This is a genomic window from Bacillus sp. EB106-04-02-XG92 (assembly GCF_058791995.1).
Map to the genome: position 1 here is coordinate 215,952 of NZ_JBYTEA010000002.1, position 349,896 is coordinate 565,847.

Below are 349,896 nucleotides of genomic sequence, written 5' to 3' on the forward strand. Positions count from 1 at the left end.
TCAGCTGCCATCATCGTATCTTCATCATGTTCAACAACAATTAACGTATTACCTAAATCGCGCATTTCTTGCAATGTACGAATAAGACGATCGTTATCACGCTGATGCAAACCGATAGAAGGTTCATCAAGAATGTAAAGTACGCCAGTAAGACGAGAACCAATTTGCGTCGCTAAACGAATACGCTGCGCCTCACCACCTGATAAAGTTCCTGCGGCACGACTTAACGTTAAATAGTCTAAACCGACGTTTACTAAGAACCCAACGCGCTCTTGGATTTCTCTTAAAATTAAATGAGCAATTTTTTGTTGTTTCTCCGTTAGTTCCACATTTGAGAAGAATTCCTGTACTTCTTGAACAGAATACTTCGTTACGTCAGCAATCGTTTTCCCGCCAACGAAAACAGCTAAACTCTCAGGCTTTAAGCGCCCGCCTTTACACTTCGGACAAGCTTGTTCTGCCATATACTTTTCCATTTGCTCACGAACATAATCAGAACTCGTCTCACGATAACGACGTTCAATATTTGGAATAACACCTTCAAATAAAATCTCATTTTCCTTTACTTGACCAAATTCATTTACATAGCGGAAATAAACTTTCTCTTCACCGCTTCCGTACAACACTTTATCAAATAAATCTTTCGGTATATTTTTCACAGGCACATCCATATCAACGCCGTAATGATTACATACAGATTGTAAAAGCTGCGGGTAATATTGTGAGCTTGTCGGTTCCCAAGGAGCAATCGCATGTTCATTTAATGATAAATCCCAGTTCGGAATAACGAGTTCTAAATCTACCTCTAGCTTTGAACCAAGTCCATCACAAGAAGGACATGCCCCGAATGGACTGTTGAATGAGAACATACGTGGCTCTAATTCTCCGATTGAAAAACCACAATGCGGACAAGCATGATGTTCACTAAATAGAAGTTCCTCTTCTCCCATTACATCTATTAACACTCGGCCCCCGCCAAGCTTTAATGCACTTTCAAGTGAATCCGCAAGACGGCTTGCGATTCCTTCTTTTACAACAATACGGTCAATGACAACTTCAATAGAATGTTTCTTATTTTTATCTAACGTAATCTCTTCAGATACATCCAACATTTCACCATCAACACGTACACGAACATATCCTTGCTTCTTAATATCTTCAAGCACTTTCACATGCGCACCTTTACGTCCAGAAACGATAGGAGCTAACACTTGTAATTTCGTACGTTCAGGATATTCAAGAACACGGTCTACCATTTGCTCTACTGTTTGTGATGTAATTTCAATGCCGTGATTCGGACAAATTGGCGTACCAATTCGCGCAAATAATAAACGTAAATAATCATAAATCTCCGTTACCGTTCCGACAGTTGAACGTGGATTACGACTCGTTGTTTTTTGATCGATTGAAATCGCTGGTGACAACCCTTCAATCGTATCTACATCCGGCTTATCCATTTGTCCTAAAAACTGACGCGCATACGCAGATAACGATTCTACGTATCTGCGCTGCCCTTCTGCATAAATCGTATCAAACGCTAATGATGATTTCCCTGAACCAGACAATCCTGTCACAACAACAAGCTGATTTCTCGGAATGGTTACATCAATATTTTTTAAGTTATGTGCTCTAGCACCTTTTACAACAATAAAATCCTTGCTCATGCTCACTCCGTTCACCCTTCCGCTTTTAATTCTAATAGTAAATCTCTCAATTCAGCTGCACGCTCGAAATCTAACGCTTTTGCTGCTTCTTTCATCTCTGCTTCCATCTTCGCAATTGTCTTTTCACGCTCTTTTTTCGTCATCTTCTTGGCTGGCGCAGCTTCATACGTTTCTGTTTCTTCAGCAGCTGTCGTTGCACGTATCACATCACGCACGCCTTTTTGAATCGTTTTCGGCGTAATACCATGCTCTTTATTGTAAGCTTCTTGTATAGTACGACGACGTTGCGTTTCTTCAATCGCAATTCCCATCGATCTTGTTATACGATCTGCGTACATAATTACGCGGCCGTTTTCATTACGTGCCGCACGACCGATTGTTTGAATTAATGAACGCTCTGAGCGCAAGAATCCTTCCTTATCAGCATCTAAAATAGCGACAAGTGATACTTCTGGAATATCTAATCCTTCTCGTAATAAGTTAATACCGACAAGTACATCAAACTTACCAAGGCGAAGGTCACGGATAATTTCAATACGTTCTAACGTTTTAATTTCAGAGTGAAGATAGTTCACCTTAATTCCTACATCTTTTAAGTAATCCGTTAAATCCTCTGACATCTTCTTCGTTAAAGTCGTAATTAATACACGTTCATTTTTTGCAATGCGATCTTGAATTTCTCCTAATAAATCATCAATTTGACCTTCGATTGGTCGTATATCAATTGGTGGATCTAAAAGCCCTGTTGGACGAATAATTTGTTCGATTACTTCTGGTGACTGCTCTAACTCGTACGGTCCTGGCGTTGCTGAAACGTAAATAACTTGATTCGTTTTCTCTTCAAACTCATCGAATGTGAGCGGTCTATTATCTAAAGCTGATGGCAAACGGAATCCATGATCTACAAGCACTTGTTTACGTGCTTGGTCCCCGTTATACATCGCTCTTACTTGTGGCACGGATACGTGTGACTCATCCATAACGATTAAGAAATCTTTCGGGAAATAGTCTAATAGCGTATACGGCGTTGCACCCGCTGGACGAAGGGTTAAATGACGGGAATAGTTTTCAATCCCTGAACAAAAGCCCATCTCGCGCATCATTTCTAAATCATAACGTGTACGTTGTTCTATACGCTGCGCTTCTAACAGCTTGCCATTATCATTTAATTCCTTTAAACGCTCTTCTAATTCTTTTTCGATATTTTCAATAGCGACCTTCATTTTTTCCTCACGTGTAACGAAGTGAGATGCCGGGAAGATTGCTACATGATCACGTTCTGCTAATACTTCACCTGTTAACGCATTTACTTCACGAATACGATCGATTTCATCACCGAAAAACTCAATTCGAATACAATGCTCGTCAAGTGATGCCGGGAAAATTTCAACTACATCTCCACGCACACGGAATGTACCACGCTTGAAATCAATATCATTACGTCCATACTGCACATCAACAAGCTCGCGAAGCAATTGATTGCGGTCCTTTTCCATACCAACTCGAAGTGAAACAACTAACTCGCGGTATTCTTCTGGTGAACCTAAACCATATATACACGAAACACTCGCAACGATAATTACATCGTCCCGTTCAAATAATGCGGACGTTGCTGAGTGACGCAATTTATCAATTTCATCATTAATTTGCGCATCTTTTTCAATAAACGTATCTGTTTGCGGCACATACGCTTCTGGCTGATAATAATCGTAATAACTAACAAAATATTCAACTGCATTATTCGGGAAAAAATCTTTCAGCTCACTATATAACTGTCCTGCTAACGTTTTATTATGAGCCATGACAAGTGTTGGCTTCTGCACTTCTTTAATGACATTTGAAATCGTAAATGTCTTACCCGTTCCTGTCGCTCCAAGCAACACTTGCTTTTTCTTTCCACTATTAATTCCCTCTACAAGCTTCTCTATAGCTACCGGCTGATCACCTTGCGGGGAATACGCTGAGACAATTTCAAATTGACGTTCCAAGAAAATCCGACCTCCTCATAAAAAATCTGTATTATTATTTTACCACGAATGCCCATAAAAAACCTAAAAAAACGAACAGATATTCGGTAAAGTTTTCGACAATATATACATAGAAAAAGGAAGGAGAGCACACTTCCTTCCTTATCAAACCTTCTCCCACATGAACAGAAAGTAAACAACACACTAATTAAAAACCTAATTCATTTCAAATAGACATATAAAACTAGCTCTTTTTCCTACTGTCATCCTCTCCTATACAAACTATTGGTATACTAAAAAAGCTACTTTCCTCTACGAAAGTAGCTTCTCTTTTCCTTTTTCCTTCTTCGGGAAAAGAACATATGAAAATGAAATAACTGTATCCACTAAAAGTATAATCGCCCAAACTTGGCTAACACGACTTGCTTTTTCATTTAAAACAATCCCCGTTTCTAACCAATTATGCCATTGTTCAAACGGGACAAAACCGTACAGAAAGAAAAAGAAAATATGCACAACAACGAATAAAACAAGATGTAATACCCAATTTTTTATTTCCTGCTTCGCATAAGCCATACCTGTTAATTCTACGTGTTCTTCCATAATTGGCGCTGGTTCATTCCGCCATTTCGCAACTAGCTTTTGCGCAAATATATCAAGCTTCTTCAAATCCTTTTTCCCGTAGAAAACTGCATACAATAAAATAATTACCGTAATGATTTGAAAGTTAGAGAACTTTCCTGTTTGATAATAGTCCACTACCCCTAAAGTTAAAATAAACACTTCATTTACGAGTAGTACAATCCCCATAATAAAGCTTGCCTTCTTCAAACGGAATCCGTAACGAAGTAAAAAGAAACCGATAGCTGATAACCAAAATACAATCTCTGCCCCAATTAAAAAATACCAACGATATTCTGCAAGTATACTCATTTATCCTTCTCCTTTTCATCATATATACGAAAAGCTTCATCCATATATAATAAAAGTTCTTCTTCAATTGGATACATGCTCATTTTCTGTGAATCTTCCTTCGATTTTCTAACTTCCCATAACTTATCTAAAAATGCTTCATCACCATTGGCCATTTCTAAACACTTCTGCATTAATCTCTTCGTTGCCTCTTGTACCTCATCACTCACGACTTCTTTGCCCTCTTTCATAAAAGTGCGAAATTGCTTTAATAAATCTACCCACTCTAAAACATTCGGATCTTCTTCACTCATATTTGGCAAATTATGAAGCAATTTTTGTTCTTCCTTTGAAAATACTTCATTTTGAAATATTTCACGTATACGAGATGACTGTTTCGAAAGCTGAATCAGCTCGAACATAACTTTCCAATCAAGTTCACCCTCTACATCTACCGAATAAACAACTGCTTGTAAAACGCGCTCCATTCGATTGAATTTCTTTTGTTCTTCCTGTACAAATCTAAGTTGTTTTTCAAGCGAATCCTTTAAGTTAAGCTCACCTTTTACTAACATATTCGCAGACTCTTTTAATGAAAATCCCATTTCCTTTAAAAATAAAATTTGTTGGAGACGTATTACGTCAGCTTCACTATATAAACGATGCCCACCTTCTGTTTTCCCGCTCGGCTTTAATAAATCTATTTGATCATAATAACGTAACGTACGTACTGTTACCCCTGTTTCTTTCGTCAATTGTTGTATTGAAATCACTACCATCACCTCTTCCTCTTCATTATAAAAGGTGACGTAACGTCACTTTCAATACTTTTGTTAAAAAAATACAAAAAGCTGTTTATACTCTTCGTATAAACAGCTTTTACGGAAATAATCCTTTTTGTACAGCGCGCCCACAAAATAAAATAAGTGCTCCAACGACAACACTCGTTGCTGTTTTATGATAATGAGCTGAAACTAATAAATAATATGATAAGCCTACAGTGCCAAGCATAATACAAATACTCGGTACTGGATTACGAGAGAAGTTCTGCATTCCCCAAAACAAAGCAAAAATAGCCGTAGCGACACATAATACCGGTAATCCCATCCCAGTTCCCCTTTTTCTACCTATTCCTTGTTGCTAACACACTCGTCGATGCCACACTTATTAATGAACCAAAAATAACAATATATAATAACTCATTTACATGTACTGCTTGCCTATCTAAATACTTATTTACACAAAGATACATAATGAATAAGAAAACGAAGCTTGTTATACTAATCGTAAAATACGACTTCATCTTGTTCACAACTCGCCCATCAATCGACGGTACTCCCTCTTCTTTCAAACGCTTCTGTTCTCTGTATTCCGAAATACTATATAAAATGACTAGTGCTACATTCGATATGAAAATAGCTCCCCACGAAATATTTAAAATCACTAAACTCACATTTAAAACAAGACCCGCTAAAAACAAACTTCCTATGAACCGTATAACGTCTTGCTTACTCATACATGATCAGCCTCTTTTTCATTTCTATACTTCCACTTCGGCCAATAGTTCACAAAGAAATAAACAAACTGCCCTACTACAAATAATACAAACGGCATACCGGCACTTCCGTCAATGATTAGATTGTACAAACTCCACACAGCTAAACTAATCGTAAAAAACAACCCTACATATTTAAACGCTTTATCCGACTGAAATCTCTCAAACTCATCTTGCATTTTTCATTCCTCCTATCTTTATGCTCGTTTCCCTATCATGACTCCTATGATGAGACTACCCGCAAACAAGGAACTACATATTATAAATATTTCTTGTATTGGCATAACGGCTCTACCTATTGCTTTACTCGCAACAATATAAACAATAAGCAATAAAAATGCGAATACAAATGAGACATTTACATACCTCTTTATGTTTTCATTTACTCGCTCGTCTATATCTGGAAGTTCTTCTTTTTTGTACTTACGCTTTTTGTAATACGTATACACTATTAAAAATACAATTGCTAAAACGTTTTACTCACTATGAGCGGTAAAATTGGTATAGCCGGATTCATAATATGAACTACAATGTCTCCCAAAAACAATCCAATAGTCGCACCAATCAATAACTTTTTAGTATCGTCCATTTTTCTCCCCTTACTCTAGCGTAAATATTTCCTCCACCTTCATCCCAAAATATTTAGCGATTTTTAACGATAACTCTAGACTCGGATTATAATGATGATTTTCAATCGCCACAATCGTCTGCCGCGTCACCTGCATCGCCTTTGCCATTTCAACTTGCGTTATATGATTTTGCTTTCTTAACTCTTTTATTGTATTTTTCACACCCATAGGCTCCACCTTTGAAAGTAAAGATATCTTTACTTCAATTATAAATATTTTCCATTTTCAAGTAAAGATTTCTTTACAAATTTTAGAAAAATGTTTTCACTAAATATCTTCTCTAACAAAGTACAAGAGTCATTTAATTTATATCAGGGATTTTTTTAATATATCGACTTACCGGCAAATACCGATATCATTAGCCCTATAATCATAAGAAAAAGCTGTCCCCAACTACCTATGGGAACAGCTTCTCCGCCCTACTACATAAATCCTAACGCATATACAAGAACGTATCCAAGAATAGAAAGGCAAATCGAACCAATTAGCCCTGCCACGAACGCTTTACTTCCTAACTTACGAAACGTTTTAAACTCTACATTTAAACCAAGCCCCGCCATCGCCATTGCGATAAGCATGTAAGCAATGACAACAATGTATCCGGCAACAACTTCTGGTATAACCCCGAGCGAATGTACCGCACTCATCGCTAAAAATCCGAAGATGAACCACGGAATTGGAAGATCGCGCCACGATCTTTTTTCCTCGCTACCTTCGCTCTTACCAAACCATAATCCAATTAAAATCGCTACTGGCACAAGCATTGCAACGCGCGTTAACTTCACGATAACTGCGATATCTACAGCCGTACTTCCTCCTGGCGCCGCAGCTGCGATAACATGGGCGATCTCATGCAGCGTCGCACCTGAGAATACACCGTAACCGTACGGAGAAAAGCCGAGAACTGGGTATAATAACGTATAAATAAGTGTAAATATCGTACCTAAAATTGCAATAATTGCTGCGCCGACTGCCGTTTCTTCATCCTTCGCTTTCACTTGCGGTGCAATTGCCACGACAGCAGCCGCCCCGCAAATTGCCGTCCCGCATGCTGTTAAAATTCCAAGCTTCTTCTCTACCTTAAATACTTTCGTTAGTCCGTATACAACGAAAATCGTAAATGTAATAACAACCGCTGCGATGACCAATACTTTCGGCCCTGCCTTCGCAATATCAACAAGATTTAATCGCATTCCAAGTAAGATGATCCCGAAGCGAAGCAACTTCTTACTCGCAAAGTTTGTCCCTGCAATTGCATCACGAGGAACTCCAATTGCCGCACGCCAAACCATCCCAATTAGAATAGCAATTACTAATTGTCCCATAATATTTAAAAATGGAAGCTCTGCTAAATATTTCGCCGCAATTGCAATTAATAGTGTAATCCCAATTCCTTGTGAAAATCCAAAGCCCTTCTTCTTTTGTATAACAAGTGTTTGTTCCACTTTGTACCACTCCAATAATCGTATTGGAACATGCATGTTCTATCTACTTACATTATAAGAGAGTTTCTATAATAAGTTTAATACCAATACCCAATCTCTATCATCAGAAATACTTATGATAAGATGAAAGAAAAACGAAAGGAGCTCATTACATGAACGTAGACATTTTAAAAATTTTCGTTACTGTCGTGGAACAGAAACATTTCTCCCGTGCAGCAGAATTATTAAACCTTTCACAGCCTGGTGTAAGTATGCACATTCGCAACTTAGAAAATGAATTTGGAACTACACTCATTCAGCGCTCCCCGAAACACGTTCAAGTGACAGAGGCTGGAAACATTTTATACATACACGCAAAGCAAATGCTCTCTCTTTACGAAGATGCGAAACAAGAAATTAACGAATTACATAACGTTGTAACAGGAACTCTTCGCATCGGTGCTAGTTTTACAATTGGCGAATACTTACTTCCAAAAATACTGGCTAACTATGCGAATGAAAATCCACACGTCGAAGTTCATACCTTTATCTCAAATACAGAAGACGTTTTGCAAAGCCTTCGCTCTAATCAAATTGATATCGGCTTAGTGGAAGGGCAAGTCGTATACGCCGACGTTGACGTTGAAACATTTATGCAAGATGAAATGAAGCTCGTCGTTCCGCCAAATCATCCACTGCTCCGCACAAATGAAATAAATGAAAGCACACTCCAAGATCAAGTATGGGTATTAAGAGAAAGTGGCTCTGGTACACGTGCTTATAGTGATCGTTTTATTCATCAACACCATTTAAAAATGAAACGATTCTTTACATTCAGTAGTATCCAAAGCGTGAAGGAAGCAGTTAGTGCCGGGCTTGGCATCGCTATCCTTTCTGATTGGACCGTACGGAAAGAGCTACTGGCAAAAGAGCTATTCCACGTCGAAGTTCCAGACGAACAACTCATCCGTCCATTCTCCATCGTGCGCGGCAAATATTTTATCCCATCTAAAGCTATTCAAGTATTTTTAAATCATGTACATTCTTTTGCGAAAAAACAGCATTGACCTTCACATTAGTGTGAAGGTTTACAATTACGAAACATTATTAGTTCAAATCCGGAAATGCCAAGAAGCGCTCTAATGTCTTCCCTATATATCGACGAGACCTTCCGCATTTCCCAAGAAATATTGAAACTTCGACATAGAATAGCATCAATAAAAGTAAAAGCCGTGCATCAGCACGGCTTTTACTTTAAATACGAACAGCAGTCCCGCTCACTGCAACCATTAGCATTCCTTCGCGAACTACTTCGTAATCCACGTCGATACCAACAATTGCATTCGCATTTTTTTGTCTTGCGAAAGTTTTCATCTCTTCCATTGCGATGTCACGTGCTTCTTTCAATTTACTTTCATAAGCACCCGCACGACCGCCGACAACATCACGGACAGAGGCGAAGAGGTCACGAACGATATTCGCGCCCATAATCGCTTCTCCATTCACGATATCGATATACTCAATAATTTCTTTTCCTTGAATTGTAGACGTTGTTGTTACAATCATATTTTATAGCCTCCCATATGAGATTTTCATCTACTTATATGATGTGCTAATTCAGTAGAAATTATATTTACGAACTAAACTGCGCTTCGTATAACCTGCTGTATCCTCCGCCTTGCTCAATTAATTCATCATGTGAACCTTGTTCTGCAATACCATCTTTATTTACAACGACGATACGATCTGCATTTTTAATCGTTGCAAGTCTGTGAGCGATAACTAACGTTGTACGACCAACTGCTAATTCAGCAAGTGATTTTTGAATCGCTAGTTCCGTCTCTGTATCTAATGCAGAAGTCGCTTCATCTAATATTAAAATTGGCGGGTTTTTCAAGAACATACGAGCAATCGCTAGACGCTGCTTCTGTCCTCCTGAAAGTTTCACGCCGCGCTCACCGATAACAGTATCTAAACCGTCTGGTTGTGAGTAAATTAAGTCTTCTAACTGCGCTCGTTTTACTGCCTGCCAAATGTCAGCCTCTGACGCCTTTAAATTTCCGTAAGCAATATTTTCACGAATCGTTCCAGAGAATAAGAACACATCTTGCTGCACAATTCCGATTTGCTTACGAAGTGAAGATAACGTCATATCTTTCGTATCAATACCATCAATTTGAATCGAACCAGACGATTGCTCATAAAAACGTGGGAGTAAACTACATAACGTTGTTTTCCCTGCTCCTGATGGTCCAACGAATGCAACTGTTTCGCCTGCATGTATTTTCAAGCTAATGTCATTTAAAATCGGTTCTTTATTTTCATATCCGAACGTAATGTTGTTATATTGAATATCGCCGTGTACATGTTTAACTTCAATCGCATCTTTAGCGTCTACAATATCTGGCTCTGTCTCAAGAAGCTCTACATATCTCTTAAAACCAGCAATCCCTTTCGGATAACTTTCGATTACCGCATTAATTTTTTCAATTGGGCGGAAGAAAATATTCGTTAATAGAACGAATCCGATAAATCCACCGTACGTTAATTCACCTTGCAGAACAAACCATGTACCGCATATTAAAACGAAGAGCGTTACGAGACGCATGAGCATATAACTAATCGACGAATTTAACGCCATAATTTTATACGCCATTAATTTCGTTGTACGGAAACGAGCGTTGTTAACAGCAAATTGCTCTTTCTCAAACTTTTCATTTCCGAATGCTTGTACAACACGAATACCCCCGACATTGTTCTCAATACATGCATTGAAATCAGCAACATCAGAGAATAAACGTCTAAATGTACCTGTCATTTTTTTATTGAAGTATAGCGCTAACCATAATAAGAATGGAATAACGAAGAATGTTAATAATGCTAATTTCCAGTTGATCATCATCATAAATGAGAATGCCCCAACTAAAGTCATAACGGCGATAAATAAATCTTCTGGCCCGTGGTGAGCAATTTCTCCAATTTCCATTAAGTCGTTTGTAAGACGCGAAATTAAATGACCTGTTTTATTATTGTCAAAAAATCTGAATGATAACTTTTGAATGTGATCAAATAATTTCTGCCTCATATCCGTTTCAATGTTAACGCCAAGCATATGCCCCCAATATGTAACGACGTATTGTAAGCCTGCGTTTAACATATACACTGCAAGTAAACCGAAACAAGCCCATAAAATAAGCGTCCAGTTTTGCCCTGGCAATAACTTATCAATAAATTGATTTACGATAAGCGGGAAGCCAAGTTCTAATAACCCTGCGACAACCGCGCAAGAAAAATCGAGTATAAATAAACCTTTATACGGTTTATAGTAAGAAAAAAATTTACGTAGCATATCTTCCCTCCATTTTCCAAAATTAAAAAGACTCCCTAAATGATAACCATTATCAAATGATTATTCAAGTTATCCGTCTATGAAACTTCAAAAGAAGGTTTGCGATAGTTTTCGTTTTTTGCCGGAAAGTCGATATATTTGAATAATCGCTGATATATCCCGATAATCGCCGATATAAATTTCGTTTACTACTCTATTGCCCCCATCCAATACAAAAAGGGTATCACCTATTGGTGACACCCCCACTTCTATTACATCGCTTCCGAATCCCACTCATGCTCCTGCTGGACAAATACAATACCTAATTCGTGATGTCCTCCGGCGTATAATGCCGTTTGAGCGAGGCGAAGCTCTCCGTTTGTATCTAATACTTCTAATTTACAAAATGCTCCTGTCGTCTTCGTTTGAAGCGCATCGTAAAATTCTTCAGCGCTTCTTGGAATGACTCCATTTACTTTCGTAATCATTTCTCCAGGTAGTAAATTCAGCTCTGCCCCAATTGTATTCGGGATTGTATCTAATACAACGAGTCCATCATTACGTGCAGCGAAGTACGCTGGTCTTGTTTCATCCGCAATTTTTTCTTGCATCGAGATTGTGAAACGTCCAAGCATTGCAACGCCCATCGCGATAATTGCAAGTACGTGCCACCAATAACTTGCGATTCCTAAAACTAGCACAAGTCCTGCTAATCCGTATACACGTCTTCCTGTAAATAATAAAGCTTCCGTCGGTTCATAACTTCTAATCCTTCTCATAAATCCAATTAAAAATGGAACAAGGAATAAAGAATATGTATCTGAACCGATTGAAACGACAGGCCACCATGAAATAAACTGCGTTACCGCGTCACCTGGTACAAGAATAAAAATAGGAACGATCCATAAACGCTTTGATTCGTGTAAGCCGACCTTTAATCCGCGCTTACCCTTCCTCATCTTCGGCGTCGAATAGCCTACTGCATTTTTAGAAATCAATAAGCCCTCTACAACGAGCATGACGCCTAGCAAAATAGCAAGAGATACAATCGTACTCTCTTCACCTTCTCCAAGCTGTAAGAAGGAAACTGGTAGCTTAGAAGATAATAGAACACACACAATTGCGATACTAAACGTATAAGCCGCTGATAAATATCGATACGTAGCAGTTAATCCAAATAGGAGTGTCCAAAGTAAGATGACCCATAAGCTCGCTTTGGAAACAACAAGTCCAAAGCCAATTGTAATAATAGATACGATTAATCCGTATTTAACTCCCGCAAATAAGGATGTTCGCAGTTCAAACCAAATATCATAAACTTTAAAGGAAAAGTCCTTTCGTTCTCGTAACATACGTAAGTATCCGACGAAGATACTACTTATTAAAAATACATAGACAGCAGGGTGTAAGAAAAAACGTCCAACTGCCCGCATTATTTCAAAAATCCATGCCTCCACGAACCCATTCACCACCATTTATATCATTCTTTCTTTTTATATTATCATAACTGGACAAACGTTTGTTTAACACAAAAAAATACAGGCAGCAAACTGCCTGTATTTCTTTTTATTTCGCTATTAATTTTAATGCTGATTGTAATTGTAGATCATTTTCTCCAGAACGGATTTTTTCAATAATTTTCGTTTGAATCGCTTCAGCTGTCTTTTTATCAAGCTGTCCTGTCGCATCCATTTTATTCGCATTTTGGAATGCTTTCAGCGCTGATTCTGTCTCTTTACTAAAGTATCCATCTTCACGCCCTGTTACATATCCTAAACTCTTAAGCATTTCTTGCGCGTGTTTTACTTGTACATCATTTGAATTGTATGAAAGTGTCTTTTCAATTTGAATTGGCGTCGCATGATAATAATCTGGTTGCTTCACTTCTACTGTTGGCTCGATTCCTTTTTTATGAATCCAGTTTCCATCCGGCGTTAACCATTTAAACATCGTTAATTTAATGTTGCTGCCATCTTTAAATGGAACGGCTTGCTGAACAGTGCCTTTACCAAACGTTTTTTCACCAACTAAATCATATCCTTCTCCCTCTTTTAGCGCACCCGCTAAAATCTCTGAAGCAGAAGCACTTCCGTTATCAATTAATACTGAAATTGGATATGGCTTTCTTTGTTTCAGTTCCGTAGAGAACTTCTTCTTCTCACCATTTCGCTCTTCTACTTGTAACATCGGCTTTTTATCCGTCATAATTTCCCCTAGTATCTCTTCTACACTATTTAAGTAGCCACCAGGATTACCACGCACGTCAATAACTAAGCCTTTTATGTTTTTCTTCTCTAACTCTTTTAACTGATCCTTAAATTCTTTCGCTGTATTTTCAGCAAAGGAAGTGATTTGCATATAACCGATATCTTTTCCGCTCTCTTGTTTCACAGAGCTAAACACTGTGAAAATCGGAATTTTTTCACGTTTAATTTTAAATACAATCGGATCAGCTACTCCTGCACGCTTAATTTCAATCGCAACAGTCGTTCCTTTTTTACCACGAATCTTTAATACTGCTTCTTCACGTGATAAATCTTTCACACTATTTCCATCTACAGATAAAATTTGGTCATTCGGTTTAATTCCAATCTTTTCTGCCGGTGAGCCTTTAATTGGAGATACGATAATAAGTTTACCGTCCGTCTTGTTCACCTCAGCCCCAATCCCCTCTAGCTCAGGATCGAGTGATTCGCTAAACTGTTTAGCCGTTTCTTTATCCATATACGTGGAATAAGGGTCCTTCAGCGTAGACAACATTCCTTGTATTGCACCTTCGACTAATTTTTCATCCTTCACGTCTTCCACATAACGCGAATCAATTAATGCATACGCCTCATTAATTTTTGCCAAATTCCCTTGCGCAGTGCTAGCGTTTCCACTCGAAATTGTTTGCGTTACTTCTGCTGGGTTTACCCCAAATAAAGACATACCTGCAAACATTCCGCCAGCACCAATTAAAAATGCAACAACCATTCCAATAATTGCAACTCTACGTTTCAATGCGGAATTCCCCTTTCCAAAACACACAGGTGGTGTAGCAAAAGGCATCACACATTGTGTGATGCCTTTACCTATTTCTACTATATGATAAGCTTGTACGAATTATGTTTGCAACTTTTTATACTTTTAAGAAGCGACGAATTGACATTACACTTCCCCACATACCGATTAAAGCACCGATTAACACTAGTAAACCAGCTAATTGGAATACGAATGGGCTGTATGGTAGAAGTTCGAAAATTGTTCCGCCAAGTTTCTCGTTAAACACACTTTGTAGTGAATTATAAGTAACTAGAATTAAGCCAATTGGAATAATTGATCCTAATACTCCTAAGAATAATCCTTCTAATAAGAACGGCCAACGAATAAACCAGTTTGTCGCACCTACAAGTTTCATAATTTCGATTTCTGTACTACGAGCATAAATTGTAATTTTAATTGTATTAGAGATTAAGAACATTGCTGTGAATAAAAGACCAGCAATTAACACAATCCCGATATTACGACCAGTTTTTACAGTATCAAATAATCGTTCAACTTGACCTTTTCCGTACTGAACATTACTTACAAACTGCATTTTTTCAATCTTTTTCGCGATTGTCGCTGTATCTGTTGGTTCTTTTGCTTTTACAACGAATACGTTTTTAAGTGGGTTATCTTGTTCAAATAACTCAAACGTTTTTCCGCTATCGCCTAAGCTTTTAATTAAACGTTTTAACTCTTCTTCTTTAGAAGAATATTTAATAGAGTCTACTTTTGCAATCTTACTCATATCATCTTCTAATTTCTTTTGATCAGCTTCTTTTGCTGCTGGATCAATGTGTACACGAATCTCTACATCTTGCTCTACTTTCGTCGCAAAATGGTTCATATTCATAATCGCTGTTAAGAAGACACCTACAAGTAATAATGTAACTGTTACTGCACTAACAGAAGCAAACGTCATCCATCCGTTACGTGATAGATTCTTTACACCTTCTCGCAAATGTCGACTAAGGGTCTTAGCCTTCATATCCGTATCCTCCCTCAATCTCATCTCGAACAATTTTTCCGCCCTCAATCGCGATTACACGATGACGGATTGTATTTACGATATCTGCGTTATGTGTTGCCATAACAATCGTTGTACCACGCTCATTAATACGCGTGAAAATCTTCATAATATCAAGAGCTGTTTCAATATCTAAGTTACCTGTTGGCTCATCGGCAATTACAACCTTTGGTCTATTAACAATTGCTCTCGCAATCGCAACACGTTGCTGCTCTCCGCCTGAAAGTTCGCTTGGAAGTGCATCTGCACGATCTTCAAGACCTACAAGACCTAAAACTTCTGTTACACGCTCAAGAATTGCTTCTTTTTCTTCTTCAATTACCTCTAAAGCAAACGCAACATTCTCATATACCGTTAACTTAGGTAACAATTTAAAATCTTGGAAAATTACGCCTAATTGACGACGGAAATATGGAACATCTCTTTCCGCTAATGTTTCGATAACAAGTCCATTTACATTAATTGATCCTGTAGATGGCTTCTCTTCACGATACATCATTTTAATAAATGTAGATTTCCCGGCTCCACTCGGTCCAACTACGTATACAAACTCACCTTGTTTAATGTTAACTGTGAGACCAGCAATGGCTTTCATACCATTCGGGTACTCCTTATAAACATTCGTCATTTTTATCATTATTTATCACCCAATACTTAATGATTTTTTTCGAAATACTTTTCTGTACATCTGAAAATAAAAACTTTATTCTCACTTAACCACTCTTGTTGAAGGTAGCTTCCATTCATGCTTTTTATTAGCAGCGCTACTCTATGTAATATATTTCAGCAAAATTCTACAAACCTCATTGTAACATCAAACGGTTTCCAATTCGGATACATTTTTGTTACAGTTATGTTACATTCCACAAAAAGGAAAACGAGTTGGCAATATAACCAACTCGTCTATTTTACTCTCTTTATTTATGGTCAGCTAACCACTCAGCTACTTTTTTCGCATCCTCACCTTGAATGATTCCTGGTGACATGGAGCCGCGACCTTTTTCAATAATTTTTTCGATGTCTGCCGCATCATACTTCTGTCCCACTTTTCGTAAATCCGGTCCAGTCGCTCCTGATAAATCTTTCGCGTGACAGCCTATACAACTTTTTTGATAAATTTGCTCTGCGCTATCTGTGCTTGCAGATTGTTTTGAGGGCTTACTCTCTTCTTTATTTCCACACGCTCCTAAAGCAAAAACGACTGATGTTCCTAGCGCAATAGCCAACAATTTCTTTTTCACTTCTATCGCTCCCCATTGTTGATATTCTTTTCATTCCTAACACACTCATTTTCATTATAAGCATTATCTTTATATAGAAAAACTAAGGTATATTTCATATTCTTCAAAAATACAGCGAAAACCCTAATAGTATAAAGCTTTTATAGGTTGTTTCAATTCTGTGAACAACATAAAAACTTCTATAAAGTATCCTTTTTGAACGGGAAATTAAAAAAGTTCTGTATAAAGTCTTACTCTATTGCCACTCTGTTTTACTATTCTCTACTTTTTACAAAACAATATACAACATTGTATGCTACATATAATCCCATCAAAAAGAGAAGTTGTCGTTTCCAACTTCTCTTCCTCTGTAGTCCATCCTATAGATAAAATAATACTCTTTATATCCTCTATATCCTCAACATGCGCCAACAATTTTGTTGGCTTTTTTTCAATTAGCTTATTAGATGCGAGAACGTAAGTAAGCATCAATAAATGGATCAATTTCTCCATCCATTACCGCCTGTACGTTACCAACCTCTGTGTTTGTACGGTGGTCTTTCACAAGAGAATACGGGTGGAATACGTAAGAACGAATTTGGCTACCCCATCCGATTTCTTTTTGCTCACCGCGAATTTCATCTAACTCCGCTTGTTGTTCTTCTAATTTCTTTTGATATAATTTCGCTTTTAACATTTTCATCGCATGCTCACGGTTTTTAATTTGTGAACGCTCTGACTGACATGTTACAACTGTGTTTGTCGGTGTATGTGTAATACGAACTGCTGAGTCTGTCGTATTAATATGCTGTCCACCTGCACCACTTGCACGGTACGTATCAATTTTTAAGTCTTCTGAACGTATTTCGATTTCAACTTCATCATTGAACTCAGGAACAACTTCACAAGATACGAACGATGTATGACGGCGACCTGAAGAATCGAATGGTGAAATACGTACTAGACGATGCACACCTTTCTCTGCCTTTAAATAACCGTAAGCGTTATGACCTTTAATTAATAAAGTAACACTCTTAATACCAGCTTCATCACCTGGTAAATAGTCAACTGTTTCTACTTTAAATCCACGTTTTTCAGCCCAACGTGTGTACATACGTAATAACATAGAACCCCAGTCTTGTGACTCTGTTCCACCAGCACCTGGGTGTAATTCTAAAATAGCGTTATTTTTATCATAAGGATCGCTTAGTAGTAACTGAAGTTCATACTCATTCATTTCTTGAATTAAACCTTTTACTTCTGATTCAAGCTCCTCATGTAAATCTTCATCATACTCTTCTTTTAAAAGCTCATGCGTAATTTCTAAATTTTCGAATGTCTCATCTAACTGACGGAACTTTCCAACCATATCTTTCAGTGCATTCGCTTCATTAATTACAGCTTGCGCGCCTTGTTGGTCATCCCAAAATCCTGCGCCCATCATTTTCTCTTCTAATTCTGCAATTTGTTTCTCCTTAGTAGGAAGGTCAAAGAGACCCCCTAAAAGCCGCTAATCTCTTAGCCATTTTCTCTAATTCCTGTCTAATTTCTACTAATTCCATTTCCTTCACCTCTATGTAATTGCTGTTACTTTCGTATGAAAACAAGGGAAACTCTCTCCACTTATGACGGAGAGAGTTTAATCCTTCTTAATTATACATTTTTGATGTAAAAGTTTGCAAAGTAGCCTAAGCTACCGACCTGTATTACTTCCCAATGCCGCAGCAGTTTTTATATTTTTTACCGCTACCACATTTACATACATCATTGCGGCCCACTTGGTCACCTTTTACAACTGGCTTTTTCTTCGCTTCTTCACCATCGCTAGATGGGTGAACAGCTTCACCTTGAACAACTTCTTGACGCTCTAGGTTTTGTTCAATTTCAGCTTTCATAATGTAACGAGAAATTTCTTCCTCAATAGAAGCAATCATTGATTCGAACATTGCGAATCCTTCCATTTGATACTCACGAAGTGGATCAATTTGACCGTAAGCACGTAAATGAATACCTTCACGAAGGTGATCCATCGCATCGATATGCTCTGTCCATTTCGTATCTACAACACGGAATACAACAACCTTTTCGAACTCACGCATTTGCTCTTCTGGCATAAGCTTTTCTTTGTCATTGTAACGCTCTATTAATTTCGCGATAATTGGCTCGCTCATTTCCTCTGGAGCAAGGCGACGTAATTCTTCTTCTTTTACATCTCCTTCTTGCAGAAGGTTTGTATTTAAATAGTCAACAAGACCTTTAATGTTCCAATCTTCTTCAATTTCCTCTTGTGTATGAAGTGCAACCGCACGCTCTACTGTAGATTTCATCATACCTTCAATAATGCCGCGTAAGTTCGCAGACTCCATTACCTCTTGACGCTGTTTGTAAATAACTTCACGTTGCTGACGAAGTACATCATCGTATTGTAGTAACTGCTTACGTGCATCATAGTTATTTCCTTCTACACGTTTTTGCGCAGATTCTACCGCACGAGAAACCATTTTACTTTCGATTGGCTGAGAATCATCCATACCAAGGCGATCCATCATTGCTTTCATATTGTCAGAACCGAAGCGGCGCATTAGTTCATCTTCCATCGATAAGTAGAACTGCGTAACACCAGGGTCTCCTTGACGACCAGCACGACCACGTAACTGATTATCAATACGACGACTTTCGTGACGCTCTGTACCAATAACTGCTAAACCAACATTTTTAATATCGTCTCCAAGCTTAATATCCGTACCACGACCCGCCATGTTCGTCGCAATCGTTACAGCACCTTTCATACCAGCTTCTGCAATGATATCTGCTTCACGCGCATGGTTTTTCGCGTTTAAAATGTTATGACGTACGCCTTTACGCGTTAACATTTTTGAAATAAGTTCTGACGTTTCAATCGCCACTGTACCAACAAGAACAGGTTGTCCTTGTTTATGACGATTTACAATATCCTCAACAACAGCATTAAACTTGCCTTCCATTGATTTGAAGATTAAATCAGCACGGTCATCACGAACAATCGGTTTGTTTGTTGGAATTACGATAACATTCATATTGTAAATGTTACGGAATTCCTCTTCCTCTGTTTTCGCTGTACCAGTCATACCAGATAACTTTTCGTACATACGGAAGTAGTTCTGGAATGTAATTGTCGCAAGCGTCATACTTTCATTTTGAATTTCTACGCCTTCTTTTGCCTCGATAGCTTGGTGTAAACCTTCGCTATAACGACGACCTTTCATAAGACGACCAGTAAATTGGTCTACAATTACGATTTCGCCTTCTTGTACAACATAATCTGTATCACGGTGCATAACAACGTGCGCACGAAGTGCCTGATTAATATGATGAAGAAGTGCTACATGTTTTAAATCGAATAAGTTTTCAATGTGGAAAGCTTTCTCGGCTTTCGTAATACCATCTTCTGTTAACATTACATTTTTCGTCTTCACATCAAATGAATATTCTTTTTCATTTTCTAACGTACGAACGAATGCATTTGCAAACATGTATAGCTCTGTTGATTTTTGAGCTTGTCCAGAAATAATAAGCGGCGTACGCGCTTCATCGACTAAGATAGAATCGACCTCATCGATAATAGCAAAGTGAAGTGGACGTTGAACGCACTGCTCTTTATATAAAACCATGTTGTCACGTAAGTAATCGAATCCAAGCTCATTATTTGTGCTATACGTAATATCAGCAGCATAAGCTTCTTGTTTTTCTTCGCGTGACATACTGTTTAAGTTAATTCCTACTGTTAAGCCTAAGAACTCATGAAGTTGTCCCATTTCGTTCGCATCACGTTGTGCTAAATATTCATTGACTGTAACAACGTGAACACCTTTTCCTGTTAAAGCATTTAAATATACAGGTAATGTAGATGTTAACGTTTTACCTTCACCCGTTTTCATCTCAGAGATATTTCCTTCATGTAAGGCGATACCCCCCATTAACTGTACGCCATACGGACGCATTCCAAGAACACGAGTCGCAGCTTCACGAACAACCGCAAAAGCTTCAGGTAGTAGATCATCTACTGTTTCACCTTTTGTTAGACGTTCTTTAAATTCAAGCGTCTTCCCTTTTAATTGTTCATCAGTTAATGGCTTAATAGATGACTCTAATGCATCAATTTGCTCAACTGTCTTCTGCATACGTTTAATTTGGCGTTGATTTACATCAAACACCTTTTTTAAAATACCGATCATAGGAAATACGCTCCTCTTTTTATTAAAATAAAACTTCCGATTGTTTTTTCTTTTTCTCTATTACAATCAGTCGTTATAAAAATCAAATGTATGTTATGCCAATTTTTCTCCTAATTAAAAAACTAAAATGTATATACCTAATGATAATTGTAACACTTGTCTTATAACTATGACAACAATCGGCCGAATGTCTCGTTCTAAATTAAGAAAACTTTTTGTAGAAATCTATTTTCAGCAAAAAAAGCGCAGCCATTTCGGCTGCGCTTTTGAATTATTATTTAGTTTCGATCAAACCATATTTCCCATCTTTACGGCCATATACAACGTTAGTTTCATTTGTATCAGCATTTGTGAAGACGAAGAAATTATGTCCTAGCATATCCATTTGTAGGATTGCTTCTTCAACGTCCATCGGTTTTAAATCGAATCGTTTTGTACGTACAAGTTCTAGTTCATCCTCTTCTACCTCATCCAGAACAGCTACTGCTTCTGGAAGGATAAAGTTCGCTTTCATAGAACCTTTCTCACGTAACTTACGATTTACCTTTGTTTTATGTTTACGAATTTGTCGCTCAAGTTTATCAACTACTAAATCGATAGCAGCGTACATATCGCTATTAGTTTCTTCTGCACGAAGTAATAAATCAGTAAATGGAATTGTTACCTCGACACGTTGCTTGTCAGAGTATACTTTTAAATTAACTTTAATCTCTGGGAATGTATCAAAATAACGCTCTAACTTACCTAGTTTTTTCTCTACATATTCCTTTAATGCTGGAGTTACTTCAATATTTTCACCACGAATGTTGAATTTCATAGATGAATTCCTCCTTTCAAGCCTATGTACTATAATTTCGACACTGGCTTAAAAACTCCTTCTAACTTTTTTAAAAAAATTAGTGGAATTGCGATTTTTTTATCGTTTTTTGTTGAAATGAAAAGATGCATCGTTTCTATCTTTATTTTATCCTATTAACATCGTGAATAACGAATATAACTGTGGACAATTCGTTACAGAAAAGAAACAACTTTTTGACAACTCCATTCATAACAAAAACCCCTTGCAAAAAACAAGAGGTTCTACCATATATATAACGTTGCCACAAACGCAGCTTTCTCTTCCCAAAAACAATATTCCTACAGTTTTACAACATTAGCTGCTTGTGGCCCACGTGCGCCATCTACAATGTCAAACTCAACTTGTTGCCCTTCTTCTAATGACTTATAACCATCTTGTTGAATCGCAGAAAAATGAACAAATACATCATCACCATCTTCACGCTCAATAAACCCAAATCCCTTTTCTGCATTGAACCATTTCACTCTTCCTTGCATGTTCATTCCATTCCCTTCACTCTAAAAATCAGGGCATTTGCCCCATAATTTGACTATAACGAATGACAACTTACGAAGTCAAAGAAGACTTATCGTCTTTTTATTATCTCTTTCGACAGTTACAGATCAACTTCTACAGAGCGTCAAACTAGAAACTTCTCTTGCTCCTCTATCGTATAAAAGACTTCCAATTTGTCTCACTGTAATTCCTGTCGTATATACATCATCCACGAGTAAAATATGTTGACCATGAAACATCTCTTCTCCCTGAAAATAAAAAGGATTACTTCCCGAAAGCCTTTCTTTACGCGTCTTCTTACTTTGCTTTTCTGTTTCCCTTCTTCTTAATGATGGATACGAAATGTTGACAGGTAAACAAGTTGCTAATAACTCTGCCTGATTAAAACCGCGTTCATACTCCCGTTCCCTACTAAGCGGAACAGCAATAACAGTTGAAACGTTCGTAAAATACTTTTGAAATAGCTCTCGAAAGGATTGATGAAAAATACGAACTAACTCCGCATCTCCTCTAAACTTAAACTGCGCTACTATTTCTTTCATCTCATCATCGTACACATGCAAAGAACGATTTTTAAAAGGACGATACTTCTCCTTATTTATCCATCTTACGCAATCCATACAAATATCATTTTCTTTATATTCGGAAGGCAAATCCTCTAAAGGTCTCCCGCACTCCTTGCAAATCGCTCCTATAATATAGGAAAGTTTCCGCTCACATCTATTACATACATATTTTTTATAGGACTTTACAAAGAAGGTGTACCAACTAACTGTTTCCACCATATACTCATCACAAAGCAAACAATGCATTAATCGATCAACCCTTGTTCCTTCGCATTTTTGTTCATACTTAGAATGTGTTTTTTCGCGCGTACCATCGACTCTGTCTTACCGTAATGAAAATACATAACCTCGCCATATGGCTCTTCAAAACTACGACCCGCCCGGCCTGCAATTTGTACGAGCGCACTCTCTGAAAAAATTTCTTCTTCTGCCCCTAGCACCGCCACTTGTAAATTCTTCACAGTTACTCCCCTTTCTAAAATTGTTGTCGTAACTAATAACGGAATTTCTCCCTTTCTGAACGCTGCTACTTTTTCTTTCCTCATCGAATCTTCTGCATGTACACCATCGATTCTATTATCCAACTCTTTCAATAACAGACTTATTTCTTCTATATATCGCACATGAGGAACAAATAAAAAAATAGGATACTTTTTGCTGAAGTACATTTTCAACCATTGTAGTAACACTCGAGGAATTTTTTTATGATGAAGGCTTTTCTTCCAATTTCCGCACCAGCTAAATAGCGGAACTGGTAACGGATGACGATGGTATCGTCCTGAGACAATAATACCTTTTTGATTCCCCTTTCTGAAATTACGCTTCCACTTTTCATCAGGAGTTGCTGTTAAATAAATACGCGCCGCTTTCTCTTTCATCGCTTGTTGCACCGCATACTGTAACATTTGATCTGCGTGATACGGGAAGGCATCAATTTCATCTACAATCATGACATGAAACGCTCTATAATAACGTAACAATTGATGCGTCGTTGCAACGACTAACGCTGCATCTTTTTCACGATCTGTACTCCCTCCGTATAAAGCAGCTATATTTATATTAGGAAACACTTCTTGTAATCTCGGTGCTAGTTCCAGTACAACGTCTGTTCTTGGCGTTGCAATACAAACTCTTTCTCCTTTTTGAAGTGCCTCTGCAATACCGTAAAATAACATTTCTGTTTTTCCAGCCCCGCATACAGCCCAAATAAAGAAAGATTCTTTCTGCTTAATAGCTTTTATAACACCTTGCGCCGCCAACTCCTGACCGGTAGACAAAACCCCTTTCCACTGCAACTGATTTAACTCTCTTTCTTCCTTTCTTTCCTGAATCCCACGAACGAGTACAGTACATTCACTAACTCTCCCCATCGTGATGCACTTCCGGCAATACGTGCATCTTTTACTGCACCTTTTACATAAAAATGATGCAAATAATCGCTGCTCTATATTTCCGCAGCGCTGACATATATATTTAGAAGCCTTCTTTGTTATGCCTTGTACATATGCGACTTCTCCCTTCTTTTTCAAATCACTTAATTCTTTCCGTAAATCTGAAGAGAGTTCTTCTAATAGCAACTGTTTTCCAGCAAGCATTCATACCACCTCCAGCACTACTATAAACCTTTCTCATAATCTCGTAAAAACTCAAAAAAGCCGATAACCTACTTATAAAATAGTAAGCTATCGACTTTATACACATGTTTTATTCGTTTATAAATCCTAGAATCGACCGTATCCTAAGAAGTGTTTTTGGTTGTAGCTACTGCTTAAGCTAGAATAAGCAATCCCTTTGTCACCAGCATGAATCATTTGGCCATTACCAACGTAAATACCGATGTGAGATGGACCTGGTTTATAAGTACCTTGGAAGAATACTAAATCTCCAGGTTGTGGGCTACTTACTTTAGAAACCGAATTCCAGTAACCTGCAACGTCTTGACGTCCTACACCATAGATGTAAGAAATGAATCCACTACAGTCAAAACCACCGTTTGATGGAGATGCACTTCCCCAAACATATGGTAAGCCTAAGTAGCCTTGCGCTTTACCAATTACGCCACCCGCATTTGTAGTTGGTGCTGGCTCTGGTTTTTTCTTTTCTAGCTTAGGTGCCTCTTTTTTAGGCTCTTCCTTTTTAGGTTCCTCTTTTTGAGCTTGTCCACCATTGTTTGCTGGTGCTGCAGGTGCAGCTTGCTCTGCTGGTGCTGGCTGAGCTTGCGCATCTTTAGCCGCTTGCTCTGCTTGCTTTTGAGCAGCAGCTTCTTGCGCTGCTTTTTCTTGCGCTTCTTGTTCAGCAATACGTTGTAATTGTAACGCTTGCTTCTCAAGATCCTTCAATTGATCTTCCGTACTTGTCATTGAAGTTACAACTGTATCCATTTTACCGCTTAAATCGTTTACTGCCGCTGCTTTTTTCTCTTTTTCAGCGTCAAGTTCTTTCTTAGCAGTTTCAATTTGAGCTTGTGCTTCTTTTAATTCTTTTTGTTTTGTTTTTACCGTTTCAACATCTTTTTTCACGTTCGCTTGATCTTCTTGTTGTGTTTTCATGATGTCTTCGTCAGACTCAAGAATTTTAGAAACTGAATTTAAACGATCAACTAAATCTGCAACGTTTTTAGAGTTTACAAGAACTTCTGTTACAACATTTGTGTTTGGTTGTTCTTGAAGTGCAACTAAACGTTTTCTTAATAGCTCTTCACGTTTTGCAATTTTCGTTTGTAATTCTGCAATATCTTTATTTTTCTTTTCGATTAATTGCTCCGTATCAGCAACTTTTTTCATTGTTTCATCAAGCTTTGAAGCATTCTCTTGAACAGACTTATCCAAACCTTGAATTGTTTTGTTTAAGTCATTCATTTGTTTTTGCAATTCGTCACGTTCTTGTTGTTGTTTATGTAAAGTATCATTTTGTGTGTTAATTTGTGATTTCACGTCAGCAATTTTATCTTCTGCAAATACATTTGGTGTTAGCCCTGAAAACATTAACCCTGCAACTAATGCGCAAGATGCCATTTTTAGCTTTTTCATTGTATTTTTTACACCGCTTTCTTTTTTTCTTTTTCCGTATATAACCTATAAATTTTATACCATAATTCGGGATTTTTTTTGCGAATGTTACGCTATTGTAAAACAAATGTAATATTATATGTAACTCTATCGCAAAATATGCATATTTTTGTATGTATGTGTAGAATTTTAAACGTTTTTTTATAAGCAAAGAAAAAAACGTAAGGTTTCCCTTACGTTTTATTAAATATACTAATACGAATGCAATCCAAGCGTTATTTCATCCATTTTTCAGCCCAATTTTGGACTTCATCCATAACACTTTCTAATGCTTTCCCTTTGTCAGTTAAGCCGTACTCGATTCGAACTGGTACTTCTGGATAAACATTACGAACTACAATGCCTTCGCTCTCCAATTCCTTCAAACGCTCTGACAACATACGATCGCTCATATTCGGTATAATATCTGCGATTTCTCTAAAACGTTTTGACTCTTCAAGCAAAGATTTAATAATCAAGCCAGTCCATTTTTTACTAAGCAAAGTAAAAGCTGACTCAAACTTTGGACATAAACAAGAATTATGCTCCATATGTTTCACCTCTCTTCTATTATAATATAGTTTCTTGTAAAAAGTAAGTTATAAAACTTTCCTCATTATTTTATTTTACGTACATTTTACCATTTCCAAATATTAACTTGTCAACTACACGTAAAATATCCGTAAAAAAACCCTCTTAAAAAGAGAGCTTTTTATATCTTTATTACTTCGTATACCATCCAAGACCTAATGCACCTTCACCTAAATGCGTACCAATTACAGCACCAAAATAACCTGTGCGGATTGTGACATGAGGATATTTTGCTTCTAATTCAGCCTTCCATTCATTCGCTTCCTCTTCACGTTGTGCATGAATGATAACTGCTTCCATAGGTACACCTTTACTTGCTTGCTCATCAAAAATTTCAACAATTCGTTTTAACGCTTTCTTACGCGTACGAATCTTTTCAAACGGAATAATGATTTTGTCTCTAAAATATAAAACCGGCTTCACTTGTAACAAACTACCAATGAAAGCTTGCGCACTATTTAATCGTCCGCCACGTTGTAAATGATGTAAATCATCCACTACAAAATAAGCGTCCATCGTTTGTTTCATTTCATCAAAACGGGCGATAATCTCTTTCGGATCCTTTCCTTCGCTTGCTAGCCTTGCACCTTCACGCACATAGAATCCTTGTACCTCACAACTAATTTCAGAGTCGTACGTATATACATCAATACCCTCTACCATTTGCCCGGCTGTCGTTGCCGTTTGATATGTACCACTAATCCCACTTGAAAGATGAATGCTAATAACCGCATCATAATCTTTAGATAATTCTTCAAATAACTCAACAAACTTTCCGATTGCTGGTTGAGATGTTTTCGGAAGTTCTTCTTGCTCACGTACTTTTACATAAAAATCATCTGCTGAAATTTCAGCTTCTTCTTGATAAGATTCCGTTCCAAACACAACGTTTAATGGAATCATATATATATTGAGTTCATCACGAATATGCTTCGGTATATATGCTGTACTATCAGTAACAATAGCTGTTTTCATTTTCGTACCTGCCTTATAAAAAAGTTTTTATTTCTTAAGTTTACACGAAAACTAAAAATGGTGCATCCATACATGAAAATGCCGGTTTGAAATTATACTCACCATTTTGACAAATTACAACAAAAAGGTGAAATACTCACCAAAAAATTCAACTTATTTATAAAAAATGTTTGAATATAAAAACGCTCGCTTTTAAAATGTAAAGTACTAGTCCATTTTGATAGATAGGGGCGTATACGAGTGTTATTACAATATTTAACAATCAAAGACTACGGCGAGCATGAAATTGTCATTCAAAAATCAAGATTTATCTGTTACATTAGCCGAGCTACAACCGAAGAAGAAGCGCAAGAATTTATACAAAAAATAAAAAAACAAAATTGGAATGCAACACATAATTGTTCTGCATATTTAATTGGCGAACAAGATCAAATCCAAAAAGCTAATGACGATGGCGAGCCTAGCGGTACAGCTGGCGTACCTATGTTAGAGGTACTAAAAAAACGCGGTTTAAAAGATATCGTCGTTGTCGTTACCCGCTATTTTGGTGGCATTAAACTTGGTGCAGGTGGATTAATTCGCGCATATGGAAAATGTACAAGTGAAGGCATTAATCATGTCGGTGTTGTCGAGCGAAAACTCATGCGTGTTATGCAGACCGAAATTGATTACACATTACTTGGCAAAATTGAAAATGAATTACGTAATTCAAAATATGCCATTAAAGATATACATTATCTCGAAAATGTCACATTTGATACGTATGTAGAAGAAGATGGAAAACAACCATTCACAGATTGGATGATTGAATTAACAAATGGGAAATGTACAATTACAGAGGGAGATATGTTGTACTTAGAACAAGATGTTATCTAAGAATAACTATATTATCACCTTTAAAGATTAATGTAGTGAATTACTTCCCTACAAATGAACTAAGGAGATTATATATGGAAGAACGTTATTATCATCTCCAAAATAGCAGAATAAAAAAGAAACGAAGAAGAAAGTTTTTCTACTTCCTTATTTTCTTATTTTTATTTGGTAGTGTAGGACTTTATATATTAAATTCCTACTCTTCTCTCATGGGGATGTATGGTGGTTTTACTCGTGAAAAATCGGATTTGAGAACTGAAGATGTAGAAATTACAAAAGAACCTTTTACGATCCTCATTATGGGTATAGAAGATTATGCGACAGACGGGCAAAATGGTCGTACAGATTCATTAATGTTTGCAACAGTCAATCCGAAAACGAAAAAGATTTCGCTTATGAGTATCCCTCGTGATAGTCGTGTCCCAATTGTCGGAAAGAATAAAGAGGACAAAATTAACGCTGCGCACGCTTATGGTGGAGAAGAAATGGCAATCAAAACAGTCGAAGGTTTTCTAAAAGTGCCTGTAGACCATTATCTTAAAATTGATTTCCAAGGCTTTAAAGGTATTGTTGATGCTGTTGGCGGTGTTACCGTAGATGTTCCCTTCGATTTCTGGGAGCGTTCTGACGAAGATTACTACAAAAAAATCGAATTTAAGCAAGGACAACAAGAATTAAACGGTGAAGAAGCACTCGCTTACGTTCGTATGCGAAAGCAAGATCCAAACGGTGATTACGGTCGGGCTGCTAGACAAAGACAATTACTAGCTGCTGTTGCTCAAAAGCTAAATTCCACCTCTACCGTATTTAAAATTAAAGATTTAACGACAGTCGTTGGAAAATATATAAAAACTGATATTCCTATTTCAGATGGACTTGCACTTTACAATAAACTATCTGGATTTGATCCTTCTACAATACAAACGTTCAAACTTGAAGGAGAAGATAAAAAAGTAGGTGGTATTTATTACTTCCTTCCTGATCCAATTGGTGTCGAGACAGTGCGTAACGAAATTAAAAAAGAATTAGGCGAAACAGCAAACACGCAAGACAATTCAACGACAAAAACCGAATCAAATCCTTCTTCAAATGCTAACTCTAACGAAAAAGCGAAGAAAGAAACGAATCAGAATCAGAACCAAACACCAACTGAACCTCCACCTTCCACAAATGCTCATGCAGAGTGGATTATGAGAAATCAGCAATAACAAAAGAGCCAAATCGCAAATGATTTGGCTCTTTTTTCTTTACTTATTAAAGTGTTTTAAAATCGCTTCTACAATTCGCTCTGATGCACGGCCATCACCGTATGGATTAGATGCTTTCGACATCTTATCATGAGCTTCTTTATCTGATAACAATTCATCAGCAAGACTAAAGATTGTCTCTTCGTCTGTTCCTGCTAATTTTAATGTACCCGCTTCAATACCTTCTGGGCGCTCTGTTGTATCACGAAGAACAAGAACTGGTACACCAAGTGATGGTGCTTCCTCTTGTACTCCACCAGAGTCAGTTAGCATTAAGTATGAACGAGCTGCAACATTATGGAAATCAATTACATCTAACGGCTCAATTAAATGAATGCGGCCATGATCGCCTAAAATATCATTTGCAGTTTCACGAACAACAGGGTTCATATGAACAGGATACACAACTTGTACGTCTTCATGCTTATCAACAAGACGTTTAATTGCACGGAACATGTTACGCATTGGCTCTCCTAAGTTTTCACGACGGTGAGCTGTCATAAGTACAAGACGGTCACTTCCAAGTTTCTCTAGTACAGGGTGACTATACGTTTCTTTTACAGTCGTTTTTAGCGCGTCAATCGCTGTATTTCCTGTTATGAAAATGCGTGACTCATCTTTATTTTCTTTCTGTAAGTTCGTTGCTGATTTTGCTGTAGGTGAGAAATGAAGATCTGCCATTACGCCTGTTAATTGACGATTCATCTCTTCTGGGTATGGAGAATACTTATCCCATGTACGAAGTCCTGCTTCGACATGACCTACTGGAATTTGATTGTAGAAAGCAGCTAAACTTGCAATAAATGTTGTCGTTGTATCACCATGTACAAGTACAATATCAGGCTTTGCTTCTTTCATTACTTTATCCAAACCTTCTAAGCCACGCGTTGTAATATCAATTAAAGTTTGGCGGTCCTTCATAATATTTAAATCGAAATCTGGCGTAATTCCAAAGATACTTAATACTTGGTCTAACATTTGACGATGTTGCGCTGTTACAGTCACAATCGATTCAATTTTGTCTGAATGCTTTTGCAGCTCTAATACAAGAGGTGCCATTTTAATTGCTTCTGGACGTGTCCCGAAAATTGTCATTACTTTTAAACGTTCAGTCATTTCATTGCCTCTTTTCTTTCACTAGTTACAAATTCTATTATGACATATAAGAATATACATGAATACATACCTTTTTAACGAATAACGGAAAAGTCTCTCTTACAAATACTTTCTCTTCCAATCGAATAATAATCTATCCCTTGCTCTTTGACACCTTCAATAGTATAACAATTTCTTCCATCAAATAAAATAGGCTCCCTCATAAGTTGTGCATACTTTTCTAACGGATAAGCTCTGATTGCTTCCCATTCCGTTATGATAAAAGCCGCACTCGCTCCTCTAATCGATTCATCTATACATTCGCTATATTGTATAGTCTCCCCAAAGATATTTTTCATATTGTGAATCGCCTTCGGATCATATAGAACTACATCCGCACCCATATGAATTAATTCTTGTATCATAATAAGGGATGGTGCTTCTCTTATATCATCCGTATTCGGTTTAAATGCCGCTCCCAGTACAGCAATCCGCTTCTTGTTCATATTTATTACTTCCTTCGCTTTCTCAATCAATAACAACTGTTGTTTATTATTTACTTCAATGACTGCTTTTAATAAGCGAAAGTCATGTGCCACATTCCCTGCAATTTGCACAAGTGCTTTCGTATCTTTCGGAAAGCAAGATCCGCCGTAACCAATGCCCGCATTTAAAAATGACGCACCAATTCTCTTATCCATTCCCATCCCTTTTGCAACATCCAATACATTTGCTCCTACCTTCTCACAAATACTTGAAATTTCATTGATAAAACTAATTTTTGTCGCTAAAAAAGCATTCGATGCATATTTAATCATCTCTGCACTTTTTATATCTGTAACATACGTTTTTAAGCGTAATTCACTATACAAATTCTCAACTTTTCGTGCTACTTCCTTATCATCTGCTCCAATTACAATACGATCTCCTTGAAAAAAATCGTAAATACCTGAACCTTCCCGTAAAAATTCTGGATTTGATACGATGTGTAATTCATATCTATTTTGTAATTTCTCCTCAATCCATCCCCTCATAACATCATTCGTCCCTACAGGAACCGTACTTTTTGTAACAACAATGACATCGTTAGTCGCATATGTTCCGATATCTTCACAAGCATTTCGAATATATGTTAAATCCGCTGTTCCATCTAATAAAGATGGTGTTCCAACTGCAATGAATATAAATTCTGCATCATTAACTGCTTTTACTCTACTTGCTGTAAAAGTTAAATGATTATTCTCACATGCATCATTTATTAATTCATATAGACCAGCTTCATAAATAGGCAAATCCCCTTGCTTTATCCGTTCAATTTTCTCATCATTTATATCAAAACATGTAACCGAGTGGCCTAACATCGCCAACCCTACTCCTGTAATCAATCCAACATATCCGGTACCTATTATCGTAATTTTCATTTCCTTCTCGCACAGGAATATACAATAGAAAATATACGAATACATAGAATTCTCCCTGTGCTTCCCCCCTCTCACATTAAAAATGAGAAAACTCTTTTACTTCTTTATTATATGAATTACTTTTTCCATTCTTTTTTAAGTTTTTGTAAAATTAAATGCACCAATATAAAATGAAATTTTATTCAGTGAAAGAGCATCAATTCTCCGCTCATTATTAGCTAAACCAATCGAGATTTTACAGGAATTAAGGTTCCCACCTCTTTTCTTCAACTTCATTTTGAGGCGTGAACCTTACTGCCCGTTCATGCGAATAAATTCCCACATTTTAACACGGAACTTACTCATTTCTACGTGTAACACTTATAATACTGAAATAAAAGTATTCACTATTAAAGAAAAAGAAAAAATGTCATATTCCAAAGCCTAATACGATTAACCTTCTCAAATGATCCAACATTCTGTATACAATTGTCATATATTCTATCTGCTTCCATTTAACGTAAATAGAAAAAAAGATTGAATTCTAATCTTTTTGTGATACCATATGTTATGAGCCTGTAAATAAACATCATAATTTTCAGATAAATACATTTAAAAAAATTACGTTAGACTATAAAAGGGTGGGGTATTAATGGACTCACAAGTGATTTATGCCATTTTGGCATCTTTCATCACTGTACTCGTCGTTACTCCTTTAGTTATTAAGTTAGCTTTTAAAATAGGAGCAACAGATAAGCCAAACGCTCGTAAAGTGCACCAAAAGATTATGCCTCGTCTTGGCGGGTTAGCGATATTTATTGGTGTAGCTGTAGGATTTGTTGTCGGCGGCTTATATGAACAAAGAATGTTAACGATAACGCTAGGTGCGATTATCATTGTAATCATCGGTATTTTAGATGATATGTACGAGTTATCTGCGAAGGTAAAATTCGGGGGACAACTACTAGTTGCCATTATGATTGTTAAAAGTGGATTATTAGTGCAAGTATTATACATCCCAATCCTCGGGGATACTGAACTTGGGTGGCTTGCTTATCCAATTACAGTATTTTGGATTGTAGGTATTACAAATGCAATCAACTTAATTGATGGCTTAGATGGATTATCTGCTGGTATTTCATCTATTGTACTTGCAACGCTAGCATATATGGCCTTCACTAGCCCATGGGGCACTGGAGCTGCTATTATCTTACCACTAGCATTAATTACATTAGCAAGTACAATTGGATTTTTATTCTACAACTTCCATCCAGCAAAAATCTTCATGGGAGATACAGGCGCACTATTTTTAGGATACTGTATTTCTGTTATATCGTTACTTGGGTTATACAAAAGTGTAACGTTATTCAGTTTTATCGTTCCAGTTATCATTTTAGGCGTACCTGTATTTGATACGACATTTGCAATTATTCGTCGTATCGTAAATAAAAAACCTATTTCAGCACCAGATAAATCGCATTTACATCACCGTTTACTTGCAATGGGCTTCTCTCATCGTAAAACGGTACTAATTATATACGCATTCGGTATTTTCTTTAGTGTAAATGCAATTATTTTCTCTAGTGCAACATTATGGTTATCCATTATTCTTCTTTTCGTTTTAATCTTCTTTACAGAGATTATTGCTGAAGTAATCGGGCTTGTACACGAACGTTACAAACCACTTATTTCCTTTTATAAAAAAGTGAAAAAACGCGAAGACTAATTGTAGTATAGCCTTTACAATTATGAAATATTCAAATAGCATCCTCTTACTTATAAGAGGATGCTATTTTTTATTTTTTACGCCTCATTTCATATTTCCAAAATATAGTTTGTTTGAGAGTCACACTATTGGAGAAAGATATACATAATAAGAAAAGGATTATATTTTCTTTTTTACATCTTTGATTGTCAAACTGAGGGTGAATGTTATGATCAAGCGAGTATTCCAATACACTATTTTATTTTTAACGATTACGATGTACGCGTCATCTCATGCAGGAGCAACTACAATTCCCCCTGCTGAACATCATCCCAATACCGAAACTACCTCTTCTACCAAAAAAATCGCGTACTTAACATTTGATGACGGACCAAACAAATATACTACGCAAATTTTAAACATCTTAAAAGAAAAGAACGGAAAAGCAACTTTTTTTGTTATTGGTGGAAAAGTGCCACATTATAAAAAGACAATGCAACGATTAATTAAAGACGGACATTATATCGGACTTCACAGTATGTCACACGACGTAAAACGCCTTTACACTGGTGACCCGTCTGCTTTAATTGCAGAAATGGAACAAACACAAAACATCGTTCAGCAAGTTACAAAATTAAATACACATCTCGTTCGTGTCCCGTACGGTAGCATGCCTTACTTAAAGAAGAATTACCGTGATGCACTTGTATCAGCTAAGTATAAAATGTGGGATTGGACAATCGATACATACGACTGGAAAAGCTATGATAATCCTTCTGCCATACTAGAAAGAGTACGTAATCAGAGTGATGAACAAGTCGAAGTAATTTTAATGCATGATTCGAGTGTAACTGTACAAATACTGCCACAAGTAATTGATTACTTACAGTCACAAGGATACAAACTTCTTCCTTATAATCCATCTTCCCACCTTGAAGTGAACTTTTGGAAAGACACAAGATTGTAACAGCTTTAGTGCCTATATGCTAAAGCTGTTTTATTTTTCTCTTCCCACCCTTCCCATTTTTGTGTAAACTTTTAAATAGTGATGAAGTTTCGAGGTGAATAGAAATGAAACGAATAGATCTCATTTTTAACGCAATACAAAAAGGCAATTATACAGAAGGTGTAACCGCATCAGAACTAGCTACCCTATTGCAACTAGATCGAGCCAATGTAAGTAGCGACTTAAACAAACTTGTAAAAGATAAACGTTTATTAAAAACAAATACGCGTCCTGTTCGTTTTTATATAGAAACGAACGCTTCGTTGGAAACGCATTCAAAAGAAGTGACTTCATTAGATACATTTGCAATTGAAAATACGAGCCTTAAAATCGCAATTGAAAAAGCGAAAGCTTCTATTCTCTATCCTCCAAACGGTATGCATACTTTACTGCTCGGAGAAACAGGAGTCGGAAAGTCTATGTTCGCTTCTTTAATGCACGAATATGCAATTGAAGTTGAACAACTTCCTAAAAATGCACCATTTATCGTCTTTAACTGTGCTGATTACGCAAATAATCCACAGCTTCTACTCGGGCAGTTATTTGGGATTAAAAAAGGAGCTTATACAGGGGCAAGTGATCAAAAAGGGTTAATTGAAAAAGCACATGAAGGGATCCTTTTCTTAGATGAAGTACATCGTCTTCCTCCAGAGGGACAAGAAATGCTTTTCACCTTTATTGACCGCGGAGTATACCGCCGCCTTGGAGAAACAGAAAACGAACGTAAAGCACAAGTATTAATCATTACTGCAACAACAGAAGAACCAAATTCATTTTTATTAAAAACATTTACAAGACGTATCCCGATGACTGTTACGCTGCCACCACTTCGTGAGCGTACACATAAAGAACGCTTTGCTTTACTACAACTATTTTTCACAAATGAAGCAATCCGCCTGCGAAAAGAAATTCACGTTAGCCCGAATGCAATGCGTGCTTTCGTCTTTTACAATTGTCCCAATAACATTGGTCAATTAAAAACGGATGTACAAATTTCCTGTGCCAAAGCCTATTCTGACTTCGTGACAAAGAAACGTGATTCTGTCTATGTTTCAAGTACAGATTTACCTTGGTATATGAAAGAAGGGCTATTCATTGAAAGAAAGAGCCGTCATCTATACCAAATACCGAATGAAACATTTATATTTACAGTTGATGAAGGTTGGAGTAATCATAAAATAGAAAATGAAAAACAGTCTTCTATTTACGATTATATTGATTATAAATACGAAGAACTTCAAGCTCGCGGTATTGAAGAGGAAGAATTAGAATTACTAATCGAAAATGATATTCAAAGCTTTTTCGTACAATATTTTAACCAAATGTCAAAAAAGACAAGTCATGAAAATGTTTTTAAAATTGTGGATCGTAATATCGTTTCCGTTTGTGAAAGAATTGCAGAACTTGCTGAAAAACATTTATCTAAGACATTTGATGAAAAAGTATTTCTCGCTTTAAGTTTACATGTACAGACAACTCTACAACGTTTGCAAGCTGGAAAACAAATTCATCACCCACAATTAAATCAAATTCGTACGAAATATAAAGAAGCGTTTTCCGTAGCTATGCAATGCATCCAACTACTGGAGGATGAATTACAAATAACAATGCCTATCGATGAAGCTGGCTTTTTAACAATGTTCTTCGTTGTTGATCCAATTCCTGCCTCACAAACAGAAGTAAAAGTATTAATATTAGCGCACGGTAACGGCATCGCAACAGAAATGGCAAACGTCGCAAACGAACTGCTCGGCATTGAGGAAGTAACCGGTATCGATATGCCGTTACATGAATCGCCGAAAGATTTCTTAGAACGTGTGAAAGTGTATATGAAAACACTCCAAAATGTAAACGGGCTTCTCTTACTCGTTGATATGGGATCCCTCGCTTATATTGGTGATATATTAGAAACTGAGTTCAAAATTCCGGTGCGTGTTCTTTCCATGGCAAGCACCCCACACGCATTAGAAGCAGCTCGAAAAGCTCAGCTTGGCTACTCGTTAGATGCATTATATGAAACAGTGAAGAATTTAACACCGTTTTACTTAAACGTACAAGAAGAAAAGAAAAAGCCACTATCACCAATGAAATCTGTTATTTTGACAGCTTGTTTAACTGGGGAAGGCAGTGCTTTAGCTATTCAAAAAATGTTGGAGAACTATTTACGATTTGACAAAGACTTAATTGAAATTATTCCGATTAGTATCGTCCATGAAAAAGATTTAACAAAAATGATTGAGAACATAAAAAAAGAGCGGAATATCATTTGTATTGTCACGAATTTCGATGTACAGGTACCGTGCTTAACGTATCATTTCCAAGACATTGTAAACTACACAGCAATACAACCAATTCAAGAATTAATTACGTATGAAGAAACATATGCAAAGATGGCTGATATTCTTGAACAACAAATGCAGCGTAACGACGGAGCCCTACTTATTAAAACAATTCGTTACGCATTAAATACAATTCAAGAATTAATTTCCTTACAGCTAACTCCTGACAGTTTAATGGGTGTTATTCTTCATATGAGCTGTATGGTTGACCGTCTTCAAAAAGGAGAAAGCCTTCTCCCTCATCCAGATAAAGAGAAACGAAGACAAGATGAATACTGGATGTATATGAAAGTGAAAAAAGCGTTGCAGCCAATTGAAAATACATTTGAAATACAAATACCTGATGACGAAGTGTTTTATGTTATGGACTTCTTTATTAAAAATCAGCCTGTAAAAAATTAATCGCGGCAGTTTTTTAGTATATCGGCGTAACTCGGATTATATCAGCGATTTTCAAAATATATCGATTTACCGGCAATAACCGATAAAATTTGCATCTTATAGGAAAAAGGCTGTTCCAAAATATGGACAGCCTTTTTTCTACTTCTTTACCTTCCTGATTCTCCCCCTGATTTCACCCTTCTTATTGGACTTCGTATACACATTTACATATACATTCGCCTCAATGATTTCTTGTAGCAAGCTATCAAACGCTCTCCCCTGTAACGGCCCTTCAAAATCTTCCACATTAACTACACCAGTCACGACTCCTTCATTCAAACTAATACCTTGCTTTAGCGGACCAAACAAATTCAAAACAACTGGACCAATTTGATCCGATTTCCCTAAATGAATTTGGCATGATGTAACTTTTTCGATGTTTTTCAATATGACCCGATATTGTAATTTCTTTAAATCACCACTAAATATAAACTCTGCTACGCCAAAAGCTTCTGTATTTACAGGAGGTATTTCCCTCTTGCCTGTTAACCTCGCAAAGAAATGTGTTGTCATACGGGCATTCTCCTCATATAAATTTCCCAGCACTACTTCTACTACTTTATGGTTTATACATAATCATTTATGACTTTTTCAAGTTTTAATTACGAAGAAAAGATTCACACAATCTTTACATTAGAATCGTTCCTTTTGCTTTACTACCTCTTGTATAATGCACTTAGAAAAACATTCTAGGAGGACATTTTGAAAAATAACAAATACACTTTTCACACATTATTAGAGATTTTTCTCGTTTCATTTAAATTAGGACTTACTTCATTTGGTGGCCCCGTCGCCCATCTCGGCTATTTCCACCACGAATATGTACAAAAAAGAAAATGGATGGATGAACGAAGCTATGGAGATTTAGTAGCACTCTGTCAATTCCTTCCTGGTCCTGCTAGCAGCCAAGTCGGTATGGGGGTTGGATTATTAAGAGGCGGGGTATTAGGATCTATTATTTCATGGATTGGATTCACTTTACCGTCTGTACTTGTTTTAGTTTTCTTCGCCTCATTCCTTAATCAGTTTGATCTTGGAAATGCTGGCTGGATTCATGGACTAAAACTTGTAGCCGTCGCTATTGTTGCTCATGCCATATGGGGAATGGCACAAAAATTAACGCCAGACCGAAACCGTGCGACGATCGCAATTGTAACTGCCGCAATCGCCTTATTATGGCCAAGCAGCTGGACACAAGCCATCCTCATTATAATATCTGGCTTTATCGGTTGGTTTTTATATCGCAACCAACCAATTAGCCAATCTCAACATATAAAAGTACCTATTTCAAAAAAGATAGCAGTTTCTTGTCTCGTCTTATTTTTTGGACTATTACTGCTGCTACCAATATTAAGACCGTTCTCCTATTACATCGCTTTATTTGATAGTTTCTATCGCTCTGGTGCGCTTGTATTTGGAGGCGGACACGTCGTGCTTCCCCTTCTTGAAGGTGAGTTCGTACAAAACGGAATGATGACGAAAGAACAGTTTCTAGCTGGATACGGATTAACACAAGCCGTACCAGGCCCACTATTTACATTCGCTTCTTATATAGGAGCTGTACTAAACGGGACGCTTGGGGCACTACTCGCAACAATTGCAATCTTTCTTCCTGCTTTCTTACTCGTTATTGGTGTTTTACCATTTTGGGATAGTGTAAGAAAAATATCTTTCATACAAGGCGCCCTACTTGGAGTCAATGCAGCTGTTGTCGGTATTTTAATTGCCGCTTTTTATGATCCTATTTGGACAAGCACGATTATGAAAGCTGTGGATTTCGTTTTTGCGTCCCTTCTATTTTGCTTGCTCGCTTTTTGGAAAACACCACCTTGGGTTATCGTTATACTTGGAGCCTTTGGCGGATATGTTCTATCCATTTTATAAATAAAAAAACGACGGCATGATATAGCCGTCGTTTTTCTATTAAAACTTCACAAGCTCTATTCCTTCAGGCAATTCGCTCTCTGTTAAAATACGCAATTCTTTCACGCGATCCATTACGTAAGAAGAACGCTTCACAAGCTCTGGATCAATATACGCTGGATGAACCATAACTTCTACCGTTTGTTCATCTTGTACTCTTTCTTTTAACTTCACAAAGTAATCTTCCGTCACACCCTCCGCATAAAAGTCACTACAAAACACGTCAGAAAACGGGCGTACTGCTCGCTCTTTCTCACAACGACGAATCGGAACATTATATGTAGCCGCTAATCTCTCCAGAACATCGTGCAAAATCGGTAAGCTGTGCACGTGATGATGACTATCTAAATGAGTTGGTGTTAATCCGTAAGATAGAAATTTCTCAATTTGAGCAGTCCATTCTCGCTCAACTTCTTCTGGGTTTATCTTCCCTTCCCATACGACGCTTTGTTTATGAAACAACCCATCGCTACTTACAAGTGATGGCACGTCTCCAAGAAGTGGTTTCCCTGCTGTTAATACGAGATGTACGCCTACTCCTAGCGTGTTATGCTCTTTCGCTAAGCGTACCGCATGCTCTGTTCCTGGCATATTCATCATCATCGTCGTTGAATTTACAAGTCCATTTATATGCCCATCAATAATGCCGTAATTTGTACCCTCTGTAAGACCGAAATCATCTGCATTTACAATTAACTTAATCATCGTCATACCTCCTAATAGAATAAAAAAAGCGGGCTAAATAGCGCCGCTTTTATTTCTCTACCTTTTTGAAGAATTGCGGAAGATATTCTTTATGTGCTTCCAACATTTCATCTAAAATTTGTTTTGCCACTTTATCTGATGGTACAAGTGGATTAATTGTCATAGCAAGCAGCGCTTTATGATAATCCCCTGTAACAGCAGCTTCAATTGTTGTGCGCTCAAATGATTTAATTTGCTGTACTAAACCGCGAACCGGTACCGGAAGATCTCCAACTGCAATTGGTTTTGGACCTTCTTTCGTAATAATACAGTTCACTTCAACAGCTGAATCATGTGGTAAGCTTGCAATTGTTCCGTTGTTTCGTGTATTAACAGGCTGAATATCACCTTTATTATTGTAAATAGACGTAATTAAGCTACATGCTGCGTCACTATAATAAGCGCCGCCACGTTTTTCTAATTGTGGTGGTTTAATATCTAAGTTCGGGTCTTTATATAACTCGAATAAATCATCTTCTAATTGTTTTACTACTTCTGCACGTGTACCTTTTTCAACTGAAGCTTCTTTCTCTTCTTCTAACATTTCACGTGTTTTGTAGTAGTAACGATGGTATGGACATGGAATTGCACGAAGGCCTCGAATAAAGTCTGGCTCCCAGTTAAGCGCTGCAATATTTTCCATCGTAATTTGCTTTTCTGGATCTGTTACAAGCTCTAACACACGATCCATTACACTTACGCCATCTAAATATACGTCTAATCCGTATACCATGTGATTTAAACCTGCAAAATCAACGTGGACACGACTTGCATCTACTTCAAGTAATCTTGCAAGACCCATACGAATTCCGATTGGAACGTTACATAGACCAACTACTCTTTGAATATTTGTATAACGAAGGACAGCTTCTGTTACCATACCAGCTGGGTTCGCGAAGTTAATTAACCACGCATTCGGACAAAGCTCCTCCATATCCTTACAAATATCTAAAATAACAGGAATCGTTCTCAACGCTTTGAATAAACCACCAGGACCATTCGTTTCCTGACCGATTACATCATATTTTAATGGGATTGCTTCATCTTTTGCACGAGCTTCTAATAAACCTACGCGAAGCTGCGTTGTTACGAAATCAGCATCTTTTAATGCTTCGCGGCGATCAAGCGTTAAGTGTACCTCGATTGGTAGACCAGATTTTTTCACCATACGTTTCGCTAAGTTACCAACGATTTCTAACTTTTCTTTTCCCGCCTCAATATCTACTAACCAAATTTCACGAACAGGAAGCTCATCATAACGTTTAATAAATCCTTCAATTAACTCTGGTGTATAACTAGATCCACCGCCGATTGTAGCAATTTTAATTCCAGTCATGCTTTATTCCCCTTTCGCTTCTAACTTTTTATAAAGGTCAATAAATTCTGTTGCTAATTCTTTTACTGTAATCGCATTCATTAAATGATCTTGTGCGTGTATTAAAAGAACACTAATCTCTGTTTTTTCTCCTCTTGCTTCTGATTGTATGAGCTCTGTTTGGAAATGATGCGCTTCATTAATCGCTTCTTTCGCCTTTACCATTGCTTCATCAGCCTCTGCCATTTTCCCCTGTTTGGCAAATTGAAGTGCCTCCATTGCAAAGCTTCGTGCATTACCACTATTTAAAATTAATTGGAATGGAATTTGTTCTGCTGTAGTCATCATAATTACCGCCCTCTCTATAAGGTTCAACCGATTTAAATACCCCTTCAGTTTGAACATTTCTATTACATTATTATTTTATAAATGATAGTTTGGTGTTCTTGTAGATGGGTTTCATCTTTTGGAACATGATATAAAAGTTAGTTGTTCTGACGAGCTATAAAAACTCGTCAGAACAATACTTTTTAAAGTGATACTGAATTGTCATTTCCTTTTGTTTCAGCTTTTGCAGCTTGTACGTAAGTACGGTCACACATTAATACGAATGGATAGTAAATTACTACCGCAATTGCAAAGTTTACTACTTGTAATGCTGCACCAGCGATGCTTCCACCTGCTACAAGATAACCACTAAAGATTGGTGGCATTGTCCATGGAACTAAAGCAACTGTTTTTGGTACCCATCCTAAAGAGATCGCTGTATAAGAAGTAATAACTAATACAACTGGTGTCAGTACGAATGGGATAATTAATGCTGGATTTAATACAATTGGTGTACCGAAAATAACTGGTTCGTTAATATTGAAGAAACCAGGACCGATAGATACACGGCCTACACCGCGAAGCTGTGCACTTTTTGCAACAAGCATTACTGCAACTAAGAATGCTAACGTTGCACCAGATCCACCGATGTATACATATACATCAAAGAATGGTTTTGTGAAAATGTGCGGTACATCATATGCAGACATACCATCGTTAAATAATTTAATATTCTTTTCTAATGCCGGTAAATAAATTGGGTCAATAATACCACCAACGATATTAGGACCATGTAATCCGAAGAACCATAATACGTGAATAAGTAACGCTACAATAATTGCACTTGGTAGTGTACCCGCTAAACCTTGTAGTGGTACTTGAATTGTTTCAAATACGATTTTATGAATACTTGTTCCTGCTAATTTCACTGCTAATTGAATACTTGCTGTTACGATTAAAATAACGAATGCTGGAACTAATGCTGCGAATGATTTCATTACTGCTGGTGGAACACCATCTGGCATTTTAATTGTAATATCTCTTTGAACAAAGAATCTAAATGCCTCTGTTACAAGAAGAGCTACAATTATAGAAACGAATAAACCTTGTGATCCTGTCCATGCTAAATCAATACCGCCTTCTTTTGGCGTTGTCGGAGAAATAATAATTAATGCACCGAATGTAATAATTGCTGCTGACAACGCGTCAACGCCGTAAGATTTCGCTAAATTATAACTTATCCCTACTGCGACTATGAGAGCGAGTATAGCGAAGGAACCTGCCCACATACCACCGCCGATGTCTTTCCAAACTTCCCCGAATGCACCTTTCATAAATTTTTGGAATGCATCCACTGGTAAGTTATTAATAAGTATTGCAAATGATCCAACTAAAATAAGAGGCATAACTGCGATAAATCCATCACGGATCGCAACTAAGTGGCGCTGCGATCCAATTCTACCTGCGATTGGAACTAAATATTTCTCCATAAATGCAATAAACTTTTGCATTTCGCTTCCCCCCTAATTATTTTTTTAGTGTTAACGCGTGATCTAAAACTGCTTCTCCATTCATCATGCCGTAGTGCATTGGGTTGATAACGTCGATTCCAACGTTTTTCTCATCGGCAAGCGTTTTCATTGAAGAAAGCATGTAACGAACTTGTGGTCCTAGTAATAATACATCTGCTTGATCGATATTGTTTTTTACTGCATCCCCAGATACAGCCCAAATCTTTCCTTCTAGACCGCGAGCTTTTGCAGCCGCTTCCATTTTTGTAACTAGTAAACTTGTAGACATCCCTGCTGAGCAACATAATAAAATATTCATTTGAAAATCCCCCTTGTGTAGTATAAAAAATTTATGTTTTATTTATTTTTCTTTACGCTATTTATTAATGCAATTAGCGTGCCAACTTTTTAAAACCACTAAAATCAGTGCTTTTTCGAGCATTTTCTTTGTGTGTTAACGCTTTCAATTAGTGTGTCACTCAAAAAACACACAGTGTGTTATAAAACAACACGCTTTTAACACATAACTGTATGAAAATAGATTAGTGTTTAGTTGTCTAGTTGTATTTAAAAGAAAAAAACACTAAAAAAAATTTATTAACATGAAAATCTAGTGAAAAATAAACCTCTCTTAAACACACTCTTCTATCTATTGTCCAAGCAAATTCTACTAGATTACATAGAATAGAGTAAAATAACACAATTCGAAAGGGGATTCCTATGCCAAAACATAGAAAACAGAACAAAATAAAGATTTATAGAATAACTAGCTATAAAAAAGACAAGCGCTCTGAATTAGACTCTGACAAATTTGAACTAGAACAAGAGGAAATAGAGATTAAGCAGGACAAGCAGGATAGACAGGACAAACACGATAAACAAGACAAACACGATAAACAAGACAAACACGATAAACAAGACAAACAGGACAAACAAGGCAAGCAAGACAAGCAGGACAAGCAAGAACAATTGGAACCTATAATAGAAACAAGTTCACACAACTTAGATGTATGGGATGCAATTTCTCTACAACAGATAGAAAATGGCGAGCATACAAGTTTATTTGCAAAACAAAGTAATTACCAAAATATTACTTTGTTACAAGTAAGCGATGTTCGTTTATATTTGGACAAGCAACTACAATTTAGTTCCGTCGATGAGCAAATTTATCATGAAGCACTCGTTCATCCAATTATGTCAAAAGTAATTGATCCAAAACGTGTTCTTATATTAGGTGGTGGCGATGGCCTTGCTTTACGAGAAGTTTTGAAATATGAAACTGTGCTACATGTAGACCTTGTTGATTTAGATGGATCGATGATTGATATGGCTCGTAACGTTCCTGAATTAGTTTCTTTGAACAAAAGCGCATTTTTTGATAATCGTGTGAATGCACACGTATGCGATGCAAAGGAATTTTTGAATTCTCCTTCCGCTTTATACGATGTAATCATTATTGATTTTCCAGACCCCGCGACAGAGTTGTTAAGTACTTTATATACAAGTGAACTTTTCGCTCGTATCGCTACGTTTTTAACAGAAGGTGGCGCGTTCGTCTGTCAATCTAATTCACCTGCTGATGCACCCCTAGTATACTGGAGCATTGGTAACACAATTGAACATGCTGGATTAACTGTGAAAAGTTATCATACAATCGTACCTTCTTTCGGAACTGACTGGGGATTTCATATTGCAGCTAATTCTGACTATGTACTCGATCAAATTGAACAATTATACGTTGTACCAACTCCTCAAACATTGCCTTCTCTTCTTTCTCCCTTATTTCAATTTAAAGAAGAACATCTCGAACAGCGTAACCTTGCCCTTTTAAATTCAGAATCAAACCTTATCCTACATGAGTGTTATAAAAAAGAAATGGAGTTTTAACGATATTATAGTGAGGAGTGCTACCTTATGGAATACTCTACTTTCGGTAAGCATATAATAGTAGATTTATGGGGAGTGGATTTTTCCCTATTAGATGATGTTCACTTTTTAGAATATCATTTAGTTACCGCTGCGGATCGCTCTGGCGCACATATTTTAAACGTAAGTGCAAAAGAATTCGAACCGCACGGTGTTACTGTCTTAGTTTTACTATCTGAAAGCCACCTTTCTATTCACACTTATCCAGAAAAAAACTTTGCAGCCATTGACTGTTACACGTGCGGTACGACCGTCGAACCGCAAATAGCAATTGATTATATCGTAAGTATATTAAAACCAAATGAGATAAATATAAAAAAACTAATTCGTGGTATAGGAGAGATTGTAAATACTGATTAAATATCACTCTTATTCATTTGTTAAAAAGGAGGATTGCAAATACCATCAGTGGAACAAACATTCCACTGATGGTACAGAAACATACATAAAAAAACCTTGCATAAGCAAGGTTCATTCAGCCACTGACATCTTCCTATATAATTCTACAAATTCACTCGCTAATTCCTTCACCGTAATTGCATTCATTAAATGATCTTGTGCGTGCACCATTAGAAGGGTAACTTCGGTCTTTTCACCACCAGCTTCTTTCTGTATGAGATCCGTCTGTACACGGTGCGCCTCTTTTAATTCCTCTAACGCTTCTTGTAATTTACCTTCTGCTTCTGTAAACTCTCCACGCTTTGCACAATCAATTGCTTCCATTGAACAACTTCTCGCATTTCCCCCATGCAAAATTAAATGAAAAGCTTTCGTTTCTATCGTATCCATTTTAGTTCTTTACTCCCCCTTTTCTTCCGCTACTTTTTGTTTATCCCATATTTTTAAGAACGGTAAATAAATGAAGAATGCAAGCGCAAAGTTAACAAGTTGTAAAACAACACCTGAAAGTTTCCCGCCCGATCCTAAATATCCACTAAAAAGAATCGGTGTCGTCCAAGGTACAGCAGCTCCGCTCGGACGAGCAACTAATCCCCATTCCATTGCAAAGTAAGAAACAATTGTTAACACAACTGGAACCAATATAAATGGAATTAATAAAATTGGATTCATGACAATCGGCATCCCAAAAGTTACCATCTCATTAATATTAAATATACCAGGCGCAATTGACAATCTACCTATACTTTTTAATTGCTGACTTCGGGCAAATAATAACATTCCTACAACTAAAGCAAGCGTTGCACCGGAACCGCCCATATAAATCCATAAATCAAAAAACTGTGCAGTAATCGTATTTGGTATATCCTGCCCTGCTTGGTAAGCAACTCGGTTTTGATCCATTAACGACAACCAAACGGGACTCATTACACCACCAACAATAGTAGCTCCATGAATTCCACATGACCAAAGAACATGAACGAGAATAACAGCTATTATTGCGCCCCAAAGACTAGCACCAAGTACACTAAGTGGTTCCTGTAAAATTTGCCCTACAATATTATGGATACTGCCAAAAGAAGTATTTTCTATAATTAAACGTAAAATCCAAATAACCGTTACAACAATAAATCCTGGAACAAGTGCGGCAAATGAACGTGTCACAGCTGGCGGAACTGTCTCTGGCATCTTTATAATTATCTTTTTTTGTACAATAAACCGATAAAGTTCAGTAGATATAAGTGCAATAATCATTGCTACAAATAACCCTTGGCTTCCCATTAATGCAGCTGGAATAGCACCTTCTACAAGTACACTCTCTTTTGTACTTGGTATAATATATGCAACTTGAAATGGCGTCGCAAGTAAAAATGTCACAAGCGACAATGCCCCGGATGCTAAAGCGTCCACTTTATAATATTCTCCAAGTCTGTAAGCGATTCCAAAAACAGCTATTAAAGCCATTATATTAAAAGTTGCACTAACTGGATACCCCAAAGCCCTCTGCCAATTCTCCCCAAACAAACCGGCCATAAAATCATTATAGCCTGGTATTGGTAAAGCACTAATGATGAGGAAAAATGATCCTATAATTAAGAAAGGCATCGTCAATACAAGTCCATCACGAATCGCTAGCAAGTGCCTCTGCTCTGCAACCTTCCCTGCTACTGGCATTACATATTTCTCTAAAAACCGTATCATCTATCCCACTCTCCTCATGGTTTCATTAACAAAGCTGCTTGCAGGATTGCTTCCCCATTACAAAGCCCGTAATGGACGGACTGAATGACATCAACAGGTATCCCTTTCCCTTTACATAACTCTTTCATTTTCGGTAATAAATAACGTACTTGTGGTCCAAGTAAAAGTACATCCGCTTCATCTATGTGACTATTTACTTCAGAACCTGATACTGCCCAAATCTTTACCTCTATCCCTCTTGCCTCTGCTGCTTTCTCCATTTTCGTAACAATTAAACTGGAAGACATTCCCGCTGCACAGCAAAGTAAAATATTCATCCCTTTTCCCTCCCCCTTTTTCCAAACCTAAGTTACGGTGCATTCCTTGCCGTCACTAGGTTACAAATATATATGTCTAGATTTCCTGCTGTATGCCGAGCTTAAAAACAAAAATTTCTCGGTTTTCACGCTATTCCATCTATCCGTATTTTCCTAGTAAAGAGGGCGCTAACTCGCTATAATAATTCAGTATGATTTTTTTAATTGATAGGAGGATATATTTATGAAGGCATATCGCTTTCCACTTATTTTATTATCTTCTATCCTAATTGGTGGTTTCATTGGTTATTTCATGGGTGCCGATGCAGTTGCTTTAAAGCCGCTTGGTGACATTTTCTTAAACTTAATGTTTACGATTGTTGTACCGTTAGTGTTCTTTAGCATTGCATCATCTATTGCTAATATGGATGGATTAAAACGTTTCGGTAAAATTATGTCTAGTATGGCTGGGACTTTCTTATTTACAAGTATTTTAGCTGCTATTTTTATGATTATTGTCGTGAAAGTATTCCCGCCAGCACAAGGTGTTGTATTAGAACTAACACAACCTGACAAAGCTGAAAAAGCAGTTAGTGTTGCAGATCAAATCGTCGGTATTCTAACAGTATCTGACTTCTCGAAGTTACTATCTCGTGAAAATATGTTAGCACTTATTTTCTTCTCTATTTTAATGGGGGTTGCAACTTCAGCTGTTGGTGAAAAAGGAAAACCATTCGCTACATTCTTACAAGCTGGTGCAGAAATTTCAATGAAAGTTGTATCTTTCATTATGTACTACGCTCCAATCGGACTTGCTGCTTACTTCGCAGCATTAGTTGGTGAATTTGGACCACAACTTCTTGGAACTTACTTCCGAGCTGCAATGGTATACTATCCAGCGTCTCTCATTTACTTCTTTGTATTCTTCACGTTCTATGCATACCTTGCAGGTCGCAAACAAGGTGTACAAGTATTTTGGAAGAACATGGTCTCTCCTACAGTTACATCACTTGCAACTTGTAGTAGTGCTGCTAGTATTCCAGCGAACCTGGAAGCAACGAAGAAAATGGGTATCTCGTCTGACGTTCGTGAAACAGTTGTCCTTCTTGGATCTACACTTCATAAAGACGGCTCTGTTTTAGGCGGCGTATTAAAGATTGCTTTCTTATTCGGTATTTTCAACATGGAATTCGAAGGACCGAAAACATTAGCAATCGCACTTGTTGTTTCTCTATTAGTAGGAACAGTAATGGGCGCTATTCCAGGCGGCGGTATGATTGGTGAAATGTTAATCGTTTCTTTATATGGCTTCCCGCCAGAAGCATTGCCAATTATCGCAGCAATCAGTACAATCATTGATCCTCCTGCAACGATGTTAAACGTAACAGCAGATAACGCTTGTGCCGTAATGACAGCTCGCCTTGTAGAAGGTAAGAACTGGATTAAAAACAAATTTGCTTAATAAATAGAAAGAGGATGCTCCAAACGAGCATCCTCTTTTTTTGTTGTGAATCCATTCCGCCACAAATTTGTTATAATCTTCACAAATATTCCACATCCATTATCCATTCTCCATACTATAATCATGTATGGAAAAGGAGATGGACACGATGACTCAAAGCGCACCTGAATTTAAAGTTTTGCAAAGCATTGCATTTCTCGCTGTCGTTTTGCAAAGTTCCTTATTATATACAATGAATCAAGGAAATGTCTTACTTGAGCAATCCCTCATTATGGGCATGCTATTTAATCTTGCAAAATTTTCAGCACCAGCATTCATATTTATCGTTGGATTTCACTTAATTCGGCACTATACGAAGCAATTAGTATATAAAGAATATATTTCTGAAAAAGCGACACACTTACTCATTCCTTATTTCTTTTGGTCTATTCTTTATTTATTAACAACAAACGACCTTATTACATTACAAAGCGGAATAAAAAGTTTATTACTCGGAACAGCCGCACCCCATCTTTGGTATGTTATTATGATGTTCCAAATTCACTTATTGTTCCCTTTACTATGTACACTTTTTTATTGGTTTCAAAAACGAACAGAAAATAAAAAAGACATATATAAATATATGACCTTTTTCGCGTGCCTATATTTTCTATTAATGTGGTTCTCTTCTCACTATATTTTTAATGGCGAAACATTAACAAGTTCAACAATTTTACATTATACAGATCGATCATTTCTATTCTACTCATTCTATTTCGTTATGGGTGGCATTGCCGCTGTAGCACTAAAAACTTGGCGTACATTTGTCATGAAACATATCCCGCTTATAACAATATTATTTTTCATCTTATTTTTATTCATCAATTATGAGCTATTTAGTTTTTACGGAGCAAATTCGATTCATTTAACCGTTTCGACTTATTTAAAACCGTCTATGTTTTTATATATCGTATGCGAAATTATCATACTGTATGTGTTATCTATTATGATAGTACAGCGTCGTGGTTTCTTATATAAAACGTTACGTTTCATTGGAAATTACACGTATGGTGCTTATTTAGCTCATTTATTCTTCTTGCAACTATGCACAAAATTTCTTTCTTTATTCACACTGCAAGAAAATACTATATTATATAGCCTATTACTATTTGTATTAACGGCCATTACCTCTATTTCAACAATGGTCATTTGTAGCACAATACCATTTCACACTTGGATTACAGGTCCTTCTCCTACAACAAAGATGAAATGGACGAAGGTTGTATTCCGAAAAAATCATAGAAAACTATTCAAACCATATATTTGATATAATAATACGCATATAAAAAAGAAAGCGAGAGACACCTATGATTAATCAAGTTGGACAAATTATGCTATATGTAAATAACCAAGACGAAACAGTACAATTTTGGACAGAAAAAGTAGGATTCCAAATCATTGCGGAAGAAAATAACGGAAACGGATTCCGCTGGATTGAAATTGCACCGGCGAAAGATGCAGAAACAAGCATCGTCCTTCACGATAAAGCGTTAATTGCGAAGATGCAACCTGAATTAAACTTAGGTACTCCTTCACTTATGTTCTTCTCTAATAACTTAGATCAACTATATAAAGATCTTTCTGAGAAAAACGTTACAGTTGGACAAGTTGTAGATTTACCTACTGGCAGAGCATTTAACTTTGCTGATAATGAAAATAATTACTTTGCGGTAATGGAACGCAAATAAAAAAGAAGCTATCCGAAAAAACGGATAGCTTCTTTCATTTTAAGAAACTTGTTCTGCATTCGTTTCCCTATGTTGTATATGACTCGTGATCCAAGCAACTCCGCCGGCAACAACGAGATAACATAACAATATTAAAATTTGCATTTGTAATTGCGACCAATCTCCTAAAGAAATAACATCTTGTAATCCTCTAAGAGAATGAGACATTGGGAGAAACTGTCCAATTTTGCTAAGAACAGCTATGTTTAATTCTCCTGGGAAAGTACCCCCGCTCGTCGCTAATTGCAGGACAAGAAGCGTTACTGCTAAAAACTTTCCAACAAGACCAAATACTGTGACTAACATAAGAATAAATGTCATGAACGTAAAGGAAATAACAATACTTGATAAAATAAAAAGTGGCACACTTGCGACTTCTAATTTCATAACTCCTAGCACAACTACATCTACAAGTAATGCTTGAATCAGTCCAATTAAGTATACCAATCCTAATTTATTAATAAAGTGTACCGTTCCGCTTACCTTCATATTTTGTCTACGGCCAAGCGGTAAAATATTCGATGCCATAATTCCGCCAACATAAAATGCAAGTGATAAGAAATATGGTGCAATACCTGAACCGTAATTCGGCACATCAGAAACTGTCGACTTCACTAATTGAACCGGCTCTGAGAACATCGTATTGCGTGCATCATCATTGCGAACATCCGCTATCTTCTCTGCACCCTCTCCCAATTTCGTAGAAAGTTCTTTCGCGCCATCGTCAAGTTTAACAAGTCCGTTCGTTAACTGATCAGCACCATGATTTAGCTCTGTTCCGCCACTCGCAAGATGATTTACACCTTCTTGTAATGAAGTAAATCCACTTCCCCACTTCGTAAATCCATTAGCCAAATTCGATGCACCATCTGCAATCTTTTTCGTTCCAGTAGTAGCTTCATTTAACTTAACTCCAAATGTATTCATGCCCTCTTCAACCTTATGCTGACCATCCACAAGCTTCTGCGCACCTTGTGTCAATTGTTGTTGGCTATTATTTAAAGTGTTTGTTGCTTTAGCTAATCCGTTAGAAGTAGCAATGATCTTTTGAAAGGCAGGATCTTGCTGCATTTCTGGATGACTTTTCACGTACTCTTCTAATTGTTGTTTTACACTATTTGCTGCATTGTCCACTTTCACTTGTCCTTCAGCAAGTTTCTCACTTCCATTTACCCATTCGTTTGTACCAGAGCTTAATTCACTAATCCCTGATTGTAAAGTTTTTTCACCTTGCGTCAATAACTCCATCCCACTATGAAGTGATGTCGCTCCTTGGCTTAGCTCATTTGCTCCGCCAGTTAAGGCTGATTGGCTAGCAGCAAGTTTTTCACTTCCGTCTTTCACTTTTGATGCCCCGTCGCTTAAACGATGAATACCATCTGCAAGCTGATTTGCCCCATTTCTTGCAGATGTCGTTCCTTCATGTAACTTCTCGGCACCACTACTTGCATCACTCAATCCTTGCGCTAAGTCTTGAAACTTTGAAAAGACACCTTCTGTATAAGATTTCGTAATACTATTTGAAATTTTTGTTTTCATATTTTCAACAGCTGTCGTTCCAATTTGAGCTGCTACGAAGTTTTTGCCCGGATTTACTTTGTATTGAAGCTGCGCTGGCTCTGGTTTCTCATCCATAAGTGTACTTACCTTTTTAGAGAAATCCTCTGGAATTGTCACAACCATATAATACTTATCTTCTTTTAACCCTTCATCAGCATTTTTTTCTGATACGAAATGAAAAGCTAGTTCCTTATTCTCTTTTAAATTTTCTACAAAATCGGCTCCTGCATGAATTGTTTTTTCATCCATTGCAGCACCCTTATCTAAATTTACAATCGCAACAGGTAATTTATCTAATTTTCCATATGGATCCCAGTATCCAGCTAAAAAGAATCCTGAATAAATTAAAGGAACGATTAATAAAAAAATTAAAGCGATACGTCCATGTTTATGGTGCCACATCGCTTTCCAATCTTTAAATATAAGTTGAATTCCATTCATGAAACATACTCCTTCTCCTAATTTAACACCATTACAATGGTTTAACAGATTTACTATACACGTCCATATTCATACTGTATAATACATCTTTAATTATCAATTCATTCCTTTTGGTCTATAGAAAGGAGAGTCAAAATGGAACTACTTCAACTAAAATACTTTCAGACAGTCGCACGATTAGAACATATGACAAAAGCGGCTGAAGAATTGCATATCGCACAACCTTCGCTCAGCAAAACAATCGCTAGATTAGAAAAGGACTTAGGCGTCCCGCTATTTGATCGCCAAGGTCGACAGATTACATTAAACTCTTTTGGGAGATTATTTTTAAAACGAGTAGAGCGCATTTTTCATGAATTAAGTGAAGGGGAACGAGAAATTAAAGATTTAGCTGAATTAGAACAAAGCTCTATTACACTGGCAGTTTCTATTCCGAGAATATTACCAGAACTACTCGGTTCTTTTTTACTAGAACATCCTAACGTTCGATTCCAACAGTTTCTCGCATCTACCCCTTCTATGAAACGACAACTAGATAATATAGAAATTGATTTTTGTATTTCTTCTGTGCCAATTGAAGGCGAGGAAATTGAGTGGGAACCACTTATTACAGAAGAAATTTTCTTAGTCGTCCCTTCAGGTCATCGTTTATCAAGACGCGGCAGTATCCATCTGCATGAAGTAAAAGACGAACCGTTTATTAGTATGAACACCGGTTACGGATTTCGGCACTTAACAGATGAATTTTGCAAGAAAGCTGGCTTCACTCCGCATATCGCTTTTGAAGTAGATGAACCAACCGTAATTAGTGACCTAATTAAACAAGGTCTCGGCATCGCTTTCGTCCCAAGTTTAACTTTATTAAAAAACTCTACTTTAGCATTAAATAAGTTACGTATTATTGAACCGAATTGCGAGCGAACTATCGGCTTAAGTTGGTCGAAAAAACGCTATTTATCGAAAACTGCTCAGCAATTTCGTGAATTCGTGATTAACTACTTCTCTAATATTAAGACGTAAAATTATATCGATAAATAACGATACAAATAGAAGGTGCCCCCTCAAAAGGATGGCACCTTCTATTTCTTACTCTTCTCCAATTCCATTTCCGCTAAAAGTGGCAATACGTTATCAAAAATATGCGTATTATTATTTTCGCCTGTTACGTACCCACCATAATATCTACTAAATATATTGTCATTGCGGAATGTGACCATATGATCATATAATTCCTTTGCAAACTTTGTATCGCCTGTTTGTAGTACGTACATAATCGTTAAACCGTAAGCGGCTGGTGATTCATAATTCACAGTTTGTTTTCCCGTTTCTAAATTGTAACGACCGTATAGCTTTCCATCCTCTTGGAATTTCTTCTTTATAAATTCCAAATAAGCATCTGATGAAAGCCCACCTAAACTTCTGTGATAGGCAACGTATGATTGGTCGATTATATTCACTTCTTTGTCATACGTAAATGTACCATCTGCTTTATACTCTTTCGGGAATGCCCAGCCATGCCTTGGGTAATCCGCTAAAAATTGAACGACTTCCTGATATTGCTGATCAGAAACTTTGCCGTACTTCTTCATATAAGAGAATGCGTGCGGATTTAAGTATGATGTCGTTGCAAAATTATTTTGTTTTCCTGCATCTGCATCATAATAATCAACATAATAATTATCTTTCTTATTATAACGAATGACAGCATCACTCAATTGATCTGCCAAGTTTTTATAACGCTCTTCCTTATACATTTCATAAGCACGATATAATTGCTCTATCATACGAAGATCATCTATAAGCGCATTGGTAGCCGACTGTATTTCTCCCTTTTCAGAGATTTTCCATACAACGATTTGATCCTTATGTACAAAGTTATTTTGAATAACCTTAACTTGTTCATCGAATAACGCTTGATCGTCTTTATCGAGTGTATATTGTAGCCATAATCCTGCTGATTCTGATAAAGCTTCACGGCCTTTCGCTTCACCCGTACCTGCCTTTGTATCCGCTAAACGATATGTAGCAAGCGTCCCATTTTCATTCACCATATGCCTCAAAATAAAATGTTCTGTACGGTTTCCTTGTATAGCTGACCAAAATACAATTCCGCCTAAAGCGATTAAGAGAATAACTCCAATCCCTATATATAAACGTTTCCGCAATCTATTCACCTCCTTAATAAGGCTGGCCTTAATTTTACCAGAACATACGTAAAATTAAAAAAGACAATCTATTAGATTGTCTCCCATACTTCTATCCCTCACAAGCCTCTTTAGAAGGTCTATATAGCGATTCCACGAGTCGATCATACTCACTACGCGTAATCTCTTTATTATACAGCTTCAATAATAAATCTCTATGCTCTTTTGAAAATGCCATCTTTTTAATGACTTCAGGATACATAAAACATCCTCTCCATTTCACATAAACTTCTTCACCTTAAAACAGAACTTATGTTCGCATAAAAGATTATAAAATATTCCTTCCTAAAAAACAAACAAAATATTATTAAATATTAACTTCTTTCTATTCGTAATATTCAAACATTATATTACCATATCCACTTTTTAAATACACATATATTTTTGGTAGTTTTTTTGAATAAATCTTCCAATTAAATCAGAAAATAATGGCAAAAAGAAGAGGAGTTTACATATGGATACGGTAACATTAGCAAGAGCATTTTTCGGTTCTTCATTAGCATTCCACATTATCTTTGCAACACTTGGTGTCGGACTTTCATTGATGATTTTTATAAGTGAAATACTCTATCACTGGAAGAAAGATTCCGACTACGCCATTATGGCGAAAAGATGGACGAAAGCGTTCGCCATCCTTCTCGGTGTAGCAATTCCAACTGGAACAATCGTTGGTGTACAAATCTCACTTCTTTGGCCTGGTTTTGCCAAAATTGTTGGACAGGTTATCTCTGTTCCCTTTCAAATTGAGATTTTCGCCTTCTTTTTAGAGGCTTTGTTCATGTCCATTTATGTATATGCTGCTGACAAACTACCTCCATTCATGAGATTAATCTCGCTATTCTTCGTCATGATTGGTGCCACTGCATCTGCCGTGCTTATTACATCAGCAAATACATGGATGAATACACCCGCGGGCTTTTCAATGGGGCCAGATGGATCAGTTTTTAACGTTGATCCGTGGAAGGCTTTCTTTAATCCCAGTTTTGGCACAAGCGCATTCCACGTTGTGATTACAGCCTATGCAACTGGAGCTGCCGTCATTGCCTCTATCGCCGGATTTAAATTATTAAAGAAGAATTTAAGTGAACGTGAAATGGCGTACCATAAAAAGGGGCTGCTGTTAGGGCTCATTGTGACATTTATTACAGGAGCTACGATGTGGCTTTCGGGACACGAATCAGCAATTGCCTTACATAAGCATTCTCCTGAGAAACTTGCATCTGCTGAAGCTTTATTTGAAACGACATCACATGCACCTTTATCGATTGGCGGCGTTGTGGATCCTAACACACTTGAACTAAACTATGCACTAGAAATTCCGAACATGCTTAGCCTACTAGTGGGACTAGACCCTAGCACCGTCGTAAAGGGACTAAATGAATTCCCACAAGAAACATGGCCACCATTTTACACTCATACACTATTCAACTTAATGGTTGGCACCGCTGCCTTCACCTTTGCAGTTGCAGCAATTGCCCTCTTATATTGGTACTTTGTTTACCGAAAAAAAGGCGCAGAATTACCGAAGTGGCTTCTTTGGGGAGCGGCCGCATGTGGACCAATTATGATGCTCGGCATTGAATTTGGATGGATTTTTAGCTGTAGCGGTCGTCAACCGTGGACCATTTACGGTATGCAACGTACAGTCGACGCTTCTACACGCGCTGACTTTGTCGGTCCTTTATTTATTCTATTCATCATCTTATATATTGGACTCGGTATTTTAACTGTTTTTGTACTGCGGACATTCTTTAAGAGACATCCGCTTACAAATGATTTACATCACGAAGGAGGCGATTCTCGTGCATGAGGAAAGTATTGCAATCATCATCTTGTGGGCTCTTATTTTCGTATACAGCATATTAGGGTCTATCGATTTTGGAGCAGGTTTTTGGGGCATGGTATACGCAAAACATCCAACAATCGCTGCCAAGCTTGCCAACCGATACTTATCACCAACTTGGGAAGTAACAAATACATTTCTCGTCTTTGTCGTTGTCGCTTTTCTCGGTTTCTTCCCAAAAGCCGCTTTCACCCTTGCGACAGTAATGTTTGTACCAGTTATGTTAATTTTGATACTCATTGCAATTCGCAGTACATTCATGGTATTTGCTTACTCTGTGCCAAAATATCAGTACCTTCTTCGGGTTATTTCAGGTATTACTGGGCTCTTAATCCCAGCCTTATTAATTACCGTTTTACCTGTTACAGAAGGAGCTTATATTACAATGTCTGAAGGAAAAGAAGTACTACTGTATGGGAAACTTCTTTCTAGCCCGGTTATTTATTGCTATATGCTCTTCGGACTAACTTCGGAACTATTTCTCTCTTCTCTCTTTCTTGCTGACTTTGCAAGAGAGCAAGGTTCAGAAGATTCGTATAGAGTTTATCGAAGAAATGCCATCATCCTTGGTCCTGCAACACTCGTTACTGCGATTATCGCCCTCGTTGTAATGGACCCGGAAACACACTGGCTTATGCAAGGACTCATAAAGCAATTCCCATGGTTTACAGTTTCTATCGCTTTATTCGTGATCGGATATTCATCTCTTTGGTGGACAAACAAGAAGTATGACTCACTAGGATACCCTCGCATTGCCGTTTTAGCAGTCGTCGCTCAATATGCATTTGCAAGTTACGCTTACGGTGTCGCTCATCTACCGTATATTATTTATCCTGATGTAACTGTATTTACAAGCTTTACAACGCCAGAAACATTCTATGCATTACTTATTCTATATGCAATTGGGATTGCAATTTTATTACCAGGATTTATTTTCTTCTGGAATTTATTCTTGAAAGATCGAACTTTTTTGAAGGAAAAATAATATAAACTTGGAGTCTGTTCCAAAAGGTATTTTGGGATGGGCTCCTTTTGTCATGTTTTGTCGATAAGTCGATATATTTTAAAAATCGCTGATATATTTTAAGTTGCGCCGATATATTTCAATAATCGCTGATATATTTTAAGTTACGTCGATATATCTCCATAATCGCCCATATAAATTTCATTTACTATCTTACTGCCCCAACTAATTTATAGACTCCTGTCATCATAGTTATTTCACTATTCGTGACAGTTGTCCTTTCGCTTGAAAAACACATATTCACTTTATTCCATTATATGTCTAGTTCTTCCTATTTTTTGTTGAATATACTATCAATACAAACTTGAGACAAGCTACATTTATTCAAGGGAAAATAGAAAGGTAGGCAAAATATGAGCATTGAAATATGGATTACTATTATTGTATTCTTCTTTACGATGATTGTTATCTTTTGGCGACCCCGCGGCTTAAATGAGGCGTGGCCCGCAGCAATTGGCGCTGGCATTATCTTGATTACTGGACTTGTATCAAGACCAGACGTCATGGATATTATTAGTAAAATTGGCGGTGCCTCTATAACAATATTAGCGACCATCGTTATGGCAGTTATATTAGAAAGCTTCGGTTTCTTCCACTGGTCCGCGGCGAAACTTGCAAACTTAGCAAAAGGCTCTGGTCGCCGTTTATACTGGTATATTCAGTTATTATGTTTTCTTATGACTCTTTTATTTAATAACGACGGTAGTATTTTAATTACAACTCCAATTTTAATTCTTCTTCTAAAAAACCTTCAATTAAAACCGCATCAACAAATTCCTTATTTATTAAGCGGTGCCTTAATTGCTACTGCTTCTAGTGCACCAATTGGTGTAAGTAATATCGTAAACTTAATCGCGTTAAATATTGTGAATATGACTCTTTATATGCACACAGCTATGATGTTTGTACCTGCAACATTAGGACTATTGTTTATGTCATGGCTTATGTATACAGTTTTAAAGAAAAAGCTACCAGAAAGATTACCTGTTTCTTCATATGATATCGAAGAAATTTTCTTCACGAAAAACTTCCATCCGTTAAAAGGAAAAAATTCAGTTGATACGAAACAAAAACGTACAAAATTCATGTTAAAAGTATTAGGCTTCGTCTTCCTTATGCGCTGTCTTCTATTCGTTGCATCCTTCTTATCAATTCCAATTGAAATTGTTGCTGTACTCGGTTCACTCGTTCTTCTCATCTGGAGATGGTACTACTTACGAACAAACCCAGTCGATATTTTGAAAAAGACACCATGGCACATTTTAATTTTTGCTTTCTCTATGTATGTCATTATTTACGGGCTTCATAACGCAGGATTAACAGCAGCGCTTGTAAATTGGCTTGAGCCATTAGTAAGTCAACATCTACTCTATGCTAGCTTTGCAATGGGCGGACTCGTCTCTCTTCTCTCTAACGTCTTCAATAACCACCCTGCACTTATGATTGGTACAATCACATTAACTGAAATGGGACTAGACCCAGTCACATTAAAAACTATCTATCTCGCAAACATTATTGGTAGTGACATCGGTTCACTATTATTACCAATCGGTACGCTAGCTTCCCTCATTTGGATGTATATCCTGAAACAAAACAAAATTAAAGTAAAATGGAAAGACTATTTAAGTGTATCCCTTATCGTTATTCCACTCACAACAGTCGTCACATTATTCCTCTTATACTACTGGGTACACCTCTTCTTCGCCTTATAAACGACAGAAGCCCGCTTTGCTACCGTCTTAGCAAAGCGGGCTTCTTCTATATTTAAGTTAGGTACTACAGTGTGATCAATCAAGTAAAGAGGTGTAACGTATTATTGGTATAAATGACTACCAGTGTCTTTAAATTCTTTCGCTTTTTCTTTCATTCCTTTTTCAATTGCTTCTGTCGTTTCTAAATCATTTTCTTTTGCGTATTCCCGAATATCATGTGAAATTCTCATACTACAAAACTTCGGTCCACACATGGAGCAGAAATGAGCTGTTTTCGCGCCTTCTGCTGGCAATGTTTCATCGTGATATTCCATCGCACGTTCAGGATCTAAAGATAAATTAAATTGATCGCGCCAACGGAATTCAAAGCGAGCTTTTGAAAGTGCATCATCACGCTGATGAGCCGTTTTATGCCCTTTCGCCAGATCAGCCGCATGTGCAGCGATTTTGTACGTAATAACTCCCTCGCGAACATCATCTTTATTCGGTAAACCTAAATGTTCTTTCGGCGTTACATAACAAAGCATCGCCGTTCCAAACCAGCCAATCATTGCAGCTCCAATTGCTGAGGTAATATGGTCATAACCTGGTGCAATATCTGTCGTTAACGGCCCAAGTGTATAGAATGGCGCGCCCTGACAAATATCAAGTTCTTTCTCCATATTCTCTTTAATTAAATGCATCGGCACATGCCCAGGTCCTTCAATCATCACTTGCACATCATGTTTCCAAGCAATCTTCGTTAATTCACCAAGTGTTTCAAGCTCGGAGAATTGTGCTTCATCATTTGCATCTGCAATCGAACCTGGACGTAATCCATCTCCAAGAGAGAACGAAACGTCGTACTGCTTCATAATTTCACAAATTTCTTCAAAATGAGTATACAAGAAGTTTTCTTTATGATGGAATAAACACCACTGTGCCATAATCGAACCACCGCGCGAAACGATACCTGTCGTACGCTTTGCAGTAATCGGAATGTAACGAAGTAATACGCCTGCGTGAATTGTAAAGTAATCCACGCCTTGCTCCGCTTGCTCAATTAACGTATCACGATACACTTCCCACGTTAAATCTTCTGCAATTCCATTTACTTTTTCCAGCGCTTGATAAATCGGTACAGTTCCGACTGGTACAGGCGCGTTACGAATAATCCACTCACGCGTCGTATGAATATTTTTACCTGTAGATAAATCCATAATCGTATCTGCACCCCAGCGCGTTGCCCACGTCATCTTCTCTACTTCTTCTGCGATAGAAGAAGATACAGCAGAGTTTCCGATATTTGCATTAACCTTCACGTGGAAATTACGTCCAATAATCATCGGCTCTGCTTCCGGATGGTTAATATTCGCTGGTAAAATAGCACGGCCTTCCGCGATTTCCTTGCGAACAAACTCAGGCTCTACACCTTCACGAATCGCAACATACTCCATTTCAGACGTAATAATGCCATTACGCGCATAATGCATTTGTGTAACGTTGGCCCCTTGCTTCGCTCTAAGCGGCTGGCGATCCATTTGCGGAAAAACAGGTGTATGTTTTGAAGCCACCTTCACACCGTCATCCTCTGGTTTCACTTCGCGCCCTTCGTATGCTTCTACATCTCCCCGCTCCAGGATCCAAGAGTGACGCGGCGCCTGCAATCCCTTTTCCAGCTCCACTTTATACGCAGGATCTGTATAAGGACCGCTCGTATCATATACACGAATTGGCGGATTCGGAATGCCGTTCGTTTCACTTTGTTCAATCTCGCGCATCGGCACTTTCATATCAGAGCGTGGTCCATCCACATACACTTTCTTACTTCCTGGTAAACTCGATTTCAATTCAATTTGCTCAGCTGAAACAGATTGTTTCATACCTTTGTTGCCCCCCTGTACGTGACAAGGACGAGATATGGCCAGCGTATGCCAAAATAAAAAGAGCCAGGTCCATAAAAAAATAAGGACCTGGCTCATAAAGACATCATTATGTAAAGCCGTTAACTTCCCTACGCTGGTACGAGCCAGATCAGGTCCAAAGGGTTAAGAAGTTCACGCGCTTCTCTCTCAGCCTACGCATACGTTAGGCACCCCTAGTTTATCACTGATTTAATTTTCAATACTTTCCCATCATACACGATAATCTGAAAAATGCAAAGTTTATTTCTTTTTTTGTTTATGGAATCATCCACGTTAAATAATATGCCTGTACATACGTCATAATACCAACAATAATTACGAAAAATAAACTATGCTTCACTGTAAAGCGGAATAAATCTGATTCTTTTCCAGCAAGTCCAACTGCCGCACAAGCAATTGCAATCGATTGCGGAGAAATCATTTTTCCTGTTACACCGCCCGTTGTATTTGCTGCAACGAGAAGTACTTCAGATACACCGACTTGCTGCGCTGTAATCGCTTGTAAATTTGAGAACAGTGCATTCGCTGACGTATCAGATCCTGTTAAGAATACCCCAATCCAGCCCAAGAATGGTGAGAAGAACGGGAATAGTCCGCCAGTTCCTGCAAGCGCTAACGCTAATGTAGAAGATAAACCAGAATAGTTTGCAATAAATGCAAACCCTAATACGAATCCGATAGATAGAATTGGCATTTTAAGCTCATTTAACGTTTCTTTAAATGTCGCTACCGCATCTTTTGCACTCATTTTCAAAATAAAGATAGAAATGATACAAGCAATTAAGATTGCTGTTCCTGTTGCTGATAATACATCAAATTTCAAAATTGCCTCGTAAGGCGTCGGTTTATTTACAATTGGTTCTGCTTTCATCACCAAATTGTGTAAGCCTGGAATTTCAAACTTAAACACGAGGCTTTCTAGTGCGCCGCCTGGAGCAAATAACGCTTTAAAGAAGCTTTGACTCCAAATGACTACCATCACAGTTAAAATAATAAATGGAGACCATGCTTTTACAACTTTCCCTACTGTTAGTTTCGGCATGGATGTTGCCGTCGTTGTCGCAGCTACTTCACTATTTGCTTGTTTAGACTGATAAATTTCTTTCGGCTGCCAAACTTTTAAGAATAGCGATAAACTCACTAAACTTACTAGTGCTGACGTAATATCCGGAAGTTCTGGTCCTAAGAATGTCGCTGTAATGAACTGCGTAATTGCAAATGAGCTACCCGCTACAAATAAAGCAGGCCATGTTTGTCTTACCCCTTTAAATCCATCCATTAAAAATACGATAAAGAACGGAACAAATAATGATAAGAACGGTAATTGATGTCCAGCCATTTGTCCAATTTTATGTGGATCAATACCTGTTACTTGTCCAGCAACCGTAATGGGAATTCCCATCGCTCCGAACGCTACCGGTGCCGTATTTGCGATTAAGCAAAGACCCGCTGCATATAAAGGATTTAACCCAAGACCTGCAAGAAGCGCTGCCGTAATCGCTACTGGTGCACCAAATCCTGCTGCTCCTTCTAAAAATGCTCCGAATGAAAAACCGATTAAAATAACGAGTAAACGATGGTCATTCGTAATGGACAATACAGATGCACGAATGACATCAAATTGACCTGTTTTCACAGAGATTTTATATAAAAATACCGACATAATGATAATCCAAGCAATTGGCCATAGTCCGTATAAGAAACCATATCCGGTCGCTGCCATCGCCATTGTGAACGGCATCTTATAAGCGAATAACGCCACTAAAATTGTAAGTACAACTGTAATAAATCCTGCCACATACCCCTTCATGCGGAAAACTGCTAAAGCTAAGAAAAAAAAGATAATCGGAATAAGTGCGACCGCTGCCGAAATCCAAATGTTTCCGAACGGATCATAAACTTGTGTCCATGTGTTCATTGTTCTCTCCCCCTAAAGAATCCCCTTTTAAGTAGAATAACCTCATCAATAGACTATCAGGTCATCATACCTTTAAGTCTAAAATAAAAAACGTCTAAGAAAACGTTTTCATTAATTCTATCACAACAATTTCCATTACGGAAGATTTTTTTGAAAATTTCATTTTTAATCTAAAAATCTTACAAAAGCGTCACGTTCTTGTAATGTTCATCGATAGGAAGCTCGACACATTTCCTGCATAATAAAAGTATAACAACGGACATTATTTATGAGGTGATATATATGAACGGAAACAAAATATTAGCAGCTTTATCATACTTTAGTGTATTATTTGCCCCTATCTTATTCCCAATCATTGTGTGGATTGTGGGCGATTCTGAAACGAAACCACACGCAAAACGCGCTCTATGGACACACATCATTCCAAGCATCGCGTCATTCATTGGATTTATTATTCTAGGAATTATGGGGATTGGATCAAATCAAACAGACGTAACACTTGGTATTGGAGCAATGATTGTCTTATGTATTTGCGGCATTATTAGCTTATACTACTTCATTTGGAATATCGTAAAAGGTATTAAAGTACTGAAAGATTAAGTTTAAACAAACGTTTGATTAAAAAAGCACATTGATACGACAACCTTTTAATAAGAAAAAAAACGTCCCAAAATACCTTTTGGGACGTTTTTTTATCTTCTGCGTTTCTTCTTTTTTCTCATCATTTTCTTGCGGCGCGTGTTCACTTTATCCGCTATAATGTGAAGCGTGCTTGCGACAACAATTCCCATTACGAACGTCACAATTTCAACCTCATGTTCCTTCGCAATTTCTATTAAATTCCCGTCAAGCGCGATTACATTTAATAGAAATAAAAACGGAGAAAACACAATTAACATGTATGCAATACGAATCACATCACCAAGTATAATTGTATGTGTAAAGAAGGAGCGATGCGGCATGACCTTCTTATACGGATACCAAAATATACGCAGGAATCCCCATTTATTATACGCATTACTATACGTATCTAAATCGGGCGTTAAAAATGTAGTACCTACTAAAAAGCCAATTGCAAAAGTTAATAAAAAATCAAAATTTGTTAATCCATACGAAAAGAGCATAAACAAAACAACCGGAAGGGATATTAAGTTTATTTTCGTATGCGTTCTTCCTGATGGCATAATGCACTTCCTCGCTTACGTTCGCCCTGTCACTATATGACAGTTCTCACCTATTGATCTAATTTCTGATCGATAAAGGATGTGTCTATATCCGAACCAAACCATTCTGCCAACTTCACTCGTGCCTTATCTTTCACATCATCATTGACGTATAACGACGCTTGTAATAGCGCAGCCATTAACGCCCCTAAATCATCCGTATAACCAATTCCAGCAACGAAATCTGGAATCGCATCAATCGGTGCAATAAAATAAGCAAGTGCTCCAATTACAATAATTTTCACTCGTTTTGGAACATCCGGTTTCTGCAAAACGTAAAACAATAATAAACTTGCATAAATAACCGATTGACCTGCTTGTTTTGCAACATGTTTTACTTTCTTCCAAAACGCTTCAACTGAAAATTTTTGTTCCATGTAAAAGCCTCCCTATTTTTTAAAAGAAATAAGCTACAATATGTTATCAGTAAAAGTTCATCAAAATTACACATAATCTATCAATGAACTTTCATTGTAACAAACAAACGGAAAAAGAACAAGTGTTCGTTAATTTTTACACACTTTCCTTCATATAATAGGTTTCTAGATAACCACTTACCCATTTTCATTTCTTATTTCTCAACAAGAAAATTTTCACTTTCACTTAACATTCTGCTCTACCTTTGTTATATTTTCTAGTTGACGGACATATAAACGAATGTTAAAGTTTTCTCTGGTAGTGACAAATCTTATACAAAAAATGTAAAATGTTATAGTGTTTCTCAGAAATGAATTTTGTTGTATAATACAGAAATGACGTTATGCTTATGAGCAACACAAGAAACTAAAAGGGTATGCATAGTTATAGTCGTATATGGGTGAATATAGAACCTCTAATTATGGCCAAGAAAACTATGTATTTTTTATTTTAGCATTTTTCGCTCCAAAATCGACCAAGCCTGATAGAGAAAGGGTGGAAATGAATGAAAGAAACCTTGAAATCACAATTTCAAAATGTGCGTTTCACTGTATTCGTAGCTTTAGCCGTATGGTTGAAGACATATCTTATTACTCGCACAAGCTTTGATTTAAAACTTGAATCTTTCATGCAAGAATTCATTTTATTCCTTAGCCCATTAGCAGCATCATTACTGCTTGTTGGTCTTGCATTATTTGCAAAAGGGAAAAAACGTAACTATATAGCACTTGGAATTAATTTTGTTTTAACAATCATTCTTGTTGGTAACGTAATGTTCTACGGATTCTACAATGACTTCGTTACTTTACCTGTACTAGGACAAACATCTAACTTTGGAAGTTTAGGTTCTAGTGTGAAAGAATTATTTAACTACAAAATCATCCTTGCATTTGCTGATATTATCGTATTCTTCATTTTATTGAAGAAGATGAAAAACTTTGCACCGACAGAACGTGTAGCACGCCCAATGCGTTCCCTATACTTCGTTTCAACAATTGCTATTTTCTTCGCAAACTTAGGACTGGCAGAAGCTGAGCGTCCTGAACTATTAACACGTTCATTCGACCGCGTTATGCTTGTTAAAAACTTAGGTTTATATGTACACCAAGTGTATGATCTTGGCTTACAAGCAAAATCAAGTTCACAAAAGGCCTTTGCAGATGGTAGTAAATTACAGGAAACAGAGAACTACGTAAAAACAACACAAAGCAAACCAGATCCAAATATGTTTGGTACTGCAAAAGGGAAAAACGTAATTGTTGTCTCTCTTGAGTCATTACAAACATTTTTAATTGGTGCAACAGTTAACGGACAAGAAGTTACACCGTTCTTAAACCAATTTACGAAAGAAAGTTATTACTTTGATAACTTCTTCCATCAAACTGGGCAAGGAAAAACATCTGATGCTGAATTCTTAGTAGATACTTCAATGTATCCACTAGACCGTGGTGCTGTATTCTTCACACACGGTAATAACGAATATACAGCAACTCCAGAAATTTTACGTGAGCAAGGATACCACACATCAGTATTCCACGCGAACAACGCAACATTCTGGAACCGTAACATTATGTATCCAGCACTTGGTTATGATCGTTACTACAACGAGCTTGACTATAAGATTACACCAGAAACGAAATTAAATTGGGGATTAAAAGATATCGAATACTTCGATCAATCTATCGATATGTTAAAAGAAGTGAAGCAACCGTTCTATACTCGCTTCCTTACTTTAACAAACCATTACCCATTCACTTATGATGACAGCACGAAATTAATCGATGAATACAATTCTGGTGATGGCGTATTTGACCGTTACATGGTAACTGCTCGCTATTTAGACGAAGCAATGAAACACTTTATTGAGCGTCTAAAAGCAGAAGGTATTTACGACAACTCAGTTATCGTATTCTACGGTGATCACTACGGTATTTCTGAAAACCATAACCGTGCAATGGCACAGTTCTTAGGAAAAGAAGAAATCACTGCATTTGACCATATGAACTTACAAAAAACACCGATGTTTATTCACGTTCCAGGTCAAAAAGAAGGTAAAACAATTTCAAAACCAACTGGTGAAATTGACATTAAACCAACAATTCTAAACTTACTTGGTGTAGATTCTACGAATCAAATTCAATTTGGTCACGATGTATTCTCACCTGATAATAAAGGATTCGTTGTTCTTCGTGACGGTAGCTTCATTACAGATAAGTACATGTACACGAACAGTACATTCTACGACCGTGCTACTGGCGAAGTTGTACAATTACCAAAAGAAGAATCTCAACCACTCATTGATCGTGCTCAAAATGAATTGAACATGTCTGACAAAATCATTGAAGGTGACTTACTTCGCTTCTCTGAAAGTAACAAGACCAAAACTGGTGAAGTAAAGACAGCTATTAAAGAAGAAAAGAAGAGCGCTGAGTAATCTCAGCCTCTTTTTTTATATTTCTCCATACAATTACTTATATTCATTAACTTTAACATTACATAACCTTTACCAAATATTCACATAGGATTAATGAAACATCTCTATAATAAAATATGTAAGCAAGGTTCTATATATTTCTCATCTGTAGTAAGATCCCTTAAAGAAATATATGAATCGTTTATTTCTACTTTCTTATAATTGTCTTTCAATATGTTTTGTTTCCATACACAAAACATTCAATAAGACGATGTCCCTATGAAAGATAGCTACCCTCCTTGTGCAGCATTCCATAAGAATGTTGCTTTTTTTTATGTAAAAGCAGGATTCTTATTTCTCATTTTCGAATTTGTATATACAAAATGCTGTAAATCACCACTACTTCTCTACCATTTACAAATACATATGCGTCATATGTAAAGAAGTACTCACATAAAAATTACTATAGTGATTTTTATTCCGAATGAAAGTTTCACTTTACTTATGCACTTACGAAAGGATGGGACGAAAATTGGCATATGAAAGATTTGTACTTTGGAATGATACAGTTATTGATACAACGAAACAAAAAACGTACATAGAACTTGAAGAAAGAGGCTTACAGTTTGGAGATGGTGTCTACGAGGTTATTCGCCTATATAAAGGGAACTTTCACTTATTAGATCCGCATATCACAAGATTATATCGCTCCATGGAAGAAATAGAATTATCACTCCCTTTCTCAAAAGCAGAACTGATTATCCTACTTTACAAACTAATTGAAAATAATAATTTCCACGAAGACGGAACGATTTATTTGCAAGTATCTCGTGGTGTACAAGCTCGTACCCACACATTCTCATATGACCTCCCTCCGACAATCTATGCCTATATTACGAAGAAAGAAAGACCCGCGTTATGGATTGAATATGGTGTACGTGCTATATCAGAACCAGATACGCGCTGGCTACGCTGTGATATCAAATCATTAAATTTATTGCCAAATATATTAGCTGCTACGAAAGCTGAGCGCAAAGGTTGTAAAGAGGCACTTTTCGTACGAAATGGTACTGTAACTGAGGGAAGCTGTTCTAACTTCTTTTTAATCAAAAATGGAACTCTTTACACACATCCAGCCAATCACCTTATTTTAAATGGAATCATTCGTCAATATGTCCTTTCTTTAGCAAAAACCCTTCGCATTCCGGTACAAGAAGAACTTTTCAGCATTCGCGATGTTTATCAAGCAGATGAATGTTTCTTTACAGGAACGACGATTGAAATTTTGCCGATGACTCACCTTGATGGAACTGCAATTCAAGATGGTCAAGTTGGCCCTATCACAAAAATGCTACAAAGATCATTTTCTCAAAGCTTGTTACAATCCAACATGTCATCTTCTTAAACACGAATCATTTCTATCCTTTCTACATTCAATATATGTATTTAAATGGAAATCATGGTATAGATTTATGCCTTGATTTTTTTTTTGTAATCTTTTTGTCATATTCAGATTACCGCATAAGTCTTGACAGTAATCGACATGCTCTTTAGAATTTTTAACAGTTGGTAAATATTTCTTCACTACATTACAGACAGAAAGGAATCGACAAATTATGAAAAAATACCTTGCCGGTCTTGCGGCAGTGTCTGTAGCAGGAGGAGCAGCACCTACACTTGATAGTGTTCAAGCTGCCCCTGAACAAAATACACAAAAAGCTGCTACACAAACTGTCCAAGCTTCCGCATCAAACAGCTCATCTTATACGGTGAATGCTAGCGTACTACATGTTCGTGCAGGATCAAGTACTTCTCACGACATCATCTCTCGTGTTTATAACGGTCAATCATTAAACGTGATTGGCGAAGAAAATGGTTGGTTCAAAATTAACATTAATGGTAAAACAGGCTTTGTTAGTGGCGAATTTGTATCAAAAAATGGAGCAAGCAATTCTAATGTAAGTACAACAGGTGGAAAGAATAAAGTTACTGCTGATGTATTACGTGTACGTACAGCTCCTAACACTTCTAGTTCTGTTTCAGGACGTGTATATGAAGGACAAACATTAAACGTAATTGGCCAAGAAAACGGTTGGGTGAAAATCAACCATAATGGACAAGTAGGTTATGTAAGTGGTGAATTTGTATCTGGCGTTTCTGCTAATGCAGGTTCTTCAAACAACAATACGAATAATAACAACCAAGAATCTGTAAAACCAGCAAGCGGAAACTATACAGTAAATGTATCTTCCCTTCGTGTTCGTACAGGTCCTAGCACTTCTCACACAACTGTAGGTTCTGTTACAAAAGGACAAGTCGTACAAGTTGTTGGCGAAGTTCAAGATTGGTTCAAAATCAATTATGCAGGACAAACAGCTTACGTAAGCAAAGACTACGTAACAAAAGGCGGTTCTAGCGATAACGTTACACAAGGAAACAACCAAAATAATAATCAAAACAATAATGTAACTGTTCAAACTGGCGGTACTTACGTTGTTAACGCAACATCTCTACGCGTTCGTACAGGCCCTGCTGCTTACCATAGTGTAATTGGTGGCGTGTTAAATGGGACTACATTAAACGTAGTTGGATCTGAAAACGGTTGGTTTAAAGTAAACTATCAAGGAAAAACAGGCTTCGTTAGTAGCGAGTTTGTAAAATTCGTTAAAGGTGGCACTGCTACTCCTGAACAACCAAAGCAACCTGAACAGCCAAAACAACCTGATCAAGGTGCAATTGGTGACTACTACATTAATGCTTCTGCATTAAACGTACGTAGCGGCGAAGGTACAAATTATAGAATCATAGGCGCACTTCCACAAGGACAGAAGGTTCAAGTAATCTCTGAAAACTCTGGATGGAGTAAAATTAACTACAACGGTCAAAATGGTTACATTGGAACACGTTATCTTTCTAAAACACCAGTTGGGGGCGCAGTAGATAATAAGCCTAACAACAACCAAAACAACAATCAAAATAATAACAACAATAATACGGGCAATAATAGCGGTGACAGTTCTTCTATACTTGCATATGCAAAATCAATGCAAGGTGTACCGTACGTTTGGGGCGGTACTTCTGCTAACGGTGTTGACTGTAGTGGTTACATTTATCATGTATTTAAGAAATTCGGTCATAACATTAGCCGCCAAAGTGTTGCTGGATATTGGGGGAGCCTACCACAAACTTCAAATCCACAACCAGGTGACTTAATTTATTTCCAAAATACTTATAAATCGGGTCCTTCTCATATGGGTATTTATCTTGGGGGCGGATCATTTATCCAAGCCGGAGATAAAGGTGTTGCAATCGCTTCATTAAGTAACTCTTATTGGAAGAGCCATTTCTTAGGATACACAAAAGCACCTTAAATTATATTTTTAGAGCCTTCTAGATTACTAGAAGGCTCTTTTTAATGTGTATAACCTATATCCCCGAAAAAATAATGTATCTATTTTTCTATTTCATACACCATATTCTACAATAATGATCCATAACGTTATCATAATGCATATTTTTACATAAAAAACATAACCTATTTCATGTCTATTCATTTTATATGTGTTTTTTTAAGGAATTTTCTTTTTATTTAAACTTTTCGTTAGATGTTTGACCTCTGATGTCCATTATGATAAGTTACTTAAGATGTTATATTCGTAAACGTATAGACAACTGGTTTATACACTTTTTTTACTATGAGGAAGGAGCATACACTGCATGAATCTTTTATGGGGAATTGGCGGCGTGATTGGAGTATTAGCAATTGCTTTCTTACTATCTTCCAACCGCAAAGCTATTAATTGGCGCACAATTTTAATCGCGCTAGCATTACAAATGTCATTTTCATTTATCGTATTACGCTGGGATGCTGGTAAAGCAGGTTTAAAACACGCTGCAGATGGCGTTCAAGGATTAATTAATTTTTCTTACGAGGGAATTAAGTTCGTTGCTGGGGATTTAGTCAACGCAAAAGGCCCTTGGGGATTTGTTTTCTTCATTCAAGCACTACTTCCAATCGTATTTATTAGTTCATTAGTAGCAATCTTATATCATTTCGGTATTATGCAAAAATTTGTTAGTGTCGTTGGTGGCGCATTAAGTAAACTTCTTGGAACTTCTAAAGCTGAAAGTTTAAACTCAGTAACAACTGTATTTTTAGGACAAACTGAAGCTCCAATCTTAATCAAGCCTTACTTAGCACGTTTAACAAATAGTGAATTCTTCACTATTATGGTAAGCGGTATGACAGCTGTTGCTGGATCAGTTCTTGTCGGTTATGCAGCAATGGGTATTCCGTTAGAACACTTATTAGCAGCAGCAATTATGGCGGCTCCATCAAGTCTATTAATTGCGAAGTTAATTATGCCAGAAACAGAAAAAGTAGATAATAACGTTGAACTTTCTACAGAACGTGAAGATGCAAACGTTATTGACGCAGCGGCACGTGGTGCATCTGAAGGTATGCAACTTGTTATTAACGTAGCAGCAATGTTAATGGCTTTCATCGCATTAATCGCTTTATTAAATGGCTTATTAGGATGGGTTGGTTCTTGGTTTGATATTAAACTTAGCCTTGATTTAATCTTCGGTTACTTACTATCACCATTTGCAATCTTAATCGGGGTTTCTCCTGGTGAAGCTATACAAGCAGCAAGCTTTATCGGTCAAAAACTTGCAATCAACGAATTCGTTGCATACGCAAACTTAGGACCACACATGGCAGAGTTCTCTGACAAAACAAATTTAATTTTAACATTTGCAATCTGTGGATTCGCAAACTTCTCTTCTATCGCAATTCAGTTAGGTGTAACAGGAACATTAGCTCCTACTCGCCGTAAACAAATTGCACAATTAGGGATTAAAGCAGTTATCGCTGGTACATTAGCGAACTTCTTAAATGCAGCAGTTGCGGGTATGATGTTCCTATAAAATGATGTAAAGTCTCCTCTTTCTAAAGAGGGGGCTTTTTATTATGTTATATATATATATATTTAATACTTCATGCTGAAATATTAAAACATTATGATACAATAATTAGTAAGTCTGTTTATTTTTTCTTACAAAAGAGGGATACTACTTGTGGTTGCTCTCCAAAATAACCTAGTTATCCGGTCTATTTCTTAATAATTGCGCATACTACAAGTATCCTTGCATGAACTATCTTTAAGGAGGAAAGTTTTGTGAAAGATAACTTCTATAAAGTCCTCTCTATGTGGATTTTACAAATTTTATTTTATTTTACAACTGTACATGTAACACAATATGAGCATGCTCTTATTTTTACAATTATATATGTAATTGTTAATGTACTATTTCTATTATTGCCTGATAAAACTGCATTTGTTTTCTTTATATTAGGAACCATTATTTCGGTATTCTACCTGTTCTACCAAGCATGGCTTTACTTATGGAGTACATCAGAACAATGGGAATACATTATTACCCACTTCCTAATGGCAGCAAACTTCTTCATTGCATATATCTCAACACATTTATTAAAGAAGGTTATTCATGAAAATAAAGAATTAACCGAACGTGTGAGAATATTAGAACAATACATTGGCGAATCAAAATTATTAACAAGACAAGAATTTGAAAGACGACAAGCATTATTAATAAATGCAATGAATCGTCGTAATGAAACAGGCGTTATGATTCACTTCGACTTCACTTCCTTTAGTAAATATACGAAGGAAAGTGTTATGGACCGCGTAGCTTCATTATTAGTTGAAACGATAAGGAATGACTTTGACCTTGCTGCTAAATACGATAATAATACGCTCGTTATTTTATTACAAAACACAAATGAAGCCGGTGCTGACATTGTAATGAACCGCCTCAAGCCAAAAATGGAGCAATGGCTTGCTGCTGAAGCAATCCAAGATATAAAAATTTCACGCGAGCAAATTGGGAACAAAGGACAGACATTATTATGATGACACTCGTTATTCTGCTTTTATTCCTTCTATTTTGTGTACTCGTGTTTTGGATTAGCATCACATTTTCGATTAAGTATATACTTATTTTTACTGCCTTTCTATTCTCTGGCTTACTCGTTTACTATTCATTCTTAACACTCGCAGGTTTAGTTCACCGAAATAGTAAACGAAAAGATCGTACGCTAGAACATTACCCAAGCGTCGATATTTTAATACCTGCCCACAATGAAGGGGTCGTTATTAAAGATACTTTAGAGGCGATGGCGAAGATTGAATATCCAGGTAAACTAACTGTTTATTTATTAAACGATAACTCGCAAGATGAAACACCTGAAATTGGTGACGATTTTGACAAAGCTTATGCTCACATTCGTCACATTCGTGTTCCGCCTGGTGAACCAAAAGGGAAATCTCGTGTCTTAAACTATGGTCTTAGTATTTCAGATGGTGAATACTTCTGTGTGTATGATGCAGATAACCAGCCTGAACCACATGCACTGCGAATGCTTGTAGAACACGCTGAAACAACCGAGGATGCTGTTGGAGCTGTTGGTCACGTTCGTACTGTAAACGAAAACAGAAACTGGCTAACACGAATGATTTCGTTGGAGTTTCAAATCTTCCAGCTCCTTATGCAATCCGGACGGTGGTTACTCTTCCAAACAGGTTCACTAACAGGAACAAATATGCTTCTTCGTCGTTCTGCATTAGAAGAACTTGGCGGCTATGACCCTTATGCAATTGCAGAAGACGCTGAATTAACATTACGAATTACACAAAAGGGCTATCTCTTACCAATCGTGCCAGAATCGATTACATGGGAACAAGAACCTGAGCATTTAAAAATCCTTATTAAGCAACGTACACGTTGGCTCCAAGGGAACTTGTACATTTTAGAAAAAATGTTTTCTTCATTAAGTTTCTTTAAAGGAAAACTTCTCGTCCATTCCTTACAACAAGTTTTAGTATATGTTGTATTTTGGCTATTCTTAATCATTTCGAACGTTTGGTTTGTAATTGGGTTACTTGGGATATTCCAAATTCAATATAGCATTCCGCTACTATTTATGTGGTATGTCGCATATATTACATATGTTTCTCAATTATTTAGTGCCCAGAGTGTGGAACGAACCTTTACACCAACTAATATTTTCATTAGTGTAATCATGTACTTTACGTACGCACAGCTCTTTACGTACTTATTCATTCGTAGCTTAATTTTATACTTACGTGCAAAGAGCAAGAAACAAGTCATTGGCTGGGATAAAACAGTTCGATTCAAAAAAGACAAATAAAAATAAGCACAGAGCGCCGTATGCTCTGTGCTTATTTATTGCCGTATAAATTATATATCAGACAATACCCCTTAGCTGAAAGTAATTTCACGTCCATCCCCCAACGAACGATCGACCTTCATTTATATACGAAAAAGTGATTGCTATTTTTGTAGAACCAATTGCTTCTCTTGCTGTTCTTTGCGCGTTTCAGTCTTAGGTTCCGTGCTTTCTTGGACACTACGATGTGCCACACGTTTCAAACAAATATGCTTCCACTTTCTTTCGTAACGTTTCATTATTCTTGATGTCCCCCTTGAATGCGCTTTAAAACTATTTGAAATCGCTTACAGGAAATAATATAGCACATATACATAAACGTGACAACACATTTCCGACAATTTTTTGTCAAAAATACAAATAGAATTCGCAAGATATCGAACATTGTCGAAATGTATCGATTTTTCTTCGTATAAAAGGCATACTACTTATATAGTAAAGTATTTTATTTCCCTGACTTGCAATTAAAATTCCTTCTATATAAAAAAGAGCTGATACAAAATCAGCTCTTTTTCCTTCTATTATTTATGACGCTTCATACGCCCTTCTTTTTGTAACTCTTTAAACAATGCTGCCATCATAAAGAAAATAACGAAGACGAATGGGAATGCTGCAATGATAGCCGCCGTTTGCAGTGCTTCTAATCCACCTACATATAATAAGATAGAAGCTAACGCTGCTAAAACGATACCCCAAATCATTTTAATACGGTTTGGCGGATTTAAACTACCATGTGTCGTTAACATCCCTAAAACGAATGTCGCAGAATCTGCAGATGTAATAAAGAATGTAGAAATAAGAAGAATAGCTAGAACAGATAAAGCCGATCCAAAGCTTCCCATCTGATCAAACATAGCGAATAATCCTACTTCTGTTCCCATCTCTTTAATTTTTTCAAAGATATGTGCATCACCAAACAGTTCCATATGAATACCAGTCCCACCGAAAACAGAGAACCAAAGCGCACCAATTACGGTCGGTACAAGTAACACACCGATAACAAACTCACGAATAGTACGTCCTCTTGAAACACGAGCAATAAATGTACCTACGAACGGTGACCATGCGATCCACCATGCCCAATAGAAAATTGTCCACGATTGAATCCATTGATTTCCGCCTTCATCTAATGGACTTAAACGGAAACTCATGCTTGGCAATTCCTGAATATAAGAACCGATTGTCGAAGTGAAGTAATTCATAATAAAGTTTGTTGGACCCGCAAATAATACAATGATCATAAGTGCAAATGCAAAAATAATGTTCGTATTACTTAAATATTTAATTCCTTTATCAAGACCTGTTTGCGCAGATAACATAAATAACACTGTTACGATTGCAATAATAACTAACTGCGTCGGTAATGAATTCGGGATAGATGTTAAATAACTAACACCACCTGCAATTTGTTTTGCACCAAGACCTAATGACGTCGCCACGCCAAATACAGTCGCAAAAACAGCTAACACATCAAATGAATGAGCAATACGCCCATGTTCCCCGCCCTTAAATAACGGACCTACTGTCGCACTAATCGTACTCGCTTTTCCTTTTCTAAAAGTAAAGTAAGCAATACATAGCGCTACAAATGCATATAGTCCCCACGGATGTAATCCCCAATGGAAAAATGAAAAGCGGAGTGCAAGACGTGCACTTTCCTCAGTTGCACCTTCTCCAAACGGAGGTGCGTATAAATGGTTTAATGGTTCGGCAACGCCCCAGAAAACTAAACCGATACCCATACCAGCACTAAATAACATAGCAAACCATGTCATATAACTATAATCAGGCTCGTCATCATCTTTACCTAAACGAATAGAACCGTATTTCGAAACAATTAAAAAGATAGACACACCTAATATAATAGAAACAGAAATAATATAAAACCATCCAAACTTACTAACTAATACAGTTTGAATTGCGGTTGTTACATTTCCTAAGCTACCTTTTCCGATAATAGATTCGGGAATAATCCCCCAAATTGTAAATGCAATACATAATGTTAATGAAACGATGAATGTTTTTGTCAGTTTCCTCATCAAATCCCCCTTCGTAGGTTTCACTTTTGTAAATAACATAAATTCCGATATGTAAAATCGGATAGAAAACTATAATTTTACGGTGATTTTCTTACTTTCACCTTCACCAACTAGAATTCTTATGGACAGCCTTACCTTCCGTATAACCTTTTTCACTCTGCAAGAGCTATAAGATCGAAATACTGCTGTCAAATTGTGCGAGAAAAATGCGGATGGGAATGTGTTTTCCCAAAAAAGGATGTGTTACAGATTTAAAAAAGGGCATTTTTCTTCCTTGCAACCCTTTCTTTTTGTAACAATTATGCGGTTTTTTTGCTAGTATATAGCACGTGTTTATAGTTTCACAAACGAAATGTTTATGTTTATATAACTATATTACCCATAAAACGGTAAAATACTCAAGGAATGTAACTGTTTAGTAAACATTTTGTAACACTCCTGTAATATTTTTATTTACGCCGAAAACAATATGTTGTATTAAATATTTTGAATATAAGTAGAAACCTACTAATCATATAGAATGAAAAACGCTTTCCTGTATTTTTTGTTATATTACAGGATGTTAACGACTTATTACGAATGGTTTGTAATTGTGTGTTTTCCCGAAATCCGAAAAAATCTGTTGCTATAATGAGGACACGAAAACAAACGCAATGGAGGCTATCATGAAAAAATTAATTGGAATAGCAACAGCAGCAGTTTTTGGTCTTGGGATTTTCACATCATCTGCTAATGCAGAAACTGTTGTAACAACAGACGTACTAAATGTACGAGAAAACCCTACTACTGAATCAAAAGTTGTCGGTAAATTACTAAACGGTAATAAAATAGATGTACAAAATACAGAAAACGGATGGTCAAAAATCACTTTAGATGGTAAAGACGCATTCGTAAGTGCAGAGTTCACAAAAAGCATCTACTACGTAACAGCTAACGTATTAAACGTACGTGCTGAAGCGAACACAAACTCAGAAATCCTTGGGACGCTTAAGAAAGACGATATGATCGAAACGACAAACCAAGTACAAAATGAGTGGTTACAATTTGAATATAACGGGAAAACAGCTTATGTTCACGTTCCTTTCTTAACAGGTACAACACCTGTTATTGAGAAACAAGAACAACCTGCTCCTGCTAAAACTGTAGCACCAGCTAAAGCACCTGCAGCACAAGCAAAACCAGCTGCTAAGCCTGCTGTGAAAGCTGCTAACACTAGCGCACCTTCTGGTGGTCGTGAGTTAACAGTTGTAGCTACAGCATATACAGCTCACCCGAGCGAAAACGGTGGCACATACGGTGGCCGTGTATTAACTGCAATGGGTCATGACTTAACAGCGAACCCAAACATGAAAATGATTGCTGTTGACCCGAAAGTAATCCCATTAGGATCTAAAGTATGGGTTGAAGGTTACGGAGAAGCTATCGCTGGAGATACTGGCGGTGCAATTAAAGGTAACCGTATCGACATCCTACTTGGATCAGATAGCGCTGCTCAAAAATGGGGACGCAAAACTGTTAAAGTGAAAATTTTAAAATAACCAATGACTGCTAAGGCCAGTTCTCTTTGTTGAGAGCTGGCTTTTATTTTTTTATAATGACTATAAGGAGGTTATGTCCATGAATGTACAAGCAAAGGTAGACTGGATCGGTACACCAAAACCGTATATATATAAAGATGAAGTAACATACGATGCTACTTCCATTGACTTTTCACTTGCTGGCGATGACAATCGATATAAATTAATTGTGCTCAGTTCTAAAGAAAATACACATTACAAACTTGTCCAATATGGAATTAAACCCGGCTCCCAAAAGCCATTTCCTATCGACATTCCATTTGAACAAAACATGTTACCCATTATAGAACAAATATTACATGATCCATATGTGCAAGCGATATTAAAGGAAACGCGCTCCTAATCGAAAAAAGACTATCTCAATTATATGAGATAGTCTTTTTATTAACGGTTCGGACCAGATACTTCCTCTGACTTAAGCGTATTATTCGCTCCAAGAGAATGGTACAATATCTTTCCATTTCCATTAACAGTAACGATATGTTCATTATTAAAACTTTTGAACTTCACAGATCCATCACCATAACGAATATGGTACTCTTCATATGTCGTTACTTTATATTTCGTATCACTTTGACGCTCTACATTACGAATTTCCATTGTTAATAAATCTTCAGTAATTCCTTTTTTATGTAGATATTGTATATAATCACGGTCTTCCTTATACGATTTCCCGCTCTTATCATAATTATTTTCAATTAAACTAAAATCATTCAATGAAATCGCACGTACATTATCATAAATATGATTTCGTACAAAATCACCCACTGCTGAGCTTGATGTTTCTTTCGGGAATTTTAAGTAATATGTACTTTGGTCTCCAATTTTAACACTTTCAGATTTTATTACACCAAAATCAGTAGTTTTCTCTAAATGTACTTCTACTGTTTCATCTGTGGATACAGGACCCAGTTTATAATTACCATAACTTAATTTCCCACGTTTTTTACCATTTACAAATACGGTTGCATCATTTTCATCAGAAGAAATGCTTACATACTTTCCTTCAAGCGATAAATCTACATTCACCTTCTCGCCCTGTTCATCTGCTAAATCTACTTCTTTCTCTGTTTCTAATTCAGTAAGTTCTGTCTTCGCTGTTGCCTTGACAACATACGTACCTGGGGAGTATGGCCCCAACTCTTTCGAAGTTTTATCACTAGAAAGTTCCGTTTCTTTTTTATCATTCACATATATTTCCGCATTCTTTGCAGTCGTACTAACACTCATATAATAAGATTTCATGCTAAACTTATACTTTGGATATAAGAACCACTCTTTTCCCTCTTCTACAATTTCCCCATCTTTAAAAGAATTTTTATCCTTTGTTAACTTTTGATCTACTGTCTCTTTCTGTAAATAAGACAATAACTGCTTATTGTAAGAAGGGTTCTCTTTTAAGTAACGCATGTACGCTTTAATATCCTCTGTCTTAATCTTTAAGCTTGAATCATTTGCTTTCACAAACTCATCAATTGCATTAATATCTTTCTTTTGGAATGCTTCAATCATTACATTTATTTGCTTTTCTTTTGAAAACTTATATGCTCCAAATTTATATGCCCCAAATAATAAAATAATAATAATGGCAAAACCAATAATTAAAAATAAATTTTTCTTACTTTTCACTGGTTGTGTATCGCTTTGTACTTCTGTATATGAAGCGTCAGTGTTATCGACGATTACTTCTACTTTACTCCCACACTCAGGACAAAAATTCAAATGGTCTGCAACGTTCTTTTTACATGTTCCACAAAACTTCAACGTGCTCTCCTCCTATTTTTTAGCTAACTTCATTCCAACAAATGCTGCTACATATGTCACAACAAAACTACACATAGTTAAATATACAAATGAATTTTGCATAGATAATACCGTTCCACTTGTTCCAAACAAACTTGTTACAGTCCCTGAAACATCTATTTGGAACTTAGAAATCATATTCATTACAATCATCATAATCGTGTAAGAACCACTGCATACTGCTAATGTAATATATATATTGGCAGTCGATAATTCAGCTAACTTTCTTCCCGCTCTAAACATAAGGAACAACGGAATAATAAGCAGTAATAAACCGTAATGGAATACGTTATTCACTTCATCAAATTCAGCAAGGCTTTCCTGACTTGCTCCTTTTGAAATCATGATATCTCTAACCACTACGCCATTTACAGAGATGCCTGATATAAATGAAAATGATAATGTGCTCTCAGATGATTTTGATTTCTTACCAATTCCAGTAAACTCCTTACTAAGTGCTGGACTTGATACTTCTAACGGAGCAAAATGAGCCATACTCCATAATTGAGGTGTTAACTCTAATGCTAATAATGCACTTTCAGATTTTAAAGTTGTTATTTCTTTTAATGGTTCAATACTGTCTTCCTTATTTACTAACGCCATAATACAAACCACTACTGCTGTTATTAAAAGTCCTTTTATCATGGATGAAATACCGTAATAAACAGACGCTCCATATGGCATTAACTCTTGAAATGCTGCTGCCATATTATTTTTGCTTGTATGAGCAATAAATCCTATTAAGGTAAATAATGTCCCACATACAGAACCACTCAGTAAACTCTTAATCGCTGAATAGCCAACCGTAATCTTACCTGCTTCTGAGAATGGAATTGCGAAAGATTGTGATGCTATAAAACTTATAATGGATAAAAAGACACCATAAATAATACCAACTGTTGCTGCTATAAAGATTTGATCCTTAATCGTTTTTGCAACACACTGCTTTCCTAACCAAATGCCTGTACCAGAGAAAATTATAAATGGAATGATTAATAGTAATGTAAATGGAGTATGCCAAGATAAAGAAAACATCAATCCACTATCGTCGCTAGCTGTAAAACCAAGTAAATGATAACTTAACATCGTAGAAGTTGCACTCGAATAAAAGCTTGGCAACATTTCTAATTCTTTCGCAAATTTACTAAACATCTCACTTAATATAGAAGCAAATAATACACTACCAATCCAACCAGCAGTTAACATGAGTATACTTGCAACAGCCCCACCAATAAAACCTGTTTTTAAAACGGCTTTATCTGCTGTAAATTTAACTTCAGTAGTACCGTCCATTGTCGGCAATTTAATAGATTGTTCTTTTTTCTTCACAATACATAAAGAATGCCCACACTTTTGGCAATATAAATTTTGCTGAGCATTTTCACTGCCACAACCTTTGCAGTATTTTGCAGTATCTTGTTCTAACGTTACTGCCTCTATAGCTCCTGCAATCTCCATACTTCCTTCGTTAGGGCAATAGTTTACCTCTTCACCATGTTGATTTCCACATGTGCGACAATACATCTAATTCACTCCCCACTTTGCTTAATTCCACAAACCGGACAGTAAGTAGAGTTTTGATCGATATGTTCATTACATGAAATACAATTCGTCGTTTCACCTTCATGTTCTATCGCTAACATTGGATTAGGCTTTCCACACGAACCACAAAACTTATCATTTATTGATAAAGGTCCACCACATTCACATGTAGCTTTCTCGCCTTGTTGCTTTTGCAGTTCAACAATGCGTTTTCTTGCTTGATAAATAGCTACATCAAATTCTTGAACTGGAGCAATCATCTCTTTTAGGCTCGCTTCATCTAATCCGTTTCCTCTTAATTGGACGTAGACTCGTTGTCCAATCTCTAATAGCACCTCTGCCTTTTTCTGCATTTGCACTTGCATTTCTTTTTTCAGTTGAGCGATTTCTTGCGCAACTTGTAACTTCATCTTCCCTTGCTCAATTCCTTCTTGTAACTTATTCATTCCACTACCTAACTTCGTCTGTAAATCTGACAAACCGATTCTCCTCCTATAAATATATAGTAATATATAAAATTAACATTATATATATTACCATGATTTTCAATTTATGTAATCCAAATTTCATTTTTTCTGTTTTGAGCATTTTTTGTTTATAATGGTAGAGGAAAGAAATATGTGTACGGAGGAATATTATGCTGCAACACTCAATTACGAAAGATGAAATTATGATGATTGCGAATGAGTTCGTTCAAGGACTAGATCCACAGCAAACAGCTGATCAGGAACATGTCGCTACAGCTCGGCACCTATATCGTAGTGGTGTTGTCTACAACGTTGACTTTGATGGTTATACGCTATCAGGAACTGTAGACGCTGAAGGCAGCGTATATAGCGTCCATATCCCGATTCGTAACGTCGCTGAAAGCTATTGCGATTGCTTCGCACCAACGCAATGTGAGCATATGCTCGCTGTGTTACTATCTGCAGCGTCTAGTTTCGGGCAAGTAGGAGATGTATTAACTTTATTCAAAAATAATACGAAACCTTCCCTTCCTCCTATTCGAACTGCAAGACAAGTATTGCAATCATCAGCTTTTGAAGACACGGATTATAAAAGTTGGCAATCATATTTTGATAACGAATATGAATCATTTAAAAAAGAACAAGCTCGGCTTACTTATAAACAAATGTATTTTCTTATGAGTATTTTTACGGACTTCTATACGAAACTCGAGCGGAAAGCTCCGCGTATTGTTGCGATACATGAATTGTTCAGATTACATGCAGCGCTTTATTGCTTTCAAAAATTATTAGAAGAAATTCAAGACTTCGAAGCAAATAAAACGTATTCTTATCATCAGCCTGTTAACGTCGTTCGCCTATTTGTAGATAAAGTCGAATCCATCGTTCGAGACTTACAATTAGAAGCGATTCCTTCAGAGTCTGAAGCAATTTTGCAAGAAACAGCTCGTCTCGTTCACGAAGTATTCTTCTCCACCGACGCTTATACGCAAGAGAGATTCTTTATTTATCGTCACATATGGAGTGAACTGTTACACACTAAAGAGCAACTACATGAAGAAGAAAAACGAATTGATACGAAAATCAATCCACTTTCCAAAACATTAGCATCTTCTCATCTACTCTTTTTAAATGACGAAGATTTATTAGCCATGGACTTACTAAAGAAACAACCTGCTTCTGTTGTAAGTCTGTACTTCTATTGGCTAGAAGAGTTGTTAAATGCAATGAAGTGGGATCGTGCGAAAAACTGGCTTTCCTTTACGTATAAACAAGTGAAGAAAACGATACATGAGCAAGAAAATACAATTTTCATAAAAGATATCGTTCGCTTATTCGTCATCATGTATGAAACGTATGCAACTCATACAAACGAACAAGCCGGACTCGAAATGATTTTGCAAGAGCTATTACCATATAGTTTCGCAAATTATGAGCAATACGTACTCGCGAAAAAGCAGTATCGAACATGGGCAGAACTTCAGCTCCTACATGGATTTGAAGCAATTGAACTTTTGAAAGAGCCGCTGAAAGATATTGAAAAGGAAGCACCGGAAGCGGCACTTCCTCTGTATCACCTTGCTGCTACCGAGGCCATTGAAGAGCGAAATCGCAAATCATATAGACGTGCAGTTCGTTACTTAAAGAAATTACGTACATTGTATAAACGATTAAAGCGCACCGATGAATTTGATGCATTCATTATTCACATCGCAAACTTACATTCACGTCTGCGTGCACTACAAGAGGAATTACGGAAAGGAAAATTAATCGATGATCAATCAAACTGAAGTAACAATTAGGCTCCAGCATGTTAGTCAAGGTTGGTTCCTTTGGGGAGAAGATGACAGCGGTACTCCATTATCCGTAACAAGTTGGAAACGAAATGCATTTACATGGCACTCCACTTCCTTCTACGGCACGTTTCTAAAAGAAGCAACCTTGGAAGGAAAACAAGGTGTTATGCTAACGAACGCACAAGCATTTGAATACATCGCTAATAAACCGATGAACTCCTTTGCCCATATTCAAATGAACGGCCCTATTACGGCACTTACAGAAGATGCGAGCGAATTATGGGACGCCTTCACAAGCGGTAGCTTCGTACCTGATATGGAGCGTTGGTCTCAGCAACCATCTTGGAAAGTTCAAAATACACCAATCGAAGATGACACATTAGCATCTCTTTTCTCGTCTGCAGTAAATGAAAGCATATTACAAGATAACCGTTCAAACGACGGATGGGAAGATGCAAAGAGGCTTTATGAACATTATGACTTTACGAAAAGACAATTGGATGCGGCACTACATGAAGAAGATTGGCTTCGAAAAATTGGATACATTGAAGATGACCTTCCTTTCACAATCGGACTACGGCTACAAGAGCCGCAAGAAGAATTTGAAATGTGGAAGCTTGAAACAATTGTTACGCCAAAGCGCGGAGCACATCGCATATATGTATATGAAAACATCGATTCTTTACCAAAACGATGGCACGATTATGAAGAGCGTATTCTTGAAACACAAGAAGGCTTTAGTAAGCTTGTACCATGGTTAAAAGAAGGCGATACATTCCGAAGTGAGCTCTTTGAAACAGAAGCGTGGAACTTCTTAACAGAAGCAAGTAACGAATTACTCGCTGCAGGTATTACGATTTTACTACCATCATGGTGGCAAAATTTAAAAGCGACAAAACCAAAATTACGTGTGCAACTGAAGCAAAATGCAACGCAAACGCAATCTTTCTTCGGTATGAATACACTCGTTAATTTTGATTGGCGCATTTCAACGAACGGCATTGATTTATCAGAAAGCGAATTTTTCGAACTCGTTGAACAAAACAAACGATTATTCAATATAAATGGTCAATGGATGAGATTGGATCCAGCCTTTATTGAAGAAGTACGAAAGCTCATGAATCGTGCTGATAAATATGGACTCGAAATGAAAGATGTCCTTCAGCAACATTTATCAAACACGGCTGAAACAGAAATTGTAGAAGAAGATAGTCCGTTTACCGATATTGAAATTGAACTAGATGGATATTATGAAGAGCTATTCCAAAAACTATTGCACATTGGAGATATTCCAAAAGTAGATGTCCCTTCTTCACTAAACGCAACACTCCGCCCGTATCAACAACATGGCATTGAGTGGTTATTATATTTAAGAAAGCTTGGATTCGGTGCACTATTAGCGGATGACATGGGACTTGGAAAAAGTATTCAAACGATCACTTACTTACTATATATAACAGAGAACAATCTCAAAACTGGTCCTGCCCTAATCGTGGCACCGACATCTGTTCTTGGAAATTGGCAAAAAGAATTTGAGCGTTTCGCACCAAATTTACGTGTTCAGTTACACTATGGAAGTAACCGAGCGAAAGGCGAATCATTTAAAGAGTTCCTTCAATCAGCAGATGTCGTCTTAACATCTTATGCATTAGCTCAACTTGATGAAGAAGAACTTAGTACGTTATGCTGGGATGCTGTTATTTTGGATGAAGCACAAAATATTAAAAACCCACATACGAAACAGTCAAAAGCAGTGCGAAACTTGCAAGCGAATCACAAAATTGCTTTAACCGGTACACCGATGGAAAACCGACTTGCCGAGCTTTGGTCTATTTTCGACTTCATTAATCACGGATATCTTGGCAGCTTAGGACAATTCCAGCGCCGCTTCGTCTCACCAATTGAAAAAGACCGTGACGAAGGAAAAATCCAACAAGTTCAACGATTTATCTCGCCGTTTTTACTGCGTCGTACGAAGAAGGATCAAACAGTCGCATTAAACTTACCAGATAAACAAGAACAGAAAGCGTACTGTCCACTTACTGGTGAACAAGCTTCCTTATATGAACAACTTGTTCAAGATACGTTGCAAAATGTAGAAGGATTAAGCGGAATTGAAAGACGCGGATTTATATTACTCATGCTGAACAAACTCAAGCAAATTTGTAATCACCCTGCTCTTTATTTAAAAGAAACAGAACCAAAAGATATCATCGAACGCTCCATGAAAACGAGCACGTTAATGGAACTCATTGAAAATATAAAAGATCAAAATGAAAGTTGTTTAATCTTCACGCAATACATCGGTATGGGGAACATGCTAAAAAATGTGTTAGAAGAACATTTCGGTCAGCGCGTCCTCTTCTTAAACGGTAGTGTACCGAAGAAAGAACGTGACAAAATGATTGAGCAGTTCCAAAACGGAACGTATGACATTTTCATCTTATCGTTAAAAGCAGGTGGAACTGGCTTAAACTTAACCGCTGCCAACCACGTCATTCACTACGACCGTTGGTGGAATCCAGCTGTAGAAAACCAAGCAACAGACCGCGCATATCGTATTGGTCAAAAACGCTTCGTTCACGTTCATAAACTTATTACAACGGGGACACTCGAAGAGAAAATTGATGAAATGTTAGAGAGAAAACAATCATTAAATAACGCCGTCATTACAAGCGATAGTTGGATGACCGAGCTATCTACAGATGAGCTAAAAGAATTACTTGGTGTATAAAGTGAAACTTTAATCAGTGGGGGTTTTGTTCATCCCCACTGATTATTAGCCTTCACCAATCGGACGTTTACGGACAGCCCGACTCCCACCTAACTTCTTTGCTCCAACTGAATTTTGAGGTGGGAGTTTTACTGTCCGTTAACGCGGGATAAACAAAAGGAGCTAATCTCAAAAGATTAGCTCCTTTTTCTATTCCAAAACCAATTACTTATTATAATCCCTGTTAATCCGCCGCACGTATCCAATAATGAATCTTGCCACATCGGTGTACGATCTCCCGTAGTCCATTGATGAATTTCATCAAATGTTGCATATCCCGCAACGAAAAGAAGAGCATATATGAAACACCTTTTTCTTGAATAACCCGATCGATGGAAAGCATAATACGTCAATGAACCGAGCAAAAAGAACACCATAAAATGAGCACCTTTACGAAGGAAAAACTCAATAAATCCGCCTACACCTTTATTTGCAATGCTGACAGGTGTACCACCGCCGTAATCGATAGATACCCATGAAAAATGCTCTTTCACAAACTCAACATTTACATATTTTTCAATATCCGAGCGCATATCCTGCTTTTTATACGGTTGTGCCGAGGAATAGAAAATCAATCCCATCCATAGTAAAACAGGAATCCAAAATAACCATTTACGATTCATTCTTCCGAAACCCCTCTCTTAGTCTTTTAAGCGTACCAAAAAAAAGAAAAAATTTCACGCCAAAACATGACATTCGCACCCTATTTATAAAGTGAAAGGGGGTGATAAACATGGCAGTCGAAACAATCGTAATGGACTTAACTTTACGTCTTGTCTTAAACAATGGATTGGATAAGCGGAAAAACAGTTTTCAAGAACAAACAATTTAAGCGCGTTAAACCAAACGCAAACTTAGAGCAAGCACAAAACGTAGCACGTGCTCTTGCTTCCTTACAAGCATCACCACTTCACGCTGTGCAACTTGTTAGCACATCAGATCTTTCTAGTCTATAAGGTGAAACTTTAATCAGTGGGGTGTTCATCCCCCACTGATTATTAGCCAACATCAATCACCTTGCCCGCATATAGCGGAATCAATATAAAGGGGGAAATAACGTATGCAAGTATTAGAATTAATTTTCGCGAAAGAAGATGGAAAAACAGTTGTTTTTTCTATCGAGAAACCTATCACGCCTGTCGATGCACAAGTCGTAAATCAAGTAATGGATACCATCCTTACCTCATCTGTATTTTCATCAATTAATGAAAATACTCGAAAAAAAGGAGCCCGTCTCGTAGAAAAGAATGTATCTGAAGTTCCCATTACGTTATAAATAAAAAGACGAATCTGCATCATTTTGCAGATTCGTCTTTTTTCTTCGGCATTTCAATTGGAATAAAGATGTTTGAAAATCCGACGCATACATATTTATAGTGTTCTCCGCCTATATCAAACTCGGTCGTATATGTTGAGAAGAAAATATAATCATTTCGCTTTGTATAATTCTCGATTAATAATCCAACTTGTGGCTCAACATATTTTTTCGCCAACTTCTTACCAGCCGATGCTAGATCGCCAAGGATGCCCTCTTCATTTTCTTTTTGAACTTCATCTAACTTCTTACTTACATCATTACGTTTCATAAACTGCTTTGCTGCCCAGTCTGTATATTCTCCTTTACTCGGATTACTATTTGCTAAATATACTAGAAGAACAACAACTAGAGCCATAATAATATACTTTTTCTTCATACTATCTCACCGCCTACTCTTTTCTATTTTCATATATATGTACAAGCGATGCAAATTAGAAAGACTAACATCTATTGATTGTAAACGAATAGCCAAAATTTACAATATGAAACGGAATATTAACAATCACTTTACTTAATTCGTATATAATAATATTAATAATATTATTTTAAAGGGGAGGACTCGAAGTTATGAACAATGAAAATGATATTTTTATTTCTAATGCAACAATGATGTTAGAGCCTTACAAGCACCCTTATTACCAAACAAAAATAATAGAAAGTAGTGGGAACCATCTTTACTCCTGTCAAACTGCTCTCCAGCTCATCAAACAATCTTGTCTAGCCAATGTTCACTCTACTTATCAAGGCAGGCGTAAAGCAGTTCAGACAAACTTTCATTTCAAACAAAATGTCCCAATTCCAATTAATCATCGAGAATATATTTGTGCTTTCCCGACAGAATCTCCTTCTTCTCCAAACTGTATATGGCTGTTTTATAACCATATACATGACATAGAGTTTTTCAAAAAGAGTAAAAAAGCTACCATTTATTTTTCAAATGGCACAACTACAACAATACATATCAGTCCTCATAAGTTAAAACAACAATTATTAAAGTCTGGATACGTATTATCACGTATGAACATGCAAGATTCACTACAATTCAAAAACCTCTTACTACATTTACTACCTTAACAGAATAAGTAGAATGGAAAGCAATATCCCTTGCCTTCCATTCTTATGATACTATTTATCCTCTTAAACTATTTCGCATTTTCTCAAGTGCTTGCCGATACATCCACCTCACTTGATAATAAGTCATTTCCATCTCACTAGCGATCTCTCCCATCGTCTTCCCTACAAAAAAGCGTTCAAAAATAATATACTTCTCCTTCTCATCTAACACACTCATAAAATCCTTCGCTCTCATTTCAATATCTTCAAAATGAAAAATATCCTCATACTCTCCTACATATACACACTTTTCTTGCACTGCAAACTCTTTCTTCAATCTTTCTAATATATAACCACGCACCGTTATAACTGCATATGCAGGAAAACTTCCTTTCTCCGCATCATACCTTTCATATGCATACCAAAGACCAATTAAACCACATTGATAATACTCTTCATGATCTTGATAAATACCTAACTTCTTTATTTGATTCACAATCATACCTTCATACAAAACAACTGCCTCTTTAAAAGTTGCTGGTTTCACACAGTACCCACTTCTAAAAGGTATACCTCTTTGTTATTCCGCCGGTACCTCCACAATATAAAAATAAAGAAGTGATTTCACTGTGAGTAATTTTAAATAGTATCGCTGAAATTTGAAATTACATGAAGTAGAATTTGAAATTTCGGCGATAGTATTTGAAGTAGAGGTAAAAATAAAAAAGGTGACTCTCGGGAGAGCCACCTTTTAGTCCCATCATATTATGCACCAAAACCGTTTGCTAAACCTTTTAGGAAACCTAATCCTACAGTTAGAATAAAGAAAATGACAATTAAAATTGTCGCTTGTTTCTTGCTTAAACCGGCCACAATATGTAACCCTAATCCTGTTAAAATTAAACTCCAAATATTAAAAATTTCAATCGAAGATGCAATGCCGTTTAAAACCGTCCCTTTTTCAAATAAAGGGGCTAAACTTGTATAAGCATCCGTTCCATTTCCATCGAAAATCAAACTTAATGCTGCATTTAACAATCCACCAATGTAGAAAATAAGATTAGCATATAAGTAAATAGATAATATCTTCATGTAAGGAGTATCATTTCCCATTAACATCATAATAACTTTATAAAAACCTGCTGCAATAAAGAGCCCGATAGGTGTTCCAATTGCACCCAAAATTGCCCCGCCACCAAGTGCAAACCATTTTATCATCTCCCCATCTTGGCCATTCATTTCTTTTGCCACTTCTGGGGTATTAACCACTGATAAATAAAATACCGCAGCTGTCGTAACCGTCCCAATTAGAACAAATAAAAGGAAAGCTACCCAGACCGGACTTTTCGTCTTCATTCTCTCAAACTGTTCACCTGGAGATGTAATCATCCCTAATAACGATGGCTTTTTCGAACCTACATCTTGCGTATTAATATTTGTTTCCATTATAACGCCTCCTTATTTACACTGGCATATTTGGTAAGAATGCCGCAATTAACATAACAATTGCTGCTAAGAATAACGCTTTAATGATGAATAAAACGATAATTGGAATTGCTGCTTTCACTTTACTTACTCCTGCTGTAATTTGCAGCCCTAACCAAATTAAAACGATATTCCATAAATAGAACACTTCAATTGTATTACCGATTCCATAAGCTAGCGAACCTTGCTCAAATAGTGGTCCTAAACTTGTATATGCATTTGGTGCTTCACCTAAAATTAAAGCTATAATTCCATTAATAAATCCACCAATAATAGCAACAATGTTCGCATATACAATAATCATTACTAGTTTTTTATAAGAGGTATCATTCCCATAGAACATCATAAATATTTTATAAATAGCTGCAACAATGAATGTTACCAGCATACCACCTATAGTACCCGACACAATACTGGAAATAACGTCAGATGTCAGTGAACTCTGTCCCGCAAATTCACCTAGTTCTTTTTTCATTTTCACCATCTCAGGTGACGTATTCGTAACGTACGTAGTAAAAGCACTTAAAAGCCCTTGTAATAGCGCCATTAAGAAGAACATACCCCAAACTTTCTCGCTCGCCTTCATTCTCTCAAACTGTAAACCAGGAGAAGTAATCATTCCAAACAAAGATGGCTTCTCGCCGCCAGCTTTTTGTGTATTCACATTTGCCTCCATTATAACGCCTCCTTCCATTTATATAACCCGTTCTAACGGGCGGTTCACTTCCTCATATAGAGGCTACGAACCGCCCACTAGAACGGTAGTGTGTAGTTCTACTACACTATTAATTACTCATAACGTAATGCTTCAATTGGATCTAATTTCGCAGCTTTGTTTGCTGGAATTAATCCGAAAATAATACCGAGTGTCATAGAGAATAATACGCCTCCAACGACAACTTCCCATGAAACGAGTGGTGGCCATTTCGCAAATGTGGAAACAATATATGCTCCGCCATATCCAAGACCTATTCCGATTAAACCACCTAGCAGTGTTAACATAACTGCTTCAATTAAAAACTGTAATAAAATTTTACTACGTGTTGCTCCAAGTGCTTTACGTACTCCAATTTCACGCGTACGTTCTGTTACAGATACGAGCATAATGTTCATAACACCAATACCACCAACGACTAATGAAATACCAGCGATACCACCGATAATCATTGTCATAATGCCTGTAACTTTAGAAACATTTTCTTGGAATTCTTTTAAGTTCACCAGTTCATATTTACCTGGAATTTCACTTGGCTTACGACTATTTAATACATCAACAGCTTGTTTCCCAGCTGCTTCTAAATCGTCTACATTTTTAGCTTGAATTGCGATATTTTGAATATCATCTGTTCCGAATAAAACAGGCCATAATGTAAGGGGGATTAACGCTTCTTCCATTTCAAATCCCATAAACTCATTATCAGATGTATACACACCAATAATTTGCATTGGCTGCCCCTTCATCTCAATAATTTGTCCAACTGGGTTTACGTCCTTAAATAGCGTCTCCTCTGTTTTTGTACTAATCATCACAACATTATTTGCATGAGAAATATCTGATTCACCTAAAGTACGTCCCTTTACGACCTTTACTTTATTAACTGCAAAATATTCATTATCAAGACCAATAACATTCAGATTTGCTTTTTTATCATTTACATCCAGTATCTCTGTCGTCGAATTTGTCGTAATAACATGTGAAACATCTTTCACTTGTTTTACTTCCATAATATCTTCTTCCGTTAATTTTGGTACTTCAAATCCGCCTATAGCAAACTCATCATTCATATCTGGCTTAAATTGAATTGGCATCAGGTTATTACCACCAGAACCTGCGAATTTCGACTTCAGCATCGCTTCCCCGCCTTGCCCAATCGCAACGACAGTAATAATAGAACCTACCCCGATAATAATACCGAGCATCGTAAGAGCTGAACGCAGTTTATGAGCTAAAATAGAAGATAGGGCAATTTTTATACTATCTAGTAAACTCATACCGCACACCTTCTATCTTCTGTAATTTTCCCATCTCGCAGTACAATGCGGCGAGAAGAATACGCTGCTACTTCCTCTTCATGTGTAACCATAACAATCGTTGTACCTTCTGCATTAAGCTTCGTGAAAATATCCATAACTTGCTCACCAGACTTCGTATCAAGCGCACCAGTCGGCTCATCGGCCATAATGAACGTTGGATTGTTCGCAATCGCTCTTGCAATTGCTACACGCTGCTTCTGTCCACCTGATAATTCATTCGGTAAATGATGCACGCGATCCGCTAATCCAACTTTACCTAACGCCTCTAACGCACGCTTACGACGCTCTGCCTTCTTCACGCCGCCATATACGAGCGGAAGCTCAACATTTTCCACTGCTGAAAGACGCGGCAGCAAATTAAAGTGCTGAAACACAAAACCAATATATTCATTACGAATTAAAGCAAGCTTTGACTCATCTGCTGTTAAGATATTCACATCATTCAGCATATATTCGCCTTCTGTTGGACGATCTAAACAACCGATAATATTCATAAGCGTTGATTTACCAGAACCAGACGGTCCCATAATCGAAACGAATTCACCGCCCTGAATCGTTAAACTAATACCGTGCAAAATCGGCACTGCCAATTTTCCTTGATAATACGTTTTAGCAATATTATTTAACGTAATCATTTCTCTTTCACTTCCATTCCGTCATACACGTTGTCGGAAGGATTTTTAACCACCTTTTGCCCCACTGTTACGCCTTCTACAACCTCTGTCCAGTCTCCATCAGTAGAACCTTTTTTCACATTTTGTTTATGAAGTTTTCCTTTATCCTCAACATAAACAAATGCATCATCGTCTTTTTCTACAATACTCTTAGTCGGAACAGCAATCATCTTCTTATTCTCTAAATTTACTTGCAGAGAAACGTGATAACCTGGAGATAAACCATCTTGACTATCGAGACTTGCTTTATATGTATATTGAGACATGTTTTGAGTCGCTTCACCCATACCACCAGCTTGAGCCATCTCTGCACTCGTTGGGAATTCACTTACCTCTGTAATCTTACCTGTCCACTTCTTCTTATTATTTGCTTTCGCAGTTACAGTGAATGTTTGATCCTTTTGAATTTGTGACTTTTGAAGTTCAGTTAACGTCCCTTGAATTTGGAACGGATCTTTAGAAGCCACTTGTAAAAATGCTTTCCCTTGACCACCTAAAGCTTGAGATGAACTTTGCGCCGCATCTTTATCTAACTTTTGAATGACACCAGCAAAATTACTATAAATCGTAAGCTCTTTTTGCTTTTTACTTAACTCCTCTTTCTGCAACTTCCCTTTTTCTTTCTCAAGATCAGTTGTCTTTTGAGCTATCTCCAGCTCACTTACTTGCTCTTCCATCGGATCTGTTACTTCTTTCCCAGCTCCGCTATCTTTCGCTTTCTTAATTTCTTTCTTCAGCGAATCAATCTTCTTTTTCCCTTGATCATAACGCATATCAGCCATCTTCTGATCAAGCTCAGCTTGCTTCATTTGCAAATTAATCTCTTCATTATCATAAGAGAATAACTTCGTACCTTTCTCTACCTCTTGTCCTTCTTTTACTTCAATATCTTTCACTTTTCCTTTAGTTGGATCTGCATAAAAACTTTCAATATTTCCAGGCTTCACCTGACCAGAAATCAGCTTCGTATTATTAAGCTTTCGCTCCGTTACCTTCTCAAAACTCACAGCATCAGCCGTTGTTGCTGCACCTTTCTTCTTCCCTTGCATTACAAAAATATTAATTGCTGCTACAATAACAATTAGTGCAATAACCCCGATAATAATCCATTTTTTCTTCTTGTTTGGAGTACGAACCGTATTTGGTACCATAGTCTCTCTCCTTTTTTATAACTTAATAGTTTAATATAAAAATTGTATAAAACTTTCTGAAAACAAATTACATATTATTACATTCTTTTTACAAAGTTTTACACATCCATTTATATTGTAACAAAAATTCCAATGATTAGAAATATGACATATCGTCTTTTAAGATAGATTTAAGGAAAGATTATATTAATATAAAAAAAAAGCTATCCAAAATGATAATTGGATAGCTTTTTAAACACAATATTACGCTGCGTTAGGAGCTTTTCTCTCATGTCCACGTTGAACGATGAACAAGAAGATTGTTGATAAAATAGCACCTGTTAATAGTAAGATAAAGCAACCGTCCCAGCCAGAACGATCGACAATAATACCGATTGCTGCGTTTGCTACAAGACTTCCGCCTACGTAACCGAACAGACCACACATACCAACTGTCGTACCTACTGCAAATTTCGGTACTAATTCCATCGCACTTAAACCGATTAAGAACTGTGGTACATAAATTAAACAACCGATAATAGAAACAGCAATACTTACAACAAGTATGCTAGTTGCTTGCCAATATACAAACGTACCAATAACAACTCCGACCATACTAATGATACATAATGGCATACGTTTTCCTTTAAATAATTTATCACTTAAAAGACCAACGATTAATGAACTTGGAATTGCCATACCTTCAAAGATTGCGTACGCCGCGTGTGCTTCATTTTTTGAGAAACCTTTAACTGTCGTTAAATAAAGTGGAACCCAGTTAATAACACCGAAGCGAATTAAATAAACAAATGCATTCGCAATACATAAGAACCATACAAATTTATTTTTCACTACATACTTCATTAAAATTTCTTTTGGTGACATCTTGTTAGCATTATCTGCTTTTTCAAGATTTTCATAGTCATTACGATACTCATCAATTGGAGGAAGACCTTCTGATTCTGGTGTATCCTTCGCATTAATCCAAACAAGAACTGCAATTACCATTGCGATAATCGCAGGGAAAATAAACACGCCGCCTTGCCAATGATTTTCACCGAAAATACCTACACCAATTCCGACAAGTGGTGGCACAAGCATTCCGCCAACGTTATGTGAAATATTCCAAAGACCTGTTTTCGTACCACGTTCTTTCTTCGAAAACCATTTCGTCATAACAATACTACAAGGTGGTGCTCCCATACCTTGTACAATACCATTTAGCACAAGTAATGTAACAATCATCCCAAATGACGATGCAAAACCGAAACAAATATTTACAAGCCCTGATAAAAATAAACCGACTGCGATAAAGCGCTGGGCGAAAGCTTTATCTGATAAATTCCCCATAAAGAACTTACTAAATCCATAAACAATTGCCATGATTGAACCTAGCAAACCAATTTGAGCTGTACTAAATCCGAATTCTTCCACTAAATACGTACTTGATAACGTAAAGTTACTACGAACTAAATAATAAGCAGCATATCCAACTGAAATCCCGATTAACACACGAATACGTAGTAATTTATATACACGGTCGATCATATCCGCTGGCAATCTTTCAATTGCAGGTGCTGGCTTGAGCCATTTAAACATATTCTTTCGTCTCCTTTTCTCACTTCTGAGAGAGACGCTGTCCATTCCATATCTCGATTATTCCGCTATTTGATATATTTTGGTTTGTTCTTCTAACTGGCTGTCCTTCTATTTCTTTCTCATTCTTCGCAAACATCATTGGTACGCCAAACGAAACTTTTTCTAAAATGTGACCCGCTTCTTCTGATAAACAATAATCAATAAATAAATCCGCAATAATACCATTCGGTGCACGTTTTAGTTTCGAAATCGCATTAACAGATAACCCTGTTTGCTCAGGTACAATACTTACAATTGGAAAGCCTTGTTTTTGAAGCATTCTTTGGTCTCCCATGAAATTGATGCCTATCATATACTCACCGCTCGCAACAAGTTCTACTGGTATGTAACCATTCACCGTTACTTCACCAACTTGTCCTGCGAGGTCCTTCACATATTCCTTCGCTTCCTCTTCACCTACAGTATCAATAAGTGATTGAAAAAACGTATATGCTGTTCCTGATACATTTGGATCTGGCATAACAACCTTTCCCTTATATACTGGATTTAATAAATCTTGCCACCTTGATGGATAAGGAATTCCAAGCGGTGCTATTTCTTCATTCCACCGCTCTTTATTAATTGCAATTGCCAGTTTCTCCACTTCATAACCGTACCAATAACCGTCTTTATCTTTCACAGTTTTTGAAATACGATTCGCATGCTGACTTGTAACAGGAATAGATAGATTTTTTTGTTTCATCATTTGATGCGCGTCTACCGTACCACCAATAATAATATCCGCTTTCGGATTTCCAGCTTCCTCTTCTACCCTCCGAAGAAGCTCCTCTGTCGAAAGACGAATAAATTCATACGTACAACCGCGTGGTTTACAAAATGATGAAAGCAAAGCTTCACCAACTTCCTCGCGTGCCGCTACATACGCAACAAGATGACGATCATCTAAAATAGGGAGACCACTTTTATTATATTTAATAGAGGTTGTATCTCGAGAGCAACTAGACATCGCTCCTCCAATTACTAGCAAAAAGAAGAAAAAGGCTATCTTTCTCATGACACATTCTCCTTTACAAATACATTTGCGAGGGAGCTTTTCATATACATGACATTCCCATTGTTATCACCGAGATATTGCACAACAAAGTACGACGGATACACAGAAATAGTAAGAATGTCTTCTCGCTTATTCTTTATACGCTTCCCTGTTTTATAAGCGGTAATATAAGCAATCGGTTCATTCTGTGATTGTAATAATTTCTGTATTTCTCCGTAATCTGTAATTTGCTTTGCCTGCCGAATCGAATCGAGTATGTGCGTAACATTCATCACACGTTCTACATCACCTTGGCGTACTATGACATCCTGTGCTGATGCAAAAAAGTCACGAATACGTTCTGGCGTGTAATACAGGCTTAATAAATACGTTTGGAATGCTGAAATCATTGGATCCGTACCATTCTTTCCGTACATATCAGCCCCGTACTGGAACAAGTCACCTACTGCAAAAGTACGTTTATGTCCATTCAAGTACGTTACTTCTCCAGTAAATACTTGTTCTTGATTCTTAGCTTCTCTCGGTTCTATTTGAATTCGGTCAAAGAATGAAACAATCGTATGCAAACGAACTTCATCCGTTATAACAATTTCTCCCCACTTTTCATGCCTAACCTTCATTTCGGTAGGCAGGGATTCATTCACCCTTTGTAAAACAGTTTGTTTGTCATCCACTATTGTGATTTGATTATATATTTGCTTCTCCATTACATAAAACAAAATAAGAGAAAAGATTATACAAAGGACAAACATAAGAATTTGAAATGATAGCCTTTTCATTTCTGCCTACCTCCAAGATAAAAAAACGTTGTTTCGAAAATACCGCATAATTGTTTCATAAATGTATCATTTAACCGCTTTCAAGTTTTTTATGTCTTCCATCCGTCTCGGAAGCAAGAATGTAATAAATATTGTAGTACCAACCTCTTCACTACTCTCAATTCGCATGCTTCCGCCCTGCTTATTCATAATCTCCTGACAAATATACAAACCGTAACCATTCCCGTAACTAGAAGGCAGTATCTTCCCTTCTGGTGATTCATTCCACTCTGCAAGCACACCTTCATCTATACCAATGCCGTCATCATGAACAAAAACCTTTGCCTCACGTTCATTTACAATTACATTCATACGAATTTGCGTAGCATCGCTATATTTTATCGCATTATCCAGCACGTTTAAGAAGATCTGTTTCGTCTTATCGAAATCCGCAACAACATGTACATCTGTTAACTCATTTATCACTTCAATCTCGAATTTCTGCAAGCGAGGCTTCACAATTGAAACTGCTTCTTCTGCTAATTCCTTTATATTCACAACTGTAGGTGACACTTCAAACGTACTCGTCCCGTACTTTGAAGACTGAAGTAATTCCTCTACAAGTGATAATAAACGCTCACTCTCTACAGCCACATAACGTAGGCTCTCCTGTACATCTTCCTTCGCCTTTAACTTCGGAATTAAATCTACATAGCCAATAATCGCCGTTAGCGGTGTTTTTAGCTCATGCGTAATACGGTCTAAGAAATCTTTCTGCTTCTCTTTCTCCTCTTTCAATTGCTTAATATGCAATTCAATTCCATCGGCCATCGCATTAAAAGATGCTGAAAGCTGAGCAATTTCTACATATTCATTTAGCTCAATCTTACTTTTATAATCACCATTCGCAAGCCTTTGCGCCATTTGCCTTAATTGATCAATCGGCTTATGAAGAGACTTTGCCAAACGAATTGCAAAGAAAATACCCGCAGCTACTAAGCAAAGAGACGTCATTAAAAACGTCCAACCAACATTTGTTAAAACTTCCTTCTCACCCGTTAACTCATTTATAAAGCGAACACTACCAATGACATCGTTTCCATAATACACCGGGCTTGAAAACAAAAGAATTGGAGCCGGGTCTCCCTCTTCAAACACATACGATTTCTTCCCCTTCAAAGAACTCTCAATATCAATATTCCGGTGAAGAAGCGCTCCCTTTTGCGTATCCGCAACAACATCTCCATTCTTCCCGATCATCTGTACACGGACATCCATGCGCTTCGCTAAATACGAAGCAATTAAAAGTGAATTCGGACCGAGCGTCTCAACCTCTGCTTCCTTCTCTAAATAATTCATCGTATAAATTTGTGCTTCTACACTTAACTTCTCCAAAGAATTTGCCGCGTTATGATACATATTCTTTTCTAACGTAATATAAACAACTGCGTACAACAGAACAAAAATCGGGATTAACAGTCCAACTATTCCAAACACCATATTTCTTTTTAAAGACATACCATCACCACTTAACAATCCAGTTTATAGCCAACGCCATAAATTGTCTTAATATATTCCCCGCTATTCCCTAGCTTCTTCCGCAGTCTTTGCACCATAATATCAACCGCTCTCGTATTTCCGATATACTCAAATCCCCATACTTTCTCAAGTAACTCATCTCTCATAAATACACGCTGCGGATTCGAAACAAACAACTGACATAAATTAAACTCTCGGTACGTTAACTGAATCTCTTCTCCACTAACATGCACTTTTCTTTCCTTAGGACAGATCGTTATCTCTCCCGCTCCGATTACTTCATGACTTACCGTTACCTCTTTCTTCTTCACACGCCGCGTCATATTCTTAACCCGAAGAATAAGCTCCGCATAATTAAATGGCTTCGTCACATAATCATCTGCACCAAGCTGCAAGCCAAGCAATTTATCATTCATCTGACTCTTCGCAGTTAACATGAGTACCGGAATATCCCTATTCTTCTCGCGGAACAAACGAAGCAACTCATACCCATCTGTATCTGGAAGCATAACATCCAAAATTAATACATCCGGCGCTTCATTCCATTTCTTTAAAGCTTCTCTCCCGTCAGCCGCCGTGAGCACTTCATACCCTTCCATCTCAAGCTGCATCCGAATCAAATTACGAATACTCGATTCATCATCAACTACAAGTATTTTCATGATTCTCCTCCTTCCATCCGAGATTATAGTACAGTTTAGTATAGCAAAAATCTTATAAAAAAAGAGAGGGTATTGTCGAACATATGTTGAACGACAATACCCCTCTTTCACTTATTATATTTTATTTATCATACCCATTAGGTTTCTTCTGATGCCAATTCCAAGCATGCTCAATGATTGTCTTCACATTTACATACTGAGGATCCCATCCTAACTTCTCTTTCGCTTTCTGAGAAGAAGCAACTAAACGTGCTGGATCTCCCGCACGGCGCGGCGCTACTTCAGCAGGAATTTCATGATTTGTAACTTCACGAACTGCATCAACGATTTCTTTCACGCTGAAACCATTACCATTTCCTAAGTTATAGAAATCACTCTCTCCGCCGTTCTGTAGGTCTTTAAGCCCTAAGAAGTGAGCTGCCACTAAATCTTCAACATGAATATAATCACGGATACAAGTACCATCTGGTGTATTATAGTCATCACCAAACATCATAATCTTCTCACGTTGACCTAACGCCACTTGCAATACAAGAGGAATTAAATGCGTCTCTGGACGGTGATCTTCTCCAATAATACCATTTGGCGTTGCACCAGCCACGTTAAAGTATCTGAAAATCTTATAACGTAAATTAGAAGCTTGGCTATACCAATGAAGCATCTTCTCGATTGCTAACTTCGTTTCTCCATATGTATTCGTTGGATTTGTCATCGTTTCCTCAGTAATAAGGTCTACATCTACCTCACCATACGTTGCCGCAGTAGAAGAGAAAATAAACTTATCTACCTTAAACTCATCCATTACCTCTAATAAACAAAGTGCACCGTACACATTGTTATTATAATATTGAAGAGGCTTCTCCATACTAACTCCAACTAAAGAATCAGCTGCGAAATGCATAACAGCCTCAATATTTTCTTGTGTAAAAACATCTCTTAAAAATGCTTTATCACGAAGGTCTCCATTATAAAACTTCGCGCCTTCCGTAATTGCATCTTCATGACCAGTTTGTAAGTTATCTACTACTACAACAGATAAACCTTCATCTACTAATTTTTTCACAGCATGAGAACCGATATAACCAGCTCCGCCGCAGATTAGAATTGAATTCATTGTCTTCCTCCTACATATATTAGGATTTCTTACTCACTTACTTATTATAAAAGGTATACGATTGCTCGTATACCTTTTGTGTACCTTTATTACTTAGCAACGAAATAATCCGTTACATATTGTGCCCAAACTTCATGCCCTTTAGCACTTGGGAAACCGAATTCTTCTGTTAAATACGGCAAGATAGCCTTCGTTGATGCATCAGGCCATGCTCCCCAGTGATCCACATATGTATAACCGTTTTGCGTCGCAAATTGTTTTAATGCTTCAATTGCCTTCGGATAATTCTTCGCACCATACACTGGGTTTGGTGGTTGAATCATGATCGTAGCACCCTTTGCACTAGTAGAAAGTGCTTGTACAAATTTCTGCGTACTCGGAACTGAGTTTCCATTACCAGTTTTACCATTGTCAGTAATAAATGGTGGTTCGAATAAAATCACATCTGGATTTTCTTTCGCAATCTCTTTATCACGCTTATTTGCGATTAACTCGTCTGTGCTTTCACCCTTATATTCCTTTACCGTCACATTCCATAAACCTTTACCATAAGCACTTTCTAAATTAGCCGTTAACTTAGCTGCCCAAGCATCTTTTTCAGATGAAGAAGCTTCATCACCAACAATAACAAGATTTACTACCTTCTTATCCTCAGCAGCTTTCTTTAACTTCTCTTTCACTTCATCTGGTAAATTCTTCGCATATGCTTCATCAAAAGATGACTTTGCATCTTGTTTTTTCTCTGTTTTCTCCGCTCCGCTATCTTTCACTTCAGACTTCGTTTTCGTTACTTCACTCGTCTGTCCCGTCGCATTTGCAATCTTCTTATTCCAGTACAATTTACCGCTCACAATCGAAGCGACAAACAATACAAAAATAACTAGGACAAGTACTGCTTTCTTATTCATCGATTCACCTCATCTATTAATCTCACAACATATAATATTAATATAAATTCATGCAAAAATAAACCCAACTCCTACCAAAGGAGTTGGGTTATTACATATTACTTAGTCAATTCAAGATGCGCTCTTAACTTATTCGTAATATCTTGTTTCGCTGCATCTGGAACGTAGTAGTACCAAATACCATCAGCAGCTTTGTGGCCGTCACCTGGGATTTGGATTTCTTCACTATTCTCCATGCAATCTTTATAGTTCTTTTGAATATCAAACATTTGATCCTGAGTTAAACTTGTTTTAACGTTTTTCTCAATTGCTTTTAATACATCACCGTAACTTGCTAGAGAAGATACACTTGCACCCTTTTTAATTACAGCTTGGATAACTTGACGTTGACGCATTTGGCGGCCGAAGTCACCACGTGGATCTTCATAACGCATACGAGTATATTTTAATGCAGTTTCACCATTTAAATGGATATTACCTTTAGCAAAATGTTGATCCCTCGATGTAAACTCCAAATCGTTATTTACATCGACACCTCCAACAGCATCTACAATATCCTTGAATCCAGCCATATTTACTTCAATGTAATGATCGACTGGTACATTTAGAAAATTCTCTACTGTTTTTACAGTCATATCAATGCCACCGAAAGCATAAGCGTGGTTGATTTTATCCTTTTTACCTTTACCAACAATTTCTGTATAAGAATCACGTGGGATACTTGTAATTTTCATAGATTTTGTTTTTGGATTTAAAGTAAATAACATAAGTGAATCTGATCTACCTGTTCCGTTATCTTCTTGGTCTACACCCATTAATAAAATAGATATAGGTTTATTATCCGAAATATTTACTTCCTTATCTCGCTTATCCGACTTATCACGCTCTAAAGGCTTATGTACTGTATTTAACGCATTAGACACATTAGAGTATACAGTATATGCATATACACCACCAGCAATAACAAGAACGCCAATGATACCTAGAATCCAGAATAGAATCTTTTTCTTCATCGTTTTTCCTTCTTTCGGGTAACAATTTTAACATTATAAATTTCATTCCATATAATACTATACGGATATACACATAACTTGTAAATGGCTTGTAAACTAAATGCTACTCTACTATCTCGTTAATAGAAGGCATACATGTTTATATATTAAGAATTTAAAAATAAACTCTCATAATCATTCACTATTTTCTCCCACGAATATTCGTGAATAATTCGATTTTTAGCTTTGTTACTTAACTTATCAATTTCATCTTCAGAATAAGCCTCTACTTCTTGGATTAAATTAGCTAAAGCACCTTCTTCTTTAGAGAAATAAACCGCACCTTCTTCGCCAACTTCTTTATTGAATACTACATCCAAAAGCAAATTCAACTTCGTAGACGCTAACGCCTCTAATAATGATGGGTTTGTCCCACCCACTTCATGTCCATGGAAATAAGCAAATGCATCTTCACGAATTTTTCTTAACAAATCTTGGTCATATACAGTACCAACGAATTTAATGCGAGGATCTTTATTAAAATTCGTTTTTGTTAATAATTCTTGATAAAATTGGTTTTCTTCAACATTAGAAATAATAACAAAATCCTTTTTAGAATTGGATTTCATAAATTCACGAACCATTAACTCATAGTTATTCTCTGGAACAAAACGACCAACTACTAAATAATATTCACCCGCAGCTACATCATGTTTCTTATACCATTCAATTAATGTGCTGTCATCTTCATTTAAAGAAGAAGTTGTAACATCTGCACCATAAGCAATAAATGTTGTCTTTGGTTCATGCTTTTTATAATCCTCTTGAATATAAGACTCAATACCTTTAGAATCACATACCAGTAAATCAGCATGCTTGACCATTAGATTTTCAGATATTTTCCAATAAGCTCTAATAGCTGGACTCCATTTACTTCTTTTCCATTCGTGCCCATCTGGATTTACAAAAACTTGAACACCCATTTTTTCTAATTTCCTTTTATAGAAAGAGAAAAATGGACCAATACGACATGCGAGTATATATACAATACAGTTTTTAAGATTATTTTTTTTTATATAACTAATACACTCTCTTAAACTCAATATATCATATGCTACAGCTTTCGCACTCCCAATTTCAGGTGTCTTCACATTGAAGCATCTCGCCTTATTATGCTCAAATTCTTCATTGTTATCCGCTAAGCAAGACACATGATACTGAATATCTTCACTTTGCCTACGTTCTGTTAAATACTCTACAAATGTTTCAAATCCCCCATACTTAGCTGGGATTCCTTTCGATCCAATAATAAATACGTGTTTCATCTATTCTTCTCCCGCTCTTACCTCTTGATACAGGTTTATTATTTCTTTAGTATGTTGCTTCATTAAATGAGGAAAATCCAATTTCAATAAATTTTCATTTACATAATCTAATAATGAAGTGTCGTCAAGAATCATCGATAATTTATCAATAAAATCATGCTTATTTACTTTATATATAAAGCCAGTTTCTCCATCTTGTACTAAGTCCTTGAAACCAACATATTCAGAGACCATGACTGGAACGCCATACGATTTCGCTTCTAATCCAATAAATCCAAAGGTTTCCTTACAAACACTAGGGATAATTAGTAAATCAACTTCACTAAAAATATCTTTTAATTGACTATAACTATATCGGCCATAAAAGGTGAAATATTCCGGATTATAAATGTCTGGATCATTTACAAAGTCGCCATAAACCCCTAAGTGCCAATTAGTATATCCCTTTTCCTTTAAAGAATCCAATTTATCTTTCAAAGAATAAAAACCTTTATAAGTATCTATAGGCCCTAAATACCCTAATTTAACTACTGAACTGTCTCTTTTTTTAACACGACGCTCTTGACGATAATCAGAAATATCTTGATGGCTAATAGAAACTATCTTTCCGCTCACATTAAGATATTTTTCAAACTGCTCTTTTGCTATAGAACTATTGAAATGGAAATAATCTATCAATTTGAATATTGTTAAATAATAGTCGCGTAATTCTATATAATGCGTCGCTAAATTCACATCTACTTCTTCGATTTCTCGTTCTACACTAGTAGCTATAGTATTATTTTTAGTTTGATTCTTTTTAATTTTTCTAAGCGATTTTACGATACTACTATCTTTTAAATAACGATATGGATACGATTGCATCACATGAACCATCGGAAGACTTAATGCATTCACATTACATTCTATACAGCTTCTCCCATCATCAAAATCATTACAAATGTTACCTTTTGAGTCCATCAAATTTACTTTTGGACAAAGACCAAAATAATCATGTGTAGTAAATACAATTTTTATATTTAATTTCTTTGCCGTTTCAAAAAATTCTTTGTGTATCCCCATCAAGGTATGTACATGAATTACCTCTGGTTTTACTTCTATTAAAAATTCCTCATATATCTTATGATCTATTTCCTTCATAAAATGTTCAGGTTGATTAATCCCATTTAATAAAGGAACCGGTAAAGGGTTCACTAATTCATATACCGATATACTTCCATATGGTTTATTCTTCTTAATAGCTGTCCTTTTCGAAAAGGTAAATTTCCCCGGATACAAAAGAAATACTTGATGTTCTTGTCCTTGTGAATGCATTAAATCTACTGAGTATTTTGTTAACCCACCTGTGCGATACGGTGGTAATCCCAGTGAAATATGCAATATTTTCAATTTGTTCTCTCCCTAGTTTCACCACGGGATTATAAATGTCCCATGTTATTATTTATAAAAAAATGAAGGTAATAAAATCTATCACCTTCATCTCAAAATCATTCTATTAAATGATGCTTAATATTAATAGCCCCTATTGCTTATAAATTTGTATATTGTTTCGCAAAATAGCTCTTGTATTCACCCGATACAATTGCTTTCCACCATTCTTCATTATCTAAATACCACTGGATTGTTTGAGCAATTCCTGTTTCAAATGTGTAAGTTGGTTTCCAACCTAATTCCTCTAGTTTTGTCGGATCAATTGCGTAACGCTTATCGTGACCTAGTCGATCTTGAACAAACTCGATTAGTTCTTCCGATTTGCCAAGTATACTAATAATAGTTTTTACTACTTCTAAATTTGTACGCTCATTATGTCCACCAACATTATAAACCTCTCCATTTGCACCCTCATGCATAACTAAATCAATTGCAGCGCAATGATCAATAACGTGTAACCAGTCGCGAATATTTTTACCGTCCCCATATACAGGAACCTTTTCATCATTTAATACACGTGAAATTGTTAATGGAATTAATTTTTCTGGGAAATGGAATGGTCCATAATTGTTTGAGCAGCGTGTAATGTTAATTGGTAAACCGAATGTCTCATGATATGCTCGAACTAATAAGTCAGAAGAAGCTTTACTTGCACTATATGGGCTATTTGGTTGTAAAGGTGTATCTTCTGTGAAGAATGTAGTTGGATCAAAATCTAATTCACCGTATACTTCATCTGTTGATACGTGAACAAATTTAGTAATGCCATACTCTTTTGCTGCATCTAATAACACTTGTGTCCCTAATACATTTGTGCTAATAAATACTTCAGGTTCAGTAATTGAACGATCGACATGACTTTCTGCAGCAAAATGAACAACATAGTCGAATTTTTCTTGTTCAAATAGTTGGGTTACCGCCTGACGGTCTACGATATCAACTTTAGCAAATGAATAATTATCTTTATTCTCAATATCTTTATGTTTTGTTAAATCTCCAGCATATGTTAATACATCTAAATTAACGATATGGTACTGGGGATATTTATTTACCATATACTGAACAAAATTACCCCCAATAAATCCTGCGCCACCTGTAACTAATACTTTCTTTTTTTCCAACTTATTTCACCTCTTGTTGTAATTGTGTAATATAATGTTTTGTTGCTTTCTTCCAATCTTGCAATGGCTCAAATCCATTATCAATTAATTTCTGCTTCGACATACGTGAATTTTTAGGACGTACTGCGCGAGTAGGATACTCTTCTGTTGTAATACTATTTACTTTTACATCTTGTCCTGCAATCTCAAAAATTTCCTGTGCAAATTCAGCCCAACTGCAGAAACCTTCATTTGTAGCATGATATGTACCATATTTCTCTGTTACGACCATATCAACTAACAAACGAGCTAAGTCATATGTGTAAGTTGGTGATCCTATTTGATCTCCCACAACGTTCAGTTCATTACGTGTTTCGCCTAAACGAAGCATTGTTTTAATAAAGTTATTTCCATTAATACCGAACACCCATGAAATACGCACAATAAAGTTGCTATCTATTAGGCTTCTAACTACTTTTTCTCCCTCATACTTTGTTAAACCATAGTATCCAACCGGATTAGGTGTGTCAGTTTCTACAAATGCATGAGTTCCTTCTCCATCAAATACATAATCCGTACTAATATAAACAAATTTAGCATTTAATTTTTTTGCTGCTGTAGCAAGGTATTTTGTACCTTCTACATTCACATTCCAACAAAGTTCTTTATCATCTTCAGATTTATCAACAGCCGTATATGCCGCACAATGAATAATTGCATCTGGTTTTACTTTATCTACAAATTCATAAACCGCAGCTTCGTTTGTAATATCTAAATCTTCTATTCCAATACCTTGCATTTCTAGTCCTTGCTTCTCTCCACGTTTTACTACGTCATATCCAAGCTGACCATTATAACCGGTTACTAAAATTTTCATTTTTTTACTCCCCGTATACAAAGTTAGTTTCTGCTTCTTTTAATGAAGGTGCTTTTTCATCTTTTTCAGATAACACTGGTTGAATTTCCATTGGCCACTCAACACCAATTTCAGCGTCGTTCCAAACAATGCCTCGATCGCATTCCGGAGCATATAATTCATCAACTTTATACTGAACCTCAACATCGTCTGTTAATGTCATAAATCCATGTGCAAATCCTTTTGGAACTAATAACTGTTTTTTATTTTCTGCACTTAGCTCAATACCGAACCATTGACCGTATGTAGGACTTCCCTTACGAATGTCGACCGCTACATCAAAGATTGATCCACGTGTACAACGTACAAGCTTAGTTTGTGCTTTAGGATTTAACTGATAGTGTAAACCACGAAGTGTTCCTTTTGTTGCAGAAAAGGATTGGTTGTCTTGTACAAATTGCAGATCAATTCCAGCTTCTTTCATTGCCTTATCGCTATACGTTTCCATAAACCAACCACGATGATCTCCAAATACTTTTGGCTCAATTACTTTTACACCTAATAAGTTTGTATCTAAAACTTTCATTATGTTCACTCCAACTTAATATTTAATACTGCCGTTTGCTACTTTTAATAAATATTGACCATAGCCATTTTTAGAGCACTGATCACCTGATTCAATTAAAGTTTCTTTATTAATCCAACCATTAATAAATCCAATCTCTTCAAGTGCTGCAATTTTAATTCCTTGATGATCTTCAACTGTTTTTACAAAGTTTGTTGCATCCACTAGACTTTGGTGCGTACCCGTATCTAGCCATGTATAACCACGACCTAATAATTCAACTTCTAACTCACCACTATTTAAATATGCTTCATTTATAGATGTAATTTCTAATTCTCCACGTGCCGATGGTTTAACATTTTTTGCAATTTCAACTACACGATTATCATAGAAATATAGACCAGTAATTGCATAATTAGATTTTGGTTCTTTCGGTTTTTCTTCTACACTCAATACTTTCCCGTTCTCATCAAATTCAACTACACCAAAACGCTCTGGATCATGTACATGATAACCAAACACTGTAGCTCCACTTTCCTTCTGAGCTGCACGCTGTAACATTTTGCGCATTCCGCTACCATAATAAATGTTGTCCCCTAGTACCATCGCTACAGAATCATCACCAATAAATTCTTCACCAATAATAAATGCTTGTGCTAATCCATCTGGACTTGGTTGTACTTTATATTGAAGAGAAATACCAAATTGAGATCCATCTCCTAACAAAGATTCAAAACGTGGTGTATCCTCTGGTGTCGAAATAATTAAAATTTCACGAATTCCCGCTAACATCAGTGTAGATAGTGGGTAATAAATCATTGGTTTATCATATATAGGTAACAATTGTTTACTTGTTACCATTGTTAATGGATATAATCTCGTTCCACTTCCACCTGCTAAAATAATGCCTTTCATTCTTTACAGCTCCCATTCTAGTTTTTACAATATATTAAAACTTCAAAATCACTGAGAATTATTCTTAACTTTTAACGCTCCCAAAATTAATTTTTTCTGTGTAAAGTAGGACATTGAAATAAATACTACTCCACCTATAATTACAAGAATAAACAATTCAACTATAGGATATAAATCTAATTTCATTAAAACCTCTTTCAATCCAAGTACTAACAAACACATCACAAAACCATTAAGTGTAAGAATACAGTGGTTTTTTAACATCTGCTTCCCACTATCTAATGGGCCAATTTTCCCCTTTAGCTTATTATAGGATAGTACTAATGATATAATTGATGAAAGGACTGGCCCTATGGCTATAGCATAAACTTTAACGAAAGGAATTAAGAGAATAATTAAAATAATATTAATCACTACTACAAATAATGAATTACGTGATGGAGTCCGCGTATCATTTAGACAATAGAAACTCCTATATATATAGTCTCTAACAGTGTTAATGGGAAAAGATAGAAATAAAATTGCACTCATTAAATATACTTGCTTTGTATTTTCCGAACTAAAATTCCCCCGCTCGAAAAGGATTTCTATAATAATATCGCCTACAGCAATAAACCCAAATACAATTGGAATGACTAATAAATTTGTCAAGCTTATATACGTAATCAAAGATTTCTTGGCATTATCAATACTCTCATCAAATTTTCTTGCCAAATTAGGATATAGTATCATGATGATATTTAAGATTATTAAGCTATGGAATATATTCACAACTTGATTTCCATACCCAAAGATTGATACATATCCAGTTCCAAAATAACTAGCAATAAAATTAGAAAACACTAAAGACACTTGAAATGCTGCCGAACTTAATATAATTGGTAAAGTGTTTTTCATTAACAATTTAAAAGTAGGATTTGAGAGCTTTAAGCATAATTTCAATTCAAATGCTATCTTTCTTTGCTTTGTTGCAACATAAATTGCTTCTACAATAAATGAAACCCCTAATACAATTGTTATAGCATGCATATTAGGATTTGCTGAGAAAACAAAATAACTCACACTTACCATACCAGCTAATAAGGTTGCAATTTTAGGATTAATAAAGTCCTCATTTGTCTGTAAAAATGCTGTAGAAATTCCTGTATACACCTTAAATAATTGTGAGATAGCTAAAATTAAAGTTAATTGAAATGTTAATACTTGTATTTCTCTAGCTTGTCCAGGTGTAAACAAACTAATTAACGGATAACCAAGTATAAAAAAGAGTAAGATTAAGGACAAGCTAAATAGCCCTAGTACTGTTATAAATGTATTAATGGATTCTCTTTTCTCTTTAGAATCATCTAAATTTGACAATAACGGTATCAAAATAGTCGTAACAGCCGCTGAAACAATTCCCATAGTACTAACAGTAAGTACATTGGCTAAATTATAAGAATCCATTTCAGCGCTAACACCAAAATGATTTGCCATTAGCATATTTCTAACCATCATTAAAAGCTGCGTTATTATTGTTATAAGCGCTAATACTGAAAAAGATTTAACCAACTTCATAAATGTTCCACTCATTTTCTCAATAAATTATCTAAATGTAAAAAATGTCCTTGTGCCTTCTTGGCCAATTGAACAATTTCATCTTTTCTATATGCTTCTTCACCTTCAATAAGGTTCTTTTTTACCTCTGCAACATTACCTATCGATATCTCTTCAAGCCTCATATATTCTAAATCTATCCCTAAAAATTTCATTGTATTTAATGTTTTTTCACTATATATCACAGGATAAATAGTTTGACCATTAATTAAAGATATAATTAGCGAATGGAATCTAGCTGTAATCATCGAGTCACATTGAGAGTATTTTTCTAAAAAGGATTTTATATTTCCGTCATAAGAAATAACCTCTACTTCTTTTTGAGCATTATTGTCCAATTTCTTAATTACCTTATTTATAATTTTATAATCACTAATTTCACTAGTATTTTGAAATGCAAAAATTCTTATTTTTTTATTTTCATCTACTAACTCTTTAATCAAATTTACATTAAAATCAATATAACCTTTTTCATTATTATTTTTAGGCCAATTAATTATTGAAATTCCTAGAATATTAGATTTTTTACTCTCTCGTTCATAACATTTCTTTGACAAGACAATGTCCGGATGTACGGTAATATTAATGCCTTTATCTTTTATTAAGTCGAAAGAATATTGATCCCTAACCGTCATATGTGTGAGTTTCTTAAAGGTTCTCAAATACTTTTCTTTATATTCTACCGTTTTATATGGACCAAAATTACATCCTAATACAAATGTAGATTTTCTAAATAATTTAAATATGGAAACTGTTAAATCAAATTTCCTCCATGCTTTCTTCCAATCTTTAGGTTCTTGAAACATTGAACCTCCAATAAATATATAAGCATCATATTTTATAATATTCCGCAAAACTTCCTTGCGGCTTTTATAATTTACACGAGGATGATTAGTAAAAGCCTTACATGCCATTTCATCACATAGCATAAAATCAAAAGTAACATTTTTATATCTATCTACTAAAATATCAAGGAATAAATCATCCCCTAAATTATTATTGAAATATGCATCTACTGCTACTCTCACTCTATTCACACTTCCTTTATATCTCGCTCTAATAAACTTGCTTTTTCTTACGGATTTTATTTTTTAATATCACTACTTTTTTCAATAGTCTTTTTCTTTTAGGGGAATTAATTATATAATTAACATATTTTAAATATGGAGCAATTATAAAAACTGAGATATCCAAATTATCTATATCATCAGCATCATATTTTAAACAATAATTCACAAATTGCTTCATTATCTTCAAATCCCTAATTAAAGATTTAGAATCAACTTCCTTTTTAATCCTTAATAATATGTAAAACTCCCCTAATAACATATTACGGTAATCTATCATTGTATTATTTTCATGAACAAATACATCAGCCCCATAATAATCTGTCTGTGAAAATATATTTACCTTTAATAATGTTTTCACCCAGAAATACCAATCTTCACAATAAGATAACTTTTCAGGATACTGACCTGCTAATTCTTTTTTAAAAATAACTGAGTGAATCGGAAATAAATTTTTCCTTAATAATAACTTGTCCATTTTTTTTCTAGAAAGAGATTTAGCTTGCATTTTCGTTATCAATTGATTTCTCTTCCAGTAATTAGTTCCGCATTGTACCGCATCAATCGCAGAATTCCCTTCCAATAAATGTATTGCTTTTTCAATTTTTTTCGGATCTATTGTATCGTCTGAATCCAAAAATTGAATATACTTTCCTTTAGCTAATTTCAATCCTGTATTTCTTGCTATAGATCTACCTTGATTTTCATAAAAGTTATATTTAATTCTAGAATCTTCAATTGATCTTACAATATTCCCTGTGTTATCACTTGAGCCATCATCTACAACAATTATTTCTATATCCTTATATGTCTGATTTAGGCAAGAATAAATAGTATTTTTTATTGTATTTTCTGAATTATAAGCAGGAATTATAATTGAAACCTTACTCAAATTTAAATTCCCCCCTTTAAAAATTTTTAATATTTTCAACTTGATAAATGGTCCACATAAATAAAAAGTCCCTAAAATTAAAGGGGCTTTTTATTTATAGACAGATTCTTTTCAGTCAAAAATTATAGTTTTTCAATCAATCTTAGTATTTTCTGTTTCCGTTGTACTATTGTTTTTCACAAAAAGTGCTACAAATAAAATTAAAATTGCTACCATAAACATTGTGTAATGATCTCTAAATGGTTGCGTTATGAAAGATAGAAAAGCAAATATAACGATGAAAGTTATATATAAGCTAACTGCTTGAATATCAAATTTCCGCTTTAAAGCCCCAACTGCAACTAAGGCATATATATTTAAATTAACTAAATAATACCAAATACCACCTTGAATTAACATTAACGAAAAACTATTTATGCCTAAATTTTTATGAATCATTTGGGTTTTAAAATCAATATTATTTATCCCCAATCCTAAGCCATCCGCATGATAGTATTTAAATGCTAGATAATTCAAATAGGCACGTTCATTATGAGTATTCAGAGCAGCATTTGTATCAAAATCTAAAGCTACTTCAATTAAACTATCTACCTGTTCCTTTACTATGTCTATATACTCATACATTATAAACCCAATTATAACGCCTATGCCACCTAGAAAAAGTAATTTAACAACAGCCTTGACAGTGATTTTATTACATAAAAATACATATCCTAAAATCACTGCTATAAATAAAATTGCAGTTGGAATAAACGCCTTATTTTCATTAAAATATGATAAAAGTAACATAATAGGAACCTCTAGTACAAACATAAAAAACCATTTTTTATTCCGAGTTATCAAGTAAAATAATAAGTTACCTATTAACAAGCTTACCCAAAAAACATTTAAAATCCCTGTTCCAAATGGTCCCATAAATCCTGTCATATGATCAAAATTGTACATTCCCCATGATAGGAAACGCCCCATCATAAAGTTTTCAGTTAAAAATTGTATCACTATAATAGGAGTGTTTATCCAAAAATAAACATTCAAAAATAGCATCACTTTTCTGGATGTTTGTAAAAGAATATCAAAAGAATATCTCTGATTTAAATATGAAAAATATATTATTAATGTGATTGGCATAAGGGCCATCATAATATTATCAGAAAAGACTTTACCCGCCCCATATTCCATCACATTTAAAGACACACAGAAAATAAACATACACACTGATATAAAATACCAAAGGTACATCCCTAAACTTTTCTTACTAATTTGTACAAGATTAACAAAAACATAGATCAACAGAAATATATCTAATATATACCATTGTTCGTAGAAGACCTTAATATACCTTAAAAAGAATACTCCTATAAGAAGCATGAAAATGATGAACTGATCTGCTTTTTTCATTCTCCAAACCTTTCAAAATTAATTATTCATTTCGTCCTGAATTTTACTACATATATTCTTCACTTTTTTATCAAAGAATAAAAACCTCTTCACATTAAAAGGGTGAATCCAGTGCTTTTTATAAAGTTTTTTCTTATTTTGAGCAATTAGATTTGCTTTTTCACCCTTAAAAGATGTACTACCATAATGAAAAATAAATGTATCATCCGCTAAAACATTTTTATAACCACGCTTGATTACTCGACATGAAAAATCTTCTTCTTCTCCATACCCCATTCCAAAAGAATCATCATCAAAGAAACCAACCTCATTAATTATACTTCTTTTAATATACATTGCATGTCCTACAGCTGTAGGTAGAGTTGGATAAACCCTTTCTGAGACTCTCTCCACTAAATTAGCAAATTCTTCAATTGTATACCCTTCAGGTAATTTATTATCTTGGTTAAAATACGGAACCGAAGCAATCGTACCATTATTAGTTAACGCTGTCACTGTACCAACTTTTTGATTTGAATATGCAGCATTATACATTTTATCAATCCAATTTTCTGTAACAACAGTATCAGAATTTAATAAAATCACATCATTCTCAGATAATTTCATTCCTCTATTGACAGTCTTAACAAAACCTAAATTATTCTCATTATTTAAAATCGTAACACGTCTATCATCAATACTATTTAACAATTCAAAAATATGCTCATTTGGTGACTTATCATTTATAAAAATAAAATGATGCTCTACTAAATTTTTAGATTTTAATAACGATTCAACGCACTCTCTTGTTTCTTCGTACCCATTATAAACAGGTATAATTACATCTATCATTTTACACTCCTAAATTATGCTCTGACTTCTAGACTACTTTTTTCACTAGCTTTCATTATTTATATATGCATAAAGATTTTCTATCTTTAAATTTATATATTCACGCTCTTTTCTAAAATAAAGAAAACTAAGAATTTTAATATGCTTCCTTACTACAAAATACTTCTTTCACTGTCTTGAAAATAATAATAATATCAAATAGGATCGATCTTTTTTGTATATATTGTAAATCTAATTGAACCATCTCTTTAAATCCAAGGTTATTTCTACCACTTACTTGCCATAGCCCCGTACATCCTGGAATTACTAGCAATCTTTGCTTATCATATGCTGTATATTCCTTTACCTCTCGTGGTAAAGGTGGCCTTGGGCCTACAAGACTCATTTCACCTTTTAAAACATTAATTAGCTGAGGTAGTTCATCTAGACTTGTTTTCCTAATAAATTTTCCGATTTTCGTTATCCTTGGATCTTCTTTCATTTTAAACATAGCACCGTTCACTTCATTATATTGCAGTAAATCTTTAAGCCTTTCTTCTGCATCTGCAACCATAGAGCGAAATTTATACATATGAAACTCTTTTCCATCTTTACCCACACGAATTTGCTTAAAAAGTACTGTTCCATTTGGATCCTCATATTTAATGATTAACGCTATAATTAAAAAAAGTGGTGATAATATAATCAAACCACATAATGCCCCGACAAAATCCATGCAACGTTTAGCAAACAAATACCCTTTACGAGCATTCACCGCTTCCCAATCTATTTTTTTCTCATTTACCTCTGTGACATCCCCATCAGATAATTTTACCAAGGTCAAAACTCTTCCACCCCACTTTTATATATGTATATTTTCTTTTTCAACAAGCCCACTCATATATTTCATTAATTCATCTTTCAAATCTTCATTCTGAAGTGCCATTTCAATCGTTGTCTTAATAAACCCAAACTTCTCTCCAACATCATAACGAATACCTTCAAAATCATAAGCAAACACTCGTTGAATTTCATTTAACCGTTGAATTGCATCCGTTAATTGAATCTCTCCACCTGCACCTGTTTGTTGATCTTCAAGAAACATAAAAATTTCTGGCGTTAATACGTAACGACCCATTATCGCTAAATTAGATGGTGCTGTACCTTGTTTTGGTTTTTCAACAAATTGACGCACTTGATAACGACGATCGTTTTGTTCAACTGGATCGATAATACCGTAACGATGTGTTTCATTTTCAGGCACTGTTTGTACACCAATAACTGACGACTGTGTACCTTCATATTGATCCATTAATTGACGTAAACATGGCGTCTCTGCTTGTACAATATCATCACCAAGTAATACCGCAAATGGTTCATTTCCTATAAATTTACGCGCACACCATACTGCATGTCCAAGTCCTTTTGGTTCCTTTTGTCTTATGTAATGAATGTTAATTCTTGAAGAAGCTTGTACCTTTTCAAGCATTTCATACTTTCCTTTTTCTAAAAGGTTTTGTTCTAGTTCGAATGAATGATCAAAATGATCTTCAATCGCGCGCTTTCCTTTTCCAGTAACTATAATAATATCTTCAATTCCTGATTCTATTGCTTCTTCTATTATGTATTGAATTGTTGGTTTATCGACGATTGGTAACATTTCTTTCGGCATCGCTTTCGTTGCTGGTAAAAACCTCGTCCCAAGACCAGCCGCTGGGATAATTGCTTTTTTTACTTTTTTCAATCATATGCCTCCTACATCTATATATTTTTATGTAACAATAACAAAAACCCTACCTATAAAGTCATATTTACAACTCCATAGGTAGAGTTTCTATTACAAATAAATTATGGGCATCTAACCCATCCTCACGTCATACTCCCGACGACAAGCGTCTAAGGTAGGTTCGAAATGAAAATTTCTACCCACAGCACGACCGAGTGCCTCCGTTGATAACGGTTAGGAGACATCACCAGGTTCTTTATTTAAAAAATACCGAACAATTTTTTACGACGAATTTGCTCTGGATCTTCTTTATAAATTGCTTTCCCGCTAATGATTAAATACGGATTCTCTCTTAAATCGTTCATAACACTTGCACCAAATTCTTTCTCTATTAGTTCGTAGCTCTCTGCTAAATGAAATCCTCTTGATGTTGTATTATGCGCATCTGATGCGATCATATGGGTTAAATTATGTTCCACAAGTTGTAGTGAAAACTTTTTAATTTTTTTACCAAAATTACCTAGTAAACTACCTGCCGTTACTTGTGTTAATGCACCTTTATTTACAAAGTTATATAACTTATCTGGTCTCTCGATTAACTCGGCATTACGTTCCGGATGAACGATAATTGGAATCATTCCTTTTACACGTAGTTCATAAAATAGTTGTTCTGCATAACGAGGTACATGATTAGATGGAAATTCAATGAATATGTACTTGTTTGTTTCATTTAAAGTAACGATTTTACCAGCCTCATAGTCTTCTAATAAATCACCATATAACCTGACTTCTTGTCCTGGTAAAATGGTAAGTGGAATATTATGTTGTTGCAGTTCATCATTTAGTTGTTTTACTTGATGAATAATTGAGGTACGTTCATTTATATATTTTCCATTTTGGTGGTGTGGTGTTGCGACAATTGTATGAACACCTTCCTCTATTGCCTTTTGCGCCATCACTAAACTATCTGTTACTGTCTGTGCACCGTCATCGATACCAGGTAAAATGTGACAATGTAAATCTATCATTTGTTTCATCCTCCCTTTCGTATAAAGATCTTTTTTCCCTTGAATATGAGAAATCTCATATTCAAGGGAAAAAAGGAGATATGTTCTTCCCATATCTCACTCTTTCAATTAATTTGCACCGTAGTAATAATATAAGCCCTGCTCACGTTCACGATCATTCAGAACAACGCCTAACAGTTTACCTTTTGCTGATTCTAATAAACCTTTTGCTTTTACTGCTGATTCTTTCTCTGTCGATTCACTACGAACAACTAGAATAGAAGCATCACATACATTTGCCATAATTTGCGCATCTGTAACTGCTAAAATTGGTGGTAGATCAAAAATAACCAAATCATACATACTGTATGCTTGCGCAAGAAGTTCTTGCATTGATTTTGAGCCTAACAATTCCGCTGGATTCGGCGGGATTGGACCACAAGCTAAAAAGTGTAAATTATCAACTGATGTCTTTTGTACACATTTTTCTAAACGTTCACTATGTGTTAATACGTTCGTTAGCCCGAAAATATTATCGACTTGAAACATTTGATGCATCGCTGGTTTACGCATATCCGCATCAATTAATAATACTTTCTTGCCTTGTTGGGCAAATACAACTGCCATATTCGCTGTCGTTGTCGTTTTCCCTTCACTTGGGTTCGCAGACGTTACCATTAAGGAATGTAAATTCGTATCAACAGCTGCAAATTCGATATTTGTTCGAATATTACGATACTGTTCTGAAATTGGTGATTTCGGTTGTTGATGAGCAATTAATTGACGACGTTGGCGATGATTTTTTTTCTTTTTAAATAAATTAAGAGCCAATTGTTTGTCCCCTCACTTTTCTTGATGATGGAGCATGTGATTTCACACTTGTTGTTTCTTCATCCATACGAGCTACAATACCTAACACTGGTAATCCAAGTAAGTTCTCTACATCTTCTTCTTTTTTTACTGTGTTGTCTAAGTACTCTATTAGGAATGCAAGACCAACTGAAGCCATTAAACCAAAAGCAAAAGCAATTATTACATTTAACATTGGATTCGGTTTAATTGGTGATTGTTTCTCCACAATTTCTGCTTTTGATAATACTGTTACATTATCTACACTCATAATCTTTGCAACTTCACTTTTAAAGACTTCTGCTGTTGTATTTGCAATATCACGAGCTAACTTCGGATCTTTATCTTGTGTAGTTACTGATACAACCTGTGAATCTTTTTCATTCGTCACTTCAATTTTTTTATTTAATTCTTGCGTCGTTATATTTAAACCTAACTTTTCTTTCACTTGATCTAAAATAACAGGACTCTTAATAATAACCTTATATGTATTGGTCAATTGAATATTTGTTTGCACTTCATTAAACTGAATTGCTGCACCTTCTTGTTTCTTCTGGTTAACAAGAATCTGCGTCGCAGATTGATAGATTGGTGTCATAAAGAAGAAGCTAATGATAGCACTTACAATAGCTGCACCAAAGGCGATTACGAGGATCATTGCTAAACGTTTTTTTAAAATATGAAATAACTCTTTCAAACTAATTGTTTCTTCCATAAGTTCCTCCAACTTTCTAAAATTTGCACATAACAAAAATTATAACATATAATCTTACATTTTTTTATTTTAGTAATATCTATGTACGATTGTTATTTAAAAACATATATAATCTTACAAAATAATCTTAAATATGACAACACATTCCATCAATTTGCCAAAAATTCTATTGTATCATGTTTTCTGTATAATACGATACAAAATTTTAAAACAATTCAAAAAAGCTAGTAAAAAAATTACTAGCTTTAAAAAACACTTTTTAATACATTATTTTCTAATAATATCCATATTGTTCCTGTTCTTCTCTTTTATCGTTTAATATAACACCAAGTAGCTTTCCAGATGCTTTATCTAATATTTGTTTTGCTTTTATTAGTTTATCTTTTTCTGTTTTTTCACTGCGCACTACTAATATAACTCCATCACATTTATTAGCCAGTATTTGTGCATCTGTAACGGCCAATACAGGTGGTGTATCGATCAGAACGATATCAAACATGTTATATGCCTCTAGAAGTAATTCGTCCATTTTACGATAACCTAGCAATTCTGCTGGGTTTGGTGGGATTGGACCCGCTGACATAACATATACGTTTTCTATGTCTGTTTTTTGAATACATTGCACAAATGATGCTTGTCCTGATAATAAATTCGTTAATCCATTTGGATTATGTGCAGCAAATAAATTTTGTAATGTTGGCTTACGTAAGTCGGCTCCAATTAATAATACTTTTTTTCCTTGTTGGCCAAAAACAACTGCTAGATTAGAAATGGTCGTTGTTTTTCCATCACCTGGATCTGCTGAAGTGACAATGATAGAACGAATATGGTTATCTACAGATGTAAATTCAATATTTGTACGGATATTACGGTATTGTTCCGCAATGCGTGATTTAGGCTCTTTATTTGTAATTAATTGTCTTAATGGCTTTCTTTTCTTTCTCCCGAACATATTATAGTCTCCTTTTTCAGAATACGTCATTTTCCCCTTTTTCTCTTTTATGCTCGATATGCTACGCCAATTTTTCATTTACTTCTACCGTTAAATTTCTCCATTACTTTCCTCTACAATCCATCATAACGAATCAGAACAACCTTTGTCCTACCTTACACCTTCTATAATGTGACAACGACTTCTCTATTTTTATCACGCTATCATTTATCTTAATTTCAAGATATTTATAGCGTCATTATATACAAACTTCCATTCATTTACAATAAAAATTCTGATTACTCTGTATTTTAACTTTCCGAACAAAAATACATGAATTAAAAAAATTCTTCTGCAATATGCAGAAGAATTTTTTTAATTCACATCTATTCCTTTTTATCACCAATCGCAAATGTAATTTCAGCTTCACATGCAACTTCACCATCTACTGTTGCAATTGCTTTTCCTTTTCCGATTGGACCACGTACACGTGTCATTTCTACTTCTAGGCGAAGTTGATCACCTGGACGTACTTGTTTTTTGAAACGACAATTGTCGATACCTGCGAAGAAAGCAAGTCTTCCGCGGTTTTCTTCTTTCTTTAATACAGCAACTGCTCCGACTTGTGCTAACGCTTCTACAATAAGTACACCAGGCATAACTGCATAGTCAGGGAAGTGCCCGTTAAAGAATTCTTCGTTTGCAGATACATTTTTAATTCCAATCGCTCGTTTTCCTTCATCTACTTCTAATATTTTATCAACAAGTAGAAATGGATAACGGTGAGGAATGATTTCTTTAATTTGTTCTATATTTAGCATGTAACAATCGCCCCTTTTGTAATATTGGTCTTACCACTTGGACATATTGTTTATTATCCCATTTTGTTTATTGTTTGTCATTATAAAGTAACACTTTACTTCCTATTTATAAAAAAATGCATACACTCTATTCTCTAAAAATAGCTGCATATATTTGCAACTGACACGGAGGTAGAAAAGAGTGTATGCCCAGATTAGGGAAAGGCAATATGTATTGAAACATTATTTGCCTTAATGTCGTATTCGACTCATTATATTATAAACGTTTTCAAATAAGGAAATATTAAATTTAACCATATATATGAATATTTTACCTGTTTTCTTCGTTTTTCTTTATTTTTCTTCTATTTTCTCAATAAATCGAAATAGAAAAATAAAAATACAAAAAAAGAACTAAGGTTTACACCTTAGTTCTCCTCACTTTATCGCAGCGCACGACGTGGTAATTTATCGATATTCTCTAACATAATGCCTGTACCAACCGCAACGCAGTGCATTGGGTTTTCAGCAATTAATACTGGTACTTTTAGTTCTTCTGCTAGAAGCATGTCGATACCGTGTAGTAAAGCTCCACCGCCTGTTAGAATAACACCGCGGTCGATGATGTCCGCTGATAATTCTGGTGGTGTGCGCTCTAGTACGCCTTTTGCAGCTTGTACAATAACAGCGGCATTTTCTTTTAATGCTTCTGTAATTTCTTCAGAGCATACTGTAATTGTACGTGGTAAACCTGTTACCATGTCACGTCCGCGAATTTCAAGTTCTTCACTACGTGCACCTGGGAATACTGTACCAACTTTAATTTTAATATCTTCTGAAGTACGTTCTCCAATTAATAGCTTATACTTACGTTTAATGTAGTTTAAGATCTCCATATCAAACTTATCGCCAGCCATTTTGATAGAGGAAGAGGTAACAATATCACCCATAGATAGTACAGCGATATCTGTTGTACCTCCACCAATATCAACAACCATGTTACCGCTTGGTTGGAAGATTTCCATACCAGCACCAACTGCGGCTACTTTTGGTTCTTCTTCTAAAAATACTGTTTTACCACCTGAACGTTCAGCAGCCTCACGAATTGCTTTTTGTTCTACTGATGTGATATTTGTTGGACAACAAATTAAAATGCGAGGTTTTGAAAAGAAGCTCTTTACGTCCAATTTGTTAATGAAATACTTTAACATCGCTTCTGTAATTTCGAAATCTGCGATTACACCATCTTTTAGTGGACGAATTGCTACAATATTACCAGGCGTACGTCCCACCATACTTCTTGCTTCTTCACCTACTGCTAATACTTTACCTGTGTTACGATCAATAGCAACAACAGATGGCTCATTTAATACAATACCCTTACCTTTAACATGGATCAATACGTTAGCCGTACCTAGGTCAATTCCGATATCTCGCGCAAACATTCCCGTTTTTTCCTCCTCGATATTCAAAATCAGGTTATACCCGAATTCTTTTACACCTAATTTCTGATTTTATCATAAATTTAACAGAAACGTAATATTCGCAAAAAGAATTCTTCTGAAAAATATTACCGAATTGAAACGGAATGTTCACGATTGTACCTTTATTGACGTACCGGCTTTTCTACATCTTCTTTTCTATACTTTTGTTTTGTTGCTTCTCCGCCTCTTAAATGACGAATAGACTTATGATAATCAAGAATTTCTTTCACTTCATTTGCGAGCTCTGGATTAATTTCTGGTAGACGTTCCGTTAAATCTTTATGGACTGTACTCTTTGATACCCCAAATTCCTTTGCAATGACACGCACTGTCTTTCTTGTCTCCACGATATACTTACCAATCTTGATAGTTCTCTCTTTGATGTAATCGTGCACACCACTCGCCTCCCTAAATTGGATGTGAGAAGGGTGAAATGAGCCTCGCTGCATATGACTAAGAAGTAAGTGTGAGTGCTGCTTGTAAGCGTTAAATATTCTTGGATTTATAATAAAATGATTCACGATTTCTCACCTCAAACACTCTCTTTGCTTTGGTTTATACCATTGTATTGCCCGCACTACTGATATATGCTACATGTTCACTATTTTTGCGGACTAAGTTAAGAAAAATTACGTTTTTTTGTGAGAAATACGTTAACAGTGACTATTTTGGCGAAAAAAAATGACACCTTGTATATAAGGCGTCATTCCTCTCTTTCCAACTCTTCTTCTAATAACTGATGGTGGGGAACCTCTTTCTTACTAGCAATGTAATAATATAAGGTGAATAACACAAACAATAAAATAATAGCAGTCGACAGAACAAACAAAAATGACACAGTATCCCCTCCCTTTTGTAATATATATTCGAGAATCTCGTCATTTTTCCTTGTTATTGCAACTTTTTTCTCGAAATTGAGTATTTTTATATAAAAATAAAAAAATCAGTTCTCCTAGTGAGAACTGATTTTTTCACTTTCTTATTCTTGTGAAGAAGAACTGTTAGATGATTCTGTAGAACCATTTGTTGATTTTTCTTCTTTCTTCGGTTCTTCTTTTTTGTCACTAGTCGAACCGCTTGTTGATTTCTCTTCTTTTTGAGACTTATCTTCTGTTTTACTTTCTGGTGTCGTGCTCGTTGACTTCTCTTCTTTTTGAGATTTGTCTTCAGCTTTTTTACCAGAAGCGTTCGTTGCCTTTGCAGCACCTGCATCAGCTTTAATCTCTGCTACCGATTTATTTAAGTAGCGCTCAGGATTCACAGCCACATTGTCTTTACGTACTTCAAAGTGAACGTGAGAACCTGCTTCTTTATTCATTGCACTTAGACCGGATTTTCCTAATACTTCACCTTGTACAACTCGTGCACCTTTTTCTACTTTTACACTGCCTAAGCTTTGATAAGAAGCTGCTACACCATTTCCGCTATCAACTGTTACAACATAACCAAGAAGTGAATCTTTTTCAGCTTTCGTTACTGTACCACTTAAAGCAGCTGTAACATTGAATTCTTTTCCATTCTTCGCAGCAATGTCAATTCCTTTGTTTGGGGAATATGTGTTGTTATAAAAGACAAGTGCTTTTTCTTGTTCCGCCTCAGTTGCTGCATCTTCATAGAACTTCTTCTGTACGACTACTTCCGCATTAGCAGGGGCTGGCATTTTCACTACTTCTGAAGACTTCGTTACTGGTACTGCTGGATCTTCCGATTGTGTATACGGTGTCGCTTGATCTTGGTTCGGAGTCTTCTTCGGATTAGCTCCTTGGAACCATAGCGCAACCATTAAAATTACCGCTGCACAAGCAATGTATAGTGCCGGAAATACCCATCTTTTTTGAAATAAATGTACTACCTTTTGCGATTTTTTATTATTTCTTCCTCTCATTCCATCATCACCTCAGCAATCATTTTGAACAATATTCACGTATCCTATACAACGTATAACTAATTAATTTTCGACAAAATCTGTAAAAATATGTATAGTAATTGTAAAATTTCCGAGGAAATGATTGAAAAAAGAAAAAACTGAGCGTTTCAGCTCAGTGTTTAGTCCAATTGTTTCTTTTTATATACGATTAAACATGCAATAAGTGAGATAATAAGCCACACTCCAACATTTAGCATATGTCCACTAATACTACTAAACCCAGCACCATCTACTAAGCTTTTAATCGCTTTTTCAAGATGAGATGTTGGAAGATAACTAATCATTGTCTTAATCATTTTATTTTCAACCATTGGTTCAAATTGTACAGCTAAATACATCGTCATTAATATCGGCATTCCAATTAGTGATGTTTGTGGGACAGACTCAGCTAGTAACCCAATCACTGTTCCAATTAAGATAAATAGAATTGTTCCACATAAGAAAATAAGTGCTAGCAATAAGAGATTGCCACTTAATTGATCTAGAATGAATAAGTTTACAATGGAAATACCCAACGTTAAACATGCTGTTAATATACTTTTCCCAAGAAGAACTTCAACAGAAGAAGCTGGTGATAGCATTAACACACGTAACGTATGTTTTTCTTTCTCTTCTGCAATTACCATCGATTGAACAAACCCTGCTACAAATAGAAAGGACATTAAAGTAATAATGCCAACCCCCATGCGCCCTTCTCCAAATCTGCTAAATATAAATGCAAATATAATTGGTAAAGATGCCATTAGCAACACTTGTGAATTCGTCTTAAAATCTTGTACTTCTTTTCTAAAAATAGCTGATACACGTCTCATTGAAAATGTCATTATAATCCCCTCCCAGTAACTTCAATAAAGATATCGCCTAGCGTTGGTTCATGTGAATGAATCGATAGTAATTCACCTTTTTTCATCCATTCTGAAATACGTTTTGCACCTAATTCATCTTTTTGTACGATTTCTTTTTGCTTATCTTTTAATACGACTTGTATTTGATCTTTCGCGTATTGTAAGCGAAGGTTCTCCGGTGTATCAAGCGCTACAATTTCTCCGCCACATAGAAAGGCAATGCGGTTACAAAGCGTTTCTGCTTCGTCCATGTTGTGAGTTGTTAAGAAAATTGTCGTTCCTTCTTTATTTAAGTCTTTTAAGATTTTATGAATGTTTTGTACGTTAACTGGGTCAAGTGCCGATGTTGGTTCGTCTAAGAAGAGGATATCTGGTTTATGAAGAATTGCTCTAGCTAATGTAACGCGCTGCTTCATTCCCTTTGATAGTTTCTTTACTAATGTTTTTTTATCATCTAATAAATTTACTTGTGCTAGTACTTCATCAATTCGCTCTTTTTTACAATCATATAAGTCACAAAATAATAGTAAGTTATCATAAATGCTAAGTCTCTCATATAAACCGCTGTTGTCTGTTAAAATACCAATTTGTTTGTAATCGATGCTGCTTGGGCCTGTGATATCTTTTCCTAGTACCCTTACCGTTCCAACGCTATGAAGTAATTGAGAAGTTAAGATCTTTACTGTTGTCGTTTTTCCTGATCCACTCGGTCCGAGGAATCCAAAAATTTCTCCTTGCTTCACTTCAATATTTACATTTCGAAGTGCTGTTTTTTCGTTGAAACTTTTCATTACATCTTTCATTTCAATTGCCAATGTCATCTCGTCATCCCCTTTGTTTTTTCTTTTATAGATGAAAGTCGCTTTAGCGCTTTTCGTTTGTTTGTTTCGCTTTTCTTGACTCAATCATATGAAAAACAAAGAGTTTACGCAGTAAAATACCGGTAAAAGGAGTATTTTTACCGGTGAATGAATCGTATTTTGAGCTTATTGGAGCAATTTTTATAGCCCAATCACACCTTTTAATTCATCCATTCGTCCTTTTGAAAGCGGGATTGAACTTTTTCTTTCGTCGTCTAAAATTAAACTAAAACTATTACGAGTCCACGTAATCACTTCTCGTACTCTTTGTAAATTCACAAGGTACGAGCGATGACATCTAAAGAACCCGAATCCTGTTAATCTCGCTTCTAGTTCGCTTAACGTTAATGCACATACGAAACCACCTTCGCGCACATGAATATGTGTCACTCCGTTTTGCGTTTCAATGAAATGAATTTCCATCGGATCAAGTAAAATGATTTTATCGTTCACTTTCGCCGGAATTCTTTCAAGTTTCATTTGCGGAATCATTTGAACAACCTTTTCTTCATCCACCTCTTCAATTTCTTCTTGTTCGATTTCTACTTTTTTCACACCATCATTGTTTAATATGTATACATCTTCTGTTAACGAAAGGGCGTCCGATAGAAACGATGACGTAATGAAAATCGCTTTTCCTTGCTCTTTCATTTTCATAATTGATTTCCTAATAATAATCGTGCTCTCTGTATCTACATTTTGCTCCGGCTCTTCCAAAATAACTAAATCCGGATTATGAATCATAACTCGCCCAATATGAAGACGACGTTTCTCTGAAAATGATAGTTTTTCTATTTTAACGTTTAATTTATCTAAGAGACCGACATATTGTACGACTTCTTCCGCGCTCATATTTGATTCATAAAGTCCTATTAAGAACTTGAAGTATTCCTTTACCTTCAAACGGTCATATGCTTCATCTTTCAAAAAACAAAAGCCGATGCGAGAATAATTTTTCTTTCCAATCGATTCTCCCTCAAATAGCACGTTGCCAGTTGAAGCTTCTTCCTCACCAATAATAATGCGGTGCAACACTTTCGCTGTATGGTTATTACATTGCAAAACAACACATTGTCCTTGCTCAACCTTCAGTTCAACTGCTGGCAACTGGTTCGTCTTCCCTAATTGTCTCAACTCGAGTAACGCCATTCTGTCTCCCCCAAATGTTTTTATCTTATTATACCAAACAATTAATGGAAAATTATGATATTTAATACAGTATTTTAAGGTATTATAAAACTATGAAAACATAAAAAGGGTGAAAACGAGGTAGCCGCCCCCTATATCTTCTCACCGCTGAACATTGAGGGTTTTCAAATATACTTATCACACTTTAAAATATATCTACGATTCGACAAAAATAACCTACCTACTAACAAAAGAAAAACCGTCCCAACATACCTCTTGGGACGGTTTATTCTGCACCTTACTTCTTCACCATTAACTTTCCTTCATAATCGTTCATCGTCTTTATTTCAACGCCTTTATAATAATGAGCGACGATATCTGTATATTTCTTTCCTTCCGCTGCCATGCCGTTCGCTCCGTATTGGCTCATACCGACGCCGTGGCCGAATCCTTTCGTTGTAACGATGATTTTATCTCCCTCTTGTTTCCACGTGAAGTCAGAAGAGCGTAATTCTAATTTGTCACGCACATCTCTTCCTGTTAATGTTTTCCCTTGAAACGCTACGTCTTTTACGCGTTTTCCTTCTGTACGCCCTTTAATATCACCAACTTTTCCGTCTGCTAGCACTTTCACACCGAGACGTTTTTGAAAGTCAGCTACTGTAAAGGTTTGCTCGCTCGTAAATTTCGGAGAAGCTTGATCCCACGGACTATCTACGCTCTTTAAGTACGGATAATCATTTCCCCAGTAATCAGCCGCATTTTCTGTCCGGCCATTACTCGTTGAGAAGAAGGATGCTGAGATTGGTTTTCCATCATACGTTAAAACTTGTCCTGCAGTTTTCGAAACAGCTTCCTCGATTTTCTTCAAATTATTTTCGTAGTTATTGCCCCATTGTTTCTTCAGTTCTTCTTTACTTTTGTACACTTGATCTTTCACCGTATCTGTCACGTCCGCATTGTTTTTCTTACCTCCGCTTAGCATACGCTGTACCACAAATGTTCTAGCTGCTAATGCCTGCGCCTTTAGCGCCTCTATTTCAAAGCTGGCATTCATCTCAGAAGCTACTACACCGGTTACATACTCCTCCATAGGTAATGACTCTACCTTTTTTTGTTTCTCACGATATACAGCAACTTGAACCGCTGTATCCACTTTTCCTGGAGCTGGTATACTTTCTATCGCTGGAGGAGTTTTAGAAGCTGCTTCTTCCCCTACTTTTGCTTTCGCAAACGGAATAACAAGAGCAGCAGGTACAATGATAACGAGCGCTATGAGAAGCGCTACTGTAATACAAAGTGGCTTTGAAAATTTCATCTTATTTCCCCCAATATAAAAAAGCTTTACTCCATTCATTCTTATGGAACAACTCTTTCTTTTAGAACATACTTAAGGGGACCTGTTTAAAATGAAAATTTTCTAAATTTTTTCACTGGTACGTGCATAAGTATAGAATTTCTTGACTATAACAGTAATAACCCAAAAAAATAGCCCCTACGCCAAAAGACGTAGAGACTATTTCAATTAAGCGTGAAGATCAGAAACTTCTTGTTCTTTCACTTCTTCTACTTTTTCGTTTACACGTTCAATAGTTGCACCTAATGCAGCTAATTTCTTATGGAAATCTACATAACCACGGTCAAGATGCTTTAATTCAGTTACACGAGTGTAACCTTCTGATACTAAACCAGCTAAGATTAATGCAGCAGCAGCACGTAAGTCAGTTGCGCCTACTTCAGCACCTTGTAAGCTGTTTGGACCGTTCATAATAACAGAACGACCTTCGATTTTAATATCAGCATTCATACGACGGAATTCTTCAACGTGCATAAAGCGGTTTTCGAATACCGTTTCTGTAATCATACTTGTTCCATCAGCTTGTAGTAATAATGCCATCATTTGTGATTGCATGTCTGTTGGGAAACCTGGGTGAGGCATAGTTTTAATATCAACCGCTTTTAACTTATCTGGGCCGATAACACGTACACCTTCGTTTTCCTCAATAATTTTAACACCCATTTCTTCCATTTTCGCTGTAATTGAGCGCAAATGTTCAGGCACAGCATTTTCAATTAAGATGTCTCCACCAGTAATTGCCGCTGCAACCATGAATGTTCCCGCTTCAATACGGTCAGGAATAATAGAGTGGTTTGCACCATATAATTTATCAACGCCTTCGATACGAATCGTTCCAGTTCCAGCTCCGCGTACTTTCGCTCCCATCGCATTTAAGAAGTTAGCTAAGTCAACGATTTCTGGTTCTTTCGCTGCGTTTTCAAGGATTGTTGTCCCTTTTGCTAATGTAGCTGCAGACATAATGTTTTCTGTCGCGCCCACGCTTGGGAAGTCTAAATAAATTTTAGCTCCTTTTAGTTCTCCCTCAACGTATGCCTCAACAAAACCATTACCAACCTGTACTTTTGCTCCCATTGCTTCGAAGCCTTTTAAATGTTGGTCAATTGGACGTGAACCAATTGCACATCCACCAGGAAGTGCAATACGAGCACGACCGTTACGTGCTAATAATGGTCCCATTACTTGAACAGATGCACGCATTTTACGTACATATTCAAATGGTGCTTCAATGTTTAGTTCATTAGAAGAATCAATTGTTACTTGATTATTTTCAAATACGACTTCAGCATTTAAATGACGTAATACCTCATTAATTGTGTATACATCAGACAAAACTGGTACTTCAGATAGTACATTCTTTCCATCACTCGCTAATAGGGCTGCAGCGATTATAGGTAATACAGCATTTTTTGCGCCCTCAACACGCACTGTGCCGTTTAACCGCTTTCCGCCACGGACGATGATCTTTTCCAAATTATTCCCCTCCGTGTCCTTTTTTCAGTATCTATTCACTCAATACTCAGAAGTTATGATCGGTGTGCCAACCACAATTGTATCTTTGTTGTCAGTAGAACGTATTGCTATTTGCACATTTATTTTCTCTCTATTTGTTGAAAGAGCGTCATCCCACTTTTTATTGTATGCGGAGACTGACACAAATGCTCTTTCTTCTATCTGCTCGATCGCTCTTGCTGAAAGATCTTTCAAAACCTGATTGGTTTTATTTTGCAAAACACCTTCAATCTTATCATTCAGTACACCTTGAACACAAGTGTAAATTATAGGTTTTTCACTAAAAATTTGATTTGTTTTCTGAATGTACTTTGGGTCCCATTTCGCCCCACTCACTTCAAAAATAATGAAAGTGTTTTCTTTATTATTTTCCTTACTCCAAGTTACTACTACTCGTTCTTCATAAGAAGAAAATTTTTTATAGGATGTAGCTTTATATCCATCTGGAGATTGCTCTAATTCCCACTTTTGAATATTCGCCTTGTCCTTCACATCGTTTAACAATTTTTGAAACGTATGTATATTAGAAATTGTTTTTGTTTCTCGCGCTAACCATGACCACTTCTCTACTTTAGCATCATTTTTCTCTAAGGACGCAATCATGCTCTCCATTTTCTGTTCATCGCTGACTGGTTTCATCTCTCTATATCCAACCAAAAATAAAACAACACTAAGTGCAACAATAAGAATGGCTTTAAGCTTCAATTTCATCCCCTCCTATCCCCATTGTTAACGGAGATATGAGGTTCTATACACTTACTTTACTAAATACGTTAAACTCTTTGAATAGCCTAAATAATCAAGGAAAAAGTTAGTTACAGATGTCCCAATTGCAATTGTAATTAGGATGAGTAATACTCTCGTCTGCATTACCTTTCCAGGCTTCATTAAACGCTCAATGTGAATACCTTGTAAGGCCCACCACGTAATGGTAATAAACAATAAATGCGAAACGATGGCAATCAGTGCTTGTTGCCCTAAAAGATGTGCCAAAAAATCGACCCCTTTTTACCTAGCTACTACTTACGAAATACTATAAAAACGATACCATAATAAGTAGGAGCCACACTTTTTCAAATACAAATAAGCATCTTACATTTCACATCATAATTTTCTCTTAAAAAACGTATACCTATATGCATTTTCAGTTGTAGTTCACACAAAATAAAAAGCGCAGAGTAACGACTCCACACCTTTTATTTTCACTATTGTACCATGTTCCCTAGAAAGAAGAAATCTTTCATTAATGGAAAATATTCATAAAAGAAATTGTATCCAATCATCGGCATAATCCCTAGTATTACAATCGAAATTGCGCAAAGGCTCATTACAACCTTTATATTGAATGGCAAACGAATCTTCTCTTCTACTTCTCCCGTCCTGAAAAACATTTGCTGTAAAATACGGAAATAATATACGAATGAAATGACTGTCGTCCCCATCATAATAGAAGCTAGTACGTAATGAGCTGGCTCTACATGAAGTGCACCTAAAAAGATGTTAATTTTCCCGATGAAACCAGCTGTTCCTGGTATCCCGGCCAACGATAAAATAAAAATCGTCATTACGATCGCTGTGAATGGCGACCTTTTATATAATCCAGTGAAAATGGTGATATTTTCTTTGTCGCTTTGTAAGATTAAGCCGTGGATAATTGCAAATGCGCCTATATTCATCAGCATATACGCAAGCATGTAAAACCACATGCTATCCATTGTAAATGGCGATAATGCGACAAGCGGAACGAGTAAATACCCCGCATGTGCGATTCCCGAATAGGCAAATAGGCGTTTTACGTTATATTGCTTTAATGCGACTACGTTTCCGATAATCATCGTAATACTCGCTAGTACTGCAACATATATGCTCATACGTCCGTATAAAGATTGCATGTCTCCTTGCACCGATACAGTTGCGAAGACCATGAGGAACAGACGAATAATGAGTAGGAAACCTGCCATTTTAGAAATCGTCCCTAGAAAAGCAGTAACAGGTGTAGCCGCTCCCTCATACACATCTGGTGCCCACATATGAAACGGTACTGTCGCAATTTTAAACGAAAGTCCAACGAGTAATAGTAAAAATGTGAGAGCTAACAATAACTGAATACCACCAGCAAGTTCCCCTGCGAATACTTTTTGCATATCCACGATATTAGTTGATCCTGTAATACCGTACAAATAACTCATTCCAAAGAGCGTAATGGCTGTTCCAATTCCTCCATTAATGACATATTTCATGGCCGCCTCATTTGATGCACGGTTCTTTTTTCGTATTCCTACTAAAATATACGAAGAAAGTGAAAGCAATTCTAAGCCGACGAAAAGTGTAATGAAATCAACGCTAGAAGCCATAAACATAGCCCCAAGAAGTGCCATTAAAAATAAGTAATAATACTCTCCCTTATCTTCAATTGAATTCTTCTTATCATCGCTCATTGCAGTGCATAAAATGAGAGCAGCTCCGCCTAATAACAACGTTTTAAACCCTTTTGAAAACCCATCTAACACAAACGATCCGTTTAAAATATCTCCCGCTGGTTCACCGTATAGCGTAATTAATGAGACGATTGCTAATACGATAGCTGCGATTGCGCTAAGCGCTACATATTTATGGTTCAGCTTAAAAAACAAATCACATATGGAAAGAAGGATGGCAGCTCCGAGAATAATGAATTCTGGCACCATGAGATGCCATGATAGGCTAAGTAACGTATTCATATCCATCCTACTTCACCCCCAATGTTTTCAATGTATTTTGAAGCGGATCTCCTAATATTTCTGGCATTACTCCAATTGCAATAATGCAGAAGATAAGCAGCAATATAGGGACATACTCCCATCCATGTATATCAGCTTTTGCTTCCCACTCTTTCTTACCAAATGTTATTTGAAGTGTTGCTCTTAATACGTATACAGCGGTTAAAATGATGCCAAGTACTCCGGCCGCAGCAATGACCGGCTCTCCTTGGAATAAACCGAGAAAGGCAAGAAACTCACTTACAAATCCAGACATACCCGGCAATCCAAGCGATGCCATTCCTCCCGCTAAGAAAAATCCGCTAAGTATGGGTACACTTTTTGCAAGTCCGCCAAGCGCTGTAATATCCGACGTTCCAAAACGCTGTTCTATAACGCCGAGTAAGAAAAAGAGTAAAGCCGCAATTAAACCGTGCGACACAACTTGGAATAGTGCCCCTTGTGTGCCTGGTGCATTCAACGCCGCAAGCCCCATTAATACAATGCCCATATGCGAAATACTAGAGTAAGCCAGTACCTTCCGGAAGTCCGTTTGGATGAGCGCTAAGAAGGCTCCGTACAATAAATTAATGACTCCTAAAATCGCAATGAGCGTTGCAAACTCTCGAAAGTATTCCGGGAATAACCCCTGTCCGAAGCGAATCATACCGTATGCTCCAATCTTCAGTAAAACACCTGCATGAAGCATAACTACAGCCGGATGTGCTTCAATATGTACATTGACCATCCAGCGATGTAACGGGAAAACTGGTAATTTAATCGCAAAAGCGATCATTATGCTAAGAAACAAGCCGAACTGTAAGCTACTTGAGACAGCCGTCCCTCCCCCAGCACCTACACTCGTTAATATTTCTTTAAGCTCTGTTATATTCGTTGTACCTGTTTTCGCAAATAAAACTGAGAAAACGATGAGCAAAATAGCGGAGCCAATACCGTTATATATTAAATAACTATAAGCAGCCTTTTCACTCGACAATTTCCCCCACTTCCCAATTAATAAAAACATTGGCGGCAATGTAATTTCAAAGAAGATAAAGAACAACATTAAATTTTGAGCAGCGAAGACGCCGAGCATCCCTATTTCTAACATGAGTAACAGCATATAAAATGCTTTCAAATTCCTTTTAATCGTAAATGCGGCAATTGCTGCAAGCATCGCTAGAAGGGCCGTCAATACCATCATAACGAGCGATAAACCATCAATACCAAGCTCGTAATAAATGGAGAACCATCTTTTATCCACCGCTGCAAAATCCCCAAATTTAATCCATTTTACTTTTTCATCAAATAGCGACAAGCTCTTTCCAGAAGCGTATGTACAAGCGAGGACGATAGCAATTCCAAATGGAAGCACCGTTCCAAATAAACCGAGCGCTCGCACTGTACGCGATTCTTTTTTCGGTGTTAATGCAAGTAAGAGAATTCCTAAAAGCGGGGAAAAAATGAAGAACGTTAATAACAAATCATTCATCGTAAATCCCCTCCCGTATAGAGCAAAATAATGACGAGTACCGCAAGCGAGACAGCTGTTACAGTCCCGTACACTTGTACATTTCCGTTTTGAAGTCTAGACCCAAGTCCGCTTATCCCTTTAACTACACTCCCTATTAAAACGGCAATTCCTTCGACTACATACACCTCAAACAAGCGAAGCACATGAGCGATTCCTTTCGTAATAGGAAGCACCGTCATATTGTATAGTTCATCCACATAATATTTTTCTTTCAAAAGGTTATAGTGAGGTGCTTTCTCACCCCCAGCCCAATCTCTAGAAATAGATTTCTTGCCATATATGAAGTATGCGAGAGCAATCCCTGCAAATGAAACGAGCGTCGCAACAATCATAATCCAAAATGGTCCGTGTGCTTCTCGCGCTTTAAATGCCACATCTTTCGTAAGCCAATCCCCGAGAAATGTCCCAAACCATGGTGTATTTATATAACCTGCCACTACTGCAAGAACGCCAAGGACAATCATCGGATACGTCATAATGCGGGGCGATTCATGCACATCTTCCTTCGTCTTCGCTTCCCCAGTGAAGACAAGGAAGTATAGCCGGAACATGTAGAATGCTGTTAGGAATGCTGCAATTACTGCTAAAATGAATAAAACGTAATTGCCGTTCATCCAAGTCGCCGCCAGAATTTCATCTTTACTAAAGAAGCCGGAAAGGAGCGGCACACCACTAATTGCAAGCGTACCGATTAAAAATAGTACACCCGTTACTTTCATCTTCTTCTGTAAGCCGCCCATTTTATTAATGTTTTGCGTACGCACTGCATGAATGACACTTCCTGCTGCCAAAAATAGTAGCGCTTTAAAAAAGGCATGTGTCGTTAAATGGAAAACACCTGCTACATAACCAGCAGACCCTAGCGCAAGCATCATATACCCGAGCTGGCTAACTGTAGAATAAGCGAGCACTCTCTTTATATCCGTTTGTACAAGACCGATGGAAGCCGCAAATATTGCAGTGAAGGCTCCAACGATTGCCACCGTCTGCATCGCCACCGCACTTGCTGAAAATAGCGGAAACATCGTTGCCACTAAATATACGCCAGCTGCGACCATTGTCGCCGCGTGAATAAGTGCCGAAACAGGCGTCGGACCTTCCATTGCATCTGGTAACCACGTATGAAGGGGGAACTGACCTGATTTCCCCATTGCACCAATAAAAATTAATATCGCTGTTATTGTAATCATCGTAGGAGTAAGATCCCCAGTATGAATCGCTCTAAAAATGGCATCATATTCAAAACTACCTGCATGCCAGAAAATTAAGATCATCCCAATAAATAAACCGACATCGCCAATACGAGTCATAATAAAAGCTTTTTTCGCAGCAGCCTTCGCTTCTTCTTTAAAGAAGTAAAAACCGATGAGTAAAAATGAACCGAGGCCTACTAACTCCCAAAATATATAAAGCTGTAATAAATTCGGTGATATAACGAGCCCAAGCATCGCAAATGTAAAGAGCCCTAAATAGGCGTAAAAGGTTGGTAATCTTTCCTCGCCTTTCATATAACCTTTCGAATACACATGTACCAGTAAACTCACAAGCGTAACGATAAACAGCATTAAAGCTCCTAATGCCGTCACTTCAAAGCCGAATGATATATCAATATCTCCAGCTCTAAGCCATACCCACTTATGCTTCATTGGTACTGTCGAAAACCGTTCTATTAATACAAGTACCGCAAATATAAAGGAGAGAAAGACGAAGAAAATACTAAGTACACTGCTTCCTTCTCTAATTTTCTTCCCGAATATAAGTAATAAAAAAAACGAAACAAGCGGGAAAAGCGGTATGAGCCATGCATAATCGATCATTGTTTCCTTCCCCCTTTTCGGTCACAATGTTATCCTTTGAGCGTATCCATTTCATCTACATGAACCGTCGTACGATTACGATACAAAGCAATTAAAATGGCGAGTCCTACCGCCGCCTCCGCTGCCGCTACAGCCATCGTAAACAGAGAGAAAATTTGCCCTGTTAAATTTGGGAACAAACCTAACTTACTAAACGCTACTAAATTTAAATTAGCTGCGTTCAGCATTAATTCAATACAAACTAATACAATCACTGTATTTCGCTTCGTTAAAGCTCCAAACAAACCGATGCAAAACAAAATAATCGCAAGCGTTAAATACGCAGAAGCAGGCACGCTACTCATTGGAATCCTCCTCTTTCTCATCCTTCTTCGCAAGAATAATTGCGCCAACAAGTGCTACAAGTAAAATAACTGAGGTTAACTCAAATGGAATAATATATTCTGAATAGAGAAGTGTACCGATTTGAAGTGTGTTTTTTTCATGGAGAGGTAAACTTCCTTGTGTGCTTTCATTTGCAAAATCAATATTGTTAACAGCGAAATACATAACTGCCCCAAATGCTACAACCGCAAAGAAGATAATCCATTTTCGAAGAGTAAGACGCGATTCATTTTCTGCGTTATGTTTCGTTAACATAATGCCAAAAATCATAATAATTGTGATTGCACCTGAGTAAAGTAAAATTTGTGCAACCCCGATAAATTCAGCTGATAAAAGAAAGTACAAACCTGCGATGCTGAGAAAGGTCAGAACGAGAGCTAGCATCATATGCATAACTTTCGTTAAGTTCAACATAAGAACGCCGCCAATAATTGCAGACAAGGATAGTATAAAGAATGCTATAAACTCGCCATTCATGCTTTATTCTCCTTCCTGACGTTTTCGTCGTTTTCGTCAAGCCACTGCAAATTTTTAAATAAGTCATCCCGTGAGTATTCCGCGAGTTCAAAGTTATTTGTCATAACAATCGCCTCTGTCGGACAAACTTCTGTACATAAATCACAAAGAATACAAATTTCAAAATTAATATCATACGTATCGATAATTTTTCCTTTTTTCGTAGGATCCGGATGTTTTTTCCCTGTTAACTGAATACAGTCTGTCGGACAAATGTTAGAGCACTGATTACAAACAATACACTTTTCGGGATAAAACTTTTGAATACCTCGAAAGCGGTCTGGCAATGGCAACGGTTGATTTGGATAATCGTACGTCACCTTCTTCTTACTCAAATTGCTTAATGTATATTTTAATCCTTTAAATAGTCCTTTCATCTCTTACTGGCACCCCCCTCATAGATTAGAAGAATAACTCCTTAATCAATGCCGTTAAGAAAATATTTGCAAGTGCAATTGGCAATAATACTTTCCAGCCAAACTCCATTAACTGATCACCTCTTATACGCGGAAACGTAACGCGGAACCAAATTAATAGAAAGACTACACTGCTAAATTTCAAAGCAAACCATACAGCTCCCGGGATAAATCCAAGGAACATGACTGGATTCCATCCGCCTAAAAAGAGCACTGTAATTAAAGATGCCATTCCGAAGAAATATACGTACTCTGAAAGCATAAAAAACGCCCAGCGAAACCCTGAGTATTCCGTATGATATCCAGAAACAAGCTCCGACTCAGCTTCTGGTAAATCAAACGGCGTCCTATTTAACTCTGCTACCGCTGCGATTAAAAACACGACGAAACCGATTGGCTGCACGAAAATGTACCAAACATTCTCCTGCGCTGCTACGATCTCATTTAAATTTAGGCTACCAGCTAATAAAACGACGCCAATTACGCTCATTACAAGCGGAATTTCATAAGAAATCATCTGCGCCGCCGCACGCATCCCTCCTAAAAGGGAATATTTATTATTCGATGCCCATCCTCCGGTCACGACACCAATCGTCGTAATCCCAGAAACAGCAATGTAATACAGTAAGCCTACGCCTATATCCGCGAACTGAAATTTATCAGTAAACGGGATAACTGCAAGCACCATAAATGCTGGTGCGAATGCAATGACAGGTGCTAATATAAACAACGGTTTATCTGCCGCCTTCGGAATACTATCTTCTTTCAGTAATAGTTTTAAAACATCGGCTACCGTTTGCAGTAAACCGAACCGGCCCCCAACTTGGTTTGGTCCAATCCGTCCTTGCATAAAACCCATCACTTTCCGCTCTGCCAAAATACCATATGTAACGAAGCCAAGGACTGCAAATAGTAGGAGTACCGCTAATCCGAAAAAAATAAAGAAATTCGTCCAGCTTGAAGGTGATTGTAAGAGCGTTTCAATCATTAGCCATCAACCTCCCCAAGTACAATATCAACTCCACCTAAAATCGTAATTAAATTGGCGATGTTTTCACCTTTCAATAACTTCGGTAAAATTTGCAAATTGTAAAAAGACGGCCTGCGAAACTTCAAGCGGTATGGCTCTTTCTTTCCGTCACTAGCAATATAGCAACCAATCTCTCCGCGCGGCGATTCTATACGGACGAACGCTTCCCCTTTAGGCGCCTTAATAATTTTCGGCACTTTCGCAAGTACAGCTCCTTCTTTTGGGAACTGCTGGACAGCTTGCTCAACAATTTTTAACGACTCCTCAATCTCTTGCATACGGCAAACGTAGCGATCCCAAGCATCCCCCACGCTCCCAACAGGAATATCGAAATCAAAACGATCATAAATCGAGTACGGCTCATCTTTGCGAAGATCCCAGTTTACTCCGGTGCATCGTAAATTTGCTCCGCTTAAAGAATACGAAATCGCATCTTCCTCGCTATATATACCAACGCCTTTTACGCGATTTAAGAAAATCTCATTCCCACTAACGAGATCATGATAACCTGCTAGTTGCTCTCTCATGTACGGAACAAACTCTTCCACTTTTTCAATCCAACCGTCCGGCGCATCCCACTTTACACCGCCGACTCTCATATAGTTAAAAGTAAGCCGGGCGCCGCATAACTCATTTAATAAATTAATAATCATCTCTCGCTCACGAAACGCGTACAAAAACGGGCTGACCGCTCCTATATCAAGAAGATTTGTCCCCCACCAAACGAGGTGGCTCGCAATCCTTCCAAGCTCCATTGCAAGTACTCGCAAGTATTCGGCCCGCTCCGGTATTTCAAGCCCCATCATCGTCTCTACAGCGTGGCAAATGACGTAATTATTCGTCATAGCCGATAAATAGTCCATTCGATCTGTATAAGGGATAATTTGCGTATACTGCAAGCTCTCCGCAATCTTTTCGGTCCCGCGATGCAAATATCCAATAACCGGTGTAGCTTCTTTAATAATTTCCCCGTCAATCTTAATAACAAGCCTGAACACACCATGCGTACTCGGATGCTGAGGACCTACATTCAAAAGCATTTCTTCCGTACGGATCATTTAGCTACACCTCCACATCATACGGTTCATAATCTTTTCTAAGCGGATGTCCTATCCAATCATCAGGCATTAAAATACGCGATAAATTCGGATGCCCCTTAAATACAATGCCAAGCAAATCATACGCTTCCCGCTCTGGCCAGTCCGCTCCTTTCCAAAGCGCTGTCACCGATTCTACTTGCGGCTCTTCCCTATTCAGCTTCACCTTTACCGCTACTGACTGTTTCTTTCCATATGAAAATAAATGAACATACACTTCCATATGTGTTACAAAATCCGTCGCGTGTAGCTCTGACATATAATCAAAAGCAAGCCCCTCATGGAATCGCAGTAACTCCATTACTTCATAATATTTGGATGGCTCGACCACAAGAGTTGGCACATCTTTTGAAAGTTTATTAATGTAGCAATCTACTAATGTATCCTCCCCTACTTTTCCCTTAATAACTTCAACATACTGATTTAAATACGGTTGATTCACGGATGGCTCTTCCAGCTTCGGCTCCTCTTCCTTCTTACCTTCAGCGCCCTTTGTCTTCGCCCTTGCTGCCGCTGCCGCTTTTGCCTTCGCTGCTGCAATTGCCTTCGCCTTTTCATCTCCTGAATCCCCATCACCCTGTAAGGCCTTCTGCTTTGCTAGCGCAGCTACTTTTGCCTTTGCTGCCGCCACAGCTTTCGCTTTTGCTTTCGCTGCAGCTGCTGCCTTCGCTTTTGCCTTCTCCTCTTCCGTTACATCTTCGGTTCCTTCTCTTTTTTGCTTCGCTAATGCCGCTGCTTTTGCTTTCGCTGCAGCTGCTGCCTTCGCTTTCGCTTTGGCCTTTTCTTCTTCTGTTATCTCTTCGGTTCCTTCTCTTTTTTGCTTCGCTAACGCCGCTGCTTTCGCTTTCGCTGCAGCTGCTGCGCGTCGTTTTGCTTCTTCTACAGTCATACCGTCATTTTTTGGTAGCGCTTTCTCTTTTTCCTGGTTTTCTTCCTCAAGTTTACTTATTTCTGCACCATGTTTCGCAACGAGCCGCTTTCTCGCCTCTTCTTTCGCACGCCTAGCCGCTTCTCTTTTCAAATCCTCTAAGTCTTTATTTAAATCACTCATTTATTCGTCACCTGCTTTCCTGTCTTTGCCTCGTAACGAATTTTTTCTTTCAATTTATTAATTCCATAAATTAAGGCGGCAGGATTTGGTGGGCAACCAGGGATATACACATCAACTGGCACAATTTGATCTACACCTTTCACAACAGCATATGAATTTACATATGGACCACCTGCTGTCGCACAAGATCCCATTGCAATAACCCATTTCGGTTCAGGCATTTGATCATATAAACGCCGAACAATAGGAGCCATCTTCTTCGTTACCGTTCCCGACACAATCATAACGTCCGATTGCCTTGGTGATGTCCGAAAAAATGACCCAAATCGATCTAAATCGTAATGTGATGAACCTACTCCCATCATTTCAATTGCACAGCATGCTAGTCCGAATGTCATCGGCCATAAAGAATTACTCCGTGCCCATCCTTTCAACTGCTCCAATGTAGAAAAAAAGATATTTCGTTCTAATTCCGCTCGCTCATTTGGATGTAACTCCTCAAAATTTATAACCATTGTAACACCTTCTTTTTCCAAGCATACGCTAATCCAACTAGCAACATTACAACAAAAATGAGCATTTCAATCAGTGCAAATAAACCGAGCTTGTCATATGCAACAGCCCATGGATATAAAAATAAAGTTTCTACATCAAAAATGACAAACAATAAAGCAAAAATATAATAACGAGCATGAAACCGAATATTCGCATCATGAAAAGGCTCAATCCCACTCTCATACGTCGTCGCTTTCGCTGCACTTGGTTTGTTTGGGCGCAGCATCCTTCCTAATGTAAGAGCCACTACCGGCAGCAATATGCCTAATAGCAAGAAAATCAAAACGATCATATAACTATTTTCATATACACTTGCCATTGTGAAACCCTCCCCCCTGAATTAAGAACAAGTTCACTTAGTAAACAATATGTCCTAGTTGCAGTAATTATTATTTTTAAATTTTTCTAAATAATGCAACTATTTTAATCATTATAGCAAACTTCAAATTCCTATGTCGATATGTTGGGGACAGAAACGGGAATTATTAAAATCTATTTTTAGAACTCGCTATACCTGTGTAAAATAAGTATAGAAATTATATATACTTTTCAAGAAACAATAAAAAATAAAAAGAGGAAGTTATATGTATATACCGTAGGTGAGATAAATGAAAAAACAAACACATGTAAGTATTCTTATAAGCATCATATTGTTATCTGTAGCGATTCATTATGTGGCAATGCCTTTTCTATATGAATACTCATTTCCTTTTCAAATATTAATTGGAATGAGTACCTTATTCATTGATATTATCGCTTGTAGTTATATACTTTATTTTTCAAACAGGAAAGAAGGGTTACCTCGTTTATTTTGGACCATTTTATGTATTGGAACCCTCTCTTATTTCATTGGAGATATTATCGTTGCCTATCAACGTTTAATTTTAAAGGACTACTATACATTCGTTGATTTGTCCGATTTTTTTTATCTACTTTTTTTAATTAGCTTTGCATTTGCCTTTCTATATGAAATCATCTATAACCGCGATGTATTAGAAAAGCTTTTTATGATATGTGATATTTGTATTATTGTTACAGCACAATTCACTTTAAGTTACTACTTACTTATCGAACGTACTATTCACGTTTCTTCAACATCCAATATCGACATATTTGTTCAACTTACCTATCCAATGACCGATTTACTCTTTTTCCTCATAGGAATCAATCTGTTATTCAAGCCATTATCCTTATTATCCAAAAAAGTTGGTGCGCTTCTTGGTAGTGCTTTAATTTTATATGCTACTACAGATGCGATTTATGCTTATATTAAATACTTCACACCCGAGTATTCTATGTTTACAGTTACTCCTCTCTATCAAGTAACTTTAGTACTAGTAGCAATCGCCTGTATTCTGCATACGAAAGAACCTGAAAAACAAGAGCAAGTACTGTTAACACCTAAACTTGGTGAATCGATCAGATTATCGTTACCTTATATTTCTGTAGTAATGCTTATTGTTTTTATACTATTTGAATACGTTTTTGCACCTATTGTAGTAATTGGGCTTATGATAACTTTCTCCTTCGTTCTCATACGCCATAGTTTAGTTCGAAAACAAAATAAAGTATTATTACTAGCTCAAATGCAATTCAACTCAGAACTCGAAAAACAAATTGAACTACGTACAGAAGATTTAGTAGAACAAAAAAATGAACTATACCATAACCAACAAATGTTTAAATCTTTATATGAGCACCATCCAGATCCAATTTTCACATTAGACTTGTACGGTAATTTTCTCAACGTGAACAACGCTGGTACGACTTTACTCGGTTATCAAACGAATGAATTATTAAAACAACCATACTATTCACTTACGTATGAAGAAGATTTGGAAGAGATCATTAATGCCTTCCATCGCGTAAAAAAGGGAACATCTATTTCTTTAGAAGTACGGGCGTATCATAAAAATAGAGATATTTACTACTTGCATGTTACAGCTGTTCCTATCTTTTTAAAAAATCATATTTCTGGCGTTTATTTAATGATTAAAGATATTACAGAAAGCAAACAACAGCAAGAACAAATTAACTTTCTAGCCTACCATGATACATTAACAGAGCTTGCAAATCGCCTTGCATTTCATCAATATGTAGAACAAGCAATTGCTCGATCTAAAATATCAAAAAGGCCTTTTGCTGTTATGTTCCTCGACCTAGACCGCTTTAAAGTTATTAACGACACCCTCGGTCATAGGGTAGGAGACCTGCTATTAATTGCAGTAGCAAAAAGACTCGAAAAAATAGCAACACCAAATATGAAACTTGCCCGATTAGCTGGGGATGAATTCACAATCCTTATTGAGAATTATCAAAAAAGGCCAGATGTAAAAAAAATAGCTGATGCGATTGTAGCAGACATGAACGAACCATTCGAAATTGAAAATCAACATTTAAAAATCTCACCAAGCATCGGGATTGCAATATATCCTGAAGCAGGCGAAGATCCATTATCAATCTTGCAGCATGCCGATATGGCCATGTATGAAGCAAAAAACAAAGGAAAAAACGGTAGCTCTCTGTACACGAAAGAATTGTATAAAAAAATGGAACGGAAAGCTCGAATTGAAAAAGATTTACCACTCGCTTTAGTAAACGAAGAATTTTATGTCGTTTATCAACCACAAATTGATATTACGACGAAAAAAATTATTGGTGCTGAAGCATTAATACGCTGGAAACACCCACTCCTAGGTGACATTCCGCCATGTGAGTTCATTCCAATTGTAGAGGAGACTCCGCAGGTCATTCCACTCGGTCATTGGGTATTAAAAGAATCTTGTCGCCAGTTAAAAATATGGCATACTTTTGGCTATACAGATTTAAAAATAAGTGTGAACTTATCAGCAAAGGAGTTCCAGCAAGATAATTTGATCGAACACATTTCACAAATACTAACAGACCTTAACGTCGATCCCAAATATGTAACACTTGAGTTAACAGAACGAATTGCGATGATTGATGAAAAAGAAACGTTATCAAGGCTAAAACAATTAAAGGAATATGGTATTCAAACATCCATTGATGACTTCGGTACCGGCTATTCTTCTCTCGCTTATTTATCAATTTTCCCTATCGATACATTAAAAGTACCGAGAGAATTTACACAACTCGCTGATCACCGTCCTGAAGAAAGAGCTATCGTCTCAACTATCCTTTCCCTTGCAAATACGTTAAATCTTTCTGTCGTTGCTGAAGGAATTGAAACAGAAAAACAACTTAATTTTCTACAAAAAAACAACTGTAAGTATATGCAAGGTTACTATTTCAGTAAACCACTTACGAGTCATCAATTTATAAAATTCCTACAAAAAACCCCCAGTATGAACCAATAGCTCATACTGGGGGTTTTATAAAACGAATCATCAATGTGGGATGCCCCACTTTATAGTGTCGGAATTGTTCTCTCGTAATATTCCTCTGCAATCTCTTCATAAAAAGCTGCTGACGTCGTATAAAAATATGGAATTAGCCATAGGAATCCAATCCCGAGTGTAATACAACTTAATATAAACCAACCAATAAAGCTTAAACATAAAATGAAATACTCCATCTTATGCCCATCCATCATACGCCGGCTTTCTGTAATAGCTTGATTTATGGAATACTCAGGGTGATCATTTATAATAAAGTACGTCATCGCATAAGAAAATGATTTAATAATGCCTGGAATAATAAATAGTAAAAACCATAAGAAAATATAAATATTCACTACTATATATAATAAAAATGACTTTATAAACTTACTTCCTTCTGTAAACCATCTGAATATATGCCCGATACCCGCTTCTTTTTCACGAATGATATGCAGCGCTAAACAATAACCACCTAACGTTAATGGGCCTACCATCAATATTGAAATAACGTCTACTGAAAGTGAGCTATTTACTTCTTTCCAATCCCAAACCTGGGAGAAAATGAAATCAATACTAAAACTAAAAGCTGAAATAAGAATCGAAATGAGTAATGTTGCCCCGACAGCTAATCCCCATTTCCCTTCTAATGAATCTAGCGCTTCTCCTTTTAAATCACTAATCATAATTTGCCTCCTATACGTAATAACTCTATTAGTATAGCATGTTCCTACTACAATTGATCTTTTGAAAGATGGCGATAAAAGTGCGCTGTCGTTGTACTCATATACGGGCTAAGCCAAAGAAAGCCTATTCCAAGTGTAAAAATCGCTAAAATTGCCCAACCTATAAAACTTAGCCATAAAAGAAATAGATCTAATTTGTGCCCCTTCATAAGATTCTTACTTTCTTTCATTGCTTGCGAAACACTGTATTCTGGTTTTTCAACCATCACATAATATGTCATCGAATATGAAAAATACAAAATAGCCATTACAATAAACGAAATAGCTAATAAAATAAAGAAAACAATTATAAATGATGGATTTGCATTCTCATCAAGAAAACCTAATAGCCCAAATACAATCGTTCCTAACATCGGAACCCATGTACCTGTATATAACAAAATTGCAAGCATAGCCCACATTGTTTTCATCATTCTTTTAAAGCCACGAAATCCTTCAAATAAATAATCTACTCTAGCATCTTCTCGTTTGCTTATTTGTAGAAACAAATTCGTATGACCATATGTGGTAATGCCATAAGCCGCATAACTCAAAATTATCATAAGACAGTAAAAAATCCCAAACGTAATAGCAGCTCCAATTGCCATCACGTCTTCTTCAATTGAACCAGTTGAAATAGATGCTAAAAGAACTATTATAGCTCCTGGAATTAATAGTATAAGCATTACAGCCATTGAAACGACGTAACTTACAATATGATATAAAATCGTTGACCCAACACCTAGTCCCCATCTTCCTTTTAAGGAGTGCAACGCTTCTCGTTTCATTTCACCAATCATTTCTTCATCCCCTTTATAAATTGTTGTACATTCTCTACTTATACAAGCATCAATATAATTATACCATTTTTGTAAAATTATCCATGAACTACACAAAAAAAATCCGTAAAGGCAAAGCCTTTACGGATTTTTTTATTTCATATCAGAAACGTTTAAACGGTTCACAGCACGTTGTAATGCCATTTCTGCACGTTTAAAGTCAACATGTGCTTGTTTATCTTGCATACGTTGCTCAGCACGACGCTTCGCTTCATTTGCACGATGGATATCGATATGGCTTGCTTCTTCAGCAGATGATGATAATACAGTTACTTTATCTGGACGAACTTCGATAAAGCCACCACTTACTGCTACATAATCAGTGTGTCCACCATTTTTCAGACGAACTGCACTAATTTTTAACGGTGCAACAGTTGGAATGTGACCTGGTAAGATCCCCATTTCCCCACTCTCTGCTTTTACACTTACCATTTCTACTTCTTTTTCGTAAACCGGTCCATCAGGAGTTACAATACTGACTGGAAATGTCTTCATACTTCGTCCCTCCTAAGGCCTTACGCCATCATTTTCTTCGCGTTTTCAATAACTTCTTCAATGCCACCTACTAAACGGAATGCATCTTCTGGAAGGTCATCATATTTTCCTTCTAGAATTTCTTTAAATCCGCTAACTGTATTCTTTACAGGTACATAAGAACCTTTTTGACCTGTAAACTGCTCAGCTACGTGGAAGTTTTGAGATAAGAAGAATTGAATACGACGAGCACGATGTACAACTAACTTATCTTCTTCAGATAACTCATCCATACCTAAGATAGCGATGATATCTTGAAGCTCTTTATAACGTTGTAAAGTTTGCTGTACTTGACGAGCTACTTCATAATGCTCTTCTCCTACGATTTCTGGAGAAAGTGCACGAGATGTAGATGCTAATGGATCTACGGCTGGGTAAATACCCATTTGTGTTAAACGACGCTCTAAGTTTGTTGTTGCATCTAAGTGAGCGAACGTTGTAGCTGGTGCTGGATCCGTATAGTCATCGGCTGGTACATATACCGCTTGGATAGACGTGATAGATCCTTTATTTGTAGATGTGATACGCTCTTGTAATTGACCCATTTCTGTTGCAAGTGTTGGTTGGTAACCTACCGCAGATGGCATACGACCAAGAAGGGCAGATACTTCAGAACCTGCTTGCGTGAAACGGAAGATGTTATCGATGAACAGAAGTACGTCTTGTCCTTGCTCATCACGGAAATGCTCAGCCATTGTTAATCCTGTTAATGCAACACGTTGACGTGCTCCAGGTGGCTCGTTCATTTGTCCGAATACCATCGCAGTTTTCTTAATTACGCCTGAATCGCTCATTTCGTGGTATAAGTCATTACCCTCACGAGTACGCTCACCTACACCAGCGAATACAGAGATACCACCGTGTTCTTGTGCGATGTTATTGATTAATTCCTGAATTAATACTGTTTTACCTACACCGGCACCACCGAATAGACCGATCTTACCACCCTTAATGTAAGGAGCAAGTAAGTCTACTACTTTAATACCAGTTTCAAGAATTTCTACTTTAGTAGATAATTCTTCGAATGCAGGTGCTTGACGGTGAATTGGATCACGATGTACATCCGCAGGAACCTCACCATCTAAGTCAATTGCATCACCTAATACGTTAAATACGCGACCAAGTGTTACATCACCAACTGGTACAGAGATTGGTTTACCAGTATCTTCTACTTCTGTGCCACGAACAAGTCCATCTGTGGAAGACATCGCAACTGTACGAACTGTATCATCACCTAAATGAAGTGCAACTTCAAATGTTAAGTTAATACTTCCGTTTTCGTTGCTTTGTTTTACCGTAAGGGCGTTGTAGATTTCTGGTAGCTTTCCGCCATCAAACTTAACGTCTACAACCGGACCCATGATTTGCGTAACGCGCCCTTTATTCATCGGGTTCCCTCCTAGCTTTCTTTTAATTAGCCAACTTTCTACGAGCAGCTAGCTTTTAATTTTTTATTGGTTTATAGCTTACGCGACTCTTTTGAAAGAGTCGCTTCCGCCTTTTAATACTATTCTAACGCTGCTGCTCCACCAACGATTTCCGTAATTTCTTGCGTAATCGCTGCCTGACGCGCACGGTTGAATGAAAGTGTAAGTGAATCGATAACTTCCATTGCGTTGTCTGTAGCACTCTTCATTGCTGTCATACGCGCTGCGTGTTCACTTGCTTTACCGTCTAGTAATGCACCGTACACTAAGCTTTCTGCGTATTGTGGCAATAGTACTTTTAAAATTTCTTCTTCAGAAGGTTCGAATTCATAAGCTGTCGTCGGTTTATTAGACGCCACATCAGTAAGCGGTAAAATTTTATTTTCCGTTACTTCTTGTGAAATTTTACTTACGTAATGGTTGTAGTAAATATACAGCTCATCATAAGCACCATCTGCAAACATCGCAATTGCTCGAGAAGCAAGGTCTTTAATATCAGTAAATGATGGGTGGTCAGATAGTCCAACTACTTCATCAATGATGTTAAAGCCGCGACGTTTTAAATAATCACGTCCTAGTCGTCCAAGCACAATAATTGAATATTGGTTTGAATCCATATTATGACGTTCACGAATTACGTTACTTACTGTACGTAATACGTTACTGTTATAACCACCTGCTAGTCCGCGATCAGATGTAATAACGATGTATCCTGTACGCTTTACAGGACGCGCATTTAGCATCGGATGATTAATTCCTTTACTTCCTTGCGCAATGCTCGCTACTACTTCCTGAATCTTTTCCATATACGGAACGAAAGATTTAGCATTTTGCTCTGCACGGTTTAACTTAGATGCAGATACCATCTCCATCGCTTTCGTAATTTGACTCGTTTTCTTTGTCGAGTTAATCTTCGCTTTTATATCGCGTAAAGATGCCACAGGTTTTCACCACCTTTTTTCCGGAAGTTGGCACGATTAGTAAGAATCCTCTTCCTAATCTACGTTGCAAGATATTCTTGCTCATGATTGAAGGAAAAGAATAGGTGCACCTACTCTTTTCCTTTACATAACCGTCAGCAATCTCAGAGCCTGAGATGCCTTATATATACTATCTAGCTCCAGCGGCTTGAATGCTCGGTGGCTTCACTTCTTCCTACGAGGCAAAAACCGCCTCTTCTTCAGAAGCTCCATCCCCCTCACATTCAGAACGAGCCGCTTCCGCTTTTATTAATCTAGTTCCGCCTCCTAGCCCCTTTCGTCTAAGAACCTTCCCCACAAGAAGGTAAAAAGCACCTTCTGTGAGAAAGAACCTTAGCCGATGGGGCTGAACAGTCGGCTTCACTTTTTATTATTATTCAGAAGCTACGAATACTTTTTTAAATCCGTTAATTGCTGCTGCAAATTTGTCGTCATCCGCAAGTTTCTTAGTTGTGCGGATTTCTTCTAATAAGTCAGTCGCATTAGAATCTAACCAAGCATGGAATTCTTCTTCGAAACGAGTGATATCTACTACTGGGATATCATCTAGGAATCCACGTGTTAAAGCGTAAAGAATGATAACTTGTTTCTCTACACGTAACGGTTTGTGTAATCCTTGTTTTAATACCTCAACAGTACGAGCACCACGGTTTAGTTTCGCTTGAGTTGCTTTATCAAGGTCAGAACCGAACTGAGCGAACGCTTCTAACTCACGGTAAGATGCAAGGTCAAGACGAAGTGTACCTGATACTTTACTCATTGCTTTAATCTGAGCAGATCCACCTACACGAGATACAGAAGTACCCGCATCGATCGCTGGACGTACGCCAGAGAAGAATAGGTCAGATTGTAAGAAGATTTGTCCATCCGTAATCGAGATTACGTTTGTTGGGATGTATGCTGATACGTCCCCTGCTTGTGTTTCGATGAAAGGTAGTGCAGTTAAAGAACCGCCGCCTCTTGCATCACTTAATTTTGCTGCACGCTCTAATAAGCGAGAATGTAAGTAGAATACATCCCCTGGGTAAGCTTCACGACCTGGAGGACGACGTAATAGTAATGACAGCTCACGGTAAGCTGCTGCTTGTTTTGATAAGTCATCATATACTACTAATACGTGTTTACCATTGTACATGAACTCTTCACCCATTGTTACACCAGCGTAAGGAGCTAGGTATAGTAATGGAGCTGGTTGAGAAGCAGATGCAGTTACAACGATTGTGTACTCTAATGCACCATGCTTACGTAGTGTTTCTACTACGTTACGTACAGTTGATTCTTTTTGTCCGATCGCTACGTAGATACAAATCATATCTTCGTCTTTTTGGTTAATGATTGTATCAAGTGCAACTGCTGTTTTACCCGTTTGACGGTCACCGATGATTAACTCACGTTGACCACGGCCAATTGGTACAAGAGCGTCGATCGCTTTAATACCTGTTTGAAGTGGCTCATGAACAGATTTACGATCCATTACACCTGGTGCTGGACTTTCGATTGGACGAGTGTTTGTTGTATTGATTGGGCCTAAACCATCAACTGGTTGACCTAATGGGTTTACAACACGACCAATTAGTTCTTTTCCTACTGGTACTTGCATGATGCGACCAGTACGACGAACTTCGTCACCTTCACGGATTTCCGTGTAAGGTCCTAAAATGATAATACCTACGTTGTTTTCCTCTAAGTTTTGTGCTAGTCCCATAACGCCGTTAGAGAACTCTACAAGTTCACCAGCCATAACGTTATCAAGACCATGAGCACGCGCGATACCGTCACCAACTTGGATAACTGTACCAACATCACTAACTTCGATTTCAGACTGATAGTTCTCGATTTGTTGCTTTATCAGTGCGCTAATTTCTTCAGCTCTGATGCTCATGTGCTTCACCCCTATCTATTCTTCATTAATTCACGCTGAATACGTGCTAATTTTCCTTGTAAACTTCCGTCATAAATGCGATTTCCAATGCGTACTTTAATGCCGCCTAGTAAATCTTCATCTACAACATTTTTTACGCGAATTGCGTCTTTTCCTGTTCTCTTTGCAAATGCTTCTGCAATGTTAAGCTTCTCTTCTTCTGATAGAAGACGAGTAGAATATACAGTTGCGTCCGCTACGTTACGTTCTTCATTAGCAAGAACAACATATTCATCTGCAATTTCAGGTAAGATATCAATGCGTTTGTTATCAATTAAAATATATAACGTATTTAAAATAGATTCAGAAACAGATCCGAATACGTTTGCAAGAAACGTTTTCTTTTGTTCCTTTGAAATGTTCGGTTGCGTTAAAAAGCTATGTAGTTCTCCGTTCTTTGCATAAACGTTTTGTACAAGGCGTAATTCCTCTTCAAACATTTCTAATACGTGTTTTTCTTTTGCAATTTTAAAAAGAGCGACAGCATAACGTTTTGCTACAATCCCATTGCTCATCGCGCTTCTCCTACTTCTTTAATATAATCGCGAATTAACTTCACTTGATCTTCTTCTTTTAATTCTTTTTCAATTACTTTAGAAGCAATTTGAACAGATAAAGAAGCAACTTGTTCTTGTAAAGCAGCAATTGCTTGCTCTTTTTCGCGTTGAATTTCTTGTACAGCAGATGCTTTAATTGATTCTGCTTCTTCTTTCGCAGCAGCAACAATAACATCTTTTTGATCTACAGCTTGTTTTTTCGCTCTTTCGATTAACTCTTGTGCTTCAACACGTGATTGTTTTAACATTTCACGTTGTTCTTCTACTAACTTCTTCGCTTCAGCATTGCTTCTTTCTGCAGCGTCGATTTCATTAGTAACATGTTCTTCACGTTCTTTCATAATTCCCATTAAAGGACCCCACGCAAATTTGCGTAGCATTACTAATAGAAGTAAGAAAATGAACAATGTATAAGCAATCGTTCCAAATGGAATGGCAGCCCCTAATAATAAAGTTGGCACAAGGATTCACTCCCTTCAAAATATCTAAATTGATCATATGAAAAAAAAAGACATACGTTTCGTTCATAAAGCAATGGCGAAGAAAGTTCGGAAAAACACTCTTCGCCATCTATGTAAGGGGAGTCTCCCTTATTTGTTCATTACGATGAATGCAATAACTACACCGATGATTGGAAGTGCCTCAACTAAAGCAACCCCGATGAACATAATTGTTTGAAGTGCGCCTTTTAATTCTGGTTGACGAGCAACACCTTCGATTGTACGTGATACGATAAGACCGTTACCAATACCTGCACCTAATGCTGATAAACCAATTGCAATTGCAGCTGCGATTACACCTAAACTCATTTAATTTGTCCTCCTTTGTATTATAAAAAAATAAATTTTTTCTTACTTAAATTATATTAATGGTCATGGCTTACTTTATGAGCCATATACACCATCGTTAACATAACGAAAATAAATGACTGGATTGATCCAACGAATACGCTGAATCCCATCCATGCTAACATTGGTACAAGCGCACCTAATGCTCCAAGGAATGATGCCCCGCCTAACTTAGCAAGTAATCCTAATAAGATCTCACCTGCATAAATGTTACCAAATAAACGAAGACCTAACGTTAATGTGTTAGCAAACTCCTCAATAACCTTTAATGGGAATAAGAATTTCATCGGTTGGAAATAACCTTTAACGTATTCTTTCGTACCCTTCATCTTAATTCCATAATAATGGGTGAGGGTAACTACCATCACGGCTAATGTTAATGTAACTGCTGGATCAGACGTTGGTGATCTCCACCATGCAATATGTTCGCCAGCCTCAACTGTTGAATACATGAATGGTAAACCAAGAAAGTTCGATACGATGATAAACATGATAAGCGTAACGCCAAGCGTTAAGAAACGTCCACCTGTTTTCCAGTCCATCGTACTATTGATAATCCCTTTCACGAAGTCAAACACCCATTCCATGAAATTTTGCATTCCTGTTGGGCGAAGAGCTAAGCTGCGAGTTCCGATAACAGCGATTAAGAAAACAATAACTGCTGCTACAGTAACCATCATAACTGATGACAAATCAAACGTTAAACCTAGAAATTCAACTAATCTACCGTGTTCCACTAGTAATTCACCTCTCTTCCCTGCTCTTATACTCTAAATAAAGAAAATCTATGATCATGACAAGGTATCCTGTCAGCAATCCCACACCTAAGCCCCACATCGCAATTAACTCTTGATATTTGGCTGCAAATAAAATTAATAACCCAATCGTGGCGAATCTTGAATATGTACTTACCGCTGTTGCCTTAAACTTCACGTTTTCTCCATTTGTTACGCGATCCAACAGCTTGTCTGTTCTACGTGCAATGATGCGCAAACTAAGAAAACTGAAAATCGTTCCGATAATCAGCCCAAGAAACACATCCTTGTAAGAGGTGAATCCCCATCCTAGCACTAGAAGCGCAAGCAAGTAGTACATATATTTCTTTTGTCTTTGGACAAGTCCATGTACGTCTATCATCATTGCTCTCCCGAATAGTAATGTCGAATGAGTCGAATCATTGCGTATATCCCTGTTCCTAATCCGAGTATTAACCCTATAATAAGAAACAACGGAAACGTTCCAACCTTATTATCAATCCACTGCCCACCAAAGATTCCAACAAGAATAGAACCGACTAATTGAGCAAGAATACCTGACATTAAAGCATAAGCTTTTATATGGCTGCGATCGTTTTTTTGCAAGGATTCATCCCTCCAATATGTAACCCTCATTCACGATGTGTTAATAATAACTCATTTTTTTGCATAAATCCTATACAAAACAAAAAGTTTACATTTTCGTCACGGAATAGATGTAATTTCGTCACTGAAAGCCCTACCATCTATCCCCGTTGTTAGCATACAATAGGGTATTAACAGTGTCAACGAGAAATCGTAAAAAATCAAAAAATTTGAGTATTAGTCATTTCCTCCCAAAAATGAAAACGTTCCCCTTCTAAATACTGGTTAGAGATATGCAATTTCTAACAGTTTTCTCATTATAATAGAAGGAAATGTTCACAAGTTTGTCACCATTATATTTTTACGATATAACGCTTTCCTTCCATAATATAGCGCTCCTTAGACGTAAGACTTCTATATTATATGTGATGTGTATGCAACTTATGTTGTATATACTATGTATATTTATCCCCCTCCCCTACCTCATCAAAGTACAAAAAAACGAGAGGGGAATCCCCTCTCGTCAGTTGTCTTACTTCGTTCCGAATAAACGGTCACCAGCATCACCAAGACCTGGTACTACATATCCGTGGTCATTTAATTTCTCATCTAATGCCGCTACATAAATATCAACATCAGGATGTTCTTCTTGTACTACTTTTACTCCTTCTGGAGCTGCAACGATACACATTAATTTAATTTGCTTTGCACCGCGCTTTTTCAGAGAGTTAATTGCTTCAGCTGCAGAACCACCTGTTGCTAGCATCGGATCTAGTACGATAAAGTCACGCTCTTCTACATCCGTTGGAAGTTTCACATAGTATTCTACCGGTTGCAATGTTTTAGGGTCACGGTATAAACCAACGTGTCCTACTTTTGCTGCTGGAATTAATTTCAGAATTCCATCAACCATTCCTAAACCTGCACGTAAAATCGGAATTAAACCAAGTTTTTTACCAGCGATCACTTTTGTCGTCGCTTTGCTTACAGGCGTCTCAATTTCAATGTCTTTAAGTGGAAGATCGCGAGTAATTTCGAAAGCCATTAAGCTCGCTACTTCGTCCACTAATTCACGAAAATCTTTCGTACCTGTATTCTTATCGCGAATATATGTAATCTTATGTTGAATTAACGGGTGATCAAATACATACAGTTTTCCCATGTGAATCTCTCCTTTAGATGATATTCATGCGTTTGCACGCTTTTTTACACTATTTACGATTGTAAAGAAAACGCTACTAATATTCAAGGGCAAATTTGGCAAAATCATTATTTTACGATGAATCTATCTAGTATCTTTACCAATTATGGGAGCTGTATCCTTCATTATATCGCCAAAATTTATTCATCATTTGTATACATACTTAAAGAACAAAATATGTCCAAAAAAAAGACTGCTAAAACAATTACGTTTCAGCAGTCTTCTTCAATCTATTATAGATCTGTGTACATTGGGAATTTGCTCGTTAACGCTTCTACACGCTTACGTGCTTCTTCTAATGCAGCTTCATTTTCATGATTTTTTAATGTGTAAGCAATAAGTGACGCAATTTCATCCATATCTTCTAAACCGAAACCACGAGATGTTACAGCTGCCGTACCGATACGTACACCGCTCGTTACAAATGGGCTTGCTGTTTCGAATGGAATTGTATTTTTGTTCACTGTAATACCAACTTCATCTAATACGTGCTCCGCTACTTTACCTGTGATTTCTAAGTTACGAACGTCAATCAGGATTAAGTGATTGTCTGTTCCTCCAGAAACAAGTGTCAGTCCTTCTTTTTGAAGACCTTCAGCTAAGCGGTTTGCATTATTAATGATATTTTGTGCATATGTTTTAAACTCATCTTGTAGTGTCTCACCAAATGCAACAGCTTTTGCAGCGATTACGTGCATAAGTGGACCACCTTGAATACCAGGGAAGATTGATTTATCAATTTGTTTTGCAAATTTCTCTTCACATAAAATCATACCACCACGTGGGCCACGTAATGTTTTATGTGTTGTTGTTGTAACGAAATGTGCATGTGGTACTGGGTTTGGATGTAAACCAGCAGCTACTAAACCAGCGATATGTGCCATATCAACCATAAAGTATGCACCCACTTCATCTGCAATCTCACGGAATCGTTTGAAATCGATAACACGAGGGTATGCACTTGCACCCGCAACGATTAATTTTGGTTTATGTTCTTTCGCTTTTGCTAATACATCATCGTAATTAATACGGTGAGATTCAGCATCCACGCCATATTCTACGAAATTATATTGTACTCCACTAAAGTTAACAGGGCTTCCGTGTGTTAAGTGACCACCATGAGATAAATTCATACCAAGTACTGTATCGCCTTGCTCTAAAATCGTGAAGTATACTGCCATGTTCGCTTGTGCACCAGAATGCGGTTGAACATTTACGTGCTCTGCACCGAAAATTTCTTTCGCGCGATCACGAGCGATATCTTCTACTACGTCTACGTGTTCACAACCACCATAGTAACGTTTCCCAGGATATCCTTCAGCATACTTATTCGTTAAAACAGAACCTTGCGCCTCCATTACTGCTTCGCTTACGAAGTTTTCTGAAGCAATTAGCTCAATCTTCGAACGCTGTCTTCCTAGTTCTGCCTCAATTGCAGCAAATACCTTTTCATCTTGACGTTTTAAATGATCCACCAAAATCCCCCTTTTCTGAACGAATTACATCGATTCCCAATAGTTTTTTCTCATTTATTCAGAAAAAACGAAAATTCAGGTTGTAATTCTTTCGAACCTTCATGTTTTCAACTACATTCTAACATGACTTTCTTTATCATAAAAGAAAAAAAAGACCGAAAATCGGTCTTTTCTTTCTTCTATGATAAAGTCAGACAACATACCTTATTCGTAACTTTAACGGCAAGTGATAGTCTCTTCCTTCGCCGCATAAACAGCACGTGCTCCACCAATTAGTTTTCCACGTGTTGTTGCCATCGTTACATGTGCACTTCCAATTTCCTTCACACTAGTACGAACCGGAACAGCTACGTGCTTTAAATGCATACCGATAAATGTATCACCAATATCCATCCCCGCATCCGCTTTAATAAACTCAATTACTACCGGATCTTTCAAATTGTGATAAGCATATGTTGCTAATGCACCACCTGCTGATCTAACAGGCGTAACTGTTACAATTTCAAATTGATATTTCATCGCCAACTCTCTCTCAACTACTAAAGCACGGTTTAAATGCTCACAACATTGAAACGCCAACTCAATACCTGTTTGCTCTTGAAATTGTTTTAACTCAGAAAAAATCGCCTCTGCTACTTCCATCGTTCCTGATGTTCCAATTCTTTCTCCTAGCACTTCGCTCGTACTACACCCCACTACAAAAATTTGACCACTTTGTAATGAAGCTTGTTCTTGGAAATCAGAAAGCGACATTTGTAACTGTTCTCTTACCTTTACGATTTCTGTCATTACGCCTCTTCCTTTCACAGGTTGGTTCACCAAATTATATTTCCTACTACTTCTAGTTAGAATCTATTACTTTGCTTCGTATGTTTTAATTTTTCCTACGCGGTTTTCGTGACGGCCACCTTCAAATTCAGTTGTTAACCAAATTTTTGCGATGTCACGTGCTAGACCAGCACCAATTACACGCTCGCCCATTGCTAACATGTTTGTATCGTTATGCTCTCTCGTTGCTCTCGCACTGAAAGTATCATGAACTAACGCACAACGAATACCATTTACTTTGTTTGCAGCGATTGACATACCGATGCCTGTCCCACAAACTAAAATACCACGGTCTACTTCGCCATTCGCTACCATTTCCGCTGCTGGAAACGCAAAATCAGGGTAATCAACAGAACCAGCTTCACATTCGCAACCTAGATCAATATATTCAATATTTAATTCTTCTAATAAACTTACAAGTTCTTTACGGATATTCATACCGCCGTGATCAGATGCTACTACTACTTTCATTTTTACCCCTCCAAAATTTCAATCAATTATCTTCATTCCTCACTCGATCCTTTAATGGGACGAAGTGATCTCCAATATCGTATTATACACGAAACATCAACCTTCTGAATGTTTTTTCAGTAAAGTTTGTACAAGTTTTTCCATCTCTTCTAGCGTTTCTTTATAAATAGAGAGAGATCCGCCAAATGGATCTGAAATATCCTTACTTATTCCCTCAGTTACTCCGTATAATGTATCTACTTTCTCTTCAACACTCGGATAATGCCCAAGGACAATTTGCTTATGGTTTTCTGTCATTGTTACTACAATATCTGCCCAATCAATTAAGGTTTCATTTACCTGCTGCGCGGCATGATCGATTGCAATTCCCTTTTCAGCTAAAGCTTCCTTTGCATGTACCGACGCATCACTTCCAGGATAGGCGAAAACACCAGCAGATTGCACTTCAAACTTACCTTCTCCATGATGACGAAGTAACGCCTCAGCCATTGGGCTACGGCATGTATTGCCTGTGCAAACAAATAATACTCGTTTCATCTAAACCCACCCTTTTCTTCTTTTTCCTACTTTTTATCATAGCGTAAATTAAAATAGAACAAAAGAAATGTGAATATACGAAAGGCGCATTTCTCTTATATTTTTTCTAAGAAAAATGCGCCTTATCCACATATATGTGAAACCCTATTTCCAAGTGCCCAAAGTATTTTACCATACATAAGGAACAGACTACAAAACAAAATAAGGAATCCATTTCATACGAAACGGATTCCTTTCATTTGATAATTATTTCATTGTAACTTTCATTACTTCTGTAGAACCTTTTGTAGCAGTTACACCTACAGTTGTCTTAATAGACTCAGCTGCATCTGTGTTTGTAATAACGATTGGAGTAATTGTGCTTTTCGCTTTTTCACGAATTAATTCTAAGTCGAATGAGATTAATTTATCTCCAGCTTTTATAGCTTGTCCTTCAGAAACGTGAGCTTCGAAACCTTCGCCTTCCATTTTTACAGTTTCTAATCCAACGTGGATTAAAATTTCTGTACCGTTTTTCGCTTTAATTCCAATCGCATGTTTCGTGTGGAATAATTGTACGATTTCACCATCAACTGGAGATACAACTACACCTTCAGTAGGGTCGATTGCAACACCGTCACCCATCATACGACCAGCGAATACCGGATCTGGTACTTCTTCAATATTTTTCACTGCTCCAGTTAATGGAGCTACGATTGTTTCTTCATTTGTTTTTGAACCAAGACCGAATAATTTTTTAAACATAGGATAGTCCTCCTTATAATTTACCTAAAAGTTTATAGGGCAATCTCTATTAAAGATCTGAATAAACGTAAGACCTCATACTTCGAATATTATACTATAAAAACGCTTTCGAAATAAATTACGTCATTACTGTTAGACTCTTATTGTAGCGTCTCACAAAATTCCAGTCAATTCTGATTGTCTGAATAACAATAAGAAGTTAACTTCTATTTATATTTTCTCTTTTTTTACCCAACTTGTCTAGAGGTCTTTACTACATTTTATTTTTTGTTGTTAATTTGTAAAATTTAATTCAAACTTTTTTCAAAATCAACTTGACTAAAGTAAGTAACTATTTTATTATTACTTACATAAGGTAAGTTAATAACTTTTAGGAGGTTTTTAAAATGATGGATTTCGGTCTTCTTATTATTCGTCTTATTATAGGTATTACATTCATGGGTCATGGTGCTCAAAAATTATTCGGTTGGTTCGGCGGTTACGGTTTAAAAGGAACAGGTGGCTGGATGGAATCAATCGGTTTACGCCCCGGTGTATTCATGGCATTTATGGCTGGTGCAACTGAATTATTAGGTGGTTTCTTATTCGCATCAGGTATTTTCACTGCAATCGGTTCATTATTTATCGTTGGAACAATGTTAATGGCAATCTTCACTGTTCACGGAAAAAATGGTTACTGGGTGACACAAAACGGATATGAATACAACTTAATGTTAATCGCTGTTGCAATTGGCGTAGCTTTAATCGGACCTGGGGCATACGTTTTACTGTAATATTTATCTCAGTTTCGAGATTATTCAAACGGAACTTACTTCATTACAATTGAAGTAAGTTCTTTTTATGCAATAAAAATATTATTTCCAGCAGGAGTTTTCCACTAACATCTTGTAAACAAACAATAAGTCGTCATATTTAGAAAGGGGATTTTACACATGTTATCCATTAATCCAAATGAACAAACAGAAAAAGAGAATTACAAATTATTAACGGGAAGTATCATTCCACGCCCTGTCGCATTTGTTACTTCTGTAACAAAAGACGGCGTATTAAACGGCGCACCATACAGTTATTTCAATATTGTCGCTGCTAATCCACCACTTATTTCAGTTTCTGTGCAACGGAAAGCCGGAGAAAGAAAGGACACTTCTCGAAATGCAATTGAAAAAGGTGAGTTTGTCGTACATATTTCTGATGAATCTTACGTAGAAGCAATTAACGAAACAGCAGCTAATCTCCCGCCAAATGAAAGTGAAATCGAACTAGCAAAACTAACACCAATTGAAAGTGATGTCATCTCGGTTCCAGGGGTAAAAGAAGCAAACATTCGAATGGAATGCGTACTAGAACGAGCAATCCCTCTTGGCGGAACAGAAGACTCACCAGCCTGTGATCTACTAATCGGACGCGTCGTTCGTTTCCACGTCGCAGAACACCTATACGAAAAAGGTCGCATTCACGCAGAAGGACTAAAACCAGTAAGCCGCTTAGCAGGACACAACTACGCAAAACTAGGAGAACAATTTGAATTGGTGAGGCCCGTTTAAAAGTGGAAGTGGCCCGTTTAGCTCTGACCAGCTAAGGTTCTCTCGCACAAAAGGTGCTTTTTACCTTTCGTGCGGGAGGTTCTTAGATGCGAAGAGCTGGCCACTGGAACTGGATAATGTCTAAAAGCGGATGCGGCTCGCTCAGAATCGCAGGACACTTCAAGCTCTCGACCTTGAAGCGCTTTTTGCTTCATGCGAGAGAGCGAAATGACCGGAGATTCTAGCCGCTGGAGCTGGATAATATCTAAAGGCAGAAGCGGCTCGCTCAGAATGGGAGGGGGATGGAGCTTCTGACGTAGAGGCGCTTTTTGCCTCGTAGGAAGACGCGAAGCCACCGACCATTCTAGCCGCTGGAGCTGGATAATATCTAAAAGTGGATGCGGCTCGCTCAAAATAGAATACCTGTAAAATATAAAAGGCTGTACCAAAATAATTTGGTACAGCCTTTTCATAGAAGAAGAAAAATAATTTTTCAATTTTGGTCATCGACCTCTTTTACCATTATTGGTCATCGGTAAAAAGTAACAGTGTGATTGGTTATTGGATGATTGGTTGTCCCTTGTCCATCACAAATCTCATTTTTACAAAAGTGGTCTTCTCCTATGCCTTGAAGCAGAGTCTCACCACTTCAAGGTTTAAAAGTATTTCTCACCATCGAAGTCTAGTTCAACCGCGTAGTTTTTCGCATTAATTAAATTGGACAGTCTATTAGCTTGTCTCTCTAACTCTAAACCTTTTACACGATATACTTCAGGGTCAAACATTGCTACTTTTAAAAGTGATGATGTTTCACCGTAAGAATATATATGTTCTTCTTTCTTACTCACACCAAACTCTTTACACTTTCGAGCTTTTGCACGTAGTTGTGTTGCGAGTTCTATCGCTTCAACAATCGTTATATTCTCTCCGTTGAAATCCACTTCATTTTGGATATTTGCTTCATACATCAATTTATCTAAAAGACGAAAATCAGCGCGAACTTCATCTAGTTCCTGCTCAACCTGTACCAATGTACGCGTCTGCTTTGGAAGTGTATCACCTTTTTCAATTTCAACAAATCCAATTTGGTTCATCTCTTCTTCTAATTCATGTATTCTTTTCGATAATACACTTTTTAATTTTACAGCTTCCGCTAAAGAAATGTTAGACATAGTATCCCCCTTATATCTCTTCCTTCTGCTCCTCTAAAGTAGGCACTTTCTCTTTTTTCGGCTTCCCAAGCTTAATTACGAAGAAGTAAAGGGAAAGCAATGTAATTAGAAAAACAATTAAAAACGGGTATGGAGAATAAAAAGCTCGCGCTGCCTCCGTTTTTCCCGCAACAAACTTCAATGACTCAATATCTAAAAACTCAGCAAACATTTGTACACCGAGCATACTAAACCAAAAAACAAAAAAACTAATAATAATACCAAAAACTTGCTTCAATCTCGTCATTCATCTCATCCTTTCTATATGTGTAATTTTTTAGCGTAATCAGTATAGTATAAATAAAACGATGCACAGAAAGGAGCTATCTTACCATTCGCGAACCAACTTAATCCAGCCCAAAATTGAAATTTGCAAAATAATACCCCAAATAACAAGCAGTCGTAACCATCTCGGAAAGAAAGTTACAAAGCGAATATACCACTCTAATAACTTGTTCATAACGCCCTCCTCCTTAAAATTATATAGGAAAAAGGAGATATAATCCAAATCCAACCAAAATGATGCCACCTACTATCTCGCCATATGTACCGAGCATATCTTTCGCATGTCTCCCAATTAATAAACCAACCCACGCTAATAACATACTAACAAATCCAAAAAGTAATATTGTAATAATCGTCTGTGCTCCGTAAATACCAAGACTAAGCCCTACTGAAAAACTATCTATACTAACGCCAAATGCAAATACAAATAAACTAATTCCAATAGGGGCCGTTCTATTCTCTTCATTCCCCAAAATAGAGGAATATACAATATAGAATCCTAGTCCAATTAATAAAATAGCACCTGCAAAATGTGCGATATCTCCATACTTCTCTGATAAAAAACGACCTAATACCATCCCTATAAATGGCATGATAATATGAAATATCCCTATCGTCACACCGATATACAGGATTTGTTTCACCTTTAAGGTCATCATTCCCATACCAAGACTCACCGAGAACGCATCCATCCCTAAGGCGAATGCCATAATTATTAAAGGTATTAGCTGTTCAAACGTCATTCATGTCCCTCCTCGGACGTGCTACTTCAAAATATGCTTATCCGAGGAGAAATATTCTGTTTGCTAATCGCACCTTATCATTCAGTAATAATTTGATGTCCTGCCGCTTTTGTTAAGCGATTCATAATGGCATTCCCTATACCTTCATTCGGGAAGGATTCACTAAAAATAACATCTACTTCACTTGCATCAAACGTTCTAAGTACATCATATAATTTAGTCGCAACGCTAGCTAAATCACTTCTTACACCACAAGACAATACAACATCCGCGCTATATACGTGCTGATACTCTTCTGTCGTTAATACACCTACTTTGAATCCTGCTTCCTTCTTCTCATCCACAAGACGTTGAATAAATTCACGTGAACCTTCAACAATACTCAGTGGCGCTTTCGGTGCATAATGCGTATATTTCATTCCAGGTGATTTCGGTTTTTCCTTCTCATCCTTTAAAGCTGGATCTATAGAAACCGTGCCGATTACAACTTCCAATTGTTCTTTCGTAATCCCACCTGGACGTAATATCGTTGGAACAGCGCTCGTACAATCAATTACAGTCGATTCAACACCTACGCCTGTTGCACCACCATCTACAATACCTGCGATTTTCTCATTTAAATCTTCATATACGTGAGACGCTAACGTCGGACTTGGACGACCTGAACGATTCGCACTCGGTGCTGCAACAGGTACATTTGCCTCTTCAATAAGAGCAAGTGCTACTGGATGATCAGGCATTCTTACCCCAACCGTATTAAGTCCTGCCGTCACCTTCTCTGAAATTCCTTCTTTTCTAGGTAAAATAATTGTTAATGGTCCTGGCCAAAAATGTTCCATTAACTTCTCTGCAACTGGCGGAATTTCTGTCACAATCTCATCTAACTGTGATTTTGCACCGATGTGGACAATCAGTGGATTATCACTCGGTCTTCCTTTTGCTTCAAAAATTTTCGCAATCGCTTCATCATTCATTGCATTTGCGCCTAGTCCATATACCGTTTCGGTAGGGAAGGCAATCGCCTCATTTTCCCTTAATAATTTTGCTGCTTCTTGTAACTGTGGATAATATTTTTTTCTTTCCACAACATTATCCACAACCCACATATTTGTATGCATATTTTCCCACGTCCTTTTCTACCCTGAAATACTTGTCTATTTTTAGTTTACTATGAGATTTATCCAAAAGACAAACAAGGTTTATCCACAAAATGTGGATAAACCCAATTAATCCGTGGATAACTTTGTGAATAGCTGACAATTTAGTATTATTGCATTTGGTTCTTTTATATTTTTACAAAAGTGTTCTAACTGTCGAATTCCCTGTGGTACGTTTTCTTTCTCTATAGTAACAAAGTCAAAAAACTGAAAGATTGTTATAGATTGTGGATGATTTGTTAATAAGTACAATTGTCGAATATTTTTTTCTTTCATATACTGCAAAAACATTTCAAAAAAATATAAGAAAGTCTGTTTATCCACATTAGGTGTGAATAAACAAGAACGAATCAGTGCGTTTTCTTCACTTTGTTCATATCCGATGACAGCTCGTATTTCTTCCGCCTCTTCCAAAATCATAAATTGCGCGTACAACTCATTTATTTTATCATCTTTTTTATTAGCTTGTCCGAAAAAAGAATGCAATCTTTCCACATCTGCTTTCGTCGCAAAATATACTTTCTTCATAGTAAATCCCTCCTCTTTTTTATATATGAGAAGGGATTTACGAATAGTACTATTTAGAGAATAAAGATGTAAAAGCTTCTACAATAAATAACTTAACTTCTGGCTTTTCTTCTTCCTCCTCTACTTTTACATACTCATTTTGTTTTTCTTGTTTTTGTTCCACAGGTTTCTCCACTTTTTCCACAGTTTTTGTTTCTTCTTTACTTACAGGTTCTTCTTCTACTTTCATTTCATTTTTTACTACTTTCTTTTCAGAAGTTGTTACTTTTTTTACGACTTCCTGCTTTACAACTTTCTTTTCTTTCACCTCATCCTCTTTTTCCTCTTCTGCATTTACTACTTCTTCATCTAATGATTTTACCTGCTCCTCTTCAGGAGATTCAGCCTTCACAACATGTTCTTCTTTCCTTACAGCTGTACCACTTGAAAAATCTAAGAAACACATCGGCGGAAATAATACACACCACCAGTTTGCCCCTTCACCTTCACCAATTGTAATCAATACCGCCTCATATTCCCCTGCTGGATAAATAAAATTCCCATATACCTTTGTCGGAAACTTTACATTCTTACTGAACTTCACTTGGAATGAATCTTTACTACCTTCTTTTTTCAACGTATTTGCCACTGTTTTTTCGATTTCTGGAATATGACTTTGAATGACTTTACGCGCCTCTTCAAATGAAGTTAAATCCGCTACCCATCCATCAATTTGTGCTTTTACTTCATCACGTACTTTGCGCTTTAACGCCTGATCTTTATCTAAATCACTATTTGCTAAAATCCGTAATCGAACGGCCTCTTTCGGAATAACTGAAGGCCCTTTCGCATCAGCTTTCATATATCCAAACTGCACAAGCAATTGTGCACCAATTAATAATAGAAGAAGATAAGCAATAACTTGTTTTTTCATTTCCTCCACCGTCCCTTCTACAAACAGTGTGGACAGACTTTCATCTTTCTAAACTATTAAATTCAAAATCTATATGAATTTTTCCACAAAAAAATAGAGTAAGGTGTGAACCTTACTCCATCTCTGCAAATACCATACGATCTTTTCCATTAATATCAAAAACAACCTCAACATGAGCATGTGGAAAAGCTTGTTGTAACAGCTCTTTCACGTCCTCACCTTGCCCTACTCCAATTTCAAATGCCACAATTGCTTTCTTCTGCAATACATTCGGCAACTCTTCCATAAAACGGCGATAGAAATCTAATCCGTCTTCACCGCCAACAAGCGCTCTCTTTGGCTCATGCTCTTTCACCACAGGAGAAAGGCCACGCCAATCTTCTTCCGGTATATATGGAGGATTTGAAACAACAACATCTAACTTTTGACCCGTTTCATAAAATGGCGATAATAAATCACCGTGATAGAACGTTACTTCTGCGCCCAAAGTTTTGGCATTTTCTTTTGCAACCTCAATCGACTCCTGCGCAATATCTACCGTATACACATGAAGATTTTTATTTTCTAAAGCAAGCGTAATCGAAATCGCTCCGCTACCTGTACCGATATCTGCTACATGTAGTTTCTCATCACCAAAATGGCGTTCGATTCTTTCTAATACTCCCACTATAAGCTCTTCTGTTTCCGGTCTTGGTATTAATACTTCTTCATTCACAAAGAACGATCGGCCATAAAACATTTCGTGACCAATCATATATTGAATAGGAATACCTTCTACATGCTTGTGGATAAACTCTGTAAAACTTGTTTCTTGTTCCGCAGTTATTTCCTCACGAAGATTCATCAACAATCCAGTTCTATTCACCTTTAATACATGACAAAGGACAATTTCTCCCGCATTTTCATCTCGTCCATTTTCCTGTAAAAAAGAAGAAGCCCATTTTAGGGCTTCATAGACACGCATTACTCAGCTGCCTCCATCCTTTGAGCCTGATCTTCCATCACTAAGGCATTGATGAAATCATCTAACTTACCTTGTAAGATCTGATCTAGCTTTTGAATCGTTAAGCCGATTCGATGGTCTGTAACACGGTTTTGCGGGAAGTTATACGTACGAATACGCTCTGAACGATCACCCGTACCAACAGCTTGTTTACGGTTTTGATCATACTCAGCTTGTGCTTCTTGTCTAAACTTATCATAAACACGTGCGCGTAATACTTTCATCGCTTTTTCTTTATTCTTAATTTGTGATTTCTCATCCTGACACGATACAACTACACCAGTCGGTAAATGCGTTAAACGTACCGCTGACATCGTTGTATTAACGCTCTGTCCACCAGGTCCACTAGAAGCGAATGTATCAACACGAACATCTTTCTCATGAATGTCAATTTCTACTTCCTCTGCCTCTGGTAATACAGCTACAGTTGCTGTAGATGTATGAATACGTCCACCAGATTCCGTTTCAGGAACACGTTGTACACGGTGAGCACCATTCTCGAATTTCAGCTTCGCGAAAGCACCTTTACCGTTAATCATAAAGATAATCTCTTTATATCCACCTAATTCTGTATAGCTAGCCTCGATAATCTCCGTTTTCCAACCTTGTACCTCAGCGTAACGGCTATACATACGGTATAAATCACCAGCAAATAAAGCGGCCTCGTCGCCACCAGCAGCTCCACGAACCTCAACGATAACGTTCTTATCATCGTTAGGGTCTTTTGGTACAAGTAAGATTTTCAGACGCTCTGATAACTCTTTATCTTGTGACTCTAATTCGGAAACTTCTTCTTTTACCATTTCACGCATTTCTGCGTCTAACTTATCTTCTAACATTGCTTTCGCATCTTTTAATTGCTCACGAACATCCTTATACTCACGATACACTTCTACCGTTTCCTGTATATCAGACTGTTCCTTTGAATACTCACGAAGCTTATTTGTATCGCTAATAACCTCTGGGTCGCTTAGCAATTCATTTAACTTCTCATAACGATTTTCTACAGCTTGCAAACGATCTAACACATCATTCACCTCTACATCCTAGTATCTAATACAAATAGTATATGGTACTTACTCAAAAAAACGCAAATTATATTTAAAAGCGTAAGCGGCTTGCTCAGAATCGCAGGCCATTGGAACTCTCGACCTTGAAGCGCTTTTTGCTTCAAGTGAGAGAGTGAAATGGCCGGAGATTCTAGCCGCTGAAGCTAGATAATATATTTAAAAGTGGAGGCGGCTCACAACGCTCACACTCTCTATTCTGAAAAAAACCCGCCTTGCGCAGCGAGTTTTACTTATCTTTGTTTGTAGGAACTGCATGACAATGACGACAGCGTGGTTCATACGATTCTGAAGCTCCAACTAAAATAATTGGATCATCAAATGCCGCCGGTTCTCCATCAATTAATCGTTGTGTACGACTTGCCGGAGATCCACATGCAGAACATACTGCTTGTAGTTTTGTTACATGTTCAGCAATCGCCATCAGCTGAGGAACTTGTCCAAATGGTAGACCACGGAAATCTTGGTCTAAACCAGCTACAATGACACGATAGCCACGATTTGCCAATACTTGCACCACTTCCACAATGTCCCCATCAAAGAATTGCACCTCATCGATTGCAATTACATCCATTTCTTCAGTGATATGTTCAAATATATCTTTTGAAGCTGAAACAGGAACTGCTTTTACCTTTAATCCGTTATGTGATACAACGTCTTCTTCACTATAGCGATTATCAATACATGGTTTAAATACAATTGCATGTTGTTTCGCAAATTGCGTACGACGCACACGGCGGATAAGCTCTTCTGATTTACCAGAAAACATACTACCGCAAATCACTTCAATCCAACCGTTTTGATTTATTAAGTACATGAAGCTCTCCTTTCATCTACTTTTTAATTAAAAGTAGGGTAAAGGTATAATATTTTCGCAAAAAAAACAGACAAGCGAATAGATACACTTGCCTGTTTTATGTTTTTATTACTTAAGACCGTATTTCTTATTGAAGCGGTCAACGCGTCCGTCTGCAGTAGCAAACTTCTGACGTCCAGTGTAGAATGGGTGAGAATCAGAACTGATCTCAACTTTTAGTAATGGATAAGTGTTACCATCTTCCCACTCAACAGTTTCGTTAGATCCTTTAGTAGATCCGCTTAAGAATTTGAAGCCTGTGTTTGTGTCCATGAATACAACTTTCTTGTAATCTGGGTGAATTCCTGCTTTCATTCTTTTCATCTCCTTCCGCCCTGAATCATTTTCGAAACAGAGTTTTTCATCTTCAGCTGCATACACAACTATATTGATGAAACACATATGATGAAATTATAACAAGGCTAACTTCATTTTGCAACTACCTGTTTTTGTCTTTTTAAATTTAAAGTGGAGACGGCTCGTTCAGCTCTGACTGGCTAAGGTTCTCTCGCATAAAAGGTGCTTTTTACCTTTAATGCGGGAGGTTCTTAGACACGAAGAGCTAGCCGGCGGAACTGGATACATTTTAAAAGCAGAAGCGGCTCGTTCAGAATCGCAGGAGATTGGAACTCTCGACCTTGAAGCGCTTTTTGCTTCGAGCGAGAGAGTGAAATGACCGGAGATTTTAGCCGCTGGAGCTGGATACTGTCTTAAAGTGGATGGGGCTCGCTCAGCTCTGACCAGCTAAGGTTCTTTCGCCCTAAAGGTGCTTTTTACCTTTCGGGCGGAAGGTTCTTAGATGCGAAGACCCGATGCCACCGACCATTCTAGCCGCTATCAACTTAAATCAGAGCCAACTCATCCGATTAGAATCAACTAATATTCTTCCATGCCTCTCTCTTTAACATCACCTAAAAAACATAAAAAACTCGCTTACCACAAAATAAGCGAGTCCCAATCTTTTCCCTTTACTTCGTTGTTACATATCTTTTTGAATCTGCAACAATGTTTTGTAAAAATTCTTCATTTGTCTTTGTTTGACGAAGTTTACGTAAGAAACCTTCAACAAAGTCCGGTGTATCGCGCATTGTTTTACGAATACCCCATAGCTTGTCTAAATGTTCTTTCGGAATTAATAGATCTTCTTTACGTGTACCAGAACGGCGAATATCAATTGCCGGGAAGATACGACGCTCAGCTAATGAACGATCTAAGTGAAGTTCCATATTTCCAGTTCCTTTAAATTCCTCGTAAATTACATCGTCCATACGAGATCCTGTATCAACAAGCGCTGTTGCTAAAATCGTTAAGCTACCGCCTTCTTCAATATTACGAGCAGCTCCAAAGAAACGCTTCGGTCTATGGAAGGCAGCAGGGTCGATACCACCCGATAATGTTCTACCACTTGGCGGAATAACAAGGTTGTAAGCTCGCGCTAAACGGGTAATACTATCCATTAAAATGATAACATCTTTCTTGTGCTCTACAAGGCGCATTGCACGTTCTAACACAAGTTCCGCTACTTTAATATGATTTTCTGGTACTTCATCAAAAGTAGAACTTACAACATCTCCTTTAACAGAACGTTCAATGTCTGTTACTTCCTCTGGACGCTCATCAATTAAAAGTACAATTAATTCAGCTTCCGGATGATTTGTTGTAACACTGTGTGCGATTTCTTTTAATAGACTCGTTTTACCAGCCTTTGGAGGCGCGACAATTAAACCACGTTGTCCAAATCCAACTGGTGCGATTAAATCCATGATGCGTGTCGGTAACTTTTTCGGTTCCGTTTCCAATTTCATTTGGCGATCTGGGTATAATGGTGTTAATGCAGGGAAATGCACACGCTCTTTTGCTGACTCTGGATCATCTCCGTTTACAGCTTCAACTTGTAATAATCCAAAATAGCGTTCATTTTCTTTCGGAGGTCGTACTTTACCAGAAACCTTGTCTCCATTACGTAAATCGAAACGACGAATTTGCGAAGCTGAGATATAAATATCTTCTGAGCTTGGAGAGTAGTTGATAGGACGTAGGAATCCAAATCCTTCTGATTGAATAATTTCTAATACGCCTTCCATGAAGAAGAAGCCTTCTTTTTCTGCTCGAGCTTTTAAAATGGCGAAGATTAACTCTTTTTTCGTTAATTTGCTATAATACGAAATCTTAAATTCCTTCGCAAGCTCGTATAACTCTTTTAATTTCATGTTTTCTAATGCTGCAATTGACAAATTCATTCAGACACCACACTTTAACATTATTCTCTTTTCACATGAGTAAAGGGAAAAAATACGGAAGGCAAATAATTAATAATGAAAGGCAATAAGTTCAAGTAGGGTAATATTCACTATTGTAACCCTTTTATCTAGTTTTAATCAATACGTTGGAACACAAATACAAGAAGCGAAGACAAGAAAATTTGTCTTCGCTTTTACTTCATCCAGCTTCAGCAGCTAGAATGGTCGGTGGCTAGAAGGGTCAGTCATTTCACCCCTTCCCCTTCTGAGCAAGCCACCTCCGCTTTTTACTTAATAACCAAGTTCGGTTTTTTATTCAAGCTGTGACGTCCGTCTACGAAGCGTACTGTGCCTGATTTTGCACGCATAACTAGAGATTGTGTTGTTCCTACGCTTCCTTTAAATTGAACGCCGCGCAATAGTTCTCCGTCTGTTACGCCTGTTGCTGCGAAGATTGCATCGTCACCTTTTACTAAGTCCTCCATGCGAAGGATGCGGTTGATGTCTTCTATGCCCATCTTTTTGCAACGCGCCAATTCAGCTTCGTTTTGCGGTAACAGTTTCCCGTGAATCTCGCCGCCTAAACATTTTAATGCAACTGCTGCTAGTACACCCTCAGGCGCACCACCAGAGCCAAATAAAATATCTACACCTGTACGATCAAATGCAGTGTTAATTGCGCCAGCTACGTCTCCATCATTAATCAATTTAATGCGAGCACCAGCTTTACGAATTTCTTCAATAATTGCTTGATGACGTGGGCGGTTTAAAACTGTCGCTACAACATCTTCAATATCTTTATTTTTCGCTTTCGCAACTGCACGTAAGTTATCGATAATAGGCGCATCAATATCGACCGCCCCAACTGCTTCTGGGCCAACCGCGATTTTATCCATGTACATGTCAGGAGCATGTAACAAATTGCCGTGATCTGCAATTGCAATAACAGCAAGAGCATTCCATCCACCAGCTGCCACGATGTTTGTCCCTTCTAAAGGATCAACTGCAACGTCTACACGTGGACCATATCCTGTACCTAATTTTTCTCCGATATATAGCATTGGTGCTTCATCCATTTCACCTTCACCAATTACAACTGTCCCTTTCATCGGAATTGTATCAAATACATCACGCATAGCTGATGTTGCTGCACCGTCTGCCTCATCCTTTTTCCCGCGCCCCATCCAACGCGCTGATGATAAAGCTGCAGCCTCTGTTACACGTACTAACTCCATAGATAAACTTCTTTCCACGATAATCCCTCTCCTTTAAGTCTTTATATTTCTGCCGTATTGTGTGAACCGTGTTTTTCTATAAAGTGTACTTCCACAAGTAGTGATGCTTCGCTTCCCCCTTGCGGAAGTATCACTTATGCGTTCTTCATCTCTTCAATTTCTTGGCTTGTCATTTGTTCTCGCCAAATGTTCGCGCCAAGCCCTTTAAGCTTGTCTACTATATTTTCATAACCTCGATCGATATGCTCAAGTCCGGTTACTTCTGTAATTCCATCCGCCATTAACCCGGCAATAACAAGGGCCGCTCCAGCTCGTAAATCACTCGCTTTCACTTTTGCACCTTGCAATAAAACAGGACCAGTTACAATTGCTGAACGACCTTCTACTTTAATTTGTGCATTCATACGACGTAATTCATCAATGTGTTTAAAACGTGCGCCGTAAATCGTATCCGTTACAACACCCGTTCCATGAGCTTTTGTTAAAAGTGTTGTAAACGGCTGTTGTAAGTCTGTTGGGAAACCTGGATATACAAGCGTTTTTATATCAACTACTTTTAACCTTCCATTACCGTTCACTGTAATTTGATCATCGTTCGTTTCAACTTGAACACCAGCTTCTCTTAACTTCGCCGTAACTGACTCTAAATGCTGAGGAATAACGTTATCAACTGTTACTTCTCCTCCTGATGCAGCTCCTAAAATCATATACGTACCCGCTTCAATGCGGTCCGGAATAATCGTATGGTGACAACCATGCAGTGAATCCACACCATCAATTCGGATTACATCTGTACCAGCACCTTTAATACGTGCACCCATGCTTGTTAACAATGTAGCAACATCAATAATCTCTGGTTCTTTCGCTGCGTTTTCAATAACAGTTCTACCTTTGGCTCGTACAGCTGCTAGCATAATATTAATCGTAGCTCCTACACTAACAACATCTAAATAAATACGTGCCCCGCGCAGTTCATCTGCTCTTAAATAGATAGCACCTTGTTCATTCGTAACATGTGCACCTAACGCTTCAAACCCTTTAATATGCTGATCAATCGGCCTCGGTCCTAAGTGACATCCACCTGGAAGCCCAATAACAGCTTTTTTAAAACGGCCAAGCATCGCACCCATTAAATAATAAGAAGCACGCAATTTTTTCACTTTTCCATTTGGTAAAGGCATTGCAACCATGTTAGAAGGATCGACTACCATCTCTTCCTCCTGTCCATAAGTCACTCTCCCTCCAATTTCCTCTAGTAAGTCTCCTAACATTTTCACGTCCGAAATATTAGGGACACCACCAATAGTTACTGGAGTATCTGCTAAAATTGTTGCTGGAATTAGTGCAACGGCGCTGTTCTTTGCACCACTCACGCGAATTGTTCCATTTAAAGCTCTTCCGCCTTCAATTAGCAATTTTTCCATATTGAGCTCCCTTCTTGTGAATGTATTTACTTTCTATATTTTTATAGAAAGCTCCCCTTAAGAATCTCAATCACTCTTTCCACCCTAACACTCAATAAATAGGAAACCATTATCTTCATTTCTCCTGTAATACAAAAAGATAAAGATTAACTATTCATCGAATTTACTTTATCAACTTAGATACGTTATCACATTTATTAATAGGACTATGCACATTATTTTCTATTTCAAAAAAAAATGATAAAATCTTTAGACTTGTTCACGCTTTCATTATACAACGAAAGGAAACCGTCTAAAAGAGTAGACGGTTTCCAAAACGGAATTTTATTCTTACGCTTTACCGTTAGAACCGAATTCGCGCATTTTACCAATAACAGTTGCTTTGATAGCGTCGCGGCCAGGTCCGATAAATTTACGAGGATCGTAAACTTCTTGGTCTTTGTTTAATACTTCACGAACAGCTTTTGTAAACTCAATTTGGTTCTCAGTGTTTACGTTGATTTTTGAAGTACCTAAAGAGATAGCTTTTTCGATATCAGCAGTTGGGATACCAGTACCACCGTGTAATACTAAAGGTACGCCAGTGAAGTCACGAACTTGTTCCATTTCAGCGAATCCTAAGTTAGGCTCACCTTTGTAAGGACCGTGTACAGAACCTAAAGCTGGAGCTAGGCAATCAATGCCTGTTGCTTCAACAAGGTGCTTACACTCTGCTGGGTCAGCGTAAATTACGCCTTCAGCGATTACGTCGTCTTCTTGTCCGCCAACTGTTCCAAGCTCAGCTTCAACAGATACGTTACGAGCGTGTGCGTATTCTACTACTTTTTTAGTAGTTTCTACGTTTTCTTCGAATGGGTGGTGAGAAGCGTCGATCATTACAGATGTGAAACCTGCATCGATTGCTTCTTTACATTTTTCGAAGCTTGAACCATGGTCAAGGTGAATCGCTACAGGAACAGTGATGTTCATTTCTTCGATTAAAGCTTTAACCATAGCTACAACTGTTTTGAAACCAGTCATATGACGAGCTGCACCCTCAGATACACCTAGGATTACAGGAGATTTTTCTTCTTCCGCAGCAGCTAAGATAGCTTGAGTCCACTCTAAGTTGTTCATGTTGAATTGACCAACTGCGTATTTTCCTTCTAGTGCTTTGTTTAGCATTTCTTTCATAGAAACTAAAGGCATGGTGAATCCTCCTAAAAAACGTTTTTTGTATCCGATAAGTTCTTATCGCTGGTAGTATGACCAGAATAAGGTAAAATATGTATATCTACATACCGGACTTTTTTCTACACTCAATAGGATAACAACTTGTACTCAAAAACTCAACCGTATTCACCTGCACAATAGTCCATGTAAACGCTTTTTTCCATATTTTTTATAAAAAATTCATTTTTACGCCTCTACAGCGAGCTCATTTCTCACCGCTTGACGAATTTCATCAATATCAAATGGTTTAGCAAAATGCATTAAAGCACCTAAATCTTTTGCTTCTTGGATCATATCAAGCTCTCCATAAGCAGTCATTAAAATCACTTTAATGCTCTCATCAATTTCTTTTACATGCTTTAAAATCTCTATACCATCCATACCTGGAATTTTCATATCTAACACAACTAAATCTGGATTATCTTTTTTCACGATATCTAAAGCTTGAAATCCATTCGCTGCTTGGAATGTCTGATAACCTTCTTTTTGGAACACTTCATGTAATAACACACGAATGCCATATTGATCATCAACGATTAAAATTTTCCCTTCCATAACTCCCAACCTTTCTGTGTAAATACAAGATTTAAAGCTTCTTATATCTTAACGATTTATTTTCGCTATTCTTTGGCAAATTCCTTCCTATTCTTTCTTATTTTACCGTTTCCTATTTTGTTATGCCACCATTCAATTTCACCTTTCTAAAAAAATACACTATAATGAAAGCCGGTAAACACGTACGAAGGGAGTAACATTATGTTAAAAATTTTTTCAACTCAATTAAGTGGTTATTTCTCCAGAGTTTCTCAAAAAGAGGAAATGAATATAGAAGATAGCGCCCGCCTACTTGCTCAAGCATTAGTTGGCGAAGGTTTTATTTATTTACATGGTACAAATGAGATGGAGGGCGTTGTTGCTGAAGCACTATTCGGTGCTGAACCAATGAAGCAAGCAAAACGATTATTTGAAAATGGTAAAGAAGTAGAAGTAACTTCTGCAGATCGTGTGCTTCTTATTAGCCGTTTTTCAACAGATGAAGAAGTTGTAGCAATAGCAAAAAAACTGCAAACAGATGGACACTCTATTGTCGGCATCTCTGCTATTCAAGAAGGTGCTGAATCACTAGAACAATATACAGATGTACATATTGATACAAAGCTGTTAAAAGGTCTTATTCCAGACGATGAAGGTAATCGTTACGGATTCCCAAGCTTAATGATAGCTTTATTTGCATATCACGGGATCAAATTTACAATCGATGAAATGTTAAATGAATATTAAAAAAAGCGCCCTATTTCAGGCGCTTTTTTTTATTACTTGCTCTCTTTATTCGTAATAGAAGCTCTTACGAAGTCATGGAACAATGGTTGTGGACGGTTTGGACGAGAAACTAGTTCTGGGTGGAACTGTGCTGCCACGAACCAAGGATGATCTTTTAATTCAATGATTTCAACTAGACGGCCGTCTGGGCTTGTACCAGAGAATACAAATCCTTCTTTTTCCATATCCGGACGGAATTGATTGTTGAACTCATAACGATGACGATGACGCTCATATACAACCGGCTCATTGTAAGCATTGTATGCATTTGTTTCTTCAGCAAGCTTACATGGATATAGACCAAGACGAAGTGTACCACCTAAGTCTTCTACATCTTTTTGTTCTGGTAATAAGTCGATAATTGCATAAGGTGTGTCAGGATTAATTTCAGAAGAGTTAGCTCCTTCTAATCCTAATACGTTACGTGCGAATTCGATTGATGCAAGTTGCATACCTAAGCAAATTCCTAGGAATGGAACTTTGTTTTCACGAGCATATTGAATTGCAACGATTTTACCTTCTACACCACGATCGCCGAAGCCACCTGGTACAAGGATACCATCTGTGTCTCCTACTAATTCTTGTACGTTCTCTGGTGTTACGTGCTCAGCATTTACCCATTTCACTTCTACATCTGTGTCGAAAGAGTAACCTGCATGACGAAGTGCTTCTACAACAGAAATATATGCATCTTGAAGCTCTACGTATTTACCAACAAGAGCGATTTTTGTTTTCTTAGAAAGGTTACGCACTTTTTCAACTAGCGCAGTCCACTCTGTCATATCTGCAGCTGGATTGTCTAATTTTAAGTGATCGCAAACGATTTGGTCCATATTTTGCTCTTGAAGAGATAATGGAACCGCATATAAAGTATCTGCATCGCGCGCTTCGATAACTGCTTTTGTATCGATGTCACAGAATAATGCAAGCTTGTCTTTCATATCTTGAGAAACAGGCAATTCTGTACGAACAACGATAATATTTGGTTGAATACCTAAGCTGCGAAGCTCTTTAACGCTATGTTGCGTTGGTTTTGTTTTCATTTCACCCGCTGCTTTTAAGTACGGGATTAACGTACAGTGAATGTACATTACATTGTCACGACCGATGTCGCTCTTAATTTGACGGATTGCTTCTAAGAATGGTAGAGACTCGATGTCACCAACAGTTCCACCAATTTCTGTAATAACAACGTCCGCGTTTGTTTCGCGACCAGAACGGTATACGCGCTCTTTAATTTCGTTAGTAATGTGAGGAATAACTTGAACTGTTCCTCCTAGGTATTCACCACGACGCTCTTTTTGAAGAACTGAAGAGTAAATTTTACCTGTTGTTACGTTGCTGTATTTGTTTAAGTTGATGTCAATGAAACGCTCATAGTGACCAAGGTCTAAGTCAGTTTCTGCACCATCATCTGTTACGAATACCTCACCGTGTTGGTATGGGCTCATAGTCCCTGGGTCTACGTTAATGTATGGATCAAACTTTTGAATCGTTACATTTAAACCACGATTTTTTAAAAGTCTTCCTAGAGATGCTGCTGTAATACCTTTTCCTAAAGACGATACTACACCGCCTGTTACAAAAATATACTTAGTCATGAAAAAGCTCCCTTCTACTTTGCTGTTATATAATCACCGTTGCAAAGCGCAACGTATGTAGATAACACTGTATCCATCTTATTGTTAGACTCTTTTTATTTTCTAAACAAAAAACAAAAAAGAAAATTGCTCCCCTCATCACAAAAAGTAATAAGTAGGGAGCAATTTTCTTTTATATTTACACTTTAAAAGTATTATCGTCCTTTTTTAAAGAGCCCAAAAATGATTCTACATGGACGATAATGAAAAGTCAAGAACTACAGTTCTTCCTCTTCTTCTTCAGTTTCATCATACTCAAGTTCTTCTTCAGCGAAGTCATCCTCATCATCTTCATCTAAATCATCAAGATCATCGTCATCTCCGTCTTCATCTTCAAGAACCTTGTCCAAATCTTCTACATCATCATCTTCGTCTTCAGTTACGTCTGCATCGTCGAAGTCTTCATCTTCTTCAATGTAGTCGTCAAAACCGTCTTCTTCAACTTTACGTTTCTTCTTCGGTTTTGGTTGAGGTAAGATTTCTTCATCAATTTGCTCGTATGGGTACCAGCTGCGTAGCCCCCAACGATTTTCTCCTAAATTAATGAAACGTCCATCGATGTTTAAGTCTGTATAAAATTGTGCGAGTTTCGCATTAACTTGCTCTTGAGATAGTCCCAGCACTTGAGCGATTTCTTGAACCAACTCGTTGAATGTCGTTGCTTGTTTTTTATCCCCTAAAACGCTATGTACAACTTCAATCATTGAACATTCTTTTAGCTCTTCTGGTGAATATTGCTTAAAATCCACTTATGCGGCACTTCCTTTCATCAAATATAACCTTATATATAACGGCCTGCTTAAAAAAATCCATACTATTCATTATAAACAAAAGTCGCACAAATATGCTACAAAAAAAACGGGAAACTTTATATAGCAATAAAATTATAATTTGTCCATTCCTTATTTCGGAAGCATATGGGCTCCTTGCAGTACGTACCTAATTTGCATTTCTGTATATTCTTCGAGCGTATATAGCTTTTGTAGCGCCCAACGTCTAAATCCCCACATCTGTCCTTGTATAAAAATATTATGCGCAAGAAGCTGTATTTCTTTTTTGTTTAATGTAAATGTTCCATTTTCCGTACACTGTTCTAAAATATTCTCGAACATTCCTACCATTTGAAACTCCTTTTCTAATACGTACGGGAGTGATTCTTTCGGTAAAAAACGTACCTCTTGATACATGATTAATACTTCTTCCTGCAATTCATCCATCACTTTAAAGTAATTCGTTATTGCTATCTTTAAGCTTTCTATACTCCCTTTTTCTGTACAAACTACTTCCTCTAATCTTTCTTTTACATGTTCATAAATACTATCACAAACTAAATACAAAACATCATCTTTTGTACGAATGTATTCATAAAGCGTACCAATACTAAATCCAGCTGCCTTTGCAATCTCTCTCGTTGTTGTACGCGGAAACCCTTTTTGCTTAAACAACTGCACCGCACCTTTAATCATTTGTTCACGTCTTAACGCCACTAATTTTTCATCTTTCACGGACGCATGTACATTATGTTTAACCATCCCCTTCACCTCTCTCCCTTATTTTTCGGAAGGAAAAAGCGTAGGAAAATACCTACGCCTTTCACCCTACTTCGTTAACATACGAGAAATTACTAGCCTTTGAATCTCTTGTGTTCCTTCATAAATCTGTGTAATCTTTGCATCTCGCATATAACGCTCTACTGGATAATCTTTCGTATAACCGTAACCACCAAATACTTGTACCGCTTCGGTCGTCACCTTCATCGCTGCATCACCTGCAAATACTTTTGACATCGCTGACTCTTTCCCGTACGGAAGCCCTTCCGATTCAAGCCAAGCCGCTTGGTATGTTAGAAGACGCGCCGCCTCCACATCTGTTGCCATATCTGCAAGTTTAAAGCCAATTCCTTGTTGCGCCGCAATCGGCTTCCCAAACTGATGACGTTCTCTTGCATATTCTACGGAAGCATCTAAAGCTCCTTGTGCAATACCAACCGCTTGCGCCGCAATACCGTTACGGCCACCATCTAATGTTTGCATCGCTATCTTAAATCCTTGTCCTTCTTCACCTAGTAAATTCTCTACAGGAATGCGGCAATCTTCGAACATGATTTCAGTTGTTGGTGAAGAGCGAATCCCTAACTTACTTTCCTTCTTCCCAACTGAAAATCCTGGTGTATCACTTTCCACAATAAATGCGCTCGTGCCGCGCTGCTTCGATTCAGGATCAGTTAACGCAAAGACAACATAAATATCAGCAATACCGCCATTAGTGATAAAGATTTTTGATCCATTTAATACATAATGGTCTCCATCTCTTTTAGCAATCGTCTTCATTCCACCAGCATCCGATCCAGATCCTGGCTCAGTTAAGCCGTACGCCCCAATTTTCTTCCCTACTGCCATCGGTCGTAAAAACGTTTGTTTTTGCTCTTCCGTTCCAAATTTAAAAATGGGCCAACCAGCAAGCGAAGTATGTGCAGATAATGTTACACCTGTAGAAGCACATACGCGGGATAATTCTTCAACGGCAATTACATAAGCTAAGTAATCGCTTCCAATTCCACCGTATTCTTCAGGCCACGGAATGCCGGTTAAACCAAGCTCTGCCATTTGATCAAATATCGCACGATCAAATCTCTCTTCTTCATCACGCTCAGCTGCCGTCGGTGCTACTTCGTTCTTAGCAAAATCTCGAACCATTTTCCTTATCATTTCATGTTCTTCTGATAGTTTAAAATGCATGCCCGTCTCCCCCTTTTGCTTTTATAAAGCTCGGCTAATAACAAGTTTCTGTATCTCACTCGTTCCTTCATATATTTGCGTGATTTTCGCATCACGGAAAAATCTTTCTACTGGATAGTCTTTCGTATAACCGTAACCACCAAATACTTGCACCGCTTCAATCGCAACTTCAACGGCCGTCTTAGAAGCGAATAGTTTCGCAATAGATGCTTCTTTACCGCATGGTAATCCTTGTGCTCTTAGCGATGCCGCTCTATATACGAGTAATCGCGCCGCTTCTACACTAGTAGCCATATCCGCAAGTTTGAAGCCAATCCCTTGCTGCGCCGCAATTGGCTTTCCGAATTGCTCACGTTCTTTCGCATAATCAATCGCACATGCAAGCGCCGCTTCTGCAATTCCTAATGCTTGCGCTCCAATTCCAATTCGTCCAACATCTAAATTCGCCATCGCTACCTTAAATCCTTGTCCTTCTTCACCAAGTAAATTCTCAGCTGGCACTTTCATATCCTCAAACGTAAGTTGTACTGTACGAGAACCGAGAAGCCCCATTTTATGTTCGTCTTTGCCGATAATTAAGCCCGGTGTATCTTTCTCTACTATAAATGCAGAAATCCCGCTCTTTCCTGCCTCTGGATTTGTAGAAGCGAATACAATGTATGTATTTGCTTCACCACCATTTGTAATAAATACTTTCGATCCATTAATAATGTAGTGATCGCCTTTCTTCACAGCTCTTGATTTCAAACTCCCTGCATCTGATCCTGCATTTGGTTCTGTTAATGCAAATGCTCCTAAATATTCACCAGTTGCAAGTTTAGAAACATATTTCTCTTTCTGTTCTTCCGTTCCGAAATATAAAATTGGGTTCATTCCAACTGACGTATGTACAGCTAAAATTACACCAACTGTTGCGCTTACCTTTGAAATTTCTTCAATTGCTAAAATGTAAGAAATAAAATCCATTTCTGCACCGCCGTATTTTGCAGGCGCTGGAATTCCCATTAATCCAAGCTCACCCATCTTCTGCAAAATCTCTTTTGGGAACACCCCTTGTTCCATACTCGGAACAAAGGGAGCTATTTCCTTCTGCGCAAAATCTCGAACCATCTTCCTCATCATTTGCTGCTCTTCATTAAAACGAAAGTTCATATACTCCGCCTCCATTTGCTATATATCCTTTTAACAATTTGGTAAGACCACTATTTTGTAACAAAGGGGGATTTATTCGTAAACGTAGAAACCACGACCTGTTTTACGTCCTAACCATCCTGCATTTACATACTTACGTAGTAATGGGCATGGGCGATATTTACTATCACCTAAACCTTCATGCAACACTTCCATAATGTATAAACATGTATCTAAACCGATAAAATCAGCGAGCGTTAAAGGGCCCATCGGATGATTCATCCCAAGTTTCATTACTTCATCAATTGCTTCTTTCGTCGCCACACCTTCATATAACGTATAGATTGCTTCATTAATCATCGGTAATAAAATACGGTTCGATACAAACCCTGGGAAATCATTTACTTCAACTGGTACTTTCCCAATTTTCTTCGTAATATCTTCAATCGTTTCATAGACCGCATCATCTGTAGCCAACCCACGAATAATTTCAACAAGTTTCATAACCGGAACTGGATTCATAAAATGCATACCGATTACTTTTTCTGGCCGCTTCGTTACCGCTGCAATTTCTGTAATTGGTAGAGATGACGTATTCGTCGCTAAAATTGCGTGTTCTGGAGCGATTTCATCTAGATTCGCAAAGATTTTCTTTTTAATATCCATTTTCTCAACAGCCGCTTCAATAATAAGGTCCGCTTCCTTCACACAATCTAAATCAAGCGTTACTGTAAGACGATTTAGCGTAGCTTCCTTCTCTTCTTCCTTCATGCGCCCTTTTTCTACTTGGCGTGCTAAGTTTTTAGTAATGATAGCCAATCCTCTATCTAATTGCTCTTGTTTTAAATCTTGTACCTTCACATCATATCCTGCCATTGCACATACTTGTGCAATTCCTGAACCCATTTGTCCCGCACCAATTACAACAATTTTTTGTACACTCATTTCTTCTTCCCCCTTAATTTTCAATAAACTATGTACCTTCTAATCTTAATTAGTGAACTTCAATCATCACTGCATCGCCTTGACCACCACCACTACAAATCGAAGCAATTCCAATTCCGCCGCCGCGTTGCTTAAGTGCATGAATTAATGTAACGATAATGCGCGCTCCACTTGCTCCAATCGGGTGTCCCATAGCTACTGCTCCGCCATTTACATTCAATTTTTCTGGATCAATTCCCGCAATCTCTGTACTTGCAATTGCTACCGCTGCAAATGCTTCATTAATCTCAAATAAATCAATGTCTTCAATTGTCTTTCCTGTTTTTTCTAACAATGCATTAATTGCATAACCTGGCGTTCTCGGGAAATCTTTAGATTCCACTGCAATTGCTGTATGTGCCAAAATTGTCGCTAATGGCTTTCTTCCTTCTTGCTTCGCTCTGTCTTCGCTCATTAATACAAGTGCAGCACCACCGTCGTTTAGGCCTGGTGCATTACCAGCTGTCACTGCCGCTGTTTTATCAAATACAGGTTTTAATTTTGCTAACTTTTCAACTGTTGTATCCGCGCGTGGCGCCTCATCTTTTGCAACGACAATCGGATCACCTTTTCTTTGCGGAATCGTTACTGGCACGATTTCCTCTTCAAAACGTCCTTCTTTATGTGCTGAAACTGCACGTTGATGACTACGATATGCCCATTCATCTTGCGCTTCACGAGAAATTCCGTCTTCTTTTGCAACTTCTCCGCCATAAACACCCATGTGTATACCTGAAAATGCGCATGTTAAACCGTCAGCAACATTTAAATCAATAACTTCGTTGTTGCCCATTCTGTATCCCCATCTTGCTCCGCGTAAAATATAAGGACTGTTACTCATCGACTCCATACCGCCAGCTACAATCAATGATTGATCGCCAGTACGAATAATTTGATCCGCTAACGTAACCGCACGAAGCCCTGATGCACAAACTTTATTCACTGTTTCCGTCTGCACTTCCCAAGGGATTCCAGCAGCTCTCGCAGCTTGGCGCGATGGAATTTGTCCTTGTCCACCTTGAATAACCGTTCCAAATATAACTTCCTCAACATCACTAGCAGAAACATTTGCTCTTTCAAGCGCTGCTTTAATTGCAATTCCTCCAAGTTCTGTTGCTTTTACGTCTTTTAAAGATCCTCCAAATTTCCCAACCGGTGTTCTTGCAGCACTTAAAATAACTGTTTTACTCATGTTTCTTTCCCCCATTTCTTTTTTAGAACCGAGCGCTTGCTCGGCATTGTTACGTTGAGAAGAGGTGCAATGATTGCACCTCTCTCTAAAGTTGTATTCATACTTGCAGATTACATCGCTTCTTTCTTCTGTCCGATAACAGAGCGTTCTAAAATCTCTGTTACATCAAGCGTTTGAACATTCTCTTCTACTTCTTTCGCTTTCGTCCCATCGCTAATCATCGTTAAGCAATATGGACAACCTGTACCGATAATGGATGGCTGCACAGCTAATGCTTGTTCTGTACGAGCAACGTTAATACGTGAACCAGTTGTCTCTTCCATCCACATTAAGCCACCACCTGCGCCACAGCACATTCCCGTTTCACGGTTACGTGCCATTTCTACAAGGTTCACACCAGGAATCGCTTTCAAAATATCGCGTGGCGCTTCGTATACTTCGTTGTATCTTCCTAAATAACAGGAATCATGGTACGTAACTGTTTCCTCAATAGCATGAACAGGTTTTAAGCGTCCTTCTTTTACCCATTGAGCTAACAGTTCTGTATGATGATAGACTTCTGCTTGCAAGCCAAAGTCCGGATACTCATTTTTAAATGTGTTATAAGCATGAGGGTCAATCGTAACGATTTTCTTCACTCCTGCTTTTTCAAATTCTTCGATATTCTTTGTCGCCATCTCTTGGAAAACAAATTCATTTCCAAGTCGGCGCGGTGTATCTCCAGAGTTCTTCTCTTTATTACCAAGTATCGCAAATGAAATGCCTGCTTCGTTCATCAACTTCGCAAACGATATCGCAATCTTCTGACTACGATTATCATATGATCCCATTGAGCCAACCCAGAATAAATATTCGAACTCCTCGCCAGCTTTCGATTTTTCTTTCACAGTTGGAACTGTTACTTCATCATCACCTTGGCGCCATGTTTCACGCTCTTTACGGTTCAGACCCCATGGATTCCCTTGACGCTCGATGTTTGTCATCGCACGCTGCGCTTCCGCATCCATCTTTCCTTCTGTTAAAACGAGATAGCGGCGTAAATCAATAATTTTGTCAACATGCTCATTCATAACCGGACACTGATCTTCACAGTTACGACACGTTGTACAAGCCCAAATCTCTTCTTCTGTAATAACATCTCCGATTAAACTCGGATCGTAAGCGAGTGCTGTAGCTGCAGATTCTTGTTGCCCTTTCCCAGCCGCCATCATCGCTAACTGATTTCCTTGTGTATTATTAAAAGCAACTACTGGAACCCACGGTGCTTTTGATGTCACTGCAGCTCCTTTATCAGTCAAATGATCGCGAAGTTTTAAAATTAAATCCATCGGCGATAACATTTTCCCTGTTCCTGTTGCCGGACACATATTTGTACAACGACCACACTCTACGCAAGCGTATAAATCAATAAGCTGATTTTGTCTAAAGTCTTCGATTTTACCAACACCAAATGTTTCTTGTGTTTCATCTTCAAAGTCAATCTTTTCAAGTTTCCCTGGATTTGAAAGACGGCCAAAGAATACGTTGGCTGGTCCCGCAATTAAATGCGCGTGTTTTGATTGTGGAACATAAACTAAAAACGTTAACAAAATTAGTAAATGCACCCACCAAGAGAAATAGAACACGGAAATGGCTACGGTTTCATTTATCCCCGAGAAAACGTAAGCGATTGCAGAAGCGATCGGTTCACTCCATGAAAGCTCCTCACCGTGCCATATAATTCCCATCCCATTACCGAGTAGCACAGAAATCATTAAGCCACCGATAAAGATAAGAACAAGGCCTGATTTGAAATTACGTTTTAAACGAACTAGCTTCTCAACATAACGTCGATGAAAAGCCCAAAAGACTGCAATTAAAATAACAAGTGTGACAATTTCCTGGAAGAATGTAAATGCAGGGTATAGTGGTCCAAGTGGAAGATGTGATCCTGGTGCGAGTCCTTTCCAAACGAAGTCAATTGCTCCAAATTGGACAAGAATAAATCCGTAAAAGAACATAACGTGAATAATGCCGCTCTTCTTATCTTTCAGCAGCTTTTTCTGACCGAAAACATTGACCTTAAGAAGATCCCAACGCTCTTTAAAACGACGGTCAAATTCAATCTTTTTTCCTAACTGTATGTAGGCCATCCTCGTTCGTATAAGATACACAAACAAATATCCCGCATAAGCAATAACAGCAATGGCAGCCAGCCAATTCATGATCAGTAAGCTATTCATTTTTATGCTACCCCTCTCTTTGTAAGCCCTCTTTCTTTTTTAGAATCTTCAAAAACATATAATTTTCTGAATTTTATCCCCTACCTTCATTATATAATGAGTGAGCATTCAGTCAACAGTTTTTTGTTATACAACACCATATTTTTTAATAAAGCTGTTTATTTCGGTGAAACTATAAAGTGAAACTTTAACGAGTAGAGAATGATTTATTCCCTACTCATTATTAGCCCGCAAATAACGGGATAAGGTGAAAGTTTGATTGATAAAAAAAACTGATGGTGAAAAGACCGTGAAGGAGGGAATTTACTCATGTTCTTCTTATCTCTCTTGTTAATAGGCAGCGCTCTTTGGATTGTAATCGATCTTTCTTATGGGAGAATTGTTCATTTAAAGCGTGTACGTTCTCGTTCTTTCCCTTTACGTCAAAGTAATTTTCACCTTTATACATATGGAAAAGATTTGTATGATGCCCTATTTACTGATATAAAACAGGCGAAACACCATGTACACGTTTTATTCTTCATTGTAAAAAACGATAAAATCAGTCGTGAATTTTTAAAATTACTTATCGATAAGGCAAAGGAAGGAATTGAAGTAAGACTTTTACTCGATCGATTAGGAAGCCACCATTTATCAAACGAGGCCATTCATTCCTTGCAAAAACATGGTGTCTCTTTTTCATTTTGTCACAAAGTTAAGTTTCCTTTTCTTTTCTTTTCTGCAAATCAAAGAAACCATAGAAAAATTACAGTTATTGACGGGAAAATTGGTTATATTGGTGGATTTAATATTGGAGAAGAGTATTTAGGGCATAATCAAAAATTAGGATTATGGCGCGATTATCATTTACGCCTTACAGGGGAAGGAATACAAGATTTACAAAAGCAATTTTTACATGATTGGCTAGACGATACGGACCAAAATTTATTAGATTCACCTCTTTATTTTCCTAAGCAACAACCAGGAACCATTCTACACCGTTTTATCCCTACTGACGGTGCCTATTTACAAAATACATTTTTATATTTAATCGAAAGCGCAGAAAAAGAACTCTTTATCGGTACACCCTATTTCATTCCTGGGAAAAAAATTATGGATGCATTATTAAAAGCACGAAAACGTGGGGTTCAAATCACGATTCTCGTTCCAGAAAAAGCGGATCACGCCCTTGTGCGCGAAGCGAAATTCCCATATTGCCGAAAGTTAATACAAACCGGGTGTAATATTTACGCATATCAACAAGGCTTTTTTCACGCTAAAGTTATTATAGTAGATGATTATATTTGTGATATCGGAACTGCAAACTTTGATATGAGAAGTTTATATATTAACCATGAAATCAACTGCCTTTTATACGATAAACATTTTATACAAACAGTGAAAAACAAATTCCATGAAGATCTAGAAAATGCGTCATTACTTTCCTTTAAAGATGTTAGTCCTCTTTCTCTTATTGATAGAGGAAAAGAATGGATAGGAACGATACTTGCTTTCTTCCTATAGGAAAGGTAATGAATAAAGGAGATGTATTCATTATGATTATGCGTTTCGGATATGTCTCACATGCAATGGCACTCTGGGACTGTTCTCCGGCTAAAACGATGACATTTACAAGCTTTCAAAAGCTCAGTAAACAAGAGCGAGAAGATAAATTATACGATGTTACAAGGCAGAATCTTGAGCATACAATACGTATTCTTCATTACAATATAGCGCATGAAATTCCGTTATATCGCTTGTCTTCTTCCATCGTCCCACTTGCAACACATCCCGAAGTCGAGTTTGATTACATCGGGTTGTTCACATCCCTTTGGCGTAAAATTGGGGTATTAATTAAAGAACACAATTTGCGAGTAAGTTTTCATCCAAATCAATTTACGCTGTTTACAAGCGATAAGCCACATATTACAACTAACGCTATTACAGATATGACTTATCATTATAAAGTATTAGATGCAATAGGAATTGCAGATTCTTCTTATATTAACATCCATGTAGGTGGTGCATATGGAAATAAAGAAAAAGCAGTTGAACGTTTCCATGAAAACATAAGAAAACTTCCTGCACATATCAAAAAGCAAATGACGCTTGAAAACGACGATAAAACATATACAACTGCTGAAACTTTATCTATTTGCCAAAAAGAAAAGATCCCTTTCGTATTTGATTATCATCATCACATGGCCAACCTTTGCGAGGAACCTCTAGAAGATTTACTTCCTACAATTTTTGAAACTTGGTCACATACAAATATCCTTCCTAAAGTTCACATTTCCTCCCCTAAATCAGAAAAAGAGTTTAGGGCTCACGCTGAATATATTGATTTAGAGTTTATTAAACCTTTCTTACACATTGCAAAAAAAATCAATCATGATTTCGATATTATGATTGAAAGTAAACAGAAAGATTTAGCACTATTCCAATTAATAGCTGAACTTTCTTCTATAAGAGGAATGAAAAGAACAACTGGCGCAACGTTACAATGGTAAATTGTAATGTTGCGCCTTTTTTTCAAAAAGTAATTCTTATAGTAAAAATGTTCCTATTTTATATGCTATTATTTAAATTAGCATTTTCCCCCTAAGATTCAACTTTATTGAAATGGAGTCATAATATGATTAATCAAAAAAAGTATGTACAATTTGTCATAATGTATATTTTTATATTTTCTCTTTGGATATTCTTCATTCCAGATAAATGGAATATAAAAGAAATTGGAATCCTTTTCTTATTTTGTTTTGCTGCAGTCTTTTCTTGTTATTGTTCATATAAAGCAATTAAGAAGATGAAGCGAGGTGATAAATTATTTTGGGTGTTATTATTATGCACTTGCCTATGTGGATTGGCTATGGAGATAACTTTATTTCTTCATTCACTTTCTATATGCACTCAAGTCATATTCTCATATGAGGCACTACCTTTTTTCATCATCCAATATATTTTACTCTTTTCTGGCTTTACTATAAAATTCATAAAACATTACTCTATTAGAGGCCTTGCTCAATTTTCATTCGATAGCATCTTTATTGTGATCATGAATATTTATTTTACCTTAACTTTTATTTTAGACCTTTCAAACTTTCGTATGCTAACAACAGATCAATGGGTTTTAATCGGATACTTTATTGCACAATCATTAGTAATTTACGCCGTTATTAGCCTGTATAGAAGAGAACAATATTCTTCTAGTAGAATTTCATTAATTATCGGCTTTACCATCATACTTGTGTACGGGTATATACACCTGTTCCAACTAAATGTGGGTATGGCAACCTCTTCTGAAATCTCTTATTTAGTACATACTGCTTCAATTTTATTAATTGGTTTATCATGCATACTATACATTTTGGATAAACCAATGCAGCATGAAACGAAAACAAAGTATTATCGATTCGACTATGTGCGCTTTATATTACCGTATTTTAGTATAATCATTACTTTTTCCTTTATTATCATTCAACCTTGGGATGATAAGTTCATGTTAATTGGTCTCGTATTATCACTTATTTTTTTATTCTTACGACAACTTTACATGTGGAAAGATAATAAAGTATTAATCGATACATATGAACAGCTGACTACACAACTAGAAGATGAAGTTGAAGAAGGTGCATTTGCATTATCAAAAAGTGAACAACGCTATAAATCTTTATTTGAAGATCATCCCGATGCTGTTTTCTCTTTAAATATGAATGGTATTTTTCAACATTCTAATAAGGCATGTGAAAGCTTGTTTACCGCCTACTATTGTGAAGTAGCAAGCTATTCTCTTCTACACTTCATTGATTCAAAAGACCATGATCTACTAAAGAAAGCTTTACAAATAACAAGAGAAGGTAGACCACAAACTTTAGAAGTTCGCACAAAAGAAAAAGAAGGCTATTACTATTACCTTCACATTACACTCATCCCTACTTTCATAAACAGAGAAGTTGTTGGGATGTTCGGCATAGCACGTGATATTACAACTTTATATGAAAAGCAAAAACAAGTAGAACATTTAGCCTTTCATGATGCACTTACTGGATTACCAAATCGCCGAAAGTTTGAAAAAGATTTAAAAAGCATTTTAAATACAGCTCAAACTAGTGCGAATGATGTTGCCGTCATGTTCCTTGATTTAGATCGATTCAAAAAAATAAACGATAGACTTGGTCACGATATCGGAGATCTATTGTTAATTGAAGTAGCAAAAAGGTTACGCGGTTGCTTGCGTTCAAAAGATATTGTTGCTCGTCAAGGTGGAGATGAGTTTACAATTCTATTACCAGATATGTACTCAGAAAAAAGTGCGGCTTTTATAGCTGAACAAATTTTAACCGTTTTAAACAAACCATTCTTCATTAAAGACGAAGAACTGTCTATTACACCGAGTATCGGAATTGCCATGTATCCTGATTATGGGACCGATGTTACTGAATTAATGAAAAATGCTGATATGGCTATGTATCGCGCGAAAGCAAATGGAAAAAATAGATTTGTTTTCTTCTCAAAAGAAATAAGTATCGCCCAAAATGAAATCCAATTCTTAGAAGGTGAACTTGCAAAAGCATTACAACAAAATGAATTTTTCCTGGAATATCAGCCACAAGTAAGCACAAAAACAAAACAAATTATCGGTTTTGAAGCATTAATTCGTTGGAAACACCCAAAACTCGGTATTGTATCTCCTGCCCAATTCATTCCTCTAGCGGAGGAAACCGGATTTATTATTGAACTTGGAAATTGGATTTTACGTACCGCTTGCTTAGAAGCAAAAAGATGGCATAATCAAGGTTTTTCTCACTTAAAAGTTGGTGTAAATTTATCTGTTGTTCAATTTAACCATGCAAATTTAATCCATACTATTTCAAAAGTGTTAGAAGAAACCGAACTAAAACCGGAAGCACTAGATATCGAAATTACAGAAAGTATCGCAATTAATCAAAATCAATCTGTAGTTGCCAAACTAGAACAACTTCAAAATCTCGGTATTCAAATTTCAATCGATGACTTTGGAACTGGTTATAGTTCTTTAGCTTATTTAACAAAATATCCAATTAATACTTTAAAAATTGCTCGAGAGTTTATTTGCGGCATTACAACTAGCCCTTTAGAGGAAGCGATTATCTCTTCTATCATTACACTATCAAAAGAACTAAATTTAGAAGTTATTGCAGAAGGTGTAGAGACGGAAGAACAATGGAAGTTTTTATATGAACAAAACTGTGACCACATTCAAGGATTCTTTATTAGCAAGCCTGTTTCTAGTAAAGATGTTTGGAGGTTACTCCACAAAAAAACAACCGTCTAAGTAAGACGGTTGTTTTTTTAATGTTCAAATGGTAAATCTGAAGCTAATTGTACTTCTTGATCATTATGAGAAATTACTTGGCTTTTCTCTAAAGCTGTATCTGTTAATGAAATACCCCATGCCATTGCTAACGTTAATAGACTACCAATAAGTAATTTTTTCATATTCCATCACCCACATCGTTTTCTTTTAATATATCATGAAAATTTATCCACAACTTATGCAATTATGCATACCCATTTTTTTGGATATTTCATTACTTTTTGTGGATGTAACTTACGAAATATACCACTATACATATTTCAAATCATTTTAATTTAAATACTTCTTTTTTTTTAATAACGTCTCTTTGTAAGAATGTAAATCTAATAAATCAAAGAAGAAAGACGCTTTTTTATACACTTCTTTAATATCATCTGATGAATACTCTAATTTCTCAAGGCACTCGCCCTTTTGATAATACAATTGACCGATTAATTCCATACTTCCCATATACCGTGAAGCTTCAATCGCTTCATTTACTTGATACAATGCCTCTTCAAACTGATCACTCAAATATAAAGCTTTTGCATAATTGTATCGAACTTTAACTGTGAATGCCTCATTATTATGTAGCGATTCTAACTGTTCTAAAATAGCTCGAAATGAAGTTATTGCCCTATCTAATTGATTATTTTCTGCACAAATACTTGCAATAGAATTTTCAATATATAAATTTTGAAATACATCTATTCCTCCGTACGATTGATGTACAATTTTTTTCAACTCTAAAATGCAATATTCAAAATTAATTTTCTGTAAAACATATGCAGATAAGTAATAGTACCAAAGAAGAAACTGATTAAATTCTGGATGAAACTTTTCTTTTTTTAATTCATTTGAAACAATGCTATAAATTTCAGCATATTGTTTCTTCTTACTCAACATTTGAATTTTATCTTTAAATAACTTTTTTCTTTCAATATCAGAATAAATAAGTACCTCATAAAAGTGAATAATAGGAACTTGTAATTTCGCTGCGATACCTTGCAATATGTCCATACTTGGGTATACCGCGCCCGATTCAATTCGGCTCACTTCCGATTGATGACATATGTTCTCGGATAACTGTTTTTGTGTTAATCCCCGCATTACCCTAATTTTCTTAATTTCACTTCCTAATTTTTCTGCGTGCATACTTACTCACCATCCCATTATAACAATCTAATTTGTTAAGTTGTCATACCACTACAATAATGTGAATTCGACAATTTTTGATATGAAATAATGCATAATATATATAAAATTCGGCAAATTTTTCATACAATTCATCTCACATACAATAATAGATTAGAAGTTTTATAGATAAATTATAGAAAACTTGCTCGTGCTTTTCGTTACATTCGGTTTCTTTATCCTTTATCAGCAGAAGCTGTTCACACCCAAGAATTAGACAAAAATGAAGTAAAAGTTGAAATTGCTCAGCCTAGTTTAAAGATAAAAAAATTAACACAACCTCTAAATAATACGAAAAAAATATGGCGAAAAAGTATTTAAACGAGGAGATAAACGAAGCTAAAGCTCAACAAGAGTGAGTGACAACTGAAATGAATGTAGATTCCCAGCCTACAAATAAAGATACAAAAGAAAATAAAACCGAAGTTCGCCTTGCACAAACTTATAAAAACTATAAAGTATATGTTCAAGATCTCATTGTAAAAGTAGATAAAAATGGAGTAATTACAACTGGTAGTGGCAAAGTTGTCCAAAATTTAGACCAACAACCTAATCTTACTATAACAAATTTTTTGTCGAAAAATGAAGCAAAATCTACATTACGTACTACACTTCAAATTCCAAGCGATTCTACTGAGACGAAATTCTTTAGTGAAGCGCTTGTTTATAAGAAAAAAGAAGTTTACCACTCATAGGTAAACTTCTTTTCATATCCATCCCTTTTCTTCCGCAATTGTAATTGCCTCAATTCTATTTTTCGCATCAAGCTTCGTTAATACTTCAGAAATATAATTACGTACTGTACCCGGTGAAAGATAAAGTGCCTTCGCAATTTCATTTGCCGTCTTTCCTTCTTTCGCAAGTAACAACACTTCTTTTTCCCGATCTGATAACGGATTTTGCTCCTGCCACAAGCCGAACATTAAATCTTGAGAAATTTCTCGCTTTCCTTTCATCACATTACGAATCGATGCAGCTAAATCTTCACTTGGGCTATCCTTTAATAAATATCCGTGCACACCAGCTTTCATTGCTCTCTCAAAATATCCAGGTCGCGCAAATGTTGTTAAAATCATCACTTTACATGCTGATTTTTCTTTCTTTAACGTTTCCGCAACATCTAATCCACTTTGAATCGGCATTTCAATATCCATGATGCTTACATCAGGCTTTAGCGATTCGATTAATTTTAGCGCCTCTTCCCCGTTCGCAGCTTGCCCAATTACTTCAATATCATCTTCTAGATCAAGTAAGGCCCCTAATGCACCACGAAGCATTCGCTGATCTTCTGCAATAATAATTCGAATCATGCCCTCACCTCATCTTTTCCTGTTCGAATAACAACTGGTACTTTTACTATTAATAGTGTCCCTGGATTGATCGTGCCTAGTTCAACAAACCCATCAATAAGAGCGATGCGCTCCTTCATACCACGAATGCCATTTCCATCGTGGTTTTGATCTGCTAAACCGATTCCGTTATCTTCTACTTTCAAAATTAGCTCACCTTGTGATTCTAATACAGAGACTGTACACTTTGTCGCCTTACTATGTTTTACAACATTCGTCACAGCCTCACGTAAACACATTCCTAAAATATTTTGTTCAATGGGGGATAACGAACTCGCACTAGTTTCTTGTTTTATCTCTAATCCAATATTAGCAGCTTGTAAAATTGCTTTTATTTGCTCAAGCTCTTCTTCTACTGTAATCATACGCATATCAGAAATTAGTTCCCTTAGCTGCTTTAAAGCGGTACGAGATGTTTGCGTAATTTCCTTTGCTTCCGCACTTGCACGCTCCGGATTTTTTACAATTAACTTCTCCACGAGCTGACTTTTTAACGTAATAAGAGATAGCGTATGCCCTAACGTATCATGAAGATCTCTTGCAATTCGCTGTCTTTCTTCACGTTTTACTAAGTCTTTAATTTGCTCATTCGCTTCGTTTAATTGATTTCTTAATATCTTTTTTTGATTAAAATTGCGCATTCCAAATGGCGTAAGAAGCATTAAAATAAACATCGGAATGATATTCACTAAACTTGTAGTTGATATTTGATTCATATTTACAAATATAAAAACCCCAAGCATTACAGCTAACAAACTTAACAACACTCGAAACTCTTTCTTATTTGGCGCAAACCCTATCGCACTTGCTGTGAAAAAACCAAAGAATATCATGAAGGCATTATAATAAAAAGCAAAGAGCAATGTGAGTATCATTTGCATACATGCCCATAAAACGAAAGTCTTATTAACAAAATAAAGTTGACGGTATGTGATAACAAAAAGTATCAACATACCGCTCCCTATTATAAGCTTCCATCCCGATGCTTGTGCTAGATGGTAAATTGGAAATAACAGATACACAAGCCACATATACGGGAAGAAACCCATCTGTTTCGGAAAAATCTCAATCCTCTTCTTCTCTATCATTTATACCGCTTCCTGTCTTTTTCTTATATATATTGATACTACAACAAATATAAGGAAATAACCTCCTAATACCGCGATATTTTCCCATCCAATTGATTTTCCAGCTACAATATCCCATGCACCGCTCCCGAAGTGATATGTTGGTGTCCATTCACCGATAGATCGTAATATTTTTGGGAATACTTCGATTGGCATCCATAGACCACCAATTACAGCTAAACTCATATTTAAAATATTCGCTAAACCCGCGGCTGCATCCGCCTTCTTAATAGAACCTATTACTGTTCCTAACGCTAAAAATGGTGTCACTCCTAACAACAACCACAATCCAGCACCAATCCATTGTCCTACTGTTAACTCAACATGGTTAATTAATATTCCTGCGATAAAGATAACTAAGATTGAAAAAGCATTCACTACTGTTTGAGCGATAATCTTTGCTGTTATATACGCTCCCTCTGGAAGTGGTGTAATTTTCAACAAATGTGTCCACCCTTGCCCCTTTTCCTGAGAAATCCTTACACCAAAACTAAAAAGCGCTGTCCCTACAATACTAAACGTCGCCATTGAGATTAAATAATGCGCTTTCCACGCATCTCCGTTCTGTGGAACTTGAATAACATTTGTGAAAATGTAGTAAAACATAACTGGCATTAATAATGAGAAAAAGATAAATAATTTATTGCGGAACGTACGTAAAATTTCTATTTTGCATTGCATCCATAAAGCTTTCATGCGATTTCCCCCTTCTGATTTGCGACAAACTGTTCAAATGCTTCATCAAGACTTCCACGTTCAACTGAAATATTTGTTACAGGTAAATTCTTTTCATAAATTGCTTTTAAAGTTGCATCTGTATCTTCAGTTGTTAAAGTGAAGTGCCCTTCTTTTGATTGTACTTCTGTTACGTTTGGTAACTCTTTTAGTAATTTTGCAGGAATATGTTCCTTCGAATAAAACTTGATTGTTTTTCGAGAAATCGTCGCCTTCATCTCATCTGGTGTACCATCTGCGATAATTTTTCCATTTGCAAATAATAAAATACGATTCGCCAAGGCATCTGCTTCTTCTAAATAGTGCGTCGTTAAAATAATTGTTTTTCCTTCACTTGCTAACTTTCGAATTGTTTCCCAAAACGTTCTTCGAGACGTAATATCCATCCCAACTGTCGGCTCATCTAAAAATAGCAAATCTGGATTTCCTGCAAGTGCGAGCGCAAAATTTAACCTTCTCTTTTGACCACCTGATAATTTCTCACATCTTTGCTTTCGCTCTGATTCTAAATTTGATAACTGTAGTAACGTCTCTTTCGCTACCGGATTCTTATAATAACTACGGAATAACTCAATTGCCTCTTCCACCGTAATGCTATCAATGACACTTACTTCTTGTAACATCGCACCGAGGCTATTACGAACATCTCTATGTTTGGGACTCTTTCCAAATATAGAAACAGTTCCTTCCGTCGGATCCTTTAATCCAAGCATCATTGACATCGTCGTCGTTTTCCCTGCTCCATTCGGTCCAAGTAGCGCTACGATTTCTCCTTTATTCACATGAAATGAAACGTTATTTACTGCCTTTTTATATTTAAATGTTTTAGAAACATCATTTACTTCTATAATCTTTTCCATCTCTCCACCCCCGCTGTTTCTTATATTTACATTGTAAATCTTGGAAAACTTAGGAAACAGTATGATGCGTCATGACATCGATATGACAATTGTCATGTATTCCTTATGAGAGGAATCAGCCCACATACCGCAAGCGAGTAGCAGGACGAAAATAAACATGATACAATCGGGTAAGATATATATTCGAGGAAGGACAGTGGTTTTCATGATTATTCGTAATGAACAAGATTTAGAAGGCTTACGAAAAATCGGCCGCATCGTTGCGCTTGCACGTGAAGAAATGAAAAAAGAAGCGAAGCCAGGTATGACAACGAAAGAGCTTGATTTGATCGGTAAAAAAGTATTAGATGAGCATGGTGCTATTTCTGCACCTGAAAAAGAATATGATTTCCCAGGTGTAACTTGCATCAGTGTAAACGAAGAAGTTGCTCACGGTATTCCAGGGGATCGCGTATTAAAAGAAGGCGACTTAGTAAATGTCGACGTATCTGCTGCACTTGATGGCTATTATGCAGATACAGGTATTTCATTTGTACTTGGAGAAGATGAAGCAAAAGAAAAGCTTTGCCAAGCAGCTGTTGATGCATTTTGGGCAGCAATGAAAAAGGTGAAAGCTGGTTCAAAACAAAACCAAATTGGTCGTGCTGTTTCAAACTTTGCACATAAAAATGGATATAATGTGATTCAAAACTTAACTGGTCACGGTATCGGTCTTAGCTTACATGAAGCACCAAACCACATTTTAAGCTACTTTGACCCAATGGATAATGCGCTTCTAAAAGACGGTCTTGTTATCGCTGTAGAACCCTTCATTTCTATGAAGGCTGATCACATTATCGAACGTGGCGATGATGGTTGGACATTCGTTACACCTGATAAAAGCCTTGTTGCACAATGTGAACATACCGTTGTCGTAACACGCGGCGAACCGATAATTTTAACAGAAATATAAAAAGAACCGCTTCTTAGTAGGAAGCGGTCCTTTTTTTACGTACTTTTTTGAAAAGAAGCAATACGGTTGAACTCTTTTCCATTTACGTATATAATTTTTAGCGAAGGTTATTGATGATTATCTCTCATAAAAGATAATCAAGGGAGTACCTTCTTTTTTTATTTAATAGCATCGATTAAAGGAATGCGTTCTTAATTCTCATAAAACGCTCTCTTCGCTTTAATCTACGAATTGTATACTCTTTTAGACAGTACATATTTTCTTCATCCTGACCAAAGTCAAGCTACAATCTATTACTACCTCAATACGAAAGAACTTTTTACAATGAGATACATTATTTTGGTTAGTATGTATCGTAAAACTTACCTTTATAACGATTCTTTGCACATTGCAAGAATACAAATCATTATAAAATAGTTTAAGCATTTCACTGCATATTTTTTGTATGTACCTATTTTATAAAGTACCACGTAACAAGTCGTACTCTATAAAGGTCTGATATCATTCCTTATCAGTATTTCATTCGACATTTTTTGTCAGAAATTGTATATTTGCTCCCTATATTATTAGGATATACATTTTATTTTACGTTACAAAGCATTGAATATGAATACTTTCCCTAAAGAGTATACGCAGTAAAGGAGGCATCAAGTCAGTCCCATTGATCCATGACAAACAATCCATTCACAAAGCATTTTTATGCAATAAAAGGATTCATAAAGGAGGCACAATGAAAAAACTTTTCAATATATGTTTAATTGTATTCGTACTATTTTCACAGCTTGCTAGTTTTCCATACAATCAAGTAAAAGCGGAGACATTAACAAGCAATTCATTATTTGACACTGTTGAAATGAAAGATGCAAAGAATCATATTATTGACGAAGCATTAAATCCTAAAAACTTAATACAAGTAGGATCAACCATTCGCCTAGAATATGCTTGGTCAATAAAAGATCAACAAACAGACCCAGCAGTGCTCCAAATACCTAACGCATTAAAAATTAAAAGTAATCAGCAAGGAAATTTAATGGCGGATCAGCAAATTATTGGTCAATATTTTGTTACAGCAAACGATAACAAAATGAAACTAGTATTTAACGATCAAGTAAAAGATTCCAAAGGTGCTAACGGAAAAATCAATTTTGATACAGTATTCAATCCTGATTTAAAACCTGGTGCAAAATCTGTTCAACTCTCGTTCCCTCTAGGTACAACAGCTAAGTCTATTTCAGTTCCTGTTCAAGTAGATAGCCCTGCTTCCCCTACTACGAACAAGGATGCTGCTCAACAACCTACGGAGGAGCAAAGGAATGGTGATGCTCAGCAACCGGCAGAGGAGCAAAAGAATGGTGACGCTCAGCAACCGGCGGAAGAGCAAAAGAATGGTGATGCTCAGCAACCTACGGAAGAGCAAAAGAATGTTGATGCTCAGCAACCGGCGGAAGAGCAAAAGAATGGTGATGTTCAGCAACCTACGGAAGAGCAAAAGAATGGCGACGCCCAGCAAACTGTGGAAGAGCAAAAGAACAACGATGCTCAACAACCTAAGGAAAAAAATCCTGGCGATAACACAACAGAGCAACCTGTGGAGAACCCAGATCCATCACCTAAGCAAATTACAGAAAATATTTTAACAGGTGTCACATTAACGGATAAAGACGGTAAACCATTTAACAATACGGATAATCGTCCAGATCCAAATTCTATTACCCAAATTGATTTTACATGGGAAGTCTTGAAATCGCTGAACGCCAAAGAAGGTGATTACTTTACTTTCCAACTCCCAGACTACTTTATTGTCCACAATACCATTACAGAAGATTTAATAGATGGAACAGGAAATAAGATTGGATCATTCGTTGTTACGCCTGATGGCAAAGTAACGATGACTTTTAACGAATATATTGACGATTATCCTAATATAGCTGGACATTTAAACATTCGTACGGAGTTTAATGAAGTAAAAATTACAGGGACTACAGAAAAACAAATCCCATTCCCTATTAAAGAAAAAGACGTTATTATCGAACTCGATTTTAAACCTAAAGTAACAAAATCTATAGATAAAAAAGGTGTACCTGATAGACCAATTAATACGAATCAAATTAATTGGAAAGTAGAAATGAACAAAACGAAAGATAAGCTTACAAATGCCGTCTTTCAAGATGAAATTCCAAAAGGTACAAGCCTCAACGAAGATTCTGTTAAGGTTTATTATTTAGAGGTTGATATTAACGGGAAGACAACTCGTGGTGCAGAAGTTCCTAAGGAAGAATATGAACTTACTTCATCCTCTGATAAATTAAATATCGCCTTTAAAAAGGAAACGAATAAAGCATATGAAATAGAATATGCAACAAAGATTACAGATGAAAGTGTTACAAGTTTCAAAAACAACGCAAAAGTATCTAGTGATAATCAAGATACTGTATCAACAAATGCAACTGTAACTGTTTCACGCGGTACACATCTAGAGAAAACTAGTAATTATAACCCAAAAACACAAACAATCGAATGGACGATCACTTACAACGGTGACCAAAGAAAGATCAATAAAGAGGATGCTCTTTTAAAAGATATTCTAGATAAAGACCATAAAATTGATCAAAGTTCTATTGTTGTAAAAAATGCTTCTTATAATAATAGTGGGCAAATTGTCACTGGTGACGATGCTACAAACTTCACAGTAAAAGAAACGACTGAAGGATTTGATCTACAGTTTACTACTGATATTGATAGTGCCTACGTAATTACTTACACATCAAAAGCCGCGGGTGATGTCATCGCAGATGGCGAAATCGAAAATAAAATTATCGCAGATGGTGGCTCAAGTAAGACAAACAAAGTTACATTACAGCAACAAAACATCATCAAGAAACATAATAAAAATGCAAAAGATACAGATTACAATGCGAAAACAACAAAATGGACAATTATTGTAAATGATAACAACTACGTGTTAAACGATGCTGTTATCAAAGATACGTTTGACTTTGGTGGCCTAACGTTACAGAAAGATAGTTTCAAAATTACAGATGGATCGAGAACGCTGGAACCGAAGCTTGATTACACACTTGACGTAACAGATAAGGGATTTGAAGTAAAACTAACTGGTGATTACAAGTCTAATATGGATAAAACTTTAACTATCACATACACAACAGACTTTAATTACGAGAATCTATCCAAAGAGAAGGATAATAAATCATTCAAAAATACAGCAAATTTATCATGGAAAGATGTAAATGGTGACAATAAAAAGAGTTCATCCGATGATACATTTAATCCTGACGGCTATACAAAAGGAAACGGATTTAAATACGGTTCTTACAATGCCCAAACGAAAGAAATTAAATGGGACATAGGGTTTAACTATAATAATATGACGATTAAGGACCCTTCTATCGTCGACGTACTAAGAGATAACCAAAAATTAATACCGGAATCTATTGAAGTTCGACATATGAAATTAACTGGTGGTGCACATGGATTTGAAGTAGGTGATCCTGTTCCATCTAGCGAATATACGATAGAAAATCCAACAAAAGATAATAACAATACATTAACGATTCATTTTAAAAACGAAATTAATTCTGCGTATTATGTTAGCTTTAAAACTTCACTCGCAGGCGAACAAATTAATAAGCGCTACGATAATTATGCCGATTTAAAAGATGGATCAAAAACTGTTACTACTATCCATGGTGCATTTGAGATTACAAACGGTGGTAGCGGTGTTACGAAAACAGCAAAGCAAAATGACAAGTATATTGATTGGAGCGTTTCTATTAATCCGAGTCAATCAACTATTGAAAATGCAGTCGTAACGGATGAACCGACAGACAATCAAATTCTTGATGAAAAGTCATTCCACCTATACCCAACAACAGTAGCCGTAGATGGCACTTTAACGAAAGATACAACAAATGAATTAAAAGAAGGAACAGACTATAAACTCAAAGTAATAACAGACAACAATACAGGGAAACAACAATTTAAAGTTGAATTCCTTCATACGATTCATCGAGCTTATATTTTAGAATATCGCTCACTCATTAATGCAGATCATATGGAAACAGTAAGCAATAAAGCTAATATTACTGGTCACCGTTTATTGCTTGAGGAAACGAAAACTACTGAAAACGTAGTTGTTAAAGTATCTGCTGGATCTGGAGGTGGTTCTGCTAGTAAAGGGCGCGGAAGCCTTCAAATTATAAAGGTTGATGACAAAGATAAAAAAGTAGCATTAGCCGGAGCAGAGTTTACTTTATATGATCAGACAGGTACAACCACTATTCGACCAATTACAACAGGTGATGACGGTGTCGCTAAGTTTAACAACTTACGACGTGATAAATATTTAATTAAAGAAACGAAAGCACCTGAAGGTTATGTAATTAGTAAAGAATTAAAAGAAGGTATACTTGTTGAGCTAAGTTCAGAAGAAATTACAACTTATACCCTTTCAAATAAGAAATTTGTTGGAAAAGTAGTGCTTACAAAGACTGATGCTCACAGTGGAGAAAAGCTTGAACATGCTGTTTTCTCTTTACTGGATGAAAACAAACAAGTTATTCCTAAACATAAAGAATTAACAACAGATAATAAAGGTCAAATTACTGTAGATAATTTAAAACCAGGAACTTATTACTTACAAGAAACAACGGCCCCTGAGCATTATAAATTAGACAGTACGCCGATTAAATTTACAGTCAAAGAAGATCAAACAACTGTAGTATACCGAACTGCAAAAAACAGTTTACTTCCAGGATCGGCCATTTTAACAAAAGTCGATAAAGATGGAAAAACTTTAGCAGGCGCGGAGTTCAGTGTACGCGATCGACATAACAATGTAATTCGCGGATACGAAAAATTAACGACAAATGATCAAGGTCAAATCGAAGCAAAAGATTTACGCCCTGGAGACTATCAATTTGTCGAAGAAAAAGCACCTAAAGATTACGACATAGATAAAAAACCAATTGAGTTTACAATTGTAAAAAGTCAAAAGGAAGCAGTTACTGTTACTGCGACGAATCATCTCATTAAAGGTGGCGTCACTTTAACAAAAACTGATGATATCGATGGTACAACTCTTGCGGGTGCTGTATTTAAAATTGTTGACGCAGATGATGAAAAGAAAGTCATTCGCGAAAATGTAAAAACTGGCGCAGATGGTAAAGTAACTGTTAAAGACCTAGAGCCTGGCAAGTATAAATTTATTGAAACGGAAGCTCCACAAGATTATACGTTAAACAAAGATCCTATTCCGTTTACAATTGACAAAAGTCAACAGTCTTTCGCTACTGCCACAGCAACAAACAGTTTAAAAACTGGAGAAGTGGAATTATTAAAAGTTGATGAGTTTGGTGAGAAAAAACCACTAAAAGATGCTGTATTCAAACTTGTCGATGCTAATAATAATGAAGTTCACACTAAATTAACTACTGATAAAGATGGAAAACTTAAAGTTAGTAAATTACGTCCTGGTACGTATAAATTTATTGAAACAGCTGCTCCTGAACATTACGTTTTACGAGCAGAACCTATTGAATTTACAATCGATAGAAGCCAGAAAGAAACTCTACTTGTGAAAGCTGAAAATGCTTTAAAACCAGGAGATGTTGAATTAACGAAAGTTGATGATATCGATGGTACAGCTCTTGCAGGTGCTGTGTTTAAAATTGTTGATGCTCATGATGAAAAGAAAGTCATTCGTACAGACTTAAAAACGAATTCAGACGGGAAAGTTACTGCTACTGGCTTACGCCCTGGCGATTATAAATTTATCGAAGTAACAGCACCGAAGTATTACGATAAAAATACAAAGCCTATCGAGTTCACAATTAAAGAGAGTCAAGGAACTTCACCAATTACTGTTACTGCTAAAAATAGCTTAACAAAAGGCGGTATTGAATTAACAAAAGTAAATGCTGCAGATGACAAGGAAACTCTTGAAGGTGCAGTATTTAAAATCGTTAATAGAGATACGAATGAAGATGCTCGTACGAACCTTGTTACGAATAGTGAAGGAAAGTTAGTTGTAGATGACTTACGTCCTGGTAACTATAAACTTATCGAAACAAAAGCTCCAACTTACTACGATGTAAATGTAGAAGCAATTGAATTTACAATCGAAAAAGGACAACAAAAACTTCTTCCACTTACATTTAAAAATAGTTTAACGAAAGGAAAAGTTAAACTTATTAAAGAAGATGACGTGGAAAGTAGTATCGCCCTTGCCGGTGCGGTATTCACATTACAAGACGCAACTGGCAAAGAAATTGCTACAGATTTAAAAACAGATGATTATGGAGTACTAGTTATTCCTGATTTAGCACCAGGAGATTATCAATTTATTGAAACATCAGCTCCTGAACATTATAAATTAGATCAAACACCTATTAAGTTCACGATTAAAAAAGGTAGCAAGGATGATCTTCCAGTCCCTGTCACTGTAACAAATAGTTTACTTACAGGTGGTGTTACTTTAACTAAAGTGGATGACATTGATGGCACTAAACTTGAAGGTGCAGTATTTAACATTGTTGATGCTCATGATACTAAAAAGGTAGTTCGTAAAGGGTTAACGACTGATAAACAAGGTATCGTTACCGCTTCTGACTTGCGTCCGGGAGATTATCAATTTATTGAAGTAAAGGCTCCAAAAGACTATGACTTAAGCAAAGACCCTATTCCGTTCACTATCAAAAAAAGTCAACAAGAAAACATTACCGTTACCGCTACTAACAGCTTAACGAAAGGCGGCGTCATTTTAACAAAAATTGATGACATCGATCGTACAATGCTGAAAGATGCAGTATTTAAAATTGTTGATATGGATGGTACAGAAGTTCGCACAAATCTTGTTACAGATGACAATGGCGAAATTTCTGTTTCTGACTTACGTCCAGGAGACTACCAGTTTATTGAAACAGCTGCTCCTGAACATTATGTGTTAGATGAGACACCAATTCCATTTAAAATTGAACGAAACCAAGCGGAAAAAATTCCTGTTACAGGGAAAAACACGTTGAAAAAAGGTAGCGTTGAATTAACAAAAATTGACGATATTGATACTGATACGAAGCTTTCTAATGCTGTATTTAATTTATTAGATACAGACGGAGAGATAGTTAAAGAAGGCTTAAAAACAAATGCTGAAGGAAAAATTGCTGTTGAAAATCTACGTCCTGGTACGTATAAGTTCATTGAAACAGCTGCTCCTGAACATTACGATTTAAATAAAAAACCGATTGAATTTACAATTAAGAAAAGCCAAACTGAAACGCTTCATGTTACGGCCAAAAACGCTCTAACAAAAGGTGCAGTGGAACTTTCTAAAGTAGATGACATCGATGGCACTAAACTTGAAGGCGCAGTATTTAACATTGTTGATATGAAGGGTACTGTAATTCATAAAGACCTTGTTACAAATAGTAAAGGGAAAATTGAAGTTAACGACCTACGTCCTGGTGATTACCAATTCATCGAAACGAAAGCTCCTAAGCATTACGTTTTAGATGAAACACCAATCGATTTCACTATTGAAAAAGGACAGAAGGAAACTATTTCTTTAACCGCTAAAAATAGCTTACAACAAGGTAGTATCGAATTAATTAAAGTGGATGATTTAAACGATCAAACAAAACTTGCCGATGCTGTGTTTAATTTACTAGATCAAAACGGTACTGTAATTAAAACAGATTTAAAAACGAACGGTGAAGGAAAAATTATTGTTGAAAACTTACGTCCTGGTACGTATCAATTTGTGGAAACAACGGCTCCTAAACATTATGATTTAGACAAAAAGCCAATTGTAGTTACAGTTGAAAAAAGCCAGAAAGATGTTGCTACTGTTACTATGACAAATAGTTTAACAAAAGGCGGCGTTGAACTTATTAAAGCAGACGACGTCGATGGTACTACTCTTGAAGGCGCAGTATTTAACATTGTTGATATGAAAGGTACTGTAATTCGCGAGAAGCTTACTACAAATTCACAAGGTAAAATTAGCGTTTCTAACTTACGTCCGGGTGATTATCAATTCGTCGAGACGAAAGCTCCGAAACACTACGATTTAAATAAAGAACCGATTCCTTTCACTATTGAAAAAGGGCAAACCGAACCGATTTCTGTTACTGCTAAAAATAGTTTAACTAAAGGTGCGGTAGAGCTTTCTAAAGTCGATGATATCGATGGTACAGCTCTTGAAGGTGCAGTATTTAAAATTGTTGATATGGACGGGAATGACGTTCGCACTGGCATTACGACAGATGCGAACGGTAAAGTTACTATTTCTGATTTACACCCTGGAGACTATCAATTTATTGAAACAACGGCTCCTAAGCACTATACACTAGATGCTACACCGATTAAATTTACAATTAAGAAAAGCCAAGCAGAGCAACTACAAGTCACTGCTACTAACAGCTTAATTGAAGGTGCGGTAGAGTTAATTAAAGTGGATGATATAAATCCAGATGCAAAACTTTCTGATGCAGTATTTAACATCATTGATGCGAAAGGTAAAGTTGTTCGTACAAATTTAACTACTGATAAAGACGGCAAAATTTCTGCTTCTAATTTACGTCCAGGTGATTATCAATTCGTGGAAACGAAAGCTCCGAAACATTATGATTTAAATAAAACACCGATTCCTTTCACTATCGAGAAAAGCCAATCAACTCACGTTTCTGTTACTGCTAAAAATGGCTTAACAAAGGGCGGAGTGGAATTAACGAAAGTTGACTCTTTAGATGCAAAAGAAACGCTGGAAGGCGCGGTATTTAAAATTACTGATATGAACGGTAACGATATTCGTACGAATTTAGTTACCAATAAAGATGGAAAAATCATCGCTAAAGATTTACAACCTGGAGATTATCAATTTATTGAAACGAAAGCTCCGAAACATTATGACTTAAATGAAGATCCTATTAAGTTCACAATTGAAAGAAGTCAAACAAAACATGTCTTCGTTACAGCTACGAACAGCTTAACAAAAGGTAGTGTGGAGTTAATTAAATTGGATGATGTTGAAGAAAACACAACACTTGAAGATGCGGTATTTAAAATTGTTAATAAGGATGGACACGACGTCCGTACTGATTTAACTACTGATAAAAACGGCCGTTTAGTTGTGGATGAATTACCACCAGGAGACTATGAGTTTATCGAAACAAAAGCTCCTACTCATTATGACTTAAACGAAACAACTATTAAGTTCACAGTTAAAAAAGGGCAAGAAAAAATCGCTTCCGTTACTGCTACGAATAGCTTAACGAAAGGCGCTGTTGAATTAACTAAAGTCGACGACATCGACGGCTCTACTCTTGAAGGAGCTATCTTTAAAATCGTTGATATGAACGGCAATGATGTTCGTTCGGATTTAATTACTAATAAAGATGGAAAAATTTCTGTTTCTGATTTACGTCCAGGAGACTATCAGTTCGTTGAAACGAAAGCTCCTACTCATTACGACTTAAATCAAAATCCTATCAAGTTTACTGTTGAAAAGAGTCAAACGGCTACAGCTTCCGTTACTGCTACGAATAGCTTAACGAAAGGTGCTGTTGAATTAACTAAGGTCGACGATGTTGACAACTCTACTCTTGAAGGGGCTGTCTTTAAAATTGTTGATATGAGCGGCAACGACGTTCGTCCTGATTTAACTACTGATAAAGATGGAAAAATTTCCGTTTCTGATTTACGTCCGGGAGACTATCAGTTTATTGAAATGAAGGCTCCTACTGGATACGATTTAAACGCTAAGCCAATTCCTTTCACAATTACGAAAGGACAATCTCAAGCTACTTCTGTTACAGCTCTAAATAGTTTAACAACAGGTTCAATGGAGTTAACTAAAGTTGATATGAATCACAATGGAACACTTGAAGGTGCCATTTTCAATATTTTAGATCAAGACGGAAAAGTAGTACTAGAAGGTTTAAAAACAGACGAGCATGGCAAATTAATCGTAAATGATTTGAAACCTGGTAATTATCAATTAGTGGAAACAAAGGCTCCTGAGGGCTATCAATTAGATGCATCACCAATAAACTTTACAATTGAAAAAGCTCAAGCTACACCACTACAAATTACAGTTTCAAATAAAAAAATCGATTCTTCATCAGGTGGAGATGATAAACCAATTACTCCTCCTAATAAAGAAGAAGAAACAGGAAAAGAAACTTCTGAAGAACTAGAAAAAGGAAATCCTGAAACACATGGTAACGGAACTTCCGAAGAACTAGAAAAGGGAAATCCTGAAACACATGATAACGGAACTTCTGAAGAGCTAGAAAAAGAAAACCCTGAAACACAAATAAACAAACAGCAAGATGACCGAAATAAGGGTAAAGAACTTCCAAATACAGGTCACAAAAATAATCCTACTCAAACAGTAGGTATCATCCTTCTACTAGCTGGATTGTTAAGTATTTTAGCTACAAAACGAAAAAAATATTATTAATAGTTTTTCACACCCAATCAATTGAACATTTGATTGGGTGTTTTTTTATACAAAAAAGGACGACACATAGAGTATCGTCCTTTTAACGGGGTGAGGCTGTCCAAAAGTACGGAAAACCTTTGAACAGCCTCGTATTTTCATATGGATGCCTTACATATATCACTGATAATAAGTATGAAATGCGGAAACATATTTATCATCACATGATTCAAACATGAGAAAAGAAACCCTACAGTGGATTCTTTTCTCTACATAATCTAAAGTTTGGGTACACTAGATTCATGCAATGTAGGAGCTTTCCAAGCAGAAAGCGAACCTTCATTTAAAATGATAGCATACATATCTCCATCAAAAATATGCAAATATGCATATAGCGTTTTTTTATTTCTCAATGTCAGAATATTGAAAACTAATGAAGGTAACGGTAAAATAAAGTCGTTATCCGTCTTCTTTTGTCAGTCAGAGAGAATAGAAGAATAGGAGAGGAAAAAATGAAAAAATCTTTGAAACAAAAAATAGTAAGCTCTTTGCTTGCTGTGTCACTCGCTGTTAGCTTAGCTCCAATTGGGCAAGCAAAAGCTGATTCCACGTCAGAAATCACACAGACTTCACCTATCACAAAACAAGTTGATGCAAGCCGCGCCATCGAACACATCCGTTTCTTATCCGAAACAATTGGTCCTCGCCCTGGTGGGACAAAATCAGAAGAATGGGCTTCTCGCTACGTTGGTATGCAGCTGAAATCAATGGGCTATGAAGTAGAATATCAACCATTTCAAGTGCCGGATCAATACATTGGATTTATTGAATCACCATTATCCACAAAGCGTAATTGGCAAGCTGGCGCTGCTCCTAACGCACTAATTTCTACAGAATCTGTTACAGCTCCTCTTATCTTTGTTCAAGGTGGGACAAAATTAGAGGATATCCCAAATGAAGTAAACGGAAAAATTGTTCTATTTGAAAGAGGAACAACAGTTGCAGACTATAATAAACAAGTTGAAAATGCTGTTAGTAAAGGAGCAAAAGGAGTTCTTTTATACAGTTTAATTGGCGGACGCGGAAATTATGGACAAACGTTCAATCCCCGCCTAACGAAAAAGCAATCTATCCCTGTCTTTGGCCTTGCTTATGCACAAGGAAATGCATTTAAAGAAGAAATCGCTAAAAAAGGGACAACTCTTCTTTCCCTAAAAGCGAGACATGAATCTAATTTAACATCACTAAATGTCATCGCTAAAAAGAAACCCAAAAATAGTACAGGTAATGAAAAAGCTGTCGTTGTAAGTTCACACTATGATAGCGTCGTTGGAGCACCTGGAGCAAACGATAATGCTTCTGGTACAGGATTAGTATTAGAGTTAGCTCGTGCTTTTCAAAATGTAGAAACTGATAAAGAAATTCGCTTTATTGCTTTCGGTTCTGAGGAGACTGGCTTACTTGGTTCCGATTATTACGTTAATAGTCTGCCCCAAAAAGAACGCGATCGAATTTTAGGTGTCTTTAATGCAGACATGGTTGCAACAAATTACGATAAAGCAAAGAATTTATATGCTATGACGCCTAACGGTTCTCCAAACCTTGTAACAGACGCAGCCTTACAAGCAGGTAAACAATTAAATAATGACCTCGTACTGCAAGGAAAATTCGGCTCTAGTGATCACGTACCGTTTGCTGAAGTTGGTATCCCTGCCGCCCTATTTATTTGGATGGGTGTCGATAGTTGGAATCCATTAATCTATCATATCGAAAAGGTATATCACACACCTCAAGATAACGTATTTGAGAACATTTCACCTGAACGTATGAAAATGGCATTAGAAGTTATCGGGGCAGGAGTTTATAATACCCTTCAAAAACCTGTTTCTCAAACTGAACAGAAAGCTGCTTAATTATTTAAAAGACCACTGATAAAAATCAGTGGTCTTTTATTGAGAAAATACATATATGCATAAAAGCATATTTCTTCCTACTCATTATCATATACAATATTAATTGTAACAAAAATGATTACAACTAATAAGGAGGCTTTTTCTACTATGAAAAAAATGATTTTAGCCGGTGCGTTAACTTTAGCAGGAATTACTGGTGCTACCGCGTTTATTCCTGAAACAAAGGTTGCTGCTGCCACTCAAGAACAAAGCTTTACAAAATTTTATTCTTTGCAAACTGGAAGTAGTTCTGAACAAGAACCTGTTTTCCTTCAAAAGGGACAAGAGTTAACAATTCAACCTAACAGTAAAACTCCTAGTTACAGTGTTTATGACTCAAATCATAACCTTATCGGGCGTTATTCTGATGGGTACGGCAGAATTTTCACTGCAAAAACAGATGGAAATATGTACGTTCAATTTCATGCGCCTTACGTTTACTATAGTCCTGTTAGCTTTTCTGTTACTTATACTATCCAATAGAAAAGAGGTCCTTTACAGGGCCTCTTTTATTTCTCTTTCCATTTTACTTTTACAAATCCATCTTTCACCATTACACCACTTATACTAAACACATATTTTTCATTCGCTTTTAATGTAACTGTAAAAGTACCTTTTTTCGCTTCGCAAATTTCCTTTAACTCTTTTATCCCTTCCCCTTGTCTTTCGTACAAACTAAAGCATAAATTCCCACGTTTTGCATCTGTCTCATAAGAAAATGTTACTTCTGTATCTTTTGCATACCCCAGTTCAATGTCTTTCCCAGCAATATCCCATGATGAGAATTTTGCTTCATAACTTGTCTCTCCTTGCTTCTCACTTTCTAAATATATATCACCAGCTTTCCACATATCATCTAACGTTTGAACGAAAGCAAAGCCGCTCAGTAATACAAACATCGCACTTGCAAATATGACAACTAATGTTATCTTTTGTTTTTTCATAGCCTTCATCGTATGTTCTCCTTCTATTTTCTTGTTACTTCTTCGTATCATATATAACAAAACTCCAATAAAAAATGGCAATACAATCGCTATAACACTCCACCACTTACTTATTCCACGCATTTTCGCATCTGTATATACCCATGATGCTACACATACTAAAAGTGCGATAAAAGCCAAAAACATTGTAATCCCAGCTATCTCAAATACTACAAATGGATTATCGAACTCTATCATGTAATTTATACTCCTTCTTTAAAAATGACTGTATGACAATATAAATAGGAATGTATAAGTGCATCACTATAACAAGTGCTATTATGATAGTTTTTTTATTATCTAAATGAACAACAAACTGCTCTACCATAATTGTTAATAACACAATCCAAATAACATGTATAAAAACAAACCATCTTTTCTCTAATTTCCGAGCCTTTCGCACACTATTTTTCGTATTGTTTAGCAGCTCTGCACTAGGAATCATCTCTCCCGCTAAACTACTTTTTATCTTCTGATCAAACTTATCTTCCGTCATAAACGAACCCCTCCAAATGTTCCCGCATTTGCTTCTTCGCATAATTAAGGCGGTATTTCACCGTACCAATCGGTATATTTAATATTTCGCTCATTTCTTTATAAGAGTATTGTTCATAATAGTAGAGTACGAGCACGGTTTTATATTTTTCATTCAATAACTGTATAACTTCCCGTATCATTTCTGCTTCCACTTTTTGAATAAACTCTTCTGATATATTCACTTCATCTGCGAAGTCTATTTCTCCACCATCCTCTTTATGAAACAAATCCAATACACGATCTTTCCACCTTTTCTTTTTACGATAAAAGTCATAAAATGTCCGAACACAAATTGTAGTAATCCATTTTTTATAATTTTCTACGTAAGAAAGTTGGTGCCTAGAGGAAAAAACTTTTATCCAAGTCTCTTGAAAAATATCTTCTGCATCTTCTTTCGTTTTCGCTAATTTATAGCATAAGGAATATATTTGCTGCTTATATATATCAATTAATTCTTCTACTTTTTCTTCCATCGGAAACCTCCTGTCATTTATATAAGACGACGCAAATTCCCTTTTTGTTTGATGAAATTTTATTTTTATATTATCTCCATAAAAAAAAGCAATCACAACATCGTGTGATTGCCTTTTACTGAAAGCGAAAGTCGGCTCCGCTTTTCTTTATGTCCAGCTCTGCCTCCTAGCCCCTTCCGTCTAAGAACCTTCCCCACAAGAAGATAAAATGCATCTTCTGTGTGAAAGAACCTTAGCCTTCGGGACTAAACAGTCGGCTCCGCTTTTCTTTATTGTCCAGCTCCAGCGGCTAGAATACTCGGTGGCTTCGCGCCTTCCTTCGAGGCAAAGTACGCCTCTCTGTCAGGAGCTCCATCCCCCTCTATTCTGAACGAGCCGCTTCCGCTTTTCCTAATTACATTTTTTCTGGTGCAGATACTCCTACGATTGCTAGTGCGTTTTGAAGTGTAGTGCGTACTGCTTTCATTAACTCATAGCGAGCTTTACTTAATTCTAAGTTATCTTGGTTTAATACTTTTTCTGCATTGTAGAAGCTGTGTAATGCTGCTGCTAATTCAAATGCATAGTTTGTAATGCGGTGTGGTAGACGTTTTTGTGCTGCATCCGCAACTACTGCTGGGAATTCACCAAGTTTTTTCAGTAACTCTACTTCTTTCTCAGAAGTAACAAGTTTGTAGTTCACATCTCCGCCTGTAGCTAATCCTAACTCTTCACCTTGACGAAGGATACTGCATACACGAGCATGTGCATATTGTGCATAGTATACTGGGTTTTCATTAGATTTTGATACAGCTAAGTCCATATCGAAATCTAAATGAGAATCACCGCTACGCATTGCGAAGAAGTAACGCATTGCGTCCACGCCTACTTCTTCCATAAGCTCACGAAGTGTAACTGCTTTACCTGTACGCTTACTCATCTTCATTTTTTCACCATTTTGATACAGTTGTACCATTTGGATGATTTCTACTTCAAGTGTTTCTTTATCGTAACCTAGCGCTTGGATAGCAGCTTTCATACGAGGAATGTAACCGTGGTGGTCAGCACCCCAAATATTGATTAACTTATCGAAACCACGCTCTAATTTATCACGGTGATACGCGATATCCGGCGTTAAGTACGTGTAAGAACCATCGTTTTTAATTAATACACGGTTCTTATCGTCACCGTAAGTCATTGAACGGAACCAAGTCGCTCCATCTTCTTCAAAGATCTCTTCACGCTCTTTTAATACTGCAAGAGCTTGATCGATTTTTCCGTTTTTGTATAATGATGTTTCTGAGAACCATACATCAAATTTAACACGGAAGCTTTCTAAGTCTTTTTGAAGTTTTGCTAACTCATATTTTAAACCGTACTCACGGTAGAATTCGTAGCTTTCTTTTTCATCAGCTTTCGCATAACGATCGCCAAACTCTTCAGCTAAACGTTTCCCGATTCCAATGATGTCCGCACCATGGTATCCGTCTTCTGGCATTTCTTTCTCTAATCCTAAAGCTTGCATGTAACGAGCTTCAACTGAAAGAGCTAAGTTATGAATTTGGTTACCAGCGTCATTGATGTAGTACTCACGAGATACATCGTATCCTGCTTTTGCTAATAGGTTACATAAAGTGTCACCTACTGCCGCACCACGTGCATGTCCTAAGTGAAGATCACCTGTTGGATTCGCAGATACGAACTCAACTTGTACTTTTTCACCTTTACCAGTATTCGTTTCACCGTAAGCTTCACCAGCGTTTACGATTGTTGGAATTAAATCTGTTAAATAGCTATTATCCATATAGAAGTTAATAAAACCAGGACCAGCGATTTCGATTTTTTCAATAGAAGCTTTTGCTTTATCGAAGTTTGCAACTAGTTCTTCTGCAATCATACGAGGTGCTTTTTTGCAACGCGTGCAAGTTGCATTGCCATATTTGTAGAGAAGTCACCATTTGTTTTATCTTTTGGAGATTCTAATACAACGTTTGGAATCTGTTCTTCTGTCGCTAATTCTGCCTTTAATACAGCAGCTTGAATTTCTTCTTTAATCAATCCTTTTACTTGTTCTAAAGAATTCATTATTTTGCCTCCTTCAAATTAAGTGTAATTGTATATCTGCCAGCTTCTTGTTCACTTAGAAGCAATGCGTACGTTAAGAAAAGTTGTCCTTTTTTCTTTTCATCCGACCATTTAAAAAGAACGTTATCAGTTTTTGTTTGCAATGCAAACGTACCAAGTTCACTCGTGTACGTACCAGTTGTCCATTCGCCTTTCACATGCGTTTGACGCATTGAAACAGCACCTGAACGCATAATAAGAACTTGTTCATCTTGAATTTTAATAATTGTTTTCACTTCGCCTTGTTCGTTCGGCTCTTGGAATGTTACGTATGTACCTTGACCTTTTACATAGTATTGACCATTTGCTTCAAAAGCAACGGTTTCCTTTCTCGCCCCTTCACGGATTTCTGTTACGAAATGAACGTGTACCGGCAAGCCTGCAAGTTGTTTCTTCACGTCTTGCACACCTTTCAAATGTTATAGATATTAAATACTACTTATAATAAAGTGAAACTTTAATCAGTGGGGGTTTTCTTCATCCCCCGCTGATTATTAGTTGAACCAATCGGACTTTTATGGGCAGTTGATCCCCCACCTAAATTCTTTGCTTTGCTGAATTTTGAGGTGGGGGTCTTACTGCCCATTAAAGTGGGATAAATCACTTTTCCTATCATATCAAAAAAAACCTCTGTCTGTCTGCTGAAAAATCAGGAAAACTCCATTTCAAAAAATAATTCACTTTCACTTTATTTCATATGATAAAATATTTTTTAAATCTAAATATTCTTTCATTTAAAGAGGTGAATTAAATGCTACCAAAGAAATTAAAAACAGGTGATGAAATTAGAGTTATTTCACCATCTTGTAGTTTAAGTATTGTCTCAAATACGTGCCAAGAGCTTGCTATCAAAAGATTAACCGACATGGGCTTTCAAGTTACATTCTCAACATATGCTGACGAGATCGATCGATTTGCTTCCTCTTCTATTTCTTCACGCGTTCAAGACATCCACGAGGCATTTAGAGACCCGAATGTAAAAGCAATTTTGACGACACTTGGTGGATATAACTCTAATGGCTTATTAAAACATCTCGATTATGATTTAATTCGAGAAAATCCGAAGTTTTTCTGTGGCTATTCGGATATCACTGCGTTAAATAATGCAATTTACACAAAAACAGGACTCGTTACATATTCAGGACCCCACTTCTCTTCATTTGGAATGGAGAAAGGTCTCGAGTATACAAAAGATTACTTTTTACAATGCTTAACTTCTACTGAGCCTATTGAAGTCCTACCATCTGAAACATGGAGTGATGATTCTTGGTACATTGATCAGGAAAATCGAGAGTTTATTAAAAATGAAGGATATGTTTCAATTCACGAAGGCGAAGCAACTGGGGAGATTATCGGTGGTAATATGAGCACATTGAATTTACTGCAAGGTACACCATATATGCCAAATTTAAAAGGCAAAATTTTATTTCTTGAAGAGGATAGTTTAACTGGAACAGCTACCCTTAAAACTTTTGATCGTTATTTACATTCCCTTATGCAGCAGCAAGATTTTGAGTACATAAAAGGTATCGTTATAGGAAAGATGCAAAAAGGTGCAGAATGTACGATAGAAGACATCCAAGAAATGATTGCTTCAAAACCTGAACTTGCACATATCCCTATCATTGCAAACGCAAGTTTCGGGCATACAACCCCGATTTTCACTTTCCCAATTGGTGGGCGTGCAAAAATCATTTCTAACAAAGAAAAGACATCTATCACCATTTTAACGCACTAAAAAAGGAGCGAATGAGTCGCTCCTTTTATGGTTTTTCTATTTTTTCCAACGCTTTTTGCGGAACTGATTCTTTCGGGATTTCAGCCCATCCTTTTCCTTGCATACCTTTTGCATAAATTTTTATAAACGCTCCCGTATGCAATTCACGGTTCATCATTCTTTTCACAACTTGTAACTTTCCGTCTTCTGTATACCCTTTAAATGTATACAAATATTCTCCGTCTTTTTTCTCACCTTTATCTATAACCGCATAATAATCTTGTATTTCTTTATTTGAAAAGAAGTTGTCTACAAAAGCATGTACACCTTCTGTTTTTGTATTCAAATAATACGCTGTTCCACCTAGAATAATGGCGAATACAGCTAAAACTTTAATTACCAATTTCATACATGCGCCTCCTGTTTGCACTTCTTTTTCTCAAGTCATATATCTACTTGTATTATACGAAAAATGACATACTATACTCTATCTAAATGCCTTACACTTTCCTTACATTATTGTAAGGCATTTTCACCTTACAGCAATTTCCGGACAAAAAGTTTTTCCGTTTAACAAACTTTTATATTATTATTGAATGATACGAATTTTTATTACAAAAATCAAAGGAGACAGTTTTCAAATGGCTATCTTGCAAGGTTTAGCACTATTACTTGTTGTACTTTGTCTATTTACACTTTTTAGTTACCGTGCTCCTTACGGCATGAAAGCAATGGGTGCTTTAGCTAATGCAGCAATCGCAAGTTTTCTTATTGAAGCATTTCACCGTTATATCGGTGGAGAAATGTTTCATAACGACTTTTTACAATCAGTAGGGGAAGCTTCTGGTAGTATGAGCGGTGTCGCAGCGGCGATTTTAGTCGCTCTAGCAATCGGTGTTTCACCCGTATATGCTGTTTTAATCGGTATCGCTACTAGTGGATTCGGTATTTTACCAGGATTTTTCGCTGGATACGTTTGCGCTTTCGTCGTGAAATTTCTTGAAAAGAAATTACCAGCTGGTGTAGAGTTTTTAGCAATTTTATTTATTGCTGCACCAATCTCACGCGGAATGGCCATGCTTATGGATCCGCTCGTAAACGCAACACTCGGTAAAATCGGTTCTATGATTTCAGTTGCAACTACAGAAAGTCCTATCATTATGGGTATTATGCTTGGTGGATTAATAACAGTTATTTCTACCTCTCCATTAAGTTCTATGGCACTAACTGCAATGCTTGGCTTAACAGGTTTACCAATGGCAATCGGTAGTCTTGCCGTAGCAGCCTCAGCCCCAATGAACTTTATTTTCTTTAAACGACTAAAGATTTGTTCAAAGAAAGACACAATAGCTGTAGCAATCGAGCCTTTAACACAAGCCGATGTTGTCTCAGCAAATCCAATTCCAATTTATGCGACAAACTTCGTTGGCGGTGCACTTGCTGGTATTATTACATCTCTGTTCCAGCTCGTTAATAATGCACCAGGAACAGCATCACCAATCCCAGGACTACTTGTCTTATTCGGATTTAATGACGTTGTAAAAGTAACGATTGCTGCTGTATTATGTGGAATCGTTACCACGATTGTTGGATATATCGGATCAATGGTGTTCCGTAAATATCCAATTCGTTCTGCTGATGAAATTCGCGGCATTACTTCGGAAGAGAAGGTTGCATAAGAAAAAGAGCTATTCTCATCGTTTGAGAATAGCTCTTTTTTATGTCACGTAACGGTAAATAAAATTATATCGGCGATTTTTTTAATATATCGATTTACCGACACATATCGATAAAACAAGAGCCCCTATTCATATAGGGGGCTCTTGTTTTATCTAGCTACGCCTCCTAGACCCTTGCGTCTAAGAACCTTCCCTGCCAAAAGGTAAAAAGCACCTTTTGCAGGAAAGAACCTTAGTCACCGGGTCTAAACAGTCGGCTTCACTTTTACTTTATCCAGCTACAGCAGCTAGAATCTCCGGCCATTTCACACTCTCGGTCGAGCGTTCCAATGACCTGCGATTCTGAGCGAGCTGCCTCCGCTTTTACTTCACCCAACCGAGCAGCATTTCCCGCACGAATTTGCTTGCTGCGACTGGTGTTTGATCACTATGGTCGTAGACAGGAGCTACTTCCACTAAGTCTGCTCCAACTACATTTATATTTGAATTTGCAATTGCTACGATGGAATCTAATAATTCTTTAGATGTGATACCTCCAGCTTCTAACGTTCCTGTTCCAGGAGCATGAGCTGGGTCTAATACGTCAATGTCAATTGTGACATAAACTGGGCGTCCTGCAAGTTTTGGTAATACTTCTTTTAACGGTTCTAATACGTCAAATTTATATAAGTTCATACCTACTTCTTTTGCCCATTCGAATTCTTCCTTCATTCCAGAACGAATACCGAAAGAATATACGTTTTCCGGACCAATTAAATCGCACACTTTACGAATAGGCGTAGAGTGGGATAAAGGCTCCCCTTCATACGATTCACGTAAATCAGTATGAGCATCCATATGGATGATTGCTAAATCCGGATATTTTTTTGCCATTGCCTTAAAAATTGGCCAAGACACTAAGTGCTCGCCGCCGAGACCTAGTGGAAACTTACCGGCATCTAAAAGTTTTGATACATACTCTTCAATCATGTCTAGGCTGCGTTGTGCGTTTCCGAATGGTAATGGAATATCACCCGCATCAAAATATTTTACCTCTTCTAGTTCACGATCTAAATATGGGCTATATTCTTCAAGACCGATTGATACTTCACGAATACGTGCAGGGCCAAAGCGAGAACCTGGACGGTAACTTACTGTCCAATCCATAGGCATCCCGTAAATAACTACCTTTGACTCTTCAAAACTTGGATGACTTTTAATAAATACTTTACCTGAATAAGCTTCATCAAAACGCATATTCTTTTCCTCCTTATGTGGAACTTAAGGTATCCCAACCTTTCATTATTTCTCAAATTTGGAGCGAGTTGCTCCTCTTTCTCGATTTACCGGGTCTTCTTTTTCATAACAAGAAGACGATTTTCTTTACAGGAGTGTAAGTAGCTAGCATGTTCAAGTCTTCTGGACAAACACCTTAAATGAGCTACTTACACTTTATTTGTTCAAACTCGATTTCTTACTTAATTAAATCGCCAACAAATTTCGGTAATGCGAATGCTGCATTGTGTAATTCTTTTGTGTAGTATTTCGTTTCGATTTCGTGGAAACGCTCTTCACTTACTTGTAATGGATCATGTTTTTTAGATCCAATTGTGAACGTCCAAAGACCACTTGGGTAAGTCGGAATATTCGCTGTGTATAAACGAGTAATTGGGAAAATCTCTTTTACGTCTTTAAACACAGTTGTAATTAGTTCTGGTGTAAACCAAGGGTTGTCCGTTTGTGCAACGAAAATACCGTCTTCTTTTAACGCTTTAGAGATTCCAGCGTAGAAGCCTTTTGTAAATAGGTTTACTGCTGGTCCTACTGGCTCAGTAGAATCTACCATAATTACGTCATATTCATTTTCACTCTCTGCGATGTGTAGGAAACCGTCTCCTACTTTTACTTCTACACGCTCATTATCTAATGCGCCTGCAATTGATGGTAAGTATTGTTTAGAGTACTCAATTACTTTTCCATCGATTTCAACAAGAGTTGCTTTCTTTACGCTTGGGTGTTTTAATACTTCACGAATAACACCGCCATCACCGCCGCCAACAACTAATACGTTCTCAGGGTTTGGATGTGTAAATAAAGGTACGTGTGCTACCATTTCATGATAAACGAACTCATCTTTTTCTGTTGTCATAACCATGCCATCTAAAATAAGCATGTTTCCGAACTCTTCCGTTTCAACCATATCTAGTTTTTGGAATTCTGTTTGCTCCGTATGTAATGTGCGGTTAATACGCGCCGTAATCCCAAAATGTTTTGTTTGTTTTTCAGTGAACCATAGTTCCATCGTACAATCACGCCTTTCAATGCAAATTTATAATAGGAACATCATTAATGTCCCCTAACAAAAATAAAACAAAACATCCAAAAAGTATAGTTAAAAGTACAAAAATACCGAAAATATATTTTAGTCAGAGGGTTCCAATATATATGTATAAAGAAACCCTTTCCTAAGAAAGGGCCTTTCTCTCTACTTCTACCGGTTTTCGAATCGGAATTAAAAGCATTACGCAACCGACTAACACAACAATTCCACCGACTAAAAATGGACTTTGTGGTGAAACAGTATGACCGATGATTCCTGATAAGATGGGAGCAATCGCGCCACCTAACCAACGAACGAAGTTATAAACACCTGATGTAACAGATCTTTCATAAGGTGAAATATCCATTACATAACTTGTAAATAATGCATTATTTAATCCAGATGCTAATCCTGATAGAACAATTAATACAATTTGTAACCACATAACTTTCACAAAAAATAGTGCGATTAAGAACAGTGCAAATACGAGTAAACTACCTTTCAACAATGCTTTCGGCTCATATTTCCCTTCTAACTTATGGGCCAAAATTGCAGAACCGTAAGCTAACGCTAATCCCCATCCACAAAATACAAATCCTAATTGAATAGCAGATAAATGCATAATAAGTGGTGAATATGCTAACACAACGAAAAATCCGTAGTAGTATAGCATTCCTGAAATCGCACCTTGCATAAACGGTTTATACTTCACCAGGTTAAGTAATTCTTCTACGCCTGCCGCTTTACGCTTCACTTTTCGCTCCGGTTCTTTTACAAAAAAGAAAACTAAAATAAATGCTAAGAAAATTAAAATACTCGTCGCAAAAAATGGGTAACGCCAAGAATGTCCACCTAATATCCCGCCTAATAACGGTCCGCCTGCCATCCCTAAACCGATAGCTGCTTCATACAACCCTACTGCTTCATGAACTTCTTTACTTAATGTAATCAATAATGTCATCGCCGTTGCGAAGAACATTGCATTTCCTAATCCCCATCCTGCGCGGAAAAGAGATAATTGAGCAATCGTTTGCGATATACCACATATAAACGCAAATACAGTCACAATCGCAAGACCAATCGTCATCATTCGTTTATCACCAAATCTCGATGCGAATATTCCAGCTGGTAACATCATAATCGCCATCGTTAAAATATATGCTGTAAATAACATCTCTACTTGCCAATGCGATGCACCAATTTGCTCAGCAATGCTTGGTAAAATTGGATCGACTACCCCTATGCCCGAAAAGGCAAGGAAGGTAGCCACCACTGTAATCAATCTCCCTAGTTTTTGTTTGCTCTCCATTTTAATCATTCTCCTTTTGTGCTCTCTAAAAATGTCACTGCACGATGTAAGCTATCTTCAAGTTCTGCCTTTACACGCTGCATCTGCTCCATTTTCTCGTCTAGCGTTTGCACTTGTTGTTCAAGCATCTCTTTAATTTCTTGAATAACTTCGTGGTCACGAGGATTCTCACTATTTCTTCTTTGCTCCATTCTTTCTTTTAACGATAAGAAATGTTGCATTTCTTGAAGCGTAATCCCTAACACTTCTTTCGCTTCCACAATTTTTTTAATTCTGGCGATATCCTCGTCTGTATACAGGCGAATGTTCCCCTCACTACGTTCAGGGGGATGAATTAAACCAATTTCCTCATAATAACGAAGTGTACGTTTTGTTAAACCAACTTGCTTTGTGACTTCATCAATTTTATACATGTTTATTCCTCCCTTCACTCGATTATTACATTTTACGTTAACGTTAACTTTTATGCAACTGTTAGACTTTTGTAAATGTTTATCCTATTCAATTGTATTTTTCCAAAAGCAGTTTCATAATGAAAGAAAAGAAACGATAAGGAGATTTCCGTATGAATAAACCACTTATTTTCGCCCACCGCGGGGTAAAAGGAACACATCCAGAAAATACGATGATTGCCTTCCAAGAAGCGGAACGTATTGGCGCCCATGGAATTGAACTTGATGTCCACCTATCAAAAGATGGTGAACTTGTCGTGATTCACGATGAAACGGTAGATCGTACAACAAATGGCATCGGTCTTGTTTCTGAAAAAACAGTAGCGGAATTACAAGCTTTAGATGCTGGTAGCTATAAAGACCTTTCTTTCCATGAAGCAAAAATTCCGACGTTACGCGAAGTATTCATTTGGTTATCTACAACAAAGTTACAGCTCAACATCGAGTTAAAAACGGATGTTATTCACTATCCAAATATTGAAGAAAAGGCTGTTGCTCTCGTTCGAGAATACCATCTGTCTAATCAAATTGTATTTTCGTCATTTAACCACGACTCTGTTTCATTATTAGCAAAAATAGCTCCTGAAATCCCAAGGGCGATTTTATATGACACACCACTTGCTGATCCTATTGTCGAAGCAAAAACTAGAGAAGCAACTGGTTTACATCCAAACTTCCAAATACTTACAAAGGAATTTGTTCAACTAGCGCAAAAACAAGGATACGTTTTCCGCCCTTATACCATTAACGAATACAAAGATTTACAAACTATGATTGATTATGGCGTAGATGTCATTATTACCGATTGGCCAGCACGTGCCTTTGAGCTCCTTTCTTAATTGAAGGAGCTTTTTGTTTTCAAAATTTCATTGTTTAAAATAACCGAAAACCCTCAATACTAATACAATAATGTTTGTATGATGAGGGGCTGAAAAAGATGAATCAAACTATGAATCCAAAACTTAAAAAATATAAACGTCTTTTCTTCACCGTAATGTTTTCTTCTGTTCTTTTTTTCGTTTTTTCCTTTTTTGTTATTATTATAGTTGCAAAAATTATGGGACCTCCTCCTGTTGCTGTCCCGCAAACAAGTGTCTTTTACGCTAATGATGACACTGTTATCGGACAAAGTAATGAAATGCAAAAACGTTACAATGTATCTCTCAATGAAATTTCTCCTTACGTAAAAGAGGCGACACTATCTATCGAAGATCAACGATTCTACAAACATCACGGCTTTGATATGAAGCGTATCGCTGGTGCGATTGTTGCCGATTTAAAAGCGATGGCAAAAGTCCAAGGCGCTAGTACGATTACACAACAGTATGCTCGTAACCTATACTTAGATCATGATAAAACGTGGAAACGTAAACTATTAGAAGCAATGTACACAATTCGCCTTGAGGTAAATTATAATAAAAATCATATTTTAGAAGGATATTTAAATACAATTTATTACGGACATGGTGCTTACGGAATCGAAGCTGCGTCCCGTTTATATTTCGATAAAACTGCAAAAGAATTAACGTTAGCAGAAGCTAGCATGCTCGCAGGTATCCCGAAAGGACCTAGTGTCTATTCTCCCTTTTTAAAAGAGGATCGTGCGAAAGGAAGACAATCTCTCATATTAGATGAAATGGTAGAGCAAGGTTATATTACGAAGAAACAAGCAACTTCAGCGAAGAAAGAGCCACTAACTTTTGCCTCATTAGATACGAAGAAAGTGGCAGAGGTTGCGCCTTATTTCCAAGATGCTGTACAAGCTTCCCTTCTTCGTGATATCGGATTAGATGAACAAGCATTACAAAAAGGTGGTCTGCGCATTTATACAACGCTAGACCCGAAATTACAAGCGGTAGCAGAGCAAGCTGTAAAAGATCACATACCTGACACAACAAACATACAAACGGCGCTCGTCTCTATGAATCCAAAAACAGGGGAAGTAGCTGCCCTTGTTGGCGGGACGGATTATAATACGAGTCAATTTAACAGGGCTACACAGGCCGCTCGACAGCCTGGTTCTACATTTAAGCCATTCCTATATTATGCGGCATTAGAACGAGGATTTACGCCTGCTACGCGCCTAAAAAGCGAATACACTGTATTTACTTTAGGTGACGGTGTTTCAAAGTATAAACCGAAAAACTATAAAGACTATTATGCGGATGATTTTGTAACAATGGCACAAGCTCTTGCGGTCTCTGATAATGTATATGCCGTGAAGACCAATTTATTTTTAGGCGACGACATTCTTACAAAAACAGCGAAACAATTCGGAATTAAGAGTGCATTAAAGGACGTCCCTTCTCTTGCTCTCGGTACATCTCCTGTAAAACCAATTGAAATGGTTAACGCTTATAGCATGTTCGCAAATGGTGGAAAAGAAGTAAAGCCGATTTTCATTCGCCGCATTATGGATCATGAAGGAAATATGTTATACGATGCTCATTTGGAGAGTGAACAAATTCTCGATAAGAGCAAAGCGTTTGTGATGGAAGAAATGATGACAGGCATGTTTAATAAAAAGCTAAGCAGTTATGCTGCTGTAACTGGTCAATCGATGTTATCTAAACTATCAAGAACATATGCCGGGAAATCTGGTTCTACTGAAACAGATAGTTGGATGATTGGGTTTACTCCGCAAATCGTAACTGGTGTATGGGTTGGATACGATCAACCTAAATCGATTTCAAACGTAGCAGAACAAGGATATGCGAAAAGGATATGGACCGATACGATGGAAAAAGGCTTAGATGGACAACCTAAAAAAGAGTTTAAACAACCAAGTGACGTCGTTGCAGTTGATATTAACCCTGAAAACGGGAAAATCGCTACAAAAAATTGTCCCATTTCAGTTAAAATGTATTTCGCAAAAGGTACAGAACCAACTGAATATTGTATGGATCATGTCGATGACAAAGAGGACTTTGAAAAGACAACCGAAGAAAAGCAGAAAACAAGTTGGTGGAAAAAATATCTTCCTTGGTAAAAAAAATAGCTGACGGGTATCCGTCAGCTATTTTTTATTCACTTAATAATGCACGGCGCAATTCTTCACTAGATTCGTTCCAAATCGCTTCATTATGTTCTTTCAAGAACGTACCAAGTACTTTTTTAGATGATTCATCCATATGGTCAACCATAATGTGACGCTTCATTGATTTATCCATTTTGTTTACGTGCTCTGGAAGTGATTTATATCCGCGGCGAATTTCACGGTCAACTGTCATTTCACAAGCTGTTACACCTGCATAATAAGCACCTGTCGCAGTTCTTTCAATCGTTACCCACACAAGCCAAAATGGTTTTCCGTTTGGAACTTCATCTTTATTTGTTAAAAACTTAATACCTTTTTCGACTGTACTACGCGCATGCATCGCACCAATATCAACGAATGCTGTTTTCTCTAATACATCAACAAATACTGGTGAAATGTTTTCTAGACTTAATGCCCCAACGCCAAAACCACCATGTCCATCTGTTGAATCATTTTTCACGATATTAAAACCGATTTTCTTCTTTTTCTCTGTCATATGTAAAGTCCTCCTCGCTTACTAACTAATTATATAAGCCTAAAAATAGGCGCAATGATACTATCTAAAAATATAAATACACGCGGAATAACTACCTGGAAAATAGGTTGGATCGTGTAATTACTAAGCGGTGTAATAACGAGAATTAATAATGCAATCGCTCCGTATTTTTCATACTGCGTCATTTTTGCACGAATATTTGCTGGTGCTAGATCTTCCACGACGCGATACCCATCAAGTGGCGGGATCGGTAATAAGTTAAATACAAGTAAAACAATATTTAACATAATAAAGAGCTCAAAAAACTTCCCTAATGTTTGAGCTACTGCAACTGGAATCGCATCGAATACTCCGAATACTGCTAAGCTATACAAAATAATTAAGCCGATTGCACTTAAAATTAAATTACTAATCGGGCCCGCAATTGAAACTAATATACCAGCAAGACGTGGTCTTTTAAAATTGTACGGGTTAACAGGAACTGGTCTTGCCCAACCGAAACCAAGAATTAATACAGCAATCATCCCGATAGGGTCTAAGTGAGCCATTGGCGATAAAGTTAAGCGACCTTGTCTCTTTGCTGTATCGTCTCCAAATTTATATGCAACATATGCATGTGCAAATTCATGCACTGATAATGCAATAATAATCGCCATTGCTACCAATGGGATTTCTTGCAATGGATATCTAAATAACTGATCCATGTTTCATCTCCTCTTCAATATGTCCAAAAAAGAAAATATTTGTTTTTTCGATTGTTCTTCCCTATAATCCGCTATAATAAGAGTGTAACTTACATAAAAGGAGCGATTATATATGCCATACGTAACAGTGAAAATGCTAGAAGGACGCACAGAGGAACAAAAGAAAGCTCTTGCTGAGAAAGTAACAGCAGCAGTAAGCGAAACAACTGGTGCTCCTGAAGAAAACATCGTTGTTTTCATCGAAGAAATGTCTAAAAACCATTATGCAGTTGGCGGAAAACGCTTAAGCGACAAATAATTTCAATTTCTTTCATAAGAAGCAGCCCTTAGCTGCTTCTTATTTTTTTCCTTCTAATAACTCGATGATTCTCTCTTTATATTTTCCTTTTCTTCCATCTTCATAGATTAAATCATGCGGATAGAATAATTTTTGATCCCTTCTCTTCTTACCAGTAATCGCCTCAACAATATCCGATTCACGGGAAAGCTCTCTAAGCTCTCCATTTGGCATAAGAAGTAAGATCGGCAGACGCTCTTCTTCTTCACCAGCACGGTAAAAGTCGTACGGTAAGTCTGATGTTGAATCAACTACTAAATAGTATTCTGGATCAAGTCCAATCTTTTTGAATAAGCTACTTAATTCCATCCAATTATCTAAACCATGTTTATCTGTAAACTCTACGTATTTAAATAGGTTTCGATTCATAAAACGGCGGCATAAGTCACTTAAAATTGGATCTTCTTCGTCTTGCCATACTTGGAAGTAATAATACATAACGTTCTCGTCTAACTTTAAATAATCCTCTACTGTTACTTCTTCTTCAAATAAAGAATAGAAATGAACCGGATGATTTTTAAATGTATAATACTTCTCGTGCAATGATTTTGCACGGTGTAAAATCTTCGTTAAAATAACTTCGGCACTGCGCGTTACCGGGTGGAAATATACTTGCCAATACATTTGGTAGCGACTCATAATATAATGCTCAACAGCATGCATACCACTATTTTTAATAACTACTTGATTGCCGTACGGACGCATGACACGCAGTATACGTTCCATATCAAAGTTTCCATACTTTACGCCAGTGAAATACGCATCCCTTAATAAATAGTCCATACGATCAGCATCAATTTGACTGGAAATCATACTAATCGCTAATTTATTAGTAGATGTTTTTCCGATTACATCGGCTACCTTTTGTGGAAAATCTGTATCCACACGACTTAATATGCGATTAATTTCCGTATCTCCAACAATAATCTTTTGCGTAAATTTCTCATGATCTAATGAAAATACTTTTTCAAACGAGTGAGAAAACGGGCCGTGACCGACATCATGAAGTAATGCCGCACATAAACATAACAATCTATCTTCAGCATTCCAATTCGGTCTGCCATCAAACACATCATCAATCATACGACGAATAATTTCATATACACCTAACGAATGAGTAAAGCGACTATGCTCCGCACCGTGAAATGTAAAAAATGTCGTTCCAAGCTGCTTAATACGGCGCAAGCGTTGAAATTCTTTCGTTCCGATTAAATCCCAAATAACGCGATCGCGCACGTGCACATATTTATGTACCGGGTCTTTAAACACTTTTGTTTCGCTGAGTTTGTCGTTTAAATATACCACCTTCCGACATCCCCCTTTCTTTACTGCATTCTTACTATATATTATAAACGAAATAGGAAACAGAAAGAAACGAAAGACTATATTAATTGCCCTTATATACAGAAAAAATCACTTTTACCAGAGTAAAAGTGATTTCTTTTTATACATTATTTACCTAAAACGAATTCAGCAACTTCATCTAAGATCATTTCTTTACCTAGAGGGAAGTAACCTTTATTTAGATCTTCGTTTTTAATTGTAAATACGTGGTTGTTTTTAACAGCGTTCATATTTTTCCAAATTGATTCTTCTTGGAATTCTTTTAGACGCTGAGAACCGTCACCAGTTGTAAATACGAATAAGTAATCTGGATTGTAATCGATTAAAGCTTCTTTTTGTACTTGTACTAATGGTTTATCTGTTGGTGTACCTTTAACTGCTGGTAATTTTAAATCGTTAAAGATTACGCTACCGTAACCGTAGTCACCGTATACACGGAAAGCATTTGGATATGCAGCCATTTTCATGAATTTAGCATCGCCAGTTTTCGCAACGATTTTGTCATGTAATTTGCTTGCTTTTTCATCATACTGTTTGAACCATTCTTTTGTTTCTTTCTCTTTACCGAAGATTTGACCTACTTCTTCGAATTTTGGACGCCATTGGTCTAATGGAGTTTTTAACATAACTGTTGGTGCAATTTTAGATAATTGATCATAGATCTTTTCTTGACGATTGTTTACAAGAATTAAGTCTGGTTTTGCAGCAGCTACTGCTTCGATGTTAATTTTATCGCCCCAAGCAGAGCCAACTGGTTTTACGTCTTTTAATTTCTTTTCAATATGTGCATCAATTTTTTCTTGAGATGTATTAGCAGTAATAATTGGTTTCATACCAAAAATTAATAATTCTTCTGTTGAACCACTAAGGTCAGCAATTTTCTTTGGATTTGCAGGGATTTTAATTTCCCCTTTTGCATGTTGTACAGTGCGCTCTTCAGTTTTCGCATCCTTCGCATCTGCTTTCTTCTCTTCTTTGTTAGAACAAGCTGCAAATAGTACAGAAGTAACGACTAGTACCATTGCTAATAACGCCATTTTAAAATTCTTCATGTTCCCACTCCTTCTAGCTGTATTTCTCTTATAAGTTACAGTGAACTATAAGAAACAAGGTTAACAATTAATAAATATATATTGATTAATTGTTGCTTATGCCCCGTTCTAACGGGTGTTCAACTTCCTATTTACTAATAAGAAGCTCAACGTCCATTAGAAGCCCCCCTCTTTACGAGGGGGATTCTACTTATGCTTTTTTACGCAATTGATTACTAATCATGGCCAAATCATATGTTAAACAAATTGGTTTACAGTTTACTGGACACGAAACGATTTGAGCTTCAATCTCAAATACACTGCGAAGTGTTTCACTCGTCATCACTTCGTCTGGCGTTCCTTGTTTCATTAACTTACCTGCTTTTAATGCAATCATATGATCTGAGAAACGAGAAGCATGATTTAAGTCATGGATAACCATAACAATCGTTCTTCCTTCTTCTTCATTTAACTTTTTCAATAAATTTAATACTTCTAATTGATGTGCCATATCTAAGTATGTTGTCGGTTCATCTAATACGAGTAATTCTGTCCCTTGTGCAAGAGCCATTGCAATCCATACGCGTTGACGTTGTCCACCGGATAACGCCTCTGCAGGGCGATTTGCGAATTCTGTCATTCCTGTCACTTCAAGCGCCCAATGTATGCAGCGATAATCCTCTTCTTTCAATGTTCCAAATCCTTTTTGGTGAGGAAAGCGTCCATATGAAACGAGTTCAAACACAGTAAGGCCAGTTGGCACTTCTGCAGTCTGTGGTAAAATTGCCATTTTCTTTGCGATTTCTTTCGTTGGTTGTTTTTCGATTGCTTTTCCGTCAAGATAAACAGTACCTTTTTTCGCCTTCAAAATACGAGAAGCCGTTTTTAATAATGTGGACTTCCCACAACCATTTGGTCCAATAATTGTTGTAATTTTCCCTTCTGGAATTTCAACTGTTAATCCATCAATAATTAACCCTTCATTATAGCCAACAGATACCGCATCAACTGCTAAAGTTGCCATACAAAAAGCCTCCCTTTATTTTGTCCTCATAAGTAAGTATATAAAATATGGTGCACCAATTACAGAAATAACAAGACCGACCGGTATTTCTGAAGTTGTTAACACACTTCTTGAAATTACGTCTGCGAATAAAAGTAAAAACGTCCCTATTAGTGCAGCGGTAGGCAGCATAATTTGATGTTTACCACCAACAAGGCGCCTCGCTAAATGCGGAGCCATTAAACCGATAAAACCAATTCCTCCGGCAACAGCAACAGATGCACCAGCTAAACAAACTGCAATAAATAATAATTTACGTCTTTCTTTTTCTACATTTACACCAAGGCCAACAGCTGTAGAGTCGCCTAGATTCATTACATTTAATATGTGAGCCTTACTAATAGCAAGTGGCAAGAAAATAACCATCCACGGAAGTACACTTAACACAAACTTCCAATCTGTGCCCCATAGACTTCCCGCTAACCAAATCGTAGCAAAACGAAAATCGTTAGATGTCATCTTCATAGAAAAAATTAAACTCACAGCACCAAACCCGGCTGCAACAGCGATACCGACAAGTATTAATCTCGTTGATGAAACGCCATCTTTCCATGCTAGTAAATAAATTATAACCGCTGCTAATATCGCTCCAACTAACGCGAAGAAAGGAAGGATAAATACAGATAAAAATGTACCAGTCCCAACTTTTCCAAAGAAAAAGTAGACGAAGATAACGACTGTTAACCCCGCTCCAGCGTTAATACCGATAATGCCTGGATCAGCAAGGGGATTTCGCGATAATCCTTGCAAAATCGCCCCTGACATAGCTAAAGCAGATCCAACTAATATAGCAATAACCATACGCGGCATACGGAATTCAAATAAAATAACAGACTGATCTTCAGCCCCAAGTCCAACCAATGACTTTAATACGTCCATTGGCGGTATTTTAAATGTCCCTGTATTTAAACTCACTAAAAATACAGTAACGATTAATCCTACTAAAATTGTTAAAATAGAAACGTTCTTTTTTGTTAAGACACTTGTCCTCACATTTTTCCTCTCCCTTCGTTACGTGCTAAGTAGAGGAAGAATGGAACCCCAATTAGTGCTGTAATTGCTCCAATTGGCGTTTCAAACGGCGGATTAATAACGCGAGATAACATATCTGCACATTCAATTAACAACCCGCCTAAGACCGCAGAACATGGAATAACCCATCTATAGTCTGAGCCTACAAGGAAACGAGTCATATGCGGGATTACAAGACCAACAAATCCAACCGATCCTGCTATAGAAACTGCTGAACCCGTTAACACAAGAACAAGTACTGTCCCGATAAATTTAATTAGCGTCGTATTTTGACCAAGTCCTATCGCAATTTCTTCACCGAAGCTTAAAATTGTAATATACCTCGACATTATAATCGCAATAAAGAGACAAACTAAACCAATCGGCACTAACATATTAATACTTTCCCATTTCACGCCAGCAACTCCGCCTGCATTCCACATACTCACCTCTTGGGCAAGGTTGAAATATAGCGCAATTCCAGATGAAATGGCCCCTAATAAAGCACTAATTGCTGCACCTGCTAAAGCTAATTTCACAGGCGTTAATCCACCTGGTGAAGAAGATCCAATTCCATATACAATGCTCGCTCCAAACGCAGCACCAATAAAAGATGCGATAACGAACATTAAATAAGGTGAATTAGGGAAGAATGCATACATAATTGCAATTCCAAATACAGCCCCATCTGTAATTCCCATTAACGATGGAGAAGCAAGTGGATTTCGCGTCATGCCTTGCATAATTGCCCCTGATACTGCTAAAAAGGCACCTGCTACTACGCCCCCTATTGCTCTAGGCATGCGAAGCTCTTGAATTACGTTATGGTGCGTAATAGAACCGTCAAACTGAAATACAGCTTGCCATACAGTCTTTAAACTAATATCTGCAGCACCAAACGAAATAGACAATGCCATGCTTAAAGCTAACAAAATTGTACCTGCTACTAAAATAATAGAAGCAATGAGCGGCCTGCTCTTAATCTCTTTAACATTCACATCTTGCTGTTCTATACTCCTTGCGCTCGCTTCCATCCCTCAACCATCCTAACCAACAACATATGTTTAATTTAATGAAATGAAATTTATTCTCAAATAGTAATAAAAAAAATAAAATGAATCGCTCTTTTCCTGATAATGATTCTCAGAATCAGACACCTTCTATTCTACCTATCGCTTCCAAAGACTGTCAACTATTATTTTGAAATACAAATTCATATAAGTTGAGACTTTAATAAATAGATAATGCCTATATGTCATTATCTATTTTCATCGCCAATTAAGCTTTCTCAGAATAAATCCTTCCTCTTATGGGCATAAAAAAAGAAGAGGAATCTGTTCACTCTTCTTTTTCTTACTTCTTTAACTTTGCTTCAATTTTTACAATTAATTCATCTTCTGTTGGCGCCGCAACTGGACGATTATTTACAAATGCGAATGATTTTTTACGACCAGGGCCACAGTAAGACTGACATGCAACTTCAATCGTTGCACATGAATCTACTTTTTTCAGCTTTGGAATCAAAGTTTTAACGTTCGTTGCCTGACAATCATCACACACACGAAATTCGTTTCCCATTATATAACACTTCCTCTATTTTAAACTTTTCTCAAGTACATTTAAAAATAAACACTAAATGGTATTTTACCGCTCTTTGAAGCTCGTTGCAAGTTTCCTTGTGACGCTCTTTCCTCATATAATGCTACATATTTATATGCTCTCCTACAGAAGCTTCCTTCATTCTTGGCAAAATTTATCCCGCTTTAACGGGCAGTAAGGCCCCCACCTCAAAATTCAGCGAAAGCAAAGAATCTAGGTGAGGGTCGGGCTGCCCATAAAAGTCCGATTGGTGAGGGCTAATAATCATTGGGGGATGAAGAAAACCCCCAATGATTAAAATTTCACGTTATACCTTTCATCGAAATCTACCATATTTTTAAAAGCTTTGTATAAAAGCTCATTTTTTTGCCCATTATAAAAATAGGAAGTTCATAAAAAGAAAGGGAGTTGAATCTATGAAAGTAAGACAAGATGCTTGGACGGATGAGGATGATTTATTACTTGCTGAAACTGTACTTCGTCACGTTCGAGAAGGAAGTACACAATTAAATGCATTTGAAGAAGTAGGAGACAGGTTGAATCGTACATCGGCTGCCTGTGGTTTCCGTTGGAATGCTGTTGTTCGCTATAGCTATGAACAAGCTCTTCAACTAGCAAAAAAACATCGTAAAGATAAAATGCGTGCTGCAAGCGGTGAACAAGCGAAAAAACGTTTACTTTATACACCACCAGCTTCAGATTCGATAACTGATTATGAAGAATTTGTACAAGAGGAATCAATTGTACAATATAAAGAAGCTATTCCATATAAAGAAACTACCGTTCCTGCTGCAAAAGGCTCTATGACAATGCAAGATGTTATTTATTTTTTACAAACAGTCGGATCTTCAAATATAAAAGTGACAGCTCTTGAAAACGAGAATACGAGATTGAAACAAGAAATTAAATCACAAATCCTTCGAAATGAAGAACTAGAAAAGAAACTAGAAAAATTAGAAAAACAATCTCATACTGTACAAGAAGATTACGAAACACTTATGAACATTATGAACCGTGCTCGTAAGTTGGCTGTCATGGATGACGAAGAACGTTCGCAAACATCTTTCCGAATGGATCGAAACGGTAATTTAGAAAAAATTGCAGAATAGAAAGGATGCATGTAATGCATCCTTTTTTATTATTTCACCCTTAAACTTTCCCTTTATATGTGAGAAAACTCCATTCTTCATTTTTTGCTATAATAGAGATTGTCATTTTAAAGATAAGGGGTTAGTTATATGAGCAATTCCCGTTCCATTTTATCTCAGCCAGAGTGGCGTATTGTAGATCAATCTAGTTTGGGACCAACATTCCATGCATTGCAGTCATTTGCAATGGATGACACATTGTGCACAAGTATTGGAAACGGTCAATCAGCTGCAACAATGCGTTCTTGGGTTCATCACAATACAATTGTTCTTGGCATTCAAGATTCACGCCTACCACACTTAGAAGAAGGTATTTCCTTTTTAAAAGAAAACAACTTTAATGTTATCGTTCGTAATTCCGGTGGACTTGCAGTCGTACTGGATGAAGGTGTTTTAAACGTATCTCTTTTATTCCAAGAGACGGAAAAAGGTATCGATATTGACCTTGGATACGATACAATGTGGCATTTAATTCAGGAAATGTTAAAGGATTACGATGTTACAATTGAGGCAAAAGAAATTGTTGGTTCTTACTGTCCTGGTAGCTACGATTTAAGTATTCGCGATCAAAAATTCGCTGGCATTTCACAGCGCCGTATTCGCAGCGGTGTCGCTGTCCAAATTTATCTTTGCGCGACAGGAAGTGGCTCTGAACGTGCCGCACTCGTTCGTGATTTCTACAACCTAGCCATTCAAGGAGAAGAAACACGCTTTACGTATCCTGAAATTGTACCGAGCACGATGGCTTCACTTTCAGAATTACTTGGCGAAACCATTACAGTACAAAATTTAATGATGCGCCTTTTACAAACATTGCAGCAATTCGCTCCAAAGTTAACACCATCTCAATTAACAATAGATGAAATACCTTTATATGAGACGAATTTACAGCGTATTATTGATCGTAACAATAAAGCACTTGGCTTAGAAAAATAAAGACCGTCGCTATTATAGCGACGGTCTTTATTTCAATTCATTATAGAATTAAAGTGCTTGAGCTGCTGTAATTAAAGCTAACTTGTACACTTCTTCTTCGTTACATCCACGAGATAAGTCATTTACAGGCATGTTTAAACCTTGTAAGATTGGTCCCACTGCTTCGAAGTTACCTAAGCGCTGAGCGATTTTGTAGCCGATATTACCAGCTTCTAAGCTTGGGAATACAAATACGTTAGCATCACCTTGAATTGTAGAACCTGGAGCTTTTTTCTCAGCTACAGATGGTACGAATGCAGCATCGAATTGGAATTCTCCATCTAAAGTTAATTCAGGAGCCATCTCTTTTGCAATACGAGTTGCTTCTACAACTTTTTCTGTTTCTGGAGATTTCGCAGAACCTTTTGTAGAGAAGCTTAACATAGCAACGCGTGGATCAATGCCGAATAGTTCAGCAGTTTTCGCACTCTCGATACCAATTTCAGCTAAATCTTGGCTGTTTGGTGCAATGTTAATTGCGCAATCAGCGAATACATATTTCTCTTCTTCACGTACCATGATGAATACGCCAGAAGTTTTTGTAACGCCTGGTTTTGTTTTGATGATTTGAAGTGCTGGACGAACTGTATCAGCTGTAGAGTGAGCTGCACCACTTACTAAACCGTGTGCTTTGCCCATGTATACAAGCATTGTACCGAAGTAGTTTTCGTCTTTAAGGATTTTGCGAGCGTCTTCTTCAGTTGCTTTACCTTTACGGCGTTCAACAAAAGTTGCTACCATTGCATCCATTTCTTCGTATGTAGCTGGGTCGTAAATATCAACGCCTGCTAATGTTAAATTCATGCTAGCAGCTTTTGCGCTAATTTCATCTTTATTACCAACTAAGATTGGTTTTACTAACTCTTCTTTTGCTAAACGCTCTGCAGCGCCTAAAATTCTTTCATCAGTTCCTTCAGGAAGTACAATAGAAATGCCTTTTCCTTGAACTTTTTCTTTTACTGTTGTAAATAAGTTGCTCACGAATAAACCCTCCTACTTATGTTAAAAAAACTCTATCTTTAAGAATACTGCTTTTCTTCTATATTTTAAACTTATAGCTCCCAAAAAATAGATAAAATAAAAATGATTATATTTTCATAAAATTCAGCCTAGAAATAACGCCCCTTTAAGCCTTGTCCCCTCCTATTTTCAAATAAACATAAATGTGACAATTTTATGCGCCAATGCTTTATATAGATGATTTTAAAACTATATATGCTATAGTTAACGTGTAAAACTATCATTAACTGAGGTGAATAGAATGAGTGAAGCAACAACAACGTTAGATGGCTGGTATTGTTTACATGATTTACGTTCTATTGATTGGGCTGCATGGAAAACATTATCTAGCGACGAACGCGGACAAGCTGTGTCTGAATTTTTAAATGTCGTTGAAAAATGGAATGAAGTAGCTAGTGCGAAAAAAGGCAGTCATGCAATGTATACAGTTGTTGGCCAAAAAGCTGATATTATGCTTATGATTTTACGTCCAACAATGGAAGAGTTAAATGAAATTGAGACAGAATTGAATAAAACAACATTAGCTGAATATATGGTTCCTGCATACTCTTACGTATCTGTTGTTGAACTAAGCAACTACCTTCCAGCTGATGAAGATCCATACCAAAACCCACAAATCTTAGCTCGCTTATATCCTGAGTTACCAAAAGCAAATCACATTTGCTTCTATCCAATGGACAAGCGTCGCCAAGGTGATGACAACTGGTACATGCTTCCTATGGAAGAACGTAAAAAAATGATGTACAGTCATAGTAAAATTGGTCGCCAGTACGCAGGTAAAGTACGCCAAGTTATTTCAGGATCTGTTGGATTTGACGATTTTGAGTGGGGCGTAACATTATTCGCTGACGATGTTCTTCAATTTAAAAAACTTATATATGAAATGCGCTTCGATGAAGTAAGTGCTCGTTATGGTGAATTCGGAACATTTTTCGTTGGAAACATTTTACCAGACGAAAAGGTAGAGAAATTTTTACACATATAAATCATAAAAAGGAACGAAATTCGTTCCTTTTTTTATTACCCGCTATATTTCTCCTCAAAAAACTTCTTTTCTCTGCAAATTTGAACAAAAATCGACAAATTCCTTTCAAATACCTTACAAAATTGTAACCTTTCTATATCCAAATTTATGCTAAAATGGTACGAGCTATATGCTAATAACGATGCGAAGGTGATAATCTATATGAAGAAAATCTTATCTATTTTACTAATGCTTCTATTGTCAATTTCTTCCTTAGGAGTAACAACATCCCATGCCGAAGAAAAAATACACATTGAGGCAGCTGCTGCACTTCTATTTGATGCAGATACAGGAAAAATACTGCATGAACAAAATCCAGATGAATTACTAGCTATCGCTAGTATGTCAAAATTAATTGTTGTTTATGCCGTGTTAGAAGCAATTAAAGAAGGAAAAATCACTTGGGATACAAAGGTAAACATTTCTGATTACGCTTATGAAGTTTCACGTAATAATGAATTCTCTAACGTTCCCTTCGAAAAGGGACGTCAATATACTGTAAGAGAACTATATCATTCTATCGTTATCTTCTCTGCAAACGGATCTAGTATTGCCTTAGCAGAACTTCTTGCAGGAAGTGAGAAAAACTTCTTAAATCTTGCAAATGATCATGCAAAAAAACTAGGGTTAAAGAAATATAAGTTTGTAAACGCTACTGGGTTAAATAACGCTGACTTAAAAGGAAAACATCCTGAAGGAACTGATCCGAATGGAGAAAATTCCATGTCAGCTCGCGATATGGGTATGCTTTCAAAAGCAATGATTACAAAGTATCCAGAAATGCTAGAGGATACAAAACAAAGATTTAGAAACTTCCCAGATAATCATCCGAAACCAATACGTATGGAAAACTGGAACTGGATGTTGCCAGGTGCCGCTTTCTCTTATGATGGAACAGATGGTTTAAAAACTGGTAGTTCTGATACTGCTGGATACGGATTCACTATTACAGCAAAACGTGGTGATTTACGCCTCATTTCAGTAATTATAAAAACAAAATCAATGGATGAGCGTTTCACCGAATCTCGTGAATTAATTGAATATGGATTTAATAATTTCGAAAAACAAAAACTAAAAGTGGATAAAAACAATACAATCTCTGTAGTAAAAGGGAAAGAAGATCAAGTCACTGTTACACCGGAAAAAGAAATAACAATAATTGCGAAAAAAGGTAGCAAAGATCCTTATAAAATTGGGACTGAAGTAGATAAATCCCTTGCTGAAGATGGCCATTTAGTTGCTCCTATTAAAAAAGATGCCAAAGTAGGCTCAATTACTTTAGAATCAACTGATAAATATGGTTTCTTAGACGGTAGTAAAAGTATGAAGGTTACTGCAAAAACGACAGAGGAAGTTGAAAAAGCAAATTGGTTTGTATTATCAATGCGCTCTATTGGAGATTTCTTCTCAAACTTATGGTCTAAAGTATTTTAATGATGAAAAGCTAGCTCAAGCTAGCTTTTTTTATTTTCCTCTCTCCATGTAAAACTTCGTTTGGTTGTCATATCTGCGTCCTTTTCCTCATACGTATGAACTAGTAATTGTTACACACTTCATCTAGAGATAAACCTCTTTCCACAAGGTATTACAAAAAGAGAGGTGACACATAATGGGTGTTATTGCTTATAACGAAGAAGATGTTAAGTTATTAGCTAGATTGATGCGTGCTGAAGCTGAAGGAGAAGGACAACAGGGGATGTTAATGGTCGGAAATGTTGGGGTAAATCGTGTCCGCGGAAATTGTTTAGATTTTAAAAAAATACGTAATTTACGTCAAATGGTGTATCAAAACCCTGGTGGTTTTGAGGCAACGCAAAAAGGATATTTTTATCAACGAGCAAGGGAGCAAGATATCGCATTAGCAAGGCGAACAATTCAAGGACAACGTTTTTGGCCTGCCAATTTTGCCTTATGGTTTTTTAGACCGGAAGGCCCTTGTCCTCCAACTTGGTATAATCAACAAAACTCTGGTCGCTTCAAAAAGCACTGCTTCTTCCAGCCATCTGGCGAGGATTGTCCTAGCGTATATTAAGGATTGATACTGAGGAGGGATTTTTGAATGGCACAGCAACAAAATCCGTATTACGGAACAGGTTTCTATCAACCATCTGGAACTTATGTACAACCGCAACAAATGACGCAACAGCAGCAACAACAACAGCAAGCAATGCAACAACAAGCAGCTCAAGCTGCGCAAGCTCAATATGCAATATCTCAAGGCATGTTACCTTTAGAACAGTCGTATATTGAAAATATTCTTCGCCTGAACAAAGGAAAGCAAGCTACGGTTGTAATGACTTATGAGCGTGGCAGTTCGCTCGGTACACAATCTTATACAGGTATTATCGAAGCCGCTGGTCGTGATCATATTGTAATTAGTGAGCCCCAATCCGGAAAACGTTATTTACTACTTATGATTTACTTAGATTATGTGGAATTCCCAGAAGAAATTACGTATTTACCTAGTCAACAAGCAACTTATGCTCCAAGACCATAAAAAAAGCTGGCATATGCCAGCTTTTGTTTTTTATAATCCTTTTACAACTGCAGTTCCGACTAAGATCCATGCCACAATAAACGCTACGCCACCAAGAGGTGTAATTGGGCCAAAGAACTTAATACCTGTCGTACTTAATGCATACAAACTGCCTGAGAACATAATAATTCCAGCTACCATAAGCCAGCCAGCAGTAGTTAAAAGTGATGATTGAATTTTATCCATCAATAAAGCAACTACGAATAGTCCACCTGCATGAAACATTTGATATGTAACGCCTGTTTTCCAAACCTCTAACATTTTTGCAGAAACTTTATTTTCTAAACCGTGTGCTCCAAAAGCCCCTAAGGCAACAGATAGCCCTGCCGCAATACAACCTAGTAAAAAGAAAATTTTCATCTTAATTCCCCTTTTTTACCTTTATCATAAGCAATTTTTTCATATAAGCCAAACGATTTATCTTCTAAAAATCAAATAAAGAATTACCGTTTGCATCACTTTCTTTTATATATACTGGCTCATCAGAAATCGGTGCGATTGGTTGCATCGTTATTGGTTGTGATTCGATGATTTGTGATTGAATTTGTGGCTCTCTATACGTAGAAGATTCCACCTGTTCATCTAGTAGTAAATCACATAAAGCACGCACAACTAACAAATGCTCTTTTGATTTTTGCCCTTCACTGCTTTTTGCCTTTGCAATTTCATTCGCCATTTTATTTAAAATTTTATCACTTGATATTTGCATTCCTTGTCACCTCTTACTTTGTAGTTCTTTCTCAAATTGCCCCAGTTTCTCTACTGAACCAAATACTATTATCATATCATGTTCTTGCAATTTTTCCTGCCCCGTTGGATTATGTATAACATTTCCATTTCTCAAAATCGCTAAAATAGAGCCCTCGCCGACTGCAATCTCTTCAATTACAAATGACTGCTCCACCCCATACAGTACTGTATCAATATAATGAACTGTTAGCGGATTCGCAATACCCTCTTCATACATATAACTGCTATCCATAATTGCTTACATGCATTCATATCGTGTTTCAACTCTTTTCTCTATCTACAATCTTTGCCAGTGGAAATGAAATACATATATACTAGATACGGAATCTATGAAAGAGGTTGATATAATGAAAACATTTCTTTCCGCCTTACAATGGGCGCTATTTATTTTAGCTGGGAGCCTTATCGTACCAATTAGCGTCGCAACTAGTTACGGTCTCGATGGTGCTGAAGCTATTGCATTCGTACAAAGAACATTATTTGTTCTTGGTTTTGCTGGCCTACTGCAAGCTATATTTGGGCATAAACTTCCTATTCAAGAAGGTCCTGCGGGACTTTGGTGGGGGATTTTCTCCCTTTATGCAAGTTTAGGCGTCGTATTATTTGGATCAAGCAACGAAACGCTTAAAGTCCTTCAATATGCCTTCCTATTAAGCGGAATCATTTGTATTATTCTTAGTATTTTTGGACTTATCGATAAACTAGTTCGCTATTTTACACCGACAGTCATTGGAACTTATTTATTTCTTCTTGTCGCGCAACTTAGTGGGTCCTTCTTAAAAGGAATGTTCGGTCTTGACGGACAACATACAGAAGTACAAGCTGACGTATTTATTCTATCACTGATTGTTATTTTACTATCCTTTTTCATCATGAAGCTACCTATTATTGGACAATATTCAGTTCTTTTCAGTATCGTCTGCGGCTGGATACTATTCGTATGCTTCGGATTATCTAATCCAGTAACGCCTGTGACAGATATAATCCGTTTTCCGTCTCTATTTGTTTTCGGAACGCCTCGGATTGAATGGAACATGGCCATTACAGTAGTTTTCGTTACACTATTACTTCTAACAAATATGTTAGCAAGTATTCGTGTTGTGCAAAAGGTTGTTTCTAAATATGAAGAGAATGCTGCACCAGATCGTTTCAAACAGGCCGGCATTATAACAGGAATAAATCAATTGCTAGGAGGTCTTTTTTCAGCTATTGGACCTGTCGCTATTTCTGGATCAGCAGGCTTTATTGCAACGACTAATATTTATAAACGACTCCCATTTATGTTAGGATCAAGCTTTATTATTCTCGTTAGTATATTCCCGAAAATTACTTCATTCTTTGCGGCAATCCCTGTTGCAGTTGGATATGCTGCCATTTATCCTGTATTTGCAAGCATGATTGGTCTTGCCTTTCGTGAATATGAAACCGTACAAGATAAAGAACGATTATTTAAGGTAGCGGGCCTTTCAATCTTTACAGGAGTCGGAGTTATGTTTGTTCCAGCAGGAGCATTTTCTACGCTCCCTCCATTTCTAGCATCGTTTTTAAGTAACGGTCTCGTTCTTGGATCTGTAATGGCAATTTTACTTGAAATACTATTTTCTCGTTCAACAGAAAAACAACCATCGTAAATTGGAAAACTTCCATTATTGCACTCTACCTTTAGAGTTGTTACGATAATGATAAAATGAAAACTAATTAGGCATTAGCGGTATAAATTATCATGGGCAACTTGCTCATGGTAATTTATACTAATAATATAGAACTTCTCCTAATTTCACATACAGAAGTTCGATGTCTTACTATATATTCCCCAATATCTTCATAAAACTTTATTTCTATTTCAACAAAGAGAGGAATTTTCAATATGACTTATAAAATGATTGTTTTAGATTTAGATGATACTTTATTACGTGATGACCATACTATTTCACCTCGTACGAAAGAGGCTCTAATGACTGCACAAGAACAAGGTGTAAAAGTTGTACTTGCTTCTGGGCGCCCAACGTTTGGTATGCGCAATGTAGCGAAAGAACTTCGTTTAGAAGAATACGGCAGTTTCATTCTATCTTTTAATGGTGCAAAAATTATTAACTGTAAAACAAACGAAGAAATCTTTAGTAGTACGCTATCTCCTGAAATCGTTCACAACCTATTTGAAATTAGTAAAACTGAAGATGTATGGATTCATACTTATATGGGCGATGATATCGTAACAGAAGAAAATAATCCTTATACTGAAATTGAGGGCGATATTACTGGTATGCCAATTGTTGTAGTAGATGACTTTAAAGCCGCTGTTAAAGAACCTGTAGTAAAGGTATTAATGAATAAAGAAGCTGAACGCCTTGTTGTAGTAGAAAAGAAACTACAACAACAACTAGAAGGCCAATTAAGCGTTATGCGTTCTAAACCATTCTTCTTAGAATTTACTGAAGCTGGTGTTACAAAAGGAACGAGCTTAAACAAACTGATCCAAAAACTTGGCATTAAGCGCGAAGAAGTTATTGCAATGGGCGATAGCTATAACGACCAAGCGATGATCGAATTCGCTGGTCTTGGCGTTGCAATGGGTAATGCACCTGATGATATTAAAGAAATTGCAAACTACGTAACAGATACAAATATGAACGATGGCGTTGCAAAAGTTGTAGAGAAGTTCGTACTAAAAAACGAAGTACTTGTTTAATATTTTCATTCATAAAACCTATTTGAAGTCAAATACTTCAAATAGGTTTTTATTTAAATTCTCATGCTTTTGTGACTATATTTTGAACTTTGCACTATTCTCGTAGTGTAAACTTTCTTTTTGTATATAATGAAACAAAATAGACTATTTTATTTTGAAGAAGAATACAAATTTACTATATACAAGCATACGTTAAAGGAGGTTGCTTTATGTTATCTACACCAATCGGACGATTAAGAGCAATTGGACTAGTTGAAGGTATTTCTTTCCTATTACTATTATTTGTAGCAATGCCATTGAAATATTTCGCAGGATTTGCTACAGCTGTTAAAATTACAGGTATGGCTCATGGTGTTTTATTTATCCTATTCATCTTTGCGGTAATTCAAGTAACAATCGTACACCGCAAATCAATTGCGTGGGCACTTGGAGCATTTGTTTCATCGGTTATCCCATTTGGTACGTTTGTACTAGATGCTAAATTAAAGAACGAACAACAATAATAAAAAGGTAGTTAACGACTGTTAACTACCTTTTTTATTTACAGATTTGGAATTTCCCAATCAATTTCCCTCTCACCCATATTTGCTAAAATCGTATTTACTTTAGAGTATGGCTTACTCCCAAAGAAACCACGTCTTGCTGATAGTGGGCTTGGATGTACAGATTCAATAATATGGTGCTTCGTATTCGTAATTAACTTTTTCTTCGCCTGTGCATGGCGTCCCCACAATATGAAAATAACCGGCTTTTCACGTTCATTTAATAGCTCAATTACGCGATCTGTGAAATGCTCCCATCCTTTCCCTTTATGAGAATTCGCTTCACCTTGTCGAACTGTTAGTACCGTATTTAATAATAAAACTCCTTGCTCTGCCCACTTTACTAAATAACCGTTATTTGGAATGTCATAACCGTATTCATCTCGAAGTTCTTTATACATATTTAGCAAGGACGGCGGCGTTTTAATACCAGGTTGTACTGAGAAGCTTAAACCATGCGCTTGATCTGGTCCGTGATATGGATCTTGTCCTAAAATAACAACCTTTGTATTTTCATAACTTGTATATTGTAGAGCGTTAAAAATATCTTCTATTTTTGGATAAACAACATGTGTGCTGTACTCTTCTCTCAAAAAATTAGCTAAAGTAAGATAGTATTCTTTCTCAAATTCCGGTGCCAATAATGGCCCCCAATCATTTTTTAAAACATTTTTCATACTTTCACTTCCCGTCCAATTAATTCACCATATCCTGCTTTGTAAATACTACAAACGAAATAATTAGGGACACAACGGCCCATACAGTTAAATTCATTAAAGAAAACCCCATCGATAAACCTTGTAATGCAGGTAATTTTCCTGATAAATAATCCGTTAATGATAAATTCACACTAAAAATATATTTCGCACCTTCCCAAGATGTTGCGAATGAGCTCAAAATACCACCTGCGATTAATGCGGCTAACATAACGCCCATACCAGCTGGTGTGTTTCGAATTAATACGGAAACCATAAAGGATATCGTTCCGACAACGATAGCAACAAACCAAGTTAGTCCATACGCCATTAATACGTATTGCCACTGCGGGATAAGATGTACAAAATTCGTATTTAACGTTTCCTTATCAATGACGAATCCTGTTAACACAGGCAGATTCCATCCTGAATACCCAAACACAAGCCCGGATAATATGTAAGCAAATACACCTACAAGGAGCAGTATGAGTGAAATGAAAAATAACATCGTTACGTACTTACTAAGAAGTATTTTCCAGCGCCGGATAGGCCGCGTAAGTAACATCTTCATCGTTCCATCACTTCTTTCCCCTGAAACAATATCAATAGCGACAATCATTACGAGAAGCGGAATAAACAATGTAATTCCTTGCTCAATAAATGCCCTTACAAAGGTTGGTGCGCCCGGTGCCATTGGGTTAATATCATGATCTAAATAATATTGTTGTTGCTCCACTCTTACCTTTAACCAATCGCGCCATTCTTCTGGTAATCTAGAGTTGTTCAAGCGGTTTTGAGAATCAACAATTTGTTGTTGCAGTGAAACTTTCCAATCCGTTGTACCGAGCCTTTTTTGTGTCGTTTCTATTTCACGATACTGCGCATACACGAAAAGCGGGATCAAGATTGCTAAAATAAGCATGACAACAAAAATACGCTTCTTACGATAAATTTTCTCCGATTCATTCAAAACTAGATTCGCAAATTCACGCATGCTTCTCACCCCTTGTGAGTTCAATAAATAAATCTTCTAGCGTAAATACAAGCTCCTTAACGCTATGTACATCTATCTCGTTTTCTACAAAATGTTTATTCCAACTACTTATAGATGCGATATTCATACGGCATAGTAATCGATCATCTTCTATGCTCACTTCTCTTACTTCTTCAGCATCTTCTAGCATATCTTTTGCCTTAAGAATCGGTGTAACAATCCATTCTACGCGATCACTTGCTGTTTTAATTAACTCTTCAACCTTAGCAACTGTTATCATTTTACCTTTATGAATAATAGCTACACGATCACATATCATTTGTACTTCGCTTAGCAAATGACTAGAAATAAACACACTCATATTTTCCTCTTTCACAAGCTTATGTATAAACTCCCTAAGTTCTCTAATTCCAGCTGGGTCTAAACCGTTTGTTGGCTCATCTAATATGAGCAATTTGGGATTTCCAAGAAGCGCTTGCGCAATACCAAGACGCTGTTTCATACCGAGTGAGTATGTTTTTACCTTATCGTGAATTCTTTCATCCAAATGAACCATTTGAGCAATTTCAATAATACGTTCATCTGATATACCACCTAACATACGGGCAAATTGTTTTAAATTTTCCCATCCCGTTAAATATGTATACAGTTCTGGGTTTTCAACGATACTCCCAATTTGACGCATCGCTTCTCTGAAATTTTCCTTAATAGAATAACCGCCGATAGAAATCGTGCCTTCTGTTTCCTTAATCAATCCAACTAACATTCGAATGGTAGTCGTTTTTCCGGCACCATTCGGCCCTAGGAAGCCAAACACTTCTCCTTGTTTTACATCAAAGGAAATATTCTCTACAATCGTCTTCTTTCCAATTACCTTCTTCACGTCTCGTACGGAAAGTATCGTCGTCATTTTACCCCTCCTTGTTCTAGTTTTAATTTACTCGCAACATTTTGCACTAATCGGTCCGCCATATATGTATATCCTATTTCATTCGGATGGAAATGATCGGAGTATAATAAATCTTTCCCGCGGTTTTGGAATAAATCAAATGTCGGTGTAATATACACATTTTTATTATTTATCGCCAATTTTTCTAAAGATGCGTTCCAGTCTACAACAATGTTTGAAGACCCTTTTAAATCTTCTACATCTTCAAAAGGATTATATAAACCTAGCCAAAAAATTGGGCTATCTGTATTTAACTTACGAATTTCCTCTATAATTTTCTTCGCTTCATTCTGGAATGTTTCTGTATCAGGACGATATGTTTCTAAATCTATCTTTCCAAGCGAGTCCCAACCTGGAAATAAATCATTTCCTCCAATCGTTAAAACGATTACATCTGCTTGCTTAATTGAATATTGAGCGCCACTACTCTCAATTTGTTTTAATAAGTCAGGCATTTTCGCACCACTAACCGCTAAGTTCGTTAAAGCAACCTTTTGCTTATAATCTTTTTGTAAATCTTCTTTCATTCGTCCAACATAACCAATTCCTTCTTTATCACCAACACCGCGTGTTAATGAATCACCTAAGCTTACGATTTGTAACGTTCCCGTTTTCTTTTTCTCTTTTGCCACTACATCGGTCTTCTTAATTAAATTTGAAGCTTTCGGATTTAATACATCATTTACACCTGAAACAAAGCCATATGCAAATAAACAGAAAGATGCAATTGTAATGAGTAGAATTACTTTTACTACTTTTGATCTCATATCAAAACCCCTTTTAGCCCTCATAGATTGTCCATAATTATACCAAACGCCATTTTGAAAAGCGATTTTCACACCTTATCTATTATGTTGTTTCTCTATGTACTAATTCTGGCAATAACTCTACGTGCTTTATATCGATTTGCTCATCATTAATCTTTTCATATAATAATTCAAATGCCGTTGCGCCGACATTTTTACTACAATACGAAATCGTCGTAATGCCTAAAATATCTGCCACATCTTGATCATCACAACCGATAATCGTAATATCTTCCGGAATACGAATGCCTTGTTTTTTCGCTTCCGTTACCATCCCTGCGGCAATATGGTTGCAAGATACAAGAAACGCTGTTGGTTTTATTGACATACGGGTCCATTCCCTAATCACATTACGCCCATCTTCCACTGTAAAACAGCCTTTAAACTTCCAAGCCTCTATCGGTGTTACAGCCATCTGTTGAAGTGAATCTTCATATGCTTGTTTTCTTCTCTGACTATTAATGCTATTACTTCTTCCAATGCAATACCCAATACTTGTATGGCCCGCATCTATTAAGCTTTTCATTCCGCGCGAAAACACTTTATAGTAATCAATATGCACACTCGAAATCAAATTCGAGTCGATTTCTTCGCACATAACAATAGGGCCGAATTTCGTATATTCTTCAAGCTTTTCCTTACTATTTGTCCGCGAACATATAATAACCCCATCAAGTTTTTTCATTTTTAACATATTCAAAATTTCTAATTCCCTTTCCTCACTATAATTCGTCTGACAAAGCATCATATTATAATTATTCTTTGCTGTTTCCTTTGATATTCCCTCGATAATAGCGCTATAATATTGATCATTTACGTGCGGTAATAAAACGCCAATTACATTCGTTTTTCCTTTCACTAAATGAATTGCATTCACATTTTGCGTATAATTTAATTCTTCTATAATTGCTAAAATTTCTTTTCGTTTCTGTTCATTCACATATGGATGATTATTTAGTACACGTGAAACAGTTGAAACAGATACCCCAGCAAGCTCAGCAATCTTCCTTATATTCGTCATCTCATTTTCCCCTTCCCTGCAAAAAATTCTCCCTTGACCTGGTAAGCTTTCCACAATATATCCTTTCCTAGCAAATACTTTTTGAAAGGATATACAACTATGCTTCGACTCAAATTAGAATATATATTTTTCATTGGCGGTCTACTCATTCTCGCCATCGGCATTAATATGATGACGACAATTACTTCCTTTGGACTTAGCCCTTATGATTCCTTCTTTATTGCACTATATCAAAATTTCGGGATTAGTATCGGTTTTTGGATTTTTATGATTAACTTTACTTTTACCCTTATCGTCCTCTTTTGGAATAAAAAACAAATTACAATCGGTACAATTGTAACAATGGTTCTTATTTCTCTTTTTGTTGATTGGATTGGTTCCATTACAATTATTATGGACGCTATCCGTTCTCTTCCAAAATATATAACACTTGTTTGTGGAAATCTATTCATTGGAGCCGGTATTGGTCTTTACGTCTCTACAAATCTTTGCGCAGCACCTCAAGAAGCTTTCGTTTTAACAGTTGCTGAGAAAAAGAAATGGACATTTAGAAGAACGGAAATTTCGTTAGCATTCTTATTTTTAACATTAAGCTTCTTATTAGATGGACCTATCTATTTTGGAACAATCATTTTATCCTTTACAACAGGCTGGATTATCCAAGCATTTATTCAAGTTGGTACGAAGATTTTAAATAGAAAAGAGCCTATTAAGCAAGCTGCTTAATAGGCTCTTTCTGTTTTATGATACGAGATGCTACTTAGCATCCCCTTCAATTCGATAATTTGCTTTCAAACAATCTATTTCTTCATACGATTGCAATGTATGTAGAATATAATCATAATCAGCAAGAGACGCACGATGCGTTACAATTACAATTTCAGCCTTTCCTTTCTCTTCAAGTGGCATTTGAATAATCTTTTCAAAGCTAACGCCACGCTCAGAGAATAACGAAGTAATTTTTGCAAATACACCAATTTCATCTTTTACATGAAGTCTTAAAAATTTCTTCACAACAATTTCGTCTGGCTCTTTTAATACCTTTTTATACTGCGGTGATACTGCACTATTTCCGTTTACACCTAATCTAATATTTTGCATAACAGCTACTAAATCTGAAACAACAGCTGTTGCTGTCGGTAAACTTCCTGCACCTGGTCCATAAAACATCGTTTCTCCAACTGCTTCCCCATACACATATACAGCGTTATATTCATTTTGTACAGCCGCAAGAGGATGCGTATTTGGAAGTAGTGTTGGTTCAACTGTGACCTCTAATTTTTCACCATCTCGCTTCGCAAGACCGATTAATTTAATCGTGTATCCTAAACTCTTACTGTATTCAATATCTTCTTCTGTAATAGAAGTAATCCCTTTTACCTTCACATCTCCAAGCTCTACATTTGTAGAGAAACCAAGAGTAGCCAAAATCGTCATTTTTCTTGCTGCATCTAAACCTTCTACATCTGATGTTGGATCTGCTTCTGCAAATCCAAGTTGTTGGGCTTCTTTTAACACGTCGTTATATGCTCTCCCTTCATCTGACATTTTCGTCAAAATAAAATTTGTCGTCCCATTTACAATTCCCATTACTTTCGTAATAAGATCTGAAGAAAGTCCTTCTACGATACTTCGTAAAATCGGAATCCCTCCGGCTACACTTGCTTCATAAAACAGATCGGCTTTATTATCTTTTGCTACTGCTAAGAGTTCCGCTCCATGTAACGCCATTAAATCTTTATTAGCAGTCACAACATGCTTCCCGCTTTGTAGAGCTTGTAAAATATATGCTTTCGCATCATCAATGCCACCCATCACTTCGATGACAACGTCAATATTCGGATTATCTAAAATTTCATTTGCATTTTGTGTTAATAGAGTAGAAGGTACCTCTACTTCTCTCTCTTTTTCAATATTTTGTACTAGTACTTTCGTTACTTTTACAGGACAACCTACTTGGTGTATAAGTCGCTCTTGATGATCTGTAATGATACGAACTACACCGCTACCAACTGTCCCAAGACCTAACAAACCAACTTGAATTTCTTTCATAATACTGTCCACCCCTCAAAAATTGTGTTTAGATGAAATTATATGAGTAAAAAATCTGAAAAACAATGTTTTTTGAACATTCGGAAAAATATAAGTTAATCATTACAAAGAAAACGTTGCCACGTGTTACACAATCTTTTTTTATAATACATAAGGGGTTTCTTGATACACATAATAATTCAGCCAATTAGAGAATAATAGATTCCCATGGCTCCTCCACCTTACAAGCGGTTTCTCCTCTGGATTATTATGCTTAAAGTAATTTTTCGGCACATCAATATTTAACCCTTTGTCACGATCTCGTTCGTATTCCTGCTTTAACGTATCACAACTATATTCACTATGACCGAGCGCAAACACTTGTCTTCCTTCTTGCCCAATAACAAGGTGAACACCGGCTTCCTCAGAGTTTGCTAATAGTGTTAACTCTGTCACCTCTTTAATATCACTCTCTCGTACTTCCGTATGACGAGAATGCGGGGCGAAAAACAACTCATCAAATCCTTGTAACAATTTCACATGTTGCTCACGGACTTCATGTTCAAATACACCGAACATTTTTTCCTTAAGAGGATACTTTGGAACGCCATAATGATGATACAAACCTGCCTGTGCCCCCCAGCAAATATGAAGCGTAGATGTTACATTCGTTTTTGAATAATCCATAATACGTTTAAGCTCTTCCCAATAATCTACCTCTTCAAAAGAAAGAGTTTCAACTGGTGCCCCTGTAATAATAAGCCCATCAAATTTCTCATTCTCAATATCACGGAATGTTTTATAGAAGCTCGTTAAATGTTCCTGTGCTACATTACGGGATAAATGTGATTCCATATGAAGTAAATGAACATCTAATTGCAACGGTGTGTTTCCAATTAAACGAAGTAATTGCGCTTCTGTTTCTTGCTTTGTAGGCATTAAATTTAATATAGCAATTTTCAATGCCCGTATATCTTGTGTTTCTGCTCGCTCCTTCGTCATTACAAAAATATTTTCCTCCTGCAACACTTTGCGAGCTGGTAAATCTTTATCAATTATGATCGGCATGTTGTTTGCCTCCGACTAACGCTGCTTCTAAATCGGCAATAATATCCGAAACATCTTCTATACCAACCGATAAACGAATTAAATCTGATGTAACGCCAGCTAAACGTTGATCTTCAGCACTTAATTGTCTATGCGTTGTACTAGCGGGATGTATAACGCAAGTTCGCGCATCAGCTACATGCGTTACGAGAGTTGCTAGTTTTACATTTGCGATAAATTCTTTCGCAGATTCTAATCCTCCCTTAATGCCAAATGTTAAAACCCCACTAGCACCTTTCTTCAAATACTTTTGTGCTAACGAATAATTTTCATTACTATCTAATCCCGGATAATTCACCCATTCAATACGATCATGGTTAGCAAGCCACTTAGCAACCGCAAGAGCATTTTCACTATGACGCTCCATTCGTAAATGCAGTGTTTCTAAACCGATATTGCTAATATACGCATTGAATGGGCTCATACAGTTTCCGTAGTCTCTTAATAATTGAACACGTGCCTTCACAATATAAGCTGCTGCACCAAAATTTTGAACGTAACTTACGCCGTGATAACTTGGATCCGGTTCAACTAGTTCAGGATATTTCCCATTTTTCCAATCGAAGTTCCCTCCGTCAATGACAATGCCGCCTAACGAACTCGCATGACCATCAATATATTTCGTCGTAGAATGAACGATAATATTTGCTCCATGTTCAAATGCTTGGCATAAATAAGGAGTTGCTAATGTATTATCCACGATAAAAGGCACTTCCAACTCTTTCGCTGCCTCTGAAAATTCCTTGAAATTTAAAACGTTCATCGCTGGATTTCCTAGCGATTCTGCATAAACAAGTTTCGTCTTATCATTAGCAAGGGCCACAATTTCATCAGCAGTTAAATTCGGATTAAAGAATGTAACATCAATACCAAGCTTGCGCAAACTCACTCCAAATAAATTAAATGTCCCGCCATAAACTGTGGAAGAACAAAGCAAGTGGTCTCCGCTACTACAAATATTTAAAACAGCAAGCATAATAGCAGCCTGCCCAGAAGCCGTTGCAACAGCTCCTACACCACCCTCTAAATCCGCTAGCTTTTGCTCAAATGCAGCTAAAGTAGGGTTTCCAATACGCGTATATATATACCCTTCCGCCTCTAAGTTAAATAAGGCTGCTAAATCATCCGAAGTATCGTATTTATACGTTGTACTTTGATAAAGCGGTAAAACACGCGGTTCACCATTCTTTGGCGTATAGCCACCTTGCACACAAATTGTTCCTTTTCCCCATGATTCTCCCATCTCTCATTCTCCTTTCTTTTTATACAAAATAAAAAAACTGCTCCTTTCCTGAAAACAAGAAAGGAGCAGTTTCAAAACACGCTCTAAAGGCTCTTTCTTATCTCTCAGGATTTATTACCTGCAGGATTTGGCACAATTCCGTTATACGGCTGTTGCCAAGGTTTCATCGGGCCTGTCCCTCCACCTTTTCTTGATAAGACTATGCAATTACCGTTGATTTTATAGCAATAATTTCCTAATGTCAATTAGTTTTTCTGAATGTTCTAAATTAAACACGAAGAATTTGACATGCATAACAAAAGAAATATATTCCATACCTATATGAAAAAGACCTTTCAAAACCTCTGATTACTATATAGAATTAAATAAGTAGTTTAACGTATACATTTCAAATTATCACGAGACCTCAATATGTTGAATAAGTCACCCTCTCAAAAAAATACTATACATATTCATTTCAAAGTAGCATATTTAATCCTTTTAAGATTACAACTTACATAACGGAGGTATAACATGACACACAAACAGGACATGCACTATATACTCGTCCTATACGGCATTCTCTTAGGCTCTATAGTGGGGGCAACAGTCTGGTTATTTTTAGTTACAATAAATATCAGCATTCACTTTATTTGGGGATACTTACCTACTATCTTCTATTCTCCCCCGTATTACACCATTTGTGTAACAACTATCGGTGGTATTCTCGTTGGTTTAACTCAAAAATACTTTGGCACATATCCACGTCTTATGCCGGAAGTGATGGGTGAATATAAAAAAACAGGTAGAATTGAATACCGCTTTGTACATAAAGCTACTTTAACTGCGATTATCGTTTTAATCTTTGGAGCTAGCTTAGGTCCCGAAGCAGCACTTGTTGGCATTATAGGTGGACTTTGTACATGGGTAGGGGATCGTTTTACATTCGCCTTAAAGGGGATGAATGAACTAACAGAGGTTGGAATTGGCGCTACTTTAAGTGTAATTTTTAACGCGCCATTATTCGGTTATTTAGCTCCAAATGAAAATGAGGGTGAGCAAATTAACGAATTTTCTAAAGGGAAAAAAGCAATTGTATATTTAGCTACTACTTTCGCTGGTTTTTCCGTTTATTTATTACTTAGTAAATTCGATAATCGCGGATCCTTTATCGTTGATTTCGGAGAAGGTTCCCTTTCTCTTAACGAATGGATTGCCTTTCTACCACTTGCTAGTATTGGTGCTATAGTTGGATTCTTTTATTTCAAATTAGAATTCACATTAGAGAAATTACTCCATCCCTTAAAAGAATACAAACTATCACTCGGTATTATCGGTGGTATTTTATTAGGAATTACAGGAACGTTTCTCCCGTACACGTTATTCTCAGGAGAACATCAATTAAAAGATTTAGTCGTGGAATGGAGCAATTTATCCTTCTGGGTACTACTTCTTTCAGGGATTTTTAAATTATGTATTACTGCCGTTTGTTTAAATACAGGTTGGCGCGGCGGACATATTTTCCCAATCATATTTGCTGGATCTAGTATCGGATATGCTATAGCTTCCATTATCCCGATAGATCCAATCGCTTCGGTAGCCATCGTCACGACAGCAATTTCAAGCTATGCATTAAGAAAACCAATTGCTATAACATTACTACTACTCATGTTTTTCCCGCTCAATTTATTATTACCGATGCTTGGAGCGGCAGCGATTGGTAATGCATTTCCTCTTCCTAAGCACAACGAAGCTATAAACGAATAAAAATAGGCAGTAGGGACAAAAGTTCCACTGCCTATTTTGTATTACACACGTTGCTTCAATAATGCGTATAACTCTTCAAAATTTTGCACTTCATATGTCGGCACAATCTCGCTATCATTTAATTTCTTTTCTGGATTAAACCAACAAGTATCAATTCCTGCTACATATCCACCTTTAATATCAGCACTTAACGAATCTCCAATAATGAGCCCCTCTTCAGGAGCAAAATTAGGAATTCGTGCAAAAACATAATCAAAATACTCTTTCCTCGGCTTTTGGAATCCTGTATCTTCAGAAACGAAAATACCTTGAAACAAGGGATGTAATCCTGCATTACGTAAACGTTTATCTTGCGTCTTAGAAACACCGTTTGTCACTATATATAAATCGTACTCACTTTGAATTTGACTTATAAATTCAAATGCGCCTTGCATGAGCTGATTTCCTTCTTCTAAGTAGCTGCGATAATTATTTTCAAATAATATTCCATCTACCTCTTCCCCATATTCTTTCAACAAAATCGAAAACCGTGTATTTACGACCTCATCACGATTTATTTCCCCCTCTTCAAAAGCATCCCAGAGGCTTTTATTAATTTTTTTATATTGCGCTTCAACCTCTTTAGTTAAAGGAATCCCTCTCTCTTCAAACAGCATACGTAACGCCAATTTCTCAGCCTTTTGAAAATCTAACAATGTATCATCTACATCGAATAGCAATGTTTTATATTTTTTCATAAGCCCTTCACACTCTCTTTTCTACAAAAATAAATTTACGTAAATCGTATCATTCCTTCTTGTAAACATAATAGGAGATATCTCATACTAAACATGAGGTGAAAACATGAAAGTTAGCAAAAATAGCGAAGAAATCTCTCATTACATGCAAACTTCCAACTTCCATACTCTTTTTTCTTTTAATGTCTTACCGTATGCTGAACTACATTCCTTCCAAAAGAAAGAAAAGATATGTAGTGAAGGAGTTGACGTTCCTTATCTTTATTACTTAATTTCTGGGAAGGCGAAAATATATATGAGTCACAAGAACGGAAGGGTCTCCTTAATTAACTTTATTCAAGCACCTTCGTTCATTGGAGAACTCGGGTTAATTGGTGTAGAATCTGTTACAAAAACGGTAGAAGTGATTGAAGATTGTATATGCCTAGCGCTTCCTCTTAAAGATTGTCAGCATCTTTTGTTGCAAGATGCTACCTTTCTACAGAAACTATGCAAATTTATCGGCGAAAAAACAATTACCCGAACAGAAAGTTACGCCAAAAATAATAGTTATCCGTTCGAAAACCGGTTAGCGGCATTTATTCTATTAACAGAACAAAATAACAGTTATACAGAAAAACATACCGAGGCTTCGGAATACTTAAATGTTAGCTACCGTCATCTGTTATATGTATTAAACCAGTTTTGCCAACAAAATTATTTAAAAAAAGACGGCAGAACCTATTACATACAAGACAGAATTCAACTGGAAAAACTGGCTGACGAACTTAAAGTATAAAAAAAGTAGCATTAACGTTTATCTGTTAATGCTACTTTTTTCGAGTGACGATTCTATTTTCAATTAAAATTTACTTGCTACTTTAGCTGCTTCTTCAAGGCCAGCTGTAATGATTTCTTCTGCTTTATCTGGGAACTGGTTATGTCCTTCAATAACTACTGTTTCCATATTCGTTGCGCCAAAGAAGCCCATCATGCTTGCTACATATTTAACAGCCATTTCTACTTCTGCTGCTGGACCTTCAGAATATACGCCGCCGCGCGCGTTTAATAATGCAATCTTCTTATCTCCAATTAAACCAACTGGACCTTCTGGCGTATATTTAAACGTTTTACCAGCTCGGTTTAAATAATCAATATATGTGTGCAATACTGCTGGAATCGTTAAGTTCCATAATGGGAAACCGAAAACGACTTTATCAGCTTCTAAAAATTGATTTAAATACTTATCAGCAACCGCTACTGCTTTTGCTTCCTCTTCCGTTAAATCAAATCCTTTACCTGCTTTGAATATACCATTAATCATATCTACGCCTACATATGGTAATTCTTCTTTATATAAATCAAGTTCTACTACTGTATCATTTGGATGTGCTTCTTTATAGTTTGCTAAAAATGCCTCGTATAATTTCACACTAACTGCTTGTTCCGCTGGGCGGTTGTTTGCTTTTACAAATAAAACTGTTGCCATTGTCTTTTCCTCCTACTACTCACTCTTATGTTGTTATATGCTGTCAAAAAAGGTATCCCTTGTAATTGTTGTTTTGTTGCTTACAAACATATTTTATCTTTATATCAAGACAATTTCTTCCTCACATAGACGTATTTTTCCATAAAAAAAGTCCACCTTCTAAAGGCGAACTAGGTCTTACGACTTTTGTCTTATACAATTCCATTTTTCACTGCATATAATGCAGCTTGCGTCCGATCAGATAAATTCAACTTACTCAAAATACTACTTACATGAGCTTTTACCGTTTTTTCTGTAATAACTAAAACAGAAGCGATTTCTTTATTGCTCATCCCTTTTGCTAATAGCTGCAACACTTCATTTTCTCTCGCTGTTAGCACATTCACTTGAATAGAAAGTTCTTCCTCCTTTTCTTCTACAGGTAATGTTTGAGAAAGAAGAGCATTTGCTATATCAGGATGTAATTGAATATTACCTTTATATGCGCTTCGAATCGCTTCAACAAGTTGATCTGGTTCTACATCTTTTAAAATATAGCCGCTTGCTCCTGCCCGTAATGCTGGTAAAACATGTGCCTGATCAGAAAAACTAGTTAATACAATTACTTTCACATCCGGATATTCTTTTTTAATGCACCCTGTCGCCTCAACACCATCCATTTCGGGCATATATAAATCCATTAGTACAACATCAGGATTTGTCTCCCCTACTTTCACTAACGCCTCTTTCCCATTACTTGCTTCTCCAACTAGCTCTAAATCTTCCTGTGTACTTAAGAAAAATGCTAATCCTTTTAAAACGACTGTATGATCATCAACTAACAATACTTTTATTTTCACGAACTTCCCTCATTTTCACATCATAATGGTACGTTTATTTTTACACTTGTTTTTTTCTTATCACTTACAATTTTAATTGTTCCACCAACTAATTCTACTCTTTCACGCATCGTAGTCATGCCAAGTGATTTCTTCTCTTTTATATCCTTTTCTACAAAGCCGTTTCCTTGATCGACTATTTCTAATAATACATTCTTCTCCGTCACTTTGAAATAAATCGTCGCTTCTCTAACATTCGCATGTTTACTTACGTTATTTAAAGCTTCTTGTCCAATTCTCCATAGCGCTTCCTCTACTACGCGCGGCAAATCACGAACACCTGTAACTTGTTCCCGAATTTTCAATCCCAAACTTTCACCATATTGCTTTAAAGCAGGTAATAATCCTTTCTCTAATCCCGCCGGACGCAGTTGCCAAATTAACGTCCTCATTTCTTTTAAAGCGCCTTGCGCTAATTCACGCATCTCATGCAAAGATTCGTCTACCTTTTCATTTTGACCTTTTAAAACCGCCTCGGCACCTTTTGTCATAAAGGTTAATGAAAATAATTTTTGTGACACGGAATCATGTAAATCCCTCGCTAATCGGTTTCTTTCTTCCATTCGTACGAGTTCACGGCGTTGTTCGTTTAATCTCAAATTCTCTATTATTAATGAAACGTGGTTCGATAATGCTTGAATTACATCTATTGTATTAACATCAAATTCCCCATTATTTAAACTAACACATAAAACACCAAATATATGATTTTGAATATGTATTGGCGTAGCAATAACAGCTCCATTTACATGTTTTAATAAAGCTGATTCACCTTGTTCTAACGCATTCTTTGCCGCTTCTTTTACACCCTCTTGTAACTCTTTCTGACCATAAGAAGCCCGCAAAGATAACTCTATTTCTTCCCTAATAAAAAATGCGACTTGATTCCACTGAAATACTTCACCTACGTGATTTACCACTTTTTCAGGTAATACATTGAACTTATGAATCGTTTTTAAAGCTTGAATAAACCGCTCCAACTTCACGTAATAATGTGCTCTTCGCTTTTCATTTTCATATAATTTTGTTCGCTTTAAGGCCGTCCCAATTTGGAAAGCGACTGATTGGAGCAATACTAATTCTTCTTCCGAAAAATATGTTTTACCTGGACTTGCTACATTTAAAACACCAAATTTCTCTCCTCCAGCCTTTAAGGGAACTGTAGCGTGATGAAGGATTCCTTCTGTATCTCCCCAATTATATTCAATTGCATTATTAATTCTTTTACATTCGATAATATTAACCGCTCGCTCTAATTTTCCATCCACAAAGCCACGTAAACACCAACATTCCCCTTCACACATCGGGCGTTTGTTTTCATATGTAAGTGCCTCTGGCAACTGGTAATCGATTAATTTCGTATATCTACCATTTTCATCTGCAAGAAAAATCCATCCTGTCGTTAAACCTGTTACATTCAATAGTTTTTCCAACACAGCTTGCAGCACGTGATATGTATCATTTGAGGTGTTTAACGTCTCTGCAATCTCTTTTAATATAACTAATTCATTTGTACGATTATCTCGAAACATACACAATCTCCTACACACAAGATTTTAAATCGCCTCTAAAGTAAATCATCTACTTTTCACTTTGTACTTATTCGTAACATTGATATAATGGTGAAAACATAGTTTTCATTATATCACTTGAGGGGGCTTTCATAATGACATTGAATAAAGCACTTACTATCGCTGGTTCTGACACAAGTGGCGGTGCTGGTATACAAGCAGATTTAAAAACATTCCAAGAACTTGGTGTATACGGAATGACATCTCTTACGACAATCGTAACGATGGATCCACATAACGGTTGGGCACATAACGTATTCCCAATCCCGGCTTCTACATTAAAACCACAATTGGAAACGACAATTGAAGGTGTTGGCGTAGATGCTTTAAAAACAGGTATGCTCGGATCAGTAGAAATTATCGAAATGGTTGCAGAAACAATCGAAAAACATAATTTCAAAAATGTAGTAGTTGACCCTGTTATGGTATGTAAAGGTGCTGATGAAGCATTACATCCTGAAACGAATGATTGCTTACGTGACGTTCTTGTTCCAAAGGCATTAGTTGTAACACCAAACTTATTTGAAGCTTACCAATTAAGTGGCGTAAAAATTAATTCTCTTGAAGACATGAAAGAAGCAGCGAAAAAAATCCACGCATTAGGTGCGAAATACGTCCTAATTAAAGGCGGTAGCAAGCTTGGTACAGAAACTGCTATCGACGTCCTATATGACGGAGAAACTTTTGATCTTCTAGAATCAGAAAAAATCGATACGACAAATACACACGGCGCAGGTTGTACATATTCTGCTGCAATTACAGCAGAACTTGCAAAAGGAAAACCTGTGAAAGAAGCAGTAAAAACTGCTAAAGAATTTATCACAGCTGCTATCCGTTATTCATTCAAGATCAACGAATACGTAGGCCCAACGCATCACGGTGCATATCGTAAATTCGTTGCATCAAAAGAACTTGTCTAGTATATAAATGAAAACACCCACAGAGTGTGTATTTTCTCTCTGTGGGTGTTTTTTTATAAACTCTTCTGGTCATCCTATCTTTAAGATGCAGAACTAACCTGATTTCTGCCATTTCTTTTAGAGTAATATAATGCATCATCAGCAGCTTGAATAAATTGATCTGGTGATTCTTCATACACTGAAATACCTACTGAAACTGTAATTTTTATGCTTGTTCCATTTAATAATTGAAATGAATGGTTTTCAACAGCTGTACGTACTTGTTCTCCCATACGCATTCCATAAGCTAATCCCTTTTTCGGTATCAAGAGCGCGAACTCCTCTCCGCCCTTTCGAAAAGCCAAATCTGGAAACGTTGAAATTTCTCTTAAAATACACCCTATTTGTTTTAACACTTCGTCTCCTGCTGGATGCCCATACGTATCATTTACAGATTTAAAGTGATCAATATCTATAAGTAGTAAACAAAGTGAATCATTTTTCATACGCTTATTACCGATATGACGATTCATCTCTAAATCAAACTGTCTTACGTTTCCTAAACCTGTCAATGCATCTATCGTTGCATATTGCTTCATCGTTTGAAACAACTCATTGGATTGCAATACATAATTTGCGCTTATAAATGTGATATATGCTGTAACACTACTACAAACTAAATATAGTGCTACTATAGACATATCCTTAAATAAAATAGAAAGTGGCACTGCTAAAATAAATAAACTATATACATTAAACCAGATCCACTTTTTAAATATAGAGGCTTTCATCCGCCAAATGAAAGTAATCCCAACACCTATCAATATAATCGTATAACAAGCCAATTCAGAGGCTAAAGAATACTCAGTTAAAAATAATCGGGTGATCAAAATAATCGTAACTGTTATACTACTAGCTATCGGACCTCCAATTATAATTGCCAAAATAACCGCTAAATACCGTAGATCCAACATAATATTTTCAATATGTACACCAAAGTACATCAACAATACACTTAACATTCCAGTAATAATACCTACTACACATTTCTGCCAAAAAGAGAACTCTTCTTTTAACGGCCTATCTCTTAAAATCTGACCTCCAACAAAAATAAAGGAAAGAATAATTGTTGTATTTACAAATAAGTCCTTTAACATAAAATAATCTCCCTACTTTTCTATCTATCCCTTTCCTTATTTTATTGTATACGAAATACCTATAATTCCCAAATATTTTTATTTATTTTTGCTGTTCCACGTGAAACAGCAAAAATAAAAAAGGACGAAAATTCGCCCTTTGCATTAACAACAGCGTGATATCTTTCCGCCCTTTGCATTAAATCTAGCTTCTTGCGCTTCTGCAAAAAACTGTTTTTGACATACAACTTCTTCTTCTGGATGATGCCTTTTCATATGCTCTACATATGTTTCATAGCTTGGTACCCCAACAAGTAAACTAATAAAGTGTTTTCTTTGTCCCCATACTTGCCGCAATTTTTTAAGCATAGTTCCTCGACTCACTTTCATCTCTAGGTATATATGGTGCCTCTTTTAGCGGCATTGGCTTATTTCTTAACACTTGAATCCAAATCCGAATTGCAGAAATTAATACAGCAATTACAACGATCATAAAAATCCCGCAAAGCGCTGCATCAATATAATCATTAAAAATAATTTGTTTCATTTGAGCGACATTTTTAGCTGGTGCTAACACTTTTCCTTCATCTAATGCCCCTTGAAATACCTTTGCATGAGATAGAAATCCTATTTTAGGATTTTCATGAAATAGCTTTTGATAACCCGCCGTCATCGTTACAATAAGCAATCCGACAGTCGGGATAAGCGTTACCCAAACATATGCCTTTTTCCCCATTTTGAACAAAATTGTCGTTCCCAGTAATAAGGCGATACCCGCTAACATTTGGTTTGCAATACCGAAAAGTGGCCATAATGTATTAATTCCACCAAGCGGATCAACTACTCCTTGGTATAAGAAATAGCCCCATCCTAATACACATAACGTTGTAGCTATTACATTCGCTAATGTAGAATCCGTTTTCCCAAATGGCTTATATACATGCCCTAAAATATCTTGAATCATAAATCGGCCTACACGCGTTCCAGCATCAATTGTTGTTAAAATGAATAGTGCTTCAAAGAGGATTGCAAAATGATACCAAAATGCCATCATGGCCGTTCCACCTATTACTTGCGAGAAAATATATGCCATACCTATCGCTAATGTTGGCGCACCACCTGTACGTGATAAAATCGTTTGCTCACCAACGTTTACAGCGAGATCTTTTAGTTCATTTGGTGTGATAGCAAATCCCCATGAAGAAATAACTTGAGCTGCCTGCGAGACATCCGTACCGATAAGTGCTGCGGGACTATTAATTGCAAAATAAGTGCCCGGTGTTAATACACAAGCTGCAATCATCGCCATTGCCGCTACAAATGATTCCATTAACATTGCTCCATAACCAATTGGCTGTGCATGCCCTTCTTGTTCAATCATTTTTGGCGTCGTACCTGATGAAACGAGAGCATGGAATCCAGACACCGCACCACAAGCAATTGTAATAAATAAGAACGGGAATAAATTTCCGGAGAATACTGGACCAGTTCCATCAATAAATTTCGAAACTGCTGGCATTTGTAAATCTGGCGCTACAATTAAAATACCGATCGCTAACCCTACAATTGTTCCGACTTTTAAAAATGTGCTTAAGTAGTCACGCGGTGCTAAAAGCATCCAAACCGGCAATGCTGATGCGATAAATCCATATACAATAAGCATAATAGCAATCGTTTCACCACTAAACGTGAACATACTTGCAAGCGTTGGATGTTCCGCTACATACTGTCCACCGATAAGAGACAATATAAGTAGAATAATTCCGATTGCTGATCCTTCACCAACCCGTCCAGGCCTAATGTAGCGCATATACACTCCCATTAAAATAGCGATAGGAATTGTCGCTGCTATTGTAAACATTCCCCAAGGGCTTCCGACAAGCGCCTTTACTACTACTAATGCTAATACCGCTAATAAAATAATCATAATACCTAAAATACCTATCATTGCAATAAGCCCTGTAACAGGACCGATTTCATCTTTAATCATTTCTCCTAAAGATTTACCATTTCGTCTCATTGAAGCAAATAAAATTACAAAATCTTGCACAGCTCCAGCGACAACTACACCAACAATAATCCATATTGTCCCTGGTAAATATCCCATTTGTGCCGCCAAAATCGGTCCTACTAAAGGGCCTGCTCCAGCAATTGCTGCAAAATGGTGGCCAAATAATACCCACTTATTTGTCGGAACATAATCTTTTCCATCGTTTAATGTATGGGCTGGCGTTTGCCGATTATTATCTAAACCGAATACCTTTCTCGCTATAAATCTACTATAAAAGCGATAAGCAACTGCATACACACATACCGCAGCTACTAAGAGCCACACGGCATTTATAGTTTCACCTTGTGATAAAGCTATTACACCAAAAGCACTTGCTCCTACTGCTGCAATAACTCCCCAAAGTAAAATCGACTTCAATGTTTTCACATACAATCCCCCCAATACTATTTCTTAGTGGGATTGTACTAAATTTTCTGAATATTTAATTTGAATCCTCCCTATCATGAAGGATTTTTAGTTTATCATGTTAAAAATTTCGCATTATCTGCTACAATTCAATTTTATTTCGGAGTTTTTTCACATAATTACGACTAACTGGAATTGGTTGCTCATCATATTTATCTAAATACAAATTGTATGTGCCATTATAATAAGGTTTTAGTTCTTGTACATATGACATATTAATTAAATAGCTTTTATGCACGCGTAAAAAATCGTATGCATTTAGCTTATTTTCCAGTTCCTGAAGTGTATATGTTGAAATATACTGATTATTTGTTGTATAAATTGAAACCGTTTTGTTTTCCTTATTTTTGCTTATATATACAATATCTTCAGGGAAAATATACCGAATTCCCTCTTGACCTTCTATCGGTAGTTTTCGTAAATGACTCTTTGCTTTCTCGCCTTGCTCTTTACCCATTCTATATAAAAGGAATTGCAAATCTTCTTCGCGAAACGGGCGTAGTAAATAATAAAATGCTTGAAAACGAAATGCCGTAATGGAATCTTCGATATCTTCACCCATAAAAATAAATTTCGTATAACAATTTACTTCACGTAATAAACTTGCATATTCAAAACCTGTTCCATCTAGTAATTTCGAATTTAAAAAAACAAAATCCGGCGTATGCTTTTTCATGATAAGTAATGATTCTGTCCCTGTATTTGCTTCAAAACATTCTACATTCCTTATATTTTCAGTGAATTTTTCAGCTAAATTTCTTCGCTCTTCTGCTTCTTCCATGATCAGTAAAATTTTCATTTCTTCAACCACCTAATTCTTTTGTCCGTATGTCCTGTTGTATACATTCGCTTTTATAAGGAACATTCCCTTTTTCTTACTATACCACTATTTATCTAAAAAAACAGAAAAAAGGAAACCTTCACGGTTCCCCCTGCCCTTTTATTCCACTATTGGTAAGAACCCATAACCAGCGCGGGAATAAATCCCTCACTGATTAAAGTCTCACCTTATACTAATTCTCGTTGTTTCGTTTCTTGTCCGAGTAGAATTACAGCAAATACGCCAATTAAAATTGATCCACAGAAAATCGTAAATATTAGTGATAGTGAAGCCTGTGAAGCAACCAAATATCCTACTAATAACGGCCCAAGAATACCTCCAATACGACCAAATGCTGCCGCCATTCCTGCACCTGTACCACGAATAACTGTTGGATACTGTTCAGGTGTATAGGCATATAATGCACCCCAAGCACCTAAATTAAAGAAGGATAGTAACATGCCTGCTACGATTAATACCGTTAATGACTCTGCTACTCCAAACAAGTAAGCACTGCACGCTGTACCGATTAAATACGTAACTAAAACAAACTTACGACCAAGACGTTCAATAAACCAAGCAGCTGTGAAATACCCTGGCAATTGAGCTAACGTCATAATAAGTACGTATTGGAAACTTTTTATTAAACTAAATCCTTTTAATACCATTACACTAGGTAACCAAAGGAACATTCCATAATAGGAAAAGACAACAGAAAACCATAGAATCCATAACATAATTGTTGCCTTACGGTATTCCCCAGACCAAACTGATTTTATATTTTCGATAACGGACGGTCTTTTTTCAACCTTTTCGAATCTCGGCGAATCCGGTAAATTCCATCTTAAATATAAAGCATATAGTGCCGGAACCGCACTCAATATCATCGCAACTTCCCAACCATATTTCGGAATAACAAAATACGAGATAAGAGCTGCAATTAGCCATCCACCTGCCCAAAAACTTTCTAATAGCACAACTATTTTGCCACGTTCATGCGCTTCAACGCTCTCTGATACTAATGTAGAAGCAACAGGAAGCTCTCCGCCAAGCCCCATACCAATTAAAAATCGTAGCACAAGGAACATCGCAAGCGTCGTCGTTAAAGCAGTTAAACCACTACCGATAGAAAATAGTAATAATGTAATAATAAAGACTGATTTCCGTCCTATTTTATCTGATAGTATGCCAAAAACAAGCGCTCCGACTGCCATACCAATTGAATTAATACTGCCTATCCAGCCCATTTCTTGCGTACTTAATCCCCAATCTTTTTGCAATGCTACCATTACGAATGAAAGCATTCCAACATCCATTGCGTCAAATAGCCATCCAAGCCCGGCTATACCAAGTAGCTTTCGCTTCGAAATTTCTTTCACCTTGCCCACATGAAGTCCTCCTTACACAGCTGTCTTTACACATCATTTTACATGTGTGAATTGTATAAGTAAAATACTTTCGTGTAAAAAATTCTCCTTCATCATGCCCGAAAATTAAAATACTTATCCCACTACCTTAGGGCAGTAAGACTCCTGCCTCAAAATTCAGCTGGAGCAAAGAGATTAGATTGAAAATCAACCCCAATTAATGGAAGGTAACAATCAGTGGTGGATGAACAAAGCCACACTTTATTAAAAATAGCTAAATAAAAAAAGTAGCGATAGGACGCTACTTTTTTGAACGCATGACTTCTTTTAAAAACTCCGCTAATACTAACTGACGACGCCAGCGCGTTGGATTACTACACAATCTATAAAACCACTCTAAATGGATCGCTTGAATCCATTTTGGTGCGCGTTTTACTTCTCCAGCCCATACATCTAAACTTCCGCCCACTCCAACAGCCATTTTTGTTTCTAAACGATGCCTATTAGTTTGGATAAAGTTCTCTTGTCTTGGGAAACCAAGTGCGACAAGTAATAAGTCTGGCTTTGCTTCTTGAATACGAGAAACAATATTCTCTTCTTCCTCTTGTTTAAAATAACCATCTTGTATACCAACAATTGATACAGCTGAATACGTCTTCGTTAAATGATCTGCTGCAGCTTGTACAACATGCGGTTTTGCACCAAGTAAGAAAACAGATACTGGTTTATTCTCTTCTGATAGCTTCGCAAATAAATTACACATTAAATCAAAACCTGCTACACGTTCCTTTACAGGTGTACCTAACATACCACTTGCTTTTACAACTCCAATACCATCAGGTGTAATTAAATCTGCATTTAATAATGTTTGATGGAATGCTTCATCCTTTTTTGCACACATAACAATTTCAGGATTTGCTGTTACTACCTGAAAAGTATGCGTTCGCTCCAATTCTAGTTGCCCCTTCAAATATTGGATTGTTTCATCCATTGTCATTGTAGAAAAAGGAACACCTAGAATATCAACCGTTTTTACTTCCATGATTAACTATCCTCTCTATTTCAGTAAAAGTTTTTTATATGCATTATAAGTATCTTCATACAAATTCTTTAGCGAGAAATGAGTAGATGCGTGAGTATATAAACGATTTCCCATCGCTTCTAATTCACCATTCAACCATTTTTCGTAAGCATTTTCTAACGCTTTTGCTAACGAATCTACATCACCAATCGGTACAATCCATCCATACGTATCATCAACTATTAACTTTTTCATATCGCCTACATTTGTTGCAATAGATGTTAAACGTTGATTAGCTGCTTCTAATAAAACGAGAGGGAAACTTTCACTATAAGAGGTTAGCAAATTAATGTGTGCAGATGCATATAATTCTTTTGAATCTGTACGAAAACCTAGAAACATCACCTTATCCTCTACGCCCTTTTGTTTCGCCATCTCTTTTAATTCTGCTTCTATAGGCCCATCACCAAGTAAGAGCACTTTGATATTTGGAATTTTAATTTTTCGCAACGCTTCAAATAAAATATCATGACCTTTAACAGGATGAAGACGCGCTACTTGAATGGCTGTAAATACTCCTTCACCGATGCCAAATTCACTCTTATCATAAGGTTTTACTGGCGTACTATCATACTCAATCCCATTATAAACCGTACAAATCTTCTCTTCTGGTACACCTAGTTTTATTATATTTCGCTTAAAGTTCTCCGTAATTGCAAAGAACAAATCTACCTTCCTAAAAGAACGTAAATTTAACTTCGTAAATACCCATCCTTTTAATCCCCTCTTCATAAAATCCAAAGTTGGATCACTGTGGACAGTCATTATCCATTTCGCTTTTATACCTTTTTTCAAGAGGGAGAGATAGAAATTTGCTCGTGCGCCATGTGTATGCACAATGTCAAATTGATTTTCATTAATAAATGCTTTTATTTTTGAAAGAATTGATAGGTCGTACCGAGATGATTGGGTAAAAACATGCACTTGAATACCAAGGTTTCTCGCCTCTCTAGCAATCGCACCTTCTTCAAATACCATTAATTCCACTTCTTCCTTTGAAAACTGAGATAAAAGTGAAATAATATGTGTTTTCCCCCCACCTTCTTCTGCACCAGCATTCATATGCAACACTTTCATTTCTTACATCCCCCATTTTTTTCTTTTTATTTACTATAACAAAATAAAAGCTAACATATGCTAGCTTTTATTTTTCTATCATTCAATTTCCAAGTCAACTATTAAATATGCCATGATTAATACTAAGAAGAAACTCACTCCAGGTGACATTAAAATATGACCAGCTATAAATGAGATACCTAATCCGAGAAGTATCGATGCAACTACCATTGCATATTTCACAGTAAATATTTCTTTAAATTTAGTAAATATACATGCAATAAATTTAATACCGAAGTATAAGAATGGAATTACAAGTAAAATGAACCCTATGATTCCGAAAGAATAGAACCAATCGTGGAAGTCACGTTCAATTAATTTCGGATCGGCTTTATAGTTACCTGCATAACCCATACCTAATAATTTTTGAGACATTGGGGCTTCTTTATAGAAATCTTTATACATTTGCTCAAATAATTGACGCCCACTGAAAATAATAGCTTGCGTTTCTTCTTTTTTCTCTGCAACTTTTTCTTTTTCTTTTTCTTTCACTTTCTCTTTTTCTGTAACAGGAGGTTTATGCTCCTTAGCTTCTTCTTTCTTTTTCTCTTCCTTTTTCGCTGTCTGTTGTTCTTCAATTAATTGAACATGAATCCCCATATTTTTTAAAAATGGTGAAAAAGGTGTATATGCCATTATGCCCACAAATACAGTTAGTGCAAGAAAACCATTTAATAAATAGGCATTTTTCTTTCCATCTTTACGCTGTGTAAATGCTTGAATAAAGCACATAACAACTGCGATAGCCATTGAACCAAAGATTGCTCCTATGCCAACCTTCGTACCAACTGCAAATAATGAAAAAATAACTAAAATAGAAGGAATCCAATAGTATATTTTGCTCATATTTTTTGTTTTTTCAATTGAATATAAAATAACAATCGGACACATGATGGCTAAAATAGATCCTAACTCATTACCTGCATAAAACCAACCGCGTGATCCTAATTTTAACCATTCATAATTATTGTAATCTGTTCCAGTAGCAATCGAAGCTACCATGACTACCCCAATAATTAGCGATGCATACGTAATATAGTCACGCATTTTTGAATGGCTTTTTTCTTTTAAAGACTTAAATACAAACACATAACAAGTAAGCATAACAAACGGATATAAAGCTTTTGCTATAAACTTAATTTCTTCTGTAAGTACCATAGGGTTTTTTGTAAGCTTGTTATTTACCAATCCGATAGTGAAGACTATTCCTACTAAGATTATATACAATATATATTTTATATTTCCTTGTTTCTTCGTTTGAATTAAAATATATATCCCGCCTAGGAACATAACGAATAAGCGTGTAATAACTCCAATGGTCGTATCAATTTTTAAAACCATGATACAGAACGCTGTAAGCAAATCTAAAATCGGTTGCAACAAAATAAAGATTAGTAGAAAATTTTCAAATTTATTACTTTTACTATTTTCGCTTAACATCTAGAACCTCCATAACTATTACCTAATTTCAATCTATACAGTTAATATTTTTTTCTTATCTCAAATATTTATTATAACATATATTTTTTAATTAAACGTCTCACATTTCTCTCTAACCTTACCCTTATAGAAAAAGCATATTTGCATTTTCAAGCGCTTTCTTTCCTCATTTTTTCTTTTTTTCTACATGTAACGAAAATGCATTGTTATTTACATAACTTTAGTGTATATTTTTTCTCTGGAACATCTTTAGGAGGAAGGGATTACAGCAATGTTATTAATCGACATATTTACGTTTCTTGGCATTATCGCCGCTGCTATTTCCGGTACATTAGTTGGTTTAAAAAAAGATTTAGATTTATTCGGTGTCCTTTGTTTAGCTGTAGCTACTGCGCTCGGCGGCGGTATTATTCGTGATATTATGATCGGTAACCTGCCTCCCGTCGCATTTGTTAAACCCATTTACTTTTTCGTAAGCGTATTATCAGCATTATTTACTTGTATGTTTTTTGAACGTATCAATAAACTGCAAGTCGTTATTATGCTTTCTGATGCTGTTGGCTTAGGTGTTTTTACAGCTATTGGTGCAAATGCGGCAATGTCACATCATGTTGACGCCTCATTTTTAGTTGTTTCAATGGGGGTCATTACAGGTATTGGCGGCGGTATTTTGCGTGACATTTGCGCCCAAGATATCCCCTACGTATTCCGAAAAGAAATTTACGCAATCGCTTCTATTTTAGGGGCAATTAGTTTCCTAATCACATATTCAATGGGGGCACACGTATTAGCTTTCTATGTTTGTTTACTAGTAACATTCGTTATTCGTGTTGTCACTGTCATATATAATGTACATTTCCCCGTTTTCTTTAAAACACATGCTAAAATTAATAAGGGTCATTAAGAGAATTCTACCTAGAATTCTCTTAATTTATATACTATTCTACACACTAATATAGAGTAATTGTATATAAAAATATATAATTATATTAGAACCAAAAATGAAAACGCTTTACAAACAGGGGGAAGAACGATGCTTGGGGTTTTTAAAAAACATAACAATAAAACAAACGTCAGTATACTTGAATTAAGTAAGAATCAACAAATCACTTTTAACGTTCCTACTAATTCTGAACTGAAAATTCAAATGGATATGCTACATATTTCAAAAGAAGATTTACAGATCGTAAAGGTACTACAGCCCTTTATTTATGAAGAAATTGATTGGATTACGGAAAAATTCTATGCCAATATTACAAAACAGCCTAATTTAATTACGATTATCGAGCGTTATAGCTCTATTCCAAAACTAAAGCAAACTTTAAAAACACATATAAAAGAATTATTTAGCGGAGATATGCATGAAGACTTTATTGAACAACGTGTTAGAATTGCCAAAAGACATGTACAAATTGGGTTACATAGAAAATGGTATACTGCCGCTTATCAAGAATTATTCCGCTCTATCATGAAGATTTTAAAAACGAAAATTACAACAATTGACGATTTTTCTTATTCTATAAACGTAATAAATAAATTATTTGCTCTTGAACAAGAACTCGTTATTGCGGCTTATGAATCTGAATATGAAAGAATGCAAAAGGAACATGAAAAAGAAAAAGAAATAACAGCTATGACAATTACGCATATTGCAACAGAACTAGCATCTGTATCTGAGAAAACGAGCGCTTCTATTCAACAGTTAACCGCTAAATCTGAAACGATTGTAGGAATTGCCAAAACAGGTACATCATTAGCTACAACATCAGAAGAAAAAGCGAATAAAGGTAAAGAGCAATTAAATGAGCAAAATAAACGAATGGAATACATTCAAGCGAACATGGAAACGATTATTACAGATACTCATGAACTTCTCGATATTTCTAATAAAATTAACGAAATTATAGATATTGTAAAATCCATTGCAGAGCAAACAAATTTACTCGCACTAAATGCTGCCATTGAATCTGCACGAGCTGGGGAATTTGGTAAAGGCTTTTCCGTTGTAGCTGGAGAAATTCGAAAGTTATCAGAGCAAACGAAAGAATCTATATTCAACGTTACAAAGCTCGTCGAAAAAACAAATGAACAAATTATTCGTGTCTCTTCTTCAGTGAAACAAATTAGCTCCCTCGTATCTGAAGGAACGGATAGCATGTCTGCAACAGATCAATACTTCCAAGAAATTGTAAAGGATATGTTTAACTCGAAAGAACAGAATAAAAAAATTGAAAATGAGTTAGAAACTATTTCACAAGTAATGAAAGGAATTCAAGAAGATTCCTCACAAATGGCTCTAACAGCTGATAGTTTACAACTAGAATTAAACCGATAGAGTGAAGCTTGTGTCAGTAGAGATTCTTCATCTCTGCTGACTCTCAGTCCTCCTCTTCCATGAAAAAAAAGAATCCAAACTGGATTCTTTTTATTTTCTGAAGAATATTTTTTGACAGTACACATAACTCATATAAACACCAAAGCTTTGCAAAATAAACAAGGCTGGCACGATAAGATTGTAATATGCCATATTTACTTGGAAGAGTCTTAACAATACATATCCGCTAATTAACAACAAGAACAACATATATCCTTCGTTTTGTTGTTTCTTAATAAGAAAGTGTAATAAAGCTATCGACATAAACAATGTTACCGCTATGTATATAAGTTTTTCACATTTAAATAGAATGGAATGTATTCCCTCACCTGAGAATTGATTTATTACTGGCTTTAAAAGTGTAAATCTTTCCTCTTCAATTTCTTTTAGCTTTTGATCAATATGCTCTGTTACGCTTTGATTCTTATTTATTTTTTCCTCATTTTGACCTTTTCCAATTAAAACAGATTGAACATACGTCTCATTTGAAATTGTATATTGTGCCATTCCCATTGTCTGAATTCCATAACTCACACCAAAATGAGCACTATAAAATAAAATAAGTATCCCTATCATCTTTAATAATACTTTTTGCTTCATTGCTGATTGAAATAATTCAATTAACAACACATATATAGCAATAAAAATAGGAAGAAATAATCCGATCGGGAGAATCATATTACTACATGCAAATAAAATTGCTGAAAGCACCCACATGTAAGGATGATCGAAACCTTTATATAAAAGTATGTAACAAGCCAAATAAAATAAAAATATTGCAAGCGATTCTGCTGTTAATAAGGAGCTCATAAATATATTCGGTATATATAAAGCGTAAAACACAGACGCAATACGGCCGCATTCTTCACCAAAAATCATTGCTGCAATACGATAAATGAAAAATGCAGTCCCTGTGCAAAATAAAATATTAAATAACTGCAATGCAAATACTGTATCGCCAAATACACGAATAATAATTGATTCATAAATAATAAAAGGTAATTGCGCTACATTCTCTACGCTATTACCAATCGCAATCTGCTTTGCAGACTCAAACATCGCTTTCATATCACCGATTATCGGGACATCTACAAATAAAACCATACTAAGTCTCACAACTATAGATGCACTAATAAGAAAAATAAGGAATTGTTTATCTGTAAAACGATACTGTAAAATCGATGCCACTAACAGCATGAGAATAACAAAAATAACTAATACGATTGTTACACTTGTTGCATTGTCGCCAAAAAATTGTTTGCTTATTTCAAACGCAGACCAACAACTATAAACAAAAAATGCAAACATCGCACCAATCATTATTTTACTAAAAAAAGACGAAAAATTTGTTTGTATATGATTCATATGTCCATTGCACCTCTATTTCCATTCATAACAAAACGATTCTATCATGAATAGGCATACCGCTGATAGGGAATTTCTATGACAAATATAGGGTCCTAATTTTTTCACTTGCAATGTAAGCGAATCCTCTTTTACACTACACTTTATATAATGATAAATTTTCTTTCAGTTACATGAATACAAATACAGAAGTTTTGCTAACTCTCTTCTGGAATTCTTTACTTCGTTAAATATCTATTGATTTTTAATATTTTTGTACTCCACTTACAATACATGTCATTCTGATTGAAAACAGAAAATAGGGGCTGACCATATGGAAAAGAAATTCATGCGAGAATCCAAAGCAATTAAAACAACACGTGTTTTTCCAAATGATTTAAATAATCATCAAACACTTTTCGGAGGAAAACTATTAGCAGAAATTGATAGTATCGCTTCAATTGCAGCTGCACGACATAGCCGTAAACATTGCGTAACGGCATCTATCGATTCTGTTGACTTTTTAACTCCAATTCACCAAGCAGATTCTGTTTGTTACGAAGCATTCGTATGTTATACAGGAAAATCTTCAATGGAAGTGTTCGTAAAAGTAATTGCTGAGAATTTATTAGCAGGCGAGCGTAGAATAGCTGCAACATGTTTCATTACATTCGTCGCATTAAAAGATGGAAAACCTTCGTCTGTTCCACAAGTACTACCTGAAACGGAAGAAGAGCATTGGCTACACACAACTGGTTCGGAGCGTGCAGAAAATAGAAAAAAAGGACGTTTAAAAAGCAAAGAAATGGCTGAAGTATTAACATTGAGTAAACCTTGGAGTATGTAATAACTGATTTACCTTCCTTTTTACAAATTCAAAAGGAAGGTTTTTTTATATAAAATACATAGTGTTGATTTACAAAGTTTATATGCGGTAAACTTATACAGATGTTCTTGTAATCTTCTTCCTTGCAAAAGGCCTATATAATGTACAACATAAAAAATTTGAGGAGATAATAATTATATGATGGAACAAACTCAACTCGTTTCCGTTATTGTCCCGCTGTATAATGCGGAAAAATACATTGAAGAAACGATGGAATCAATACTGAATCAAACATATAAAAATATTGAAATTGTAATTGTTGATGATGGAAGTAAAGATCAATCATCTTCTATCGTTAAAAATCTCAAGAAAAAATACCCTGAACAAATAAAATATATCTTACAAGAAAATCAAGGCGTTTCCGTTGCTCGTAATACAGGAATTGAAAATGCAAGTGGAGAATATATTTCATTTCTTGATAGTGACGATTTATGGCATCCAACAAAAATAGAAAAGCAAATCACAAGCATGCAGAAAAGTAATATGAACGCCTGTTATTGTGGGTATATGAACTTTTACGAAGAGACTGGTGAAAAAGTTGAAAACACGACAAACTTTGTAAAAGGGAATATGATAAAGGCTTTCTTAACACATCAAGTTTTTGCTCAAACAAGTACATGGATTTTCAAAAAATCCATCGTAATAGATCATACTATTCGTTTCACACCAGGTTGTAGCTGGGGAGAAGACTTAGAATTCCTTTTTAAATTAATGAGTGTAACAAATGTATGTTATGTGGATGAATATTTAACATATTATCGAATTCTATCAGGAGGAAATCTTTCTTCAAATTATAAAGATTATGAGTTAAAAACGACAAAAGAATTAGAAGTATTTAATCGAATGAAAGATTGGATTCATAATAAATCAAAAGACTTAATCACTGATGATTCTACGGAACTGATTGAAATCCTTGAAACTTATCTATTCCCATATACAGTCATTAACAATGCTTGTATATATATTAAAGGACACCCTAAATTAGATAAATCAAAGGTTCAGTTAATTAAAAGTGATATAAAGAAATATTGTCGCAAAATCTATTCAAAAAATGGGAAACGAAGCAAAAAGTTATATGCGATGCTTTGGTTTGTACGCATCAAATTTTTATTTTCTTAAATAATTGAATATGCTTTTAAACAGTCTTTCCGTAAACAAATTAAATTTACAAATAGGACGAGCATGTCCCGACGAATAGAAAGGTCTTTTTCCATGAAAACAAACAAAATCCTTAAAAATGCCTCCTACCTCTTTGTAGGAAATATCACCGTTCGATTTGTACTTGCTATTGCAACCATTCTCTTTGCAAGATATGTTTCACCAGATGAGTATGGGATGTTTACAGTTGCATTAGCAGTTTCCGCTGTCATTTGTTATTTTACAGATGCAGGTTTGACACATACGTTTATGCGTGAAGGAACGAGAAGCGACGCTAACATTAGCGTATTAATAAGTAGTTATTTACGTATTCGTTTAGTGTTAGCTATCGTAATTTCTGTACTCTTCGCTATTTTCGCTCAGTTCTTCTACACTGATGCTTACTTACGTGCCATGGTATATTGGGTCGTACTACCAACCATGTTTGGAGCCACTTTACAAGGTGTGGGGATGGCTTATTTCCAAGTAACAGAGCGTATGCAATTTACAGCAATTATTTCTGTACTACAAGGTGTGACAGCCGCAGCCGCTCTTATGCTAGGGATGTCATTTAAATGGTCACTTATGATGGTCGCTGCCATGTATGGAATATCTAGCCTTGTAACAGGGCTTATCGCCTTCTTAATGGTACTCCGCCATACAAAAGTTCATAAAGGCTGGGACAAAGGAATTTTAGATCAACTGCTTATTTTCACAATCAATGGCATTATTATTATGCTTTTACCGCAGTTAGGTCCTATTATATTAGAAAAAGTTTCAGCGAATGAGCAAGTTGGATTCTTTGGGGCTGCCTATAAAATACCTGCTGTACTTTACCAAATCCCAGGTGTAATTGCAGCAGCCTTTTATCCAAAATTATTCGCTTTCGGAAATGAAAAAAATATTGAAGAACATAGAAAACTATCTCAGTTTGAATTAAAACTTATGTCCTTCTTAGGTATGGGAATTGCTATCCCATTTATTGCTGATCCAAGTTTTTGGATTGTTACTTTATTAGGTGAAAAATATGCACCAGCTGGTGACGCTCTTGCAATTTTAGCCTTTATGGTCATTTTACAATCTATCAGCTATCCACTTGCCGATAACTTAACAACAATCGGACAACAGTGGAAGCGTGCGACAATAATGGGAATTGGATTGGTTGTTGCCATCATAAGTTATATCATCTTAGGTAGCAGATTTGGAGTGATGGGAGCTTCTATAGCGGCTGTCCTTACTGAAGTTACTTTATTAATTGGATTTACTTTATTTGTCCGTAAAGGTTTCGGACTATTATTTAAAGGAATTATATTTAATAGTCTCGCATTTATAATTAGTTTCGTTCTATACCGTACAATATTAATTAGCTTGCCACCACTAGTAGCTTTAACGCTTACTGGTATATTGTACGGCATTATCGGTCTTGCCATTGATCCACAAATACGCGGGTTACTTTTAGGATTCGTAAATAAAAAGCTCGGCAAGAACATAGCATAAGGTTAAACTTTAATCAACAGAGATTTTACAGCGTGTTAATCCGAGATAAAGGTCGCTTTCTTCCTCGAATTTATGAGAAAGAAAGCGACTTTTTATTTACCATTATTATTCGTATATAAAATTGTTTCTTTTAGTCCCTCATAAATATGGAGCTTCAGACAGAATAATACAAAAAATTTTTTTTCAAAAATATACATTTTTGAAATGATAGCATTATATCAAAGAATTTAGTATCATGATTCAAGACACTATTTAGAAATGAACGGAGGACATTATGAGCTTATTAACAGTTGAGAAATTAGGCCATACATTTGGTGATCGCACATTATTTAAAGATGTATCCATGCGCTTACTTGCAGGAGAACACGTTGGATTAGTCGGAGCAAACGGTGTTGGTAAATCAACATTTATGAATATAATCACTGGTCAACTTATCCATGATGAAGGGCGCGTTGAATGGACGCCTGGTACAAATTATGGGTATTTAGACCAACATACAATTTTAACGCCTGGTCGCACAATTCGTGAAGTATTAGCAGATGCATTTTTACCTTTATTTGAAAAAGAAAAAGCATTAAATGAAGTTACAGAAAAAATGGGAACTGCTACACCAGAAGAATTAGAAGAACTACTTGAGCAAATGGCAGAAATACAAGATGCTCTTGAAGCAGGCGGTTTCTATTTATTAGATATTAAAATCGAAGAAGCTGCACGTGGTCTTGGAATTGATGCAATTGGTCTAGATCGTGATGTTGCAGCATTAAGTGGTGGACAACGTACAAAAGTATTACTTGCAAAGTTACTACTTGAGCAACCGGAAGTATTACTATTAGATGAGCCTACCAACTATTTAGACGTTGAACATATTCATTGGTTAACAAATTATTTAAAAGAATACCCACATGCATTCCTATTAATTTCCCATGATACGGAATTTATGAATAAATGTGTTGATGTTATTTTCCATCTAGAATTTACAAAAATGACGCGTTATACAGCGACATATGAAAAATTCTTAGAGCTAGCAGAAATCAATAAAAATCAACATATTAACGCTTATGAAAAGCAGCGAGAATTTATTAAAAAACAAGAAGATTTTATTGCAAAAAATAAAGCTCGTTACTCAACGACAGGCCGTGCAAAGAGCCGTCAAAAACAACTTGATCGCATGGAGCGTATCGATCGTCCTGAAACAGCTATCAAGCCTGAGTTCTCCTTTAAAGAAAGTCGTGCAAGTAGCCGATTTGTCTTCGAAGGGGAAAATGTAGAGATTGGATATACACATCCGTTATTACCGAAATTAACGATGACAATTGAACGTGGTGAAAAAATTGCAATTGTTGGATGTAATGGTGTCGGTAAGTCAACACTATTAAAAACGATTTTAGGTAAGATTAAACCATTAAGCGGGAAAACTAGTCTTGGTGACTTCTTAAACCCATCATACTTCGAGCAAGAAGTAAAAGCTGATAATATAACACCAATTGATGATGTTTGGAATACATTCCCTAACTTAGACCAACATCAAGTACGTGCAATGTTAGCGAAATGTGGTTTGAAAAACGAACACATTTCTCGTCCGTTGAATCAATTAAGCGGTGGCGAACAGGCAAAAGTTCGTTTATGTAAACTAATGGGGGAAGAAAGTAACTGGCTACTCTTTGATGAGCCAACAAACCACCTTGATGTTACAGCAAAAGAAGAGCTTAAAAAAGCGATGAAAGCATACAAAGGAACAATTCTTCTTGTATGCCACGAACCGGAATTTTATGAAGATTGGGTAACAAAAACTTGGGATGTAGAAAAATGGTCCCAAGAAAATTCTTAATCACCTGAAACCATCCTTTTACACACCTAGTGTGTAAAAGGATTTCCCCTTAAAATAGCAATTAAATTCAATAAGGAGTTTTTACTTATAATGAAAAGTCCATTTTTTCTAAAACTTAATACATTTTGTGTGAAATCCTTGTTAGTGCTATGTCTCATTATTTCTGCAGCTATTACATGGCAATCAGTATACGTAGTTAGAGAACAAGCCAACACTCGTTTACTTATTATAGTCCCAATTATTATTATGATAGGACTTCTATTTTTATTAGTTGGCTATATTTCTAACAAATATATGTCAAAACTAATATTCACTATTTCACTTATCATTTTAGCTTTCTCTATTCGATTCATCTGGGTTCTTAATATCCAAACTCCTGTCGAATCAGATTTTGCTATGATGTACAATGGTGCCGTGCAAGCAACTAAAGGAGATTTTAGTTTTGCCCAAAGTACATATTATACTTCATGGGTTTATCAACTTGGATTCACAATGTACCAAGCTTTTATTATTAATTTATTTGGCGAAGGAACCTTCCTTCTAAAGTTCTTAAACGTATTATATTGTACAGGAACAACATTACTCATTTACAAAATAACTTCTCACATATTTAACGAGTGGTCTGGACGTGTGGCTGGTTTACTATATGCAATCTATATCCCAAGCATCGTATTAAGCTCAGTCCTAACAAATCAACATCTGGCTACCTTCTTATTTTATCTTGGGTTTTATTTACTAATTACAAAAGGCTTAAGTCATAAATATATGTGGATTTTTATAGGGATTTCGCTTTCTTTAGGTGATATAATGCGCCCGCTCGGTGCTATCATCCTAATTGCAGTAACTATTTATGTCTTTTTACAAGGTATGTTAGGTAAATCAAAACAAGATATCTTCACTTCCATTAAAAAACTTTGTGGAATTTTCGTCGTATTTTACCTTGTACACTACATTATAAGTTATTCATTTATATCTGCTGGAATTACACAATATCCGCTATCTAACCGTGATCCTCTCTGGAAATTCACAGTAGGGTTTAACCATGAAACAAAGGGTGGCTATTCTGCAGCAGATGCAGAATATATTATGTCCCTTGAAATCGGTGAAGAACGCAAAGCTGCTGAAAAGAAGCTAATTCAAGAACGACTGGCTGATCCACAAAAAGTTTTATCTTTATTTGGTGATAAGTTCACACTCATGTGGGCAGATTATGACTCCGCTCCATTATGGAGTTTACTGACACTTGGGAACACAGATAATGATATGATTACTTTAAAAGATGACCTTACGAAATATGAAAAGTATATGTACATTACAGCTATGTTCTTTAGCACATTAGCCCTTCTTTATCTCGTATTGACTAAGCAAAATAACACGCATTATACACTATTTTTATTATTGATAATCGGTTACATAACGGTTCATTTCTTAATTGAATACCAAACAAGATACCGATACTTCATCATTCCGAGCTTTACGATTATTCAAAGTTACGGGCTATATTTATGCTATCGATTTATATCGAACAGAAAGTCCTCAAAAGTTTAACTTTAATTAATAAGTATTTGATTATTAAAATAATCGAAAACAAATAGAAAAGGCATGAGCCCGGTGCAATACCGAACTCATGCCTTTTTATTTATATCTATATTTTCTTTTTTATTGTAAGCGTAATTTATACCAAAGGCGGACAAAATTATCATAGGTATTGTAGCCGAATAATGATATCTTGATGCCACTTCTACTAATAACTGCGCCATTGTTAACCCTATTGTATATAAGCAAATCATAAATAGAATAGATTTAGTTTTATTTTTTATCATTATTAATACACCTAATATTGAAGTCACAATTAAGAAGTAATAAAAAATATTAGATGCCACGGTATATCTTACTACATTATCTAGTGCAGGCTCGGCGTAAGAAACTGCCGCACTATCTTCACTTAAAAAGACAAAGAATTTATCCGAAAATAATTTCATAAAATCGATATTGTCGTTTAGTATTCTGTTCTTCGCCTCTTCTAGCATTTTTTGTTGAGAATCCTCAGCAGTCCACCCTGGTCTATTATTATACTCAAACAACAATTCTGCATCTGGCATATTCCATTTCCCAGATTCCGCCTGATTGAATCCTACATAAATATTATATCCTGGTGCTGATGCTATCTCTTCACCTAAACGTAATGTTATATACTGATTGATCGCCGAGGAAAAAATAACATATCCAATAACGATAACCCCTACATATACTACCTTATTTAATAATATTTTTTTATTTCCTATGTGCTTCGTGTTGATAATAAATAACCATATGACTAGGGCTATAATTGGAACAGCTGCAATTGGTCGTACCATATTCATTAATGCAAGTAGTGCCGCTAATAAAATTGAGTACACAAGTAATTTTTTTATACTTATATTGTGAATCTTCTCATGAACACTTATCATAACTGCCCAAATTAATAATAGTATTGTACAATACAACGGCTCTGACAATGCAAACATGTTATAAATCGTTTGTGAAGGCAATACTATCCATAAAACACTAGCTGTTATAGCTGTTCTAACTCCACCAATTTTTCTAGATATAACATATATTAACCCCATTGATATTGTAGTTAAAACAACATTTACGATAGGCGCTACCATATGACTAGCTCCAAATATTTTTAAGAAAATACTTAAAAATGAGGCGTAACCAAAAATATGGGGAAATAATGCAATATAATTATTATCAATAACAAATTCTTTACTCAATGCTTCTGCAGTATAATAAAATGTAGCATAATCAACTAATGGCTGAATTTTGTATGTAAGAACCCAAGTTAATTTAACTGCTAAGCAAATAATTACTAACACAAAAAAGCATTTTTTCTCATTTAATTTTTCTATATATAAAGAACTTTTTCTAAGTACATAAAACCCAATTGTACATAAAAATACAACCCCAGTTACTATCATTGTGTAATTATATTTTTGCGTATCTGAAAAATAATCCACAACTAATATTGAGGCAAAAAAGACATATATCATGTATACTGCACGTGTAGAAAGAGTCGATAACCCTTTTAAAAATAATTTCAATACAATCTACTCCTTTAAACATTGGTACAAAAATGCCGTTATATACTGTATAAAACTGAAGAACTTTATCATCTTAATAAATGTTCAAGTATCCCCGATAATAACGTACAAACCACATCACACATCACTATACATGGATTAGGTTGAGTTTTCCATATTAAACCCTTCACATTAAAATAATTGAATAAACGATTATAAAAATAAGTATATACTTCCAATTATACGTTTAAATTATCAAAACATTAGATTTACTCAATTGCATTAACGTTTCAATATAAACTATGCTATAATTGATAGTTGTTATGTAGGAAAACCTTTCTACATTTCCTGTTTTATTTATATATTTTATAAAGTTGAGGATACTATTATGGAGAAACTCTTAAAGTTTGGGTTAGTAGGAATCTTTAATACACTCATTACAATTATTAGCTTTTGGATATTATTAAAATTCGGGATGAACTACCTTATTGCGAATACCATTGCCTATTTAATTGGTGTTGCCAATAGCTACTATTGGAATAAAAATTGGGTGTTTAAACCTAATAATAAAAGCACGTCAATGTTCTTTAAATTTCTAACTGTAAATTTAATTGTATTGGCTTTTAATACATTATGTTTATTTATATTAGTAGATAAACTTACCTTTAATGCATTAATTGCACAAATCTTCGCAATTGGTGTCGGAATGGTTATCAATTTTGTCCTTAATAAAATTTGGACATTCAACCAAACTGAAAAGGCCACTAATTAAACTTAAAAAACTTATTAAAATTACGGAGGATACAACATGCAAAAATTAATTTCGGTTGTAGTTCCTATGTACTTCGAGGAAGAAGTAGCACAGGAATGTTATAACCGTCTAAAGTCCGTTATGCTTCAAAATAATATTAACTATGAATTTGTCTTTGTAAACGACGGTAGCACAGACCGTACAATGGAGATCTTATCTGAGATTGCGGCAAACGATTACCGAACAAAAATCGTTAACTTCGCACGTAACTTTGGGCATCAAGTAGCTGTTACAGCTGGTATTGCTGCTGCAAAAGGTGACGCTATCGTAATTATAGATGCTGATTTACAAGATCCACCTGAAGTTATTCCTGAACTTATTGCAAAATGGGAAGAAGGATATGAAGTTGTTTATGCAAAACGCAAACAACGTAAAGGTGAAACTTGGTTTAAACTTTTAACAGCTAAATATTTCTATAAATTCTTAAACTACATGTCTGATATCGATATCCCAAAAGATACTGGTGATTTCCGAATCATCGATCGTAAAGTAGCTGATGTTTTCAATCAAATGACTGAGCGCAATCGCTTTATCCGCGGTATGATGTCTTGGGTTGGCTTCCGTCAAACGTATGTTGAATATGAACGCGATGAGCGCTTTGCTGGCGAAACAAAATACCCATTAAAGAAAATGATTAAATTTGCATCTGATGGCATTATTGCATTTTCAACAAAACCGTTACGTATCGTTATGACTTTAGGCTTATTATCTGTTCTCATTTCAATAATTGTTTTACTATATACAATCACTGTGAAAATTATTGGCACTGGCACGCAAACAGGTTGGGCATCTATTATGGTCGCTATTACATTCTTTAGCGGTATTCAGTTACTTGGTCTTGGAATCGTTGGCCAATATATTGCTCGTATTTATGACGAAAGTAAGAACCGTCCGATTTATATCGTAAAAGAGACAATCAATATTGAGCAAGAAGAGACTACACAAACAAAAGAAAAAGTGAATGCATAATAAAAAAGGTAACAATGAAAACGATCATTGTTACCTTTTTATGTTGTAATAGCTCATAAGCCTCAAACGAAATTCTTTTAAAGTTGGGTATGCCTCTAAGTTAAACAACATTCCTTGGATAACTGGAATTCTTGGATTTGGTAATCTCATTTCTGCCTCCAAAACATCTAGCGTAACAAGCAATTCCTCATCTTCTAATTGATCAGCTAATGTACGTTTAAACACAATGATTTCTTTTAAAAAATGTTCCTTAACCTGTTCCTTAATAAGCTCGGATTTACAAAGAAATTCTCCAAGTCTTTCTTCATGTAGCACGGGTTCTTCCGAAGATTCTACCAATCCATCTACTAAATGATCTACTCTTTTCAAAATAAAAGCAGCAACATAAGATAAGTCTATTTCTGGCGCTTGTAAAATAATTAGTTCTAAATATCCACGGCATATGCCTTCTACTATAATGACCAAATCTAATAAATACGGCATAACCTTGTCACCATAAATAGACAGTAAACTATTCCGATAAAATGCGTGAGACTCTAACTTCATCCGCATCATAAACTCTTCTACTTCTTTATTAAAAGGTATAGCATTTTCCCTCGCATGCATAATAATAAATTCTTTATGCTTCTGTATATCATTAAACTGGCAATGCAATTGTTTTGAAAATTTTTCACGTGGCAATAACGACTCTTTTTCAATATCCATCATTTTATTTTGAATCTTGTCATAGTAATATCGAAGTGTTGCTAATAAAAGCTCCTCTTTCGATTTAAAGTATAAATAGAAAGCTCCCTTAGATATACCACAAGCCGTCACAATTTCCTGCACTGATGTCGCATTTACACCCTTAGTCGCAAATAACTTCATAGCCATCTCTATAATTAAACGCTCTTTTTCTTTCATATCATGTCTCTCCTAAATTTAATCTCGCATCTTATTATGAATGTATTATACCATCCCTTTTCATTGACGGCTGACCAATCAGTCAGTTATATTATGTATTAGACTGACCAGTTGGTCAATATAATACAAAGGGAGCGCAAACATGAACAAAATTATTAATTTTTCGTTAAAAAATAAGTTCGCAGTTTGGCTACTAACCATTATCGTTACCATTGCAGGTATTTATTCTGGGCTAAATATGAAGCTGGAAACAATTCCTGATATTACAACACCTGTTGTAACAGTAACCACGGTTTATCCTGGTGCTACACCAGAAGAAGTAGCTGATAAAGTTTCAAAACCGATGGAAGAGCAACTGCAAAATTTAAGTGGTGTAAACGTTGTTAGTTCATCATCTTTTCAAAATGCATCTTCTATTCAAGTAGAATATGATTTTGATAAAAATATGGAAAAGGCTGAAACAGAAATTAAAGAAGCACTCGCAAATGTGAAACTGCCAGAAGGCGTAAAGGATCCGAAAGTTTCACGTGTAAACTTCAATGCCTTTCCTGTTATTTCATTAAGCGTAGCAAGTAAAAATGAATCTTTAGCTACCTTAACTGAAAGTGTAGAAAAAAATGTTGTTCCAGGATTAAAAGGACTTGATGGAGTCGCATCTGTTCAAATTTCAGGTCAACAAGTAGATGAAGTACAACTTGTCTTCAAGAAAGATAAGATGAAAGAATTAGGTTTAAGTGAAGATACTGTAAAGAATGTAATTAAAGGATCGGACGTATCTTTACCACTTGGCTTATATACATTTAAAGACACGGAAAAATCCGTTGTTGTAGATGGCAATATTACAACAATGAAAGCGTTAAAAGAATTAAAGATCCCGGCTATGCCTTCATCGCCGAGCGGTCAAGGTAGTCAAAATGCTGGCGCTGGTGCACAAATGCCGCAAATGAATCCAGCCGCTATGAACGGGATTCCGACAGTTACATTAGACGAAATTGCTGACATTAAAGAAGTCGGAAAAGCAGAATCTATTTCCCGTACAAATGGAAAAGAAGCAATTGGAATTCAAATTGTAAAAGCTGCTGATGCGAATACAGTTGATGTTGTAAATGCAGTGAAAGATAAAGTAAAAGAACTTGAGAAAAAATATAAAGACTTAGAGATTATTTCAACATTCGACCAGGGGGCACCTATTGAGAAATCAGTAGAAACAATGCTGAGCAAAGCTATTTTCGGTGCTATCTTCGCGATTGTTATTATTATGCTGTTCCTACGAAATATCCGAACAACATTAATCTCAGTCGTTTCCATACCACTTTCTTTATTAATTGCTGTATTAGTCATAAAACAAATGGATATTACACTTAACATTATGACACTCGGAGCAATGACAGTCGCTATCGGGCGCGTTGTGGATGACTCCATTGTTGTTATTGAAAATATTTACCGACGTATGTCGTTATCAGAAGAAAAGTTGCGCGGGAAAGATTTAATTCGTGAAGCTACGAAGGAAATGTTTATCCCAATTATGTCTTCTACCATTGTAACGATTGCTGTATTTTTACCGCTTGGACTAGTAAAAGGTATGATTGGTGAAATGTTCTTACCATTCGCCTTAACTATTGTCTTCGCTTTATTAGCATCGTTACTAGTGGCAGTTACAATCGTACCAATGCTAGCTCACTCTTTATTTAAGAAAGAGAGCATGAGGGAAAAAGAAGTACATCATGAAGAAAAACCAAGTAAATTAGCAAACGGGTATAAACGTATACTTGCATGGGCTTTAAATCATAAAATCATTACATCAAGTATCGCTGTCCTTCTATTAGTTGGTAGTCTTGCACTTGTGCCAGTTATCGGTGTAAGCTTCTTACCATCTGAAGAAGAAAAAATGATCATTGCAACGTACAACCCTGAACCAGGTCAAACGTTAGAAGACGTTGAAAAAATTGCAACGAAAGCTGAGAAGCATTTCCAAGATAATAAAGACGTCAAAACAATTCAATTCTCATTAGGTGGCGAAAATCCAATGAGTCCTGGTCAATCTAACCAGGCAATGTTCTTCGTGCAATATGATAACGACACGAAAAACTTCGAAAAAGAAAAAGAACAAGTCGTTAAAGATTTACAGAAGATGTCCGGAAAAGGCGAATGGAAAAACCAAGATTTCGGGGCAAGTGGCGGTAGTAATGAAATTAAACTATACGTTTACGGGGATAGCTCGGAAGACATTAAGCCTGTCGTAAAAGATATTCAAAATATCATGAAGAAAAATAAAGACTTAAAAGATATAGATTCTAGTATTGCAAAAACGTACGCAGAGTACACTTTAGTCGCAGATCAGGAAAAACTAAGTAAAATGGGTCTAACGGCGGCGCAAATTGGAATGGGCCTTTCTAATCAACATGATCGCCCTGTTCTGACAACAATTAAAAAAGACGGCAAAGACGTCAATGTATATGTAGAAGCTGAAAAACAAAATTACGAAACAATCGATGACTTAACAAATCGAAAGCTTACAACACCACTTGGTAATGAAGTGGCTGTGAAAGATGTGATGACTGTAAAAGAAGGAGAAACTTCAAATACAGTGAAACACCGCGACGGTCGTGTTTATGCGGAAGTAAGCGCAAAACTAGCATCTGATGATGTTTCAAAAGCATCTGCCGCTGTTCAAAAAGAAGTAGATAAAATGGATCTTCCTTCTGGCGTAGATGTTTCTATGGGCGGCGTTACAAAAGATATTGAAGAATCATTCAAGCAACTTGGCTTAGCGATGTTAGCTGCGATTGCCATTGTATACTTCGTTCTTGTCGTTACATTTGGCGGTGCCCTTGCACCATTCGCAATTTTATTCTCGCTACCATTTACAATTATCGGAGCACTTGTTGCCTTATTAATCTCTGGTGAAACATTAAGTGTATCTGCAATGATTGGTGCGCTTATGTTAATCGGTATCGTTGTAACAAACGCAATCGTGCTTATCGATCGCGTTATTCATAAAGAAAATGAAGGTCTATCAACACGTGAAGCTTTATTAGAAGCTGGTGCAACACGCCTTCGCCCGATTTTAATGACTGCAATTGCAACAATCGGGGCTCTTATCCCGCTTGCATTAGGATTTGAAGGTAGCGGCTTAATTTCTAAAGGACTTGGTGTAACAGTAATCGGTGGATTAACAAGTTCAACGTTATTAACACTTCTTATTGTTCCAATCGTTTATGAAGTATTAAGCAAGTTCAAAAAGAAAAAAGCAAAATAACAAAAAATAACCTCGCTAAATGCGAGGTTATTTTTTGTTTCCGAACAAGATTAGGAAATCACCATAGCCTTCTTTCTCTAATTCCTCTTTTGGAATAAATCGAAGGGCTGCGGAGTTAATACAGTAACGAAGACCCTCTGGTCCTGGACCGTCTGGAAATACGTGCCCAAGATGTGAATCTCCTTCCTTACTTCTCACTTCTGTACGCGTCATATTATGACTTACATCCATTTTTTCTTTCACACTAGCTGACATAACTGGCTTCGTAAAACTAGGCCATCCACACCCGCTATCAAACTTATCTAAAGAAGTAAATAACGGTTCTCCTGAAACGATATCTACATAAAGCCCTTCTTCTTTATGATTCCAATACTCATTTCGAAATGGTGGTTCTGTACCATTTTCCTGCGTTACATAAAACTGCATCTCATTTAGTTTTTCTTTTAAATGAGCATTATCTTTTGGCCAATGTTGCTTAATAAAAGCATCTCGTCCCGAGCCTTTACGGTATAGCTCGTAGCGGAATGTATTTTTCTTATGATATCCTTGGTGATAGTCTTCAGCTGGATAAAACGTAGCTGCTGGCAATATTTTTGTCGCAATTGGCTTTGAAAAGCGTCCACTCTTTGCAAGCTCTTCTTTTGAAGCATCTGCTTTTTTATGTTGTTCTTCATTATGATAAAAAATCACTGTTTCGTAAGACTGTCCGCGGTCGTGGAATTGCCCACCTACATCAGTCGGATCAATTTGTCTCCAATATATATTTAATAACTCCTCATACGGCATTTTATTTGCATCAAATGTAATTTGTACTGCCTCATAATGTCCTGTCGTTTCTGAACATACTTCTTTATATGTTGGACTCTCTTTATGACCACCTGTATAGCCAGAAACAACCTCTATAATTCCTTCCATCTCTTCAAATGGTGAAACCATACACCAGAAGCACCCTCCAGCAAACGTAGCTAACTCTACCTTTTCATTTACAGCCATTCTTTCACCCCTATTCTATGTTCTTCTTACAGTATGGCATAAGGAACGTCATGTTATAAAAGAAAAAGCATCGAACATCGATGCTTTTTCTTTACTTCACTTTATTTTTTTCCAACGTCCTTCTCCATTTCATCACTTGTCACATCTAATACATCTAATAAGAAAATGAAGATTGGAATACCGATAATTAATCCCCATACACCTAAGAAGTGTTCTGAGAAGATTAATACCATAAATGTATAGAAAATCGGTAAGTTTGTTTTTTGGGACATGAACTTTGGATTTAACACGTAACTTTCAAGCGCATGGATGACTGTTACGATAACTAGAACATACACAACGTACATAATACCGCCGATATTGTAAGCAATCATACAAAGCGGGAATAACGAAATGATAACCCCAGCTACTGGAATTAAACCGAGTAAGAAGATCATTAACGCTAAACCTAATAATTGCGGGAATCCTAATATTGATAGTGCAATAACGGATAGAATACAGTTAACTACTGCAATTAAAAATTGTGCTTCGATTACCTTTCCGAATGAACGTGCAAATTTCTTGCCGAAGTACTCAATTTCAGTATAGAAAATTGCAAGCCTGCTTTCTTTAAACTTTGCAGTAAAACCGACAATACGAGATTTTTCTAATAAGAAAAACAAACTCAAAATTAAAGAAAGTAAAACTTGAAGGCCAAATTTACCAACATTCGTAATCGATTTATACAAAATGTCTACGCCTTGTCCTACATATTTAGAAAGCTCCATATGATTGACAGCATTAACTGCATACTTAATTAGTTCACTATCTGGTGGGTTTCTTAAAAATACATTGAATTGGTAAATCAGTTGTGAAATTTGTATCGTTAATACTGGTAAATATTTAAATAGCGTAATGGCAATTCCACCAATTAACATTACATATAGAAACGCTATAATAATTTTTCGATTAATAGGCATGAAATGATCTAATTTGCGGGAAATAAACTTTTGGAATCGATCCATTAAATACGTGAGAATAAACGTAATTAAAATTAAATTCAACATACTTTGCAGCCCGTATAACACGAGAGCAAGTATTACTAATACGAGTAACCTCTGAAATCCTTTGCTTTGAAACAGGTTTTTTATTTGCATAATCGACGAGTACTCTCTCCTGTCCTATAAAGTAAAACGTTAATAAGTAGATTTTTTCTCTCTTCTCTACCTTTAATTATTCATTCATATAAAGATTTTTATAAGCTTATTATATGTCTCTCTTAGCAGACCTTATAGTAGCTTACTTCTTATTTTACAATACAATGACCTAATTCAAAACGTATTCTCCACAGTATTAATGAAGATTTAAGGAAACTTACCTTTTTAATATAGGTCTTACCACTACTGTAACATAAAAAGCAAGCTATCAGTAGAAATCTGTCCTACAAATAGCTTGCTTTTCTCATTTTTTAAGTAAGTTTTACTAGCCAATGAATGGCATAAACATCGGTATGACAACTACAGTTACAACCCCAACTACTGTTACAGCAATACTTGCCATAGCTGCCTCTACTTCACCCATTTCAATCCCTACTGCCACTCCTAATGCGTGACCTGCTGTTCCAAGTGCTAAACCTTTTGCAATTGGATGTTTTACTCTAAATGTTTTTAAGAATAATGCTCCTAATGCGTATACAATAACTGCGTTAAAAATAACTGCAAACGATGTAATTGCTGGTATACCACCAATACTTTCAGAGATTGGTAACGCAATTGCTGTTGTTGCTGCTTGTGGTAACATTGAATTCATTACTGCTGTATCTAAACCAATTGCTTTTGCAACAATGAATACGACAATTACTGAGCAAATAGATCCAACTACGATAGCCGATAAAATTTGCCACCAATATTTTTTTAACTTATCCACTTGTTTATATAATGGAATTGCAAACGCGATTGTTGCTGGTTCTAAGAAGAAACTAATCATTTTTCCACCAGTATTATATTCTTCGAAAGTAAAATTACCTACTTTTAGAAAGACAATTCCTAATACCATCGCTACGAATAATGGTGTGAATAAGAAGAATCCTTTTGAATGCTTAAATAATAATGTTCCGATTCCGTATGCGATCAATGAAACTACAATTCCGAAATATGGAGTCATTGTGCTTGCCATGTTCATTCCCTCCTAACAATATATACGCTAAATTCGTTACGCAACTTTTCCGTGCTTGCGTCCTTTATTTACTACTTTCAATTCTTTCGTATCTTCTGTTTGTTTGTCTTCTTTTCCTAAAATGAATTGTGCAAATAGCCCTGTTACAGCGAGTAAAATAATTGTTGCTACAACAATTACAGTTAGAATTTGTACAAAATATTGTCCCATTACACCAAGAGAATTAATAACTGAAATACCTGATGGGACGAAAAGGAATCCGATAATACCTGTTAAAGCTGTTCCAAGTGATTCAACTTGCTCCAATTTAATAACTTTTAAACATAATAAGCTAAATAAAATGACTAATCCGATCACCGATGAAGGCATTGGAATTGGTAAATGTGTTGCAATAATATTAGAAACTAACATAATAGCTGAAAATATGAATGCTTGTGATAAGAAACTATATACTTTTTTCGTACTCATTTTGGCCACCTCTTTCGATTTGGTACCTTTATTGTATAAGATACAAACGAAACTGTAAGCGTTTACACATTAGAACGTCGAATATACAAAATTAGTTACAAAAATAGGCAGATGAAATGCAAAAAGCTACTTCTTAAATACGAAGCAGCTTTTTGAGTTCTTTTGCATATGTACGGCTAACGGGTACTTTTGATCCTTCTTTCATAATTAAATTATAAGTAGAATTAAACCACGGTTGTATTTCCGTAATATGATTAATATTTGCAATAAAACTACGATGAACACGCATAAAACTTGCTTGCGGTAACTTCTTTTCCAAAATGACAAGTGTATCATGTGTTACATATGTTTCCTTCATCGTTTTTACTGTCACTTTTCCGTCCACAAGTCCTACATATATAATATCTTCAATATTCACAAGTACGATCGATTCCTCAATTGGTAATGCTAATTTATGCATCTCCGTCGTTACATCTACACTCTTTACTTCCTGTTTTGTTTCTAATTTTATTTGTTTTTGCTTTTTATATTTCTTTAATGTCTGTACGATACGTTCTTCATCAAATGGCTTTAAAATGTAGTCTAACGCATCTACTTCAAACGCTTGCAGCGCGTATTGATCGTAGGCAGTCGCAAACACAATTGCAGGTGGATTTTTCATTTTCTTTAATATATTTGCGATTTCAAATCCGTTATCATCAGATAACTGAATATCTAGAAAAACGATATCTGGTTTGTTTTTCATTAGCTCTTCTAATGCGTCTTCTACACAATCAGCCTCACCAATTATTTCTACTTCTTTCGTTTGTTCTAATAAATATTTCAATTCATCACGTGCTAACATTTCATCGTCAACTACTAATACTTTTAACACTCCGTTTTTCCTCCCCTACTTTTTTCGGGATTACGAAGGAGATTTTTGTCCCTTGCTCTAATTCACTTTCAATTTGAAGCATTGTCTCTTTCCCAAATAACCCGATAAGTCGTTCATTAATGTTATATAAAGCCGTTCCAGTCCCTTTCTTTGATGGAACTACCATTTTTCCTAATTGTCCTAGACGTTCACTCTCAATCCCTTGTCCATTATCTTGCACTTCAAAATGAACCATCTCCTCTTCTTCAAACACATGTATCTCAACTTGGCACACTGGCTGCTTTTTCGGAAAAGCATGGCGCAATGCATTTTCAACTAATAACTGCAGTACGAATGGTGGAACTAAGGTCGTCTTTAGCTCTTCCTCAATGTACATCTTCACTTCATACTTATTCGGAAACCTCGCTTGTTCTAACGATAAATATGCATGTACATGATTTAACTCTTGTTCTAATGGAATAAGCAATTGGCGTGCCCCTTGCAAATTACAACGGAAGTACACGCTAAGCTGTAATAATAATTTTCTCGCTTTCTCTACATCTGTTCGACATAAAGCCGATACGGTATTAATTGCATTAAATAAAAAGTGCGGATTGATTTGTGCTTGTAACGCTTTTATTTCTGCATCTTGCAATAACTTACTTTGTAACTCTGCTTCACCTAACTCAAGCTGTGTAGAGAATATTTTTGCCAGCCCCTCCGCTAACTCTTCTTCCACACGACTTAATTGATTAGAGTTCTTAAAGTAAAGCTTTAATGTTCCTATCGTATTCCCATGTGAAGTAAGTGGAATAACAACCGCCGCTTGTAATGGACACCTTTCATGCTGGCAATTAATAACTTCACGCGATTTCGCCTTCATTATTTTCCCTGTGTTCAACACTTCTTTCGATAAACCAGTTATTAAGCTATGTGAAGGAATATGGTGATCTGATGCTAATCCAACGTGAGCTAATATTTTCTCTGTATCTGTTAAGGATACCGCATCTGTTCCCGTAAAGCGGTGAATAATTTGTGCCACATGTTTACAAGAATCTTCTGTTAATCCGCGGCGGAAGTATGGTAATGTTTTGTCAGCAATTCGTAATACTTTATGCGTTTGCAAAGCTTTCGCATTTTCTTCTTGGCGCAAAATAGCTTGTATCATAGAAAGTAAAATAAAGCTTCCGAAACTATTTACAAGGATCATTGGTATCGCAATTGTTTTCACGATGCTAATTCCATCCTCTACAATTAATAAAATCATAATCATTTCTAACGAAACGATAAACACACTTAAAACCGCTGAAAATTTAGGTGTAATTGTACGATTATATTTTTTAAAGATGTATCCAATATACCCTGTTATAATACCTGCTAAAATTGACGAAATTGCACAGCTTAGCGCTGTCGTCCCGCCAAGCATATAACGATGAATACCCGCAATCGACCCTACTCCAATGCCGACGATAGGACCACCAAGCAATCCACTAATTCCAACACCCATAATACGTGTATTCGCAATGGTACTAGATGATGAAACGCCTTGTAGCCAATTTTCTTTCATAATTGTATTCCCGGCAATTTCAATTCCTGTGTAATTGCTTACAATTGTAAACACTGAAAAAATACAAATAAGCTTAAGCTTATCTACATATCCATCTTGCTTATGAAGTAGGCGTCTGAACGTTTTAATATGAGAAAGTAAAAATCCTAAAATAACAATAAGTCCGACACGTTCAATCATCATAAGTACTAAATTTAGCATCTGTGATTCATTCCTTTTTATATGAGTTAGTTTTATTATGGGAAAATAATGAAGTGGACGTCAAGGAGAATGAAATATCTTTTGAAATATTTTACACATAAAAACTCCCTCTTTATTTGACAATGTAATAGAAGAGTGCTAAAAATAAAGTAATATAATACAGTCCTTTAACCCAACCCCGTGAGGTTGAGAAGGAAGTCGGAATATACTATACGTATGTCCTTTTTTAGGGATACGTATGACTTTTTGGCCTTCTCATCATATCAGCTGAGAAGGCCTTTTGTTATTCTTCCATAGCGACTGTAGAAGAAAACAAGGAGGAGTAATGATGAACGTCACTACTGATGTACAATCAACAACAGAGGAGACGAAAGAGAAAAGATATAAAACATTATTTGGTTCTGCGCTAGGATATGCAGCAGAAGGCTTAGATATGTTGCTCTTATCTTTCGTACTCGTCTACATTTTAAAAGAATTTCATTTAAGCCCTGTTGAAGGTGGAAACTTAACATTAGCTACTACAATAGGGATGCTAATCGGGTCCTATTTGTTTGGATTTATCGCTGATTTATTTGGACGTATCCGTACAATGGCCTTCACAATCTTACTGTTCTCACTCGCAACAGCACTCATTTATTTCGCAACAGATTATTGGCAATTATTAATTCTTCGCTTTTTAGTTGGAATGGGAGTTGGTGGTGAATTCGGGATTGGGATGGCCATCGTAACTGAAACATGGTCGAAAGAAATGCGCGCTAAGGCGACATCGGTTGTTGCACTTGGATGGCAATTTGGCGTACTAGTCGCTTCACTCCTTCCAGCATTTATCGTCCCGCATTTTGGATGGAGAGCTGTTTTCTTATTCGGACTCATTCCCGCTCTATTAGCTGTTTATGTACGCAAAAGTTTAAGTGAACCGAAAATATGGGAACAAAAACAACGATACAAAAAAGAGTTGTTAAAAAAAGAGGTTGAAGGTAATTTAACAACTACTGAAACAGAACAACTAAAGCAAATGAAAAAGTTCCCACTTCGAAAGTTATTTGCAAATAAAAAAGTAACGATAACAACAATTGGTCTTATTATTATGTCATTTATCCAGAACTTCGGATATTATGGCATCTTTACATGGATGCCAACTATTTTAGCAAATAAATATAACTACACATTAGCAAAGGCGAGCGGTTGGATGTTCATCTCTACGATCGGCATGCTAATTGGGATTGCAACTTTCGGTATTCTAGCCGATAAAATTGGTCGCCGTAAAACTTTTACAATCTATTATGTCGGTGGTACTATATACTGTCTCATTTACTTCTTCTTATTCACAGACTCAACATTATTGTTATGGGGAAGCGCATTGCTTGGATTTTTTGCAAATGGCATGATGGGAGGATTCGGAGCAGTTTTAGCTGAAAACTATCCTGCTGAAGCTCGCTCTACAGCAGAAAACTTTATTTTCGGTACAGGACGTGGTTTAGCTGGATTTGGACCGGTTATTATTGGATTGCTTGCTGCAGGTGGTAATTTAATGGGAGCATTATCTCTCATCTTCATTATCTATCCAATCGGTTTAGTTACGATGCTATTATGTGTTCCAGAGACGAAAGATAAAGTATTAGAATAGATTGAAACTATATCCTTCAAGAAACATAGTTGGATAAATAGGAAAGAGGAAGTATCTCAAATGAGATGCTTCCTCTTTTTATATAAATACAATTCTTTATTTTGATTTACTAGCTTTTTGGAACAAGAAGGAGGTTTTCTCTTCTTCTTTTACAATACCTTGCTTTAAAGCTAATTCCCCTGCAACTTTTGGCGCTAACCATAGCATTGGGAATAATAGAATGGATACCGGGACAGCTGTTACTACGATGAATGATTGCAACGCATTAATACTTCCCTCACCCATGTATAAAAGAATCGCTGCAACTGTTCCCATAATAAGCGACCAAAACACTCGCAAACTAATTCTAGGGTCTCCATCTCCAGTCACTGCCATTGAAATCGAATACGCCATTGAATCTCCTGTTGTTACTACAAATAAAATTGTTAATAAAAGAAACGCGGGTCCAATAATATTAGAGAGTGGCAGTTGCTCTGTAATTGCAATCATAGCCGCTGGCATACCAGATTCACTTAATGCTGTCGATATAGAACCAGGATTCATTAACTCATAAAATACACCTGATCCCCCTAGTATAGTAAACCAAAATGTTGTAATAATAGGTGCAATAATTCCAATTGCAACGATGATTTCTCGGATTGTTCTTCCTCTTGAAATACGGCTCACTAAAATTGCCATCATCGGTCCGTATCCAATAAACCATCCCCAGAAAAAGATTGTCCACGATCCTAACCAACCTGTATCACCACGATATGTGCTCATTGGAATAAATTCATTTATATAAAATCCAAACGAAGAAACAAATGAATCAATAATAAATCCACCTGGTCCAAACAGTAATACGAATAGCATTAATAAAACTGCTAACCTAACATTTAAATTACTTATAATTTGAATCCCTTTATCAATACCAGTTACCGCAGATATAGTAGAAACAGCTACTACACAAACAATAATAGCTAATTGAGTCGTAAACACATCAGGAATATTAAACAATGCTTGTAGCCCATAACTTGCTTGTAGTCCTAAAAATCCGATTGGACCAATCGTCCCTGCAGCTACCGCAATAATGGCAAATACATCAATCATTGTTCCAAGCCAACTCTTTCGCAATTTCTCTCCAAAAATAGGATATAAAAGCGTTCGAGGTTTTAACGGCATACCTTTATGATAATGTCCGTACATCATAACTACCGCACTAATTGTACCTAAAATCGTCCAAGCGAGGAACCCCCAGTGCATATAACTTTGTGCTAAAGCAGGCATTACCGCTTCTTGCGTTCCAGCAGTTATACCTTCATGTATCGGTGGCACCGTCATCAAATGGTACATCGGCTCTGCGGCTGCCCAAAAAACGCCACCTCCGGCAAGTAATGTAGACATAATAATAGCGAGCCATTTTGTCGTACTAATCTCAGGTTTTTCTAATCCCCCAAGTTTAACTCTCCCATATTTCGAGAACGCCATACACATTGCCACAACGAATGTACCAATTAATAAAACTTGCCAAAAGGCACCAAAATATTTAATCGAAGCTGCAAAACTTCTATTAATGACTCCCTCTACGTAACTTTTATTTAAAATAACTGCAATTACAAATAATAAAAGTGAGCCACCACTAATAAGAAATACAGGCCAATCTGTTTTTCGACTCTTCATTCTCATTTATACTTCCTCCTTCCTCAGCAATCTAAAAAAACAACTTTATTATGTTTTATCGTTTACACCCAAAACATAATGATTATATAAGCATAATAATTTATCGATTTTCTACACACTTATGTTGTCCCTAAAAATATGCTAAATCTCTTATTTAAAAGAAAATTTCTATTCCTATTACATAAAAAAGCAAAACAAAAGACCTTATATTTCTATAAGGTCTTCGAAACAGAAATTTGATTATAACATAAGGAACTGCTTCGTTCAAAAAGCTCCTTCCAAAAAAACCGAGCGTAAAGGCTTCCATTTGCTACGTAACAGTAATTAAAAAAATTATATTTCGCAGAAAAAAACTATACTAAGTATCATTTATGAAAGAAATTCGGCTTCAAAATTTCATTCGGATACGGTTTATGATAAATATGAGTGGTAGCTGGAGATAACGGTGGAATGAGCCACACCCAATTCCCTGTTACAACCCGTCCACAAGCGGCTTCTTGTTTCTCAAATTGCTGAAATTGTTGTGCAGCAGTATGATGGTCCACAATACTAACTCCTTGTTTTTTAAAGGAATGTAAAACAGCCACATTCAATTCAATTAACGCCTTATCTTTCCATAACGTACCATTTCTAGAAGTATCGAGATTCATCATCTCTGCAACGGCTGGCAGTAAATTATAACGATCATGATCCGCTAAATTACGGGCCCCAATTTCCGTACCCATATACCATCCATTGAACGGAGCAGCGGTATAAGAAATACCACCAATCTCTAGACGCATATCTGAAATCATCGGTACTCCATACCACTTTACTCCTAAAGATGAGATTGGATACTCTGGATGTTCAATCGGTACCTCTTTCACTTCTTTTTTAGGAATTTCTCTATATACAGGTTCTTTTCCATCGACAGAAAACACCAGTGGCAATACATCATAATGCGTGCCTTCTCCTTGCCAGCCAAGCTCCTGACAAAAATCCGTAAACGCAGCGGAATGAGAGTCACCAATCACTCCCATCTCTGTTTTATATCCTGCATATCGAATCAATTGGTGATTATAAATTCTTATATTATTTTCCTCACCTTGATATTGCTTAAAAATTGTAATGGTCGGTTTTACTTTTCCGTCATTCGTTGCATATTTAATATGATGAATTAATGCATTATATACACCTTCCTCATCATTTACTTCACGTGCATCTAATATGTGCATCTTACTCCAAAATAGTCTTCCGATACATCGATTACTATTGCGCCATGCCATGCGCGATCCATGAACAAGTTCTTCAAATGTATGCTCATACGTCCCCGTCTTCTCTATCTCAACTTGAATTTCTTTCATGCGTTCTTCCATGAATTGTTCTTTATTAAGCTCTTTATAGCAAATCCTAATAAACTGACTCGCTTCCTCTATTAATTGTTTCGTTTTACTCATAAACGATCTCCTTCTATTCCAACAAAACGTTACTACTTTACAGTATAAGCAAAAAGAATAAGAGTCACAAATGAAAGTCGAAGTGTTACTTTTATTGTAATATTTTTCAGAAAATTAAAGAGATTACTATTGACTTATGTAAAAAATAGGTGTATTTTTGACTCAGGTAAATTATTTTTACCTAGACCAACTTTTAATGAGAAAGGAGGAAATGTCATGTCTTCATTTCAATTGCCAAAACTTTCATATGACTATGATGAACTAGAGCCATATATTGATAGCAATACACTTTCTATTCATCACGGAAAGCATCATGCGACATACGTAAATAATTTGAATGCCGCTTTAGAAAACTATACGGAATTACATAATAAGTCTTTAGAAGAGTTACTATGTAATTTAGACGTTTTACCAAAGGAAATTGTTACAACTGTAAGAAATAACGGTGGTGGTCACTATTGTCATAGTCTTTTTTGGGAAGTAATGAGCCCGCGAGGTGGCGGTGAGCCTAATGGAGACGTTGCAAAAGTAATTGATTATTATTTCAATACCTTTGACAACTTAAAAGATCAACTTTCCAAAGCAGCTATTAGTCGTTTTGGAAGTGGCTATGGATGGCTTGTTATGGACGGTGAGGAACTTTCCGTTATGAGTACACCCAATCAAGATACACCTTTGCAAGAAGGTAAAATTCCATTACTCGTTATCGATGTATGGGAACACGCCTATTATTTAAAGTATCAAAATCGGCGCCCAGAATTTGTTACCAATTGGTGGCATACAGTGAACTGGGACCGGGTAAACGAAAAGTATTTACAAGCAATTCAATCACAAAAACATTAGTCGTGCGTATAAGGTAAATTTGGTAATGTAAAATTAGTATTGTCGAAATCCTCCAGAATCCCCCGGATTGCCACCGGGGGATTTATGATTATTTCATTGTATGTAATAAAGTAATACTTGTTCTATGTCTATTTTCAACTCTCGAAACGGGAATCCTAATTCACTAGCTTTTCCATTGTGTAATGTACAATTAATCACTTCATTGTAAGGTGCTACATTATCTCCTACTTCTTGAACAAGTGCTTTTATTCCCGTATTTTCTTCTATGAAATGAATGATTTCTCTAGTAGAAACTACTCCATTACTACAAGCATTGATTGGCCCTTCTACACTTTCCACCCCGCACCAAGCTAAAAATTCTCCTGCTTCTTTTTCATGTATAAATGACAACTCTCCATCTAAATGATTCACAGCGATAGGTTCTTGCCTTACAATATGCTCAACATAAAATTGTAATCTTTTCGTATAATCATTTTCTCCAATAACAACTGGAAAACGCACTGCAACAACTGGGAATGTTGCTTGTTGAAATACAACAGCTTCAGCTAATCGCTTGCCTTCACCATAATTAAAATCCTTCCTATCCCCATATGTAATAACATACTCGTACGGATTGAAGTCTTCTTCTGATAAGCTTATTGCAGGTTCATAGACGGCCATTGAAGATGTCATAACGTATTTCTTCGTTTTTCCTTGTAATACTTCACATATTATCTTCGCCGCATTCGAACTATAGCATAAATTATCATATACGATATCATAACTTTTATCTTCTAGACACTCTGCTAGTTGTTTTCCATCTTCTCTATCTACAATAAATCTGTTTACTCTACTACCAAAAGAATCCTCCGTAATTCCTCTTGTCGCAATCGTTACATCGTGTCCATTTTGCAAAAGTGCTTCTACTAAATGTTTACCAAAAAATCTTGTTCCCCCTAGTACCAATACTTTTTTCAATTTCATCATCCCCATTTTGATAAATTGTAAAATACTCCCTCTCTATTATAAATGCTAATATAAAAAAAGCATGAAATTCGTTTAACGATTCCATGCTTTTCTACAGAAAATATATTAACGTACTCGATATTTATAAATACAATAACAGAAGTATAAAATAGAAATTACAGATACATAAACCCATAGCTCATATACGAATCCCTCTCCCCATACTCCCATAAAATAAAAGAGCGAAGGCAACGTCAATGTTACCCATGATTGTACGAAGGCAATTCTTCCAAGATATTGATTGATATTCTTTTTTTGTGTATTTAATACAAAGAATAAGTACCAAAGTAATGCCCACATAAACCATGTTAATGCATTAACAACATCGTGGAATTGAACAAATGAAACAACCATATAGAATAAAGCAATAATTGCTACCCAAATACAAAACCATCCTAGACCGCTACTATCCATTCCTTTTATAAAAGTAACACCTACATATAAATAGGTTAATCCAAATAAGAAAGTAGCTGCATATGAATATACCGTCCAATTGCTTTGGTCAGAAATCATGATCAAATAGAACGGGATAATAATTTGTAGTGCACCCACAAATAAATTAAAAACACCCGCACTTTTCATCTCTGCTTTTCCTAATATAACGAGACTATTTAAAAATAAAGCTGCACCCGAAAGTAATAATCCTACATAACCCATATATCCTCATGTGAAAACCTTATATTTTCACACCGTACCCTCCCTATCTTGTAAAAATTATATTATTCCTTATTTTCCTTCTTACTTACAACTACATACAAAGTTTTTTCGAAAATAAGTCAGACTTCCTACCTTAAAAAGCAATAAAAAAATCCCTTTCATGCATGTCATACAGTAATGATTTCAATCAAAATGTATCACGCAATAAAAACGCTTTCAATAATACGTAATTCAATTAAAAAGCTAATAGGATTATTTGATTATAAACGCACTTTAACAATGATACAAGTATTGGAATATTATTCAATATTACATTTTTGATTTCTATAAAAAATTGATAGAATAATGCATTTTACCTATCTCCTTCTATCAATGCTCTGCATAGAATATTGTAAAATCATATTAAATTAGAAAGGTCTGATATTTATGCCTCCTCATTATCCACATCAATCTGTTATTCATTCAACAGGTGTATTAACAAGAGAACCTGCAACAGTTTCAGCAGTAATAAACATTGTAAATTTAGATGCATATTACGCACACTATGTAAATATAGAAGTATGGGATTGGTCTAACTATTCTAATCCTGTAAAATTACCTGTACTCATTGGTGAAGATACAGTGGTAGAATTCCCATACCTTTTAGAAGGTAACAACCTAGCAGTATTTTATGCTAATTTAGATGAAGCTATTAATTTGTATGAAATTCGTATTTCTTATCCTCCTCACTCCAACATTATTGCAAATTGTTTCGGACGAAGCCTACCGCCTTATGCAAGCCAAGAAGGTAATACAGTTTATCATAAACAACTTGTTCGCATTCATTAAGAGTCCTTTCTTCTATAGAACTAGTTGCTATTCAAACGCTATGATCAGTAATATGTTCTCTTTCCTCCATTGAACATATTACTGATCTCAAGCAACGAAATAAGCGAACGATCTACTAACTACCTTAAATCATTTGATAGCCGTTTTTATTATTTACCTGCCATCTCCAAGAATCTATGCACATCTCTTCTAATCCATATTCCGCTTCCCACCCTAATTCTCGTTTCGCCTTAGATACATCAGCAAAACATATTGCTACATCACCAGGACGACGCCCAATCACTTTATAAGGAATCTTTTTACCCGAAACCTTCTCAAAAGCCTTTACCATCTCCAAAACACTATACCCTTTACCTGTGCCAAGATTATATGCCTCGATTCCTTTCGTCCCAAGTACTTTCTCGAGTGCCTTTACATGTCCTTTTGCAAGGTCAACAACGTGAATATAGTCACGGACACCGGTCCCATCTTTTGTTGGATAGTCGTTTCCGAATATATTTAGCTCCTTTAACTTACCTACCGCTACCTGCGTTACATATGGCATTAAATTATTTGGAATTCCATTTGGATCTTCTCCAATACGACCACTTTTATGTGCTCCAAATGGATTGAAATAACGAAGTAATGCAATACTCCATTCATCATCAGCTTTTGCTACATCACGCATCATCTGCTCAATCATTAGTTTTGTTTGTCCATATGGATTTGTCACACTCAGCGGAAATTCTTCTGTAATTGGTGATGTTTTTGGAATTCCATATACAGTTGCAGATGAACTAAAAATAAATTTTTTAACATTATGTTTCTGCATCACATCACATAGTATGATTGTACTTATTATATTATTATAATAATATGTAAGAGGAATTGTAGTCGATTCTCCTACTGCTTTAAATCCAGCAAAATGTATAACCGCTTCAATGTTATTTTGTAAAAAAATCTCATTCATTTTTTCACGATTTAGAACACTTTCTTTATAAAATTCAAATTGTTTTCCTGTTATTTCTTTTACTCGATTTAAAGACTCGATTGAACTATTCGAAAGATTATCTACGACTATAATTTTATAATTATTATTTAATAATTCTATACACGTATGACTACCAATATATCCTGCTCCACCCGTTATAAGTATCGCCATATATATAGTCCCCCACTAATTGTTAATTATAAAATTTTATAACCTCAATACACATCTATCCTACCACAAAAAATACTGATAATTCTAAAAATTTATTTTTATTATGATTTATATAAAAAAGAGCCACATAACCTTTACGTTATGTAACTCTTCAACATACATATGTGTCTATATCTTTTTTATTAATCAAGAAAATAAAAATCGCCTAGAAATCTCATATCGTTAAATTACGTAACAATAAACACTTAAAAAGTGGGCGAGGCTTCCCAATAATACGAAAATGTGAAAAATTTCATGATGCCCCATATGTTTAAACTCTAACCATTTTGGTTTTGTTCCATAAATAAATCCACCAATTGTATAAAGAATGCCTCCAAGCACTAGAAGCACGATACCTCCTGCACTTAAGTTAGCAGCTAACGGTGCAAAAAATAGTACAATTAACCAACCCATTGTAATATAAATGGCTGTTGATAACCATCTCGGGCAACTAAACCAAAACATTTTAAAAACAATACCACAAATGGCAGTTGCATACACTAAACAAAATAATAATAGACCGTTTGCAGAATGTAATGTAATTAAACAAAATGGTGCATATGTACCTGCAATCAATATAAAAATCATAGAGTGATCAAGCTTCCTAAAGAAATAAATAACACGTTCACTGGCTACAACACTATGATATACAGCTGATGCTGTATACAGAACCATCATTCCGATACCAAATAAAATAACAGCTGTAATTGCCGCAAAAGACGGCATATTAATAGAAACTTTTACAAGCATAGCTAATAATGCAATAAATGATAATACAGCTCCTCCCAAATGGGTAAAAGCATTAACCGGTTCTCTTATATAAGCATTCACATAAACACCCCTCATATAATTACATGTAGTTTCAATAACTACATGTAATTATATACACATTATAACTATAGGTCAACATTTACAATTCATTTGTTTCGTAATACCATATTTAGAGATAAACTAAACATTACGCTCCACTATGTTATAAAAGCGAGGGGTTCTACGTGGAAAATATAAATAAATTACTTGAAACATTACATTTAGAAAAGAATATTACGCTTGAAGATATTCCAAATGTCGACTTGTATGTAGACCAGGTTGTCCAACTATTTGAAAATACTTATGCAGATACAACAAGAACTGATGACGAAAAAGTATTAACAAAAACAATGATTAACAATTATGCAAAAGGGAAATTATTTATTCCAATCAAAAATAAAAAATACTCAAAAGAGCATATGATTTTAATCAGCCTAATTTATCAATTAAAAGGGGCTCTTTCCATTAATGACATAAAAAGCTCCTTAGAAAATATAAATGAATCTTTATTACACGACGATTCATTCAAATTAAATACACTATATAAAGAGTATCTTTCTCTTACCGAAAATAACGTCGAAAGCTTTACACAAGACGTAAATAGCCGTGTTTCAGAAGTAAGTGAAATTTCTTCTTTAGAAGATCCGAACCTAGAGAAATTTTTATTACTAACATCATTTGTGTCGATGAGTAATATGTATAGACGCTTAGCTGAGAAGTTAATTGATGATTTAAAAGAGTCCTAATAACTATCCGAATGATTGTAGTATTTTAGAAATTATATTTTCTAAGTATCCTCTCATGTTTATTTTTCTATTGGGATTTTACTCTTTCAAAATAAAAAAGTACATTTTGCATACTCGCAAAATGTACTTCTCTCTAAAATTATAATTTTTATTGTTTATTTATTAGCAATTCAAAGCGATCACAACACTCTTTTACTAATAATTTACACATAGCATAGAAAATAAAAACATTAATAGTAACGATAAACATTCCCATATTCGTATTAAAGCCCGCATACAAGACCATTACTATATTTAAAAAGATTGTTAACGTTAATCCTAAAGCTATTCCTGTCCACTTCATTTCATATAGCAGTAAAAAGAGTACAAATACTAACGCTGGGAAAGCATATCTCTCATGTATTTGCGTAGGTAACATAAAGAACGCAAAACTTATAAAAGTCGCGGCTTTCATTAGAACTGCCGTATTCATATGACGATGGAAAAAGACATATAAGCAAGTTAATGCCGCTGCAATAGACAAGAGTATTAACCCAACTGTTTTCAATGTAATATGTGGTACAACTTGAATCGTGTCCACCATATTAGGATCCGTACCAATTGCGTAATACCAAATATTCATAGCAAATACAGTTACCGTTGGGAAAGTACCCACCGCATTTAAATATGCTTGTGTTAACATAGTAATAAATGTTCCATGGGCTGCGAAATAAAGACCGAATATTAATAATGGGATACAGAACCCTATTATAAATTTAATTAATTGCTTACCTTCCCTTTTTTCCCAAATGATTTTTAAGAAATACATAGCAAACACAGGCGCAATTACGATCGATTGAAATTTAGCTAGTAACGCTATAGCGTAAATAGCACCAGACCAAGTTGGCTTAGACATTAGTAATAAAATAGAACTAACCATCAGTATACTATGTAGCATATCTACTTGACCCCAAATAGTTCCATCCACTATAACGGCTGGACTAAATGCGAAAAATGTTACTAATGCTGCTCTCACAATCGAATTGTCTATCCTTTTAGAAACTATAGCAAAAATAATTATAGCTACTACTTCAAATACAATGGATGGGACTCGAATTAAAACACCCGCAGCTTCCACATATGTATTAAAAAACGACAATATACCTCCATAAATACCTAAGAGAGCTAAAAAAAATGGCGGATAGTTTACTAAATCTCCATGTGCATACACATCACCTAGTCCATATTTACCTACTGTATTCATCCAATCCACAAAAAATAGTTGATCTCGTTCATACCCTTCTAAATGAAATGCTAAATATAAACGTAATAAAAGAGATGCAACAACTACTACAATCAAATAAAAATGAAGCCATTTTAAACTCCACCTATCTTGAGTAAAATTCATTAAACAAAACACCGTCCTTACTTTTTATAGCTTACAACAATTGAATTAAAAGTCGAATTGCTTATATAAAAATATCCCTCTAAACGAATTAACAAATTCCCATTCAATGGTATAAAAAAATCAAATAAATATACTAACATACAAAAAAACAATCGTCAATTACGTATTAGTTAAGGTCCACTCAAATTATCCGCTCTATAAATAAGCCTCAAAAAAATATCCACCTTTAAAGTGGATATTTTCATTTATTTAATTGCCTCATGAACTTTCAATTGTTTACCTTTTATCGTTGTATTTCTCATAACCTTTAAAACGAGTGGTCCTTTTCCGTTTAATATTTCAACATAAGAAACATTATCTTGTATTGTAATAATGCCTATATCTTCAGCCGAAACACCTTGGATTTTAGCAATGGTGCCGACGAAATCTACCGCCCTAATCTTCTTTTTCTTCCCGCCATTAAAGTACAGTTTCATAATTCCTTTATTTATATCCGCATTTTTATCTTTCTTTATAATTGGTTTAGCATGTATTTTTTCTTCAAATACAGCTTTCCCTTTTATAACTTCTTCTTTTGAAGGTGCCAATACTTTTGGAATTTCAAATCCGATATATTCTTCAATTTCTTCTAAAAATCTATTTTCATAAGGCGTTATAAATGTAATGGCCTTTCCGCTATTACCAGCTCGTCCCGTTCTTCCCGTACGGTGTACATAGCTTTCTTTTTCTAATGGAATATCGTAATTAATAACATGTGTAATATTATCAATATCAATTCCTCTCGCAGCTACATCAGTTGCTACTAAATAACGGAATTTTCCTTTTCTAAAATCATCCATAACTTCAAAACGATCTTCCTGTACCATACCACCGTGTATTTTGTCACAAGGATAATTAACTCGTTTTAGCTGTCTATATACATGGTCTACATTTTCTTGTGTACGACAAAAAACAATGCAACTGTCTGGATTTTCAATCATCGTTACGTCTTTAAGGAGTGAAAACTTCTCTTCTTCCCTTACTTCAAACAGAGTATGTTCAATTTTATCCGTTGTAATTCCAGCCGCTTTAATTTCAATATGAGTTGGTACATTCATATATGTACGTGATAACTTTTCAACATCTTCCGGTAATGTTGCTGAAAATAGCATTGTCATTCTTTTTGCAGGTAATTCATCAATAATTGCCTCTACTTGATCGATAAAGCCCATATTTAACATTTCATCTGCTTCATCAATCACTAAATATTTTAATCGCTCTAAAGAAAGAGTTCCCTTTTCAATATGATCTAACACACGCCCTGGAGTCCCTACTACAATATGCGTCTTTTGTTTTAGCTCTAATTTTTGACGTGCATATGGCGATTTACCATAAATTGCAGCAGCTTTAATTCTTTTGAATCGCCCTATATTCGTAATATCTTCTTTTACTTGAACAGCAAGTTCCCTCGTCGGTGTTAAAACTAATGCTTGTGGTTTATTTTCTTCCCACTCTACCATTTCACAAAGTGGTATACCGAACGAAGCCGTTTTCCCACTACCTGTTTGTGATTTTACAACAAGGTCCTTCTTTTGCAATGCAACTGGAATAACCTCTCCTTGCACTTCTGTTGGATGCTCATATCCTAAACCAGTAAGTGCTCGTCTCACTTCTTTACTTAATGCATAATTACTAAAGCTTTTTTTACTCATATATTAACCTCATTTGATTTTATATTTAACCTATTCTGTTCTTCATACCTCACTTTAGACTATAGTAAGATACTATATTAATCCACTGTTTTTAATTCGTTTCAGCCTAAATTTATCTACATATAATTTTAAAATAGTAAAAGGCAGCCTTAATAATAAGTCTGCCCTATCTATACCATATTCATTTTTATGGAACTAGTTTTTTCACAACTGGTATTCTTTGCAATACTAACGTAATTACCATACTAAGAACAATTGTAATCGTTACATTAATAGGTATTGCCAATATTGCATGTACACGTTCATTTACTTTAGGGAAAACCATGTACAACAAGTTATTTAATAAGAAGAAGTGAAGAATATAAATTCCAAGGCTTGCTTGATTTATAAAACGGAATAACAATGGCAATTCTCTTTCTGATTTTTGGAAAGCATATTTGAAAAATACAAATAATCCAATCGCCATCAGTACAACGCCTGGCGCAAAATATCCATACCAAAACTGGTCTAACTGTCCATTTGCCTTTACTGTATAGTAATACGTAATAAAGAATGTACTAATAAATCCTACAAGTCCTCCAACGTAAGAAATATTTCTCCATTTTTTCGAAATATCGTAATTGGATAAGTAATAACCAAGTAGGAAGTACCCTACATAATTCGTAACGTAAAATAATTCAATATTAAAGTTGATAGGATAATAATATTTCACTAAATTGACCATAACAGACGCATATAACCATAAAATTAAAAAGTATTCTATCTCTCTTTTTTTAGCGTTCTTCACAAAGATTTTCAGTAGAGGTGTAATTAAATATATCCCTACAATCATGTATAAGAACCATAAATGTCCGCCAATAGTATCCGTTAAAAAGTGCTTAATCCCTTGCTTTAAAGAGGCCGGGAAATAGCCTGCATATGCTCCATATGCATAAAATATAGTGCTCCAAGCTATAAAAGGAATAATTACTTTACTCGCGCGCTTCTGTAAAAACTCCCCGACTGAAATATCTTTCGTTCCTTTTAACAATAAAGCTCCACTAATCATTACAAAAATCGGCACACTCGCACGTGAAATCGATTCAAATAGATTACCAGCCATCCAGCGTGAAGCGTTATTTGCATCTAACACTGAAACATAACCAGCCGCAACGTGAATTGTAACTACTGCGATTGTTGCTAATACTCGCAACCAATCCATATATACTAGACGCTTCATTAGCACCCCTCCTAAATTTACCTATTAAACTTTTATTTTCCAAACATAATTTTACATCAAATAATACTATGTTTAAACACATTTTCATTACATGAACTTACAAAATACGTAGCTAAAATTTAATTTTCAAATGTAAACATGAAAACCTTTGACTTATGAGTGAAAATAATGTAAATTATCCTTTGGACGAACATTTTTAAACAAACTTAATAAAATATTCGTATTTTAGGGGTGTAAATGATGGAAAACGTATTCGACTATGAAGATATTCAATTAATTCCTGCAAAATGTATTGTAAATAGCCGCTCTGAATGTGATACAACTGTCACTTTAGGAAAACATAAATTTAAATTACCTGTCGTACCTGCAAATATGCAAACGATTATTGATGAAAGAATCGCAACTTATTTAGCTGAAAATAATTACTTCTATATCATGCATCGTTTCCAACCAGAGAAACGAATCTCATTCATTAGAGATATGCAATCACGTGGATTAATCGCTTCTATTAGCGTTGGTGTAAAAGAGGACGAATATGAATTCGTACAGCAATTAGCTGCTGAGCACCTTACGCCTGAATATATCACGATTGATATCGCGCATGGACATTCTAATGCTGTAATCAACATGATTCAACATATTAAAAAGCATTTACCAGAAAGCTTCGTTATCGCTGGAAACGTTGGAACTCCAGAAGCGGTAAGAGAATTAGAAAATGCTGGTGCTGACGCAACAAAAGTTGGTATTGGACCTGGTAAGGTTTGTATTACTAAAATTAAAACAGGCTTTGGAACTGGCGGTTGGCAGCTAGCTGCACTTCGCTGGTGTGCAAAAGCTGCAAGTAAGCCAATTATCGCTGACGGTGGTATTCGTACACACGGCGACGTAGCTAAATCTATTCGATTTGGGGCGACTATGGTTATGATCGGTTCTCTATTCGCTGGTCATGAAGAGTCTCCAGGGGAAACAATCGAAAAAGACGGCAAACTTTATAAAGAATACTTCGGTTCAGCTTCTGAATTCCAAAAAGGCGAGAAGAAAAACGTTGAAGGTAAGAAAATGTTCGTTGAGCATAAAGGTTCTTTAGAAGACACTTTAGTTGAAATGGAACAAGATCTTCAATCTTCTATCTCTTACGCTGGTGGAACAAAATTAGACTCAATTCGTACTGTAGATTATGTAGTCGTGAAAAACTCTATTTTCAACGGTGATAAAGTATATTAATTTTTAAAATTAACTCGAAGGACAAGCATTTGTATGCTTGTCCTTCTTATATATAGAAATGTAAAATATTTTCATTTTACTGAATTTTCTAGTATCATATTTTTATATACTTATAATAAGGGGGATATAACAAATGAAAAATACAATTGAGAAACGCCATATTCGAGCGGAAGTCCCTACTGAACTAACATGGGACCTCTCTCATTTATACGAAAGTGATAAAGAGTGGGAAACTGCATTACGTGTATTAACAGACGATATAAAAAAACTTGATATGTTTAAAGGCCAATTACACACTAGCCCCACTACCTTATTACATTGCCTACTTTTAGAAGAAGAGCTTTTAATGAAGTTAACAAAATTATACTCCTACGCAAATTTAAAAGAATCTACTGACCGTACAAATCCAATTGTTCAAGCGAACTCTTCCAAAATTGCTGCTTTATGGACGAAAGTACATACTGCACTATCCTTTATCCATAATGAAATCCTCTCATTTGACGAAGGAACAATTGAAAAATATTTAACTGAAGAAACAAAACTCGAACCTTTCCGTAAATCATTACTAGACATACTACAAAAAAGGCAGCACACGCTCTCTCCTGAAACAGAAGAAGCTCTTGCTGCACTTGGCGAAGTACATAGTTCTCCATACAAAATTTACGGTATGACTAAATTAGCCGATATGGATTTTACCTCCATACAAGATGAACAAGGAAACGAACTCCCTGTATCATTTGCATTATTTGAAAGTAAATATGAGTTTTCCCCAAACGTAGACATACGTAGGAAAGCATACTCATCATTTGTTTCCACGTTGAAACGATATAAAAATACAGTGGCAACAACATATGCGACTGAAGTAAAAAAACAAGTGACACTTTCTCGCTTACGCAAATTTGAATCTGTTACTCATATGCTTCTAGAACCTCAAAAAGTCCCACTTGAAATGTATAACAATCAACTTGATATTATTTATAAAGAATTAGCGCCTCATATGCGCCGCTTTGCAGATTTAAAAAAGAAAGTATTAGGACTCGATCAAATGCTTTTCTGCGACTTACATGCACCGTTAGATCCCGAATTTAATCCGGCAATTACTTATGAAGAAGCTGGAAAACTCATTCAAGACTCTTTACAAGTACTCGGGGGTGAATATAGTTCCATTATAGAAAAAGGATTCAAAGAAAGATGGGTCGATCTTGCAGATAATGTAGGGAAATCAACTGGGGCATTTTGTTCAAGCCCGTATGGTTCTCATCCATACATTTTAATTACATGGCAAAATACGATACGTGGCTGCTTCACATTAGCTCATGAATTTGGACATGCCGGTCATTTTTATTTAGCAAATAAAAACCAGCGTATTATGAACGTACGTCCATCTATGTACTTTGTTGAGGCACCGTCTACAATGAATGAATTACTATTAGCCCAGCATTTATTAGCGACGAATGACGATAAGAGAATGCGCAGATGGGTAATTCTGCAACTACTCGGCACATATTATCATAACTTTGTTACTCATTTACTTGAGGGAGAATATCAAAGAAGAGTATACACGCTAGCAGAAGAAGGCGGAGCCCTTACAGCTACAACTTTAACTGAAATAAAAACAAATGTACTTTCTACATTCTGGGGAAATTCTGTAGAAATTGACGAAGGTGCTGGCTTAACTTGGATGCGTCAACCTCATTATTATATGGGCTTATATTCTTACACCTATTCCGCCGGCCTCACTGCATCTACTGCGGTAGCTCAAATGATTAAAGAGGAGGGACAACCTGCTGTTGACCGCTGGTTAGATGTACTGCGCGCTGGTGGTACAATGAAACCACTTGAATTAATGAAACATGCCGGAGTAGATATGTCAAAACCAGATGCAATCCGCAGGGCCGTTTCTTACGTCGGTTCCTTAATTGATGAATTAGAGCGCTTTTATCAAGAATAAATTGAAACTTTAATCAGTGGGGGGGTCCATCCCCTACTGGTTATTAGCCCTCACCAATCGGGCTTTTACGGGCAGCCCGCTCCCCACCTAACTTCTTTGCTTTCGCTGAATTTTGAGGTGGGGGTCTTACTGCCCGGCAAATAGCAGGATAAAAAATAAGCCCTCGCTTTATGAGGGCTTATTTCATATTTACTTTCCAAACCTTTTACGGTATCCACATTTTCTGCATAACTCTTCGACTGCAACCCTTTTCGAAAATCCATCGACAATGTTTGTCGCTCTTTCACCTTCTATAATGTTAGAAAATGAGTCAGTATTAATATTTCCAAGGTTAATAATCCCTTCGCCATCTAAACAGCAAGGAATAACTGTTCCGTTCGCTAAAATTCCAGCCTGATTTCGAAGACCGTGACAGAATCCTTTTCCATCATCCTCTTCTTCATGTAATGCTGGCCACTGGAATTCATAGTCTTGATTAATAAAGACACGTTCCGCAATTTTTATACCTTTTCCTGGTGTAAGCTTCTCTTCGATTTGATAAGATAGATCAAACTCATTTTCAATGATGGATAATAACTCTCTATTTTTCTGGATTTCAGCATTTGTTTTATTATCTTGCGTTAAATTCCATAATCTAAGTGAAACAATTAAATCTGATTGACTTGTCGCCTCTCTAATGAAGGAAAGTATACTTCTTACATAGCCCTCTTTATCTTGCGAACCTGGGTGTCCATCAAAACTGTGCAATGAAAAATTCATTTGTCTTAGAGCAGGCTTATTTAACAGTCTATGCCTTCTCTTATTAATTAACGTTCCATTCGTTGTAATATTAACTTTAAACCCTTTTTCATGGCTTAAATCTAACAGTTGATCTATTTTTGGATGCAGCAACGGCTCACCCTTCACGTGCAAATAAATGTAGTCTGTGTGAGGTTTAATTTGGTCTAATCTTTTCGCAAAATCCTCCACAGAAATGAACTGCTTCTGCCTTTCCGTCGGCGGACAAAAGCTGCACGCAAGATTACACACACTCGTAATCTCCAAGTAAAACTTTTTAAACTTCTTCACCTTTAATTCCTCACTTCTATGACTACTTGTACTTTTTTCCTCTTCATATTACATCACACTTTTTTAGAAATAGAAACATACTTATTTTAGGAAATATAGAAAACGGCCACATCTGTAGCCGTTTGAATGTACTATTACTATTTATGATATGGTTCTCCACGATTAATACGAAACGCCCTATACACTTGCTCAAGCAATACTAATCGCATTAATTGGTGTGGTAATGTCATCTTTGAAAAAGAAAGTGATTCGTTTGAACGCTTCATTACTTCTGAACTTAGTCCAAGTGATCCACCAATTACAAAGGCAACTTTACTCTTTCCATATGTAGCAAGACGATCTAAGCTTACTGCAAATTCTTCTGATGATTTTTGTTTTCCTTCTATCGCTAGCGCAATAACATGCGTATCATCAGAAATTTTATCCAGTATACGTATACCTTCTTTTTCTTTTACAATTAACATTTCTGCTTCACTTAAATTTTCTGGTGCCTTTTCATCTGGTAATTCAATTACTTCTACTTTTGCGTATACAGATAATCGTTTTAAGTATTCTGCTATACCTTGTTTTAAATATTTTTCTTTTAATTTCCCAATTGAAATAATCGAGATATTCACATGTATTCCCCACCTTACAAACATGTTATCCACAAGAGTTATCCACATATCCACAAATGTTACCCACATATTGTGTGAGAATCTGTGTTCGATACAACATATGTCGCCTCATTTTGACAAAATTCACATGTTTTTTTCTCTTTTTCTGAGTTATCCACATTGTTGATAACCGGTGCAACTTCACACTCATCCACAATGATATCTAAAGCTAATTCAACATGTTCTAAACAACAAGGTAAATTCATATTCTTCACCTCACTTTTCTACAATAGAAAACAGGAGGTAGGCCCTCCTGTTTTTAATACTTTTGAATGCCTAGCTTAACCGTTGTTGTTGCTCGTTTTGTACCACGATAAAATGTAAGAGTCATTTTATCATTAATTTTTTTATCATATAAGGCCGTACGGAAACCGATAATATCGCGAACCGGTTTTCCATCTACTGCTACAATCACATCATGTTCTCGTAAACCAGCATCTGCACCTGGCGAAGGACTTTTCACATCTAAAATGCAAACTCCCTCTGTTACATTTCCCGGTAAATGCAATGTTTTTGACCAATAATAATTCGGAATCTCATTTAACGATCTAAGTTCAATTCCAACATACGGTCTTCTTACTTTTCCGTACTTCTCTAATTCATTCATAATAGGAACAGCTCTAGTAACAGGAATAGCTAGTCCAATTCCTTCTACTTCTTTTGCTGCAATTTTCATTGAGTTAATGCCAATTAATTGACCTGCCGCATTTACAAGCGCACCACCACTATTACCTGGGTTAATTGCTGCGTCTGTTTGCAATACTTCAACTTGCCAATCATAATGTCCATCTTGATCTAAATCTACAGGGACAATACGTTCATTAGCTGAAATAATACCTTGTGTGACAGTTCCAGAAAATTGTAGCCCAAGCGGGTTTCCAATCGCAATGACCGGTTCGCCTCTACGAACAGTATTAGAGTCACCAATTTCAATTACCTTTTTCACATGCTTTGCATCTATTTGTAGTACGGCCAAATCTGTGACTACATCAGTTCCTAATACTTTTCCTGGAACTTTCTTACCGTCACTTAAACTTACTTCAATACGATTCGCCCCAGCAACCACATGATTATTCGTTACAATATAAGCTTGGCCATCTGCCTTTTTATAAATTACACCCGATCCTGTACCAGCTTCTGAATCTGCCTCTGAAAAATTATCTCGTTGAATATTAATAACGCCAACAACAGCTTCAGACGCACGATCAACAGCATCCACAAAGCTAATTTGTTTAATTCCCTGCGCTTGGGCCATATTACTGCCACTTGCTTCAGCTTGTGGAAGCGTGCCTGCATCATTTGCAAATAAAGGAGCTCCAAATGCAAATAACGAAGCTCCTACAATTGTTCCTGCTATGCTAGAAATAACAATACCTTTATGCTTCTTTTTCCTTGCACGTTTCATACGATAATTTTCTTCATCAATAAAGGACATATTTGTTCACCTATCTTCCTGAAAACAACTATATTCACCTTTATTGTTTACTAAAATGAAGAATTATACGTATTGAATTTTTGTCGGCATTTTTGGATCTGTATCGTGAATTTCAAAGGCTTCTCCCACTCCAAATCCTTTTTCCTCTAATACTTGTGACACTGACATACGTGCTAGTTCTTTCATGTTATTATCTAGACTTAAATGCGCTAAATAAATATGTTTTGTCTCGTCTGTAATCACATCTGCCATCGCTAATGCAGCGTCCTCATTACAAACGTGCCCTACATCACTTAAAATACGTCGCTTAATACTCCATGGATAACGTCCCATACGAAGCATCTCCACGTCATGATTACTTTCAAATACGAAAGCATTAGCTCCCTTAATAACACCTTTCATACGGTCACTTACGTATCCCGTATCTGTAATAAGGGCTAACTTTCTATTATTGTTATGAAAAGCATAGAACATCGGCTCTGCGGCGTCATGAGAAACGCCAAATGACTCGACCTCAATATCACCAAATGTTTTCACATCCCCAACTGAGAAAATAAATTTTTGCTCAGTTGGGATATTTCCTATTAAATGTTCCATTGCATTCCATGTTTTCTCATTTGCATAAACAGGTAAATCATATTTACGTGCCAATACACCTAATCCTTTAATATGATCACTATGTTCATGTGTTACAAGAATACCTGATACATCATTTATATTTAATTCTGCCTGTTTAAATAAAGCCTCTGTTGCTTTACCACTTAAACCTGCATCGACGAGTAATTTCTTTTCATCTGTTCCTACATATAGCATATTCCCTGTACTTCCACTTGCAAGTACGCTAAAATGCAAACCCATTCTTTCTCACTCCAGTATGTTCATCAACCACTTGATTTTCCTTTTCCCCTAATTCCATAACTTGTCCTTCAATTGCATTTACAAAGAAGTCCTGCTTCTGCTCCGTTTTTAAATTCCATGTTGGAGCGAGTACTTGGTTATTAGAAGTAGATGCGGTAAGGGTCGCATAACCAATTTGTGCTTCTTTTACATGTGTATTCCCATGAACTTTATTTTTTAAATACAGATTTTCTAAAGCCGTTTGGGCAGTAATAATTTCTTGCTGTTTCGTTTTTTCACTTTCGCCCATTTCTTTTAAATCCGTTAGCATCGTCTGCGTGTATGACACAAGTTCATTTTTTTCATTTAATTCCACAACAATCATTGCCTGATCGTTATAGAAAATAGGCTTATCTTTATATTTTTGGAAAAAGTAAATTTTGGAGTCTTTCATCGCGCCAAATTCATACTTTTGTCCATCCAATACATAGTTCTTCAAAAAATCACTATACTTATCTTTAGATAATGATTTTGTATTTAAAAAGGGCTCTTTTAGCTTACTTTCTATCTTGTACATATTTTGTATGTGCGCTGTTTGATTTTTTAAAGACTGTATATCTTCTTCTTTAAATGCCTTATTTTCTGCCCTAATAAATGCCTCTTTTTTCGATTCTTTAGGGAAATTACCCATAGTAATTTTGTTTGCTTTTAATTCTTGATCTATCTTTGTTTCTGCAATAAGCTCCAATTGATTACTATCTTGCTTTTGAATGAATTGAAAAATGAGAAAGAGGTCCAAAACAAAAAAGGTCACAATAAATATGGTTTTAATCCGATCCCAATCCATTTAGTCCTCCCTCACTCCACTCATATATTTTTTGTTTGCCAGCTTCATCTTCAACAAACTTTACATACCAAATTGGCTGTAGTCGTGCTACTTGTCCATCTAGTGATAATTTGTATCCAATACCAATGTCTTTAATGAGTCGTTTATCTACAACGGCATTATTTTCTAAGGATGCTATCACAACGTGACCTGACGGAAGAGTAACCTTCTGTTCTATCCCCTTCGTATTTAAAGACAACAACGGTCTTTCATATTCCATTACTTCTTCGGATCCCCATATTTGCCTCAACTCAGCTAATCCATCTGTATTGAATACGGAATATCCATCTTCATGTAAACGGAATACTGTCTGTCCTTTATTCATATAGTCCAAACGATATGAATCCAGACTCCCACTGTGACCATTTACAAAATCAAAGCTTTTTTGTAAAAGCATTAAATTATCTGTCGTTTTTTCACTTGAAACAGAAGAATTTTTATACTTTAGCATATGACGATCATTTTCAATCTCCATGGACCTAATACCATCTGTAAATGTTTCTTTCGATTTCTCGGTAATCGGGCTTAAATAACGAGGATCACTAAACAGAGCATTCTTAAATGTATCAACCGCTAAATTAGATGAAATATATGTTATATTACTTAATTCCGTCGTTCCATCTGGTAAAAATATTTTTTTCATATCATTAATTTGATAGTCAAAATAAGGCTTTGCTGATACTATAAATTGATTTTGTGCATTTACAATATCTTTTAAATACACACCACTTAATTTTGCTTCATATACTCTAGAGTTATCACCATCAGAAACAAAATTAATTTTAATTTCTTGATCCCTACTTCTAGAGGGATCAAGAATAATTCGATTAAAATGTTTAGGTTTATCTATACTTTTTTCTTTCATATTAAACATAGATTTAACTGCATCAAATGGGATATTGGTAGGAAAAATAAGTTCAATTTTCCCTTCACCATGTACATAAGAAAGGAAATCAGCCTTAGCAATCGATATTTCTTTGAAATCATGTAATTCCCCTGCTTCCAAAGGTTTATAGATTGATTCTATATCTCCTTCTCTCTTGCTCCCATAATGATTTTTATCTTTATGCACGATGATAGAAGTAGGGCGGACAACATCAGCAATTTTAGTTTGAGTAGTTCCTTCATTCCCCTGTACAAATTTTGCGTTTTGCATAGACGTGGAATCTGGCACATACGTCCATAAGTTAAAAGTAAGAAATAGGCTAATTACAACTAAATTAATTAAAACGATTGTTTTAACATTTTCCATACTCATTCCCAATCGTCCTCTTCATCCGCTGCCATTGGCAATGTGAAATAAATAGTTGTCCCTTTTCCTTCCTCACTCTTCGCCCAAATCGAGCCACCATGTGCCTCAATCATTTCTTTTGCAATCGCTAATCCAAGTCCTGTGCCACCCATTTGTCTTGAACGTGCTTTATCTACGCGGTAAAAACGTTCAAAGATTTTATCGACGTTTTCTTTCGGAATACCCATTCCTTGGTCGCTTACACTAATCTCTAATAATTCACCGCGATCTCGTAAGCGATATGTTACTGTTCCACCTTCTGGTGAATACTTCAATGCATTCGAAATAATGTTATACAATACTTGCGTAATTTTATCCGTATCCATATCAATAAATCGAGATTTCTTAGAGAAAGATCGTTTGAAGCTTACGTTTTGCTCTTTAGACATTTCAAAACGATCAATAACGTTATTAAAGAAGTCAGTAAAGTCGACCCATTCTTTCATTAAACGATGTTCTGTACTATCAAGTTTAGATAGTTGCAATAACGCATTTACAAGTCTAATCATTCTTTCTGTTTCTTCTTGTGTAACTGTTAAAAATTGCGGTGCAATATTCGGATCTTGCCACGCACCGTCCGTAAGTGCCTCTAAGTAACTGCGCATCGTTGTTAACGGTGTTCTTAATTCATGAGAAACGTTTGCCACGAACTCACGGCGTTCCCTTTCTATACGCTCCTGCTCAGTTACATCATATAACACGGCGATTAAACCATTTGCTTTCCCTGTCTCTTTTTGAATAACAGAGAAACTAGCACGTAAAATATATGGCTCATTTCTCGTACTAAAATCTAATAAAACAGAATCAGGTTCTTCGTATAAATGATCGAGCGTAAATTCTTCTTGTATCCCTAATACTTCTAAAACAGATTGATCGAGTGCCGTTTCACGCGAAACATTTAACATCTTTTCCGCAGGATCATTTAATAAAATAATGTCCCCTTTTCGGTCAGTAGCAATTACCCCATCTGTCATATGTGATAAAACGGATGACAATTTACGTCTTTCACTTTCCGTTGAAGAACGAGCTTGTTGTAATTTTTTTGATAAATTATTGAAAGATAATGCTAGTTGTCCAATTTCATCATGGCTATGCACTTTTACTTTTCTTGAATAGTTTCCTTTTGCCATTTCAATCGCTTGTCTTCGCATATCTGAGATTGGTCTCGTAATCGTTTGAGCTAACAAAATTCCAAGTACAGCTGTTACGAGTAATGCAATAACGGTTCCAGTCGCAAAAATTTGATTAATATCCTTCATCTGTTTATAAACATCTTCCATAGATGCAACAATGTAAATAACACCAAGTGCATCTTTGCCGTTATCATCTAGAATCGGAGTAAGCATAACTTGTACGCGATGGCCTGTACGACCATCCTTCTCAATTTTTACTTCTGGCTTCTTTTGTACCAATACCCGTTGAACAGCTATATCTGTTGATGTTCTATTTACCTTATTTTGCTTTGACTCATCTGAAATAGCGAGTAACTTTCTATGCGAATCAAACACACTTACCTCTTGAATATCTTTCTTTCGATCGGAGGCAAATTTTCGAATTGAAGTTTTAATCGTTTCATCTGTTGACTCTGTTTCTGCTTTTGTATAACTTTTTTTAAACTCTTGTTTCAAGTTATATGCTAATAAGTTCGTTTGCTGCGTTAAAGAGTCTCTAAAACCTTGCACAAGACTCTTTTCTAACTCTCTTACGAAATATACACCAATAACCTGCATTGCTATCAATATTAATAGCATATATATGAGTACAAATTTTAAATGAATAGATTGAAAAAAACCGACTTTCTTCATATACTATTCCTGCTCTGGGTCACGCAAGTAATATCCTACTCCACGTCTAGTGACAATTAATGTAGGATGACTTGGATTATCTTCAATTTTTTCACGTAAACGACGCACTGTTACATCCACTGTACGTACATCTCCAAAGTAGTCATAACCCCAAACTGTTTGCAATAAATGTTCGCGTGTCATAACTTGTCCTAAATGCTTCGCTAAATAATGTAGTAGCTCAAATTCACGATGTGTAAGTTCAATATTTTCCTCACGTTTCGTTACACTATACGCATTTGGATTAATAACAATTGGTCCAATAACCATTTCCGTATTCTCTTCTTTTTCTGCAGCACCACCTTGTTGATGGCGACGTAAATTCGCCTTCACACGAGCAAGTAATTCTCTCGTACTAAATGGCTTCGTTACATAATCATCTGCACCAAGCTCAAGTCCTAATACTTTATCAATTTCAGAGTCCTTCGCTGTAAGCATAATAATCGGCATTTCTGAACTTTTACGTATTTCACGGCAAACCTCTAAGCCATCCTTACCTGGTAGCATAATATCTAATAAAACCATATCTGGCTGTTCTTCATTTGCTTTTTCAATTGCTTCATCACCATCATGCGCCATTACAATTTCAAAACCTTCTTTTTCTAGGTTGAACTTCAAAATATCCGCAATCGGCTTTTCATCATCAACTACTAAAATTTTCTTTCCCATCATCGTCTATTTCCTCCTTATAAAGTGAAACTTTAATTGGTGGGTGTTTTCTTCATCACCCACTGATTATTAGCCCTCACCAATTGGGCTTTTACGGGCAGCCCGCTCCTCACCTAACTTCTTTGCTTTCGCTGAATTTTAAGGCTTGGGCTTACTGTCCAGTAAATAGTGGGGTAAAAATATGGTCAATATCCTTAAACACATTGATGTCTACATAGTATGTCCCTATATGACCGCATCTTTTGCTTAAGTACTTTTTCCTCTATTCTCACAGACTCATGTATAATCCACATTTACACGGAATCCTATACGATCTATAGAAAAACCTCTAGCTTCAACTGCTAGAGGCTCCTCATTCTATTTTAAAATAACTACTCAATTTTGTAAAATTACACAAATAAAAAGGATATTAAGTGGGCCCACTTAATATCCTGAGAGTGGCTCGGGACGGAATCGAACCGCCGACACGAGGATTTTCAGTCCTCTGCTCTACCGACTGAGCTACCGAGCCAAAACTATATATAAAACCACTAATGGTGGTATAAACAAAAGTGGCGGTCCCGACCGGGGTCGAACCGGCGATCTCCTGCGTGACAGGCAGGCATGTTAACCACTACACCACGGGACCAAAAATGAACATAAAAAAAGACATGACCCGTACGGGATTCGAACCCGTGTTACCGCCGTGAAAGGGCGGTGTCTTAACCACTTGACCAACGGGCCACGAAAAATAAAATGGTGAGCCATGAAGGACTCGAACCTTCGACCCTCTGATTAAAAGTCAGATGCTCTACCAACTGAGCTAATGGCTCATACTCACCAACGTCATATTTTCGTGACGACAAGATGTATCATAACATGTTTCCTTTATATTTTGCAATACCTTTTTTTTATTTTTTTATAAAAGATAAGAAAAAACTCATGCGGACATGAGTTTTTTCTCAAAATATCAATTAAGCTTCGTATACGTTACGAACGATATTTGTTTGGTTACGATCTGGTCCAACTGAGAACATAGATAATTGAATTCCTGTTAATTCAGAAACACGTTCTACGTATTTTCGTGCATTTTCAGGAAGCTCGTCTAATGATCTTACACCAGTAATATCTTCTGTCCAACCTGGAAGCTCTTCGTATACAGGCTCACATTTCGCTAAAATGTTTAAGTTTGCTGGAACTTCATCGATAACTTCGCCATCGCATTTGTAAGCAACACAAATTTTAAGAGTTGGAATACCAGTTAGAACGTCGATAGAGTTTAATGATAGATCTGTTAAACCACTAACACGACGTGCATGTCTTACAACAACGCTATCGAACCAACCTACGCGGCGTGGACGACCAGTTGTCGTTCCATACTCACGACCAACTTCACGAATTTGATGACCAATTTCATCATGAAGCTCAGTAGGGAATGGACCATCACCAACGCGGCTTGTATATGCTTTACATACACCTACAACGCGAGTAACTTTCGCAGGACCAACTCCAGTTCCAACTGTTACACCACCAGCAATCGGGTTAGAAGATGTAACGAATGGGTACGTACCGTGGTCGATATCAAGCATAACACCTTGTGCACCTTCAAATAATACACGGTGATTGTTATCTAATGCATCATTTAATACAACAGACGTATCACATACATATTGCGCGATTTGTTGTCCGTACTCGAAGTACTCTTCGAAGATTTCTTCTACACTGAAACCTTCTGTATCGTACATTTTTTCAAATAAGCGATTTTTTTGTGCTAAATTGCGCTCAAGCTTCTCTTTAAATGCTTCACGGTCTAAAAGATCAGCCATACGAATACCAATACGAGCAGCTTTGTCCATATATGCAGGACCGATACCTTTTTTCGTTGTACCGATTTTGTCATCACCTTTACTTGCTTCTTCTAACTCATCTTGTTTTAAGTGATAAGGTAAAATAACGTGCGCACGGTTACTTACGCGTAAATTATCAGTACTTACACCACGATCGTGTAAGTATTTTAACTCTTCAAGTAACGCTTTCGGATCTACTACTAAGCCGTTTCCGATTACACAAATTTTTTCTTTATAGAAAATACCAGATGGAATTAAGTGTAATTTATATTTAACCCCGCCGAATACAATTGTATGTCCTGCGTTATTTCCACCTTGATATCTTGCAACTACTTCCGCATGCTCAGAAAGAAAATCAGTGATTTTACCTTTTCCTTCGTCGCCCCATTGTGTTCCTACAACTACTACTGAAGACATTATTAAAGCACCTCCGCAATTTTCAAACGATCTATTCAAACAATATAATTGTACCAAAACCGAAAAAGAAGTCAACCAAAAAGCGAACATTTTTTTATAAAAAAACATTTTCGTTCGTAAGAATTATATTTTTCACATTATGAAAGCCTTATCTTTCCCGTAAAAAAAAGAAACACATCTTATTATAAGAAATGTGTTTCTTTTTTATACTAGCCTTATGCAGGCGGCGCATGTCCATCCTCGAAGCGACGTTCTAAGTTAACGAACTTATTGAACTCTTTAACGAATGCGAGTTCTACGGAACCTACAGGACCGTTACGCTGCTTTGCAATAATAATTTCAATCGTATTTTTATTTTCCGTTTCTCGGTCATAGTAATCTTCACGATATAAGAAGGCTACGATATCAGCATCCTGCTCGATACTTCCCGACTCACGAATATCAGACATCATCGGACGTTTATCTTGACGAGATTCTACACCACGAGATAACTGCGACAAGGCAATAACAGGTACTTGCAATTCACGTGCAATCCCTTTTAGTGTACGAGAAATCTCAGATACTTCCTGCTGACGGTTCTCTCCTGATTTCCCGCTTCCTTGAATAAGCTGTAAGTAGTCAATCAAGATCATACCAAGACCCTGTTCTTGTTTTAATCTACGACATTTCGCTCGAATCTCATTTACTTTAATACCTGGTGTATCATCAATATAGATACCAGCATTAGAAAGGCTACCCATTGCCATCGTTAATTTCGCCCAATCATCAGAAGTTAATGATCCAGTACGAAGTCTTTGTGCATCGATATTTCCTTCTGCACAAAGCATACGCATAACTAGCTGATCAGCACCCATCTCTAGACTAAAAATCGCGACATTTTCATCCGTTTTCGTCGCTACGTTTTGTGCGATATTTAATGAAAATGCCGTTTTTCCTACCGATGGACGTGCCGCCACGATGATTAAATCATTTCGCTGGAACCCTGCCGTCATCTTATCTAATTCAGTAAACCCAGTTGGTATCCCGGTAACTTCACCTTTTTGATTATGCAAAAGTTCGATTTTATCGTAAGCATCTACAAGAACGTCTTTAATATTTTGGAATGCCTTCGCATTCGTTTGATGTGATACTTCTAATATTTTTTTCTCAGCCTCATTTAATAGACCATCCACATCGTCTTCTCTCTCATATCCATCAGACACAATATGAGTCGCTGTTCGAATTAAACGACGTAACAACGCTTTTTCAGCGATGATTCGTGCATAATACTCTACGTTAGCAGCGGTCGGAACAACTTCTGCTAATTCTGCTAAGTAAGAAACCCCACCAACTTCTTCTAATAACCCTTGATCAGCCATCGCTGACGTCATCATTACTAAGTCGATTGGCTCCCCCTTATCAGACAATCCAAGCATGACTTCAAAAATCTTTTGATGTTTCGTTCGATAAAATGAGTCAGGTACCAATAGTTCCGATGCTGACGTTAACGCATCCTGATCAATCAATATAGCACCTAAGACTGCCTGCTCAGCTTCTATATTATGCGGAGGGGTACGATCAGCCATTACATCACTCATACGCAATCCTCCTTGCTTAACTTATTTTTATTGTTCACTAACATGAACTTTTACTGTTGCTGTTACTTGCGGATGCAATTTCACAGTAACATTTGTATAGCCTAATGCACGAATCGCATCATCCATTTCAAATTTACGCTTATCAAGTTTAATCTTGTGTGATTTTTGCATCGCATCTACGATTTGTTTACTTGTGATTGAACCGAATAGACGGCCACCTTCTCCAGATTTAGCCTTTAATTCTACAGTTAGTTTCTCTAACGTTTCTTTTAATTGTTTTGCACTTTCAAGCTCTGCTGCTGCATCTTTTTCTTCTTTACGCTTTTGAGCTTCTAAAGTTTTCATACTGCTATTTGTCGCTTCAGCAGCTAATCCTTGTTTTAGTAAGAAGTTATTTGCATAGCCATCTGGTACGTTTTTTACTTCTCCTTTTTTCCCTTTACCTTTTACGTCTTTTAGAAAAATTACTTTCATGATTGTGTGCCTCCCTGTAAATAGTCATCAATAACAAATCGAAGCTTCTCCTCAGCTTCATCTACTGTAACATTTTTCATTTGTGTAGCTGCATTCGTTAAATGCCCACCACCGCCTAAATTTTCCATAATTAGCTGCACATTCACTTCACCTAAAGATCTGCCGCTAATTCCAATGAAATTCTCACCACGTTTTGCAATAACAAATGACGCAATAATTCCTGTCATTGTTAATAATGTGTCCGCTGATTGTGCAATAAGCACTTGATCGTAGTAATCATCACTATCAACTTTCGCAATCGCAATTCCATTTGTATAAATGTACGCATTTTTAATAGCTTTTGCAACCCGTAAATACTGATCCATATCTTCTTTTAACAGCTCTTGTACAAGTACAGTATCTGCACCATGTGAGCGTAAATAAGAAGCGGCATCAAACGTACGAGCACCTGTCCGGAATGTAAAGCTTTTCGTATCAACAATAATACCTGCTAACAACGCTGTCGCTTCTAACATTGTCATTTTTAAATTTTTCGGTTGATATTCAAGTAATTCTGTAACAAGTTCTGCCGTGGAAGAAGCGTATGGCTCCATGTAAACAAGCAATGGATCTTCAATAAAATCTTCTCCTCGGCGATGATGGTCAATAACAACTACATTTTCAATCTTGCGTAACAGCTTTTCTTCCATCACCATTGAAGGTTTATGCGTATCAACAACAACAAGTAATGAATCATCATTTGCAAATTCCATCGCTTGTTCTGGTGTAATAAAGTGAGACCATAACTCTTCATTTTGTTTCACTTTATCCATTAAACGCTTAATTCCCTTATCAGAATCATTTTCATCTAGCACAATATATCCTTTGCGCTCATTTAATTGCGCTACCTTTAAAATACCAATCGCAGCACCAATTGCATCCATATCTGGAGCCCTATGCCCCATTATAATGACGTTACTACTTTCTAATACTAAATCCTTTAATGCGTGTGAAATAACTCTAGCACGTACACGAGTACGTTTTTCTACCGGATTTGTCTTACCACCATAAAACTTAACTTTACCTGTTGCTTGCTTAATAGCTACTTGATCTCCACCGCGGCCAAGTGCAAGGTCTAAGCCGGACTGAGCCATTGCTCCAAGTTCTGATAAAGGTAAATCACCTGAACCGACACCTACACTTAAGGTGAGTGGTATATTTCTTTTAGATGTTTCTTCACGCACTTGATCTAAAATGCTAAATTTCCCTTTCTCCATCTGCGCTAAAATACTTTCATTTAACACAACGAAGAATCTTTCTGAAGATGCACGTTTTAAATACGCCCCATACTTAACGGCCCATTCATTTAGTCTTGATGTTACAAGACTTGTTATATTCGTACGTAATTGATCATCTAACCCTTGTGTAACTTCATCATAATTGTCTAAATAAATGACAGCTAAAACAGTGCGTTGATCTTCGTACATCTTTTCAATCTCTGTTTGTTCCGTTACATCAAAGAAATAAATCAACTTTTCTTCTTTCCTTACAAAGACACGAAACTTTCGATTATTTAAAGAGACTATATCGTCAGAAGTTTCTCCCTTAATAAAAAGAAGTAACGTTTCTGATACATCATAAAGGTGCCATCCAGCTAATGCATGCTGTCCTAGGCATGAAGATAAATAAGGATTCGCCCAATCAATCCCATAATCCTTATTGTATAACAAAATACCAATCGGCATTTGGTTAAATGCCTCATTACTCACTTTCTTTACCCTTGTAATCATCTCTGTCGTATGTTTTTCAAAGTTCTTTTGAAAGGTAAGTTCAAATCGTACAACAACAAAAAGTACAATACAAAAAATAAAAAAGGCGACTATCCCCATCATTAAATGAAAATAACAGAGGATTGAAATGAGCACAAACACAAAAAATGCCAATACGTAAACAGGATATAAAAACCACTGTTTCTTATAAAATTCAGGCATGTATACAACTCCTATAAAGTAAAACTAACTCACCTTCCAGTTAGTTAAACAGATTAAAATAGTATAAGGAATATTACTTTATCCTCCTATTTTAGAACGCAATGAAATCCCTAAATCAATTATACCTAAGATTGTCACAAGAGGAAACAGCATCGGGATAAACATGCAGGCAATAAAACTAATAATGGGAACCCCTTTCGTAAAACCTTTGCTATGCGCTAGAAAAGCGATAAATGTCAGGCCTTGCAGTACTAGTAGTAACGCAAATATGACATATAGGTTAGAAAATACCATATGTAAATATGATGTCGGTTCAACTTTTATAAAAGTTGATAGCAAAATAAATATAACGTAATACCAAACAATACTCTTTGGTAATTGTATATCTTTAAATTTAGGCCAATGTATAACGTCATGCTTTAGCTTTCTCAAAACACTACCTGATATCATAACTGTAATCCAAGAAAAACATACCGAGACCATGACAAGTAAACTTGGGAATAATGTTTGTAATACATCATTAAATTGTGCAAATAACTCTTTTTGTTCTTTACTAATAGGCATACCCGCAGCATTAACTATCTTTTCACTTTGCGCCATACTTTCATTAAACATATTTTGCATTTGCTTCATTAAATCTATGTTAAAAAACTTTATACTCGCAACATAAATGAGCATAATACCAATTAAGTACGCAAGCGTCCCTGCCATCAAAATTTCTACTGGCTTCTTTTGTTTTTTATACATATATCCTAAAACGATACCTATTAATCCAAACATAGTTGTCTTTACTAGGTTCATCGGTTGACTGACAATAACAGTAATAAAAAGCGCTGCCGTAAAAATTACAAAGGCATTAGATATTTTATATCTTATCGTTAGCAATATAAATGGCAACGGCAACGCAAACGTTACGACCGTGCCTAAAATCGGAACATACATAGATATAAGCAATAGCATTGCATATATTGCTAACAACGCTGCACCCTCAGTAATAAATTTCGTATTTTTCATCATCTAACCTCTCTTTCAAAAAAGAAAAGCATAGCAAAATGCACAGTAGAGTCCGACTCTACTGTGCATTTCATACGCTATTATTCACCAACATATGGTAAAAGTGCCATTTGACGAGCACGTTTAATTGCAACTGTAAGTTTGCGTTGGTATTTTGCGCTTGTTCCTGTTACACGACGAGGTAAAATTTTACCACGCTCAGAAACGAAACGTTTTAATAAATCAACATCTTTATAATCGATGCGAGTGATGCCGTTAGCTGTGAAGAAACACACCTTACGACGTTTCGCACGTCCACCTTTGCGTCCTGCCATGTCTATTTCCCTCCATTCTTTGTTAAAACTAACAAATTTACTGTATTAGAACGGTAAATCGTCGTCGGAAATGTCGATCGGTTGACCTACATTTGAAAATGGATCGTCATTCTTCGTAAATCCAGAGTTCCCTTGGTTACCTTGGTTGCCTGAATTACTAGATTGACCAAATGGGTTAGAGCTTTGGTTACCGAAACCAGCTCCTGATGGTTGCTGATTAAATGAACCACGTTGCTCCCCACCGCCATTACGCGGCTCTAAAAATTGTACGCTTTCCGCAAGAACTTCTGTTACATATACACGTTTACCATCTTGTCCCTCGTAATTACGAGTTTGAAGACGTCCATCTACGCCTGCTAAGCTACCTTTTTTCAAATAATTTGCTACGTTCTCTGCTTGTTTACGCCATATTACACAATTAATAAAGTCAGCTTCACGCTCACCTTGTTGATTCGCAAATGCGCGATTCACAGCTAACGTAAAAGTAGCTACTGCAACACCATTGGGCGTGTAACGTAAGTCAGGGTCCTTAGTTAAACGACCAACGAGGATAACACGATTCATCAATCGAACCACTCTCCCTTATATATCAATTATTTTTCTTCTTCTTTAACAACGATATGACGAAGGATGTCTTCGTTGATCTTAGCTAAACGGTCGAATTCGTTAATCGCTTCTGCGTTAGATTTCACGTTTAAGATCATGTAGAAACCTTCACGTAAGTCGTTGATTTCGTAAGCTAAACGACGCTTACCCCACTCTTTCGTGTTAATGATTTCTGCACCATTGTTTGTTAAAACACCTGCAAAACGTTCAACTAAAGCTTTTTGAGCTTCTTCTTCAACGCCAGGACGAATGATGTACATAATTTCGTACTTTCTCATTACACTTTCACCTCCTTTTGGTCTAAACGGCCCGTAATGGGCAAGGAGCAATTAATTTATAGTAATTACTCACGAGTTTAGATTATATCATAGTAAGTTAGATGAATCAACTCACCCATACATAAAAAACTTGGCAAACACATAATATATTTGCCAAGCTTATATCTTAATTTTTCCTAGGAAATATTAAATTAAACGTTGAAGCGGAAGTGCATAACGTCTCCGTCTTTTACGATATACTCTTTTCCTTCTAAACGAACTTTACCAGCTTCTTTTGCAGCTGTCATAGAACCGTTTGTCATTAAGTCTTCATAAGAAACTGTTTCCGCACGAATAAATCCACGCTCGAAGTCTGTATGAATTACGCCCGCACATTGCGGTGCTTTCATACCTTGTTTGAACGTCCATGCACGTACTTCTTGTACGCCAGCTGTGAAGTAAGTAGCAAGTCCTAATAAATTGTATGCAGCACGAATTAATTGATCTAAACCAGATTCTTCAATGCCTAGTTCTTCAAGGAATACTTTTTTCTCTTCCTCGTCTAGTTCAGCGATTTCTTCTTCGATTTTTGCACATACAACGATTACTTGAGAATTTTCATTTGCAGCAAATTCTTTTACCATTTTTACGTATTTGTTTTCAGAAGGATCCATAACATCATCTTCACTTACGTTTGCTACGTATAGCATTTCTTTCGTTGTAAGTAAATGAAGGCCTTTAACGATTTTCATTTGCTCTTCTGTAAATTCAACAGTACGAGCCGGTTTTCCCTCTTCAAAAGCTTCTTTTAAGCGAACTAAAATTTCATGCTCGTATACTGCTTCTTTATCTTTTTGTCTTGCTAATTTCGCAACACGCTCGATACGCTTATCAACAGATTCTAGATCCGCTAAAATTAGCTCTAAGTTGATTGTTTCAATATCATCAATCGGATCTACTTTCCCTGAAACGTGCGTAATATTTTCGTCTTCAAAACAACGAACAACTTGGCAAATCGCATCTACTTGGCGAATGTGAGATAAGAATTTATTTCCTAATCCTTCACCTTTACTAGCACCTTTTACGATACCCGCAATATCAGTAAACTCAAATACAGTCGGAACAGTTTTTTTCGGTTCTACTAATTCCGTTAATTTATTTAAACGCTCATCTGGTACTTCTACAATCCCTACGTTTGGATCAATTGTACAGAATGGATAGTTTGCAGATTCTGCTCCTGCTTGTGTAATTGCATTAAATAAAGTTGACTTCCCTACGTTAGGTAATCCAACAATCCCAGCCGTTAATCCCATATTTTTCACTCCTATGTCTCAATCTTTCATCATTATAGATAGTAACGAAAAAAATGACAAGTTTCCTCCAAACGAAAAAAAGTAACAGCTACCCATTGCAACTGTTACTTTCTCTCTATTCTTCGTGCTTCACAAGTATTTTTTTTACCTTACGATCAAATTCTCTTCGAGGAATCATTACTGAATGGTCACATCCCTCGCACTTAATGCGGATATCCATTCCCATACGAATAATCTTCCATCGATTCTCACCACATGGGTGGGCTTTCTTCATTTCCACAACATCGTACAAGTTATATTGCTTTTGCTCCATTCTCCAAACCCCTCTCTATACTAAATTGCTTTTCCACTCACCAATTCTTCACGATTATATAAAACCATACGTGGATATGGAATTTCAATACCATGTAAATCTAGACGATTTTTAATTTCCTTACGAAGTGCTCTTGCAATAACTGCATGTTGCATTGGCTCTACTTCCGCGATAACGCGTAATATAACTTCTGATGCAGCCAATGTTTGCACACCTAATAACTGAGGCGTTGTTACCATTTGCGTGTACTGTGCAGGTAATTCTTCTAATAACTCTTCAATGACTTGCTCTGCTTTCGCTATGTCAGCCTCATACGAAATGGATACATCAACAAATGCTACACTATTACTAACTGAGTAGTTCGTAACTTGAACGATACTTCCATTTGGTAAAGTATGAATTTCGCCTGTCCAACTCTTTACTTTCGTTGTACGAAGTCCAATTTCTAAAACGACTCCTTCAAACTGACCAATTTTTACATAGTCTCCTACTGAAAATTGATCTTCTAGCAAGATAAATAACCCTGTAATAACATCTTTCACTAAACTTTGTGCACCAAACCCGACTGCCAAACCAATTACCCCGGCACCGGCTAATAAACCTGATGCATTAATATTAAACACACCTAAAATCGCAATTAACATAATGAACATAACAACGTATGCCACGATATTTTCAAGTAACTTTGCTACTGTAACTGTACGACGTTCTGAAATTTGAATTGGAGAACGACTTCCCATACGAAACGCATTTCGTACAACCGCTCTTGCAATTCTCACTACAATTGCACCAATTGTTAAAATGATACATATTTTTAATGTCGCAATTCCAATATCTGCCCAACGATCAGCATCTAATAAATACTGTTTCGTAGAATTAAACCACTTCGTTAATAAATCCATGTACCTCTACCTCTCCAGCCAAAATTTCTTTTTAGTTATCCTTCTTATTGTATCAGAAGTCTCCTAATTGCTGAAAAATTTTTATGACTTTAATTGTATTTGTTAACTTCCATACAGGTATAAAATGGAACGAATATATATATACTAGTACTATTATTTCCGTTTTCGCTTAAGTTTTACAGCAAGTACGCACTTATAGTTTTCCATTTTACTCACCATATAACATATTTTGAAAATTTATTAAAAGGATGGGTGCTTCATGAATATTGGAAGTTTTCGCTTACCTTTTTTCGAAAAAGAAACTCAAAATGTTATGCACCAAGATTTAGAAGCCTCCGAGATAATTAGTAACTTCTTACTTTCCCACATCCCTATTAAAACCCATATACCAATTATTCTCGTTTGTATCGGAACAGATCGTTCTACAGGTGATGCACTCGGTCCGTTAGTCGGTACAAAACTAGAACAAGTAGGAATTACAAACTTCCAAGTGTTCGGCACACTAGATGAGCCAGTCCATGCACTAAATTTAGAAGAGAGGATTCAGAATATACAGAAAGATAATCCTACCTCGTTTATAATTGCGGTTGATGCCTGTTTAGGAAAATCTCAAAGTATCGGTTCTATCACTACCGGAATGGGGCCTAGTAAACCTGGAGCTGCGATGAATAAGAAATTACCTGCAGTTGGTGATTTACATATTCATGGCATCGTAAATCTAAACGGTTTTATGGAGTTTTTCGTCCTGCAAAATACAAGATTAAGTTTAGTCATGAAAATGGCTGATGTAATTGCACAAAGTATAAAAGAAACAGATCAAAAATTATCTGTATTAAAAAAGGCAAACCATCTATAAATAATAAGATGGTTTGCTTTTTAGTTTTTCTGTGCTAATAATTCTAAAATACGATTTAAATCCTCTTTATTGAAAAATTCAATTTCGATTTTACCTTTTTCTTTTTTCGTTTCTTTAATTTTCACATCTGTGCCAAACTTTTCTCTTAAAAACGTTTCGTGTTCTACGAAAAATATATTTCTCTCTTTTTTCACTTGTTTTGTTTCACGTGAAACGCGTTGATTAATCTCCTGAACAATTTTCTCTAATTGACGAACATTTAATCCTTCTTTTTCAATTCGTTTCAGTAAAGATTTCAATTGTTCTTCATCTTTTATCGTAAGTAAAGTTCGCCCATGAGCCATTGAAAGTTGACCGTTTGCAATCATATCTTGCACAAAAGAAGGGAGGCTTAATAACCGCGTATAGTTTGCAATGTAAGGTCTACTCTTACCAAGACGTTTTGCTAATTGTTCTTGCGTTACATTTAGCTCATTCATTAACATTTGGTATGCCATTGCTTCTTCCATTGGATTTAAATCTTCTCGTTGTAAGTTTTCAAGCAGTGCAAACTCCATCATTTGCTGCTCACTTAATTGTCTTACAACAGCAGGTACCTTTTCGAATCCAGCCTCTTTAGCAGCACGATACCTTCTTTCACCTGCAACAATTTCATATCCTTTAATACTCTTTCTAGCAATTAACGGTTGTAATATGCCGTGCTCTTTAATAGAAGCCGATAATTCTTGAATCGCCTCTTTATTAAAGTGTTTACGTGGTTGATATGGATTCGGTCTTAATTCAGTTATCATAATCTCCTGAATTGTCTCTTCTTCTTTCACATCTAAATCAGGAAAAAACACATTGATTCCTCTTCCTAATCCTTTAGCCACCTGCAATCACTTCCTCTGCTAAATCTATATATACTTCTGCCCCTCTTGATTTAGCGTCATACTGCATAATTGGTTTCCCATGACTTGGTGCCTCACTTAAACGAACATTACGAGGAATAATCGAACGGTATACTTTATCCCTAAAGTATTTTTTCACTTCATCTATAACCTGAATCCCTAAATTTGTACGGGCATCTAACATTGTTAGCAATACACCTTGGATTGCTAGATTTTTATTTAAGTGCTTTTGCACAAGTCGAACTGTATTTAATAGCTGGCTTAACCCTTCTAGCGCGTAATATTCGCATTGAACAGGAATAATAACAGAGTCTGCTGCTGTTAATGCATTAATCGTTAACAACCCTAAAGATGGAGGACAGTCGATAATAATATAATCGTATTCATCACGAATTGGCTGTAATGCCCTTTGCAAACGTACTTCCCGGGAAATAGTCGGTACCAATTCAATTTCAGCACCTGCCAATTGAATTGTAGCGGGTAGAACATCTAAGTTTTCAGTTGCGGTTTTACGTATAACCCCTTGAACATCTGCATCTTCCACAAGGACATTGTAAATACATTGATCTAATTCAGATTTTTCAATTCCCACACCAGTCGTTGCATTTCCTTGAGCGTCAATATCTACAAGAAGGACCTTTTTACCTACTTGTGCCAATCCAGCCCCTAAATTAACAGATGTTGTTGTTTTTCCAACGCCACCTTTTTGATTGGCAATAGCAATGATTTTTCCCATGATGTCACCTACTTTCAACCTTTCTATCTTATTCTAGTAACAATTACGTTTATTGTAACATGAAATAAAAGTTTTTCTTTTACGTCCTTATTAAACTTCAAAATTTATTTGTAAACTCCTTCTTCCTCTAATAAGAAAATATAGTAAAAGAGACCTATCCAATAGGATCAGGTCTCTAACACGCCATTATTATTTTTTCTTAGGAATTTGGATTGTAATTTGATAGTACTCATCAAATTCCTCTTCCTCAGAATTAACATTTAAACCACTGTCAGCAACCATTTGTAATGACTGCCTAATTGTATTCATGGCAATTCTTGTATCTCGGCTTACTGCTTTTTGCTTTGCCTTACGCTTCGGTTTTGCTTCCTCTAATAATTTCGAAATTCGTTCCTCTGTTTGCTTTACATTCAGTTGTTTCTCCACAATTTCCTGTAAAACCTTCAGTTGTAATTCCTCATTCTTTAAAGGAATAAGCGCGCGGGCATGGCGTTCTGTAATGCTTTTTTCTAATAGCGCATTTTTTATTTCTTCAGGCAACTTTAACAATCGCAACTTATTTGCGATTGTGGATTGTCCTTTTCCAAGTCGTTGTGCCAATGCTTCTTGTGTTAAATTATGTAACTCAATTAGCTTTTGATATGCCACAGCTTCCTCGATTGCTGTTAGTTCCTCACGTTGCAAGTTTTCAATTAAAGCTACAGAAGCTGTTTCTGTATCATTTAAGTTCTTTATAATTGCAGGAACCTTTTCCCATCCTAACTTTGTTGCCGCACGGAAACGCCTTTCTCCAGCAATAATCTCGTACTTATCATCCTCATATTGCCTCACAACAATTGGCTGAATAAGTCCGTGTGTACGAATCGTTAATGCTAGTTCCTCAATACGCGCATCATCAAAAACTGTTCGTGGTTGATAACGGTTAGGGGTAATATTTACTATCGGAATTTCTTGTATTTCTTCATATACCTTTTTATCTATTTCTTCATGGCTTTCGTCTTGTAATTCGAATTCGCTCTCTTTATCTCCAAAGCCAAATAAACGAGAAAACGTATTTTTCATACATATTCCACCACCTTTTAGGCCTATTGACTATTCTCCATAAAATGTTTCCTATGAAACATTTACGTTTTCATTTATATAATTTAATCTTACGTCTAATAAGATTTATTTTTCAATAGGTAATTTATTGGGTGTTCCTGGTTTGCGTGGATATTTCTTTGGTGTCTTGCGTTTTTTCTCGATTAATAAAATATTACGTTCACTTTCTTCAAACGGTAATTGGAACGTAGACATTTCTTTTAGATCCCCGCCTAGCACCTCTAAAGCATACTTGCCATTTTCAATTTCTTCGTTTGCTGCGGCACCTTTCATTGCAATAAATGTTCCCCCAACTTTTACAAGTGGTAAACATAGCTCGCTTAATACCGAAAGACGTGCAACTGCACGTGCCATTACAATATCGTACGATTCACGTACACCTTCTTTTTTTCCAAATGTTTCAGCACGATCGTGACAAAATGCAACGTCACTTAATTCTAACTTTTGTGCTAGATGATTTAAGAAATTAATACGTTTTTGTAATGAGTCTACAATTGTCACCTTTAAGTGCGGGAAACAAATTTTTAAAGGAATACTTGGGAATCCAGCTCCTGCGCCAACATCACAAATTGAGAATGGTTTTGAAAAATCATAGTAAAAAGCAGCTGTAATGGAATCAAAAAAGTGTTTTAAATATACTTCCTCTTTCTCCGTAATAGCCGTTAAGTTCATTTTTTCATTCCACTCTACTAATGTTTCGAAGTAGATTTCGAACTGCTCTAACTGTCTAGAAGAGAGGGTGATCCCCTTCTCTTCTAGCATAGATTGAAATTGTTCTATGTTCATCTAACAATATCTCCTTACTATTTATTGGTTCGATACTCGCGCAATTTTTCCTTGTTCGATATACACAAGTAAAATGGAAATATCCGCTGGATTTACACCAGAAATACGTGAAGCCTGCCCCATTGATAGCGGACGAACATCTTTCAATTTCTGTCTAGCTTCAGAGGCAAGACTAGAAATTGCATCGTAATCAATATCCTCAGGGATTTTTTTGTTTTCCATTTTCTTCATACGCTCTACTTGCTGTAAAGATTTTTCGATATAGCCTTCGTACTTAATCTGAATTTCAACTTGTTCTGTAACTTCATCACTTAATTCTACTTCACTTGGTACTAAAAGATGAATATGCTCATATGTCATCTCCGGACGACGTAATAAGTCACTTGCACGTATTCCATCTTTTAATTCACTTCCACCAATACTTCGAATTAACTCCTGAACTTCAGGACGCGGTTTAATAATAATGCTGCTTAAACGTTCCTTTTCCTGTTCAATTTGTAATTTTTTATTTGTAAATCGCTCATAGCGATCTTCTTTAATTAATCCAATTTCACGACCAACTTCAGTTAAACGAAGATCTGCATTATCGTGGCGTAATAATAGACGATATTCTGCACGGGACGTTAATAAACGATACGGTTCATTTGTCCCTTTCGTTACAAGATCATCAATTAAAACACCGATATAAGCATCCTCACGGCCTAAAATAACTTCTTTTTTACCTAAAGAACGACATGCTGCATTAATTCCGGCCATAAGCCCTTGTCCTGCTGCCTCTTCGTAACCAGAAGTTCCGTTAATTTGTCCTGCTGTATATAAATTTTTAATTTTTTTCGTTTCAAGTGTTGGCCATAGTTGCGTTGGCACAATTGCATCATATTCAATTGCATAACCTGTACGCATCATTTCAACATTTTCTAGACCAGGGATTGTTCTAAGCATATCACGCTGTACGTCTTCTGGTAAGCTTGTAGATAAACCTTGTACGTACACTTCTTGTGTATTACGTCCTTCTGGCTCTAAGAAAATTTGATGACGTGGTTTATCATTAAACCTTACTACTTTGTCTTCAATTGAAGGACAATATCTAGGACCCGTTCCCTTAATCATACCAGAATACATAGCTGAGCGATGTAAATTGTCATCTATTAAACGATGTGTTTCCGTACTTGTATACGTTAGCCAACATGGAATTTGATCCGTAATAAATTTTGTCGTTTCAAACGAGAAAGATCTTGGTTTATCATCACCTGGCTGAATTTCTGTTTTACTATAATCAATCGTATTACTATTTACACGCGGAGGTGTACCTGTTTTAAATCTAACAAGATCAAATCCAAGCTCCTCTAAATGTTCCGATAAAGTAATAGATGGTTGTTGATTATTTGGTCCGCTCGAATATTTTAACTCTCCCATAATAATCTCGCCGCGTAAAAACGTACCAGTCGTAATTACAACTGTTTTTGCTGTATATTCAGCTCCAGCTTGCGTAACTACTCCTTTACATTCGCCATCTTCAACGATTAAACGCTCTACCATTCCTTGGAACAAAGTTAAGTTTGGTGTTTCTTCAATTGTTTTCTTTAATTCATGCTGGTAAGAGAACTTATCTGCTTGTGCTCGAAGCGCGCGTACAGCTGGCCCTTTACCCGTATTTAACATACGCATTTGAATATGTGTTTTATCGATGTTGCGTCCCATTTCTCCGCCTAAGGCATCAATTTCACGAACAACAATCCCTTTTGCTGGTCCACCAACAGAAGGGTTACATGGCATAAACGCTACCATATCTAAATTAATTGTTAACATTAATGTTTTGGAGCCCATTCGTGCTGCCGCAAGACCAGCTTCACATCCTGCATGACCTGCACCGATTACTATGACATCGTAAGAACCGGCATTGTATCCCATTGTTTATTCCTCCTAATAATCTCTATCTTTCTGAAACATCACTATATTATTTTCCTAAACAAAATTGAGAAAACAACTGGTCAATTAGGCTTTCATGAACTGTATCACCAGTAATTTCACCAAGTATTTCCCACGTTCTTGTTAAATCAATTTGCACCATATCAATTGGAACACCATTTTCTATCGCCTCAATTGCATCTCCAATTGTTTTACCTGCTTGTGTTAATAATCCAATGTGTCTTGCGTTAGAAACATATGTTACATCTGCAGAATCAATTGTTCCTTCAAAGAATAGATCAGCAATTGCTTTTTCAAGCTCATCTATTCCTTGTTCCTCAATTAACGACGTTGTAATAACACGATTTCCCGCTGCCAATTCTGTAACACGTTCCATATCAATTACTTGCGATAAATCTGTCTTATTTACAATAACAATGAAATCTTTTCCTTGTACGGCACGGAATAGATCTTCATCCTCATTCGTTAAAGCTTCGCTATAATTAACGACAACTAACACTAAATCAGCTTGACTCATCATTTCTTTTGAACGCTCTACACCAATTCGTTCCACAACATCCTCTGTTTCACGAATTCCGGCTGTATCTATAAGTTTAAGTGGTACACCACGCACATTAACGTACTCTTCAATAACATCACGAGTTGTTCCTGCAATATCAGTTACAATTGCCTTTTTCTCCTGAACGAGACTATTTAATAGCGATGATTTCCCAACGTTTGGTCTACCAATGATTGCAGTAGCAATACCTTCACGTAAAATCTTTCCTTGCTTCGATGTTTCTAATATTTTTGCGATTTCAACACGAACATGTGTAGCTTTCTCAATTAAAATATTATGTGTCATTTCTTCCACATCATCATATTCCGGGTAATCTATATTTACCTCAACATGAGCTAATGTTTCTAATATGTCCTGACGCAGACGGCCAATTAATTTAGATAATCGCCCTTCCATTTGATTAATTGCTACGTTCATTGCACGGTCTGTTTTGGCGCGGATTAAATCCATAACTGCTTCTGCTTGTGATAAATCAATACGTCCATTTAAAAAAGCACGTTTCGTAAATTCACCAGGCTCCGCTAATCGTACTCCTTGCGCTAAAATAAGCTGCAACACTTTATTTACTGAAACAAGTCCGCCGTGACAGTTAATTTCTACTATATTTTCACGTGTAAAAGTCCTTGGTGCACGCATAATAGACACCATCACTTCTTCAATAACCTGATTTGTATCTAAATCAACGATATGACCATAATGAATTGTGTGAGAAGGAACCTCTGTTAAATCCTTCCCTTTAAAAATACGATTAACTTTTTCAACCGCATCATCCCCACTTACTCGAACAATGGCAATTGCACCCTCTCCAAGCGCTGTGGAAATCGCGGCAATTGTATCAAATTCCATGTCCTTTCACCTCATTTGCTTATTTATCTCTATTTCAACATGATTATTTTCTTCACTAAATTATTAGAATACCATAACGAACCTATCTACAAAAGAATAATAACTCATTTTATTATGTCCTCATGTAAAAAACACTAAACTTATTCACAGTGGATAAGTTTAGTGTTTTTTAGTTATCCACACCTATTTTCCCCTCAAAAAAACCGGCACTCAATTGAGTAACCGGTCACTTGGAAGATATTACAACATGTCGATGTGGTTCTTTTCCTTCAGAAGTTGTAATGATATTTTGATGATTAGATAATGCTTGGTGGATAATCTTTCGTTCAAAAGATGGCATAGGCTCCAATACAACTCTTTTTTTCGTACTTACTACTTGTTTTGCTAATCGATAAGAAAGTGCTTCTAACGTACCTTTTCTTTTACTACGATAATTTTCAGCATCTAGTGTGATGCCAATATACTGTTTCGTATTACGATTCGCCACAAGTTTTGTTAAATACTGTAAAGAATTCAAGGTGTTTCCTCTTTTCCCAATTAAAACACCTACATTTTCGCCAGAAATTGTAAATTCTACTTCGCGTCCTTTTACAATTTTACTAATCTCAACTTCCACACCCATATCGTGAATAACATTTTTTAAATATTCTTCACATTCTTGAATCGGATCTTTCTTCAATACAACTTCTACTACTGCAGGACGATTCCCAAATAAACCTAAGAATCCTCTTTTCCCCTCATCGATAATACTTATATCTACTCGGTCTTTTGAAACATTTAGTTGTCTTAAAGCATCTTGTACTGCCAGCTCGACTGTTTGTCCTTTAGCAGTAATTATACTCACTTGCTTGATCCTCCTGCCTTACTAGCCTTAATTTCTGGCCCCTTGATCAAGTACATTTGAGCGATACCAAAGATATTACCAACAACCCAGTAAAGTGATAATGCAGCTGGGAAGTTAATTGCAAAGATTAGAATCATGATTGGCATTAACCAAAGCATCATTGCCATTTGCGGATTTTGACCAGCTGTTCCTGCCATTGCAAGCTTTTGCTGAATAAATGTCGTAATTGCCGCAACAACCGGTAAGATATAGAACGGATCTGCCTGTCCTAAGTCGAACCATAAGAATGTATGCTTACTAATTTCTGATGTTCTCATAATCGCATGGTAAAACGCGAATAAAATAGGCATCTGAACAAAGATTGGTAAACATCCTGCTAATGGATTTACACCATTCTTTTGATATAACTGCATCATTTCTTGTTGTAGTTTTTGCTGTGTTGCTTGATCTTTCGAACTATATTTCTCTTTTAACTTCACCATTTCTGGTTGTAACGCCTGCATTGCTTTCGTACTCTTCGTTTGTTTAATCATTAATGGTAATAATGCAAAACGAATGATAAGAGTTGTAACAACGATTGCTAAACCGTAATTACTACCAAATAAGTTGGCAAAATACGTAATTAACTGAGAAAGCGGGTATACGAAATATTCATTCCAAATTCCAGTACTTTTCGGTGTAATCGGCTGATTCACTTCACTACAGCCCGTAGCAATTGCCATTAATGCAATAACCATGGCTAGTAAACCTATTTTCTTTTTCAAAGCCTGCTCCTCCTTGTTTCGGTATGTATATAGTGTAATTCATTTCCTTACGCTACTTTTTTATTCTTTTCATACCAGAGCGTTTAAAGACATGAATTAAGCTTTTCTTTACTTCTTCATATGTCATCTCTGCACAAGGCTTCCTTGCTATTATAACAAAATCTTTTCCAGAATCTATCTCATCTTTTAATTCTGTGATCGACTGGCGAATCATACGTTTAATTCGGTTACGCATTACTGCATTTCCTATTTTCTTGCTGACAGAAAGGCCAATACGAAAGTTTGGCTGTTCTTCTTTATCTAGTTGATAGACAACAAACTGACGATTCGCATTCGATTTTCCTTTTTGAAAAACCGTCTGGAATTCATCATTCTTTTTTATACGATGTTTTTTCTTCATATCAATTGACACTCCTGTAGTTCATCAGCGGAAATTCACTATTATTAGAAAAAAAGACCACTGAACGATCAGTGGTCTACGCAGATAATACTTTTCTTCCTTTACGACGACGAGCTGCTAGCACTTTACGTCCGTTCGCTGTGCTCATACGGCTGCGGAAACCATGTACTTTGCTGCGCTTACGTTTATTTGGTTGGTAAGTTCTTTTCATTATATGACACCTCCCTGAGGAATATCTGTTAAAGACAGTCTTATAAATTATAGTTAATCAACTAGGAAAATGTCAATGGTTCTAGAAATTTTCATTAAATATTCATTTTGAACCTATTCACATACTTTTTCACAGACCCTATATTTCCTTGTGGATAAATGTTTTTTCTTGTTTTTTATATCCACAAACTCTTTTCACACTTTTACACAGTATATCGTGTTGTGGACAAGTTTATTCCACAAGGTATTGATTTTGTGGATAACTTTCTTAATTTCATTGCTATAGCTACTTTTTTTTGATATTATAGTTGTGTTTTCACTTTGAATAAGTTTTCCACATCTTTATCTTATCCACAATTTGTGTATAACATGTGGACAGTTTTAATCACATGTGGGTAAATGATTATCCACATTTACTTTTTTTGTCGAAAACTATATCTCATATACAAACGACGTTTTTAGGTTTTAAAATACGTTTCGTATAAATATACATTTTATATTTATTTAGGTTGTACATTTGTTGCGCAACCTTATTCTTTTACCATCTTAGTAAAGGAGGGACACCTTTGGAAAACATCTCTGATTTATGGAACAGTGCCTTAAAAGAACTAGAAAAAAAGGTCAGTAAACCAAGTTATGAAACATGGTTAAAATCAACAACCGCACATAACTTAAAGAAAGACGTATTAACAATTACGGCTCCAAATGAATTTGCTCGTGATTGGTTAGAATCTCATTATTCAGAGCTAATTTCGGAAACACTTTATGATTTAACGGGGGCAAAATTAGCTATTCGCTTTATTATTCCCCAAAGTCAAGCTGAAGAGGAGATTGATCTTCCTCCTGCTAAACCAAATTCAGGTCAAGACGATTCCAATCATTTACCACAGAGTATGCTAAACCCAAAATATACGTTTGATACATTTGTTATTGGCTCTGGTAACCGTTTTGCTCACGCTGCTTCATTGGCCGTAGCCGAAGCACCAGCTAAAGCATATAATCCCCTCTTTATTTACGGGGGAGTTGGACTTGGAAAGACCCATTTAATGCATGCAATTGGTCATTATGTAATTGAACATAATCCAAACGCGAAGGTTGTATATTTATCATCAGAAAAGTTTACGAATGAATTCATTAATTCTATTCGTGACAATAAAGCGGTCGATTTCCGTAATAAATACCGTAATGTAGATGTTTTATTGATAGATGATATTCAATTTTTAGCAGGAAAAGAACAAACTCAAGAAGAGTTTTTCCATACATTCAATGCATTACACGAAGAAAGTAAACAAATTGTAATTTCCAGTGATCGGCCACCAAAAGAAATTCCAACTTTAGAAGATCGTCTTCGTTCTCGCTTTGAATGGGGACTTATTACGGATATTACGCCACCAGATTTAGAAACACGAATTGCGATTTTACGTAAAAAAGCAAAGGCTGAAGGACTTGATATACCAAATGAGGTCATGCTTTATATCGCAAATCAAATTGATTCAAACATTCGTGAACTAGAAGGTGCACTCATCCGAGTTGTAGCTTATTCATCTTTAATTAACAAAGATATTAATGCTGATTTAGCAGCTGAAGCACTTAAAGATATTATTCCAAATTCTAAACCAAAAATTATCTCTATTTATGATATCCAAAAAGCTGTCGGAGATGTTTACCAAGTAAAATTGGAAGATTTCAAGGCGAAAAAGCGAACAAAATCTGTTGCCTTCCCTCGCCAAATTGCAATGTATTTATCACGTGAACTGACAGACTCCTCCTTACCTAAAATAGGTGAAGAGTTTGGTGGACGTGATCATACAACAGTTATCCATGCTCATGAAAAAATTTCTAAGCTGCTTAAAACGGATACGCAATTACAAAAGCAAGTTGAAGAAATTAACGATATTTTAAAGTAGTAGCTGAATAGTGTGAATAACTTCCCTTGTTTTACGCACAGTCTATCCACATGTAGATAGACTGTTTTTACATCTCTCAGCAGGGTTATCCACATATCCACAAGCCCTATTACTATTACTACTATTTTTTTATCTTTATTAATTAAATAAAATCTTATACTTACCGGAGGTTTTTCTTTATGCGTTTTACAATACAAAAAGACTATCTTGTAAGAAGTGTGCAAGATGTAATGAAGGCTGTTTCTTCTCGTACAACAATTCCAATTCTTACAGGAATTAAAGTTGTCGCTACGGAAGAAGGAGTTACGTTAACAGGAAGCGATGCTGATATTTCTATCGAATCATTTATCCCAGTTGAAGAGAATGGAAAAGAAATCGTAGAAGTAGCACAATCAGGAAGTATTGTTTTACAAGCAAAATATTTCAGTGAGATTGTAAAAAAATTACCTAAAGAGACTGTCGAAATTTCTGTGGAAAATCATTTTATGACAAAAATAACTTCTGGAAAATCAGAGTTTAATTTAAATGGTTTAGATTCTGCTGAATATCCGTTATTACCACAAATTGAAGAACATCATGTTTTTAAAGTTCCAACAGATTTATTGAAACATATGATCCGACAAACTGTATTTGCAGTTTCCACTTCTGAAACAAGACCAATCTTGACAGGTGTAAACTGGAAAGTATATAACAGCGAATTAACTTGCATTGCTACAGATAGTCACAGATTAGCTCTTCGAAAAGCAAAGATCGAAGGTATTGGAGATGAATTCCAAGCGAATGTTGTTATTCCAGGTAAAAGCTTAAATGAATTAAGCAAAATTCTAGATGAGTCTGAAGAAATGGTAGATATCGTTATTACGGAGTATCAAGTATTATTCCGTACAAAGCATTTATTATTCTTCTCAAGATTGTTAGAAGGGAATTATCCTGATACAACTCGTTTAATTCCAGCGGAGAGTAAAACAGATATTTTTGTAAATACAAAAGAATTTTTACAAGCAATTGATCGTGCCTCTCTATTAGCGAGAGATGGCCGTAATAATGTTGTGAAATTATCAACTTTAGAACAAGAAATGCTAGAAATTTCTTCGAATTCACCAGAAATCGGAAAAGTAGTAGAAGAAGTTCAATGTGAAAAAGTAGATGGGGAAGAGTTAAAAATATCTTTTAGTGCAAAATATATGATGGATGCACTAAAAGCCTTAGATAGTACTGAAATTAAAATTAGCTTTACTGGAGCAATGAGACCGTTCTTAATTCGTACAGTAAATGATGAGTCCATTATTCAATTAATTTTACCGGTTCGTACTTACTAAGTAAGAAATAAGGGTTGCTAGTTTTCAGATGCTAGTAGCCCTTATTTGATTTTTGGGTATTACTTTCCTAATGCTAGTTTATTTAGTACAATGAAAGAATGAACACTTTCAGAAAGTGAGCGATTTTATGAAACGTATTAAAATTTCAACAGAGTATATTACACTAGGACAATTTTTAAAGTTAGCCGATGTAATTGATACAGGTGGCGCTGTAAAATGGTTTTTACAAGAATATGAAGTGTACGTGAATCAAGAACTTGAAAATAGAAGAGGTCGCAAACTATATGCGAACGATATTATTGAAATTCCAGGAAGCGGAAGTTTCCAAGTTCAATCATAAAGGGGGAGCCCTTTGTTTATTTCAGAAATACAATTAAAAAACTATCGCAATTATGAAAAGTTAGAGCTTTCCTTTGAAGATAAAGTAAATGTCATTATCGGCGAAAATGCGCAAGGGAAAACGAATTTGATGGAAGCTATTTATGTTTTAGCGATGGCAAAATCTCATAGAACCTCTAATGATCGCGAGCTTATCCGTTGGGATGAAGATTTCGGTCAAATTAAAGGGAAATTACAAAAGAGAAATAGTTCTTTGTCTTTGGAATTAAATATCTCGAAAAAAGGTAAAAAGGCAAAATTAAATCAACTTGAACAACAAAAATTGAGTCAATATATTGGCGTGATGAATGTTGTCATGTTTGCCCCAGAAGATTTAAATCTTGTAAAAGGAAGCCCTCAAGTAAGAAGACGCTTTTTAGATATGGAATTAGGCCAAATAGCTCCCGTCTATTTGTATGAATTGAGTCAATATCAAAAGGTGCTCACACAACGAAATCACTTGCTGAAAAAGATGCAAGGGAATAGTAAGAATGAGGAAACGATGTTGGATGTATTTACACTTCAACTTATTGAGCATGGTGCAAAAATATTGCAAAAACGATTTGAGTTTTTGCATTTACTACAGGAATGGGCAGCTCCAATTCATCGCGGTATAAGCCGTGGATTAGAAGAATTAGAAATTGTCTATAAACCAAGTGTAGATGTATCAGAATCAATGGATTTGTCGAAAATAAAAGAAGTATACTATGAAAGTTTTCAATCTGTGAAACAACGTGAAATTTTCCGTGGTACGACTTTAATTGGTCCTCATCGTGATGATTTACAATTCTTCGTTAATAGTAAAAATGTTCAAGTCTTTGGTTCCCAAGGACAACAACGAACGACCGCACTGTCCCTAAAATTAGCTGAAATTGAATTGATTTACTCAGAAGTTAAGGAATATCCGATTCTTTTATTAGATGATGTATTATCAGAATTAGATGATTATCGTCAATCGCATCTGTTAAATACAATTCAAGGAAAAGTGCAAACATTTGTGACAACGACGAGTGTCGACGGAATTGAACACGAAACATTAAAAGAAGCGAAAACAATTCATGTAACGAACGGCACGGTAGATTGTGAAATAGATAGGGCGTAATCCCTGTTTAAATGGAAAAGTAGGTGATCTTTGTGTCAATGGAACAAAAGCAAATGGAAGAAAACTCATATGATGAAAGTCAGATACAGGTACTTGAAGGACTTGAAGCAGTTCGAAAACGCCCTGGTATGTATATTGGATCTACAAGTGGAAAAGGACTTCACCATCTTGTATGGGAAATCGTCGATAATAGTATTGATGAAGCACTTGCAGGGTATTGTGATGAGATTAATGTTAGTATCGAAGAAGATAATAGTATTCGTGTAACAGATAACGGACGTGGTATTCCAGTTGGTATACAAGAAAAAATGGGACGTCCTGCTGTAGAAGTTATTATGACCGTTCTTCATGCTGGTGGTAAGTTTGGCGGCGGCGGTTATAAAGTTTCTGGTGGTTTGCATGGTGTTGGGGCATCTGTAGTAAATGCTCTATCAACAGAACTAGAGGTATTTGTACATCGTGAAGGTAAAATCCATTACCAAAAATACGAAAGAGGTATTCCTGTTGCAGATTTAAAAGTCATTGGTGACACAGATCAAACAGGAACGATAACTCGATTTAAACCAGATCCAGAAATTTTTCAGGAAACAACAGTATACGAATTTGATACACTAGCAAGTCGTATGCGTGAATTAGCATTTTTAAATCGTAATATTAAATTGACGATTGAAGATAAACGTGAACATAAGCAAAAGAAAGAATTCCATTACGAAGGTGGAATTAAATCATATGTTGAGCATTTAAACCGCTCAAAACAACCAATCCATGAAGAACCTGTATATGTAGAAGGATCAAAAGATGGTATTCAAGTTGAGGTTTCCTTACAGTATAACGAAGGATATACAAATAATATTTACTCATTTACGAATAACATTCATACGTATGAAGGTGGAACACATGAAGTAGGTTTTAAAACAGCTTTAACTCGTGTGATTAACGATTACGGTCGTAAAAATAGTATTTTAAAAGATGCAGACAGTAACTTAACTGGCGAGGATGTTCGTGAAGGTTTAACTGCAATCGTATCAATTAAACATCCAAATCCACAATTTGAAGGACAAACGAAGACGAAACTTGGGAATAGTGAAGCGAGAACGATTACAGAGTCTGTGTTTTCAGAGGCATTTGAAAAGTTCTTACTAGAAAACCCAAACGTTGCACGAAAAATTGTGGAAAAAGGTACGATGGCAGCACGTGCGCGTGTTGCAGCGAAAAAAGCACGTGAATTAACACGCCGTAAGAGTGCGTTAGAAGTTTCAAGCTTACCTGGTAAATTAGCAGATTGCTCTTCAAAAGATCCAGCAATTAGCGAAATTTATATTGTAGAGGGTGATTCTGCCGGCGGATCAGCAAAGCAAGGTCGTGACCGTCACTTCCAGGCGATTTTACCACTAAAGGGTAAAATTATTAACGTTGAAAAAGCAAGATTAGATAAAATTTTATCTAACGATGAAGTACGTACAATTATTACTGCAATTGGTACAAACATTGGCGGAGATTTCGATATTGAGAAAGCCCGTTATCATAAAGTTATTATTATGACGGATGCAGACGTAGATGGTGCGCATATTCGTACCCTATTATTAACGTTCTTCTATCGTTATATGCGCCAAATTATCGAGCATGGTTATATCTATATTGCACAGCCACCGTTGTTTAAAGTACAACAAGGTAAAAAAATTCAATATGCTTACAACGACAAAGAACTTGAAAAAATCTTAGCTGAATTACCAGCACAACCTAAACCTGGAATCCAACGTTACAAAGGTCTAGGAGAAATGAATCCAACTCAGCTTTGGGAGACAACAATGGACCCGGAAGTGCGTTCATTACTTCAAGTTTCCCTTCAAGATGCAATTGAAGCAGATGAAACATTTGAAATTTTAATGGGGGATAAAGTAGAGCCACGTCGTAACTTTATCCAAGAAAATGCAAAATACGTGAAAAACCTTGATATTTAAATGAGTAATGACAGGAATCTGAGTATTCCTGTCTTCTACATATAAATCAATGTATGTGTAACGGAAATGTAAGAGGAGGTGCTCGTTGATGTCAGACAATCAACAACAAGCACGAATTCGAGAAATTAATATTAGCCATGAAATGCGTACTTCATTTTTAGATTACGCAATGAGTGTTATCGTATCTCGTGCATTACCAGATGTTCGTGATGGATTAAAACCCGTGCATCGTAGGGTTCTATATGCGATGAATGATTTAGGAATTACGGCTGATAAAGCGTATAAAAAATCAGCACGTATTGTCGGTGAAGTAATTGGTAAGTATCACCCGCATGGTGATTCAGCTGTTTATGAAACGATGGTACGTATGGCACAAGATTTCAGTCAGCGTTATATGCTTGTTGATGGGCATGGTAACTTTGGATCTGTTGATGGAGATTCAGCGGCAGCAATGCGTTATACAGAAGCAAGAATGTCTAAGATTTCTATGGAATTAATACGTGATATTTCAAAAAATACAATTGATTATCAAGATAACTATGATGGTTCTGAAAGAGAACCGATTGTATTGCCAGCACGTTTTCCTAACTTACTAGTAAATGGTACGACAGGAATTGCGGTTGGTATGGCAACAAATATTCCGCCGCATCAACTTGGCGAAGTAATTGATGGCGTATTGGCATTAAGTCATAATCCTGATATTACTATTGCAGAATTAATGGAGTTCATTCCAGGTCCAGATTTCCCAACAGCAGGTTTAATTTTGGGGAGAAGTGGTATTCGTAGAGCGTATGAAACAGGACGCGGATCTATCATACTCCGTGCTAAAGTTGAAATTGAAGAGAAGTCAAATGGTAAACAATCTATTATCGTAACGGAACTACCTTATCAAGTGAATAAGGCGCGATTAATTGAAAAAATTGCAGAATTAGTTCGCGATAAGAAAATTGAAGGTATTACAGATTTACGTGATGAATCAGATCGAAATGGTATGCGTATTGTTATGGAAGTACGTCGTGATGCAAATGCTAATGTACTATTAAATAATTTATATAAACATACAGCACTTCAAACAAGTTTCGGCATTAATATGCTGTCTCTTGTAAACGGAGAGCCGCAAGTACTGAACTTAAAACAAAATTTATATCATTACTTGGAACATCAAAAGGTAGTAATTCGTAGACGTACTGCGTATGAACTAGAAAAAGCAGAAGCGCGTGCTCATATTTTAGAAGGGTTACGAATTGCCTTAGACCATCTTGATGAAGTTATTACGTTAATTCGTAGTTCGAAAACAGCGGAAATTGCAAAGCAAGGTTTAATGGAACGTTTCGGCTTAAGTGAAAAACAAGCGCAAGCTATTTTAGATATGCGTCTGCAACGCTTAACAGGATTAGAACGCGAAAAAATTGAACAAGAATATCAAGACTTAATGAAGTTAATTGCTGAATTAAAAGCAATCTTAGCGGATGAAGAAAAGGTTCTTGAGATTATTCGTGAAGAATTAACAGAAGTAAAAGAGCGCTTTAATGATAAGAGACGCACAGAAATTACAATTGGTGGTATGGAGTCTATTGAAGATGAAGACTTGATTCCAGAACAAAACATCGCCATTACGTTAACTCATAATGGTTATATTAAGAGGTTACCAGCTTCTACGTACAAAACACAGAACCGTGGTGGACGTGGTGTACAAGGAATGGGAACAAATGATGATGATTTCGTAGAGCATTTATTAACTACTTCTACACATGACCATATTCTATTCTTCACTAATAAGGGTAAAGTATACCGTACGAAAGGATATGAAATCCCAGAGTATAGTCGTACAGCAAAAGGTATACCTATTATTAACCTATTAGGTGTAGATAAGGGTGAATGGATTAACGCCATTATTCCAATTCGTGAATTTGGTGACGATGAATTCTTATTCTTCACAACCAAACAAGGTATCTCTAAGAGAACGCCACTTTCATCATTTGCAAATATACGTACAAACGGTTTAATTGCAATCTCTCTTCGTGAAGAGGATGAAGTAATATCTGTACGTTTAACATCTGGTGATAAAGATATTATTGTAGGAACAAGCAACGGTATGTTAATTCGCTTTAACGAGCAAGATGTACGTTCTATGGGACGTAATGCAGCTGGTGTAAAAGCAATTACATTAGGTGACGAAGATCAAGTTGTAGGTATGGAAATTGTCGAAGAGGATGTAAATGTTTTAATTGTAACGAAGAATGGTTACGGAAAACGTACACCAATTGATGAATATCGCTTACAAAGCCGTGGTGGTAAAGGTCTGAAGACTTGTAATATTACAGATAAAAACGGTAAATTAGTAGCCGTTAAATCTGTAACAGGTGAAGAAGATATCATGTTAATTACAGCAGCAGGTGTTATTATTCGTATGCCAGTTGATCAAATCTCTCAAATGGGACGTAATACACAAGGTGTTCGTCTAATTCGATTAGAGGATGAGCAAGAGGTAGCGACAGTAGCAAAAGCACAAAAAGATGATGAGGAAGAAACAAGCGAAGAGGTTTCTTCAGAAGAATAAGAGGGGGATATCTCCCCTCTTTATTTTTTTATAATAATACTTGCATAGGGAAGAGAAAGTCTATATAATAGGCAGAGTCAGCAAATGAGAGATACGAGTTATCGAAAAAACTTGTTGACGAAAATAATATACTATGATATATTATAAAAGTCGCTGAAACGCGATGTTGAACTTTGAAAACTAAACGAAACAAACAACGTGAAACGTCAATTTTTATTTTAGATGCTAGACAAACTAACTTTATTGGAGAGTTTGATCCT

The 349,896-nt window shown here is 36.4% G+C and carries 322 protein-coding genes, 4 tRNA genes, 6 pseudogenes and 2 riboswitches (1 of these 334 cut by a window edge); of the genes and pseudogenes, 85 read left to right on the top strand and 247 right to left on the bottom strand.

Annotated elements, in window-relative coordinates; translation table 11 throughout:
• The 10 genes and pseudogenes from uvrA to AC3WVA_RS07210 form a co-directional block, all read right to left on the bottom strand.
• Positions 1-1,664, bottom strand: partial view of an excinuclease ABC subunit UvrA gene (uvrA, locus tag AC3WVA_RS07165; RefSeq protein ID WP_141539591.1) — the 5' portion only. 1,207 nt of this gene lie to the left of the window's left edge; 1,664 of the gene's 2,871 nt are visible here — the first part of the coding sequence; it begins with the start codon at positions 1,662-1,664; its stop codon lies beyond the left edge, outside the window.
• A gap of 11 nt (positions 1,665-1,675) precedes the next feature.
• On the bottom strand, positions 1,676-3,652 hold the full coding sequence (gene uvrB / locus AC3WVA_RS07170) for an excinuclease ABC subunit B (protein ID WP_048528161.1): 1,977 nt from the start codon (positions 3,650-3,652) through the stop codon (positions 1,676-1,678).
• Positions 3,653-3,943: 291 nt separating this feature from the next.
• Positions 3,944-4,564: a hypothetical protein gene (locus tag AC3WVA_RS07175; protein WP_097845431.1), complete on the bottom strand. Its 621-nt coding sequence runs from the start codon at positions 4,562-4,564 to the stop codon at positions 3,944-3,946.
• Positions 4,561-5,322: a MerR family transcriptional regulator gene (locus AC3WVA_RS07180; protein ID WP_141539580.1), complete on the bottom strand. Its 762-nt coding sequence runs from the start codon at positions 5,320-5,322 to the stop codon at positions 4,561-4,563. The genes AC3WVA_RS07175 and AC3WVA_RS07180 overlap by 4 nt, the downstream gene beginning before the upstream one ends.
• Positions 5,323-5,422: 100 nt before the next feature.
• On the bottom strand, positions 5,423-5,650 hold the full coding sequence (locus tag AC3WVA_RS07185; protein WP_000524124.1) for a hypothetical protein: 228 nt from the start codon (positions 5,648-5,650) through the stop codon (positions 5,423-5,425).
• A gap of 16 nt (positions 5,651-5,666) precedes the next feature.
• Positions 5,667-6,059, bottom strand: coding sequence for an ATPase (locus tag AC3WVA_RS07190; protein ID WP_492321839.1), 393 nt, complete (start codon positions 6,057-6,059; stop codon positions 5,667-5,669).
• Positions 6,056-6,277 carry a hypothetical protein gene (locus AC3WVA_RS07195; RefSeq protein WP_098520882.1) on the bottom strand — a complete coding sequence of 74 codons (222 nt, stop codon included), beginning with the start codon at positions 6,275-6,277 and terminating at the stop codon, positions 6,056-6,058. The genes AC3WVA_RS07190 and AC3WVA_RS07195 overlap by 4 nt, the downstream gene beginning before the upstream one ends.
• A gap of 18 nt (positions 6,278-6,295) precedes the next feature.
• Positions 6,296-6,687, bottom strand: a pseudogene (locus AC3WVA_RS07200) (hypothetical protein).
• A gap of 10 nt (positions 6,688-6,697) precedes the next feature.
• Positions 6,698-6,895, bottom strand: a complete 198-nt coding sequence (locus AC3WVA_RS07205; protein ID WP_002143740.1) for a helix-turn-helix transcriptional regulator — start codon at positions 6,893-6,895, stop codon at positions 6,698-6,700.
• A 254-nt stretch (positions 6,896-7,149) separates the two neighbouring features.
• Positions 7,150-8,172, bottom strand: coding sequence for a YeiH family protein (locus AC3WVA_RS07210; protein ID WP_141539581.1), 1,023 nt, complete (start codon positions 8,170-8,172; stop codon positions 7,150-7,152).
• Between the two features lie 152 nt (positions 8,173-8,324).
• Here AC3WVA_RS07210 and AC3WVA_RS07215 point away from each other — a divergent pair, with 152 nt between their 5' ends.
• Positions 8,325-9,218: a LysR family transcriptional regulator gene (locus AC3WVA_RS07215; RefSeq protein ID WP_098345442.1), complete on the top strand. Its 894-nt coding sequence runs from the start codon at positions 8,325-8,327 to the stop codon at positions 9,216-9,218.
• Positions 9,219-9,405: 187 nt separating this feature from the next.
• Here AC3WVA_RS07215 and AC3WVA_RS07220 read toward each other — a convergent pair whose 3' ends face one another.
• The 16 genes from AC3WVA_RS07220 to AC3WVA_RS07295 form a co-directional block, all read right to left on the bottom strand.
• Entirely contained in the window at positions 9,406-9,717 is a 312-nt protein-coding gene (locus AC3WVA_RS07220) for a heavy metal-binding domain-containing protein (RefSeq protein WP_000637523.1), read from the bottom strand.
• 67 nt (positions 9,718-9,784) lie between these two features.
• Positions 9,785-11,500 (bottom strand): ABC transporter ATP-binding protein, encoded by a 1,716-nt coding sequence (locus AC3WVA_RS07225; RefSeq protein ID WP_048528153.1) that lies wholly within the window; start codon positions 11,498-11,500, stop codon positions 9,785-9,787.
• Between the two features lie 251 nt (positions 11,501-11,751).
• A complete protein-coding gene (locus AC3WVA_RS07230; RefSeq protein ID WP_098345444.1) occupies positions 11,752-12,954 on the bottom strand; it encodes a PDZ domain-containing protein in 1,203 nt (400 codons plus the stop codon).
• A gap of 91 nt (positions 12,955-13,045) precedes the next feature.
• Complete coding sequence (locus tag AC3WVA_RS07235; protein WP_098345445.1) at positions 13,046-14,482, bottom strand: S41 family peptidase; 1,437 nt, start codon at positions 14,480-14,482, stop codon at positions 13,046-13,048.
• 118 nt (positions 14,483-14,600) lie between these two features.
• Positions 14,601-15,494 carry a permease-like cell division protein FtsX gene (gene ftsX / locus AC3WVA_RS07240; protein ID WP_048528150.1) on the bottom strand — a complete coding sequence of 298 codons (894 nt, stop codon included), beginning with the start codon at positions 15,492-15,494 and terminating at the stop codon, positions 14,601-14,603.
• Positions 15,484-16,170, bottom strand: coding sequence for a cell division ATP-binding protein FtsE (gene ftsE / locus AC3WVA_RS07245; RefSeq protein WP_000594323.1), 687 nt, complete (start codon positions 16,168-16,170; stop codon positions 15,484-15,486). The genes ftsX and ftsE overlap by 11 nt, the downstream gene beginning before the upstream one ends.
• 280 nt (positions 16,171-16,450) lie before the next feature.
• On the bottom strand, positions 16,451-16,774 hold the full coding sequence (cccB, locus tag AC3WVA_RS07250) for a cytochrome c551 (RefSeq protein ID WP_048528149.1): 324 nt from the start codon (positions 16,772-16,774) through the stop codon (positions 16,451-16,453).
• A gap of 442 nt (positions 16,775-17,216) precedes the next feature.
• A protein-coding gene (gene prfB / locus AC3WVA_RS07255) for a peptide chain release factor 2 (RefSeq protein ID WP_097840497.1) occupies positions 17,217-18,315 on the bottom strand; the annotation gives its coding sequence in 2 pieces (ribosomal slippage) (positions 17,217-18,242 and positions 18,244-18,315; 1,098 coding nt in all).
• A 144-nt stretch (positions 18,316-18,459) separates the two neighbouring features.
• A complete protein-coding gene (gene secA / locus AC3WVA_RS07260) occupies positions 18,460-20,967 on the bottom strand; it encodes a preprotein translocase subunit SecA (RefSeq protein ID WP_048528147.1) in 2,508 nt (835 codons plus the stop codon).
• 274 nt (positions 20,968-21,241) lie between these two features.
• Positions 21,242-21,784: a ribosome hibernation-promoting factor, HPF/YfiA family gene (gene hpf / locus AC3WVA_RS07265; protein WP_048528141.1), complete on the bottom strand. Its 543-nt coding sequence runs from the start codon at positions 21,782-21,784 to the stop codon at positions 21,242-21,244.
• A 320-nt stretch (positions 21,785-22,104) separates the two neighbouring features.
• The gene (cspC, locus tag AC3WVA_RS07270; RefSeq protein WP_001990088.1) at positions 22,105-22,302 is read right to left on the bottom strand and encodes a cold shock protein CspC; all 198 of its coding nucleotides are present in this window, start codon (positions 22,300-22,302) and stop codon (positions 22,105-22,107) included.
• A 126-nt stretch (positions 22,303-22,428) separates the two neighbouring features.
• Entirely contained in the window at positions 22,429-23,133 is a 705-nt protein-coding gene (locus AC3WVA_RS07275; RefSeq protein WP_098345448.1) for a ComFC family protein, read from the bottom strand.
• Positions 23,133-24,482 (bottom strand): ATP-dependent helicase ComFA, encoded by a 1,350-nt coding sequence (gene comFA, locus AC3WVA_RS07280; RefSeq protein ID WP_098345449.1) that lies wholly within the window; start codon positions 24,480-24,482, stop codon positions 23,133-23,135. The genes AC3WVA_RS07275 and comFA overlap by 1 nt, the downstream gene beginning before the upstream one ends.
• A 126-nt stretch (positions 24,483-24,608) precedes the next feature.
• Complete coding sequence (locus AC3WVA_RS07285) at positions 24,609-25,916, bottom strand: C40 family peptidase (protein WP_195755979.1); 1,308 nt, start codon at positions 25,914-25,916, stop codon at positions 24,609-24,611.
• 254 nt (positions 25,917-26,170) lie between these two features.
• The gene (locus AC3WVA_RS07290) at positions 26,171-26,485 is read right to left on the bottom strand and encodes a winged helix-turn-helix transcriptional regulator (RefSeq protein WP_000400857.1); all 315 of its coding nucleotides are present in this window, start codon (positions 26,483-26,485) and stop codon (positions 26,171-26,173) included.
• 172 nt (positions 26,486-26,657) lie between these two features.
• A complete protein-coding gene (locus tag AC3WVA_RS07295; protein WP_048528137.1) occupies positions 26,658-27,500 on the bottom strand; it encodes a DegV family protein in 843 nt (280 codons plus the stop codon).
• Positions 27,501-27,740: 240 nt separating this feature from the next.
• On the opposite strand from AC3WVA_RS07295, the gene AC3WVA_RS07300 reads away from it, so the two are divergent.
• Positions 27,741-28,376, top strand: a complete 636-nt coding sequence (locus tag AC3WVA_RS07300; RefSeq protein ID WP_048528136.1) for a YigZ family protein — start codon at positions 27,741-27,743, stop codon at positions 28,374-28,376.
• A gap of 74 nt (positions 28,377-28,450) precedes the next feature.
• On the top strand, positions 28,451-29,584 hold the full coding sequence (locus AC3WVA_RS07305) for an LCP family protein (protein WP_098345451.1): 1,134 nt from the start codon (positions 28,451-28,453) through the stop codon (positions 29,582-29,584).
• Positions 29,585-29,623: 39 nt separating this feature from the next.
• Here AC3WVA_RS07305 and wecB read toward each other — a convergent pair whose 3' ends face one another.
• Both wecB and AC3WVA_RS07315 read right to left on the bottom strand, forming a co-directional pair.
• The gene (wecB, locus tag AC3WVA_RS07310; RefSeq protein ID WP_048528134.1) at positions 29,624-30,739 is read right to left on the bottom strand and encodes a non-hydrolyzing UDP-N-acetylglucosamine 2-epimerase; all 1,116 of its coding nucleotides are present in this window, start codon (positions 30,737-30,739) and stop codon (positions 29,624-29,626) included.
• Positions 30,740-30,813: 74 nt separating this feature from the next.
• Positions 30,814-32,184 (bottom strand): UDP-glucose dehydrogenase family protein, encoded by a 1,371-nt coding sequence (locus AC3WVA_RS07315; RefSeq protein WP_098881003.1) that lies wholly within the window; start codon positions 32,182-32,184, stop codon positions 30,814-30,816.
• 586 nt (positions 32,185-32,770) lie between these two features.
• On the opposite strand from AC3WVA_RS07315, the gene tagO reads away from it, so the two are divergent.
• The 3 genes from tagO to AC3WVA_RS07330 all read left to right on the top strand — a co-directional run bounded on the left by tagO (position 32,771) and on the right by AC3WVA_RS07330 (position 37,570).
• Complete coding sequence (gene tagO / locus AC3WVA_RS07320; protein ID WP_048528133.1) at positions 32,771-33,844, top strand: UDP-N-acetylglucosamine--undecaprenyl-phosphate N-acetylglucosaminephosphotransferase TagO; 1,074 nt, start codon at positions 32,771-32,773, stop codon at positions 33,842-33,844.
• Positions 33,845-34,052: 208 nt separating this feature from the next.
• Positions 34,053-34,790 carry a polysaccharide deacetylase family protein gene (locus AC3WVA_RS07325; RefSeq protein ID WP_098345453.1) on the top strand — a complete coding sequence of 246 codons (738 nt, stop codon included), beginning with the start codon at positions 34,053-34,055 and terminating at the stop codon, positions 34,788-34,790.
• 104 nt (positions 34,791-34,894) lie between these two features.
• Positions 34,895-37,570, top strand: coding sequence for a sigma-54-dependent transcriptional regulator (locus AC3WVA_RS07330; protein ID WP_098881002.1), 2,676 nt, complete (start codon positions 34,895-34,897; stop codon positions 37,568-37,570).
• A gap of 138 nt (positions 37,571-37,708) precedes the next feature.
• On the opposite strand, the gene exsM is transcribed toward AC3WVA_RS07330, so the two are convergent.
• Positions 37,709-38,122 carry an exosporium regulatory protein ExsM gene (exsM, locus tag AC3WVA_RS07335; RefSeq protein ID WP_349302675.1) on the bottom strand — a complete coding sequence of 138 codons (414 nt, stop codon included), beginning with the start codon at positions 38,120-38,122 and terminating at the stop codon, positions 37,709-37,711.
• A gap of 189 nt (positions 38,123-38,311) precedes the next feature.
• Between exsM and AC3WVA_RS07340 the strand changes: the two genes are divergently transcribed.
• Complete coding sequence (locus AC3WVA_RS07340) at positions 38,312-39,493, top strand: chromate transporter (protein WP_098520888.1); 1,182 nt, start codon at positions 38,312-38,314, stop codon at positions 39,491-39,493.
• A 39-nt stretch (positions 39,494-39,532) separates the two neighbouring features.
• Here the strand turns inward: AC3WVA_RS07340 and chbG are convergent, their stop codons facing one another.
• From chbG to AC3WVA_RS07365, 5 genes are all read right to left on the bottom strand, one after another.
• On the bottom strand, positions 39,533-40,237 hold the full coding sequence (chbG, locus tag AC3WVA_RS07345; RefSeq protein WP_098345457.1) for a chitin disaccharide deacetylase: 705 nt from the start codon (positions 40,235-40,237) through the stop codon (positions 39,533-39,535).
• Positions 40,238-40,286: 49 nt separating this feature from the next.
• Positions 40,287-41,612, bottom strand: a complete 1,326-nt coding sequence (gene celF / locus AC3WVA_RS07350; RefSeq protein ID WP_000145757.1) for a 6-phospho-beta-glucosidase — start codon at positions 41,610-41,612, stop codon at positions 40,287-40,289.
• Between the two features lie 3 nt (positions 41,613-41,615).
• Entirely contained in the window at positions 41,616-41,939 is a 324-nt protein-coding gene (locus AC3WVA_RS07355; RefSeq protein WP_000989053.1) for a PTS lactose/cellobiose transporter subunit IIA, read from the bottom strand.
• A 182-nt stretch (positions 41,940-42,121) separates the two neighbouring features.
• Entirely contained in the window at positions 42,122-43,429 is a 1,308-nt protein-coding gene (gene celB, locus AC3WVA_RS07360; RefSeq protein WP_001168840.1) for a PTS cellobiose transporter subunit IIC, read from the bottom strand.
• A gap of 16 nt (positions 43,430-43,445) precedes the next feature.
• Positions 43,446-43,748: a PTS sugar transporter subunit IIB gene (locus AC3WVA_RS07365; protein ID WP_001023563.1), complete on the bottom strand. Its 303-nt coding sequence runs from the start codon at positions 43,746-43,748 to the stop codon at positions 43,446-43,448.
• Positions 43,749-44,149: 401 nt separating this feature from the next.
• Here AC3WVA_RS07365 and AC3WVA_RS07370 point away from each other — a divergent pair, with 401 nt between their 5' ends.
• Entirely contained in the window at positions 44,150-45,316 is a 1,167-nt protein-coding gene (locus AC3WVA_RS07370; RefSeq protein ID WP_349302674.1) for a polyamine aminopropyltransferase, read from the top strand.
• Between the two features lie 27 nt (positions 45,317-45,343).
• Positions 45,344-45,715, top strand: a complete 372-nt coding sequence (gene speD / locus AC3WVA_RS07375; protein ID WP_048528125.1) for an adenosylmethionine decarboxylase — start codon at positions 45,344-45,346, stop codon at positions 45,713-45,715.
• 111 nt (positions 45,716-45,826) lie between these two features.
• Here the strand turns inward: speD and AC3WVA_RS07380 are convergent, their stop codons facing one another.
• Genes AC3WVA_RS07380 through AC3WVA_RS07390 form a run of 3 tightly spaced genes read right to left on the bottom strand, consistent with a single transcriptional unit; the run spans position 45,827 to position 47,772 of the window.
• The gene (locus AC3WVA_RS07380; protein WP_071758471.1) at positions 45,827-46,144 is read right to left on the bottom strand and encodes a PTS sugar transporter subunit IIA; all 318 of its coding nucleotides are present in this window, start codon (positions 46,142-46,144) and stop codon (positions 45,827-45,829) included.
• Positions 46,145-46,153: 9 nt separating this feature from the next.
• A complete protein-coding gene (gene celB, locus AC3WVA_RS07385) occupies positions 46,154-47,455 on the bottom strand; it encodes a PTS cellobiose transporter subunit IIC (protein WP_048528124.1) in 1,302 nt (433 codons plus the stop codon).
• Between the two features lie 14 nt (positions 47,456-47,469).
• Positions 47,470-47,772 carry a PTS sugar transporter subunit IIB gene (locus tag AC3WVA_RS07390; RefSeq protein WP_001023540.1) on the bottom strand — a complete coding sequence of 101 codons (303 nt, stop codon included), beginning with the start codon at positions 47,770-47,772 and terminating at the stop codon, positions 47,470-47,472.
• A gap of 223 nt (positions 47,773-47,995) precedes the next feature.
• Here AC3WVA_RS07390 and AC3WVA_RS07395 point away from each other — a divergent pair, with 223 nt between their 5' ends.
• From AC3WVA_RS07395 to AC3WVA_RS07405, 3 genes are all read left to right on the top strand, one after another.
• Positions 47,996-49,213, top strand: coding sequence for a dicarboxylate/amino acid:cation symporter (locus AC3WVA_RS07395; RefSeq protein ID WP_000649373.1), 1,218 nt, complete (start codon positions 47,996-47,998; stop codon positions 49,211-49,213).
• Positions 49,214-49,361: 148 nt separating this feature from the next.
• A complete protein-coding gene (locus AC3WVA_RS07400) occupies positions 49,362-50,519 on the top strand; it encodes an acyltransferase (RefSeq protein ID WP_098520890.1) in 1,158 nt (385 codons plus the stop codon).
• Positions 50,520-50,559: 40 nt separating this feature from the next.
• Complete coding sequence (locus AC3WVA_RS07405; protein ID WP_098881000.1) at positions 50,560-50,940, top strand: VOC family protein; 381 nt, start codon at positions 50,560-50,562, stop codon at positions 50,938-50,940.
• Positions 50,941-50,979: 39 nt separating this feature from the next.
• Here the strand turns inward: AC3WVA_RS07405 and AC3WVA_RS07410 are convergent, their stop codons facing one another.
• On the bottom strand, positions 50,980-52,980 hold the full coding sequence (locus tag AC3WVA_RS07410) for a YhgE/Pip family protein (RefSeq protein WP_098520892.1): 2,001 nt from the start codon (positions 52,978-52,980) through the stop codon (positions 50,980-50,982).
• A gap of 135 nt (positions 52,981-53,115) precedes the next feature.
• Between AC3WVA_RS07410 and AC3WVA_RS07415 the strand changes: the two genes are divergently transcribed.
• Positions 53,116-54,000 carry a LysR family transcriptional regulator gene (locus tag AC3WVA_RS07415; RefSeq protein WP_349302673.1) on the top strand — a complete coding sequence of 295 codons (885 nt, stop codon included), beginning with the start codon at positions 53,116-53,118 and terminating at the stop codon, positions 53,998-54,000.
• A 59-nt stretch (positions 54,001-54,059) separates the two neighbouring features.
• Here the strand turns inward: AC3WVA_RS07415 and AC3WVA_RS07420 are convergent, their stop codons facing one another.
• Both AC3WVA_RS07420 and AC3WVA_RS07425 read right to left on the bottom strand, forming a co-directional pair.
• Positions 54,060-55,145, bottom strand: coding sequence for a transcriptional regulator (locus AC3WVA_RS07420; RefSeq protein ID WP_141539585.1), 1,086 nt, complete (start codon positions 55,143-55,145; stop codon positions 54,060-54,062).
• Positions 55,146-55,236: 91 nt separating this feature from the next.
• Entirely contained in the window at positions 55,237-55,386 is a 150-nt protein-coding gene (locus tag AC3WVA_RS07425; protein WP_000283184.1) for a hypothetical protein, read from the bottom strand.
• 252 nt (positions 55,387-55,638) lie between these two features.
• Between AC3WVA_RS07425 and cydA the strand changes: the two genes are divergently transcribed.
• The 3 genes from cydA (at position 55,639) to AC3WVA_RS07440 (ending at position 59,763) form a co-directional block, all read left to right on the top strand.
• Positions 55,639-56,994 (top strand): cytochrome ubiquinol oxidase subunit I, encoded by a 1,356-nt coding sequence (cydA, locus tag AC3WVA_RS07430; RefSeq protein WP_098345463.1) that lies wholly within the window; start codon positions 55,639-55,641, stop codon positions 56,992-56,994.
• Positions 56,987-58,012: a cytochrome d ubiquinol oxidase subunit II gene (locus AC3WVA_RS07435; RefSeq protein WP_048528116.1), complete on the top strand. Its 1,026-nt coding sequence runs from the start codon at positions 56,987-56,989 to the stop codon at positions 58,010-58,012. Before cydA ends, AC3WVA_RS07435 begins: the two co-directional genes overlap by 8 nt.
• A gap of 392 nt (positions 58,013-58,404) precedes the next feature.
• Positions 58,405-59,763, top strand: coding sequence for an arsenic transporter (locus AC3WVA_RS07440; protein ID WP_071758476.1), 1,359 nt, complete (start codon positions 58,405-58,407; stop codon positions 59,761-59,763).
• A 101-nt stretch (positions 59,764-59,864) separates the two neighbouring features.
• Here AC3WVA_RS07440 and thiC read toward each other — a convergent pair whose 3' ends face one another.
• Positions 59,865-61,625, bottom strand: a complete 1,761-nt coding sequence (gene thiC, locus AC3WVA_RS07445; protein WP_492321840.1) for a phosphomethylpyrimidine synthase ThiC — start codon at positions 61,623-61,625, stop codon at positions 59,865-59,867.
• A 111-nt stretch (positions 61,626-61,736) separates the two neighbouring features.
• Positions 61,737-61,852, bottom strand: a riboswitch (TPP riboswitch).
• Positions 61,853-61,923: 71 nt separating this feature from the next.
• Positions 61,924-63,585 carry an L-lactate permease gene (gene lldP / locus AC3WVA_RS07450; protein WP_048528113.1) on the bottom strand — a complete coding sequence of 554 codons (1,662 nt, stop codon included), beginning with the start codon at positions 63,583-63,585 and terminating at the stop codon, positions 61,924-61,926.
• 282 nt (positions 63,586-63,867) lie between these two features.
• Between lldP and AC3WVA_RS07455 the strand changes: the two genes are divergently transcribed.
• The gene (locus AC3WVA_RS07455) at positions 63,868-64,185 is read left to right on the top strand and encodes a magnetosome magnetite crystal formation protein family (protein WP_098345465.1); all 318 of its coding nucleotides are present in this window, start codon (positions 63,868-63,870) and stop codon (positions 64,183-64,185) included.
• 92 nt (positions 64,186-64,277) lie between these two features.
• Here the strand turns inward: AC3WVA_RS07455 and AC3WVA_RS07460 are convergent, their stop codons facing one another.
• Entirely contained in the window at positions 64,278-64,769 is a 492-nt protein-coding gene (locus AC3WVA_RS07460) for a metal-binding protein (protein ID WP_071723590.1), read from the bottom strand.
• Between the two features lie 50 nt (positions 64,770-64,819).
• A complete protein-coding gene (locus AC3WVA_RS07465) occupies positions 64,820-65,185 on the bottom strand; it encodes a YkvA family protein (RefSeq protein WP_000435503.1) in 366 nt (121 codons plus the stop codon).
• Positions 65,186-65,730: 545 nt separating this feature from the next.
• Here AC3WVA_RS07465 and AC3WVA_RS07470 point away from each other — a divergent pair.
• From AC3WVA_RS07470 to AC3WVA_RS07495, 6 genes are all read left to right on the top strand, one after another.
• Entirely contained in the window at positions 65,731-67,659 is a 1,929-nt protein-coding gene (locus tag AC3WVA_RS07470) for an LTA synthase family protein (protein ID WP_048528111.1), read from the top strand.
• Positions 67,660-68,158: 499 nt separating this feature from the next.
• Positions 68,159-69,043 (top strand): D-amino-acid transaminase, encoded by an 885-nt coding sequence (locus AC3WVA_RS07475; RefSeq protein WP_098520895.1) that lies wholly within the window; start codon positions 68,159-68,161, stop codon positions 69,041-69,043.
• 211 nt (positions 69,044-69,254) lie between these two features.
• Positions 69,255-71,009, top strand: a complete 1,755-nt coding sequence (locus AC3WVA_RS07480) for a C40 family peptidase (RefSeq protein ID WP_098345466.1) — start codon at positions 69,255-69,257, stop codon at positions 71,007-71,009.
• 346 nt (positions 71,010-71,355) lie between these two features.
• Entirely contained in the window at positions 71,356-72,567 is a 1,212-nt protein-coding gene (locus AC3WVA_RS07485) for a NupC/NupG family nucleoside CNT transporter (RefSeq protein ID WP_016085536.1), read from the top strand.
• Between the two features lie 251 nt (positions 72,568-72,818).
• The gene (locus AC3WVA_RS07490; RefSeq protein WP_098344805.1) at positions 72,819-73,574 is read left to right on the top strand and encodes a diguanylate cyclase domain-containing protein; all 756 of its coding nucleotides are present in this window, start codon (positions 72,819-72,821) and stop codon (positions 73,572-73,574) included.
• On the top strand, positions 73,571-74,872 hold the full coding sequence (locus AC3WVA_RS07495; protein WP_098344806.1) for a glycosyltransferase family 2 protein: 1,302 nt from the start codon (positions 73,571-73,573) through the stop codon (positions 74,870-74,872). Before AC3WVA_RS07490 ends, AC3WVA_RS07495 begins: the two co-directional genes overlap by 4 nt.
• A 560-nt stretch (positions 74,873-75,432) precedes the next feature.
• On the opposite strand, the gene opuD is transcribed toward AC3WVA_RS07495, so the two are convergent.
• Positions 75,433-76,950 carry a glycine betaine transporter OpuD gene (gene opuD / locus AC3WVA_RS07500; RefSeq protein ID WP_098344807.1) on the bottom strand — a complete coding sequence of 506 codons (1,518 nt, stop codon included), beginning with the start codon at positions 76,948-76,950 and terminating at the stop codon, positions 75,433-75,435.
• Between the two features lie 665 nt (positions 76,951-77,615).
• Between opuD and AC3WVA_RS07505 the strand changes: the two genes are divergently transcribed.
• Both AC3WVA_RS07505 and AC3WVA_RS07510 read left to right on the top strand, forming a co-directional pair.
• Positions 77,616-78,488 (top strand): cell wall-binding protein EntA, encoded by an 873-nt coding sequence (locus AC3WVA_RS07505; protein WP_071758484.1) that lies wholly within the window; start codon positions 77,616-77,618, stop codon positions 78,486-78,488.
• Positions 78,489-78,567: 79 nt separating this feature from the next.
• The gene (locus AC3WVA_RS07510; protein WP_048528104.1) at positions 78,568-78,870 is read left to right on the top strand and encodes a DUF3910 family protein; all 303 of its coding nucleotides are present in this window, start codon (positions 78,568-78,570) and stop codon (positions 78,868-78,870) included.
• Between the two features lie 41 nt (positions 78,871-78,911).
• Here the strand turns inward: AC3WVA_RS07510 and AC3WVA_RS07515 are convergent, their stop codons facing one another.
• The 3 genes from AC3WVA_RS07515 to AC3WVA_RS07525 are packed head-to-tail and all read right to left on the bottom strand — an operon-like array spanning position 78,912 to position 82,351.
• Complete coding sequence (locus AC3WVA_RS07515; protein WP_349302672.1) at positions 78,912-80,291, bottom strand: zinc ribbon domain-containing protein; 1,380 nt, start codon at positions 80,289-80,291, stop codon at positions 78,912-78,914.
• Positions 80,292-80,303: 12 nt separating this feature from the next.
• A complete protein-coding gene (locus AC3WVA_RS07520) occupies positions 80,304-81,854 on the bottom strand; it encodes a zinc ribbon domain-containing protein (RefSeq protein WP_349302671.1) in 1,551 nt (516 codons plus the stop codon).
• Positions 81,855-81,859: 5 nt separating this feature from the next.
• Positions 81,860-82,351: a zinc ribbon domain-containing protein gene (locus AC3WVA_RS07525; RefSeq protein WP_098344810.1), complete on the bottom strand. Its 492-nt coding sequence runs from the start codon at positions 82,349-82,351 to the stop codon at positions 81,860-81,862.
• A gap of 158 nt (positions 82,352-82,509) precedes the next feature.
• Between AC3WVA_RS07525 and AC3WVA_RS07530 the strand changes: the two genes are divergently transcribed.
• Both AC3WVA_RS07530 and AC3WVA_RS07535 read left to right on the top strand, forming a co-directional pair.
• Positions 82,510-84,129, top strand: a complete 1,620-nt coding sequence (locus AC3WVA_RS07530) for an SWIM zinc finger family protein (protein ID WP_349302670.1) — start codon at positions 82,510-82,512, stop codon at positions 84,127-84,129.
• Positions 84,113-86,869, top strand: a complete 2,757-nt coding sequence (locus AC3WVA_RS07535) for a DEAD/DEAH box helicase (RefSeq protein ID WP_098344812.1) — start codon at positions 84,113-84,115, stop codon at positions 86,867-86,869. The genes AC3WVA_RS07530 and AC3WVA_RS07535 overlap by 17 nt, the downstream gene beginning before the upstream one ends.
• A 176-nt stretch (positions 86,870-87,045) precedes the next feature.
• Here AC3WVA_RS07535 and AC3WVA_RS07540 read toward each other — a convergent pair whose 3' ends face one another.
• On the bottom strand, positions 87,046-87,531 hold the full coding sequence (locus AC3WVA_RS07540) for a VanZ family protein (protein ID WP_098520899.1): 486 nt from the start codon (positions 87,529-87,531) through the stop codon (positions 87,046-87,048).
• Between the two features lie 110 nt (positions 87,532-87,641).
• Between AC3WVA_RS07540 and AC3WVA_RS07545 the strand changes: the two are divergent.
• A pseudogene (locus AC3WVA_RS07545) lies at positions 87,642-87,864 on the top strand (DUF1659 domain-containing protein).
• 104 nt (positions 87,865-87,968) lie between these two features.
• Positions 87,969-88,184, top strand: a complete 216-nt coding sequence (locus AC3WVA_RS07550; protein ID WP_098344813.1) for a DUF2922 domain-containing protein — start codon at positions 87,969-87,971, stop codon at positions 88,182-88,184.
• Positions 88,185-88,203: 19 nt separating this feature from the next.
• Here the strand turns inward: AC3WVA_RS07550 and AC3WVA_RS07555 are convergent, their stop codons facing one another.
• Positions 88,204-88,602, bottom strand: a complete 399-nt coding sequence (locus tag AC3WVA_RS07555) for a DUF4359 domain-containing protein (protein WP_048528095.1) — start codon at positions 88,600-88,602, stop codon at positions 88,204-88,206.
• Positions 88,603-88,793: 191 nt separating this feature from the next.
• Here AC3WVA_RS07555 and AC3WVA_RS07560 point away from each other — a divergent pair, with 191 nt between their 5' ends.
• On the top strand, positions 88,794-89,300 hold the full coding sequence (locus AC3WVA_RS07560; RefSeq protein ID WP_048528094.1) for a competence protein ComK: 507 nt from the start codon (positions 88,794-88,796) through the stop codon (positions 89,298-89,300).
• 55 nt (positions 89,301-89,355) lie between these two features.
• On the opposite strand, the gene AC3WVA_RS07565 is transcribed toward AC3WVA_RS07560, so the two are convergent.
• The 54 genes from AC3WVA_RS07565 to nuoA form a co-directional block, all read right to left on the bottom strand.
• Positions 89,356-89,826, bottom strand: coding sequence for a sigma-70 family RNA polymerase sigma factor (locus AC3WVA_RS07565; RefSeq protein ID WP_492321841.1), 471 nt, complete (start codon positions 89,824-89,826; stop codon positions 89,356-89,358).
• 218 nt (positions 89,827-90,044) lie between these two features.
• A complete protein-coding gene (gene yknW, locus AC3WVA_RS07570; protein WP_088313581.1) occupies positions 90,045-90,725 on the bottom strand; it encodes a YknW family membrane protein in 681 nt (226 codons plus the stop codon).
• Positions 90,726-90,741: 16 nt separating this feature from the next.
• Complete coding sequence (yknW, locus tag AC3WVA_RS07575; protein WP_492321842.1) at positions 90,742-91,440, bottom strand: YknW family membrane protein; 699 nt, start codon at positions 91,438-91,440, stop codon at positions 90,742-90,744.
• 113 nt (positions 91,441-91,553) lie between these two features.
• Entirely contained in the window at positions 91,554-92,756 is a 1,203-nt protein-coding gene (locus tag AC3WVA_RS07580; RefSeq protein ID WP_071758495.1) for an ABC transporter permease, read from the bottom strand.
• Positions 92,753-93,433 carry an ABC transporter ATP-binding protein gene (locus AC3WVA_RS07585; RefSeq protein ID WP_016085521.1) on the bottom strand — a complete coding sequence of 227 codons (681 nt, stop codon included), beginning with the start codon at positions 93,431-93,433 and terminating at the stop codon, positions 92,753-92,755. Before AC3WVA_RS07585 ends, AC3WVA_RS07580 begins: the two co-directional genes overlap by 4 nt.
• On the bottom strand, positions 93,430-94,623 hold the full coding sequence (locus tag AC3WVA_RS07590; protein WP_048528089.1) for an efflux RND transporter periplasmic adaptor subunit: 1,194 nt from the start codon (positions 94,621-94,623) through the stop codon (positions 93,430-93,432). The genes AC3WVA_RS07585 and AC3WVA_RS07590 overlap by 4 nt, the downstream gene beginning before the upstream one ends.
• A 243-nt stretch (positions 94,624-94,866) precedes the next feature.
• Entirely contained in the window at positions 94,867-96,201 is a 1,335-nt protein-coding gene (locus AC3WVA_RS07595; protein ID WP_071758498.1) for an MFS transporter, read from the bottom strand.
• Positions 96,202-96,220: 19 nt separating this feature from the next.
• Entirely contained in the window at positions 96,221-97,255 is a 1,035-nt protein-coding gene (locus AC3WVA_RS07600; RefSeq protein WP_492321843.1) for an ABC transporter substrate-binding protein, read from the bottom strand.
• Entirely contained in the window at positions 97,252-98,034 is a 783-nt protein-coding gene (locus AC3WVA_RS07605; protein ID WP_349302667.1) for a DUF3919 family protein, read from the bottom strand. Before AC3WVA_RS07605 ends, AC3WVA_RS07600 begins: the two co-directional genes overlap by 4 nt.
• A gap of 66 nt (positions 98,035-98,100) precedes the next feature.
• Positions 98,101-99,531, bottom strand: a complete 1,431-nt coding sequence (locus AC3WVA_RS07610; RefSeq protein ID WP_098344818.1) for a HAMP domain-containing sensor histidine kinase — start codon at positions 99,529-99,531, stop codon at positions 98,101-98,103.
• A gap of 11 nt (positions 99,532-99,542) precedes the next feature.
• Positions 99,543-100,214, bottom strand: coding sequence for a response regulator transcription factor (locus tag AC3WVA_RS07615; RefSeq protein ID WP_461300498.1), 672 nt, complete (start codon positions 100,212-100,214; stop codon positions 99,543-99,545).
• A gap of 121 nt (positions 100,215-100,335) precedes the next feature.
• Positions 100,336-101,328, bottom strand: a complete 993-nt coding sequence (gene galE, locus AC3WVA_RS07620; RefSeq protein WP_001084646.1) for a UDP-glucose 4-epimerase GalE — start codon at positions 101,326-101,328, stop codon at positions 100,336-100,338.
• A gap of 89 nt (positions 101,329-101,417) precedes the next feature.
• Positions 101,418-102,236, bottom strand: coding sequence for an SGNH/GDSL hydrolase family protein (locus tag AC3WVA_RS07625; protein ID WP_492321844.1), 819 nt, complete (start codon positions 102,234-102,236; stop codon positions 101,418-101,420).
• Positions 102,237-102,334: 98 nt separating this feature from the next.
• Positions 102,335-103,249, bottom strand: a complete 915-nt coding sequence (gene tagU / locus AC3WVA_RS07630; protein ID WP_098344821.1) for a polyisoprenyl-teichoic acid--peptidoglycan teichoic acid transferase TagU — start codon at positions 103,247-103,249, stop codon at positions 102,335-102,337.
• A gap of 146 nt (positions 103,250-103,395) precedes the next feature.
• Positions 103,396-104,553 carry a beta 1-4 rhamnosyltransferase Cps2T gene (gene cps2T, locus AC3WVA_RS07635; protein WP_098344822.1) on the bottom strand — a complete coding sequence of 386 codons (1,158 nt, stop codon included), beginning with the start codon at positions 104,551-104,553 and terminating at the stop codon, positions 103,396-103,398.
• Complete coding sequence (locus AC3WVA_RS07640) at positions 104,554-105,942, bottom strand: glycosyltransferase (RefSeq protein WP_098344823.1); 1,389 nt, start codon at positions 105,940-105,942, stop codon at positions 104,554-104,556.
• 140 nt (positions 105,943-106,082) lie between these two features.
• Positions 106,083-107,105 carry a dTDP-glucose 4,6-dehydratase gene (gene rfbB / locus AC3WVA_RS07645; protein WP_492321845.1) on the bottom strand — a complete coding sequence of 341 codons (1,023 nt, stop codon included), beginning with the start codon at positions 107,103-107,105 and terminating at the stop codon, positions 106,083-106,085.
• 1 nt (position 107,106) lies between these two features.
• Complete coding sequence (rfbD, locus tag AC3WVA_RS07650) at positions 107,107-107,961, bottom strand: dTDP-4-dehydrorhamnose reductase (RefSeq protein WP_492321846.1); 855 nt, start codon at positions 107,959-107,961, stop codon at positions 107,107-107,109.
• 4 nt (positions 107,962-107,965) lie between these two features.
• Positions 107,966-108,526: a dTDP-4-dehydrorhamnose 3,5-epimerase gene (rfbC, locus tag AC3WVA_RS07655; protein ID WP_030029423.1), complete on the bottom strand. Its 561-nt coding sequence runs from the start codon at positions 108,524-108,526 to the stop codon at positions 107,966-107,968.
• A 15-nt stretch (positions 108,527-108,541) separates the two neighbouring features.
• Positions 108,542-109,420, bottom strand: coding sequence for a glucose-1-phosphate thymidylyltransferase RfbA (gene rfbA / locus AC3WVA_RS07660; RefSeq protein WP_023523537.1), 879 nt, complete (start codon positions 109,418-109,420; stop codon positions 108,542-108,544).
• A 48-nt stretch (positions 109,421-109,468) separates the two neighbouring features.
• A complete protein-coding gene (gene murJ, locus AC3WVA_RS07665) occupies positions 109,469-110,977 on the bottom strand; it encodes a murein biosynthesis integral membrane protein MurJ (protein ID WP_461300507.1) in 1,509 nt (502 codons plus the stop codon).
• Between the two features lie 11 nt (positions 110,978-110,988).
• Complete coding sequence (locus AC3WVA_RS07670) at positions 110,989-112,044, bottom strand: polysaccharide pyruvyl transferase family protein (RefSeq protein WP_098344826.1); 1,056 nt, start codon at positions 112,042-112,044, stop codon at positions 110,989-110,991.
• Positions 112,045-112,072: 28 nt separating this feature from the next.
• On the bottom strand, positions 112,073-112,975 hold the full coding sequence (locus AC3WVA_RS07675) for a glycosyltransferase family 2 protein (protein WP_492321847.1): 903 nt from the start codon (positions 112,973-112,975) through the stop codon (positions 112,073-112,075).
• Positions 112,976-113,107: 132 nt separating this feature from the next.
• Positions 113,108-114,373 (bottom strand): hypothetical protein, encoded by a 1,266-nt coding sequence (locus AC3WVA_RS07680; RefSeq protein WP_492321848.1) that lies wholly within the window; start codon positions 114,371-114,373, stop codon positions 113,108-113,110.
• Positions 114,374-114,391: 18 nt separating this feature from the next.
• Positions 114,392-115,204, bottom strand: coding sequence for a glycosyltransferase family 2 protein (locus AC3WVA_RS07685; protein ID WP_098344829.1), 813 nt, complete (start codon positions 115,202-115,204; stop codon positions 114,392-114,394).
• Positions 115,205-115,340: 136 nt separating this feature from the next.
• On the bottom strand, positions 115,341-116,027 hold the full coding sequence (locus tag AC3WVA_RS07690) for a sugar transferase (RefSeq protein ID WP_098344830.1): 687 nt from the start codon (positions 116,025-116,027) through the stop codon (positions 115,341-115,343).
• 18 nt (positions 116,028-116,045) lie between these two features.
• Complete coding sequence (gene galU / locus AC3WVA_RS07695) at positions 116,046-116,927, bottom strand: UTP--glucose-1-phosphate uridylyltransferase GalU (protein ID WP_098344831.1); 882 nt, start codon at positions 116,925-116,927, stop codon at positions 116,046-116,048.
• Positions 116,928-117,169: 242 nt separating this feature from the next.
• Entirely contained in the window at positions 117,170-117,937 is a 768-nt protein-coding gene (locus AC3WVA_RS07700) for a tyrosine-protein phosphatase (RefSeq protein WP_492321849.1), read from the bottom strand.
• A gap of 108 nt (positions 117,938-118,045) precedes the next feature.
• Positions 118,046-118,747 (bottom strand): CpsD/CapB family tyrosine-protein kinase, encoded by a 702-nt coding sequence (locus AC3WVA_RS07705; protein ID WP_098344833.1) that lies wholly within the window; start codon positions 118,745-118,747, stop codon positions 118,046-118,048.
• Positions 118,737-119,480: a YveK family protein gene (locus AC3WVA_RS07710; RefSeq protein WP_492321850.1), complete on the bottom strand. Its 744-nt coding sequence runs from the start codon at positions 119,478-119,480 to the stop codon at positions 118,737-118,739. Before AC3WVA_RS07710 ends, AC3WVA_RS07705 begins: the two co-directional genes overlap by 11 nt.
• 274 nt (positions 119,481-119,754) lie before the next feature.
• Entirely contained in the window at positions 119,755-120,432 is a 678-nt protein-coding gene (locus tag AC3WVA_RS07715; protein ID WP_492321851.1) for a CpsD/CapB family tyrosine-protein kinase, read from the bottom strand.
• A gap of 365 nt (positions 120,433-120,797) precedes the next feature.
• Positions 120,798-121,232, bottom strand: coding sequence for a 3-hydroxyacyl-ACP dehydratase FabZ (gene fabZ / locus AC3WVA_RS07720; protein WP_000931953.1), 435 nt, complete (start codon positions 121,230-121,232; stop codon positions 120,798-120,800).
• Positions 121,233-121,654: 422 nt separating this feature from the next.
• Positions 121,655-122,656, bottom strand: coding sequence for a rod shape-determining protein (locus AC3WVA_RS07725; RefSeq protein ID WP_000457986.1), 1,002 nt, complete (start codon positions 122,654-122,656; stop codon positions 121,655-121,657).
• 161 nt (positions 122,657-122,817) lie between these two features.
• Entirely contained in the window at positions 122,818-123,090 is a 273-nt protein-coding gene (gene spoIIID, locus AC3WVA_RS07730) for a sporulation transcriptional regulator SpoIIID (RefSeq protein WP_000544012.1), read from the bottom strand.
• 308 nt (positions 123,091-123,398) lie between these two features.
• Positions 123,399-123,533, bottom strand: a complete 135-nt coding sequence (locus AC3WVA_RS07735) for a hypothetical protein (protein ID WP_000008907.1) — start codon at positions 123,531-123,533, stop codon at positions 123,399-123,401.
• A gap of 141 nt (positions 123,534-123,674) precedes the next feature.
• The gene (gene spoIIQ / locus AC3WVA_RS07740; RefSeq protein ID WP_098344836.1) at positions 123,675-124,580 is read right to left on the bottom strand and encodes a stage II sporulation protein SpoIIQ; all 906 of its coding nucleotides are present in this window, start codon (positions 124,578-124,580) and stop codon (positions 123,675-123,677) included.
• Between the two features lie 161 nt (positions 124,581-124,741).
• On the bottom strand, positions 124,742-125,446 hold the full coding sequence (locus AC3WVA_RS07745; protein ID WP_098344837.1) for an ABC transporter permease: 705 nt from the start codon (positions 125,444-125,446) through the stop codon (positions 124,742-124,744).
• Positions 125,446-126,288, bottom strand: coding sequence for an ABC transporter ATP-binding protein (locus AC3WVA_RS07750; RefSeq protein ID WP_048528061.1), 843 nt, complete (start codon positions 126,286-126,288; stop codon positions 125,446-125,448). The genes AC3WVA_RS07745 and AC3WVA_RS07750 overlap by 1 nt, the downstream gene beginning before the upstream one ends.
• 180 nt (positions 126,289-126,468) lie before the next feature.
• Positions 126,469-127,476: a LytTR family transcriptional regulator DNA-binding domain-containing protein gene (locus AC3WVA_RS07755; protein ID WP_417902378.1), complete on the bottom strand. Its 1,008-nt coding sequence runs from the start codon at positions 127,474-127,476 to the stop codon at positions 126,469-126,471.
• A gap of 277 nt (positions 127,477-127,753) precedes the next feature.
• Positions 127,754-128,773, bottom strand: a complete 1,020-nt coding sequence (gene spoIID, locus AC3WVA_RS07760; RefSeq protein WP_048528059.1) for a stage II sporulation protein D — start codon at positions 128,771-128,773, stop codon at positions 127,754-127,756.
• A 207-nt stretch (positions 128,774-128,980) separates the two neighbouring features.
• Positions 128,981-130,285, bottom strand: a complete 1,305-nt coding sequence (gene murA, locus AC3WVA_RS07765; protein ID WP_048528058.1) for a UDP-N-acetylglucosamine 1-carboxyvinyltransferase — start codon at positions 130,283-130,285, stop codon at positions 128,981-128,983.
• 39 nt (positions 130,286-130,324) lie between these two features.
• Complete coding sequence (locus AC3WVA_RS07770) at positions 130,325-131,029, bottom strand: YwmB family TATA-box binding protein (RefSeq protein ID WP_372452190.1); 705 nt, start codon at positions 131,027-131,029, stop codon at positions 130,325-130,327.
• A 51-nt stretch (positions 131,030-131,080) separates the two neighbouring features.
• Positions 131,081-131,317, bottom strand: coding sequence for a DUF1146 family protein (locus AC3WVA_RS07775; RefSeq protein WP_492321852.1), 237 nt, complete (start codon positions 131,315-131,317; stop codon positions 131,081-131,083).
• Positions 131,318-131,529: 212 nt separating this feature from the next.
• A complete protein-coding gene (gene nuoN, locus AC3WVA_RS07780) occupies positions 131,530-133,044 on the bottom strand; it encodes an NADH-quinone oxidoreductase subunit NuoN (RefSeq protein WP_492321867.1) in 1,515 nt (504 codons plus the stop codon).
• A 7-nt stretch (positions 133,045-133,051) separates the two neighbouring features.
• On the bottom strand, positions 133,052-134,554 hold the full coding sequence (locus AC3WVA_RS07785; protein ID WP_098344841.1) for an NADH-quinone oxidoreductase subunit M: 1,503 nt from the start codon (positions 134,552-134,554) through the stop codon (positions 133,052-133,054).
• On the bottom strand, positions 134,551-136,413 hold the full coding sequence (gene nuoL, locus AC3WVA_RS07790; protein ID WP_492321853.1) for an NADH-quinone oxidoreductase subunit L: 1,863 nt from the start codon (positions 136,411-136,413) through the stop codon (positions 134,551-134,553). Before nuoL ends, AC3WVA_RS07785 begins: the two co-directional genes overlap by 4 nt.
• Before the next feature lie 29 nt (positions 136,414-136,442).
• Entirely contained in the window at positions 136,443-136,757 is a 315-nt protein-coding gene (nuoK, locus tag AC3WVA_RS07795; protein ID WP_000100078.1) for an NADH-quinone oxidoreductase subunit NuoK, read from the bottom strand.
• Entirely contained in the window at positions 136,750-137,274 is a 525-nt protein-coding gene (locus AC3WVA_RS07800) for an NADH-quinone oxidoreductase subunit J (protein WP_042876099.1), read from the bottom strand. The genes nuoK and AC3WVA_RS07800 overlap by 8 nt, the downstream gene beginning before the upstream one ends.
• Positions 137,271-137,690 (bottom strand): NADH-quinone oxidoreductase subunit NuoI, encoded by a 420-nt coding sequence (nuoI, locus tag AC3WVA_RS07805; RefSeq protein ID WP_000677191.1) that lies wholly within the window; start codon positions 137,688-137,690, stop codon positions 137,271-137,273. The genes AC3WVA_RS07800 and nuoI overlap by 4 nt, the downstream gene beginning before the upstream one ends.
• Positions 137,691-137,715: 25 nt before the next feature.
• Positions 137,716-138,717 carry an NADH-quinone oxidoreductase subunit NuoH gene (gene nuoH / locus AC3WVA_RS07810; RefSeq protein WP_000573437.1) on the bottom strand — a complete coding sequence of 334 codons (1,002 nt, stop codon included), beginning with the start codon at positions 138,715-138,717 and terminating at the stop codon, positions 137,716-137,718.
• The gene (gene nuoD, locus AC3WVA_RS07815) at positions 138,717-139,817 is read right to left on the bottom strand and encodes an NADH-quinone oxidoreductase subunit NuoD (RefSeq protein ID WP_000621449.1); all 1,101 of its coding nucleotides are present in this window, start codon (positions 139,815-139,817) and stop codon (positions 138,717-138,719) included. Before nuoD ends, nuoH begins: the two co-directional genes overlap by 1 nt.
• 4 nt (positions 139,818-139,821) lie before the next feature.
• Complete coding sequence (locus AC3WVA_RS07820) at positions 139,822-140,907, bottom strand: NADH-quinone oxidoreductase subunit C (protein ID WP_492321854.1); 1,086 nt, start codon at positions 140,905-140,907, stop codon at positions 139,822-139,824.
• A complete protein-coding gene (gene nuoB, locus AC3WVA_RS07825) occupies positions 140,904-141,422 on the bottom strand; it encodes an NADH-quinone oxidoreductase subunit NuoB (RefSeq protein WP_000236331.1) in 519 nt (172 codons plus the stop codon). Before nuoB ends, AC3WVA_RS07820 begins: the two co-directional genes overlap by 4 nt.
• A complete protein-coding gene (gene nuoA / locus AC3WVA_RS07830; protein WP_000179273.1) occupies positions 141,413-141,781 on the bottom strand; it encodes an NADH-quinone oxidoreductase subunit NuoA in 369 nt (122 codons plus the stop codon). Before nuoA ends, nuoB begins: the two co-directional genes overlap by 10 nt.
• A 289-nt stretch (positions 141,782-142,070) precedes the next feature.
• On the opposite strand from nuoA, the gene AC3WVA_RS07835 reads away from it, so the two are divergent.
• A complete protein-coding gene (locus AC3WVA_RS07835) occupies positions 142,071-144,800 on the top strand; it encodes a putative bifunctional diguanylate cyclase/phosphodiesterase (RefSeq protein ID WP_492321855.1) in 2,730 nt (909 codons plus the stop codon).
• Between the two features lie 50 nt (positions 144,801-144,850).
• On the opposite strand, the gene AC3WVA_RS07840 is transcribed toward AC3WVA_RS07835, so the two are convergent.
• From AC3WVA_RS07840 to AC3WVA_RS07930, 19 genes are all read right to left on the bottom strand, one after another.
• Positions 144,851-145,504: a DUF975 family protein gene (locus AC3WVA_RS07840; protein WP_098344703.1), complete on the bottom strand. Its 654-nt coding sequence runs from the start codon at positions 145,502-145,504 to the stop codon at positions 144,851-144,853.
• Between the two features lie 47 nt (positions 145,505-145,551).
• Positions 145,552-146,343, bottom strand: a complete 792-nt coding sequence (locus AC3WVA_RS07845) for a DUF975 family protein (protein WP_098344702.1) — start codon at positions 146,341-146,343, stop codon at positions 145,552-145,554.
• Between the two features lie 132 nt (positions 146,344-146,475).
• Positions 146,476-146,877, bottom strand: coding sequence for a F0F1 ATP synthase subunit epsilon (gene atpC / locus AC3WVA_RS07850; RefSeq protein WP_048528049.1), 402 nt, complete (start codon positions 146,875-146,877; stop codon positions 146,476-146,478).
• 20 nt (positions 146,878-146,897) lie between these two features.
• Positions 146,898-148,304, bottom strand: coding sequence for a F0F1 ATP synthase subunit beta (atpD, locus tag AC3WVA_RS07855; RefSeq protein WP_001032593.1), 1,407 nt, complete (start codon positions 148,302-148,304; stop codon positions 146,898-146,900).
• Positions 148,305-148,423: 119 nt separating this feature from the next.
• Positions 148,424-149,284, bottom strand: a complete 861-nt coding sequence (atpG, locus tag AC3WVA_RS07860) for a F0F1 ATP synthase subunit gamma (RefSeq protein WP_000157697.1) — start codon at positions 149,282-149,284, stop codon at positions 148,424-148,426.
• A 412-nt stretch (positions 149,285-149,696) separates the two neighbouring features.
• On the bottom strand, positions 149,697-151,205 hold the full coding sequence (atpA, locus tag AC3WVA_RS07865) for a F0F1 ATP synthase subunit alpha (RefSeq protein ID WP_000027521.1): 1,509 nt from the start codon (positions 151,203-151,205) through the stop codon (positions 149,697-149,699).
• Positions 151,206-151,216: 11 nt separating this feature from the next.
• Positions 151,217-151,759, bottom strand: coding sequence for a F0F1 ATP synthase subunit delta (gene atpH, locus AC3WVA_RS07870; RefSeq protein ID WP_048528048.1), 543 nt, complete (start codon positions 151,757-151,759; stop codon positions 151,217-151,219).
• Positions 151,756-152,262 (bottom strand): F0F1 ATP synthase subunit B, encoded by a 507-nt coding sequence (gene atpF / locus AC3WVA_RS07875; protein WP_001142618.1) that lies wholly within the window; start codon positions 152,260-152,262, stop codon positions 151,756-151,758. The genes atpH and atpF overlap by 4 nt, the downstream gene beginning before the upstream one ends.
• 129 nt (positions 152,263-152,391) lie before the next feature.
• On the bottom strand, positions 152,392-152,610 hold the full coding sequence (gene atpE, locus AC3WVA_RS07880; protein WP_000052064.1) for a F0F1 ATP synthase subunit C: 219 nt from the start codon (positions 152,608-152,610) through the stop codon (positions 152,392-152,394).
• Positions 152,611-152,666: 56 nt separating this feature from the next.
• Positions 152,667-153,386 (bottom strand): F0F1 ATP synthase subunit A, encoded by a 720-nt coding sequence (gene atpB / locus AC3WVA_RS07885; protein ID WP_016085476.1) that lies wholly within the window; start codon positions 153,384-153,386, stop codon positions 152,667-152,669.
• Between the two features lie 7 nt (positions 153,387-153,393).
• On the bottom strand, positions 153,394-153,786 hold the full coding sequence (locus AC3WVA_RS07890; RefSeq protein ID WP_000567600.1) for an ATP synthase subunit I: 393 nt from the start codon (positions 153,784-153,786) through the stop codon (positions 153,394-153,396).
• Positions 153,786-154,010: an AtpZ/AtpI family protein gene (locus AC3WVA_RS07895; protein ID WP_142320929.1), complete on the bottom strand. Its 225-nt coding sequence runs from the start codon at positions 154,008-154,010 to the stop codon at positions 153,786-153,788. Before AC3WVA_RS07895 ends, AC3WVA_RS07890 begins: the two co-directional genes overlap by 1 nt.
• 26 nt (positions 154,011-154,036) lie before the next feature.
• Positions 154,037-154,150: a DUF4024 domain-containing protein gene (locus tag AC3WVA_RS07900; protein ID WP_000232962.1), complete on the bottom strand. Its 114-nt coding sequence runs from the start codon at positions 154,148-154,150 to the stop codon at positions 154,037-154,039.
• 371 nt (positions 154,151-154,521) lie between these two features.
• Positions 154,522-155,151, bottom strand: coding sequence for a uracil phosphoribosyltransferase (upp, locus tag AC3WVA_RS07905; protein WP_000517539.1), 630 nt, complete (start codon positions 155,149-155,151; stop codon positions 154,522-154,524).
• A 272-nt stretch (positions 155,152-155,423) separates the two neighbouring features.
• A complete protein-coding gene (gene glyA, locus AC3WVA_RS07910; RefSeq protein WP_048528047.1) occupies positions 155,424-156,665 on the bottom strand; it encodes a serine hydroxymethyltransferase in 1,242 nt (413 codons plus the stop codon).
• A 216-nt stretch (positions 156,666-156,881) separates the two neighbouring features.
• Positions 156,882-157,454, bottom strand: coding sequence for a TIGR01440 family protein (locus tag AC3WVA_RS07915; protein ID WP_048528046.1), 573 nt, complete (start codon positions 157,452-157,454; stop codon positions 156,882-156,884).
• Between the two features lie 66 nt (positions 157,455-157,520).
• Complete coding sequence (gene rpiB, locus AC3WVA_RS07920) at positions 157,521-157,964, bottom strand: ribose 5-phosphate isomerase B (RefSeq protein ID WP_000869919.1); 444 nt, start codon at positions 157,962-157,964, stop codon at positions 157,521-157,523.
• 96 nt (positions 157,965-158,060) lie between these two features.
• A complete protein-coding gene (locus AC3WVA_RS07925; protein WP_098344700.1) occupies positions 158,061-158,501 on the bottom strand; it encodes a low molecular weight protein arginine phosphatase in 441 nt (146 codons plus the stop codon).
• 246 nt (positions 158,502-158,747) lie between these two features.
• Positions 158,748-159,245 carry a PTS sugar transporter subunit IIA gene (locus AC3WVA_RS07930; protein ID WP_492321856.1) on the bottom strand — a complete coding sequence of 166 codons (498 nt, stop codon included), beginning with the start codon at positions 159,243-159,245 and terminating at the stop codon, positions 158,748-158,750.
• Positions 159,246-159,631: 386 nt separating this feature from the next.
• On the opposite strand from AC3WVA_RS07930, the gene AC3WVA_RS07935 reads away from it, so the two are divergent.
• Positions 159,632-160,018 (top strand): DoxX family protein, encoded by a 387-nt coding sequence (locus AC3WVA_RS07935; protein WP_000968618.1) that lies wholly within the window; start codon positions 159,632-159,634, stop codon positions 160,016-160,018.
• A 159-nt stretch (positions 160,019-160,177) separates the two neighbouring features.
• On the top strand, positions 160,178-160,789 hold the full coding sequence (locus tag AC3WVA_RS07940; protein ID WP_048528044.1) for a flavin reductase family protein: 612 nt from the start codon (positions 160,178-160,180) through the stop codon (positions 160,787-160,789).
• Positions 160,790-161,424: 635 nt separating this feature from the next.
• On the opposite strand, the gene AC3WVA_RS07945 is transcribed toward AC3WVA_RS07940, so the two are convergent.
• The 11 genes from AC3WVA_RS07945 to AC3WVA_RS07995 form a co-directional block, all read right to left on the bottom strand.
• Positions 161,425-161,940, bottom strand: a complete 516-nt coding sequence (locus AC3WVA_RS07945) for a hypothetical protein (protein WP_048528042.1) — start codon at positions 161,938-161,940, stop codon at positions 161,425-161,427.
• A gap of 10 nt (positions 161,941-161,950) precedes the next feature.
• On the bottom strand, positions 161,951-162,226 hold the full coding sequence (locus tag AC3WVA_RS07950; RefSeq protein WP_000197474.1) for a DUF3935 domain-containing protein: 276 nt from the start codon (positions 162,224-162,226) through the stop codon (positions 161,951-161,953).
• Positions 162,227-162,307: 81 nt separating this feature from the next.
• Positions 162,308-162,439, bottom strand: coding sequence for a hypothetical protein (locus AC3WVA_RS07955; RefSeq protein ID WP_255285071.1), 132 nt, complete (start codon positions 162,437-162,439; stop codon positions 162,308-162,310).
• A 19-nt stretch (positions 162,440-162,458) separates the two neighbouring features.
• Positions 162,459-163,007, bottom strand: coding sequence for a manganese efflux pump MntP (locus tag AC3WVA_RS07960; RefSeq protein ID WP_048528041.1), 549 nt, complete (start codon positions 163,005-163,007; stop codon positions 162,459-162,461).
• 77 nt (positions 163,008-163,084) lie between these two features.
• On the bottom strand, positions 163,085-164,125 hold the full coding sequence (locus AC3WVA_RS07965) for an L-threonylcarbamoyladenylate synthase (protein ID WP_048528040.1): 1,041 nt from the start codon (positions 164,123-164,125) through the stop codon (positions 163,085-163,087).
• A gap of 108 nt (positions 164,126-164,233) precedes the next feature.
• A complete protein-coding gene (locus AC3WVA_RS07970) occupies positions 164,234-164,692 on the bottom strand; it encodes a GNAT family N-acetyltransferase (protein ID WP_048528039.1) in 459 nt (152 codons plus the stop codon).
• A gap of 49 nt (positions 164,693-164,741) precedes the next feature.
• Entirely contained in the window at positions 164,742-165,605 is an 864-nt protein-coding gene (gene spoIIR, locus AC3WVA_RS07975; RefSeq protein ID WP_341013879.1) for a stage II sporulation protein R, read from the bottom strand.
• A gap of 112 nt (positions 165,606-165,717) precedes the next feature.
• Positions 165,718-166,569, bottom strand: a complete 852-nt coding sequence (gene prmC / locus AC3WVA_RS07980; protein WP_098344696.1) for a peptide chain release factor N(5)-glutamine methyltransferase — start codon at positions 166,567-166,569, stop codon at positions 165,718-165,720.
• A complete protein-coding gene (prfA, locus tag AC3WVA_RS07985; protein WP_048528460.1) occupies positions 166,569-167,636 on the bottom strand; it encodes a peptide chain release factor 1 in 1,068 nt (355 codons plus the stop codon). Before prfA ends, prmC begins: the two co-directional genes overlap by 1 nt.
• Before the next feature lie 268 nt (positions 167,637-167,904).
• Complete coding sequence (locus AC3WVA_RS07990) at positions 167,905-168,492, bottom strand: thymidine kinase (RefSeq protein WP_000280862.1); 588 nt, start codon at positions 168,490-168,492, stop codon at positions 167,905-167,907.
• Between the two features lie 108 nt (positions 168,493-168,600).
• On the bottom strand, positions 168,601-168,846 hold the full coding sequence (locus AC3WVA_RS07995) for a type B 50S ribosomal protein L31 (protein ID WP_000643433.1): 246 nt from the start codon (positions 168,844-168,846) through the stop codon (positions 168,601-168,603).
• A 220-nt stretch (positions 168,847-169,066) separates the two neighbouring features.
• Between AC3WVA_RS07995 and AC3WVA_RS08000 the strand changes: the two genes are divergently transcribed.
• Entirely contained in the window at positions 169,067-169,207 is a 141-nt protein-coding gene (locus AC3WVA_RS08000) for a hypothetical protein (protein ID WP_195755999.1), read from the top strand.
• Positions 169,208-169,499: 292 nt separating this feature from the next.
• Here AC3WVA_RS08000 and rho read toward each other — a convergent pair whose 3' ends face one another.
• The 5 genes from rho to spo0F form a co-directional block, all read right to left on the bottom strand.
• A complete protein-coding gene (gene rho / locus AC3WVA_RS08005) occupies positions 169,500-170,771 on the bottom strand; it encodes a transcription termination factor Rho (protein ID WP_001053898.1) in 1,272 nt (423 codons plus the stop codon).
• A gap of 287 nt (positions 170,772-171,058) precedes the next feature.
• Entirely contained in the window at positions 171,059-172,024 is a 966-nt protein-coding gene (gene glpX, locus AC3WVA_RS08010; protein ID WP_000442336.1) for a class II fructose-bisphosphatase, read from the bottom strand.
• 116 nt (positions 172,025-172,140) lie between these two features.
• Complete coding sequence (gene murA / locus AC3WVA_RS08015; RefSeq protein WP_048528037.1) at positions 172,141-173,430, bottom strand: UDP-N-acetylglucosamine 1-carboxyvinyltransferase; 1,290 nt, start codon at positions 173,428-173,430, stop codon at positions 172,141-172,143.
• Between the two features lie 330 nt (positions 173,431-173,760).
• On the bottom strand, positions 173,761-174,618 hold the full coding sequence (locus AC3WVA_RS08020; protein ID WP_048528036.1) for a class II fructose-bisphosphate aldolase: 858 nt from the start codon (positions 174,616-174,618) through the stop codon (positions 173,761-173,763).
• A 210-nt stretch (positions 174,619-174,828) separates the two neighbouring features.
• On the bottom strand, positions 174,829-175,197 hold the full coding sequence (spo0F, locus tag AC3WVA_RS08025) for a sporulation initiation phosphotransferase Spo0F (protein ID WP_000398594.1): 369 nt from the start codon (positions 175,195-175,197) through the stop codon (positions 174,829-174,831).
• A 201-nt stretch (positions 175,198-175,398) separates the two neighbouring features.
• On the opposite strand from spo0F, the gene AC3WVA_RS08030 reads away from it, so the two are divergent.
• Complete coding sequence (locus tag AC3WVA_RS08030) at positions 175,399-175,923, top strand: DUF2529 domain-containing protein (protein WP_048528035.1); 525 nt, start codon at positions 175,399-175,401, stop codon at positions 175,921-175,923.
• A gap of 32 nt (positions 175,924-175,955) precedes the next feature.
• Here the strand turns inward: AC3WVA_RS08030 and pyrG are convergent, their stop codons facing one another.
• From pyrG to AC3WVA_RS08070, 8 genes and pseudogenes are all read right to left on the bottom strand, one after another.
• Entirely contained in the window at positions 175,956-177,563 is a 1,608-nt protein-coding gene (gene pyrG / locus AC3WVA_RS08035) for a CTP synthase (RefSeq protein WP_048528034.1), read from the bottom strand.
• 257 nt (positions 177,564-177,820) lie between these two features.
• The gene (rpoE, locus tag AC3WVA_RS08040) at positions 177,821-178,351 is read right to left on the bottom strand and encodes a DNA-directed RNA polymerase subunit delta (protein ID WP_048528033.1); all 531 of its coding nucleotides are present in this window, start codon (positions 178,349-178,351) and stop codon (positions 177,821-177,823) included.
• A gap of 153 nt (positions 178,352-178,504) precedes the next feature.
• Positions 178,505-179,134, bottom strand: coding sequence for a TetR/AcrR family transcriptional regulator (locus tag AC3WVA_RS08045; protein ID WP_000238599.1), 630 nt, complete (start codon positions 179,132-179,134; stop codon positions 178,505-178,507).
• Positions 179,135-179,200: 66 nt separating this feature from the next.
• The gene (acdA, locus tag AC3WVA_RS08050) at positions 179,201-180,340 is read right to left on the bottom strand and encodes an acyl-CoA dehydrogenase AcdA (protein ID WP_195756000.1); all 1,140 of its coding nucleotides are present in this window, start codon (positions 180,338-180,340) and stop codon (positions 179,201-179,203) included.
• A 21-nt stretch (positions 180,341-180,361) separates the two neighbouring features.
• The gene (locus AC3WVA_RS08055; protein ID WP_048528031.1) at positions 180,362-181,492 is read right to left on the bottom strand and encodes an acyl-CoA dehydrogenase; all 1,131 of its coding nucleotides are present in this window, start codon (positions 181,490-181,492) and stop codon (positions 180,362-180,364) included.
• 72 nt (positions 181,493-181,564) lie between these two features.
• Positions 181,565-182,416 carry a 3-hydroxybutyryl-CoA dehydrogenase gene (locus AC3WVA_RS08060; protein ID WP_071757850.1) on the bottom strand — a complete coding sequence of 284 codons (852 nt, stop codon included), beginning with the start codon at positions 182,414-182,416 and terminating at the stop codon, positions 181,565-181,567.
• Between the two features lie 49 nt (positions 182,417-182,465).
• A pseudogene (locus AC3WVA_RS08065) lies at positions 182,466-183,748 on the bottom strand (acetyl-CoA C-acetyltransferase).
• 9 nt (positions 183,749-183,757) lie between these two features.
• Positions 183,758-185,869 carry a (Fe-S)-binding protein gene (locus AC3WVA_RS08070; RefSeq protein ID WP_098344693.1) on the bottom strand — a complete coding sequence of 704 codons (2,112 nt, stop codon included), beginning with the start codon at positions 185,867-185,869 and terminating at the stop codon, positions 183,758-183,760.
• 309 nt (positions 185,870-186,178) lie between these two features.
• On the opposite strand from AC3WVA_RS08070, the gene cls reads away from it, so the two are divergent.
• The 3 genes from cls to AC3WVA_RS08085 all read left to right on the top strand — a co-directional run bounded on the left by cls (position 186,179) and on the right by AC3WVA_RS08085 (position 191,162).
• Entirely contained in the window at positions 186,179-187,372 is a 1,194-nt protein-coding gene (cls, locus tag AC3WVA_RS08075) for a cardiolipin synthase (protein ID WP_098344692.1), read from the top strand.
• Between the two features lie 32 nt (positions 187,373-187,404).
• Entirely contained in the window at positions 187,405-188,358 is a 954-nt protein-coding gene (gene uvsE, locus AC3WVA_RS08080) for a UV DNA damage repair endonuclease UvsE (RefSeq protein WP_142320928.1), read from the top strand.
• A 125-nt stretch (positions 188,359-188,483) separates the two neighbouring features.
• Positions 188,484-191,162, top strand: coding sequence for a DUF4084 domain-containing protein (locus AC3WVA_RS08085; RefSeq protein ID WP_195756001.1), 2,679 nt, complete (start codon positions 188,484-188,486; stop codon positions 191,160-191,162).
• A 17-nt stretch (positions 191,163-191,179) separates the two neighbouring features.
• Here the strand turns inward: AC3WVA_RS08085 and papR are convergent, their stop codons facing one another.
• Positions 191,180-191,326, bottom strand: a complete 147-nt coding sequence (gene papR / locus AC3WVA_RS08090) for a quorum-sensing peptide PapR (RefSeq protein ID WP_000734740.1) — start codon at positions 191,324-191,326, stop codon at positions 191,180-191,182.
• 148 nt (positions 191,327-191,474) lie between these two features.
• Positions 191,475-192,338: a helix-turn-helix domain-containing protein gene (locus AC3WVA_RS08095; protein ID WP_071757847.1), complete on the bottom strand. Its 864-nt coding sequence runs from the start codon at positions 192,336-192,338 to the stop codon at positions 191,475-191,477.
• A gap of 410 nt (positions 192,339-192,748) precedes the next feature.
• Here AC3WVA_RS08095 and AC3WVA_RS08100 point away from each other — a divergent pair, with 410 nt between their 5' ends.
• Positions 192,749-193,072 carry a bacillolysin gene (locus tag AC3WVA_RS08100; protein ID WP_098880621.1) on the top strand — a complete coding sequence of 108 codons (324 nt, stop codon included), beginning with the start codon at positions 192,749-192,751 and terminating at the stop codon, positions 193,070-193,072.
• 12 nt (positions 193,073-193,084) lie between these two features.
• Here the strand turns inward: AC3WVA_RS08100 and AC3WVA_RS08105 are convergent, their stop codons facing one another.
• From AC3WVA_RS08105 to AC3WVA_RS08120, 4 genes are read right to left on the bottom strand one after another with little or no spacing between them, the layout of a single operon-like run.
• On the bottom strand, positions 193,085-193,687 hold the full coding sequence (locus tag AC3WVA_RS08105; RefSeq protein ID WP_000619254.1) for a response regulator transcription factor: 603 nt from the start codon (positions 193,685-193,687) through the stop codon (positions 193,085-193,087).
• Positions 193,684-194,814 carry a sensor histidine kinase gene (locus AC3WVA_RS08110; protein WP_098344690.1) on the bottom strand — a complete coding sequence of 377 codons (1,131 nt, stop codon included), beginning with the start codon at positions 194,812-194,814 and terminating at the stop codon, positions 193,684-193,686. The genes AC3WVA_RS08105 and AC3WVA_RS08110 overlap by 4 nt, the downstream gene beginning before the upstream one ends.
• Entirely contained in the window at positions 194,815-195,549 is a 735-nt protein-coding gene (locus AC3WVA_RS08115; protein ID WP_061131882.1) for an ABC transporter permease, read from the bottom strand. It lies immediately after the preceding gene.
• Positions 195,546-196,448: an ABC transporter ATP-binding protein gene (locus AC3WVA_RS08120; protein WP_098344689.1), complete on the bottom strand. Its 903-nt coding sequence runs from the start codon at positions 196,446-196,448 to the stop codon at positions 195,546-195,548. Before AC3WVA_RS08120 ends, AC3WVA_RS08115 begins: the two co-directional genes overlap by 4 nt.
• Positions 196,449-196,605: 157 nt before the next feature.
• Between AC3WVA_RS08120 and map the strand changes: the two genes are divergently transcribed.
• From map to AC3WVA_RS08140, 4 genes are all read left to right on the top strand, one after another.
• Positions 196,606-197,400: a type I methionyl aminopeptidase gene (gene map, locus AC3WVA_RS08125; protein WP_002096176.1), complete on the top strand. Its 795-nt coding sequence runs from the start codon at positions 196,606-196,608 to the stop codon at positions 197,398-197,400.
• A 730-nt stretch (positions 197,401-198,130) separates the two neighbouring features.
• Entirely contained in the window at positions 198,131-207,877 is a 9,747-nt protein-coding gene (locus AC3WVA_RS08130) for a SpaA isopeptide-forming pilin-related protein (RefSeq protein ID WP_492321857.1), read from the top strand.
• A 491-nt stretch (positions 207,878-208,368) separates the two neighbouring features.
• Positions 208,369-209,769 carry a M28 family metallopeptidase gene (locus AC3WVA_RS08135; RefSeq protein ID WP_098344688.1) on the top strand — a complete coding sequence of 467 codons (1,401 nt, stop codon included), beginning with the start codon at positions 208,369-208,371 and terminating at the stop codon, positions 209,767-209,769.
• A gap of 147 nt (positions 209,770-209,916) precedes the next feature.
• On the top strand, positions 209,917-210,291 hold the full coding sequence (locus AC3WVA_RS08140; protein WP_048528018.1) for a hypothetical protein: 375 nt from the start codon (positions 209,917-209,919) through the stop codon (positions 210,289-210,291).
• Between the two features lie 26 nt (positions 210,292-210,317).
• Here AC3WVA_RS08140 and AC3WVA_RS08145 read toward each other — a convergent pair whose 3' ends face one another.
• The 5 genes and pseudogenes from AC3WVA_RS08145 to AC3WVA_RS08165 all read right to left on the bottom strand — a co-directional run bounded on the left by AC3WVA_RS08145 (position 210,318) and on the right by AC3WVA_RS08165 (position 214,302).
• Positions 210,318-210,989 (bottom strand): ABA4-like family protein, encoded by a 672-nt coding sequence (locus tag AC3WVA_RS08145; RefSeq protein ID WP_098344687.1) that lies wholly within the window; start codon positions 210,987-210,989, stop codon positions 210,318-210,320.
• Positions 210,973-211,287, bottom strand: coding sequence for an anti-sigma factor (locus AC3WVA_RS08150; RefSeq protein ID WP_270673096.1), 315 nt, complete (start codon positions 211,285-211,287; stop codon positions 210,973-210,975). The genes AC3WVA_RS08145 and AC3WVA_RS08150 overlap by 17 nt, the downstream gene beginning before the upstream one ends.
• Entirely contained in the window at positions 211,274-211,801 is a 528-nt protein-coding gene (locus tag AC3WVA_RS08155) for an RNA polymerase sigma factor (protein WP_098520091.1), read from the bottom strand. Before AC3WVA_RS08155 ends, AC3WVA_RS08150 begins: the two co-directional genes overlap by 14 nt.
• 394 nt (positions 211,802-212,195) lie before the next feature.
• A pseudogene (gene argS / locus AC3WVA_RS08160) lies at positions 212,196-213,865 on the bottom strand (arginine--tRNA ligase).
• The gene (locus AC3WVA_RS08165; RefSeq protein ID WP_000744345.1) at positions 213,865-214,302 is read right to left on the bottom strand and encodes a YwiB family protein; all 438 of its coding nucleotides are present in this window, start codon (positions 214,300-214,302) and stop codon (positions 213,865-213,867) included. The pseudogene argS and the gene AC3WVA_RS08165 overlap by 1 nt, the downstream one beginning before the upstream one ends.
• Before the next feature lie 353 nt (positions 214,303-214,655).
• On the opposite strand from AC3WVA_RS08165, the gene AC3WVA_RS08170 reads away from it, so the two are divergent.
• Positions 214,656-215,642 (top strand): S66 family peptidase, encoded by a 987-nt coding sequence (locus AC3WVA_RS08170; RefSeq protein ID WP_098880609.1) that lies wholly within the window; start codon positions 214,656-214,658, stop codon positions 215,640-215,642.
• 25 nt (positions 215,643-215,667) lie between these two features.
• On the opposite strand, the gene AC3WVA_RS08175 is transcribed toward AC3WVA_RS08170, so the two are convergent.
• The gene (locus tag AC3WVA_RS08175) at positions 215,668-216,030 is read right to left on the bottom strand and encodes a YxeA family protein (protein WP_048528014.1); all 363 of its coding nucleotides are present in this window, start codon (positions 216,028-216,030) and stop codon (positions 215,668-215,670) included.
• A 232-nt stretch (positions 216,031-216,262) separates the two neighbouring features.
• Between AC3WVA_RS08175 and AC3WVA_RS08180 the strand changes: the two genes are divergently transcribed.
• Positions 216,263-217,300, top strand: coding sequence for a PTS sugar transporter subunit IIC (locus AC3WVA_RS08180; protein WP_195756006.1), 1,038 nt, complete (start codon positions 216,263-216,265; stop codon positions 217,298-217,300).
• Between the two features lie 363 nt (positions 217,301-217,663).
• On the opposite strand, the gene speB is transcribed toward AC3WVA_RS08180, so the two are convergent.
• The 4 genes from speB to AC3WVA_RS08200 all read right to left on the bottom strand — a co-directional run bounded on the left by speB (position 217,664) and on the right by AC3WVA_RS08200 (position 221,321).
• Positions 217,664-218,536, bottom strand: a complete 873-nt coding sequence (speB, locus tag AC3WVA_RS08185; protein WP_048528013.1) for an agmatinase — start codon at positions 218,534-218,536, stop codon at positions 217,664-217,666.
• A 217-nt stretch (positions 218,537-218,753) separates the two neighbouring features.
• Positions 218,754-219,581, bottom strand: coding sequence for a polyamine aminopropyltransferase (speE, locus tag AC3WVA_RS08190; protein WP_000424698.1), 828 nt, complete (start codon positions 219,579-219,581; stop codon positions 218,754-218,756).
• A gap of 163 nt (positions 219,582-219,744) precedes the next feature.
• Positions 219,745-220,908 carry an MFS transporter gene (locus AC3WVA_RS08195; protein WP_349303055.1) on the bottom strand — a complete coding sequence of 388 codons (1,164 nt, stop codon included), beginning with the start codon at positions 220,906-220,908 and terminating at the stop codon, positions 219,745-219,747.
• Between the two features lie 5 nt (positions 220,909-220,913).
• The gene (locus AC3WVA_RS08200) at positions 220,914-221,321 is read right to left on the bottom strand and encodes a MerR family transcriptional regulator (protein ID WP_492321858.1); all 408 of its coding nucleotides are present in this window, start codon (positions 221,319-221,321) and stop codon (positions 220,914-220,916) included.
• 152 nt (positions 221,322-221,473) lie between these two features.
• Here AC3WVA_RS08200 and AC3WVA_RS08205 point away from each other — a divergent pair, with 152 nt between their 5' ends.
• Positions 221,474-222,199 carry a glycerophosphodiester phosphodiesterase gene (locus tag AC3WVA_RS08205; protein ID WP_071757840.1) on the top strand — a complete coding sequence of 242 codons (726 nt, stop codon included), beginning with the start codon at positions 221,474-221,476 and terminating at the stop codon, positions 222,197-222,199.
• A gap of 98 nt (positions 222,200-222,297) precedes the next feature.
• Positions 222,298-224,349, top strand: coding sequence for a transglycosylase domain-containing protein (locus AC3WVA_RS08210; RefSeq protein ID WP_270673091.1), 2,052 nt, complete (start codon positions 222,298-222,300; stop codon positions 224,347-224,349).
• 34 nt (positions 224,350-224,383) lie between these two features.
• Here the strand turns inward: AC3WVA_RS08210 and AC3WVA_RS08215 are convergent, their stop codons facing one another.
• Together AC3WVA_RS08215 and AC3WVA_RS08220 are read right to left on the bottom strand one after the other, a co-directional pair.
• Positions 224,384-224,893, bottom strand: coding sequence for a YwhD family protein (locus AC3WVA_RS08215; RefSeq protein ID WP_000136683.1), 510 nt, complete (start codon positions 224,891-224,893; stop codon positions 224,384-224,386).
• Between the two features lie 29 nt (positions 224,894-224,922).
• Complete coding sequence (locus tag AC3WVA_RS08220; protein WP_098344677.1) at positions 224,923-225,597, bottom strand: site-2 protease family protein; 675 nt, start codon at positions 225,595-225,597, stop codon at positions 224,923-224,925.
• A gap of 112 nt (positions 225,598-225,709) precedes the next feature.
• On the opposite strand from AC3WVA_RS08220, the gene thmT reads away from it, so the two are divergent.
• A complete protein-coding gene (thmT, locus tag AC3WVA_RS08225) occupies positions 225,710-225,895 on the top strand; it encodes a 2-hydroxymuconate tautomerase (protein ID WP_001147171.1) in 186 nt (61 codons plus the stop codon).
• Between the two features lie 39 nt (positions 225,896-225,934).
• Here the strand turns inward: thmT and AC3WVA_RS08230 are convergent, their stop codons facing one another.
• From AC3WVA_RS08230 to AC3WVA_RS08255, 6 genes are all read right to left on the bottom strand, one after another.
• Positions 225,935-227,239 (bottom strand): HD domain-containing protein, encoded by a 1,305-nt coding sequence (locus AC3WVA_RS08230; protein ID WP_048528006.1) that lies wholly within the window; start codon positions 227,237-227,239, stop codon positions 225,935-225,937.
• A 146-nt stretch (positions 227,240-227,385) separates the two neighbouring features.
• Entirely contained in the window at positions 227,386-228,330 is a 945-nt protein-coding gene (locus tag AC3WVA_RS08235) for an ABC transporter substrate-binding protein (protein ID WP_000787739.1), read from the bottom strand.
• A 190-nt stretch (positions 228,331-228,520) separates the two neighbouring features.
• Positions 228,521-229,333 (bottom strand): ABC transporter ATP-binding protein, encoded by an 813-nt coding sequence (locus AC3WVA_RS08240; protein WP_492321859.1) that lies wholly within the window; start codon positions 229,331-229,333, stop codon positions 228,521-228,523.
• 15 nt (positions 229,334-229,348) lie between these two features.
• A complete protein-coding gene (locus AC3WVA_RS08245; protein ID WP_071757839.1) occupies positions 229,349-230,365 on the bottom strand; it encodes a FecCD family ABC transporter permease in 1,017 nt (338 codons plus the stop codon).
• Positions 230,362-231,417: a FecCD family ABC transporter permease gene (locus AC3WVA_RS08250; RefSeq protein ID WP_098344674.1), complete on the bottom strand. Its 1,056-nt coding sequence runs from the start codon at positions 231,415-231,417 to the stop codon at positions 230,362-230,364. The genes AC3WVA_RS08245 and AC3WVA_RS08250 overlap by 4 nt, the downstream gene beginning before the upstream one ends.
• A 319-nt stretch (positions 231,418-231,736) precedes the next feature.
• Entirely contained in the window at positions 231,737-231,961 is a 225-nt protein-coding gene (locus tag AC3WVA_RS08255; RefSeq protein ID WP_000526074.1) for a YuzB family protein, read from the bottom strand.
• 437 nt (positions 231,962-232,398) lie between these two features.
• Between AC3WVA_RS08255 and AC3WVA_RS08260 the strand changes: the two genes are divergently transcribed.
• The gene (locus AC3WVA_RS08260) at positions 232,399-233,091 is read left to right on the top strand and encodes an RsfA family transcriptional regulator (protein ID WP_001980712.1); all 693 of its coding nucleotides are present in this window, start codon (positions 232,399-232,401) and stop codon (positions 233,089-233,091) included.
• 129 nt (positions 233,092-233,220) lie between these two features.
• Positions 233,221-234,066: an octanoyl-[GcvH]:protein N-octanoyltransferase gene (lipL, locus tag AC3WVA_RS08265; protein ID WP_349303056.1), complete on the top strand. Its 846-nt coding sequence runs from the start codon at positions 233,221-233,223 to the stop codon at positions 234,064-234,066.
• A 48-nt stretch (positions 234,067-234,114) separates the two neighbouring features.
• Here the strand turns inward: lipL and pta are convergent, their stop codons facing one another.
• Complete coding sequence (gene pta, locus AC3WVA_RS08270) at positions 234,115-235,086, bottom strand: phosphate acetyltransferase (protein ID WP_341013869.1); 972 nt, start codon at positions 235,084-235,086, stop codon at positions 234,115-234,117.
• Positions 235,087-235,366: 280 nt separating this feature from the next.
• Here pta and hemQ point away from each other — a divergent pair, with 280 nt between their 5' ends.
• The 4 genes from hemQ (at position 235,367) to gerQ (ending at position 238,646) form a co-directional block, all read left to right on the top strand.
• Positions 235,367-236,110 carry a hydrogen peroxide-dependent heme synthase gene (gene hemQ, locus AC3WVA_RS08275; RefSeq protein WP_001287590.1) on the top strand — a complete coding sequence of 248 codons (744 nt, stop codon included), beginning with the start codon at positions 235,367-235,369 and terminating at the stop codon, positions 236,108-236,110.
• Positions 236,111-236,311: 201 nt separating this feature from the next.
• Positions 236,312-237,583, top strand: a complete 1,272-nt coding sequence (locus AC3WVA_RS08280; RefSeq protein WP_098520080.1) for a serine hydrolase — start codon at positions 236,312-236,314, stop codon at positions 237,581-237,583.
• Positions 237,584-237,758: 175 nt separating this feature from the next.
• The gene (cwlJ, locus tag AC3WVA_RS08285; protein WP_000538160.1) at positions 237,759-238,181 is read left to right on the top strand and encodes a cell wall hydrolase CwlJ; all 423 of its coding nucleotides are present in this window, start codon (positions 237,759-237,761) and stop codon (positions 238,179-238,181) included.
• Between the two features lie 27 nt (positions 238,182-238,208).
• Positions 238,209-238,646 carry a spore coat protein GerQ gene (gene gerQ / locus AC3WVA_RS08290; protein ID WP_048527999.1) on the top strand — a complete coding sequence of 146 codons (438 nt, stop codon included), beginning with the start codon at positions 238,209-238,211 and terminating at the stop codon, positions 238,644-238,646.
• Between the two features lie 30 nt (positions 238,647-238,676).
• Here gerQ and AC3WVA_RS08295 read toward each other — a convergent pair whose 3' ends face one another.
• The 3 genes and pseudogenes from AC3WVA_RS08295 to AC3WVA_RS08305 all read right to left on the bottom strand — a co-directional run.
• Positions 238,677-239,045 (bottom strand): DUF423 domain-containing protein, encoded by a 369-nt coding sequence (locus AC3WVA_RS08295; protein WP_000688322.1) that lies wholly within the window; start codon positions 239,043-239,045, stop codon positions 238,677-238,679.
• Between the two features lie 64 nt (positions 239,046-239,109).
• A complete protein-coding gene (locus tag AC3WVA_RS08300; RefSeq protein ID WP_098344669.1) occupies positions 239,110-239,394 on the bottom strand; it encodes a YwdI family protein in 285 nt (94 codons plus the stop codon).
• A 6-nt stretch (positions 239,395-239,400) separates the two neighbouring features.
• Positions 239,401-239,643: pseudogene (locus tag AC3WVA_RS08305) on the bottom strand (cation:proton antiporter regulatory subunit); the annotation flags it as partial.
• A 139-nt stretch (positions 239,644-239,782) separates the two neighbouring features.
• Between AC3WVA_RS08305 and AC3WVA_RS08310 the strand changes: the two are divergent.
• From AC3WVA_RS08310 to AC3WVA_RS08320, 3 genes are all read left to right on the top strand, one after another.
• Positions 239,783-241,066, top strand: coding sequence for a purine/pyrimidine permease (locus AC3WVA_RS08310; protein ID WP_141539440.1), 1,284 nt, complete (start codon positions 239,783-239,785; stop codon positions 241,064-241,066).
• Positions 241,067-241,302: 236 nt separating this feature from the next.
• Positions 241,303-242,124: a Cof-type HAD-IIB family hydrolase gene (locus tag AC3WVA_RS08315; protein WP_088313698.1), complete on the top strand. Its 822-nt coding sequence runs from the start codon at positions 241,303-241,305 to the stop codon at positions 242,122-242,124.
• Between the two features lie 209 nt (positions 242,125-242,333).
• Entirely contained in the window at positions 242,334-242,627 is a 294-nt protein-coding gene (locus AC3WVA_RS08320) for a DUF3817 domain-containing protein (protein ID WP_048527993.1), read from the top strand.
• A 38-nt stretch (positions 242,628-242,665) separates the two neighbouring features.
• Here the strand turns inward: AC3WVA_RS08320 and AC3WVA_RS08325 are convergent, their stop codons facing one another.
• The 5 genes from AC3WVA_RS08325 to AC3WVA_RS08345 are packed head-to-tail and all read right to left on the bottom strand — an operon-like array spanning position 242,666 to position 247,131.
• Positions 242,666-243,343: a uracil-DNA glycosylase gene (locus tag AC3WVA_RS08325; protein WP_195756011.1), complete on the bottom strand. Its 678-nt coding sequence runs from the start codon at positions 243,341-243,343 to the stop codon at positions 242,666-242,668.
• A 19-nt stretch (positions 243,344-243,362) separates the two neighbouring features.
• On the bottom strand, positions 243,363-244,355 hold the full coding sequence (locus tag AC3WVA_RS08330) for a DUF2705 family protein (RefSeq protein WP_098344664.1): 993 nt from the start codon (positions 244,353-244,355) through the stop codon (positions 243,363-243,365).
• A complete protein-coding gene (locus AC3WVA_RS08335) occupies positions 244,348-245,265 on the bottom strand; it encodes an ABC transporter ATP-binding protein (protein WP_098320342.1) in 918 nt (305 codons plus the stop codon). Before AC3WVA_RS08335 ends, AC3WVA_RS08330 begins: the two co-directional genes overlap by 8 nt.
• Positions 245,262-246,143 carry an SGNH/GDSL hydrolase family protein gene (locus AC3WVA_RS08340; RefSeq protein ID WP_180235620.1) on the bottom strand — a complete coding sequence of 294 codons (882 nt, stop codon included), beginning with the start codon at positions 246,141-246,143 and terminating at the stop codon, positions 245,262-245,264. Before AC3WVA_RS08340 ends, AC3WVA_RS08335 begins: the two co-directional genes overlap by 4 nt.
• A gap of 10 nt (positions 246,144-246,153) precedes the next feature.
• The gene (locus tag AC3WVA_RS08345; protein ID WP_349303059.1) at positions 246,154-247,131 is read right to left on the bottom strand and encodes a LacI family DNA-binding transcriptional regulator; all 978 of its coding nucleotides are present in this window, start codon (positions 247,129-247,131) and stop codon (positions 246,154-246,156) included.
• A 99-nt stretch (positions 247,132-247,230) separates the two neighbouring features.
• Here AC3WVA_RS08345 and AC3WVA_RS08350 point away from each other — a divergent pair, with 99 nt between their 5' ends.
• Positions 247,231-247,857, top strand: a complete 627-nt coding sequence (locus AC3WVA_RS08350; RefSeq protein ID WP_098344661.1) for a YczE/YyaS/YitT family protein — start codon at positions 247,231-247,233, stop codon at positions 247,855-247,857.
• 30 nt (positions 247,858-247,887) lie between these two features.
• On the opposite strand, the gene AC3WVA_RS08355 is transcribed toward AC3WVA_RS08350, so the two are convergent.
• From AC3WVA_RS08355 to AC3WVA_RS08365, 3 genes are all read right to left on the bottom strand, one after another.
• Positions 247,888-249,183: a homoserine dehydrogenase gene (locus tag AC3WVA_RS08355; protein ID WP_087959125.1), complete on the bottom strand. Its 1,296-nt coding sequence runs from the start codon at positions 249,181-249,183 to the stop codon at positions 247,888-247,890.
• A 141-nt stretch (positions 249,184-249,324) separates the two neighbouring features.
• Positions 249,325-250,230: a homoserine O-acetyltransferase MetA gene (metA, locus tag AC3WVA_RS08360; RefSeq protein WP_048527986.1), complete on the bottom strand. Its 906-nt coding sequence runs from the start codon at positions 250,228-250,230 to the stop codon at positions 249,325-249,327.
• Complete coding sequence (locus AC3WVA_RS08365; RefSeq protein WP_048527985.1) at positions 250,214-251,512, bottom strand: bifunctional O-acetylhomoserine aminocarboxypropyltransferase/cysteine synthase; 1,299 nt, start codon at positions 251,510-251,512, stop codon at positions 250,214-250,216. The genes metA and AC3WVA_RS08365 overlap by 17 nt, the downstream gene beginning before the upstream one ends.
• A 94-nt stretch (positions 251,513-251,606) precedes the next feature.
• Positions 251,607-251,712, bottom strand: a riboswitch (SAM riboswitch).
• Positions 251,713-252,025: 313 nt separating this feature from the next.
• On the opposite strand from AC3WVA_RS08365, the gene AC3WVA_RS08370 reads away from it, so the two are divergent.
• Positions 252,026-253,258 carry a chloride channel protein gene (locus tag AC3WVA_RS08370; RefSeq protein WP_349303060.1) on the top strand — a complete coding sequence of 411 codons (1,233 nt, stop codon included), beginning with the start codon at positions 252,026-252,028 and terminating at the stop codon, positions 253,256-253,258.
• 41 nt (positions 253,259-253,299) lie between these two features.
• Here AC3WVA_RS08370 and AC3WVA_RS08375 read toward each other — a convergent pair whose 3' ends face one another.
• Positions 253,300-253,995, bottom strand: a complete 696-nt coding sequence (locus AC3WVA_RS08375) for a YjjG family noncanonical pyrimidine nucleotidase (protein ID WP_048527983.1) — start codon at positions 253,993-253,995, stop codon at positions 253,300-253,302.
• Between the two features lie 106 nt (positions 253,996-254,101).
• Here AC3WVA_RS08375 and AC3WVA_RS08380 point away from each other — a divergent pair, with 106 nt between their 5' ends.
• Positions 254,102-254,773 carry a transcriptional regulator YeiL gene (locus AC3WVA_RS08380; protein ID WP_098344658.1) on the top strand — a complete coding sequence of 224 codons (672 nt, stop codon included), beginning with the start codon at positions 254,102-254,104 and terminating at the stop codon, positions 254,771-254,773.
• Positions 254,774-254,836: 63 nt separating this feature from the next.
• Here the strand turns inward: AC3WVA_RS08380 and AC3WVA_RS08385 are convergent, their stop codons facing one another.
• From AC3WVA_RS08385 to AC3WVA_RS08395, 3 genes are all read right to left on the bottom strand, one after another.
• A complete protein-coding gene (locus AC3WVA_RS08385; protein WP_048527981.1) occupies positions 254,837-255,463 on the bottom strand; it encodes an FMN-dependent NADH-azoreductase in 627 nt (208 codons plus the stop codon).
• A gap of 191 nt (positions 255,464-255,654) precedes the next feature.
• Positions 255,655-256,302, bottom strand: coding sequence for a response regulator (locus AC3WVA_RS08390; RefSeq protein ID WP_048527980.1), 648 nt, complete (start codon positions 256,300-256,302; stop codon positions 255,655-255,657).
• 20 nt (positions 256,303-256,322) lie between these two features.
• Complete coding sequence (locus tag AC3WVA_RS08395) at positions 256,323-257,873, bottom strand: GAF domain-containing sensor histidine kinase (RefSeq protein ID WP_098344657.1); 1,551 nt, start codon at positions 257,871-257,873, stop codon at positions 256,323-256,325.
• 134 nt (positions 257,874-258,007) lie between these two features.
• Here AC3WVA_RS08395 and pdxK point away from each other — a divergent pair, with 134 nt between their 5' ends.
• A complete protein-coding gene (pdxK, locus tag AC3WVA_RS08400) occupies positions 258,008-258,832 on the top strand; it encodes a pyridoxine/pyridoxal/pyridoxamine kinase (RefSeq protein ID WP_000174251.1) in 825 nt (274 codons plus the stop codon).
• A gap of 80 nt (positions 258,833-258,912) precedes the next feature.
• Here pdxK and AC3WVA_RS08405 read toward each other — a convergent pair whose 3' ends face one another.
• The 8 genes from AC3WVA_RS08405 to AC3WVA_RS08440 form a co-directional block, all read right to left on the bottom strand.
• Positions 258,913-259,968: a GGDEF domain-containing protein gene (locus tag AC3WVA_RS08405; protein ID WP_098344656.1), complete on the bottom strand. Its 1,056-nt coding sequence runs from the start codon at positions 259,966-259,968 to the stop codon at positions 258,913-258,915.
• A 144-nt stretch (positions 259,969-260,112) separates the two neighbouring features.
• Positions 260,113-260,316 carry a YbdD/YjiX family protein gene (locus tag AC3WVA_RS08410; protein ID WP_141539439.1) on the bottom strand — a complete coding sequence of 68 codons (204 nt, stop codon included), beginning with the start codon at positions 260,314-260,316 and terminating at the stop codon, positions 260,113-260,115.
• Positions 260,309-262,384, bottom strand: a complete 2,076-nt coding sequence (gene cstA, locus AC3WVA_RS08415; RefSeq protein WP_048527977.1) for a carbon starvation protein CstA — start codon at positions 262,382-262,384, stop codon at positions 260,309-260,311. Before cstA ends, AC3WVA_RS08410 begins: the two co-directional genes overlap by 8 nt.
• 121 nt (positions 262,385-262,505) lie before the next feature.
• Positions 262,506-263,222: a LytR/AlgR family response regulator transcription factor gene (locus AC3WVA_RS08420; RefSeq protein WP_098520073.1), complete on the bottom strand. Its 717-nt coding sequence runs from the start codon at positions 263,220-263,222 to the stop codon at positions 262,506-262,508.
• 209 nt (positions 263,223-263,431) lie between these two features.
• Positions 263,432-264,631 carry an MFS transporter gene (locus AC3WVA_RS08425; RefSeq protein WP_048527975.1) on the bottom strand — a complete coding sequence of 400 codons (1,200 nt, stop codon included), beginning with the start codon at positions 264,629-264,631 and terminating at the stop codon, positions 263,432-263,434.
• A 280-nt stretch (positions 264,632-264,911) separates the two neighbouring features.
• On the bottom strand, positions 264,912-265,652 hold the full coding sequence (locus tag AC3WVA_RS08430; RefSeq protein WP_048527974.1) for a WecB/TagA/CpsF family glycosyltransferase: 741 nt from the start codon (positions 265,650-265,652) through the stop codon (positions 264,912-264,914).
• A 15-nt stretch (positions 265,653-265,667) separates the two neighbouring features.
• Entirely contained in the window at positions 265,668-266,768 is a 1,101-nt protein-coding gene (locus tag AC3WVA_RS08435; RefSeq protein WP_048527973.1) for a glycosyltransferase family 4 protein, read from the bottom strand.
• A gap of 78 nt (positions 266,769-266,846) precedes the next feature.
• Positions 266,847-268,247 (bottom strand): O-antigen ligase family protein, encoded by a 1,401-nt coding sequence (locus AC3WVA_RS08440; RefSeq protein WP_098344652.1) that lies wholly within the window; start codon positions 268,245-268,247, stop codon positions 266,847-266,849.
• Between the two features lie 271 nt (positions 268,248-268,518).
• On the opposite strand from AC3WVA_RS08440, the gene AC3WVA_RS08445 reads away from it, so the two are divergent.
• The 3 genes and pseudogenes from AC3WVA_RS08445 to AC3WVA_RS08455 all read left to right on the top strand — a co-directional run bounded on the left by AC3WVA_RS08445 (position 268,519) and on the right by AC3WVA_RS08455 (position 270,582).
• The gene (locus AC3WVA_RS08445) at positions 268,519-269,151 is read left to right on the top strand and encodes a trimeric intracellular cation channel family protein (protein WP_048527971.1); all 633 of its coding nucleotides are present in this window, start codon (positions 268,519-268,521) and stop codon (positions 269,149-269,151) included.
• A gap of 249 nt (positions 269,152-269,400) precedes the next feature.
• Positions 269,401-269,778 (top strand): annotated as a pseudogene (locus AC3WVA_RS08450) (protoglobin family protein); the annotation flags it as partial.
• Positions 269,776-270,582, top strand: coding sequence for a methyl-accepting chemotaxis protein (locus AC3WVA_RS08455; protein WP_370540068.1), 807 nt, complete (start codon positions 269,776-269,778; stop codon positions 270,580-270,582). The pseudogene AC3WVA_RS08450 and the gene AC3WVA_RS08455, both read left to right, overlap by 3 nt.
• Before the next feature lie 90 nt (positions 270,583-270,672).
• Here AC3WVA_RS08455 and AC3WVA_RS08460 read toward each other — a convergent pair whose 3' ends face one another.
• Positions 270,673-271,986 (bottom strand): ArnT family glycosyltransferase, encoded by a 1,314-nt coding sequence (locus tag AC3WVA_RS08460; RefSeq protein WP_098344651.1) that lies wholly within the window; start codon positions 271,984-271,986, stop codon positions 270,673-270,675.
• 313 nt (positions 271,987-272,299) lie between these two features.
• Here AC3WVA_RS08460 and AC3WVA_RS08465 point away from each other — a divergent pair, with 313 nt between their 5' ends.
• The 5 genes from AC3WVA_RS08465 (at position 272,300) to AC3WVA_RS08485 (ending at position 278,861) form a co-directional block, all read left to right on the top strand.
• Entirely contained in the window at positions 272,300-272,812 is a 513-nt protein-coding gene (locus AC3WVA_RS08465) for an acyl-CoA thioesterase (protein WP_048527968.1), read from the top strand.
• 177 nt (positions 272,813-272,989) lie between these two features.
• Complete coding sequence (locus tag AC3WVA_RS08470) at positions 272,990-273,970, top strand: glycosyltransferase family 2 protein (RefSeq protein ID WP_492321860.1); 981 nt, start codon at positions 272,990-272,992, stop codon at positions 273,968-273,970.
• A 93-nt stretch (positions 273,971-274,063) separates the two neighbouring features.
• On the top strand, positions 274,064-275,485 hold the full coding sequence (locus AC3WVA_RS08475) for an oligosaccharide flippase family protein (protein WP_098344649.1): 1,422 nt from the start codon (positions 274,064-274,066) through the stop codon (positions 275,483-275,485).
• A 274-nt stretch (positions 275,486-275,759) separates the two neighbouring features.
• Positions 275,760-277,313, top strand: a complete 1,554-nt coding sequence (locus AC3WVA_RS08480) for an ABC-F family ATP-binding cassette domain-containing protein (RefSeq protein ID WP_098344648.1) — start codon at positions 275,760-275,762, stop codon at positions 277,311-277,313.
• Between the two features lie 90 nt (positions 277,314-277,403).
• Positions 277,404-278,861 carry a glycosyltransferase family 39 protein gene (locus AC3WVA_RS08485; protein ID WP_098344647.1) on the top strand — a complete coding sequence of 486 codons (1,458 nt, stop codon included), beginning with the start codon at positions 277,404-277,406 and terminating at the stop codon, positions 278,859-278,861.
• Between the two features lie 77 nt (positions 278,862-278,938).
• Here the strand turns inward: AC3WVA_RS08485 and AC3WVA_RS08490 are convergent, their stop codons facing one another.
• Positions 278,939-280,399: a glycosyltransferase family 39 protein gene (locus tag AC3WVA_RS08490; RefSeq protein ID WP_098344646.1), complete on the bottom strand. Its 1,461-nt coding sequence runs from the start codon at positions 280,397-280,399 to the stop codon at positions 278,939-278,941.
• Positions 280,400-280,766: 367 nt separating this feature from the next.
• On the opposite strand from AC3WVA_RS08490, the gene AC3WVA_RS08495 reads away from it, so the two are divergent.
• Both AC3WVA_RS08495 and AC3WVA_RS08500 read left to right on the top strand, forming a co-directional pair.
• Entirely contained in the window at positions 280,767-281,150 is a 384-nt protein-coding gene (locus AC3WVA_RS08495) for a GtrA family protein (protein ID WP_000413281.1), read from the top strand.
• 36 nt (positions 281,151-281,186) lie between these two features.
• Entirely contained in the window at positions 281,187-282,158 is a 972-nt protein-coding gene (locus AC3WVA_RS08500; protein ID WP_048527965.1) for a glycosyltransferase family 2 protein, read from the top strand.
• Positions 282,159-282,188: 30 nt separating this feature from the next.
• Here AC3WVA_RS08500 and AC3WVA_RS08505 read toward each other — a convergent pair whose 3' ends face one another.
• The gene (locus AC3WVA_RS08505) at positions 282,189-283,061 is read right to left on the bottom strand and encodes a TetR/AcrR family transcriptional regulator (RefSeq protein ID WP_098344645.1); all 873 of its coding nucleotides are present in this window, start codon (positions 283,059-283,061) and stop codon (positions 282,189-282,191) included.
• A gap of 142 nt (positions 283,062-283,203) precedes the next feature.
• Here AC3WVA_RS08505 and AC3WVA_RS08510 point away from each other — a divergent pair, with 142 nt between their 5' ends.
• A complete protein-coding gene (locus AC3WVA_RS08510) occupies positions 283,204-286,320 on the top strand; it encodes an efflux RND transporter permease subunit (RefSeq protein WP_417902368.1) in 3,117 nt (1,038 codons plus the stop codon).
• Between the two features lie 27 nt (positions 286,321-286,347).
• Here the strand turns inward: AC3WVA_RS08510 and msrB are convergent, their stop codons facing one another.
• The 6 genes from msrB to lytS form a co-directional block, all read right to left on the bottom strand.
• Positions 286,348-287,313, bottom strand: coding sequence for a peptide-methionine (R)-S-oxide reductase MsrB (gene msrB / locus AC3WVA_RS08515; RefSeq protein WP_098344643.1), 966 nt, complete (start codon positions 287,311-287,313; stop codon positions 286,348-286,350).
• Between the two features lie 101 nt (positions 287,314-287,414).
• Positions 287,415-288,449, bottom strand: a complete 1,035-nt coding sequence (locus AC3WVA_RS08520) for an AI-2E family transporter (protein ID WP_098344642.1) — start codon at positions 288,447-288,449, stop codon at positions 287,415-287,417.
• A gap of 325 nt (positions 288,450-288,774) precedes the next feature.
• Positions 288,775-289,467, bottom strand: coding sequence for an antiholin-like protein LrgB (lrgB, locus tag AC3WVA_RS08525; protein ID WP_000168869.1), 693 nt, complete (start codon positions 289,465-289,467; stop codon positions 288,775-288,777).
• Between the two features lie 36 nt (positions 289,468-289,503).
• Positions 289,504-289,935: an antiholin-like murein hydrolase modulator LrgA gene (gene lrgA / locus AC3WVA_RS08530; RefSeq protein ID WP_098344640.1), complete on the bottom strand. Its 432-nt coding sequence runs from the start codon at positions 289,933-289,935 to the stop codon at positions 289,504-289,506.
• A gap of 133 nt (positions 289,936-290,068) precedes the next feature.
• Positions 290,069-290,809 carry a LytR/AlgR family response regulator transcription factor gene (locus tag AC3WVA_RS08535; protein WP_048527958.1) on the bottom strand — a complete coding sequence of 247 codons (741 nt, stop codon included), beginning with the start codon at positions 290,807-290,809 and terminating at the stop codon, positions 290,069-290,071.
• Positions 290,787-292,556 carry a two-component system sensor histidine kinase LytS gene (gene lytS / locus AC3WVA_RS08540; RefSeq protein ID WP_098344639.1) on the bottom strand — a complete coding sequence of 590 codons (1,770 nt, stop codon included), beginning with the start codon at positions 292,554-292,556 and terminating at the stop codon, positions 290,787-290,789. The genes AC3WVA_RS08535 and lytS overlap by 23 nt, the downstream gene beginning before the upstream one ends.
• 328 nt (positions 292,557-292,884) lie before the next feature.
• Between lytS and AC3WVA_RS08545 the strand changes: the two genes are divergently transcribed.
• Positions 292,885-294,183, top strand: coding sequence for an MFS transporter (locus AC3WVA_RS08545; RefSeq protein ID WP_071757057.1), 1,299 nt, complete (start codon positions 292,885-292,887; stop codon positions 294,181-294,183).
• 96 nt (positions 294,184-294,279) lie between these two features.
• On the opposite strand, the gene AC3WVA_RS08550 is transcribed toward AC3WVA_RS08545, so the two are convergent.
• Positions 294,280-295,848 (bottom strand): BCCT family transporter, encoded by a 1,569-nt coding sequence (locus tag AC3WVA_RS08550; protein WP_098344638.1) that lies wholly within the window; start codon positions 295,846-295,848, stop codon positions 294,280-294,282.
• A gap of 359 nt (positions 295,849-296,207) precedes the next feature.
• Positions 296,208-297,278: a nitric oxide synthase oxygenase gene (locus AC3WVA_RS08555; RefSeq protein WP_098344637.1), complete on the bottom strand. Its 1,071-nt coding sequence runs from the start codon at positions 297,276-297,278 to the stop codon at positions 296,208-296,210.
• A gap of 216 nt (positions 297,279-297,494) precedes the next feature.
• Here AC3WVA_RS08555 and sodA point away from each other — a divergent pair, with 216 nt between their 5' ends.
• Complete coding sequence (gene sodA / locus AC3WVA_RS08560) at positions 297,495-298,121, top strand: superoxide dismutase [Mn] (protein WP_195756030.1); 627 nt, start codon at positions 297,495-297,497, stop codon at positions 298,119-298,121.
• Between the two features lie 93 nt (positions 298,122-298,214).
• Here sodA and AC3WVA_RS08565 read toward each other — a convergent pair whose 3' ends face one another.
• Together AC3WVA_RS08565 and AC3WVA_RS08570 are read right to left on the bottom strand one after the other, a co-directional pair.
• Positions 298,215-299,087, bottom strand: a complete 873-nt coding sequence (locus AC3WVA_RS08565) for an NAD-dependent epimerase/dehydratase family protein (RefSeq protein WP_492321861.1) — start codon at positions 299,085-299,087, stop codon at positions 298,215-298,217.
• Positions 299,088-299,192: 105 nt separating this feature from the next.
• Positions 299,193-299,783 carry an AmiS/UreI family transporter gene (locus AC3WVA_RS08570; protein WP_000542569.1) on the bottom strand — a complete coding sequence of 197 codons (591 nt, stop codon included), beginning with the start codon at positions 299,781-299,783 and terminating at the stop codon, positions 299,193-299,195.
• Positions 299,784-300,209: 426 nt separating this feature from the next.
• On the opposite strand from AC3WVA_RS08570, the gene AC3WVA_RS08575 reads away from it, so the two are divergent.
• Entirely contained in the window at positions 300,210-300,611 is a 402-nt protein-coding gene (locus AC3WVA_RS08575) for a hypothetical protein (protein ID WP_048527951.1), read from the top strand.
• A 124-nt stretch (positions 300,612-300,735) separates the two neighbouring features.
• Here AC3WVA_RS08575 and galE (AC3WVA_RS08580) read toward each other — a convergent pair whose 3' ends face one another.
• Positions 300,736-301,752 carry a UDP-glucose 4-epimerase GalE gene (gene galE, locus AC3WVA_RS08580; protein ID WP_048527950.1) on the bottom strand — a complete coding sequence of 339 codons (1,017 nt, stop codon included), beginning with the start codon at positions 301,750-301,752 and terminating at the stop codon, positions 300,736-300,738.
• Positions 301,753-301,974: 222 nt separating this feature from the next.
• A complete protein-coding gene (trhA, locus tag AC3WVA_RS08585) occupies positions 301,975-302,622 on the bottom strand; it encodes a PAQR family membrane homeostasis protein TrhA (protein WP_071757053.1) in 648 nt (215 codons plus the stop codon).
• A gap of 164 nt (positions 302,623-302,786) precedes the next feature.
• Between trhA and AC3WVA_RS08590 the strand changes: the two genes are divergently transcribed.
• On the top strand, positions 302,787-303,347 hold the full coding sequence (locus tag AC3WVA_RS08590; RefSeq protein WP_195756033.1) for a DUF1836 domain-containing protein: 561 nt from the start codon (positions 302,787-302,789) through the stop codon (positions 303,345-303,347).
• A 148-nt stretch (positions 303,348-303,495) separates the two neighbouring features.
• On the opposite strand, the gene AC3WVA_RS08595 is transcribed toward AC3WVA_RS08590, so the two are convergent.
• The 3 genes from AC3WVA_RS08595 to AC3WVA_RS08605 all read right to left on the bottom strand — a co-directional run bounded on the left by AC3WVA_RS08595 (position 303,496) and on the right by AC3WVA_RS08605 (position 307,644).
• Positions 303,496-304,734 (bottom strand): hypothetical protein, encoded by a 1,239-nt coding sequence (locus tag AC3WVA_RS08595; protein ID WP_048527947.1) that lies wholly within the window; start codon positions 304,732-304,734, stop codon positions 303,496-303,498.
• 245 nt (positions 304,735-304,979) lie between these two features.
• Positions 304,980-306,425 carry an ATP-dependent RNA helicase DbpA gene (gene dbpA, locus AC3WVA_RS08600; RefSeq protein ID WP_341013860.1) on the bottom strand — a complete coding sequence of 482 codons (1,446 nt, stop codon included), beginning with the start codon at positions 306,423-306,425 and terminating at the stop codon, positions 304,980-304,982.
• Positions 306,426-306,612: 187 nt separating this feature from the next.
• Positions 306,613-307,644: an acyltransferase gene (locus AC3WVA_RS08605; protein ID WP_492321862.1), complete on the bottom strand. Its 1,032-nt coding sequence runs from the start codon at positions 307,642-307,644 to the stop codon at positions 306,613-306,615.
• Positions 307,645-307,884: 240 nt separating this feature from the next.
• Here AC3WVA_RS08605 and guaC point away from each other — a divergent pair, with 240 nt between their 5' ends.
• A complete protein-coding gene (gene guaC / locus AC3WVA_RS08610; protein ID WP_048527944.1) occupies positions 307,885-308,868 on the top strand; it encodes a GMP reductase in 984 nt (327 codons plus the stop codon).
• A 133-nt stretch (positions 308,869-309,001) separates the two neighbouring features.
• Positions 309,002-310,819, top strand: coding sequence for an oligoendopeptidase F (pepF, locus tag AC3WVA_RS08615; protein WP_492321863.1), 1,818 nt, complete (start codon positions 309,002-309,004; stop codon positions 310,817-310,819).
• 189 nt (positions 310,820-311,008) lie between these two features.
• Here the strand turns inward: pepF and AC3WVA_RS08620 are convergent, their stop codons facing one another.
• The 24 genes from AC3WVA_RS08620 to AC3WVA_RS08735 form a co-directional block, all read right to left on the bottom strand.
• Complete coding sequence (locus AC3WVA_RS08620; RefSeq protein WP_048527942.1) at positions 311,009-311,887, bottom strand: radical SAM/SPASM domain-containing protein; 879 nt, start codon at positions 311,885-311,887, stop codon at positions 311,009-311,011.
• Positions 311,888-312,024: 137 nt separating this feature from the next.
• The gene (gene rlmH, locus AC3WVA_RS08625; protein ID WP_016079551.1) at positions 312,025-312,504 is read right to left on the bottom strand and encodes a 23S rRNA (pseudouridine(1915)-N(3))-methyltransferase RlmH; all 480 of its coding nucleotides are present in this window, start codon (positions 312,502-312,504) and stop codon (positions 312,025-312,027) included.
• Positions 312,505-312,563: 59 nt separating this feature from the next.
• On the bottom strand, positions 312,564-312,749 hold the full coding sequence (locus AC3WVA_RS08630; protein ID WP_001052827.1) for a CxxH/CxxC protein: 186 nt from the start codon (positions 312,747-312,749) through the stop codon (positions 312,564-312,566).
• 53 nt (positions 312,750-312,802) lie between these two features.
• The gene (locus tag AC3WVA_RS08635) at positions 312,803-313,978 is read right to left on the bottom strand and encodes a S1C family serine protease (protein WP_098344630.1); all 1,176 of its coding nucleotides are present in this window, start codon (positions 313,976-313,978) and stop codon (positions 312,803-312,805) included.
• 63 nt (positions 313,979-314,041) lie between these two features.
• Positions 314,042-314,836: an MBL fold metallo-hydrolase gene (locus tag AC3WVA_RS08640; protein WP_000522836.1), complete on the bottom strand. Its 795-nt coding sequence runs from the start codon at positions 314,834-314,836 to the stop codon at positions 314,042-314,044.
• Positions 314,820-315,662 carry a two-component system regulatory protein YycI gene (locus AC3WVA_RS08645; RefSeq protein WP_492321864.1) on the bottom strand — a complete coding sequence of 281 codons (843 nt, stop codon included), beginning with the start codon at positions 315,660-315,662 and terminating at the stop codon, positions 314,820-314,822. Before AC3WVA_RS08645 ends, AC3WVA_RS08640 begins: the two co-directional genes overlap by 17 nt.
• On the bottom strand, positions 315,643-316,959 hold the full coding sequence (locus tag AC3WVA_RS08650) for a YycH family regulatory protein (protein WP_098344628.1): 1,317 nt from the start codon (positions 316,957-316,959) through the stop codon (positions 315,643-315,645). Before AC3WVA_RS08650 ends, AC3WVA_RS08645 begins: the two co-directional genes overlap by 20 nt.
• Positions 316,956-318,797 (bottom strand): cell wall metabolism sensor histidine kinase WalK, encoded by a 1,842-nt coding sequence (walK, locus tag AC3WVA_RS08655; RefSeq protein WP_048527929.1) that lies wholly within the window; start codon positions 318,795-318,797, stop codon positions 316,956-316,958. The genes AC3WVA_RS08650 and walK overlap by 4 nt, the downstream gene beginning before the upstream one ends.
• 3 nt (positions 318,798-318,800) lie before the next feature.
• The gene (walR, locus tag AC3WVA_RS08660; RefSeq protein ID WP_000971865.1) at positions 318,801-319,508 is read right to left on the bottom strand and encodes a cell wall metabolism DNA-binding response regulator WalR; all 708 of its coding nucleotides are present in this window, start codon (positions 319,506-319,508) and stop codon (positions 318,801-318,803) included.
• A gap of 435 nt (positions 319,509-319,943) precedes the next feature.
• Positions 319,944-320,016 (bottom strand) — tRNA-Phe (locus AC3WVA_RS08665).
• 41 nt (positions 320,017-320,057) lie between these two features.
• A tRNA-Asp gene (locus AC3WVA_RS08670) sits at positions 320,058-320,133 on the bottom strand.
• Positions 320,134-320,156: 23 nt separating this feature from the next.
• Positions 320,157-320,228, bottom strand: a tRNA-Glu gene (locus AC3WVA_RS08675).
• 13 nt (positions 320,229-320,241) lie between these two features.
• Positions 320,242-320,317, bottom strand: a tRNA-Lys gene (locus AC3WVA_RS08680).
• A 141-nt stretch (positions 320,318-320,458) separates the two neighbouring features.
• Positions 320,459-321,748, bottom strand: coding sequence for an adenylosuccinate synthase (locus AC3WVA_RS08685; RefSeq protein ID WP_001977509.1), 1,290 nt, complete (start codon positions 321,746-321,748; stop codon positions 320,459-320,461).
• Positions 321,749-321,963: 215 nt separating this feature from the next.
• Positions 321,964-323,325, bottom strand: coding sequence for a replicative DNA helicase (gene dnaB / locus AC3WVA_RS08690; RefSeq protein WP_001286244.1), 1,362 nt, complete (start codon positions 323,323-323,325; stop codon positions 321,964-321,966).
• Positions 323,326-323,352: 27 nt separating this feature from the next.
• Positions 323,353-323,799 (bottom strand): 50S ribosomal protein L9, encoded by a 447-nt coding sequence (rplI, locus tag AC3WVA_RS08695; protein WP_000864235.1) that lies wholly within the window; start codon positions 323,797-323,799, stop codon positions 323,353-323,355.
• Positions 323,796-325,769 (bottom strand): DHH family phosphoesterase, encoded by a 1,974-nt coding sequence (locus AC3WVA_RS08700; RefSeq protein WP_048527928.1) that lies wholly within the window; start codon positions 325,767-325,769, stop codon positions 323,796-323,798. Before AC3WVA_RS08700 ends, rplI begins: the two co-directional genes overlap by 4 nt.
• A gap of 78 nt (positions 325,770-325,847) precedes the next feature.
• Entirely contained in the window at positions 325,848-326,783 is a 936-nt protein-coding gene (locus AC3WVA_RS08705) for a YybS family protein (RefSeq protein WP_048527927.1), read from the bottom strand.
• Between the two features lie 80 nt (positions 326,784-326,863).
• A complete protein-coding gene (gene rpsR / locus AC3WVA_RS08710; RefSeq protein WP_000918873.1) occupies positions 326,864-327,097 on the bottom strand; it encodes a 30S ribosomal protein S18 in 234 nt (77 codons plus the stop codon).
• A gap of 45 nt (positions 327,098-327,142) precedes the next feature.
• Positions 327,143-327,664, bottom strand: a complete 522-nt coding sequence (ssb, locus tag AC3WVA_RS08715) for a single-stranded DNA-binding protein (RefSeq protein ID WP_000981967.1) — start codon at positions 327,662-327,664, stop codon at positions 327,143-327,145.
• A 26-nt stretch (positions 327,665-327,690) separates the two neighbouring features.
• Positions 327,691-327,981 carry a 30S ribosomal protein S6 gene (rpsF, locus tag AC3WVA_RS08720; RefSeq protein WP_001233778.1) on the bottom strand — a complete coding sequence of 97 codons (291 nt, stop codon included), beginning with the start codon at positions 327,979-327,981 and terminating at the stop codon, positions 327,691-327,693.
• Positions 327,982-328,172: 191 nt separating this feature from the next.
• Positions 328,173-329,273, bottom strand: a complete 1,101-nt coding sequence (ychF, locus tag AC3WVA_RS08725) for a redox-regulated ATPase YchF (protein WP_048527926.1) — start codon at positions 329,271-329,273, stop codon at positions 328,173-328,175.
• A gap of 115 nt (positions 329,274-329,388) precedes the next feature.
• Positions 329,389-329,586, bottom strand: coding sequence for a DUF951 domain-containing protein (locus AC3WVA_RS08730; RefSeq protein WP_000436051.1), 198 nt, complete (start codon positions 329,584-329,586; stop codon positions 329,389-329,391).
• A 20-nt stretch (positions 329,587-329,606) separates the two neighbouring features.
• Positions 329,607-330,488: a mechanosensitive ion channel family protein gene (locus tag AC3WVA_RS08735; RefSeq protein WP_048527925.1), complete on the bottom strand. Its 882-nt coding sequence runs from the start codon at positions 330,486-330,488 to the stop codon at positions 329,607-329,609.
• A gap of 259 nt (positions 330,489-330,747) precedes the next feature.
• Here AC3WVA_RS08735 and yyaC point away from each other — a divergent pair, with 259 nt between their 5' ends.
• Complete coding sequence (gene yyaC / locus AC3WVA_RS08740) at positions 330,748-331,344, top strand: spore protease YyaC (RefSeq protein ID WP_098344627.1); 597 nt, start codon at positions 330,748-330,750, stop codon at positions 331,342-331,344.
• Positions 331,345-331,364: 20 nt separating this feature from the next.
• On the opposite strand, the gene spo0J is transcribed toward yyaC, so the two are convergent.
• The 10 genes from spo0J to rpmH all read right to left on the bottom strand — a co-directional run bounded on the left by spo0J (position 331,365) and on the right by rpmH (position 340,410).
• A complete protein-coding gene (spo0J, locus tag AC3WVA_RS08745) occupies positions 331,365-332,216 on the bottom strand; it encodes a stage 0 sporulation protein Spo0J (protein WP_492321865.1) in 852 nt (283 codons plus the stop codon).
• On the bottom strand, positions 332,209-332,970 hold the full coding sequence (soj, locus tag AC3WVA_RS08750; protein WP_002174509.1) for a sporulation initiation inhibitor protein Soj: 762 nt from the start codon (positions 332,968-332,970) through the stop codon (positions 332,209-332,211). Before soj ends, spo0J begins: the two co-directional genes overlap by 8 nt.
• Before the next feature lie 189 nt (positions 332,971-333,159).
• Positions 333,160-334,032, bottom strand: coding sequence for a nucleoid occlusion protein (gene noc, locus AC3WVA_RS08755; RefSeq protein WP_071758540.1), 873 nt, complete (start codon positions 334,030-334,032; stop codon positions 333,160-333,162).
• Between the two features lie 105 nt (positions 334,033-334,137).
• Positions 334,138-334,857, bottom strand: coding sequence for a 16S rRNA (guanine(527)-N(7))-methyltransferase RsmG (gene rsmG, locus AC3WVA_RS08760; RefSeq protein ID WP_001019622.1), 720 nt, complete (start codon positions 334,855-334,857; stop codon positions 334,138-334,140).
• 21 nt (positions 334,858-334,878) lie between these two features.
• Positions 334,879-336,768, bottom strand: coding sequence for a tRNA uridine-5-carboxymethylaminomethyl(34) synthesis enzyme MnmG (gene mnmG / locus AC3WVA_RS08765; protein WP_048527922.1), 1,890 nt, complete (start codon positions 336,766-336,768; stop codon positions 334,879-334,881).
• Between the two features lie 46 nt (positions 336,769-336,814).
• Positions 336,815-338,191 carry a tRNA uridine-5-carboxymethylaminomethyl(34) synthesis GTPase MnmE gene (gene mnmE, locus AC3WVA_RS08770; RefSeq protein WP_048527921.1) on the bottom strand — a complete coding sequence of 459 codons (1,377 nt, stop codon included), beginning with the start codon at positions 338,189-338,191 and terminating at the stop codon, positions 336,815-336,817.
• Between the two features lie 226 nt (positions 338,192-338,417).
• Positions 338,418-339,035, bottom strand: a complete 618-nt coding sequence (jag, locus tag AC3WVA_RS08775; RefSeq protein WP_071758538.1) for an RNA-binding cell elongation regulator Jag/EloR — start codon at positions 339,033-339,035, stop codon at positions 338,418-338,420.
• Positions 339,032-339,799 (bottom strand): YidC family membrane integrase SpoIIIJ, encoded by a 768-nt coding sequence (gene spoIIIJ, locus AC3WVA_RS08780; protein WP_048527919.1) that lies wholly within the window; start codon positions 339,797-339,799, stop codon positions 339,032-339,034. Before spoIIIJ ends, jag begins: the two co-directional genes overlap by 4 nt.
• A gap of 52 nt (positions 339,800-339,851) precedes the next feature.
• Positions 339,852-340,199, bottom strand: a complete 348-nt coding sequence (rnpA, locus tag AC3WVA_RS08785) for a ribonuclease P protein component (RefSeq protein WP_048527918.1) — start codon at positions 340,197-340,199, stop codon at positions 339,852-339,854.
• 76 nt (positions 340,200-340,275) lie between these two features.
• Positions 340,276-340,410 carry a 50S ribosomal protein L34 gene (gene rpmH, locus AC3WVA_RS08790; RefSeq protein WP_000831901.1) on the bottom strand — a complete coding sequence of 45 codons (135 nt, stop codon included), beginning with the start codon at positions 340,408-340,410 and terminating at the stop codon, positions 340,276-340,278.
• A 565-nt stretch (positions 340,411-340,975) separates the two neighbouring features.
• Between rpmH and dnaA the strand changes: the two genes are divergently transcribed.
• The 6 genes from dnaA (at position 340,976) to gyrA (ending at position 349,636) form a co-directional block, all read left to right on the top strand.
• Entirely contained in the window at positions 340,976-342,316 is a 1,341-nt protein-coding gene (dnaA, locus tag AC3WVA_RS08795; protein ID WP_048527917.1) for a chromosomal replication initiator protein DnaA, read from the top strand.
• A 179-nt stretch (positions 342,317-342,495) separates the two neighbouring features.
• The gene (gene dnaN, locus AC3WVA_RS08800; RefSeq protein WP_048527916.1) at positions 342,496-343,635 is read left to right on the top strand and encodes a DNA polymerase III subunit beta; all 1,140 of its coding nucleotides are present in this window, start codon (positions 342,496-342,498) and stop codon (positions 343,633-343,635) included.
• 127 nt (positions 343,636-343,762) lie between these two features.
• On the top strand, positions 343,763-343,975 hold the full coding sequence (gene yaaA / locus AC3WVA_RS08805) for a S4 domain-containing protein YaaA (RefSeq protein ID WP_000821367.1): 213 nt from the start codon (positions 343,763-343,765) through the stop codon (positions 343,973-343,975).
• A 12-nt stretch (positions 343,976-343,987) separates the two neighbouring features.
• Positions 343,988-345,115, top strand: a complete 1,128-nt coding sequence (recF, locus tag AC3WVA_RS08810; RefSeq protein WP_048527915.1) for a DNA replication/repair protein RecF — start codon at positions 343,988-343,990, stop codon at positions 345,113-345,115.
• 38 nt (positions 345,116-345,153) lie between these two features.
• A complete protein-coding gene (gene gyrB / locus AC3WVA_RS08815; protein ID WP_048527914.1) occupies positions 345,154-347,076 on the top strand; it encodes a DNA topoisomerase (ATP-hydrolyzing) subunit B in 1,923 nt (640 codons plus the stop codon).
• An 88-nt stretch (positions 347,077-347,164) separates the two neighbouring features.
• Positions 347,165-349,636 carry a DNA gyrase subunit A gene (gene gyrA / locus AC3WVA_RS08820; protein ID WP_048527913.1) on the top strand — a complete coding sequence of 824 codons (2,472 nt, stop codon included), beginning with the start codon at positions 347,165-347,167 and terminating at the stop codon, positions 349,634-349,636.
• Positions 349,637-349,896: the final 260 nt, after the last annotated feature.

Excerpts from the sequence above, each read along its gene's own strand:
- AC3WVA_RS08300 (WP_098344669.1), bottom strand. The coding sequence starts at position 239,394 with ATGCAAATATCAAGTGATAAAATTTTAAATAAAATGGCGAATGAAATT.
- AC3WVA_RS08605 (WP_492321862.1), bottom strand. The coding sequence starts at position 307,644 with ATGAAGCGTCTAGTATATATGGATTGGTTGCGAGTATTAGCAACAATC.
- AC3WVA_RS08550 (WP_098344638.1), bottom strand. The coding sequence starts at position 295,848 with ATGAGAATGAAGAGTCGAAAAACAGATTGGCCTGTATTTCTTATTAGT.
- AC3WVA_RS08110 (WP_098344690.1), bottom strand. The coding sequence starts at position 194,814 with ATGATAGAGAAGAAGAGGATTGAGATTTTTCCGAAACAGATGGGTTTC.
- nuoI (WP_000677191.1), bottom strand. The coding sequence starts at position 137,690 with ATGAAAGGACTATTTAAAGGATTAAAATATACATTAAGCAATTTGAGT.
- galE (WP_048527950.1), bottom strand. The coding sequence starts at position 301,752 with ATGGCGATACTTATAACGGGTGGAGCAGGATATATTGGTAGTCATACG.
- AC3WVA_RS07615 (WP_461300498.1), bottom strand. The coding sequence starts at position 100,214 with ATGAAAATACTTGTAGTTGATGATGAATCGAGTATTCGTAATTTGATT.
- AC3WVA_RS07455 (WP_098345465.1), top strand. The coding sequence starts at position 63,868 with ATGAACGGAAACAAAATATTAGCAGCTTTATCATACTTTAGTGTATTA.
- AC3WVA_RS07540 (WP_098520899.1), bottom strand. The coding sequence starts at position 87,531 with ATGAATCGTAAATGGTTATTTTGGATTCCTGTTTTACTATGGATGGGA.
- upp (WP_000517539.1), bottom strand. The coding sequence starts at position 155,151 with ATGGGAAAACTGTATGTATTTGATCACCCGTTAATTCAACATAAGATT.
- AC3WVA_RS08735 (WP_048527925.1), bottom strand. The coding sequence starts at position 330,488 with ATGGATTTATTAACGAAGTGGTTTAATTCTACGAAACAGTATTTATTA.
- sodA (WP_195756030.1), top strand. The coding sequence starts at position 297,495 with ATGTCTTCATTTCAATTGCCAAAACTTTCATATGACTATGATGAACTA.
- AC3WVA_RS08155 (WP_098520091.1), bottom strand. The coding sequence starts at position 211,801 with ATGGAAGAAAAAGTAGAAGAATTAATTGATATATATAAGCAGCAAATA.
- AC3WVA_RS08255 (WP_000526074.1), bottom strand. The coding sequence starts at position 231,961 with ATGGGAAACGAATTTCGTGTGTGTGATGATTGTCAGGCAACGAACGTT.
- AC3WVA_RS07355 (WP_000989053.1), bottom strand. The coding sequence starts at position 41,939 with ATGATGACTACAGCAGAACAAATTCCATTCCAATTAATTTTAAATAGT.
- msrB (WP_098344643.1), bottom strand. The coding sequence starts at position 287,313 with ATGGCTGTAAATGAAAAGGTAGAGTTAGCTACGTTTGCTGGAGGGTGC.
- prmC (WP_098344696.1), bottom strand. The coding sequence starts at position 166,569 with ATGCGTGTCTATGAAGCCCTAAAATGGGCTTCTTCTTTTTTACAGGAA.
- lipL (WP_349303056.1), top strand. The coding sequence starts at position 233,221 with ATGAGCAATTCCCGTTCCATTTTATCTCAGCCAGAGTGGCGTATTGTA.
- AC3WVA_RS07535 (WP_098344812.1), top strand. The coding sequence starts at position 84,113 with ATGATCAATCAAACTGAAGTAACAATTAGGCTCCAGCATGTTAGTCAA.
- AC3WVA_RS07370 (WP_349302674.1), top strand. The coding sequence starts at position 44,150 with ATGCCAAAACATAGAAAACAGAACAAAATAAAGATTTATAGAATAACT.
- AC3WVA_RS08385 (WP_048527981.1), bottom strand. The coding sequence starts at position 255,463 with ATGGCAACAGTTTTATTTGTAAAAGCAAACAACCGCCCAGCGGAACAA.
- AC3WVA_RS08460 (WP_098344651.1), bottom strand. The coding sequence starts at position 271,986 with ATGAATCATATACAAACAAATTTTTCGTCTTTTTTTAGTAAAATAATG.
- opuD (WP_098344807.1), bottom strand. The coding sequence starts at position 76,950 with ATGAGGAAACTGACAAAAACATTCATCGTTTCATTAACATTATGTATT.
- AC3WVA_RS08430 (WP_048527974.1), bottom strand. The coding sequence starts at position 265,652 with ATGGAAGTAAAAACGGTTGATATTCTAGGTGTTCCTTTTTCTACAATG.
- AC3WVA_RS08630 (WP_001052827.1), bottom strand. The coding sequence starts at position 312,749 with ATGAATTTACCTTGTTGTTTAGAACATGTTGAATTAGCTTTAGATATC.
- AC3WVA_RS07390 (WP_001023540.1), bottom strand. The coding sequence starts at position 47,772 with ATGAATATTTTACTTTGCTGTGCAGCGGGAATGTCTTCCAGTTTAATT.
- AC3WVA_RS08060 (WP_071757850.1), bottom strand. The coding sequence starts at position 182,416 with ATGAGTGTACAAAAAATTGTTGTAATTGGTGCGGGACAAATGGGTTCA.
- AC3WVA_RS08440 (WP_098344652.1), bottom strand. The coding sequence starts at position 268,247 with ATGTTAAGCGAAAATAGTAAAAGTAATAAATTTGAAAATTTTCTACTA.
- nuoK (WP_000100078.1), bottom strand. The coding sequence starts at position 136,757 with ATGAGTAGCGTGCCTGCTTCTGCGTATTTAACGCTTGCGATTATTTTG.
- AC3WVA_RS08730 (WP_000436051.1), bottom strand. The coding sequence starts at position 329,586 with ATGGAGCAAAAGCAATATAACTTGTACGATGTTGTGGAAATGAAGAAA.
- AC3WVA_RS07480 (WP_098345466.1), top strand. The coding sequence starts at position 69,255 with ATGAAAAAATACCTTGCCGGTCTTGCGGCAGTGTCTGTAGCAGGAGGA.
- AC3WVA_RS08235 (WP_000787739.1), bottom strand. The coding sequence starts at position 228,330 with ATGAAGAATTTTAAAATGGCGTTATTAGCAATGGTACTAGTCGTTACT.
- ftsE (WP_000594323.1), bottom strand. The coding sequence starts at position 16,170 with ATGATAAAAATGACGAATGTTTATAAGGAGTACCCGAATGGTATGAAA.
- AC3WVA_RS07595 (WP_071758498.1), bottom strand. The coding sequence starts at position 96,201 with ATGTTTAAATGGCTCAAGCCAGCACCTGCAATTGAAAGATTGCCAGCG.
- AC3WVA_RS07995 (WP_000643433.1), bottom strand. The coding sequence starts at position 168,846 with ATGAAAGCAGGAATTCACCCAGATTACAAGAAAGTTGTATTCATGGAC.
- exsM (WP_349302675.1), bottom strand. The coding sequence starts at position 38,122 with ATGACAACACATTTCTTTGCGAGGTTAACAGGCAAGAGGGAAATACCT.
- AC3WVA_RS08150 (WP_270673096.1), bottom strand. The coding sequence starts at position 211,287 with ATGACGGAAGATAAGTTTGATCAGAAGATAAAAAGTAGTTTAGCGGGA.
- dnaB (WP_001286244.1), bottom strand. The coding sequence starts at position 323,325 with ATGAGTGATGTAATGGCTGATCGTACCCCTCCGCATAATATAGAAGCT.
- AC3WVA_RS07960 (WP_048528041.1), bottom strand. The coding sequence starts at position 163,007 with ATGACGTTTGAACAGCTAATACCTTTAATAATTATGGCATTCGCCTTA.
- cls (WP_098344692.1), top strand. The coding sequence starts at position 186,179 with ATGTTCTTCTTATCTCTCTTGTTAATAGGCAGCGCTCTTTGGATTGTA.
- nuoH (WP_000573437.1), bottom strand. The coding sequence starts at position 138,717 with ATGATTGAAACGCTCTTACAATCACCTTCAAGCTGGACGAATTTCTTT.
- AC3WVA_RS07685 (WP_098344829.1), bottom strand. The coding sequence starts at position 115,204 with ATGATAGATGTAATTATACCTGTTTATAATGGGTACGAAGAAACAAGA.
- AC3WVA_RS07305 (WP_098345451.1), top strand. The coding sequence starts at position 28,451 with ATGGAAGAACGTTATTATCATCTCCAAAATAGCAGAATAAAAAAGAAA.
- AC3WVA_RS08280 (WP_098520080.1), top strand. The coding sequence starts at position 236,312 with ATGAAGAAAATCTTATCTATTTTACTAATGCTTCTATTGTCAATTTCT.
- AC3WVA_RS07190 (WP_492321839.1), bottom strand. The coding sequence starts at position 6,059 with ATGAGTAAGCAAGACGTTATACGGTTCATAGGAAGTTTGTTTTTAGCG.
- AC3WVA_RS08180 (WP_195756006.1), top strand. The coding sequence starts at position 216,263 with ATGGCTATCTTGCAAGGTTTAGCACTATTACTTGTTGTACTTTGTCTA.
- AC3WVA_RS08100 (WP_098880621.1), top strand. The coding sequence starts at position 192,749 with ATGAATGTAGATTCCCAGCCTACAAATAAAGATACAAAAGAAAATAAA.
- AC3WVA_RS08335 (WP_098320342.1), bottom strand. The coding sequence starts at position 245,265 with ATGACGACGATACTTTCCGTACGAGACGTGAAGAAGGTAATTGGAAAG.
- AC3WVA_RS08705 (WP_048527927.1), bottom strand. The coding sequence starts at position 326,783 with ATGAAAAATACGAAATTTATTACTGAGGGTGCAGCGTTGTTAGCAATA.
- AC3WVA_RS07175 (WP_097845431.1), bottom strand. The coding sequence starts at position 4,564 with ATGAGTATACTTGCAGAATATCGTTGGTATTTTTTAATTGGGGCAGAG.
- atpD (WP_001032593.1), bottom strand. The coding sequence starts at position 148,304 with ATGAATAAAGGGCGCGTTACGCAAATCATGGGTCCGGTTGTAGACGTT.
- AC3WVA_RS08475 (WP_098344649.1), top strand. The coding sequence starts at position 274,064 with ATGAAAACAAACAAAATCCTTAAAAATGCCTCCTACCTCTTTGTAGGA.
- AC3WVA_RS08500 (WP_048527965.1), top strand. The coding sequence starts at position 281,187 with ATGCAAAAATTAATTTCGGTTGTAGTTCCTATGTACTTCGAGGAAGAA.
- AC3WVA_RS07180 (WP_141539580.1), bottom strand. The coding sequence starts at position 5,322 with ATGGTAGTGATTTCAATACAACAATTGACGAAAGAAACAGGGGTAACA.
- AC3WVA_RS07935 (WP_000968618.1), top strand. The coding sequence starts at position 159,632 with ATGATGGATTTCGGTCTTCTTATTATTCGTCTTATTATAGGTATTACA.
- AC3WVA_RS07785 (WP_098344841.1), bottom strand. The coding sequence starts at position 134,554 with ATGAATGATTTGTTATTAACGTTCTTCATTTTTTCCCCGCTTTTAGGA.
- dnaN (WP_048527916.1), top strand. The coding sequence starts at position 342,496 with ATGCGTTTTACAATACAAAAAGACTATCTTGTAAGAAGTGTGCAAGAT.
- AC3WVA_RS07945 (WP_048528042.1), bottom strand. The coding sequence starts at position 161,940 with ATGTCTAACATTTCTTTAGCGGAAGCTGTAAAATTAAAAAGTGTATTA.
- yyaC (WP_098344627.1), top strand. The coding sequence starts at position 330,748 with ATGAATATTGGAAGTTTTCGCTTACCTTTTTTCGAAAAAGAAACTCAA.
- AC3WVA_RS08195 (WP_349303055.1), bottom strand. The coding sequence starts at position 220,908 with ATGGAGAGCAAACAAAAACTAGGGAGATTGATTACAGTGGTGGCTACC.
- AC3WVA_RS07185 (WP_000524124.1), bottom strand. The coding sequence starts at position 5,650 with ATGGGATTACCGGTATTATGTGTCGCTACGGCTATTTTTGCTTTGTTT.
- AC3WVA_RS07900 (WP_000232962.1), bottom strand. The coding sequence starts at position 154,150 with ATGGTAGGGCTTTCAGTGACGAAATTACATCTATTCCGTGACGAAAAT.
- AC3WVA_RS08420 (WP_098520073.1), bottom strand. The coding sequence starts at position 263,222 with ATGAAAATTTTACTGATCATGGAAGAAGCAGAAGAGCGAAGAAATTTA.
- uvsE (WP_142320928.1), top strand. The coding sequence starts at position 187,405 with ATGATTATGCGTTTCGGATATGTCTCACATGCAATGGCACTCTGGGAC.
- lrgA (WP_098344640.1), bottom strand. The coding sequence starts at position 289,935 with ATGAGTACGAAAAAAGTATATAGTTTCTTATCACAAGCATTCATATTT.
- celF (WP_000145757.1), bottom strand. The coding sequence starts at position 41,612 with ATGACTGGAATTAAAATTGCTACAATCGGCGGTGGATCTAGTTATACA.
- atpE (WP_000052064.1), bottom strand. The coding sequence starts at position 152,610 with ATGAGTTTAGGTGTAATCGCAGCTGCAATTGCAATTGGTTTATCAGCA.
- rfbA (WP_023523537.1), bottom strand. The coding sequence starts at position 109,420 with ATGAAAGGCATTATTTTAGCAGGTGGAAGTGGAACGAGATTATATCCA.
- spo0F (WP_000398594.1), bottom strand. The coding sequence starts at position 175,197 with ATGGAAGGGAAAATTTTAATCGTTGATGATCAATATGGCATTCGTGTG.
- rplI (WP_000864235.1), bottom strand. The coding sequence starts at position 323,799 with ATGAAAGTAATTTTTCTAAAAGACGTAAAAGGTAAAGGGAAAAAAGGA.
- AC3WVA_RS07560 (WP_048528094.1), top strand. The coding sequence starts at position 88,794 with ATGAACAATGAAAATGATATTTTTATTTCTAATGCAACAATGATGTTA.
- walR (WP_000971865.1), bottom strand. The coding sequence starts at position 319,508 with ATGATGGGAAAGAAAATTTTAGTAGTTGATGATGAAAAGCCGATTGCG.
- AC3WVA_RS08465 (WP_048527968.1), top strand. The coding sequence starts at position 272,300 with ATGGAAAAGAAATTCATGCGAGAATCCAAAGCAATTAAAACAACACGT.
- AC3WVA_RS08445 (WP_048527971.1), top strand. The coding sequence starts at position 268,519 with ATGTTATTAATCGACATATTTACGTTTCTTGGCATTATCGCCGCTGCT.
- mnmE (WP_048527921.1), bottom strand. The coding sequence starts at position 338,191 with ATGGAATTTGATACAATTGCCGCGATTTCCACAGCGCTTGGAGAGGGT.
- AC3WVA_RS08220 (WP_098344677.1), bottom strand. The coding sequence starts at position 225,597 with ATGGATCAGTTATTTAGATATCCATTGCAAGAAATCCCATTGGTAGCA.
- pdxK (WP_000174251.1), top strand. The coding sequence starts at position 258,008 with ATGACATTGAATAAAGCACTTACTATCGCTGGTTCTGACACAAGTGGC.
- AC3WVA_RS07840 (WP_098344703.1), bottom strand. The coding sequence starts at position 145,504 with ATGATTAGTGATTTAAAAGGAGAAGCGCTAGATTCATTAGAAGGGAAA.
- AC3WVA_RS08240 (WP_492321859.1), bottom strand. The coding sequence starts at position 229,333 with ATGGCAACTTTAGCAGTTGATGCGGTATCTGTTGGCTATAATGAAGGG.
- AC3WVA_RS08685 (WP_001977509.1), bottom strand. The coding sequence starts at position 321,748 with ATGTCTTCAGTAGTAGTTGTAGGAACACAATGGGGCGACGAAGGAAAA.
- AC3WVA_RS07715 (WP_492321851.1), bottom strand. The coding sequence starts at position 120,432 with ATGTTCGGGAGAAAGAAAAGAAAGCCATTAAGACAATTAATTACAAAT.
- AC3WVA_RS07710 (WP_492321850.1), bottom strand. The coding sequence starts at position 119,480 with ATGGAAGAAACAATTAGTTTGAAAGAGTTATTTCATATTTTAAAAAAA.
- AC3WVA_RS08595 (WP_048527947.1), bottom strand. The coding sequence starts at position 304,734 with ATGAATTTTACTCAAGATAGGTGGAGTTTAAAATGGCTTCATTTTTAT.
- speE (WP_000424698.1), bottom strand. The coding sequence starts at position 219,581 with ATGGAACTATGGTTCACTGAAAAACAAACAAAACATTTTGGGATTACG.
- AC3WVA_RS08635 (WP_098344630.1), bottom strand. The coding sequence starts at position 313,978 with ATGTCCTTTATTGATGAAGAAAATTATCGTATGAAACGTGCAAGGAAA.
- atpH (WP_048528048.1), bottom strand. The coding sequence starts at position 151,759 with ATGAGCAATGGGATTGTAGCAAAACGTTATGCTGTCGCTCTTTTTAAA.
- AC3WVA_RS08260 (WP_001980712.1), top strand. The coding sequence starts at position 232,399 with ATGAAAGTAAGACAAGATGCTTGGACGGATGAGGATGATTTATTACTT.
- AC3WVA_RS07600 (WP_492321843.1), bottom strand. The coding sequence starts at position 97,255 with ATGAGAAAGATAGCCTTTTTCTTCTTTTTGCTAGTAATTGGAGGAGCG.
- AC3WVA_RS08375 (WP_048527983.1), bottom strand. The coding sequence starts at position 253,995 with ATGAAAAAATATAAAACATTGCTATTCGATGTAGATGATACATTGTTA.
- hpf (WP_048528141.1), bottom strand. The coding sequence starts at position 21,784 with ATGAAATTCAACATTCGTGGTGAAAATATTGAAGTAACTCCAGCATTA.
- noc (WP_071758540.1), bottom strand. The coding sequence starts at position 334,032 with ATGAAAAATACGTTTTCTCGTTTATTTGGCTTTGGAGATAAAGAGAGC.
- AC3WVA_RS07215 (WP_098345442.1), top strand. The coding sequence starts at position 8,325 with ATGAACGTAGACATTTTAAAAATTTTCGTTACTGTCGTGGAACAGAAA.
- AC3WVA_RS07230 (WP_098345444.1), bottom strand. The coding sequence starts at position 12,954 with ATGGTGGTGAATGGGTTCGTGGAGGCATGGATTTTTGAAATAATGCGG.
- AC3WVA_RS08645 (WP_492321864.1), bottom strand. The coding sequence starts at position 315,662 with ATGGATTGGGATCGGATTAAAACCATATTTATTGTGACCTTTTTTGTT.
- AC3WVA_RS08325 (WP_195756011.1), bottom strand. The coding sequence starts at position 243,343 with ATGAAAAATGTTTTAAAAAATGATTGGGGGCCATTATTGGCACCGGAA.
- AC3WVA_RS07510 (WP_048528104.1), top strand. The coding sequence starts at position 78,568 with ATGAATGTACAAGCAAAGGTAGACTGGATCGGTACACCAAAACCGTAT.
- rho (WP_001053898.1), bottom strand. The coding sequence starts at position 170,771 with ATGAATTTGTCAATTGCAGCATTAGAAAACATGAAATTAAAAGAGTTA.
- AC3WVA_RS07475 (WP_098520895.1), top strand. The coding sequence starts at position 68,159 with ATGGGACGAAAATTGGCATATGAAAGATTTGTACTTTGGAATGATACA.
- AC3WVA_RS08105 (WP_000619254.1), bottom strand. The coding sequence starts at position 193,687 with ATGATTCGAATTATTATTGCAGAAGATCAGCGAATGCTTCGTGGTGCA.
- rnpA (WP_048527918.1), bottom strand. The coding sequence starts at position 340,199 with ATGAAGAAAAAACATCGTATAAAAAAGAATGATGAATTCCAGACGGTT.
- AC3WVA_RS08700 (WP_048527928.1), bottom strand. The coding sequence starts at position 325,769 with ATGCCTGAATTTTATAAGAAACAGTGGTTTTTATATCCTGTTTACGTA.
- AC3WVA_RS07380 (WP_071758471.1), bottom strand. The coding sequence starts at position 46,144 with ATGGATACGATAGAAACGAAAGCTTTTCATTTAATTTTGCATGGGGGA.
- AC3WVA_RS07820 (WP_492321854.1), bottom strand. The coding sequence starts at position 140,907 with ATGAGTGATTTAAATAAAGACTTAGAGGATTTGAAAAGAGAAGCGGCT.
- cwlJ (WP_000538160.1), top strand. The coding sequence starts at position 237,759 with ATGGGTGTTATTGCTTATAACGAAGAAGATGTTAAGTTATTAGCTAGA.
- AC3WVA_RS07835 (WP_492321855.1), top strand. The coding sequence starts at position 142,071 with ATGAAAAAACAAACACATGTAAGTATTCTTATAAGCATCATATTGTTA.
- AC3WVA_RS08085 (WP_195756001.1), top strand. The coding sequence starts at position 188,484 with ATGATTAATCAAAAAAAGTATGTACAATTTGTCATAATGTATATTTTT.
- AC3WVA_RS08650 (WP_098344628.1), bottom strand. The coding sequence starts at position 316,959 with ATGAGTATGGAAAATGTTAAAACAATCGTTTTAATTAATTTAGTTGTA.
- soj (WP_002174509.1), bottom strand. The coding sequence starts at position 332,970 with ATGGGAAAAATCATTGCTATTGCCAATCAAAAAGGTGGCGTTGGAAAA.
- rpmH (WP_000831901.1), bottom strand. The coding sequence starts at position 340,410 with ATGAAAAGAACTTACCAACCAAATAAACGTAAGCGCAGCAAAGTACAT.
- lldP (WP_048528113.1), bottom strand. The coding sequence starts at position 63,585 with ATGAACACATGGACACAAGTTTATGATCCGTTCGGAAACATTTGGATT.
- AC3WVA_RS07290 (WP_000400857.1), bottom strand. The coding sequence starts at position 26,485 with ATGGAGCATAATTCTTGTTTATGTCCAAAGTTTGAGTCAGCTTTTACT.
- metA (WP_048527986.1), bottom strand. The coding sequence starts at position 250,230 with ATGCCGATCATAATTGATAAAGATTTACCAGCTCGCAAAGTGTTGCAG.
- ychF (WP_048527926.1), bottom strand. The coding sequence starts at position 329,273 with ATGGGATTAACGGCTGGGATTGTTGGATTACCTAACGTAGGGAAGTCA.
- AC3WVA_RS08370 (WP_349303060.1), top strand. The coding sequence starts at position 252,026 with ATGACACACAAACAGGACATGCACTATATACTCGTCCTATACGGCATT.
- chbG (WP_098345457.1), bottom strand. The coding sequence starts at position 40,237 with ATGATTAAGTTAATTGTAAATGCAGATGATTTCGGTCTTACAGAGGGT.
- gyrB (WP_048527914.1), top strand. The coding sequence starts at position 345,154 with ATGGAACAAAAGCAAATGGAAGAAAACTCATATGATGAAAGTCAGATA.
- comFA (WP_098345449.1), bottom strand. The coding sequence starts at position 24,482 with ATGCTTGCTGGAAAACAGTTGCTATTAGAAGAACTCTCTTCAGATTTA.
- AC3WVA_RS08115 (WP_061131882.1), bottom strand. The coding sequence starts at position 195,549 with ATGAAAGCTTTATGGATGCAATGCAAAATAGAAATTTTACGTACGTTC.
- yknW (WP_492321842.1), bottom strand. The coding sequence starts at position 91,440 with ATGGAGGCAAATGTGAATACACAAAAAGCTGGCGGCGAGAAGCCATCT.
- AC3WVA_RS08380 (WP_098344658.1), top strand. The coding sequence starts at position 254,102 with ATGAAAGTTAGCAAAAATAGCGAAGAAATCTCTCATTACATGCAAACT.
- fabZ (WP_000931953.1), bottom strand. The coding sequence starts at position 121,232 with ATGCTAAATATAGAACAAATTAAAGAAATCATTCCTCACCGTTATCCA.
- AC3WVA_RS07590 (WP_048528089.1), bottom strand. The coding sequence starts at position 94,623 with ATGGTACCAAATACGGTTCGTACTCCAAACAAGAAGAAAAAATGGATT.
- AC3WVA_RS07410 (WP_098520892.1), bottom strand. The coding sequence starts at position 52,980 with ATGAATGGAATTCAACTTATATTTAAAGATTGGAAAGCGATGTGGCAC.
- AC3WVA_RS08410 (WP_141539439.1), bottom strand. The coding sequence starts at position 260,316 with ATGCTTAAAAAATTGCGGCAAGTATGGGGACAAAGAAAACACTTTATT.
- mnmG (WP_048527922.1), bottom strand. The coding sequence starts at position 336,768 with ATGGGATACAATGCCGGTTCTTACGATGTCATAGTAATCGGTGCAGGT.
- lrgB (WP_000168869.1), bottom strand. The coding sequence starts at position 289,467 with ATGGCAAGCACAATGACTCCATATTTCGGAATTGTAGTTTCATTGATC.
- AC3WVA_RS07220 (WP_000637523.1), bottom strand. The coding sequence starts at position 9,717 with ATGATTGTAACAACAACGTCTACAATTCAAGGAAAAGAAATTATTGAG.
- ftsX (WP_048528150.1), bottom strand. The coding sequence starts at position 15,494 with ATGAAGGCTAAGACCCTTAGTCGACATTTGCGAGAAGGTGTAAAGAAT.
- AC3WVA_RS08095 (WP_071757847.1), bottom strand. The coding sequence starts at position 192,338 with ATGCACGCAGAAAAATTAGGAAGTGAAATTAAGAAAATTAGGGTAATG.
- murA (WP_048528037.1), bottom strand. The coding sequence starts at position 173,430 with ATGGAAAAATTGCTAATTGAAGGCGGAAGAGCTTTAAATGGAACAATT.
- AC3WVA_RS07940 (WP_048528044.1), top strand. The coding sequence starts at position 160,178 with ATGTTATCCATTAATCCAAATGAACAAACAGAAAAAGAGAATTACAAA.
- AC3WVA_RS08250 (WP_098344674.1), bottom strand. The coding sequence starts at position 231,417 with ATGGAAGCGAGCGCAAGGAGTATAGAACAGCAAGATGTGAATGTTAAA.
- nuoA (WP_000179273.1), bottom strand. The coding sequence starts at position 141,781 with ATGGCAAGTGTATATGAAAATAGTTATATGATCGTTTTGATTTTCTTG.
- AC3WVA_RS08545 (WP_071757057.1), top strand. The coding sequence starts at position 292,885 with ATGAACGTCACTACTGATGTACAATCAACAACAGAGGAGACGAAAGAG.
- AC3WVA_RS08120 (WP_098344689.1), bottom strand. The coding sequence starts at position 196,448 with ATGGAAAAGATTATAGAAGTAAATGATGTTTCTAAAACATTTAAATAT.
- AC3WVA_RS08510 (WP_417902368.1), top strand. The coding sequence starts at position 283,204 with ATGAACAAAATTATTAATTTTTCGTTAAAAAATAAGTTCGCAGTTTGG.
- AC3WVA_RS07585 (WP_016085521.1), bottom strand. The coding sequence starts at position 93,433 with ATGATTACGTTAAATAATATTGCTAAAACGTATTATCAAGGAAAATTG.
- AC3WVA_RS07955 (WP_255285071.1), bottom strand. The coding sequence starts at position 162,439 with ATGAACAAGTTATTAGAGTGGTATATTCGCTTTGTAACTTTCTTTCCG.
- AC3WVA_RS07925 (WP_098344700.1), bottom strand. The coding sequence starts at position 158,501 with ATGAAACGAGTATTATTTGTTTGCACAGGCAATACATGCCGTAGCCCA.
- walK (WP_048527929.1), bottom strand. The coding sequence starts at position 318,797 with ATGAAGAAAGTCGGTTTTTTTCAATCTATTCATTTAAAATTTGTACTC.
- wecB (WP_048528134.1), bottom strand. The coding sequence starts at position 30,739 with ATGACTGAACGTTTAAAAGTAATGACAATTTTCGGGACACGTCCAGAA.
- AC3WVA_RS07990 (WP_000280862.1), bottom strand. The coding sequence starts at position 168,492 with ATGTACTTAATAAATCAAAACGGTTGGATTGAAGTGATTTGCGGTAGT.
- AC3WVA_RS07750 (WP_048528061.1), bottom strand. The coding sequence starts at position 126,288 with ATGACATTGGCAATTGAAATGAAAGATGTAATGAAAAGTTTCAACGAA.
- AC3WVA_RS07405 (WP_098881000.1), top strand. The coding sequence starts at position 50,560 with ATGATTAATCAAGTTGGACAAATTATGCTATATGTAAATAACCAAGAC.
- AC3WVA_RS07365 (WP_001023563.1), bottom strand. The coding sequence starts at position 43,748 with ATGAATATTTTATTATGTTGCTCAGCAGGGATGTCTACAAGTTTACTA.
- AC3WVA_RS07580 (WP_071758495.1), bottom strand. The coding sequence starts at position 92,756 with ATGAGTTTACTAGATAGTATAAAAATTGCCCTATCTTCTATTTTAGCT.
- dbpA (WP_341013860.1), bottom strand. The coding sequence starts at position 306,425 with ATGAGTAAAAAAAGCTTTAGTAATTATGCATTAAGTAAAGAAGTGAGA.
- AC3WVA_RS08135 (WP_098344688.1), top strand. The coding sequence starts at position 208,369 with ATGAAAAAATCTTTGAAACAAAAAATAGTAAGCTCTTTGCTTGCTGTG.
- AC3WVA_RS07415 (WP_349302673.1), top strand. The coding sequence starts at position 53,116 with ATGGAACTACTTCAACTAAAATACTTTCAGACAGTCGCACGATTAGAA.
- AC3WVA_RS07950 (WP_000197474.1), bottom strand. The coding sequence starts at position 162,226 with ATGACGAGATTGAAGCAAGTTTTTGGTATTATTATTAGTTTTTTTGTT.
- lytS (WP_098344639.1), bottom strand. The coding sequence starts at position 292,556 with ATGCTAAATTTAGTACTTATGATGATTGAACGTGTCGGACTTATTGTT.
- AC3WVA_RS08205 (WP_071757840.1), top strand. The coding sequence starts at position 221,474 with ATGAATAAACCACTTATTTTCGCCCACCGCGGGGTAAAAGGAACACAT.
- AC3WVA_RS07625 (WP_492321844.1), bottom strand. The coding sequence starts at position 102,236 with ATGAATAAGAAAGCAGTACTTGTCCTAGTTATTTTTGTATTGTTTGTC.
- AC3WVA_RS07330 (WP_098881002.1), top strand. The coding sequence starts at position 34,895 with ATGAAACGAATAGATCTCATTTTTAACGCAATACAAAAAGGCAATTAT.
- AC3WVA_RS07520 (WP_349302671.1), bottom strand. The coding sequence starts at position 81,854 with ATGTATTGTCGCACATGTGGAAATCAACATGGTGAAGAGGTAAACTAT.
- AC3WVA_RS07225 (WP_048528153.1), bottom strand. The coding sequence starts at position 11,500 with ATGCTACGTAAATTTTTTTCTTACTATAAACCGTATAAAGGTTTATTT.
- AC3WVA_RS08310 (WP_141539440.1), top strand. The coding sequence starts at position 239,783 with ATGAAAACATTTCTTTCCGCCTTACAATGGGCGCTATTTATTTTAGCT.
- AC3WVA_RS07800 (WP_042876099.1), bottom strand. The coding sequence starts at position 137,274 with ATGAATGGCGAGTTTATAGCATTCTTTATACTATCCTTGTCTGCAATT.
- spoIIQ (WP_098344836.1), bottom strand. The coding sequence starts at position 124,580 with ATGAGAGGAAGAAATAATAAAAAATCGCAAAAGGTAGTACATTTATTT.
- rfbC (WP_030029423.1), bottom strand. The coding sequence starts at position 108,526 with ATGAAAGTTTTAGATACAAACTTATTAGGTGTAAAAGTAATTGAGCCA.
- AC3WVA_RS07395 (WP_000649373.1), top strand. The coding sequence starts at position 47,996 with ATGAAGGCATATCGCTTTCCACTTATTTTATTATCTTCTATCCTAATT.
- AC3WVA_RS08485 (WP_098344647.1), top strand. The coding sequence starts at position 277,404 with ATGAAAAGTCCATTTTTTCTAAAACTTAATACATTTTGTGTGAAATCC.
- AC3WVA_RS08640 (WP_000522836.1), bottom strand. The coding sequence starts at position 314,836 with ATGGGTTTGCATTTTAGCGTACTTGCAAGTGGAAGTACAGGGAATATG.
- spoIID (WP_048528059.1), bottom strand. The coding sequence starts at position 128,773 with ATGAAATTTTCAAAGCCACTTTGTATTACAGTAGCGCTTCTCATAGCG.
- AC3WVA_RS08480 (WP_098344648.1), top strand. The coding sequence starts at position 275,760 with ATGAGCTTATTAACAGTTGAGAAATTAGGCCATACATTTGGTGATCGC.
- AC3WVA_RS08020 (WP_048528036.1), bottom strand. The coding sequence starts at position 174,618 with ATGCCTTTAGTTTCTATGAAAGAAATGCTAAACAAAGCACTAGAAGGA.
- guaC (WP_048527944.1), top strand. The coding sequence starts at position 307,885 with ATGGAAAACGTATTCGACTATGAAGATATTCAATTAATTCCTGCAAAA.
- AC3WVA_RS08055 (WP_048528031.1), bottom strand. The coding sequence starts at position 181,492 with ATGAACTTTCGTTTTAATGAAGAGCAGCAAATGATGAGGAAGATGGTT.
- AC3WVA_RS08315 (WP_088313698.1), top strand. The coding sequence starts at position 241,303 with ATGACTTATAAAATGATTGTTTTAGATTTAGATGATACTTTATTACGT.
- atpC (WP_048528049.1), bottom strand. The coding sequence starts at position 146,877 with ATGAAGACATTTCCAGTCAGTATTGTAACTCCTGATGGACCGGTTTAC.
- AC3WVA_RS07530 (WP_349302670.1), top strand. The coding sequence starts at position 82,510 with ATGCTGCAACACTCAATTACGAAAGATGAAATTATGATGATTGCGAAT.
- AC3WVA_RS07700 (WP_492321849.1), bottom strand. The coding sequence starts at position 117,937 with ATGATAGATTTACATTGTCACATTTTACCTGGTATCGATGACGGTGCA.
- AC3WVA_RS08520 (WP_098344642.1), bottom strand. The coding sequence starts at position 288,449 with ATGCAAATAAAAAACCTGTTTCAAAGCAAAGGATTTCAGAGGTTACTC.
- AC3WVA_RS08295 (WP_000688322.1), bottom strand. The coding sequence starts at position 239,045 with ATGAAAATTTTCTTTTTACTAGGTTGTATTGCGGCAGGGCTATCTGTT.
- AC3WVA_RS08320 (WP_048527993.1), top strand. The coding sequence starts at position 242,334 with ATGTTATCTACACCAATCGGACGATTAAGAGCAATTGGACTAGTTGAA.
- AC3WVA_RS08570 (WP_000542569.1), bottom strand. The coding sequence starts at position 299,783 with ATGGGTTATGTAGGATTATTACTTTCGGGTGCAGCTTTATTTTTAAAT.
- AC3WVA_RS07295 (WP_048528137.1), bottom strand. The coding sequence starts at position 27,500 with ATGAAAACAGCTATTGTTACTGATAGTACAGCATATATACCGAAGCAT.
- celB (WP_001168840.1), bottom strand. The coding sequence starts at position 43,429 with ATGCAAAAGTTTATTGCATTTATGGAGAAATATTTAGTTCCAATCGCA.
- thiC (WP_492321840.1), bottom strand. The coding sequence starts at position 61,625 with ATGAAACAATCTGTTTCAGCTGAGCAAATTGAATTGAAATCGAGTTTA.
- gyrA (WP_048527913.1), top strand. The coding sequence starts at position 347,165 with ATGTCAGACAATCAACAACAAGCACGAATTCGAGAAATTAATATTAGC.
- tagO (WP_048528133.1), top strand. The coding sequence starts at position 32,771 with ATGGACTCACAAGTGATTTATGCCATTTTGGCATCTTTCATCACTGTA.
- AC3WVA_RS07745 (WP_098344837.1), bottom strand. The coding sequence starts at position 125,446 with ATGACATTTTCAATGAGACGTGTATCAGCTATTTTTAGAAAAGAAGTA.
- papR (WP_000734740.1), bottom strand. The coding sequence starts at position 191,326 with ATGAAAAAATTACTTATTGGTAGTCTATTAACGTTAGCAATGGCATGG.
- AC3WVA_RS08140 (WP_048528018.1), top strand. The coding sequence starts at position 209,917 with ATGAAAAAAATGATTTTAGCCGGTGCGTTAACTTTAGCAGGAATTACT.
- AC3WVA_RS08330 (WP_098344664.1), bottom strand. The coding sequence starts at position 244,355 with ATGCGTGAATTTGCGAATCTAGTTTTGAATGAATCGGAGAAAATTTAT.
- AC3WVA_RS07465 (WP_000435503.1), bottom strand. The coding sequence starts at position 65,185 with ATGGAACAAAAATTTTCAGTTGAAGCGTTTTGGAAGAAAGTAAAACAT.
- AC3WVA_RS07285 (WP_195755979.1), bottom strand. The coding sequence starts at position 25,916 with ATGAAAAAGCTAAAAATGGCATCTTGCGCATTAGTTGCAGGGTTAATG.
- AC3WVA_RS08345 (WP_349303059.1), bottom strand. The coding sequence starts at position 247,131 with ATGACGAATATAAGGAAGATTGCTGAGCTTGCTGGGGTATCTGTTTCA.
- pyrG (WP_048528034.1), bottom strand. The coding sequence starts at position 177,563 with ATGACTAAGTATATTTTTGTAACAGGCGGTGTAGTATCGTCTTTAGGA.
- AC3WVA_RS07425 (WP_000283184.1), bottom strand. The coding sequence starts at position 55,386 with ATGTATCCTGAAGTCATTAAAAAGATGGCATTTTCAAAAGAGCATAGA.
- AC3WVA_RS07400 (WP_098520890.1), top strand. The coding sequence starts at position 49,362 with ATGACTCAAAGCGCACCTGAATTTAAAGTTTTGCAAAGCATTGCATTT.
- AC3WVA_RS07610 (WP_098344818.1), bottom strand. The coding sequence starts at position 99,531 with ATGTCTTTAAAAAGAAATATGGTGTTTGGAATAGTTGGACTGTTAATC.
- AC3WVA_RS08130 (WP_492321857.1), top strand. The coding sequence starts at position 198,131 with ATGAAAAAACTTTTCAATATATGTTTAATTGTATTCGTACTATTTTCA.
- tagU (WP_098344821.1), bottom strand. The coding sequence starts at position 103,249 with ATGAAGAAAAAGATTCTATTCTGGATTCTAGGTATCATTGGCGTTCTT.
- acdA (WP_195756000.1), bottom strand. The coding sequence starts at position 180,340 with ATGCATTTTAAACTATCAGAAGAACATGAAATGATAAGGAAAATGGTT.
- AC3WVA_RS08045 (WP_000238599.1), bottom strand. The coding sequence starts at position 179,134 with ATGGTTAAACATAATGTACATGCGTCCGTGAAAGATGAAAAATTAGTG.
- map (WP_002096176.1), top strand. The coding sequence starts at position 196,606 with ATGATACAATCGGGTAAGATATATATTCGAGGAAGGACAGTGGTTTTC.
- AC3WVA_RS08405 (WP_098344656.1), bottom strand. The coding sequence starts at position 259,968 with ATGTTAAAGGACTTATTTGTAAATACAACAATTATTCTTTCCTTTATT.
- AC3WVA_RS08145 (WP_098344687.1), bottom strand. The coding sequence starts at position 210,989 with ATGATAGAGTTCGATAATCCATTTGTAGTATTTGAGATAGCTGGGATT.
- yaaA (WP_000821367.1), top strand. The coding sequence starts at position 343,763 with ATGAAACGTATTAAAATTTCAACAGAGTATATTACACTAGGACAATTT.
- AC3WVA_RS07965 (WP_048528040.1), bottom strand. The coding sequence starts at position 164,125 with ATGCATACAAATATGTGGGTTGTGGATAATGTTGTGGAAAGAAAAAAA.
- AC3WVA_RS08030 (WP_048528035.1), top strand. The coding sequence starts at position 175,399 with ATGTTAAAAATTTTTTCAACTCAATTAAGTGGTTATTTCTCCAGAGTT.
- galE (WP_001084646.1), bottom strand. The coding sequence starts at position 101,328 with ATGAATTCAATTCTAATCTGCGGCGGAGCTGGTTATATCGGTTCTCAT.
- cydA (WP_098345463.1), top strand. The coding sequence starts at position 55,639 with ATGGATACGGTAACATTAGCAAGAGCATTTTTCGGTTCTTCATTAGCA.
- AC3WVA_RS07970 (WP_048528039.1), bottom strand. The coding sequence starts at position 164,692 with ATGAAGAAAGTATATTTTGCGACGAAAGCAGATGTGGAAAGATTGCAT.
- AC3WVA_RS08555 (WP_098344637.1), bottom strand. The coding sequence starts at position 297,278 with ATGAGTAAAACGAAACAATTAATAGAGGAAGCGAGTCAGTTTATTAGG.
- celB (WP_048528124.1), bottom strand. The coding sequence starts at position 47,455 with ATGATACGGTTTTTAGAGAAATATGTAATGCCAGTAGCAGGGAAGGTT.
- yknW (WP_088313581.1), bottom strand. The coding sequence starts at position 90,725 with ATGGAAACAAATATTAATACGCAAGATGTAGGTTCGAAAAAGCCATCG.
- AC3WVA_RS08575 (WP_048527951.1), top strand. The coding sequence starts at position 300,210 with ATGCCTCCTCATTATCCACATCAATCTGTTATTCATTCAACAGGTGTA.
- AC3WVA_RS08395 (WP_098344657.1), bottom strand. The coding sequence starts at position 257,873 with ATGTTTCGAGATAATCGTACAAATGAATTAGTTATATTAAAAGAGATT.
- rfbD (WP_492321846.1), bottom strand. The coding sequence starts at position 107,961 with ATGAAAATTTTAGTAACCGGTTATAATGGTCAGCTTGGATATGACGTA.
- AC3WVA_RS07725 (WP_000457986.1), bottom strand. The coding sequence starts at position 122,656 with ATGTTTGCGCGAGATATCGGAATTGACCTAGGTACGGCTAACGTATTG.
- atpA (WP_000027521.1), bottom strand. The coding sequence starts at position 151,205 with ATGAGCATCAGAGCTGAAGAAATTAGCGCACTGATAAAGCAACAAATC.
- nuoN (WP_492321867.1), bottom strand. The coding sequence starts at position 133,044 with ATGAATACGTTACTTAGCCTATCATGGCATCTCATGGTGCCAGAATTC.
- AC3WVA_RS08070 (WP_098344693.1), bottom strand. The coding sequence starts at position 185,869 with ATGAATAGCTTACTGATCATGAATTGGCTGGCTGCCATTGCTGTTATT.
- AC3WVA_RS07890 (WP_000567600.1), bottom strand. The coding sequence starts at position 153,786 with ATGATAGACGTACATGGACTTGTCCAAAGACAAAAGAAATATATGTAC.
- AC3WVA_RS07605 (WP_349302667.1), bottom strand. The coding sequence starts at position 98,034 with ATGAAAAGGCTATCATTTCAAATTCTTATGTTTGTCCTTTGTATAATC.
- speD (WP_048528125.1), top strand. The coding sequence starts at position 45,344 with ATGGAATACTCTACTTTCGGTAAGCATATAATAGTAGATTTATGGGGA.
- gerQ (WP_048527999.1), top strand. The coding sequence starts at position 238,209 with ATGGCACAGCAACAAAATCCGTATTACGGAACAGGTTTCTATCAACCA.
- rpsF (WP_001233778.1), bottom strand. The coding sequence starts at position 327,981 with ATGAGAAAGTACGAAATTATGTACATCATTCGTCCTGGCGTTGAAGAA.
- AC3WVA_RS08505 (WP_098344645.1), bottom strand. The coding sequence starts at position 283,061 with ATGAAAGAAAAAGAGCGTTTAATTATAGAGATGGCTATGAAGTTATTT.
- AC3WVA_RS07930 (WP_492321856.1), bottom strand. The coding sequence starts at position 159,245 with ATGTTTAAAAAATTATTCGGTCTTGGTTCAAAAACAAATGAAGAAACA.
- nuoB (WP_000236331.1), bottom strand. The coding sequence starts at position 141,422 with ATGGTTATAAATTTTGAGGAGTTACATCCAAATGAGCGAGCGGAATTA.
- cps2T (WP_098344822.1), bottom strand. The coding sequence starts at position 104,553 with ATGAAACACGTATTTATTATTGGATCGAAAGGAATCCCAGCTAAGTAT.
- rpsR (WP_000918873.1), bottom strand. The coding sequence starts at position 327,097 with ATGGCAGGACGCAAAGGTGGACGTGCGAAACGTCGTAAGGTGTGTTTC.
- AC3WVA_RS07550 (WP_098344813.1), top strand. The coding sequence starts at position 87,969 with ATGCAAGTATTAGAATTAATTTTCGCGAAAGAAGATGGAAAAACAGTT.
- AC3WVA_RS08175 (WP_048528014.1), bottom strand. The coding sequence starts at position 216,030 with ATGAAATTGGTAATTAAAGTTTTAGCTGTATTCGCCATTATTCTAGGT.
- AC3WVA_RS07195 (WP_098520882.1), bottom strand. The coding sequence starts at position 6,277 with ATGCAAGATGAGTTTGAGAGATTTCAGTCGGATAAAGCGTTTAAATAT.
- AC3WVA_RS08495 (WP_000413281.1), top strand. The coding sequence starts at position 280,767 with ATGGAGAAACTCTTAAAGTTTGGGTTAGTAGGAATCTTTAATACACTC.
- murJ (WP_461300507.1), bottom strand. The coding sequence starts at position 110,977 with ATGAAGTTGGTTAAATCTTTTTCAGTATTAGCGCTTATAACAATAATA.
- AC3WVA_RS08215 (WP_000136683.1), bottom strand. The coding sequence starts at position 224,893 with ATGACAGAGAAAAAGAAGAAAATCGGTTTTAATATCGTGAAAAATGAT.
- AC3WVA_RS07915 (WP_048528046.1), bottom strand. The coding sequence starts at position 157,454 with ATGACAGAAATCGTAAAGGTAAGAGAACAGTTACAAATGTCGCTTTCT.
- secA (WP_048528147.1), bottom strand. The coding sequence starts at position 20,967 with ATGATCGGTATTTTAAAAAAGGTGTTTGATGTAAATCAACGCCAAATT.
- AC3WVA_RS07315 (WP_098881003.1), bottom strand. The coding sequence starts at position 32,184 with ATGTATTCGTATATTTTCTATTGTATATTCCTGTGCGAGAAGGAAATG.
- AC3WVA_RS07505 (WP_071758484.1), top strand. The coding sequence starts at position 77,616 with ATGAAAAAATTAATTGGAATAGCAACAGCAGCAGTTTTTGGTCTTGGG.
- AC3WVA_RS07440 (WP_071758476.1), top strand. The coding sequence starts at position 58,405 with ATGAGCATTGAAATATGGATTACTATTATTGTATTCTTCTTTACGATG.
- AC3WVA_RS07205 (WP_002143740.1), bottom strand. The coding sequence starts at position 6,895 with ATGGGTGTGAAAAATACAATAAAAGAGTTAAGAAAGCAAAATCATATA.
- AC3WVA_RS08435 (WP_048527973.1), bottom strand. The coding sequence starts at position 266,768 with ATGAAAGTGTTGCATATGAATGCTGGTGCAGAAGAAGGTGGGGGGAAA.
- speB (WP_048528013.1), bottom strand. The coding sequence starts at position 218,536 with ATGCGTTTTGATGAAGCTTATTCAGGTAAAGTATTTATTAAAAGTCAT.
- pepF (WP_492321863.1), top strand. The coding sequence starts at position 309,002 with ATGAAAAATACAATTGAGAAACGCCATATTCGAGCGGAAGTCCCTACT.
- AC3WVA_RS08350 (WP_098344661.1), top strand. The coding sequence starts at position 247,231 with ATGCTTCGACTCAAATTAGAATATATATTTTTCATTGGCGGTCTACTC.
- rsmG (WP_001019622.1), bottom strand. The coding sequence starts at position 334,857 with ATGAACATAGAACAATTTCAATCTATGCTAGAAGAGAAGGGGATCACC.
- AC3WVA_RS08365 (WP_048527985.1), bottom strand. The coding sequence starts at position 251,512 with ATGGGAGAATCATGGGGAAAAGGAACAATTTGTGTGCAAGGTGGCTAT.
- spoIIR (WP_341013879.1), bottom strand. The coding sequence starts at position 165,605 with ATGAAAAAACAAGTTATTGCTTATCTTCTTCTATTATTAATTGGTGCA.
- AC3WVA_RS07470 (WP_048528111.1), top strand. The coding sequence starts at position 65,731 with ATGAAAGAAACCTTGAAATCACAATTTCAAAATGTGCGTTTCACTGTA.
- hemQ (WP_001287590.1), top strand. The coding sequence starts at position 235,367 with ATGAGTGAAGCAACAACAACGTTAGATGGCTGGTATTGTTTACATGAT.
- AC3WVA_RS07325 (WP_098345453.1), top strand. The coding sequence starts at position 34,053 with ATGATCAAGCGAGTATTCCAATACACTATTTTATTTTTAACGATTACG.
- AC3WVA_RS07755 (WP_417902378.1), bottom strand. The coding sequence starts at position 127,476 with ATGGCGTTACTCGAGTTGAGACAATTAGGGAAGACGAACCAGTTGCCA.
- AC3WVA_RS07555 (WP_048528095.1), bottom strand. The coding sequence starts at position 88,602 with ATGAAGAAAAAGTATATTATTATGGCTCTAGTTGTTGTTCTTCTAGTA.
- rpiB (WP_000869919.1), bottom strand. The coding sequence starts at position 157,964 with ATGAAAGTAGTAGTAGCATCTGATCACGGCGGTATGAATATCCGTAAA.
- AC3WVA_RS07485 (WP_016085536.1), top strand. The coding sequence starts at position 71,356 with ATGAATCTTTTATGGGGAATTGGCGGCGTGATTGGAGTATTAGCAATT.
- AC3WVA_RS08170 (WP_098880609.1), top strand. The coding sequence starts at position 214,656 with ATGCTACCAAAGAAATTAAAAACAGGTGATGAAATTAGAGTTATTTCA.
- AC3WVA_RS07460 (WP_071723590.1), bottom strand. The coding sequence starts at position 64,769 with ATGCCATCAGGAAGAACGCATACGAAAATAAACTTAATATCCCTTCCG.
- AC3WVA_RS08470 (WP_492321860.1), top strand. The coding sequence starts at position 272,990 with ATGATGGAACAAACTCAACTCGTTTCCGTTATTGTCCCGCTGTATAAT.
- AC3WVA_RS07845 (WP_098344702.1), bottom strand. The coding sequence starts at position 146,343 with ATGATTGGTGAAATGAAACGAGAAGCGTTGCACTCCTTAAAAGGAAGA.
- thmT (WP_001147171.1), top strand. The coding sequence starts at position 225,710 with ATGCCATACGTAACAGTGAAAATGCTAGAAGGACGCACAGAGGAACAA.
- AC3WVA_RS08355 (WP_087959125.1), bottom strand. The coding sequence starts at position 249,183 with ATGAAAGAAATTCAAGTTGGTTTGTTAGGTCTTGGGACAGTTGGTAGC.
- nuoL (WP_492321853.1), bottom strand. The coding sequence starts at position 136,413 with ATGATCGATTATGCATGGCTCATACCGCTTTTCCCGCTTGTTTCGTTT.
- AC3WVA_RS07680 (WP_492321848.1), bottom strand. The coding sequence starts at position 114,373 with ATGAAAAAAGCAGATCAGTTCATCATTTTCATGCTTCTTATAGGAGTA.
- AC3WVA_RS08565 (WP_492321861.1), bottom strand. The coding sequence starts at position 299,087 with ATGATGAAATTGAAAAAAGTATTGGTACTAGGGGGAACAAGATTTTTT.
- AC3WVA_RS08200 (WP_492321858.1), bottom strand. The coding sequence starts at position 221,321 with ATGTATAAAATTGATGAAGTCACAAAGCAAGTTGGTTTAACAAAACGT.
- nuoD (WP_000621449.1), bottom strand. The coding sequence starts at position 139,817 with ATGATCCGTACGGAAGAAATGCTTTTGAATGTAGGTCCTCAGCATCCG.
- AC3WVA_RS08000 (WP_195755999.1), top strand. The coding sequence starts at position 169,067 with ATGCGGGAGGTTCTTAGACACGAAGAGCTAGCCGGCGGAACTGGATAC.
- cspC (WP_001990088.1), bottom strand. The coding sequence starts at position 22,302 with ATGCAAGGAAGAGTGAAATGGTTCAATGCAGAAAAGGGATTTGGGTTT.
- AC3WVA_RS08210 (WP_270673091.1), top strand. The coding sequence starts at position 222,298 with ATGAATCAAACTATGAATCCAAAACTTAAAAAATATAAACGTCTTTTC.
- AC3WVA_RS07275 (WP_098345448.1), bottom strand. The coding sequence starts at position 23,133 with ATGCATTGTTTGCTTTGTGATGAGTATATGGTGGAAACAGTTAGTTGG.
- AC3WVA_RS07495 (WP_098344806.1), top strand. The coding sequence starts at position 73,571 with ATGATGACACTCGTTATTCTGCTTTTATTCCTTCTATTTTGTGTACTC.